We start from the raw sequence: 461,373 nt of genomic DNA, 5'->3' as shown, positions 1-461,373 counted from the left end.
ATCGTCCCCGGAATTCTCCTGGAGGCGCGAGACGAGGAGAGGGTGGAGGGCGGCGTCGAGGAGGGCGGGGTGGATGCCGTAGCCGTCGTGCGTACCGGCGGCCTCCGGAAGGGCGACCTCGGCCAGCAGATCCTGACCGTGCCGCCATACGGCCTGGAGGCCTTGGAACGCCGGGCCGTACCCGTAGCCGTCCGCCGCTGCCGTCGCGTAGAACCCCTCCACGCCCAACGGCTCAGCGTCGACCGGCGGCCAGGCCCCGGCCATCTCGCCTACCGCAAGGGGGCTTTCGGGGGCGAGTAGGCCGGTGGCGTGGCAGACCCACGAGTCGTCACCGTCCAGCACCGTGGAGGCGTCGACGTCCGGGCGGCTGTAGACGTGTATGCCACGCCGCCCATCCTCACCCGCCTCGTCCACAACAACCTGCACACGCAGCCCGGCCGTCTCAGGCACCACCACAGGCGCCTGCAACATCAACTCATCCAGCGTCGCGCAACCGACCTCATCACCGGCCCGCAACGCCCACTCCACCAACGCCGCACCCGGCACCAGCACAGCCCCGCCGACCTCGTGATCAGCAAGCCACGAGACCCCGGAACGCGACAGCCGCCCCGTCAACAGGCAACCACCCCGGTCGGCGAACTCCACCGCCGCACCGAGCAACGGATGCCCCGCCGCCACCAAACCCAGCCCCGCCGCATCCCCACTCCCCGCACGCCCCGCCAACCAGAACCGCTCCCGCTGGAACGCATACGTGGGCAACTCGACCGTGCGAGGCGCCGGACCAGCAGGGAAGAAGACCGACCAGTCCACGTCCACACCGCCGGCGTGGAGACGGGCCATGGCCTGCGCGAAGGCGACGTCATCCGGCAGGCCCGCGTGCAGGGAGGCGGTGACGACGGGCTCGAACCCTCCTCGCGTATCAGCGACGTCATCGAGCGTGCGCTGAGCGGCGGTGGCCAGGACGGGGGCGGGGCCCAGCTCCACGAACACGCCCGCACGGTCCGCGACTTGGGCGATGGCGGGCTGGAAGAGGACGGCTTGCCGCACATGCCTGGCCCAGTACCCCGAAGCCGTGATCTCAGCCCCGGCCTCCTCACCCGTGACGTTGCTGATCAGCGGAATCGTCGGCTCCGCGAACTCCACCCCACGTATCGCCTCGGTGAAGTCCGCGAGCATCGGCTCCATCAACACCGAATGGAAGGCATGACTCACCGACAACGCCTTGGTCTTACGCCCCTTCTCCCGCCACAGCGCGACGACCCTCTCGACCTCAACCACCGGACCCGAAATGACAGTGGAGTCAGGGGTGTTGACCGCCGCGACGCTCACGCCAGAACCGTCAACGTCCGCCGCCAGCTCCTCCCGCGTGGCCTGCACCGCACACATCGCACCGCCCTCGGGCAACGCACCCATCAACCGCGCCCGCGCACCCACCACCCGGCACGCATCCGCCAGACTGAAGACCCCCGCAACATGCGCCGCCGCGATCTCCCCGACCGAGTGCCCGACGACCACATCCGGCCGCACACCCACCGACACCCACAACCTCGCCAAACCCACCTGGAGCGCGAACAACCCCGCCTGCGCCCACACCGTGTGATCCAACCGCTCCCGCGGCCCCTCGAACACCACCTCCCGAACCGAACCACCCAACTCCACATCCAACAGCCCGCACACCTCGTCAAAGGCCTCCGCGAACACAGGGAACCGCTCATACAACCCGGCCCCCATCCCCACCACCTGACTGCCCTGACCACTGAACAGCCAGACCACGTCATCGCCCACCGGCAACTGCGACGAGGACGGCACGATCAGCGCAGGATGCGGCTCTCCCGCCGCCAGCGCATCAAGTCCGGCCACCAGCTCGGCGCGGTCCGCGGCCAGCACCACGGCCCGGCGCTCGTGCAGCGCACGCGTGCCGAGTAGCGACCAGCCCACTTCGGTGAGCGGTGCGCGGGACACATCCTCGGCGAAGGTGCTCAGTCGGCGTGCCTGGCCACGCAGCGCCCGCGGGCTCCGCGCCGACACCACCCACGGCACCAACGCACCGTCGTCGTCTGCCGCAACCACCGGCTCGCCAGCAGGCTCGGGAACGTGCTCCACGATCACATGCGCATTGGTCCCCGACGCACCGAACGACGACACACCCGCACGACGAACCCCACGATCAGCATCCGGCCACGGCACCGCCTCCCCCGCCAACCGCACCGCACCCGAACCCCAATCCACATGCGGCGTCGGCTCATCCACATGCAAACTCGCCGGCACCACACCATGCCGCATCGCCATCACCATCTTGATGACACCCGCAACACCCGCAGCCGCCTGCGTATGACCAATATTCGACTTCACCGACCCCAACCACACCGGCCGACCCACCGAACGCCCCTGCCCATACGTCGCCAGCAACGCCTGCGCCTCGATCGGATCACCCAGCGTCGTCCCCGTCCCGTGCCCCTCCACCACATCCACATCAGCAGCCACCAACCGGCCACTCGCCAACGCCTGCCGAATCACCCGCTCCTGCGACGGACCATTCGGCGCCGTCAGACCATTACTCGCACCGTCCTGATTCACCGCAGAACCCCGCACCACCGACAGAACCCGATGCCCATTGCGGCGCGCGTCCGACAACCGCTCCAGCAGCAGCACGCCGACACCCTCGGAGAATCCGACTCCGTCGGCCGCGGCCGCGTACGGCTTGCAGCGGCCGTCGGGTGACAGGCCCCGTTGACGGGCGAAGCCCGCGAACATGTCCGGGTCGGCCATGACGGTGACGCCACCCGCGAGGGCCAGGTCGCACTCGCCCTGGCGCAGCGCCTGGGCCGCCAGATGGATGGAGACCAGCGACGACGAGCACGCCGTGTCGACCGTCACCGCAGGGCCCTCAAGGCCGAAGGTGTAGGCGACGCGGCCGGACACCATGCTGCCGGTGCTCGCCAGGTAGGCGTAGCCCTCCAGCTGGGCGTCGGCCTCGGGGAAGGACTTTGCGTAATCGTGGTTCATCAGGCCGACGTACGTGCCGGTCAGGCTGCCCTTCAGCGTCGTCGGGTCGATGCCCGCACGCTCGAACACCTCCCACGACGCCTCCAGCAACAGACGCTGCTGCGGATCCATCGCCAACGCCTCCCGCGGATTGATCCCGAAGAACGCCGCATCGAAATCACCCGCGTCGGGCAGGAATCCACCCTGGTCGGCGTAGGTGGTGCCGGTGTGTTCGGGGTCCGGATGGAAGAGGCGGCCGAGGTCCCAGCCGCGATCCGTGGGGAATCCGCCCATCGCGTCCGTACGGGAGTCGAGCAGGTCCCACAGGTCGTCGGCGGAGCTGACACCGCCGGGGAAACGGCAGGTCATGGCGACGATCGCCACCGGGTCGTCGATGTCCGCGGAGTCGGTCGTCGCGGGGCGGCGGCGAGGGGCGGCGGGTGTCGGCGCGGGCACCGAGGTGCCCGCGAGGCGATGGACCAGGTGGGTCGCGAGGGCCTGCGGGGTCGGGTGGTCGAAGATGAGCGTGGCGGGCAACCGTACGTCGCAGGCGGCCGAGAGGCGGTTGCGCAGCTCCACCGCGGTCAGCGAGTCGAAGCCCAGGTCCTTGAAGGCGGTGTCGACGCTCACGCGGGACGCGGAGCCGTGGCCGAGGACGGCGGCGACGTACTCGCGTACGACACCGGTGAGCAGTTCAAGGCGCCCGTCCTCGTCTAGGCCCACGAGGCGTGCGGCCAGCGCTCCGTCGGCGAGGCCCTCGGAGGCCACCCGCCGTCGCGTGGCGGGGGCGGTGAGGGTGCGCAGGAGCGGGGAGAGGCCGTCGGTCACGGCGCGCGGGTCGAGGTCGGCCGCGACCACGTAGGCGTGGTCGTGGGCGCGGGCCGCGTCGAGCAGGGCGAGGCCGCCCTCGTCGGTCAGCGCGGCGAAGCCGGTGCGCTTCATGCGTGCCAGGTCCGTGTCGCTCAGCTGTCCGGTCATGCCGCTCGTCGCCCGCCACAGACCCCAGGCGATCGACAGGCCCGCGAGTTCATGGGCGCGGCGGTGCTGCATCAGGGCGTCGCAATAGGCGTTGGCCGCAGCGTAGTTGGCCTGGCCCGGGCTGCCGAGGGACGCCGCCGCCGAGGAGAAGACCGCGAAGAGGCCGAGCGGGATCTCCCGCGTCGCCTCGTGGAGCAGGCGTGCCGCCGTCGCCTTCGCCGCCCACACCCGCGCGAGACTCTCGTGGGTCTGCGCGGTGACCACGGCATCGTCCAGGACACCGGCGGCATGGATCACACCGGTCAGCGGGCGCGCCGGGTCCACCGACGCGATCAGGGCCGCGACCGCTTCCGCGTCGGCGACGTCTGCCGCCGCGATGTCCACGGTGGTGGCGCCCAACTCCGTGAGGAGCATGCGGAGTTCGTCGCTGTTTGGTGTCCGGTCGCCGCGTCGGCTCGCCAGCAGCAGGTGGCGTACGCCCCACTCCCTGACGAGGTGTTCGGCGACCAGTCGGCCGAGCACGCCGGATCCGCCCGTGATGAGGACCGTGCCGTCGGGGTCGAGCTGCGTCTGCTTTTCACTCACCCCTTCGCCCGCCCGGCCGTCCTGTGCGGCTCGGATCAGCCTTGGGACCCGTATCTCTCCGTGGTGGAACGCGAGTTGGGGCTCATCGAGGCGTACCGCGTCCATGGCGTCGGCGAGCGTGTCGTCGGGGCCGAGGTCGATCAGCGTGAAGCGGTCGGGGTTCTCCGACTGGGCGCTGCGGACCAGCCCCCACACGGCCGCGGCGGCCACGTCCACATCGCCGTCGCCGCACCCGCCCCCATTCCCATTCCCGTTCCCGTCGTATGCCACTGCTCCCCGCGTCACCAGCACCAGACGGCTGTCGTGCAGCGGTACGGCCAGCCAGGCCTGTACGAGGTCGAGTACGTGGGTGGCGAGAGCCAGGCCGTCGTCGGCCGGGGCGGGCGCGACGGAGGCCGCGACGAGCGGCGGCGTCGGAGCGCCGGACTCGATGGACGTCAGGAGAGCGGTGAGGTCGGCGACGTCCTCACCCAGGGTCACCCAGCTGTCGGGCGCGCTGTCGAGGGTGCCGTACACCTCGTGACCGCCCGCGTGGTCCGGCGCGAGCCACTTCAGGTCGAACAGCCCGTGCCGTTCGCGGACGCCCGCCGCGGCGAGGCGTTCGGTATCGGTCGGGCGTGAGCGCAGATCGCGGACGGTGAGCACCGGCGCGCCCACCGCGTCGGCGACATCGATCCGCAGGCCTTGGTCGACGCGCTCGCCGAGCAGCGTGAGGCGTACCCGGACCGCGGTGGCCCGTACGGCGTGCAGGACCACGTCGTTCCATGCGAACGGCAGCCAGACCTGCGCGGATTCGGTGGGCGGCAGCAACAGGGCCGCGGGTTGCAGAACCGCGTCGAGCAGCGCCGGGTGGATGCCGAAGCCGTCCGGGTCGCCGGCCTCCTCCGGCAGTGTCACCTCGGCAAGGACGTCCCTGCCGTGGCGCCACAGGGCGCGTACGCCGCGGAAGGCGGGGCCGTAGCCGTAGCCGGTGCGGTCGGCCTGCGCGTAGAGGTCGTCGGGGGACACGGGCTCGGCGCCGGACGGGGGCCAGGCGCCGTCCAAGGGCTCGGGCTCCGCGTCCCCGAGGACCTCCTCGGAGGGCCTCTCGGAGGGCCTCTCGGGGCCGAGGGCACCCGTGGCGTGGCAGGTCCACGGCCGGTCCGACGCGAAGGCGTCGTCGGAGTCGGTGTCGTCGAGGCGGGAGAACAGCCGTACGTCGCGACGGCCGTCCGTGTCGGCCGCGTCCACGACGACCTGAATCCGCAGGCCTCCGGCGTCGGGCAGGACGAGCGGTGTCTGAAGCGTCAGTTCTTCCAGGGCCGGGCAGCCCGCCTCGTCGGCGGCGCGCAGCACCCACTCCACCTGGGCGGCGCCGGGCACCAGCGCGTGCCCGGCCACCACGTGGTCGTCCAGCCACGCGGCCGACTGCCGCGACACCCGGCCGCTCAGCAGGTGTACGTCGCCGCTCGCGAGGCCCACGGAGGCGCCGAGGAGGGGGTGCCCCGACGCGGCGAGGCCGAGTCCCGCGGGGTCGCCGGAACGTCCGGCGGTGGGGGTGATCCAGAAGTCCTGCCGCTGGAAGGCGTAGGTGGGGAGGTCGACGGTACGGGGGGCGGGGTCGGCCGGGAACCAGCGGCGCCAGTCGACGTCCGCGCCCGCCGTGAACGCCTGGGCGGCGGCGCGGGCGAGTTGAGCGGTGTCGCCGTGGTCGCGGCGGAGGGTGGGGATGACGGAGGCGGACACGTCCGCCCGTTCGACGATGCTTTCCAGGGCGAGGTTGAGGACGGGGTGCGGGCTGGCCTCGATGAACAGGCGGTAGCCGTCGGCGAGCAGCGCGTCGATGGTGTCGGCGAAGCGCACGGTACGGCGGACGTTGCGCACCCAGTACGCGGTGTCCAGGACGGTGGTGTCGGTGAGGTGTGCCGCGGTGACGGTGGAGTAGAACGCCACGTCGGTCGCGGCGGGACGGATACCGGCGAGCTTGTCGGTCAGCTCGTCCAGGATCGCGTCCAGCTGCGGGCCGTGCCCCGCGACGTCGGAGGCGACGGCACGGGCCCGCAGCCCGCGCTCCTGGGCGTCGGCGACGACGGCCTCGATGCCCTCGGGCGGGCCGGAAATGACCGTGGAGGAAGGGCCGTTGACGGCGGCGACGACCACGCCCGGATGCCCATCGATCAGCTCGGCGGCCTGCTCCTGGCTCATGCCCAGGGACGCCATGCCGCCGCGCCCGGACAGCGTCCGCAGCAGGACACTGCGGACGGACACGATGCGCGCCGCCTCGTCCAGGGAGATGGCGCCCACGACGCACGCCGCGGCGATCTCGCCCTGCGAGTGGCCGACGACAGCGGCGGGTTCGATGCCCTGGTCGGCCCAGACGGCGGCGAGGGCCACCATGACGGCCCACAGCACGGGCTGGACGACGTCGATGCGGGACAGTTCGGACCCGTCCCCGCGCAGCATGTCGGTCAGGGACCAGTCGACGTACGCGGACAGGGCCTGCTCGCACTCGGCGATGCGGGCGGCGAACACCGGGGACTCGTCCAGGAGCCGGGCGCCCATGCCCACCCACTGGCCGCCCTGCCCGGGGAACACCATGACCGGGCCGGGCCCCGTGGCGCCGGCCGCTCCCGAGACGACGTCCGGCGACGCCTCGCCGTCGGCCAGCGACCGCAGTCCGTCGAGGAGTGCGGCGTGGTCCGTGCCGACGACGACGGCACGGTTCTCGAACACCGAGCGTGTCGTGGCGAGCGACCATCCGACGTCCGTGGGCGGGGCCTGCCGCCGGTCGTCGTCGACGTGCGCGGCCAGCAGCGCGGCCTGCGCGCGCAGCGCGTCCTCACCGCGCGCGGAGACGACCCATGGGACGACGGCGGCCGCGGACTGTTCCCGCGCCGCGACATCGGCTGCGGGTCGAGGAGCGAGTTCATCGGGCGCCTCCGGTGCCTCCGGTGCCTCCTCCAGGATCACGTGCGCGTTCGTCCCCGACATGCCGAACGCGGACACGCCCGCACGGCGCGGACGTTCGCCGCGCTTCCACTGGACCGGCTCGGTTAGCAGCCTGACCGTGCCGGAGGACCAGTCGACGTGCGGGGTCGGCTCATCGACGTACAGCGTGACGGGCAGCAGTTCGCGCCGCAGCGCCATGACCATCTTGATGACGCCCGCGACACCCGCGGCGCCCTGCGGGTGCCCGATGTTGGACTTGACCGAGCCGAGCCACAGCGGGTGGTCGTCGTCGCGTTCGCGCCCGTAGGTGGCGTGCAGGGCGCCGGCCTCGATGGGGTCGCCGAGCCTCGTACCGGTGCCGTGGGCCTCGACCGCGTCGACTTCCGCGGCGCCCAGGCCCGCGTTGGCGAGGGCGGCACGGATGACGCGCTCCTGGGAGGGGCCGTTGGGCGCGGTCAGACCGTTGCTCGCGCCGTCCTGGTTGACGGCCGAGCCGCGGATGACCGCGAGGACCTCGTGGCCGTTGCGGCGCGCGTCGGAGAGGCGCTCCAGGAGGAGCAGTCCCGCGCCCTCGGAGAAGCCGGTGCCGTCGGCCGATGCCGCGAACGCCTTGGAGCGCCCGTCGGGGGACAGCGCGCCCTGGCGGGAGAACTCCGTGAACGCGCCCGGCGTCGACATGATGGTCACGCCGCCCGCCATGGCCAGGTCGCACTCGCCCTGCCGCAGGGCCTGGGCCGCGAGGTGCATCGACACCAGCGAGGAGGAGCACGCCGTGTCGACGCTGACCGACGGACCCTCCAGGCCGAGCGTGAAGGAGATACGGCCGGACAGGACGCTCAGCGCGTTGCCGGTCAGGAGGTGGCCCTCCACCGCCTTGTCGGGCTGCGCGCCGCCGAATCCGAGGACGCCCGCGCCGATGTAGACGCCGGTGGGCGTCAGCTTCAGGGACGCGGGGTCGATACCGGCCCGCTCGAGGAGCTGCCAGGCCGTCTCCATGAGTACGCGTTGCTGCGGGTCCATCGCCAGGGCCTCGCGCGGGGAGATCCCGAAGAACGAGGCGTCGAAGCCGGGGGCGTCGTGGAGGAAGCCGCCGCGGCGCACGTAGCTGGTCCCGGGGTGTTCGGGGTCCGGGTGGTAGAGGTTCTCCAGGTCCCAGCCCCGGTTGGTGGGGAAGTCGCCGACGGCGTCGCCGCCCGCGGCTACCAGGTCCCACAGGGCTTCGGGCGTACGGGTGTCGCCCGGGAACCGGCACGCCATGGAGACGATGGCGATCGGCTCCTGGGCCCGCTCTTCCACCTCGCGCAGGCGCTGGCGGGCCTGGCCGAGGTCCACTGTGACCCGCTTCAGGTACTGACGGAGCTTGGCTTCCGTACTCGGCGTTCCGGTACTCGGCGCTCCGGTACTCGACACTTCAGCACTCGACATCGAACGTCACTTCTCCATCAGCTCAGCGAAGGCACAGGGGGACGGGGGCGGCGGGTCACAGCTCACGGTCGATGAACTCGAACATCTCGTCGTCGGACACGTCGTCGAGGGCGTCCAGGTCCGCCATGCCGGCCACGGCGCCACCGCCGGGACCGGAGCCGCGGCCCGAGCCTGATCCGGAGCCGTTCAGCTTGGACAGGAGGGTGTTGAGGCGCCGGGTGACGCGACCCCGCGCCTCGTCGTCGAGGGAGAGAGCGTCCAGGGAGGACTCGATCCTGCCCAGTTCGTTGAGCACGGGGTCGGCGGCGTCCTTGAGGGGCGGCGGGGCGCCGTCGGGCGCCAGGCGCTCCAGGAGGTGCTCGACGAGGGCGGCGGACTCCGGATAGTCGAAGACGAGTGCCGCGGGCAGCTTCAGGCCGGTCGCGGCGGCGAGCCTGTTGCGCAGTTCCACGGCGGTCAGAGAGTCGAAGCCGAGCTCCTTGAACGACGTGTCCGGGCGGACGGCGTCGTGATCGGCGTGCCCGAGGACGCCCGCGACGTTGCCGCGGACGAGGTCGAGCAGCAGACGGCGCCGTTCGGCGGCCGGGACCCCGGCGAGCCGCGCGGCGAGCCCGTCCGCCGAGGCGGCGGCGCCCGCGGCGGCGGTGCGGCGCACCCTTCGCGTTCCCGGGCTCTCCGCACCGCCCAGCCCGCGCAGGAGCGGGGGCCGGGACGCGACGGGCCGGCCAGCGACGACGCGCGCGTCGAGGTCCACCGCGACGACGTGCGGTCGGCCGTGGGCATGCGCCGCGTCAAGGAGCGTCAAGCCCTTCTCCGTCGTCAACGGCGTGAATCCACTGCGTTTCATGCGCGCCAGGTCCGCCTCGCCGAGGTGCCCGGTCATGCCGCTCGCCGTCTGCCACAGCCCCCAGCCGACCGAAACGCCGCCGAGACCCTCGACACGGCGACGCTGGACGAGCGCGTCGCAATAGGCGTTGGCTGCCGCGTAGTTGGCCTGCCCCGGGCTCCCGAGTGTCGCCGCTCCCGAGGAGAACACCGCGAACAGGCCGAGCCGCAACTCCCGTGTCGCCTCGTGCAGGTGTCGCGCGGCGGTGGCTTTCGCCGCCCAGACCCGTGCGAGGCTCTCGGTCGTCTGCGCGGTGACCACGGCGTCGTCGAGGACGCCCGCCGCGTGGATGACCCCGGTCAGCGGGTGGGCGGGATCCGTCTTGCCGACGAGTTCCGCCACCGCGTCCGCTTCACTGACGTCGGCCGCGACGACGGTCACCTCGGCGCCCGACTCCGTGAGCCGGTCGACGAGTTCAGCGCACCCGGGCGCTTCCGCTCCACGCCTCCCGGCCAGCAGCAGGTGTCGTACGCCCCACTTCTCGACCGCGTGCTCGGCCACCGCGGCGGCCAGTACCCCGGTACCGCCGGTGATGAGGACCGTGCCTTCCTGGTCGAGGGAGGGCGGGATCTCCAGCACCAGCTTGCCGGTGTGCTTCGCCTGGCTCATGAACCGGAACGCCTGCCGCGCCCGACCCAACGGCCACGTCTTCACGGGCAGCGGCGCCAGCACACCGGAGGCGAACAACTCGCCCATCTCCGCGAGCATTTCCCCGATCCGGTCGGGTCCTGCGTGCGGCACCAGGTCGAAGGCCCGGTACCACGCGCCCGCGTGTTCGGCGGCGACGCGCGCGGGGTCGCGTTTGTCGGTCTTACCCATGTCGACCATGCGCCCGCCCGGTGCGAGCAGCCGCAGCGAGGCGTCGGTGAACTCCCCCGCCAGGCTGTTGAGTACGACGTCCATGCCGCGTCCGCCCGTCGCCCCCCGCAGGGTCCCCTCGAAGTCGAGGTCCCGGGACGAGGCGCGGTGGTTCGCGTCGATGCCCATGCCGTCGAGCACACCGTGCTTGGCGGGGCCGGCGGTGGCGTACACCTCGGCGCCGAGGTGGCGGGCGATCTGCGTTGCGGCCATGCCCACGCCGCCGGTTCCGGCATGGATGAGCAGTGTCTCGCCCGCGCGGAGACGGCCTAGGTCCACGAGCCCGTACCAGGCGGTCAGGAACACGACGGGCACGGCCGCGGCCTCCTGGAGGCTCCACCCTTCCGGCACCGGGACGACCATCCGGGCGTCCGCGACCGCCAGCGGCGCGAAGGCGCCCTCGAACAGCCCCATCACACGGTCGCCGACGGCGAGATGTGTGACGCCGGGCCCGACCTCGGTCACTTGACCGGCCCCTTCGCTCCCCGCGAAGGTCCCCTTGTCGGGATACATGCCCAGCGCGATCAGCACGTCACGGAAGTTCATCCCCGCGGCCCGCACGGAGACCCGCACCTGTCCGGCCTCCAGCGGAGCGAGCGCCTCCGGGGCGTCGATCACCGCCAGGTTCTCCAGGGTGGCGGTACCGGAGGTACCGAGCCGCCAGGCGGACGACCCGACGGGCGGGACGAGTTCTTCGGGGGCGCGTGCGGGGGTCAGGCGCGGTACGTACAAGGCTCCTTCACGGAGCGCTAGTTGAGGCTCGTCGAGGACGGTGACGGCGTGGTGTACGGCGGCTTGAGGCAGTACGTCGCCGTCAGTGCCGGTGCCGGTGCCGGTGCCGCCGTCGGTACCGGTGATGGTGACGATGTCGCTTTCGGTGTCGAGCAGGACGAAGCGGCCGGGGTTCTCCGACATGGCACTGCGCACGAGGCCCCACGCGGTGGCGGCGGAGGGGTCCACGTCGTTGTCGTCGCCGACTCCCTCGATGACCACGGCCCCGCGCGTCACCACGAGCAGACGGGACTCCGCCAGCCCGGGTGCGGCGAGGAAGTCCTGCACCACCGACAGCACGCGCTCGGCGACCCGGAGGCCGTCGCCCGCGGCGCCTTGGACGGGAGCCACCACCGCCCATGGCACCGCGCCCCCGGCACTGGAAACCGCCACCACATCGGCCATCCCGGCACCATCGGTGAGCGTGACCCAGTCCCCGCCCTCCATGTCTTCGGAGGCCGGGGCGGGGAGGGGCGTCCAGTCGACGGTGTAGAGGCCGTCGACGCCACCGGGGGCGGCCGCCGCCACCAGCCGGGCGGGGTCGGCCGCGCGGAGCGTCAACGCGTCGACGCCCATGACGGGCGCGCCCGTCCCATCGGCGATGACCACCTTCAGGTCACGCTCGGCGGACTCCCCCTGCGGGGAGAGCCGGACGCGGAGGCGGGTCGCCCCGTCCGCACGCAGCGACACGCCGTTCCACGCGTACGGCAGCCACATCTGCCCGCCCTCGGGCCGGTCGAGGAGCATCAGCGGATGCAGGACGGCGTCCAGCAGGGCCGGGTGGATACCGAATCCGTCGTGCGAGCCGCCCGCTTCGGGCAGCTCCACCTCGGCGAGCAGCTCCGTCCCGTGCCGCCACAGGGCGCTCAGCCCCTGGAACGCGGGACCGTACTCGTAACCCGCCTCCGCGGCCCGCGAGTAGAAACCCTCCACGTCGACGGCTTCAGCACCGGCCGGCGGCCACGATCCGTCCAACACGGTCGATTCGGCGGCGGGTTCCTGGCTCACCACACCGGCCGCATGACACAGCCAGTCGCTGCCGCCCACCTGATCAGGACGCGAGTACACGCGTACGTCACGTCGGCCGCTCTGCTCGTCGGCCGCCCCCACGGTCACCTGGATCTGCAGGCCACCGTCGTCGGGCAGCACGAGCGGCGCCTGGAGCATGAGCTCGTCGACGGTCGCGCAGCCCGCCTCGTCGGCGGCCCGCAGCACCCACTCCACGATCGCGGCGCCCGGCACGAGGGCCGCTCCGGCCACGTGGTGTTCGGCCAGCCATGTCGGGGCCGTACGGGAGAGCCGTCCGGTGAGCAAGTACGAGTCGGTCTCGGCGAGTTCGACGCAGGCGCCGAGCAGCGGGTGCCCGGCCGAAGCCATGCCGAGATCGGTGGCGTCTCCGGTGAGTCCGGTGGGTTCCTCCAGCCAGTAGTGCTGGTGCTGGAAGGCGTAGCTGGGGAGGTCGACGGTGCGGGGGGTGGGGTCGGCGGGGAACCAGCGCCGCCAGTCGAGGTCGGCGCCCGCGGTGAAGGCCTGGGCCGCGGCGCGGGCGAGCTGGGCGGTGTCGCCGTGGTCGCGGCGCAGGGTGGGAACGACGGTGGCGGTGGCGTCGGCCTGCTCGATGGTCTCTTCCATGCCGAGGTTGAGGACGGGGTGGGGGCTGGCTTCGATGAAGAGGCGGTAGCCGTCGGTGAGGAGGGCGTTGATGGTGTCGGCGAAGCGGACGGGTTGGCGGAGGTTGGTGACCCAGTAGTCGGTGTCCAACGCTTGGGTGTTGTCGAGGCGTTGGGCGGTGACGGTGGAGTAGAACGCCACGTCCGTCGACACGGGCCGGATGTCGGCGAGGCGTTCGGTGAGGAGGTCGTGGAGTGCGTCGATCTGGGGGTTGTGGGAGGCGTAGCCGACGTCGATGACGCGGGCGCGCAGCCCGGCGGCCTCCGCGTCGGCGACAACGGCCGCGACATGCTCGGGCGGCCCCGAGATGACGGTCGAGGAGGGCCCGTTGACGGCGGCGATGCTCACGTCCGACCGGTCGCCGATCAGCTCGGCGGCCTGCTCGGCACTGGTGCCCAGGGAGGCCATGTCGCCGTGCCCCTGAAGCTGCCGCAGCGCGTCACTTCGTACCGCCACGATCCGTGCCGCATCCTTCAGTGACAGCGCGCCCGCGACACACGCGGCGGCCATCTCGCCCTGCGAATGCCCGATCACAGCGGCCGGGACGATCCCCTGATCAGCCCAGACGGCGGCGAGCGAGACCATCACCGCCCACAACACGGGCTGCACGACCTCGACTCGGGAGAGTTCGGACCCGTCCCCGCGCAACACCTCACGCAACGACCAGTCCACATATGCGGACAAGGCCTGCTCGCACTCGGCGATACGTGCCGCGAACACGGGAGACTCATCCAGCAGTTGGGCGCCCATGCCCACCCACTGCGACCCCTGCCCCGGGAAAACGAGCACGGGCCCCGCACCGGCCGAGGCAGCCGCGCCGGACACCACGTCCGCCGACACCTCACCGGCAGCCAGCGCCGCCACCCCGGCCACCAGCTCATCGCGCCCCCGACCGACCACCACGGCCCGGTGCTCGAACACCGACCGCGTCGTGGCCAGCGACCAGCCAACCTCTCCAGGCGCTGCCTCCGTGTCCCCGGCCACGAACTCACCCAACCGCCGCGCCTGCTCCCGCAACGCATCAGGCGTCCGCCCGGAAACCACCCACGGCACCACCGAACCATCCGGCACCGACGCAACACAACCGGCCGAAACCCCGTCCTCCGGCGCCTCCTCCAAGATCAGATGCGCGTTCGTCCCCGAGATGCCGAAGGACGACACCCCGGCGCGCCGTGCGCGTTCGCCGCCGCGGGTCCACGGGACGGGCTCGGTCAGCAGTCGTACGCCGCCGCCGTCCCATTCCACGTGTGGGGTCGGCTCGTCGGCGTGCAGGGTCGCCGGAAGCAGGTCGTTCTGGAGCGCCATCACCATCTTGATGACGCCGGCCGCACCAGCCGCGGCCTGCGTGTGACCGATGTTGGACTTCACCGAGCCGAGCCACAACGGCCGTTCGTCGGTGCGTCCTTTGCCGTACGTGGCCAGCAGGGCCTGCGCCTCGATGGGGTCGCCCAGCGTCGTGCCCGTGCCGTGGGCCTCCACGACGTCCACGTCGTCGGCGCCGCGGCCCGCGCCCGCGAGGGCGGCGCGGATGACGCGTTCCTGTGAGGGGCCGTTCGGGGCGGTCAGACCGTTGCTAGCGCCGTCCTGGTTCACTGCCGAGCCGCGCAGCAGGGCAAGTACCCGGTGGCCGTTGCGGCGGGCGTCGGAGAGGCGTTCCAGGACGACGAGGCCCGCGCCCTCGCCCCAGCCGGTTCCGTCGGCGGTGGCGGCGAACGGTTTGCAGCGGCCGTCGGGGGCCAGGCCGCGCTGGCGGGAGAACTCCACGAACGTGTTCGGGGTGGCCATGACGGTCACGCCGCCCGCGAGGGCGAGCTCGCATTCGCCCTGGCGCAGGGACTGGGCCGCCAGGTGCATGGCGACGAGCGAGGAGGAGCACGCCGTGTCCACCGTGATGGCGGGGCCCTCCAGGCCGAAGGTGTAGGCGACCCGGCCGGAGGCGACGCTCGGGGTGCTGCCGGTCATGATGCGGCCCTCGAAGCCGTCGGGCTTGCGGGCGAGGAAACGGGAGCCGTAGTCGTCGTACATGATCCCGGTGATGACGCCGCACGGGGTGCCGCGGAGCGTTGCCGGGTCGATGCCCGCGTGTTCGAAGGCCTGCCAGGCGGTTTCGAGGAGCAGGCGCTGCTGCGGGTCGGTGGCGGCGGCCTCGCGGGGGCTGATGCCGAAGAACCCGGCGTCGAAGCGGGCGGCGTCGTAGAGGAAGCCGCCTTCTCGGGTGTAGCTGTGGCCGACCTGCTCGGGGTCGGGGTCGAAGAGGTTGGCCGTGTCCCAGCCGCGGTCCTCGGGGAACGGTCCGATCGCGTCGGTGCCGGTGGCGACGAGGCGCCACAGTTGCTCGGGCGAGGTCACGCCGCCCGGATAGTGGCAGGCCATGCCGACGATGGCGATGGGGTCGTCGTCGGTGGCGGTGGTGCGGGCGGCTGGGGCGGGAGCGGCCGGGGAGGTGGGGGTGCCGGTGTCGGTGTCGGGGAGGTGGCTGCGGAGGTGGCGTACGAGGGCGGTGGGGCTGGGGTGGTCGAAGATGAGGGTGGCGGGGAGGCGGATGCCTGTGGCGGTGGAGAGGCGGTTGCGGAGTTCCAGGGCGGTGAGCGAGTCGAAGCCCAACTCCTGGAAGGCGCGGCCGAGTTCGAGGGCCTCGGGTGAGGGGTGGGCGAGGACGGTGGCGATCTGCTCGCGGACGAGGTCGCTGAGGGCGCGGTCACGGTCGGCGGCGGAGAGGCGCGCGAGACGGCCGCTCCAGGAGGTGGGTGCCGCGGTGTTGTTCTGGGCGGCGGCCGCGGTGGGCCGGGGCGTACGCACGAGGCCGCGCAGGGCTGGCTGAAGGGCGTGGGCGACGGCTTGGGCGCGCAGTACGGCGCGGTCGAAGCGGGTGGCGAGGACCGTGGGGTGCGGGGCCGTCAGGGCGGCGTCGAAGAGGGCGAGGGCCTGCGCGTCGGTGAGGGCGGCGACGCCGGTGCGGTGGATGCGGGCGCGGTCGGTGTCTCCGAGCCGGGCCGCCATGCCGCCGGACGCGGACTCCCACAGGCCCCAGGCCAGGGATGTGGCGGCGAGGCCTTGGGCGCGGCGGTGTTCGGCGAGGGCGTTGAGGAAGGTGTTGGCGGCGGCGTAGTTGGACTGACCGCCGTTGCCGAGGACGGACGCGCCGGAGGAGAACAGGACGAACGCGGTCAGGTCCATGTCGCGGGTGAGTTCGTGCAGGTTCCAGGCCGCGTCGGTCTTGGGGGCGAGGACGGCGTCGAGCCGTTCGGGGGTCATCGACGCGATGAGGCTGTCGTCGATGACGCCCGCGGTGTGGACGACGGCGGTGAGGGGGTGGGCGGCGGGGATGTCCGCCAGGAGCCGGGCCAGCGCTTCGGGGTCGGTGATGTCGCAGGCGGCGACGCGTACGTCGACGCCGTCGTCCGCGAGGTCGGCCCGCAACTCGGCGACCCCTTCGGCGGCGTCGCCGCGTCGGCTCACGAGGAGCAGGTGGCGAACGCCGTGCACAGCGGCGAGGTGCCGGGCAACGGCCCGCCCCAGGCCACCTGTGCCGCCGGTGATGAGGGTGGTGCCGGTTGGGGGGAAGGGTGGGGTGGGGGTGGGAGTGGGAGTGGTGGTGGTTCGGGGTGAGGTCGCCGTCGGCGTCGGCGTCGGCGTCGGCGTCGGTGGCAGCGTTTGGGTCACCGTGAGCCGCGGAACCAGTGCCGTGCCTGTGCGCAGGGCGAGTTCCGTCTCGGCGGCGTGCGTGAGTGCCGCGGACACGACGGCGGGGAGGGCACGGTGTGATGCCGGGGTCGCGTCCGTGTCGACGAGCAGGACGCGGTCGGGCTGTTCCGCCTGGGCTGCGCGGACCAGGCCCCAGAGGGGTGCGGTGGCCAGGTCGGCGGGGGTGTCGTCGGTGTGGGCGGTGACGGCGCCGGTGGTGAGGATGACCAGGCGGGCGGAGCTGAGCGTGTCCGCGGCGAACCAGGCGCGCAGCAGGTCGAGGGCGTGCTGCGCGTGTGCCCGTACGCGGGTGGGGAGGTCACCCGATGGCCTGCCCTGGCCCGGGGCCTCGTCCTGCGCGCCTGCCGCCTCCGTGTCATCGGGGGGTATGGGTACGACGACGATGTCCGGTACGGGTTCGCCGTTCGCGATCGCGTCCGTCAGGGCGGCCACGTCCGGGTGACGGTGCGCGGCGGCGCCGAGGCCCGCGTCGTCAGGGCTGCCGAGCACGGCCCAGGTGGTGGGCGTCAACGGCGCGTCCGGCAGCGAGAGTTGCTGCCAGTTCAGGTGGTGGAGCGGCGGTGCCGCCGCGGGATGGGCGGAGCGCCAGCGGTCCGCGGCGACGAGCCGCAGTTGCAGGGTGTCGACCGTGGCGACGGAAGCACCCTCCGCGTCGGTCAGGGTGAGGCGCAGCCGGTCGTCACCCTGGGGGCTGAGCTTGACGCGCAGGCGTGTGGCGCCGGTGGCGTGGTGGCGTATGTCGCTGAAGGAGAACGGCAGCCGCACCGGCGCTTCCGGTGCGTCAGCGAGTTCCGTTCCGCCCCCGGCGTTTCGGTACAGCTCGTCCACCACGTGCAGAGCGGCGTCGAAGAGGGCCGGGTGGAGCGCGAACGCGGCCGCGTCGGCACGCTGTTCGTCGTCGAGGCGGACGTCGGCGTACAGGTCGTCGCCGTGCCGCCAGGCGCCGCGTACGGCGCGGAAGGCGGGTCCGTAGCTGTAGCCCTGCGCGTCGAGACGGGCGTAGAGCGCGTCCACGTCGAGGGCGGTGGCGTCGGCGGGCGGCCACGGAGCGGTGTCGGGGGCGGGCGGCTCGGTGGCCCGGCCCGTGGTGAGGACGCCCGTGGCGTGGCGGCGCCACCCGTACGGGTCGCCGTCCTCGCCGTCACCACCCACCTCGCCGCCTCCACCCACTTCGTCGTCGCCTTCGGCGCCCGCGGGCCGGGAGTGGATGGTGAGGGTGCGGCGGCCGGACTCGTCGGGCGCGCCGAGGGCGACCTGGACCTTCACGGCGTCAGTGCCACCTTCACCATGCGTTCCGGCGCCGGAGTCGTCGAGCAGCAGCGGCGTCTCCAACGTCAGGTCGTCGATGGCGTCGCAGTCCCCGTGCCGCCCCGCGAGCAGCGCGAGTTCGACGTAGGCGGTGGCGGGCAGCGGTACGCCGCCCGCGATGGCGTGGTCGCCGAGCCACGGTTGCGTACGCAGGGAGAGGCGTCCCGCGAGCAGGAGGCCGCCGTCGGCCTGCCGGATGACGGCGGGCAGCAGGGGGTGGCCGGTCTCCTGGAGGCCGGCCTCGCGGGCCGGGGCGGCGGGGTCGGGGGTGACGCGCCAGTAGCGGCGGCGCTGGAACCGGTAGGTGGGCAGGGGCAGTTGCGCAGCGTCGGCGGGGACGAGGGCGGTGAGGTCGGCCGGTTGCCCGTCGACGTGGAGCGCGGCGACGGCGCCGAGCAGCGTGCGGGCCTCGTCGTGCCCGGAGCGCAGCGCGGCGGTGACGACCGGCTCCGCGTCCACCGCGTCCACCGCGTCCACCGCGCCCTTCACGCCCTCCACGCCCCTCGCGTCCCCCGCGTCGCCCGTCCGGACCGGGAGGCAGTCCTGGACCATGGTGGCGAGGACAGGGTCGGGCCCCAGTTCCAGGTAGCGCACGACGCCTTGGTCGCCCAGGGTGCGCAGCCCGTCGTAGAACCGCACGGGCTGCCGCACGTGCCGTACCCAGTACTCGGGGTCGGCGAGCAGCTCCGCGTCGGCGAGGCGACCGGTGAGGTTGGAGACGACGGGGAGGGTCGGCGCGTGGAAGGTGAGGGTGCGGGCCACGGCACGGAAGTCGTCGAGCATGGGCTCGATGAGCGGGGAGTGGAAGGCGTGGCTGACGTTGAGCCGCTTGGTCTTGAGCCCGCGCCCGCGCAGGGTCTCTTCGACGTCCGCGACGGCACCGGCGTCACCGGACACGACGACCGCGGCGGGACCGTTGACCGCGGCGAGGGAGAGGGCTTCCTCGCGCCCCGCCAGCAGCGGCAGTACGTCGTCCTCGGCCGCCTGCACGGCGAGCATCGCGCCGCCCCCGGGAAGTGCCTGCATGAGGCGTCCGCGAGCGGCGACCAGCGTGCAGGCGTCGGGCAGGGTGAGCACCCCGGCGACGTGCGCGGCGGCTATCTCGCCGACGGAGTGACCCGTCAGGTGGCTGGGGGTGATCCCGAAGGAGGTCACCAGGCGGTAGAGGGCGACTTCGAGCGCGAACAGGGCGGCCTGGGTCACACCGGTGCCGTGCAGCGCGGCGGCCTGTGCGGAGTCGGCGGCGGCGAACAAGGTAGCGCGCAGGGGCTGTTCGAGCAGCGGGTCCAGCAGTGCGCACGTCTCGTCCAGTGACTGCGCGAACGTGTCGAAGGCGTCGTACAACTGGGCGCCCATGCCCGGACGTTGACTTCCCTGTCCGGTGAAGAGGAAGGCGGTACCGCCGCTTCGGGCCGGGCCCGCGGCACGGATGAGGGCGGGGTGCGCACGTCCCCCCGCGAGAGCGGCCAGCGCGGCACCCCGCTCACCGAGCTCAGCGAGCTCACCGCGTTCACCACTTTCGCCGCCTTCGCCTCGCTCACCACGAGACCCACCGAGCACGACCGCACGGTGCTCGAAGAGGGTGCGACGAAGCAGGGTCCCGCCCACATCGGCGCAACCGGCCTCGTCGCCCAGCGCCGCAACGTAGCCCCCCACCGCCTCCGCCTGCGCCCGCAACGCCTCAGACGTGCGCGCCGAAAGCAGCCACGGCACCGGTGCCCGCACCCCCGAGGCCCGAGCACCGTCAGCAACCCCCTCTGCCGCCACCTCGGCCGAAGGCGCCTCCTCGACCGAAGGCGCCTCCTCCAGAATGAGGTGGGCGTTCGTGCCGGAGATGCCGAAGGACGAGACACCGGCCCGGCGTACCCGGTCGCCCTGCGGCCAGGCGACCGGCTCCGTGAGGAGCCGTACCGCGCCCGACTCCCAGTCGGCGTGCGGCGTGGGCTCGTCGGCGTACAGCGTGGCGGGCAGCGTCTCGTGCCGCAGCGCCTGCACCATTTTGATGAGGCCCGCGGCCCCTGCCGCGCCCTGTGTGTGCCCGATGTTGGACTTGACCGAGCCGAGCCACAGCGGCCGACCCTCGTGCCGCTCCTGCCCGTACGTGGCGAGGAGCGCGTCGGCTTCGATCGGGTCGCCGAGCCGGGTCCCCGTACCGTGCGCCTCGACCGCGTCGACCTCCGCGGGCGAGAGCCGCGCCCCTGCGAGGGCGGCACGGATCACGCGCTGCTGGGAGGGCCCGTTGGGGGCGGTGAGCCCGTTGCTCGCACCGTCCTGGTTGACGGCCGAGCCGCGGATCACGGCGAGTACCCGGTGCCCGGCGCGGCGGGCGTCGGCGAGACGTTCCAGTACGAGGAGTCCGGCGCCCTCGGAGAAGGCCGTACCGTCGGCGGCGGCCGCGAACGGCTTGCAGCGGCCGTCGGCGGCCAGCCCGCGCTGGCGGGAGAACTCGGTGAAGACGTACGGCGTGGGCATGACGGTGACGCCGCCCGCGAGCGCCAGGTCGCACTCACGCCGCCGCAGCGCGTGCGCGGCGAGGTGCACGGCGACGAGCGACGACGAGCAGGCGGTGTCGATCGTCACCGCGGGCCCTTCCAGGCCGAAGGTGTAGGCGAGGCGGCCCGAGAGGACGCTCGGGGCACTGCCCGTGACCAGGTGGCCTTCCGCGGCCGCGTCGATGTGCGGCGTGCCGAAGCCGGGCAGTGCGGCGCCCGCGTACACGCCGGTGCTGCTCCCCCGCAGCGACTGCGGGTCGATGCCCGCGCGCTCCAGCGCCTCCCAGGCGCACTCCAGGAGCAGCCGCTGCTGCGGGTCGAGGACCGTGGCCTCGCGCGGGCTGATGCCGAAGAACTCGGGATCGAACCGGTCGACGTCGTGGACGAACCCGCCCTCGCGCGCGTAGCTCGTACCGGGGTGGTCGGGGTCGGGGTGGAAGAGCCGCTCCAGGTCCCAGCCGCGGTTGTCGGGGAAGGCGCCCAGTGCGTTGCCGCCCGCGGAGACCAGCTCCCACAGATCTTCGGGGGTGCGGACACCGCCGGGGTAGCGGCAGGCCATCTCGACCACGGCCACCGGTTCCTGGTCGCGTTCCTCCGCCTCGCGCAGCCGCTGCCGAGTGGCGTGCAGGTCCGCGGAGACACGCTTGAGGTAGTCGACCAGTTTCTCTTCGCTCACCATGTGCGCTCTAGCTCCCCGCCCGTGATCGCGACGCGAGGTGTGCGGCCGGCACGCGGCTCACACCCCGAGTTCGTTGTCGATGAAGTCCAGTACCTGCTCGGCGGTGGCCGTCTCCAGCTGGTCCGCCGCGTCGTCGCCGTCCGGCGCGGCGGCCGTGCTCGCCGCGAAGCGGGCGAGCAGCGCCTCCAGGCGGGCCGCGACGGCCGCCTGGTCCAGGCCCTGCGCGACGGCGGCGGACAGGGCGTGCTCGACCCGGGCCACCTCCTGGAGGACTTGGGCGGTCATGTCGCTGTTCGTGGCCCGCGCCGCCGCGCCGGGGGCGAGCCGTTCGGCCAGGTGGGCGGCGAGCACGTGGGCCTGCGGGTAGTCGAAGACGAGCGCCGCGGGCAGCTTCAGGCCGGTCACGGCGGCGAGCCTGTTGCGCAGTTCCACGGCGGTGAGCGAGTCGAACCCGAGCTCCTTGAACGGCGTGTCCACCTGCACGGCGTCCGGGTCGGCGTGGCCGAGGACTCCGGCCGCCTGGGTGCGGACCAGCGTGGTGAGGAGGTCGCGTCGCTCGTCGGCGGTGAGGCCCGCGAGCCTGTCCGACCAGTCCGTCGCCTCGCCCGCCGCGGCCGCGGTGGGACGGGTGGTGGCGGATGTTCCGGTGGCGGCCGCCGCCAGCGTGCGCAGTACGGCGGGGACCGGGGCGTCGGAGGCGGCGGGGACGCGGGGGTCCAGGTCCATCGCGAGCAGGTCGGGGCGCCCGTGGGTGCGCGCGGCGGCCAGCAGGGCGCAGCCGCGGGCCGCGCCGGTCGGCTTGATGCCGTACCGGTCGATGCGGGCCCGGTCGGCCGCGGACAGCGTGCCGGTCAGGCCGCTGGTGGCCTCCCACAGCCCCCATGCCACGGAGAGCCCGGCGAGGCCCTCGGCGCGGCGGCGCGCGGCCAGCGCGTCGCAATAGGCGTTGGCGGAGGCGTAGTTGGCCTGACCCGGGGTGCCCATGGTGGAGGCGAAGGAGGAGAACATCACGAAGAGGCCGAGCCTCATCTCCCGCGTCGCTTCGTGCAGTTCGTGCGCGGCGCCCGCCTTGGCCGCCCACACCCGGGCGAGGCTGTCGGGGTTCTGGCTGCCGATCATGGCGTTGTCGAGCACACCGGCGGCGTGTACGACTCCGGTCAGCGGGTGCGCCGGATCGATCCCGGCGACCAGCGCGGCGACGGCGCCGGGCTCGGTCACGTCGACGGCGGCGAAGGTGACGTCGGACCCCAGCTCGGCGATACGCGAGGCGAGTTCGGACGCACCTACGGCCGCGCCTCCGCTGCGGCTTGCGATGAGCAGATGCCTGCTCTCGCCCGTGCGCGCCAGGTGTTCGGCCACAGCGGCCCCGATGGTGCCGGTGCCTCCGGTGATGAGGACGGTGCCGTCGGGGTCGAGCGGAGCGGGTACGTCGAGCACGAGCTTGCCAGTGTGCTTGGCCTGGCTCATGAAACGGAACACCTCGGGCGCCCGCCCCAGGGGCCGCGCCGCGACCGGCAGCGGTACGAGCGTCCCGTCGGCGAAGAGGCCGCCGAGCAGGTCGAGCATCCGCCCGAGCCGCTCGGGCCCGGCGTCGGCGACCAGGTCGAAGGCTTCGTACCGCACGCCGGGGTGCTTCAGCGCGATCAGTTCGGGGTCGCGCGGATCGCTTTTGCCCATCTCGACGAAACGTCCACCCATACTTGTGCCCGTAGCCCCACCCTCACCCGAACCCTCGCCCTCGCCCTCGCCCTCGCCGAGCAACCGGAGGGAGGCGTCCAGGAGTTCGCCGGTGAGGCTGTTGAGTACGACGTCCACGCCACGCCCACCGGTGGCCCGGCGGACGGCGTCCTCGAACCCCGCGTCACGTGAGGAAGCACGGTGGGCGGCGTCGATCCCCATCTCCTCCAGCACGCCGTGCTTGGCCGGACTCGCGGTGGCGAACACCTCGGCACCGAGATGCCGGGCGATCTGCACCGCCGCCATCCCCACACCACCCGTGGCGGCATGGATCAACACGCGCTCGCCCGCCTTCAACCCGGCCAGCTCGACAAGCCCGTACCAGGCGGTGAGGAACGCGGCCGGGGCCGCGGCCGCCTGCCTCGTGTCCCAGCCTGCCGGGACGGGCGCCAGCATGCGCGCGTCGGCGACGGCCCACGGCCCGAAGGCGCCCTCCAGCATGCCCATCACACGGTCGCCCACCGACAGGCGGGTGACGCCGGGCCCGACCTCCGTCACCACACCGGCCGCCTCGGTGCCGGGCAGCGCGTCGGCGTCCGGATACATGCCGAGTGCGATCAGTACGTCGCGGAAGTTGACGCCGGCGGTGTGCACGGCGATACGGACCTGCCCCGGCTCCAACGGACGCAGCACCTCGTCGCAGGCCACGGCTTCGACGGCATCCAGCGTCCCTGACGTACCACCCACGAGCCGCCAGGCCCGGGCGCCGGACGGCCCGGACAACTCGGCCGGTACGTCGGCGCGCGCCCACCTGGGCACCAGTACGCGATCCCCGCGCAGAGCGACTTGGGGCTCGTCCGCGTCGGTCGCGCAACGGACCGCGCGCAGAATCGCGCGGTCGCCGCGGCCGAACTCCGCGTCATCGACGTAGGTGCCGAGGTCGGTGTCAACGTCGACGTCGGTGTCGACGTCGGCGTCGAGCAGCACGAAGCGGCCCGGGTTCTCCGACTGCGCACTGCGGACCAGGCCCCATACGGCCGCGCCCGCCGGGTCCGGGGCGTACGGCACCCCGCCCGCCTCGTCAGGACCGGCCGCGCCCCGGGTGACGAAGACGAGCTGCGTCTGCTCGAGGCGGGGTTCGGCAAGGAACTCCTGAATGACGCCCAACACGCGCGCCGTCAGGGCGAGTCCGTCCTCGCTCGACGCGGCGTCCGGTGTGTCCACGGGGGCCAGCACCATGGAGGGCGGCGAGGCATCGGCTCCGGCGAGCCCACGCACGCCCTCGACGTCCAGCCCACCGAGCGTCACGCACCCGGCGGCATCGATCGCGCCGAGCCTGTCCACGACCGCCTGGCCGGGAAGCGACGTCCACCGCAGTTCGTACAGTCCATCGGCACCGGACCCGACCGCCCCCACAGCGGCCCGCACCTGTCGGGCACTGGTCGACCGCAGCCGCAGCTCCGCGACGTCGAGCACGGGCCACCCGGTGGGATCGGTGACGATCAGCGAGACCGTCTCCGCACCGCTCCCAAGCAGCGCACTGAGCCCACTGATGCGCACGCGTACGGTCGTGGCGTCGGTCGCCCACAGTGAGACACCGCTCCAGGTGAAGGGCAACAACACCTGCCCATCCGCAGCGCCGTCCAGGCTGCGCTGTGCGAGCAGCGGGTGCAGAGCGGCGTCCAGCAGCGCCGGGTGGATGCCGAACCCGGCGGGCGAACCGGCCTGCTCAGGCAGCTCCACCTCCGCCAGCAGCTCCTCGCCCTGCCGCCACATCGCGCGCAGCCCGCGGAACGCGGGGCCGTACTCGTATCCGGCGGCGGCGACACCTTCGTAGAACTCGCCCACGTCCACCGGCTCCGCCCCCGCCGGGGGCCACGCACCAGCCTGCCGCAGCGGCCTCGCCCCCGACTCCCGCGCGAGCTCGCCGACCGCATGGCACACCCACACCGCCCCGGCGTCCCGCTCAGGACGCGAGTACACGCGTACGTCACTCCCGCCCTGGTCGTCGGCAGCGTCCACGACGACCTGGACCTGGAGGCTCCCGGTCTCGGGGAGCACCAAAGGCGCCTGGAGCGTCAGTTCCCGGAGCGTCGCGCAGCCCGCGTCGTCGGCGGCCCGCAGCACCCACTCGACCAGCGCGGCCCCCGGCACCAGCACGGTCCCGGCGACCACGTGCCCGCCCAGCCAGCTTCCGCGCTCGGCGGAGACCCGGCCATTGAGCACCACTCGCCCGTCGGCGAGCGCGACGACGGTGCCCAACTGCGCGTGCCCCGACCCGGTCGCCCCCTGCGATCCGGCGTCGTCCCGTTTCACCGTGTCGGCGAGCCAGTAGCGTCGGCGTTGGAAGGCGTACGTGGGCAGGTCGACGGTACGAGGCGTCGGCCCGGCCGGGAACCAGCGCCGCCAGTCGACCTCCGCACCCGCCGCGAACGCCTGCGCGGCAGCACGGGTCAACTGAGCGACACCACCGTGATCACGCCGCAAAGTCGGAACCACCGTGGCGGACACATCCGCCCGCTCGATCGTCTCCTCCATACCAAGACCCAGCACCGGATGGGCGCTGACCTCGATGAACAACCGGTAGCCATCGGCAAGCAGCGCCTCCACCGTCTCGGCGAACCGGACCCGCTGACGGAGGTTGGTCACCCAGTAGTCCGTGTCCAACGCCGCGGTGTCCGCGAGACGTTCAGCCGTGACCGTCGAATAGAACGCCACATCCGTCGACACGGGCCGGATGTCGGCGAGGCGTTCGGTGAGGAGGTCGTGGAGTGCGTCGATCTGCGGGTTGTGGGAGGCGTAGCCGACGTCGATGACGCGGGCGCGCAGCCCGGCGGCCTCCGCGTCGGCGACGACGGCCGCGACATGCTCGGGCGGCCCCGAGATGACGGTCGAGGAGGGCCCGTTGACGGCGGCGATACTCACACCAGGACGGTCGCCGATCAGCTCCGCGGCCTGCTCGGCACTGGTCCCCAGGGACGCCATGTCGCCGTGCCCCTGAAGCTGCCGCAGTGCGTCACTTCGTACCGCTACGATCCGTGCCGCATCCTGAAGCGACAGCGCGCCCGCAACACACGCGGCGGCCATCTCGCCCTGCGAATGCCCGATCACGGCAGCCGGGACGATCCCCTGATCCGCCCAGACCGCAGCGAGCGACACCATCACCGCCCACAACACGGGCTGCACGACCTCCACCCGCGCCAGCTCACTCCCATCCCCACGCAACACCTCACACAACGACCAGTCCACATACGCGGACAAAGCCTGCTCACACTCAGCAACCCTCGCCGCGAACACCGGCGACTCATCCAACAGCCGAGCCCCCATCCCCACCCACTGCGACCCCTGCCCCGGAAACACCAACACCGGCCCAGGACCCACATCACCGGACGCCACCCCCGACACCACATCGGCGGACACCACACCGGACGCCAACGCCTCAAGACCAACCGTCAACGCATCCCGATCCCGGCCCACCACCACAGCCCGGTGCTCGAACACCGACCGCGTCGTCGCCAGCGACCAGCCGACCTCGCCCGGCAGCGCCTCCGTGTCCCCGGCCACGAACTCGCCCAGCCGCCGCGCCTGTTCACGCAACGCCTCGGGTGTCCTGCCGGAAACCACCCACGGAACCACGGCACTCCCCGCCACGGACGGGGCGACGCCGGGCACCCTCTCCGGCACCTCCTCCGGCGCCTCCTCCAGGATCAGGTGCGCGTTCGTGCCCGAGATCCCGAACGCGGACACTCCGGCCCGGCGCGGGTGGCCGGTGTCGGGCCAGGGAGTGTGCTCGGTGACGACCTCGACCGCGCCCGTGTCCCAGTCGACGTGCGGGCTGAGTTCCTCGACGTGGAGGGTGGCGGGCACCAGGCCGTTGCGCATCGCCATGACCGTCTTGATGACTCCGGCGACACCGGCGGTGGCGTGCGTGTGGCCGATGTTGGATTTGAGGGAGCCGAGCAGTAGGGGCCGCTCACGGTGCTGGCCGTAGGTGGCGAGCAGGGCGCCCGCCTCGATGGGGTCGCCCAGTTTGGTGCCGGTGCCGTGGGCCTCGACCGCGTCCACGTCGGCCGGGGTGAGCCGGGCGCTCGTGAGGGCGGCGCGGATGACCTGTTCCTGCGCGGCGTCGTTGGGGGCGGTCAGACCGTTGCTCGCGCCGTCCTGGTTCACCGCGGAGCCGCGGACGACGGCCAGGACGTTGTGACCGTTGCGGCGGGCGTCCGAGAGGCGTTCGAGCAGGATCAGGCCGATGCCCTCGGAGAAGCCCGTGCCGTCGGCCGCGGCGGCGAACGGCTTGCAGCGGCCGTCGGGCGCGAGCCCCCGCTGGCGGCAGAACTCGGTGAACATCAGCGGGCTCGACAGCACGAGCACCCCGCCCGCGAGGGCCAGGTCGCACTCGCCCTGGCGCAGTGCCTGGCTCGCCAGGTGGATGGCGACGAGCGACGCGGAGCAGGCCGTGTCGACGGTGACGGCGGGGCCTTCGAGACCGTAGTTGTAGGCCACCCGGCCGGAGATGACGCTGGTGAGGCTGCCCGTGGTGGCGTGTCCCTCGAACCCTTCGGGAATGCGCGGGAGTTGGGACATGTAGTCCTCGCTCGACACACCCGCGTAGACGCCCGTGAGACTACCCTTGAGGGAGACGGGGTCGATGCCGGAACGCTCGAACAGCTCCCAGGAAGTCTCCAGCATCAGGCGCTGCTGCGGGTCCATCGCCAGCGCCTCGCGCGGGCTGATGCCGAAGAAGTCGGCGTCGAAGGAGCCCGCGTCGTCCACGAAACCGCCGTGGCGCACGTAGCTGGTGGCGTAGTTGGCGGGGTCCGGGTGGTAGAGCGACTCCAGGTCCCAGCCACGGTCGGTCGGGAAGTCCTCGATGGCGTCCTTCCCCGCGGCCACGAGGTCCCAGAGGTCCTCGGGCGAGGCGACGCCGCCCGGGAAACGGCAGGCCATCCCGACGACCGCGATCGGCTCGTGCCTGCGGTCCTCCTCCCGCGCCAGGCGCCGACGCGTGTCGTGGAGCTCGGTGGTCACCCTGCGCAGGTACTCGACCAGTTGCTCTTCACTCGCCATGTGGGGTCACCCGGCCTTCGGAGTGGGGGTGGCGCGCGAGGTGTCGGGCCCGACACCCAGCTCGTTGTCGATGAAGTCGAAGATCTGGTCGGCGGACGCGACCTTGAGCCGGTCGGCGGCGCCGCCGTCGTCGTCCGTCGTGACGTCGGCCGTGCCGTTGGCCGCGCCCGTCGCCGTGCCGTTCGCCGTAACGTCGGGCGTGGCATTCGCCGTGGCGTTCGTCGTGGCGTTCGTGGTCTTCCAGCGGGCGAGGAGCGCCTCCAGCCGGGTGGTGATCTCGCCCGTCTCGCCGTGGGTCAGCCGGGTCGCGAGCGCGGCGAGGCTGCCCTCCATGCGGGTCAGGTCGCTCAGCACGGCACCCGGGGCGGACGGTCCGGCAGGGACTCGCGCGGGCCGCTCGCCGCCGCCGGTCAGCCGCTCGCGCAGATGGACGGCGACGGCGGCGGGGGTGGGGTGGCGGAAGACGAGGGCCGTGGGCAGGCGCAGCCCGGTGTCCGCCACGAGCCGGTTGCGCAGCTCGACGGCCGTCAGCGAGTCCAGACCCAGCTGTTTGAACGTGGCGTCGCCGCGCAGCGCCTCCGGGTCGGTGCGGCCGAGGACCGCGGCGGCGTGGGTGCGTACGGCGCCGGTGAGCAGCCGGAGCTGCTCGGCGGCGGACAGGGGGGCCAGCCGGGCCGACCAGTCCGTGGGCGGCGTACGGTCGGCGGCGGTACGCCGTGCGGGGACCCGCGACGCGGCGAGTGCGCGCAGCGGCGCGGGCAGGACGTCGGGGTCTACGGAGGCAAGCGTGCGTGGGGCGAGGCGGACACCGACCAGGGGGGTGCCGCCGTGTGCGCGGGCCGCGTCGAGCAGGGCGGGGAGTTGTCCGGGCTCCATCGCCCTGATGCCGATCCCAGGGGTGCGGGGTGTGTGGGCGCTCGGCTCGGTGGGCGGTGGGGCGTAGGTCAGGACGATGCCCGTCGTGTCGGCGGTGTGCCGGTGGAGGGCGAGTGCTCCACGGAACGCGTCGGCTCCGGCGTCGGCAGCCGACCTCGGGATTCCCAGGTCGGCGCCGGCCGGGGACAGTACGGCGAACAGGGCGAGGGGAAGGTGTGCCGTCGCGGCGTCCAGGGCAGCGGTGACAGCCGCTCGCGCCGCCCACCCGTCGGCGAACGAGCCGCTCGTCGAGGCGCCGGTGACGTGGATGACTCCTGTGAGGGGGTGGTCCGCGCCGACGGCGGCTACGGCCGCTTCTGTCGGCGCGGCAGGGTTGGTGGGGTCGAGGGCGTCCAGCTGCACGGTGGCGCCAAGGTCACGCAACTCGGCTGCGACCGACGGTAGTTGTCCATCGCTCAGGATCCGCAGATGCCTGCACTGATCGGTGCGTACCAAGTGTTCCGCGAGGGCGGCGACCGGTGCCCCGGCCGATCCGACGAGGAGCACCGTGCCGTCCGGGTCGAGCGGCCGCGTCTCGTCGGTGGTCGCGGACGTTGCTGTCGGGGCGGCTGCGAGGAGCCGGGGTGCCAGGATGTGGCCGTGCCGGAGGGCGAGTTGGGGTTCGTTCCCGGCCAGGGCGGCGGCCACGGCATGTTGCAGGGCGGGGTCACCCACCCCAACCCCACCACCCGCACCCACACCCGTGTCGATGAGGAGGAAGCGGCCCGGGTGCTCGACCTGCGCCTGATGCACGAGGCCGCGCACCGCGGCGGCCGACGGGACGGGCAGCGATCCGCCCCCCGCGGCGACCGCGCCGTGCGTGAGCAGCACCAGACGGGCGTCGCCGAATCGCGCGTCGGCGAGCCACTGATCCAGCAGTGTGGCGGTACGTTCCACCGCGGCCGGCGCCTCACTCGCCCCGGTGCTCTCCACATCGGCGAGAACCACGGCCGGAACCGGAGCACCCGCGTCAACGCCCGCACGCAAAGCGTCCAGGTCGCGGACGCCACCTTCACCCAGACGGACCCAGTCCGACGGAGCCTCCCCCGCCGAAACCACCCCCGCTGCCGACTCCGGCTCCGCCACCGGTACCCACCGCACCGCATACAGATCGGACGCCCCACTCCGACCGGTATCCCGCAGCTCCCGCCGCCCCGCCGCGACCACGACCAGGGCCTCGCACGTCAGCACCTTCGCCCCGGTCGGGTCACTCACCGCGACCTGCCAGGTGCGGCCCGAGCGTTCGGAGAGCGGCATGTCGTCGTCCAGCGGTGTGAGGCGGACGCGGACGGATGTCGCGCCGGTGGCCCACAGGGACACCCCGGACAGGCTGAACGGCAGCCACACCTGGTCGGCGCCGGTCGGCGGCTCGCCGAGGAGAGCGGGGTGCAGCGCGGCATCGAGGAGGGCAGGGTGCAGGCCGAACCCGGCCCCGTCCGGCGCCTCTTGAGAAAGTACTGCCTCGGCGTACAGCTCCGTTCCCCGCCGCCACAGGCTGCGCAGACCCGTGAAGACCGGCCCGTAGCCGACGCCGGTCGCGGCGGCCCGCTCGTAGAAGTCGCTCAGGTCGACGGGCTCGGCACCAGCAGGCGGCCACGCCCCCTCCTGATCATCTACGTCACCGTCACCCGCACCCGCAGACTCGGCAACCAGCTGCCCCGCCGCATGACACGTCCACGCCGCACCACCCCCGTCGAGGGCATCCTCGTCGTCAGCTCGTGCGTAGACATGAACATCCCGGCGCCCGCCCTCCCCATCGGCCGCCCCCACCACGATCTGCACCTGCACGCCCCCCGCGTCGGGCAGCACCAGGGGCGCCTGGAGCGTGAGGTCCTCGACGCCCGCGCAACCTGCGTCGTCGGCGGCGCGCAGCGCCCACTCCGCGAGCACGGATGCAGGCACGACAGCGGTACCGAAGAGTGTGTGCTGGGCTAGCCAGGGGTGGCTCTGCCTGCCGATACGGCCGGTGAGCAGCCGTACGTCGCCCTCGGCGAGTTCCGCGGCCGCGCCGAGGAGCGGGTGCCCGGCCTCGGCGAGCCCGAGGCCGACCGCGTCCTGGCCGCCGGCGGCGGCCTCCAACCAGTAGCGACGTCGCTGGAAGGCGTACGTGGGCAACTCCGCGCCGCCCGTCACCCCACCTCCAGGGAACCACTTCTCCCACCTGACCGCGCACCCCGCCGTGAAGGCCTGGGCCAGTGAGAGGGCGAGGCGTGACAGGCCGCCGTCCTCGCGTCGCAGCGTGGGAACGGTGACGGCGTCGGCCCCGGCCTCCTCGAACGTCTCCTGCAAGCCGAGCGTGAGGACCGGATGACTGCTGGACTCGATGAAGACCCGGTGTCCGTCGGCGAGGAGCGCCGTGACGGCGTCGGCGAACCGGACCGGGCGGCGCAGGTTCGTGACCCAGTAGTCCGTGTCGAGCCCGGTGGTGTCGATACGGCTGCCTGTCACCGCCGAGTAGAACGCCACGGGCGCCTGGACGGGACGTATGCCTGCCAGGATGCGGGTCAGCTCGTCGGTGATGGTGTCGACCTGCGGGCTGTGCGAGGCGTAGTCCACGTCGATGACGCGACCCCGCAGCCCGCGCGCCTCGGCGTCCGCGACGACGGCGGCGACCTGCTCCGGCGGGCCGGAAATCACGGTGGACGAAGGCCCGTTGACGGCGGCGATGCCCACCCCGGGCTGCCCGTCGACGAGAACGGCGGCCTGCTCCTGCCCCACGCCGAGGGAGGCCATGGCGCCCGCGCCCGAGAGCTGCCGCAGCGCCCGGCTGCGCAGCGCCACGATCTTGGCCCCGTCCTCCAGCGTGAGCGCCCCGGCCACGACAGCCGCGGCGATCTCGCCCTGAGAGTGTCCGACGACGGCAGCCGGGACGATCCCCTGGTCAGCCCAGACCTCGGCGAGCGACACCATCACAGCCCACAACACGGGCTGCACGACCTCCACCCGCGCCAGCTCACTCCCGCCCCCGCGCAACACCTCACACAACGACCAGTCCACATACGCGGACAAGGCCTGCTCACACTCAGCAACCCTCGCCGCGAACACCGGCGACTCATCCAACAGACGAGCCCCCATCCCCACCCACTGCGACCCCTGCCCCGGAAACACCAACACCGGCCCAGGACCCACATCACCGGACGCCACCCCCGACACCACATCCGGCGACACCACACCGGACGCCAACGCCTCAAGACCAACCGTCAACGCATCCCGATCCCGGCCCACCACCACAGCCCGGTGCTCGAACACCGACCGCGTCATGACCAGCGCCCGGCCCACCTCCGCGGCGGACGCGGTCCCGCCAGGACCGCCCTCCGCGACGAACTCCGCCAATCGGCGCGCCTGTTCACGCAGCGCCTCACCGCTGCGCCCGGAGACCACCCACGGCAGCAGCCCGCCGTCCGACTCGGCAGGAGCGGCCGCGGGCGCCCCGTCATCCGCCTGCGCCTCTTCGAGCACCAGGTGCGCGTTCGTCCCGGAGATGCCGAAGGACGACACCGCCGCCCGGCGCGGACGGTCGCCGCGCGGCCAGCCGACCGGCTCGGTGAGCAGCCGTACCGCACCCGTCGACCAGTCCACGTGCCCGCTCGGCTCATCCACGTGCAGGGTGGCGGGCAGCAGACCGTGCCGCAGCGCGAGCACCATCTTGATCACACCGGCGACTCCGGCGGCAGCCTGCGTATGGCCGATGTTCGACTTCACCGAACCCAGCCACAACGGCCGCTCCGGAGAACGCCCTTGACCGTATGTGGCGAGCAGCGCCTGCGCCTCGATCGGGTCGCCCAGCGTCGTGCCGGTGCCGTGCGCCTCCACGGCGTCGACCTCGTCGGCGGCGAGCCGGGCGTCGGCGAGTGCGGCACGGATCACACGCTGCTGCGAGGGTCCGTTGGGCGCGGTCAGGCCGTTGCTGGCACCGTCCTGGTTCACCGCTGAACCACGTATCACCGCGAGGACCTCATGCCCCTTGCGCCGCGCCTCGGAGAGACGTTCCAGGAGTACGAGGCCGACGCCCTCGGCCCACCCCGTGCCGTCGGCGCTCTCCGCGAACGGCTTGCAGCGCCCGTCGGGGGCGAGCCCGCGCTGGCGCGAGAACTCGGTGAACATGCCCGGCGTGGCGAGGACCGTGGCGCCCCCGGCGAGCGCCAGGTCGCACTCGCCGCGCCGCAGCGCCTGCGCCGCCAGATGGAGGGTGACCAGCGACGACGAACACGCCGTGTCGACCGTCAGCGCGGGCCCTTCCAGGCCGAAGCTGAACGAGAGGCGGCCCGAGGCGACACTGGGGGTGCTGCCGGTCAGCAGGTAGCCGTCGGTGGACTGGGACGGTTCGTGGAGCCGGGGGCCGTAGTCCTGGCCCGTCATGCCGACGAACACGCCGGTGGGGCTGCCCTTGAGCGTCCGGGGGTCCAGTCCTGCCCGCTCGAAGGCCTCCCAGGCGCATTCGAGGAGCAGCCGCTGCTGCGGGTCGACGGCCAGCGCTTCCCGCGGGCTGATGTCGAAGAACTCGGCGTCGAAGTCGGCGGCCTCGTACAGGAACCCGCCCTGCCGCGTGCAGCTGGTGCCCGACCGGTCCGCGTCGGGGTGGAAGAGCCGCTCCAGGTCCCAGCCGCGGTCGGTGGGGAACGCGCCGATCGCGTCGGCGCCGTCCGCGATCAGCCGCCACAGGTCCTCCGGCGTACCGGCACCCCCCGGGTAACGGCAGCTCATGGCGACGATGGCGATGGGGTCGTCATCCGTGCCGGACGGGTCGGCACCGTCGAAACCGGTGCCGTCCGGGCCGGTACCGTCCGGCCCTGCGGACCGTGCGAGGTTCTCGTCCCCCGTCCCCATGAGCCGCGCGCGCAACCGCGCCGCGACGGCCAGCGGCGTCGGATGGTCGAAGGTGAGGGTCGCGGGCAGCGGCAGCCCCGTGACCGTGCCGAGCCGTTCGCTCAGCTCGGCGGCGGCCATCGAGTCGAAGCCCAACTGCTTGAACGTGCGCGCTGTTTCCACCGTCGAAGAGGTGCCGCCGAGCACGAAGGCCACCTGCTTGGCGACCAGACCGAGCAGCGTGCGCTCCTGGTCGGCGACGGAGAGCGCGGCGAGCCGCTCGGCGAGTTCGGTGCGCGCGCTGCCGTCCGGGCGCTGTCCGGCCTCATCCGGCGGGGAGGCTTCCCGGGACGCCTCCCGATACTCCGCGGGTTCCGCGTCGGGCCAGTACCGCTCCCGCTGGAAGGCGTACGTGGGCAGACTCAGGCGCTGCGCGCCGCCGCGCGCACCGTACGCGGCGGTGAAGTCGACATCGACGCCCCGCACGTACGCCTGCGCGAGTGCCGTCATGAACGTGTGCACCTCGTCGCGCCCGCGCCGGCACACGGCCACCGCGGCGGGGCGCGGACGGCCGGGACCGCCACCCGAGGCCGAGTCCACGGAAGCGGTCACGGGAAAGCACTCCCGCGCCATCGCCGACAGGGGCGCGTCCGGGCCGAGTTCGACGAACGTCGTCACGCCGCGCTCGCACAGCCCGCGCACCCCGGCCAGGAACCGCACGGGTTCGCGCGCATGCCGTGCCCAGTACTCGGGGTCGGCCTGCTCGCCACCGTCCGCCGCGACGGGCTCACCCGTGACGTTGGAGACGACAGGGATGACCGGCGCGTGGAAGGTCAGTCCCGCGGCGACGGCGCGCAGCTCGTCGAGGACGGCATCCATGTGCGGGGAGTGGAAGGCGTGGCTGACCTTCAGGCGACGGGCCTTGCGGCCGTACGCCTGCCACGCGGCCGTCAGCTCCTCGACCGTGTCACGGTCGCCGGACACCACGACGGATTCGGGGCCGTTGACGGCGGCCACGGCGACCCGCTCCTCGTGCCCGGAGAGCAGTTCGGCCGCCTCGTCCGCGGTCGCCTGCCACGCGGCCATCGCCCCCGGCGCCCGCACCGCCTGCATCAGCCGTCCGCGGGCCGCGACCAGGGCGCTCGCGTCGGCCAGGGAGAGGACTCCGGCCACGTGCGCGGCGGTGATCTCGCCGACCGAGTGGCCGAGGACGTAGTCGGGGGTCAGGCCGTGGGCGGCCGCGAGCCGGTACAGGCTCGTCTCGATCGCGAAGAGTGCGGGCTGGGTGTACTCGGTCCGGTCGAGCAGCCCCTGCCGCTCGGCGTCGTCGCCGAGGACGATATCCCGCAGCGGACGGTCCAGATGTACGTCCAGCGCCGCGAACGCCTCGTCGAGGGCGTCGGCGAAGACCGGATGGGCCGCGTACAACTCACGTCCCATGCCCGGGCGTTGTGCTCCCTGTCCGCTGAAGAGGAAGGCCGGCTTGCCGTCGGAGTACGCCTCGCCGCACACCACGGCCGCGGTCTCCTCGCCCGCGGCCAGCGCGTCCAGGGAGCCGAGCAGGTCGGTGGTGTCGGCGCCGAGCAGGACCGCGCGGTGGGCGAGGGGGGTGCGGGTGGTGGCGAGGGCGTGGCCGATCCGGGCGGCGTCGGGAGTGGTGGGGTGGGCGGCGAGGTGTGTGCGCAGCCGTGCGGCCTGGGCGGGCAGCGCGGCAGCGCTGTGGGCACTCACGGGCCACGGGACGACAGCCGACGGCTCCACGGAAGCAGCCTTCTCGGCCACGGGCACACGGGCCACAGACGCATCAGCCACCACAAGATGTCCGTTCGTGCCCCCCATGCCGAACGACGACACCCCGGCGATCAGCGGCTGCTCGGGGCGCGGCCAGTCCGCCGGTTCGCGCTGCACGGTCAGGCCGAGGTCGGCCAGTGGGATGGCCGGATTGGGCGTACTGAAGTTGAGGCTCGGTGCCAGCCTGCGGCGGTGGATGCTCAGTGCCGTCTTGAGCAGTCCGACGATCCCGGACGCCGCTTCGAGATGGCCGACGTTCGTCTTCGCGGAGCCGACGGCGAGCGGCGCGGTCCGCGCACCGTCCTGACCGGGCGCGGCGCCGAGCGCCGCCCCGAGCGCCGCCGCCTCGACAGGGTCGCCGACGGGCGTACCCGTGCCGTGCAGTTCGACGTACTGCACCTGATCAGGCCTCACTTGCGCCTGATCGCACGCCGTGCGCACCACGTCGCGCTGCGCCTGCCCGCTGGGCAGCGTGAGTCCGTCCGTCGCTCCGTCGCTGTTGACGGCGCTGCCGCGGACGACGCAGTACACCGTGTCGCCGTCGCGCCGCGCCGCGCCGAGCGGCTTGAGCACCACGAGTCCGCCGCCCTCGCCGCGTACGAACCCGTCGGCGCGTGCGTCGAAGGTGTGGCAGCGGCCCGTGGCCGAGAGGCCGCCGAAGCGGGCCTCGGCCAGTGCGGTGGAGCGGGGCGAGCAGATGAGGTTGACGCCGCCCGCGAACGCGGTCTCGCACTCGCCGCGCCGGATGCTCTCGCAGGCCAGGTGCACGGCGACGAGCGACGAGGACTGTGCGGTGTCGACGGTCAGGCTCGGCCCCGCCAGGTGGTACGCGTACGAGATGCGGTTGGCCAGAATGCTGCGGTGGACGCCGGTCATGGTGTGCCGGGTGACGGCGTTGCGCGTGGCGCGGTTCAGGACGTCGGCGTAGTCGTCCCAGAGGGCGCCGACGAAGACCCCGGTGCGGCTGCGGGCGAGCGTGGGCGGCCGGATACCGGCGTCCTCAAGCGCTTCCCAGCTCAGTTCGAGGAGGAGCCGTTGCTGCGGGTCCATCGCCTCGGCCTCGCGCGGGCCGATGTGGAAGAAGGGGGCGTCGAAGCCGTCGATCCGGTCCAGATAGCCGCCGGGGCCGCGCAGGCCCGAGTCGGTGCGCCGTTGCTCGGGCGGGGTGTCGCGCACGGCGCTGCGGCCCTCGCTCAACAGCCGCCAGAACGCCGCCGGGTCGGACGCTCCGGGCAGCCGGCAGGCCATCCCGACGACCGCGATCGGCTCGGGGCCTGCGATCCGCTCCTGGCTGCCAGAAAACATCAACGGCGCTCCCGGTCCGAAATCGGAGATCGCTTCGAGTACCGGGCTCATCGTGAGCGGGCTCTCTAAAGGCGAACCAAACCCCGGCTAGCCGTCCGCCGCTTTAGACGGGCGCTATGGGCCGCGGCCAGCATCGGGGGCGGAAACAAGAGCGGATCGCGAGCGGGACGACAGCGGAACGACCGCGGGACGAGAGGGAGAGCGATGGACAGGGGCACTGCGCAGGCGCCGCGGAACACGGGGGCCGGGGTGTGGCTGCGGCGGTACCACGACTCCGCTCCGGCACCGGTGAGGCTGGTCTGCTTCCCGTTCGCGGGCGGCTCGGCAAGCTACTGGTTCGGCCTCTCCGAGCTGCTCTCGCCCGGCATCGACGTGCTGGCCGTGCAGTATCCGGGTCGGCAGGACCGGCACAAGGAGCCGTGCCTGGAGTCGGTGGCCGCGCTCGCCGACGGCGTCGTGGACCAACTGCCGTCCGACGGGCGGCCCTTCGCACTGTTCGGACACAGCCTGGGCGCGATCGTGGCGTTCGAGGTGGCGCGGCGCCTGCGGGATTCCGGCCCCGGGGGAACCGGCCCCGTGCATCTGTTCGCCTCCGGCGGGCTCGCCCGGCCCTACCGTCCCGCCGGGCGGTCGGGAACGTTGGACGACGCGGACATCCTGGCGCATTTGCGGGCGATGGGCGGCACCGACGAGCGGTTCTTCAGGAGCCCGGAGCTGCAGGAGCTGATCCTGCCCTCGCTGCGGGCCGACTACCGGGCCGTGGCCACGTACGACGCACCGGGGCCTGAGCGTCTTGACTGCCCGATCACGGCGCTGATCGGTGACGCCGACGAGCGCACCTCGCCCGAGGAGGCCGGCACGTGGCGGGAGCGCACCGGTGCGGCGTTCGACCTCCGGGTGCTGCCCGGCGGTCACTTCTACCTCGACAGCTGTCAGGAGCAGGTGGCGGCGATCGTGACCGCGGCGCTGGCAGTGACGGCCGGAACATCCGGAACGTAACGGCGGGCACGGGTACGGGCATGGCCGGGAAAGACCCCTGGCGTGCTCCGTCGAGGGAAGCCGGAGCACGCCAGGTTGGACCGGACGCGGCAGCCGGGGGGCGGTGGCCGCGCGCGGTCGTCCTACTTCGTACGCGGCCGCCCGCCGAGGGCTGTCGCGTACGACATCAGGGACGCAGGTCTTCCAGGCAGTAGAGCGCCTCGTCCAGAGTGGCCGCGAAGTCCATCTCCGGATCGTTCGCCCAGTCCAGGGAGACCTGCAACATCACTCCGAACAGGGCTCCGGTGTAGGCGCGGACCGCGGGGTCCCCCGGGTCGCGCCCTGCCCGCTTGGCGACTTGTTCGGCGAGGAGCTGCATGGTCTGGCTGATGTTGCCCAGGCTGGCCCCCCAGAGCTCCGGCTCGGAGAGGATGAGCACGAAGCGTTCGCGCTGCAGGGCCAGTTCCTGCTCGGTGATGTCGTTCAGCATCGACCGGATGGCCTGTCGTTCGGCCTGGATCGGCGTCAGGTCGGGTGACTGGGCCTGGAACATCATGGCGAAGGGCAGGTCGTAGTCGTGCGAGAAGACCAGGTCCTGCTTGGTCGCGAAGTAGCGGAAGACGGTGCTCGGGGCGACCTCGGCGGCTTCGGCGATCTGCTCGATGGTCGTGGCGGTGTACCCCTGTGCCCTGAACAAGCGCACCGCCTCCCGCTGAATCGCGGCCTTGGTCCTGGCTTTCTTGCGTTCTCTCAGTCCAGGCACTGTTCCGCCCTGGTCAGACTGCGTCTGCTGCTTCATGCTCAGATTCTGCGGGCTTGGCGGTGCTCTGACCAACATGGCGTGGCAGCCACACCACAGCGATCAGCACGCCGAGCAGTCCCAGGCCGCCGGAGACGACGAGGACGACGTCCAGGGCGTGGACGTAGGCTGAGCGCACCGACTCGGTGAGCCCGTTGCTCTTGAGCGCGCGGGCCACGGCGAGACCGCCGAACACGGAGTCCTTGACGGCGCCCTGTGCCTGCTCGGGCACTCCGTCGAGGTCGAGCTTGCCGCGGTAGCCGGAGTTGAGGACGGACCCCAGGATGGCCGCGCCGAAGCTGCCGCCGAGGGTGCGGATGGACTGGTTGACGCCGGAGCCGACGCCGGCGGCGTCCTCGTTGAGCGCGCCGAGTGCCGCGTCCATGGCGGTGGGCAGGGCGATGCCGAGGCCGAGGCCGTACGCCGCCGTCCATGCGGCCGCCAGGCCGGTGCCGCTGCTGATGTCGGTCGTCGCGCCGTAGAAGAGGGCGGCGGAGAGGAGCGCGAAGCCGATGCCGACGGCGGTCTTCGGGCCGAGTGCCTTGGCGACCTTGTTGGCGACGGTCACACCGACGAGGAGGCCGCCGACCATCGGGAGCAGCCGGAAGCCGCTGCCCATCGCGTCGGTGCCGAGGACCGCCTGGTAGTACTGCGGCATCGTGAACAGCACGCCGAACATCGTGAAGTTGATGACGGTGCCGAGCATGGTGCCCGAGGTGAACCGGGCCGAGCGGAACAGCGAGAGGTCGACCAGCGGGTCGGCCACCCGCTTCTCCCAGATCACGAAGACCACGATGGCGAGCATGCCGCCGAGGGTCGGCACGAGGGTGGTGACGTCGGTCCAGCCCTTCTCGCCGCCCTGGATCACGCCGTACGTCATCGCCGCGAGACCCACGCTGGAGAACACCAGGCCGCCCACGTCGAACGGCTTGGCCTCCTTGGCCTTGGACTCGGGCAGCCAGGCCGACACCGCGAGGAAGGCGAGGATCACCACGGGCACGTTGATCAGGAAGACGGAGCCCCACCAGAAGTGGTTGAGGAGGTAGCCGCCCAGGATCGGGCCGAGCGGATAGGCGAGCATCGCCGCACCCGCCACCGCGCCGATGGCCTTGGGCCGCTCCTCGTCGGAGAACATCACCGGCAGGAGCGACAGTGTCGTCGGCATGATCAGTGCGGCCCCCAGGCCGAGCACCGCACGCGCGCCGATGAACGTGCCGGAGTCCTGGGCGTAGGCACAGCCCAGCGAGCTGATGCCGAAGATCACCAGGGCGACGAGCAGCACCTTCTTGCGCCCGAACCGGTCACCGAGCATGCCCGCGGGGATCATTCCGGCGGCGAACACGAGCGTGTACGAGGTCACGAACCACTGCAGCTCGACGTTGTTCGCACCCAGATCGTCGGCCATGGCCGGCAGCGCCAGGCTCAGGATCGTCACATCGAAGCCCACCACCATTGAGGCGAGCACGAGAGCCCCGACGGCCCACCACCGCCGCGCACCCAGATCTGCTGACACGAGAGTCGACCTCCTAAAGAGAGCTCAATATCTAGTCGGAGCGTACTCTCATTTTTTATCTCCCGGTACCAGGGGTTCCGTATGGAACGCGTCAAGAAGCCGTGAAGGGCCCGGTCCTCCCCGGTCCTTACGAGGGGTGCGCGCCCCTACTAGGGGTGGGCCCAGGGGCGCCCTAGGGGCTGTTGAGGGGCAGGGGTGGGGTTGTGACACCGCGTGCCACGCCGTGACGCTGAGGTGGTGACGGACAACGCGACGACCAAGAAGCCCCCGACGGTGAACAAGACCGTCGCCCCCGAGCCGAGCGACATCGGCCACTACTACGACCACAAGGTCTTCGACCTGATGACTCAGCTCGGAGACGGCAACCTGCACTACGGCTACTGGTTCGACAGCGGCGAGCAGGAGGCCACGTTCGACCAGGCCATGGTCCAGATGACCGACGAGATGATCCGGCGTCTCGACCCCGCACCCGGCGACCGCGTCCTCGACATCGGCTGCGGCAACGGCACCCCCGCCATGCAACTGGCCCGCGCCCGCGACATCGAAGTGGTCGGCATCTCCGTGAGCGCCCGCCAGGTCGAGCGCGGCAACCGCAGGGCGCGTGCGGCGGGGCTCGCCGACCGGGTCAGGTTCGAGCAGGTCGACGCCATGAACCTGCCGTTCGACGACGCGTCGTTCGACCACTGCTGGGCCCTGGAGTCCATGCTCCACATGCCCGACAAGCAGCAGGTCCTCACCGAGGCCCTCCGCGTGGTGAAGCCCGGCGCGCGGATGCCGATCGCCGACATGGTCTACCTCAACCCCGACCCGAGCAAGCCGCGTACCGCCACGGTCAGCGACACCACGATCTACGCCGCGCTCACCGACATCGGCGACTACCCCGGCATCTTCCGCGCCGCCGGCTGGACGGTCCTCGAACTGACCGACATCACCAGCGAGACCGCCAAGACGTACGACGGCTACGTCGAGTGGATCCGCGCCCACCGTGACGAGTACGTCGACATCATCGGCGTAGAGGGCTACGAGCTCTTCCTGCACAACCAGGCCGCCCTCGGCAAGATGCCCGAACTCGGCTACATCTTCGCCACCGCACAGCGCCCCTGACACCACATCCCCCGGCTCCCCTCCTCCACCCCAAGGGCCCGCCTGTGAAGAACCTCCGCGTCCCCGTGTCGCAGACCGTCTCCCTCAACGTCCGGCACCTGCCCGCAGGCGGATCGGGTGCCGCGGAGCGTCCGTTCCTGCTGCTGCACGGCATGCTGTCGAACGCCCGCATGTGGGACGAGGTCTCCGGGCGGCTCGCCGCCGCCGGGCACCCGGTGTACGCCGTCGACCACCGCGGCCACGGCGAGTCGGACGCACCACCGGACGGCTACGAGAACGCGGCCGTCGTCACGGACCTGGTCGAGGCGGTCACCGCCCTCGGCCTGTCCGGCGCGCTGGTGGCCGGGCACTCCTGGGGCGCGCACCTCGCGCTGCGCCTGACGGCCGAACGCCCCGACCTGGTGGCCGGTCTGGCCCTGATCGACGGCGGCTGGTACGAGTTCGACGGACCGGTGATGCGGGCCTTCTGGGAACGCACCGCCGACGTGGTGCGGCGCGCTCAGCAGGGCACCACGAGCGCCGCCGACATGCGCGCCTACCTGAAGGCCACGCACCCGGAGTGGTCGTCCACCTCCGTCGAGGCACGCCTCGCGGACTACCGCGTCGGACCGGACGGCCTGCTCATCCCCCGCATGACCTCGGAACAGGTCATGTCGATCGTCGAGAGCCTGCAACGCGAGGCCCCCGCCGACTGGTACCCGAAGATCACCGTGCCGGTCCGGCTGCTCCCCCTCATCCCCGCCATCCCCCAACTGTCCGAGCAGGTACGCGCATGGGTCGCCGCGGCGGAGGCGGCCCTGGAACAGGTGAGCGTGCGCTGGTATCCGGGCTCCGACCACGATCTGCACGCGGGCGCACCCGACGAGATCGCCGCCGACCTCCTCCTCCTGGCGCGCGAGGTGACGGGGTCCGCGAGGTGACGGCGCCCGCGAGGTGACGGCGCCCGCCAGAGAGCCGCGTCCCGGCGACAAGGCGGGAGTTAGACCCGCTTAAGCAGCCGCGGCAACCCTGACAACGACAGCGTGCGGCTCACGCCTGCCCGCACCGTCCCACCTGAGGCTTCACGCGCGAGAACAGGAAGGCTGACGATTCCCGTGGCGAACGAAGAGAAGCTCGTCGAGTACCTCAAGTGGACGACCGCCGAGCTGCACCAGACCCAGCAGCAGCTGCGCGACCTCAAGGCCGCACAGCACGAGCCGGTCGCCGTCGTCTCGACGGCCTGCCGGCTCCCCGGCAGGACCCGCACCCCGGACGACCTGTGGGACCTGGTGTCGGAGGGGCGCGACGCCGTCACCGGTTTCCCCGACGACCGCACGTGGGAGCTCCCCGAGGACCCCCCGTACGCGCAACTCGGCGGTTTCCTCGACGACGCGGCCGGATTCGACGCGGGCTTCTTCGACATCGGCGCGACCGAGGCCGTCGCCACCGAACCCCTGCAACGGCTCATGCTCCACCTCGCCTGGGAGACCGTCGAACGCGGCCACATCGCCCCGCACACGCTGCGCTCCACCCTGACCGGCGTCTACGTCGGCGCCACCGGGCACGACTACGCGACACGCCTGGAGACCGCACCCGACGAGCTGCTGCCCTATCTCGGCGGCGGCACGTCCGGCAGTCTCGTCTCCGGCCGCATCGCGTACGCCCTCGGCCTCGAAGGCCCCGCCATCAGCGTCGACACGGCCTGCTCGTCCTCGCTGGTCGCCCTCCACCTGGCCTGTCAGGCGCTGCGCCGCGGCGAGTGCCGGCTGGCCCTGGCGGGCGGCGGCACCGTCATGTCGACCCCGCACACCTTCCATGCCTTCGCGCATCAGAAGTCCCTTGCGCAGAACGGCCGTTGCAAGCCGTTCGCGGCCGCGGCGGACGGCATGGGGCTGGGCGAGGGGGTCGGCCTGGTCCTCCTCGAGCGGCTCAGCGACGCCCGGCGCAACGGCCATCCCGTACTCGCCGTCATCCGCGGCTCCGCGGTCAACCAGGACGGCGCGGGCTACGGCCTGGCGGCCCCCAACGGCCCCTCCCAGCAGCACGTGATCCGCGCCGCGCTCGCCGACGCCGGGCTCACCCCCGACCAGGTCGACGCCGTCGAGGCACACGGGACGGGCACGCCCATCGGCGACGCCATCGAGGTGCAGGCCCTCCTCGCGACCTACGGCGCGGGACGCTCCCCCGATCGTCCCCTGTGGCTCGGCTCCGTCAAGTCCAACACCGGGCACACGCAGGGCGCGGCCGGTACCGCGGCGCTCATCAAGATGGTCCAGGCGTTCAAGCACGACACGCTGCCGCCGACCCTCCACGTCGACCGGCCCACCCCGCTCGCCGCCTGGAAGAAGGGCGCGGTCCGGCTGCTCACCGAGGCGGTCGACTGGCCGCGCCGCGACGAGCCCCGCCGGGTCGGCATCTCCGCCTTCGCCACGTCCGGGACCAACGCCCACCTCATCCTCGAAGAGCCTCCGGCGCCGGACGCCCCCGTCGACACCGACACCGCGGTGCCCGGACTCCCGGTGGCCTGGCCCCTGTCCGCACGTACCCCCGAAGCCCTCCAGGAACAGGCGAAGGCACTCGTCACCCACCTGACGTCCGCCGACCCCGCCCCCTCCCCCGCCGAGGTCGCCCACTCACTCGCCGCCACCCGCAGCCCCCTGGAGCACCGAGCCGTCCTCACCGGCACGGACACCACCGGCCTCCTCAGCGTCGCCCGTGCCCTGGCCGCGGGCGACGACCATCCCGACCTGACCCGCACGCCCGCGGACGCCACTCCCAAGAGGGTCGCCTGGCACTTCGACGGCACGCCTGCCGTCGGCATCGGGGCAGCGGCCGCCGACCTCAGCGCGGCCTTCCCCCTCTTCGCGGCAACGCTCGCCGAGATCCGGACCCTCCTGGACACCCACGTCGCCGCGTCCCTCACCGCGTCTCTCCCCGCCACCGCATCCGAGTCCCTGCACTTCGCGCTGCACACGGCGCTCGCCCGCGTGCTGCTGGAGGCCGGAGTGCACGCCCACACGGTCGGCGGGACCGGCACCGGCCACATCACCGCCGCCTACGCGGCGGGCGTCCTGGACCTCGACGACGCGTGCCGCCTGGCCGCGACCCACTTCACGGCCTCCGCGGAGGGCGGGCCGCCCACCCCCGAGACGTACAAACCGGTGCTGAAGGACCTGACGTTCCGGCCCGCGACGCTCGCGCTCACCGGCACCGCCCCGGCCGACACCCCCCTGTCCTCCCCCGACTACTGGCACCACCACCTCACCTCCGCGGCCCCCGGCCCCACCCCCACCCCTGACCCCGAGACCCACACCCTCCTCGACCTGAGCACCTTCCCCGACTCGCTCGCCGTGCACACGGTGCTGACGGCGCTCGCGCGGCTCCACACCTCGGGCGGCACGGTCGACTGGACGCCCCTCACACGGCGTACACCGCGGCCCCGGACCATCGACCTCCCGACGTACCCCTTCCAGGCCACGCGTTACTGGCTGCACGACCACACCACGCACACCGCGGTGTGACACACGGTGTGTCACGTCAACACCCCACTCACACAGGAGCATTCATGACCAGCACCGACAACACTCCCGGCCAGGACGCCACCGAGCTGGAGAAGCAGCTCGCCGCGGCCACCCCCGAGGAGCGCGAGAAGCTCCTCACCGACACCATCCGCACGCAGGCCGGCACCCTCCTCAACACCACGCTGAGCGACGACAGCAACTTCCTGGAGAACGGCCTCAACTCCCTCACCGCCCTCGAACTCACCAAGACCCTGATGACGCTGACCGGCATGGAGATCGCGATGGTCGCCATCGTCGAGAACCCGACCCCGGCCCAGCTCGCCCACCACCTCGGCCAGGAACTCGCCCACACGACCGCATAGCCCCGCGGGCCACCGGCCCTTCGAAGCACCCCCCGCCCCCGGAAGCACGCGGCCGCCCCGGGGGCACAAACATGCCCTCAGCCGCGGGCCAGACCGCTCTCCCAGGCCCACACGGCGATCTCGACGCGGTTGCGCGCGGCGAGTTTCGTCTGCACGTGGGCAAGGTGCGCCTTGACGGTCGACTGGGAGACGAACAGCTCGCCGGCGATCTCCGCGTTGGTCATGCCGTTGGCCAGCAGCCGTACGACGTCACGCTCGCGGCCGGTGAGTTCCTCCGTCGGCTGCCGACTCGCGGTAGGCCCGGCGGACGTCCAGTCCTTCAGCATCCGTACGGTGATGGCCGGCGAGATCAGCGAGTCCCCGGCCGCAGCCGCGCGCACGGCCTCCACGAGCAGTTCGGGGCTGGCGTCCTTGAGCAGGAACCCGCTGGCTCCGTGCTGCAAGGCCTTACGGACGTATTCGTCGTCGTCGAAGGTGGTGACGATCAGCACCCGGGGCCGGCAGTCCTCCAGGGTCGTCGCCTCCGCGCACAGCCGACGCGTGACCTCCAGGCCGTCGATTCCGGGCATCCGGATGTCGGCGAGCAGCACATCCGGCTTCAGGCGCCGTGCCGTCTCCAACGCGGCGTCGCCGTCCGCCACATCGGCGAGGACGTCGATGCCCGGGCTCTTCTCCAGGATCATCCGAAAACCCATGCGGACCATGTCCTGGTCATCGGCGATGACCACGCTGATCGCCATGCGCGCTCACTTGCCCGCTTCGACCGCGCCCCGAGGGGACGAGGATGCGGCAGGGGCGGGGGCGAGGATCGTCACCGTGGCCGTGACCACGTGCGTGGGGTCCGCGGAGCACGCGAAGGAGATCTCGGCGCGGCCCGTACGCGCGCGTGGCGAGATCTCGGCCCGCCCCTGGAGAACGCCGTCGACGCCGGCCCGCAGGTCCGTCACCTCGACGGGCGTACGCGCGGTCGTCCCGTCCCCGACCGGCTCGCCCTCGGCCCGGCCGCCCGCGTCCGGGTCGCCGCACCCGTACAGCGTCAGCGTGACGGAGTCGCCGTGGTGCGCCCGCGCGGGCGCGACCTCGGCGACGGGCGCCGGGGAGGCCAGGGAGGCCGCGGGCGCCGGGGAGGCCGGGGCATCGGAGTCGCCGCGTGCCGGAGCGAGCAGGGCGCCCGACAGGGACACGGCCCCGGCGCAGACAGCCCAGACGGCACCGGCCACAGGAAGTCGCCACATGACGGAACCACCCTTTCGACTCCGGCAACGCTAGGGCGGCCGACGTCACGGTGACGCGCGGTGTCGTCCGTTCGAGTGACGACCGACGACTGCTCCCCCGCGCTTCGGTCCCCCACCGGAGCAGCGCCCCCACCAGAGCAGCGCCCCCACCGGAGCAGCAAAAAGAGCGGGCCCGCGCCACCTTTCCTACGCTCGTCACGTGCTCCTGAAGCGCCTCTCGGACTGGGGGGCGGATCACCCGTCCTGGTCCACGGCGCAGAAGTGCGCGGTGGCGGCCTTCCTGCTGTCCCTGACGGTGCTGGACGACGTCCTGCTGGAACGGCTCCCGCCCCTGCAGAACGCGTTCGCCGTCGGTTCGGCGGTCGTGGCCGGCCTGTGCGCGGTCCCGCTGGAGAGCGTGTCGCGCACCATCAGGGCAGGCATCGCGGTGGTCGCCTCGTGGACCACCACGCTCTTCCTCCTCGCGGGCGACGACGCCGCCGGCGCCTGGGGCGTGGGCGAGCTCGTCGCGCTTCTGTTGTTGCTGGTGGGCACGGTGTGGCGGGGCTCGGACCACGCCGCGGCGATCCTGGGGCCTCCCCTGGCCGTGGCCTGCATCGCGATTCCCGCCCGTGACTCGGACCCGCACGAATGGACGCTGGCGATCACGCTCATCACGGTGATCGTCGCGGCTTTCTCGCTCCTGCTGCGCACGCAGTCGGAGCAGCGCGTACGAGACCTCGACGCACTGCGCGCGGCCGAACGGCGCGAGCTCGCCCGCGAGTTGCACGACGTGGTCGCGCATCACGTCACCGGCATCGTCGTACAGACCAAGGCCGCACGCTTCGCCGCGCAGGACCCGGAAGAGGGTGCGCGTGTCCCTCAGGAGACATCCGCCATGCTGGAACGCATCGAGCGGGAGGCGACGGAGGCCCTGGGCGCCATGCGCCGGCTCGTGGCCGTGATGCGGCGCGCCGACCCGGGCAGGCCCGTGACCACGGCACCCGTGGCGAGCCTGGCGGACACGCGGAAGCTGGTAGCCGACTTCGCCGGGGGCGACTGCCCTGATATCTCCCTGTTCATCGAACCCGGCATCGAGGACCTTCTGCCGCCCGACGTGACGGCCGGTGTGCACCGCATCGTTCGCGAGGCGCTCACCAACGTGCGCAAGCACGCGGCCGACGCACGGCACGTACGCATCACCCTCACGACGGTCGATTCCGACCTGGAGCTGAAGATCGTCGACGACGGGCGCACCGCGGCGGCACTGCCCGAGCGGGCCAGGGGCGGCGGCTTCGGCATCGAGGGGATGCGGGAGCGGGCGGCGGCGATGGGCGGCAGCCTCCGGACGGGTCCGCTGCCGGGCGGCGGCTGGCAGAACGTCGCCGTGCTGCCGCTGCGCCCTGCGACGACGCCGCGTCCCGTGCTCTAGGCAGGTAGGCGGCGACAACGACAGCGGTGCGCCACCCGTGCGGTTCCGCGGGGGTGGCGCACCACTGTCCTCATACAGTCGCTGTCTCAACCGTTCACACTCCGGCCGGGGCGGCGTCCTCCGGCAGCGGCTGGGGCTGCGGCTGCGGGTCGACGTCGTCCTGGCGCTTGTCGTCCTGCTGCTGGTCGTCCGGCGCGGCGGCGCCCGGCTTCGGCTTGGGGCTCGTCAGCCATGAGGTGACCTTGCCGTTCGGGGTCATCTTGGCGTGTACGACGCCGAGACCGCCCGTCTCGCCGTACGTGATCTCACCGCGGCCGTTGATCGTGCCGACTCGGCTGCCCTTCGACGTTATCTCCGCCTTGTAGCCCTTGCCGACCTTGTAGACCTTGGCGACGGACCCGTCCACGAGACCGTTCACGCGGACCAGCTTCTGGCCGCCCTTGCCCTTCTCGAGCCCGGTGACGACGGCCTGCGAGGTGCCGCTCTCGTCGTCCGGCGTGGGGTTGGGGATGGGATCGGTGATGCCCTCGTCATCCTTGCGCTCGTCCGTCTGCGGAGCGGGATTGCCGACCTTGCCCGCCTTCTCGGCGTACAGAGTCCCCTTATAGGGGTGGAAGCTGTAATTGACACCGTGGTGCTTGAGAACGGTCGTGCGGGCGTTGAGCGACCCGATCTTCTTGCCCTTGTAGAAGATGTCGGCTTCGAAGCGGTCGCCGACCTTGTAGATCTTGCCGACCGAGCCGTCGACCAGACGCTGGGTCTTGACGAGCTTCCGCTTCGCGACGACAGACGCGCTGACGCTCTGGTCCGCACCGGTGGGCTGGTCGGCGGCGAAGGCCGCGGCGGGGGCACCCAGGGCGACGACGGCACCCAGGGTGACGGCGGTGGTCCGGATCGTGCGGCGGGACGTGAAGTGACGCATTGAATCGCTCATTTCTCTGCGGTGAGGAAAAGCCTTTTTCCTTTCCTCCGACACCCATAACGCTACGAGTCGGACACCGCCGAGCGCTTCGACTAAAAGGCCAGTCTCCATTGACCAAAAGGCCAATACGGCTTCGGCCGGACGCACGGAGCGCCCGGCCGAAAGAAAGTACGACTGCCTGCCTACTTACAGAGGGGCACCTCGGCGTGGTTCTTCACGAAGCGGGCGGTGACCCAGCCGTTGGGCTTGTTGACCTTGTACCAGACGCGGTTTCCGTTGACCGGCTGCCCGTTCGTCTTCTTGCAGACCAGGTCGATGACCTGACGGTAGCGGTAGGACCCGACGATCTTCGAGTTGCTGGTCGGGTACTGCCGTACGTTGACTCCGATCCGTGAGGTGACCGTGCCCTTGACCGGTGCCGCGGCCGGGGCGGCCACCGGGGCGCCGGCGTCCCGCACGTGCTGGGTGTCCGCCTGCGCGACACCGGTGAAGGCCACGGAAGCGAGCGCAATGGCCATACATCCGCTCACGGCGTTACGAAACATCATGTCGTCATTTCTCCTTGGCGACGGGCGCCGAGTTTCCTCCGAGAAAACCCGGTCTGCACTGCGGAGAAAAACGTAGGTGCTGCGCGGGAAGCGGTAAGCGACCCGGCGCTCGACACGCATCCGGTCACTGGATTGCAGGAGCTTGTCGGCGCGGCGTCACGAGGGCGTGGCACGCACGGTGGCACGAGGGCGTGGCGCCACCGCGAGGGAGAACGGTGACACCATGCCGAGGTGCCGTGAGCCCTGCACTGCTACTGCACCCCTGCTACTCCACCCCCATCAGGAGAGCAGCTGCACCTTCTCGCCCTGCTCCTTCGTGCTGACGCACTCCTGGTAGGGGTTCACCTCGCCCTGCTTCTCGTCGCACTTCCACGCCGAGCCGTTCACGGTCACGGTGACGGGCGGCTTCTTCTTCGCGTCCAAGGCCTTGCCGTACGCGTCGGTAACCTTCTGCGCCGTGGGACACGCGGCCTTGCCGTGCTCGGTGACGGCGCGGATGCTCAGACCGTGCCACCCCTGGCCGCAGTCGACATCCTTCGTGGCGCCACTCTTCCCGCCGCCGTTCTCCCCGGACACCTGAACGTCCGCGCCGACGGGTCCGACCCAGTTGCCCGGGTGGGTCGCAGCCTCCTGCCTGGTCACCGGCCCCCACTTCCAGGGCAGGTCCAGGGAACCCTTGCTGCCCGGAGGGGTCACGACCGCCGTCCCCGGGGTGAAGCCCTGCTTCGGCTCGTCCTTCTCGCTGAGGAAGACGAGACCGAACGTCGTGCTCTTGCCCGGATCGAGGGCCACGAGTTTCTCCTCGACCTTGGCACCGCTCCCCCGCAGCGTCTCGCTGTCCTCCCCCTTCTGCGTCAGGGTCACGTCCGGCTGCCCCTTGAGGGTGCAGGTCTCGGAGCCGGAGTTCTTCAGCTCCACGACGGCTTTCTCCTGCTTGCCCGTAGGGGCACCGGACTTGACGGTGCCCTTGTCGCTCCACGACGCCCGAAGCTGATCCGTCCGACAGGTGGGAGCTGCCGCCGATGCGCTCCCGGCACCTGCCAGAAGCCCCACCGGGGCGGCGATGGCCGCGGCGGCGGCCAGTGCGGTGGTACGGGTGATACGACGCGTGCGTCCGTAACTGCTCATGGGAGTACCTCCGTGCCCGCCCAGGGAGAACCCTGACGAACGGAGAGATGGTTCGTTCCGCTGCGATCGGCCGATCAGAAACAGCGGTTACCTGAACACCACCACTGATTCTCCCAGCACCTCGGCCGCTCGACACGTCGGCGAGCTTCGGTACGGGGTAAGGGTATGGCGGGCACCCGTCATACCTGCCCCTGCTTCCCACCCCCGTTTCCCAGCACGCGGTCCTGGTCCGGAATGGTGCGGCGCATAGCGAACAGCGGTCCGGTCCGGCTCCACGGCCTCGCACACGCCGAGCAGGCTCATCGACCCCACCGCACGCGCCGGCGACCAGCCCGCGCCCACACCCCGCCGGGACTCCACGTCCTACGTCACGAGCGCGGTGCTGGACACCCGCAGGAATTGCGACGCCTGAACCGGGACACGTGCCGCGCGCCCCGAGCACCCCACGCCTTCGGGTCGCGCACCGCCAATGACCGACACCCGCGAGGACACGCCCCAAGACACCCGCTTCGTCAGCGGGCTACGAGCTGGAGCCGCGCAGTCATTCACCCGCCCCTCTGCCTGTGCCCGGCGGTCGGCACGGGCGCACGATGGTGGCCATGGAGACCTGGGGGCGCCGATCAAGTCCCGCACGCATGGGGCGGATCGGACGGATCTATCTGCTGTTCACGTTGACCGGAGCAGTGGGATCGCTCTTGCTGGCGACTCGCTTCAGTCTGGGAACCGCGGCGATCGCCGTCACACTATTGACCTCTTTGGGGCCGACCTACCTGGCCTGGGCGGCATTCCGCCATGCCCGCGGTGAGGAAGCCATGTCATCGGACCTGGACGCGGTCGCCGAAGATCTGTCGCTGGCAGAGCAACGGGTGTGGGAGAGCGAGGCACGGCTGCGCAGGCTGCACGACCCCTACCCGCTGCCGGTCTCCTGGAGGAGCGGCGACCCCGACCTCTTCGAGGAGTGGTCGCTGCTCTGCAGCCTTGCCCGAGCGGGCCCGTGCGGTCTGCCGGTCGATTCGGCCTTATGGCCAGCAGACTCGGAAGGCTTGGCCGGCAGCGGCCCGGACATCGTCGAGGTGTTCTCCCGGCGTCTCCCCACCCGCCGCCTGGTCGTTCTGGGAGAGCCCGGAGCGGGCAAGACGGTGCTGCTGATCCGGCTTCTCCTGGGGCTCTTGCACCAGCGCCCCGCACACGGCCCCGTACCAGTACTTCTATCGCTGGCTTCCTGGGACCCCAGTCGTAAACCCTTGTTCTCGTGGATGGCCCAGCGCCTGCGTCGGGCGCATCCCGCTTTGACCGCGCCGGTGACCAACCCGAGGACCGGCAAAACGTCCGACCTGGCACACGCCCTGTTGGACAGCGGCCGGATCCTGCCCTTCCTGGACGGGTTCGACGAACTACCCGTCGGCCTGCGCGCTCTCGCCCTGGACGCCATCAACCAGGCGCTCCCGCCTGGCCATCCAGCCGTGCTGGCCAGCCGCACCGCGGAATATCGGGCGGCATACCTCCGCCTGGGCACCGTCGCCCGATTCAACGGAGCCGCAGGCATCCGCCTGCTCCCCCTCACGCCCGAGCAGGCAGCCACGTACCTGCGTCGAGACGCCGGAGGGCCACACAGTCCGGCCGCCCATCGTTGGCACACAGTCACTCGGCTGCTGGGCACGGGCACCCCCGTGGGACAGGCACTCAGCACGCCGTTCGGGCTCTTCCTGGCTCGTACGATCTACAACCCCCGTCCCGGCGCCGAACCCGCCCACGCATCACACCCGGACGACCTCTGCGACAGCCGGCGCTTCCCGACCCGGGCGCGTGTGGAGGCCCATCTGCTCAACGCCTTCGTCCCGAGTGCCTATGCCACCCACGCACACTGCTCACCCGAGAAGGCTCGTCGCACCTTCGCCTTCCTGGCCCGTCATTTGGAGGACAACCACCGCGGGAGTCCTGACTTCTTCTGGTGGGACCTCCCTTACGCTCTTTCCCCATGCGCCCGACGTCTTCTGCTCGGTTCGGGCACATGCTGCGCATTCGGCCTCCCCTTCGCACTCATCGCCGGGCTCGGGCGGTCTTGGCTTCGGTGCGGCGGCAGCCCTTGCGTCAGCAGCTCCGCTCACCCTCGGAGTGTCCCGCCCGGACTTGACGAAGACGGTGGATCCGGCCCTGCTGCTCGCTCGGGATCGTCGAACATTCCGCATCCTCCTGCTGCTGGGCGGAGGAGGCGGCGGGCTGGTCGGCGGGATCACAGGTGGGGTGGAGGGCCGCACCAACGCCGGCATCGAGACCGGTCTGGTGTCCGCCGTGCTGGTGGGGTTCGGAGTTGGGTTCTGTGCAGCCATCGGGGGACGAATGAGCTTGCGCATCGCGGTCGGCCTGGCATTCGTGCCCCCTTTCGTGACCGGAACCGTGATCGCCTTCAACATCGGACCGGGAATCAGCGCCGGAGTCGGAGCCGGTTCGGGGGTCTTGAAAGGCCTCATCAGCGGACTCGTCCTCAGCCTCGGCCTCACGGCCTGGGGATCCTACGGGCTTGCCCGGTGTTACCTGGCTCTGTCACGCCGAGTCCCATGGCGCCTGATGACGTTCCTCATGGACGCTCACCGGAGGGGCGTTCTTCGACAGGTAGGAGCCATGTACCAGTTTCGCCACATCGAACTCCAGCGCCACCTGGCCCGCCCATCCCGGCCCGCCGACTGACGGAACGCTCCCACCCGGCGCAGCGAACGTCAACTCCCAGGATCAGACGCCCATTTGCCCTGTGCCGTCCTTTGCCGCTACGAGATAGTGGACCGAGGTGCGGAGCCGCTCCCCAACACCAAAAGGGCTGGTGAGGACCATGTTCAAGCGCGACCCGGAGAAATCTGCGCAGAAGGCTGCTGAGCGCGAAGAGAAGCAGCGCGCCCGAGCGCAAGCAGCGGACAAACGGCATGCGGAGAAAGAGGCATTGAAGGCATGGCGCAACCGGCACCCTGCTGAGAAGACGATGAACACCGCGGCAATGATGCACTTGTGGCCGTCATCAAAATTCGGTCTGACCTCGCAAGGACCGGTGCTCGGCGGGCAAGCAGAGTTCGTGGATGCCGGCGCTCACAAGGCGTGGACGGCCACAAGGCTCGCCGGCGGAGTCGCGACAGGTGGCCTCTCCGCCCTGGCCACCGGACGCAAGAACAAAGGCGCGGCGGTCATCAACGTGACCTTTGGGAACGGGGCTGCGCAGACGTACAGCGTGACACCGGACTCCACCAACCTGCGCGCGGCCAACCAATACGTGAATGCGTTCAACATGCTCGCCGCACTGCTGGCCGCCGAGGAGGGATCCGCCCCGCTGCCTCCAGAAGTTCAGCCTCAGGTTCAGTCGGTGGCCGACGAGCTCAGCAAACTCAAGGCACTTCTCGAACAAGGAGTGCTCACGCAGGACGAGTTCGACAAACAGAAGACGCGGTTGCTCGGAACTTGACCAGATGCGCCCGGAGCTCACGATTCGCCCGTAGGCCTTCCGACCCTGAACCAAGGAAGTCCCAACCAACGTCGGTATCGTCCACGCCATGATCACGCAGATAGTGACACTCGTAGGTGTGCTCATCGGTGCCCTGACGTCGTACTTCTCCGTCACCATGGCCGAACGCGCCAAGCACCGGCGGGCGTTGGCGACGCGGTGGGACGAGCGGAAGCTCAACGCGTACATCGAGTACGCAGCGTGTGTGAAAGAGGTCGCCGACGCCTCGAAGTTCGCGCGGCTGGCCGCCGCGGGGTCGGAGGAGTTCGACCACTTCATCGCGTCGATGGACGAGGGCGAACGCAAGCGGTCGGCACTCTTCGAGGCGCTGGTGCTGCTCGCTGCCGCGCCGGTCGTGGTCGCCGCGCACGAGGTCAACGTCGCGGTCTGGCAGATGGAGAAGCTGGCACGGGAGCACGAGCCGCCGCCCGTAGGCGGCAACCTCCACGAGCGTCTCAACACGTACCACGAGAGCGCACGTCAGGATCTGGGCATCAACGAGGAGGCGTGGCGCATCCCCTGAGGACCTGACTCGGAAGGCCCGTACACGCAGTTATCCAACCATTTTTTGTTCCGCGACACCCAGGAACCTCACCGAGTCGCCGCCCCACCGCAAACCCTGCACAGAGGGGAAGGGCAGGGCAGGAGGGGGTGCGCATGTGCCGGGAGGCTCTGTGCGGCGGGGTGTGCGCTGCGGCTGCTTCCCCGCCACCACATCCAGCGGTCCCTGCACAAGGCACTGGCGCCGGCATTCGCCGGGGCCTGACAGGAGGGATCCGGCGATGGCCGCCAAGCTCGACTACCACTGGCACCTGCGCAAAGTCATGGCCGACCGCGGGATGTTCTCCACCACCGACCTCATCCCTCCGCTCGCCGAACGCGGCATCAGCCTGTCGTCGAGCCAGGTCTACCGGCTCGTCGTCGAGCGACCGGAGCGACTGAGCCTGAAGATCCTCATGGCCCTGCTCGACATCCTCGACTGCACCATGGACGACCTCATCGAGCCCATCGCGGTGGCCGGGGCCGTGAAGAAGCCGAAGAAGGCGGCCGTCGGTGGCGGCCCGTCATCCGGTTCAGAGGGACTTGGCGGGCTGCGGCCAAAGCGGGCCAGGATCAAGGCCGTTGATCAGTCGTGTCCACTGCTGACCAGCTTGACCGCGTCGTCGCGGACCCGATCGGTCTGATCACGGACCTCGTCGCCGACGTCGAGAAGGAACTCGGACCCGAAACGATCCGCGCCGTGGTCACCACCGTCGCAGGCGGACGGGCCAAGTCACGCACGCTCGCCGCCGCCCTGAACCGTCGCCCAACACTGCTGGGCGACGGCCGATCCCCAGCGCCGCGGGCCCTCGGTGACCTGCTCATCGCCTTGCGCCAGGCCGGGGCCCAGGCGATCTCTCCGCCGGTCTGCACCGAGTGCGGCAAACACCTGCGTACGCTCCAACGCCGCGGCCATGACTGGTACTGCGGAGTCTGCGGACCCGTCTATGTCGATTGCTCCGCTTGCGGGAAGAACCGTCGCATCTCCACCCGGGACCGGTCCGGCCAGCCGCGATGCGCGAAGTGCCCGGACACCGACGGTCGCGATCCCCTCGCCGTTGTCCACAGTGTGATCTGCGGCCTGGATCCGCACGTGGACGCCGACCTCATCGCCGACGCGATCCGCCGGACGATGCCCCGAGCCGCCGACCAGCAGAAACTGGCCTGGGCTCTGGAAGCCGACCCCTCCCTGCTGACCGGCAACGGGCACCTTGCCCCCACTCCCGCGATCGTCCGGCTGATCAATGTGCTTCATGACTCCGACGTCACGGGGATCGTCCGGCCTGCCTGCCCCTCTGTCACCGAGTCGTACGCCTCCACAAGCCGCTGGATGGGCAGCGGGTCTGCCGCAACTGCATCGCCAAGTCCCGCGTCGAAGAATGCGTACGCTGCGGCGCTCACCGCGAGCCCGCCACCCGCGATACTCAGGTGACGACCGCTGTGTCCGAATTGCCTGATCACCGATCCTGCGAACGCCGAGGTCTGCATCGGCTGCGGCGAACGACGACGGGTCCAGAACCGCACGACCGACGGCCCCCTTTGCCCCAACTGCAAGCCGCTGCCCATCCTGGTCTGCTCCATCTGCGGTCGCACCGCACCCGGCACTCACTCCCGCCTGACAGGCCAACCCCGGGGCGGGGCCTGTGACCAGCGACAAGCCCACTGCAGCAGCTGCGGGCACATCCGCGGCATCCACTCCGGCACCCTGGAAGAACCCGTCTGCGGCCCCTGCACCGCGCCGGACGCCGAGCTCTGGCGCCCCTGTCCCACCTGCGGGGAAGCAGAACGCCTGCGATCCTCCGGTCCGTGCCCTCGCTGCACGCTCAAGCAGCGGCTCCACGAACTCCTCACCAACGGCTCGGGCTCCTTACCCCCGAAGCTTCAAGCCCTCCACGACGCCCTGGCCAGCACCGAACGAGCCTCCACCGGGCTGCGCTGGCTCTCCGGCGGCATCGTCTCCACCGTTCTGTCCGACCTCGGCTCCGGCAACCGCCCTCTCACCCACGAAGCCCTGGACGAACTCCCCGAAGGCAAGGTCGTCGAGCACATCCGCAGCGTCCTCGTCGCCAGCGGCGCCCTGCCCACGCGGGACGAGCAGATGGTCCGTCTCGAACGGCACGTCAAAGACCTCATCACCTCCCATGCGACGGCCGAGGGACGCAAAATCCTGCACCGGTACGCGGCCTGGCACCTCCTGCGCCGGCTTCGCCGTCGCAGCCGCGGCAAGGAGACCACGTACTACCAGCTCCAGGTCGCGCGGCAACACCTGCGGGCGGGCGTCTACCTCCTGAACTGGCTCGAAGGCCAGAATTTGACCCTTGTCACCTGCCGGCAGGCCGACCTCGAACGTTGGACGACCAGCGACGACGCCCGTCTTCGCCAGGAGGCAGGCCACTTCGTGCGCTGGGCCCTGGCCCAGAAGATCGCCCGCGATCTCACCTTCCCGGCCGAGCGATGGAACGGCCCCTCCCAGCCGATGGACGACGAGGCCCGCTGGGCCACCGCCCGACGTCTGCTGCACGACGGCACTCTCAAGCCCGAAGCCACCTCGCCGGCCTGCTGTTGCTCCTCTATGCCCAGTGGCCCGCAGCGATCTCCCGGCTCACCGTCGACCACATCGAGGAGACGGACGGAGGCGTTCGCATCCGTCTCGGCGCCGTCCCGGTCGAGCTTCCCGCACCCGTCGCTGAACTCGCCCTCCAACAGGTCGCGGTTCGCCGCAGCCATGCCGTCCTCGGCCGGACAGACTCGCCCTGGCTCTTTCCCGGAGGCCAGCCCGGCCGCCCGATCAGTGCCTGGGCCATGGGCGAACGACTCCGCAAACTCGGCATCCGGCTCGCCCAGGCCCGCTCGACCGCGCTGTTCCAGCTCGCTACCCAACTGCCCGCCGCGGTCCTCGCCCGCACCCTCGGCATCGACATCACCGTCGCCGTCAAATGGCAGCGCGCCGCCGCCGGCGACTGGGCCGCCTAGGCAGCCGAGGTCAGCCGACGCACGACTTCACGAGCCGTGCATCCGAGCGGAAATACCGGTCCCGGACACGGGCACCGGCAGGAATAGTCACTGGTCAGACCGCCGATCACCGACGGGGTTGAGTGGCCTCAAGATCTACGATGACCACCATGGAACCACTGCCCGCCCTCGTCCACCTGGACAGCCCTTTCATCAACTTCCGGGACTTCGACTTCGGCGAGGGCTCTCACGGTTACCGCTGGATCGCTGTCAAGCGTTTCCAGCTGTCGTCCGAGACGCTTGACGACCGAGACGTGCTGGCTGCCTTGATCGCGCATCCTCAATTTCGGGACACGTACGACGGAGCCGGCGTTCAAGACTGGCCACGGCATGGCCAGTGGTGGCTCGACCGCATCGCCCCTGACACCTACGAGACCGTCGATGCCGAGATGGCGGTCGCTGTCATCCGCTCCTGGGCCAACCAGCACGGAGACATCCCGGAATCACTCGCATCACGCCTACAGCAGGAGATCTACACCCCGATCCTTAAGGCAACCAGCAGATACCTGCTGGGACGACTCCCCGAGGACGCCTTCCACGACTACGGCCCGATCCACATCGACTACCACGAACTCGTCCTTATCGACCGCCCGACAGCGACACTCACCCTCCTCATCGCAGCTGACGACTGACGCCGCAACGGTCAGCGTCCCCGACGCATCAAGCCGGGGCATTCAGGCAGTTCCAATACCCGACTCCACCGTTAGCCAGTACCAGGCGCTGACGGCTCCGCTCGCGGCCGCCGTGGCACGCCTGATCGCGGACTCCGGGCCCGGGCGGCGGGCACGGACGGATGACAGGGAGGAGTACACGACGACTGGGGCCGGGCTGGTGGTGGAGGTCGCCGCGAGTACGACGCGGCATGCGACGGTGGCGGTCATGCGGGTGCGCTGAAAGCCCTGCTCAGAACTCGTCTCGGAACCTTCGCTGGGGGTTCCGAGACGGGTTCCAAACGGTTGGCGGCGGGGGAAAATCGGCGGGCAGGGCCCGCCAGCGGCAGCCCTCGGAGCACACGTACCGGATCGCGTCGATGATCTCCCGGCGTGGATGGGCTTCTGGCCAGCCGCCGCGTGGGGTCGTCCAGGTCGGCGGCGGCAACAGAGGTGCGATCATCGACCACTCCGCGTCGGAGGTGTCCGAGGGATAGCAGCGCTCACGCATCGCAACCCCGCCTCAGGCGATCAGGATCAAGTCGAGGGTGAACTCCACGGAGTTGAGCTGGATGACGATGTGCCGCACCCTGCGGTCATCCGGCCCAAGGCGGGCGTGCGGGCGCGACCGTTGCGGTCAGCAGCCTGCGCACCTCGGTGAGCTTCTCGCGGACCTCGGCCACCTCGTAGTGCTCCAGCTCATCCGGGTCAGCGGTGAACATGTACCCGGCCAGGCCGCTGAGCACCAGCGGCGGCCAGCCGCGGTCGGTGATGCTGTCCCTCAGCATCGCCAGCCCCGGCCGTGCCTGGGCAGGCGTGAGTTCACAGGCCGCCAGCAGCTGCGGGAAACGCAGACCGGCCCGGCGGGCCTCCAGCAGGATGCGGGAGATGCACTCCGTGTGCCGCCGACGACGAGCCCCGCCCCTGCTCCAGCAGCGTCAGCCCGCCGCCGGATCCGTAGCAACCACTGGCCTTCACTTGCGTGCACAGGGCTTCAGATTCAGGTTCTGAGAGGGCGAGTCCGCGGACACCACGCGGCTACGTCAGGACCGGGAGCGATGCGAGGCCGCGTACGAGGCGGGTGCGGCGCCAGGTCAATTGGTCGGGCGGGACGGCGAGCCGGATCGCGGGGAAGCGGGTGAGCACCGCTCGCAGGGCGATCTCCGCCTCCGCCTTGGCCAGGGGAGCGCCGACGCAGCGGTGGATGCCGTGGCCGAAGCCGAGGTGGGCGGAAGCGTCTCGCTCCAGGTCGAGCGAGTCCGGGGACGGGAAGCGTGCCGGGTCGCGGTTGGCTGCTCCGAGAGCGACCAGGACCGGGGCGCCGGCCGGGATGTCGGTACCGCCGAGCGTGACGGCTTCCTTGGTGAATCTGAAGGTGGCCGTGCTCACGGGCGAGTCGTGGCGGAGCAACTCGTCCAGCACGCCAGGGACGTCGTCCGGGTTCCCGAGGAGGTGGGTCAGCTCGTCCGGGTGCTGGAGCAGCGCCAGGACGGCGTTGCCGAGGAAGTTGGTGGTGGTCTCGTGTCCGGCGACGAGCAGCAGCACCGCCAGGGAGACGAGCTCCTCCTCGCCCAGGCGGTCGTCCCCGTCGCGGGCCGCGATGAGCCGGTCGAGGAGCGAGTCGCCGGGTGCCAGGCGCTTGGCGGCGATGAGACCCGTCATGTAGTCGGCCAGCGCGTGGGAGGCCGCGTCGATGACGTCCGGTTCTCCCGCCGCGAACAGCTCCGCCGACCAGCGCTGGACGTCCGGCCGGTCGGCCTGCGGAACTCCGAGCAGTTCGCAGATGACCATGACTGGCAGCGGCACCGCGAGGCCCGCCACGAAGTCGCATCGCCCGCCCTCCGGCCACTCGTCCAGCAGATCGTCCGTGGTGCGTGCGATGAACGGACGCAGCTTCCTGACGGCCCCTGTCGTGAACGCCTTGGTCACCAGTTTGCGCAGCCTGGTGTGCCGGGGCGGGTCGCTGGCCAGCATGGTGTGCGCGACCGCCGGGTGCAGGCGGCGGCGTGAGCCCTTGTCCGCGAAGAAGACGGCCGTGTCCTTCGACAGCCGCGCGTCGCCCAGAGCCGTCCTGGCCTCCGCGTAGCCGGTGATCAGGTAGCTGGTACGCCCGCCGGACCCGGCGGAGACAGGCTGCACCGGACAGGCGGAGCGCATGGCCGCGTAGGACGGGTACGGGTTCTGAAGGAAGCCCGGGTCCTGAGTCGGGTCTGTCATGTCATGCCACCGTTGCTCTGGAGAAGCTGGCCGTTGATCCATCCGCCCTCTGCGGAGCACAGGAACGTGACTAGATGCGCGCAGTCCCGCGGTACGCCGAGGCGTCCCAACGGCGTGAAGCGGATCATGTCCGCCTTCTGCTCATCGGTCATCCACCCGGTGTCGGTCGGTCCAGGATTGATCGCGTTGCAGGTCACTCCCAGGTGCGCGAGCTCCAGCGCCGCGGCCAGCGTAATCCGGTCCATCGCCCCCTTGCTGGCACCGTACGGCAGGTTCCCCGCGGTGTCGTCGCTGGTCAGGCTGAGGATACGGCCGCTGCCGTGCCGCCCGCGGAACCGCGTCCCGTACTCCCGGATCAGCAGCCAGGTCGCCCGCGCGTTGACCGCGTAGTGCAGGTCGAAGCTCTCCACGGTGGTGTCAAGCAAGCCGGAGTCGACCGACTCGCAATGGCAGAGCACCAGCGCGGTGACGTTTCCCAGCTCACGCTCGACATCGTCGAAGAGCCCTGCCGGTACGGCCGGGTCGCTCAGGTCTGCCTCGACCGCGAACGTTCTCGCCCCGAGGGATGCCGCCTGCTCCCGCAGCTCCTCGGGCGCACCCGGCTCGCTCCCCCACTGCATCCGCGCGTCATACGGCGTCCAGTATGTGAAGGCCACGTCCCACCCGGCCCGCGCCAGCTCCCGTACGACGGACGCCGCGATCCCCGCCGACCGTCCCGCCCCCGTGACCAGGGCAAGCGGCTGCCCCCCGTCTCCCACGTCCTGCCGATTCCCCACGGACGTCTCACCAGTCATGGCCCTCATCCTGGCGGGCACCCCTTCACACGGCACGCGATTTCTCCGCGCGACCGGACACGCCGACCATGCTCCGAACATGATCAAGGGGCCGTTTCAGATTGCTCTGAAACGGCCCCTGATCTGCGACTCTCACGAGTCGGGACGACAGGATTTGAACCTGCGACCCCTTGACCCCCAGTCAAGTGCGCTACCAAGCTGCGCCACGTCCCGTTGCCCGTGTGACCTGGGGTTTCCCCTGGCCGAACGCGCACCGAAACAATACCGCACTCCGACCGGTGATCGCTCACGCCTTTCCCGGGCCGGATGCGGGCACCGGCGTATACGAGCCGCCCCTACCCCGCCCGTATCGGGCTCGCGCGCGAGACCACCGGGGTGCCTCTGTGACCCGGATCACCGGCCACGGCCCTGCCCGGCCCGCGCACGCCGTTGTCGCGAAAGGGACGGGGACGGAGACGGGGACGAGGACGAGGACGAGAGTGCCGGACCCGACAGCGTGGGCCCGTCCGCGCGGACCAGGCCGCTGATCGCCGGGATCACGAGCAGGGCGATACAGACGCCCACCGTCATCGCCCCGCCCGTCAGCAGCACCGCTTCCGCGCCGAAGGCCGCCGCCGCGGGGCCCGCGAGGGCCTGGCCGACCGGCAGCAGGGCGAGGGAGCCCGCGACGTCGTAGGCGTGGATGCGGTTGAGGACGTCCGGCGGGACCTGCGTCTGGACGCTCGTCGCCCACATCACTCCCCAGAAAGAGACGCCCGCGCCCGCCACGGCCGCGCCCGCCGACATCAGCGGCACACTCAGCTGGGCGCCGACGGCCGCGGGGAAGGCGGCGTAGGCGACCAGGGCGATCGCACCGGCGCGGAGCATGCGGCGGGGGCGCAGCCGCAGGGCGAGGAGGCCGCCGAGGACGGTGCCCGCACCGAGGGCCGAGTTCACGAGGCCGTACGCGCCGGAACCGTGCTCCTGGACCACGAGGGTCGCCACCAGCGGCACGGTCGGGCCCGTGGTCGTGATCATCAGCACACCGAAGACGGCTATGACGCCCCACAGCCACGTGCGGGACCTGAACTCCCGCCAGCCCTGCACGAGGTCGGCACGGAAGCCGTCACTGTGGGGCCGCGATCCGGGACGGGCCGGTGGGAGTCGCAGCAGGAGGAGGCAGAGGGCGCTGAGTCCGTACGTCGCCGCGTGCGCGGCGAAGACGGCGCCCGGCGAGGCGAGGCCGACCAGGACACCTGCGGCGGCCGGGCCCGCGAGGGAAGCGGTCGACTCGGCCACGCGTATCGCGCCGTTCGCCTTCTGCACGTCGGCGGCGAGGCGCGGGACCGTGCTGGCGACGCCCGGCTGGAAGAGTGCGGCCGCCGCGCCGTTGACCGCGCCGATCGCGCAGATCTGCCAGAGGACGACGTGACCGGTGAAGAAGAACACCGCCGCGAGCGACTGGGTGCCGAGCCGGACGACATCCGCGCCGATCATCAGCAGCCGCGTGCTGAAGCGGTCCGCGAAGACCCCGCCGAAGATCACCAGGCCCGCGAAGCACACGGTCGTGGCGGCCATCGCGAGGCCGACCGCTCCGGCGCCGTGTCCGTGCCGCAGCAGACCGGCGGCCAGCGCGACCGGCAGCATCGTGTCGCCGAGCTTCGCCACGGCACGGGCCGCGAAGAACAGCCCGAAGTCGCGGGACCAGATGCCGCCGTCCCCCCTACCTCGTGCCCGCGTATGCGCCCCCGAGTCCTTCTGCACGTCCCCCACCCCTCTCCTCCCCTACGGCAACGGTGGGATCATGCCACCACGCCCAACTCGGGGTGCTCCTCCAGAAGTCGGGGCGGCGCGGCCTGGCGCCAGGAGTCGGCCAGGATGTCCGTGAGTTCGTCGGCGTCCAGGGCCGCGAGACGCACCCGCACCCACGCCGAGCCCGCCTCGTGAGCCGCGACCCAGAACTTGTCCGGCTCGGCGAGGACCAGTTCGTCGCGCTCGGCCTTCGGGCAGCGCACGGCGAAGGACGTCTCGTCGTCGGGAACCGTCACGAACATCTTTCCGGCGACCCGGAACGTGGGCATGCTCCACGCGACCTTCTCCACCGTCTCCGGCAGGGCGAGCGCGATGCGGCGCACGTCATCGGAGGTGACGCGGGCGCGGGATCTGGACTTCGACATGCGATGAACCGTAACCAACGCCACTGACAACCACCGGTCGACGACTCCGGCGCCTCAGAGCACCCGCTTGTCCAGCCACGCCGTCAGGTCCTCCTGGACCTCGTCGCGGTTGGTCTCGTTGAGGATCTCGTGGCGGGCGTCCGGATAGCCCTTCCAGGTGAGGTCCTCCGCGCCCGCATAGCGGAAGTCCTCCAGGAGTTCGTGCACGAGGGTCATGCGCTGGTTGCAGGGGTCCTGCTCGCCCACGGCGACGTGGATCGGCAGATCGGCGGGGATGCGCGCGATGTTGCGGGGATCGTTGATCTTCCGTACGGCGCGCACCCAGTCCAGCGAGAGGCCCGCGGAGAAGGCGAATCCGCAGCGTTCGTCGGCGGCATACGCGTCGACCTCGGACTCGTCCCGCGAGAGCCACTCGAAGCCGGTGCGGTGCTCGTACGGGTCGTTGAACGAGGCGAAGAGCTCGGAGACGTACGACGACCGCGCGGCGCGGCCGCCGTCCGCCACCTCGCGTTCCAGGCGGGCGATGGAACCCTCGATCTCGGCGCCGGGCAGCGAGCGGAACGTACCGGAGAGGATCACTCCGGCCAGTCCGTCGGCGTACTCCTGGGCGTAGTCCCGCGCGAGCATCGAGCCGAGGCTGTGCCCCAGGAGGAAGAACGGGGCGCCGGGGTACAGCGTGCGCACCTGGTCGCCGATGGCCTTCAAGTCGTCGACGATCGCCCGCCAGCTGTCGGCGTCGTCGGGGCCCGCCGTCTCGGAGGTCACTCCGTAGCCGCCGGTGGCCTGCGCGGTGGCGCCGTGGCCGCGGTGGTCGGAGGCGACCACTCCGTAGCCGTGCTCGGTCAGGTGGCGGGCGAAGCGGTCGTAGCGGAGGGCGTGTTCGGCGGCTCCGTGCGCGATCTGCACGTACGCACGGGGCCTGCCGTCGGCAGGCAGCCAGGTGTACGTGGCGACGGGCACGCCGTCCGCGGCGTTGAGCAGTCCCGCCGTGTAGGCGGGGGCGGCGGAGGTGGCGGTGACGGTGGCGGTGGCGGTGGTGTCATCGGCTCGGTCGGGCATCGCGCGGGCTCCCTGGTGCGTACGGTCGGTGGTCGGCGGGGTTCTCGCGTATACGGGTCGGCGGTCTTCGTGTATACGGTCGGCGGGCATCCTGCATACGGTCGGCGGTCAGCCTGCATACAGTCGACGGTCTGCACGAGTGCGGTCGACCGTCTCCCGGCCAGCCTCCCCCACACGCGGGACGTCATGCAGGGCCCACCCGGCCGGAACCCACCCGGCTCGTCCGACCCATTGACCCTCCGCGGAACCGGAACCTAACCTGATTCCCGCGCCGCGAAAGCGCTTTCTAAGCGAGCAGCGCCGCCTTCCGCACCGCGCACCGCGCACCGCGCACACGCAACTCACCGACACGCCCGCGACTCACCGCACACCCGGCAACCGGCAGCCGGCCATCAGCCAAGCCAGCCCAGCCCAGGGAGCGCCATGAGTTCCATGAGTCCCATGAGTTCCGTGGCTCCGAGGAGAGCGCCGCGAGGCGCGCCGAGAGCCCTGCTCGTCTTCGTCGCCCTGCTCGCGCTCGTCGTGGGTCTCGACATCGCGGCCCCGCCCCGCGCCGAGGCCGCGCCCGCCTTCCGTGTCCTGGTCTTCTCCAAGGTGACGAACTTCCCCCACGACTCGATCCCTGCGGGTGTGGAGGCGATCAGGAAGCTCGGCGGGGAGCACGGGTTCGAGGTCGAGGCCACCGACGACGCCGGGGCGTTCACCGACGCCAACCTGGCCCGTTTCCAGGCCGTCGTCTTCAACAACACGAACTCCACGCCCGAGAAGGGCGATCTGCTCGACGCGGGACAGCGTGCCGCGTTCCAGAAGTACGTCCGGGCGGGCGGCGGCTGGGTGGGGCTGCACGCGGCGTCGGCGAGCGAGCGCGACTGGAAGTGGTACGAGGGCCTGGTCGGGGCGATCTTCGACAAGCACCCCGCCGTCCAGAAGGGACGCGTCAAGGTGCTCGACCACGCGCACCCGTCCACCAAGGGGCTTCCGGAGCTCTGGGAGCGCGAGGAGGAGTGGTACAACTGGCGCACCAATCCGACCGGGAAGGTGCACACCCTCGCGCAGATCAAGGTGCGCGACGGCGTCTCGGGGCTCGACGAGGGCGCCGACCACCCGTGGTCCTGGTGCCAGAACTACGACGGCGGCCGCTCCTGGTACACGGCGGGCGGGCATGCCGCGTCGGCCTTCCAGGAAGAGGGGTTCCTCCGGCACGTCCTCGGCGGCATCCAGTGGGCCGCCGGTGACAGACCGGGCGACTGCACGGCCACCAAGACGGGTGCCTTCCAGCGCACTCCGCTGGCCACCGCCGACCTCGCCGACCCGTTCGAGCTGGCCGTCGCGCCCGACCGCCGGGTCTTCTTCGTCCAGCGCACCGGGAAGCTGAAGATCATCGATCAGGAGTCGCTCAAGGTCTCCACGGCGCTCGATCTCGCGTACACGCCGGAGATGACGAGCCAGTCGGACGGGCTGCTCGGTCTCGCGCTGGACCCACGGTTCAAGGACAACCACTGGCTGTATCTGCTGCACTCCGACAAGACGGAGAAGCGGATCAATCTCTCCCGTTTCACCGAGGCGGGTGGGAAGGTCGACGCGGCGTCGGAGAAGCGGCTGCTCACGATTCCGACGTGGCGCGGCGAGGGCCGGGCCAACTCGCACATGGCGGGGTCGATCGCCTTCGACAAGAAGGGTGATCTGTACGTCGCGACGGGCGACAACACCGATCCGTTCGCGTCGGACGGTTTCGCGCCGATCGACGAGCGCGAGGGGCGCCGCGCCTGGGACGCGCAGGGCACTTCCGGGAACACGAACGATCTGCGCGGCAAGGTTCTGCGGATCACGCCGAAGGACGACGGGACGTACGCCGTGCCGGAGGGGAACCTCTTCCCGCCCGGGACGGACAGGACGCGTCCCGAGGTGTATGCGATGGGGCTGCGCAACCCGTTCCGCATCACGACGGATCCGGTCAGCGGCGCCCTGCTGATGGCGGACTACGGACCCGACGCGAAGAAGGCGGTGGCGGGCCGCGGTCCCGAGGGGACGGTGGAGTTCGACCGGATCACCAAGGCCGGCAACTACGGATGGCCGTACTGCATCGGCGACAACACGCCGTTCCATGACTACGACTTCGCGACGAAGACGTCGAAGGCCGCGTTCGACTGCGCGAAGATCGTCAACGACTCGCCGAACAACACCGGCCTGCGCGAGCTGCCGCCCGCCCTGCCCGCGGACGTCTGGTACGCCTACTCCGAGTCCAAGGAGTTCCCCGAGCTCGGCACAGGTGGCGGCGGGCCGATGAGCGGTCCCGTGTACGACTACGACGCGGCGAACACGTACAAGACGAAGTTCCCCGAGTACTTCGAGGGGAAGTGGCTCGCGTACGAGCTGACCCGGCAGTGGTTCAAGGCCTTCTCGATCCAGGAGAAGGACCAGTCGTTCTCCGATCCGCGCTTCCCTCCGGCGAAGGCGGGCGATCTGCAGTCGATCAACTCCGTCTTCTCCGACATGAAGTGGAACCAGCCCTTCGATGCCGACTTCGGGCCCGACGGGGCGCTGTACGTGATCGACTTCGGGCTCGGCAGCGGCACGGGCCGCGGCGGCAGCAACGAGGGCTCCGGCATCTACCGCATCGACTACGTGGCGGACGGCCGCCTCCCGGACGCCCGGGTCAGCGCGACGCCCGACAACGGGAGTACGCCCCTCACCGTGAAGTTCTCCAGTGAGGGTTCGGGGCTGCCGGGCGGCACGCCGGTCACGTACGCCTGGGACTTCGACGGCGACGGCAGGACCGACTCGACCGAGGCCAACCCGACGCACAAGTACACCGAGAAGGGGCAGTTCACGGCCCGCCTGAAGGTGACCGGGCCCAAGGAGCTGAGCAATCTCGCGGTACGGGACATCACGGTCGGCAACACGCGGCCGGAGGTGACGATTCAGCAGCCGCCGAACGGCGGGACGTTCAGCTTCGGGGACACCATCCCGTTCAAGGTCGAGGTGACGGACCGCGAGGACGAGCGGATCGACTGCAAGCGGGTCGTCGTGCAGTCCCAGTTGGGCCACGACACGCATCTGCACCCGCTGGACAACTACACCGGCTGTGCGGGCGAGATCGTGACGGACGCGGGCGACAGCCACGGCCCGGGGCAGAACCTGTACTACGGCATCACTGCGCAGTACGAGGACAAGGGCGCGAGCGGTGTGCCCGCCCTGACGGGATCCGCTTCGCTGACGCTGCGGACGTCGTTCCGTGAGGCCGAGCACCGGACCGCCACGGGCGGCGCGCACGGCGGGGCCGACATCGGTGACCGCGCGGACGCGTCCGGCGGCAAGCGGCTCATCGAGATCGAGGACGGGGACTGGGTCTCCTTCGACCCGGTGCACCTCAAGGGCGTCGACTCGGTGACGGTCGGGGCGGCTTCGGGTGGTCTCGGCGGTGACGTCGAGTTCCGTGCCGGGTCCCCCACGGGTGAGCTGCTCGGCAAGGTGAGCGTGCCGAACACGGGAGGGTGGGGCAATTTCGTCTCGCCGACCACCGAACTGGCCCCTCACGACGGAACGACGAAGGTGTACGCCGTATTCACCAACCCGGAGTGGTCGTCCGAGAAGGCCGACCTGCTCACGGTCGACTGGCTGCACTTCAACGGCCCCGGGGTCGAGAAGAGGGCCGGGGCGAAGGTGACGGTCAAGGCCGCCCCGGGCAGCGGTCCCGCGCCGCTCGCCGTCAAGCTCACGAGCACGGTGCGGCTCCCGGCAGGCCGTACCGCGGCCTCGTACCACTGGGACTTCGGCGACAACTCCAAGCCCGGCGGCACGGAGAGCGGCAGCGCGGAGCACACGTACGCGCGCGTGGGGACGTATACGGCGCATCTGACCGTCACCGACGACAAGGGCGACACGACGACCGGCGCCGTCCGCGTCACCGCTGAGCGAGCACGCCCATGAGAGGGGTAGGACGGCCATGACCGGATGTGCGGGCGCGTCTATCGTCGACGGCGTCGCCAGACGTGCCTTTCTCCGTACGTGCGTCGGTACGTCGCTGGGACTCGCGGCAGCCGCTGGCGGGGCGCTGCCCGCGCGGGCGGCGGAGCGGGCGTACAAGCGGCGCCTTCCGCGCGGCGGCATCGGCATGCACCTGTACACGATGCGCGACGCCCTGGCGCGGGACTTCGCGGGCACCCTGGAGCGGCTCTCCGACATCGGCTACGCGACCGTGGGGGTGAGCGGCCGCCACGGGTACGACGCCGTGGCCATCCGGCGGATGCTCGACGCCGTGGGGCTGCGTGCGGTCCTTGAGCACGTCGCCTATCCCACGCTCACCGGCCCCGGGCTCCCCCAGGCTCTCGATGACCTGCACGCCCTGGGCGCGAAGTGGCCCGTCGTGCCGAGCCTGCCGGGTGCGCTGCACACGCCGGACGGGTTCCGGGAGGCGGCGCGGCAGTTCAACTGGATCGGGCGCGCCTCGCGCGAGGCGGGGCTCGGCCCCGTGCTGTTCCACAACCACGGTTCGGACCATGTGGTGGTCGGCGGAACGAACCTGTACGACGTCCTGGTCACCGAGACCGATCCCGAGCTGGTCGGCTTCGAGCTGGACGTGTACTGGGCCGTGAAGGGCGGCGCCGACCCCGCGACGTACTTCCGGCGCCATCCGCGGAGGTTCCCCGCGCTGCACGTGAAGGACATGGCACCGGACGGCGGGTTCGCCGACGTCGGTTCGGGGACGCTCGACTTCGCCGCGATGTTCGCCCACGCGCGCGTGGGGGGTGTTCGGCAGTGGCTGGTCGAGCACGACTCCCCCGCGGACCCGTTCGCGACGGCGCGGAACAGTTACGCGTATCTGGCGGCGCTGCGCTACTGACGCGCCGCCCGCTCCGGCTCGGCGTCGGTCAACCGGCGCCGGGCCGCCGTGCCGAGACGCTTGTAGAAGAGGGTCGTCGCGTGGAGGGCGCCCGAGGGGTCCGCCGCGTAGTCGGGGATGGTTCCGGCCTCGGTCCAGCCGGCCCTGCGGTAGACGGTCTCGGCCGGGCTGCCGGTCTCGGTGTCCAGGACGAGGAGCGTGACGCCCGCTTGCGTCACCGCGTGTTCCGCGGTGGTCAGGAGGGCGCGGGCGAGGCCTTGTCCGCGGGCGTCGGGGTGCACCATCAGCTTGGCGAGCTCAGCGCGGTGACGCCCGTTGGGCTTGTCGGTGAAGGCGACGCTGACGGTGCCCGTGACCCGCGAGTCGCCCCGCTCCCCGTCCCGCGCCACCCAGACGGCGAGCCGCCCCGCCTCGACGTCCGGCCCGAGCCCCCGCCACCAGCCACTCGCCGCGGCCCGGTCCAGACCCGCGAGGAAACCCAGCGAGTTCCCGCCCCGCACCGTGTCGGCCAACAGGTCTCCGAGCTGCCCCGCGACGGCGCGAAGCCCGGCGGCGGTGAGGCGTTCGAGGCGCAGGCCGTGGGTCACGGCTTCACCACCACGAGTGCGTACCGCACCGCCTCCTCGCCCGCGCAGCGGAACCGGGACGCGCCCCACAGTCGGAAGCGCAGGCAGTCGCCGGTGCGCAAGGTGTGCGGCTCGCCCTGGACCGTGACCTCCAGGGCCCCTTCGAGCACCCAGATGTGCTGTTCGAGGCCGGGTACGGGCGGGCGGTCGTAGGCGATGTCGGCGCCCGGCTGCAGCCTGCCCTCGACCAGTTCGCCGCGCATCCCGGTGCGGGGCGGCGAGACGGCCCAGCGCATGAAGCCCGCCTCGTCGTCCGCCCAGACCGCCTGGTCGACGGCGCGCACCAGCTGGGCGGGCTCCGCCTCCACTTCACTGAGGAGCTGCGACATGGTCCGTTCGTAGACCGCGCAGAGACGGTTCAGCAGGGCTGCGGTGGGGCTGATCTCCGCGCGTTCGGCGCGGGACAGGGTGGAGCGGCTGATCCCGCTGAGCTCGGCCAGCTCGCCGAGGGACCAGCCGCGTTCGGCGCGCAACTCGGAGAGACGGGCGGCGAGGCGCGCGTCGACTCCCTCTCCATCGTGTTCCATATCCGGGACGCTATCCCGAATTCGGGACGGCAACAAGGTAAATGAGGTCCCGACACGGCCCGCTGCGAGGTGGCCTCGCTACGCGACTCAGTCGTGCGCCGACACCGCCCCGAGCAGTTCCCTGACCCGCCCGGTCGCCGCGCGGAACTCCGACGAGGCAAGGGTCTCCGCGTACCCCCGCTCCTGCGGCAGGCCGACCTCGATGACCTCCGTCACCGTGCCCGGGCGCGGGCTCATCACCACGACGCGGTCCGCCAGGTACACGGCCTCCGCGATCGAGTGCGTCACCAGGAGCACCGTGGTGCGGGTCTCGCGCCAGATGCGGTTCAGCTCGACGTTCAGCTGCTCCCGCGTCAGCGCGTCGAGTGCGCCGAACGGTTCGTCCATGAGCAGTACGGGCGGCTCGTGCAGCAGCGCACGGCACAGCGCCACCCGCTGCTGCATGCCGCCGGACAGCTCGTGCGGGTACGCGTCCTCGAAGCCGTCGAGCCCGGTCATGCGGATCAGATCGTCGGCACGCGCGCGTGCCCGTTCCGACGGGAGCCTGCGCATCTCCGCCTGAAGGAGGATGTTGCGGCGCGCCGAGCGCCAGTCGAGGAGGGCGGCGCGCTGGAACACGTACCCGATGTCGGGGCGCGGCCCCCGCACCCGTTCACCGCCGAGGAGCACCTCGCCCGACGACGGTGCGAGGAGTCCCGCGACCAGTTTGAGCAGCGTCGACTTGCCGCAGCCCGAGGGGCCGACGATCGCGACGAACTCGCCGGCGCCGATGTCGAGGGAGACGTCGCGCAACGCGGTGACGTCCTTCTTCTTCGTACGGAAGCGCACGGCGACGTCACCGATCCGCACGGCGGGTGCGGCCGCGCCCACGCCGGTGGCAGTGGCTCCTCCCGCGTCCGTCTCCGCACGTCCGCCGGGCTTTCTGAGCGTCGCGTCGTTGGGCATGGTCACCCCTTGATCCCGTTGGCCGAATCCCAGTACTCCGTCACGGACTTGGGGTCCTTGACCAGGCCCGCCTCCGAGAAGACCGCAATGGTCCGCTTCCAGTCCCCCTCGGTGTTGACCCCCGGCGCCTTGCCCTTCGTGGCGTCGGTGTGCAGCAGCGTCAGCGTCGTCTTGAACTGTTCCGACAGGACGTCCTTGGGCGGGAGTTGTTCGGAGGCGCCCTCCATCGCCGCGACCGCGGGGCCCGGCCGCTTCTCGGCCGCCGCCCACGCCTCGCTGACCGCCGCGGTCATCCGCTCGGCGAGATCGCCCCTGCCCTGGAGGGTCTTGCTGCCCGCGATGAGGCCGTTGGAGTAGAAGTTGAGGCCGTGTTCGGAGAAGCGGAGGTACGAGACGTCCTTCTCGGCCTTGTTCCGCATGGTGGGGCCCTGGTCGCTCGCGTAGCCGAGCAGGGCGTCGGTCTTGCCGGAGATCACGGCGGCGATCTTGCCCGCGGGGTCGGTGTTCTGGACCTTGACGTCGGAGACGTCCATGCCGTTCTTCTGGAGGAAGATCGGGAACGTCTTGGTGAGTGCGTCGCCCGCCGTGCCCGCGACCGTCTTGCCCTTGAGATCGGCGGGCGACGCGACGTCCTCGGCCGCGAAGGACTGCACGGACGCGGGCGTGGTCTGCAGGAACACCCCGAGGCTCTTCACGTCGACGCCCCGGTCGACACCGGCGAGAACGGCCGGCGTGTCCGCCCAGCCGAAGTCGGTCTGCCCGGCTCCCGTCGCCTGCACGGTCTTCTGGGAGCCCTGCCCCGCCCTGATCTCCAGGTCGATGCCGTGCTTCTCGAAGATCTTCTGCTTCTTGCCGTAGTAGAACGGCGCGTGCTCGCCGTACGGGTACCAGTTGAGCGTCAGGGTCGCCTTGTCCAGCTTCTTGCCGGAGGCGCTGGTGCTCGTCCGGTCGTCGTCACCGCAGGCCGTCGCGGTCGCCGCGACGAGCGCCAGGGGGACGAGGGCGGTGAGGAGTCTGCGCGCGTGCATGGGACGGCCCTTCTCGCGTACGGAGGACAGGGGAGGGAAAACGTCGGGCGGGGGTCAGTACGTGGTGGTCGCGCCCTGGTCCCTGCGGCTCGCGTGCCACGGGAGCAGCAGCTTCTCCGCGATCTCGACGAGCGCGAACAGGACCACGCCGATGAGCGACATGACCAGCAGGCCCGCGAAGAGCATCGGGGTGTCGAGGTTGCCGTTGGCCTGGAGGATCACATAGCCGAGGCCCTCGTTGGCGCCGACGAACTCGCCGACCACCGCACCCGTGACGGCGAGCGTGACGGCCACCTTCAGGCCGGAGAAGAGGTGCGGGAGCGACGCCGGAAAGCGGATCTTGAGGAAGGTCTGCCAGGGCCGCGCGCCCATCGTGGCGGAGAGCTGCAGCATCTCCGGGTCCACGGCCTTGAGTCCGGTGACCATCGAGATGACGACGGGGAAGAAGGCGATCAGGACCGCGATGAGGATCTTCGGGGCGATGCCGAAGCCGAGCCAGACGACGAACAGCGGGGCGATCGCGATCTTCGGTACGACCTGGGCGAAGAGCAGGATGGGGTAGAGGGTCTTCTCGACGGTGGTCGAGGCGACCATCAGGACGGCGGACAGGACGCCGACGGCCACGGCGATGACGAAGCCGATCAGGGTCTCGTACGTGGTGACCCAGCTGTGCTGCCACAGGTAGTCGGGCTTGTCGAGGATGACGTCGAGGGTGGCGCCGGGCGAGGGCACCAGGTAGGCCTCGACCATCTCGGTGGCGGCGACGACCCACCAGGCGGCGAAGCAGACGACGAGGAGCGCGAGGGGGCGCCAGCTCTTCTCGGCCACTTCGGCGGTACGGCGCCCGAAGCTCGGGCGTTCCCGTTCGGCAACCCCCGCCGCCCGCACGGGAGTTCTGGTCACAGCGCTCTGGCTCACGGTGAACTCCCCTGACATTCGGCGAACTTCGGAGGCAGTTGCGGAGAGCGAATGCGGAAGCAGCATCGATGTCAGAAAACGCTTGCAGAAAGCGCTTTCCGATAGGCCGTCCGCCACGCTAATGAGTGGCCGGCCGCAGGGTCAATAGGTCGGACCTGAGTTTCGCGGCGCGCGCCGTGGCCGTGGGGGTGCGGCGAGGGGCCGAGCGCGGGCTGCTCGTCATGCCGACGAGCACGTTCCGGGAGGAGGGCCGCGAGACCGCCTACCGCACGGCGCCGGCGGAGGCGGGCGGCGCGGTGGTGGTGGTGTTACGGGGGAAGCACCGGAAGGTGCGATGAAAAGCCGAAATCGGCCACGCCCGAAAAGGCGTGGCCGACGTGATTCGTAAATGGCCATGGTGCGGAGATGGCCACCGGTTTACCGAGTTATTGACTCCTATTTACCGGAGCCTTTGACTCGTCACAGGATTTCGATGTCCTTCACCTGCGGCGGACGGTGCGGGAAGGTGATGTCGGTCCACCGGTTGATGCGTACGGAGTCGCCATTGGCGTCGTAGTAGATCAGGTCGTTGTTGCCCGTGGAGATGCGGTCGACCCACCAGTTGCCGAAGCCGGTACGGCCCTTGTTGGCGTAGCAGTCCACGCTCGAGCGGCCGCCGCTGTGCGACCAGATCTTTAAGAAGTTCTCGCCGCCACGGCATTCGACGTGGTCGATGGCGAAGGCGTTGCCGCTGGGCATCACCACGGTGAACGCGGCGGCCGCAGCGATCGCCACGGTCGCGGAGCGGGCGACCCTCTTGGTTTTCGACAGCACAAGTACTCCCTGATTCCGGGCCCGTACATGGCCATTTGACGACCATTTCCGGGAAACGTTTTGCGCTTGCACGATGACGATCCTGTAGGACTCCTGTACATGGCAATCTTTGAAATGGCGCACGGCCGAAACGTGTCGCCCAATGTCCTGATCAATGCTATTCGGGTGATTTGATGCCCCAAAGGGCCAAGATTTCGGGCAGAGCGGACAAGGAAAGAGGGGCTCATATGGATCTGCAACTGACCGGAAAGACCGCGCTGGTGACGGGAGCGAGCCGCGGCATCGGTCTGGCCACCGTGACCGCGCTCCTCGCGGAAGGCGTGCGTGTCGTGGCGGCGGCCCGCACGATCACTCCGGAGCTCCGGGCCACGGGTGCGAGGGGCGTCGCCGTGGACCTGACCACGGCCGACGGGCCCGCCCGCCTCGTGGACCGGGCCCTGGCCGAGCTCGGCGGTCTTGACCTGCTCGTCAACAACGTCGGCGGCGGGGACGCGGACGCCAACTGGACGGGCGGCTTCCTCGACGTCACCGACCAACAGTGGTCGGACGCGTTCGACGTGAACTTCTTCGCCTCGGTCCGCACCGCGCGGGCCGCGCTGCCCCACCTCACCGAGGCCCGTGGCGCCATCGTCAACGTCTCGTCCACCAGCGCCCGTACGCCGCACGCCGGGCCGATCGCGTACAGCACCGCGAAAGCGGCCCTGACCGCGTTCGGCAAGGCTCTGGCCGAGGAGGTGGGGCCGCGGGGCGTGCGCGTCAACACGGTCTCGCCTGGTCCCGTCCGCACGGCCATGTGGGAGAGCCCCGACGGATACGGTGCACAGCTCGCCGCGTCCCTGGGAGTCCCCCACGCGCAGCTCCTGGACGGCCTGCCCGGCACCGCGGGCATGGTCACCGGGAGGCTCGTCGACCCCGGGGAAGTCGCCGCGCTCGTCGTCTACTTGGGTTCACCGCTCGCCGCGAGCATCACTGGAGCGGACCACATCATCGACGGCAACTCCGTCAAGGCGGTGTGACGGGCGGAGGGGACGCCGGGAGGGGGCGGAGGCCGCGCTCAGGCGGCCGCCTCCCCCAGCGCGTCGAGCACCGGACGGATCAGCGGATGGTCCTCCGCGCCGCACCGTACGGCCGCGAACACGCGACGCGTGGGGGCCACGCCTTCGACCGGGCGCACCACCGCCCCCGACACATCCATGCCGCGCAGCGCCGAGCGCGGTACGAGGGCGACTCCCGCGCCTGCCGATGCGAGAGCGACAACTGCCCGGAAGTCGTCCGACCAATGTTCCAACAGAGGCTGGAAACCGGCCTGTTCGCAGGCAAGGACGACCACGTCGTGGCAGGGGTTGCCGGCGAAGGGGCCGATCCACGCGTCCTTGGCGAGCTCGGCGAGAGCCACCCGTTCCGCGTCCGCGAGCCGGTGGCCCAGCGGGAGCACCGCGTCGAAGGGCTCGGCGTAGAGGGGGACGCGGGTGAGCCGCGGGTCGTCCGCGCCCGGCGCGCCCCGGTACTCGACGGCGACGGCCACGTCGACCTGCCGGTCCAGGACCATCGGCAGGCTCGCGTCGCCCTCCGCGTCCTGGACGCGGACCCGGATGCCGGGGGCGGAGTCCGCGAGGCGGGCCAGGGCGGGGGCGACTACCAGGCCGATGCCGGTGGCGAAGGCGGCGACGGTCACGGTCCCCGCCTCACCGGAGCTGTACGCGGCGAGCTCGGCCTCCGCACGCTCCAGCTGGGCCAGCACCGCGTTGGTGTGCGTCAGCAGGATCTCGCCGGCCGCGGTGAGCCGCACGCCCCGCGCCGAGCGCTCGACGAGCCGGTGCCCGGTCTCCTGCTCCAGGGCGGCGAGCTGCTGGGAGACCGCGGACGGGGTGAGGTAGAGCGCGGCGGCAGCGGCCGTGACCGTGCGGTGGTCGGCCACCGCCCGGAGGATGTGCAGCCGCCGCGCTTCGATCATGCGCCGATTCTCCCAAACGGGGGGCTACCGGCGCACGACGGGGCCTGGACGGGGGTGGCCCTGGCGGGAGCGGGTGGCCCTGGCTGGGGCCGGAGCGCGGGCCCTGGCCGGAGCCGGAACACGTCAGGCCTGCCCGGACTCCCGCTCCAGCTCGGCCCGCGCAGCGACGAACGCGTCGACCGCGCGGTTCACGTCCTCCGTGGAGTGTGCGGCGGACAGCTGGACGCGGATGCGGGCCTTGCCCTGCGGTACCACCGGGTAGGAGAAGCCGATCACGTAGACGCCGCGTTCCAGGAGCAGCTCGGCCATGCGGCCGGCCACCGCCGCGTCGCCGATCATGACCGGCGCGATGGCGTGGTCGCCGGGCAGGACGTCGAAGCCCTCGTCGGTCATCCGGGAGCGGAACAGGGCCGTGTTCGCGGCGAGGTGTTCGCGCAGGTCGCCCGCCGACTCCAGGAGGTCGAGGACCTTCAGGGAGGCCGCGGCGATGACCGGGGCGAGGGTGTTGGAGAAGAGGTACGGGCGCGAGCGCTGGCGCAGCAGGGCGACGATCTCGGCGCGGGCGGCCACGTAGCCGCCGGAGGCACCGCCGAGGGCCTTGCCCAGGGTGCCGGTGATGATGTCGACGCGGTCCATGACTCCGTGCAGCTCGGGCGTGCCGCGACCGCCGGGGCCGACGAAGCCGACGGCGTGCGAGTCGTCGACCATGACCATGGCGTCGTAGCGGTCGGCGAGGTCGCAGATCTCCGCCAGCGGGGCGACGTAGCCGTCCATGGAGAAGACGCCGTCGGTGACGACCAGCTTGCGGCGGGCGCCGCCCTCCGTCGCCTCCTTCAGCTGCTGCTCCAGGTCCGCGAGGTCACGGTTGGCGTAGCGGAAGCGGCGGGCCTTGGAGAGGCGGATGCCGTCGATGATCGACGCGTGGTTGAGGGCGTCGGAGATCACCGCGTCCTCGGCGCCGAGCAGCGTCTCGAAGACGCCTCCGTTGGCGTCGAAGCAGGAGGAGTAGAGGATCGTGTCCTCTTGGCCGAGGAACGCGGACAGGCGCGCCTCCAGCTCCTTGTGCACCTCCTGCGTGCCGCAGATGAAGCGGACGGAGGCCATGCCGTAGCCCCAGCGGTCGAGCGCCTCGTGGGCGGCGGCGACGACGTCGGGATGGTCGGCGAGGCCGAGGTAGTTGTTCGCGCAGAAGTTGAGGACCTCACCGGGGCGGCCGCCCGAGGTCACGGCGACCGTCGCGGACTGCGGCGTGCCGATGACGCGCTCGGGCTTGTGCAGACCGGCGGCGCGGATCTCGTCGAGGGTGGCCTGGAGGTCTTCGCGTACGGAGTCGAACATGCGGGATTCCTTCGGGAGTTCGGGGTGGAGAGCGGAGGGCCGGGGCGGGCGACGGCCGTCAGGCCGTCAGGCCGTCAGGCCGTCAGGCCGTCCAGTCGAGGATTACCTTGCCGCCGCGGCCGCTCGCCGCGTCGTCGAACGCGGCCTCGAAGTCGCGGTGGCCGTACCGTCCGGTGATGACCGGGGCCAGGTCGAGGCCGCCTTCGAGCAGCACCGACATCGCGTACCAGGTCTCGAACATCTCCCGGCCGTAGATGCCCTTGATGGTGATCATCGAGGTGACGATCCGCGACCAGTCGACGGCGAACTCCTCGGCGGGCAGGCCGAGCATGGCGATCTTGCCGCCGTGGGTCATGTTGGCGACCATGTCGCGCATGGCGCGCGCATTGCCGGACATCTCCAGGCCGACGTCGAAGCCCTCGCGCAGGCCGAGCTCACGCTGTCCTTCGGCGATCGTCGACTGCGCCACGTTGAGGGCGAGGCTGACGCCGACCTTGCGGGCGAGCTCCAGGCGCTCCTCGCTGACGTCGGTGACCACGACGTTGCGGGCGCCGGCGTGCCGCGCGACGGCCGCCGCCATCAGGCCGATCGGTCCGGCCCCGGTGATCAGCACGTCCTCGCCGACCAGCGGGAAGGACAGGGCCGTGTGCACGGCGTTGCCGAAGGGGTCGAAGATCGCGGCCACGTCGAGGTCCACGGGGACGCGGTGTACCCATACGTTCGACGCGGGCAGCGCCACGTACTCGGCGAAGGCGCCGTCCCTGCCGACCCCGAGGCCGACCGTGGCGCGGCACAGGTGCCGCCGTCCGGCCAGACAGTTGCGGCACTTGCCGCAGACCAGGTGGCCCTCGCCGCTGACCCGGTCGCCGATCTTGATGTCGGCGACGTCGCGGCCGGTCTCCACGACCTCGCCGACGAACTCGTGCCCGACCACCAGCGGTGCGGATATCGCCTGCTGTGCCCAGCCGTCCCACGCCCTGATGTGCAGGTCCGTCCCGCAGATCCCGGTGCGGAGCACCTTGATCAGCACGTCACCGTGGCCGATGACCGGCTCCGGTACGTCCTTGAGGCTGAGACCCGGCTCCGCCTTCTCCTTGACCAGCGCCTTCAACGCCACGGCTCCCGTCGTACGTCGCTTCTTCCCCCGACGACACAGGAATCTTCCCTACGGCGGCGCCCCGGTCCATCGAGGATTTCTTAAGCGCCGCCGCAGCTTTCCTTCAGACCCTGGGGTTCAGCGGGTCCGACCACGCTCGGAACAGGGGGTCAGATTCCGCCCTCCTCCCGCCGATGGATCTGCTCGACCAGCTCCCCGGCCATGCGTTTGATCGTGTCGAGTCCCGCCGTGCCCCAGCGTCGCGGCTCGACGTCGACGACGCAGACCGTGCCGAGGACCGTCGCCGTGCGGTCGATCAGCGGTGCGCCCAGGTAGGAGCGGATGCCCGTCTCGTCGACCACGGGGTTGCCCGCGAAGCGCGGAAAGTCGCGGACGTCCTCCAGGACGAGGGCTCTGCGGCGCACGACCACGTGCGGGCAGTACCCGTGGTCGCGGGTCATGTAGCGGCCGGCCGCACGCTCGGGGTGCCCCGGGGCGTGCAGTCCTGCGAAGAACTGTCCGTTCTCGTCGAGGAAGTTGACCATGGCGTACGGCGCGCCGGTCATGTCGGCGAGGCGGTCCGCGAAGGCGTCGAAGGCCGGTTCGGGGTACTGCCCGATCCCGAGCCCGCGCAGCCTCCGCACCCGTGCGGGCGCCTCGTTGTCCACCGGCGTGAGCAGGAGGCGCCCGGTCGGGTCATGCATCACGTGTGGGCTCCGTAGCTGGCCGCCGGGGCGTGGTTGAGGAGGTGCTTGACGAGGATGAGGAGGGTCTGGATGCCGGAGCTGGAGATCCGTGCGTCGCAGCGCACGACGGGTACCTGCGGGTCGAGGTCGATCGCGGAACGCACCTCGTCGGGTTCGTAGCGGTAGGCGCCGTCGAATTCGTTGATCGCCACGATGAAGCCCATGCCGCGCTGCTCGAAGAAGTCCACGGCGGCGAAGCAGTCCTCCAAGCGCCGTGTGTCGGCGAGCACCACCGCGCCGAGCGCCCCTTCGGAGAGCTCGTCCCACATGAACCAGAAGCGCTCCTGTCCTGGCGTCCCGAAGAGGTACAGCACGTGTTCCGGGTCGAGTGTGATCCTTCCGAAATCCATGGCGACCGTCGTCGTGGTCTTGTTCTCCACGCCCGACAGGTCGTCGGTGCCCTCGCTGACCGTGGTCAGCAGCTCCTCGGTGCTGAGCGGCGCGATCTCGCTGACCGCACCGACGAAGGTCGTCTTGCCGACCCCGAAGCCACCCGCGACGAGGATCTTCAGTGCGGTGGGGAAGGGGTCAGAGCTGTCGTCGTAATCCATCGAGCACTGCCTCCAACAGGGACCGGTCAGTGGGGTTGTGGTAGAAGTCCGGGGCCTTCTGGGTGAGGGCCCCGCAGTCGAGGAGATCCGAGAGGATCACTTTGGCCACGACCGCGGGCAGTTTCAGCTGGGCCGCGATCTCGGCGACGGAGGTGGGCTCCTCGCACAGCCCGAGGACGGTGGAATGTTCGGGCCCGAGGTAGCCGAGCGGTGTGGCGCCTGTCGCCATCACCAGGGACAGCAGGTCGAGTTGGCTGCTCGGTCTCGTCCGTCCGTTGCTGACGGTGTAGGGGCGGACCAGCCGCCCCGCGGCGTCGTCGAGCCAGGGCCCGTCGTGCGGGGCCGCCATCCTCAGCGCCTCATTTGCGCGGGTTCGCCGACGGGTTGCCGGGGGGCGGTGATCAGGTACGGCCGCACGCTCTTGACCAGCATCGCCATCTCGTACCCGAGGACGGCGGCGTCCGCGTCGCGCCCTGCGAGCACCGCCAGACAGGTGCCCGAGCCCGCGGTGGAGACGAACAGCAGGGTCGAGTCCAGTTCCACGACGACCTGGCGGACATCACCGCCGTCGCCGAAACGGATGCCAGCGCTGCGCCCCAGGGAGTAGAGGCCAGAGGCGAGGGCGGCCATGTGGTCGGCGCTGTCCGGGTCGAGGCCGTGCACCGACTTCACGAGTCCGTCGGAGGAGAGCAGGACCGCGCTGTGCGTGTGCGGCACGCGCTGCACGAGGCCGCTCATCAGCCAGTCGAGATCGGATACATGGCCGGTCGGCGCATCGCTCGCCATGGTGGATCGACTCCTTGAGGTACGGACGTACGTAGGTCTGCGCGTGCAGAGGTGGGGGGTTGGGGTCGGGCCCGGGGTACTGGTCAGCCGCCGTGTCCTTGCCCGTCGTGCGGGGCACCGGCCCGGTGCTCCCGCGGGGTGGGTTCGCGCGCGTCCTGCGCCTGGGCGAGGCCGATGCCGCGCTGGAACGCGGCCATCAGGCCCGGGTCGTGGCCGACGATCTGGTCGCTCTCGGGCCGCGGCGACGGGGTGCCGCGCAGCTGCGGTGCGATGTGTTCCTGGGCACGCCGCTTGGGCAGCTGCGGTCTGCCGACCCGGCCGCGGACGGCGCCGTTGCGGGGTGTCGGCGGTGCCGCCGCGTGCTCGGCGGCCGCCTGCCGGTCCTCCGGCCTGATGCCGGGGGTGGCATCGGCGGGCGTCGGCCTGCCCTGGCGGGAACCACGCACGGGGAGGGGCGCGGGCCGCCCGCCGTTCGCGGTGCGCGGCTGGGGTGGGGCGGGGGCGGGGGCCGGGACGGCGGGGTGGGACTCGGGGTGGTCGTCATGAGGCTGGGGGGTGGGCAGCGACGGGGAGTTGGGGTGCGACTGGGGGGCTGGCTGGGACTGAGGGCTCGGCTGCGACAGAAGGGTCGACTGAGACTGGGGGGTGGGCCGAGGCTGAAGGGCGGGCAGCTGGGACTGAGGGTCTAGCTCGGACTGAGGAGTCGGCTGAGACAGAGGGTCCAGTTCGGACAGAAGAGTCGGCTGAGACAGAGAGGTCGGCTGAGACAGAGGGTCCAGCTCGGACTGAGAACTCGGCTGAGACAGAGAGGTCGGCTGCGACAGAGGCTGAGGGTGCGTATGCGCGTGCGTGTGCGGCTGGAGCGGCGTGGCATCCGGCCACACCGGAGCGTCCGCGTGCACGACAGCGCGTGCCGCGTGCCGCGCGCCCTCTCCCCCACGCCCTTCCCCGCCCCCTTCCCCGCCCTCGGCCGCGCCCCGCGACGCCGCCTCGGCCGCCGGGCGGCGGCGGGTGACCTGGTCGGCCTCCTGCTCCTCGCCGAGGAGTTCCTGCGGCAGGATCAGTACGGCCTGGACGCCGCCGTAGATGTTGGACTGCAGCCGCACCGCGACCCCGTGCCTGCGGGCGAGCGCGGAGACCACGAAGAGGCCGATGCGGCCGTCCTGCAGCAGGCTCGCGACGTCGACCTGGTCGGGGTCGGTGAGCAGGCGGTTCATCTTGTTCTGCTCGGTGACGGGCATGCCGAGGCCGCGGTCCTCGACCTCCACGGCGATCCCCGCGGTCACGAAGTTGGCGCGCAGCAGGACCTGGGTGTGCGGCGCGGAGAACACCGTGGCGTTCTCGACGAGTTCCGCGAGCAGGTGGATGACATCGGCGACGGCGTGGCCGCGCAGGGTGCCGTCGATGGGCGGCACCAGTTTGACGCGCGAGTACTGCTCGACCTCCGCGATGGCGGAGCGCATCACCTCGTACATGGAGACCGGGTTGCTCCACTGGCGGCGCGAGACGGCGCCGCCCAGCACGGCGAGGTTCTCGGCGTGCCGTCGGATGCGGGTGGCGAGGTGGTCGACGTGGAAGAGGCCCTTGAGGAGTTCGGGGTCCTCGACCTCGTTCTCCAGGTCGTCGAGCAGGGAGATCTCGCGGTGCACGAGCGACTGGAGCCGTCGGGCGAGGTTGACGAAGACCTCGACCTTCTGTTCGCTGCCCGCGTGGCTGGAGAGCTGCGAGGCCTGTACGACGGCGCCGACGGCGGCTTCCTGGGCGCGGTTGAGTTCGTCGGCGAGCTGGTCGAACTCGTCACCACCGGCCCTGATCCGGGCCGGGGCGGCGGGGGTCGGCGGCTGGTCACCGCGGCGCAACTGCTCGACGACGTCGCGCAGTTCCGTCTGGCCGCGGGCGGTGGCGCGGCGCAGTACGACGATCCGGTCGCGCACGGTCTTGGCGGCGCGCTCGGCGGCGATGGCGGCGGTCACGATACCGGCGAGGCCCACCAGGGCGGCCGCGGTGAGGACGGCGAGCAGGACGGGGTCGGGCCGGGCGCCGGTCGAGCGCAGGGTGAACAGCACGGCCGCGCAGGCGCTCAGGCCCACGGCGACGGCCGGCAGCACGGCGATGCGCAGGAGCTGCGGCCGTATGTGGGTCTCGGGCAGTGCGGCGGCGGTCCGGCTGCCCGGCCTGCCGTGCCGGCCGCCCTCACGGCGGTCTGCGCGGGCGGCCGGTGCGCGTAGGTGAGACATCTGCGTCCTCGGTACGTTGCGACGAGGGTCCGGCGGTCGGCCGGGCTCCTCTTTGCGGCGTGATTGCGGCATCGCCGTGCCGGTCGGCAGGTCGCGACGTCAGCCCTGCGTCGTGATCCCTGCGTCGCCCGACGGCCACTCACGGTAGTCGGCAACGCATCACGTGCGGTGGGCAGTTGACAAAGTCAGCGGGGCAGCGTCCCGCTCTGGTATGACACCTCGTACGCGGGTCCGATTCGTGTGTGCTGCTGTAATGCCCGTATGCACCTCAACCCTTACGGCGAGGACGCCGTGAACCTGGCCGCCGAGCTGGTCAACCGCCGGCCGGTCGACGCGGAGGAGCTCGCGGACCGCTGCCGTGCCGCGGGACTGACACTGGAACGCCCGGTCGCGCACGTCGACCTGGTGCGCGCGCTGGAGGCCCTGGACGCCTGGGAGAAGGTCGTCGACGCGGTCGACGAGGACGAGCGGGCGGCGCTGGTCAACGCCATGCTGGCCGCGGCAGCCGCCCATCCGCGGCTGACCGATCACGCGGGCAGCGGCTGGCACCTGCACTACCGCGAGGAGCACCGGCCCCTCGGCGACCTGCTCTGCTCACTGATCTCGGTGGGTACCGCGCTGCATCTGGCGGGCCGGGGCATGCACCGGCTGCGGCGGTGCGCGGTGACCGGGTGCACGGCGGTCTTCGCCGACACCTCGCGCACGGGGCGGCAGCGCTACTGCTCGCAGCGCTGCGCCAACCGGGACGCGGTACGCAGACACCGCGCACGCGCCGCGTGAGGTGAACCGGGAGGCGCGGGACGCCGCGCCCCCGGTCCCCGCGTCACCCGACGGGCGCCGCCTCCGGCTCCCCGGTGTCCGACGGGCGCGTCCGCTCGGTGGGCCCTGCGGCGTCCGCCACCGCCGGCTCGGGCCAGCCGCCGTTCGGGGTGAGGGCGACGCCCCGCCACCACGGCGCCGCGGGCACGGACCCCGCTCCCGGCTCGAAGGGCTCGCCGGGGCAGGGCAGCGCGATGGGGGCGCCCGCGCGGCGCGCCGCCGCCATGGTCTCCTCGCCCGGCTCCGTCCAGGCGTGCGGGGCGAGGTTGAACGTCCCCCAGTGGATCGGCAGGAGCACGCCGCGCGGCTCGCCGCCCTGGAGGTCCAGGTGGGCCCGCACGCCTTCCTCCGGTGTCATGTGGATGTCCGGCCAGTACTCGGAGTAAGCGCCGATCTGGATCATCGTCACGTCGAACGGCCCGTGCGCGGCGCCGATCTCCTGGAAACCGGCGAAGTAGCCCGTGTCGCCGCTGTGGTAGACGCGGTGCTCGGGGCCCGCCACCACCCACGACGCCCACAGCGTGTGCTGCTGGTTGCGCAGGCCGCGGCCGCAGAAGTGCCGGGCAGGGGTGGCGGTGAGGGTCAGCCCCGACACCTTCGCCGACTCGTGCCAGTCCAGTTCGCGCAGCCGGTCGGCCGGTACGCCCCACCGCTCCAGGTGGGCGCCGACGCCGAGCGGCACCGCGAACACCGTGTCCGTGCCGGTGAGGGCCTTGATGGTGGGCATGTCCAGGTGGTCGTAGTGATCGTGCGAGATCACCACCGCGTCGACGGGACCGAGCGCTTCGAGCGGCACCGGCACCGGGTGCAGCCGCTTGGGCCCCGCGAAGGAGAACGGTGAGCACCGCTCGCCCCACACCGGGTCGAAGAGGACGCGCCGCCCGTCGATCTCGACCAGGACGCTGGAGTGACCCATCCAGGTGACCCGCAAGCCGTCGGCAGGCGGCTTGGCGAGGTCGGCGAGGGTCGTGGCGTGCACGGGGACCGTTCCGGCGGGCCCGCGGCGTACGCGCTCCTCCTTGCGGAAGTAGATCTTGGCGAATTCCAGGGACGACCCGGTCGGCCGGGTCCGCGCCCCCTCGGGGTTCTGGAAGGACCCCTCGGCCACCGAGAAATTCGGCGACCTGCGGATGCGCGCCAGCCGGGCACCCGAGGGATCCGCTCCGAAGGCAGCGGACCGCAGCGAGCGCAGCCCGGGGATCAGGGACCGGGACACGGGACCTCCTGATGGCAATGGATAGGCCTCTCCATTATGTCCACCGGCTCCGGCTGAGTCCTGCGGGGCCACCGGATCCGGTGGCCCGTGCACGTAAGGCCCTCGTCACCGCAGCTCGTACACCGCCGTCACCGAGACCTCGTCCCGGATGCGCCCCGGCGCCACCGGCACCGGCTCCTTCGAGAAGGAGGCCACCGGGACCGGCACGGGGCGCGGGCGCCCGCTGTCGCGCTCCTCCCGCGAGATCAGGCGGCCCAGGCCGCGGCCGTTCAGCCGGGCGTGCTGGGCGGCCTTGTCCCTGGCGTCCTGGTACGCCGACGTGCGGGCCTCGGCGCGCAGCGTCTCCGGGTCCTCGACGTCGAAGGTCACCGAGTGGATGCGGCTGGCGTCGCCGGGGGCGTCGGCGACCGCGCGGACCACGGCGCCGGTCTTCCCGATGTCGCGGATGGTCAGGGAGAACATCTGTGTGGCCCGGTGGCCGACGAAGAGCGCGTCCTTGCCTCTGGGGTCCGTGGCGTCGTGCTGGTCCGGGGCGCCGTCCCGGTTCCGGTACACCGCGGACAGGGCGAGGTTCGCCGTCCTGATGTCGCGCTCGGCGACGCCCGCGGCGCGTGCGGCGGCCAGCAGCGCCTCGGCCGCGGCGCTCCGGTCGGTGAGCGCCTTGCCCATGGTCGGCCGGGTGACCTCGATGCCGGCGGTGAGCACGGCCATGTCGGGTGCGGCCGACGCGCGGCCCGTCCCGGTCGCGCTCACCGTCGCCGGGGCGGGGGCCACGACGGCCCGGTGGGCGGCGGGTGCGGTCCGGGCGGCGACGGCGGGAGCGCCCGGCAGCCCGAGAGCGGCGAGCGCCAGGGCGAGGGCACTGACAGAACGTACGGAAAGTGCGGAACGTACTGAGCGCATGACGTGGGTTCCTTCCGGCTGCCCGCCCCTGCGGGGACGGTTCGCCGTCATCCCAGCACCGGGGTGCCCGCGCGGGTCCGCGCCACTCCAGCCCTGTCACCTCACCGGCCGACTCCCCCTACGATGGCGGGCGTTCGCCCCACGATGCCGTGCAGAGACCTCGGAAGAGCGGAGTGACCGGTTGCCAAGGCCGACGAGTTACGAGAGTGCCCACCGCGAGAGCCTCCTGGACCCGACGGCCTCCTGGGGCCGCGCGGCCGAGGCCGTCGACTGGTACGTGCCGCCCGCTACGGTCCTGGACGCGGACGCGCCGGCCGCGCCCCGGTGGTTCGCGGGCGGGGAGCTGAACACCTGTCACAACGCCCTGGACCGGCACGTGCTGGCCGGGCACGGCGACCGTACGGCGCTGATCCACGACAGCCCCGTCACCGGCACGGTCGGCAGCCTCACCTATCAGGAGCTGCTCGACGAGGTGGCGCGCACCACGACCCGAAGGGCAGACCGAGACGGGCTGGCCCATCGTCGCCAACCCGCTGGGCATCGAGGCGCTGCCCGCCAAGCCCGGCTCGCCCGGCAGGCCGATGCCCGGCTGGGACCTGCGCGTCCTCGACGAGGCGGGCGACGAGCGGTTCGCCTCCACCTACCTGAGCCGCTACCCCGGCCACTACCTGACCGGCGACGGCGGTCATCTCGACGCGGACGGCCACGTCTTCGTGATGGGGGCGCCTGGACGACGTCATCAACGTCGCGGGGCACCGGCTGTCCACCGGCGCCGTGGAGGAGGTCCTCGCCGACCATCCGGACGTGGCGGCGTGCGCGGTGGTGGGCGTCGCGGACGAGTTCAAGGGCGAGCTGCCGCTGGGCCTCGTCGTGCTGCGCCAGGGCGTGGACCGTCCGGCCGCCGACGTCGAGGCGGAGCTGCGCTCCCTGGTGCGGTCCCGGATCGGCGCCGTCGCCACCCCGCGCCGGGTGGTAGCTGTTCCGCGGCTGCCCAAGACCCGCTCCGGGAAGATCCTGCGCGGCACGGTCCGTGCGATCGCCGACGGCCGTGACCACACGGTTCCCGCGACGATCGAGGACACCGGGGTCCTCGCCGAGATCACCGCGTCGCTGCGGGCGAGCGGCACATGACGGCACTGGCGCGGGGAGGCCCTCAGCACGCCAGACGCGGGGCCAGGGCGCCCCTGACCGGGGTGGCGGCGGCGAAGGTGGCGTGCAGGAACTCCAGGAGACGGTCGATGTCCGCGGTGACGTTCGCGATGCCGGGTGAGACGCGCACCGCGCCACCGGAGGGCAGCGCGAGCCGCTGGATGTAGCCGTCGATGGTCTCGGCTCGCCACCGCCCCGTGCCGGTGCGCCGCAGCAGGCGCGGTGTGACGGTGAAGGCCTCCTCGCCCGCGCCCGGGTTGCAGAAGCAGCCGGTGCGGACCGAGATGCCTGCCGCGGCGCACTCGCGGGCCACGATGCGCTCGTCGACGACCTCGCCCCGGGTGTCCAGGAGGTTCACGGCGACCGTGCCGCCGCGCCCGACGGTGCCGCGTGGGCCGTAGAGGCGGACGAGCGGCCTGCCGCCCGGGTGCCGTAACCCGGCGAGTCCCCTCAGCAGGCGCGCGGTCAGGCGGTCCACGTGCGCGCCCACGGCTTCGGCGCCCACCTCGTCGTACCAGTCGAGTCCGGTGGTCACCTGCGGTACGGCGTGGAAGTCGGGGGTGCCGTCCTCGAAGGCGGCGGGGGCCTGCGCCATGCGGTGCCAGCGTGCCTGTGCGCTGACGACCTGGATCGTGCCGCCCGCGAACCAGGGGCGGCGCAGTCCGGCGAGCGCATCGCGCCGGGCGATCAGGCTGCCCACGCCGGACGGATAGCCGAAGACCTTGTACCAGCTGGCGACCACGAAGTCGGCGGGCACGCGGCGTAAGGACAGCCGGCCGGTCGGCAGGTACGCCGCCGCGTCGAGGAGCGTGTGCCACCCGGCCGCCCGGGCCCGCGCCACCCACTCCAGCGGATGCCGTACGCCGGTGAAGTTGCTCTGCGCCGGATAGCAGAACAGCCCCCCACGCCGCCCGCCGAGTGCCCCGCGCACCGCCGCTTCGGAGACCCGCAGCTCATCGCCCGCGAACGGCACGAGGTCGACCTTCGCGCGTGCGGCGCGTGCGAACTCCCGTACTCCGTTGACCGAGTTGTGGTTGTCCTGGGTGAGGAGCAGCGCGCCCGAGCGCCGGTGGAACGGGTAGGACTCGGCGACCAGCTTGACGGCGTGCGAGGCGTTCGCCGTGAACACCACGGTGTACTCGGCGGGATCCGCGTCGAGGAACCGCAGAACCCGCAGCCTGGCCTCCTCGATCAGCTCGGTCGACGCCGTGGACGCGGGGCTCCCGGTGTGCGGATTGCCGTACGCCCGGGCGCTCAGCCGTGCGGCCTGGGCCCGCACGAGGGCGCGGGGCGCGGGTGCGGCGCCCGTGTGGTCCAGGTAGATCTGCCGCGTCTCGTCGAGGTATCCGAAGTCATCGGCGCGCAGTCGCGCGAAGACACCCTCGTCCGTCCCGTTCTCCCCCACGACGCCCCCGTCCCGCCATTCCGTCCCCGCCTGTCCAGACGGCCCCGGGCGGGCGATGGTTGCGGGTACGGCAGGCGCCGCGGGTTCAGGAGCCGGAGTGGATCTGCATCTTGAGGGCGTCGATGTTGCGGAAGCCCTTCGCTTCCACGTGGTCCCCCGAGCTCTCGCCGCGGATGCGCCGTCCGAACCACGGCACCAGGTACTCGCGCGCCCAGTGGATGTCGTCGCGGCGCACCTCCAGCGTGCCGCGCGGCGGCAGCGGCGGCCACGGCTGGTCGGGGTCGGCGGGTACGTCGAGCCCGAGGACCTGGCCGGCGCGGAGCGCCACGCGCGTGTGCCCCTCGGCGGAGAGGTGCAGGCGGTCGCCGTCCCACGCCCTGCGGTCCTGGACGGTCTTGAGGGACCACAGGTCGAGGACGGGGCAGCCGTAGCGGTCCGCGATGGCGCGGACGTGCATGTTGTACGTGGCTATCTTGCCGCGCAGGTGCTTGAGCACCGCGACGCCGCGGGTGTCGAAGCCGGTGGTCACCATGACCGTGCCGACCGCCGACGTGAGGTCGGCGACGGCGCGCTCGAAGCGTTCGGCGACCTCGTCGGGGTCGGTGCCGGGCCGGATGATGTCGTTGCCCCCGGCGCAGAAGCTCACCAGGTCGGGGGCGAGCTCCTTGGCGCGCGGCAGCTGGTCCTCGACGATCTGGTCGAGGAGCTTGCCGCGGACGGCGAGGTTGGCGTACCGGAAGGTGTGCTCGGGCACCCGGTCGTCCAGCAGGACCGCGAGGCGGTCGGCCCAGCCGACGAAGGTGCCGTCGGGGGCCGGGTCGCCCACGCCCTCGGTGAAGCTGTCGCCGACCGCTGCGTAGGAGTTGATTACGCCGTTGTTGATGGGGTGATTGATGAAGGTTGTCGACTCTGCGCTCACGACGTCACATCCTTCACCTCTCTAAGTGACCTACGCCACCGTAGGGAGGGGTTGACGGGGCGTGAGATAAGCCACCGGTCAAGATTCACCCAATTTCGGAATAAGCGTCAGCTCCGTCCGGCGATCTCCCCTCCGGTCACCCCGGCCGCTCCGGTCACTCCGGACGCTTCCGATTCGCTCCGGTTGACATGCAGCCGTTCGGCTGCCAAACATGGAGATGCAGCCATCCGGCTGCATGAATGGGGGTGGCAGAACAGTGGACGCAGCGTTCAAGGCGCTGGCCGATCCGAGCCGGCGGCAGCTGCTCGACCGGTTGCGGGACCGCAACGGACAGACCCTGCGGGAGCTGTGCGCGGGTCTCGACATGGCCCGGCAGTCGGTGAGCAAGCACCTCGCGGTCCTGGAGGCCGCCGAGCTCGTGACCACGGTGCGGCAGGGGCGGGAGAAGCTGCACTACCTGAACGCCGCCCCGATCAACGCCATCACCGAGCGATGGATCAGCCGGTTCGACCGCGAACGGGCCAACGCCCTCGCGGACCTGAAGACAGCATTGGAGCAACCGACCATGGCCAGCGACAGCACGACGTTCGTGTACACCACGTACATCCGCACCACCCCCGAGCGGCTCTGGCAGGCCCTGACCGACCCGGCCTTCACCCGCCGGTACTGGGGCGTGAGCTTCGGCACCGACTGGACCCCGGGGTCCCCGATGACCTGGACCGAGACGGGCGCCACGACCGAGGACCCCGAGCAGGTCGTCCTCGTCCACGAACCGCACCGCAGGCTCGCCTACACCTGGCACACCTTCAGTCCGCAGTGGGCCGAGGCGAACGGCATCGACGAGGAGCTGCGCGCACGGCTCGCCGGCGAACGCCGCTCCCGGGTCACCTTCGACCTGGCGCCCGAGGGCGACCGGGTGAAGCTGACGGTCACGCACGAGTTCGACGAGGCGGCCACGCTGCAGTCCATGTGCAGCCAGGGCTGGCCCGCCATCCTCTCCAGCCTCAAGACCCTTCTGGAGACCGGCGAACCCCTGGCCTGACGCGTCACGAGAAGGCCTCCGCCGAGGCTTGATCACCCCGGGAAGCCATGTCGTATCGTCAAAGACGCATCTACCGGCGAGCCGCGCCGGCGCAGAGTCCGAGGAGAGCCCGTGACGCAGGAGTCCCCGCCGACAGAGCTGGCAGAACTGATGGAGCTGGCGGAGCCCGACCTCGCCGGAGTGCGCAATTTCCGTGACGTGGGCGGACTGCCGACCGTGGACGGCCGGCGCGTCCGCCGGGGCCGGCTCTTCCGCAGCGGTCACCTGGCGCACGCCACCGCCGACGACGCCGCGTTCCTCTCCTCGCTCGGCCTGCACACGATCTTCGACTTCCGCAACGCGGCCGACCAGCGCCTGGAAGGGCCGGACGTCGAGCTGCCGGGCGTGCGCAACGTGAATCTGCCGCTGACCGACCCGGCCGACGGCGCCGAGTTCTGGAAGATGGTGCGCGACGGCGACCTCGACCAGCTGCGCTCGATCCTCTCCGACGGCAGGGGCGCCGACCGGATGGCCGTCGCGTACCGGACGATCATCATGGAGCGCACCGCCGAGCACAGCAAGGTGCTGCACGCCCTCGCCGAGGACAGCGTGCCGGCCCTGATGCACTGCGCGGCGGGCAAGGACCGCGCGGGCCTGTCCATAGCCGTCGCGCTCCTCGCCGTGGGCGTGGAGCGCGACGCGATAGAGGCGGACTACCTCAAGTCGAACGTGAAGCACCGCCGCTACAAGGTGCACCGCTCCGACAGCTCCGCGAACGCGATGTCGCCCGAGGTCATGGAGCTCCTCGACCCCCTCTTCGACGCCCGCGCCGAGTACCTGACGGCGGCGTACGAGACGATCGAGGAGACCTGGGGCGACGTGGACACGTACCTCACCACGGGTCTTGAGCTGAGCGCCGAGACGCGCGAGCGGCTGCGAGAGCGCCTTCTCGACTGAGCGGTCCGAGCGGATCGAGCAGACCGAGCCGACTACTGGTTGTTCGCGCCCAGCTCGAACAGCAGGTACAGAAAGGCCGCGAAGACGTGGCCGACCGCCACGTAGATGATCAGGCGGACCCAGAGCGCTCGGGGAAACTTCTCCTCCATGGTGTTGCGGGCGGGCCGCTCCGGCTGAACAGGGCCCTGCTGTTCCGGTTCCGTCATGTCGGGTCTCCCTGAGTGGGGCCGCCGAGGCACAGCGCGGTGGCGGGGCTCTGCAGCAGCGTGTGGACGAACAGGAGGTCGGCGCCGCCGGGGTCGGCGGCGGCGATGCGGTGCGGGGTCAGCGAGTCGAAGTGCGCGCTGTCCCCCGGCTCGAGAAGGTGCGCGGTGTCCCCCAGGCGCAGCCGCAGCCGCCCCTTCAGGACGTACAGCCACTCCTCGCCGGGGTGGACGCGCACGATGTCGCCCTGCGCCCCGTGCGGCACGTGCACGCGCAGCGCCTGCATACCGCGGCCCGGGGCGCCCGCCTGCCAGTAGGTCCAGCCGCCGGCCGCGGTCGGTTCCATGTCCGCGGCGCGGACGACGGCGTCCCGGTCGCCGACCGTCTCGCCGAGCAGTTCCGAGACCGTCGTACCGTAGACACGTGCGAGAGTGAGCAGCATCGGCAGGGAAGGCTGGCGCTGCCCGGTCTCCAGGCGGGAGAGATGGGCGGGCGAGAGCCCGGCCGTGCGGGCCGCGGCCTCCAGGGTCAGTGAGGCGCGGCGGCGCAGTTCACGCAGCTGGGGCGCCACGGCGGGGAGCGCTTCGGCCGCCTCGGGCGGCTCCGCGGGCTCCTTGGGCTCAGCAGGGCTCATACCTTGATTGAGCCAGAGCCTTGCCTCTCGGGCAACTTTCTTGCCCGAGAGGCAAAAAACACCTTGTTCACGGCGCAGGAGGCTCCGCTACCGGTTCGCGACCGCCTGCTTCACCAGTGTCCTGCCGAAGTCCCACATCAGTCCGCCGCCGCTGTGCGCGTCCTCCATCACGGCGGTGAAGGCCTCCACGAAGCGGTCCACCTCCCGCTCCCCCACGGTCAGCGGCGGGATCAGCTTGATGACCTCCAGGTGGTCCCCGGAGACCTGGGTGAGGATCCGGTGCTTCTGGAGCAGCGGTACGACGACCATCTGCGCGAAAAGCCCCTTGCGGGCCGCCTGGAGCATCGTCCAGCGGCCGCGCAGCTTGAGCGACCTGGGGCGCCCGAACTCGATGCCGATCATCAGTCCGCGGCCGCGGACCTCGCTGAGCAGTTCGTAGCGGTCGACGAGTGCGGCGAGCCGGGACCTGAGCAGCTCGCCCGTGACCCGGGCGTTCTCGACGACCTTCTCGTCCTCCATGACGGAAAGGACGGCGAGCCCGGCCGCCATGGCCTGCGCGTTGGAGCCGAAGCTCGCCGAGTGCACGAGCACCCGGTCCATCGACGAGTAGACCTTCTTGAAGATCCAGTCCTTGCCCAGCGTCGCGCCGACCGGCACATAGCCGCCCGACAGTGCCTTGGCGACGCAGACCAGGTCGGGCTCGACGCCCTCCTCGTGCTGGTAGGCGTAGAAGTCGCCGGTCCTGCCGAGGCCGGTCTGTACCTCGTCGGCGATCAGGAGCGCCTTGTGCCGGTGCAGCAGTTCCTGGGCGGCGCGCAGGTATCCGGGCGGTGTCTCGTGCACGCCCTTGCCCTGGATGGGCTCGACGATCAGCCCGGCGACGTCGCCCTTCCGCAGCTCGGCGCGGAGCGCGTCCAGGTCGCCGAGCGGGACCGCGGTGTCGGGCAGCAGCGGGGCGAAGCCGTCCCGGAAGCCGTCCTCGCCGTTGACGGAGAGGGAGCCCGTGGTGAGCCCGTGGAAGGCGTGCGTGCAGTAGAGCACCCGCGGCTTGCCGGTCGCGTAGCGGGCGAACTTCAGCGCCGTCTCGACCGCTTCTGTGCCGCTGTTGCCGAAGAAGACGCGGTCCAAGTGCGGGCTGTACTTGAGCAGTTGCTCGGCGAGCAGGCCGGGCAGCGGCTGGCAGTCGAAGCGGGTGAGGTCGGCGAGCGAGGCGTCGAGGACGTCGTGCAGCGCCTTGCGTACGACGGGGTGGTGCCGGCCGAGGCCCATGACGCCGAAGCCCGCGAGCATGTCGAGGTAGTCGTTGCCCTCCGCGTCCCAGAAGTACGCGCCCTCGGCCCGTTCGTAGACCTTGTCGAAGCCGATGGTGTGCAGCATGCGCGGCAGTTGGTGGTTGAGGTGCCGGGCGTGCAGTTCGTACCGTTCGGCGCCCCGCTCGGCGAGGAGCCTGCCGAGGTCGAACTCCTTGGTCATACGCTGTACTCCTTGCCTGGACCCGGCTGGTGCGCGCCCCCGTCGGCGGACAGCGTGGCGCTGATGCGGCCGGCGATCTCGACGGGGGTGAGTCCCAGATCGGCGAGGACCTCACCCCGCTTGGCGTGCGCGAGGAACTGCTCGGGGATGCCGAACCGCCGTACGGGTACGTCGACTTCGGCCTCGCCGAGCGCGAGTGCGACCGCCGCGCCGACCCCGGCGGCACGGCTGTTGTCCTCGACGACCGCGACGAGACGGTGGCGCGCGGCGAGGGCGGGCAGCTCCGGGTCGACGGGCTTGACCCAGCGCGGGTCGACGACGGTGCAGCGCAGTCCGCGCTCCCGGAGCAGTTCGGCGGCCTGGAGGCAGACGGGCGCCATCACACCGACGGCGACGAGCAGCACGTCGGCGCCCGCCTCGACCCCCGCGTCCGGCTCCTGGAGCAGCACGTCCATGCCGCCGATCCGGTCCACCGCGGGGATCGCGGGCCCCACCGACTCCTTGGGGAAGCGCAGGAGCGTCGGCGCGTCGTCGACGGCGACCGCTTCCCGCAGCTGCGCCCGGAGCTGGTCGGCGTCGCGCGGCGCGGCGATCCGCAGCCCCGGCACGACCTGGAGGATCGACATGTCCCACATGCCGTTGTGCGAGGCGCCGTCGACGCCCGTGACCCCGGCGCGGTCGAGCACGAAGGTGACGCCGCACCGGTGCAGCGCCACGTCCATCAGGAGCTGGTCGAAGGCGCGGTTGAGGAAGGTCGCGTACACCGCGACGACCGGGTGCAGGCCGCCGGTGGCGAGCCCGGCGGCCGACACGGCGGCGTGCTGCTCGGCGATGCCGACGTCCCAGACCCGGTCGGGGTAGGCCTCGGCGAACTTCGTCAGGCCGACGGGGCCCAGCATGGCGGCGGTGATGGCGACGACGTCGTCGCGTTCGGCGCCGATGCGGACGATCTCGTCCCCGAACACGGACGTCCAGGTAGGTCCGTTGGAGGGTGCGAGCGGTTCGCAGGTGAGCGGGTCCATGACGCCGACGGTGTGGAAGCGGTCCGCCTCGTCGGCGAGGGCGGGTTCGTAGCCGCGGCCCTTCTCGGTGAGGCAGTGGATGAGGACGGGGCCGTGGAAGCGTTTCGCGCGTCGCAGGGCGGACTCGACGGCTCCGATGTCGTGCCCGTCGATCGGTCCGACGTACTTGAGGCCCAGGTCCTCGAACATGCCCTGCGGCGCGAACGCGTCCTTGAACCCCTTCTTGGCGCCGTGCAGCGACTCGTACAGCGTCTGTCCGACGACGGGGGTGCGCTGGAGGATGTCCTTGCCCCAGGCGAGGACGCGCTCGTAGCCGTCGGTCGTGCGGAGGGTCGCGAGGTGGTTGGCGAGACCGCCGATGGTCGGGGCGTACGACCGTTCGTTGTCGTTGACGACGATGATCAGCGGCCGGTTCTTCGCGGCCGCGATGTTGTTCAGCGCCTCCCAGGCCATGCCCCCGGTGAGCGCGCCGTCCCCGATGACGGCGACGACGTGCCCCCGCTCGCCGAGGACCTGCCGCGCCTTGGCGAGGCCGTCCGCCCAGCCCAGCGCGGTCGACGCGTGGCTGTTCTCGACGATGTCGTGCTCGGACTCCTCACGCGAGGGGTAGCCGGAGAGGCCGCCCTTGCCGCGGAGCTTGGAGAAGTCCTGACGCCCGGTCAGCAGCTTGTGTACGTAGCTCTGGTGGCCGGTGTCCCACACGAGCCGGTCGACCGGCGACTCGAAGACGCGGTGCAGGGCGATGGAGAGCTCCACCACCCCCAGATTGGGGCCGAGATGGCCTCCCGTCCTGGCGACCGCGTGCACCAGGAACTCCCTGATCTCCCCTGCCAGTTCGTCGAGCTCGGCCCCGGAAAGTCCCTTCAGGTCCCGCGGCCCCCGGATGGTGTCGAGAATCGTCATGCTCGAGCCCCCTCTCTGGTTGTCCCCCTGGAGGCCCGGTAAACGGGCCTCCAGGGGGCACGACGTCAGCCGCGGTTCCCGGAGACCGTCTCGCGGGCCGCGCGGATGGACTCCTTGAGGGAGCCCATGGTGGCGAGGACGGCGGTCGGTTCGTAGCCGCAGTGCGCCATGCAGTTGGCGCAGCGCGGGTCCTTGCCGCGGCCGTACTTGCTCCAGTCGGTCTCCTCGATGAGCTGGCGGTACGTGGGGACGTACCCGTCGCTCATCAGGTAGCACGGACGCTGCCAGCCGAAGAGCGAGTAGTTCGGGATGGCCCACGCGGTGCACGGGAAGTCCGCCTTGCCCTCCAGGAAGTCCAGGAAGAGCGGCGAGTGGTTGAGGCGCCAGCGCAGCCGGTTGCCGCCCGCGAAGGCCTTCTTGAAGAGTTCGCGGGTCTGCTCGACGCCGAGGAAGTGCTCCTGGTCGGGCGCCTTCTCGTAGGCGTAGGCGGGCGACAGCATCATCTCGTCGACCTTCAGGTCGTCGTTGAGGAAGTTCAGGACCTCGATGATGGTCTGCGGGGTGTCGGTGTTGAAGAACGTCGAATTGGTGGTGACCCGGAAGCCGCGCTTCTTGGCTTCCTTGATGGCGGCGACGGCCTCGTCGAAGACGCCTTCCTTCGCGACGGACTCGTCGTGCCGCTCTCGCATGCCGTCGATGTGCACGGCGAACGCGAAGTACGGCGAAGGCGTGAACTTCTCGATCTTCTTGCGGAGCAGCATGGCATTGGTGCAGAGGAAGACGTACTTCTTCCGCGCCACCAACTGCCGCACGATCTCGTCGATCTGAGGGTGCATCAGCGGTTCGCCACCGGCGATGGACACCATCGGGGCGCCTGATTCGAGGACGGCACCCACGGCTTGAGCCACCGGCATGCGCTGCTTGAGCACTCCGGCCGGATGCTGGATCTTCCCGCAGCCCTCGCACTTGAGGTTGCAGGCGAAGAGCGGTTCCAATTCGACGATCAGCGGGAACTTGTCGCGCTTGCGCAGCTTCTGTTCAAAGAGATACGTAGCGACCTTGATGGACTGGCGAAGCGGCATGGCCATCTGGCTCACCTCCGAGGGAGCAGCGAAGAACGGTGCCATTCAAAGAAAGCGGGGAGCACGGCGCGAAGAACACGGAAGGCTGATATTCCACCGCGCACCGTGCCGATGCGGACGAGTTCGTGCTGTGGGGCGTCCACGACCACCCGGACGGCCGCAACGGGCCGCTGACCGGTGCGTACGGCACCGTGCAGCGTCGCGGCGGACTCCATGTCCACGGCGATGGCGCCCGTGGCGAGAAGGGCGCCGCGTTCGGGTCCGCGGACGACGTGATCGGAGCCGGTGAGCGGTCCGGTGTGCACGGTGCGGCCGGGCAGGGCCCGCACCAGCTCCTCGACCAGCAGCCCGGTTCCCGTGCAGGGGGTGCTGCCGCGCGCGTCCCTGGTCTCCTCGGCGACGACGAGGTCGCCGGGGTGCATGCCAGGGGCGAGTCCGGCGCAGAAGCCGGTGGCCAGTACGGCCGCGTCGCGCAGGGTGTGCTTTCCGAGCGCACCGGTGATGGCGCGCTCGGCGTTCTTGGGGCCCATGCCGGTGCGCAGCACGGTCATGTCTCCCGGTGCGCCCTTGCGGTCGCCGGTGCGCAGGGCGAGGTGCTCGATGCCCAGCGCGCAGGCGATCAGGAGGGGCGCGGGGCCCGGCCGCGGGGCCGGGTTCCGGTCCATCAGCTGCCCTTGGCGGGGCGGGCGCCGGAGCCGCCCGCGAAGGGCTCCCCGTTGATGTACCTGCCGAGGGCGGTGAGCGGGAACACCTGCCGGTACAGGTGGTAGTTGATGGAGAAGTCCCAGGGGAAGCCGGTGCCGGTGAAGTACGGCTCGTCCCACGACCCGTCCGCGCGCTGCGCCTCGACGAGCCAGGCGATGCCGCGCTCCGTCGACTTCGCCTCGCGCTCCCCCGCCGAGAGCAGGGCGAGCAGCGCCCACGCGGTCTGTGAGGCGGACGAGGTGCCGTGGCCGACCCAGCCCCGGTCGCGGTAGGAGCGCAGGTCCTCGCCCCAGCCGCCGTCGTCGTTCTGCACCGACTCGACCCACCGCACCGCGCGCCTGATCGCCGGGTGGGATGCGGGCAGCCCGGCCGTGATCAGGGCGGGCACCACCGACCCCGTGCCGTAGATGTAGTTGACGCCCCAGCGCCCGAACCAGGCGCCGTTCTCCTCCTGTTCGGCGAGGAGCCACTCGATGCCGCGGCGGGTGCGCGGGTCGCGGGACTTCCCCTCGACGGCCAGCATCTCCACGACGTGTCCCGTGACGTCGGCGGACGGCGGGTCGATGACCTCGCCGAAGTCGCAGAACGGCAGCCGGTTGGGGAAGGGGCTGGTGTTGTCGACGTCGAAGGCGCCCCAGGCGCCGTTCTTCGACTGCATGCCGAGGTTCCAGCGGACCCCGCGGTCGATCGCGTTCTCCAGGCGCGCCTTGTCGGGGTGCGCGACCCGGCGCAGCGCGAGGGCGACCTCGGCGGTGTCGTCGATGTCGGGGTAGTTGTCGTTGTGGAACTCGAACGCCCAGCCGCCGGGCGTGAGGCCGGGTCTGCGCACCGACCAGTCGCCGGGCCGCACGATCTGCTCGCCGAGCATCCAGTCGGCGGCCTTGACCAACTGCGGGTGGTCGGCGGGCACTCCGGCGTCCGCGAGCGCGATCGTCGCCAGACAGGTGTCCCACACGGGCGACTGGCAGGCCTCGATCATCCGGGAGCCGTCCTCGCGCCACACGGCGAACCGGTCGAGCGAGGCGAGCCCGGCCTTCAGGACGGGGTGGTCCAGGTCGTAGCCGAGCAGGTGCAGCGCGATGACGGAGTAGACGGCGGGCGGCTGGATCCCGCCCCAGCAGCCGTCGTTCTCCTGCCGTTCGATGATCCAGCGGGCGGCGCTGTTCATCGCGGCTCTGCGCAGCGGGCGCGGCGCGACCTTGTGGTAGACGTGCAGGGCCTTGTCGAGCCGCTGAAAGACACCGTCCCAACTCGCCACGGGGGCGAGGGGTTTGGTGGGGTTCGGCACGCGCGCGTCGGTGTGCAGCTCGTCCAGGGCGAAGGGCGCGGGGCGCACGGGCCGCTTGGCGGACACGACGGTGAGCGGCACTATCGTCTGCCGGGCCCAGCAGCCGAAGTCGTAGATGTTGAGCGGGACCCACTTGGGGAAGTAGATGAGTTCCGGCGGGAGTTCGGGCAGGTCGTCCCACTTCCACCAGCCGAAGAGGGCGAGCCAGATCCGGGTGAAGACGCGGGCTTCGGCGATGCCGCCCCGTTCGCGGATCCACGCGGAGGCCTTCGCCATGTGCGCGTCGTCGGGCCGGTCGCCGGCCAGCCGCAGGGCGACGTACGCCTCGATGGTGGTGGAGAGTTCACCGGGTCCGCCGAAGAACGTGGCCCAGGTGCCGTCGTCGCGCTGCTCGCCGCGGATGAAGAGCGCGGCGGCGCGCGTGGTGTCCTCGTCCCTGATCCCGAGGAACTGCCGCAGGAGGAGGTCCTCGGCGTCCATGGTCACGTTGGTCTCGAGGTCGCCCTTCCACCAGCCTTCGGCGTCCTGCCGGGCGAGCAGGAAGTCCGTGGAGCGCCGCATGGCGCGCGCGGCGGCCTCGCGGGGGGCCGCCCCGGTCGTATCGGTCAGGTCGACGGGTTCGGTGGACTGGCTGGCCGAGGCTGCGCGGGGCGTGGCCGCTCCGGTGCTTCCGTCGGTCGTCGCTGTCATGGCTTCCCCTTCGTGCAGTGCGGTGGCTACGTCTGCTGTGGGTCCGCCGTCGGCCGACGCGTCACGCCGGCCGGCGACTGCCTGTGGGTCCGGGGGTCACCCCCCGGATGTCCCGGATATCCGCGCGATAGTGATCATCTCTCTCGTACGACGACGAAGTCGGCGAGCGCGACGAGCTGCGCCCGGATACGGTCCGGCATCTGGACGTGGTCCAGGGCCTCGATGGCGATGGCGTGCTGGCGCCTGGCCTCCTTGGCGGTCCACTCGCGGCCGCCCGCCTCCTCGATCAGGGCGGCGCGTGCGGCGAACTCGTCCTCGGAGAAGTTCTCGAAGTCGCTGCTCTTAGAGTCGGCGGTGAGCAGCTCGCCGAGCCGCTCGGACGCGGGACCACCCGCGGCCAGGGCGGCCACCACGGGCAGCGACTTCTTGCGCTGGCGCAGATCGCTCCACGTCTGCTTGCCGGTGGCCTCCGGGTCGCCCCAGATGCCGAGCAGATCGTCCACGGCCTGGAAGGCGAGGCCGAGGTGGTACCCGTACTTCTCCAGGGTGTCGGCGGTGTGGTCGTCCGCGCCGCCGAGCACGGCGCCGATGGAGACGGCGCAGGCGAGGAGGGCGCCGGTCTTCTTGCCCTCCATCTCCAGGCACTCCTCGACGGTGACCCGGTCGCGGTGTTCGTAGCTGATGTCCTGGGCCTGGCCGTCGATCAGCGCGCGGGTGGCGGTGATGAGGCGGCGGGTGGCGCGGCCCGCCTCGACGGTGCCGAGTTCGAGGAGGATCTCGTTGCCGAGCGCGAAGAGGGCGTCGCCGACGAGGATGGCCTGCGCGGGGCCGTGCACCTTCCACACGGTGTCGCGGTGGCGGCGCTGCTCGTCGCCGTCCATCAGGTCGTCGTGCAGCAGTGAGAAGTTGTGCACGAGCTCGACGGCGACCGCGCCGGGGACGCCGACCTCGGGGGGCGCGCCCGCGGCCTCGGCTGAGAGCAGGGCGAGCGCGGGGCGCACCGCCTTGCCGCCGTCGCCGTCGGAGGGGTTGCCCTCCGCGTCGATCCATCCGAAGTGGTAGGCGGCCACGGTGTCCATGGGCGGCGCGAGACGGTCCACCGCGGCCCGCAGCACCGGGGTGGCCAGCGTCCTTCCTTGCTCGAGCAGTGAGGTCACGTCCACCGTGTCGGCAGCCGTTTTCTCGGCCGAGGGCACAGTCGGCACAGTTTCTCCTCTTGTTCCGGTGCTGTTTCGCTGGGGACCTGACCCCAGAAGGTCGAGCTTCACGCCGCCGCCTCCTCGAATGCGAAGAGGTGATCACGGGGGCGGTCGAGGGTGGAGAGGGCGGCCTCGGCCGCGCTGATGCCGCTGCGTACGGCGCTCTCCATGGTCGCGGGCCAGCCGGTGGCGGTCCACGCGCCCGCGAGGTACAGGCCGCGGGCCTTGGTGCGGGCACCGGGGCGGAGCCTGCCGACACCCGGGGTGGGCGCGAAGGTCGCCGTGCGCTCGCGGGTGACGAAGAAGTCCTTCACCTCGGCACCGTGCGCGGCGGGCAGCAGCCGTTCCAGCTCGGGCAGATAGCGCTCTCTCAGGGCGGCGACGGGCGCGTCGATCTCGTCGTGTGCGACCGACTGCGAGAGCGCCAGGTACTGCCCTTCGGTGAGCCCGGATGCCTCGGTCCGGTCGAAGACCCACTGCACGGGTGTGCCGATGGCGGCGAAGAACGGCCGCTTCAGCACCTTCCTGTCGTACACGACGTGGATGTTCAGGATCGGCGCGGTGTCGATGTCGAGGAGCCGGTCGGGCTGGTCGAGGGCGCCGTCGGGGAGGAGGTCGTGCGTCTCGTGCTGCGGCACGGCGAGCACGACGGTTTCCGCCTCGATGGTCTCGCCGGGAACTTCCACGCGCCAACCGCCGTTGTCCGTACGGGAGATGGAGGTGACTCGTGCCTTTAGTTCCGTACGGACTCCCGCTGCGTCGAGCGCCTTGCGGGCCAGTGTATCGTGCAGATCACCGAGGGGCACCCGGGCCCAGCCGATGTCGGCGGCGCCCGGTTCGGAGAGCAGCCCGGTCTTGAACACCATCGCGGCGAGCCCGAGTGAGGCGTCTCCCGCGCCGGCGTTGAGCGTCGCGACGCCGACGAGGTCCCAGAGTGCCTCGATGGCGCGCGCCGATTGACCGTTCTTCGCGAGCCAGCTGCCGAAGTTCTGGCCGTCGAGCGCGGGATCGGCCAGGTCGAGCCCCTTGAGGGCGAGCGCCGCGCGGCCCACTGCGGCGCGCTCGGCGACCGACAGATGGGGATAGGTGGCGAGGCTCGCCGCGAGGTGCAGCGGCACGGGGAGTGCGGTGCGCCTGAGGCGTCCGAGCCGGTTGCGGTCGGCGTCGAGGACGGGCACGTCGAGACGTTCCTGCACAGGTGCGAGGTGTGCGCCGTCGATGCGGTCGAGGAACCAGCGGTAGGCGGTGCAGCAGCGCAGATAGACGTGCTGGCCGTTGTCGACGGTCAGTGCGCCGCGCTGGAAGGAGAACGCGAGCCCGCCGAGCCTCGGCCGTCCTTCGAGCAGCGTCACGCGCAGGCCCGCGTCGGCGAGCGCGAGCGCGGTGGTGATGCCGGCGAGGCCGCCGCCGACCACCACGGCGGCCGCCCCTGCGGAGCGGCCTTCGGCGTCCTCGGTCAGCCCTTCGGGCTGCATGTCTTTCCTCGTCATGCACCCACCCCTTCGGCCGTTGCAGTCTGGGACGCGACCGTGGAGCGGAGGGTTGCCCGCCGCTTTGCGAACGTTGCCCCAACTGCCCCACGATCACTCCGGATGCGCATCACACACGCCTCCGGACGGTCTGTCGTGACACGTTCCGCGCGTCGAGGCCGGACAGTCCGCGCACGGCGACGTACGCCTTCTCGCGCCCCGGGAGCGAGACGCGGCCGCGCAGGACCGCTTCCGGCTCCCGCTCGATGCGGTCGAGGAGGCGGCGGTAGATGCCGGCCATGGCGGCCACGCAGGCACCACTGCGCCGGTCCAGCATGGGCAGCAGGCGGTAGCCCTCGGCGAACAGGGCACGCGCGCGGCGCACCTCGAAGTGGACGAGGCCCGCGAAGTCGGCTCCGGCGGGCGGCTCGGAGCTCTCGAACCCGGCGGCGCAGCCGAACTTGGCGAGGTCGTCGGCGGGCAGATAGGTCCGCCCGTCCAGGGCGTCCTCGCGAACGTCCCGGAGAATGTTGGTCAGTTGGAGCGCGAGACCGAGCGTGTCCGCGTACTCGGGCGCACGTTCGGCATGAAGCGCCCCCCGTTCCGTACCGAACACCCCGAGCGAGAGCCGCCCGATGGCACCGGCGACGCAGCGGCAGTAGACCTTGAGGTCCTCCCACGTCTCGTACGTCTCACCGCGTACGTCCTTCAGGACGCCGTCGATCAGTTCGTCGAGGCCTTCCAGCGGGATGGGGAAGTGCGCGGCGGCGTGGGCGAGGGCGACCGCCACGGGGTCGGTGTCGTCCTCCTGCACCCCGCCCGCGCGGATCCGTGCGACCAGCGCACGGGTGTCGCCGAGCCGCTCCGCCTTGACGTCGAGGGCGAGCGCGCCGTCACCGATGTCGTCGACGCGCCGCGAGAGGGCGTAGAGCGCGGACATCGCGCGCCGCTTGGGCGTCGGCAGCAGCCTGATGCCGTACGCGAAGTTGCGCGCCTGGCTGCCGGTCACGGCCTCGCAGTAGCTGTACGCGGCGAGCACCGGCGCGGACACGTGCGGATCCGACTCCACGGCCCGGCTCACCCCTCTCCTCGCAGTACTGCACCCGTCTCGCGCAGCAGGCGCGGCTTGGTCGGCTTCGGCGGCCCGGGCAGGACGTCGTACCCGGCGGCGACGATCGCCCGGGCGGCCGCCCTCCCTCCTGCCACGAAACCGGCCAGCAGCAGCTTCAGCCTGCCGTGGACGCTACCCACCAGGGGGGTGCCTTCATTCAGCAGGCCGCGGGCGCGTTCCACTTCGAATGCGACCAGCGCGCGCGCCGATGCGCCCGCTGTCGGCAGGGCCAGATCTGACTCACTCACGTGGAACCGCTTCATGTCCTCGACAGGCAGATAGATGCGGCCGCGCCGCAGGTCTTCGGCGACGTCCTGGATGTGCTCGACGATCTGCAGGCCGGTGCAGACGGCGTCCGAGCGGCGGACGCGCTCCGGGGTCTCCGTCCCGGTGATGGCCAGGACGAGGCGGCCGATGGGATTGGCGGAGAGCGCGCAGTACGCGACGAGGTCGTCGTACGTCTCGTAGCGCGTGATGACCTGGTCCTGGCGGTTGGCCTCGATCAGGTCCAGGAAGGGTGCGGCCGTCAGGGTCCCGCGCTCGGCGGCGGGACGCAGCGCCCGCACCAGCGGGTGGCCCGGCTCGGTACCGGCGAAGACCTTGTCCAGGTCGGCCGCGACGGCGTCCAGGAGCGGCAGCGGGTCGTCCGTGTCGGCGTCGAGCCCGAGGTGGCGCGCGTGGGCGGCGTCGGGGGCGAGGTCGCCGTCGCCGATGTCGTCGATGAGGCGGACGACGCCGTAGACGGCCATGAGGTCGTCGCGCCAGGCCCGGGGAAGGAAGAAGGGCGCGACCGGAAAGTTCTCGTCCGCGGCCTTGGCGAGGACGGCGGAAGCATCGCGGAGCTGGAGATCATCCGTAGCCATTGCCGTCACATCTCCCGTTCTACACTGCCGACCCAATACATCCTATTTCGGACACGCCGCCCGGCTCTCTCCGAGGTGGGCCGTGCTCCGAAGCGGGACACCGCGCGATATCGCCCCACTTGCCGCGAATCAGCACCTGTACAGCTTACGTTGTACAACCCAACACGCGCCGTCGGGGTGTTCGGCGCATCACAACAACACACCGATCGGCGTCAATCCTCCTTTGGTGAAGGTGAGTTGAGGTGGCCGAGTGACCCCGGGGACACCATGTCACGACAGTGCCCCGCCGGGCTCCTCCCGGCGGGGCACTGCTGCCGAACGGGTGTTCCCCCGTGGCTCGATCGGGCTACTTGCCCGTGAACTTCTCGTACTCCTTTATGACCTCGTCGGTCGGCCCGTCCATGCGCAGCTCGCCGCGTTCCAGCCACAGCACGCGGTCGCAGGTGTCGCGGATCGACTTGTTGTTGTGGCTGACCAGGAAGACCGTGCCGGCCTCCTTGCGCAGCTCGCGGATGCGGGCCTCCGACCGCTTCTGGAACTTGCGGTCGCCGGTGGCCAGGGCCTCGTCGATCATCAGGACGTCGTGGTCCTTGGCCGCCGCGATGGAGAAGCGGAGACGGGCCGCCATGCCGGAGGAGTAGGTGCGCATCGGAAGGGTGATGAAGTCGCCCTTCTCGTTGATTCCCGAGAAGTCGACGATCTCCTGGTAGCGCTCCCGGATCTGCTCGCGGGACATGCCCATCGCGAGTCCGCCGAGTATGACGTTGCGCTCGCCGGTCAGATCGTTCATCAGGGCCGCGTTGACGCCGAGCAGTGAGGGCTGGCCGTCGGTGTAGACCTTGCCCTGCTCGGCGGGGAGCAGGCCCGCGATGGCGCGGAGCAGGGTCGACTTGCCGGAGCCGTTGGAGCCGATGAGGCCGATGGCCTCGCCGCGGTAGGAGGTGAAGCTGACGCCTCGTACGGCGTGCACCTTGCGCACCCCGCGCTCCTCGCCGCGCCTGAGGATGCGGCTCAGGGCGGAGGTGGCGCTGCCCTTGCCCGTCTTCGCGCCGTTGACGCGGTAGACGATGTGCAGCTCGTCGGCGATGACGGTGGGGATGTGCGACGTGTCGGGGTTCTTGTCCTGGTCAGCCACGGCCGTAACGCTCCTCAGCCTTCCAGAAGTACACGAAACCGCCGGCCGCGATGAGCACGGCCCAGCCGCCCGCGATCGCCCACGACCAGTGGCCCAGCGGGAGGTACTCCACGCCGTAGCCGTCGATCAGCGCGTACCGCATCAGGTCCATGTAGATGGCCGCGGGGTTCCACTGCAGGATGTCCGCGATCCACTCGGGCTTGTCCTTGAGCATGACCGGGATGGAGAACATGACGCCGGACGCGTACATCCACGTACGCATCACGAACGGCATCAGCTGCGCGAGGTCGGGGGTCTTGCTGCCCAGCCTCGCCATGATCATCGCGAGCCCGGTGTTGAACAGGAACTGCAGGGCGAGGGCCGGCACGATCAGCAGCCACGACAGCTTGGGGTAGCTGCCGAAGCCGACCGTGATGATGAACAGCACGATCATCGAGAAGAGCAGCTGCTGAAGCTGCTGGAGCGAGAACGAGACCGGCAGCGAGGCCCGCGGGAAGTGCAGCGCGCGCACCAGGCCCAGGTTGCCCGAGATCGACCGGACACCCGCCATCACCGAGGACTGCGTGAAGGTGAAGACGAAGACACCGGTGACCAGGAACGGGATGTAGACCTCACGGGGGAAGCCCCGGTCGGCGTTCAGGATCAGACCGAAGATGAGGAAGTAGACCGCGGCGTTCAGGAGCGGTGTCGCCACCTGCCACAGCTGGCCGAGCTTGGCCTGGCTGTACTGGGCGGTCAGCTTCGCCTGGGAGAAGGCGAGGATGAAGTGGCGCCGTCCCCAGAGCTGGCGGACGTACTCGAAAAGTCCGGGCCGGGCGCCGCTGACGGTCAGACCGTACTTGGCGGCGACTTCGGCCCGGGAGAGCCCGTCATCGGGCGACGGAGTCGACGGTGATGCAGTCACCGCGACCCCGCCGTCATGCGTTGTCTCACTCACGAGTGGAAACTTTCGTCTTCGAAAAGCGCAGCCGGTCGGGCGTAGGCGTGGGCCAGGGACCGGGGTATGGCCCGAATGCTCTCAGACCCGAGCTTGTCAGATGACGGGAGGTCGGCCCAGTCGGGTCAGCCGCCACACCGTACGCCACTTCATGGGCCTGCGAGGCCCGCAGGGCGTGGTCCAGCCCTCCTTGAAGCCGCCGAACCAGGCCTTGAGGGCCGGGCCCGAGGGGCGTCGGGCGAGGGTGAGGAGCATCCAGACACCGAGGTAGACAGGGACCAGCGGCGCGGGGAGGTTGCGACGGGCCAGCCAGACGCGGTTGCGGGCCACCATCCGGTGGTAGACCGCGTGCCGCGAGGGGGCCGTCGTGGGGTGGAAGAGGACCATGTCGGAGCGGTAGTCGATCATCCAGCCCGCGTTGAGCGCGCGCCAGGCGAGGTCGGTCTCCTCATGGGCGTAGAAGAACTCGCCGGGCAGGCCGCCGACCTCGGCGAGGACCTTTGTGCGGACGGCGTTGGCGCCGCCAAGGAAGGTCGTCACGCGCGAGGAGCGCATCGGGTCGGAGGCCCGCAGCCGCGGCACGTGGCGCCGCTGGGTCTCCCCCGTGTCCGGGTCCGCGATGCGGAAGCTGATGATGCCGAGCTCCGGATCGGCGGCGAACGCCTCGCGGCAGAGCCGCGCCGTGTCCAGGGTGGCGAGCAGCCCGTCGTCGTCCAGGAAGAGCAGGATGTCGACGTCGGTGCCGCCGGGTCCGAAGGCCTCGATGCCGACGTTGCGGCCGCCGGGGATGCCGAGGTTCTCCGGCAGCTCGACGGTGCGTACGCCTTCGGGGACCTCGGGCACGGGGGCGCCGTTGCCGACCACGACCACCTCGACCGGGTCGCCCTCCTGCTTGGCGACCGAGTCGAGGAGGGCCCGCAGCTCCTGCGGCCGGTTGCCCATCGTGATGATGACGGCGCCGACCTTCAGCTTCTCCGCCGAAGGGCTCGGGGTGCTCGGGGTGCTCACTTCAACCTGCTCGATACGAGGATGGACACGAGGTGCAGCAGGGTCTGCAGCATCGCGATGCCCGCGAGCACCGCCACACCGAGGCGCGAGAAGAACAGGTCGCCGCGTGCCTGGTCGATGAACGCGATGACCAGGATCAGCAGGGACGCCTCGACCCCGAGGATGAGCCGGTGGAACTTCAGCGCGGCGGCGGCCCTGCGGGCCAGCGCCATGCCGGAGGAGCGCGGCTCGGCCGCGGACTCCTTGACCGGCTCCTTGCCCGTCTGGTGCCGGGCGACGCCGACGAGGTCGGTCTCGGCCTTGATCAGGATCGCGCCGAGTGCGGCCAGGGTGCCGAGGAAGGCCCACAGCCAGTCGATGCGTCCCGAGCCCCATATGTCGGCGGCGCGCAGGCCGAAGCCGACCAGGACCGCGGCGTCGCACAGGTAGGCGGCGACCCGGTCCAGATAGACCCCGGACATCGAGTACTGCTTCTTCCAGCGGGCGATCTCGCCGTCCACGCAGTCGAGCAGCAGGTAGAGCTGGACCGCGACCACGCCGAGCACGGCGCCCGTGATGCCGGGCACCAGCAGGGCCGGGGCGGCGAGGGCGCCGGCGACGGTCATCACGTAGGTCAGCTGGTTGGGCGTGACCCGCGTGTTCACCAGGTGCCGGTCGATGCGCAGGGAGACCTCGCGCATGTAGAGCCGGCCGGCCCAGTGTTCGCCGCTGTGCCGGTCCTTCACCCCCGGGGGGTGAACAACCGGGCGGAGCTCAGCTACCGATGGCTTTTGCATAGTCGGCGTATGCGTCCCTGATCTGGTCGGTGGAGAGGTCGAGGTGTTCGAGGATCGTGTAGCGGCCCGGGCGGGTCTGCGGAGCGAACTCCACGACCTGCACGAACTCGTCCACGGTGAAACCGATCTCCTCCGGCAGCACGGGCAGGCCGTGGCGGCGCAGCACCTGGGCCATGAACGCCGACTCCTCGTGGGCACCGCGCAGGTGCATCGCGAAGGCCGCGCCCAGGCCGCACTGCTCGCCGTGGCTTGCGGCGCGCTTGGGGAAGAGCAGGTCGAAGGCGTGGTTGATCTCGTGGCAGGCGCCGGACGCCGGGCGGGAGTCGCCCGAGATCGACATGGCGATGCCGGTGAGGACCAGACCCTCGGCAAGGACCTGGAGGAAACCGTCGTCGCCGACGCCGCCGGGGTGGCGGAGCACGGCCTCGCCGGCCTGGCGGGCCATGGCGGCCGCGAGGCCGTCGATGTCCTCGCCGCGCTCGCGGGCGGCGAGCTCCCAGTCCCGGATCGCCGAGATGTTGGACAGCGCGTCGCCGATGCCGGAGCGGACGAAACGGACGGGCGCCTCACGGATCACATCGAGGTCGATGACGACCGCGATGGGGTTCGGCACGCCGTACGAGCCGCGGCCCGCGTCGTTGTCGAGCGTCGCGACCGGCGAGCAGAGGCCGTCGTGCGACAGGTTCGTCGCGACGGCGACCAGCGGCAGGCCCACGCGCGCCGCGGCGAACTTGGCACAGTCGATGATCTTGCCGCCGCCGAGGCCGACGATCGCGTCGTACCGCCCCGACTTGCGGATGTCCTCGCCGAGCTTGATGGCGTCGTCGAGCGTGCCGCCGCCGACCTCGAACCACTCGGCGCCGCCCAGCGACGGCATGAGCCGCTCGCGGAGCACCGCGCCGGAGCCGCCGCTGATGGCGATGGCGAGCTTGCCGGTCGACGAGCAGATCCGCTGGTCGGCGAGGACACCGGCCAGGTCGTCGAGCGCCCCCGGCCGGATGTCGACGACGACCGGCGAGGGGATGAGCCTCGTCAGTACTGGCACGCGATCTCCCGGCCCTTGGCGAGGTCTTCGTGGTTGTCGATCTCGACCCACTTGACGTCGCCGATCGGGGCCACGTCGACCTTGAAGCCGCGGTTGACGAGCTCCTGGTAGCCGTCCTCGTAGTAGAGGTCGGGGTCGCGCTCGAAGGTGGTCTTCAGGGCGTCGGCGAGCTCGTCGGCGGCGGAGCCCTCGATGAGGGTGACGCCGATGTACTCACCGGTGGCCGTCGCCGGGTCCATCAGCTTCGTGATCTTCTGGACACCCTTGGCGTCGTCCACGATGACCTTCATCTCCTCGTCGGCGAGCTGCTTCACCGTGTCGAGGGCGAGGATGATCTTCTGGCCGTTGCCGCGGGCGGCGAGCAGCGTCTTCTCCACGGAGACCGGGTGCACGGTGTCGCCGTTGGCGAGGATCACGTCGTGCTTGATGGCGTCACGCCCGCACCACAGGGAGTAGGCGTTGTTCCACTCCTCGGCCTTGTCGTTGTCGATCAGCGTCAGCTTGAGGCCGTACTTCGCCTCCAGGTCCGCCTTGCGGTCGTAGACGGCTTCCTTCTTGTAGCCGACGATGATCGCGACCTCGGTGAGACCGATCTCGGCGAAGTTGCCGAGCGTCAGGTCGAGGATGGTGGTCTCACCATCGACGGGCACCAGGGCCTTGGGCAGGGTGTCCGTGTAGGGACGCAGACGCCGTCCGGCGCCTGCCGCAAGGACGAGGCCGATCATGCGGGTTCTCCTTCATCGTGTACGGCGGGTGCGCCCTGTTTCTCGGCGGCGACCCAGAAGCGGATGCTCTCGACGAGCACCACGAGTGCCACGGCCACGGCGAGTGCCGTGAGCGCGACGGTGAAATCGGTGGTGGACAGCAGGGTGGCGGCCAGCGCGACCACGAGGGTCCTGCCTTCTTGGCCGCCGATCGCCCGCACGAGCCGGCGCGGGGGCGCACCGGCGCCGCCCTTGATGCGGTACACCGTGTCGTAGTGATGGTAGGCGACCGCCGACACCAGCCCGAAAGCCGCGGGCAGCGCCCCGTTCACATCGGCTTTGGCCGCGAGTATCAGGACCGTGCCGTACTCGGCGGCGCGGAAGAACGGCGGGGCCAGCCAGTCCAGCGGGGCTATGAGCGGCCGCGCGAGCGCCAGGCCGGACAGGACCACGTGGACGACTGCGGCGACGACGACCCACGGGCTGCCGTAGGAGGTGAAGGCGGCCACCGCGACGACGGCGGCGCCGCCGAGGAAGGCGAGCACGGGGGCGGGCAGGAAGCGTCCGCGCGGTCCGACGGCGGCGAAGGCGGAGGCGAGCGTGCCGTTGTCGGCGAGGTCGCCGAGGGCCTGGGCGGCGCGGTCGGTGCGGGTCGCCTTGCGGGTCAGCGAGCGCAGGACGCGTCCGGCGGTGGTGTAGCAGGCGGCGAGGGCGCAGCCGATGATCAGGACGACGAGGGTGATGCGCGGGGTGGTGACCGCGGTGAGAACGGCGATCATCGCCCAGCGCTCGCCGATGGGCAGCACTATCATCCGGCGCACCCAGACCGTCCACCCGACGCTGTCGAGCTTGTCCGAGAGGGCGGCGGTGGGGCTGGTGTTGGCCGTGGCGTCGTGATTCGCCTCGTTGAACGAGAAGTCCACGACGTGGCGACAGGTCTGGAGAACCATGGCGCCGAGGGCCAGCGCCCAGACGTCGTCACCGTTCGCGTTGGCCGCGCCGAGCGCCAGTCCCGCGTAGTACGCGTACTCCTTGGCGCGGTCGAACGTCGCGTCCAGCCAGGCGCCGAGCGTCGAGTACTGCAGGGAGTAGCGGGCGAGCTGCCCGTCCGTGCAGTCGAGGACGAAGGAGAGGAGCAGCAGCACACCCGCGGCGACGAAGCCGCCGCGGGTCCCGGTCGCCGCGCAGCCCGCCGCGATCAGGGCGGTGAGCAGCGAGGCGGTGGTGACCTGGTTCGGGGTGAGGCCTCGTCGGGCGCACCAGCGGGCGATGTAGCGGGAGTACGGGGAGATGCAGTACGTCGTGAAGAAGCCGTCCCGCGACTTGACCGCGGTGCGCAGGCGTACGGCCTCGTCGTCGACGGCGGCGACGGCCTGGCGTGCCTCGTTCCGCGTCTGCGGGTCGTCGGGCACGGTGGCGACGAGGGTGCCGAGGTCGGGGCGGTGCACGTCCGTGGCGCCGGACTCCATCGCGGTGGCGATGTCGTCGGGGAGCGCGTCGTGGGTGACGACGCCGCCCGTGGTGGCGGCGGTCGTCCGCAGCGCGCGCGTCAGCTCCTTGCGGGCCTCCGGCTTGGCGGCGACGGCGCCGGGCACCGCGGAGGCGGCGAACCGGGGGTCGGTGAGGCCGAGGCGCAACGCGTGGACGTGTCCGACGAAGCGCGCGTCGACGACCGCGACCCGCTGGTCACCGGGCACGGCCGCGAGCAGCGACTCGGCGTCCGCCGCGTCGGAGGCGACCCGCACGTCGAAGCCGAGGGACCGCAGATCGCCTTCGAGCGGCGACCCGGGGACCGGCTGTCCGGTGAGGATGGCGGTCGACAGACGAACTCACTCCTTGAGTACCGGCGCGGCTCGCGCCGGGCACATGTGTAAGGGGAGCGCCCCCGGGCCCATGGCGGCCGGGCGGCACGTCGGCTGAGGCTATCGGATGATGGGAAGCGGGCGTTCATCACCCGTTCACGCCCTGATAAGAGCCTGTGTCACGGCCCCGGCCTTCGCGATCATCATGGTGGATGGGGGGCCGCGCCCACAAACCGCGCCCCTGCCGGTGCCCGGCTTGCCCGATTGAAGGTCACATGCCCCTGCCGGGCGGCCGGGGTGCGTTCGCTTAGGGTGGGCGCCCATGACATGGCTGATCACAGGCGGAGCGGGTTACATCGGGGCACATGTGGCGCGGGTCATGGCCGGTGCCGGGGAGGACGTCGTCGTCCTGGACGACGTCTCGTCGGGGGTCCCGGCACGGCTGCCCGCGGACATGCCCCTCGTGAGGGGTTCCTCGCTGGACGGGGAGCTGCTGCGCCGGGTCTTCGCCGAGTACGGCGTCACCGGTGTGGTGCATCTCGCGGCCCGCAAGCAGGTCGGGGAGTCGGTGGAGCAGCCGCTGCGCTACTACCGGGAGAACGTGGGCGGCCTCACGACGCTCCTCGAAGCGGTCGCCGAGGCCGGCATCAAGCGGTTCGTGTTCTCCTCGTCGGCCGCGGTGTACGGCAATCCGCCGGACGCGGAGCTGGTGGGCGAGGACACACCGTGCGTGCCGGTCAGCCCCTACGGCGAGACGAAGCTCGCCGGTGAGTGGCTGGTGCGGGCGGCGGGGCGGGCGCACGGCATCGGGACGGTGTGCCTGCGCTACTTCAACGTGGCGGGCGCCGCGACGCCGGAGCTCGCGGACACCGGGGTCTACAACGTGATCCCGATGGTCTTCGACCGGCTGCGGCGCGGCGAGTCGCCGCGGATCTTCGGCGACACGCACCCGACGCCCGACGGCACCTGCGTCCGTGACTACGTCCACGTCTCCGACCTCGCCGAGGCCCACCTGGCGGCGGCCCGCAGGCTCGCGGAGGGCGTCGAGGGCGATCTGACGGTGAACATCGGCCGGGGGCAGGGTGTTTCCGTTCGCGAACTGATCACCGTCATCGGTGAGGTGAGCGGGGACGCCCGTCCCGTGCTCGTCGAGCCGGCCCGTGCGGGCGACTCGCCGCGAGCGGTCGCCGACGCCCGTCTCGCGGCGGCGGAGCTCGGCTGGACGGCCCGGCGCGGGGTGCGCGAGATGGTCGAGTCGGCGTGGGCGGGATGGTGTCTGCACCACCCGGACGCGCACCGCGGATGATCGTTCCGACGCGCTGACCTGCACCCACTCCCCCAGTCGGGAACCGTTGCCATTTTCGCAGGTCAGCGCAGTGATAACGGTGTTCAGTACCGCGTTGCCAGATACCCCCCACCCGTAGTTCACTGTGGTCGCGCCACCAGCGGGCAGCACACCTACGACGGATACGGGAGGGCGGTTTCATGGGGGCTGGGCACGATCACGGACACCTGCACGGGGCCCCGACGACGGGGACCGCGGCCAACGCCCACAAGGGGCGGCTGCGCATTGCTCTCATCATCACGATCACGGTCATGCTGGCCCAGATCGTGGGCGGGCTCATGGCGGACTCGCTCGCGCTCATCGCGGACGCGACGCACATGGCGACGGATTCGCTGGGCCTCGGCATGGCCCTGCTCGCGATCCACTTCGCGAACAGGCCGCCGACCGAGAACCGCACCTTCGGCTACGCCCGCGCCGAGATACTCGCGGCGCTCGCCAACTGTCTGCTGCTGCTCGGCGTCGGCGGGTACGTCCTGTACGAGGCGGTGCAGCGGTTCGTCACCCCCGCGGAGACCGAGGGGGGCCTCGCCCTCTACTTCGGCATCTTCGGGCTCGTCGCGAACATGATCTCGCTCTCGCTGCTCATGCGCGGCCAGAAGGAGAGCCTCAACGTCCGCGGCGCCTTCCTGGAGGTCGTCGCCGACACCCTCGGCTCGCTCACGGTCATCATCGCCTCGGTCCTGATCATGCTCACCGGCTGGCAGGCCGCCGACCCGATCGCCTCGCTCGTCATCGGCGTCATGATCGTCCCGCGTACGGTCAAGCTCCTCAAGGAGACCCTGAACGTGCTCCTGGAGTCGGCGCCCAAGGGTGTCGACATGGCGGAGGTGCGCGCGCACATACTCGAGCTGCCGGGCGTCGAGGAGGTCCACGACCTGCACGCCTGGACGATCACATCGGGCCTGCCGGTCCTCTCCGCGCACGTCGTGGTGAGCTCCTGGGCCCTCGACGCGACCGGCCACGAGAAGATGCTGCACGAGCTCCAGGGCTGCCTGGGCGACCACTTCGACGTCGAGCACTGCACGTTCCAGCTGGAGCCGAGCGGCCACGCGGAGCACGAGGCGAAGCTCTGCCACTGACGCATCAGGCCCCGTGACCCGTCACGCCGGGTGCTATTCTGGCCAGAGTTCTTGAGTCCTAGGAGGTGGGTTGATGACTGTCGTGATGCGCGCTGCTCTGCGCGGCGACACGTGCATCCCCACTCTCCGGGCGCGCGTCTGACCTCTCGTACGGCACTCGTACTCCTGGTACGTCTCCCGTACACGCGGTCCGCGGGTCCTTACCCAAGGATTTCCACGTTGACTGACAACGCTTCCATTTCCCGCGCCTTCTTCGCCCTGCACCACGGGCTTCCGAGGCAGGGTCCCGGCTCCGACGCCACCACCAGGCAGCTGCTCTCCTACGCGGGTGCGCTGCCCGAGCGGCCGCGCGTGCTCGACCTGGGCTGCGGCCCCGGCCGGTCCGCGCTGCTGCTCGCCGCCGAGGCCGGCGCCGAGGTGACCGCCGTCGACCTCCACGAGCCGTTCCTCGACGAGCTCCGGGCCGCGGCCGGGGGCCGCGGCCTCGCCGGGTCGATCACCGCCGTCAACGCCGACATGGGCGAACTCCCCTATCCGGACGGTTCCTTCGACGTCGTCTGGGCGGAGAGCTCGGCCTACAGCATCGGTTTCGACACCGCGCTGCGCTCCTGGCGGCGCCTGCTCGCCCCGAGCGGGGCGCTCGTCCTCACCGAGTGCGAGTGGACGACCGACGAGCCGTCCGCCACCGCCCGCGCCTTCTGGGAGCGGCACTACGCGCTGCGCACCGGCGAGGAGAACCTGCGGGCGGCGACCGGCGCCGGGTACTCCGTGCTCGGCGTGCACCCGCAGCCCGAGTCCGACTGGGACGAGTACTACGGCCCGCTGGCCGCCCGCGCGGACGCGGCGGACCCGGGTGCGCCCGGCATGACGGAGGCGCTCGCCGCCACCCGCGAGGAGCTCGCGACGCGGCGCGAGCACGGCGCCGAGTACGGCTACACCGGCTACGTGCTGCGGCCCGTGAACTCCTGGCCCACCCGCCCGGAGACGGCGGCCGACGTCGCCGCCGTGCACGCCGTGCACGCCGCCGCCTTCGAGACGGAGGCCGAGGCCGACCTGGTCGACGCGCTGCGCACGGACCCGGAGGCGTGGCTTCCCGGCCTGTCGTACGTCGCCGAGGCGCCCGACGGTTCGGTGGCCGCGCACGCTCTGCTCACCCGCTGCCGGGTGGACGGGGCGCCCGCGCTGGCCCTCGCACCCGTCGCCACCCGGCCCGAGCACCAGGGGACGGGTGCCGGTTCGGCGGCCGTGCGCGCCGTGCTCGACGCGGCACGCGCGCGCGGGGAGCGGATCGTCCTCGTCCTGGGGCATCCCTCGTACTACCCGAGGTTCGGATTCAAGCCCGCTTCCGGGTACGGAATCCGGCCGGACTTCGAGGTTCCGGACGAGGCGATGATGGCTCTGGCCCTGTGCGGATCCGACGATTCCGCACAACTGCCGCGGGGCACGATCACCTATCCGGGCGCCTTCGGGGTCTGACCCCCTTCCGCGTGTCCCGCCGCGCCCCGGCGCGGCGGGACATGCGGGTCCTCGAAGTGCCCGAGGTGTCCGGAACGTACGGCAGACTTGGGGTTCGAAGACCGAAGAGAAGGATGCGTATGCCGACCACACCTGCCACCGCGGCGAACAGCCCGTCGAACGGCACCGGAGAAGCGATCTTGCTCGAACTCGTCGACGAAGAGGGCAGGACGATCGGCACAGCGGAGAAACTCGCCGCGCACCAGGCGCCCGGGCAGCTGCACCGGGCGTTCTCCGTCTTCCTCTTCGACGAGCAGGGCCGCCTGCTGCTCCAGCAGCGCGCCCTCGGCAAGTACCACTCCCCCGGGGTCTGGTCGAACACCTGCTGCGGGCACCCCTACCCGGGCGAGGCCCCGTTCGCGGCGGCGGCCCGGCGCACGTACGAGGAGCTCGGGGTCTCGCCGTCGCTGCTCGCCGAGGCGGGCACGGTGCGCTACAACCACCCGGACCCGGAGTCGGGGCTCGTGGAGCAGGAGTTCAACCACTTGTTCGTGGGCATGGTGCAGTCCCCGCTGCGCCCCGACCCGGCCGAGATCGGCGGTACCGCCTTCGTGACGGCGGCGGAGCTGGCCGAGCGGCACGAACGGGACCCGTTCTCCGCCTGGTTCATGACCGTGCTCGACGCGGCGCGGCCCGCGGTCAGGGAGCTGACGGGCCCCTCCGCGGGCTGGTAGGCGGCTGGGTACCGGCCACCCGTCGGGTGGTCAGGCGCCGTTGGGCTTCAGGGGCAGGGCCGCCCAGATGACCTTGCCCCCGCTCGCGGTGTGCTCGACGTCGCAGGCACCGCCCGCCTCCGCGGTGATCTCGCGTACGAGGAGGAGTCCACGCCCGCCCGTCTGTGCGTGGTCCGCCACCAAGGCGGTCGGGCGGTAGGGGTGGTTGTCCTCCACGGAGACCCGTACCCACTCGGCGCCGACCGCGACCTCCACCGCGAGCATCGGCGACAGCAGGGCCGCATGGCGCACCGCGTTGGTCACCAGCTCGGAGACGATGAGCAGCAGCCCCTGGACGAGGTCGTCCGGTGCCGGTACGCCCTGCCGGGCCAGCAGGTCGCGCACCGCGTGCCGGGCCTGGGGCACGGAGGCGTCGACGGCAGGGGCGGTGAAGCGCCACACCCCCTCGTACGGCACCGATCCGCCGCTGCGTGGGAGTGGGCACGGCCCTCTCCCGTCGTTCCCCATCGTCCGGTCGCCGCCCTCGCGCTCGATTGTCGCCACACCACGAGTGTTGGGAACGCTCTGGTCCCGGCCGCTCCACTGACCAGAAGTCAGCGACTATCGACGCGATTTGACCGCCCCGGTCGGACGCCGTCAGTTGTCCGACCGGTCCTGCTCGCCCCGCCTTGAACGCTTCGCCTTCAAATGTTCTTCAGGTTGTACGAGACTGACGATGCGGCGCCCGCCGATACCGGTGGCGATCAGGCCCAGGCCGTCGAAGAGCAGCGCCAGGGAGAAGAAGCAGCCGATCACGTACTGGCTGCTGCTGGGCCAGCCCGCGAGGACCAGGATGCCGATCAGCAGGCCGAAGGCGCCTTGCAGGAGCGTCAGGGCGAACTGCGGGCCCCGTACCACCAGGCTGCCGACCAGCCGGAAGACTCCGCCGGTCAGGAAGAGCAGCGCCGCGAACATGGTCAGCGCCTCCGCCGCAACATCGGGCCTGCGGATGACGACGACACCGGCCGCGAGGTTCAGCGCGGCGACCACGACGCCCAGCCAGAAGAAGCTGGTGCCCCGCGACTGGACGGCGTGCAGCAGGCCGACGACGCCGCCGATGAGCAGGAGCCAGCCGAACAGGAGCATCGAGGTCAGCGTGGCCACACCGGCGTAGACGAGGCCGACGAGCCCGGCCACGGCGAGGATCACGCCCAGCAGGGCGAGCCAGCCGAAGCTGCGGCTGACCGTCCTGGCCTCCGAGGTGGCTGTGTCGTCCCTGGGTCCGGCCATCAGCGTCTCCCTCTCGCTCGGCCCCCTTCTTGATCGTACGTTCGAGGGGTGCGGATAGCATCCGGCGCATGGAGCCGCAGCTGAGCCACACCGTCACGGACGGCGTCGCCACCGTCCTCATCGACCATCCGGCCAAGCGCAACGCCATGACCGCCGACATGTGGCGTCAGGTGCCGCCACTCCTCGCTGCCCTCGGCGCGGACCCGGCCGTGCGCGCCGTGGTCCTCACCGGCGCGGGCGACACGTTCTGCGCGGGGGCCGACATCTCCACGCTGCGGGAGTCGCCCGGCACCGCGCAGGACCTCGCGGTGCGGGCCGAGGAGGCCCTGGCGGCCTTCCCGAAGCCGACGCTCGCCGCGGTGCGGGGCTACTGCGTGGGCGGCGGCGCACAGCTGGCGGGCGCGTGCGACCTGCGGTTCGCGGACGAGGGCGCCTCGTTCGGGGTGACGCCGGCCAAGCTCGGCATCGTCTACCCGGCGTCGTCCACGCGTCGACTCGTGTCGCTGGTGGGGCCCGCCACCGCCAAGTACCTGCTGTTCTCCGGGGAGTTGATCGGCGCCGAGCGGGCGCTGCGGACCGGTCTGGTGGACGAGGTGCTGCCGTCGGGCGGGCTGGACAAGCGGGTCGACGGGTTCACCCGGGTCCTCACGTCGCGCTCCCTGTTGACGCAGGCGGCCGCCAAGGAGTTCGCCACGGGCCGCACGGACCGGGACGCGTACTGGACGGAGCAGGCGCGCGGCAGCGGCGACACCGCGGAGGGTGTCGCCGCCTTCCTGGAGCGCAGGCAGCCCCGCTTCACCTACTGACCGAAGCGGCTCCTACTGACCGAAGCGGCTCCCGGCACGGAACTTCGCGACGAGATGTGCGGGTGCCTTCTCCGGGGACCCGGCGTCGTAGGGCGGCTGCGGGTCGTACTCGGCCAGCAGCTGCACGGTCTGCGCGTGCTCGTCGCCCGCGATCCGGCCGGCCAGGGTGAGGCCCATGTCGATGCCCGCGGAGACACCGGCCGCCGTGACGTACTTGCCGTCGAAGACGACCCGCTCCCCCGTCGACTCGACGCCGAGCCGCTCCAGCTCGGCCAGCGCGAGCCAGTGCGAGGTGGCGCGGCGGCCCTTGAGGAGGCCCGCGGCGGCCAGCGCGAGCGAGCCCGTGCACACGGACGTCGTCCAGGTGGTCGTGGCGTCGACCGTGCGGAGCCAGCCGAGGAGCGCCTCGTTCTCCATCTGGTCGCTCTGGCCGGGACCGCCGGGCACGACCACGATGTCGGGCCGCTGGACCTCCGCGAAGGACTTGTCGGCGATGAGGGCGAGGGAGCCGTTGTCGTCGCGCACCGGGCCCGCCTGCTCGGCCACGAGGACGGTCTCGGCGCCCGGGAGGTTGACCAGTGTCTGGTAGGGGCCGATGGCGTCGAGGACGGTGAAGCGTTCGTACAGGGCGATGGCGATCTGCATGGTGTCCCTATCGGTGTGGGTGGTCGGTGTGACGGGTGGCTCCGGCGGCCGGTACGGGGTGGAAGCGGCGGCGGTACTCGGCCGGGGCCGCGCCGAGCACCTTCACGAAGGCGCGGCGCATGGCTTCCGGGGTGCCGTAGCCGCAGGCGCGTGAGATTTCCTCGACGCCGTCGGAGGTGTCCTCCAGGAGGCGTCGGGCGTGCTCGATGCGGACGCGCTCGACGTACTTGCCCGGCGTCAGGCCGGTGTCCGCCTGGAAGGCGCGGGCGAAGTGCCGTGGCGAGAGGCGGGCGCGCGCGGCGAGCGCCTCGACCGACAGGTCGTCGGCCGGGTGCTCGGTGATCCACTGCTGGACCTCGCGCAGCGGCTCGCGCCGCGCGGTCTGCGCGGCGAGCTGGACGCTGAACTGCGCCTGGTTCCCCGGGCGCCGCAGGAACACCACCAGGTGGCGGGCGACCGTGAGCGCCACCTCGCGGCCCAGGTCGTCCTCCACGAGTGCCAGGGCGAGGTCGATGCCCGCGGTGACCCCGGCGGACGTGGCGACGTGCCCGTCCCGTACGTAGATGGGGTCGGGGTCGACGTCGATGCCCGGGTGGTCCCTGGCGAGCTTCTCGCAGTACGCCCAGTGCGTCGTCGCCCTGCGCCCCTCCAGGAGGCCGGCCTCGGCGAGGCGGATCGCGCCGGTGCAGACCGAGACGAGGCGCTCCGCGCGCGGGCCGTTCTCGCGCAGCCAGGCGGTCAGCTCCGGGTCCTGCCCGCGCGTGCCCTGGCCGCCCGGGATCAGCAGCGTGTGCGGGGCGGGGGCGTCGGCGAGCGCGGTGTCCGGGACGAGCGTGAGGCCGCTGGAGGTGCGCACGGGTTTGCCGTCCAGGGAGGCGGTGCGGACGAGGTAGCCGTCCTGGGAGTCGGCCGTGCAGAGCCCGGCGCCCGTGAAGACCTCCACGGGTCCCGTGACATCAAGGCTCTGGACGCCGTCGAAGAGGACGACCAGGACGGTTCGCTGCGTCATGCCGTCGATTCTTCGCCCGGCCCGCGATGTCCGCAATGACGAGGAGCCCACCTTTCCTGCCATCGTGAGCGACGGACGGGTCATTGATGGGTGTCATTGAAGGGTGACCACCCCACGTACTACATACCGACCAGTAGGTAACGTGCACCCATGACCTCTTCGACGACCTCGTCCTCCTCGTCCGCGGCGCTGGAGTCGCGGGCCGGGCGCCGCTGCCACTCCGTCCTGAACGCCCTGCACTCGACGCACTACTTCTCGCCGGACGTGAACCGGGAGCTGAGCGGCCTCGGCATCACCCACCCCACCGCCGTGAACTTCGCCGTGCGCGCGGCGGCGCTGGGCGCCGTCGGGCCGGGGACCGTGGCGGCCACCTTCTACAACTACAAGTACGACCTGGTGGCCGCCCACGTCCCCCAGGTATGGCGGACCGCCTCTCCGGAGGACGTCCTCGCGGCGCGTCTGCGGGGCGTCGACACGACGCTGCGGCGGCTGCTCGGCGAGGAGCTCGTCGCCTCGCCGGAGATGGCCGAGGCGGCGGACCTCGCCCTGCGCGCCACCGAGGCCTGCACGCGCGGCGCCCGCCCGCTGTACGCCGCCCACGCCGACCTGCCCGTCCCCGAGCAGCCCCACCTCGCCTACTGGCACGCCGCGACGCTGCTGCGCGAGCACCGCGGCGACGGCCACCTGACCGCGCTGGTCGGCGCCGGACTCGACGGCCTCGAAGCGCTGGTGAGCCACACCGCGACCGGCAAGGGCACCCGGCCGAAGTGGGTCTTCTCCACCCGCGGCTGGAACCAGGAGGAGTGGGACGCGGCCGTGGACCGGCTCCGGGGCCGCGGAGTGCTCGACGGCGAGGGCGAGTTGACGGACGCCGGTGTGGCGCTGCGCCGGGACGTCGAGGCGGAGACGGACCGCCTGGACCGGGCTCCGTACGAACACCTGGGCGCGGCGGGCGTCGAACGGCTCACCGAACTCGGCACGCTCATCACAGGGACGGCACTGCAGGCCGGGGCGTTCCCCGCGGATCTGCTCGGCAAGCGCTGAGCGGACGCGCGCCCGGCATCGCCTCCCGGCGCGCATGGCTTCGCGCGTCCGAGGTACCCGTTCGTCCACCGGCTCCGCCGACCTCCGGCGGACCGGGGACGAAAGGGGAGCTCTCATGTTCCGTGCCATAGCGGACGTTCTGCGCCAGATCGGCGCCGCACTCGCCACGGTCGTCACGCTGCCGTTCCGGGCAGTGGCCCGGCTGTTCGGCGGAGCGTCCCGTTCCGCGGGTCGGGGCGGGCGACGGTCGGGACACACGGGCCGGGCCGGCCGGGTCTGATCACCCCCTGTCGGCGCCACCTGCCACAATTGCCCGGCAACCTCAGCGAGAAGGCGGTACCGGAACGTGGCAGCTTTGAAGACGTCCACCCCAGCATCCATCGAAGGCAGGATCGCCGAGGAGCTCGGCGTACGGGAGCGGCAGGTGAAGGCCGCCGTCGACCTGCTCGACGGCGGCTCCACGGTGCCCTTCATCGCGCGCTACCGCAAGGAAGCGACCGAGATGCTCGACGACGCGCAACTGCGCACGCTCGAAGAGCGCCTGCGCTACCTGCGCGAGCTGGAGGACCGGCGGGCCGCGATCCTCGACTCGGTCCGCGAACAGGGCAAGCTCACCGACGAGCTCGAAGCGCGGATCCGCGAGGCGGACACCAAGGCCCGGCTCGAGGACATCTACCTGCCCTTCAAACCGAAGCGGCGCACCAAGGCGCAGATCGCCCGCGAGGCCGGTCTCGAACCCCTCGCGGACGGGCTGCTCGCCGACCCGAGTGTCGAACCGCGGGCCGCGGCCGCCGCGTTCGTGGACGCCGACAAGGGCGTCGCGGACCCGCAGGCCGCCCTGGACGGCGCGCGGGCGATCCTCGCCGAGCGGTTCTCCGAGGACGCCGACCTGATCGGTGAGCTGCGCGAGCGCATGTGGGTGCGCGGCAGGCTCGCCGCGAAGGTCCGGGACGGCAAGGAGGAGGCGGGCGCCAAGTTCGCCGACTACTTCGACTTCGCCGAGCCGTTCACCGACCTGCCCTCGCACCGCATCCTGGCCATGCTGCGCGGCGAGAAGGAAGAGGTCCTCGACCTCGTCCTGGAGCCCGAGGAGCCCGCCGAGACGCCGGGGACCCCGTCCTCGTACGAAGGCATCGTCGCCCAGCGGTTCGGCGTCGCCGACCGCGGCAGGCCCGGCGACAAATGGCTGCAGGACACGGTCCGCTGGTCCTGGCGGACGCGGATCCTCGTGCACCTCGGCATCGACCTGCGGCTGCGGCTGCGGACCGCCGCCGAGGACGAGGCGGTGCGGGTCTTCGCGTCGAACCTGCGCGACCTGCTGCTCGCTGCGCCCGCGGGCACGCGCGCGACGCTCGGCCTGGACCCCGGGTTCCGTACGGGCGTGAAGGTCGCCGTCGTCGACGCGACCGGCAAGGTCGTCGCGACCGACACGATCCACCCGCACGTCCCGGCCAACAAGTGGGACCAGTCCCTGGCGACGCTCGCCCGGCTCGCCAAGGACCACGACGTCGACCTCGTCGCCATCGGCAACGGCACGGCGTCGCGCGAGACCGACAAGCTCGCCGGTGAACTCATCACCAAGCACCCCGAGTTGAACCTGACGAAGGTGATGGTCTCCGAGGCGGGCGCCTCGGTGTACTCGGCGTCGGCGTTCGCCTCGCAGGAGCTGCCCGACCTGGACGTCTCGATCCGCGGCGCGGTGTCCATCGCCCGCCGCCTCCAGGACCCGCTGGCCGAGCTCGTGAAGATCGACCCCAAGTCGATCGGTGTCGGCCAGTACCAGCACGACCTGTCCGAGATGAAGCTGTCGCGCTCCCTCGACGCGGTCGTCGAGGACTGTGTGAACGGCGTCGGGGTGGACGTCAACACCGCCTCCGCGCCGCTCCTCGCCCGGGTCTCCGGCATCGGCGCGGGCCTCGCGGAGAACATCGTGTCGCACCGCGACGCGAACGGCCCGTTCAAGAGCCGCAAGGGCCTCAAGGACGTCGCCAGACTCGGCCCGAAGGCGTACGAGCAGTGCGCGGGCTTCCTCCGCATCCGCGGCGGCGACGACCCGCTGGACGCCTCAAGCGTGCACCCGGAGGCGTACCCCGTGGTGCGCAGGATGGTGAAGTCGACGGGCGGGGAGGTCGGTTCGCTGATCGGCGACACGGCGGCGCTGCGCTCGCTGAAGCCGGACGCGTTCGTGGACGAGGTCTTCGGCCTGCCCACGGTCACGGACATCCTGAAGGAGCTGGAGAAGCCCGGGCGCGACCCGCGGCCCGCCTTCAAGACGGCGACCTTCAAGGACGGCGTCGAGAAGATCTCCGACCTCGCCGCGGGGATGGTCCTCGAAGGGGTCGTGACGAACGTGGCCGCGTTCGGCGCGTTCGTCGACGTGGGCGTCCACCAGGACGGTCTGGTGCACGTGTCCGCCATGTCCAAGACCTTCGTCAAGGACCCGCGCGATGTCGTGAAGCCCGGCGACATCGTCAAGGTGAAGGTCATGGACGTCGACATCCCGCGCAAGCGGATCTCGCTGACGCTGCGTCTCGACGACGAGGCGAACGCCTCCGGCGAGGACGGGGAGCAGCCGAGGCGGGGCGGCGGTCGACCGCCTCAGCAGCGGCAGCGCGGTCAGGGCGGCGGCGGCCAGGGCGGCGGTCAGGGCCGACGCCAGCAGGGCCAGGCTCAGGGCCAGGGCCAGCGCGGTGGCGGTCGCGGGCAGAAGCCGCAGCGGCAGGGCCCGCCGCCCGCCAACGACGCGATGGCCGAGGCGCTGCGGCGGGCCGGTCTCGTCGACCCGAAGCGGCGCTGACCCGAAGCGGCGCTGACGAGTCGTGGGCACGACAGGGGGTGGAGGTCAGAGTGGCAGTTCCGTCACTTTGCCCTCCGCCACCTCCAGGCGGCGGGTCACGCGGACCGCGTCCAGCATCCTGCGGTCGTGCGTGACCAGGAGCAGGGTGCCCTCGTAGGCGTCCAGGGCCGTCTCCAGCTGCTCGATCGCGGGCAGGTCCAGGTGGTTCGTCGGCTCGTCGAGGACGAGCAGGTTGACGCCCCGGCCCTGGAGCAGCGCGAGGCCCGCGCGGGTCCGCTCGCCGGGTGACAGCGTCACCGCCGAGCGCAGCACGTGTTCCGCCTTCAGGCCGAACTTGGCGAGCAGCGTGCGGACTTCGGCGGGTTCGGTGTCCGGGACGGCCGCGCAGAACGCGTCCAGCAGGGACTCCTCGCCGTGGAAGAGGGCGCGTGCCTGGTCGACCTCGCCGACCAGGACCCCCGAGCCGAGCGCGGCGTGGCCCTCGGTCAGCGGGACGCGGCCCAGGAGCGCGGCGAGCAGCGTCGACTTGCCCGAGCCGTTGGCGCCGGTGATCGCCACGCGGTCCGCCCAGTCGATCTGCAGGGTGACCGGGCCGAGCGTGAACGCGCCCCGCTGGACCTCCGCGTCGCGCAGGCTCGCGACGACCGCGCCGGAGCGGGGTGCGGCGGCGATCTCCATCCGCAGCTCCCACTCCTTGCGGGGCTCCTCGACGACGTCCAGGCGCTCGATCATGCGCTGCGTCTGGCGGGCCTTCGCCGCCTGCTTCTCGCTGGCGTCGCTGCGGAAGTTCCGGCCGATCTTGTCGTTGTCGCCGCCGCCCGATTTGGCCTTGCGGCGGGCGTTCTTGACGCCCTTGTCGGCCCAGGAGCGCTGCATCTGGGCGCGGCCCTGGAGTGCGGCCTTCTTGTCGGCGAACTCCTCGTACTCCTCGCGGGCGTGCCGCCGGGAGGTGTCGCGCTCCTCCAGGTATGCGTCGTAGCCGCCGCCGTAGAGGTTGATCTGCTGCTGGGCCAGGTCGAGTTCGAGGACCTTGGTGACGGTGCGGGTCAGGAACTCGCGGTCGTGACTGACGACGACCGTGCCGGCGCGCAGGCCCCGCACGAAGCTCTCCAGGCGTTCCAGGCCCGCGAGGTCGAGGTCGTTGGTCGGCTCGTCCAGGAGGAACACGTCGTAGCGGGAGAGGAGCAGGGAGGCGAGTCCGGCGCGGGCGGCCTGGCCTCCCGAGAGCGAGGTCATCGGCTGGTCCAGGCTCACGGCGAGCCCGAGCGAGTCGGCGGTCTCCTCGGCGCGCTCGTCGAGGTCCGCGCCGCCGAGCGCGAGCCAGCGCTCCAGGCTGCCCGCGTACGCGTCGTCCGCGCCGGGGGCCCCGTCGACCAGGGCCTGGGTGTCCCGCTCCATGACGCGCTGCGCCTCGGCGACGCCGGTGCGGCGGGCCAGGAACGCGCGGATGGTCTCACCGGGGCGGCGGTCCGGCTCCTGTGGAAGGTGCCCCACGGAGGCGGCGGCGGGTGACAGCCTCAGCTCACCCCCTTCGGGGGCGTCAAGACCGGCGAGCAGCCTCAGCAGGGTGGACTTGCCCGCTCCGTTGGCACCGACGAGACCGATGACGTCCCCGGGGGCGACGACGAGGTCGAGCCCGGCGAACAGCGTGCGGTCGCCGTGGCCGGCGGCGAGATCTTTGGCGACGAGGGTTGCGGTCATCAGGGGGCAATTGTAGGTCGGCGGGATCAGGCGGGTCGCCGTGGTCGTGGTCGGTGCCGGTGGCTTCGGCCGTTGCGGGGCGTCGCGCGTGCGAACGGGTGGGTGTGTGGGAAGGCTCCGCCGCGGAGCGGCGGCTTGGGTACTTGTTACCCCGGCAGGGCCGACGTAGGGGTGACCAGGACATGCGTTGAGGTTCGGGCCACCACGTACGACGTGCCCTTTGTGGTTCTGGGGGCCAGGGGGACCTGGTGGTGGCCCGGCTCGAGGACCTCGTCGAAGACTTCGTGGATGTGGGTGCGGGACAGGCGGTCCATCCGGTACGCCGTGAGTTGGACCCGGCACGTCGAGGTGACTTCGAGCTCCGCCGAGCGGGGCCCGGCGGCGAGGCGGGTGAGGCGGCGCTGTTCCTGGGGGCTGCGGTCCAGCGCGTCCTCGATCTGGGCGACCAGGAGCGGGATGATCGGGGCGAGGCCGTCCACGTAGGCGACGGGAACGTCCGCGGTGTCGAAGGCGGACCGGACGGAGCGCCGGGTCGCCTCGGGCACCGTGGGACCGAAGGCCACCGCCCCGTACGTGCGGAGCTCGTCGGCCGGCACCCCCGTCGCGTCCGCCGCGATCTCCGCGCCGACACCGATCGTCCGCAGCGCGGCGGCCAGCTTCGCGAGGGTCGACACGCGGGCGCCGATCAGGAGGACCCTGCGCCGGTTCTGCGCGTCGCCCTCGGCGAGCAACTGCCCGAGTGCCGCCCGGTACTCGTCGCCGCGGAAGCGGAAGGGCCCTATGCCGTGGTAGCCGTTGAGCTCCAGGTCGGCCCGTTCCGACGTCTGCCAGGCGAAGTCGCGCCAGACGAAGTCGTCGCTGCCGTCGGCGCACTTCTCGATCACCGCGGTGACCGCGCCGCAATCCAGGCCCTCGCACTCGGGGCAGCCGTATATGACGTAGCGCCCCTCCTCCAGCGGCGCCTGCGCCTCCAGGAGCAGCCTCCGTACGTGCGTGGTGAAGATGGCCGGCGGAATGTCGGAGGCCAGCGGCGACACCGCGTCGAGGTCGGAGAGCTGGAAGAGGAGGGGGCGGCCGTTGACGATGAAGTCGACGAAATCGCGGTGCACTTGGTAGTCACCGTTGGCGAGAACCCCACCGGCGCGGATGGCCGGTGCCAGACCGAAGGTCGCGTACTCGGCAGACATGCTGTGAGTATCCCCACCTGACGGCTGATGTGAGCACGGCATCGCACATTCCGATACCGGGTGCCCGTGGGGTCGTCGGGCGCAGCACCGCCGTGTACGGGGGTCTTGCGGCGCGGAGCGTGCTCGTCGGCGTACGCATGGTCGAGGGCGTACCTGCCGAGACCGGTCTGGACGGCGTCGTCGCGCGGTGTGGCCCAGGAGGAGGCGCCGCCCGATGGGCGCCGCCTCCTGGGGCCGCCGGTCAGCGGGGAGCGACCGGGTCGTTGTCCTTCTCGGGGCCGTCGCCGTTGTCGTCGCTGGCGGGGCCGATCTGGAGCTCGAAGTCACCGTCGTGGTGCTCGTGGCCGGCGATGACGGCCTTCTCCAGGACCTCCGTGCCGTGCTCGCCGCGCACGATCAGCGGGTCGTGGCGCAGATCCCGCATGAGGGCCACGCACATGCCGATCATCACGATGGTGAAGGGCGCGGCGACCAGGATCGTGAGGTTGCGCAGGCCGGTGAGCGCGTCGTCGTTGCCGTCGCCGATGAGCAGCATGACCGCGCCGACGGCGCCGGTCACGATGCCCCAGAAGATCACGACGAACCGGCCCGGTTCCAGAGCGCCCTTCTGGGAGAGCGTGCCCATGACGATGGACGCGGCGTCGGCTCCTGAGACGAAGAAGATGCCTACGAGGATCATCACCAGCAGGCTGGTCACGGTGGCGATCGGGTACTCGTTCAGGAGGCCGAAGAGCTGGGCCTCCTGGGTCGTGTCGCCCTTGAGCCCGCCGCGGTCGGCGACCGTCATGGCGCTGCCGCCGAAGACCGCGAACCAGATGAGGCTGACGGTGCTGGGCACCAGGATGACGCCGCCGACGAACTGACGGATCGTGCGGCCGCGGCTGATGCGCGCGATGAACATGCCGACGAAGGGCGTCCAGGAGATCCACCAGGCCCAGTAGAAGACCGTCCAGCTGCTCAGCCAGTCCGCGACGCCCTCACCACTGGACGCCTCGGTGCGGCCGATGAGCTGCGGCAGGTCGTTGAGGTAGGCGCCGATGGAGGTGGGCACCATGTCGAGGATGATGACGGTGGGGCCCGCGATGAAGACGAAGAGGACCAGCAGCCCCGCGAGCACCATGTTGATGTTGGAGAGCCACTGCACGCCCTTCTCCACACCGGAGATGGCGGACGCCACGAAGGCCAGGGTCAGTACGGCGATGATCGTGACGAGCAGGCCGGTGCCCGCCTTGTCCATCCAGTCGACCTCTTCCATGCCGCTGCCGATCTGCAGGGCGCCGAGGCCCAGCGAGGCGGCCGAGCCGAAGAGCGTGGCGAAGATGGCCAGGATGTCGATGACCCGGCCCCACGCGCCGCGTGCGTGCTTCTTGCCGATGAGCGGCTCGAAGACGGCGCTGATGGTCTGGCGCCGGTTGCGGCGGAAGGTGCTGTACGCGATGGCGAGGCCCACGACCGCGTAGATCGCCCACGGGTGGAGCGTCCAGTGGAAGAGGGTGGTGGCCATCGCGGTCTCCATGGCCGCGGGCGCGTCCGACGGGTCGGTGCCCGGCGGATGGTCCTTGAAGTGGGCCAAGGGCTCGCTCACGCCGTAGAACATCAGGCCGATGCCCATACCGGCGCTGAACATCATGGCGACCCAGGAGACGGTACGGAACTCCGGGTCCTCGCCCTCCTTTCCGAGGGTGATCTTTCCGTACCGGCTGACGGCCAGCCAGAGCGCGAAGACGACGAACCCCGTGGCGGTCAGCATGAAGAACCAACCGCCGTTGTGCATCAGACCGTTGAGCATGTCCGTGGAGACATTCTCGAGCGAGTCCGTCGACACCGCGCCCCAGACCACGAACGCGAGGGTGAGCACGGCGGTGACGCCGAACACCACCCGGTCCGTCTGCGGGGATCGGCCGCCGTGGGCGGGCGCCATGATCTCCGACGCCCCTCCCCCGTCGTCCGCTTTATGCTGATCCTGCGTCACAAGTGACACCTTTCAGGGGGTCGGTATTGAGTCGAGAGTTTGTTCTCCGTTACCCCCTACCACATGTGACGTACCTCTCACCTTCTCAACAGGCCATGTCGGGCCGAGCTGTGACCATGTGATACGGCGCACGCTCGTCGAGCAGCAGCGGCACGAGGGCCCGCGCGGACTGCCGCAGGGGAACATATGCGCCAGCTTTCGTGCGCTTCACGGTGACGCCGTGCAGGGCCAGTTCGTCCTTGATGTCGCGGTACTGCGCGGTGTCCAGGCGGTATCCGCAGGGCGGGTCCTGGATGATCTCGGCGGGCTCGGCCGGGTCGTTGTCCGCGCCGCCGATGTAGACCGGACCGCGGTCGAGGAAACCCTCCGCGCGGGCCGCGCCGGTGGCCGCCTCCAGCCTTCCGCGGCGTTCGGCCGTGAAGTCGAGCAGGCCGCCGAGCGCGGAGCGTTGGGAGCTGACGCGGCGCCGGTTGTTGAGCGCCTCGTCCTTCTTCTCGGCGTCCGTGAGGGGGTCGACGCGGCTCTCGATCAGCAGCCCGGCGGCGTGCTTGATGCCGGACATGTTGCGCAGGATGCGCTCCTGTCCGTCGCCCGCGGTCTGCTTGACGGGGTCGCCGGTGACGGGGTCGGTCCAGATGCCGTACGTGCCCGTGGTGTACCCGTCGTGCTCGGCGGCCGGCCGCACGTACGCCTTGGACAGCGTCTGCGCCTCCCCGTGCACGGCCTCGTCGGTGTTGAGGTTGCGCGGCCAGAGGTCGAACAGGTCCTTGTCGTAGTACTTGGGTGTGGCGCCGTACTCGTGCAGGTCGTAGATGACGTCGGGGTCGCGGTCCCGGATCACCGCGGCCATGGCGCGCGCCTCGGCGGTCTTGAGGGCGAGGTGGTCGCGGTTGATGTCGACGCCGTCGGAGTTGCCGCGGGTGTCGGCGGCGCGCCCGTCGGGGTTGGCGGTCGGCACGACGAGGAGCGTGGTGCGGCTGAGGAAGCGTTTCGTCTTCTTGTCCTTCGCGTACGCCAGGTCACGGATCGTGGACAGACAGGCCTCGCGGCCCGAGGGTTCGTCGCCGTGCTGGCTGCAGATCAGCAGCACGGTGTTCCTCGTCGGGCGTTCGCCGATGCGGACCAGTTGGACGGGGCGGTCCTTCTTGGTGGTGCCGATGCGGTCGACGGAGACCCGCTCGGTGGCGCGGTCCACGGTGGCGAGCAGGTCCTGTTCCTCGGGCTGCGTGGTCCAGCGCGCTCCGTTCGTCTCCTCGAATCCGGTACGGGGCGGGGTCGGTGTCGCCTGCGCGGGCGCCGTCAGGAGCGGCGCGGCGAGCGCGGCGGTGGCGCAGACGAGCGCGAGGGAGCGGATGCGCGGTGTCATGAAGTGCTGCCTCCCGGGACGGGGTTGATGCGGCGCGGCGGGGCCACGCCGTCGAGTCGGGCTTCTCGGGGAGTGACGGATGCGGAGGTGGTGAACGCTCCGGCGCCGCCCACCAGGGGCAGTTTCGCCGAGGTGCGGGCCAGGTCGAGGGCGAGCGTCGGGGTGTCGGCGGGGGGTTCGATCAGATTGCGGTCGGTGCCCGCCACGATCAGGGCGAGTCGGTGACCCTTGGGCACGATGTGGTCGGTGGCGGCGAGGTCGAGGGTGATGGTGTGCGGCTTGCCCGGGGTGAGGGGGCGGCCGTGGCGGGCGTCGGCCCAGTTGCCGAGGTCGGCCCAGCCCCGGCTGAAGATCGTGTAGTCGACGTCGGCGGTCTTGGCGCGCGTCTCCTTGAAGCAGGAGCTGTCACCCGTGGTGCTCGCTCCCCAGCACGTGCGTTCGGGAAGGGTGGTGATGCCCTCGCCGGCGGCGGCGTAGTCGCGGATGGTGTCGGGGCCGAGGTCGACGAGGACCGCGGAGAGGTGCGCGGTGCGGGTCGTCGGGGTCGCGGTGACGGTGACCCGGGAGGAGCCGGAGAGTCGCAGGTCACGGGCGAGCGGCCGACTGGTGAAGCCCGCCTTGGACGGTGTCGACATGTCGATGTTCTCGGCCCATGCGGTCTCGCTCAGGCGCGGGTCGTCGGTGAACGTCTCGGTGCCCTTGCCGCGCCGGGTGCCGAGGGTGCCGACGCCGGGCTCCGTGCCCTTGGCGGGGCGGAGTTCGACGGCGCGGGTGCCGCGCGGCGGCCAGACGCGGTCGGTGCTCCAGCGGTCCGGGGCGCGCTCGATGTCGGCCATCGGCTCGCGGTCGACTCCGTTGTCGTAGCCGAGGAGTTCGTGGTCGAACCAGCGGTGCAGGGTGCGGACCCAGTCGGCGCGGCGGAAGTCGAACGGGTCGACGTGTCCTGCCTGGCTGAGCCAGATCTTGCGGTCCACGCCGTTCGCGGCGAGCGCGTCCCACCACTGGCCGAAGTGCTTGGTGCGGACGTTGAGGTCCTGCATGCCGTGGACGACGAAGACGCTGGCGCGCACCCGGTCGGCGTCCGGGACGTGGTCGCGCTCGCTCCACAAGGGAGTCCAGTCGCCCGTGCGGGGCGCCCCTTCGATGAGGCGCTGCTTCACGGCGCCGCAGCGTGCGCGGGCCTCGGGGCTCTCGATGCCGCTCGCGAGGCGGTCGGGGCCGCTGCCGTACAGCGGGGCGCCCTTGGCGAAGTAGTAGTCGTACCAGGAGGAGATCGCGCCGATCGGCACGATCGTCTTGAGACCCGGGACTCCGGTGGCGGCGACGCCCTGCGCCACGGTCCCGTCGTAGCTCTTGCCGATCATTCCGGTGGCGCCGTTGGTCCAGGCGGCCTTCGTCCGCTCGGTCCCGGTGCGGCTGGTGTAGCCGCGGGCGCGGCCGTTCAGCCAGTCGACGACGGCTTTCGCGGACTGGACGTCGGAGCGGCCGCCGACGTCGACGCAGCCGTCGGAGCGGTTGGTGCCCGCGAGGTCCACGGCGACGTAGCCGTAGCCGCGGGGCACGAAGTAGTTGTCGTAGTACAGCGGGAGCTGGACGGGGTTGCCGTCCGCGTCGTACGTCTTCTTCTGGCTCTCGTTGCCGCGGCCGCAGCACGAGTAGTAAGGGCTCGCGTCCATGATCACGGGTATGCGGCGGCCCTGGCGGTCGAGTTCACGGGGTCGGACGATGTCGACGGCGACGCGGTCGGTCTTCCCGTCCGCGTCGCCGTCGATCCTGGTGTCGACCCATACGGATTCGCGGATCGCGTCCTCGTACGAGTACACGGGTCTGCTCTCGCGCGGTGTGCGCGAGGCTTCGGCGGCGCCCTGCGCCGCGCCCGGGGACATGAGGCCGGCGATCAGGGCGGCAAGGGCCGCCGTCAGGAGCGTTCTCCACAGGACGCGGGTGCGTCGCGCACGTATCGGCATGGCGCGGAAGGTACACCGGTGAACTCGCGTGCGACAGAGGGCCGCACGCAGCGACGACAGGTGCATGGGACATTGAGGCACATGTCGGCCGAATGGCAATCGTGTGACGGGAGGGGCCATGGACATGACGTATGCGGAAGGGGCTGAATAGGCTCGTCGACCAAGACGAACACATGTTGTGCCCCTACGACTTGGAGCTCTTGTGCACCGCAGACTCATCGCCCCGGGCGCTCTGGCGGCCTCTCTCCTGCTGGCGATCCCGGCATCGGCGGCCGATTTCTCCCCCGGGGCCCCGGGCATCGGCGACCCCTATTACCCGGCGAGCGGCAACGGCGGATACGACGTCTCCCACTACGACCTGCGGCTGAAGTACCAGCCCAAGACCGACCTGCTCGAAGGCACGGCGACGCTCAACGCCCGCACCACGCAGGACCTCTCGCGCTTCAACCTCGACTTCGGCCTGAAGGTCTCCGAGGTGCGGGTCAACGGCAAGAAGGCGAAGTTCAAGAAGACCGGCGACCAGGAGCTGGAGATCACGCCGTCGGCCGGGCTGCCCAAGGGCACGCCGGTCACGGTCGTCGTGCGGTACGCGGGCAAGCCGTCCGAGCTGAAGATCAACGGTTACACGGCGTGGCACCGGACGCCGGACGGCGGTGTCGCGGCGCAGGAGCCGGAGGCCGCCGTGTGGTGGTTCCCGTCCAACGACCACCCGCTCGACAAGGCGACGTACGACGTGTCCGTCTCGGTGCCCGACGGCACCCAGGCGATCTCCAACGGCGTGCTCCAGTCGCAGAGTTCCAAGCTCGGCTGGACCCGCTACAGCTGGCGGTCGAACAAGCCGCAGGCCAGCTACCTCGCGACGCTCGCGGTCGGCAAGTTCGACATCACGACCGACAAGACGGAGGGCGGCCTTCCCGTCCTCAACGCGTACAGCAAGGACCTGGGCGACAACGCGGGCGCGGCGCGGGCCAGCATCGAGCGGACCACCGAGGTCGCCGAATGGCTGGAGACGCTCTACGGCAAGTACCCGTTCAACGCGCTCGGCGGCTACGTCCCGAACGTGAAGAGCAGCTACGCCCTGGAGACCCAGACCCGGCCCTTCTACAGCCCCGCCGCGTTCGCCAACGGCTCCAACGCCTCCATCGTCGTCCACGAGCTGGCCCATCAGTGGTACGGCGACAGCGTCTCCGTGGACGGCTGGAAGGACATCTGGGTCAACGAGGGCTTCGCCCGCTACAGCCAGTGGCTGTGGTCGGAGAAGGAGGGCGAGGGCACGGCTCAGGAGCTCGCGGACTACGTGTACGCCCAGCACCCCGCCGACGACCCGTTCTGGAAGGTCAAGCCGGGCGACCCGGGCCCGGACAACCAGTTCCACGGCGCGGTGTACGACCGGGGCGCGGTCGCCCTCCAGGCCCTGCGCAACGAGGTCGGCGACGACACGTTCTTCGAGATCCTGAAGGGCTGGCCGCAGAAGCACGCGTACGGCAACGCCAAGGTGAGCGACTTCGTGAAGTACGCGGAGAAGGTCTCCGGCAAGCCGCTCGCGGAGCTCTTCGACACGTGGCTCTACCAGCCGTCGCGGCCCGCGGCGCCCGCGGTGCGCGAGGCCGGCATCGCCCGCTCGGGGGCCGCCCCGGCCAAGCCGAACTCGTGGAAGCAGATCGCGGCGACGAACGGCGTGCACGACCACGGACACGATCACGACCACTGACGATGCCCAGCGCCGCGCCGTCGGGGGGCTGACTCCCGGCGGCGCGGTGGCGCGCTTGTTCCTCGGCAGGCCTCAGCGTGCCCTCAGCGCGCCTCGGCGTACGTCTCCAGGATGACGTTGAGGACCGCGTCCGGTTCCCGCACCGTCGGGAAGTGGTCGCTGTGCGCGAGCCGCACCACCCGGCAGCCCGGAATGCGCCGCGCCATGCTCTCGTTCAGTTGGACCACCTCGGGCTGGTCGCGTTCCCCGATGACGAGGGTGCAGGGGACGTCGAGCTCGCCGAGCCGGTCGTACGCGGGCGGGTCGGGCACGTGGTGCGGATGCACGGCGAACCATGCCGGGACCACCGCCTTGAGCAGCGCCGTCACCTCGGGGTCTGCGCCGGTGCCCGCCGCCGCGGAGACGCGCCGCATCATCGTCACGATGCCGTCCACGTCGCCCGCCTGGGCGCGTCGGCCGACCTCGGCCATGAACTCGGGCGGGAGGAGCTCCTCGGCGCCGGTGACGCCCGGGACGATCAGGGCGAGGCTCGCCACCCGGGCGGGGTCGCGGAGCGCCAGGCTGATCGCGGTCGCCCCGCCCATGCTGGACGCCGCGAGGACCGCCCGGCCCACGCCGTAGTGGTCCAGGACGGCGATCAGGTCCTCGACCAGCGAGAACGGGGCGGTGGGGGCGGGCGACCTGCCGTACCCCCGCGCGTCGTAGTGGATCACCCGGTGCCGCTCCGTGAGGCGCGGCAGGATGCCGTCCCAGACGCGGGAGTCGCCCACGCCCGGGTGCAGAAGGATCAGAGGGAGGCTCGCGCCGCCCGTGCCGCTCGGTTCACCCGAGTCGTGCGACCACAGTTCGCCGTCCTTGACCGAGACCATGACGTCCATGCCTGCGAGTCTCGGGGTGCGACGTCAGGGCCGCCAGTGGTGGCGGGGGACGAGGGCGTGAATCCGTACGCCTAGCGGCCAAAACCCGATGGATCGGTGCCGGGATCGGCGGAAGGCTCGGTTCTCGGCGTCGCACCCGGTCCCGCCGCAGGTCCCGTGAGCGGGTCGGCCGCGACGCGTCCCGCCACTTCGGAGGCCCATTCGGAGATCTGGCGGCGCAGCTCGGCCTCGGCCTCGGCGCGCTCCGCCTCTCCCCTGGCCTGCCCGGTGGCCGGCTGCCCCGCGCCGTCCCACGGCCCGTCCGCGTGCGCCTGGGAGAACAGCGTCGTGTCCGTTCGCCGTCGGCTGCCGGGCGGGGCCGGGTCCGTGAAGGCGGGGCCTGGCACGGCGACCGGCACGAAGGCGGGGGCGGGCAGGAGGACGCGCTCCATGCGGAGCAGGAGACGTGCGGCGAGGACACGGATGAACTGCATGACGGGGCTCTACCCGCTCATCCGTGCACAACAACGCACACATGCAGGTCAGTTGTCCGCAGAGCCCTTGCCCCGGCCCTCGCACCCGGGTGAGACGACCTCGGCCGCCCGCGGTCCGCCTCAGTCCCCGAAGTCGTACACCGTCACCGCGACCCCCCGCGCCCCCAGGCGCTCGGCTATCAGCGGCTCGACGCGGGACCACTTGCCGCCCGCGAGTCCGCAGCCGATGCGCGGCATGTGCACGGAGGCGCCGAGCTCCTCGGCCTTGTCGGCGAGGGTGGCCAGGGCGGTGTCAGCCCCCGAGGTCGTTGCAGACATGGGCGATCAGCTTGGGGCCCTTGCCGAACGGCGCGGTGGCGTCACCTCGGACATACGTGATCTCCGACATGACGCCACCGTACGGGCTGCCACTGACAGTGGCGGTGGGGCGGGCAGGGGGGCGGTACCGGCTATCGGTCCTGCGGCACCTTGAGGCTGTCGGGCTGACGCCCGACCCGGCGCCGGACGCCGAACCAGCCCGCGACGAGGGCGAGGCCGACGACCGGGATGAGGAAGAGCGTCTTGCGGCCGACCTCGGCGTCCTTCCACATCAGGCAGAGGACGGCGAGCAGGAACGCGATGGTCACGTACTCGGTGACACCGCTGAACGGGAGCTGGAACTTCGGCCGGGTGACCTCGCCGCGCTTCGCGCTGCGCACGAAGGCCAGGTGGCAGACCATGATCGTGATCCAGGTGCCGATGATGCCGAGCGAGGCCACGTTCAGGACGATCTCGAAGGCCTTGCCCGGGACCACCTTGTTGAGGCCGACGCCGACGACGCCGAGGGACGCGGTGAGCAGGATGCCGCCGTAGGGGACCTGGTTGCGGTTCATCTTGGCGGTGAACTTCGGGGCGGAGCCCGACATCGCCATGGAGCGCAGGATGCGGCCGGTGGAGTACAGGCCGGAGTTGAGCGAGGACATGGCGGCCGTGAGGACCACGAAGTTCATGACGTCGCCCGCGGCCGGCACGCCGATCTTGGAGAGGACCGTCACGAACGGGCTCTGGTCGGCCGTGTACATGACGCCGGGCAGCAGCAGCGCGAGCAGCACCACGGAGCCGACGTAGAAGAGGCCGACGCGCCACATGATCGAGTTCACCGCGCGCGGGACGATCTTGTGCGGCTCCTTGGTCTCGCCCGCCGCGACACCGACGAGCTCCAGCGAGGCGTACGCGAAGACGACGCCCTGCATGACGATCACGACCGGCATCAGGCCGTTCGGCATGAGGCCACCGTGGTCGGTGATCATGTTGAGGCCGGGCGTCTCGCCGCCCACCTTGTGCTGGCTGGCGAGCAGCCAGATACCAATGATCATGAAGGCGCTCAGTGCGGCGACCTTGATGATCGAGAACCAGAACTCCATCTCGCCGAAGTACTTCACCGAGACGAGGTTCACCGCGAGCACGATCGCGAGGGCGATCAGCGCAAGGACCCACTGGGGTATGTCGGTGAAGAAGCTCCAGTAGTGCGTGTAGAGCGCGATCGCCGTGATGTCGGCGATGCAGGTGGTCGACCAGTTGAGGAAGTACATCCAACCGGCGAAGAACGCGCCCTTCTCACCGAGGAACTCACGCGCGTACGAGACGAACGAACCCGACGACGGCCGGTAGAGGACCATCTCGCCGAGCGCCCTGACGACGAAGAACGCGAAGATGCCGCACACGAGGTAGGCAAGGGCGAGCGCGGGGCCCGCCGAATGGAGGCGGCCGCCCGCCCCCAGGAAGAGGCCGGTGCCGATCGCGCCACCGATCGCGATCATGTTGACGTGACGGGCCTTGAGGTCCTTGCTGTATCCGGCGTCGCCCGCGTCCGCGGGGGCCTGGGTCGCATCCGTGCGGGGTGCGTCCACGATGGCCGAATCTACGGCTTCCTTGCTCACGTGGTGGATCTACTCTCTGGTGCCCGGAAGAACTCCGGGGTCCGGATGTGCCCCGGCCCGCGCACCCCTGACGCGCGCGGACCGACGGGACACCTTCCCCCAGAGATCGCCCCCCACGCGGTGGCGCACGTCACATAGCGGGACTTCTCACATGCTGGTCAAGGGGTGTACATACCGTCGATGACCTGCATGTACTTGTCACGGATCACCCGGCGGCGCAGCTTCAGGGAGGGCGTCAGCTCGCCCGTGTCGGGTCCCCATTCCTCGGTGAGAAGCCGGTAGCGCTTGATCTGCTCGGTGCGGTTCAGGTGCGCGTTGGCGGCCTCGACCGCGCGCGCCACCTCCGCCCGCACGTCCTCGTGCATGGCCGGATCGCCCTCTACATCGATCCCGCGCGCGGCGGCCCAGGCGGGCGTCATCTCCCGGTCCAGGACGAGCAGCGCCACGAGGTAGGAGCGGCCGTCCCCGTGGACCAGGGCCTGTCCTATGAGGGGGTGCTCCTTGAGCGTGTTCTCGACGAGGGCGGGCGAGACGTTCTTGCCCGTCGACGTCACGATCATTTCCTTCTTGCGGTCGGTGAGCCAGAGGTAGCCGTCCTCGTCGAGCCGCCCGATGTCGCCGGTGGCGAACCAGCCGTCCGCGTCGCGGGCGTCGTCGAGCCCCCCGTCGGGCCGCAGATAGCCGTCGAAGACCGTGGCACCGCGCACGAGGATCTCGCCGTCCTCCGCGATGCGTACGTCGAGGCCCTCCAGGGGGCGGCCCACCGAGCCGAGCCGGAAGCCGTCGGGGCTGTTCGTGGTGACCACTCCGGAGGTCTCGGTGAGCCCCCACGCGTCCATGATCACGAGGCCGAACCCGGCCCAGAAGCGGGAGACGTCCGGCGGCATCGGCGCGGAGGCGCTCGCCGTCCACACGAGCCGGTCGAAGCCGGCCAGTGCGAGCAGCGGGTCGAGGATGTCCCGCCTGGCCTGCTCGTACGCGGACCGCAGCGCTTCGGAGGGCTCCTCGCCCCGCTCCCGGCAGGCCACGTGCGCGCGTGCCGTCTCGTTGGCGGCCTCGATGGCGCGGCGCCGCTCATCGGGCAGCCCGGCGAGCGCCGCCCGTACGGAGGCGGCGAGCTTCTCCCACACGCGCGGGACGCCGAAGAACTGGAAGGGGTGCAGTTCGCGCGCGGTGGCGGCCACGTGGGCGGGGTCGGCGCACAGGTAGACGTGGGCGGCGCGCAGCACCGGCAGGTAGATGCCGAGCAGGCGCTCCGCGATGTGTGCGAAGGGCAGGTAGCAGATGTGGCCCACGTGGTCGGGGAACTCGACGACGCCGTCCAGGGCGATGCCGCCCACGAGGACGTTGCGGTGGGTGAGGCGGACGCCCTTGGGGTCGCCGGTGGTGCCGGAGGTGTAGACGACGGTGAGGGCGTCGGTGGGGCGGTTCTCGCGCCGCCCCTTCTCGAAGGCGTCGGGGTTGAAGAGGCGGCTGCCGGTCGCGTGCAGGGAGCCGTACGTGCGATGCTCGCCCGCTTCGGCGGCCTCCACGACGACGAGACGCTCCAGGGGCGCGGTGTCGTCCGCCAGGAGGGGCTCCCAGCGAGGGCGTTCGCGGGCGCCCTCGACGATCGCGAAGCGGGCCCCGCTGTGCCGGACGATGTGCGCGACCTGTTCGGGGGCCGAGGTGCCGTACACGGTGACGGGGACGGCGCCGAGGTGCACCAGGGCGAGGTCGCTCAGCCAGTGCTCGGGGCGGTTGCCCATCATCATCAGGACGTGTTCGCCGCGCTCGACGCCGAGCGCGGCGTAACCGGCGGCCAGGACGGCGACCTTGCGCCGCGCCTCGCGCCAGGTGAGCGTCGACCACTCGTCCCCCACGCGCCAGGAGAGCGCGGGAAGGTCTCCGTGGTCCTCGGCATTGCGGAGCAGCAGGGCGGGGAGCGTGATGTCGGCAGGGTCTCCGGGGAGTCGCAGGATCGTGGTCATGACCGCCTCCTGGTGCCATCGATTGGGCCGGAGGGTTTCACAACACTGGTGTGCCAGCAATACTGTTGCACCATGACGACCGATACCGAGAGCGTCGCGACCGAGGCCGATGAGCCGACGCTCACGGTCGACGAACTCGCCGCGCGCGCGGGGGTCACGGTCCGCACGATCCGCTTCTACAGCACCAAGGGCCTGCTGCCGCCGCCGGTGATCGGCCCGCGCCGCGTCGGCCACTACGGCCAGGAGCACCTGTCCCGGCTCGCGCTCATCGAGGAGTTGCAGCACCAGGGCATGACGCTCGCCGCGATCGAGCGGTACCTGGAACAGCTGCCGGCCGACCTGAGCGCGCACGATCTGGCCATCCACCGCGCCCTGGTGGCCTCCTGGGCGCCCGACTCGGCGGAGGACGTCCCGCGCGCCGAGCTGGAGCGCAGGGCGGGCCGCACGCTCGACGACGCGGACCTGGAACGGCTCGCGGCGATGGGCGTGGTCGCCGGGACCCCGGCCCCCGGGACGTACCGCGTGGACCTGGGCCTGTTGCGCCTCGGCGTGCAGCTCCTGGACGTGCCCATCGCCCACGAGACGATCCTCGCGGCGCGCACGGTCCTGCTCGACCACACGCGCTCGGCGGCCGGTGAGCTGTCCCGGCTCTTCCGCGACGAGGTGTGGGGGCCCTACCGCGAGCGGGAGTCGGACACCGAGGACGCCGAGCAGGTGGCGGCGATGCGGTCGCTGTCGGCACACATGCAGCCGATGGTGGTGCAGGCGCTGGTGACGGCGTTCCAGCGCTCCCTGAAGGAGGAGCTGAGGGAGTGGCTCAAGGAGGACTGAGCCACCCTTCAGCTGCCGTGATCATGCCCCTCGGCGGGATACGACGCGGCAGCGGAGGCCCCGGTTCCACCCCTGACCAGGCGTAACCGGAGCCACCAGGGGGCGTCAGCTGTCGCTGAACTTCCCGCCGTTCTCCGCCTTCTCGACGAGCAGCGCGGGCGGCGCGAACCGCTCCCCGTAGGTCTCGGCGAGTTCACGCGCGCGTGCCACGAAGCCGGGCAGTCCGCCTTCGTAGCCGTTGATGTACTGCAGGACGCCGCCCGTCCAGCCCGGGAAGCCGATGCCGAGGATGGAGCCGATGTTGGCGTCGGCGACGGAGGTCAGGACGCCCTCCTCCAACAGGCGTACGGTGTCGAGCGCTTCGGAGAACAGCATCCGCTCCTGCATGTCCTTGAACGGGATCTCGTGCCCCGGCTTGGTGAAGTGCTCGCGCAGGCCCGGCCAGAGGCGGTCGCGCTTGCCGTCCACGTACTCGTAGAAGCCCGCTCCCCCGCTCCTGCCGGGGCGCCCGAACTCGTCCACCATGCGGTCGATGACGCTGTCGGAGGGGTGCCCCGCCCAGGTGCCGCCCGCCTCCTCGACGGCCCGCCTGGTCTCGTTGCGGATCTTGCGGGGCAGCGTGAGGGTCAGCTCGTCCATGAGGGAGAGGACCTTCGCCGGGTAGCCGGCCTGGGCCGCGGCCTGCTCGACGGAGGCGGGCTCGATGCCCTCGCCGACCATCGCGACGCCTTCGTTGATGAAGTGCCCGATGACGCGCGAGGTGAAGAAGCCGCGCGAGTCGTTCACGACGATCGGCGTCTTGTTGATCTGGCGCACCAGGTCGAAGGCGCGGGCCAGCGCCTCGTCACCGGTCCGCTCGCCCTTGATGATCTCGACGAGCGGCATCTTGTCGACGGGCGAGAAGAAGTGCAGGCCGATGAAGTCGACAGGACGCGAGACGCCCTCCGCCAGCGTGGTGATCGGCAGGGTGGAGGTGTTGGAGCAGAGCAGCGCGTCCGGCTCGATGACGTCCTGGATCTCCTGGAACACCTTGTGCTTGAGCGAGGTGTCCTCGAAGACCGCCTCGATCACCGCGTCGCAGCCCGCGAGGGCCTGCGGGTCCGCGGTCGGCGTGATGCGGGCCAGCAGCGCGTCCGCCTTGTCCTGGCTCGTACGCCCCTTGGCCACGGCCTTGGCGCAGAGCTTCTCGGAGTACGCCTTGCCCTTCTGCGCCGCCTCCGCGGAGACGTCCTTGAGGACGACCTCGATGCCCGCGCGGGCGCACGAGTACGCGATGCCCGCGCCCATCATGCCCGCGCCGAGCACGGCGACCTTGCGGACCTGGCGCGGCTCGATGCCTTTGGGGCGGTTGGCGCCGGAGTTGACGGCCTGGAGGTCGAAGAAGAACGCCTGGATCATGTTCTTCGCGACCTGGCCGGTGACCAGCTCGGTGAAGTACCGGGCCTCGATGGTCAGCGCGGTCTCGAAGTCGACCTGCGAGCCCTCGACGGCCGCGGCGAGGATGTTGCGCGGCGCCGGGTAGTTGGCACCCGCCGTCTGCTTCTTCAGGTTGGCGGGGAAGGCGGGCAGGTTCGCCGCGAACTTCGGGTTGGCCGGGGTGCCGCCCGGGATGCGGTAGCCGGGCTTGTCCCAGGGCTGCTGCGACTCCGGGTTGGCGTCGATGAAGGCGCGCGCCTTCTCCAGCATCTCCTCGCGCGTGGCGGCCACTTCGTGGACGAGGCCGTTCTCCAGGGCGCGCTTCGGGTTGTATTGGGTGCCCTGGAGCAGCACCTTCAGGAGGGCGTCGGCGATGCCCATGAGGCGCACGGTACGGGTGACGCCGCCGCCCGCGGGGAGCAGGCCGAGGGTGACTTCGGGCAGGCCGATCTTGGAGCCGGGCGCGTCGAGGGCGACGCGGTGGTGCGAGGCGAGGGCGATCTCGTAACCGCCGCCGAGGGCGGCGCCGTTGATCGCGGCGACGACGGGCTTGCCGAGGGTCTCGATGCGGCGCAGCGAGTTCTTGATGGCGGTGCCCGCGTCGAACGCCTCCTGGGCGTTCTCCGGGCCGACCTTGATCATGTCCTTGAGGTCGCCGCCCGCGAAGAACGTCTTCTTGGCGGAGGTGTAGATGAACCCGCGGATGGCGTCCTGGTCGGCCTGGACGGCGGCCTCGGCGCGGTCGGCGATCGCCGCGATGGACTCCTTGAACGCCTGGTTCATGGTGTTCGCGGACTGGTTGGGGTCGTCGAGGACGAGGGTGACGACACCGGTGTCGTCCTGTTCCCAGCGGATGGTGGTGCTTGCGGTCATGTTCGTTTCTCCGTGAAGTCTGATGACGGGCGGAATCCGGGGAGGGCGGCTGGGGGTCGTGTCCGGCCGGCCGCCGGTGGGGGCTGGTCGCTCCGTTCCCCGCGCCCCTGAAAGGCGCACTGCGTGCGCCGTCCGAGGGGCCGTGTGGGGGAAGGCGCGGCGAAGCCGCGGGCCTTCAGGGGCGCGGGGAACGGCGCGAGCGACCACGAGGGACCCGCAGTGGGCGACGCGGCCCAGCCCCGCCGGCGCGTAGCCCTACAGCCGTTCCACGATCGTGGCGATGCCCATCCCCCCGCCCACGCACAACGTGGCCAGCCCGTACCGGAGGTCCCGCCGCTCCAGCTCGTCCACGAGCGTCCCGAGGATCATCGCCCCGGTCGCCCCGAGCGGGTGCCCGAGCGCGATCGCACCACCGTTGACGTTGACCTTGTCCAGGGAAAGCCCCATGTCCTTGACGAAGCGCAGCACGACCGCCGCGAACGCCTCGTTGATCTCGACGAGGTCGATGTCGTCGATCGTGAGCCCCGCCTTGGCGAGCGCCTTGCGCGTCGCGGGCGCGGGCCCGGTGAGCATGATCAGCGGGTCGGAGCCGGAGACGGCCGCCGAGACGATCCGCGCGCGCGGAGCGAGCCCGTACCGCTCGCCGACCTCCTTCGTGCCGACGGCGACCAGCGACGCCCCGTCGACGATGCCGGAGGAGTTGCCCGCGTGGTGCACGTGGTCGATCTGCTCGATCCAGTGGTACTTCTGCAGCGCGACCGCGTCGAACCCGCCCAGGTCGCCGATGTCCTTGAAGGACGGCTTCAGCTTGGCGAGGGAGTCGGCGGTGGTGCCGGGCCGCAGGTGCTCGTCGTGGTCGAGGACGACGAGGCCGTTGCGGTCCTTGACGGGCACGACGGACCGGGCGAAGCGGCCGTCCTTCCATGCCGCGGCGGCCCGCTCCTGGGAGAGCGCCGCGTACTCGTCGACGTCGCGCCGCGTGAAGCCCTCGACCGTGGCGATGAGGTCCGCGCCGATGCCCTGTGGCGCGAAGTCGGTCTCGAAGTTGGTCATCGGGTCGGCGAACCAGGCGCCGCCGTCCGACGCCATCGGGACGCGCGACATCGACTCGACGCCGCCCGCGAGCACCAGGTCCTCCCAGCCCGAGCGGACCTTCATCGCGGCGAGGTTGACCGCTTCGAGGCCGGAGGCACAGAAGCGGTTCTCCTGGACGCCCGCGACTGTGTCGGGCAGCCCGGCCGCGATGGCCGCGATGCGCGCGATGTCGGAGCCCTGGTCGCCGACGGGGCCCACCACACCGAGGACGATGTCGTCGATGGCGGCCGGGTCGAGGCCGGGGAAGCGGGCCTGGATCTCGTGGATCAGGCCCACGACGAGGTCGATGGGCTTGGTGCCGTGCAGGGCGCCGTTGGCCTTGCCGCGTCCGCGCGGGGTGCGGATCGCGTCGTATACGTACGCTTCGGTGGTCACGCGTGTGCCTTTCGAGGGTGTCCGAGAGGGTGAGGTCCGGGAGGAGCGGGGGCGGTCAGCCGAGGAGGGAGCGGCCGATGATCTCCTTCATGATCTCGGTCGTGCCGCCGTAGATGGTCTGGATGCGTCCGTCGGTGAAGGCCTTGGCGACGCGGTACTCCGTCATGTAGCCATAGCCTCCGTGCAGTTGCAGACAGCGGTCGGCGACGCGCTTCTGCAGTTCGGTGGCCCACCACTTCGCCATCGACGCGTGCACGGCGTCGAGTTCCCCGTTCGAGTGATCGACGATGCACCGGTCGAGGAACGTGCGGGTGACGGCGCACTCGGTGGCCATCTCCGCGATCTCGAAGCGGATGTGCTGCAACTTGGCGAGCGGACGCCCGAAGGCCTCCCGCTCCTTCACGTAGGTCGTGGTGATGTCCAGGAGGTGCTCGGCGGCGGCGATCCCGGCGACGGCGATGCCCATGCGCTCCTGCGCGAGGTTCGTCATCAGGTGGATGAAGGCACCGTTCAGCTCGCCGAGGAGGTTCTCCTTGGGGACGCGTACGTCGTTGAAGAACAGCTCGGCGGTGTCCTGGGACTTCTGGCCGATCTTGTCGAGGTTGCGGCCCCGCTCGAAGCCTTCCGCGCCGCGCTCGACGACCAGGAGGGACAGGCCGTGGGCGCCCCCATCGGGGGACGTCTTGGCGACGACGATGACGAGGTCGGCGAGGATGCCGTTCGAGATGAACGTCTTGGAGCCGTTGAGCACCCAGTGGTCGCCGCGGTCCTCGGCGGTGGTGCGGATGCCCTGGAGGTCGGAGCCCGCGCCTGGCTCGGTCATCGCGATGGCCGTGATGGTCTCGCCGCCGCAGAAGCCGGGCAGCCAGCGCCGCTTCTGCTCGTCGGTGGCGAGGGAGGTCAGGTAGGGACCGATGATGTCGTTGTGCAGGCCGATGGCGAGGCCCGCGGCGCCCGCGCGGGTGAACTCCTCGGCGAGGACCGCGGAGTAGCGGAAGTCGTCGTTGCCGCCGCCTCCGTACTCCTCGGGAACGGCGAGGCCGAGCAGCCCCTGCTTGCCCGCGGCGAGCCAGGCCTCGCGGGAGACGATGCCGTCCTTCTCCCACTGTTCGTAGTGGGGCAGCACCTCCTTGGCGAGGAAGGTGCGGACGGTCTCGCGGAACGCGTCGTGCTCGGCGGAGAAGATCTGCCGCTTCATGTGTACGTGGCCTCCTGGAGCCCTGTGGGAACCGGTGGGCCCGGTCAGAGCCAGCCCTTGACGGTTTCGATCGACTTGGCCGGCTCGGGGCCGACGGGAATGACGTTGAGCATGGTGACGCCGGCCGCGCGGAAGGCCTCGACGCGCTCGCGTACGTAGCCCGCGGGCCCGCAGAGCGACATGAGCTCGCAGAACTCGTCGGGGACGGCGGCTTCGGCTTCCTTCTTCTTGCCTGCCAGGTAGAGCTCCTGGATGCGTGCGGCCTCCTTCAGCGGTCCGAGGGCGGGATCACGCTTCTCCTTGCCCTCGGCGAGCGGGGCGCCCCACACCTGGTGGGCCTTTTCGGGGAGGAAGAGGGTGGGCAGCCAGCCGTCGGCGATCTCGGCGGTCATACGGACGTTGGCGGGGCCCAGGGAGGCGACGTACAGCGGGACTTCGGGCCGTACCGGCTTGGTGAGGATCTTCAGGGGCTTGCCGAGCCTGCCGCCCTTCTCCGGGGGCAGCGGCATGTCCGTGATGCCGTGGTGGTCGATGACCTCGCGGCGCAGGATGCGGCGGGTCAGCTCGATGGTCTCGCGGGTGCGGCCGAGCGGCCTGTCGTACGTCTTGCCGTGCCAGCCCTCGACGACCTGCGGGCCCGAGGCGCCGAGCCCGATGATCGCGCGCCCGCCGGAGACCGCGTCGAGTCCCGCGGCGGTCTGGGCGATGAGGGCGGGGGTGCGGGAGTAGACGTTGAGGATGGCGGCGCCGATCTTCATGCGCTCCGTGCGCGCCGCCAGATAGCCCATGGTCGTGGGCGAGTCGAAGCCGTACGCCTCCGCGACCCACACGGCGTCCAGGCCCGCGGACTCCAGGGCGGCGGCGCTGTCGGCGGCCTCGCGCGGGTCGCCCGCGTAGGCGAGCGGTGCGGAGATCTGCATCAGTGGTCTTCCTCCGCGGTCGCTCGGGTCGATGGGTGCGAGAGAGCCGGTACGTCCCAGTCGCGGGCCACGTCGGCGGTGTCTGCGCCGGGCTGTGCGGGGCCGCTGCGGACCTGGGCCGGGGTCGCGGAGAAGCGGGGCGCGGGAGCGGGCTGGGTGATGCCGCCGTGGTCGGTGAAGGTGCCGCGGGCCGCGAGGTGCGGGTGGGCGGGCGCCTCGCGCAGGGAGAGCACGGGCGCCACGCACGCGTCGGAGTCCTGGAAGACGGCCGTCCACTGGTCGCGCGTACGTTCCTTGAAGCGGGCGGCGACGGCCTCGCGCAGCTCGCCCCAGCGGGCCAGGTCCTTGCGGGCGGGCGCGGAGTCGGCGAGGCCCAGCAGGGCGGTGAACTCGTCGTAGAACTGCTGCTCCAGGGAGCCCACGGCCATGTAGCCGCCGTCCGCGGTCTCGTACGTCCCGTAGAACGGGCAGCCGCCGTCCAGGAGGTTGGCGCCGCGCCGGTCCTGCCAGCCGCCGGCCGCGAGCATGCCGTGGATCATCGTGGAGAGGTGGGCCGCGCCGTCGACGATGGCGGCGTCCACCACCTGTCCGGTGCCGTGCACGCGCGCGTGGTGCAGCGCGGCGAGGATGCCGACGACGAGATAGAGCGAGCCGCCCGCGTAGTCCCCCACGAGGTTCGCGGGGATGGCGGGCGGCTCGTCGGGGTTGCCGATCATGCCGAGGGTGCCGGTGATGGCGATGTACGCGATGTCGTGGCCCGCGCGCTGGGCGAGCGGCCCTTCCTGGCCCCAGCCGGTCATCCGGCCGTAGACCAGCTTCGGATTGCGGGCGTGGCAGGCGTCGGGTCCCACGCCGAGGCGCTCGGCGACGCCGGGCCGGTAGCCCTCGATGAGGACGTCGGCGCGTGCGGCCAGGCCGAGGACGCGCGCAGGGCCGTCATCAGCCTTGAGGTCGACGATGACGGACCGTTTGTTGCGGTTGGTCACGTCATACTCGGGGTTGATCGCGAGGCCGCCGCCGCCCGGCCGGTCGACGCGCACGACGTCGGCGCCCAGGTCGGCAAGGAGCATGGCCGCGAACGGGCCGGGCCCGATGCCCGCCAGCTCCACCACACGCACTCCGGCGAGCGGTCCGTGAACGCCCTTGCCCGGCATCGTCATTGAGCCCCCAGCACTGTGACACAACTGATGTAACACCAGTGATGCTAAGAACGTGTTCCACTACGCACAAGCCCTTGACGAGCAAGCGCTTAGACAATTCTGGCGGCGTCGCCGCGACGCGCGCTAGCCTCGGCCACCGACAACTGCGCGGGGGCCTACGGCGGAGAGGTGCCATGACCAGTCGTAAGAGCGACAAGAGCAGCGACAACAGCGACGTCAGCGAGCGCGCGTACGACATCGTGCTCTTCGGAGCGACGGGTTTCGTGGGGGTGCTCACCGCTGAGCATCTCGCCGCCCACGCCCCCGAAGGAGTGCGGTGGGCGATCGCCGGGCGCGACACCAGCAAGCTCGAGGGGCTGCGGAAGCGGCTTTCCGCGATCAGTCCGGCGTGCGCGGAACTCCCCCTCGTCCGCGCCGACGTGGCGGACCCCGCGTCGCTGCGGGACATGGCCTCCCACGCGCGCGTGGTCGCCTCCACCGTCGGGCCGTACCTGACGTACGGACAGGAGCTAGTCGGGGCGTGCGCCGAAGCGGGCACTGACTACGTGGACCTGACGGGTGAGCCGGAGTTCGTCGACCTCATGTATGTGAAGCACGACGCCCGCGCGCGGGAGACCGGCGCGCGGCTCGTGCACTCCTGCGGCTTCGACTCGGTCCCGCACGACCTGGGGGCCTACTTCACCGTTCAGCAGCTGCCCGAGGACGTGCCGTTGCGCGTGGACGGGTTCGTCAGGGTCGGCGCGCGGTTCTCCGGCGGCACCTTCGCCTCCGCGCTCAACCAGTTCGGGCGGGGACCGCAGATGCTCGCCGCCGCGAAGGACCGCCGCCGGCACGAACCCCGGGCGGTGGGCCGCAAGGCGTACGCCCCGCCCGGCACGCCCCGGTACGCGGGAGAGGTCGGCGCGTGGGCACTTCCGCTGCCGACGATCGACCCTCAGGTGGTGCAGCGCTCGGCGCGCGCCCTGGACCGGTACGGGCCGGACTTCCGCTACCGGCACTACGCGGCCGTGAAGTCGCTGCCGGTCGCACTGGCCGCCCCCGTGGCCCTCGGCGGGCTCCTCGCGGTCGCGCAGCTGCCGCCCGCGCGGCGGTGGCTGTCCGCGCGCCTGAAGCCCGGGGACGGCCCTGACGAGGCACGCCGTGCGTCGTCGTGGTTCTCGGTCCGGTTCGTCGGCGAGGGCGGCGGGAAGCGGGTGTTCACCGAGGTGTCGGGCGGCGACCCCGGTTACGGGGAGACCGCGCGGATGCTGGGCGAGTCGGCGCTCTGCCTCGCCCTGGACTCCCTGCCGCCGACGGCCGGGCAGGTCACGACGGCCGTGGCGATGGGCGACGCGCTGATCGAGCGACTGCGGACGGTGGGGCTCACGTTCCGGGTCGTCGCGGAGCGCGAGGCATCGCACCTCTAGAGGGACGGCACAGGGAAATGCCCCCGCACGCGCGCGTGCGGGGGCATTTCCCTTGGGGTCCGGTGAGCCGGGGGTCAGGCCACCGGCGCCGGGTAGGTCGGGTACTCGACGCCGGAGACGTACTGGACGACCCGGATGACCTGGCACGAGTAGCCGAACTCGTTGTCGTACCAGAGGTAGAGGATCGCGTTGTCGCCGTCGACCTTGGTGGCACCGGCGTCGACGATCGACGCGTGGCGCGAACCGACGAAGTCCATCGAGACCGCGTCGGGTGCCGTCGTGAAGTCGATCTGCCGCTTCAGCGGCGAGTGCAGCGACACGTCGCGCAGGTAGTCCAGGACCTCGTCGCGGGTGGTCTCGCGGCCCAGGCGCAGGCTGAGGATCGCGATCGAGACGTCCGGCACGGGCACGCGGATCGAGCTGCCGGTGATCGGGGCCTTGAGGTCGGGCAGCGCCTTCGCGACGGCGGAGGCGGCGCCGGTCTCGGTGATGACCATGTTGAGCGGCGCGGAGCGGCCCCGGCGGTCGGCCTTGTGGTAGTTGTCCAGCAGGTTCTGGTCGTTGGTGAACGAGTGGACGGTCTCCACGTGGCCGCGCAGCACGCCGTACTCGTCCGCCATCGCCTTCAGCGGCGGGACGATCGCGTTGGTGGTGCAGGAGGCGCAGGACAGGATCTGCTCGTCCGGCTTGATCGTGTCGTGGTTGACGCCGTGCACGATGTTCGGGACGTCGCCCTTGCCGGGGGCGGTCAGGACGACCTTGTCGATGCCCGGGCGCAGGTGCTTGGAGAGGCCCTCGCGGTCGCGCCACTTGCCGGTGTTGTCGACGAGGATGGCGTCCTTGATGCCGTACGCCGTGTAGTCGACCTCGGACGGGTCGTTGGCGTAGATCACCTTGATCTCGTTGCCGTTGGCGACGATCGTGCTGTTCGCCTCGTCGACGGTGATCGTGCCCTGGAACTGGCCGTGGATGGAGTCGCGGCGCAGCAGCGAGGCGCGCTTCACGAGGTCCTGGTCGCCGCCCCCGCGCACGACGATGGCGCGCAGCCGCAGGCCGTTCCCCGAGCCGGACTTCTCGATGAGAAGACGGGCGACGAGGCGGCCGATGCGGCCGAAGCCGTACAGGACGACGTCGCGTCCCTCGCTGCGCTCGGCCTTGTTGGCGCCGATGGCCCCGGCGACCGCCTCGGCGGTGAACTGCTCGACGGTCAGTCCGCGGTCATCGGCCTTGTGAGCCTCCGCGAGCAGGGCCAGGTCGATCTGCGAGGGGCCGAGGTCGAGCGTGGTGAGAGCCTGCAAGAACGGCAGCGTCTCGGTGACCGAGAGCTCCTGACCGGCGATCTGCCGGGCGAATCGGTGGGTCTTCAGGATGCTGACCACCGACTTGTTCACCAAGGAGCGGCTGTGCAGCAGGACCGTCACGTCCCGCTCGCGGTGCAGCTTCCCGATGATCGGGATCATCGACTCCGCGATCTCCTCGCGGTGCTTCCAATTGGTGAACGAGTCGTCATTGACAGTCACAGGAGTATCTTTCGAGCTAGGCGGCGCTCATATGCTAACCCGCTCACTTGTCCGACTCTCAACCGGCCACTTCCCGCAGTGCCGAGCGGCACAGCGCGTCCGCGCGGCGGGTGGATTCCGGCAGCCGGTAGCGGGGGGTGAGGCGCAGGGTGTGGGCGCAGGCCCGGTCCAGGGAGACCCGGTGCCCCGCGGAGACGAAGACCGGCTTCACGCCCTCGCGGGTGCGCAGCGCACGCCCCACCTCTTCCGCGCCGTCCAGCAGCGGCGACGCGCTTCCCCGCGCGGTGGCCGGATCCTCGTACGCGAAGGTGAAGGGGTTCTTGGCGACGCCGATGGTCGGCAGTCCCGTCAGGACGCCCAGGTGGCTCGCCAGGCCGAAGCGGCGCGGGTGGGCCACTCCGTAGCCGTCGCAGACGACCAGGCCGGGGTCGGAGCGCAGCCCGCCGAGCGCGCTCAGGACCGTGGGGATCTCACGGAACGCGAGCAGGCCGGGGACATAGGGGAACGCCACCTTGCCGACGGCCGTCGCCTCCTCGACCACGTCGAGCGTCGCGGCGTCGAGGACCACGACGGCCGCGGCGACGACGCCCCGCTCGTCGTCGTACGCGACGTCCACGCCGGTCACACGGCCCGTGCCGGGCGGCGGGCCCGTCTCGTCGAGGACGACGCGGGCGCGCAGTTCGTCCTGGACGGCGCGTGCCGTCCGCTCGTCGGTGGGCCAGTCGGAGGGCATCGCGTAGCTGCTCATAGTGCGGGGAAGCCTAGTTGGCGCGAAAACGCGCCCCCTTCCGGCCGAAGGCGTTCGGCATTAAAGACGCGTAAAGATTGCCGGGTTCAGGCAATGAACGGCACCGGTCCGCCATGTCACCATTCCCTCGTACCGAGGTGAACGGCGCGACGGGGGAAGTGATCCGATGACGGTGTTTCTTGGTCTCGGCATCGCGGGGATCGTGCTGCTGGTGCTCTCGCTCCTCCTCGACGGGGTCCTGGAAGGACTCTTCGGAGGAGCGGGGGCGCTGGACGGGCTCTTCGACGGGCTCCTGTCCCTGCCGGTCATCGCCGGATTCGTCTCCATGCTCGGCTTCGGCGGAGCGCTCGTGCTCGGCACGACCGGCCTCGGCGCCGGTCCCGCCACCGTCGCGGGAGCCTGCGCCGGGACCGGGGCGGGCTGGGTGACGTGGAAGGTCACCCGCGCCCTGATGCGCGAACAGACCGCTCCCACACCGCGCGGCGACGATCTCGTGGGCACCGCGGGGTCCGTGGTCACGGCGATTCCGGCGGACGGCTACGGCGAGGTGCTGCTGCACCTCGCGGGCCAGCGCGTGAAGTACGCGGCCCGCAGCTCCGCCGCGGTGGCACAGGGCACCGAGATCTGGGTCGACGCGGCACTGTCGCCGACGTCGGTGGCGGTCCGGCCCGTCGAACGCTGAGCGCCACCGTTCCACCGCCTCACCAATCTTCGCAACCGATCTGCCGTCCCCGGGTGGCAAGGGGGGAATGCACCATGAGTCCAGTTCTGTTCTCGTTCGTCGGAGTCGTCGTACTCCTCGTCCTGTTGGCGCTCGTCGTCATCACGCGCTACAAGGTCGCCGGGCCCAGCGAGGCCTTCATCGTGACCGGCCGGCGCGGCAAGAAGTCCACCGATCCGGACACCGGCCGGGTCATGACCGACAACAGCGGCCAGAAGGTCGTGGTCGGCGGTGGCGTCTTCGTCGTGCCGTTCGTGCAGCAGAAGTTCACCCTCGACCTGTCCTCACGGCACATCCCGATCGCCGTGCGTGGCGCGGTCACGCTGCGCGGCGTCAAGGCGAACCTCGAAGGCGTCGCCATCGTGAAGGTCGGCGGCACCGAGGACTCGATACGGGCCGCGGCCCAGCGCTTCCTCGTGCAGCAGGACGGCATCGTCGGCTTCACGCAGGAGGTGCTCTCCGGCGCGCTGCGCTCCATCGTGGGCCGCATGTCGGTCGAGGACATCATCCGGGACCGTGCCGCGTTCGCCGGGCAGGTCGCCGAGGAGGCCGAGGCCAGCCTCTCCGGGCAGGGCCTGGTCCTCGACGCCTTCCAGATCCAGGACATCACCACCGAGGGCTCCTACCTGGAGGACCTCGGCCGTCCGGAGGCCGCCCGCGCCAGGCAGGAGGCGGACATCGCCGAGGCCGTGGCGCGCCGCGCCGCCGAGCAGGCACGCCTGAAGGCGGAGGAGGAGATCGCCGTCGCGCAGCGGACCTTCTACCTCAAGCAGGCCGAGATCAAGGCCGAGACGGACGAGGCGGCGGCGCGTGCGAGCGCCGCGGGGCCGCTCGCCGAGGCCGCGCGGCAGCAGGACGTGCTCACCGAGCAGGAGAAGGTCGCCAAGCGCCAGGCGGCGCTCACCGACAGCGAGTTGGACACCCAGGTCCGCAAGCCCGCCGACGCCGCGCGCTACCAGGCCGAGCAGGAGGCGGAGGCCCGCAGGATCGGCCTGGTCAAGCAGGCGGAGGCCGACGCGCAGCGGGCTCGTCTGACCGGTGAGGGCGAGAAGGCGCACCGTGCCGCACTGGCCGACGCCGTACGCCTGGAGGGTGAGGCCGAGGCCGCCTCGATCGGCGCACGGGGTGCCGCGGAGGCGGAGGCGATGCGCAAGAAGGCCGACGCGTTCGCGCAGTACGGCGACGCGGCCGTCCTGCAGATGCTCGTCGAGGTCCTGCCGAGCGTGGTCGCCAAGGCGTCCGAGCCGCTCAGCGCGGTGGACAAGATGACGGTCATCTCGACGGACGGGGCGGGCCAGCTGTCCCGCACGGTCGCCGACAACGTCGCCCAGGGCGTCGAGCTCCTCAGCTCCACGACGGGGGTCGACCTCGCCGAGCTGCTCAAGAACATCACGGGCGGCAGGTCCGCGAGCCCCGTCGCCCCGGCTGCCTCCGCCCCCTCGGCCCCCTCGGCCAACGGGAAGATCGAAGTCACCGACTGAGCACACGTCGTCCTTGGCCGAGGTCTGCGCAGCCGGGGCCGCCCGGTAGCCTCGCGATCATGTTCATTCTCGAATTGACCTACACCGCGCCGGTCTCCGCCGTCGACGAGCAGCTGGAGGCCCACGTCGCCTGGCTCGACCAGCAGTACGAGGCAGGCGTGTTCATCGCATCGGGCCGCAAGAACCCGCGCGACGGCGGCGTGATCATCGCCGTCGCGCGGGACCGCGCGGAGATCGAGAAGCTCGTCGCCGAGGACCCGTTCACCGTGGCCGAGGTGTGCACGTACCGGATCACCGAGTTCTACGCGACGAAGACGGCCCCGCCCCTCGCCACGTACCGCGAGCAGCTCCCGGCCTGAACCCCGCGTCGGGGCCGGCCTACCGCCGTCCCTCCAGGCGGGCGATCCGTCCCTTCTCCCCCGCGGCCCAGCAGCCCCGGTCAGGGGTGCAGTCCACGGTGTCGTACGACCCGGAATCGACGGTCCGCCAGCTCCGGCCGCCGTCCGTCGTGACGTCGGTGCCCGTCGGGCCGACCGCGAGCGCAACGGAGCGGCTGTGCGGGAACCACGCCACGCCCGAGCGGTAGGCGGGCGGCGGCGCCCCCGCCTGGTCCCAGCGGCCGCCGCCGTCCCGGGTCACCGCGGCCGCCTTCGGGGACGGCTGGTCTGCGCGGTAGTCGCCGCCCACCGCGATGCCGTGCGTACGGTCGCGGAAGGCGAGCCCGAAGACGCCGCGGGCCGGGTCGCCCGCCGGGATCGGCGCATCGATGGCCTTCCAGGTCAGTCCGCGGTCGGCGGAGTGCAGGACACGCGCGCGTGCCGCACCGCCCGTGGCCAGCCACACGTCCCGCGGCCCGTTGCTCACCAGGCACTGGCCGCTCGCCGCGAACCCGGCCTCGCCCTCCTGTGCCGCGGGCATCCCGGCGTTCGGCAGGACCTTCCAGGGCCGGCCACCGTCGGCGGTGGACAGGATGCGGAACTTCCCGTCGACGGGATCGCTCATCGCCAGGCCGTGGCGCCGGTCGAAGAAGGTCATGCAGTCGTAGAACGCCTTGGCGTCGGTGTTGCGGAACGACTCCGTCCAGGTGGCCCCGCCGTCGTCGGTGCGCAGCACCCGCGACGCCTCGCCCTCACCGATGGCGAGGACCACCGCGCGGCGGCCGTCGAATGCCTCGATGTCGCGGAACTCCAGACCGGCGGCGCCGGGCGGGGAGACTTCGCGCCACGTCTTGCCCCCGTCGGCGGTACGCAGCACCGTCCCCTTCGTACCGGCCACCCACGCCGTGTTCCGGCTGACCGCGGCGAGGCCCCGGAAGCGGGCGTCGGTGCCGCTGTCCTTGAGCTGCCAGTGCGGTTTCCGGTCCGGGTGGTGCGCGCCGCCGTCCGCCCGCGCGGCGCCCGGTGCCGCGAGGACGGTTCCGGCGAGCATCGCCCCGCACAGTCCCGTCAATACCATCCGCCTCGTCGACTTCGTCTTCCCCATGCCCCTCATGGCGGGCGAAGCTAGCCGACGCGCGGGCCCTCGTCCAGATGGCCTGAAGGCGTCCCCCATGGGGTGGTCGCTGGGAACCGCGAACCCCGCCAGGGTGTCGCGGTGACAGAGGTCACTCGCTCCGGACCGCCCTCCGTGTGCACGGATCCGGTCTTTCCGTCGTCTATTCAAGTGCCGACCCCAGTCGTCCAGCAGTCAGTGAGGGAGCAGGCGTTGTCCACCGTCATCGAGCAAGCCGTAGAGGCCCGCCTGGTCGCCGCCGAGCCGCGGATGCCGACCATTCCCGCAACGCTCCACTACGACCGGCGGGATCCGTTCGCCGTGCGCATGAGCTTCCCCGCTCCCGCGACCCTGGAGGGCGTCGAGGTCTACTGGACCTTCGCCCGTGAGCTCCTCGTCCACGGCGTGGAGCGGGCGGTGGGCGACGGCGACGTGCGCGTGCGTCCGTACGGGTTCGACCGCACGGTCGTGGAGTTCCACGCCCCCGAGGGCACCGCGATCGTCCACATCCGCACCGGCGACCTCCGCCGTTTCCTGCACCGCACGATGACGCTGGTGCCGGCCGGGCAGGAGAGCCGCCACGTGGATCTGGACCAGGACCTGGCCGAGCTGATGCGGGACGCGTGCTGAGCGACGGGTTCGCCCTTCGGTTCAGTCCCCGCCTCCCCCGTCTCCCCCGCTCGACGAGCGCGCCGTCTCCGCGGCCGTGATCGCCGAGGCCAGCGCCTTGCGGAGGGCGCGCATCTGCTGGGTCACCTCGAGCGACGCGCCCCCGCCGCGGTCGGTGAGCTCCGTGAGCCGGTCCTTGTACCGCCTGCGGTCCTTGCCGGTGACGAACGGACGCACCTTGCCGGTGGCCGCGCACATCACGAGGGCCGCCTCGCTCTCGGACACCTCCGTGATCGACCGGGGCCCGCGCAGCACCATGCCCGCCTCGGCCTGCAGCGCCTCCGCGTATCCGGCGCGCTCCAGCTCCCAGTGCCGTACGGGGAAGATCCCGAGGACGCGCCGGCGCTCCAGGCGCAGATAGCCGTGGGCGGTGAGCTGGTCACGTACCTCGTTCAGGGTGTTGCCTGAACGGTGTGTCATCCACCCGCGCCATTTGCGCGGCCTGGACTCCTCGATGAGCTCGGCGAGTGCGTCGAGCACCGTGTCGCCCGTGCGCGCACCGGTCACCGGGGTGACGATGCCGTCCGTCTCGACGATCACACCGCGCTGGGCGAGCTCGGCCAGCGCGCCCGCGCGGATGACGAGGTGCAGGTCGGGGCCGCCGGTGAACTTCTTTCTCTCCCCGTTCCACGCCAGGAGCAGCAGCCTGGCGGGCAGGGACAGCGTGCCGTAGTGCACGGCGCCTCCTCGGTCGGCGTTCACGGAGCCGGGGCGTGGCCGCACGATAAGACGTTGACACCCCCCGGAACACGTCCTACGGTGTACAACGATTCTGTTGCCGTCGATAGGAGTAGGACGTTGCTCGTCTGAGGTCATGAGACACCGCGTCACACAGCCTTCGCTGCCGTGCGCGTCGTGTGCGACCTCGGCTTCACGAGCCGTCCCGTCCCCCGGCACAGGCCTTTTCTCATTCTCCGGCCTTCCCTCCGCCGCGGTGTCTCGAACGCGTTGCCCCTGACCGCGCTTCACACCACGCAACCGCGAGGCCTGTATGTCTACCCACCCCACCTCCATCAGCTGTACGTCGCTCTCCTTCGCCTGGGCCGACGGCACCGGCGTCTTCGACGGCCTGCAGGTCGCCTTCGGGCCCGGCAGGACCGGACTCATCGGCGTCAACGGGTCAGGAAAGTCAACCCTGTTGAAGCTCGTCGCGGGCGAGCTGACGCCCACCGAGGGCGCGGTGCGTGTCGCCGGTGACGTCGGGTACCTGCCGCAGAACGTCACCCTCGACACCGGCCTGCGCGTCGACGAGGTGCTCGGCATCGCCGTGACCCGCGCCGCGCTGCACGCCATCGAGGCGGGTGACGTGCGCGAGGAGCACTTCACGGCGGTCGGCGACGACTGGGACGTCGAGGAGCGCGCCCTCGCCACCCTCGACCAGCTCGGGCTCGGCCACATCGGCCTCGACCGCACCACGGGTGAGGTGTCGGGCGGCGAGTCGGTGCTGCTGCGCCTGGCCGCGCTGTTGCTGCGCCGTCCCGACGTACTCCTTCTCGACGAACCCACCAATAACCTCGACCTGTACGCCCGTCGGCGGCTGTACGCGGCTGTCGAGGCGTGGTCCGGCGTCCTGGTCGTCGTCAGCCACGACCGTGAACTCCTGGACCTGGTCGACCAGATCGCCGATCTCCGTGACGGGGAGGTGAGTTGGTACGGCGGCAACTTCAGTGCGTACGAGGAGGCCCTCGCCGTGGAGCAGGAGGCGGCCGAGCGCATGGTGCGCGTCGCCGAGACCGACTTGCGCAAGCAGAAGCGCGATCTCGCCGACGCCCAGGTCAAGCTGGCCCGCCGCAAGCGGTACGGCCAGAGGATCCAGGACAGCAGGAGCCAGCCGAAGATCCTGATGGGCGCCCGCAAACGCGCCGCACAGGAGTCGGCGGGCAAGCACCGCATCATGCACGAGGAGAAGCTCGCCGAGGCGAAGGAGCGTCTCGACGACGCCGTCGAGGCAGTGCGGGAGGACGACGAGATCCGCGTCGACCTGCCGCACACCCTGGTCCATCCGGGGCGCACGGTGCTCACCCTGAGCAACCTCGAACTGTGCTACGGCGCGCGCGTGCAGGGCGAGTTCGAGCTGCGCGGGCCCGAGCGGATCGCCTTGACCGGCCGGAACGGCGCGGGCAAGACCACGCTTCTGCGCACGATCGCCAAGGAGCTGGAACCGGTCTCCGGCGAGGCGCTGACCCATGTGCCGATGCGCTTCCTGCCGCAGCGCCTCGACGTGCTCGACGGCGAGCTGACCGTCGCCGAGAACGTGGCGGCGTACGCTCCCGACGCGACCAACAACCGCGTCAGAGCGCGGCTGGCCCGCTTCCTGTTCAAGGGCGCCAAGGCCGATCAGCGGGCGGCGACCCTGTCGGGCGGCGAACGGTTCCGTGCGGCGCTCGCGGCGCTGCTGCTCGCGGAGCCCGCGCCGCAGCTGCTGATGCTCGACGAGCCGACGAACAACCTCGACATGGCGAGCGTGAAGCAGCTGTCGACGGCCCTGGAGTCGTACGAGGGCGCGCTGATCGTGGCCAGCCACGACGTGCCGTTCCTGGAGTCCATCGGCATCACGCGGTGGCTGCTCCTGGACGGAGAACTCAAGGAGATCACTCAGGAAAAGAAGACAGACGCTGTCGGGTATTCGGCCTAGCTTCGGGTGTATGGACCAGAACCACGAGGACACGCCCCCGGACACGCACCGTTACATCGCGATCGACGGAGCCCGCGAGAACAACCTCAAGGAGGTGAGCCTGCGCATCCCCAAGGGCAGGCTCACCGTCTTCACAGGTGTGTCGGGGTCCGGGAAGTCGTCGGTCGTCTTCGACACGATCGCGGTGGAGTCGCAGCGGCAGCTGAACGAGACGTTCACCTGGTTCGTCCGCAACCGGCTGCCGAAGTACGAGCGGCCGCACGCGGACGCCATCGAGGAGCTCTCCCCCGCGATCGTCGTCGACCAGAAGCCGATCGGCGGCCACTCCCGCTCCACCGTGGGCACGATGACGGACATCTACTCCGTGATCCGCGTGCTGTTCTCCCGGCACGGCACGCCGAGCGCGGGCCCGGCGACGGCGTACTCGTTCAACGACCCGTCGGGCATGTGCACGGAGTGCGACGGGCTCGGGCGCACGGTGCGGCCCGACTACGACCGCATCCTCGACCCCGCCAGGTCCCTGGCGGACGGCGCGATCCTCTTCCCGCCGTTCGCCGTGGGCACCTGGCAGGGCCAGACGTACACGAACACGCCCGACCTGGACACGCACAAGCCCGTCGGTGAATTCACCGCCACGGAACGGCAGTTCCTGATGCGCGGCGGGAGCGGCGGCGGGCGCGCGCGGAAGAAGGTGAACGTCGACAACACGGGCGGCGCACGGGACATCGACTACGAAGGACTCGCCGACCGCTTCGAGCGGCTCTACCTCAACCGCGACCTGTCCGCGCTCTCCCAGAAGACCCGCGACCTGGTGCAGGGCTTCCTGCACGAGGGCCCCTGCCCCGCCTGCCACGGGGCCCGCCTCAATCCGGCGGCGCTCTCCTCCCGCATCGACGGCCTCGGCATCGCCGACTGCGCCCGGATGGAAGTCACCGACCTGATCCGCGCGTTGGGGCGCGTCGACGACCCGGTGGCGGGGCCGATCGCGGCGGCCGCCGTGGCGGCACTGGAACGGATCGAGGCGATCGGTCTTGGCTACCTCAGCCTGGACCGCGAGACGTCCACGCTCTCCGGGGGCGAGGGCCAGCGCCTGAAGATGGTGCGCCACCTCGGGTCCAGCCTCACCGGGATGACGTACATCTTCGACGAGCCGAGCGTCGGGCTGCACCCGCGCGACGTGGGACGCCTGGGCGCCCTCCTGCTCCGGCTGCGCGACAAGGGCAACACCGTCCTGGTCGTCGAGCACGACCCCGACGTGATCGCGATCGCCGACCACGTCGTCGACATGGGCCCGGCGGCCGGCACCGACGGCGGCCTGGTCGTCTTCGAGGGCACCCCGCAGGAACTGCGCCGGGCCGACACCCTCACCGGCCGCCACCTTCGGCGCGCCACCGGCATCAAGGAACACCCGCGCGAGGCGAACGGCGGCCACTGGATCAAGGACGCCGATCTGCACAACCTCAAGAACGTGAGCGTGCGGGTACCCACGGGGGTCCTCACGGCGGTCACCGGCGTCGCCGGTTCCGGCAAGAGCACCCTGGTGTCGAAGGCGTACACCGACGCGTACCCGGACGCCGTCGTCGTGGACCAGTCGTCCATCGGCATCTCGGGCCGCTCCACCCCGGCGACGTACCTGGGGATCATGGACACGGTGCGCAAGGTGTTCGCGCGCGAGACCGGCGCGAAGGCGAGCCTGTTCAGCTTCAACTCCCACGGTGCGTGCGAGCGTTGCCAGGGGCGCGGGGTCATCTACAGCGACCTGGCGTTCATGGACCCGGTCACCACGACGTGCGAGGCGTGCGAGGGACGGCGCTTCAAGGAGGAGGTGCTGCGGCTCACCGTCGGCGGGCGGTCCGTCGTGGACGTCCTGGAGATGACGGCCGAGCAGGCCCTGGACTTCTTCGCGCGCCTCGACGACACGTCGGTGCGCCGTCGGCTGCGAGCCCTGCGGGACGTGGGACTCACCTACCTCACACTCGGGCAGCCGCTGAGCACGCTCTCCGGCGGTGAGCGCCAACGCATCAAGCTGGCCACGCGGTTGCACCGCACGGGCACGACGTACGTCCTGGACGAGCCGACCACCGGGCTGCACATGGCGGACATCGACGGACTGCTCGCCCTGCTCGACCGCTTGGTCGACGCCGGCAACACGGTGATCGTCGTCGAGCACAACCTCGACGTCGTCAAGCACGCGGACTGGGTGATCGACCTGGGCCCCGACGGCGGCAAGCACGGCGGGCGGATCGTCTTCGAGGGGACGCCCGCGCAACTCCTGCGGGCCGAGGGCTCGTTCACGGCGGATCACTTGCGAGGCGCTCTGGGCGGGGGCGGGCGCCGCGCTGCATGATGTTGCGGCATCCGCCCCGCCCGCGTGAGGAGAGCCGTCCGTGCCCAGCAAGAAGGCCCTGATCCGCCGCCCGAGCCCGCGCCTCGCGGAAGGCCTGGTCACCCGCACCCCCGTCGACGTGCGCCTCGCGATAAGGCAGTGGGAGGCGTACGTGGCGGCGCTGGACGCCCACGGCTGGGAGACCGTCGAGGTGGAGCCCGCGGACGCGTGCCCCGACTCGGTCTTCGTGGAGGACGCGGTCGTCGCCTTCCGGAACGTGGCCCTCATAGCCCGGTCCGGGGTTCGCTCCCGGCAGGGCGAGACGACCGGCGTCGAGGAGGCGGTGGGCAGGCTCGGGTGCTCGGTCAACTGGGTGTGGGAGCCGGGCACGCTGGAGGGCGGCGACGTGCTCAAGATCGGCGACACCCTCTACGTCGGGCGGGGCGGCAGGACGAACGCCGAGGGGGTGCGGCAACTGCGGGCCGTCTTCGAGCCGCTGGGGGCCCGGGTCGTCTCCGTACCCGTGGCCAAGGTCCTGCATCTGAAGTCCGCCGTGACGGCACTGCCCGACGGGACGGTCATCGGGTACGAGCCGCTCGTCGACAGCCCCTCGCTCTTCCCCCGCTTCCTGCCCGTACCGGAGGAGGCGGGCGCGCACGTGGTGCTGCTCGGCGGCTCGGGACTGCTCATGGCGGCGAGCGCGCCCCGCAGCGCGGAGCTGTTCGCCGATCTCGGCTTCGACCCGGTGCCGGTGGACATCAGTGAGTTCGAGAAGCTCGAAGGGTGTGTGACGTGCCTCTCGGTCCGGCTCCGTGAGCTGTACGCCTGACCAGCAGTGGGGCCTCAGTGATGAGAGGGACGGGTGGGCCCCGGGCTCACAGCCTCTTTACGGAGGGTTTAACCTACGGCAACGTAACCTACGACACCGTAGGTAGTGCACCGCTCGCACCGCCCATGTAACTCTCTGTACTCCCGTCCCCCTGGAGCCCCCGTGACGATCACCTCTCCCCACCTCGGCAGCGCGGACAGCTGGACCGACGCCCGTCTGCTCTACGCGCTGGAGGAAGTGGTCGAGCAGGAACTCAATCGCCACCTCAAGGTGGCCAAGGACTGGATGCCCCACGAGTACGTCCCGTTCTCGGACGCCCGGAACTTCCCCGGCATCTTCGAGGACGGCGAGGCGTGGGAGAAGGGCCAGTCCCCGGTCACCGACATCGGCCGCATCGCCCTGGTGGTCAACCTGCTCACCGAGGACAACCTGCCCAGCTACCACCACGAGATCGCCTCCCTCTTCGGCCGCGACGGCGCCTGGGGCACCTGGGTGCACCGCTGGACCGCCGAGGAGGGCCGGCACGGCATCGTGATGCGCGACTACCTCCTCGCCTCGCGCGCCGTCGACCCGGACCAGCTGGAGCGGTTCCGGATGGCGCACATGAGCGAGGGCTTCGAGTCGGACAACCGGCACTCGATGCTGCACTCGGTCGCGTACGTCGCCTTCCAGGAGCTCGCGACCCGCATCTCGCACCGCAACACCGGCCACCAGTCGGGCGACCCGGTCTGCGACCGCATGCTGGCGCGCATCGCCACCGACGAGAACCTCCACATGGTCTTCTACCGCAACCTCCTGAAGGCCGCCTTCGAGCTCGCCCCCGACCTCACCATGCAGGCCGTGCGCGACGTGGTCGTCGACTTCCGCATGCCGGGCCACGGCATGCCCGGCTTCGAGCGGGCCGCCGCGCAGATGGCCATCGGCGAGGTCTACAACATGCGCATCCACCACGACGACGTGCTGCAGCCCGTGCTGCGCTTCCTGAAGGTCCTGGAGATCGACGGGCTCGGCCCCGACGGCCTGAAGGCGCAGGAGGAGCTGGGCTTCTTCATGAGCGGGCTCGACGCGGAGGCATCGAAGTTCGACGAGCGGCTGGCCGCCCGCAAGGCGCGGATGGCGGCGCGGGGCGCCTGAGAGCCTGTGTCATAACCCCGGCCGGGTGGTCGCCGCCTGGCACGCACGCTCGCGGCGTTGCCGAAACGCCCTAGTAGCTCCTCCCCCAGGCCTGAAGGGCCCGGGGGGACCCCCATCGAGGACGCTCCGGCGCCTTGCGATCGCACGCACCAGACGACGCCCACTGATCCGACCGGGGTTATGACACAGGCTCTGAGGAGGCGATGCGACCGCCTCTGCGCCACGACCCCGCCCTTGGAATGCTCGTACGGCCTGCCTACCCGCCCTCACCAGTGCCTTCGACGAGGTCGCGGAGCTGGGCACGTGCCGTGATCCCCAGCTTGGGAAAGCTGCGGTAGAGGTGTGAGCCGACCGTGCGCGGGGAGAGGAAGAGCCTCTCCCCGATTGCCCTGTTGGTCAGCCCCCGCGCCGCGAGCCCGACGATCTGCCGCTGCTGCGGGGAGAGTTCGGCGAGCGCGTCGGGGGTCGCGTGCGGGACACCGACGCCCGCGGCGCGCGATTCACTGCGGGCGCGCTCGGTCCACGGACGTGCCCCGAGCCGCCGGAACGTCTCCAGGGCCTCGGTGAGCAGCGGTCGCGCCTCGGCGATCCGCCGACGGCGGCGCAGCCACTCGGCGAAGTCCAGCTGGGCCTGGGCGTGTTCGAAGGGCCAGTACGCACGGTCCGGGTCCGCCAGGGCCGCCCGGTAGTGCGGCTCGGCGTCCTCGGCGGCGGCCAGCAGGCCCCGCGCCCGGCTCAGCAGCGCACGCAGGCGGGGTGAGGCGTTCTCACCCAGCGCCCGTGCGGCACGCTCGACGATCGCGCAGGCCTCCGCACTCCGGCCACTGCGCACGGCGACGGCGGCGAGATCCGCGAGAGCCGGATAGGAGGCGTGGTAATGCACAGGCGCGCCGTCCGGGGCGAAGACGGCGCGCAGCTGGTCGTACGCCGCTTCGTACGCGCCGTCCGCGGCAGCGGCGGCACCGAGCGCGCGCCGGGCGTACACGGCGACGGAACGGCTCTCCAGCGGATCTATCAGGTCGAGAGCGTCGCGGGCCCGCCCGCGGGCCGCCGCGGTATCCCCCCGGAGGGCCAGCACGGTGGCGTCCACCGCCGCCGCACAGGCCACGGCGTGGTCGAGTCCCGCCGCCGAGGCGACCGCGGTGCTCCGGGCGCAGGCCTCACGCGCCCGGCCCCATCGGCCGCGCTCCACATACGCCCAGGCGACGGCGCCACCGAGCCCCTCCGGGAGCGTTCCCTGCGCCGCCCAGCGGTCGGCGGCCTCATCGAAGGCGCGGACGGCCCGCGGTGTCTCGTCGAGGAGCCACGACATGATCCCGAGCACGGCGAGCCGTTCCGGGCGCCCTTGCGCCTCCGCCGCCAACCCGGCCAGTGCGTCGACGAGCTCGGCCCGCCCTTCGAAGGGGTCCGTCACCGTCCGCACCCAGACGCGGGACCAGAGGTCGACGTCGCGGGTTGGGATGCGGCGCAGGATCTGCTGGACGCGGATGCGGTGGGCGTCCTCTCCCGAGTAGAAACGGACGACGGCCGCGCTGCCGAGGAGGTCGAGCGCGGCTTCCGGGTGACGGCCAGTCAACTCGTCGGCACGGTCCGCAAGTCGGGGAAGGACCACGGAGTGGCGCGCGGTCAGGACCGCGAGGCGTCCGGCACTCACGGCCGCGGCGGCCAGCAGCGACGCGTCGTCCGTGCGTGCGTGGACCCGGGCCGTCAGCTCCTCGACCCAGGGGAGGTCACCGGTGAGCACGGCCGTGGCGGCGGCCTCGACCAGCAGCCGGGCTTCGTCTTCTCGCTCCGGTGCCAGGTGGGCGGCACGCTCCAGGGCCATGGCGGCCGCGGCATGGCCGCCACGTCGCCGCGCCCGGTCGGCGGTCAGCTCCAGCTCCGCCGACACGGCGGCGTCCGGCCCCGTGCATGCGGCGGCCAGGTGCCAGCTCCTTCGGTCCGGTTCGTGCCGCAGCGCGTCGGCCAGCGTGCGGTGCGCGGCTCGCCGGGCGTCGGGGGGAGCGGCGTGGTACACGGCGGACCGGGCCATCGGGTGACGGAACCGGATCTGCCGCCCCACCCTTCGTATCAGCCCGGCCCGCTCGGCGGACGACCAGACGTCGTCCTCTGCGTCCGGCAGCGCGCCGGGCGCGGTGATCGCGGCGTCGACGCCGTCCATGGCGGCCAGGAGGAGCAGCACCTCTCCGGTGGCCGCGGGAAGTGCGTGCAGCCGAGCCGCGAAGACCTGCTCCAGGCGATCGTCGGGCGGGAGCGGCAGGGGCCCGGCGGGAGGGAGGGAGTCGGGCACGGTGGTGGCTGCCCGTGTCAGTTCGGTCAGCGCGAGCGGGTTGCCGCCTGCCTCGTCGAGGATGCGCGCCCGGGTCCGGCCGGTGGGCGTCATCGGCTGCAGTTCCAGGAGCCGGTCGGCGGCGGTGGCGTCGAGCGGGGCCAGGGTGAGGGTGGCGGTGGGCGTACGGCGGCCGAAGCCCGGGAGGTGGCCGCCGTCGCGCGTGCCGAGCAGCATCGTCACCGGTTCGCCCGCCAGCCGCGCGGCGGCGAAGGCGAGCGCGTCGAGCGACGACCGGTCGAACCAGTGGGCGTCGTCGAGAATCACGACGACCGAGTTCCGTTCGCCGAGCGTCGACAGCAGGGTCAGGACGGCGAGCCCGACCAGCATGAGGTCCGGCGGCCCCGCACCGGCGCCGAACGCCTCCCGCAGCGCCGCACGCTGCCGCTCCGGCAGTGCGTTCACCTCCGCCGACACCGGCCGCAGCAGCCGGTGCAGGGCGGCGAAGGGCAGCCACGCCTCCGAGGCGCTTCCCTCGGCGCGCAGGACCCGGACGCCATCGGCCGTGACCCGGCACGCCAGCCGGTCGAGCAGCGCACTCTTTCCCAGGCCCGCCTCGCCCACCAGCAGCAGAGCGCGGTCGGCCGACTTCGGGTCGACCGCGCGGAGAAGGTGCGCCAGCTCCTCGTCCCGGCCGACGAGGAGGTCGTCTGCGTGCTGGTCCACGGATTCTCCAGGAGTCGTACGGCGTGTGCGCGGGTGCAGTCACATGACGGATACCGGGCCCGGCGCGGCCGACCGTACGGTCTCGGAAAAGCCGCCGCAATCAAGGACAGCCCCGTGGACCAGATACAACTCGGCAGCGTCACCGTCACACGGATCCGGGAATACTACGGCTCCGTCGAGATGACCCCTGAGACCTTCTTTCCGGAAAGCCCCAAGGACGTGTGGGAGGACGCCGCTTCCTGGCTGAGCCCGCATTTCCTCAACTCCGGCACCCATGCGGTGCATTCCGCCATCCAGACCTGGCTGCTGCGGAGCGAGGGCCGGAACATACTGGTCGACACCGGTGTCGGCAATCACAAGGAGCGCCCGTACGCACCGGTCTGGCGGCATCTGGAAACCGATTTCCTCGCCGGTCTCGCCCGGGCCGGTGTCGCGCCGGAGGACGTGGACATCGTCATCAATACGCATCTCCACGTCGATCACGTCGGCTGGAACACGTATTTGGACGGGCGGGACTGGGTGCCCACTTTTCCCAACGCCACGTATCTGATGCCGAAGGACGACTTCGACTTCTGGAACCCCGCCGCCGGTCACGCACCGCGGCTCGGCCGGGGTAACCAGAACGTCTTCGAGGACAGCGTGGCACCGGTGCACGAGGCGGGCCTCACTGAGCTGTGGGAGGCCGGACACCGCATCGACGCCAACCTCCGCCTGGAGGCCGCCCCCGGGCACACGCCCGGTTCCAGCGTGCTGACCCTCGTCTCGGGCACGGACCGCGCCGTCTTCGTCGGCGACATGCTGCACAGCCCCGTGCAGATCCTCGAACCGGACGTCAACAGCTGCTTCTGCGAGGACCCCGCGGGAGCCCGCGCGACCCGCCGCAGGATCCTCGGCCGGGCGGCCGACACCAACGCGCTCGTGATCCCCGCGCACCTGGGCGGCCACGGCGCCGCGGAAGTCGTGCGCGACGGGACCAAGTTCGCCATCAAGGGCTGGGCGCCCTTCGCCCCGTACGAAGAGCAGGACTGAGAACACGGACCCGCGGCACACCGACACACCGGCCGAGAGGCAGAGGCACCACCATGAACCACCACCCCGTCGTGCGCACCGCGCAGGGCGCCGTCCGCGGCCTGCGCCGCCACGGCATCGACGCGTTCCTCGGCATCCCCTACGCCGCCCCTCCACGCGGAGCCGGGCGCTTCGCGCCGCCCGAGCCGCACGCGCCCTGGGACGGCGTACGGGACGCCACCGCCCCCGGGCCCACCGCGCCCCAGTCCGAGCGCGGGCTCGGCGGCATCGACATGTCCCCGTACTTCGGCACCGGCTGGAGCCGCGGCGCGGACTACCTCACCGTCGACGTCCGGGCGCCCGCGGCCGCCGACAGCGGCGGTCTGCCCGTCATGGTCTTCGTCCACGGTGGCGCGTTCGTCGCCGGATCGACGCGGTCCGCGCTGTACGACGGATCCGCCTTCGCCCGCGACGGCGTCGTCCTCGTCTCCCTCAACTACCGGCTCGGCATCGCCGGTTTCCTCGACCTCCCCGGAGCGCCCGCCAACCGCGGTCTGCTCGACGTCGTGGCCGCGCTGCGCTGGGTGCGGGAGAACATCGCGGCTTTCGGCGGTGATCCGCGGAACGTCACGCTCTTCGGCCAGTCCGCCGGGGCGACCGTCGTCGGCGGTGTCCTCGCCGAGCCCGGGGCCGCCGGTCTCGTCCGCAGAGCGATCGTGCAGAGCGGCAGCGGTCTGGGGGCGTTCTCCCCCGAACAGGCCGCTCGGGTCACGGCCGCGGCGGCCGACGCGCTGGGCGTCGAGTCCCGTGCCGATGCCTTCGCTGAGCTCTCCGACGACCGCCTCGTCGAGGCCGCCTCCCGGCTCACGGGCATCGACCTGCGAACAGAGGCACACCACGATCCACTGATCGGGCTCAGCCCTTTCAGCCTGGTCCTCGACACCCAGCCGGCCGCGTCCGTCGCCACCGGGCCGGGCGCGGACGTCGACCTGCTCGTCGGCACCAACGCCGAGGAGGGGAACCTCTATCTGGTCCCCGTGGACCGGTACTCCACCTCGACCCCCGAAGACGTACGGGCCGTCGCGGCGAGCGCACATCCGGATCCGGCGCGGCTGGTCGAGACGTACCGCACGGCGCGGCCCGACGCGTCCTCCGGCGAGTTGCGGTCCGCGGTCATGGGCGACGCGCTGTTCGGCGCGGGCAGCCGGGCCCTCGCGGACGCACACGCCGCGCACTCCGCGTCCACGACCCACCGGTACGAGTTCGCGTGGCGCTCGCACGCGCTGGGCGGCGAGCTCGGCGCCGCCCACGCCGTGGAGCTGCCCTTCGTCTTCGACCTCGCGCATCTCCCCCGGCTGCGCGGGCCGGAGGGTCTCCTCGGCCCCGACGCGCCGCCCGCGGATCTCGCCGGCCGTACGCACGCGGCCTGGGTCCGTTTCGCCAGGACCGGTGATCCCGGCTGGGCCCCCTACGACCTCACGCGGCGGACGACGATGCGTATCGACGCCGAGTGGACGCAGGTGTACGACCCGCGCGGCGAGGAGCTGGCGGCCTGGGCCTGACGACCGGCAAGAGGACTACCGGGATGCGGCAGGACCCTGCCGCATCGATTTACGACCGCCCTCCGCGGTGCAACTGTGGGCGAGGGGGTGAACCCATGGCGCAGATGGCGCAGACCCACGAGTGGATGTTCTACGAGGTCATGTGGCGCAGCTGGGCGGGCCGGGCGCAGGTGCCCTATCCCGTGCCGTGGTGGGCGCAGCAGGCCTTCCGGCGCTGGAGCGACGACTTCGACTCGGGAACGTACGAGACGAAGGAGGCCGCACTGGCCTCCAATGCCCTGTACCGCTACTGGCACATGGTGGGCGTGAAGGACCACCGTCAGGAGTCACTGATCGGCCAGGCCGGTGAGATCGAGCCGGTCTACGACAAGTACTGCCTCTTCTTCTTCCTCTACGATCCGGCGACGGGCGCCCTGCACCTGCCGCAGCTGCCCGGTGGCGGCACGGTGTCGCAGCGCATGGAGGCGCCGCACCTGCCGGTCGTCCTCACGGACTTCCGCGCCCCGGACGGCGTCGAGTTCGTGCAGCGCACCTTCGCCACGACCGTCGGCGTACGGCAGCGCGATCTCGTGGTGACCCGGGTGACGGTGGGCACCGCGACCGGGCAGCCGCGCGAGGGCTGGCTGTGCGCGGCGGTGATGCCGGCGGGCCCGAGCGGCTTCCAGCGGCACGACCGCAACGGACGGCAGATCACCGACCGGCGGCTGACGTTCCTGCGGCACCTGCCCGCGGAGAACCGGGTGGAGACGAACAGCGGCTGGGGTCCGGTGTTCGACACCGTGCCCGAGCAGTACGGCGTGTACGGCAACCCGGACTTCAGTCACGACCCGGCCGCCTACCTGGCGCACAGCCCGTTCCACGACCTGGTCAACGGCGGCAAGCTGAACGGCGCCGGGCAGGCGCAGGACCAGGTCGCGGGGTTGTGCAGTGCGGCGTTCGCGTGGCCGTTCCGGGTCGTCGACGACGAGATGTTTGAGCTGGACGTACGGCTGCCCGTCGATCTGTACAGCGGGGCCGGTGACCTGGCGGAGATCAGGTCCGTGCCGGCCGGTGAGCTGGAGGAGGCCAACCGGGCGTTCTGGACGTCGAAGCTCCTCGGGCAGGGCCTGCAGCCCGACCTGCCGCGCCCCGTCGCGCACTTGACGGACCTGTTCCGCGAGTCGCGGTCGCAGCTGCTCATCCTCTCCGACCACGGGGAGATCCACCCCGGCCCCACGGTGTACGACTCGTTCTGGATCCGCGACTCGTCCGTCGAGGCCACGGCCTGCTCGCTGGTGGGTGACGGCGCGCTCGCCGAGCACCAGCTGGGCACGCACTACCCGTTGAAGTTCAACCGCGGCACGGGCCGGATCGGGCCGTGTGCCGAGTACGGCTTCTACGGCGGCCCGCACGAGCGGGACGACCGCGAGTGGGACAGCAACGGGCAGGCGCTCTGGGCGATCGGCCGCTTCGACCGCACGAAGGGCCGCGCCGCCGCGTTCGGCGCGAAGCTGTACACGCCGTACGTGATCGACGGCGCCCGGTGGCTGCGGGACAACCGCGACCAGTACGGGCTGCTGCACAGCGGCTGGAGCGCCGAGCACTTGGGTGAGCGCGACAAACCGCACTACTGGGACGACCTGTGGGCGCTGGCCGGTCTGTACGAGGCGGCGCGGCTCGCGGAGCGCATCGGTTCGCCGGACGTGCCCGAACTCTGGGCGGCCTTCGACGACGTGAAACGGGCCACGGCGGCCTCGGTGCGCTGGGTCCTGGCGGAGCAGCGCAGGCGCGGCGCCTGGGAGACGTACATCCCGACCGGCCCCGGCGATGTCGGGCGGCTCGACTCGACGATGATCGGCACCGCGGCGTTCTTCCACCCGCTGCGGCTGCACATGGGCAGCAAGCTGGGCACGGACATCGACGCGGCGGCACGCTTCACGCTCGACACCATGTACGCCCACTTCGTGCGGGGCGGCTACCGGCACGAGGCGGCGTGGAACGCCTACGGCCCCTACCTCACCACGCAGTTGGCGCACGCCTACCTGCTCGCGGGCGACCCGGCGCGGGCGGACACGCTGCTCGGCTGGATCGTCGGGGCCGCCTTCCCGCGGACCGAGGAGCGGGCGGTGGCGCTCGGCGCGTGGAACGAGCAGCACGCCTTCACCATCGCTTCGGACTTCGACGAAGTACCGTCCCGGCCCTGGTACATGGGAGACATCCCGCACGGCTGGGCGGCAGCCGAGTATCTGCTCCTGATCCGCGACATCCTGTTGTTCGAGGCGGACGAGGACCGCGATCCGCATGTGTACATCGCGCCGGGCGTACGTCCGCACTGGGTGCCGGACGGCGAGACGGTGGCCGTCGAATCCGCTCCGACGCTGTTCGGCAAGCCCTTCGGCTACCGGCTCACGCACGACGCGGGCCGCCGGACGGTGACGGTGGAGGTGACCGAGGCCCCGGAGCGGGTGCGGTACGTCTATCCGTGCCGGTTCGGGCAGGTGCGGTCGGTGTCGGCGGACGGGCGGCAGCTGCCCGTCTCCGGTGACGACGTGCGGATCCCGGCGGGGACGCGGCGGTTCGTGGTGACGTACGCCTGATGCTGCCGAGAACCCGCGGGTCCCGTGATCGCTCAGGGGCTCGCGGGTTCGGAGTCAGTCGGCGCTGTCGATGCTGTTGGCGGTTCGGCGATGTCTGCGGTGTCGGCGGATCAGGCGCGGGTTTCGCGTCTGAGGGCGTACCGCTCCTTCTCGGAGAGTCCGCCCCAGACGCCGAACCGCTCGTCGTTGTCCAGTGCGTACTCCAGGCAGGCCGTGCGCATCTCACACATCCGGCAGATGTCCTTCGCCTCACGCACCGAGCTACCGGGCTCGGGGAAGAAGAACTCGGCTCCGGTCTGGGCGCACAGAGCCTGCTCCTGCCAGGCGAGTTCGGGCTCGGCTGTCATCTCGATCTGCATGGCACCGATGCTGTCCCACCGCGCGAAACAACCGATCAACGAACGATCAACGAACGTCCGACCCGGCTTCCGGGCGGCTGTGCTCGCCGGTTGTCCCGCTGAGGACTGCCCAGCCGCGCGCGCCTCGAAACCGCCCGCCCCGGCCGACCCTACTGACCCTCCTCCCCGGAAGGCGAAGGCTGCAGCACCGCGAACTTCGCCCCCGCCGGGTCCGCGAGCTTCGCGAAACGGCCCACGCCTTCCATCGACATGGGCTCCATGCGCACCGTGCCGCCGCTCCGCCGGGCCTGGGCGACCGTGGCGTCACAGTCGTCCACCTGGAAGTACGGCAGCCAATACGCCCCGGTCTCGGAGGGGTCGCTCGCCAGCGGCACGATGCCGCCGAACATGTCGTCCTCGGAGCCGTCCGCCGGATGCACCATCGTGTACGTCCCGCCGGGGAAGGTCATCTCGGTGGTCCGCCAGCCGAACACGGAGCCGTAGAACGCGGTGGCCGCGGAGACGTCCGGTGTGTACAGCTCGGTCCAGATGAGACCACCTGGTTCGTTCAGGACATCGAGACCCTTGAGCTCGCCCTGCTGCCACACGGAGAACGCGACACCCCCGGGGTCGACGAGACCGGCCATGCGGCCGAGGCCGAGGATGTCCACGGCCTCGAAGAGCGTGCTGCCACCCGCCTGTTCGACCGCTTTCGCCGTGGCGTCGACCTCCGGCGTACGGAAGTAGAGCGTCCAGGCCGGTGCGGCCTCGTCGCCCGCTATGGCCATCGCTCCCGCGGCGGTGCGGCCCGAGAGCTGGTACTGGCTGTAGCCGCCGACGTCCGCGGCGCCCTGCTGGAGCTCCCAGCCGAACAGCTCGCGGTAGAACCCGCTGACGCTGCCGAGGTCCGGGGCGCACATGTCCACCCAGACGGGTGCACCTGTCACGAAACGGTTATTGAGCATGATCGACTCCTTTGTCGGATCTCTCTTCCGCACAAAGAAGTCTGGCACCTCCCACTGACAATCGGTCCGCACAGCCCTCACCACGTCATTTGATGAAGGGAAAACATTTTTGAGAGCGCTCTCAGTCACAACTCTTGACGCCGCAATCGCCCGCCGAGACAGTGGTGCCCCCCACACGACAACCCCCCACGCAACCGCGCAGGAGACCTTCCGTGATATCGCGTCGAACGTTCCTGACCACCGCAGCCGGCGCCGCGGGCGCCCTCACCTACCCGGTCTGGGGCAGCGCCCTGAGCCCCGGCGCCCAGGCGGGCGGCAAGGCGGCGCCCGCCACCTGCGAGCTGGCCCTCGCGAACAAGTCACTCCCCGGCCAGGTGCGCGCCTACGTCACAGGACACGAGCAGGGCACCGGCCGCTGGGTGCTGCTCAAGCCGGACGGCGGGGTCTACCGCCCCGAGTCGCCCTCGGCCCCGCAGACCCCGCTGCCGGTCGACTGCGCCATCCCGCTCGGCGCCGCGGGCTCCGCACCCAAGGTCCTGACCCTGCCACAGATGTTCGGCGCCCGCGTCTACTTCGTGCGCGACGACAAGCTGGACTTCTTCCTCAACCCGGGCCCCGCCCTGGTCGAGCCCGCCTTCGCTACGCGCGCGGACCCCAACTACGGCCGCACGTGGTCGTTCTGCGAGTTCACCTTCAACCCGCAACAGCTGTACGCCAACATCAGCTACGTGGACCTGGTGACCGCGCTGCCCATCGGCCTGACCCTGAAGGGCGACGGCACGCACACCGTCGCCCCGCTGCCCGACGGCGCCGTCGACAAGATCGCGGCCGATCTGGTGACGCAGGCCAGGAAGGACGGACAGCCGTGGGACAAGCTGGTCATCCGCGGTGACGACGGTGGCGTGCTGCGCGTCATCTCGCCGCAGAACCTCATGGCGCCGTACTTCGACCGGCCGGACCAGATGCCGTTCCGCGACGTCTGGAACAGCTACATCGACAAGGTCTGGGACAAGTACCGCGGCACGGACCTCAAGATCGATCTGCAGGGCGGCCGCGGTGTGTTCACCGGGCGGGTCGACGGCGACGTGCTGACGTTCAACGGCGGCCACTCCTTCCCCAAGCCCACCTCGAAGGACATCTTCACCTGCAACCACGGCCCGTTCGCCAACAACCCGAACGACCCCGACGACAAGAAGGGCCTGCTGGCCCGGCTCGCGGCGGGCTTCAACCGCAGCATCATGCTCACCCACCCGCAGCAGCCGAACGGCACGAGCACCGCGGACTACTACCGGGACCCGGTGACCAACCACTGGTCACGCGTGGTGCACGCCAACTCGCCCATCGGGTACGCGTTCCCGTACGACGACGTACGCCCCGACGGGCAGCCGGACGTGTCGGGTGCGGCGCACGACGGCAATCCGCGGCGGTTCACGGTGAGCGTCGGTTCGTAGCGCCGACTCACCCTTCGGGCCCGGACCCGAGGGCCCGGACCCGAGGGTCCGGGCCCGTTACGCCGAGGCGCGGCGCACGAGGGCTGTCGGCAGCACCACACCGGCGGGCCCGCCGCCGCCCTCCGCCTCCCCGTCAGGACCGGCCGCCCCGCCCCTTCCCCGGAGAAGGATCCCGGCCATCAACCGCCCCATCTCCTCGATGTCCTGACGCACCGTGGTGAGGGGCGGTTCGGTCTGCTCGGCGACCGGGAGCATGTCGTCGAAGCCGACCACCGCCACGTCGTCCGGCACCCTGCGGCCCCGCTCCCGCAGCACCCGGAGGGCACCGGACGCGGTGAGGTCGTTGGCCGCGAAGACGGCGTCCAACTCAGGTGCACGGTCGAGGAGTTCCCGCATCGCGCGCTCCCCGCCCGCGGGGGTGAAGTCCCCCTCGGCGATCAGCCCGGGGTCGACGTCGGCGAGCACGTCGCGGTACCCGTCGAGCCGGTCGACCGCGGAGGTCTGGTCGAGAGCCCCCGTGATGTGGGCGATGCGGCGCCGCCCGAGACCGACGAGATACCGCACCGCCTCCCGCGCGCCGCCCCGGTTGTCGCAGTCGACGTAGGGCACGTCCGGTCCGCCACCCTCCGCCCGGGGCCAGCCGGGGCGCCCGCCGAACACGGTCGGGACACCGGCGCGGCGGATGATGCCGGGCAGCGGGTCGTCCAGGTGCAGCGAGAAGACGAGCGCGCCGTCGACGTGCCCGCCCGCGAGGTACCGTCCGACCCGCTCGTGATCGTCCCGCCCCTCGGTGAGCAGCAGCACGAGCTGAATGTCGTGCGCCGTCAACTCCTTGCTGATGCCGCGCAGTTGCAGCGCGAAGAACGGGTCGGCGAAGACCCGCGTCTCGGGCTCGGCGATCACCACGGCGACCGCGTCGTGGCGCCGCGTGACCAGGCTGCGGGCGGCACGGTTGGGCACGTATCCGAGCTCGTCGACGGCCCGCCGCACCTTCTCGGCGAGCACCTCCCGCACCCCCGGGTCCCCGTTGACGACGCGCGAGACGGTGGCCCTGGAAACCCCGGCACGCGCGGCCACGGCCTCCAGAGTGGGACGCGGTTCCTCGGTCACCTTCGGTCACTCCTCCCTGACGATGTCGGGAGGCATCTTTCCGTATGGCTGGCGGGAGGTGTGCGTGAAGGGTTCGGGGAGGATGCGAGGGCGAGGGACGCGTCGACCGCCGCCCTCAAGGCCCCGCAGCGGACAACCGATCACCAGGGCATGGAAAATTCTTCTGCCGTCCCCATGAACCATGCCGTGTCCCGCCGCATGCTCGGCGTCGCCGCCGGGCTGCTCGCTGTCGGGTGGCCGGCCTCCCGGCGGGCGAGCGCCGCCCCGGCTCACGCCGTCCCGCCGCGCTCGGTGACACCTGTGGACGAGCGGCGGCTGCGGGCCCTGTTCGGATCGGAGAACCGGGTCATCGCCACGCGCGAGCGGGTGGTCGCGGTGACGTTCAACGCCGCCTGGAACGAGGCAGGTCTCGGCCGGATCCTCGCTGAGCTCGGCCGTCGGCGCGCGCCTGCCACGTTCTTCCCGACCGGCGACTTCGCCGACCGGCACCCCAAGGCGGTGAAGCGGATCGCGGCCGCGGGACACGGCCTGGGAAACCACTCCTACAGCCACCCCTACTTCAAGGACCTGACCGCCGCCGGGCAACGGCGCGAAGTGCGGGCCGCGGACCGCGCCCTGCGGAGGGCCGGTGCCGGGACCGCGCTGACCCCGTTCTTCCGCTTCCCCTACAGCGAGACCGCCCCCGCCCTGATCAGGGAGGTCAACAAGCTGGGTTTCGCGGACATCGAGTTCACCGCCGACACCAACGGGTGGCAGGGGACCCACGGCGGCATGACGGTGGACCGCGCGGTGCGCAGAGCCGTGGACGCCCTGCGCCCCGGCGCGATCCTGCAGATGCACGTGGGCGCCTCCGAGGGACGTACCGATGTGCTCGACGCCCGAGCCCTGCCGCGGATCCTCGACGCGATCACCGAGCGCGGCTACCGCGTCATCGACCTCCGCGCCATCGTCACGCCCTCCGCCCCGCGGCGACCGCGGACCGCGCTGTCGGGGGGCGCCTGACCTGCGTACCCTGCCCCCATGTTCAAGAAGCGGAGAGAGCGCAAGCTGGCCGAGTTGCACGAGGAGCTGGGGGCCGCTCTGCGGGATCCGGATGTGGCGGTTCGTGCCAAGGCGGCGGTTGATGCCGCCGAGGCCGCCGATCTGGAGTGGGCGCTTCGGGAACTGGCCGCTGCCGTGGCGCGCGAGCCGTGGACGGACGACTTCCACGAGACCGTGGTCGACGGCTTCTGCGCCGTGCTGCGCCGCGACGCCGGGGTGCGGCAGCGCGTGGAGGGGATCGTCGCCGGGCACGTGGACGACCCCGAGGGCTTCCTGCGGGCGTGGACCCGCTTCGTGGCGGAGCTCGGCGGGCCTCCGGCGCTGCGGGAGGTCGGCGGGGACATCCAGGACGACATGCGGGAACGCCTCACGTATCTGCGCGCGCAGGGCTGGACCCCGCAGGGGCTCGACGGGGTCGGGCGGCCCGGTGACTTCCAGCGTGACCTGGCGTTCGACTTCGCCGTCATCCTGGCGTCGCTCGTCGTGCGCAGGAACGAGCCGCTGAGCGGGGAGGACGCTGAGCGGCTGCGGGGGCGGGCGCGGGAGCTGCTCGCGGAAGCGCTGCCCCTCGCGCCGGGCTCCAAGGAGCGCGCCGACATCGTCGTCGACGTCGCGCAGGCCGCCGACGAGGACTCCTGGACCGAACGTGCCCAGGTCGGCCTGCTGATCGACGAGGCCCTCGACCTCTGCGCCGACCAGGATCCGGACCGATCCGCCCTCGGCGTCGAGCTGCTGTCGGACCTGCTGCTGTTCAACGACACGCTTCGGTACGAACCGGTCCGCCGGACCCTGGACCGGCTGGCCGCCGGGAAGCCCGGCCCGCGCGTCCTGGCCGAGGTACTGCGCTGTTACGACGAGCTCCAGATGCACGAGCCGTTGGCCGAGCCGCCGTACTCGCTCTTCCTCGAAGCCCTGCGGCACGCCGACGCCGACGTGCGCCAGGCCGCCGCCAACGGCCTCGACCCGATGGCCGAGGGTTCCCCCGTGGAGCGGGAGGCCGTGGAGGGGCTCGTCGCGCTCCTTGACGACGACGGGGAGACCGCCGTCCGCGTCGCCGCCGCGCGGGCGCTGGCCGGTCTCGACTGTGCCGAGGAACGGAACGTCGGGGCCGTCACCGACGCGCTGCAGCGGCACGCCGACTCGCCGGTCCCCGCCCTCCGCGCGGTCAGCTTCGGCGACGCACTCGCACGGAACATCCCGGACGCGTACGACCGGCTGCTGCACGAGCTCGAATCCCCCGAAGCCCACTGGGGGTTCGTGTCCGCCTGCCTGTTCGCCGCGCTGGACGACGGGTTCCGGCTGCCCGAAGACATCCGCCCCCGCCTCCTGGAACGCCTGGAGCGGCTGAAGGCCTCCGGCTGGACGGACCGCTGCGCGGAACCGTCCGGCTACCCGGACCCGGACGACCTCGCCGAGATGACCACCCAGCTGATGGAGCGGCTGCGCGCCGACGCCGACGACTAGCCGTGGTGGTGTCCCCCGGAGGCCTCGGCCGGGGCCTCCGCTGAGGGATTCGCCGACGGCTCGGACGACGACTTCGACGAGGACTCGCCGGACGACTTCGGTGACGACTTCGACGCCCCGGCACGATGATGCGGCTCATAGTCCGGAATCGTCCCGTCCGCCTTCTTCACCAGGAACAGCCCCGCCATCCCCATGTCCGAGTGGCTCTGGACATGGCAGTGGTACATCCACGCCCCGGCCCCCACCCCCTCCCCCGCGACGACCTGGAAGCCGAAGGAGTCGCCCGGGCCGGTGATCTTGTCGTCGAGGATCTGGCTCGGGTCGTCGGGGCCGGTCAGCAGGCCCGTGCGGTTGTCCGCCCAGCGATGACCGTGCACGTGGAACGTGTGGTAGTACTCGCCGTGGGTGATCGAGACGAACTCGACGCGGTCGCCCACCGTCGCCTCGAACGCGGGGGCGTCGTGGCCGGTCTTGTTGTTGATCGTCATGTCGTTGAACACGATGGTGAACGTCTTGTCCGGCAGCGGATCGCCCTTGCGCCGCACGATCAGCGCGCCGTAGAGCCCCTTGCGCACGCCCGTGGTGCCGTGATCCGTGCCGACGACGTGGTCGTGGTAGTGCCAGTAGCCCGCCGTGCCGGGGCGCCACGTGCCGTCCTTGCGGCGGCCCGGCGCGTGCGTGCGCCAGGTGTACGTGCGCTTGCCGCCCGGCTCCACATGGCTCTTGGTGTGTCGCGTGCCGTCGCTGGAGATCTCGTAGTCCATGCCGTGCACATGCAGGCTGGCGTCGACGTCCATCGTGTTCTCGAACTCGATGTGCAGCGTGTCGCCCTCGTTCAGCTCGATGAGCGGACCGGGTATGGACGCCTTGCCCTTCTCCAGGCCGTACCCCATCTGCCCGTCGGGGAGCTTCTCCGCGTACATCTTGATGCGCTTGACCTCGCCGCCCGCGGGCGCCGTCCTCGGCGGCGCCTCCGCCGTCCTCGCATCCGGCGCACCCGCCACCGACAACGATGTCACCCCCGCCGCCGCTGCCGCGCCGCCCACGAGCATCCGACGGTTGAAGCTGCGCCGGTCCAGCCCCCGCCTGCCCGGCTCCCGCCCGTTCGGATCCCGTCGGTTCGATCGGTCCATGACGAACTCCCCACTGCGGTACGGAGACTGACGGGGCGCAGGAGGCCCCGGGGACGGCCACACGGTATCGGCCGGATCTTTGTTTATCCACACGCAGGACAAAGTTGGTGCTATCGCGGTGATACCTATTGGCGGGGCGCGAAAAGAGGTCTAGCTTCGTCGGCGCTGTTGCTGTGACCGACGAGGGGTGGGTGTACTCATGCGGCGCACACCGCATCAAGAGCCCTTGACCGTACGAGGGTTGAGCAGAAATCGACGCAGACCGGACCGCGGGCGCCGGGCCTGGGCGGCCGCGCTGCTGTCCGGCGTCATGGTCACCGGGGCGCTCTCCGCGCAGGCCGCGTCCGCGCGGCCGTACCCGGAGCCGTCGTTGACAACGATGTCCCTGCCCTCGCCGCCCGGCGGGGCCAACGTCAAGGTCCTGGTCTTCCACGGTTCGGCGGCGGGCGGCGACGAGTCGCCCGTCGTCAACGCGGGCATCGAGGCCATCGAGAAGATCGGGCAGTCGGGCCCCGCGGCCGAACGGTTCAAGATCGTGGCGACGGACGACGCGTCCGTCTTCACCGACGAGAGGAGGCTCGGCAAGTTCAACGCCGTCGCCTTCCTCACCGGCGGCGGCGATGTCCTCGACGCCGAGCAGGAAGCGGGCCTCGAGGCCTACATGGAGGCCGGCGGCGGCTTCCTCGGCATCCACGACGCGGCCCGCGCCGAGCCGTACTCGAGCTGGTTCACCGGCCTGATCGGCGCCCGCCCCGCCGACGCGAGCCCGGACGGCGTCCAGCGCGCCACCGTCGAGGTCGGCGACCGCGAGCACCCCGCGACCAAGGGCCTGCCGCTCCAGTGGAAGCGCCCCGACCGGTGGCTGAACTGGACGAAGAACCCTTCGGGCGACGTCCACACGGTCGCCCGCGTCCGCGAGTCGACCTACCAGCCGGGCGCGGGCAAGAACGGCTGGGACCACCCGGTGTCCTGGTGCCGTGACTACGACGGCGGACGCTCCTTCTACACGGGCATGGGCGGCACGGCGGCGTCGTACGACGAAGCGGACTTCCGCAGCCATCTGCGCGGCGCCCTGCTGTGGACCACCCGCATCGCGCGTGCCGACTGCCGGGCGACGATCAACGCCAACTACAAGGCGGAGCGGCTCACCCAGGCCAACCAGCCGGGCAGGAACGACCAGATCGGCGAGCCGCACGGCCTGGTCACCGCGCCCGACGGCAAGGTCTTCCACATCGGCCGCGGCGGCGCCGACTCCTCGCAGCCCGTCATCACCGACTGGAACAACCCGGACATCGGCAAGGGCACGGGCGAGATCCACGTCTACGACCCGAAGACCAAGAAGTCGACGCTCGCGGGCGCGCTGACCGTCTTCGGCAACAAGGGCGGTGGCGACGAGCTGATCAAGGTCGAGGAGGGCCTCCTCGGCATCGAGCTCGACCCGAAGTTCGAGCAGAACGGGTGGGTGTACCTGCACTACACGCCCCACTCGAAGATCAACCGCGAGACGCACATGGCGGAGCGGTACGTCTCCCGGTTCACCTACGACCAGGGCACGGGCAAGCTCGACATGGGCAGCGAGAAGGTGCTCCTGAAGTGGCCGGTGCAGATCCACAGCTGCTGCCACGCGGGCGGCGGCATGGCCTGGGACTCCAAGAACAACCTCTACATCGCGACGGGTGACAACAACTCCTCGCAGTTCTCGGACGGTTACTCGGGCAACAACCCGCAGCCGAACTTCAAGGGCGTCTCGTTCGCCGACGCGCGCCGCACGGCCGGCAACACCAACAACCTCAACGGCAAGATCCTGCGCATCCATCCGGAGGCCGACGGGACGTACACGCTCCCCGATGGCAACCTCTTCACCGGCAAGGAGCCGGACGAGGGCGGCGGCAAGACACGCGGTGAGATCTATGTGATGGGCGTCAGGAATCCGGCGCGCATCTCGATCGACAAGAAGACGGACACGCTGTACGCGGGCTGGGTAGGACCGGACGCGGGCGCGCCGTCGACGACGTGGGGCCCCGCGAAGTACGACACGTTCGCGGCGATCACCCATGCCTCCAACCGCGGCTGGCCGTACTGCATGGGCAACAACCAGCCCTACCGCGACCGCAATCTGCCGGACCCGACGAAGCCGCTCGGCTGGTACGACTGCGAGAACCTCAAGAACGAGTCGCCGAACAACGACGGCCTGGTGAACATCCCGCCGGCCGAGCCGAACAACATCTGGTACTCGCCGCAGGGCGGCGGCGTCGACTACCCGCGCGACGCGAAGGGCGTGCCGAGCTACAAGGCGGCGGAGCAGAAGATTCTCCTGCCGTGGCTCAAGGGCGGCGGCCAGGCCACGATGAACGGCCCGGTCTACCGCTTCGACGCGGCGAACGCCGGCGCCGACAAGTGGCCCGCCTACTGGGACGGCAAGTGGTTCGTCGGTGACTTCTACGACTCCGACCAGCCGCGGCACGCGGTGGTGACGGATCCGAAGACGGTCGGCAAGGGCGGTCTGCCCGTCCACGCCGAGTCGCTGAAGAAGATCATTCCGATCGGCAACGACGGCATCAAGAACCTCATGGACTGGAAGTTCGCGCCGGACGGCTCGCTGTACGTCCTCGACTACGGCCGCGGCTTCTTCACCTCGGACTCCAAGTCGGCGCTGTGGCGCGTGACGTACAAGGGCGGGGCGGCGACACCGGCCGCCGACGACCTGGCCAGGAAGGCGGGATGATGCGATCTCCTACGCAGCGGTTCTCACGGTCCGCCCAGAAACGAAGACTGTATACGGCACTGTTCGCCGCGCTCCTGATGGTGCTCGGCCTGACGTCGACGGCGGCGGTGGCCCGCCCCGACGACACCGGAACCGCCGCGCAGGCGCAGACGCTCACCTGGACCGCCGACAACGACATCTCCAAGTACAAGTCGGCGCCGACGACGGCGGTGGCGGGCCCGACGACGATCGTGTTCGAGAACAGCGAGGCGACCGGCAACACGACCGGCATGCCGCACACGCTGACGTTCGACGCCTCCGACCCGGAGTACAACAACGACGTCACGCTCAACATCCTCGCCAACCCCAATGACGACAAGGGCGGCAAGCACACCGCCGAGGTGACGCTCACCCCGGGCCGCTACCGCTACCACTGCACCATCCCTGGCCACGGTTCGATGCAGGGCATCCTGGTCGTTACCGAGGGCGGCGGCGAGGACACCAAGGCGCCGGAGGCCGCGGCGAAGGTGGACGGGACCACCAACGCCGACGGCGCGTACGTCGGTTCGGCGACGGTGGCCGTGACGGCGACGGACGAGGGTTCGGGCGTCGACAAGGTCGAGTACGCGGTGGGGGCGGACGGCGCGTGGCAGCCGTACACCGCGCCCGTGGTCGTCGACAAGGTCGGCACCCACACGATCCGCTACCGGGCCACCGACAAGGCGGGCAACGTGTCCGCGGAGAAGGCGGCCGACTTCAAGGTCGTCGCGCCGCCGACGGACGACAAGACGCCTCCGGAGACATCGGGCACGGTGACCGGCGAGAAGAACGACCAGGGGCAGTACGTCGGGATGGCGACGGTCACGGTGACCGCGTCCGACACCGGCTCCGGCGTCAACAAGATCGAGTACGCGCTCGGTGACGGCGCCTGGACCGCGTACACCGCGCCGGTGATGGTCCACGAGGTGGGCGCCCACAAGGTCCGCTTCCGCGCCTCCGACAAAGCGGGCAACCAGGCCGCCGAGAAGGCCGTCGACTTCACCGTCGTCGCGCCGCCCGTCGAGGACAGGACACCGCCGGAGACGTCGGCGAAGGTCGAGGGCAGCAAGGACTCGGACGGCGCCTACCTCGGCAAGGCGAAGGTGACGGTCACCGCCACGGACACCGGTTCGGGGGTCGACAGGGTCGAGTACTCCCTGGACGGCGGCCCTTACCTCGCGTACGAGGCGCCGGTCGTCGTCGACCGCGTGGGGCGCCACACCGTGGCGTACCGGGCGAACGACAAGGCGGGCAACGCGTCGGAGGCGAGGACCGCCTCCTTCACGGTGGCCGAGGGCGGCGGCGTACCGGCCCCCGACTGCCCCGAGTACGACGAGCGGTTGACGGTGTTCGTGGGCACGGTCGACACGGGCATCCCGAACCGGGTCACGAACAACCGCTGCCGGGTGGGCGAGCTGATCGAGGACGAGAAGGAGTGGACCTCACACGCGCTCTTCCTGAAGCACGTGAAAGCCGTGACGGACAAGCTCCTCAGGGCGGGTGAGATCGACCAGCGCGAGTACAACAAGATCAACCGCGCGGCCAAGCAGTCCGGCATCGGCAAGCCCGGCCGGACGGAGGGCTACCGCAAGCTCTTCGACGGCACGCAGAAGTCCCTCGACCAGTGGGAGCAGGTGGGCGGCGGCAGGTTCGGCCTCAACGTCGACGGCTCGATCACCAGCTCCACGTCGGTCCAGGGCATGGGCATGCTGTGGTTTCCCGAGCGCAAGTACGGCGACTTCTCGCTGAAGCTGCAGTGGCGGGACGACGCGCCGGGAAACGGGAACACCAACGGCGGTGTCTTCACGCGCTTCCCGCAGGTCCACGACCACCCGGAGGAGTCGCGTCCGGAGTGGGTCGCCATCAAGTACGGGCATGAGGTGCAGATCCACGACCGCCCCGACGGCGACATGTACAAGACCGGGTCGATCTACGGCTTCGACCGGGTGGGCCTGGCCGGCGCCGGTGTCACCCCGAAGGGCACGTGGAACGACTACGAGATCAAGGTGGTGGACCAGCACTACTCGATCTACCGCAACGGTGCCCTGATCAACGAGTTCGACAACACCGGCGGCCAGGAGTTCACGCCGCCGCGCGGTGACGACCCGGGCACGGACGGCCGCAGGTACGCGTCCGGCTACGTCGGGCTACAGGTCCACGGTGTGACGGACGTGGTGTCGTACCGCGACATCAGGATCAAGGAGCTGTAGCCCCGGTTCCCGCCCCGTCGTGTCGGCGCCCCCGTCCCGCCCGGGACGGGGGCGCCGCTACTCCTCGTGCTTCGCGCGGCTCGGCTGCACCCGCTTCGGCTCCCCCGGCATCTTCGGGTACTCCGGCGGATACGGCAGGTCTCCGAGGCCGTGGTCCCGCTCGTCCTGGTCGGCGAGGGCGAGGAGCGCCTCCAGCGAGTGCCGGTGCTCGTCCATGCCCGCGTGGACGTCGCCGACCTCGGCGAAGCGCCGCGGCATGGTGGCGAGGTCGAAGTCCTCGGGGCGCGCGTCCTCGACCTCGTCCCAGCGCAGGGGCGCCGACACGGGGGCGTGCGGGCGGGCGCGGAGCGAGTAGGCGGAGGCGATGGTGCGGTCCCTGGCCGTCTGGTTGTAGTCCACGAAGATCCGCTCCCCCCGCTCCTCCTTCCACCACGCCGTCGTGACGGCGTCCGGCATCCGCCGCTCCAGTTCCCGTCCGACGGCGATGGCCGACCTCCGCACCTGCGTGAAGGTCCAGCGCGGCTCGATGGGCACGAAGACGTGCAGCCCGCGCCCGCCGGACGTCTTGGGCCAGCCTTCGAGGCCCCCGAACTCGTCGAGCAACGCCCGCAGTTCATGGGCGGCGCGGACCGCGTCCGCGTAGTCGGTGCCGGGCTGCGGGTCGAGGTCGATGCGGAGTTCGTCGGGGTGGTCGAGGTCGTCGCCGCGCACGGGCCAGGGGTGGAAGGTGAGGGTGTTGTACTGGGCCGCCCAGATGACGGCGGCCACCTCCGTGGGGCACATCTCGTCGGCGGTGCGGCCGCTGGGGAAGGCGATGGTGGCGGTGGGGATCCAGTCGGGGTGGTTCTTCGGGGCACGCTTCTGGTAGAAGAACTCGCCGGCCGCCCCTTCCGGGTAGCGCTGCAGGGTGGTGGGGCGGTCGCGCAGGGCGCGCAGGATGCCGGGGCCGACGGCCACGAAGTACTCGGCGACGTCGAGCTTGGTGAAGCCGCGCTCCGGGAAGACCACCCGGTCCGGGCTGGAGAGACGCACCGTCCGCTCCCCCGTGTCGATGTCCACGGCCGCGCTCTTACCCTTGGCTGCACCCATGCGAGCCACGCTAAGCGGCAGGGACATTCGCCGCACATCGGGCGCCGCGCCCGCCGCGACGCGGGCCCTGGGGCCACCGCCCGGAGGTCTTTCGTCACCACCACTCGGGCCTTCCGGCGGGGAGTCCACGGAGCCGGGTGGCAAAGACTGAACCTCCGACCGAACCTACGGAACCGTAGGTTGTGGAGTTCGAGCAGCGAGGTGGCGCGGTATGCCGAAGGTCATGGTGGGCGGAGAACTGCCGGAGGTCATCCAGGGCGGAATGGGCGTCGGCGTCTCCGGCTGGCGGCTGGCCCGCGCCGTCAGCTCCGTCGGACAGCTCGGCGTCGTGTCGGGCACGGCACTCGACGCACTCCTGACCCGCCGCCTCCAGCTCGGCGACCCGGACGGCGACGTGCGCCGCGCCCTCGCGGCCTTCCCCGTACCGGAGTTGGCGTCCGCCGTCCTGGACCGTTTCTACGTAGAGGGCGGTGTCGCGGCGGGAGAGCGTTTCCGCGCGCAGCCGATGCTCCGGGTCGAGCACGGGGAGCAGGCCGAACTGCTCACGGTGCTCGGAAACTTCGTGGAGGTGTGGCTCGCCAAGGAGGGACACGAGGGCCCGGTCGGGATCAACTACCTGGAGAAGGTCCAACTGGGCCTCGCGCCCGGCATGTTCGGCGCGATGCTCGCAGGCGTGGACTACGTCCTGGTGGGCGCGGGCGTGCCGGGACACGTGCCCGAGCTGGCGCGGCGGCTCGCGCGGAGGGAGCAGGTGACCGTGCGGGTCCGGTTCGACGGCACCGAGGAGGACTACGAGCATCACTTCGACCCGGGGGCTCTGCTGGGGCGGACGGGGTTCGGGGTGGGTGCGGGGGCGAATGTGGGGGCAGGGGCGAATGTGGGTGCGGGTGCGGGTGCGGATGCATACAAGGGTGCGGGGGTGGATGCATACAAGGGGGCGGGGCGCGGCTGTCCTGCCCGGCCCCTGCCCCGCCCGGACGTGCTCGCCATCGTGTCGCTGCCGCTCCTGGCCTCGTACCTGGCCCGCGACGCGGCGACGGCGCCCGACGGATTCGTCATCGAGACGCATGGCGCGGGCGGCCACAGCGCTCCGCCCCGGGGCGCCCTGCGGCTCGACGCGCACGGAGAACCCGTCTACGGCCCGCGCGATCACCCCGACCTCGCGAAGATGGCGGGGATCGGCGTCCCCTTCTGGCTCGCCGGTGGCGCCGCCCACCCCGCACGGCTCGCGGCGGCGCGGGCCATGGGCGCGGCCGGAGTGCAGGTCGGCAGCGCGTTCGCGCTGTGCGAGGAGTCGGGCCTGGAGCCCGGGCTTCGCGAGGCGCTGCGGACGCGGGCACGCGCCGGGACGCTGCGGGTGCGCAACGACCCGATGGCGTCCCCCACGGGTTTCCCCTTCAAGGTCGCCGGGGTGCCGGGCACGCTGTCCGACCCCGCGGTCCGTGCGGCCCGGCGCCGCGTGTGCGACCTCGGCTACCTGCGCGTCCCCCACCGCACCGCCAAGGGCGCCGTCGGCTACCGCTGCCCCGCCGAGCCGGAGGCCGCCTACCGCCGCAAGGGCGGCGTCGACGACGCGGAGGGCCGCCTGTGCCTGTGCAACGGGCTGCTGGCCGCCGTCGGACTCGGCCAGCGCCACCCCGCCGGACGCGACGAGCCACCGGTCGTCACCCTGGGCCAGGACCTGGACTTCGTGGCGGACCTGAGCCCGGAGGGCGGTCCCTACCGGGCGGTCGAGGTGGTGGAGTGGCTGACGGGGAGGCACGCGGACCGGGCGCCGACACCGGCTCCGTGGCGACGCGGCACCCGCCCGCCCGAATGAGGTCCGAATGGGGGCCGATTTCGCAGGTGGTCCCGCCTTCGGCAGGATGGGGGCCATGACCGAGATCCGCACCCCCCGCCTCCTCCTGCGCCGCTGGCACGACGACGACCTCGCACCCATGGCGGACATCAATGCGGACCCGCGGGTCATGCACTGGGTCGAGGGCGGCCCCGTGCACGACCTGGACCGGACCGCCGAGGACATCGAGCGCTGGGAGGAGGAGTGGGACGACGAGGGCTTCGGGCTCTTCGCCGTCGAACTCCTCGCCTCCGGCGAGCTCATCGGCTTCACCGGCCTCTCCGTCCCCGAGTTCCTGCCCGAGGTCCTGCCGGCCGTCGCGATCAGCTGGCGGCTCGGCTCCCAGTTCTGGGGCCAGGGCTACGCGTCCGAGGCCGCGCAGGCCACCCTGGAGTTCGCCCTCCAGGACCGCGGCCTCGACCGCGTCATCAGCATCGACCGGATCGGCAACGAGACCTCCGCCAACGTCATCCGGAAGCTCGGCATGGTCCCGGACCGCGAGACCACCCACCCGGTGTCCGGCCACGCCCTGCACGTCCACTCCATCGACCTCACCGAGTACGAGGCCTGACGGGGAGCACGGTGGGCCCAGGGGTCAGTTCCAGAAGTAGGCCTCCATATTGGCCTGACCCCGGCCCGGCCGGACGGTCCAGTTCTCGTTGTTGCCCCAGCATCCCCCTGAGGAGTTGTAGAACGTCCAGCCCTGGTCGTCGTTGTTCCATACCGAGCGGGTGGCCTTGATGTGGCCCGGCTGGATGGTCTCCACGAGGTGGCAGGTGTGCCACTGCGGGTCGTGGTAGTCGAACCGGCGGCCCCGGTAGTTCGGCTCTGTGTAGAAACAGACGAGGTCGGGCGCGCAGTCCCGCGGGGCCGCGGCCGCCGTCGTCGGGGTGGGGGCGGCAGCCTGGGCGGCCGGTGCGACGGTGCCGAAGCCGGCGAGGAGGACGGTGATCGCCGTCCAGGCGAAGACACGCTTTCGGGTCATGGGTGAGGCCTCCGGTGTGCGGAGCGGCATGGTCGCCCGGCCTATGCCCGCCCGGTGGCCCGCACCCTGCCCGTGACGCTCGCCATCACCTGGACGAATGACTCTTTGGGGCAGGGGTCAACGCGAGTGAGTGAGTCGGGCACCCCTGCCGAACAGGCGGTCCGCCGGGGTGCCGCCTAGATTTGCCTCATGGATCTGCCGGTCATGCCGCCCGTGAAGCCCATGCTCGCCAAGCCCGTGAAGAAGATCCCGCCGGGCATGCAGTACGAGGCCAAGTGGGACGGGTTCCGCGCGATCGTGTTCCGTGACGGGGACGAGCTCGAACTCGGCAGCCGCACCGGCAAGCCCCTGACGCGCTACTTCCCCGAGCTGGTGGCCGCGCTGCGCGAACGGCTGCCGGAGCGGTGCGTCATGGACGGCGAGATCGTGATCGCCAAGGACGGGCGCCTCGACTTCGACGCACTCTCGGAGCGCATCCACCCCGCCGCGTCCCGCGTCGCCACGCTCGCCGAGCGCACCCCCGCCTCCTTCGTGGCGTTCGACCTGCTCGCGCTGGCGGACGAGGCGCTGCTCGACGTACCCCTGTCCGACCGGCGCGCCCTGCTGGCGAAGGCCCTCTCCGGCGTCACGGCGCCGGTACACCTGGCCCCGGCGACCACCGACCCCGATGTGGCACACGTCTGGTTCGAGCAGTTCGAGGGCGCGGGCCTCGACGGCGTCATCGCCAAACCCCTGGACCTGCGCTACCGCCAGAACGAGCGCCTCATGTTCAAGATCAAGCACGAGCGCACGGCGGACTGCGTGGTCGCGGGCTACCGCTTCCACAAGAGCGGGCCCGTCGTCGGCTCGCTGCTGCTCGGGCTGTACGACGACGGGGGCGCCCTGCAGCACGTGGGCGTGTGCGCGGCGTTCTCGATGCAGCGTCGCGCCGAGCTCATCGAGGAACTGGAGCCGCTGCGGATGGAGTCGGCGGCCGGTCACCCGTGGGCGTCCTGGACGGACGAGACGGCCCACGAGACGGCCCGTATGCCTGGCGCCCCGAGCCGCTGGTCGGGCAAGAAGGACCTGTCCTGGGTGCCGTTGCGGCCGGAGCGGGTCTGCGAGGTGGCGTACGACCACATGGAGAACGGGCAGCGCTTCCGCCACACGGCGGCCTTCCGCAGGTGGCGGGCGGACCGCACCCCGGAGAGCTGCACGTACGCCCAGCTGGAGCAGCCGGTGCGGCACGCGCTCGACGACGTGCTGGGCTCGACCGACTGACGGACCGGGCCTCATCGCCACGCCACACACCACTCCGATCACGCCAATGTTCTCTTCGGCTCCCCCGTCTCTTCCGCCCCTTGGGCCGTGACCGTAGGCTCCTGCGCCTGACACGTCAGTTACCGACGGTAATGGGGGCGGGGCATGGGGCACAGTCGTGCCGGAGCAAGCGCGGATGGAAACACGGACGGAAACACGGCGGGAAGTACGCGGCGGGGGTTCGTCGCGGGGGCCGCGGCGGTCGGCGGGGCGGCCGCGCTGGGAGTGGGAGCGGGGGCACCGCCCGCCGCGGCGGCCGCGCCGGGCGCCGCGGACGCACCGCGGGCGAAGCCGACCGTGGCGGTCCTCGGCGGCGGCGTCGCCGGACTCACCGCGGCCCACGAGCTGGCGGAGCGCGGCTTCGCGGTCACCGTCTACGAACGCAGGGCGCTCGGCGGCAAGGCCCGCAGCATGGACGTACCGGACAGCGCGAAGGGCAACCGCAAGCCGCTGCCCGGCGAGCACGGCTTCCGTTTCATCCCGGGCATCTACCACAACCTGCCGGACACGATGCGCCGCATCCCGTTCCCCGGTAACGCGAACGGCGTGTGGGACAACCTGATCGCGCCCCGCGAGATGTCGTTCGCGCGCACCGGCCGCGAGGACATCAGGATGCCGATCCCGTGGCCCGGCCACGAGCCGGAGAAGCTCACCCTGGACGACATCCGGCGGGCGCTCACCGCGCTGCTCGACACCGCGTTCAACCTGCCGGCCCACGAGGCCGCGTACTTCGTGAACCGCGCCCTCGTCTTCTTCACGAGCTGCGACGAACGCCGGGACGACGACTGGGAGTCGACGCCCTGGTGGGAGTTCACCCGCGCCGCGCGGATGTCCAAGGACTACCAGCGCATCCTGGTGATCGGCGTGACCCGCAACATCGTGGCGACCAAGGCCGAGGAGGCCAGCACCCGCACCGTCGGCACGCTCGGCGAGGCCTTCGTCCTCAACGCGCTCGGGCAGGGCGCGGACGGCCCGCCCGACCGCATCCTGAACGCGCCGACCAACGAGGCGTGGATCGACCCCTGGGTCACCCACCTGAAGTCGCTGGGCGTGGCGTTCCGCATCGGCTGGACCGTGCGTGAGCTGGGCTTCGGCGGCGGCCGCATCACGAAGACCGTCGTCGAGGACCCCGACGGCGTACGACGTGACATCACCGCCGACCACTACGTGCAGGCCATGCCGGTGGAGCACGCGCGCCGCACGTGGAGCGCGGCGCTCAAGGCGGCCGACCCGCAGCTGGCTCGCTGCGACAAGCTGGAGACGGACTGGATGACGGGCATCCAGTTCTATCTGACGGAGCGCCCGGCCGTCGTGAAGGGCCACTTCAACCTCATCGACTCGCCGTGGTCCCTGACCGGCATCGCCCAGGCGGGGCACTGGCCCGATCGGGACTTCCCCGCCGACTACGGCGACGGCGTCGCGGTCGAGTGCCTGTCGGTCGACATCTCCGAATGGGACAAGCCGGGGATCCTGTACGGCAAGACCGCCAAGCAGTGCACCCGCGACGAGGTGGCGAAGGAGGTGTGGGCGCAGCTCAAGGCCGCCCTCAACGACACCGGCAAGACGGTCCTCAGCGACAGCAAGCTGCACTCGTGGTTCCTCGACCCGGGCGTCGACGGCCTCGGCACGCCGAACCCCACCAACGAGGACCAGCTCCTCATCCACCCCGTGGGCACCTTCCACAACCGACCGTCGGCCGCGACGAAGATCCCGAACCTCTTCCTCTCCGGCGACTACGTCTCCGTGGACATCGACCTCGCGACGATGGAGGGCGCCAACGCGTCGGCCCGCCAGGCCGTCAACGCCCTGCTCGAACAGGCGGGTTCGGGGCACGAACCGTGCACGGTGACGCCGTTGTACCGCGTCCCGGCGATCGAGGCCCTCAAGCGCGTCGACCGCACCCGTTACCGGCTCGGTCTGCGCAACGCCCTCGATCTGGGCTGAGAGGCTGTCTTCGAGGGGCTGCGGTTATGGCCGCGTTCGGGGTAGGACTTCCCCATGAGACGGCGGACGCGTACAAGGGCCTGGACCGGAACCGGGGCGGTGGCGGTCGTCGTCGCCGCCCTGGTGTCGGGCTGCACGATCGAGCCCGCAGACGGAAAGCATGCGTCGGGGAAGGGCGGCGACGTGCTCGCCGTGAAGATCGACAACGTCGCCCCGGCACGCCCGCAGACCGGCCTGGACGCCGCGGACGTCGTCTACGTGGAGCAGGTGGAGGCGGGCCTCAGCCGCCTCATGGCGGTCTACGCCTCCCATCTGCCGCCCGCCATCGGCCCCGTGCGCAGCGCACGCGAGACGGACCTCGAACTCCTGCGCCAGTTCGACCGCCCCGCCCTCGCGTTCTCCGGGGCACAGTCCAAGCTCCTGCCCCTGATCGCCGCCGCGCCCGTACGAGCCCTGCCGCCGGGCAGGGCTCCCGGCAGCGCGTACTACCGGGGCGGCGGAAAGCCCGCGCCGCACAACCTCTTCGTACGCCCGGACGCCCTCAAGGTGGACCCTCGGGAGGGTGCCCTGGCCGACGCGGGGTTCCGGTTCGGGCCGCGCCCGAACGGCGGCACACCCCAGACGCGGCGGACGGTCCGCTTCCCCGCGGCGCGCTTCACCTTCGACTGGGTGGAGTACGAGGGGCGCTGGCGCGTCGCGATGGACGGCACGCGGGCGCGGACGTCCGGCGGCAAAGAGCTGGGCCCGTCGACGGTCGTCGTGCAGTACGTGAAGGTGCGGCCGTCGCGCTTCCACGACCGCGCGGGCAGCGTCTCGCCGTTCACCGAGACGGTCGGCGAGGGTACGGCGAGCGTGCTGCGGGACGGGCGTGCCTACAAGGCGCGGTGGAAGCGTGCGACGGCCGGGGACGGCACGGAGTTCACGACGGCCGACGGGAAGCGACTGCCGTTCGCGAAGGGGCAGGTGTGGGTCGTGTACGCGAAGGCGTGAGCGCGGCGGCGGGGTCGCGCAGGCTCTCCGCCGCGTCCGCGACCCGCTGGATCAGGTCGAGGAAGACGGACTGCTCCTCGGTGGAGAGCGGGGCGAGCAGGACCTGGTTCATGCGGGCGGTCCGCACGGTCAGCGCGCGGTGTGTGCGCCGCCCTTCGTCGGTGACGCGCGGCAGGCAGCGCCGGCCGTCCCGCGGATCACGCACCTTGGCCAGCAGCTCCCGCCGGATCAGCCGGGCGACGACCTCGGCGATGGTGGACCGGTCGAGGCCCACCCGCTCCCCCACCGTGCGCTGATCGAGGCCGGGTTCGGCGACGAGGGCGTTGAGGACGGCGTACTGCGGCGACGTGATCTCCTCGGACACCATCGCGTTCCACATGAGGTGGTGCGCCTGCTGGAGCCGCCGGGCCAGATGCCCGGGGTGGGTGGCGAGGTCCACGGCCTTCATGGGCAACCCTTCCATCCGTCGGTGCACGGAACGATACCGCCTCGTCCACCTACCTCAACTCAGCCCTCTTGCAGCACAGTTGCACCCGGCCTATCCTCGCCGGAATGGTCAGTGCCCTGAGCATCGTGGGATACGGAGGCCTCGCGGATGGACAAGGTCGTGGCCACGGCTGCCGAGGCGGTGGCCGACGTCCGGGACGGGGTGTCGGTCGCGGTCGGCGGCTTCGGGCTCAGCGGCGTGCCGAACGAGCTGATCCGCGCGCTGCACGCGTCGGGCGTCTCCGACCTGCACATCGTGTCCAACAACTGCGGCGCGCTCGACTCGGGCCTCACGGTGCTCCTCGCGGCGGGCCGCATCGCCCGCGTGACCGGCTCCTACATCGGCGCCAACAAGGAGTTCGCACGGCAGTACCTCGGCGGTGAGCTGGAGGTCGAGATGATTCCGCAGGGCACGCTCGCCGAGCGGCTGCGCGCGGGCGGCGCGGGCATCCCGGCGTTCTACACGCCGGCCGGGGTGGGCACCCAGGTCGCCGACGGCGGGCTACCGCTGCGCCACGACGCGCACGGCGGGGTGGCGCTCGCGTCACCGGCCAAGGAGGTGCGGGAGTTCGACGGCACGCCTTACGTCCTGGAGCACGCGATCCGCACCGACTTCGCGCTGGTCCGCGCGGCGAAGGGCGACCGGCACGGCAACCTCGTCTTCCGCAGGTCCGCCCGCAATTTCAACCCACTGGCGGCGATGGCCGGACGCGTGACGGTCGCGGAGGTCGAGGAGCTGGTGGAGCCGGGCGGCATCGACCCGGACGCCGTGCACCTGCCGGGGATCTTCGTACACCGGGTGGTGCCGCTCACTCCCGAGCAGGCGGCGGAGAAGCGGATCGAGAAGCGGACGGTACGCGGCTGATGGCGTGGACCCGGGAGGAGATGGCCGCCCGCGCCGCGCGCGAACTCCACGACGGGCAGTACGTGAACCTCGGCATCGGCCTGCCCACGCTGATCCCCAACCATCTGCCACCGGGCGTCGAAGTCATCCTGGAGTCGGAGAACGGCATCCTCGGTGTGGGGCCCTACCCCGCCGAGGAAGAGGTCGACGCCGACCTGATCAACGCGGGCAAGGAGACCGTGACGGCGCTGCCCGGCGCCTCCTTCTTCGACTCGGCGCTCTCCTTCGGGATGATCCGCGGCGGGCACATCGACGTCGCCGTCCTGGGCGCGATGCAGGTCTCCGCGCGCGGGGACCTCGCCAACTGGGCGGTACCCGGCAGGATGATCACCGGGATCGGCGGGGCGATGGACCTCGTGCACGGCGCGCGTACGGTCATCGTCGTCATGACGCACACGGCCAAGGACGGCTCCCCGAAGATCCTCGACGCGTGCACGCTGCCGCTCACCGGCAAGGCCTGCGTCGACCGGATCGTCACCGACCTCGGCGTCCTCGAAGTGACGGGGCGTGGCCTGGAGCTGGTGGAGACGGCGCCCGGGGTGACCGTCGGGGAGATCGTGTCGAGGACCGGGGCGGAGGTCCACGCGGCGCCGCGCCGACAGGCCGGAGAACGTCACTTCGTCGTACGGAGCCACAAGAGATGACCACCCTCACCGACACCGGGGCGGAGTTCGGACACCACCCGCCCCGCGACTACCCGCCGTACCGCAGCACCCGACTCCGCCACCCGAAGCAGCCGTTGATCCCGCTGCGCGACCCGGAGGCCGTGGAGCTGAGTGGTCCCGCCTTCGGAGCCACCGACGTCGCCGCCCTGGACAGCGACCTGACGCGGCAGCACGCGGGCGAGCCGCTGGGTGAGCGCGTCACCGTGAGCGGCCGGGTCCTCGACCGCCGGGGGCGGCCCGTACGCGGCCAGCTCGTCGAACTGTGGCAGGCCAACGCCTCGGGCCGGTACGCGCACCAGCTGGACCGGCATCCGGCGCCGCTCGACCCGAACTTCACGGGCTTCGGCCGCTGTCTGACCGATGACGACGGCGCGTACTCCTTCACGACCGTCAAGCCGGGCGCCTACCCCTGGCGCAACCACACCAACGCGTGGCGTCCGGCCCATCTCCACTTCTCGCTCTTCGGCACGGCGTTCGCCCAGCGTCTGGTCACGCAGATGTACTTCCCCGGCGACCCGCTCCTCCCGTACGACCCGATACTGCGCTCGGTGAGCGACGAGTCGGCGCGGCAGCGGCTCGTCTGCGCGTACGACCACGAGCTGTCCGTCCCCGAGTGGTCGCTCGGCCATCGCTGGGACATCGTCCTGGACGGCCCGTCCGCGACGTTCTTCGAGGAGGACGACTAGTGGTGCCCGCTCCCGATCCGTCGTACGCCCCCACGCCCTCCCAGACGGTCGGCCCCTACTACGGCCACGCGCTGCCCTTCCCGCGCGGCGGCGACGTGGCTCCCGCCGGGGACCCGGAGACGATCACGCTGCACGGTTACGTGCTCGACGGCGAGGGGCAGCCCGTGCCCGACGCCCTGATCGAGACCTGGCAGCCCGGACCCGACGGCTCACGCGCCGGTGTTCCCGGCTCGCTGCGGCACGACCCGGTGACGGGACGGGCCGTCGGGCGCGACGGGGTCGCGTTCACCGGGTTCGGGCGGGTCCCGACCGACGCGGACGGGCACTGGGCCGTGCGGACGCTGCCGCCGGGCGGCGTCTCGTACATCTCGCTCGCCGTCTTCGCACGCGGACTACTGCACCACCTGTACACGCGGGCCTACGTGGTGGACGAGCCCGGCGACGCGCTGCTCGGCTCGCTCGACGCGGAGCGGCGCGCCACGTTGGTCGCCCGGAGCGAGGCGCCGCGGACGTACCGGTTCGACATCCGCCTCCAAGGAGACGGCGAAACCGTCTTCCTGGAGTTCCCGACGGTGCCCGCATGAGTGACCTGTTCTCTCCGGGCTCCGTCGGTTCACCGACGGCCGACGCGACGTCCGACCGGGCCTTCCTCGAAGCGCTCCTGGCCGCCGAGTCCGCGTTGGTGCGCGCGCGAGCCGTGGTGGGGCTGACCCCCGCGGACGCGGCGGCGGCCGTGACGGAAGTCGCGGCGGACGTCGGCCGGTTCGACGTGCAGGACATCGCGTCGCGCGCGCGGGAGGGCGGGAATCCGGTGATCCCGCTGGTTTCGGCGCTGAGGTCGGCGGTGCCCGCCGAGGCGGCCGCCCACGTGCACCGGGGGGCGACCAGCCAGGACATCCTGGACTCGGCGTTGATGCTGCTGTCCGCGCGGACGCTGGACCTGATCCTGACGGATCTGGCCCGCACGGAGCGTGCGCTGGCCCGCCTTGCCTCGGCGCACCGGGACACGGTCATGCCGGGCCGCACGCTCACGCAGCACGCGGTCCCGACGACGTTCGGCCTGAAGGCGGCGGGGTGGCGCTCCCTTGTCCTCGACGCGCGGGACCGTCTGATCGACGTGCGCGCGGGTCTGCCGGTCCAGTTGGGCGGTGCGGCAGGCACATTGGCGTCGTTCCGGACGGAGGGCGGGTGCGGACGCGCGGGCGAGGCGCTCACGTCGGCCTTCGCGGGTGAACTGGCGCTGTGCGCGCCCGCACTCCCGTGGCACACCCTCCGCACGCCTGTCGCCGATCTCGCCTCCGCCCTCGCGCTCACCGCGGGTGCGCACGGCAAGATGGCTGCCGACGTGCTCACCCTCTCCCGCACGGAGATCGCCGAACTCTCCGAACGCGAGGGCGGCGGCTCCTCCTCGATGCCGCACAAGGCCAACCCCGTACGCGCCACGCTCATCGCGGCCGCCGCCCGCCGGGCACCCGGCCTCGCGGCCACGCTGCACGCCTCCCTCGTCGCCGAGGACGAGCGCCCCGCGGGCGCCTGGCACGCCGAGTGGGAACCGCTGCGGGACCTGCTGCGGCTGACGGGCGGCGCGGCGAGGGACGGCGCGGAACTGGTCGAAGGCCTGCGCGTGCACACGGAGGCGATGCGCGAGAACCTCGCCCTCACGGGCGGGTTGCCCGCCTCGGAGCGGGCGACGACGGTACTCACGTCCGTACTCGGCAGCGCCGCCGCAGCGAAGGAACTGCTGACCGGCTCCGCGAGACGCGCCCGCGCCGAGGGCCGCCCGTTGGCCGCCGTCCTCGCCGAGGAACCGGCCTTGCGGGACTTCGACGTGACGGCGCTCATGGACCCGGCGCAGTACACGGGCTACGCGGGCGAACTCACGGACCGGGCATTGGAGCGACGTTGACCACCGGACTCAACGGCAAGCTGCCGCATCACACCGTCGAAGGCGGAGAGCGTGGAGAGGGCGGAGAAGGCAGAGGAGACGCAGAAGACGTTGTAGGCGTCGGTGCCGCCGTCCCGGTCCTCCTCGGGCCCGCCCTCGGGACCTCCACCGCCCTGTGGGACGGCGTCGCCCCCGGGCTCTCCGCCCGCCACCGGGTCGTGCGCTGGGACCTGCCGGGGCACGGACGCTCCCCCGCCGATCTGATCGGCCCCGGCGCGACGGTCGGTGACCTCGCGGGGCTCGTGCTCGCGCTCGCCGACTCGCTCGGCGTCGACCGCTTCGCGTACGCCGGTGTCTCGCTCGGCGGCGCCGTGGGGCTGCACCTCGCGGCGCGGCACCCGGAGCGCGTGGTGCGGCTCGCGGTGGTCTGTTCCTCGGCCCACTTCGGCGGGGACACGCCGTGGCGGGAACGGGCCGCGCTGGCGCGCCGCGAAGGGCTTGCCGGGCTCGCGGATTCCGCGCCCCGGCGCTGGTTCACGCCCGGGTTCGCCGTGCCCCGCCTCGTGGCGGACCTCCGGGCGGCCGACCCCGGCGCGTACGCCGCGTGCTGCGACGCCCTGGCCGCGTACGACATGCGCGGGTCGCTGGCGGCCGTCCGCGCGCCCACGCTGGTCGTCGCCGGGTGCGAGGACCCCGCGACGCCTCCTGCCCATGCGCGGGAGATCTCCGAGGGGGTGCCGGGCGCCACCCTGGTGGAGCTCGCGGGCGCGTCACACCTGGCGCCCGCGGAACGCCCCGAGGCGGTCACGGAAGCGCTGCTCGCGCACTTCGCGGGTGGCCCCGGCCCGGGGGCGTCCGGAGCCGCCTAGGGCCTGTGTCGGGAGCCCCGTCGTCCGCCCGGAGGGCGGGCCCCGCGGCGTCATGGGGGCACCTCCCTGCTCGAGCGGAGCCGAGAGCTTGGGGGAGCGTGCGATCGCAAGGCGGAGGGTCGCCCCGATACTGGTTGTATCGGGGTGTCCCGACAACGCCGCGAGGGCGCGTGCCGGGCGTCGCGCGGCAGGCGGGACTGCCGACACAGGCCCTAGAGGCCCGCGCGGGCCAGGAAGAGGCTCCGCAGGTGGGCCAGGCTGCGGTCCGCCAGGGGACGCAGGGCCGGGGCGGCGGCGCGGGCGGCGGAACGCAGGCGGTCGACGGCGTGGGGGCCGAGCGCCTCCGTCGCCTCGGTGGCGAAGGACGGCTCGGCGAGCCAGTCGTCCAGGAGGCCGGGCGTGACCTCCAGGTGGAACTGGAGCCCCCATGCCGCGGGTCCGGCCCGGAACGCCTGGCAGTCGGTGGTGTCGGTGCGGGCGAGCACCTGGCCCCCGGGGCCTGGCACGATACGGTCCCCGTGCCAGTGGAGCACGGCGGGCGCGTCGGCCAGCGGGCCGAGGACGGGGTCGTCGCGGTCGACGTCGCGCAGCGGGGACCAGCCGATCTCACTGTCGTGGCCGAGCTCGGCGCCGGTCCTGACGGACAGGCCGAGGGCGCGGGCGAGGAGCTGGGCCCCGAGGCACACGCCCAGCGTCGGAACCCCGGCGCGTACCGCGTCGACCAGCAGGTCCCGTTCCAGCTTCAGCGCCGGGTGGCCCGACAGATCGTCGGCGTTCATGGGGCCGCCCATGACGACCAGGCCCGCAAGGTCGTCGACGTCCGGCAGATCGTCCGCCGACGCCCCGGGAACGTCGAGGAGCATCCGTACGTCGACGTCGAGACCGCTGCCGTCCAGCGCGTCCAGGATGAGGCCGGGCTTCTCGACCTCGACGTGCTGGAGGATGAGGACGGTGCGGGCGGGCATGGGGCGATCTCCTGAGGCGGGCGCGTAGACGTGGGAGGCGCTGTGCGCGATGGGGGGGGTGGGCCTCGGGATCAGCTCGATCAAGGCCCGTGACAGCTTAACGCGCCTGGTCAGCCAGCCTTCCAGGGGTTGCCTACGGCCCCTTCAGCTCGTTCGTTCCGCGCCTGCGCCGCCGCCCGCGCCGGGGAACGGTCCGACGCCGCGCAGCAGATCGAAGAGCCCGCCGGGCGACGTGGTGACGCCGTTGCCGCCCGCCGCGAGGATCTCGGCCTTGCGCGTCAGCCCCCTGCGGGTGGCGTAGACGAAGAACGGAGTCGTCTCGCCTGCGGTGCGGAGCTCGTGCAGGAGGTCCATGCCCGCGTCCGGGTTGTATCCGGTGGGCTCGTCGCGGCCCATGTCCGAGATGACGGCGTCGAAGGGCTGTGCCGCGCGGAACAGGGTCGCGGCGCCCTCGCGCGTGGAGGCGGCCTGCACGACGTGCACACCCAGGGCGTTCAACTGGGCCACTTCGTAGGCGTTGTTCGCGGGCCTGTCGTCCACCCAGAGAACCCGCCGCAGCACGCGGGACGGAGGTTCGTCCGGCCCGCCCGGCTCGTGGAGAGGCCGTGGGTCCCCGGACGGAGCGTGCACTTCGGCGAGGCGCTCCTGGATGTCGGCGGTGGTCTCGACGAGCTTGTCGGAGACCTCCTGGACCGTCAGCTCGTACTCCCCGTACTTGACCGTGAAGGCCCCTCGCTGCACGATCTTCTCGATCAGCGGGAGCAGCCGCCAGGCGATCACCGCCGCGAAGAACGGCCAGGCGAGCCCGGACAGGGCGTCGATCAGCTTTGCCGCCTCGTTCACTGCCGCTCCCGTCCGCGTTGTCGTCGATCAGCGGGCGAGGCCCGGCTCCCGCACCCTAGGCCGACTCGCTTGAGGCGAGGTCGAGTTGAGCGCCCCTTTCACCGTGCCCCTTTCCCCGCGCCCCTTTCACCGTGCCCCGTACACCGCCCCCGGCACCTCCGCCTCGGCCAGCAGCTCCAGTGCCGCCTCGCCCGCCCGCGCCGGGGTCCAGCGGGCCCCCTTGTCCGCGGTGGGGCCCGGGCGCCAGCCCTCCATGACGGTGATGCGGCCGGCCTCGGCCTCGAAGACGCGGCCGGTGACCCCGGCGGAGGCGGTGGAGCCGAGCCAGACCACGAGGGGGGACACGTTCTCCGGAGCCATCGCGTCGAAGGCGCCGTGCTCCTCCGGGGCGGCCATCGTGTCGGCGAAGGTCTGCTCCGTCATACGGGTGCGGGCGGCGGGCGCGATGGCGTTGACGCGTACTCCGTAGGCACCGAGTTCGGCGGCGGCCACCAGGGTCAGGCCCAGGATTCCGGCCTTCGCCGCGCTGTAGTTGCCCTGCCCCACGCTGCCCAACAGGCCCGCGCCCGAGCTGGTGTTGACCACGCACGCGCGAGGGGTGCGTCCCGCCTTCGCCTCGGCGCGCCAGTGCGCCCCCGCGTACTTGAGGGGGAGGAAGTGTCCCTTGAGGTGGACGCGTATGACGGCGTCCCAGGCGTCCTCGTCGAGGTTGACCAGCATCCGGTCGCGGAGGAACCCCGCGTTGTTGACGAGGGTGTCGAGGCGGCCGTACGTGTCGAGTGCGGTCCGTACCAGTGACGCGGCGCCCTCGGAGGTCGCGATGTCACCGCCGTGCGCGACGGCGTCGCCGCCCGCCGCCCGGATCTCCTCGACGACATCGTGGGCGGGGCTGACGGGGCCGTCCCCGTCCCCGGCGCCCGCCGCCGACCCGTCCGCCGCCACGCCGAGGTCGTTGACGACGACGCGGGCGCCCTCGGCCGCGTACGCGCGCGCGTGCGCCCGCCCCAGCCCGCGACCGGCACCCGTGACGACCACGACGCGGCCTTCGCAAAGGCCGGATTCAGCGGCTGATGCCATGACATGACTCCCTAGGGTGCGTGGTTGCGCGGGACATGTGCGCTCAGTGGTTGACGGACGCCGCCGCCAGGAACGCGGGACGTTCGCCGCCGCCGTGCAGGTGGAGCGCGGCACCGCTGATGTACCGGGCCCGGTCGGAGGCGAGGAAGACGCAGGCGTCGCCGACGTCGGACGGGTCGGCCAGGCGGCCCAGCGGGACGGTCCGGGCGACCTCGGCGACGCCCTCCTCGTCGCCGTAGTGGAGCGCCGCGCTCTCCGTGCGGGCGAGGCCGAGGACCACCGTGTTGACGCGTACGGCGGGCGCCCACTCGACCGCCATGGTCCCCGCGAGGTTCTCCAGGCCCGCCTTGGCCGCGCCGTACGCCGCACTGCCGGGCGAGGGGCGGGTCCCGCTGACGCTGCCGATCATGGTGATGCTGCCGCCGGTCTCCTGATGTCGCATCAGTTCGTAAGCGTTCAGCGAAGCGTGGAGCGGGGCGAGCAGGTTCAGCTCGATGATCTTCGCGTGGCGGGCCGGCGAGGATGCGGCGAGCAGCCCGAACGGCGTGCCGCCCGCGTTGTTCACCAGACAGTCCACCCTCCCGTACTCCGCAGCCACTTCGGCGAAGAAGACACCGGCCGCCGCCGCGTCGCGCAGATCGAGCGGTCTGAACTCGGCGGTCCCGCCCGCCGCTTCGACGGGCGCGTCCGGTGGTCTGCGGGCGCAGATGACGACGCGCGCCCCGGCGACCAGGAAGCTTCGGGCGATTCCGGCACCGACGCCGCGGGTGCCGCCGGTCACGACGACCACCTGTCGTGTGTCAGTCATCGCTGCTACCTTTCCCACAACTAACAAATGTTTGGTTGAAGGCGTGCGATTGAAAGGTAGCGGATCGTCTGATGTCTGTCTCCACCTCCGCCCCGGACAAGGGCATCGCCGTCGTCACCGTCGACTACCCGCCCGTGAACGCCCTGCCGGTGCAGGGGTGGTTCGACCTGGCGGACGCGGTCCGTGCCGCGGGCCGCGACCCCGGGACACGCTGCGTCGTGCTCGCCGCCGAGGGCCGGGGGTTCAACGCGGGCGTGGACATCAAGGAGATGCAGCGCGACACCGGTCACACGGCGCTGATCGGCGCCAACCGGGGGTGCTACGAAGCGTTTTCGGCGGTGTACGAGTGCGAGGTGCCCGTCGTGGCGGCCGTGCACGGCTTCTGCCTGGGCGGCGGGATCGGCCTGGTGGGGAACGCGGACGCGATCGTGGCGAGCGAGGACGCCACGTTCGGCCTGCCCGAGCTGGACCGGGGCGCGCTCGGCGCGGCCACACACCTGTCCCGCCTCGTCCCGCAGCACCTGATGCGCGCCCTGTACTACACCTCGCGGACCGCCACCGCCGCCGACCTGCACGCGCACGGCTCCGTCTGGCAGGTCGTCCCCCGCGCGCAACTGCGCGACGCCGCACTGGAACTGGCGCGCGAGATCGCCCGCAAGGACGGCACGCTGCTGCGCCACGCGAAGGCCGCGATCAACGGCATCGACCCCGTCGACGTGCACCGCAGCTACCGGTTCGAGCAGGGCTTCACCTTCGAGGCCAACCTCAGCGGCCTCGCCGACCGCATCCGCGACGACTTCGGGCAGCAAGGGCAACGGGAGCAGCAAGAGGAGGGCGGGGCGTGACCGACAAGAGGATGACTCCCGACGAAATCGTGGGGCGCCTGCACAGCGGCATGACGCTCGGCATCGGAGGCTGGGGCTCGCGCCGCAAGCCGATGGCGCTGGTGCGCGCGCTGCTGCGGTCCGACGTCACGGACCTGACCGTCGTCTCGTACGGCGGCCCGGACATCGGCCTGCTCGCCGCGGCCGGCCGGATCCGCAAGCTGGTCGCCGCCTTCACGACCCTCGACTCGATCCCTCTGGAGCCCCATTTCAGGGCGGCACGCGAGCGTGGCTCCTTCGAACTCGTCGAACTGGACGAGGCGATGTTCATGCAGGGCCTCACCGCGGGCGCCCAGCGGCTGCCGTTCCTGCCGATCCGCGCGGGGCTCGGCTCCGATGTCCTGCGCGTCAACCCGAACCTGCGCACGGTCACTTCGCCGTACGAGGACGGGGAGGAGCTCGTCGCCGTGCCCGCCCTGCGCATGGACGCGGCTCTGGTCCACCTGAACCGCGCGGACCGCTTCGGCAACGGGCAGTACCTGGGCCCCGACCCGTACTTCGACGACCTGTTCTGCGAGGCCTCCGAGACCGCCTACGTCTCCTGTGAACGCATCGTCGACTCCGCCGAGCTCACCGCCCACGCGGCGCCCCAGACGATGCTGGTGTCCCGGCACACGGTGACGGGCGTGACCGAGACGCCGGGCGGCGCGCACTTCACGTCCTGCGTGCCGGACTACGGCCGCGACGAGCCGTTTCAGAAGGCGTACGCGACGGCGGCGGCCGACCCGGACGCCTGGGACGCCTTCCGGACCCGCTTCCTCACCGAGCCAGGCACCGAGCAGGACTACCGACTGGCCGTCCGGGCCTGGCACAAGGAGCAGCGATGACACGGCCCTCCACCGGCACCGCCACCGCCACCCGCGCCGAGTACTGCGTGATCGCCTGCGCCGAGACCTGGCGGGGCGACGGCGAGATCGTCGCCTCCCCCATGGGCACGGTCCCGTCGATCGCGGCCCGCGTCGCCAAGCTGACCTTCTCCCCCGACCTGCTGCTCACGGACGGCGAGGCCCTGCTCATCGGCGACGTCCCCGCGGTCGGCGCGGCGTCGGCGGTCACCGAGGGATGGCTGCCGTACCGCAAGCACCTGACGATGGTCATGGGCGGCAAGCGGCACGTGATGATGGGCGCCAGCCAGCTCGACCGCTTCGGCAACCAGAACATCTCCTGCATCGGCGACTGGACCCGCCCCACGCGCCAGCTGCTCGGCGTGCGCGGCGCCCCCGTCAACACGCTCAACAACCCGGTGAGTTACTGGATCCCCAGACACTCCACGCGCGTGTTCGTCGAGAAGGTCGACATGATCAGCGGTGTCGGGTACGACAGCGCGGCCGCCGCCGGTCCTTCCGCGACCCGCTTCCACGACCTGCGCCGCGTCGTCTCCGACCTCGGCGTCCTCGACTTCGGGGCGCCCGGCCACGCGATGCGCCTGGTGTCCCTGCACCCGGGCGTGACCCTCGACCAGATTCGTGAGGCCACCGGCTTCGCCCTGTCCGTGCCGGACGTCGGCGTCCCGTACACCCGTGAGCCGACCGCCGAGGAGCTGCGGCTGATCCGTGACGTCGTGGATCCGCGGGGCCTGCGCGACCGCGAGGTGCGCCACCCGTGACACCCACTCTGAAGACGCCACTGACGGAACTGGCCGGCGTACGGCACCCGATCGTCCAGACCGGCATGGGCTGGGTGGCGGGCCCCCGCCTGGTCTCCGCGACGGCGAACGCCGGGGCACTCGGCATCCTGGCCTCCGCGACGATGTCGGTCGACGAGCTGCGGGCGGCCGTCCGCGAGGTCAAGTCCCGTACGACAGCGCCCTTCGGGGTCAATCTGCGGGCCGACGCGGGTGATGCGCGGGACCGTGTCCGGGTCATCGTCGACGAAGGGGTGCGGGTCGCGTCGTTCGCCCTCGCGCCCTCCCAGGAGCTGATCGCCGAGCTCAAGGACGCGGGCGTGGTGGTCGTCCCGTCGATCGGCGCGCGACGGCACGCCGAGAAGGTCGCCGCGTGGGGCGCGGACGCGGTGATCGTGCAGGGCGGCGAGGGCGGCGGCCACACGGGCGAGGTCGCCACGACGGTGCTGCTCCCGCAGGTCGTCGACGCGGTGGACATCCCCGTGATCGCGGCGGGCGGTTTCTACGACGGCCGTGGCCTGGTCGCCGCCCTGGCCTACGGCGCGGCGGGCGTGGCCATGGGCACCCGCTTCCTGCTCACCTCGGACTCGACGGTGCCGGACGCGGTCAAGGCCCGCTACCTCGCGGCCTCCGTCAAGGACGTCACGGTCACCACGCGCGTGGACGGTCTCCCGCACCGGATGCTGCGCACGGAGCTGGTGGCGGGCCTGGAGAAGTCGGGCAGGGTCGCCTCGCTGACGCGCGCGGTACGGCACGCGGCGGCGTTCCGGAAGCTCTCCGGCATGGGCTGGCGCCGGATGGCGCGCGACGGCCTCGCGATGCGGCACGGCAAGGAACTGTCGTGGAGCCAGGTGCTCCTGGCGGCGAACACGCCGATGATGCTCAGGTCGGCGATGGTGGACGGTCGCCCGGAGGCGGGCGTCATGGCCTCCGGCCAGGTGACGGGCCTGATTGACGACCTGCCGTCGTGCGCGGAGCTGGTGGAACGCGTGATGGAGGAGGCGGCGAAAACCTTGGACCGACTGGCCGCAGACAGCGTGACGCCCGGCTTCAGCCCGCCCGACGACTGAGGGCCCGGGGCCAAATTCAGCCCGTCCGGCGATTGAGGACCGGGGTCCGGGGCAGAGCCCCGCGACGGCAACCCCGGCGCCGGGCGCCGAAAAGTCCGCTCAACGGCCGGAGGCCGCCCGCACCAGCCCCAGATGATCCAGCGCCCGCTCCGCGAGGCCATCCGCCCCGCATGTCCGTGCGAGGGTCAGGCCGCGCTCCAGCTCCGGCACGGAATCCGCCGCGATGCCGTACTCGACGCGGGCGACCGCGTGTTCGTACGCACAGTTCGTACGCACAGGGGGACGCTTCCAGGTAGGAGGCGGCCTTGCGGTACAGGGCGATCGCACGCGGCCCGGTCTCCAGGGCCGCCGCGCACCGCAGCGCCTCCCCGATCGCGGTGTCCGTGCCGAACCGTTCGGCCTGCCTGCGGGCGTCCGCGACGAGGTGTGCCGCGCGCTTCGGATCCGCGTGGGCCAGCGCGCGGGCGAGGTCGTACGCCCATGGAGCGAGGACGGTGTTGTACTGGCCGCGTGCGGTCAGCGCCTTTGCCGTGGCCTCGAGTTCGTTGAGGCCGTCCTTCGTACGGCCGAGGGCGAGCAGGAGGCGGCCGCGAACGGACGGCGCGTCGGGTACGTAGATCGTGGAGGCGGAGGGCGGCGCGAACCCGTACTGATCGGCGACGGCGCCCGCCTCCGCGACGTGGCCGCGCGCCAGCAGCGTGTCGATGAGCATGCTGGCCGCCTCCCAGTGCATGGGCAGGCCCTGGCCGACGCGGTCGGCCAGGCGCAGGCTGTCGCGCAGCGACCGTTCGGCGTCGGTGAGGCGGCCGCGCCTGCGGTACACGTAGCCGAGGAAGGCGTGCGAGAGGGCGAGGTGCCCGCCGCTCCACCCGGCGGTCTCGTACGCCCGGACGGCCTCGGTGAACAGGCTCTCGGCGCGGTCGAGGCGGTCCGAGAAGGCGTACGACCCACCGAGCATCAGACGGAGCTCGAAGCTCCACTCCGGGTCGGTCCAGCCGAGCCCGGGCGCGAGGCGGCCGTTGACGAGTGCGCGGTCGCAGAGCTCGACGACCAGTTCCGCGCTCTCGCCGCGGGTCATGGCGTCGAACGCGCGCAGGATCAGCAGGGCGCGCTCGGAGTTGTCGCGGCCCGCGAGAGGCCCCGCGAGCGTGGCGAGCCGCTTCGAGCGCGCGGGTGAGTCCTCCTCGCCCGCGTGGATGCCCTCCCACATGTAGTGCACGGCTTGCAGGCGCAGCCGCGCGGGCCCCTGTTCGAGCCTGCGCGCCTCGTCCGCGATGGCCCGCAGGCCCGCTTCCAGCTGGTCGTTGTGGACGAACGCCTGGGACAGGCGACAGACCGCGTCGACGCGCAGTTCCTGGTCGAGGCCGGGCATGGAGAGGGCCTCGCGCAGGTGTCTGATGGTGGTGGCGGGCGAGGTCAGCATGGTGGCGCAGCCCAGTTCGTAGAGCACGCGCGCGTGAATGGCGGGCAGCGGCGGCTCGCGCAGGGCGCGCTCCAGGCAGCGGCGTGCCGCGTCGGGTGCGCCGACGGCCAGGTGTTCGGCGGCGGCCTCGCGCAGCTGCTCGACGAGGTCGGGGTCGTCGTCCGGGTGGACTTCGAGGAGGTGCGGGGAGGCGGCCGCGGCGCCCCTGCCGTCGTGGGTGATGACGGCGGCGGCCACGCCGTGCATCGCGGTGCGGATGGCCGCCGGGATGGAGCGGTAGACGGTGCCTGCGATCAGCGGGTGGACGAACTCCAGGCCTTCGTCGCCGCTGAGCAGGATGCGCGCCGTGCAGAGGCGCTCCGCGCAACGTGCGGCGCTGTCGTGCGTCATCCCGGCGAGTGAGGCGGCCAGGTCGAGGGAGATGGCGCTGCCGAGGATGGCGGCGGCCCAGGCGAAGCGGGTGGCGTCGGTGCCGAGTCCTTCGAGGCGGGCGACGAGGCCGCGGCCGCGGGCCGTGCGGTTGAGGGCGCGCAGTTCGTCGGCGGAGCCTTCGACGGGTTCGAGTTCGCTGTCCTGCACCTTGGCGAGGAGCTCGACGGATTCGTACGGATTGCCGCCGGTGACGGCCCAGACCTCGCGGCAGAAGGGCGCGTCGGCGTGCTCGCCGAGCGTCGCGCGGGTCAGGCCCGCCGCGGCCTCCGGGGTGAGGGCGCGCAGCGTGGTGAACGAGCGGGCCTCGGCGGCGACCGTCGCGAGGTGGCGTGCGCTGTCGCCGTCGGCCTCGCCGGGCCTGCGGGCGACCACGACGAGCACGGGCAGTTCGTGCAGGCGCTGGGCGAACGCCGCCAGCCAGTGCAGCGTTTCCTGGTCGGCCCAGTGCGCGTCGTCGATGAGCAGGACGAGGGGCCAGTGCAGCCGTGAGAGCCGGGAGACCGCTTCGACGAGGCCGTCGCAGACGCCCTGCGGGTCGGCCTGGCGCCCGCCGGGCTCGGCTATGCCGAGTGCGGGCCCCGCGATGTCGTAGCAGTCGCCGAAGTATTCGCGGGCCTCTTCGGGGCCGAGCTGGACGAGTGCGGGCTGCAGCAGTTGCCGTACGACGTTGAAGGGGACGGAGGTGACGGTCTCGCCGCCGCGTGCCGACCAGACCGTGGCACGGTCCCCGGCCATGCGGCGCACTTCGCCGAGGAGCGCCGTCTTGCCGATGCCGGCTTCGCCGCTGAAGGCGAGCAGGCCGCCCGCGGTCGTGGACTCCGCGCAGAGTTCGTCCACGGCCCGGGCCACCGCGGCGAGTTCGACGTCGCGCTCCCACAGTGGGGCCCAGGCGGCTCCTCCGGGCCGTCCCTGCGTCATCGCGCTACCTCCCGGGGTCGCTCAATCGACGTACAGAAGTCGAGACTAGCCGGGTCCGGGCCGTGATGGAGAGCGGTCCGGGCAGGTACTCCCGCAAGGAGTGAGGAAGAAGCCGCTCCGGGGGCGGTCTGTGGGCGCTTTCCGGGTCTTCACAGGCGTTCGATGATGGTCACGTTGGCCTGGCCGCCGCCTTCGCACATGGTCTGGAGGCCGAACCGGCCGCCGGTGCGCTCCAGTTCGTGCAGGAGGGTCGTCATGAGTTTGACGCCGGTGGCGCCGAGGGGGTGGCCGAGGGCGATCGCGCCGCCGTTGACGTTGACCTTCTCCGGGTCGGCGCCGGTCTCCTGGAGCCAGGCGAGGGCGACGGGTGCGAACGCCTCGTTGATCTCCACGAGGTCGATGTCGGCGATGGTCATGCCGGTCTTCTTCAGGGCGTGCGCGGTGGCGGGGATGGGCGCGGAGAGCATGCGGATGGGGTCCTCGCCGCGCACGGAGAGGTGGTGGACGCGGGCGCGGGGCGTCAATCCGTGTTCCCGCACGGCCCGTTCGCTCGCGATGAGCATCGCAGCGGCGCCGTCGGAGACCTGCGAGGAGCAGGCCGCGGTGATCGTGCCGTCGTCGAGGACGGGCTCGAGGCCCGCCATCTTCTCCAGGGACGTGTCGCGCCGTGGGCCCTCGTCGCAGGTGACGTCTCCGTAGGGAACGGTTTCGCGGTCGAAGCGGCCCTCGTCGATGGCGCGGACGGCACGCCGGTGCGAGCGGAGCGCGAACTCCTCCATGGCGCGGCGGGATATCCCCCACTTCTCGGCGATCAACTGGGCGCCGTGGAACTGGTTCACGGGCCGGTCGCCGTAGCGGGCGCGCCAGCCTTCGCTGCCCGCGTAGGGGCCCTGGGTGAGGCCGAGGGGCTCGGCGGCCCGCCGGGAGGCGAAGGCGATGGGGATCATCGACATGTTCTGGGTGCCGCCCGCGACGACGAGGTCCTGGGTGCCGGACAGGACGCCCTGCACGGCGAAGTGCACGGCCTGCTGGGACGATCCGCACTGCCGGTCGATCGTGACGCCGGGCACTTCTTCGGGGAGTCCGGCCGCCAGCCAGCTGGTGCGGGCGATGTCGCCGGCCTGCGGTCCGACCGTGTCGAGGCAGCCGAAGACGACGTCCTCGACGGCGGCGGGGTCGACGCCGGTGCGCTCGACGAGCGCGCGCAGGACATGGGCTCCCAGGTCGGCGGGGTGGACCTGGGAGAGCCCGCCCTTGCGCCTGCCGACGGGCGTGCGGACCGCTTCGACGATGTAGGCCTCGGCCATGAGTGCGTACTCCTCGGTCGTGGGCGCCGTACGAGCGACGACGCGCCTGCTACGTACGTACGGAGATGCCGTCCAGGACCATCGACAGGTACTGGCGGGCGATCTCCTCGGGGCTGTGGCCGCCGCCGGGGCGGTACCAGGACGCGGCGACCCAGACGGTGTCGCGCACGAAGCGGTAGGCGAGGCGGACGTCCAGGTCGCCGCGGAAGACGCCCTCGGCGACGCCGCGTTCCAGCGTCGTCAGCCAGGCCTTCTCGAAGCGCTGCTGCGAGTCCGACAGGTACTGGAAGCGCTGCTGGGCGACGAGGTGCCTGGACTCCTTCTGGTAGATCGCGACGGCGGCGCGGTGCCGGTCGATCTCCCGGAAGGACTCGGTGACGAGGGCTTCGAGCGTGGCGCGGGGGTCGAGCTGGGCCTGGAGCACGGTGTCGTACCCGTCCCACAGCTCGGCGAGGAAGGTGCGGAGGATCTCTTCGAGCATCGACTCCTTGGAGTCGAAGTGGTAATAGAGGCTGCCGGCGAGCATGCCGGCGGCGTCGGCGATCTTGCGGACCGTGGTCGCGTTGTAGCCCTGCTCGGCGAAGACGTCGGCGGCGATGGCGAGCAGTTCGCGGCGCCGCTCGGGCGAGGGGCTCACCTGGGGCTTCTTCTTGGCGGCGGGTTTTTCACCGGCGCTCTGTTTCGGGTTCGGCACACGGTCATTCTCCGCCTAGGCGTGCTGACTGCTGACCGAGACCGTCTCCCCCGTCATGTACGAGGAGTAGCCGCTGGCCAGGAAGACGATGACGTTGGCTATCTCCCAGGGCTCCGCGTACCGCCCGAACGCCTCCCGCGCGGTGAGCTCTTCGAGGAGTTCGGGCGAGGTGACCTTCGCGAGGTGGGGGTGCATGGCGAGGCTCGGTGCGACGGCGTTGACCCGGATGCCGTGAGGGGCCGCTTCGAGGGCGGCGCACCGGGTGAGGGCCATGACCCCGGCCTTCGCCGCGGCGTAGTGCGCCTGGCCCGCCTGGGCTCGCCAGCCGAGCACGGAGGCGTTGTTCACGATGACACCGCGCCGCTCGCCGCCCTGCTCACCGCTCCGGGCGGCGTCACGCATGCGGCGCAGGGCGTCGCGGGTGGAGCGGAAGGTGCCGTTCAGCGTGACGTCGATGACCTTGTCCCACTGCTCGTCGGTCATCTCGGTGAGCTCGGCGGTTCCTCCGAGGCCCGCGTTGTTCACCACGATGTCCAGGCCTCCGTGGCGCCGCTCGGCGAGGTCGAACAGAGCCATGATCTGTGCCGTGTCGGTGACGTCGCACGGGACGCCGTCGATCCGGTCGGCGCCGAACTCCTCGGCGAGCACGGCCACCGACTGTTTCGTACGGACCGCGTGGGCGTCGCCGATGACGACGCGCGCGCCCTCCTCCAGGAAGCGGCGTGCGGTGGCGCCGCCGATACCCGCTCCGGCGGCCGCGGTGATCACGGCGGTGCGGTCCGCGAGGAGGTCGTGCGCCGGAACGTAGGCGGGTGCGTGGGCGGGCGCGTCCATGGGCTCTCCGATTCCGGCTCTCGACTCCTCGACACCCTTCAAGGTAATCTACCAAACACTTGTTAGGGAAGAGTCGAGGAGTCGAAGGGGTGGGCGCCGATGGACCTGGACTTCACCGCCGGGGAGCAGGAGTTCAGGCAGCGGGCGCGCGCGTGGCTCGCCGCGCATGTGCCGGCCGCGCCGCTGCCCTCGCTGGAGACCGGGGAGGGCTTCGCGGCGCACCGGGAGTGGGAGCGCACGCTCGCGGCCGACCGCTGGTCGGTGGTGTCGTGGCCGGAGGAGTACGGCGGGCAGGGCGTCGACATCGTCAAGTGGCTGGTGTTCGAGGAGGAGTACTACGCGGCGGGTGCACCCGGCAGGGTCTCCCAGAACGGCATCAGCCTCCTCGCGCCCACCCTCTTCGACTTCGGCACCGAGGAGCAGCGTGCGCGGGTGCTGCCCGCGATGGCGACGGGGGAGGTGATCTGGGCGCAGGCCTGGTCGGAGCCCGAGTCTGGCTCCGACCTCGCGTCTCTGCGCTCCACCGCCCGCCGTACGGACGGAGGGTGGCTGATCAGCGGCCAGAAGGCGTGGTCGTCGCGGGCCGCGTTCGCCGACCGCGCGTTCGGCCTGTTCCGCAGCGAGCCGCCCGGAACGCACCCCGGCAAGCCGCACCGTGGCCTGATCTACCTGATGTTCCCGCTCGACGCGGACGGGGTGACGGTCCGTCCCGTCGGCCGCTTGGACGGCAAGCCCGCGTTCGCCGAGCTCTTCCTGGACGACGTCTTCGTGCCGGACGAGGACGTGATCGGCGAGCCGGGGCAGGGCTGGCGGATCGCCATGTCGACCACGGGCAACGAGCGGGGCCTGACGCTGCGCTCCCCCGGCCGCTTCCTCACCGCCGCGGACCGGCTGGCCCGGCAGTGGCACGCGCGGACCGATCCGGCCGACCCGGACGGCACGGCGCTGCGCGACCGGGTCGCCGACGCCGTCATAGGGGCGCGGGCATACGAGCTGTTCACCTGGGCGAACGCCTCGCGGTTCGCGGCGGGCGAGACGATCGGCGCCGAGTCCAGCCTCAACAAGGTCTTCTGGTCGGAGTACGACATCGCGCTGCACGAGACGGCGCTCGATCTGCTCGGCCCCGACGGCGAGTTGCTCGACGGGTCGCCCACGGAGGGCCCCGACTGGGCGGAGGGGTACGTGTTCTCGCTCGCCGGTCCCATCTACGCCGGTACGAACGAGATCCAGCGGGACATCATCGCCGAGCGGCTGCTCGGCCTGCCGAAGGGACGCCGCTGATGAGGTTCCTCCTCGATGCCGAGCAGCGGGAGTTCGCGCGCTCCCTGGACGCGATGCTGACGGCGGCCGACACGGTGGCGGCCACGCGCGCGTGGGGCGTAGGTGAGCACGCGCCGGGGCGGGCCGTGTGGGGGCGGCTCGCGGACGCGGGTGTCTTCGCGCTGCCGGTCCCCGGGGAGTACGAGGGGGTGGGGCCGCTCTCCGTGGAGACGGCCGTCGCCTTCGTGGAGGTGGGGCGGCACGCCGTGCCGGGGCCGGTCGTCGAGACGGTGGCGGCGGCCGCGCTCCTCGCCCGCCTCGCCGAGGAGGGCGAGCGGGAACCGGCCAAGCGCTTCCTGCCCTCGCTCGCCTCGGGCGCGGCGACCGCGACGCTGACGCTGCCGCAGAGCGGGCCGCTCGCCCTGGACGCGGACGCGGCCGACCTGATCCTGACCGTCGCCGACGGCGAGCTGCGGCTCGCACCCGGGCACGCGCGCGTGCGCCGCTCCCTGGACCCCGCGCGGCGCCTCGCCGCGCCGCTGCCGGGCGGCGAACTGCTCGCCTCCGGGCCCGCCGTCACCGCGGCGGCGCGGCACGCGACGGACTGGGCGGCGCTCGCCACGGCCGCCCAGTCGCTGGGCGTCGGCCTCGCCCTGCTCGACAGGACCGTCGCGTACGCGAAGCAGCGGGCCCAGTTCGGCTCGCCGATCGGAGCGTTCCAGGCCGTCAAGCACCGGCTCGCGGACGTGCTGGTGCGCCTGGAGTTCGCGCGGCCACTGGTGTTCGGCGCCGCGACGACGATGGCGCCGGGCGACGTCGCCGCGGCCAAGGTGACGGCGTCCGAGTCGGCGTACGGGGCGGCCCGCGCCGCGCTCCAGCTGCACGGCGCGATCGGCTACACGGCGGAGTTCGACCTGTCCCTGTGGCTCACGAAGGCGAGGGCGCTCCGGGGTGCCTGGGGGGATCCGGGGGTATGGAGGAGACGGGTTCTCGCGGCGCGCGAGTGACGCATACAGGGCACACCCAGGGTGCATCCATGGCATATCCATGACCCACACACAGAGGAGGGGCGCCCAAAGGGGATCCGGAGGTGCGGAAGGGGCGGGTTCTCGGCGCGCGCCGAGAACGTGGTGCCGCGCACCCCCGCACGCCGTGCCCCGTTTCCGGGAACCCGGGCCGTCCGTGGCCCGCGGGATGCGATGATCAAGCGCAATGGTGAGCCGACCGAGAAGGAGGCCCCACGTGCGCGTGATCGGGCTCATGTCAGGGACCTCGTACGACGCGATCGACGCGGCAGCCGCCGATCTGACGCTCGACGGCGACCGTCTGGTGCTTACCCCCCTCGGGCTGATCACCCGGGGCTACGACGAAGGGCTGCGCGCCGCGCTCGGGGCGGCGCTGCCGCCCGCCACGACCACCCTCGCCGAGGTCTGCCGCCTGGACACGGACATCGGGCGCGCGTTCGCCGCCGCCGCGGTCGAGGCTGACCGTGAACTGTGCGACGGGCGGGCCGAGCTCGTCGCCTCGCACGGGCAGACCGTCTACCACTGGGTGGAGGGCGGACAGGTGCACGGCACGCTGCAGATCGGGCAGCCCGCGTGGATCGCCGAGGCGACCGGCCTGCCGGTGGTCTCCGACTTCCGCCCCCGCGACATCGCGGCGGGCGGCCAGGGCGCGCCCCTGGTCAGCCTCGTGGACCGCATGTGGCTGCGCGGCAGGCCCGGCACCCCCGCCGCGCTGAACCTCGGCGGCATCGCCAACATCACCGCCGCGGACGGCACCGCCTTCGACACCGGCCCCGCCAACGCCCTGGTGGACGCGGCCGTGCACGAGGCGACGGCCGGCCGCCTCGCGTACGACCTGGACGGCGAGCTCGCCGCGCAGGGCACGGTCGACGAGGGCCTCCTCGCCCGCCTCCTGAACGAGCCCTACTACGCCCTGCGCGCGCCGAAGACGACGGGCAAGGAACTCTTCCACCTGCCGTATCTGCGTACGGCGTTGAAGGGGTACGAGGCGCTGCCCACCGAGGACGTCGTCGCCACGCTCACCCGCCTCACGGCCCGCACGGTCGCCGACGCCGTCCGCTCGGTGGGGGCATCCGAAGTCATCGCCTCCGGGGGCGGCACCCTGAACCCGGTGCTGATGGGGTTCCTGCGGGCGGAGTTGGGCGAGGGACTGCCGCTGCGCACGTCGGGCGAGCTCGGTCTGCCGTCCGCCGCGAAGGAGGCATACGCCTTCGCGGTGCTCGGTTTCCTGACCCTGCACGGCCTGCCGGGCACCGTCCCGGCGAGCACGGGCGCCCGGCACGCGAGCGTGCTGGGTTCGATCACCCCGGGGCGGCGCGGTACGCAGTGGCCGCGGGTGACGGAGGGGGCCCAGGGGCCCGTGCGGCTCGTCGTCAACGGGCATGAGGACGCGGGCCGGTAGAGAACGCGGCGGAGCGGGCCGAATTGTGGTGGCCCCTCTCATCCGGCTTTCACGCGGGGCTCATACGCTGACCGGCATGACCCAGATGACTCCCCCGGGCTGGTACCCCGACCCCGGCCGGACCGCCGGCGGTCCTCCCACCGAGCGCTGGTGGGACGGGACCGTGTGGACGGACCAGGTGCGCGCCGCCGGCACCGCGCCCGATCCGACGCAGTCGACCTCCGCGGCATATCCCGGCCAGGACCCGGCATACCCCGGCCAGGACCCGACGTATCCCGGCCAGATCCCGGCATACCCCGGCCAGCCCCCGGCCCCCGCACCGCGCCGCAAGCTGCGCGTGGCGATAGCCGCGGGCGTGGTGCTCGTCGTCCTCGGCGGCATAGCCGGGGGCGTGTACGCCCTCACCTCCGACGACGACAGTGACGGCGGTGGCTCCGCGGTGAAGGAGCCGTCGGCCGGCGCTCCGCGAGACCCGCGGAACCCACAGGACCCGGACTCCCCGGAGGCGCCCCGTTCCCCGGGCGCACCCGACCCGCAGGCCCCGGAGCAGGACCCGGGCTTCGCCAGTGACGTGGTGAACGGCATCAAGATCCCCGTGCCGGACGGCTGGAAGGGCGGAAGCACCCCGTACGGCGCCGGGGTGCAGACGGACCCGATCCCCTGCCCCGGCAACACCAGCGAGCGGTGCACCCGCGGCAGCGCCTTCTCACAGTCGGCCGAGCAGCTGAAGATCGACGCCGAGACACCGGAGGCGGCGGCCAAGGCGGACGTCAAGAAGAACGCCACGCAGGGCTACGGCGGCAAGACCTACGGCAAGATCACCTCGCACAAGGTGCTGGCCTCCGAGTCCATCACCGTGGCGGGGCAGAAGGGCTACTACGTCCGCTGGAAGGCCGTCACGGAGAAGAGCGACGACGGCTACGTCGAGTCGCTCGCCTTCCCCTCCCCCGCCGACAAGTCGAAGATCGTCATCGTCCGCATGGGCATCGACGTCAACGACAAGGCCCCGTCGCAGTCCTCGATGGACGAGATCGCGAAGGGCATCAAGGCAGGACCGGTCGGCGAGGGCAGCGGCGGCAACGGTCAGGACGTATAGCGCCCCCCTGAAGAGAACCGCCTCTGAAGAGAACCGTCCCTCAAGAGAACCGTCCCTGAAGAGAACAGCAGGGCCGGGCGGGTTCCTCGCCGCTCAGGAGGAACACCGCCCGGCCCGGGGGTGCGCGCCGCCCCCGTCCCCACGGTGCGGCGCGGGCGGGCCCGGTTCCCGTCATCCAACGGATCCGGGCCCACGATCAGGTGAGGCCGAGTGCGGGCAGCACACACGCCTCCACGAAACGGGTCACGTACTCCTCGTCGGCGTACGCCCCCTCCAGGATGGGACGGGCCCGCAGCACGCCGAACAGCTGCACCGAGAGGAACTCCACCGCCGGGTGTCCCTCGGCGATCTCGCCGCGCTCGACCCCGCGCCGGATGATCGCGGCCATGGCCTGCAGCTCCGGCTCGACCAGCGTCTCGCGCAGCACGCGCTGCAGGTCCTCGTCCTGGAGGACCGCGTGACTGAGCGCCTGGACCAGCATCGTGTCGCGGCCCGACTGCTCGCCCGCCGCGCGTGCCGCCTCCCGCAGGTCCCCGGCGAGGCTGCCGGTGTCGATGCCCGCGAACCGTACACACCGGTTGGCGCGCAGCGCGGCGGCCACGAACTGGGGCTTGGTCTTCCACTGCCGGTAGAGCGTGGATTTGCTGCACCGGGTCCGGGCGGCGACGCCTTCCATGGTCAGCGCCTCGTACCCGCACCGGCGGAGCTGGTCGAGGACGGCGTCGTAGAACTCCTGCTCACGCTCAGGCGTGATCTTCGAGCGGTTCGACGTCGACGTCATGACTCTTCTCCTGGGTACGGCGGCCGACCTGCGCGGTCAGCACCTTTCGATACGCCAGTGTACCGGTACGCCTCCGTATCGGTACACTGGCGTATCGATGAGTGCGGCGATCCCTCACTCAGCACCGCACTACCCAGTCGTCACGTAAAGGGGCCGGGGGATGGAATCCCGAACCGAGCCTGCCGAACGGGAGCCGGACATAAGCGTCCGACCGCCCCTCGTCCGCGAGCTCCTCCTCGTCGTAGGACTTTTCCTCGTCTACAAATTCGGCAGGCAGCTCGCCAACGGGCACACCGGCGAGGCCTTCCACAACGCACACCGCGTGTGGGACGCCGAGCGCACGCTGCGCCTGCCCGGCGAGGGCGCCGTCCAGGACGCGCTGCTCAGCAGCGACACGCTGATCCACGTCGCGAACACGTACTACGCGACCGTGCACTTCCCCGCGACCCTGCTGTTCCTGGTCTGGCTGTACCTGCGTCGGCCGCGGCACTACGTATGGACGCGCCGGGTGCTCGCCGCGCTCACCGCGGCCGCGCTCGTCCTCCACCTCGGCTTCCCGCTCGCTCCTCCGCGCATGCTGGGCGCGGCGCACCTCGTGGACACGGCGCAGGTGTACGGGCCCTCGGTATACGCCGCGAAGCCCGCGACCGACACCATGGCGAACCAGTTCGCCGCGATGCCCTCCCTGCACTTCGGCTGGGCGCTGATGCTCGCCGTCGGCCTGATCGTCGCCACGTCGTCGCGGTGGCGCTGGCTGTGGCTGCTGCACCCCCTGCTCACCCTGCTCGTGGTGGTGGGCACCGCCAACCACTACTGGCTCGACGCGCTCGCGGCGACCGCGCTCCTCGGGATCGCCCTCGCGGTGATCCGGCTGCCGCGCCCCGGCCGCTCGCTGGTCGTGCGCCGGTCGGCGCCCGCGCCGTCGCACACACTGATCTCCTCGGGGGCCGGCCGATGAGCGCCACACTGCTCGCCGTCGCCCTCTCGCTCGTCTCCGCGGCCGCCTACGCCGCCGCGGCGGTCGCCCAGGAGCGGCTGGCCTCGCGCGTCCACGACGGGGAGAGCGGGGCCCTGCGGATGCTCGGCAGCGGCGTCTGGTGGTCCTCCGTGGGACTCAACGCCTCCGCGGCGCTGCTGCACGTGGCGGCGCTCAAGTACGGCCCGCTCACCCTGGTCCAGCCGCTCGGCGCCCTCACCCTGGTCGCCGCGGTGCCGCTCGGCGCGCGGCTCGCGGGCCGCCGGGTCACGCGTCTGGAGTGGCGCGGCACGGGGCTCACTCTCATCGGCCTCGGCGCGCTCCTCCTGACCGCGTCGGGACCGGCGCCCGACGACACGCTGACGGTGCCGGAGGCCCTGGTCGTGGCCGCCGCGACGATGGCGGTCATCGGGGTGCTGTCGCGGCCCGGCACGCGCCCCGGGCTGCGGCACGCGACCGCGTCCGGCTTCGCCTCCGGTGTCGCGTCGGCGCTCACGCAGACCGTGACGGTCGCCGTCACGGACCGGTCGGGACCGCTGTTCAGCCCGCAGGTGGTGATCGTGGCGGTGCTGGTCGCGGCGTTCGCCGCGGGTGGCCTGCTGCTCTCGCAGACCGCCTACCGAGGCGGCCTCGGCGCCCCGCTCGCCGTGGTGACGCTCGCCAACCCCATGGCGGCCTCCGTCATCGGCGTGGCGCTGCTCGGCGAACGGCTCCAGGGCGGCATCGGCGGCATCCTCCTCGCGGTGGCGGGCGCGGCGGTGGCGGCGTACGGAGTCGTGGTGCTGACGCGGTCGCCGCGCGACCTGGCGGTCGATCCGGGCGAGCTGGTCGGACTGGGCGAGCTGGGTCCGGGCCCGAACTTCCCCGGGGCGATCCCCGTCCAGCCCGTGGCAGCCGACGCGGCGCGGGGAACTGCGCGACCCACCGCGTCCGGCCTGCAGAACGCCTGAGACAGCGACCTCAGACAGCAACACGAAGCGGCGCCGGTCGCCCCCTGCGGAAGGGGACGACCGGCGCCGCTGTCACACCTGGCGGGCTTGGTCACCCGAAGCCGCGGGCGTCCTGCTTGAGGGCCGTGTCGACCGTCAGGGCCGTCGCCACGACGAGGCTCAGGAGCGGCTCGGGCAGCTGGTAGTGGATCTGCAGGACGTAGTTGTCCGCGGTGGTGAACATCGTCTTGGCGAGGCCTTCCCAGGTCTTCGTGATCCGGGCGACCTCGTTGTCCGCGTGGTCGACGATCGAGAAGTTCCAGGCGCGCCAGTTCTCCGCCTTGATGGCGCCGACCTGCTGGCCGTTCACCATCATGGCGAAGTTGATCTTGCCGATCATGTTCTGCTGGACGATCTCGCCGACCGGCTGACCGTCCGCGCGCTCGACGATGACCCGCGACTTCATGAACTTTCGGGGGCGGGTCAGCATCATCTGCGGCTGGCCGTACGCGTCGCGGATCTCCAGCTTGTGCGTCATGAACTGGTCGACGCTGGCGACGAAGCGGGCGACCTTCTTCAGCGCGCTCTGGCCGACCTGGACGACCGAGCCGAGCGTGTTGCCCGACTGGTCCATCACGCTGTACTCGTTCGTCAGCTCGATGAGCTTGGCCTTCTGGTTCACGACCAGGACCGGCTCCGTGAACAGCGTGCCGCCGCCCTGCGCGGAGGGCGCGACGCCGGCCTGCTTCTGCACCTGGCGCTGCACCTTGGCCGGGTCGGCCGTGGGCGGAGCCTGGGGGGCCGCCTGCGGCTGCCCGAACTGGCCCTGGAGCGCGGCGGTCTGCGGCTGCCCGAACTGGCCCTGCTGAGCCTGGGCCTGCGCCTGCGCGGGCTGGACCGGCTGGGCCTGCGCGGGCTGCGCCTGCTGCGGGACCTGCTGGGCCGGAGCCTGCTGCTGGCCTCCCTGCGGGGCCGGATTGGTGTGGTCCGTCCACTGGGAGCCGTCCCACCAGCGCAGAAGCTGGGGCGCGCCGTGCGGGTCCGGGTACCAGCCTGCAGGAGTGTTCGAATGCGTTGTCACCCGGGTGACCCTACCCTCCAGGCACGGGCGCCCCGCCAGCCCCTTGCCGAGTTGTTATGTCCGGCTCATCCGGACACGTCACCACGTGACCTCCACCCGCAACGCGCCCTCCCCTTCCCGCAGCTCCACCGCGCCGATCCTCCCCGCCGCCCGCACGTCGTCCTCCGCCGCCGCGAAGTGGTCCAGCTCGGCGCGCGCGGCCGTCACCGTCGCCCCCGCGACCTCCGTGCGCATCGAGAGCCGCGCCTGCGACTTCGCCTTGCGGACCCCGGCGATGGCCTCCGACGCCACCGCGAGGACCGCCGCGTCACCCGCGTACTCCCGCAGCTCCGCACCGTTCGGCCACGGCGCGCGGTGGACCGAACCGGCCCTCCACCACGACCAGACCTCCTCCGTGACGAACGGCAGGACCGGCGCGAAGAGGCGGAGCAGGACGTCGAGGGCCGTACGGAGGGCGGCCCGTGCGGAGTCCGCGGCTGCGGCGTCGCCGTGGTCGCCGTACGCGCGGGCCTTGACCAGTTCGACGTAGTCGTCGCAGAAGTGCCAGAAGAGCTGCTCGGTGCGGTCCAGGGCGCGGGCGTAGTCGAAGGTCTCGAAGGCCTCGGTGGCCTCGTCGACGGTCGACGCGAGCGCGGCGAGGAGCGCCCGGTCGAGCGGCCGCGTGACGGCGGAACCGTCGCCCGCATCGAGGCTCAGGACGAACTTGCCGACGTTCAGGAGCTTCATGGCGAGCCGGCGGCCGATCTTCATCTGGCCCGTGTCGAACGCCGTGTCCGTGCCGGGGCGGCCGCTCGCCGCCCAGTAGCGGACCGCGTCCGAGCCGTACTGCTCCAGGAGGTGGCCCGGAGTGACCACGTTGCCCTTGGTCTTGGACATCTTCTTGCGGTCGGGGTCCAGGATCCAGCCGGAGATCGCCGCGTGCTTCCAGGGCAGCGCGTCGTGCCCGGTGTGGGCCCGTAGGACCGTGGCGAACAGCCAGGTGCGGATGATCTCGTGGGACTGGGGGCGCAGATCCATGGGGAAGACCCGCGCGAACAGGTCGGGGTCCGAGCGCCACTTCCCGGCGATCTGCGGCGTGAGGGACGACGTGGCCCAGGTGTCCATGACGTCCGGGTCGCCGGTGAAGCCGTGCGGAACGCCGCGCTGGGCAGCCTCGTACCCGGGCGGGGTGTCGGTGCTCGGGTCGACGGGCAGGGCGGACCGGTCGGGGGCGAGGGGGCGGGTGTGGTCGGGCTGCCCGGCCGCGTCCAGCGGGTACCAGACGGGGATCGGGACACCGAAGAACCGCTGGCGGCTGATCAGCCAGTCGCCGTTGAGCCCGCCGACCCAGTTCTCGTACCGGACCCGCATGTGCGGCGGGTGCCAGGCGAGTTGGGCGCCGCGGGCGAGGAGCCGGTCGCGCAGGGCGTCGTCCCGGCCGCCGTTGCGGACGTACCACTGGCGGGTCGTGACGATCTCCAGGGGCTTGTCGCCCTTCTCGAAGAACTTGACCGCGTGCGTGACGGGGCGCGGTTCGCCCAGGAGGTCACCGCTCTCGCGCAGCATCGCGACGACGCGCTCCCGGGCGGTGTGCGCGGTGGCGCCCGCGAGCTGCGCGTACGCGGCGACGGCGGCCGGAGACCCGACACCGGCCGGCGGATCGGCGAGGAAGCGGCCGTCCCAGCCGATGACCGGGCGTGTGTCGAGCCGCAGTTCACGCCACCAGGTCACATCGGTCGTGTCGCCGAACGTACAGACCATCGCGAGGCCCGTGCCCTTGCCGGGCATCGCGAGGGGGTGCGGGACGACGGGAACCTCGACGCCGAAGAGCGGCGTGCGGACCGTCCCGCCGAACAGGTCCTGGTAGCGCTCGTCGTCCGGGTGGGCGACCAACGCGACGCAGGCGGGCAGGAGTTCGGGGCGGGTGGTCTCGATGAGGACGGCACGGCCGCTCGCGTCCTCGAAACGGAGCTTGTGGTACGCGGCGGTCCGCTCCCTGTCCTCCAGTTCGGCCTGCGCGACGGCGGTACGGAAGGTGACGTCCCAGAGCGTGGGCGCCTGCGCGATGTAGGCGTCACCGCGCTCCAGGCTCTCCAGGAACGCGTACTGCGAGGCTGTACGGGCGTCCGCGTCGATGGTCCGGTAGCTGTGCGACCAGTCGACGGAGAGGCCGAGGTGCCGCCACAGCTCCTCGAAGACCTTCTCGTCCTCGCCGGTGAGCCGCTCGCACAGATCAATGAAGTTCTTTCGGGAGACCGGCAGTTGGTGCTTACCGGGCTTTTCGGGCGGGGTGAAGTCCGGGTCGTGGGGCAGGGCGGGGTCGCAGCGGACGCCGAAGTGGTTCTGGACGCGGCGCTCCGTCGGCAGCCCGTTGTCGTCCCATCCCATGGGATAGAAGACTTCCCGACCGCGCATGCGCTGGTAGCGGGCGATCGTGTCGGTGTGCGTGTACGAGAAGACGTGGCCGACGTGGAGCGAGCCGCTGACGGTGGGCGGCGGTGTGTCGATGGAGAAGATCTCGTCCCGGGTCTTCGAGCGGTCGAAGGCGAATACGCCCGACTCGTCCCATCGCCGAGACCATTTCTCTTCGAGCCCGTCGAGGACGGGCTTCTCGGGGACGCCTGCACGGCGATGGGTGTCTGCCATGCCTCTGGATGCTATCCGTGCACGCCAGTTGCAGGCGTCCCCTTTATTTTCCGGCTACCGGTTACCGCCGGGCCGTCAGACGGTGCGGATCGCCGGGTCGCTGACGCCCGCCGCACCCGTCTCCACGTGACCGGCGAGACGCCGCAGGAACCCGGCGTCGCCGTCGGACTTCACCGTCAGGTCGTACCAGCGCTTGGTCGCCCGCAGGTCGACGGTGTGCTGCACCGAGGAACCGGCCTTGACCTTGAAGGTCTGGCCCGCGCCACCGTAGGCGTTGGTCACCGTGAGGTTCACATCGGCGCTGCCCGCGTTCTTCAGGGTCAGCCTGATGTTGCCCGTGGTGCCGTCGTGGCGGGCGGTCACCTCGGGGCCCGCCTTCTTGCCGGGGCCCTTGAAGGTGCGCAGGAAACCGTTGGGGCCGAAGACGGAGAGGTCGTAGGTGTCCTTGGAGTACTTCGAGTTCCAGGTGTCGGAGAGCGTCTTGCCCGCCTCCGTGGTGTACGTCCAGGGGCCGTCGGTGCGGTTGGCGGAGCGCACGTGGAAGCAGACGCCCGCCTTGGCGCCGCCGCTGAACGTGAGCGTGAACTTTCCGGCGACGGGGTCCGCGGCACCGTCCACCAGCGGGGCGTACGGCAGCGCGCGGGCGGGCCGGGAGCCGGACTCCTGCTTGGGCAGCGCCGGGTTCGCGGGCGCCTTGGGCACGTAGTCGTCGTGGCGCTCCTTGTCCGGCGGCTCGTAGGCGGCCGTGTCGGGGAGCTCCGCCGGGTCGAGGTCCTTGCCGCTGAAGTCGAAGGCGGACGTGAGGTCGCCGCAGATCGCGCGGCGCCACGGCGAGATGTTGGGCTCCTTGACGCCGAAGCGCGTCTCCATGAACCGGATGATCGACGTGTGGTCGAAGACCTCGGAGTTCACGAAGCCGCCGGTGCTCCACGGCGATACGACGATCATCGGGACGCGCTGCCCGAGGCCGTAGTGCCCGGCCGCGTAACCCGCGCTGCCCTTGTGGTAGTCGAGCGCCGTGTCGACGGTGGACTTGCCCTGGTTGGCGTCCTTGGGCACGTACGGCGGGACGATGTGGTCGAAGTAGCCGTCGTTCTCGTCGTAGGTGATGAACAGGGCCGTCTTCGCCCACACCTCGGGGTTGGAGGTGAGCGCGTCCAGGACCTGCGCGATGTACCAGGCGCCGTAGTTCACCGGCCAGTTGGGGTGCTCGCAGAACGCCTCGGGGGCGGCGATGTAGGAGACCTGCGGGAGCTTGTCGGCCTTCACGTCGGCCTTGAGGAGGTCGAAGTAGCCGTCGCCCGCCTTGGCGTTGGTGCCGGTGCGGGCCTTGTCGTAGAGCGGGTCGCCGGGCTTGGCGTTGCGGTACTTGTTGAAGTAGAGGAGCGAGTTGTCGCCGTAGTTGCCGCGGTAGGCGTCGTTGATCCAGCCCCAGTGTCCGGCCGCGTCCAGGCCGTCACCGATGTCCTGGTAGACCTTCCAGCTCACCCCGGCCTGCTCCAGGCGTTCGGCGTACGTCGTCCAGTCGTATCCCGCCTCCTGGTTGCCGAGGACCGGGCCGCCGCCCTTGCCGTCGTTGCCGACGTGCCCGGTGAGCATGTAGTAGCGGTTGGGGTCGGTCGCGCCCATGAACGAACAGTGGTAGTCGTCGCAGACCGTGAAGGCGTCGGCGAGCGCGTAGTGGAACGGGATGTCGTTCCGCTCCAGGTACGCCATCGTGCGCTCGGACTTGGCAGGGATCCACTGGTCGTACGCACCGCTGTTGAACGCCTTGTGGCCGCCGGCCCAGTCGTGGTCGAGGCCCGCGATGAACTGCATGCCGAGGTTGTCGGCGTCCGGGTGGAACGGCAGCACTTCCTTGCCGCCGTTCGGCTGGTGCCAGACGGGCTTGCCGTTCGGCAGCGTGACGGGGCGCGGGTCGCCGAAGCCGCGGACGCCCTTCAGCCTGCCGAAGTAGTGGTCGAAGGAGCGGTTCTCCTGCATGAGCACGACGACGTGCTCGACGTCCTTGATGGTGCCGGAGGCGCGCCTGGCGGGGAGGGACGCGGCGCGGGCGATGCTCTGGTTGAGCATGGCGAACGTCGCGGTGCCGCCGGCCAGCTGCATGAAGCGGCGCCGATTGAGTTCAGGCATGACTATTCCGACCTCGTGTTTTGTGGGGGACGCGAGCGGGGTGAAGTGTGCCAAGGGGAGCAAGCGATACGGAAGGGGCTGTGACGGGCGTGTGAAGAGAAGTCCAACCTCTGGTGGGCAGGACACAAGTCCCGGGCACACAGGGGCAAAGGTCCCATATTTGACATAGGGGTACGCGCGTGACTCACTGGGCCGTGCACCGTTCGGTGGTGCGTTCCGCTCCGTCCCGCGATCGCAAGGAGGTGTTCGGGATGAGTCCCGAAGGAAGTCCTTGCGTCAGCGGTGATCTTCTCTGAGGCCGCGTTCCGCAGCTGACCGCCGCCCCTCCGTGGCCGCTGGTCGTATTCGGTAGGTTCCGGCCGCTCTGCGCCGCCGCCTCCGAGGCGCTCCCCGCCGCGGTTTCTCCTGCGCTTCTCCCGCGTTTCCCCTGCTCCGCCGTGCCGCAGCCACGACGTCGACGCCCCCGGTCGACGTCGATACGCCCTCGGCACCCCGGAGATTTCTTCACCCCGCATCCACACATCCACGTCCTCGTGCCCGGGTCTGCCTCGTCATGCCCCGCACGGAGGGAGGTCTGCCATGAACAAGCTGATTCCCCAGGTACGCCTGGCCCCGCCAGGCGAGAACCCCCGCCCCGCCCCCCGTACCCGCAAGGCCGCCGAACTCGACGCCCGCACCCGCGAGGTCGGCGCCCGGCTCGCCGAACTCAGCGCGCTCCCCGCCCGCGACGTCCTGCACGAGCTCAACGCCACGACGCGCGGCCTGCGTCAGGACCAGGTCCTGGAACGCATCGAGCGGTACGGCGAGAACACCGTCGCCCACGACCGCGCCCCGCACTGGACCGCGCAGCTCGCCAAGTCCTTCTGGAACCCCTTCATCGGGGTGCTCGTCGTACTGGCCGCCGTCATGTACTGGCAGGACCCCGCCGACCCCGGCGTCTACATCCTCACCTCGATGGTGCTCATCAGCGCCCTGCTCCGGTTCTGGCAGGAGTTCCGGTCCTCCCGGTCCGCCGAGGCGCTCAAGAAGCTGGTCACCACGTCCTGCGCGGTGCGGCGGCGCTGGTGCGAGACCGCGGACACCGAAGAGATCCCGATGGAGCAGGTCGTCCCCGGCGACCTCGTGCGCCTCGCCGCCGGCGACCTGGTCCCCGCCGATCTGCGGCTGCTCACCGCCAAGGACCTGATGGTGAGCCAGGCCGCGCTGTCCGGCGAGTCCCTGCCCGTCGCCAAGGCCGACACGCGCGCCCATGACCTGGGCCAGCAGGCCACCGCGGACCCCGTCGAGGCCGACAACCTCTGCCTGATGGGCACGTCGGTGACGTCAGGCACGGCGACCGGCGTGGTCGTCGCGACCGGCGCGCACACCTACTTCGGCTCCATGGCGAGCGCGCTCACCGGCGACCGCCCGCAGACCGCGTTCGACGTCGGCGTGCGCAGGGTCAGCCTCCTGCTGATCCGGTTCATGCTGGTGATGGTTCCGGTCGTCTTCGCGATCAACGGCTTCACCAAGGGCGACTGGGACCAGGCGCTGCTGTTCTCGATCTCCGTGGCGGTCGGCCTCACCCCCGAGATGCTGCCGATGGTCGTCTCGGCGAACCTGGCGCGCGGCGCCGTCGCCATGTCGAAGCACCAGGTCGTCGTCAAGCAGCTCAACGCGATCCAGAACCTCGGCGCGATGGACGTCCTGTGCACGGACAAGACGGGCACGCTCACCGAGGACCGCATCGTCCTGGACCGCTACCTCGGCACGCGCGGCGAGGAGGACCGCGAGGTGCTGGAGTACGCCTACCTGAACTCCCATTTCCAGACGGGACTCCGCAACCTCATGGACCAGGCGGTCATCGACCGGGTCGACGAGGCCGAGGCGGTTGTCGTCGACCATCTCTTCACGGTGATCGACGAGATCCCCTTCGACTTCGCGCGCCGCCGCATGTCCGTCGTCCTGCGCCGCAACGAACTCTCCGGCCCCGTCTTCGAGCACACGCTCATCACCAAGGGCGCGGTCGAGGAGGTCCTCGACCGGTGCGACCACATGATGGACGGCGGCGAGCGCGTCGGCCTCACCCCGGAGCTGCGCGCCCACGTCACGCACCTCACCGACCGCCACAACCGGGAGGGCCTGCGGGTCCTCGCGGTCGCCACCCGCACCTTCCCCGTCGACCCGGACACCGCCGAGCGCGAGACCTACTCGGTGGCCGACGAGTCGGAGCTGACGCTCCTCGGCTTCCTCGCCTTCCTGGATCCGCCGAAGAAGGACGCGGCGGCCACGCTGCGCGCCCTCGCCGAGAACGGCGTCGCGGTCAAGGTCGTCACCGGCGACAACGAACTGGTCGCCGCGCGCGTCTGCGCCGACGTCGGCCTGGACACCGACGAGCTGATCACCGGCGCGACGGTCGACCTGGTCGACGACGTCGAGCTGATCGAACTGGCCCGTACGACCACGGTGTTCGCGAAGGTCAACCCGGTCCAGAAGGCGCGGATCGTGCGCGCCCTGAAGGCCGACGGGCACACGGTCGGCTTCCTCGGGGACGGCATCAACGACGCGGCGGCGCTGCGCGAGGCGGACGTGGGCGTCTCCGTCGACACGGCCGTGGACATCGCGAAGGAGTCCGCCGACATCATCCTCCTGAAGAAGGACCTGTTGGTCCTGGAGCAGGGCATATTGATGGGCCGTCAGACGTTCGGCAACACCATCAAGTACATCAAGATGACGGCGTCCTCGAACTTCGGGAACGTCTTCTCCGTCCTGGTCGCCTCGGCCTTCATCCCCTTCCAGCCGATGCTCGCCATCCACCTCCTGGTGCAGAACCTCTGCTACGACGTCAGCCAGCTGGCGATCCCGTGAGACCGCATGGACAAGGAGTACCTGAAGAAGCCGCGGGCCTGGGACGCGAAGGGCATCGGCCGGTTCATGGTGCGGATCGGCCCGATCAGCTCGGTCTTCGACATCACGACCTTCCTGGTCCTGTGGTACGTCATCGGGGCCGACTCCCCCGCCCGGCAGACCCTGTTCCAGACGGGCTGGTTCGTCGAGGGACTGCTCTCCCAGACCCTCATCGTGCACATGATCCGCACGCGGAAGATCCCGTTCGTCCAGTCCCGCGCGTCGCTGCCGGTCCTGGTGATGACCGGCGCGGTGATGCTCTTCGGCCTATGGCTGCCGTTCTCCCCGCTGGCCGGGGCGCTGTCGATGCAGCCGCTGCCGATGAGCTACTTCCCGTGGCTGATCGGAACGCTGCTCGCGTACTGCGCGCTCACGCAGGGGGTGAAGGGCTGGTACATACGGCGGCACCACGAATGGCTGTAGCGGGATTCGCGCGGGCACGCCCGCGCGAACCTTGCAAAGTTAGGTGCCGTGGGCAACCATGCACGGCATGACTGTGCGCATCCACGGCACCTGCGCCCCCGGCTTCGACGGCGTGCGAGCGGAGTTCGAGCGGAGCTTCGCCGAGCGCGACGAGCTCGGGGCGGCCGTCGCGGCCACCGTCGACGGTGAGCTCGTCGTCGACCTGTGGGGCGGCGACGCGGACCGGTCCGGCACCCGCCCCTGGGAGCGGGACACCCTGGTCAACGTCTACTCCACGACCAAGGGCATGACGGCGCTCTGCGCCCATCTCCTCGTCGACCGCGGCGAGTTGGACCTGGACGCACCCGTCGCACGCTACTGGCCCGAGTTCGCCGAGGCCGGGAAGGCCGACATCCCGGTGCGCTGGCTGCTCAGCCACCGTGCCGGGCTCATCGCGCCGGGCGAGCCGATGGCGCCGGGCGCGGTGTACGACTGGGAGAAGGTGACCGAGGCGCTGGCGGCGACGCGGCCGTGGTGGCGTCCCGGCACCGCCCAGGGCTACCACGCGGTGACGTTCGGCTTCCTGGTCGGCGAGGTCGTCCGGCGCATCACGGGGGTCTCGCTCGGGACGTTCCTGCGTACGGAGGTCACCGGGCCGCTGGGCGCGGACGTCCACGTCGGCACGCCGGAGAGCGAGCACGGGCGGTGCGCGGACATGGCGCCGCCGGTTTCCCGAGAGACGCCGCCCTCCGCGTCGTCCTCGTCCTCATCCTCGTCCTCGCGCACCATATTCGGCGACGCGCCGAAGCCTCCGGTCGCCGGCCTGTCGGACCACCCCATGGCACCGGCCACCCTCGCACTCCAGTACCTGCCGCTCGGCGACGTGAACGCCGCCCCCTACCGCCGCGCGGAGATCCCCGCCGCCAACGGCCACGCCACCGCACGCGGAATCGCCGCCGTGTACGCGGAGTTGGCGTGCGGACGGCTCCTCTCGCCCGGCGCCCTGGAGCGGCTGCGCACCAGTCAGAGCGACGGCGACGAGCCGGACCTCGTCCTGCGGGTGGGCACCCCGCTCGCCGAGACGTGGCCGTGGGGCCTCGGCTACATGCTCAACCAGTACGGTCAGGCGGGCCCCAGCCCGCGGGCGTTCGGGCACGGCGGCGCGGGCGGGTCGTACGCCTTCGCCGACCCGGAGAACGGCGTCTCGTACGCGTACACGATGAACCGCATGGGCGCGGGCACCTCGGGCGAGGACCTGCGCAGCGTCCACCTGGTCGGTGCGCTGTACGAGGGGCTCCGTGAACGGGGTACCGTGCAGGGCCGATGATGAGTGCATGACTTCAAGCAGAAGAGCCGTCTTCTTCACGGGCGAAGCGAAGGACCCCCGCTTCGGCTCGGTCACCACCGGGGACGAACGGGCCATGCTCATCAGCTTCGTGCGGTCCCAGCGCGAAACCCTGGAGATCAAGTGCCGGGGTCTGGAGGCCGAGTTGGGCGAACGGTCCGTCGAGCCCTCCGCGCTGTCGCTGCTCGGCCTGCTCCGGCACCTCACCGACGTGGAGCGCCGCTGGTTCCGGATGGCCCTCGCCGGTCTCGACGTGTCGCCCCTCTACGCCACGCCGGAGAACGCCGACGAGGACTTCGACGGAGCGGTGGCGGAGCCGGGTGCGGTCGCCGCGGCCTGGGAGGCGTGGCGGGCCGAGGTGGAGTTCGCCGAGAAGTTCGTGGCGGAGGCGCCCGATCTCGACGTCGAGGGGCAGAGCCCGCTGTTCGGCACGGTGTCGCTGCGCTGGGTGCTCCTGCACCTGGTCCAGGAGTACGCCCGCCACAACGGCCACGCCGATCTGCTGCGGGAGCGGATCGACGGGACGGTGGGGCTGTAGTAGGCAAAGGCGCACCGGGGGCCGCGCCCGTGTCACCTGCCAGGGTGCTGGCCGGGCCCCCGGCCCTTGTCCGCGAGCTTGCTCGGCGACAGGTCCGTGGGGTCCTCCCCCGGTTCGAGGAGCGTGTTGGCGGGGCCGATGATCAGGGGGTCGGCCTTGCCGACGGCCTCCGTGTCCTTCGCCTCGTAATCGAGCTGGAGCAGGAGATGGCGCATGGCTTCGAGGCGGCCGCGCCGCTTGTCGTTGGTCTTCACGACGGTCCACGGGGCGTGCGGCGCGTCCGTGGCCCGGAACATCTGGACCTTCGCGTAGGTGTAGGCGTCCCACAGGTCCAGTGAGGCGATGTCGGTGGAGGACAGCTTCCACTGGCGCACGGGGTCGACCTGCCGGATCGCGAACCGCGTCCGCTGCTCGGCCCGGGAGACGGAGAACCAGAACTTGATGAGGACGATGCCGTCCTCGGTGATCATCTTCTCGAACTGCGGCGCCTGCTCCAGGAAGTGCTGGTGCTCCTTGGGGGTGCAGAAGCCCATCACCGGCTCGACACCGGCGCGGTTGTACCAGGACCGGTCGAAGAAGACGATCTCACCGGCCGACGGCAGCTGCGCGACGTACCGCTGGAAGTACCACTGGCCCGCCTCGCGCTCGGTGGGCTTGTCCAGCGCCACCGTCCGGGCACCGCGCGGGTTCAGCCGCTCGGTGAACCGTTTGATCGTGCCGCCCTTGCCCGCCGCGTCACGTCCCTCGCACAGCACCGCGATGCGCAGCCCCTGCTCACGCACGGTCTTCTGCAGCTTGAGCAGCTCGATCTGGAGGATCCGCTTGCGCCGTTCGTACACGCTCCGGGTCAGCTTCGTCGCGTACGGGTAGTTCTCCCGCCACGTCTGAAGGGGCCGCCCCTGCTCGTCGAGGAGCACGGGACGCTCCGGGCGCGCCTCGTCGACGGACAGCCCTTCGAGCAGATCGTCTTCGTTCCCACCGGTCGGCTCCACCGTGCGGCCCTCTCCCTGTCTCTGTCCCTCCACACCCTCACCGGACAGCCTGCCCCCGGGATCGCGTCTCAGCACTCGCAATGGCGCCGTGAACGTCCCCCGGGAATAGCCGACCGATCTTGTTGGTCATTCCTGATGGCCTATCGACGAGCGGGATGTGAGGGAACCAGATGCCCAAGGTGTACGCGTTCACCCGTCACGGGGGACCGGAGGTGGAGGCCTTCCTCGACCTTCCGGTACCGGAGCCGGGACCCGGGCAGCTGCTCGTCGCGGTGCGTGCGGCCGGTGTGAACCCGGTCGACTGGAAGCTGCGCGCGGGCAAGCGGCGGCCGGGGCAGGCGCCGCTTGCCGGTCATGAGGTGCTGGGCAGCGAGGTCGCCGGTGTCGTACGGGCGGTCGGACCCGGTGTCGAGGGCTTCGCGGTCGGCGACCCGGTCTTCGGCAATCCGGTCACCGGCGGGTACGCGGAGTTCACGCTGGTCCCCGCGGACATCGCCGCCCACAAGCCGGACACGCTCCCGTTCGTCGAGGCGGCGGTACTGCCGGTGGCCGCGGCGACGGCGTACGACGGGCTGCGCCAGCTGGACCTGCCCGCGGGCGCGACCCTGCTGATCACGGGCGCCGGGGGCGGCGTCGGGGTGGCGGCGACCCAGATCGCCCGGCACTTCGGACTGCGGGTGGTGGGCACGGCGAGCGCGGCGAAGAAGGAGTTCGTCGAGTCCTTCGGCGCCGTCCACGTGCCGCCGGGCCCCCGGCTGGCGGAGCGCGTACGTGAGGCGGCCCCGGGTGGCCGCGTCGACGCGGTCTTCGACCTGGTGGGCGGCGCGGACCTGGCGGAGGTGGCCCCCTTGCTCTCCGACCGCAGAAAACTGATCACGGCGGCGGCGAAGGAAACGGTGACGGAACTGGGCGGCGCACCGGTGGCCCGGGCCCGCACGTCGGCGGTCCTGGACGAGATCGCACTCCTCGCCGTGGCGGGCGTACTGCGTCCGCAGGTGACGGCGACGTACCCCCTGGACCGCGCGGGCGACGCGCTGCGCGCGGTGGAGGACGGCCACGCACGCGGCAAGATCGTGATCGAGGTGACGGCGTGACGACGCTGGTGGAAGAGGGGGGTACGGCGGACGCCACAGACACAGCCGACGCCACCCCCCACCCCCTCGACAACCCCGCCCTCGCCTCCCTCACAGGACCGCACGCGCACTTCGCCGAGGGGCGAGGGCGCGTGGTGCGGTATCCGGTCGGCGTGTCGCCGTTCCTCGCGCTGCCCGACGACGTGACGGATGCGGACTGGGCCGATCTGGCCGCGTTCGCCGGGCCCGGCGCCGAGGTGCCGCTGCTCGCTTCGACGGTGCGGATACCCGACGGGTGGGAGAAGACCTTCGACGTGCCGGGCGTGCAGCTCGTGGACGACGGGGTCGCCGCCGCGCCGGACCCGGAGGCCGTGCGGCTCGGTCCTGACGACGTGCCCGAGATGCTGGATCTGGTCGGGCGCACGGAGCCGGGCCCCTTCGCGCCCCGCACCGTCGAGCTCGGCACGTATCTCGGGATACGCCGCGGAGGCGCCCTCGTCGCGATGGCCGGGGAGCGGCTGCACCCGCCGGGCTGGACGGAGATCAGCGCGGTCTGCACCGACCCCGCGCACCGCGGCCAGGGCCTCGGGACCCGTCTCGTCCTCGCCGTCGCCCACGGCATCAGGGCGCGCGGCGAGCGGCCGTTCCTGCACACGGCGGCGGGGAACACGAACGCCATCCGGCTCTACGAGTCACTCGGCTTCCGGCTCCGGCGGACGACGGCGTTCCGCGGGGCGCTCGTGCCCGGCCAGGCGGCGGCCGCCGAAAAATGAGAGGCCTGTTCCGCTTGTCGTTGATAGCTTCCGGACCATGCAGCCCGTAGGTGAGAACGAGATCCGCGCGTCCTTTGTGAACTGTTCGAAGGGCGAGGCCCGTCGGCTCACTCTCCCCACGGGCTTCCCCGACACTCCCTGGTCCGACCTGGACTTCCTGGGGTGGCGCGACCCCAAGGCCCCCGACCGCGGCTACGTCGTGACATGGCGGGACGGCAAGCCCGTGGGCTTCGCTCTGCGCGCCTCCACGGGGACGCGCAAGAGCCTGCTGAAGTCGAGCATCTGCTCGGTCTGCGTGACACCGCAGTCCGGCTCCGGCATCGCGCTGCTCGTCGCCCCGAAGGCGGGCGCGGCGGGCCGTCAGGGCAACTCGGTCGGCATGTACATCTGCGCGGACCTGGCCTGCTCCCTCTACGTACGGGGCAAGAAGCACACGGTGCTCACCCGCCGCCTGGAGGAAAGCCTCACGCCGGAGGAGCAGAACGCCCGCACCCTGCGGAACCTCGACGGGTTCCTGGACCAGATCATCGGCGAGTAGCGCGAGGACCTGTACCGGGGGCCCTGTACAGGGGGCCTAGACCGCCCGCGGATCCACCATCTGCAACGCGAGCGTCGCCGACGGCTGCGCCAGGCCCGGGCCGCCCGCCTCCGCCCAGGCGAGTATGCCGTCGAGGGACTCGTCGTCCGTGACAAAGCCGACCCAGGCCGCGCGGCCGCCCCGCCTGCGTCCCTCGTACGACGGCTGGACCACGACCAGGTTGGCCTGGCCGCACGGGCCGAGGCAGTCGCTCGTGCGCACCGTGAACCGGCCCCGCGACGCCGCCGCCGCGGAGCGCAGCCGTTCCAGCTGCCAGTCGTGGTCGATGCCGGGATTCTTGCGCGCGTCGCCGCAGCAGCAGCCCCGGCACACGACGAGCGTGCAGGGGCGGCGGGCTGCGGCACCGATGGAGACGACGGGACTCATACGGTGATCATCTCAGGTACGCCAACCCGGGATGCACCGCCCGGTAGCCGTCCACCAGTCGTCGTGCCACCGCCACCGAGTCGACCAGCGGGTGCAGGGCGAACGCCTTGACGGCGGTGGCCGACGAACCGCTGTCCGCCGCCGCGAGCACCTCGCGCTCGACCGCCTTGACCGCGCACACCAGACCCGTGGCGTGCCCGGGGAGCGGCGAGACCGACATGGGGTGAGCGCCGTTGGCGTCGACGGAGCACGGCACCTCGACGACGGCGTCCGCGTCGAGCGCGGAGAGGGTCGTGCCGTTGCGGACGTTGAGGATCAGGGTCGCCCGTTCGTCGCGCGCGATGGCCCGCATCAGCGCGAGGGCGACCTTCTCGTACCCGCCGGACTCCAGGTCCTCCTCGGCCCGCTCCCCCACGCCCGCCGCTTCCCTGTTCTCCGCCATGTACGCCGCCTCGCGCTCGGCGAGGGTCGTGGTCCAGGTCTTGAGGGCGGGGGTGTCGGCGCTGCGCATCTCGTCGTAGAAGCGGGCCTGTTGGGTGTGGAGAAAGGCACCGCGGGTCCGTGCGGCCTGCTGGTAGGCGCGTACGGTGTCGCGGTTGAAGTAGTAGTAGTGCAGGTATTCGTTGGGGATCATGCCGAGCGTCTGGAGCCAGTCGGCACCGAACAGCCTGCCCTGCTCGAAGGAGCCGAGGAGGCCGGGATCGGCGAGCAGCCGCGGCAGTTCGTCGCGGCCCGCGATGTGCAGCCCGCGCAGCCAGCCGAGGTGGTTGAGGCCCGCGTAGTCGATGAAGGCTTCGTCGGGGTTGCCGCCGAGCACCTGCGCGACCCGGCGGCCGAGGCCCACCGGTGAGTCGCAGATGCCGACGACGCGGTCGCCCAGGTGGCGTGCCATGGCCTCGGTGACCAGTCCCGCGGGGTTGGTGAAGTTGATGACCCAGGCGTCGGGGGCGAGCCGGGCGACGCGGCGGGCGATGTCGACGGCGACGGGCACGGTGCGCAGGCCGTACGCGATGCCGCCCGCGCCGACCGTCTCCTGTCCGAGGACGCCCTCGGCGAGGGCGACGCGCTCGTCGGCGGCGCGCCCCTCCAGGCCGCCGACGCGGATCGCGGAGAACACGAAGTCGGCGCCGCGGAGCGCCTCGTCGAGGTCGGCGGTGGCGGTGACGGTGGGCGCGTCAAGGATGTCGGTGGCCTGGTCGGCGAGTACGCGGGTGACGGCGCCGAGCCGTGCCGCGTCCAGGTCGTGCAGGACGACGTCGGTGACGCGGCCCTCGGCGCGGTCCCCGAGGAGGGCCCTGTACACGAGCGGCACGCGGAACCCGCCACCTCCCAGAATTGTCAGCTGCATCTCCGAACCGCCTTCCGTTGAACCGTTATCACCGGGGCTCACGTTACGTACGATGACGCCGCAGCGACTCGACCCCACGTCCGTCCCTTACGTCCGACCCCCACGGAGGTAGCGCCAGATGACCGTCTGGAAGGCATCAACCGCCCTGTTCGGCGCCGTCGCACTGGCGGTGATGACGGGCGGCGGCGCGTCGGCCGCGCCCGCGGCACCCGGTGGCTGGCAGGAGTCAGGCACCTCGCACGTCAACTCCCTGACCGGCAGTCAGGGGCTGGCCGGCCGCGCCGACGGCAGCCTCCTCTACAGAGGTCTCGGCTCGATACCCCTCGACCTGCGCATGAAGGGCTGGGGGCACATAGGCGACCCCGACATCGCGAAGGGCCACACCTTCGACGCCTACCAGGGCGGCGACTCCGCACAGTCGAAGATGTTCGCCGTCACCACGCCGGACGGCGAACGGCACCTCTACGAGCACAAGCTCGACGCGGGCGAGAAGCTCAACAACTCCTTCGCGGCCGTCTCGCCCGACAACCAGTGGCTGGTGTCCGGCGAGTGGGGCGGCCAGAACCGCCTCCAGGTATTCCCCGCGCCCCTCCTCAACGCCTCGACCCCGCCCACCGGCGGCGCGCTCCCCCAGGCCGGGCAGATCACGCTCGACAAGCCGGTGCGCGACATCCAGGGCTGCGACTTCGTCTCCGAAACGCGTCTGGTGTGCGCCTCGAACGACGCGTCGAAAGAGCTGTTCCCCGTGGACCGCCCGGTCCTCCAGGTCGACCTGGAGCGGCCGCTCGACGGGAAGCCGGTGACGGGCCGCGTCGCGAGTCTCTTCGCCGCGCCGCAGCGCAGCATCTGCTCCGGCTCGTTCGAGACCGAGGGCGTCGACTACGACTCCGCGCGCCGCACCCTGCGCGTCGAGGTCGTGCCGCCCGCGCCGTGTCTGGTGACGACCGCGGTGTACGCGTACAAGCCGACGACCGGCTGACCGCAAGCCCCGTCCGCCTTTCGGACAGTACGTGTGAGGCGCCGCGAGGCAGGGGAAGGTCGTGATCATGACACAGCACGACCAGGTGACCGCGGCCGTCCCCAACCACGAGCGGCGCCCGATACGACAGCTGCTCGCGGCGTCGGTGGGCAACGCCGTCGAGTGGTACGACTGGTACGCGTACACGTTCCTCGCCACGTACATAGCGGACCAGGTCTTCCCGAAGAGCTCCGGCAACTCGCTCGTCCCGCTGCTCTCCACCTTCGCCGTCTTCGCGGTGGGGTTCTTCATGCGGCCCGTCGGCGGGCTGCTCATGGGCGCGGTCGCCGACCGGCGCGGTCGGCGGGCCGCGCTGACCGTCACGATCCTGCTGATGGGCGGCAGCAGTCTGCTGGTCGGCCTGACCCCGACGTACGCGTCCGTGGGCGTGCTCGCGCCCGTCGTCCTCGTACTCGCCCGGCTGCTCCAGGGGCTCTCCGTGGGCGGCGAGTTCGCCGCGTCGACGACGTTCCTCGTCGAGTCGGCGGGCCCCGGGCGGCGAGGCCTCTTCTCCAGTTTCCAGTACGTGTCGACGAGCGCGGGCCAGCTCGCCGCGTCCGGAGTCGCCGCGCTCCTCGTCGCCGTGCTCTCCGAAGGGCAGATGGACGGGTGGGGCTGGCGGCTGCCGTTCATCGTCGGGGCCGCGCTGAGCCTGGTCGGGTTCTGGATCAGGCAGGGGGCGCACGAGACGCACCGGGCGCCCACCGAGGACGGTGACCGGCCCGGGCTCTTCGACGCGCTGCGGCACCATCCGCGCCAGTCCCTGCTGATCTGCGGCATCACGGCGGGCGGCACGCTCGCCTACTACACGTGGACGTCGTACCTGCCGACGTACGCCGAGCTCAACACCGACATCAGCAAGGGCCAGGCGCTCCTCGCGGGCACGGTCGCGCTCGCGTTCTTCGCGGTGCTCCAGCCGGTCGGCGGACTGCTGTCCGACCGGATCGGACGCAGGCCGCCGCTGCTCTTCTTCGGCATCGGCTTCGCGCTCCTGAGCGTGCCCCTGCTCAAGTCCCTCACCGGTTCGTTCATTTCGCTGCTGCTCGTACAGTGCGCGGGCATGGTGCTGCTCACCGGATTCACGTCGATCTCGGCGGCGGTCAACGCGGAGGTGTTCCCGGCGAGGGTGCGGGCGGCCGGGATCGGCTTCCCTTACTCGCTCACCGTGGCCCTGTTCGGCGGCACGGCCCCATACATGGGAACGCTGTTCAAGGAGATCGGGTCTCCCGGGCTCTTTCCCGTGTACGTGGCCGTGCTCTGTGTCGTCTCTTCGGCCGTCTATCTGCGGCTTCCGGAGACCGCGCACGGGCCGCTGGAGCGGTGAGTTCTTCGTCTGCCGGTCCGTCGTGGCCGATCGCGCAGTTCCCCGCGCCCCTAGCCGGCCCGGGGTACCTCGGCGATCGCACGGCCTGCCCAAGCGGGTGCCGGTTCCGCCAGAGACTCGAGGCGGTCGCGGATCTCTCCCGGGAAGGGGGTCGCGCGGCCCGCGTTCCGGTCGACGTGGAGCGCGAGCAGTTCCGTCGTAGCCACGGGCGCCGCGTCCGGGCCCGGTTCGTCGCCCTCGTCCTCGACGACGTACATCTCGTGGGTGAAGCGCGCCTTCTTCGCGTCCGCGCCCAGCAGTCGGGTGCGGACGGCGAGATGGGCGCCTTCGGAGACGTCGTTCAGGTACCGCACGTGCGCCTCGACCGTGTAGAGGGAGCAGCCCGTGGACTCGCGGTAGCCGGCGTGCAGGCCCGTCTCGATCATCATGGCGTCCGTGGCGTAGCCGAAGACGAGGACGTAGAAGGCCTCGCTCATGTGGCCGTTGTAGTCGATCCACTCGGGACGGACGCGGTGCCGGGCCAGCGGCAGCGACTCGCTCACTTCCGGCCTCCGTTCAGACGGCCCGTGGCGCGCAGGACGTCGATGACGCCCTGGTCGCGCTCGGCGACGAGGTCCGCGATGGTGCGGCCGTCCGCCGCGTCATCGCATCCGGCGACCACGGCGTCGTACAGCTTCTTGTCGAGCTCGGGCGCTTCGAGCCGCGTCCAGGGGGACTTCAGGGACGGGCCGAAGTGGTCGAGCATGTGGGCCATGCCGCCTTCGCCGCCCGCGAGCGCGAACGTGAGCATCGGGCCCATGAACGCCCAGCGCAGGCCGGGGCCCTCGGTGATGGAGTCGTCGATCTCCCGCACGGTGGCCTCGCCGTTGGCGACCATGTGCAGGGCCTCGCGCCACAGGGCTTCCTGGAGGCGGTTGGCGATGAACCCGGGGACCTCGCTCTTCATGGTGATCACGGACTTGCCCGCGACCTCGTAGAAGCGGGACGCCCACGCCACGGCTTCGGCGTCGGTCCGCTCGCCGCCGACGACCTCGACGAGGGGTATCAGGTACGGCGGGTTGAAGGGGTGCCCGACGACGAGGCGGCCCGGGGTCGCGGCCCCGGTCTGCATGTCGGTCATCGGGTAGCCGGAGGTGGAGGAGGCGATGACGACACCGGCGGGGGCGGCGGCGTCCAGGCGGGCGAGCAGGTCGCGCTTGAGCTCCAGCTTCTCGGGGGCGCTCTCCTGCACGAACTCGGCGTCGGCGACGGCCGCTTCGAGCGTGGCGGTGACGGTGAGGCGGTCCCGCGAGGCGCCTTCGGCGAGCCCGAGCCGGGTGAGGGCGGGCCAGGCGGCTTCGACGAGGCGGCGCAGCTTCTGCTCGGCGTCGGGGGCGGGGTCCCAGGCGGTGACGTCGTAGCCGCGGGCCAGGAAGTGGGCGACCCAGCCGCCGCCGATGACTCCGGCGCCGACGCAGGCGACGCGGCGGACGTCTTCAGGGGTGGTGGTGCTGCTGCTCATGGTGATGTCCTCAGTGGGGGGCAGGCGTGGGGGCGTCGGTGTGGCGTCAGGAGCGGGGCTTCAGGCCGAGCTTCTGGCGGGCCTCGTCCGGGGTCGCGACGCGCGAGCCGAGGTTCTCCGTGATCTGCACGGCGCGCTCGACGAGCTGCGCGTTGGTCACCTTGTTGCCCTTGCCGAGGTACAGGTTGTCCTCCAGGCCGACGCGGACCTGCCCGCCGAGCAGGATGGACTGGGCGACCCACGGCATCTGCATCCGGCCGAGCGCGAAGCTGGCCCACTGTGCGCCTTCGGGCAGCATGTTGACCATGGACTGGAGGACGCCCGGGTCGGCGGGGGCGCCCCACGGGATGCCCATGCAGAGCTGGAAGACGGTGGGGTTGTCGAGCAGTCCCTCGGCGAGGAGCTGCTTGGCGAACCAGAGCTGGCCGGTGTCGAAGATCTCCAGCTCGGGGCGGACGCCGAGCTCCTGGATGCGCTTGGCGCCCTGGCGGAGCATGTCGGGCGTGGAGACGTAGAGGTTGTCGCCGAAGTTGAGGGAGCCGCAGTCGAGCGTGCAGATGTCCGGCAGCAGGTCCTCGACGTGCGGGAGCCGGTCCAGGCCGCCGACGAGGTCGGTGCCGGGCAGCTCACCGAGGTCCTGCAACGGCACGATGGGGTCGACGACGAGGTCGCCGCCCATCCCGGCGGTGAGGTTGATGACGACGTCGGTGCCGGTCTCCTTGATGCGCTCGACGACCTCGCGGTACAGGCGCGGGTCGCGGGAGGGCTCGCCCGTCTCGGGGTTGCGTACGTGGATGTGGACGACGGCGGCGCCCGCGTCGGCGGCCTCGACCGCCGAGGTGGCTATCTGCTCGGGGGTGACGGGCACGTGCGGGCTCTTGCGGACGGTGTCGCCCGCGCCGGTCAGGGCGGCGGTGATGATGACGTTGTCGTTCACGGGCATGCGGAACTCTCCCTCGGGGGTGGGGTGTTGAGTACGGGGGACGTGTTCGTAAGCTCAGTACGGTCCGTACGGAGGGTGTGTGTACGGGTGTCAGTGCGCGGTCAGCGTGGCGTCGACGTAGGCGATGAGGGACTCGTGCATGTCGTCCGGGCCCGCGCCGGGAGCGTCGGGCGCCGAGGCGAGGACCTGCGTGGCGAGGCCGTCGATCAGCGCGGTCAGGCGCAGCGCCGCCGCCTCGGGGTCGGCGCACCGGAAGACGCCTTCGGCGATGCCGCGGCGGATGACGTCGGCGACGGTCGCACGCCACTGCCGGTAGTAGTCGGCGTGCAGGCGGCCCATGGCGGTGGAGCGGGCGGCCTCCGCCCACAGGTCGAGCCAGACGCTCCACTGCCAGCGCTGCTGCGGGGTGCGGGGGATCTGCAGCTCGATGAGCTGCCGGAGTTCGTCGGCGGTGTCGGCGGCGTCCGCGATCCGGGCCGCGCGGCGCGCCATGTCCTCGTCCATGCACCAGCGCACCGCTGCCTCGAGGAGGTCGTCGCGGCCCGGGAAGTGGTAGTGGATGGCGGCGGTGCTGGTGTCGCAGGCCGCGGCGATGTCCTGGACGCGGACGGCGTGGAAGCCGCGCTCGGCGATGAGCCGGACGGTCTCGCGGACGATCTGCAAGGGGCGGCCGCCCTCGGGCGCCACGGCCCGTTCGCGTCGCGCGGCGGGCTCCGAGGGCCGGGGGGTGCTCCCCGGAGGGCGGGCCGCGCCGAGCAGCCAGCCCGCGTCGACCCCGCCGGTGTCCGCGATGCGGGCGAGCTCCGCCGCGGTGAAGCGCCGGGTGCCGCCGAGGGACCGGGACAGCTTGGAGGGGTCCATGACGATGCGGCGGGCGAATTCGCGCTGGGTCACTCCGGCGTCGGCGATCACCTTGCGGACGCGGTCCGCCACCTCGGGGTCGTACTCCATGGTCGGCGACCCTACCCGCGCGTTGCGGCGAACGCAACGCGCGGGCAGTGATCCATACGCCTTTCTCCGCGCCGTGTCTGCGCAGACGCAGGAATTGCGATGCTGACTGACGGATCAGTCAGAACCGTCGTGCCGCGCGCGGAACCGGGACGGCGGCGGGACCGTCGCGGCAGCGGGACCGTCGCGGCGGCCGAACCGGCGCGGCAGCGGAACCGGTGCGGCACTTGAGGCACTCTTCTGTCTGTGTCGCACGCATCTTCGCTCCCTCCACAGCGCCCTTCGCCGCCCGCCACCGGCCACATGGTCGTGTGCGGCGGTGACAACGTCCTGGCCCACCGGCTGGCCGCCGAGCTCCGCGGTGTCTACGGCGAACAGGTCGTCCTCGTCCTGCCGTCCGGCGGCGCCGAGCCGAGCCGGCTGACGGGACGGGCCCGGACGACCGCACTGATCGGACGTATCACCGCCGCGGTGTCACGAACGACCGGCAACGGCAACGGCTCCGCGCACGTCAACGGGAACGGGAACGGGAACGGGAACGGCACCGGTGAGGGCGGCGGCGCGGCCGACCTGCCGCGGACCCTGGAGGCCCCCGAGCTCACCGACGACGTCCTCGTCGACGCGGGCGTCCCGCGGGCCGCCGCGCTCGCGCTGATGCATGACGACGACGAGACCAACATCCGTACGGCGCTTGCCGCGCGGCGGCTCAACCCCCGCCTCCGTCTGGTGATCCGGCTGTACAACCGCAAGCTCGGCCAGCACGTGGAGGAACTGCTCGACCAGGCGGCGGCCGTTGCGGGCCTGGCGACGACGGACGCCAGCGTCACCGTCCTGTCCGACGCCGACACCGCGGCGCCCGCCCTCGCGGCCACCGCGGTCGCCGGTACCAGCAAGGTCGTACACGCCGACGGGCTGCTGCTGCGCGCCGTGGAACGCACTCCCCCGGCGCCGGGCCAGGTGGCGCCGCGCGGTCTCGCCACCCTCGCGCTGCTCTCGTCCACCGCCAACGACCCGGCGGGCGCCGAGGGTTCGGACGACGCGGGCGCCGGAGCGGGGCCCCGGCTGCTGCCCGACGACGCCGCCGTCGCCGCCGCTCCCGGCCGGGGCGCGCTGGTCCTGGAGACCGTCTCGTACTCGGGGACCGCCCCGCCGCCCGGGTTCCTCGCGGGGCGCGGCGTACCGCTGCGCGAGCTGTTCTCGCGTCGCCTTCGCTGGTCGGTGGCTGGGTTCGCGGCGGCCGTCGTCGGCATGGCCATCGCGTCGATCGTCACCACCGAGGACACCACGCCGCTGCACGCCACGTACCTGACGCTCCTCGACCTCTTCTCGATAAACGATCCGGCGACCGACGGCCCGATGAGCCGCCAGGTCCTCCAACTCCTCGCAGGCCTGGTCGGACTGCTCCTCCTGCCCATCCTCTTCGCCGCCGTCCTGGAGGCCCTCGGCACGTTCCGCACCGCGTCCTCGCTGCGCCGCCCGCCGCGCGGCCTCTCGGGCCACGTCGTCCTGCTCGGCCTCGGCAAGATCGGCACACGGGTCCTCGCGCGACTCCGCGAGCTGGACATCCCGGTGGTGTGCGTGGAGGCCGACCCGGAGGCGCGCGGCATCTCCCTGGCGCGGCGGCTGCGCGTGCCCACGGTGATCGGTGACGTGACGGAGGAGGGTGTCCTGGAGGCGGCGAAGGTGCACCGCGCGCACGCGCTGCTCGCGCTGACCAGCGCGGACACGATAAACCTCGAAGCGGCCCTGTACGCACGGTCGGTCAAGCCCGATCTGCGGGTGGCGCTGCGCCTCTACGACGACGAGTTCGCGACCGCCGTCTACCGCACCCTGCGCGCCGCCCACCCCGGCGCCCTCACCCGCAGCCGCAGCGTGTCGGCCCTGGCCGCGCCCGCCTTCGCCGGAGCGATGATGGGCCGCCAGATCCTGGGGGCCCTGCCCGTCGAACGCTCGGTGCTGCTCTTCGCGGCACTCGACGTCTCACTCCAGCCGCAGCTGACGGGCCGCAGGATCGCCGAGGTGTTCCGGCCGGGGGCATGGCGCGTTGTCGCCCTGGAACGCGCCTCGCACCAGGACCCGAACCTCCCCTCAGGCCTGGAGTGGGAGCTGGACCCGTCCTACGAACTGCGCCCCGAGGACCGCGTGGTCCTGGCGGCCACCCGCCAGGGCCTGGCCGAACTCCTCGCCCGCAGACCCCTGCCGGCGCAGCCCTGACGTGTTCAGCCCTCCGCGGGCGGCACCGGCAACACCTGCCGCAGATGCGGGTCGGGGTGGAAGTCCCTGCGCCACTCGCGCGGGTAGCCGACGGATGCCTCGATGTGCGGTACGCCGTCGTGGACGGTGGTGCGGGGGATGTGCAGGTGGCCGTAGACGACGGCTGCCGCTTCGTACTTCACGTGCCAGTCGGCGGAGCGCTCGGTGCCGCACCACAGGGCGAACTCGGGGTAGCGCAGGATGCGGGTGGGTTCGCGGAGCAGCGGCCAGTGGTTGATGAGGACCGTCGGGAGGCCCGCGGGGCGTTCGGCGAGGCGGTCCTCAGTGTACTTGACGCGGGCGCGGGACCAGTCGTCGCGGGTCGCGTACGGGTCGGGGTGCAGGAAGTACTCGTCCGTGCAGACGACGCCCGCCTCGTGGGCGACCTCCAGTGCCTGCTCCTTCGTGTGCGTGCCCTCGGGGCGGAAGGTGTAGTCGTAGAGGAGGAAGAGCGGGGCGACGACGACCGGGCCGCCCGGCCCGTCCCACACGGGGTAGGGGTCCTCGGGCGTCGCGATGCCCAACTCGCGGCAGAACGCGACGATGTGCTGGTACCGCTCCTCGCCGCGCACCTGGACCGGGTCGTCCTTCGGCGTCCACAGTTCGTGGTTGCCCGGCGACCACACCACCTTCGCGAAGCGCCCGGCGAGCGTGCGCAGCGCCCACTCGATGTCGGCCATGCGCTCGGCGACGTCGCCCGCGACGATCAGCCAGTCCCCGTCCGACCGGGGTCTGATCGTCTCGACGTACGTCCTGTTCTCCGCGTACGCCACATGCAGGTCGCTGATCGCGAGCAGCTTCGGAGTGTTCTCGGATGCCATCACGCTGCGAGGCTAACCGAGGCGGCGCTGCGGTGCCTTCAGTGGTGATCACCCTCCCCTCGCTGGATCGCCAGGTACTCCTCCGGCGTCGCCTTGGGGACCTGGGCCTTGGGGCCGTACATGGCACGGGCCAGGCGGGCTCGGAGGCGTTCGGAGAGGCGGACCTTGCGGGTGACGCCGTTGGCGTCGACGACGGGGCCTATCTCGTAGGGGCGGGGCTGCTCGTGGGCGGTGAGGCGGTACAGCTCGGACTGCGGCAGCCGTTCGTGGATCTCGACGTACTCGCCGTGCGGGAGGCGTCGGATCGTGCCGGTCTCCCTGCCGTGCAGCACCTTCTCGTGGTCCCTGTGCTGGAGACCGAGGCAGATGCGGTGCGTGACGAGGAAGGCGAGGGCGGGCACGACGAAGGCGCCGACGCGCACGAACATCGTGATGTCGTTGATGGAGAGGTGGAAGTGGGTCACCCACAGGTCGTTGCCGCCGCCGACCATCAGCACGCCGAACAGCGCGAGCCAGGCGACGCCGAGGCCGGTGCGGACCGGCGCGTTGCGCGGCCGGTCCGCGATGTGGTGCTCCCGCCGGTCGCCCTTGACCCAGGACTCGATGAACGGGTAGACGCCGATGGCGAGGAGGATGAGAGGGAAGAGCGCGAAGGGGATGAAGACGCCCAGGTTGAGCGTGTGGCCCCAGGCGTTGATCTCCCATCCCGGCATCACCCGGATCAGCCCCTCGGAGAAGCCCAGGTACCAGTCGGGTTGGGCGCCGGTGGATACCAGGTCGGGACGGTAGGGACCCATCAGCCAGACCGGGTTGATCGTGGCCACCGCGCCCATGATCGCGAGGACGCCGAAGACGAGGAAGAAGAAGCCGCCCGCCTTGGCGATGTAGACGGGCAGGAGCGGCGCCCCGACCACGTTCTTCTCGGTCTTGCCGGGACCGGCGAACTGGGTGTGCTTGTGGTAGAAGACCAGGATCAGGTGGACGACCACGAGCCCCAGCATGATGCCCGGCAACAGCAGGATGTGGATGGGGTAGAGCCGCGGAATGATGTCGTTCCCCGGGAACTCCCCGCCGAAGAGGAAGAAGGAGAGGTACGTCCCGATGACGGGGGTGGCGAGGATGGCGCCCTGCGCGAAGCGGATGCCGGTGCCGGAGAGCATGTCGTCGGGGAGCGAGTAGCCGGTCAGGCCGGTGATGATGCCGAGGAACAGCAGGGTCCAGCCGAACACCCAGTTGAGTTCGCGCGGTTTGCGGAAGGCGCCGGTGAAGAACACCCGCATCATGTGCACGAGCATCCCGGCGACGAAGACGAGCGCGGCCCAGTGGTGGATCTGCCGGATGAGGAGGCCGCCGCGCACCTCCATGCTGATGTCCACCGTGGATTCGTACGCCTTGGTCATCAGGATGCCCTTGAGCGGCACGTACGTCCCGTCGTACGCCACTTCGGTCATGCTCGGGTCGAAGAAGAGCGTCAGGTAGGTGCCGGTCAGGATGAGGATGATGAAGCTGTAGAGGCAGATCTCCCCGAACATGAACGACCAGTGGTCGGGGAAGATCTTGCGCATCTGGCTCTTGGCCAGGGAGTTGATGCCGAGCCTTCCGTCCGCCCAGTCGGCGATCCGTTCCCCTTTGCCGAGCCGTACAGGTCGTGCAGTCGTCTCGGTGCGCTCTATGCGTCCGCTCATGCGACTCCCTTTCAGGCGGTTCCAGGGTAGGTCGCATGGGTGCCGGATCCAACAGGCGGGAATGTGTCAACTCACCCCGGTGGCGTCAACCGGTGCAGTCTCAGGGCGAGTTGGATCTCCAGGGTGCGGGCTGGGGTGTTCCAGTCGTCGCCGAGGAGCCGCGCCACGCGTTCCAGCCGCTGCACCACGGTGTTCACGTGGACGTGCAGTGCCGTCTTGGCCCTGGTGAGGCTGCGGTCCTGGCCGAAGTACACCTCCAGGGTGCGCACCAGCTCCGTGCCGCGTTCGGCGTCATAGTCGAGGAGGGGGCCGAGGGTCGCTCTGACGTAGCCGCCGAGGTCGGCCTGTTCGCCGATGAGCAGTCCGACGAAGCCGAGGTCGGCGAGGGCCGCGCCGTGCCCGGTGTGGCCGAGTGCGCGCAGCGCGGAGAGGCAGCGCAGGGCCTCGGCGTGCGCGGCGGGCAGTCCGGCGGGTCCGGTGGCCGGGCCCGCGGCGCCGACGGTGACCGGGGCGCCGACGGTCCGGCCGAGGGCGGTGGCGAGCGTGGCGGCGTCGCGGCCCGGGGTGATGGCGGGGGTCACGATGACCACGTTGTCGTGGTGGAGTCCGGCGAGCCCACTGTGGGTGCGGGCGGTGCGGTGGGCGGCGGCGAGCAGGCGCGGCCGGGGCGCGCTGTCGCTGTGGGCGACGAACACTCCGTGCGGGCGGTCGAGCCGGACGCCGAGGCGGCGGGCGCGGCCGGTCAGGCCCGCGGGGTCGCCGGAGGGGGCGAGCAGGTCGCCGAGGAGTTCGCCGCGTACGCGGTCCTCGGTCTCGGCGACGGACCGGCGAAGGAGCAGGAGCAGCGCGGTGACGATGCTCGCCCGCTCGAAGAGGCGGCGGTCGGCGTCGGCGAGTTCGGGGCGTCCGGTGAGGGCGATGCTGCCGAGGAGTTCGGGCCCGGCGAGGACCGCGCAGACCCAGGTGCCGTTCTGCGGTACGGCGCGGCCGCTGGCGCGGGATGCGGCGACGGCGGGTGCGGGCGGTGGCAGGGGGTCGGTGCCGGTGCGGGCCAGTTCGACGCCGTCCGCGTCGTGGATGAGGGTGCCGCCGTCGAGGAGGGCGGCGATGCCGTCGGCGACCTCGTCGGCGCCGCCGCCCCGCAGCACGAGGTCGGTGAGCTGGTCGTGGGCCTGTTCGGCGCGGCGCATGGCGCTGCTGTGGGCGCGGATGGTCTCGGTGGCGGCGTTGAGGTCGACGAGTGCGGCGCGGGTCTCTTCGAGGAGGCGGGCGCCGTCGATGGCGATGGCGGCGTGGTCGGCGAGGGAGGAGAGCAGCACGATCTCCTCGGTCGCGAACTCGCGGGCGGCGCGGTCGGCGGCGTACAGCACGCCGATGACGCGCGAGCCGAGGCGCAGCGGTACGCCGAGGATGGCCCGGAGCCCTTCCTGGAGGACGGCGCTGTCGATGGCGTCGGTGTGGTGGAAGCGGGGGTCCTGCTGGTAGTCGTGGGTGACGTAGGGGCGGGCGGTCTGCGCGACGAGGCCGCCGAGCCCTTCGCCCATGCCGAGCCGCAGTTGCTGGAAGGCGGCCGCGATGCTGCCGTCGGTCACCCGCATGTAGGTGTCGCCCGCGGCCTCGTCGTTGAGCGAGAGGTACGTGACGTCGGTGCCGAGGAGCAGTTTGGCGCGGCGCACGATGGCGCGGAGCACGGCGTCCGGGTCGCGGAGGGCGGCGAGGTCGCTGGCGGTGTCGAACAGCGCGGTGAGTTCGGCTTCGCGGCGGCGGTGCGCGCCGAGGGTGCGGTGGATGCGCAGCGCGACGTCGGTGGCTTCGTCGAGCGCGGCCAGGTCGTCGGCGGTGGCGCCTGCCTCGCGGGCCCGGGCGGCGGGCCGCGCGAAGTCCTCGGCGGGCGCGCCCCGGTCGAGCAGATCGAGCAGACTGCGCAGCCCCGCCTCCGGTTCGGCGTGGCCCGCGCCCTGGGTGGTGGGGAGCATGGGGCGATGGTCTCCCGGCGGGGTGGGTGCGGTCGATGGCCGGTGTCGGATCGGGTGGGGTCAGCCGTTGAGGGGGACAGTGCCCTCGCGCCGCGGTGCCGGGTGGGGCACGGGTTCCGTGGTTTCGTCCGTTGCCAGGTCGCGTCCCCTCGTCTCCCTCGCGAAGTGCACCGTGACCGCCGTGACCACGGCCGCGGCGCTCATGTAGAGGGCGACGGGGAGCGCGGAGTCGTAGTCCTTGAGGAGTTCCACGGCGATGATCGGGGCGAGCGCGCCGCCGATGATCGAGGCGAGCTGGGAGCCCATCGAGGCGCCCGAGTAGCGGACCTTCGTGTCGAAGAGCTCGGAGATGAACGCGGCCTGCGGCCCGTACATCGCGCCGTGGAAGAGCAGCCCGACGGTGACGGCGAGCGCGATGACGGGGAACGAGCGTGAGTCGATCAGTGTGAAGAAGGCGAAGGCCCAGCCTGCCATGCCGAGGGCGCCGATGAGGGTCACCGGGCGGCGCCCGATCCGGTCGGAGAGCGCGCCCCACAGCGGGATGGTGACGAAGTGGAACGCGGAGCCGATGAGCACCGCGTTGAGCGCGTCGCTCTTCGGCAGGTCGAGGTGGACGGTGACGTAGACGAGGACGAAGGCCGTGAGGATGTAGTACGAGACGTTCTCGCCGAACCGGGTGCCGATCGCGGTGAGCACTTCGCGCCAGCTTTTGCGGAACACCTCGACAACGGGCGGCTTCTCCTCGGCTCCGGCGGCCGCGGCCGCCTCGGCCTTGCGCTGTGCCTCCAGGAAGACCGGCGACTCGGTGACGGAGATCCGTATCCACAGGCCGATCATCACCAGCACCCCGGAGAGCAGGAACGGCACGCGCCACCCCCAGGCGAGGAAGGCTTCCTCGGACTGGACGGCGGCGAGGAGCGCGAGGACACCGGTGGCGAGGAGGTTGCCGCCGGGCGCGCCTGCCTGGGGCCAGGACGCCCAGAAGCCGCGGCTCTTGTCGCCGCCGTGCTCGGAGACGAGGAGGACGGCGCCGCCCCATTCGCCGCCGAGGGCGAAGCCCTGGACGAGGCGGAGCACGGTGAGCAGGACGGGCGCGCCGACGCCGATGGTCGCGTGAGTGGGGAGGAGGCCCATCGCGAAGGTGGCGCCGCCCATCATCAGCAGGCTGATGACGAGGAGCTTCTTGCGGCCCATCCGGTCGCCGTAGTGACCGAAGACGACGCCGCCCAGGGGGCGTGCCGCGAAGCCCACCGCGTAGGTGAGGAAGGAGAGCATCGTGCCGACGAGCGGGTCGCTGGACGGGAAGAAGAGGCTGTTGAAGACCAGCGCGGCCGCCGAGCCGTAGAGGAAGAAGTCGTACCACTCGATGGTGGTGCCGACGAGGCTCGCGGCCACGATGCGGACGATGCCGGTGCGGGCGGGCGGGGCGGTTCCTTGCGAGGCCATGTGCACCACTTCCAGGAGTTCTGCGGGGATGCTTCCGTACCGGCACAAGGTAGGAAACCGCAGATCAGTGGCGTATATGGCGGAGCACCATGGTTGTGCGCCCGGTGGTGTGAACGGCCACCACGAGGGGTGCGGGATCGGACACAAGTTACTTTTTGGTATGGCGTGACTTCCCACGCAGCCCGCAGTAGAACTCGTTTCGATTGAGCCAAGAGTGAGGAAGGTCACATGGGTACTACACCCAAGCGTAGCCCTGCTTCTGACGGTCTGTCACGTCGAAGATTCGTCACAGGAACAAGTTCTATTCTTGGCGCCGCCGCTCTCGCGGGCCACGCCACCGAGGCCCACGCCAGGACGACCGCGGCCACGGCAGCCGACGCCACCGCCCCCATCGCCGACGGCGCCACCGTCCCCGCCCTCGTCATCGGCTCCGGGTACGGCGGTTCCGTCGCCGCCCTGCGGCTCGCCGAGGCGGGCGTCGACGTCCACATGATCGAGATGGGCAAGGCCTGGGACACCCCGGGATCCGACGGCAAGATCTTCGCCAACACCACGAGCCCCGACATCCGGTCCTACTGGCTCCGCACCAGGACCAAGCAGCCCATCAGCAACTTCCTGGGCTTCCCGCTCGACAAGAACGTCCCGCTCCACACCGGCATCCTGGACGCCGAGGAGTTCGGCGGCATCGTCGTCTACCAGGGCCGCGGTGTCGGCGGCGGCTCACTCGTCAACGGCGGCATGGCGGTCACACCGAGGCGCGAGAACTTCGGCGCGGTGCTGCCAACGGTCGACGCGGGCGAGATGTACGGCACCTACTACCCGCGCGCCAACGCGGGCCTCGGTGTGGCCACCATCGACCCCGACTGGTTCGAGACCGCCGAGTGCTACCAGTACGCGCGCGTCGGCCGCAAGCACGCACAGCGCTCGGGCTTCGGGTTCGTCTTCGTGCCCGACGTCTACGACTGGGACTACATGGAGAAGGAGCAGGCCGGCACCGTCCCCAAGTCGGCACTGGCGGGCGAGATCCTCTACGGCAACAACCACGGCAAGAAGTCCCTCCAGCAGACCTACCTCGCACGCGCACGGGCGACCGGGCGGGTCACCATCTCACCGCTGCACAGGGTCACTTCGGTCACCCCCGCGGCAGGCGGCGGCTTCACGGTCACCATCGAACAGATCAACACCGAGGGGACCACCACCGCCACCAAGTCCGTGACCGCGGAAAGGGTCTTCTTCGCCGCGGGCAGCGTCGGCACCAGCAAGCTCCTGGTCAAGCTGAAGGCCACCGGCGCGCTCCCCCGCCTCAACGGCGAGATCGGCAAGGGCTGGGGCGACAACGGCAACGTCATGTGCGGCCGCGCGAACCACATGTGGGACGCGACCGGCAAACTCCAGTCGTCCATCCCCACGGCCGGCATCGACAACTGGGCCGCGGGCGGCGCCTTCGCCGAGGTCGCGCCCCTGCCCACCGGCATCGAGACGTACGCCTCGTTCTACCTGTCGATCACCAAGAACCCGCACCGCGCCGAGTTCACCTGGAACGCGGCGGCGCAGCGGGCCGAACTGAACTGGCAGACCGCCTGGAAGCAGCCGTCGATCACCGCCGCGAAGACGATCTTCGACAAGATCAACTCGAAGGAGGGCACGATCTACCGGACCGACCTCTTCGGCACGTACAAGATCTGGGGCGACCACCTCACGTACCACCCGCTGGGCGGCGCGGTACTCGGCAAGGCGACCGACAACTACGGTCGGCTGCAAGGCTATCCGGGCCTCTACGTCATCGATGGCGCCCTGATCCCCGGCAACACCAGCGTCAACCCGTTCGTCACGATCACGGCGCTCGCCGAACGCAACATAGAGAAGATCATCGACGTCGACCTGTGAGGGTCAGGGTTTCGGCAGCACGCACACCGTGTCGAGGCCGAGCACGTGATTGAGCCGGCCGAAGGCGAGCCACGACCCGATGCTCATGCTCAGTTCGACGATCTCGGCCTGGCTGTAGTGCGCGGTCATCCGCGCCCAGAAGGCGTCGTCCAGGTTGTGATGGTCCAGGGCGTACCGCTCTGCGTACTCCGCGGCCAGCCTCGTGCGGTCGTCGAAGGAGTCGGTGGTGCGCCACTGGGTCACGGCGTCCTCGAACCCCTTCTCGACCTTCTCCCCGTCGCGTTCGGTGCGCCAGTCCAGGCAGAACACACAGCCGTTGATCTGGGCGACGCGCAGCCGCGCGGCCTCGAACTCGCGCAGGCCCAGGGTCGTGTGGGCGTACACCGCGAGGGAGAAGTTGGACGCCGCCGCGCCGATCCCCGGGACCATGTCGCCCCATACGTAGGGGATGGCTTCCTCCCCCTCGGGGATGTCGATGCGCAGGGAACCACTCATGGGTCACTTCCTTCCCAGTCGGCCTGCTGCCGGGCGCAGCGGGACGTCCAGCGCGTCGTAGAGGCCCGGTTCGGCGGCCACGAGCCAGTCGACGGCGTTCACGAGACGGCCCACGGCCGTGGCGTTGCCGCCCGCCGAACGGTTCTCGCCCTCGTCGGTCGCCTCGACCGTGACGACGATGCGCGGCCGGCCCTCGACGATCACGCGGTGCGCGCCGTCGCCGCCGTCGGGCGGGCTCGGCCAGTCGGGCGCGCAGGACGGGTGGATGCGCGTGACGTGCTCGATGACGATGCGCGGCTCGCCCCCGACGATGCCCCGCACCTCGAAGCGCACCGCGCCCTGCGTGCCCGCCGCGAACTCCCCCATCGCCCGCGTCCGCACGGTGGTGTCGAGCGGTCGCCGGTCCAACGTCTCGCTTATCTCGTCGAGTTGTACGTCGAGTGCCCGCGCCATCAGCCGGAGCTGCCCGCCCCACACCATGGTGGGAACGGAGGGCGCGAGCATCAGCGGCTCGTACTCCATGGGGTGCCCCATGCCGATCAACTGGCGGACCGAGTCCTCCTGGTCGTACGTCGAGTAGTCGAAGATCTCCTGGCAGCGGATCGCGTCCACGGTGGAGCCGAGGCCGCTGACCAGCAGCGGCAGCGCGTCGTTGCCCCAGCCGGGGTCCACGCCGGAGACGAACAGCGAGCCCCCGCCGTCCGCGACGGCCGCGAGCACGGGGTCCCTGAACTCCGGGGGCGCGCCGCGCTGGTCGTAGAGCGGGTACAGCGCGGGCGTGACGACGACGGCGCCGGACCGCACCGCCCTGACGACGTCGGCGAGCGCCTCGTCGGGGCGCAGGTCCCCGGAGGCCGCGTACACCACGGCACGCGGCCGCGCGGCGAGCACCGCCTCGACGTCATCGGTCGCTGTGACCCCCAACGCCCGCCCCAGACCGGCCAGTTCACCGGCGTCGCGCCCCACCTTCCGCGGGCTGTGCACCAGTACGGACGCGAGTGAGAGATCCGGATGGGCCTCGACGGCACGCACGGCCGCACGGCCGACGTTGCCGGTACCCCAGACCACCGTGGGAATCATGCGCGGAGGGTAGCGAGGGGCGTCGACGGTTGACAGAGGCGCGGCCCGACAAGAAAAGATACGTTCCCTTCCGCGCCGCTCCGAAGTCGCTTACCGCCGGTACGCTTTACGCATGCTCCTGGGGCGTTCCGCGGAATGCGCTCGTCTTCTCGCTCTCATCGACAAGGCACGCGGGGGCGAGAGCGGCGCCCTGCTCATCCGCGGGGAGGCCGGGATCGGCAAGACCAGCCTCGTCGGGTACGTCGCCGCCCAGGCCGACGGCCTGCTGCGGCTCGGCACGCGCGGCGTCGAGGTCGAGTCCGACCTGCCGTACGTGGGCCTCGCCGATCTGCTCCGCCCTGTCCTGCACTTCCTCGACCGCATACCGGAGCGGCAGGGCGCCGCGCTGACCGGCGCGCTCGCCCTCGGACCCGCCGTCGCCCAGGACCGCTTCGCGGTGGCCGCGGGCACGCTCAGCCTGCTCGGCGCGCTCGCCGAGGAGGGCCCGGTCCTGGTCACCGTCGACGACGCGCAGTGGCTCGACCCGTACTCCCTGGACGCGCTCGCCTTCGCCACCCGCAGGCTGAGCCGCGAGGGCGTCGTCGTCCTGTTCACCGCCCGCGACGAGCAGGAGGAGGCCGTGTCGCGGCTCGCCTCCGTCGAGACGTTCACGCTCACCGGACTCGACGCGGAGTCCGCGCACCGGCTGATCGCCGAGGAGGGCACCGCCGAACTCACCCCGCAGGAGGCCGACCGGCTGCTCGCCGAGGCCCGCGGCAACCCCCTCGCGCTCATCGAACTCCCCGCCCTCCTCGCGGGCAGCGGCGCGGGCGACGACGCGGGTGACGGTTCCGGGGCGCCCCTGCCCATCGGCGAGATGCTGGCCCACACCTTCGGCAGCGCCGTGGCGCGGCTGCCCGCCGAGGCGCAGGACGCGATGCTGCTCCTCGCCGTCCTCGGCACGCGCCCGCTGGCGGGCACCGAGGCGGCTCTGCGCGCGCACGGCCTCAGTTACGAGTCGCTGGAGGCCGCGGAGGACGCGGGCCTGGTCGTCGAGGAGCGCGACGGATACGCCTTCCGGCATCCGCTCGTGCGCTCGGCGGTCTACCACGGCGCGACCCCGGTGCGCAGGCGCCGGGCCCACCACGCCATCGCCCGCTCCCTGCAAGGAGCCACCGCGCCCGCCCTGGAGCAGTACGCCTGGCACCTGGCCGCGTCCGGCGCCGAACCCGACGAGCACGTGGCGTCCCTGCTGGAGAACGCCGCGTCCGGCGCCCCCGAGACCCTCGCCTATCCGCTGGCCTCCCGGCTGTACGAGCGGGCCGCGCGCTTCACCCCGGAGGGGCAGCGCAAGGCGGAGCGGCTGCTGCGCGCGGCCCGCGCCTCGCAGGCCGCGGGCTCGCTGAACGAGGCCGCCGCGATCCTCGACCGCGCCCTGGAGCACGCCGAACAGCTCGGCACCCAGCTCGACATCCGTCAGCTCCGCTGCTACCTCGACGTGCAGCGGGGTCGCCCGACGCGCTCCCGCGAGCTGCTCAAGTCGGCCGTCGACGAGGCGGAGAAGGTCGACCCCGCGCTCGCCGCCGTCATGCTCGGCGGCATCGCCCTCACCGAGCTGGCGGTCGGCGACCTCACCGCGGCCCGGGGCACCTCCGCCGCGGCGATGGAGCTCGCCGACTCCGCGCACGAGACGCTGCTTCCCGTACGTCTGCTGCACACCCTGGTGCTGCTGCTCGGCGGCGACGCCGAAGCGGGCCGCGCACTCCTGCGCGAACTGGCGGAGCCCCTCGCCTCCCCCGACCCCGCCTTCCCCTACCCGCTCGCCGGGGTGGGCGGCCTGTGCCACCTCGCGGCCGAGGAGCTCGACGAGGCGCACAGCATGCTGGACCGGGCCGCGTACACGGCGCGCGGCTCCAGCGCGGTGGGGCTGCTCTCGCACCTGCTGTGCACGCTGTCCGTCGTCGAGTTCTGGCGGGGCCGCTGGACGCTGTCGCTCGCCCACGCCGACGAGGCGGTGCGGCTCGCGGAGGCCAGCGGGCAGCTGATCGAGGTGTCGCGCGGGCTCGCCGCGCTGGTCAAGACGGAGGCGGCGCTCAACCGCGAGGAGGACTGCCGGCGGCACGCCGCGAAGGCGATGGAGTGGGCGGGCTCCACGGAGTTGCCGATGGACGCGGCGCGGGCGCTCGGCGGGCTCGGCCTCCTGGAGCTCGGCCTCGGCCGTTTCGAGGAGGCGGTGCACCACTTGGAGGAGGTACGCGCGTTCTCGCAGCGGTACGGGCGTGGCGACGGCCTGTATCTGACGTGGGCGGCCGACCTCGCGGACGCGTACGTCCATCTGCGCAGGACCGACGACGCGCGTGAGGTCCTCGACGTCCTGGAGTACGAGGCGGGACGCGGCCACCGTCCGGTCACCGCGGGGGCGGCGGCACGCTGCCGGGGCCTCCTGGAACCCGGGGACCCGGAGGCGGCGTCGCGGCACATGCGGCGCTCGCTCGCGCTGCTTTCGGAGCGTCCGGTGCCGTTCGAGCGGGGGCGGACCGAGTTCGCGTGGGGCGAGCAGCTGCGCAGGCAGGGCAGGCGCAGCGAGGCGCGGCGCCTCCTGGAGCGGGCCCTCGCCACGTTCGAGCGGCTCGGGGCGACGGGCTGGGCGGCGCGGGTCGCGGCCGAGCTGCACGCGGCGGGCGGCACCGAGGTGCGCCCCGAGCGTGCGCCCCTGGAACGGCTCACTCCGCAGGAGCTGCAGGTCGCGCTGGTGGTCGGCCGTGGCCTGACCAACCACGAGGTGGCGGAACGCCTCTTCCTGAGCGTCAAGACCGTCGAGTTCCACCTGAGCAACATCTACCGCAAGCTCGACGGGGTGCACCGCAGGGCCCAGCTGGTCCGCCTGCTCGCTCAGGCGTCGGCGTCCGAGACGGCGGCGGTCTCGGGGGCCGCGGGCGTCCCCGGGGCCTGAGGGCCGGTGAACCGTTCGAGGACGGCCATCGCGCCGCTCAGCTTCATGGCGGCCTGCGTCCAAGCCGCCGACCTCGGGCCGTCGAGGACCGCGCCGGAGACCTCCTCGCCGCGGCGCGCGGGCAGGTCGTGCAGGAGCAGGGCGCCGGGGCGGCGCGTCATGAACTCCTCGTCGACGTGGAACGGCCGGAACCGTTCACGCCACGCGCCGTCGGGCTGCCCGGCGCCGGTGGTCCTGCGGCGGGTCGTGCAGACGACGTCGACGCCGACCGGCAGGGACCGGGCCGAGTCACGGCAGGTGAAGGTGGCCCCGGCCCGGCCGGCGCGCTCCCTCGCGGTCGCCAGGAGTCCGTCGGGCAGGCCGTGGCCGGGCGGACAGGCGAACGTGGCCTCGCAGCCGGGGACGCCGGACAGGGCGAGCGCGAGCGCCGTCGCGGTGCCGTTGCCCTCCCCCACGTACAGGAGTCGCAGCCCGTCGAGGCTCCCCAGTGTCAGCCGCAGCGTGGCCAGGTCGCAGAGTCCTTGCGTGGGATGTTCTTCCGGCGTCATAGCGTTGACGACGGGCAGATGTCCGTGGCGGGAGAGCCGGCGCAGGTCGTCGAGTGAACCGGCGGGCCGGGCGACGAGCCCGTCCAGCATGGTCCCGAGCGACCGTCCGGTGTCCTCGACGGCCTCACCGGCCGACAGGTGCAGGTCCCCGGGGCCGTAGGCGACGGTGGCGGCGCCGAGGCGGGCGGCCGCCACGGTGAAGGCGGTACGGGTGCGGGTGGACGGCAGGGCGAACAGGATGCCGAGCGCGGCACCGGTCAGGGGGCGTGTGTGGGCGGTGGGGTCCCGGTGCAACTCGACGGTGCGCTCGGCGAGTCGGGTGACGGTCTCCACGGCCAGGTCGGCGAGGGAGAACAGGCCGGTCTCGGGGGCGGGGGGTGGGGCGCCGCGCGAGGAGGTGGGGGTGGGGGTGGGGTGCGTCATGTCTTGTCCTGCGCGGGTGGCGGGGTGCGGCTCGGCATGTCCGGCACGGGTGATCCGGTGCGTCGCGGCTTGTCCTGCGCGGGTGGTCGGGTACGTCGCGGCATTTCCGGCGCGGGTGGCGGGGTGCGGCTCGGCATGTCCGGCATGGGTGATCCGGTGCGGCGCGGCATTTCCTGCGCGGGTGGCGGAGTGCGGCGCGGCATGTCCGGCACGGGTGATCCGGTGCGGCGCGGCTTGTCCTGCGCGGGTGGTCGGGTACGTCGCGGCATGTCCGGCACGGGTGGCGGGGTGCGGCGCGGCATGTCCGGCACGGGTGATCCGGTGCGTCGCGGCAGGTCCGGCACGGATGATCCGGTGCGGCGCGGCATCCCCTGCCAGGACGCTGGCACGGGTGCGGGGCTCTCGGCGGGCGGGCCCGCGGCGGCGTACCTGACCGCAGGGCCCCGCGGACGCGCGACAAGGGCGTGGGCGGTCCGGTCCTCGACCGAACCGCCGGGGTCGTTCCGCCCGCGTCGCGGGCTCACTTCACGCCGTCGTCCGGCGACCCACAGCCTCGACGGCAGCAGTGGAGCGCGCCCGGTCACGGATACGTTCCGCACCCGAGCGGGGGTGCCGTCGGGCACCCCCGTCCCCCGCCCTCGCGACGGTCGCTCCCCCGATCCTGTACGGACCACCCGTTCGTACACCCCCGTAGTACGTCCGGTCACCGGATCTCTTTCCCCCATCGGTGTTTTCAGGTCCGCCACGGTTCCGCGGCCGTGGGTACACCTTCTCCCCGCGCGCGGGCGAGGGCGACCGTGAAAACCCTGGAGTCCGGTACCGGGGGCCGGGGTGGGCCGCCGGGACCCGCGAGACAGGCGGGACGCACGGGACGTACGCCCGCGCGGGCGACCCCTTCGCGGGAGCCGTGAGCCGGTGGTTCCGCCGTTCAACCACTTGGCCTCACGGGCGAACCCAGGGTTTTCCTCGGGGAGTTCGGCGCGCCCCGGGCCCCGCCTCGTCAGCTCGCCCCCCAGCCGCCGTCCACCGGGAGCGAGGCTCCGGTGACGTACCCCGTATGGGGTCCGCAGAGCCAGAGCGCGACCGCGGCGACCTCCGCCGGTTCGATCAGCCGCTTGATCGCGGACCGGTCGAGCAGGACGTCCGAGACGACGTCCCGGGGCGCGATGCCGTGCACGGCGGCCTGGTCCGCGATCTGTCCTTCGACCAACGGCGTACGGACATAGCCGGGGTTGACGCAGTTGCTGGTCACCCCGTGCGGGGCGCCTTCCAGCGCGGCGACCTTGCTGAGCCCCTCCAGGCCGTGCTTGGCGGCGACGTACGCGGACTTGAAGGGGCTGGCCCGCAGCCCGTGCACGCTGGAGATGTTCACGACGCGGCCCCACCCCTGCCCGTACATGTGCGGCAGACAGTGCTTGAGCAGCAGGAAGGGTGCGGTGACCATGAGCCGTTGGAGCTGCTCGAACCGGTCGGGGTCGAACTCCTCGATGGGGGCGACGTGTTGCGTGCCCGCGCTGTTGACCAGGATGTCGACGGCGGTCGGCAGTCCGGGGACCGCGCCCGCGTCGGTGAGGTCCACGACATGCGGGACCCCGCCGACCGCGTCGGCCACCGCCTTGGCCGAATCCGCGTCCACGTCGACGACATGGACCAGGGCGCCACCGGCGGCGAACGCCTCGGCGCAGGCCCGCCCGATGCCGCTCCCGCCGCCGGTCACCAGGACGGACCGGCCGGTGAAGTGTTCGCTCGTCATGCCAGGAACGCTAAGGAAGCGGGGGCGGCCCCTCCCATGGTCGCGGGCACCACAGTGCGGAGGCGCGGGGTGTGGGCTAGCGCCGTACGGGACGGCTGTTGAGCGGACACGAGGGCGCGGCTTTCCACGTACCGCGCAGGTTTGCCCGTACGCAGTGACTACCGCGGTCGATGGAGCGGGAGGTCAACTCACGGGTTGACGAGGACGGGCCCGCCCGAGAAGTACGTTCTGTCCGAGCGCCCCGACCCGAGGAGGCGCCGAAGACAGGGGGACACCCATGCGACCGCACGAGCGAACTCACCTACGGCGACGCACCGCGACCAGGGCCTTCCTCGGCTTCGCCATCGGCGCCGGTCTCGCCGCCGGGAGCCTCGCGGGCGCGACGACGGGTGCCGCGGCGGACGGCCGGGGCGCGAAGCCCGCCGCGACGACCACCGGCGTCGGCATCCCGGCCTCGCACAACAACCTCGGCCTCACCACCGCGGAGGCCAGGAAGGTGCAGACCTGGCTGGCGGCGCACTGGCAGTACACGGGCTCCATCGACGGAAGGCTCGGCACCAGCAGCTGGGCGGCCATGCAACGCTATCTCAGGGCGGACTGGAACTACACCGGGCCGGTCAACGGGGACCTCGGCACCGCCACGCTGAAGTCGCTGCACAAGATGCTGCAGACGAACTGGGGGCTCACCGACCCGTTCGACGGGGTCGTCGGCCCCAGGTTCCAGGCCGCGTTCAAGCGGTTCGCCAACGGCATCTGAGCCCGACCTCGGCCTCGACAAGACCGCGGCCACCACGTCGATCACCGTGTCGCTCCCGGCGCACTGATCCCGCGCACAGGCGCACGCCTGCGCATACCCGCAGGCCTCACGGGCCCCCGTGCTTCACTCCACGTCGTACTTGACGAATTTCCGCCTCTTGACACCCGCCGGGCGGCGGCGCCGACGGCGTTCGCCGCCCGTCACATGCATGTCGTCCCCGCCCGGCGCACCCCGGACGACGTGCACGGGGTCCCCGAGTACCACGTCGGACGGTTCCTCCAACAGACCGGCGTCCCTGATTCCGCCAACAAGTCCCGGGTTGTCTAGACCCATTGACAGCCTTTGTGGCGCTCCCTAATGTCCCGAGAACCGCCAGAAGAACGACACCGCACATCGATCTTTCGTGGGGGGCTCGTGAACAGCACACCCGGTTCCGGCGACATCAAAATGGCAGCTCCCCAGAATCGTGAAGGTCTGCCCATCGTCAGTCTCGATCAGGCCCACTCGCCACAGAAGGTCCTGGCTCACGGCGAATTGCTGCGGCGTTTCGTGGCGGGTCAGGAGATCAAACCCGTTCACATGCGGATCGGCATCATGGGCGCCTGCAATATGCGGTGCAATTTCTGCAACTTCCACTCGCCCAACGAGGAACAGTTCTACGACCTGTTCTCGTTCAAGGACTCGATCGCCACCGACAAGGCGGTCACGCTGCTCCGCGAATTCGCCGCGAACGACGGCCGGGCCGTGACGTTCTGCGGCAGCGGCGAGTGCACCATCCACCCCGGCTACGCGGACATCTGCCGGGCCGGCCACGCGGCGGGGCTGCGGATCGGGCTCATCACCAATGGCTCGCGCCTCGGCCGCCCCAAGGTCGCCGACTGCGTCGCCGAGACTCACACCTGGGTCCGCATCGGCCTGAACGCCGGTACGGAAGCCACCTTCGACGACATCACGCGGGACCGCGAGCAGACGTTCTCGAAGTTCATCGGATCGGTAGGCAAGCTCCGCGAGAACGCCGTCGACCCGGACTTCCGCATCGGCTTCAACTACGTGATCACCCTCCAGAACTACCGGGAGATCCTGGAGGCGGCCCACATCGCCCACGAGTCCGGCGCCCACTACGTGCGTTTCGAACCCGAGTTCTACAGCGCCCTCGGCCACGAAACCATCGAATCCGTGATGCCGGAGATCTCCGAATCCCTCACCCGCGCCGCCGCCCTCTCCACGCAGGACTTCGAGGTGTCGGTCCCCAAACTGGACCGCGGCCCGATGGACCAGGTGGAGGAGGTCGAGGGCGACTTCGAGCACTGCCACTACAGCCGGTTCGTGACGGCCGTCGGCGCCGACGGAAATCTCTACCCGTGCCCGCAGGTCCACCTCAACAGCCGCTATCTGATCGGCAATGTCCTCGAACAGGGATATGCGGACGTCCTCGAGGGCGGGCCGCGCGCGGAATGGGAGGCGTCCAACCCGCGTCGGACCGACCTCTGCAAGTCGTGCTTCTACCGCCCCCAGAACGAGCTCCTTGAACTCCTCAAACGCGGCCAGATCAAACTCGACGAGGCCCTGGACGCGTACGCGCTGGAAGTACCCAGCACCCTGCACGGCGACTTCGTCTGAGCCGCACATGCAACTACGCCACCTAAGCGGGCTCCTCGCCGCCGAGCCGTCCCTGCGGCAGGCCAAGGGCGCCGTGAACGCCATGAACGGCGTGCGCGCCGTCGTCGAGCGGCTGGCCCGTGTCGATCGGGCCCCGCTCACCACCGCCGACAGCACCGCCTCGGTGCGCGATGGACTGCACCGCGAGCGGCTGGTGTTCCAGTCCCCCGTACGCGGCTCCTTCCACGGCACGCTCCTCGCGCCGTCCGACCCGGCGCCCGGTGCGACGCCCGACCCGGCGCCCGGTCCCGCCGTCCTCGTCCTCGGCGGCAAGAACGCCCGTCTGGACCAGCTCACCGGCGACGTGCCACCGGACCACCCCGACCGCAACGTCGCCGAGCAGCTGGCGCGGGCCGGTTTCGTCACGCTCTCCTTCGACCACGGCATCGGCGGCGGCCTGGACGCCGGACGCCGAGCGGGCCGGGACGAAGGGACGCTGCTGGCCCACGCGTTCGCGCTCACCGGCCACTCCCTGCTCGGCGCCCTCACCGGCGACGCCCTGGGCGCCCTGGACGTCCTCGCCGCCCACCCGCGCGTCGACCCGCGACGCGTCGGGCTCTTCGGCCACAGTCTCGGCGCGGCGGTCGCCCTGCACACGGCGCTGCTCTCCGGACGCCGGGATCTCCCGCTCTGCGCGGCGAGCCACCTCGGCACCTACCAGGCCCTGTTCGAGCGGCTGCTGACCGGGCACGAGGGCGCGGTGCTCCCCGGCATCCTGGAGTACGCCGACCTGCCCGACCTGTACGGCACCCTCGCCCCGGCCCCGCTCCAGCTCCAGTACGGCACGGCCGACTCCTACCTGGACCCCGACGACGCCCGGGCCGCGGCCGACGCGGTCCGGGAGACGTACGCGAGCGCCGGAGCCGAAGCCGAGGTCCACGAACTCGCCATGGGACACGGCACCCACGTCGGCCACGCGGCGGACTTCTTCGCCCGCACGCTCAGCGGGATCCGGCCGCAGCCATGCGAAGCTCCCCAAGTGCCCGCCCAGCGCATCCACTTCGAGGTCGACGAACGGCGCACCGTGCTCGACCGCGTCGACGCCGCACTGGACTCCGGCATCCTCACGCAGGGCCCGCAGGTCGCCCGCTTCGAGGAGCTCGCCCGCCCCTGGACCGGCACGGACACCGCCGCGGTCGCGTCCGGCTCGGCGGCGCTGGAGATCGCCCTGCGCATCATCGGCGTGGCGGGCCGCACGGTGCTCGTACCGGTCAACACGTTCTTCGCGACGGCCGCCGCGGCCGTACGGGCCGGGGCGGCCGTGCGCTTCGTCGACATCGAGCTCGACGGTCTCGGCATGGACCCGGACGCCCTGCACGCCGCCCTCGACCGGCACCCCGACACCGCCGCCGTGCTGCCCGTCCACATCGGCGGCATCGTCTCACCCGCGCTCGACGCGGCGCTCGCCCACTGTCACCTGCGCGGCATCCCCGTCGTGGAGGACGCGGCGCACGCCTTCGGGGCGACGCTCGGCGGGCGTCCGGCGGGGAGCTTCGGACGGTTCGGCGCGTTCTCGTTCTACCCCACGAAGGTGGCGGTGAGCGGCGAGGGCGGCCTGCTGTCGGCCGCGTCGGCGGACGACCTGGAGCAGGTGCGGCGCTGGCGCGACCACGGCAAGAGCGCCCAGGGATCCACGCTGCACGACCGGCCGGGCGGCAACTGGCGCCTGAGCGAACTGCACGCCGCCGTAGGCACGGTGGACCTGGAGCGCTTCTCCGGCACCCTGGCCGCGCGCAGGGCGCTCGCCGCCCGGTACGACGTGCTGCTCGCCGACGTCCCGGGGATCCGCCCGCACGCCGTGCCCGCGGCGGCCGGCAGCAACTACTACAAGTACCTCGCCTATCTGGATCCCGACGGCCCGCTGGATCGCCCGCTCCTGAAGAAGGTCCTGCGGGAACGGCACGGGGTGGCGCTGGCCGGCGAGGTGTACGACCACTTGCTGTGCGACCAACCCCAGTTCGCGCCGCAGCGGCAACTGGACGCGGCAGGTGGCGCGTTCGAGCGGGCCCGCTGGTTCGCGCGGCACCATGTCGCGCTGCCGCTGTACCCGTCCCTCACGGAGGACGAGCAGGTCCGGGTGGTCGCCGCACTCCGCAGCGAGCTGCCGTGACCCCCGAACCCTCCGTCGCAGTGACGATCTCCGCGTTCCGCCGAGGGGAGTGGCGCACCTCCCTCGACCGGGCGCCGCTGCCCGGCCCCGCGGGACGGGAGCTCGCGCTGGTGCCGGAGATAGTCGCCGACGCGGACCGGCGATGGTGGGACGGCGCCCTCCCGGCGCTGCCCCTGTTCACCGGCCGCCGCGAACTCCTGCTCACCGCACTGGAGTTGTTCGACACCGGCACCCTCACCGTCGGAGGCATCGGCGAGCAGAGCGCCGAGGCGTTCCGCGCGGCACTGTGGGAGAGCGCGGGGCTGCCCGGCCCGTTGGTGGACCGGTGGTGCGCGATGCTGCGGGACGGCGTCCTGAAGAAGGATGACGCCCCCGAGCCCGACGGGGCGCTGGCCCTGGTCGCGCTGCCGGGCAACACCTTCACCTGCCTGGACGCGGTCTGCGACCAGGCCGAGCGCTCGGCGGGCGTGTGGCTGCGTCCGAGCCGGCGCGAGCCGGTCTCCGCGGCGCGGCTGGTCGCGGCCCTGCTCGCGGCGGGCTGGCCACGGGCCCGCCTCGGCTTCTACCCCGGCGAACAGCGCTCCCTGCAGGGCCTGTTACGGCTCACCGACCGGCACGTCGTCTACGGCGGCGCCCGCCTCGCCGCCTCCGTCCGCTCCTCCCCCGCGCTCACCCTGCACGGCCCAGGACGCGGCTGCGCACTCGTGCCGCCCGACATGCCGACGGACGACGCCGTGGCCTGGCTGCTGCCGCTGATCGCGGCCGACTCGGGGCGCTTCTGCAGCAACGTACGGACCGTCGTGTGCGAGAAGCCCGACGCCGCCGCGCCCTTGGCGCGGGGCCTCGCCGCCGCCCTCGACGCACTGCCCCCGGACGGGCCGTGGCCGCTGACGGCCTTCCGGGAGCCGGGCGCCGCCGAGAGCACGACGCGCGGCATCCGTGACCGTCTCCGCCCCGGCGACCGCATCCTGACCCGCCGCCCGCCCGTCCTGCACAGCACGGCCGACGACGTGTACGCGCTGCCCCACATCGCCCTCCTTGACGGCCATGTCACGGCGTTCACGCGAGGCACGGACGACGCGGCGGCGTCCCACCCGCTGATCGGCCACGAGGTCCCCTTCCCCTTCGCCGCCGTCCTGAGCGCCTCCCCCCGTGCCGCGGACGCCATCACCGCCGACGCCCTGTTCGTGTACCGCCCAGCGAAGTGAGGCCCGCATGACGACCGCCTTCGGCACGCTGCCCGACAGGCTGCGCGAGCGCGTCCCGGAGCTCGGCGTCGGCCTCGACACGTGGACGCGCCGCATGATGCGCTGGCACTTCGACCCGGAGACCGGCAGCCCCTTCTGGGTCGCCCGGCGCGGGAAGCTCGGCTTCGACCCGGTCGAGGACATCGGCGGCTTCGCCGACCTGGACCGCTTCGGCCTCTTCGACAAGGCCGAGCTGCGCGCCGCGAATGCCCGCGATCTGCTGCCGCGCGGCTACCGCGACCGGCCCTTCCGGGTCTTCGAGACGGGCGGCACCACGGGCCCGCCCTGCCGGATCGTCAACGTCACGCGCCTCGCGTACGACGTGGAGGTCTACCGCACCGTGCTCGAGGCGCGCGGGGTCGCGGGCGGCGACATCCTGGCGATGACGCCGAGCGGGCCGCACGCGTACGGGCACTTCGTGGAGGGCCTCGCGGACAGCTGGCGCGGCGCCGTGCACGCCATCGACTTCGACCCGCGCTGGGTGAAGGCCGCGCTGCGCTCGGGCGGCGAGGCCGACGGCTACACCGCCCACCTGATCGACCAGACCCTCACGCTGCTCGCCGCCGAGCGCCCCGCGCTGCTCTTCACGACCTCCCGGCTGCTCGTCGAGCTCGCGATGCGGCTGCCCGGGCCCCTGCACACGTACGGCATCCGCGCGGTCTGCACCGGCGGCACCTCGTGCAGCGCCGCGGAGGCCGAGTTCCTGCGCGAGGAGCACCTGGCGGACGTGCAGTGGATCGACACGTACGGCAACACGCTGGTCGGCCACGCTCTCCAGGCCGACCCCCTGGCGGACGCGGCCACCGTCGAGGGCGGCACCGGGCACTCCTACCACCTGCCGCCGCCCTTCGCGGTCCTGAAGGTCGTCGACGACTCCGACCCGTGGCGCGAGGTCGAGGTCGGACAGCGGGGCCGGGTGCGCGCCACGACGCTCCTGGAGGACCTCTTCCTGCCGAACCTCCTGGAGCGGGACAGCGCGGTCAGGACCGGGCCGCATCCGTGGTTCCCCTGGGACGGGGTCGCCGCCGTGCGGCCCTTCGTGGAGTCCGGGGCCGCCGAAGAGGCGGTGGAAGGCGTCTACTGACCGGTCCGCAGGCCGGTCCACCCGACCCGAAGGATCGAGGGACACGCATCGTGAACCTGTCGTCGAACGGCGTACCGATACCCTTCACGCCGGAACTCTTCGGCCCGCTGCGCCCCAGCGCGGACCTGTTGGAGACGAGGGACGCCGGCGCGCTGCGGGAGCGGCTGCACGCGGACGGCTGCCTGTACCTGCCGGGTCTGCTCGACCGCGCGGAGGTGCTGCGGCTGCGCGGCCGGTACTTTTCCCTCTTCCCGCCGGGCCTGCTCGCACCGGGCAGTACGCCCGAGGACGGCGTGTTCTCCGGCCGCGTACCCGAAGACGTCCCGGAGTACGGAGTGGCGGGGCACCCGGCCCACGCGTTCGTACGCTCGGAGCCCTTCGACCAGTTCGTGGCGAACCCCGCCCTGTCCGAGCTCGCCGGTCAGCTCCTCGACGCCAAGGCGGAGATGCTGCCGCGCCGCATCCTGCGCCACTTCCACCGCGGCACCCGGCGCGCCTCCCGCGCCCACGTCGACTTCGACTACATGGACGAGGGATCGCCGCGCGTCGTCACCTTCTGGATCCCGGTCGGCGACTGCCCGCCGCCCACCGGCGCCCTGGTCTACCTGGAGGGCTCCCACCGACTGCCGCCCGAGGAGTACGCCCCGCTGCGCGACACCACCGACCGGCCCGGCGACCGGCGGCAGATCTGCCACGACCTGGAGCTGACCGCCCGCACCCTCGGCCGCCGCTGGCTGTACGCGGACTTCGCGGCGGGCGACGTGATGGTGCACCTGCCCCGCATCATCCACGCCTCCCTGGACACGACGACGGACACGATGCGCCTCTCCGTGGACACCCGCTTCGTACGCTCCGACGACAGACCTGACCCGCGCTGGCTCCGCCCCTGGTCGGCGGACGACGGGGCGTGACCCACCGCGCCCCGTATGCCTTCACCCCCACATCCGCACCGGGCGCCCTCCCGCCGCGTCCGACCGCTCCGCCGCCACGATCACCTCGTCGACGAGGCGGGCCTCCGCCACCGGGCACACCGGCTCCTTCCCCGTCGCCGCGGCGGCCGCGAAGTCGGCGAGCAGGGACTGGTGGGGGTTGGCGGGCGGGGGAAGCAGGAGCGACGGGCCCGGGGGTGCGTCGATACGGCCCGCGTCCAGTGGCGCGAGCGTCAGTGTGCGGCCGCCGCCCGTCAGCCGGAAGCGGTCCACGGGCGGCCCTTCGCGCCACTCCACGAGGCAGTGCGCCCGGAGGCCGGAGGGCCAGCGCAGGGTGAGTTCGGCGCGTCGTTCCGCGCCGCGCGGGAAGCGGTCGCCGAGCCGGGCCGTCAGCTCACAGGGGCGCCCGAACAGATGGAGCAGCAGGTCGATCCGGTGGCTTCCCGCGTCCGCAAGGACCCCGCCGCCGGACAGGCCGGGGTCGGTGCGCCAGCGCATCGGGTCGTCGGGGCCGGGTGCGAAGGCACACCGGAAGTGCACCTCGACCCGGTCGGGCGTCCAGGCGTCGAGTTCCTCGCGCAGCCGTCGTACGGCGGGCGCGAGCCTGCGGTAGTAGGCGACCCCCGCGCGCCGCCCCGCCGTGTCGAGCGTGCCCCCGGTGCCGAGGCCGCCGGCGAGAGGCTTCTCGATCAGGACGGGCAGGCCCGCTGCCAGGACGGCGCGGGCGAGCGGCACGTGGTGTACGACGGGTGTGGCGATGTACACGGCGTCGACGCCGGACAGCAGGACGTCGAAGGCGGCACCGGATCTGGCGACGGCATGGCGTTCCGCGGTACGTGCGGCGCGGTGCGGGTCGCGGCCCCAGAGGGCCACGGGTTCCTCGCCGAGGGCGTGCAGGGCGGGCAGGACGCGGCGGGTCACGATGTCGCCGTACCCGGCGATGCCCCACTTCACGACGGCTTCCCCCGCTCAGGGCACGATCGCCACCTTCAGGGTCTCGGGGGGCGGGCCGTCGTAGGGGGCGTGTTCGGCATCGGGGTAGAGGGCGCGGCTCGCGGAGAGCTGCTCCATGGCCTTGGGGAGTTCGTCGAGGGGGTACGTGTGCGTGTGGAGGTCGGGCAGGCGCAGGGCTTCGGTGCGGCGGTGGGCGAGGCGTTCGGCGACGGCGAGGGCTTCGGCGCGCGCGGTGTCGAGGGGTTCCGCGGAGCTGTGCACCCGCAGGCCCTTACGTTCCCAGGTGACCAGGTCGACGGTGACGTGCGTGTCGACGTGGTGCGTGCCGAGGAGGACGACGAGGCCGTTCTGCCGTACGAGTCCCACGCAGGCGTTGAGCGTCGTGGGGGTGCCGACGGCGTCGACGGCGACGTCGAAGTCCGCGCCTACGGCCGCGAGTTGCCCGGCGCTCCCGTCCACCCTTCGTACCGCGTCCGCGCCCGCCGCCGAGGAGCGTTCGAGCCGCCAGTCGTCGAGGTCGACGGCGACGACCTCGGCCGCGCCGCGCGCCACGGCGACCCGCAGCGCCATCTGCCCGACGGGCCCCTGCCCGACGATGGCGACGCGGTCGCCGAGCCGGACGCCGCGGGTGGCGTGCACGGCGAGCGGGAGGAGTTGCAGGAGCGCGCCCTGCTCGAAGGGCACGGCGTCGGGCAGGGCGCCCACGGAGATCTCGCGGGCCAGGGCGAACTCGGCGTACCCGGTGGTGAGCGGCGTGCGGACGAACACGCGCTGCCCGGGCACCACACGCTGCACTCCCGCCCCTGTCGCCTCGACCACTCCGGCGATCTCATGGCCGAAACACCCCTGGGAGCAGTGGTCGCGCAGTCCGTAGTAGTGGAAGTAGGCGAGGTCGCTGCGGTTGCAGACCGTGCAGGCCCGTACGCGGACCAGCACCTCCAAAGGCCCCGGCTCCGGCACCGCCACGTCGGTGACCAGCCGGATGTCGCGCCTGCCGACGAGTTCGTACCTGCGCATGACTCTCTCCCCTCAGCGGATGCGACCTGCGGAAGCCTCAAGGATTCCCCAACTCACGCACCGTCATGGTGGATTCGCCCGGCTCGACCGGTTCCGACTCCTTGACAGCCCGGTTTGGTACGAGCCAATATCCACTATCCGATTGGCCTGGACCAATTGGCAGGAGCCCCGCCGCACATTCCGTGCACCATCCGTCCCACGTACCCGCAACTTCGGAGGTCGCGCCATGGCACCGAGCAGTGACCCGTCTCTGGAGCACCTCGCCCACTCCGTGCTGCAGCCCGGCTTCGAGGGCACCACGGCCCCCGCCTGGCTGCGCCGCAGGATCGCCGAGGGTCTGGGCTCCGTCGTCCTGTTCGCACGGAACATCGAGACACCGGAGCAGGTCGCCCGGCTCACCACGGACCTGCGCGCGGAGAACCCGGACCTGATCGTCGCCATCGACGAGGAGGCGGGCGACGTGACCCGTCTGGAGGCGTGGACCGGCTCGTCCCGGCCCGGCAACCTCGCCCTCGGCGCCGTCGACGACATCGACCTGACCGAGCGGGTGGCCCACGACATCGGCCGCGATCTGCACGCCGCGGGTGTCTCCCTCAACTTCGCGCCGAGCGCCGACGTGAACTCCAACCCGCTCAACCCGGTGATCGGCGTACGCTCCTTCGGCTCCCGTACCGACGTCGTCTCCCGCCACACGGCCGCCTGGGTCCGCGGCCTTCAGGACGCCGGCGTCGCCGCCTGCGCCAAGCACTTCCCCGGCCACGGCGACACGGTCGTCGACTCGCACTACGGCCTGCCCCAGGTGAAGGGCTCCGCCGAGGAGATCGCGCTCACCGCGCTGCCGCCGTTCATCGCGGCGATGGAGGCGGGCGTACGCGCCGTGATGACCGCGCACCTCCTCGCCCCCGCCTACGATCCGGACCTGCCCGCGACCCTCAGCCACCGCATCCTGGTGGAACTGCTGCGCGGGGAGCTGAACTTCGACGGCCTCGTCGTCACCGACGGCATCGAGATGGGTGCGGTCACCGACCGTTACGGCATCGACGGCGCGACGGTCAAGGCCTTGGCGGGCGGTGTGGACGCGGTGTGCGTGGGCGGCGAGAGTGCCGACGAGGCCACGTTCGACCTGCTCTCCACAGCCCTGGTGAAGGCGGTCATCGACGGCACGCTGCCCGAGGCGCGGCTCGTCGAAGCGAGCACGCGCGTACGGGAGTTCGCTGCCTGGTCCGGCGAGCGATCGCGAGCCGTCGCCCGCGCGGCGGGCCCCACCGACATCGGCCTGGTCGCCGCCCGCCGAGCCGTGCGGGTGCACCACCGCACCGGCACGGCGAACGCGTCGCTCCCCGTCGTGGGCGTCCCGCACGTCGTGGAGCTGTCCCCCACGATGAACCTGGCCATCGACGGCCACACCCCGTGGGGCGTCGCCGAGCCGCTGCGGGACCTGCGCCCCGGCACCACGTCCGTACGGCTCACGGAGCCCGACCTCGCCCACGCAGCCGACATCCTGGACGGCGAGGTGCTGACCCCGGCGACGGGCCGCGCTCTGGTGGTCGTCGTGCGGGACGCGGCCCGGCACCGCTGGATGACCGACACCCTCAACCGCATCCTGCGGTGCCGCCCCGATGCCCTGGTCGTGGAGATGGGCGTCCCGGCGGGCGACGCGCTCGGCGCCACCCGCCTGATCACCCACGGCGCGACCCGTGTCTCGGGCATCGCGGCGGCGGAACTGCTCGCGGGCGGGGGTCTCACCCCTTCAGCGGCCCCTCGCAGCTGAAGTCCGCGCTGCCCGCGCGGCCGTCGGTCCAGATGTCGACCTCGCCGAAGGAGCAGTTCATGTCGGCGAGGTTGTTGTCGCCCGCCGTGGACCGTTCGAGGAGGAAGTAGTCGACGGTCTCCGACATGTCCTTGAACACGGCGTCGGGGTCGCCGGACGCACCGAGGTTCGCGGTGATGCGGCCCGTGCAGGTGTACCGCGGCCGCTCCGGCGCACCGTTCGACCGGCAGGCGGGCGTGATGCCCGTCGTCGCCGCGATGGAGGCACGTACCTGGTCGGCGGTGGTGTCGCGGAGCTCGGCGACCGGCACGTACGTGGTGTCGGGCACGAAGAGGTCGTCGACGTGCGCGATCTGCTTGTCGAGGAACGCGTCGTACTGGCTCTGCAGTCCGCGGTCCTTGCCGAGCCGGTCGCGCCAGGCGTCGAAGCGCGCCGGGTCGTCGGCCCGCAGGTACCCGTACATCTCCTTGAGCAGGGCGGGGCGTTCGGCCCACAGGAACTCGAAGAACGTTCCGGCGTAGTCGTAGAAGCGGAAACCGTCGCCGTCATAGGTGGCGTGCAGGAGCTGGTCGACGGTCATCCGCGGGCCGCCGTCGGCCGTGTCGTCGATGATGCCCTGGACCAGTGACTTGCGGACCTCGATGCCGTCGTCGCGGGTGGCGCCGTCGAAGAACTCTGCGGTGCCCTCGTCCATCGCGGTGGTCCGGTCGCCCTGGTACCAGGGGCCCTCGCCGAAGAACCCGGGCACGGCCCAGCGGCCGTTCAGGTAGTGCGTGTACTCGTGGCGGAAGAGCTCCTCCAGCGTCAGCGTGGAGTCCTGCGGGACCCGCCGCTGATAGGTGTAGAAGGTCGCGCCGCGCTCGATGTAGACGCCGCCGTTGTTCGTGTCCATGCCGGTGAGCAGCGGGTGGTAGTTCTCGTAGTCGGCGCGCGAGGCGTAAAGGACCGTCGTCAGCGTGGTGTTGGGGTCGCCCGCGAGCGGCTCCTCGGTGCCGACGACCCGGTGGAACTGCGCCTTGACCTGCTTGCTCGCGTAGTAGAGCTGGTCGACGGTGCCCCGGTCGAGCGCCGTGCGGACCTTCATGCCGCCTTTGTCGTACGCATAGGTCTGCGGGAAGAGGCGGCGCTCGATGTCGGCCTTGCACACCTTGTAGGGCGCGCAGGCGCCGAACTCGTTCAGCCAGGTGGCGACCTTTGCCCAAGGGGCGCTGCCCTCACCGAAGTTGCGGACGACGACGTCCACGAGCCCGCCGAGCCCGGAGACGATCTCCGCGGTGATCCCGTCGACCTGCCCGAACCTTCCGTACTCGCTCAGCGCGTCGCGCACGACCCAGGCGTTGGCGGTGCCCTTGAGGTGGGTGTATCCGCCGAAGGCCTTGAAGGCGGCACGGTAGGAGGGGTCGGCCTTCACCGCGGCGTGGAAGGCGGCGTCCCGGTTGCCGGGGTACACGCCGAGATAGCTCACGGACAGCGCGGCGAGCGCGGAACCGGCCCAGGCGGCGTCCTTCGCGGTGCCGGGGTGCTTGGCGTCCATGGTGGTAAGAACCCGCTTGATCAACGGTAGTTGATGCTGACGGAGCCCCGGCGCGCTCGCCGCGTAGAGCGCCTCGCGGAGCGAATCGGCGTTGCTCCGCGTCACGTCGAAGGTGCGGGGCGCGGAGCCGAAGGCGTCGACGGCGCGCCGCATCGCGTCCACGGTCGGCCCGTCGGTGACATCGATCTCATCGTGCGAGAAGTCCTGGTAGGCGACGGCATGGAGATACGTGAGCAGCTCCAGGAGGTTGCTGCCGTTCTTGCCGTCGTGGGCGGCCGCGAGCCCGGCGACGCGGCGGGAGACGGCCTGGACGTGCGCGTCCGACATGACGGGGGCGAGCCGCGCGTCCCAGGTCCAGATCAGGGTGCGGAGACAGCCGTCGGCGGTGACGGCGGGGTCGGCGAGGAAGTCGGCGAACCGGTCGGGCGAGAGTCCGGTGACACCGTCGAGGGTGCAGGGCGCGGCCTTCGCGGAGCTCGCTTTCGGCTTCGCTGTCGGCTTCGCTTTCGGCTTGGGCGTGCGGGGGCCGGGAGTGCGGCCGTCCTTGAGCCCGCCGGGTGCCGGGATCTCGTAGGCGCCGGGCTTCGGGGCCTTCGCCCGGCGGTCGACGACGTCCAGGGGGGTCCGGGCGGGGGGTGCGGATGTGGCGGTGCGGGGTTGCGCCGCCGCGGGGGCGGGCTCGGCAGCGTGTCCGAGCTGGACGGCCGAGGCGCAGAGGGTCGCCGCTATCGCGCCGGCGAGCACGGATCTGCGCAGGGTGCGTAGACGTGTCTGGGACATGTGGGACACCGATGGCTCCTGTGTGGGAGGTGGGGGCTGAGGTGCGGTGTACGTGACGCATGACGGCAACTGGCTTACATGCGACGGCCTTTGAGGCGTTGCCTCATGGCCGCCACTGCGTCATGTGATGCGTAACGTAGTAATGTGATATTGCACTGACAACCCCTCAGGAGCCGTTGGTCGCCGCCAATTTGGCCGTCAAGGGCTGACGACACCCTCCGTGCCCGGCTCGCGCAGCGTGCGCAGGAGGAGCCAGCCGAGCGCGGGCAGCACGGTCAGCGGAGCGAGCGCCGTCCGCAGGGAGGCGGCGTCCGCGACCGCCCCGATCAGCGGACTCGCGAGGCCTCCGATGCTCACCGTCAGCCCCAGAGTGACGCCGCTCGCGGTGCCCATGCGGCGCGGCAGGTAGTCCTGCCCGAGGGTGATGTGCAGGGAGAACGGCACGTACAGGCCTGCCGAGGTGAGTGCGACGAAGACGTAGAGAAGGGGCCCGGGGACGAGGACGACTCCGGCCACCGCGAGGACGGTCAGGGCGTACGACCACCTGACGACGGGGAGGCGGCCGTGCCGGGCGGCGAGCCGGCCGCCCGCGACGGTCCCGACCGCGCCGCCGAGGTAGAGCACGAACAGGGCGACCGTGCCCGCGACTTCACCCGCTCCGGTGCGCTCGGGGACGTACAGCGCGATGAACGTACTCAGTCCGGTGAAGACGACCGAGCGGCAGACGACGGCGCCGGACAGCTTGAGGAACGACGGCCAGTCGTCCTCGGCGGCGACCTGGCCTCCCCCCTGGGCGGCCTCCTCCCGCGGGCCCGCCGCGTCCCGTGCCGCCCGGAGGCCCCGCGCCGCCGCCACGCACAGCACCGCTCCCGCGAGGGCGGGCACGACCAGGAGCGGGGAGGCGCGCAGGCCGCCCGTGGCGACGACGGCGGAGACCAGCAGGGGCGCGGTCGCGAAGCCGACGTTGCCGCCGAGCGAGAACCAGCTCATCGCGGTGTGACTCCCCCGGCTCGCCTGCCGGGCCACGCGTGCGGCCTCCGGGTGGTACGCGGCGACGCCGACGCCCGACACGGCGACGACCAGCAACGTCACCGGGTAGCTCCCGCCGACGCCCGCGAGCGCGACTCCCGCACCGCCCACCAGGGTGCTCACCGGCAGCAGCCACGGCATGGCCCACTTGTCGGTGAGCGCCCCGAACAGGGGCTGGACGACGGAGGACAGCAGCGAGGCGGCGAGCACGATGCCGGACGCGGCGGCGTAGGCGTAGGCGCGCTCGGCGACGAAGAACGGCACGAGGGCGGCGACGGCACCCTGATAGACGTCGACGCAGGCGTGGCTGAGGGCCAGGAGGGTGATGGGGCGGCGGGGGGTCGGGGGCGAAGGCGTAGGGGTGGACGGCGTACGACTGGACGACGTAGGAGTGGCGGGCTGAGGAGTGGAGGGCGGAGGAGTGGAGGGCGTAGGGGCGACTGACGCGGCTTTCGTTCGGGAGAACACCGGCTCATCGTCGCCACCCGCCACCCTGGCCCGCTTCCGATAAAGTGCCAACCTGTGCCGAAAATCCGCCACACCCCCGAGGCGCCGACCGCTCTCCGGGAACTGTCTCCCGGCGAACGCATCGACGCGCACCGCCACGACGACCACCAGATCGTCTACGCGGGCTCCGGCGTCGTGGCCGTCACCACCGACGCGGGCACCTGGTTCGCGCCCGGCACCCGGGCCATCTGGGTCCCCGCGGGCTGCGTCCACGCCCACCGCGCCCACGGCCACCTGGCCCTGCACCTGGTCGGCCTGCCGGCGGGCACGAACCCGCTCGGCCTCGACGCCCCGACCGTGCTCTCCATCGGCCCGCTCCTGCGCGAACTGATCCTCGCCTGCACCCGGGACCCGGAGGACGAGTCCCCGGAACGCCGACGCCTGCGGGCCGTACTCCTCGACCAGTTGCGCACGTCGCCGCAGCAGCCCGTACAGCTGCCCACGCCTTCGGACTCCCGCCTCGCCGCCGTCTGCGACCGGCTGCACGACAGCCCGGCGGATCCGCGAGGCCTGGCCGAACTGGCCGCCGGAGCGGGCGCGGGCGAACGCACCCTGAGTCGGCTCTTCCGCCGCGAGCTGGGCATGACGTTCCCGCAGTGGCGCACCCAGCTGCGCCTCTACCACGCGCTGCGCATGCTGGCCGACGGCATGCCGGTCACGGCGGTCGCGCACCGCTGCGGATGGTCGTCGACCAGCGCGTTCATCGACGTGTTCCGCAGGGCGTACGGGTACACGCCCGGGACGCACCACCGCCGCGACTAGCACTTCTCCGCGCCCGGCAACTCCCTTACGCGTGCGACCTCTTGGCACCGACAGTGCCATGTGAAATATTACTGCCGTGCTCACGAGACACGCGTCCGAACGGTCACAGCTCCCCAACCGCGCCCATACCTCGGCCCCCGCTCGCACCTCGCCCCCCGCCCGCACCGCAGACCTCATAGTCGTCGGCGCCGGAGTGGTCGGCGCCGCCTGCGCCTACTACGCCGCCCGCGCCGGCCTCCACGTCACCGTCATCGACCGCGGCCCCGTCGCGGGCGGCACGACCGGCGCGGGCGAGGGCAACCTGCTCGTCTCCGACAAGGCTCCGGGGCCAGAACTCGAACTCGCGCTCCACTCGGCTCACTTGTGGCGCGAGCTCGCCGCCGAGCTGCCCTCCCGCATCGAGTACGAGACGAAGGGCGGCGTGGTCGTCGCCTCGACCGAACCCGAGCTCGCGGCCCTGCGCCGGTTCGCCGCGGCGCAGCGGCAGGCGGGCGTCGAGGCCACGGAGGTCCCGGCCGACCGCCTCGCCGACCTCGAACCCCATCTCGCACCGGGCAGGGCGGGCGGCGTCCACTATCCGCAGGACGCCCAGGTCCAGCCCGCCCTCGCCGCCGCACACCTGCTCCGGGCGGCCGCCGACACCGGGCACCTCACGCTCAGGCTCGGCGAGGAAGTCACCGCGATCCTCACCGGCGGACAGGGCGACGTACGGGGCGTCCGGACGACGCGGCTCGGCGAGATGCACGCACCGCACGTACTCAACGCCGCCGGTACGTGGGGAGGTCAAGTCGCCCGCCTTGCGGGCCTGGAGCTCCCGGTGCTGCCCCGCCGCGGATTCGTCCTCGTCACCGAACCGCTGCCACGCGTGGTGCGGCACAAGGTGTACTCCGCGGAGTACGTCGCCGACGTCGCGAGCGGCTCGGCGGCGCTCCAGACCTCCGCCGTGGTCGAGGGCACACCGGCGGGCCCGGTGCTGATCGGGGCGAGCCGGGAACGGGTGGGCTTCGACCGTACGCTGTCGGTGGAGGCCCTGCGCCGCCTCGCGGCCCAGGCGGTACGCCTGTTCCCCGCCCTGGCACAGGTGCGGGCGATCCGCACCTACGCCGGGTTCCGCCCGTACCTGCCGGACCACTTCCCGGCGATCGGCCCCGACCCGCGCCTCCCCGGCCTGCTGCACGCCTGCGGCCACGAGGGCGCGGGCATCGGCCTCGCCCCGGCGACCGGCGCGCTGATCTCCGCGATGCTGACGGGCACCGAACTCCCGCTCGATCCCGCCCCGTTCGCACCGGAGCGCTTCGCACGAGAGGAGGCAGTCCGGTGAAACCGACCGAGCTCGTGGGGGCCTCCCCCGGGCCCACCTTCACGATCACCTTCGACGGACGCCAACTGGACGCGCTGCCGGGCCAGTCCATCGCGGCCGTGCTCTGGTCGGCGGGCGTTCTCACCTGGCGGACCACGAGGGGTGGCAGGCAGCCGCGGGGGGCGTTCTGCGGCATCGGCCAGTGCTACGACTGCCTCGCCACCGTCAACGGCCGCCCCAACAGGCGCGCCTGCCTGGTCACCGCCCGCCCCGGCGACACGGTCACGACGCAGGAGGGGAGCGGTCATGCCGGGTTCGAGAAGTGATGCCCGCCGTCTTGGAGACCGCGCGGCCGAGGGGTACGAGACACCACCGTCCGAGCACGACCCGTATGCGCACGACCCGTATGCCCACGACCCTCATGCGCACGACCCGTACGAGCACGACCCATGCGAGCACACCCCATACGAGCACGACCCGTACGATCTCGCGGTGATCGGCGCCGGACCCGCAGGCCTCGCAGGCGCCGTGACGGCCGCTGAACTAGGCCTGTCCGTGGCGCTGTTGGACTCAGCCCCACAACCGGGCGGCCAGTTCTACCGGCACCCCGCACCGGCCACGCACGCCACCCGCCCCGAAGCCCTGCACCACGACTGGCCCGTCTTCACCGACCTGCGTGACCGACTGCGAACCGGCGACGTCACCTGCCTCTTCGACCACCACGTCTGGACGGTGACGCGCGAGGCCGAGAACGACTGGACCATCCACGCCCTTACGGCCGACCCCGGCCCCGGCCCCGGCGAGGAGCAGCGCTCGACACGGGTGCGAGCGCGCGCGGTCCTCCTGGCGACGGGCTCGTACGAACGACAACTCCCCTTCCCCGGCTGGACCCTGCCCGGTGTCGTCGGCGCGGGCGGCGCCCAGGCCATGCTGAAGTCCGGTCTCGTCCTGCCCGGCAGACGCGTGATCGTCGCAGGCAGTGGCCCGCTCCTGCTGGCCGTGGCCGGGTCACTCGTCACGGCAGGTGCCGAAGTACCCGAACTGCTGGAGGCATCCTCGTACTTCGGGTACGCACGCCACCCGCGCGCCCTCGCCACCCAGCCCCACAAGCTCACGGAGGGCGCACACCACGCCAAGGCCCTGCTCCGCCACCGGGTTCGCCCGCGCACGCGGCACGCCGTCACCGAGGCGCACGGCAAGGACCGGGTGGAAGCGGTGACGGTGTCGCGACTCGACCACGAGTGGCGTCCGATACCGGGCACGGAACGGCGTATCGACTGCGACGCCCTCGCCGTGGGCCACGGGCTGATCCCGCAGATCGACCTGGCGACCGGCCTGGGCTGCGCCACACGCCGCACTCCGGACGGTACGCACGCCCTGGCCCTGAGCCCACTGCAGGAGACCTCGCTGCGCGGCCTGTGGTCGGCGGGCGAGACGTCGGGCGTGGGCGGCGCACAACATGCCCTCGGCGAGGGCGAGTTGGCGGCCCTGGCCGTGGCGTCCCGGCTGACCGGCCGACGTCCCGCCCCGCGCTCGCGCCTACGTTCCCTGCGTCGCCGCCGCGACCGCATGAACGCCTTCGCCGACGCGATGGCCGTCACGCACGCGCCGGGTGAGGGCTGGACGCGGTGGCTCTCCGACGACACCGACGTCTGCCGCTGCGAGGAGGTCCCGGCGGACCGGATCCGCGAGGCCATCACGGAGTACGGCGCCCGGGACGCACGCTCCGTGAAGCTGCTGACCCGGGCGGGCATGGGCTGGTGCCAGGGCCGGGTGTGCGGGTGGGCCGTGTCGTGCCTGTCGTCGCCCCCATGTGCCACCGCCCCACCCGAGGCACCGCCCAGCACCGCCCCCGACCGACGCCCGCTGGCGACGCCGGTCCCCCTGGGCGTCCTGGCCAACCTGACCACCCCGGAACGACAACCTCCCACCACCCCTCACCCTCCTGATCTCCCGCCCCACCACCCGACCGAAGGGCAGCCCTCATGACCGCAGGAAACTGGACCGCAGACCGCCCCTGGCGCGGCATCATGGTCGCCACCGCGCTCCCCCTGCGCGAGGACCTCTCCATCGACTACGACGCCTACGCCGAGCACGTCGGCCACCTCATGGGCAACGGCTGCGACGGCGTCGTCCCGAACGGCTCCCTGGGCGAGTACCAGACCCTGACCGACGACGAACGCGCCCGCGTCGTCCGTACCGCCGTAGAGGCCGCGGGCGACGGAGCCCGCGTGATGCCCGGCGTCGCCGCGTACGGCAGCGCGGAGTCCCGCCGCTGGGCCGAGCACGCGGCGGAGGCGGGCTGCGGCTCCGTGCTCCTCCTGCCGCCGAACACCTACCGCGCCGACGAAGACGCCGTACGGTCCCACTACGCCGAGGTCGCCGGGGCCGGCCTGCCCGTGGTCGCGTACAACAACCCCCTCGACACCCGCGTCGACCTGACCCCGGACGTGCTGGCCCGGCTGCACGGCGACGGCACGGTCGTAGCCGTGAAGGAGTTCTCCGGCGACGTCCGCAGGGCGTACGAGATCGCCGAACTCGCGCCGGACCTGGACCTGTTGATCGGCGCGGACGACGTTCTGCTCGAACTCGCCCTCGCGGGCGCGGTCGGCTGGATCGCCGGATACCCGAACGCCTTCCCCGCCACCTGCGCGGAGCTCTACGGCGCCGCCCGCGCCCACGACCTGGCGACGGCGCTCCCCCTCTACCGTTCGCTGCATCCGCTTCTGCGCCAGGACTCCAAGACGGAGTTCGTGCAGTCCATCAAGCTGTCGATGGACATCGTGGGCCGACGCGGCGGCCCGACCCGCCCGCCGCGCTCCCCGCTGTCCGGCGCCACGGAGGCGTTGGTGCGGTCGGCCACGGAGAAGGCGACGGCGGCGGGCCACCGCTGACCCGACGCTCAACGGACCACGTATGACCGCCGAAGGTCCACGTGACCGCCGAGCAACGTGACCGCCAATCCACGTGACCGCCAATCCACGTGACCGCCGAAGGTTCACGTACGACAACCGGAGGGAGAGACGCCCATGCGCACCCGTCACGTGTTCCACGCCGTCGACTCGCACACCGAGGGCATGCCCACCCGCGTGATCACCGGCGGCGTCGGGGTGATCCCGGGCGCCACCATGGCCGACCGCAGGCTGCACTTCATCGAGCACATGGACCACCTGCGCACGCTCCTGATGTACGAGCCGCGCGGCCACTCCGCGATGAGCGGTGCCATCCTCCAGCCCCCGACCCGTCCCGACGCCGACTACGGAGTCCTCTACATCGAGGTGTCCGGGCTCCTCCCGATGTGTGGCCACGGCACGATCGGCGTGGCGACCGTCCTGGTGGAGACCGGGATGGTGCAGGTCACCGAGCCGGTCACGACGGTCCGCCTGGACACTCCGGCGGGCCTGGTCGCCGTCGACGTACGGGTGACCGACGGCGCGGCCACCTCGGCCACGCTCACCAACGTTCCCGCGTTCTGTGTCGCCCTGGACCGCAAGGTCGAGGTGCCGGGGTACGGCACGGTGACGTACGACATGGCCTACGGCGGAAACTTCTACGCCTTCGTCCAGCTCGACGCGCTGGGGCTGCCGTTCGACCGTGCGCGCAAGGACGACCTGCTCGCGGCGGGGCTCGCCGTGATGGACGCGATCAACGCGTCGCCGGACCGCCCGACGCACCCCGAACAGCCGGACATCAGCGGAGTCAAACACGTCTACCTGGCCGCGCCCGGCTCGGACGCCCGCCGCTCCCGGCACGCCATGGCGATCCACCCGGGCTGGTTCGACCGCTCGCCGTGCGGCACGGGCACGTCGGCGCGCATGGCACAGCTGCACGCCCGCGGCGAACTCCCGCTGGACCGCGACTTCGTCAACGAGTCGTTCATCGGTACGGAGTTCACGGGCCGACTCGTGGCGGAGACGGAGGTGGCGGGCCTGCCCGCGGTCGTGCCCAGGATCACCGGCCGGGCCTGGATCACGGGCACGGCCCAGTACTTCCTGGACCCCGACGACCCGTTCCCGGCGGGCTTCACACTCTGACCCCCGTATCCCCCGGAGCCCCGAACTGGCAACGTGACATTGTACTTTGGTGATCCGCGCGGGCGCGGGTACCACCGGAGGGGACACCATGGGGCACCTGAAGCAGAAGAACCTCATCACCACCAGGGAGCGGCTGCGCGACCAGGTCGGCCACGCACTGCGGGCCGCCCTGATCTCGGGCGAGCTGCGCCCCGGCGAGATCTACTCCGCGCCCGGCTTGGCCGAGGACTTCGGCATCTCGGCGACGCCGGTGCGCGAGGCGATGCTCGACCTGGCCCGTGAAGGGCTCGTCGAGCCGGTCCGCAACAAGGGCTTCCGGGTCACCGAGGTGAACGAGCGCGACCTCGACCAGTACACGGAGATCCGCGCCCTGATCGAGATCCCCATGATCGGACGGATCACGCGCACGGCCGCCAAGGAGGACCTGGAGGTACTGCGTCCGATCGCCGAGGAGATCGTGCGTGCCGCCCGCGACCACGACCTCATCGGCTATCTGGAGGCCGACCGCCGCTTCCACCTCTCACTCCTCGCCCTCTCGGGCAACGACCGCCTGGTCGAAACGGTCGGCGACCTCCGCAAGCGCTCCCGCCTCTACGGCCTGACGGCCCTGGACGAGCGCGACCAGCTGACCCCGTCCGCCGAGGAGCACATCGAACTCCTCGACCTGATGCTGGCGGGCGATGCCAAGGGAGCGGAGAAGTGCATGGCGCGACACCTGGGTCACGTACGGTCACTGTGGGCCACGACCTGAGCGCCGCCACAAGAAGAATGGTGCCGACCGGACTCCGGTCGGCACCATTCGATGCACTGCTCTTTTACTGCTCTGTGTCCGAGGGGGGACTTGAACCCCCACGCCCGATAAAGGGCACTAGCACCTCAAGCTAGCGCGTCTGCCATTCCGCCACCCGGACTAGGTGTCTGCCGCCGTGCGGGGTGTTCCCCGCGGCGACATGGACAACAATACCAAGGTTTCGGAGTGCCTTTCACCTGCGTATCCACCTGCCGATGACGGGATGCGATCTCACCGAGGGTGACGAGGCGATTACCGGTACGCGGGGTTCTTGTGCGGTCAGTCGCCGCAGCGGCCGCGCAGCGAGTGCAGGTGTTCGCTGGACTTGCGGGCGAAGGCGTAGGACTCGACCGGCTTGTCGTGCTCGGTCTGCCAGTGGTGATAGCGCTTTCCATGGTGGGTGCGCGCCGTCACCTTCGACAGGAACTTCTTGTAGTCGATGTCGCCGTCGCCGACGTCCGTCATGCGATAGCCGTCACGCGTGGTCTCGTCACGGATGCCGTCCTTGACGTGGAACAGGGGGTAACGGTGGGGCTGCTTCAGTACGTAGTCGAGCGGGTGGAAGGGGGCGGCCGTGCCGTCGACGCGCTTGCCGAAGCGGAACTGCGCGCTGAACGCCCAGTAGATGTCCATCTCCAGGTACACGAAGTCGGGGTCGGTCTCCGCGAGGAGCACGTCGTAGAGCCGGACCTTCGGTTTGTCGGTGGCGAAGGAGAACTCCTCGGCGTGATTGTGCTGGTAGAACTTCATGCCGCGCTTGCGGGCCGCTTCGCCGTACGTGTTGAAGTCCTCCGCCGCCCGCTTCCAGGCGTCGACGGTGGTGCCGTAGCGGAAGGGCCCCGCGGCGGTGCCGATGTGCTTGAGGCCGAGAGCCTCGGCGTCATCGAGGACCTTGGTGAGGTTCTGCGCAAACGTGTACGCGTTGGGGTTGTTGTCGTCGTAATAGCCCACGTGGGAGCCGATGGGGTTCAAGCCGTGGTCGCGGGCCAGCCTCTTGAGCTGGGCCAGGGTGATGGCGCCCGCGGAGCCCTGGGTGTATCCGGCGAATTCGATCTCGTCGTATCCGTACTTCTCCAGCTCGGCGAAGACGGGCGCGAATCCGACGGAGGAGACCTTGTCGCGGAGGCTGTAGAGCTGGATGCCGAGCCGGCCGGGCGGCAGGACGGGACGCCCGCGCCCCTTGCCCGCGGCGGCAGGGCCGGTGGGGGTCGCCGGGGCGGTCGGAGTTGCCGAGGCGGTCGGTGCGGCCGCCCCGACGAGCGCCGCGGCGGTGGCGCCCGCGGCCACGCCGAGCATGCCGCGTCGGCTGAGTCTCTGCGCGAGTTCGGGGTCGGTGGAGGTCGGCTTACGGCTCATGCGGTTCTCCTCGGTGGCGTCGGGGCGCGTCAGGGATGGGTTCGAAGGACGGATCAGGGATCACTGAGGGTCGGGCCCTGATGGCAGGGTCCGAGCTGTCTGGTTCAGTGGAGATCAGGCAGATTCAGCGACGCGGGCCGGTGGTCATGGTCATCACCGCAGACCTGCGAGATCGAGCAGGAGCGATTTCACATCGGTGGCCGCGACACGGCCGCTGACGGCGCGGGGGGTGGAGCACAGAATGAGCGGACTTTCGTCCTCGCTCGTGGGAAGGCGGCCATGGCTGCCGCGGATAGGTGACGGATCCAGGGGCACGACCGCCATGCGGTAGCGCATGCCGAGCTTCTTGCGGGCCAGCGCGCCCGCGGCCTTGACGCGGACGTACGGGTCCTCGGGGTCCATGAAGAGCTCGACGGGGTCGTAACCGGGTTTGCGGTGGATCTCGACGAGCTGCGCGAAGTCGGGCGCGCGGGCATCGTCGAGCCAGTAGTAGTACGTGAACCAGGCGTCCGGCTCCGCGACGGCGACGAGTTCGCCGGAGCGCGGATGATCCAGCTGGTGGTCCTTCTTGCCCTCGTCGTCGAGGAGTTGCTCGATGCCGGGGACGCCCTCCAGGGCGGCGCGGGTGGCGTCGAGGTCTTCCGGGCGGCGGACGTAGATGTGGGCGATCTGGTGGTCGGCGACGGCGAAGGCACGGGAGGCCATCGGGTCGAGGTACTCCATGCCGTCCTGGGTGTGCACCTCGAGCAGACCCGCGCGGCGCAGTACCCGGTTGAGGTCGACGGGCCTGTTCACCCGTGTGATGCCGTACTCGGACAGCGCGACGACGGTCCTGCCCTCCGCCTTCGCGTCGTCCAGGAGCGGCGCCATGGTCGCGTCGAGCTCGGCGGCGGCGCGGAAGGAGCGCGGGTCGTCGGGGCCGAAGCGTTGCAGGTCGTAGTCGAGGTGAGGGAGGTAGCACAGGGCGAGGTCGGGGTGGCGGGTCTCGATGATGTGCCGGGTGGCGTCCACGATCCAGCGGCTGGACACGATGTCGGCGCCGGGTCCCCAGAAGTGGAAGAGGGGGAACGTGCCGAGCTTGTCGGTGAGTTCGTCGTGGAGGGCCGGGGGCCGGGTGTAGCAGTCGGGTTCTTTGCGACCGTCTGCGTAGTAGACGGGGCGGGGGGTGATGGTGAAGTCGGTGTCGGCGCCCATGGCGTACCACCAGCAGATGTTGGCGACGGTGTAGCCGGGGTGCGCGCGGCGGGCGGCTTCCCACAGCTTGTCGCCGGCCACGAGGCCGTTGTGCTGACGCCACAGGAGTACGTCACCGAGCTCGCGGAAGTACCAGCCGTTGCCGACGATGCCGTGCTCGGCGGGGGTGGTGCCGGTGAGGAAGGTGGACTGGGCGGCGCAGGTGACGGCGGGCAGGACGGTGCCGAGGGCGGCTCTGGACCCGGACTGCCCGAGCGATTTGAGGCGCGGCATGTGGTCCAGGAGGCGCGGGGTGAGGCCGACGACGTCAAGAACCAGCAAGGGGGCCGGGGTCATGGGAGTTCCTTGAGGCCGAGGTCGGTCAGGAGGTCGCGGGCGAGGGAGAGCTCTGCGGCGATGCCCTCGGCGAGCTGGGGTCGGCCGCGGGGGCGGAGCGCGGGCGGGAGGGCCTGCCAGGTGTAGGTCTCGACCTCCAGGTGGCGGGTGAGGGGGGCGGGCCCGCCGACGAGCCGGGTCAGGACGTCCTGGAGGACGGGGAGCGTGGACGTGAGGGGCGCGGCGGGGGCCGCGTGGAGGGGGACGTGGAAGTGGGCGCGCCAGGGTGCCGTGTCGGGCAGCACGTCGGTGGTGAGTGCTTCGCCGAGGTCGTCGGTGCCGCGCAGGCCGGCGCCGGTCAGGGTCCGGGTCTGGTGGAGGAAGCGGGGTTCGTCGAAGGCCGCGAGGGCTTCGCGTACGGCGGGGAGGTGAGGGTGTTCGGCGTGCAGTGCGGCGGACAGCTGCGATTTGACGACGGGGACGCCCGCGGCGGCGAGGGCGTCGAGGGCGGTCTCCGGATCTTCGAAGGAGGTGGCGAGGTGACAGGTGTCGACACAGACCCCGATGCGGTCGTGGCCGACCGCGGTGAGTGGGGCGATGGCGTCGGCGGTCGTCTCGACGGTGCAGCCGGGCTCCGGTTCGAGGCCGATGCGGATGGAGCGGCCGGTCAGCTCGGTGAGGGCGTCGAGGCGCTGGGCCAGCACGGTGAGGGCCGTGCGGGCAGCCTCGGCGCGCTGGGGGTCGAAGGGGGTGCGCCAGGCGAGCGGCAGGGTGGAGATGGTGCCTTCGGTGACGTCGTCGGGGAGGAGGGCGGCGAGCAGCCGGGCCAGTTCGGTGGTGTGGCCGAGGCGCTCCGGGTCGGTCCAGTCGGGCTTGTACACACGGTATTTGACCTGTTCCGCACCGAAGCCTTCGTAGGGGAAGCCGTTGAGGGTGACGACTTCGAGTCCGCGCCGGTCGAGTTCGGTGCGCAGGCCGCGCAGTGCCGCGGGGTCGGTGACGAGGGCGTGGGCGGCGTCCTTGGCGAGCCACAGGCCGATGCCGATGCGGTCCCTGCCGAGCTTCTTCCGCACGGGCTCGCAGTGGTCGCGGAGCTGGGCGAGCACACCGTCCAGGGTTTCGGCCGGGTGGACGTTGGTGCAGTAGGCGAGGTGGACGGTGGAGCCGTCGGGGTGCCGGAAGCGCATGGGTCACGCCCCGCCGCGCAGGATGGAGTTGCCTTCGTGGGTGGCGGCGTCCGGTTCGCGCACATCGAGCTGGAGGCGGCCGCTGAGTCCGTAGAACGCCACGGGGTTGCGCCACAGGACGAGGTCGACGTCGTCCTCGTCATACCCGTGAGACAGCATGGCATCGGCGACCTTGCGGGTCTTGAGGGGATCGCTCTTTCCCCAGTCGGCGGCGGAGTTGATGAGCACCCGGTCGGGCCCGAAGTCCCGGAGGATGGCGACCATCCGTCCCTCGTCCATCTTGGTGTCGGGGTAGACGGAGAAGCCCAGCCAGCAGCCGCTGTCCTTGGCCTCCTTGACCGTGGTCTCGTTGAGGTGGTCGATGAGGACACGCTCGAGGGGCAGGGCGGACTCGCTGATCACGTCGATGGTGCGGCGCAGGCCCGCGAGCTTGTCGCGGTGCGGGGTGTGCACGAGAGCGGGCAGTTCGTGGTCGGCGGCGAGCTGCAGCTGGGTGGCGAGCGCGGTGTCCTCGGCCGGCGTCATGGAGTCGTAGCCGATCTCTCCGACGGCGACGACGTTGTCCTTGACGAGATAGCGGGGCAGTTCGTCGAGGACGGGGGTGCAGCGGGGGTCGTTCGCCTCCTTCGGGTTGAGGGCGATCGTGCAGTGGTGGGCGATGCCGTACTGGGCCGCGCGGAAGGGTTCCCAGCCGAGGAGGGAGTCGAAGTAGTCGAAGAAGGAGGCGGGCGACGTCCGTGGCTGGCCGAGCCAGAACGCGGGCTCGACGACGGCACGGACGCCGGCGGCATACATCGCCTGGTAGTCGTCGGTGGTGCGGGACGTCATGTGGATGTGGGGGTCGAAGATGCGCATCAGGACTCCTGCTCCTCGCCGGTGAGGGGGCCCACGGGGGCCGTGGGGGACGCGGGGGCGGTCAGCTCCATGGCTCGGTGCAGGTCGCCGGGGACGGGTCGGCCGGCCGCGGACCGCTCCGTCGCGTAGTCGCCGAGCATCCGGGCGAGTTCCGTGTCTCCGCGGGCACGCTGCGGCAGGTCGGCGACGGCGTCCAGCGGGACACCGGTGAACAGGCACTTGAGGACGGCGTGCCGCCAGTCGTGCGGGGGAAGGTGCGCTGCGGCGTAGGGGCCGACGGCCACGGCGACGAGGCTTGTGTCGTTGGTGCGCAGAGCGTCCTCGACCAGGGGCAGCGCGTCGGGTCCCGGCACCAGGTGGGGCAGTGCCCGCAGAACGGCCCGGCGTTCGGCCGCGGTGCCCTGGGCGTAGATGCGGGCGAGAGTGACGGGGGTGGCGTTCGCGGCGTGCAGGAGCAGGATACGGGCGGCGTCGGCATGGCGTGGGCCGCAGCGGCGTCCGGCCTCGGCGAACCGCAGCTCCCACGTGGGGGTGGGCTCCGGCCCCTCCCGGTGGGGTCGCTCTCCGTGGGCGGCGGCCTCGGCGGTGGCCTGGTCGAGCCAGGCGCGGGCGGCTCCACCGAGGTCGTTCTCGAGGTGGGTGCGGAGGGCGGCGATCTCGGAGGTGTTGGTCACGGGGTACCTCCTTCGGCGGGAACGGGACCGGCGGTTGCGGGGGCCGGGACTGCGGCTTCCGCTCGGCGCAGGAAGTCGATGGAGCGGGCGGCGAGATCGGGGCCCGCGTGGGAGTGACGGGGCAGTTCGACGACGGTCAGTCCCTGGTAGCCGACGGTGGCAAGCGCTTCGAGGACGGGCGGGAAGTCGATCTCTCCGTCGCCGAAGGGCAGGTGCTCGTGGACTCCGCGGCGCATGTCCTCGATCTGGACGTGCCGAAGCCAGGGGGCGGCGGCGCGTACGCAGTCTGCGGGAGGAAGGGGTTCGAGGCACTGGCAGTGACCGATGTCGAGGGTGAGGCCGAGGAGTTCGGGGTCTGGGTCACCGAGTTTCCGGCGCAGGTGATGGAAGTCGGCGAGGGACGAGAGGAGGTGGCCGGGTTCCGGCTCGATGGCCAGTGGGACACGGGCGTCCGAGGCGGCGTCGAGTACGGGGCCGAGCGCGTCGGTGAAGCGGCGCCACGCGATGCCGTCCGAGGTGCCCGCCGGGGTGACGCCACTGAAGCAGTGCACGGCGTGCGCACCGAGGTCGGCGGCGACCTGAACGGCACTGATCAGCAGACGACCGCGTTCGGCGCGCCGTTCCGGGTCGGGATCGAGGAGGGAGGGACCGTGCTTACGGCGCGGATCGAGGACATAACGGGCCCCCGTCTCGACGGTGACGCCCAGACCGAGGCGGTCGAGCCGACGGGCCACATGGCGGGTGCGGGCGGCGAGATCGGGGGCGAGGGGGTCCAGGTGCATGTGGTCGAGCGTCAGGCCAACACCTGCGTAGCCGAGGTCGGCGAGGAGACCGAGGGCGTCGTCGAGACGGAGATCGGTGAGCCCGTTGGTGCCGTAGCCGTAGCGAAGCCCGGTGCGGTGGCTTCGCGGGAACGGTCCGCCCGTGCGGCGCGCACCTTCCGTACCGCTCATGTGACGCTCACCTTTCGTGCGAACCGTCGGGCGGCCGGGGCGAGGGCGGCCGTCAGGAGGGCCGTGGCGGGGGCGCCGGTGCGGGCGGCGAGGGCGGCCTGCAGCGGGATCATGGCGCGGATTCCGCCGCCGACGGCGCGCTGGGTGAGGGGAGGTGACGGATTGAGGACTGCGTGGAAGAGAGGCCTGGCGGCGGTTGCGGCGTAGGCCAGCGCGAGGGCACCACTGAGGGCTCGGTGGCAGGTATCGGCGGCGGTTCGGAGGTCGCGGGCGTCCCGATCGCCGCCCCCGTCGGCAGCCCCTCTCAGGGCACCCTGGGCTCGCTGCGAACCGTTCCCGCTGACCTCCCCTCGCAGGGCACCCCAGCCCCGCTGCAATCCGCCCCCGCCAGCTCCACCTCCACCTCCACCTCCCGGACCACCCCGCCTCCTCTGGGCCCCACGCCCGCCAACAGAGCGGCGGCGTGTGGTGGCGACCAGGCGGGCCAGGGTCGCTGTCGTCGCCAGTGCGGCCAAGGGAGCGGTCGAGGAGCCGCCCTGCGCTTCGTGGCGGGAGACGACGGTGACGGCCAGGGTGTGGGCGGCCAGGGTCGCCGCCGAGGGGGCGGCAGCGGTGGCCTGGGCGCGCGGGTCGTGGCCGGGGCCCGCCGTGGCGGTCGCGCCCAGGAGCAGGTCGAGGCCGCGCGCGGTGGCCATGGCTGCCGGACCGGCGGGGGTGTGCTTCAGGGTGAGGTCGTACGCCCAGACCGTCCCGGCCAGCGCGCCCGCCACCGCGAGGGACGGGCGGCCCGCGCGGGAGGCGAGGGCGAGGCCCGCGACGGTGAGGGCGGTGGCCGCGGTGAGGGCCGCGGGTGGGGCGACGCGGCCGGAGGGCAGGGGGCGCTCGGGGCGTTCGACGGCGTCTTCGGCGCGGTCTGCCCAGTCGTTGAGGGCCATGCCGGCCTCGTACAGGCAGAGGGAGGAACCGATGGCGAGGAGGGTGCGATGGTTGGGACGCAGGTTGGTCGCCGCCGCGCCGGCGAAGGCGTCGCCGGGGACGGTGAACAGGGCGGGGAGGCGGAGGAGTTCGGCCCAGGCGCGCCGGGTGCCTGCGGCGTTCACGAGGACGCGCCGGAGGGCGTGCCGTCGGCGGGGCCACGGTCGGCCCGCCCTGGAGCACGACCGCCTCCCTGTCCGGGAGCATGACCACCTCCCCCGGCGAGGTCTCCCCCTCCGGGTCCGCGACCACCTCCCCCGGCGAGGTCTCCCTCTCCGAGACCACGGCCGCCTCCCCCGGCGACGTCTCCTCCCAGCTGTTTCGCGAAGTCGATCAGTGTGGCGTACTGCTCTCCCAGCGCCGCGGGGGCGTCGGCGTCGGGGTCCTTGAAGTAGAAGGCGAGGGCGGGCAGGGGGCCGGAGAGGCCGCGTTCGTGGGCGCGGGTCGTCAGGCGGGCGAGGTCCAGGACCAGGGGGGCGGCGAGCGCCGAGTCGCAGCCCTGCCAGGTGGTCTGCAGGACCATGCGCGTGCCGAGGAAGCCGTCGAAGGCGATGTGGTCCCAGGCCGTCTTCCAGTCGCCGAGGGAGGGGACGTCGTCGATGTGGACCTCGCCCTCGGGGGCGGAGCCGAGCGTGTCGGCGAGGACGCGTTCCTTGCCCGCGTTCTTCGCCGCGGCGGCCGCGGGGTCGGCCAGGGCGGCGCCGTCACCGCCGCCGAGGAGATTCGTGCCGGACCAGGCGCGGACGGCGAGGGCGCGTTGGGCGAACATCGGGCCGAGTACGGAGCGCAGCAGGGTCTGGCCGGTCTTGCCGTCACGGCCCGCGAAGGGGAGGCCGGAGGTGCGTGCCGCGTCGGTGAGGCGCGGGTGGTGGAGGCCCGTGGAGGGGGTGAAGTTCACGTAGGGGCAGTCGGCGCGCAGGGCGGCGGCCGCGTAGAGGGAGCTGGCGGGGAGCCGTTCGGCGTCGGCGGAGGGGAGGGGTTCGGTCGAGGCGACGTTCACCACTACCGCGCGGGCCAGTCCCCGGCGACGTACGAAATCGCGGATGTCGGCGGTGAAGGCGTCGATCAGTTCCTCGTCGGTGCGGGTGTCGCCCGGTTGTGGGCCGCCGGGGCGTATCTCGGCGTCGGCGGCGGCGAGTTCGGCGCGCACCGCCGAGGGGAGGCCGTGGGGCAGGACACCGCCCGCGGCGAGTTCCTCGGCGCGTTTGGGCAGGGGGCAGCTGGTGGTGTCGTGGCCGCCGAAGACGAGTGACGACAACGTTGGCAGGCCACAGTCCAGGAAGGGTGCGGTCTCGGTCACCATGCCGGTGGGGGCGTGGAGTCCTGCGGTCATCGCCGCGCAGCCCGCGACGGCCGTGGTCGCGACCGAGCCGCGTGCCCCGATCAGCCATACGCCGACGGGACCGACGGGCGGCGTCCCGTGGGGAGGAGTGGAGGGCGTAGAGGGTGAGGTCGCGGATGTGGGCACGGCTGCCTCCTGCATGACTCAAGAGCTCGGGACCGACTCGGGAGCTCGCGGAACGTGAGTGCGGTGCAAGACGGCGGGCGGAGGTCCGGCGTCCTCCGCCCGCCGCCGTCTATTGACCCGCGCCCGAACCGGTTGCCGGGGCGGGTGGGTCGGAGTGGTGTGTCGTCACGTGTGGCGTCACGCGTCGCACCACGTGTCGCGTCACGTGTGCCGTCACATCACTCATCGGCACAGCCTTCCCCGGACGGACCTTCCCCAGGCCGTCCTTGCCCGGGTGGCCCTTCGTGGGCAGGTTCTTCAGGCGGATGTCGCGGAAGGTGACCTCGTCGGCGTCGCCGTGGTTCTGGATGCCGATGTGGCCTTGGCGCAGGCTGCGGGCCGGGTCGGTGTTGGTGAAGTCGTTGATCTTGACTCCGTTGAGATAGACGCGAAGGCGTTCGCCCTCGACGCGGATCTCGTAGGTGTTCCACTCCCCCGGCGGGTTGAGCGCGCGGTCACGCTTCTTCAGGTCGGCGGAGTGGAAGCCGTAGACGGAGCCCGTGGTCTTCTCGGGGACGTCCGTGGCGTCGATCTGTATCTCGTAGCCGTTGTTCACGGCCGACCAGGGGTCGTCGGAGGCCGGGAAACCCACGAAGATCCCCGAGTTGTCGTCGCCCCGCATCCGCCAGTCGAGCTTGAGGGAGTAGGAGCCGAGCTCGCGCCGGTCGTACCAGAGCATGCCCATGCCGCCGACGGTCTTGAGCGTGCCGTCGCCCTCGTTGAGCTGGAGGGAGCCCGGGCCCGCCTGCTTCCAGTCCTCCAGGGAGGAGGCCGTGCCGTCGAAGATCGGGGTGTAGCCCTTCTCAGGACGGCAGTCGGCCTGGGCCGCGCCGACGGCCCAGCGGATGCCGCCAAGGAGGTGCTGGCGGAAGGCGGGTTCGGCGTAGGACTCCTTGGTGTGGCCGCCGCCGGTGTAGAAGGAGCGGCCGCCCTCGTAGCTCTGGCACCAGGCGATGGGGTGGTCGCCGGACATCGTGCCGCCGGTGTACGACGACTCGTCGAGGGTGGCGAGCACGCGGGCCCGGTCGCGGGGGTTGGCGCGGTAGTTGTACCACTCGTCGGTGCGGTCCCAGGTGCCCGTGCCGAGGTGGGCGGTGGCCGGGTGCGCGTGGTCCTCGACGTGGACCTTCGCGGGCTGGATCGCGGGGTGCGACTGGAAGTAGGCGCCCGCGAGCCCGCCGTAGAAGGGCCAGTCGTACTCGGTGTCGGCCGCGGCGTGCACGCCGACGTAGGCGCCGCCGCCGCGGATGTACTGCTCGAACGCCGTCTGCTGGGCGGCGTTCAGGACGTCGCCGGTCGTCGAGAGCCAGACCACGGCGTCGTACCGGGCGAGGTTGGCGGCCGTGAAGGCCCCCGCGTCCTCGGTGGCGTCGACGGTGAAGCCGTTCGCGGCGCCGAGTTCTTTGACGGCGGTGATGCCGGTGGGGATTGAGTCGTGGCGGAACCCGGCGGTCTTGGAAAAGACGAGCACCTTGTCACCCGCCTTCTTCGGCTGCTCGGGCTTCGAGGCCGCCGGCCCCGACACACAGCCGATGAGCAGGGCGGCTGCGGCGGTCGCGGTGGCCAGCCGTACGGATGCGCGCATGTGCTGACCCCTCTCAGCTCGTCTTGGAGCTGGTCGTGGAGCTCGTCGTGAAGGTGAAGTCGTCCACGTCGTAGAGCGCCCCCGAGCCCGTGCCCTTGAAGACCAGGTAGAGCGTCGTGGTCGTCGTCGGCGGCTTGCTGATCGCCGTGCTGACGTCGACGTACTTCTCCCAGCCGCCGGTCGGCGCCACCTTCGCGGTGCCCAGGAGCCTGCCGCCGACGGAGCCGCTGCGAACCTCCAGCGTGCCTCCGGTTCCGGCCGACGCGACGCGTGCGGTCAGCTTGGTGGCGTTGCCGAGGATGTACGGCTCGAAGGAGACCCAGTCGCCGTTGTGGACGTCGCCGACGGTCTTGCCGCCGTGCGCCGGGGTGTGGTTGACGACGGAGACGCCCTTGGAGTCGTTGAAGTGCTCGCCCTGGCGGTGCTTGGGCTGGACGACGTTCTGGTCGTGGGTGGTCAGCGCGGGCTGGCCGTTCGCGCCCTTGTCCGTGTACTCGGCGTCGAAGACCCCGAAGATGTTGGCGTTCGGGTCGTGCTCACCGTCGGCGGAGGTCTGGATGGTGCCCTCGCAGCCGTTGGCCGAGGTGACGGGGTGGCCGTGGCTGTCGTGGCCGAGAATGTGGGTGACCTTGACCTTGGTGCAGTCGATCGGGCCGTCCTCCGGGTCGGTCACCTTCACCTTGAAGGGCACCTTGTCGCCGAAGGTGAACAGCTGGCCGTCACCGGGGAGCTGCAGGGTCACCTTGGGCGCGGTGTTGCCGACGGTGACGTGCGCGCTGGCCGAGCCGGTGCGTCCGGTGGAGTCCTTCACCGTCACGGTGGCGGTGTAGACGCCGTTCTTCTTGTACGTGTACGTGGGGTTCTGCTGCGTCGACTTGCCGCCGTCGCCGAAGTCCCAGGCGTAGGTGAGCGTCCCGCCGTCGGCGTCCGTGGCCTTGGCGGTGAACCTGGTGCGCAGCGGCGCCTGACCGCTCGTCTTGGAGGCGGTGGCCTCGACGACCGGGGAGTGGCCTTCGGTGGCGTTCTCGATGCGGTAGAGGCCCGAGTTCTCGTCGCCGCCGAACCAGGCGGTGCCGTAGTCGAGGACGTAGAGGGCGCCGTCGGGGCCGAACTCCATGTCCATGACCTGGGTGCCGGTCCACGGGAACGGGTTGATCTTCGAGACCGTGCCGTCCGTGCCCTGCTCGATGCGCTTGATCCAGCGGCGGCCGAACTCGCCGGCGAAGAAGTCGCCGTCGTACGCCTCGGGGAACTTGACCGGGGAGGTGTTCGCCGCGTCGTAGCGGTAGACGGGGCCGCCCATCGGGGACTCGGAGCCGCTGCCGAACTCGGGCACGGAGCCGCCGTCGTACGGAATCCACGCCTCCTGGGCGGGCGGCAGGTCGGTCAGGCCGGTGTTGTGCGGCGAGTCGTTCTTCGGGGCCTTGCAGTCGAAGGCGGAGCCGGAGGTGCCGGTCGCGAAGTCGTAGTCGACGTAGGCGTCGTTCTTGCCGGTGCAGAAGGGCCAGCCGAAGTTGCCCGCCTTGGTGACCCGGGCGAACTCGACCTGACCCGCGGGGCCGCGCTTGGGATCGGCCGCGCCGGCGTCGGGCCCGTAGTCACCGACGTAGACGATGCCCGTCGGCTTGTCGACGCTCATGCGGAAGGGGTTGCGGAAGCCCATCGCGTAGATCTCGGGGCGGGTCTTCTCGGTGCCCTTGGCGAAGAGGTTCCCGTCGGGGACGGTGTACGAGCCGTCGTCGGCGACCTTGACGCGCAGGATCTTGCCGCGCAGGTCGTTGGTGTTGCCCGCACTGCGCCGCGCGTCGAAGGCGGGGTTGCGGTTCGCGCGCTCGTCGATGGGCGTGAAGCCGTCCGAGGCGAAGGGGTTGGAGTCGTCACCGGTCGACAGGTAGAGGTTGCCGTCCTTGTCGAAGTCGATGTCACCGCCGACGTGGCAGCAGGTGCCGCGGCTCGCGGGGACGTCGAGGACCTTCTTCTCGCTGGCGTTGTCGAGGGTGCCGTCGGCCTTGAGGACGAAGCGGGAGAGGCGGTTCACGCCGTCGAACTTCTTGAAGTCCTCGGCGGTGCCGTTCTCCGGGGCGTCGCCCGCGGGGGTGTCGAGGGGCGGCGCGTAGTAGAGGTAGATCGCCCGGTTGTCCTTGAACTTCGGGTCGATGCCGACGCCTTGGAGGCCCTCTTCGTCGTGCGTGTAGACCGGTATTTTCCCGGCGATCTTCGTATTGCCCGCCGCGTCCGTGAGGCGGAGCGTGCCGTCGCGGGAGGTGTGCAGGACCGAGCGGTCGGGGAGCACGGACAGCGTCATCGGCTCGCCCGTCTCCGGCGCGCCCTTGGCGAGGGTGACCTGCTGGAAGTCCTCGGCGACCGGGGCGGCGGCCTGCGCGGGCGGGTCGGCGGGGGCGGCACCGGCGTGCGGCACGGCGAGGGTCAGGGAGGCGCCGGTGAGTACGGTGCCGGTGAGCAGGGCGAGCGTGGTGCGGAGTCTCGGGCGTTTCCTGTGCACGGGGTTCCTCCGGATGGGGGGACGGTCGTACGGGGTGTGTGCGCCGTGCGCCGGGGTGCGCCGTCACCCCGGACCATTCATGTCCTGTACACCTCAAGGACGGTAGCCACGATTGTCCCGGGCGGAAAGCCCTTGTGCACGACAGAAGTTGAACTTTTTCCTGTCAATGGACAAACGTGGCGTGGTACGGACTGGTCAGTCGGTCCGGTCGGAGCCGCCGAACGCCGCGTCGAAGGACGCGCTCGGGGCCTCGAAATCGAACGCCTTCAGGCGCGTCAGCGCCTCCGGCGCGCCTTGCAGGCGGTCCATGCCCGCATCCTCCCACTCGACGGAGATGGGCCCGTCGTACGCGATGGAGCGCAGCATCCGGAAGACGTCCTCCCACGGGACGTCCCCGTGGCCCGCCGACACGAAGTCCCAGCCGCGCCGCGGGTCACCCCACGGGAGGTGCGAGCCGAGGCGGCCGTTGCGGCCGTCGAGGCGGCGCCGGGCCTCCTTGCAGTCGACGTGGTAGATCCGGTCGCGGAAGTCGTAGAGGAACCCGACCGGGTCCAGGTCCTGCCACACGAAATGCGACGGGTCGAAGTTCAGCCCGAAGGTGGCGCGGTGACCGACGGCCTCCAGGGCCTTGTGCGTGGTCCAGTAGTCGTACGCGATCTCCGAGGGGTGCACCTCGTGGGCGAACCGGACGCCCTCCGCGTCGAAGACGTCCAGGATCGGGTTCCAGCGCTCGGCGAAGTCCTCGTACCCGCGCTCGATCATCGACTCGGGAGCAGGCGGGAACATCGCGACCAGGTGCCAGATCGAGGAGCCCGTGAACCCGACGACGGTGTCGACGCCGAACGCCGCGGCCGCCCGCGCGGTGTCCTTGATCTCGGCGGCGGCGCGCTGCCGCACCCCTTCCCCCTCGCCGTCGCCCCAGATGCGGGCGGGCAGGATCGCCTGGTGCCGCTCGTCGATGATCGCGTCGCAGACGGCCTGACCGACGAGGTGGTTGGAGATCGCCCAGCTTTTGAGCCCGTACTTGTCGAGCAGCGCGTGCCGCCCGTCCAGGTACGTCGGATCGGCGAGCGCCTTGTCGACCTCGAAGTGATCGCCCCAGCAGGCGAGTTCAAGGCCGTCGTAGCCGAAGTCGCGGGCGAGGGAGCAGACCTCTTCGAGCGGAAGGTCGGCCCACTGACCGGTGAAGAGCGTGAACTGCCGTGGCATGACCAGGCCTCCTCGGAGCGGGAATCGGACGAATGACGAATGCGGGCGCAGAAGCGCGGCCGTCAGGCAGGAACAGGCGTGTACACGGAGTTCTTCGCCGCGCTCTCCTCCACCGCGGCGAGCACCCGCTGCACGGAAAGACCGTCGGCGAAGGACGGTTCGGGCCGCGCGCCGGTGGCGATGGCGTGCAGCAGGTCGCGGGCCTGGTGCACGAAGGTGTGCTCGTAGCCGAGGCCGTGGCCCGGCGGCCACCATGCGTCGACGTACGGGTGGTCGGGCTCGGTCACCAGGATGCGGCGGAACCCGGACGACGCGGCGGGCTCGGTGTGGTCGTGGAAGGAGAGCTCGTTCAGGCGCTCCAGATCGAAGGCCAACGATCCTTCGGAGCCGTTGAGTTCGAGTCGCAGCGCGTTCTTGCGGCCCGCGGCGAAGCGGGTCGCCTCGAAGGAGGCGAGGGCGCCGGACGGGAACCGTGCCGTGAAGACGGCGGCGTCATCGACGGTGACCGCCCCCAGCCGACTGCCGCCCTCCGCGGTGAGACCGCTCGAAGCGCCCTCCAGCAGCGGCCTTTCACGTACGAAGGTCTCGGTCAGCGCCGACACTCCGGCCACCGGCTCCCCCACCAGATACTGCGCGAGGTCCACGATGTGCGCGCCCAGGTCGCCGAGTGCGCCGGAGCCCGCCCGGTCCTTGCGCAGCCGCCACGTGAGCGGGAACGACGCGTCGACCAGCCAGTCCTGAAGGTACGTCAGGCGTACGTGGCGCAGCGCGCCGAGGCGCCCCTCGGCGACCATCCGCCGGGCGAGCGCGAGGGCGGGCACCCGGCGGTAGTTGAAGCCGACCATGGCCACCTGGCCGCGTGCGCGAGCCCGTTCGGCGGCCTCGGCCATCGCCTCGGCCTCCTCGACGGTGTTGGCGAGCGGCTTCTCGCACAGCACGTGCTTGCCCGCCTCCAGGGCGGCGAGCGCGATCTCCGCATGGCTGTCGCCGGGGGTGCAGATGTCGACGAGGTCGACGTCGTCCCGGGCGATCAGGGCGCGCCAGTCCGTCTCGGCGGCGGCCCAGCCGAGCCGGTCGGCGGCGGCGCGCACGGCGCCGCCGTCGCGGCCGCAGACGGCCGAGAGCACCGGCCGTACCGGCAGGTCGAAGACGCGGCCCACGGTGCGCCAGCCCTGTGAGTGGGCGGCGCCCATGAAGGCGTAGCCGACCATGCCCACGCCCAGGGGGCGCTTCCCGGTGGACCCGGTGGACCCGGTGGGCCCGGAATCGGCACCGGCCTCGGTTTCCGTCTCACGCATGCGGTAATCCTCCTCGTCGACGCTCGGTGGGGGGTGCGGGCGTGCGCATCACTTGAAACCGGTGGACATGTACTGGCCGACGTTCTCCTTGTCGACCACGGCCGAGTAGCAGGTGACGAAGGAGGGGATCTCGAACTCCGCCATGCCGTTGATGCCCTTGCCCTGGCCGAGGGCGCGCGCGAGGTCGATCGCGGAGGCGGCCATGGTCGGCGGGTAGAGGACGGTGGCCTTCAGGACGCTGTCGTCCGCCTCGATCGCCTGCATCGCGGAGAGCGCGCCCGCGCCGCCGACCATCAGGAAGTCGTCGCGGCCCGCCTGCTTGATGGCGCGCAGGGCCCCCACGCCCTGGTCGTCGTCGTGGTTCCACAGGGCGTCGAAGTTCTTCTGCGCCTGCAGGAGCTGGGACATCTTCGACTGTCCGGACTCGACGGTGAAGTCGGCTGCCTGACGGGCGACCTTCTTGATGTTCGGGTAGTTCTTCAGGGCGTCGTCGAAGCCCTTGGAGCGCTGCTTGGTGAGTTCCAGGTTGTCGAGTCCCGCCAGCTCCACGACGCGGGCGTTCTTCGTGTCCTTGAGCTTCTCGCCGATGTAGTGCCCGGCGCTCAGGCCCATGCCGTAGTTGTCTCCGCCGATCCAGCAGCGGTAGGCCTGCGGGGACGCGAAGACGCGGTCGAGGTTGACGACGGGAATGCCCGCTTTCATGGCCTTCAGACCGACCTGGGTGAGCGCCTTGCCGTCGGCGGGCAGGACGACGAGGACGTCGACCTTCTTGTTGATCAGCGTCTCGACCTGGCCGATCTGCGCGGCGGTGTCGTTGGAGCCCTCGGTGGCCTCCAGGGTGACGTCCGAGTACTTCTCGGCGCGCTTCTTGGCGTTGTCGTTGATGGCGTTGAGCCAGCCGTGGTCGGCCTGGGGGCCCGCGAAGCCGATGGTGACCTTCTTGCCCGGCTTGTCGTCGGCGACCTGCTGCGACTTGTCGTCGGAGTCGTCGTCCTTGGACTCGTTGCTGGTGCAGCCCGTGATGAGGGCGCCGGTGGACAGCGCGGCGGCTCCGAAGAGGAGTCCTCTGCGGCTCGTGTGGGATGGCATGGGTGAACCCCTCGGGTCAGGAAGTGGTGGCCGAGCGTTTCAGGATGTGGTGACCGGACGTCTCAAGTGGTGGTGGCCGAGCGCCGTTGGACGAGCACCGCGGCGACGATGATCGCGCCCTTGGCGATCTGCTGGGTCGCGGTCTCCAGGTTGTTGAGCGCGAAGATGTTCTGGATCGTGGTGAAGATCAGTACGCCGAGTACGGAGCCCGTGATGGTGCCGCGGCCGCCGCTGAGCAGGGTGCCGCCGATGATCACCGCGGCGATCGCGTCGAGTTCGTACAGGTTGCCGTTGGTGTTCTGGCCGGAGCCGGAGAGGATGATCAGCAGGAAGGCCGCGATGCCGCAGCACAGGCCGGAGAGCAGGTACAGGTAGAGCCGCTGCCTGCGGACGTCGATGCCGGCCAGGCGGGCGGCTTCCGCGTTGCCGCCGACGGCGACGGAGCGGCGGCCGAAGGTGGTGCGGTTCAGGAGCAGCCAGCCGACGACGGTGACGGCGGCGAAGACCAGGACCAGGGGCGGGATGCCGAGGATGTACGAGTCGCGCTCGCCGAGCTTCAACACCGAGTCGACGGTGACCATCTGCGTCTTGCCGTCGGTGATCTGCAGAGCGAGGCCGCGGCCCGCCGCCAGCATGGCGAGGGTGGCGATGAACGGCACGATCGCGCCGTACGCGATGAGCAGGCCGTTCACCAGGCCGCACCCCATGCCGACGATGACGGCGGTGAAGAGGATGCCCGCGAAGCCGTACTCCTGGGTGGCCACCGTCGTCGCCCACACCGAGGCGAGCGCGACGATCGCGCCGACCGACAGGTCGATGCCGCCGGAGATGATCACGAAGGTCATGCCGACGGTGACCACGCCGATGACGGAGGCCTGGGTGAGGATCAGCTGGACGTTGTCGGTGTCGAGGAACGAGTCGGGCTGGGTGATGCCGCCGATCACGATCAGCACGGCGAGCACGCCGAGCAGGGAGAGCGTCCGCACGTCGGCGCGGGCCACGGCGGTGCGCCACGGGCTGCCGCCGTCTGCGGGGGTGCTCTTGTGGGTGGCGGCCTCGGCCGCCGGGGCTGGCTGGGTCATGCCGCCGGGCTCCCTTCAAGGACGAGGTCGAGTACGCGGTGTTCGTCGAGTTCACGGGCGGGCGCGGCGTGGACGACGCGGCCTTCGCGGAGTACGAGGACACGGTCGGCGAGGCCCAGCACTTCGGGTACTTCGCTGGAGACGAGGAGTACGGCGAGGCCTTCGTCGGCGAGGCGGCGGATCACCGCGTACAGCTCGGCGCGGGCGCCGACGTCGACGCCGCGGGTCGGCTCGTCGAGCAGCAGGACACGGCAGCCGCGCAGCAGCCAGCGGGCCAGGACGGCCTTCTGCTGGTTGCCGCCGGAGAGGGTGCGCACGGGGGCCGAGGGCTCGTCGGGCCGCAACGAGAGTTCGCGGGTCGCCGCGCGGGCGGCCTCGCGTTCCGCGCCCCGGTCGAGCCAGCCAGCGCGCGAGAAACGGGACATGGAGGAGACGGATACGTTGCGGGTGACGGACTCCAGCATGAGGAGGGCCTGCGCCTTGCGTTCCTCGGGGGCGAGCCCGAGCCCCGCGCGGACGGCGGCGCGGACGCTGCCGGGGCGCAACGGCTGACCGCTCACGACCACTTGGCCGGAGCTCGGCCTGCGGGCGCCGTAGATCGTCTCCAGGATCTCGGAGCGTCCCGACCCGACGAGTCCGGCGAGGCCCACGATCTCGCCGGGCCGCAGGTCGAGGTCGAAGGGTTCGAACTCGCCGTGCCGGGAGAGGCCGCGGACCCGCAACACCGGTTCCGCGGTGGGGGGTTCGGCGGGCCGGTCCGGGAAGACGTACTCGACGTTGCGGCCGGTCATCAGCGCCACGACGTCCCTGGTGGGCGTGGATTCCGCGGGGAGTCCACCCGCGACGGCCCGGCCGTCCTTGAGGACGGTGACGCGGTCGCCGATGCGGCGGATCTCCTCCAGGCGGTGGGAGATGTAGACGACGGCGACGCCGTCCGCCGTGAGGTCGCCGACGATGCGGAAGAGGTTGTCGACCTCGTCGGGGTCGAGGGCGGCGGACGGCTCGTCCATGACGATGAGGCGCACCTCGTGCGAGAGCGCGCGAGCCATCGACACGATCTGCTGCTGGGCGGCGGAGAGGTCACCGACGAGCCGCCCCGGATCGATCTCCGCGTGCCCAAGTCGCTTGAGCAGGGCGGCGGTTGACGCCTTCGCCGCCCGGCCGCGTACGACGAATCCTGCGGCGGTCGGCTCATGCCCGAGGTGGACGTTCTCGGCCACGGACAGCCCTTCGACCAGGTCGAGTTCCTGGTAGATGGTGGCGATGCCGAGGCGCATGGCGGCGATCGGGGAGCGGAGCGTGGTGCGCTCGCCGCGCCAGGTGATCTCGCCGCCGTCGGGCTGGTGGGCGCCGGCGAGGACCTTGATGAGGGTGGACTTCCCGGCGCCGTTCTGGCCGAGGAGGCAGTGCACTTCCCCGGCCTGCACCTGGAGGTCGACGCCGTCGAGGGCACGGACTCCGGGGAACGACTTGGTGATGCCGGACATGGTGAGCAGCGGTGGTTCTTGTGCCATGACGGTTCCCCTCGGCGGCGATCGCAGCAGGGCAGGGCGGATTCGGGGCAGGGCGGAGTAGCCCGGGTGGTGGCACCGGCGCACGGCGGAGCAGGGTGCGGCGCCGGGTAGGAGGTGACGCGGTGGCGTTGCTCGGGGTGGTGCCGGTTGTCAGGCCGGGGAGAACAGGTGGTCGCTGATGAGGCGGGCGCCGCCGATGACTCCGGCGGTGGGGCCCAACTCACCGAGCACGATGGGGAGGTTGCCGGTCGCCAGGGGCAGCGACTGGCGGTAGACCTGGGTACGGATCGCGGCGAGCAGCGTGTGGCCGAGGCCGGTCACGCCGCCGCCGATCACCACGAGTCCGGGGTTGAAGAAGCTGACGAGGCCCGCGATGACCTGGCCGGTGCGGTTGCCGCCCTCGCGGATGAGGTCGAGCGCGGTGGCGTCACCCGCGGCGGCGGCCGCCGCGACGTCGACGGCGCTGAGCCGTCCCGCCTCGTCGAGCCGCGTGGCGAGCTCCGCCGAACGCCCCTCCCTGGCCGCCTCCTCGGCGTCGCGGGCGAGCGCCGCGCCGCTGAAATAGGCTTCCAGGCAGCCCTTGTTGCCGCAGGCGCAGGGGCGTCCGTCGGGTTCGGACTGGATGTGGCCGATGTCGCCGGCGCTGCCCGTCGTACCGCGGTAGACCTCACCGCCGACGACGATGCCGCAGCCGATGCCGGTGCCGATCTTGACGCAGAGGAAGTCGGCCACGGAGCGTGCGACGCCCGCGTGCTGCTCCCCCATCGCCATGAGGTTCACGTCGTTGTCGACCATGACGGGGCAGCCCAGATCCTGACTGAGGGCCTCCCTTACGGGGAAGCCGTCCCACCCCGGCATGATCGGCGGGGCGACCGGCACGCCCTCGGGGAAGCGGACGGGACCCGGGACGCCGATGCCGGCGCCGTCGAACCCTTCCGCGAGCCCGGAGGCCTTGAGCTTGGCGGCCATGGCGAGGACCTGCTCGAAGACCGCGACCGGGCCTTCGCGCACGTCCATGGGCTGGTTGATGTGGCCGAGGACCTCCAGCTCGGCGTTGGTCACCGCGACGTCGACCGAGGTCGCGCCGATGTCCACGCCGAGGAAGCGGAGGGCGGGGGCCAGGCGGATGTTGTGGGAGCGGCGGCCGCCGCGCGAGGCGGCGAGTCCGTCGGCGACCACGAGTCCGGTCTCCAGGAGCCGGTCGACCTCGACGGCCAGTTTGGACCGCGACAGGTCGACCTGATCGCCCAGCTGGGCGCGGGAGTTGGGTCCTCCGTCACGCAACAGGCGCAGCAGCCGTGCCTGGTGCGTGTTGGCGGGTCGAGCCGTCATACGTCTCACGCGCCCCTCCCCGCCTCATCGGGCTTCCCGGTTCGAGCTTTCGAGGGGAACGTAGCAGTGCCTGCCGGGGCTGGGAAGAAGTTGAGCGCGATTTACCCATGACTTTCTCCAGTCACAGGACAAAGGGGGGTGAGGGGGTGGGGTGAAGCACGGTGCGGGGTGTGTCTACGCGGGCTTCCTGAGCATGCACCACGTGTGCGGGCCGTTGTCCGGCAGCGGTACGTCCGCCGTGACGGTGAAGCCGAGCCGTTCGTAGAACGTCACGTTCTGCTCGGTCGAGGTCTCCAGGAAGCAGGGGAAGCCCGCGCGGTCGGCGGCTTCGAGGCCGGGTTCGATCACCGCGCCGCCGAGGCCCTTGCCCTGCTCGTCCGGGTCGACCCCGACCGTGGCGAGGAACCAGGCGGGGAACTGCGGCCGGTACGGTCGCAGCGCGCGGTCCGCCGCCGCGAACCAGGGTGCGCGGTCGCCCGCGAGCTCTTCGATGAGCGGGCCGATCGCGGCGAAGCCGGGTCCCGGGTCGCGGTCCGGCGTGGTCCACACGGCGACGGCGCGCCCGGCGCCCGCGACCCAGACCCGTCCGTAGACCATCCCGATGCGCGTCAGGAACAGCTCCTGGAATCGGCGTACCCGCTGGTGGTGGTCGTCGGCCGCGACGACGTGCCGGGTGAAGGGATAGTCGGCGAAGGCTCTGGCGAGGGTGTTCACCGCCGTTGGAACGTCTTCGTCGATGACGGGGCGTATGCGGTGGGGCGTGCGGCGGGGCGTGCGGCGGGGCGTACTCAATTCGCTTCTCCCGGTCTTCGCGTCTCGCGGTTGGCGGTTGGCGGTTGGCGGCCTCACACGGTTGCCGGTCGGGGCGGTGCTCAGTCCCGGTCGCGCTGGTGGTACGTCCGCCTGGTGTGTTCCGTGTGGGCGCGCATGATGTCCGTCGCGCGCCGCTCGTCGCGCTCGGCGATCGCCGCGATCAGTTCGCGGTGCTCCGTCCACGACTGCTTGCCGCGCTGCCTGGCCACCGGTGTGCAGTACGAGCGGACCCTGCGGTCGACCTGCCCGGCGAGCTCGGCGAGGACCGCGTTGCCCGCGAGTTCCATCACCTTGGCGTGGAAGGCGGCGTTGAGGGCGACCACCTGGTCGACATCGCCGCCGGACACGGCCTGTTCGCCGCGGGTGCAGAGGTCGTCGAGCTCGGTGATGCCCGCGAGGCCGGTGTTCGCGGCGGCGAGGCGGGCGGCCTCGGACTCCAGGAGGGTGCGCACGGTGAGGAGTTGGTCCGCCTCCTCCGCGGTCGGCTCGTGCACGAACGCACCCTGGGCGGGCCGCAGGTCCACCCACCCCTCGGTGTCGAGCCGTTGCAGCGCTTCGCGCACCGGCTGCCGCGAGACGCCCAGGTGCCCGGCCAGCTCGCTCTCGACGAGGTGCTGGCCGGGCCGCAGCGAGCGGGTCGTGATCAGTTCGAGCAACGCTTCGTAGACCCGCTCCCTGAGCGGTCCGGGCCGTTCGAGTCTGGGCACCGCCCCCGGCGGCAGCCCTGTGGACGGCATCGCGGCCCCCTCGTCGGAGATCCGGTTCACGGGCAGCGCACGACCTGCCCCGCGTACGACAGGTTGCCGCCGAAGCCGAACAGCAGCACCGGGTCGCCGGAGCGGAGTTCGCCGCGCTCGACCAGCTTGGACAGCGCCATCGGGATGCTGCCCGCCGACGTGTTGCCGGAGTCGACGACATCGCGCGCGACGACGGCGTTGACCGCGCCGATGCGCTCGGCGAGCGGCTCGATGATGCGGAGGTTGGCCTGGTGCAGGACGACCCCGGCGAGGTCGGCGGGGGTGAGCCCGGCGCGCTCGCAGGCCGCGCGGGCGAGCGGGGGCAGCTGGGTCGTCGCCCAGCGGTAGACGCTCTGGCCCTCCTGCGCGAAGCGGGGCGGCGTGCCCTCGATGCGTACGGCGTTGCCCATCTCCGGCACCGAGCCCCAGAGCACGGGGCCGACACCGGGCTCCTCGCCGGGGCCGCACGCCTCCAGGACGACCGCGCCAGCACCGTCGCCGGTCAGGACGCAGGTGGTGCGGTCCGTCCAGTCGGTGACCTCGGACATCTTGTCGGCGCCGATGACCAGGGCGCGGGTCGCGGCGCCGGCCCGCAGGGTGTGGTCGGCGGTGGCGAGGGCGTGGGTGAAGCCCGCGCACACGACGTTGAGGTCCAGGGCGGCGGGGCCGGGGACACCGAGGCGCGCGGCGACCCGCGCCGCCATGTTCGGGGAGCGGTCGATGGCGGTGGAGGTGGCGACCAGGACGAGGTCGATCGCGTCGGGAGTGAGGCCCGCGGCGGCGAGTGCCTTGCCGCCGGCGTGCGCGGCCAGCTCGTCGACCGGCTCCTCCGGGCCCGCGATGTGCCGGGTGCGGATGCCGACCCGGGACCGGATCCACTCGTCGCTCGTGTCGACCTTGGCCGCCAGGTCCTCATTGGTGAGGATTCTGGCGGGCTGGTAGTGGCCGACGGCGGCGATGCGCGAGCCGTGCATGTACGGGTCCCCCTTGGGCCGAAGATACGGGACCCTCCAGTCTGGTCAGCGACTGATGAGTAACGATGCACGTAATGCGACAGGAAAGGAGCGCAGGGTTTGGATGCTTCTCATGATGTGGTCACCCTCTGAAGAACTGTGTGACCTTGTGTGCGAGTTCGACGCTCTGCCGACGGACTCGGCGCACGGGCGTACAACGGAGTCGGCTGCGATCCGCCACCGCACGTGCAGGACAATGAGACCGTGAAGGCCGCTTCGGCCACCAGCACGTACAGAACCGGGACTGATCAAGACAATGGGACGAGTCACGGAGCGACGCAAGGTGATCCGGGTCAGGGACGGGCACGTCTCGGAGCGGCCGGACACCCTCGTCGCCGAGGAACCCCTGGAGATCCGGCTGAACGGCAAGCCGCTCGCCATCACCATGCGCACGCCCGGGGACGACTTCGCGCTGGCGGCCGGTTTCCTGGTGAGTGAGGGCGTGCTCGGCGCGGTGGACGAGCTGCGGTCGATCGTGTATTGCGCGGGTGCGACGGCCGACGGCTCGAACACGTACAACGTCGTCGACGTGCAGACCGCCCCCGGCGTCGTGCTCCCGGACATCACCCTCGAACGCAACGTCTACACCACGTCGTCCTGCGGCCTGTGCGGCAAGGCGAGCCTGGACGCCGTCCGCACGACCGCCCGCTTCCCGATCGCCGACACTCCGCCGCTCCGCATCGGGACCGAACTCCTCGCCGGCCTCCCCGACCGGCTCCGCACCGAGCAGCGGGTCTTCGACAGGACCGGCGGCCTGCACGGGGCGGCGCTCTTCTCCGAAGAGGGCGAGCTGCTCGACATACGGGAGGACGTGGGGCGGCACAACGCCGTCGACAAACTGATCGGACGCGCCCTGCGGAACGGGGAACTCCCGCTGTCGCGCGCGATCCTGCTCGTCTCGGGCCGCGCCTCCTTCGAGCTCGCCCAGAAGGCGGTGATGGCGGGCATTCCGGTGCTCGCGGCGGTCTCCGCGCCGTCCTCGCTCGCCGTCGACCTGGCCGCGGAGACGGGTCTCACGCTGATCGGTTTCCTGCGGGGCTCCTCCATGAACGTGTACGCGGGCGAGCACCGCGTCACCCTGCGCGCCGAGGCCACCCGGGGCTGATCCGGGCCGCCCGCCCGGTGCGGGACCCGCGAGCGGATTCCCCGGCACCCGGGTCCAGGTCGTCCTGATCCCGCGCGGCGTACTTCTTGTGGGGTGCGGGTGACCCCCAGTAGCGTCTGCGACGAAACGTGGACATGGGATGTCAGGATGTCAGGACGCCCACAACGCCATGAGTCGCCGTCGCCACGAAAGGCGGACCGCACCATGCCATCGAGTTTCCGCGTACGTCTCAGATCACTCCGCACCGCCACCGCCGCCCTGACCGTCGCCACCCTCGGCGCCCTGCTGCCCGCGCCCGCGGCGCAGGCCGTGCGGGCTGCCCCGGAACCGGCCGCGCCGTTCGAGCAGCAGGTGCTGTTCAAGGCCGACCGGGACCCCGGCTACGCCTGCTACCGCATCCCCGCCGTCGTACGGACCACGAAGGGCACGCTGCTCGCCTTCGCGGAGGGCAGGGTCAACGACTGCGGCGACGCGGGCGACATAGACCTGGTGCTCAAGCGGTCGCACGACGGCGGCCGCACCTGGGGTCCGCTTCAGGTGATCAACGAGGGCGACGGCGACACCCACGGCAATCCGGCGCCCGTCGTCGACCGCGAGAGCGGCCGCATCCTCCTCGCGGAGACGTACAACACGGGACGCACGGACAACAAGAACTGCGACATACCGTGCGACCGGACCCCCCACTTGCAGTACAGCGACGACGACGGCGCCAGCTGGTCCGCGCCGCGCGACCTGAGCAAGGAGATCCTGCCGCCGCAGTGGAACTCCTGGTACGCGACCGGCCCCGTGCACGGCATCCAGCTGACCCGCGGCCGGCACAAGGGACGCCTCGTCCTCACGGCCAACACCGAGACGTGGAACGGCAGCCGGGTCACCGCCAACCACGCCGCGCTGATCGTCAGCGACGACGGCGGCGACCACTGGAAGATCGGCGCGACGGACTCGTACCCGATACCGGCTGACGGTACGTTCCGTCAGAAGCCGTCCGAGATGACCATCACCGAGCGGCCCGACGGCGCGGTCTACGTCAGCGGCCGCGAACAGGACGGCACGGATCTCGGCCACCGCACACACACGGTCAGCCGGGACGGCGGCAGCACGTACACCGCTCCCTTCCGCGCGATCCCCGACCTCTACACACCTCAAGTGCAGGGCTCCACCCTCCAGTTCGGCAAGCGGATGCTGCTCGCCTGCCCGGCCGACCCGGACCGCCGCCGCACGATGCAGATCCGCTCGTCCTACGACGGCGGGCGCACCTGGGACAGCGTCGACCGCGGCACCACGGTGACCACGGACTGGTCCGGCTACTCGGACCTGGTGCGGGCCGACCGCACGCACGTGGGGCTGCTGTACGAGGGCGGCGCCGTCGACGCGCGCGACGAGATCCGCTTCGCCCGCTTCACCGAGGACTGGCTGACGCCACGCCGAGGCCCCGACCCCACCACGAGCGACCTCGCGCCGGGCGCTCGCCCCGCCGCGGTGCTCGGCGGGGCACGCGTGACCCCGGGCCGCTTCGGCGGCGCGCTCGCCTTCGACGGTACGGACGACGCGGTGCGGCTCCCGTTCAGCCGCCGACTCCCGCTGGGCGCACGGGACTTCACTGCCTCCCTCTGGTTCCGCTACGACGGGACGACCGGTGAGCAGCCGCTGCTGTGGATGGGCGGCATCGGCACCAACCAGCCGCAGGTGTGGCTGCGCGGCGAGCCCGCGAACAACCGCGTCACCGGCCTCATCACCACACGGGACGGCGCGTCGCCGCCGAGATCCGCTTCGGTGCGCACGACGAGCGCGTACAACGACGGCGCATGGCACCACCTGGCGCTGCGCCGCGGCGACGGCCGCCTGACGCTGTTCCTCGACGGTACGCAGGTCTCCGCCGCCGACGTGCCGGGCACCGTCAGCCGCAACTCGCCGTTCGGCGTCCACGTGGGGCAACGGCTCGACAGCCGCGCCCACTTCACCGGGGCGATCGACGAAGTGCGCGTGTACGACCGGGCATTGGACGACGCCGAGGTGGGAAGCCTGCGTACGGGTGATGTTCCTGTGACACGGGACACCGTCGTCCGACTCCCCATGGACCGCGTGCGCGGCAGCAACTAACGTCCCCGGCGTGTCCGCCCGCGAACGTGCCGCGTCGGGGCCGGGCAGGATCTGGCTGGTCCTGCTGCTGGCCCTGGCCTGCGCGGCCGTCCTGCTCATCGCCCTCCCGGAAGACGGCCGGGAGGGCGATGCGGCATGCCGGCCCCGCACCGTCGCCTCCTCGGCCGCCGAGGACGCCCCCACCGACGAGTTCGCGCGCTACGGCGACGACGTGACGCGCACGGACGACTGGACCGGCGGCGACGGCACCCACTCCGTGCGCCTGCCCGACGGCCGCGTGCTGTGGCTGTTCTCCGACACCTTCCTCGGCCAGGTCCACGCGCCCCCGAACCCGGTGGGCCAGCCGCACACCTGGCGCGACGCGAACACGCCCATGGTCCGCAACTCGGCCGTGGTGATGACCCGTTCGGGCACCTTGCGGCGCACCCTCGCCGCGCCGCTCTTCCCCGACCCGGCGCCCCAGCAGTGGCGCTGGCCGGTCGCGGCGCGCGTGGAGCCACGCACTCCCGGTGGGGACGAGAAGGTCGTGCGCGTCCTGCTGTGGAACCGCATGGCGAGCCAGGGCCCGTGGATCTACGGCGTCCCCGTCGCCACCGAGGTCGCCACGCTCTCGCTGCCCGACCTGCGGGTCGAGGGCATCACGACGGTCTCCGACCAGCAGTCGGTCGGCGACCCGGAGAAGCGCGTCCTGTACGGCACGACGACGGTCGACGACGAGGACTGGACGTACGTCTTCGGCGGCACGGACGCCCAGGCGACCTCGCGCCCCTCCTCCGACGCGTACGTCGCGCGGGTGCCGCACGGCAGTCTCGGTGACGGCTCGGCGTGGGAGTACTGGGACGGCGAGGAGTGGGGACACGACGCCACGCCCCGGGCCGTGCTCGGGGACGGCAGGCGCAAGGGGGTGGGCAGCGCGTTCACCGTGGTGCGGGACGACGGGACGTACGTGCTGTTCACGATGGCGGCGGGCACCGAGGGCCTGACCACCGTCACCTCGTACTGGTCCTGCTCCCCCACCGGCCCCTGGCACGGCCCCGCCAAGGCCTTCGAGGCCGCCCTGCCCAAGGACAGCGCGCCCCGCCAGGACACCGCCGCCTACAACCCGCAGGCCCACCCCGCGCTCGTCGGGGACGGGGCCGGAAACGGCCGAGTCGTGCTGAGCTACGACGTCAACTGGCTCGACGCGACGCCCGCCACCGCGCAGGCGAACGTCACCCGGAACGTGTCCCTGTACCGACCGCGGTTCGTGTCGCTGCGGTTCGCGGCGGCTCGCTGACGAACTCCTCCGGGTCCCGCGAGCGGCGCTTGGCGATCACCGCGCAGACCATCAGCTGCATCTGGTGGAAGAGCATCAGCGGCAGCACCGCCAGCGAGGCGTCCGCGCCGAACAGGACGCTCGCCATGGGCAGCCCGGCGGCCAGGGACTTCTTCGACCCGGCGAACTGGATCGCGATCCTGTCGGCGCGGCCGAAGCCGATCCTCTTCGCTCCGTACCAGGTCAGCGCCAGCATGACCGCGAGCAGCACCGCCTCGACGCCGAGCAGCGCGAGCAGCCGCAGCGGGTGCACCTGACCCCAGATGCCCTGCACCATGCCCTCGCTGAACGCGGTGTAGACGACGAGCAGGATCGACCCGCGGTCGACGTAGCCGAGGACCTTCTTGTGGCGGGCGATGAAGCCGCCCACCCACCGGCGCAGGAGCTGTCCGGCGAGGAACGGCACGAGCAGCTGCAGCACGATCTTGAGGAGCGAGTCCGCGGAGAACCCGCCTCCGCTGTCGCCGAGCAGCGCGGCCGCGAGCAGCGGCGTCAGCACGATGCCCGCCAGCGAGGAGAAGGAGCCCGCGCAGATCGCGGCGGGCACGTTGCCGCGGGCCATCGACGTGAAGGCGATGGACGACTGGATCGTCGAGGGCACCAGGGTGAGGAAGAGGAAACCGCTGAACAGCGCGGGCGTGAGGACGTACGGGACGAGCCCCTTCGCGGCCAGCCCGAGCAGCGGGAACACGACGAACGTGCAGGCCAGGACCGTGAGGTGGAGCCGCCAGTGCTTGAGCCCGTCGAGTGCCTCGCGGGTGGAGAGCCGGGAGCCGTAGAGGAAGAAGAGCAGCGAGACGGCGGCGGTGGAGGCACCGGAGGCGACATCGGCGGACGTGCCGCGGGCGGGCAGGAGGGCGGCGAGGCCCACGGTCGCGAGCAGCGCCATGATGTACGGGTCGACCGGCATCCAGGCCGGCCACTTCAGGCGTTTCACGGTGCTGGGGCTCCATGCTCTCGGTGCGGGGCCCCCCGCGCTGCGGGGGGGGGGGGGGGCCGCTGTCGTGCGGGCGTGCTCTCTCCATGATCCTCCTGGTGGGGGTGATCGGGAATCCCGTACACCGTTCTGACTGTCATCACGTTCTGCGATGAGCGCGGTTAGGCTGAGGCGCGTGTACGACCCTTCGCAGCTCCGTACGTTCCTCGCGGTCGCCCAGACGCTGAGTTTCACCCGGGCCGCCCGCAGGCTCGGCCTGCGCCAGTCGACCGTCAGCCAGCACGTGCGGCGCCTGGAGGACGCGACCGGGCGGCAGCTGTTCACGCGCGACACGCACAGCGTGGAGCTGACCGAGGACGGCGAGGCCATGCTCGGCTTCGCCCGCAGGATCCTGGCGGCGCACGAGCAGGCCGCCGCGTTCTTCGCCGGGAAGCGGCTGGGCGGGCGGCTGCGGTTCGGGGCGTCGGAGGACTTCGTCCTGACCCGGCTCACCGACATCCTGGAGTCGTTCCGGCACGACCACCCCGATGTCGACCTGGAGCTGACGGTCGAGCTGTCCGGCACCCTGCACAAGCAGCTGACCGCGGGCAAGCTCGACCTCGTACTGGCCAAGCGCCGTCCGGAGGATCCGCGCGGCGAGCTGGTGTGGCAGGACGACCTGGTCTGGATCGGCGCCGAACGGCTCCGCCTCGACCCCGAGCGGCCGGTGCCGCTGATCGTCTACCCCCCGCCGGGCATCACCCGCGCCCTCGCCTTCGAGGCCCTGGAGCGCCGGGGCCGCGCCTGGCGCGTGGCCTGCACGAGCGGCAGCCTCAACGGCCTGGTGGCGGCGGCCCGCGCGGGGCTCGGCGTGATGGCGCACTCACGGGGCCTGATCCCGCCCGGCCTGGTCCGCGTCCCGGACCGGGCAGGACTGCCCGAGCTGGGGCCGGTCGACTTCGTCCTGCTCCAGGGCGAGCGGCGCGCGTCGGCCCAGGACGCGGCGGACGCGCTGGCGGCGGCGATCCTGGCGGGCGGGGACCGACTGCACCGGGGCGGTCGCTGACCGTGGCACGGGGGCAGGATGAGATCGATGTCGGCGGGTGTGACGATCGTGCCCGGCGTGCACTTGGGGACGCGCTGCCCCGCGCGGTAGGGGCCGTTCCGCCGCGGTGAGCCCACCCCCGAGGGCGACAGAGCCGCTGTGCTCCGATCATTCGCGCATCGGCACCGGCCGCACCAGTCGCGGAGGTCTATCGCAGCGGCCGCGGGTAGGTGAGCTCCTTGAATCGGCGCACGTAGGGCGCCGATTCGACGTGCCGCACGCCGTCCAGGGCGCCGAGTCCGCCGCTCAGATACGCGTAGAGCTCCGCGGTGTCGCGGGTCAGGACGCTCGCCATCAGGTTGGCGGAGCCGGTGATCGCTGAGACGTGGGCGATCTCCGGATGCCCGGCCATCGCCCGGCCCACCGCGTCCAGCTCACCCGGCGCGACGGTGACCCAGAGCATCGCGGCGGTGGTGAAACCGAAGCGGGCGGTGTCGTACTCGGTGTCGATGTAGAGCGCGCCGGAGCCCAGCAGCGCGGCGACGCGTCGCTTGACCGAGGACTCGGAGCGGCCCGTCAGCCGCTGCAGTTCGGGGTACGTGACGCGGCCGTCGGCCTTGAGTGCGGCCATGATGGGCTCGTCGTCGGGGGTGATGCGGGCGGGGGCGGCGGCCTGCGGCTGTGCGGGGGTCAGCGCGGCGGCCTGCGCGTCGGTGAGCGGGCGGTGCTTGCCGATCCATCCGGTGCGGCCGCCGTAGAAGCGATGCATCAGCTGGTGGGCGGTGATGTCGACGAGCTTGCGGGTGCGCAGGAGCTTGCCGAAGAGCAGGTCGTCGTAGTCGTCCTGCGTCCGGGGCACCGTCATGCAGACCACCTCCGTGCCCGCCGATGTGAGGTGGACCCATGCCGTGTCGGGGCGGCGGGCCAGAGCGGTCGCGATGGCCTCGGCGCCGTCGGGCGCGCAGCGCAGCCTCAGCATCCACTCGTCCTGCCCGAGCCTGCGGGTGTCGCGCACGCCGACGATGCGCAGGCCCGCCTCGGCGCGCAGGCGTCGGAAGCGGCGGGCGACGGTCTGGTCGGAGACGCCGAGGACACCCGCGATGCGGCTGAAGGACGCCCTGCCGTCGACCTCCAGGGCGTGCAACAGCTTCAGGTCCAGCTCGTCGAAGGTGTCGGCTTCCATCACTGGCAGGACCTCTCGTGTCGGATCAGTGCGCCTGAAGGCGATCTGGCACCGGCTTCGTCCACCGGCGGCCCATCGTACGAGGACCACGCGGACCGGGGCCGCCCACAGGCGTCGGACGAGGAGTCGGAGGGAAGAGGAAATGCGTACATGGGGGCCGCTCACCGCGGTGTCTCTGGGGACGTTCATGCTGCTGCTGGACGTGACGATCGTGATCGTGGCGCTGCCCGACATGGCGGTGGCGCTGCACGCCTCGCTGAGCGACTTGCAGTGGGTCATCGACGGCTACGCGCTCGCGCTGGCCGCGCTGCTGCTCGGCATCGGCGCCGCGGCCGACGTGTTCGGCAGGCGGCGGCTCAACGTCATCGGCACCGCGCTGTTCGCGGTCGCCTCGCTGGGCTGCGGACTCGCGTCGGACGCGAACCTGCTGGTGGCGGCGCGCGCCGTGCAGGGACTCGGCGCGGCCGCGATGCTCGCGACGACGCTGCCGCTGCTCGGCGCCGCCTATCAGGGGCGCGACCGGTCGACGGCGCTCGGGGTGTGGGGCGCGGTGAGCGGGGCGTCGGCGGCGCTCGGACCGATCGTGGGCGGGCTGCTCGCGGAAGGGCCCGGATGGCGCTGGATCTTCTTCGTGAACCTGCCGGTGAGCGTCGCGTCGATCTGGCTGACGCTGCGCCTGGTGCCGGAGTCGCGCGGGCCTGCCGGGCGCCGGGTCGACTGGGCGGGCACGGCGGCGTTCGCGTGCTTCGCGGGCGCGGGGACATACGGGGTGCTGCGGGGCGGGGCGGACGGCTGGGCGTCGGCGGGCGCCGCGACGTCGTTCGCGGTGTCGGCGCTCGCGCTGCTCTGCTTCGTCCTGGTCGAGCGGCGCGTCGCGCAGCCGCTCCTCGACCTGCGGCTGCTGCGCAAGCCCGCCTTCACCGGGGTGCTGATCGGCGCGGTCGGCTACAACGGAGCGGCGTTCGGTGTCGTCCCGTACCTCTCCATCTGGCTGCAGACCGTGCTGGGCATGAGTCCGGTGCACGGCAGCCTGGTGCTGCTGCCGCTCGCCGCGACGTCGTTCGTGGTGGCGCTGCTCGCCGGGCGGCTGCTGCACGGGGTGGCGCCGCGGCTGGTCATCGGGGTCGGGCTGCTCCTGATCGGGGCGGGCGGGCTGTGCATGGCGGTGCTCGACGCCGGGTCGTCCTGGGGGACGCTCGCGCCGGGGCTCACGCTCACGGGTGTCGGCGCCGGTCTGGTCGCGCCGGGTCTCGCGGGGGCGGCGCTCGCCTCGGTGCCGGCCGCGAACGCGGGGATGGCGGGCGGTGCGGTCAACACGTTCCGCCAGCTCGGGTACGCGATCGGGGTCGCCCTGTTCGGGACGGTGCTGACCGCGCGCATGCAGGACTCCCTCGGCCACGACGCGGCGCACACCGCCGCGGGCGGCGGTGCCGCGGCCCTGCACGGCACGGTGCCGGAACACGCGGTGCGCGCGGCCTTCGCGTCGGGGCTCAACGGGGCGTCGCTGGCGGCGGGCGTGGCGGGTCTGGTCGCGGGTGTCCTGGTGCTGGTGATGGTGCGGGCGCCGGGGAAGCGGGGGCCGGGGGGACCGGCGGACGGCGTGAGCGCGGGCGGTTCCGGTGCGTCGCCGGTGGACGGGTCCGCGGGAACTCCGCGCCGCCGTCCGCACGTTGAGGAAGCGAGGCGGTGAAGGCGCCGTACTGACGGTACGCGGCCGCTAGTTGTACGTCGCCGCTGACGGTACGCCGTCTCGGTTCCGCCGCCGGGGCTGTCCACCTAGTGGGCACCCGGGTGGCGGATCTCCTCACCCGGCAGAGCACCGAGCCCCAGCAACCCGCCCACCGTCGCCGCCGTGAGGGCGTGCCAGGACGCGGCGTGGCGCAGCATCGTGTGGCCGCTGCCGGCCATCGTGACCAGGCTCGCGTCCGCGCCCGCGGCCGCCGCCCGTGCCACGTACCGCCCGGACTCCGCCGGGTCGGTCGTCCCGTCGCGGTCGCCGTGCAGGAGCACCACCCCGCGGCCCCGCAAGTGGGAGACCGGGTCCCCCGGCGGGCACCACGGGGCCAGGCCCACCACGGCCCGGACCGATGGGTGGCCCGCGGCGTGCAGGGCGGCGCGGGCGCCCATGGAGTGGCCGACCAGGACGACGGGCGCGTCCCCGATGCGCGGCGCCAGGTCGGCGAGCGCGCGGCTCGCGTCACGGGCGGCGTCCCGCCGCTCGCCGTTCCAGCCCCGGCAGCGGTAGCGGACCTGTCCGACCGCGACGCCGCGCGCCCCGAAGGCCTTCCTGATGGCGCGGGCGAGGGGCCACATGCGCAGGCCCGGCAGGTTCAGGGCGGGGGGCGTCGACGTGCCGTGTTCCCGGCCTCCGTGGAGGAGGAGGACGGCCGCCCGCACGGGCGTGGAGGTGGTGGGGAAGATCAGCGGCGAGTGGGGCGGGTCGGCGGATACGGACACGGAGAGGCTCCTTCGGCGTCACGGCGGCTCGTTCAGCGTCATGGCGGCGAAACCCCCGCAAACACCCCGGACCGGCCCACATACGGGAATGCGAAGTACAACGTCGAGAGACCTATACAAGTTCCCCACCGGCTCCACGCAAGGGGCACCCGTAAGCACCCGTATGGGGTGCGCGGCGCCGACACCCCGCATGCCGCGTACAGATTCCGTGGAGATTACGCCACCGAAACTTACTCCAGCGTAAGTAAGTTGTCCGGCCCTTCCCCTTGTGGCCGTATTTTGACCGGCTGACCAGTGCCGATGTTCCATGCCCACCGCCCCTGGACCCCCTCCCGCACGCGCGCGCCGTGGGGTACGGTCACGGCGCTGTGCGGAGCGCCACAAGGAGCATCATTGCGCGAGTTCACGAATCCTCCGATGGCGTCGGTGCCGCTGGTGGGCGGCCTTGCCGACGCCGTGTTCGACCATGCCCTCGAGGACCCGCTGCGCATCGCGTTCGGCCGCAAGACCGACGGACGGTGGCACGACGTCACGTCGGGCGAGTTCCGTGACGAGGTGCTGGCCCTCGCCAAGGGCCTGATCGCCCAGGGCATCCGGTTCGGCGACCGCGTCGCCATCATGTCCCGCACCCGCTACGAGTGGACGCTCTTCGACTTCGCCCTGTGGGCCATCGGCGCCCAGGTCGTACCGATCTATCCGACCTCCTCCGCCGAGCAGGTCCTGTGGATGCTCCACGACGCGCAGGTGTCGGCCGCGATGGTCGAGCACGAGGACCACGCGATGACGATCGGCTCCGTCGTCGACCGGCTGCCGCAGCTGCGCAGGCTCTGGCAGCTGGACGCCGACGCCGTGGGCGAGCTGACCGAGGCGGGGCGCGACATCGACGACGACGTGGTGCACCGCCACCGCCGTGCCGTCACCCCCGACTCCATCGCCACGATCATCTACACGTCGGGCACCACCGGCCGCCCCAAGGGCTGTCTGATCTCCCACGCGAACTTTATGTTCGAGTCGGACGTCATGGTCGGGCGCTGGGAGCCGGTGTTCCACTCCAAGCGGGGCGACGAGGCGACCACCCTGCTCTTCCTGCCGCTCGCGCACGTCTTCGGCCGCATGGTGCAGATCGCCGCCGTGCGCGGCCGGGTCAAGATGGGCCACCAGCCGAACCTGAACGCGGCGGCGCTCCTGCCCGACCTGGCGGCGTTCCGGCCCACGTTCATCCTGGCCGTGCCGTACATCTTCGAGAAGGTCTTCAACGCGGCGCGCCGCAAGGCGGAGCGGGACGGCAAGGCGGGCGCGTTCGACAAGGCCGTGGAGTGCGCGGTGCGGTACGCCGACGCGATGGAGGCCAAGGCCTTCGGCACGGGCCCCGGGCCCTCGGCCGGGCTGCGCATGCAGCACCAGCTCTTCGACAAGCTCGTCTTCTCGAAGGTGCGGGAGGCGATGGGCGGCCGGGTGCGGCACGCGATGTCGGGCGGCTCGGGCATGGACCGGCGGCTCGGCCTGTTCTTCGCGGGCGCGGGTGTGACGATCTACGAGGGGTACGGCCTCACGGAGTCGACGGCGGCCGCGACCGCCAACCCGCCCGAGCGCACCCGCTACGGCACGGTCGGCCTGGCCATCCCCGGCACCACCGTGCACATCGCGGAGGACGGCGAGATCTGGCTGAACGGCGGCAACGTCTTCCAGGGCTATCTGAACAACCCGAAGGCCACCGACGCGACCCTGCACGACGGCTGGCTCGCCACCGGCGACATCGGCGCGCTCGACGAGGACGGCTATCTGACGATCACCGGGCGCAAGAAGGAAATCCTGGTGACGTCGGGCGGCAAGAGCGTGTCGCCGGCGCAGCTGGAGGAGCGGGTCCGCGATCATCCGCTGGTCGCCCAGTGCATCCTCGTCGGCAACGACCGCCCGTACATCGCTGCGCTCGTCACCCTGGACGCGGAGTCCGTGGAGCACTGGCTGACCATGCGCCGCAAGCCCATGCTGCCGCCGGGCGAGCTGGTGCGCGACCCGGATCTGGAGACCGAGGTGCGGCGGGCCGTCGTCGCCGCCAACACGCTCGTCTCCCAGGCCGAGTCGATCCGTACGTTCCGCATACTGGCGCACCAGTTCACCGAGGAGCACGGCCTCCTGACGCCGTCTCTGAAGCTGAAGCGGAAGGCGATCGAGACGGTGTACTCGGCGGAGGTCGAGGCGCTGTACAGCAGCTAGCCGGAGCACATGGCACTTTCTGACGGCCCATCAAATAGAGCCGCGCCGCTTATTGACGGTTCATCAGGTCCGCCACAGAATCAGCCCCACTTCGACTTCAGGGGGGCTCGACCGTGTCCCGATCGATCCGCACCATCACCGCCGCCGCCGCGGCCCTTCTGCTCGCCACCGCCTGCAACTCCGCCTCCACCGGCGGCGAACCGGACGGTGGCGACAAGGGCGGCGGCTCCGTGCGCGGAGTGACCGACGACTCCGTCAAGGTCGGCGGCATCGTCTCCATGACGACCGCGAGCGGATACAGCAAGAAGGACACCGACCTGGGCGCGCAGGCCCGCTTCGACCGCGTGAACGCCGAAGGCGGTGTGCACGGCCGGAAGATCGACTACCTGGGTGCGGAGGACGACGGGCAGGACCCGGGGAAGAACCTCGCGGCGGCACGCAAGCTTGTCCAGCGGGAGAAGGTCTTCGCGATCTCCCCGATGAGCTCGGTCACCTTCTCCGGCGCGGACTTCCTCCAGAAGCAGAAGGTGCCCACGTTCGGCTGGGGCACCATCCCGCCCTTCTGCGGCCCGGCCTACATGTACGGCTTCGGCGGCTGCATGGTGCCGATGCCCGGCGGCACCATCACGCAGAGCTGGCCGGAGGGGCTCAAGAGGGTGATGGGCGGCGCGAAGGGCAGGTCGGTCGCGATCCTCGCCAACGACAACGACGCGGGCACGTTCGCCATCCGCACCTACAAGCAGTCCTTCGCGGCCGCCGGTTTCGAGGTGACGCACGCCAAGTCGACCGTCCCCGCCACCTCCGTGCCGAGCGACTGGTCGGCGTACACGAAGGAGATCCTGCGCTCCGACGGCGGCAGGGCGCCGGACGCCGTCGTCTCCGTCATGCAGACCCCGTACAACATCGGCCTTTTCACGGCCCTCAAGCGCGCGGGCTTCAAGGGCGTCATCACCGACCCCACCGACTACGACCCCGGGCTGCTCGCCAAGAGCGCCACGAGGAAGGCGCTGGACGGCGTGCACGTACTGCTCTCCTTCCAGCCGTTCGAGCAGGACACCGCGGACATGCGGCAGTTCAAGAAGGACATCAGGAGGGCGGCGGGCAAAGAGGCCCCCCTCAATATGCACATGATGACCGGCTACATGTCGGCCGACCTCTTCCTCGCCATCGCCGAGAAGGCGGGCAAGGACCTCACCGTCGACTCCTTCCAGAAGGCGGCGGACGACTACTCCGACACCGGCACCATGGTCGGCGACCGCAAGCTGCGCGAGGGGCAGAAGGAGTCGTTCGGCTGCGGCGCGCTCGTCCAGCTGGAGAACGGGAAGTACACGGTGTCGTCGCCCTTCGAGTGCTACGAACCGATCCCCTTCAAGTAGGGGCGGGCCGCCATGTCGGACCTCCTCGGATTCGTGCTCAGCGGCCTCGTCTCGGGCGCCCTGTACGCGCTGCTCGCCACGGGCCTCGTCCTGTCGTACTCCGCCTCGGGCCTCTTCAACTTCGCCCACGGCGCGACCGCCTACCTCTGCGCCCTCGCCTTCCACGAACTGCACTCCGGCTTCGGCTGGCCCGCCGTGCCGACGGCGCTGCTCCTCGTCCTGGTGGCGGCACCGGCCCTCGGCTGGGGCCTCGACCGGCTGATGTTCCGCAAGCTGGCGCGGGTCGGTGAGACCGCGCAGATCGTCGCGACGATCGGTCTGCTCGTCGCGCTGCCCGCGCTCGGCCTGTGGATCGTGGAGCTCCTGGCGGACGCGGGGGCGCCGGTGAAACCCGCGGAGAACCAGTTCGGGCTGCCGGGCGTCGGGCCGAGCCCGGCCCGCGGCTGGCAGCTGACGGACGGCGTCGGCATCGACTCCGACCAGCTCATCACCTGGGTGACGACCGCGGTGGTGGCGGTCGGCCTGTGGATCCTGATGCGCCACACGCCGCTCGGTCTGAGGCTGCGCGCCGCGGTCGACAACCGGTCACTCGTGGAGCTGCGCGGAATGAGCGCGGACCGGCTCTCGTCGGTGGCCTGGATGCTGTCGTCCGGCCTGGCGGGCCTCGCGGGCGTCCTCGCGACGCCCCTCCTCGGGCTCTCCTCCCACGACTTCACCCTGTTCCTCTTCGTCTCCGCGACGGCCGCCGTGCTCGGCCGCTTCCTGTCGATCCCCCTGGCGTTCGTGGGCGGACTCGGACTCGGCGTGCTCCAGAACCTCGTCGCGGGCTACGCCGACTTCGCCGAGGAGATCACCGGCTTCCGTACGGCCGTGCCCTTCCTGATCCTGTTCGCCGGGCTGCTGCTGCTCACACGGCGGCAGCGGACGGCGGGCACGGCGGTAGTGGACGCGCCGCCCGTCGACTACCTCGCGGGACGTTCGTGGCTACGCCGCTGGGGCCCCTGGGCAGCAGCCGCACTCGCCCTCGCCCTCTCCTTCTACACGGTCACCACACCGTTCTGGAGCGGCCTCCTCGCGCAGGGGCTCGCGATCTCGCTGGTCTTCATCTCCTTCACCGTGGTGACGGGGCTCGGCGCGATGGTGTCCCTCGCGCAGGCCACGTTCGTGACGGGCGCGGCGCTGGTGGCCGGGCTCCTGATGAGCCACGGGTGGCCGTTCGCGGGGGCGGCGCTGGTGGGCACGTGCGCGGCGGCGGCACTCGGCGCGCTCGTGGCGCTGCCCGCGCTGCGGCTCGGCGGCCGCTCCCTGGCCCTCGCCACGCTGGCACTCGCCTTCCTGGCCGACCAAGTCCTCTTCCAGCTGGGGTGGTTGCGCAACGGCGACACCGGCTGGGAAATCCCCCGCCCGGTCCTCGGCCCCGTCGACCTCTCGGACGACCGGGCGATGGGCGTCGCGATGGTCGTCCTCGTCACGGCGGCCGTGGCCTCACTCGGCGCGTTGCGCAACTCCGCTTCGGGACGGGCCATGCTGGCGGTACGGTCCGCTCCCGCGGCGGCCATGGCGTCCGGCGTCTCGGTGGTCCGCACGAAGCTCCTGCTGTTCACGCTCTCGGCGGGGCTCGCGGGGTTCGGCGGCGTGATGTACGCGTCCTTCAACACCCGTATCACCGCGACGGACTTCACCGCGATGACGGGGTTGATCTGGCTGGCGGTGGCGGTCGCGGCGGGCGTACGGAGGCCGCAGTTCGCGGTGGTGGCGGGCCTGGTCTTCGCGATCGTGCCGCACCTGGTCGCGGACCACGTCACCGACTCCGTACACCTCCCGGTGATCCTCTTCGGCCTCGCGGGGCTGGCGCTGGCGAACGATCCGGACGGGTACTGCGCGGCGGTGTCGGTGCGGATGCATCGGAGGCGAGGGAGGAAGCGAAGGGCGCGGGCGGCGGCGGGGCCGGTACCTTCGACGGCCGGAAACGTCCCGGTGCAGTCGCCGCAGTCGCCGCAGTCTGCCGTACCGCACAGCCACTCCTCTGCCGCCCCTGCCGTCCCGCCCGCCCTCGCCCTCCACCACCTCCACGCCGGCTACGACGGCGCCCCCGTGCTGCACGGTGTGGACCTCGCCGTACACGCCGGGGAGATCGTCGCCCTGCTCGGACCCAACGGTGCCGGGAAGTCGACCGTCTGTCTCACCGCGGCGGGGCTCCTGTCACCCACGCAGGGGCAGGTGCACGTCGCCGGGCGCGACGCCACCCGCGAAGGTGCCGCCCGCCGCTCACGTGGCGGTGTCGTCCTCGCTCCCGAGGGGCGCGGGATCTTCCCCTCGCTCACGATCGACGAGAACCTCGCCCTGTACCTGCGGGGGCGGGACGAGCGCGACGCCGTGTACGAGCGGTTCGCGGGACTCGCGGCACGGCGCAGGGTTCCCGCGGGCTCCCTCTCCGGTGGTGAGCAGCAACTGCTCGCGCTCGCACCTCTGTTGCAGCGCCCACCGAAGGTCCTGATCGCGGACGAGCCGTCCCTCGGCCTCGCGCCGCGCATCGTCGACGACGTGTTCCGGCTCCTGGTCGAACTCCGCGACGCGGGCGCCGGGCTGCTGCTCGTCGAGGAGAAGGCCGCCGAGATCCTCGGGGTCGCGGACACGGTCGCGTACCTCGCCCAGGGCCGCGTCTCCTGGTGCGGGCCGCGCTCCGAGGTACGGGCGGACCGGCTCGCGGAGGCGTACCTGGGCACGGCGGCGAACGGCGGACGACAGACGTCGAGGAGCGTGACGCGGCCATGAGGGAGCGGGAACACGTCCTGGAGGCCGAGGGCATCGGCGTACGCTTCGGCGGCGTCCGGGCCCTCGACGGGGTGGGGCTCGGCGTCCGGCGGGGCGAGGTCTGCGGACTCATCGGCCCCAACGGTGCGGGCAAGACCACACTGTTCGACGTACTGTCCGGCATCCGCGGCCCCGACCGGGGCCGGGTACTGCTCGACGGGCGGGACGTCACGCGCCGCTCCCCCGTGTGGCGCGCCCGGCACGGGATGCGGCGCACGTTCCAGCGGCAGCAGCTCTTCGGTCAGCTCACCGTCGCCGACAACCTCGTCGTCGCCCAGGAGTGGCGGGGCGGTGGCGGCGGTTTCGCCGCGGACCTGCTGGCCGCACCGACCCGGCGCGCGCACGAGGCGGGACGGCGCGCACGGGCCGCGGCGGTGCTGCGTTCGTGCGGCCTCGACGCGCTCGCCGGGCAGTACGCGGGCGCGCTGCCGGTCGGGCAGGCCCGCATGGTGGAGCTGGCACGCGCCGTCGCGGACCCGCCCGCGGTCCTGCTCCTGGACGAGCCCGCCTCCGGGATGACGGCCGACGAACGCCGGCAGCTGTCGGCCGTCGTCCGGCACCTCGCGGACGACGAGGGCTGCGCGGTGCTCCTCGTCGAGCACGACGTCGCCTTCGTGATGGAGCTCTGCGCCCGTGTCGTCGTCCTCGACCTCGGCCGGGTCCTGGCCCACGGGACACCGGCGGAGGTACGCGCGGACCCGAAGGTGCGGGACGCCTACCTCGGCGCCCCTCGCTCGTAGCGATCATGATCTCCGGCCATTCAGGAATGCGGCACGGCCGCTGATCGTTGACCATGGGCACAGACACCCGACGACTTAAGGATCGAGAGCTCGTGAGCAAGGTTCCCCCGATCACCCTCAACAACGGCGTCGAGATGCCCCAGCTGGGCTTCGGCGTCTGGCAGGTTCCGGACGACGAGGCCGCGAAGGCCGTCGCCACGGCGCTGGAGGCCGGGTACCGCAGCATCGACACCGCAGCCATCTACGGCAACGAGGAAGGCACGGGCAAGGCGATCGCCGCTTCCGGCGTCGCCCGTGAGGACCTCTTCGTCACGACGAAGCTCTGGAACAGCGACCAGGGCTACGACGCAACCCTGCGCGCCTTCGACACCTCGCTGGAGAAGCTCGGCCTCGACTACGTGGACCTGTACCTGATCCACTGGCCCCTGCCTTCCAAGGATGCGTACGTCGACACGTACAAGGCCTTCGAGAAGATCCACGCCGACGGCCGCGCCAAGTCCATCGGCGTCTCGAACTTCCTCCCCGACCACCTGGAGCGGCTGCTCGGCGAGACGTCGATCATCCCGGCCGTCAACCAGATCGAGCTGCACCCCCATCTGCAGCAGCACGCCTTGCGCGAGTTCCACGCGGAGCAGGGCATCGCCACGGAGGCGTGGTCGCCGCTCGGCTCCGGCAAGGGCCTCCTCGATGTCCCCGCGATCATCGCCATCGCCCAGAAGCACGGGCGCACCCCCGCGCAGGTCGTGCTGCGCTGGCACATCCAGCTGGGCAACGTCGTGATCCCGAAGTCCGTGACGCCGTCGCGGATCGCGGAGAACATCGACGTCTTCGGCTTTGAACTCGACCCCGAGGACATGGCGGCGATCTCGGCGCTGAACGAGGACCGCCGCCTCGGCCCGGACCCGGCGACGTTCGACGTCGCCTGAGCACCGCTTCGCGGAGCAGCCTACGGACCGTCTCCGCCACCCGTTCCGGGGTGGCGGAGACGGTCCAACTGGTTTCTGAGCGGGTGGAGTTCGCGGCTGTGCATGCCCGGCGTCGGCGAGAGGGTGTTCAGAGCGTCCTGGAGGAGGGTCACCGCCTCCGTGACGTGCCCTTGCTCCTCCAGCGCACGGGCGGCCTCGCCGAATGCCTCCACGGCTCGCTCGTACCGGCGGGCCGCGACGTACGTCCGGGCGAGCCGCTCGTGGAGCGGGCCCGCCTTGTCCGGCGCCCGTTGCAGGTCGTAGGCCGCCACCAGGGTCTCGGCGACCGCGAGAGTGTCGGGGTGGTCGTGTCCGCTCACCGCGTCCCGGTCGCTCAGGCACCGCTCCAGAATCGGTACGGCCGCTGCTGTGCTGCCGTCCGCGAGCCACACCCGGCCGAGCCGCCCCCGCACCGCCATGATCTCGGGGTGGGTGTTTCCCAGTTTTTCGCTGCCGCTGCTCAGCGCGGTCCCGTACTGCTCGATCGCCTGTTCCGTCATACCCGTGCTCCAGTAGCGCGTGGCGAGGTCGGACCGGGCGCGGACCGTGGCGGGGTGCGCAGCGCCGAGAACCGTGTCGAAGCCGTCCACCGCCTGCTCCAGTTCGGCGACGGCCTCCTCCTGCCGACCCACGGCCTCGTACGCGAGCGCCAGCCCGCTCCGCACGGCGAGGGTGTCCGGGGACGCGTCTCCCCAGACCGCCCGGCAGGCCGTCAGTGTGTCCACATAGGTCTCGACAGCGAGGTCCCAGCGCTCCGCCGCCAGATAGGCGCCCGCCAGCCTGGCGCGCAGGGGCAGGGTCCTCGGATGCTGCTCACCCAGGCTGCGCGCCGCGCGGGAGCAGACCGCCTCCAGCTCGCGGTACGCGCGTGAGGTGACGCCCGCGGACTGGTACGCACCGGCCAGCTCGGCGCGCAGTTCCAGTACGTCCGGGTCGTCCGCGCCGAGCGCCCGGCTCAGCCGGGCGAGGGTCTCCTTGTACAGCGCGATCGACTGGTTCAGGTCACCCGCCGCGAGGAGCGCGGCCGCGAGCAGTCTCGCCGTAGCCAGCGTCTGGAACGCGTCCGCGCCGGACATGCGGGTACGGGCGGTCAGCGCGCGCTCCAGGGCGACGGCTCCCCGGCTCGACTGCCCCTGGCCGACGACGAAACGCGCGTACGCGGTGAGCATGTGGGCGAACGCGTCGGTGTCGTCGCGTGCCGGGAGGCGCTCGGCCAGCGCCTCCACGTGCGGGACGAGCTGCCACCAGGAAGGCCAGGTCTCGGGGTCGTCCGGGTCATCGGGCAGCGCGCCCGCGAGACAGGTGAGGGCCCGCCGCCGGGCCGTGTCGATGACCTCACGGCCCCGGTGAGGGTCGTTCGGATCGGCGACCCGGGCGAGTGCGGCGAGTACGGGGTGCAGGAGCACCGTGTCGTCGTGCGTCCGTACGAGCCCGTGCTCAGTCAGGAACTCCAGGGCGCGTGCCACCGCGGAGGGCGTATCGATCCCCGACACCACGGCACGGGGCACAGGGGGCGCACCGAACCAGGCCAGCGTCAGCAGGAGCTCTTCCGGAACGGCGTCATCGGCGGCGCGCAGCACCTGCCACAACGTGCCGCGCAGGGGCGACACCCCACGTACGGGGGACGCCTCGCTCTCCGACGCGTGGGGCGCCTCGCCCATCACGTACTCCGCCGCGGCGGTCCGGTACTCGTGGACCGGCCACCACGACTCACCGACAAGCTCGCCCGCCCGCGTCACGGCCACCGGCAGTCTGCGCAGGTCGACGCAGAGCGCCTCCGCGCCTTCCACCTCCCGGCCCGCGTACCGCGTGAACATGTCGACGACCTCGTCCAGTTCCGGCACGTCGAGCTCGGTCGGCACCGCGATGCCGTCCCAGCCGAGCGCCAGCCGACTGGTCAGCAGGACCTGGCCGCCCGTACCGATCCGGGACAGGAGAACGCGGACATTGCCAGGGTTGCGCACGTCGTCGAGGACAAGCACCCAGCCGTCGTGCGAGCTCAGCCACTGAAGGACCCACTCCCAGCGCCCCTCCCCCTCGAAGAACTCCGGCACCACGGGTCGCAGGACACGGGTGAGCTCCGAGAGCCCACTGACGATCGAGGCGGGCGAGTCCGCCTTCACCCACCACACCGGCGCGTGGTCCCGTGCCTTCCGCGTCGCCCACTCCGCCGCGAGGGCGGTCTTCCCGACCCCCGCGATGCCGTGCACGACGACCGCCTGCGGCACGGGGCCCAGCCGCACGAGCTCGAACACCCGGTCCAGACGGCCGAGTTCGCGTTCACGGCCGACGAACGTCTCCTGCGCCGGTACGAACACGGGGAGGCCGGGCCCGTCGAGCGCCGACGCGGTGGGCGTGCAGGACGCGGGTGGCATGGAGGACACCGGGAAAACTGGGGACGCTGGGGACGCCGAGGAATCCGGCTCCCCCTCGTCCGCCCCCTGCACCTGTCCCTGTCCCTGCCCTTGCCCCTGCTCCCGCCCCCGCAACACCCCCAGCGCCTCTTCGCTGACCAGCGCGAATGGCTGCCCCGGCGTGCCCAGACCGCGGCTCCCCGCCCCCTCCGTCACCCGCGCGACCGCACGGAACGCCCGGCTCGCCGAGCCCGCCCTGGCCTCGATCTCCGCGCCGAGCCCGGTCAGCAGCTCGGCGACCTCCAGCGACTCGGTGCGGGGCAGCGTCTGGAGGAGGGCACGACGTGCGCCGGGCACGAAGTCGTACAGGCCGCCCTGCCCGTCGACCGGCTCCAGAAGTCCGCTGAGCAGCACCTCCGCCAGGTCGCTGGGGCGCGAGCCGGGGGTGACGCGCTGTTGGATCAGTCGCATCACCGGCAGTGCGGGCACCGCCAGCGCGACATGGGCCGCGAGGTCCACCGCCGTGGGGGACGCCACCGACTGGAAGCGGAGGATCCGGTCGGTGATCGGCAGGTCGACTTCCGCGGTGAGGGGCCGGAGGTTCGCTGCCGGGGCGGCGCCCACGTACGTGACGGCCGTGTCCCTGCGCCGGTCGCCCGACGCGGTGACCAGGCCCGCCCAGTCCGCCAGCCACTCGGGGGCCAGTTCGAGGACCGGCACGGGCAGCGCGTCGGTCGAGGGGACTTCGGCGCGGCCGTCGTGCGGGGTGAAGCGCAGTGCGGTGTTGGGGGCGCTCGCGCGGGAGGCGATCGCCCTGCCGGGGGTGACGGGTGCGGCGGTGCGGCGCCAGAGACGTTCGGGGAGCGGCTGGAGGATCGCGGTGGGGCCTCGTCTCGCCCATGCGTGCAGGGCAGGGGCGGCGTGACCACGCCACCAGTGCGGGCCCGAGCAGTCGCTGAGGAGGAGGGTGATCTGGCGGCCCGTGGGGTCGACCAGCGCCGTGGGGTCCATCGCGGGGCCGGTCGGTGACGAGCGGACGCCGACGCGCGAGCCCAGGTCCGCCAGGTACCAGAGCCGCACGTCGCGGAACGCCCCGGTGCGCTGCAGGGCCTCGCCCAGTTCACGGACGAGGGGCCGCCACACTGCCATCGCCGGTCCCGTGTCGGCGACCAGGACGAGACTCAGGAGGCGGTCGGTGACGGGGACCATGACGGGGGCCCAGAGGCGCAGGCCGGGGCGGCGGGCGGCGCGGGCGGCCGTCGCCTCTTCGTCGAGGACGCGGCGGCGCCGGTCGGGGACGCGCTGTTTCAGCGGGCGCAGGGCGCGCTGGATCGCCAGTTCGTGGTGCAGGGCCTGCGGGGCGGGGACGAGGACTTCGTCGGCGTCGGTGCCGGACTGCGGGGAGCCGCGCGGGACGTGCAGGGTGGACCGATGCGGGTCGTCGGTCAGGTCCGGGCCGCCCTCCGCACCGCCGGGAGCGACATCACCGGAAGCCGTATCCCCGGTAGCTCTACCGTCGGACGCCGAAGCGTCGGACGCCGTTCCGTCCGAGGCCGGAGCCCCATCCTCCGCGCCGCCCCGTTCCCCCGGCACCCGCGTCGACGGTGGGAGCCCGGCCCTTTCGAGCACGCCCTCCACGTTCCTGGCGTTCCGGCCCCCGGAGACACCTGGTACGCCCTCCCCCGCCGGGCCCTCGAAGGGCAGCCGCTCCGCCAGCCACAGCATCTCCGCGAGCTCCAGCGGAGTGACCGGTGGCCCCAGCGCGTCGAGCGTGTCCCGGAGGCGGTCAATCGTCATCGGATCCGGTCGCCTCGCCGCTCAGGAAAGGCATCACCTGGTCCGCCAACTCCCGGACGGTCTCGGGACGTTCGCTGAGCGCCGCGTGGTGGCACATGTAGATGGCGTTCAGCAGCTGGTCGTTGGCGAGCAGTCCGCCGCCGCGTCGCTCGAAGAAGCGGTCGATGATCTCGCGTGTGGCGGCGGGGAGTTCCCCGTCCTCGTCGCCGACGACCGGGCCGAGGTGTTCCTTGACGATCGCGGCCAGCTCCGCGACGCTCGCGGGCTGCTTCAGGTTGACCGTGACGCAGCGCCGCAGGAAGGCGGGCGGGAACTCGCGCTCGCCGTTGCTCGTCATGACGACGAGCGGGAAGGCGCGGCAGGTGACGGTGCCGTCGCGGATCTCCACGCGGTCGGTGGTGCTGTCGCGCGTCATCACCTTCGCGGTGGGGTCCGCACGCCGGGTCAGTTCGACGACGTCGTACGAGCCCTTCTCGAAGACCGTCAGGAGATCGTTGGGCAGGTCGATGTCGCTCTTGTCGATCTCGTCGACGAGGAGGACGCGGGGGCGCGCGAACGGCAGCAGGGCCGTTCCGAGGGGGCCGAGGCGCAGATAGTCGCCGATGTCGTCGACGACGGCTCCCTCGTCGGCCGCTCCATGCCGGCGCGGGCGTCCGGCGCCGTACAGACGGGTCAGCGGGTCGTACTCGTACAGGCCGTCGCGGAGCGTGACGCGGCTGGTGATCGGCCAGTGCAGGACCTTGCCAAGTCCCAGCTCGTGCGCCACGGCATACGCGAGGGAGGACTTGCCGGTGCCGGGGGCGCCGGTGACCAGGAGCGGCCTGCGCAGGTACAGCGCGGCGTTGACCTGACGGACGGCGTCCTCACTCGGGCGGTAGCAGACGGCCGCGTGCGGGTTGCCGGAGTCCGAGGGCGGGGTCGGCAGCGGTGGGCCGCCGGTGAAGGTGCGCCACGGCGGCGGTGCGGGGAGCCGGTCGATGCCGTCGTGCGGGACGCGGTTGCCCCGGAAGATCTGCCAGGTGCCGGTTGCCGCCATCTCAGCCCCTCCCCGTGCCCCGTACACCCACCGCAGGACCCGCGGCACCCTCGGCACCCGCAGCCCCTGCACCGGTGGTCCCCGAAACACCCGCACCCGGCGCCGACAGCGGCGGGTCCGCCGCGCCCTGCCCGCTGTCCCAGAACAGGGTCAGCCGGTGCCCGCAGTGCTCGGCGTCCCTCCTGACCGGGGAGCGGGCCTCCCTGCGCAGCCGCATGACCTCGGACGGCAGCCGGGCGGGGTCGAGCGTGTCCACCGCGTCCGTGATCCGGTCGAGGAACTTCTCGGGCGAGCAGTGGGCGTGCCCAGCGGTTCCACAGTCGTGCCGTCGCCACAGCATGATCGGCACGCCGGTGTCGAGGGCCGCCTCCAGCCAGTCCCGGGCCGGGGTCGCGGCGTACGCGAGCGCGCACAGCTGGTCGTCGGCGTCCAGCCAGTCGCGGAACTCGTAGAAGTCGTAGGGAAGTCCGCACTCCACCCGCTGGGGGCGGGTCTCGCCGCGGCCCCGCACCGTCTCCCAGCGGCGCCCGGCCCGGTCCGAGGCGCGCACCGGCTTCAGGCGGTTCAGGTCGCGGACGACGACGGGCACCGTACGCATGGGCCAGGGCCGCTCCGCGCCCGGTTCGTCGATCTCCCACTCGTCGAAGGGTTCGTTCATCAGCCGCTGCGGCACCACGAACTCCAGCATCCAGTCACACCCGTGCACCTTGCCGACCTGCCCGGCGAGCAGCGCCTCGGCCTTGGCCCGCAGCTGCTGGCGGCGGACCCTGACCGGCCCGGCACGGCCGACCTCGACGCCTCCGATCACCGTCCGCACGTACAGGTCGAAGCCCGCACCCCGGGTCATCGGCTCCGCCCGGACCACGATCGACCCGGTGGGCGCGGCGAGCGGCCCCACGACCGCGCGAGCGGCCGCCGCGTCGTCGTACTTCTGCAGCCCGCACCGCATCATCAGGGCGCCGGTGTCCGCGCTCACCGTGCTGGACCCGATCAGCATGCGCAGCAGCCGCGCCACCGCCCTTTCGCGCTCTTCCTTGCCGCCCACGACGACTTCGGCGGTGTACCGCACGGCGTGCCATACGGAACGGAAGAGCGGCGGGTCCCTGCGCAGGGTGGGGCAGACCTGCCGGACCATCAGCTGCAGCCCGGACTGGTCGAGGGGCGCCCCCACGACCAGCGTGCGCAGTTCGCGGCGCGCGGCGGGCTCGAGCCAGTCCAGGGGCAGGAGGTCGTCGATCTCCTCCCAGTGGCCGCGGATGGTGTCGAGCGGCAGCATCTTTCCGATGACGCCCTCCTCCTCGCCGCCCAGATCCGCGTCGGTGATGATGCCGACGACGAGGCCGCTCGCCGGGTCGTAGACCGCCGCGCCGCTGAATCCTTCGTCGAGCCGCCGCAGATGGGCGTGCCGGACGTCGACCTCCAGCCATTCCTGGCCGAGCATCCGGTCCGCGCTGGTGTGCAGCGTGACGTGCGTGCCCTCCTTGTCGTAATGGGCGGGGAAGCCCTGGGCACGCAGTTCGTGGGCGATACGTCCCTTGCGTGACCGCAGCGCGTCGAGCGGGGCGAACACGCACGGCGGCACGCGCAGCGGTTCGGCGAGCTCGACGACGGCCAGATCGCCGCGGTCGCCGGGGCGCTGCCACCCGGTGATACGCCGCACGGTGGCGGGCAGGTCGTACGCGACGCCCGGCAGCGTCACGGTGACCTCGGCCAGGTCCTCGACGACATGCGCGCAGGTGATCAGGCGTGCGCGATCGATCAGGACACCCGCTCCCCGAACGGCGCCGTCGCTCGTGTCGATACGCGCACGCCAGTGCATGTCCGCCATTATTCGCTCGGTGCGTCCCGCTGGGCACCCACCTGACGGGCTCCCTCTGCGTCCCCGCGCTCCGCCCGACCGTCCGGGACCCGCCGCGACCACGTCAGCTTGACGGTCAGATGTCCCTCCGTCGCCGTCTTGGCGATCACCGCCCCCGCCTCCGCGCTGAGCTTGACGCCGAACTCCAGCTCGATCGCGTCGGGGTCGAGTGCCCGGTCACGGAAGGTCCGCAGCGCGGACATCGCGGCGCCGCGCACGTTGGTGAGGGCCGACTCGAAGCGGCCCTCGACCTCGTGGATCCCGCCGGACTCACCGCGACGCGACACCGACCGGAACCCGGGGTCCCGGGAGTCCACCTCCACCACGACGGGCCCCTCGTCGGACTCCCACCGCACCAGTTCGTTCACAGACGTCCCCTCGCTCGGCCGACAGGCCGGACCCGGCGGCCCGGCGCTCCTCCGAACGTACGGCAACCCGCCGCAGCATCAGGCGTTTTGACGGAACGTCACCCGTACCCCGTACCCCGTACCCCGTACCCCGTACCGCGCCGTACCGCTTACGCGTCGTCCTTCACCGCCACGTACACCGTCTGCGCCGTCAGTACGAACACGTCAGGGCGCTGGTGCAGACTCTGCGGGTCGGACGGGTCCAGGAGCCGGTCGAAGGTGGCGGCGTCGTCCGGGGCGAGGCGCTCGGCCTGCATGTCGCGGCGGCGGGAGAACTCCGTGACCACGTGGGCGCGGGCGTCGTCCGACAGGGGCGCCGGCAGGTCGAGGAGGAAGCTGCGGGTGGCCACGTGACGCAGGCCCGCGGCGGTGAGGAGGGCAGGCCAGTCCTCCGTCGTGCCCTTCGAGCCGTCGAGCCCCTCGCGCATCCCCGCGAACCACTCCTCGTCGGCCGCTTCCAGGCGGGACAGCAGGGCGGGGCGGCCGAAGCCGATGTCGCGGGGCAGGTAGCGGGCGGTCAGGCCGCCTTCCAGGAGGGCGATGGCGCCGCCGGGGGCCAGCCGGCCGGCGAGGGCGGAGAGCGCGGCACCCTGGTCACCGACGTGGTGCAGGGACCTGCACAGCCACAGCAGGTCCGCCTCTGGCACGTCGTCGATGTCGTCGGGCAGCGCGGCGCGCACGGTACCGAAGCGGTCGGTCAGGCCTTCGTGCGCGGCCCGCTCGCGGGCGCGCTCCAGGAGCGCCTGCTCGGGGTCCGCCGCGACGATCCGCGCCTCGGGGAACGATCCGGCCAGCGAGAACGAGACGGCTCCGGGGCCGCTGCCGACGTCGACGACGACGCCGGGTTCCGGGACCCAGTGGCGGAGCCAGTCGGCCACCTCGCCGTACATCGGCGCGGCGACGCGGGCGTAGCGCTCCAGCATCTCGCCCATGGCGGACCAGTCCATGTCACCGTCGTGGCTGTGACCGTGCCCGTGACCATGACCGTGGCCCTGCCCCTGCCCCTGCCCCTGCTGCCCCATAACCCTGTGCCGCCTTCCGGTCCGCCATCGTGTGTGAACAGGACCAGACTGCTCCCGTTTCCCCGGTTCCGGCGAATGGAGTTGCCGCTACCGCAAAAACCGTCCCCGCTTGCGGTACGCGCGCAGGTTGAACTGCGGATCGGGGCGCGCCACGTCCTGGCCGGGGAGGGCGGCGAGCCGCTCGGCGAACCGGGCGGCGAGCGGCCCGTCGGGCGGGATCCGGGTGAACCAGCCGCGCCGCAGGTCGTCGACCGTGGAGCGGGGCGAGCGGCCCTGGCCGTGGCCGCGGAACCGGGCCCGGCCCGTCGGCGTGAGCCCGTGCTCGGCGGCGTACGCGTCGACGGCCTCGACCCGGTCGACGGCGGGCCGCACCGGACGCGGCGCGAGCACGGCGTCGATGTCGCTGCGCACGTCGTGCGAGGCGGCCTTGTCGACGGTGGTGACATAGACCCCGCCGGGCCTGAGCACCCGCGCGCACTCGGCGACGACCGACGAGGTCTCCTCGGGACCGGACAGCAGATGCAGCAGCCATACGGTGGTCACCGCGTCGAACGAGGCGTCGGGGAACGGGAGTCGGCGGCTGTCACCCAGCACCACGGCGCCCGGCACCCGCTCCGAGGCGAGCCGCGCCATGCGGTACGCGGCGTCGACGCCGGTCACCCGCAGCCCTTCGCGCGCGGCGAGACACCGGGTGACAAGGCCGGTGCCGCAGGCGACGTCGAGGAGCGTGGCCGCATCGGCGGGCAGCAGGCCGAGGACCGCGTCGGCGGCGGCCGCGGCGCGGGGCTCACCGCCGCGCGAGGCGTCGTACCGGTCGGCTTCCAGGCTGTAGTCGAGCATCGACGGTCATTCCACCCTGTGTGCCGGGGCCAACTTCTCGACCCTGTGTGCGAGTTCGAAGTCGAGGGCGGTGAGGGCGCCGCCCGCGCTGTGCGTGTTCACGGCGAGGGACACGGTGTTGTAGCCGAGGGTCAGCTCGCTGTGGTGGCCGAGTTCCTCCTGCGCCTGTGCGATGTGGACGACCAGGCCGGTCGCGGCGAAGTGCGAGCCGAGCCGGTAGGAGCGGGTGATCCGTTCACCGTCCGGGGAGAGGGACCAGCCGGGCAGCTCGGCGAGCCGGTCCTCGATCTCTTTCAGCGAGAGCGGTTGAGGAGTCACGGGGCCACGCTCCTTATGAAGAGTCGGTCTTCGGCTCACCCTGCCATAAATTGTTTCGATTACCGTCTACGTATGACAACCGCCGCGCCCGACAAGGGGAGCACCAGAGGCAGCACGACCGGCAAGGCCAGGGCGAGGGCCAACGAGAACGCCACCGGAGTGGGGCCGCTGCTCCGGGGCTGGCGCGAGCGGCGCCGGGTGAGCCAGCTGGAGCTGGCCCTGCGCGCCGATTCCTCCGCGCGGCACATCAGCTTCGTGGAGACGGGCAGGTCGCGGCCGAGCGAGGAGTTCCTGCTGCGGCTCGCCGACCACCTCGACGTACCGGTTCGGGACCGCAACTCCCTGCTCCTGGCGGCGGGTTACGCACCGCGCTTCCGCGAGACGCCGCTGGACGACCCCGCGATGGGCACGCTCCGCGAGGGCCTCGAACAGCTCCTCGCGGGGTACGAGCCGTACCCGGCGCTGGTCGTCGACGCGAAGTACGACGTGATCGCGGCGAACCGCGGCATCACGATGATCCTCGACGGTCTCCCCGAGCACCTCTTCGAGGGGCCCCTGAACGCGATGCGTCTCACCCTCCACCCGGAGGGCCTGGCCTCCCGCATCCTCAACCTCCGGGAGTGGCGGGGACACCTGCTGCACCAGATGGAACGGCAGATCGCGCTGCAACGTTCGGACGCGCTGCGGGAGGTGTACGAGGAGGTGGCGGCGTACCCGGTGACGAACCCCGGCGCGGACGCCTTCGAACCGGACACGGAGGTCCCCTACTTCGCCCTCCCCCTGCGGATCGAACACGACGGTCACGTGCTGTCCTTCATCTCGTCGATCTCGACGTTCAACACCCCGATGGACGTGACGGTCGCCGAGCTGGCCATCGAGACCCTGCTCCCGGCCGACCCGGCGACGTCCAAGTACCTGCGGCGGCAACTGCCCTAAGGCCTGTGCCGGAAGCATCCGGTCGTACGGGTCCGGATCCGGTCCGGAGTGCGCCGGACCGGATCCGTTGACATCACTCTGCCTGGGCCTCGGCACAGGGTCGATTACGTGCGGGGTAATGGCCGCTCTCCGCACGAGGCGTCCGCCCGGGCCCGGCGCGGCACCCGTACGGCCGACGCCCGCAGGTGCCCCGCCGCTCCCGCGCCTAGGTTCGACAGGAGGCAGACCTAGGGAGCTTCAGGGTGACAGAGACGACCGAGCCCGCCGCGGCCCTGCTGCGGGCGGGGAAGTTCTTCCGGCGTGGCGCCGCCGCGCCCGACCTGCACAGCGTCCGGCTGACCGGGGGGCGGGACGCCGACGCTTTCTACCGTGACCGCTGGAGCCACGACAAGGTCGTGCACTCCACGCACGGCGTGAACTGCACGGGCTCGTGCCGCTGGAAGGTGTACGTCAAGGACGGCATCATCACGTGGGAGACGCAGGCCACGGACTATCCGAGTGTCGGCCCCGACCGTCCCGAGTACGAGCCGCGCGGCTGCCCCCGGGGCGCCGCCTTCTCCTGGTACACGTACTCCCCTACGCGCGTCCGCTATCCGTATCTGCGCGGTGTGCTCCTTGACATGTACCGGGAGGCGAAGGCGCGGCTCAGGGACCCGGTGCTTGCCTGGGCCGATGTCCAAGGGGATCCGGAGCGGCGGCGGACGTATCAGCAGGCGCGCGGCAAGGGCGGGCTCGTGCGGGCCACCTGGGACGAGGCCGTGGAGATCATCGCGGCCGCGCATGTTCATACGATCAAGACCGTCGGGCCCGACCGCGTCGCGGGGTTCTCCCCCATTCCCGCCATGTCCATGGTGTCGCATGCCGCGGGCGCCCGCTTCATGAGCCTCATCGGCGCGCCGATGCTCTCCTTCTACGACTGGTACGCGGACCTGCCCGTCGCGTCGCCGCAGGTGTTCGGCGACCAGACCGACGTACCGGAGTCGGGTGACTGGTGGGACGCCGCGTATCTGATGATGTGGGGCTCCAACGTGCCGGTGACCAGGACGCCCGACGCGCACTGGATGGCCGAGGCCCGCTACCGCGGTCAGAAGGTCGTGGTCGTGGCGCCCGACTACGCCGACAACGCCAAGTTCGCCGACGAGTGGCTGCACCCGCACCCGGGCACGGACGGGGCGCTGGCTCTCGCGATGGGGCAGGTGATTCTGAAGGAGTTCTTCGTCGACCGGCAGACGGAGTTCTTCGACGACTACGTACGCAAGTTCACCGATCTGCCCTTCCTCGTGACGCTCACCGAGCGCGACGGCGCGTACGTCCCCGCCAAGTTCCTGCGCGCCTCCGACCTCGGCGAGGACGGTGAGGGCGGCGACTGGAAGACGGCGGTGCTGGACGAGAACACCGGTCGCCCCGCCGTCCCGAACGGCTCCCTCGGGTTCCGGTGGACCGAGTCCGGCAAGGGCAGGTGGAATCTCGAACTGGGTGACATCAAGCCGACGCTGACGTTGCAGGGCTCGGGTGTCGCGGCGGGCGTCGAGGTGCTGCTCCCGCGGTTCGACACCGAGGGCGGCACGCACGGGCAGGGCCGCGGTGAGGTCGTGCGGCGCGGGGTGCCCGCGACCCGGCTCGGTGGGCAGGACGGACCGCTGGTGACGACCGTCTTCGACCTGTTGCTCGCGCAGTACGGCGTGGGGCGCGAGGGGCTGCCGGGCGTGTGGCCTTCGTCGTACGACGACGCGGAGGCGCCCGGCACGCCCGCCTGGCAGGAGGTCCACACCTCCGTGCCCGCCGCCAAGTGCGTGAAGATCGCCCGGGAGTTCGCCGCGACGGCCGAGAAGTCGCAGGGCCGCTGCATGATCCTCATGGGCGCGGGGACCAATCACTGGTTCCACTCGGAGACGATCTACCGGTCCTTCCTCGCCCTGCTCCAGCTCACCGGCTGCCAGGGTCGCAACGGCGGCGGCTGGGCGCACTACGTGGGCCAGGAGAAGTGCCGTCCGGTCACGGGCTGGGCGACGCTCGCGAGCGCCAACGACTGGAGCAGGCCGCCGCGGCAGATGATCGGGGCCGCGTACTGGTTCCTCAACACCGACCAGTGGCGTTACGACAAGTTCGCGGCGGACGTGCTCGCGTCGCCGTTGGGGGAAGGGCGTTTCGCCGGGATGACCGGCGCCGACTGTCTCGCTCTGTCCGCCCGTACGGGGTGGATGCCCTCGTATCCGACCTTCGACCGCAGCTCCCTCGATCTGGGGGCGGTTCCGGGCGACCCCGTCGCCAACGCCGTCGACGAACTCAAGGCAGGCACCCTCAAGTTCGCCTGCGAGGACCCCGACGCGCCGGAGAACTGGCCGCGCGTCCTCACCCTGTGGCGGGCCAACCTGCTCGGCTCGTCCGCGAAGGGCGCCGAGTACTTCACGAAGCACCTGCTCGGCACGCACTCGTCACTGCGGGCGGAGGAGGCGGAACCGGAGGAACGGCCGAGCACGGTCACCTGGCGTGACGAGGCGCCCGAGGGCAAGCTCGACCTGCTCGTCTCCCTCGATTTCCGGCAGACGTCGTCGACGCTCCTGTCCGACGTGGTGCTGCCCGCCGCCACCTGGTACGAGAAGCACGACCTGTCGACCACGGACATGCACCCCTACGTGCACTCCTTCACCCCGGCCGTCGACCCGCCCTGGCAGGCCCGCACCGACTTCGACACCTTCCGCGTCATCGCCGACCGGCTCAGCGAGCTGGCCGTGGACCACCTGGGCGTACGCAAGGACGTCGTCGCCACCGCCCTCCAGCACGACACGCCCGGCGAGACCGCGCAGCCCGGCGGCGTCGTCCTGGACTGGCGCAAGGGCGAGTGCGAGCCGGTGCCGGGCAGGACGATGCCGAACCTGACGGTCGTGGAGCGCGACTACACCGCGATCGGCGCGAAGTTCGCCGCGCTCGGCCCACTGGTGGAACAGCTCGGCCTGCCCGCGAAGGGCATCGCCCTCCACCCCGACCAGGAGGTCGACGAGCTGCGAGAGCGCAACGGCGTGGTGCGCGGCGGCCCCGCGGACGGGCGGCCCGCCCTGGACACGGCGGTGAAGGCGGCCAACACCATCCTCGCGCTGTCCGGCACGACCAACGGCCGCCTCGCCACCCAGGGCTTCCACACCCTGGAGGAGCGCACCGGGCAGGAGATGGCGCACCTGGCCGCCGAGCACGAGGGCAAGCGCATCACGTACGCCGACACGCAGGCCGCACCCGTCCCGGTGATCACCTCGCCGGAGTGGAGCGGCAGCGAGTCCGGCGGGCGCAGGTACACGGCGTTCACGCTCAACACCGAGCACCTCAAGCCGTGGCACACCCTGACCGGGCGCCAGCACTTCTTCATCGATCACGACTGGATGCACGAGCTGGGCGAGGCGATGCCCGTATACCGGCCGCCGCTGGACATGAACCGGCTGTTCGGGGAGCCGCGGCTCGGCCCGGACGGCGAGCGCGAGGTGACGGTCCGCTACCTCACGCCGCACAACAAGTGGTCGATCCACTCCGAGTACCAGGACAACCTGTTCATGCTGTCGCTGTCGCGCGGCGGCCAGTGCATCTGGATGGCGCCGCAGGACGCGGACGCGATCGGCGTGCGGGACAACGACTGGATCGAGGCGGTCAACCGGAACGGCGTGGTGGTGGCGCGGGCCATCGTCTCGCACCGCATGCCGGCCGGGACGGTCTTCATGCACCACGCGCAGGAACGCACCGTGAACGTGCCGAAGACGGAGACGACCGGCAGGCGCGGCGGCATCCACAACTCGCTGACCCGCCTCATCCTCAAGCCGTCCCATCTCATCGGCGGCTACGCCCAGTTGTCGTGGGCCTTCAACTATCTGGGCCCGACGGGCAACCAGCGCGACGAGGTGACGGTCATCCGTCGCCGCTCGCAGAAGGTGGAGTACTAGATGCGCGTCATGGCTCAGATCGCGATGGTGATGAACCTCGACAAGTGCATCGGCTGTCACACCTGTTCGGTCACGTGCAAGCAGGCGTGGACCAACCGCGACGGCATGGAGTACGTCTGGTTCAACAATGTCGAGACCCGCCCCGGCCAGGGCTATCCGCGCCGCTACGAGGACCAGGAGAAGTGGCGCGGCGGCTGGGAGCTGAACAAGCGGGGCGCCCTGAAGCTCAAGAACGGCGGCCGCATCAAGTCGCTCCTGGAGATCTTCTCCAACCCCAAGCTGCCCGAGATCAAGGACTACTACGAGCCCTGGACGTACGAGTACCGCAACCTCACCGACGCCCCGCTCGGCGACGACTACCCGGTGGCCGAGCCGCGCTCCCTGATCAGCGGCAAGCCCATGAAGATCGAGTGGTCGTCGAACTGGGACGACAACCTCGGCGGCGCCACCGAGCACGGCGACCTCGACCCGATGGTGGAGAAGACGCGCCAACAGGTCACGGACAAGATCAAGTTCGCGTTCGAGCAGACGTTCATGTTCTATCTGCCGCGGATCTGCGAACACTGCCTCAACCCGTCGTGCGTGGCGTCCTGCCCGTCCGGCGCCATGTACAAGCGGTCGGAGGACGGCATCGTCCTCGTCGACCAGGACCACTGCCGGGGCTGGCGCAAGTGCGTGACGGGCTGCCCGTACAAGAAGGTGTACTTCAACCACCGCACCGGCAAGGCCGAGAAGTGCACGATGTGCTACCCGCGCATCGAGGTGGGCCTGCCGACCGTCTGCTCGGAGACGTGCGTGGGGCGCCTTCGCTACCTCGGCGTGATCCTGTACGACGCCGACAAGGTGACGGCCGCCGCGTCCGAACCCGACGAACACAAGTTGTACGACGCCCAGTTGGGAGTCTTCCTCGATCCCGAGGACCCCGAGGTGCGCCGCGCGGCCGAGCGGGACGGAATCTCGTACGACTGGATCGAGGCGGCACGCCGCTCCCCCGTGCACGCGCTGATCAGCAAGTACAAGGTGGCGCTTCCGCTGCACCCGGAGTACCGCACCATGCCGATGGTCTGGTACATCCCGCCGCTCTCCCCGGTCGTGGACGCGCTGACGGAGACCGGCCACGACGGCGAGGACCTCGGCAACCTGTTCGGCGCCATCGACACCCTGCGCATCCCGCTCGAATACCTCGCGGAGATCTTCACCGCCGGGGACGTCGGACCCGTACGCGCCTCGCTGGAGAGGCTCGCCGCGATGCGGGCGCACATGCGGGCCATCAACCTCGGTGACACGCCGGACGGTTCGACCGCCGACGCGGTCGGCATGACGGGCCGGGAGATCGAGGAGATGTACCGGCTGCTCGCCATCGCGAAGTACGAGGACCGGTACGTCATCCCGACCGCCGCCGTCGCCGACGCGCAGCGCCTGGAGGAGTCGGCGCTCCCCGACTCGTGCAGCCTCGACTACGAGGGCGGCCCCGGCATGGGCGACGACGGGCCCTTCGGGCAGGACTCCGGCCGTCGGCAGCTGCCGCTGGTCACCATCGAGAACTTCCACACGCTGCGCGCCCGGCAGACCGCCGACGAACAGCCCAGCGCGGTCGACAAGGCCCACGCGGCCAAGGAGGACGACAAGTGACGCGGCACGCGGTGCTGTACCAGGCGGCGGCGCTCTGCCTGGCCTACCCGGACGACGAGTTCCACGAGCGGCTCCCCCTGCTGCGGGCGGCCGCCCCCGCCGGCCTCGACGGCTTCCTCACCCACGCCGAGACGGCCGACCCGCGCGAACTCGCCGCGCACTACGTCCGCGTCTTCGACTTCAAGAACCGCCACAGCCTGTACCTGAGCTGGTGGCGCGACGGCGACACGCGACGGCGCGGCATGGCCCTGGTCCGGTTCAAGGAGGTCTACCGGGAGCACGGCATGGAGTTCACCGGCGAGGAACTGCCTGACTTCCTGCCCGCGGTCCTCGAGTTCTCCGCGCACGCGGGCCCCGTCCTCCTCCAGGAACACCGCAGCGGCCTCGAACTGCTGCGGATCGCGCTCACCGACTTCGGCACGCCCTACGCGGCGGTCCTCGACGCGGTGTGCGCGACACTGCCCGGCCCCTCGCCCAAGGACCGCGCGGAGGCGCAGGCCCTGGCCCGCTCCGGGCCGCCGCGCGAGGACGTCGGACTCCAGCCCTTCGCACTCGTCGGGGAGCGCCCCTGATGAAGACCCTCCTGTGGGGCGTGCTCCCCTACGTCGCGTTCGTCCTGCTCGTCGCGGGCATCGTCTGGCGCTACCGCTACGACAAGTTCGGCTGGACGACCCGCTCCTCGCAGGTCTACGAGTCCAAGCTCCTCAACATCGCGTCGCCGATGTTCCACTACGGCATCCTCTTCGTGCTCGTCGGGCACCTGGTGGGGCTGTTCCTGCCGGAGTCGTGGACGGACAAGGTGGGCCTCACGGAGCACACGTACCACCTGTTCTCGCTGTACGGGGGCACGGCGGCCGGCGTCCTCCTGGTCCTCGGCATCCTGCTGCTGCTCTACCGGCGGCGCACCAACACGCCCGTGTTCCGCGCGACGACCGCCAACGACAAGCTGATGTACCTGGTGCTGTTCGGGGCGATCGTGCTCGGCATGGTGGCCAAGCTGACGCACGCGTCCGGCGACGGCTACAACTACCGCACGTCCATCGCCCCGTGGGCGCGCAGCCTGTTCACGCTCCAGCCGGACATCGACAGGATGACGGGGGTACCGGTGCTGTACGAGATCCACGCGGTGGTCGGGATGGCCCTCATCGCCCTGGTGCCCTTCACCCGGCTGATCCACATGTTCAGCGCGCCGGTGCAGTACCTGTTCCGGCCGTACGTGGTGTACCGCAGCCGGGACCCGAAGCGGGTCGGGGCGCGGCCGGACCGGCGGGGCTGGGAGCGGACGGGTTCGTGACCCCCGCCCGCCCCCACAGCACCTACCGGTCGCCGCCCTTGTCCCCGTCGCCCTTCTTCTGGTCGTCCTCGTCCACGATCTCGGCGTCCACCACGCTCTCCTCGGCGGCGGCCTCCGTGGCCGTCTCCTGCTGGGCGCCCCCGCCGGTGTCCGCGTACATCGCCTGGCCCATCTTCTGGCTCACCGTCGCGAGCTTCTCGGCGCCGGTACGCAGGGCCGTCGTGTCGTCGGGCCGGTTCTTGAGGGTGTCCTTCAACTCGGCCGACGCGGCTTCCACTTCGTTCTTCGTGTCCACGGGCACCCGCTCCCCGTTCTCCCGCAGGAAGCGCTCCGTCTGGTAGACGAGCTGCTCGGCCTGGTTGCGGGTCTCCGCGGCCTCGCGGCGCCTGCGGTCCTCCTCCGCGTGCTCCTCGGCCTCCCGCACCATCCGGTTGATGTCGTCCTTGGGCAGTGCGGAACCGCCGGTCACCGTCATGCGCTGTTCGCGGCCGGTGGCCTCGTCCTTCGCGGAGACGTGCATGATCCCGTTGGCGTCGATGTCGAAGGTGACCTCGATCTTGGGGACGCCGCGCGGTGCGGGCGGCAGGCCCGTCAGGTCGAAGACGCCGAGCTTCTTGTTGTACGCGGCGATCTCCCGCTCGCCCTGGAAGACCTGGATGCCGACCGAGGGCTGGTTGTCCTCGGCGGTGGAGAACGTCTCCGAACGCCGGGTGGGAATGGTGGTGTTGCGCTCGATGAGCTTGGTCATGATGCCGCCCTTGGTCTCGATGCCGAGGGACAGCGGGGTCACGTCGAGCAGCAGCACGTCCTTCACATCGCCGCGGATGACCCCGGCCTGGAGCGCCGCGCCGAGCGCGACGACCTCGTCGGGGTTGACGCCCTTGTGCGGGTCCTTGCCGGTGAGCTCCCTGACCAGCTCCGTCACGGCGGGCATGCGGGTGGAGCCGCCGACGAGGATGACGTGGTCGACGGCGGCGAGTTTGATGCCCGCGTCCTTGACCGCCTGGTGGAAGGGGGTCTTGCAGCGGTCGAGCAGGTCCGCGGTGAGTTCCTGGAACTGGGCGCGCGTCAGCTTCTCCGCGAGGTGCAGCGGGCCTTCCGCGGACGCCGTGATGTAGGGCAGGTTGATGTCCGTCTCGCTCGACGAGGACAGCTCGATCTTCGCCTTCTCGGCGCCCTCGCGCAGGCGTTGCAGCGCCATCTTGTCCTTGCCGAGGTCCACGCCGTGCCCGTTCTTGAACTGCCGCACCAGGTGCTCGACGATGCGCTGGTCCCAGTCGTCGCCGCCCAGCTGTGTGTCGCCGTTGGTGGCCTTGACCTCGATGACGCCCTCGCCCATCTCCAGGAGCGAGACGTCGAAGGTGCCGCCGCCGAGATCGAAGACGAGGACGGTCTGGTCGTCGCCCTTGTCAAGCCCGTACGCGAGGGCGGCCGCCGTCGGCTCGTTGACGATGCGCAGGACGTTGAGGCCCGCGATCTCGCCGGCCTCCTTGGTGGCCTGGCGCTGGGTGTCGTCGAAGTACGCGGGGACGGTGACCACCGCGTCGGTGACGTCCTCGCCCAGATAGGACTCGGCGTCGCGCTTGAGCTTCTGCAGGACGCGCGCGGAGAGCTCCTGCGCGGTGTAGCGGGTGCCGTCCACGTCGCCGCTCTCCGGGAAGCGCCAACTCCCGTCACCCATATGCCGTTTGACGGAGCGCGCGGTGCGCTCCACGTTGGTGACCGCCTGCCGCTTGGCGACCTCGCCCACCAGGACGTCGCCGCTCTTCGCGAAGGCGACGACGGAGGGAGTGGTGCGCGCGCCCTCCGCGTTGGCGACGACGGTGGGTTCACCCCCCTCCAGTACGGCCACCACTGAGTTCGTCGTCCCGAGATCGATCCCGACCGCACGTGCCATGGTCCAGTCCCTTCCGCCGCGAGCTCACGTCCCCCGTTTCCGGTCTACTCCGTTCTCCATCACAAAACTTGAGCGCGCTGATGTCAATGCCGCACGTGACAATGCCGCCACCCCGACAGGGGTGACGGCACTGTCAACAGGCGGTGTTTCAGGCCAGCTTGGCCGAGAGGGTGATGTCCGTACCCGACAGGGCCTGGCTCACCGGGCAGCCCGCCTTGGCGGCCTCGGCCGCCTCGACGAAGGCGGCCTCGTCGATACCGGGCACGACGCCCTCGACGGTGAGGTGGATGCCCGTGATGCCGGTACCGGGCGTCAGGGTCACGTCGGCGGAGGCGGTGAGCCGGGTGGGCGGGTTGCCCTTGCCGGTGAGGGTGTGCGACAGCGCCATGGAGAAGCAGCTGGAGTGCGCGGCGGCGATCAGCTCCTCCGGGCTGGTCTTGCCGTTCGCCTCCTCTGCGCGCGACGGCCAGGACACCGACTGCTCCCCGATGCCGGAGGAGTCGAAGGTGACGGTGCCCGAACCCTCTGCCAGAGAGCCTTCCCAGACCGTGTGCGCGGAGCGCGTGGTAGCCACGATGCGTTTCCCTTCAATGCGGATCCGTGAACGGAGGTTCCGTTGGCCTCCATCCGATCACACTCCGGATGAAAACGGGCCGCGCGGGGCACAGCGGGCCGACGGAGGTGTTCGAGCGGGGTGCGCAGGTACGCGTCGCCCGATACGAACACGTTGTGTGGGCCGACGCGCCACAGGGGCCTCTGAGGTGCGGGAACAGGTCCGTGGCAGGGGGCCAATGGCCGGAATGCCAACTGGGCAAGGCGCGCCCGCGGTGACACTTTGAGGCCCCCTCGCGCACGGAACGAGGAGATCCTCTCAGGGGGTATGGCCATGCGCATCAACTATTCGGACCACGGTCCGTCTCCGCTCGAACCCGAGAAGCCGGGCGCGGCCGGTGACCGGGACTCGACCTTCGGCTGGTGGGGTGCTTTCAGCATCCAGAAGTTCGTCAACCAGTCGTCGCTCTCCCACACTCACGGCGACGCCACCGGCTGGCTGGCGTACCTCCAGCAGTTCTACGACCGGAACTTCTGGTTCGCCGACGGCGGCGCGCAGGTGTGGGCGTACGAGGAGACGTACGACAACTGGCAGGACCGCTACGGCATGGACGCGGTCGTCGCCGTCTACCACTCGGGCCACGGCGGCATGGACAACAACGGCGTCTTCTTCGCGCCGCTCGGCGCCGTCTGGGACGGCCGCAGCGACGCCATCTCCAACCGGATGGCGCTCGGCAACGAGAAGGCGAACTATGTCTTCTGGTCGACGTGCACCTCGCTGCGCGTCCTCGGCGGTCACTCCCCGATCCGCACCTGGGCCGGGCCCAACATCGGCTTCCGGATGATCTTCGGGTTCGAGACGGTCAGCATCGACAGTCCGGACTACGGCAAGAAGTTCTGGGAGAAGTGGCGGTCGGGCCAGACGTACTGCGACGCCTGGCTCAACGCCAGCTGGGACATCTACCACGGCCAGGCGCCGTCCGTCTGCGCCGTCGGCGCCACCCAGGCCGAGGCCACCAACCGCCTCAACACCGAGCGGAACTTCTACCGCGAGCACGTGCCGGACAACTGGTACGCGTGGCGCTGGTACTACGCCCGCGAAGGCATCAGGGAACCGCTCGCCCAGCTCCCCGGGCAGCAGCAGATCATCCAGCTGGCACCCCGCGAGCCCAGCGCCGAACTCGGCGAACTCGGACAGCTCACCGGCTTCCCGTCGGCGGCGCTCCAAGAGGTCCAGGTCGACCGGCTCGGCGTGCTCAACGCGTCCTCCGGCGACCGCGTGATCTCCACGGGGCCCGAGGGCATCCGCTGGGTGCGGCTCGCCGAGCCCAACCACCGCAACACCCAGCAACTGCCCACCGAGCGGGCGATCGAGGCGGCGCGCGCGTTCGCCGAGCAGTACGCCGAAGGCGCCGACCTCGTCGTCGACAGCGTGCACGACCTGATGCAGAACTCCGGCACGAAGGACGGCTCCGAGGTCGGGCGCCCCGTGTCGCTGCAGACGCACGTGACGTTCCGGCAGGTCTTCGACGGCGTGCCCGTCATCACGCCGGGCCGCGGTCTGATCCGTGTCGGTCTCGACAACGACGGCACGGCGGTCCAGGCGCAGATCGCGACGCGCCGGGCCACCGGCGTCACCCGCGAGCCGAGCACCGAGGTCTCGCCCCCGCCGCCCAAGGGCGGCAAGGCGACGGCGGCGCCGCTGGAGCGGGACCCGCGCAAGGCGCTCGACGCGGCGCAGCGCAAGCTGCTCGCCGAGATCGCCGCGGTCACCGCCGACGAGCCCGGACAGCGGGCCACGGCGCAGCGGCAGCCCGAGGTCAGGGACGTGCCCGGCACGTTCGAGGTCGGCTATGAGCTGGAGGGCAACGAGGCCTATCCGGCGGCCCGCAAGCTGATCGAGATCGGCTCGCAGGACGGCATGTTCAAGACACGCCGCTGGGTCGTCGCGCCGCTGGCGAGGTAGGCGCGATCGGTTTCAGTGGCTTCCGGTGGCGGCCCGCTGCTTGCGGGCCGCCATCCACGCGTAGACGAGCACACCCACGAAGAGGAACAGCACGCCCTGGTAGACGGCCGCGTACCCGGACCCGGCGACCAGCCACATGGAGAACGCGAACGCGGCGCCCGCGAGGACCGCGTCCCGCACCAGACGCCCGCGGTGCACGCGGTCGCCCTGCCCGGACACCAGGAAGTAGATCTGCGCGGCGGTGGCGAGGAGGTAGGGCACCGTCGCCGTGAACGTGGTGATCAGGACGAGGGACTCGAAGACGCCGCTCGAACCCGCCGTGTAGTTGTAGACGGTGAGCAGCGAGGCGAGGACGACGGTGACCAGGACGCCGACGGTCGGCACGCCCCGCTTCTTCTTGCCGAACGCGCTCGGGAACAGTCCGTCCTGGGCGGCCGCGTACGGCGTCTGCGCGCTCAGGAGCGTCCACCCGTTGAGGGCGCCGACCATCGACACGAGCGCGGCGCAGGCCACCGCGGTACCGCCCCAGGACCCGCCGAACATCACGTCGACGGCGTCGGAGAAGGGCGCGGTGGACGACACCAGCTTGTCGTGCGCGACCGTCCCGAAGACGGCGAGCGTGCCGAGCAGATAGACGGCGGCGGCGCCGAGGGTGCCGAGGATGGTCGCGCGCCCTACGTTGCGGCGCGGGTCGCGCACCTCGCCCGCGCTGACGGCGGCGGACTCCACGCCCAGGTAGGAGAAGAGCAGGATCGCGGCGGCGGCCGAGACGGCGCCCGCCGGGCTGTCGTCGCTCGCCTGGAAGGGCCCGAGGTTGGCGCTGTCGAAGAAGAAGAGCCCGCCGACCGCGACGAGCAGCAGCGGCACGAACTTCAGGACGGTGGCGACCAGCTGGACGGCGCCCACGTACCGCGTACCCGCGAAGTTCGCGAGCGCGGGCAGGAGTTGCAGGACCAGGGCGGCCACACAGGCCGACCACTTGTGGTCGTTGACCGGGATCAGGACGTCGAGGTAGCCGACGGCGGCGACGGCCAGCGCGGCGTTGGACACCCAGGTGGTGATCCAGTACGACCAGGCGGCCAGGAACCCGGCGAAGTCGCCGAAGGCGGCGCGGGCGTAGACGTACGGTCCGCCCGTACGCGGGTCGCGCCGAGCGAGCCGCCCGAAGACGAGCGCGAGGGCGATGGCGCCCGCGGTCAGGACGGCGAACGCGACGAGGCTGATGGTGCCGAAGGGGGCGACGGAGGCCGGGAGCAGGAAGATGCCGCCGCCGATGATATTCCCCATGACGAGGCAGGTGGCGATCGGCAGGCCGAAGCGCCGGGCGTGCCTGCTCTGCGAATCCACCTGGTCGGGGGCCGGATCCGACGGTGCCACGGTTCCGGTGTCGTGCATGGGGTGGTGCGCCTCTCGTCGTGCCCGGCGCCCGGGATCGCCGGGCGGAAGACATGGTCGGGCACGGCGGACGCTGCCACAAATCAGAGTGTTTTGTCCTGCACGGCGCCGCCAGGAACAGTAAAAGCTGTGCTGTCGGGCGCACCGGACAGGGAATCGTTCACGGTGACGGAGTCGACGGGCAGAGGCACCTCCGGCCCCAAGTCCTCTTCAAGCCAGCCCCGCAGGACGTGGTGGACCCGCTCGGCCCCGACCAGTTCCCCGCCGTCGCCGTCCGCCACCGGGTCACCGAGCACGACCGGCGACAACAGGAACGGCCGGGACTGCGCGCCGCCGAGGCCGCCGTGCGAACCGATCTGCTCCTCGAACGCGAGCACCTCGCCGTCGTCCGGGTCGTACCAGGAGTTGACCATGATGTCCGCGGTGTGCGGGAAGCCGTCGGTGCGCCGCACGGTCTCCGCGGCGCCGGGCCCGAAGTCGGCGAGCGGCCCCAGATCGGCCGGCTCCTCGTCCAGATACACCTCGGCACCGCGCGCCCCGAGCACCAGCGCACCCCGCTCCGCACTGCGTACGAGAAGAAAACCGACGCCCGGATGGTTGGCGAGCGTCGGAAGCAGCGCCGGATGCCGGAGGTCGATCTCCTCACGCGTCATGCGGTGCCGTACGTCCGGGAACGACACGAGCCCGAGATTGCCGGACGCCAGCACGATGGGCTCGGCGCGGCGCACCGGCCTGCGCTGCTCGGCGCCCTCCTCCACGGGCCTGCGCAGCGCGGCCCGCACGGCCGCCCTGGCCTCCGCACCGCTGTGCGTGCGCCGCGCCTTGCGCGGCACGGGCAGCCCGCAGCCGGCCCGGACGAGATCGCCGAGCGTCAGCCCGTAGCGGGTACGGAACGTCTCGCCGGGGCTCTGCCCGTGGTCGGAGAGGACCACGATCCGGTAGGCGCGGGGGGCGTGCTCGGCGACCTGGTCGAGCAGTGCGAGCGACCGGTCGAGTCGCCGCAGCACCTTGTCGACGTCCTTCCCGGCAGGACCGGAGTGGTGCGCCACCTCGTCGTACGCGACGAGGTCGGCGTAGACCGCGCTGCGCCCGGCGAGCATGTCCCCGATCACGGCGGCGACGACGACGTCACGCTCGACGACGGTCGCGAAGGCGCGGATGAACGGGTACAGGCCACCGCGGCCCACGCGCGGGCGGCGGCGCTTGACGCGGGCGGCCGTGGACTCACCGATTTCCCGGAAGACCTCGGCGACGAAGGAGAGCGCGGTACGGACGGCGTTGGCGGGATCGGAGAAGTAGGCGAAGTACCCGGCCCGCGACCGGTTCTCCTTCCCCCGCCTCGCCGCCACCGACAGCACGAGGGCGAGCTGCTCCGCTCCCCCGCTGAACAGGTTGCCGCGGCTCGCGCCGTCCACGGTGAGGAGCCCGCCGTCGCCGGTCCGCTCGACGGCCCGCCGCTGCAGCTCCACGGCGGAGGCGGGCCGGTTGCTGACCATGACCTCGCCGGTGTCCTTCTCGTACCACCGGAACGCGGGCACGTCGTGGTTGGAGCCGTGCAGGATGCCGAGCTGGCTGGCACCGGTCTGACTGGACCAGTCGGTGCGCCAGGGGGTGAGGCGGTGGGTGGCGGTCCCGGCACCGCCCAGCCAGCGCCCCACGGTCGGCATGAGGCCCTTCCCCACAGCACTGGTCAGGACATCGTGCCCGACGCCGTCGAGCTGGATGAAGACAGTGCCCGGGCTGGTGGGCCCGGGAGTCCCGTCGGGACGGCGACGGCGACGCCGGTCGGCGAGCCGGTACAGCCTGCGCCGGTACGCGTCGTCGTCCCGCACGGCCAGCGCGCCACCGGTGGCCGAGGCGACGGCGGACATCACGGCGGCGACCACGACGGCGGTCTCGGCCCCGGCCTCGCCACGCCCCTCGGGGATCAGGCTCAGCGCGAGCAACAGCAAGGACCCGTTGAGGAAGAACGCGAGCACGCCGAGCACGAGCGCGGGCACGAGCAGCAGGGCCCGCACCAGCAGCGGCCACACCAGCACCGAGAGCAGACCGAAGGCGCCCGCGCCGAGGGCGGCGGTGATCGCGATACGGGTGGAGCTGTCGCCGTCGTCCGACTGGAGCTTGAAGTCCGGGAGGATCCCGGCGAGCACGAGCATCGTCAGCGTGCTGACGGCCCATACCGCCGCGCTGCGCCACAGGGCGCTTCCGACTTTCCGCCATCGCCCCACGTCAAGCCCTTTCACGACCCCCGATTCGCCCCCAGCGTGTCACACCGGCGCGGAGCGGCGGAGATCTACCGGGTGCTGAGGTGCGGAGTACGGGCGGGCGGGTGGGGAGACCGCCGCGGAGCGGCGGAGTTCACGGCGCGGAGCGCCGGGGTGATCACGCCGCGGAGCGGCGCAACGCCACGCCGCGGAGCGGCGCAGCAGAAGGCACCCCGGTCAACAGCCGTCGTACCCCGCCGTCGGCATGGACAGCCGCCGATGAACACTCGCCTTCATGCGAGAGTCGTACGCCGGCTCCGCAAGCCCCGCCGTCTCGACCCGCACCCCCCGCCGCGCACACTCCGCCGTGAACTCGTCCGCGGACCGCAGCGCGCGCTCCAGGACCCTGCGGCTCGGCACGACGAAGAGGTCGACGAGGCCGGCCTCGACGTCGGACCACAGCACGGCGTGATCGGCGCGCACGCCTCGTACGACGAGTTCCCGGGTGATCACGTACCCCTGCGCGGCGGCCCACCGCGCGCACATCGCGTGCTGGCTGCGCGAGTCGACCAGAAAGGGGTCGGCCTCCAGCTCCTCCAGGGGGGTCAGACTGGCGATCGACGCGACGCGTACGGCGCCCACGACGGCGGTGCCCACGGCATCCTCCACGGCGTCCCCCTGACCTTCGGTCTCAGCCGCCGACCCTACTCCTGGCCGTAGGCTCGGAGACAGTCGCACGAAGGAGGAACCGGGTGCCCGTCGAGGTCACATGGTGGGGTCACGCCACATGCACGGTCGAGGACTCGGGCGTCCGCGTATTGACCGACCCGCTGTTCGCCCGCCGCCTCGCGCATCTGCGGCGCCGCAGGGGTGCCCTGCCGCCGCCGGACGCGGCGGTCGCCGACGTCGTGCTTCTCTCCCATCTGCACGCCGACCACCTGCACGTGCCTTCGCTGGCCAGGCTCGCGCCGGGCACCCTGGCCCTGGTCCCGCGCGGCACGGCCCGGTCGCTGCCGGGGCTGCGGCGCCGGCTCCCGCACCTGCGCTTCACCGAGGTGGCGCCCGGCGACGAGGTTCCGGTCGGTGACGTCGTCGTACGCGTGGTGTCCGCGCTGCACGACGGGCGGCGGCTGCCCGTGGGACCGCACCGTTCGCCCGCGCTCGGCTATGTCGTGGAGGGCGAGGCGCGCACGTACTTCGCCGGGGACACCGGACTGTTCGACGGGATGGCCGACGAGGTCGGTGCCGTCGACGTGGCGCTGCTGCCGGTGGGCGGCTGGGGCCCGTATCTGGGCCACGGCCACCTGGACGCGGGACGAGCGGCGCAAGCGTTGGCACGGATCGGGCCGCGGAGCGCGGTTCCGGTGCACTACGGAACGTACTGGCCTATTGGCATGGATGCTGTGCGCCCGCATGAGTTCCACGCGCCGGGGCACGAGTTCGTGCGTCATGCGGCCCGACTCGTCCCCGAGGTGTCGGTGCACCGGCTCGCGCACGGGGAGAGCGTGCTGCCGGAGGTGTCCAAGTAATGCTTGCCTCAGTGGCCCAGGTGACGCCGGAGAGCACGCAGCAGGCCGTCGGCTATCCGACGCTGTTCCTGCTCGTGGCGGTCGGCGCGCTGGTGCCCGTGGTGCCGACGGGCGCGCTGGTGAGTTCGGCGGCGGTGGTGGCCTTCCACCAGACGGCGCCGTTCTCGCTGCTCATCGTCTTCGGTGTGGCGGCGTTCGCCGCGTTCCTCGGGGACGTCTCCCTGTACTGGCTGGGGCGGCGCGGCATGAAGTCGAAGAACGGGTCGCGCTGGCTGGCGGCGATCCGTGACCGGGCGCCGGAGGAGCGTCTCGCGCAGGCGCAGGCGAAGCTGGCGGACCACGGGGTGATGGTCCTGGTCCTTTCGCGGCTGGTGCCCGCGGGCCGGATCCCGGTGATGCTGGCGTGCCTGATGGCGAAGATGCCGTTGCGCCGGTTCGCCCGTGGGGACGTGCCCGCGTGTCTCGCGTGGGCGGTGACGTATCAGCTGATCGGTATCCTCGGCGGGTCGCTCTTCAAGGAGCCGTGGGAGGGCGTGGCGGTGGCGGTCGCGCTGACCGTGGTGATCAGTGTGGCGCCCGCGCTGTGGCGCAAGGTCAGGCACGCCCTGGCCTAGAAGCAGGACGGCCGGACCGGACACAGGGGCGGGGCGCGGGGATGGGTTCGTGGGATGCCGCGCTGGACGCGGCGGGCATACGGGGCGAGCGGCTGCGCGCCGACTTCACGCGGCAGCGCCGCGTGGTGGCGCGGTACCGGTTCCCGCAGTACGCGGCCGTCCGGCTGCTCCTGCCCCGGCCCGCCGTCCCGCACCTGCTGGCCGCGACGGCGTTCATGCACCACACGGACAACCTTCTCGACGGCGACGGGTCGCTGCGGGAACGCTCGGCCGCGTACGAGCGGTGGGCCGGACAGACCCGCGAGGCGCTGGCCACGAGCCACAGCGACCACGACGTGCTGCGTCCACTGCTGCACGCCTGCGCGGCCCGTCCGCGTCTGGCCCGGCACGTCGAGGCGTTCCTCCACGGCGCTGCCGTCGAGCTGGACTTCGCCGGGTTCGGCACGGAGGCGGACTACCAGCGCTACGTCGACGTCTACTCCCTGCCCGCGTTCATGCTCCTGGCCTGCGTCCTCGCGCCGGAGTCCGAGCCGGCCGGTTACCGCGACGCCTGCCGTGCGTTCATCGACGGCAGCCAGCGTCTGGACTTCGTCAACGACCTGGCCGACGATCTGCGGGCCGGCCGCCTCACGATCCCCCGGGACGTGCTGGACCGTCACGGCGTGACGCGTGAGGACCTGACGGCGAGGCGCGAGACCCCCGGTGTCCGCGAGCTGATCGCGCGGCAGCTCGACGCCGCCCGTACGTCCCTGGGCGCCGCCCACGCGTTGGCCGGGCACCTTCCCGCCGGTCACCGTGCCTTCGGCCGGGCACTGATCGGCATGGAGGAGGCGACGGCGGACACCGCCCGGGCCAAGGGGGCCGGGCTCCTCACCTCCTCGGCGCGGCCCACCATCCCCACGGCCGTGCGCCTGTTGGTACGGGAGTACCGCAAGCGGGGTCAGTGAGGCGGTTCCGTCCGCTGCGCGGCGGCCGTGCGCAGGTCGTCGAAGGCCGCGCCGAACGCCGTCAACGCCCGCTTCACGTGCGGCAGTTCCAGCGGGTCCGGCGCGGTGAGCGACATCTGACGTTCCGCGTGGGTCGAGCCGAGGAGGGGGCCCGTGGACAGTCGTACGCGCAGGGCGTCGAAGTCGTCGCCGAAGCGGTGTCCGCCCGGTGCGGGCATTCCCAGGCGGGTGCCGAGGTAGTCCTCCAGGTCCTGCGCGTCGCCGACGTCCCGTGCGGCGAGTGCGGAGCGCAGGGGGCCCAGGTCGGCGTAGAGGTGGCGGCCCGCCTGCGGGGGCCTGACGAGGGCGCCCGCGGCGAGCAGGGCGTGCTGCGCGGCGTCGGCCACGCGCGCGTGCAGCCGGACGGCGACGGCGAGCCGTTCGACGACGGCGTCCGGTTCGCCGAGTGCGTACGACGCCGCCGCGGCGGCGGGTGCGGCGAGGGTCGCGCCGAGCGCGGTGAGGACGTCGAGGGTGCGGGCGCGCAGGGCGGCGCCCGCCGCGGTGGCGGGGAAGCGGGCGACGGCGGCGGGCAGCGCCGGGGGCAGGAAGGGCCCTGCGAGGTCGCAGAGGACGGTCACCCGCTCGTGGTCCATCTCGGCGGGCCCGATCAGGACGGTGTCGCGGGGGTGGTGCAGGGTGTCACGCCACGTCTCGTCGCTGACGACGTGCAGGCCTTCGTCGGCGGCGGCCTCCACCGCCTCGTGGAGCACTTCGGGCGGCGGCACGGTGGCGGTCGGGTCGTCGGCCACGGAGAGCACGAGGAGGCGGGGTCTGCCGCCCTCGGCGCGGATCCGGCGGACGGTCTCCAGGAGGGCGTACGGGTCGGGGACGCCGCCGCACTCGGCGGGTGTCGGCACGTGGTAGACGCCGCGCCCCAGCAGCCGCGCCTGGGGCGCCCACCAGGCCGCGCAGGGGCGGGGCAGCAGGACGTCACCGCCGAGGGCCGCGGTGAGGGCGAGCAGGAGGGGCGGGGCGCCGGGGGCGGCGACGACCTGGTCACGCTCCACGGGCAGGCCGCGCCGGGCCCAGTAGCCGCTCGCGGCATCGAGGAGCGCGGGGCCGCCACCGGCGGCTTCGGCCGGACAGCGGCCCGCGGCCGCCGCGGCGGCCGCCGCCAGCTCGGGCAGGACCGGAAGCCCAGACTCCGGCTGAGGCGGCCCGTACCGCACGGGCCCACGGCCCTCCGCCTCGGTACGCCGCATCCCTGCCTCCGTGCCGTACTGATCCACCGCGCCGGTCCGCGGGACGTATGCCTACATATCCATACGTATCCCCGACAGCCCGGCGCCGCCACTTCCACCCTCAGCGGGCCAGCGACACCAGTTCGCGTTCCAGGCCGCGGCCCTTCGTCTCGACCAGGGCGGCCGCGACGTCCGCCAGCTTGCGGTTGGTGGTCTGGGAGATCCGTCGCAGCACTCCGAAGGCGGTGTCCGCGTCGCAGCCCAGGACGTGCATGACGATCCCGGACGCCTGGTCCACGACGGGGCGGGTCCGCAGGGCCGTGCCGAGCTGGTCCAGCTCGGTCAGCGCGGCCCGGTAGTGCCGGTCGCGCACGAAGCTCGTCGTGGCGAGGTCACCGAGCGCCTGGGCGGGTCCGCGTCCGGGGGCGTCGAGCGCGCCGGGGCGGAAGCTGAACAGGGTCAGGGTGACGGTGAGCCCGCCGCGCTGGAAGGGCAGCGTGACGCAGGACCGTACGCCCGCGTCCAGGGCCATCGCCCGGTACGCGGGCCACCGCTCGTCCCGCAGCAGGTCCTCCGCGTCGACGGGCGTGCCCCACTCCTCGGCGGCGGGGATGGGGCCGTCGCCGGAGCGCAGCTGTACCGAGACGAGCCCGGCGAGGTCGGGGTGGGTGACGGCTATGGGCTGTTCGTCGCCGCCGTCGGATACCGTCGTGCTCGCGCCGCAGCAGGCGGGCGTGCAGCGCACGGCCTGCTCGGCGAGTTCGGACAGCCTGCGGCCGGGCAGGGATGAGGTCGGCCGGAGCAGGTCCGGGTCGGGCATGGGCGCCATGACTGTTCCTCCTCTCTCCCTCGGCTTCCCTGCAAGGCCCACGGAAAACAGCCGCAGGGGATAGGTTCGACGCATGTCCCAGATGGAGGAGTTCGGTGAAGAGCTCGCGGACTTTCTGCGCCGCGTCGCCGAGTTGAAGTCGGCTCGCTCCGTACCGGCCGGTGACCTCAGCACCGTCCTGGACGCGGCGCTCTTCGAACTGGACCATGTGGCGGCCCAGTTGTGGCCCACGTACGAGCGGCTCGCCGTCAACGGCCAGTGGGACGACGCCACGTCCGACCGTGACGAGCAGCGGCTGCTGCGGTCCCTGTTCCAGCGGATGCCGCTGCCGGTCGCGCTGGTCGACAGGGAGACCGTCGTGCGGCGCATGAACTTCGCCGCGACGGGTCTGACCGGTGTCCGCGCGGGCTATGCGACGGGCCGGCCGCTGACCGGGTTCCTGATGCACGCGGACCGGGTCGCGTTCCGTACGCAGACCGCGGCGGTCGCCCGCGGCGAGGGCGACCGGAGCCTGAACGTGCACCTCCAGCAGAGTCCCGGCACCCCGGTCCGCGCGACCCTCACCGCGCTGCGCCCCGGCGCCGAGCCGCGCACCGCCGTCCTCGTCGTGCTGCAGCCCACGAACGACCACGCACAGCAGCGGCCGAGCGTCCAGGGCCCCGCCCCCGACCTCGGCGAGGCGACCCGGCACGCGGCGCAGCTCGACCTGATGGACGCCATGACGTCGGCGCTGCTCGCCGCGCCCGCTGGGGACGGCGCGGCCGTCCTGGAGGCGGCCGCAGGGGTGCTGCACGGGCGGTTCGCGGACTGGGTGATCGCCGACGACGGCGCCGCCAGGATGCGGCGCACGACGGTCCTCGGGCCGCCGGGCGCCCCGGCCGCCGACGTCCTCGCGCAGGACCCCGCCGCGTGCCCCCTCGTCGTGGAGGCGGCACGCGGCGGGGCGGCCTCGCTTCAGGTGCGCCCGGAGGATCCGGACGCGTTCGGCAGGGACGCCTCCGGCGCGCACGTGCTCGTCCGCGCCGAGGTGACGTCCCTGCTGTGCGTGCCGCTGACCGCCCGTACGCACGGCCCGGTGGAGGGCGTCCTCACGCTCTTCCGGAGCGGCGCGCGGCTCGCGTTCTCGCTGGCCGAGGCACGGGCGGTCGACGTGATGTCGCGGCACATGGCGCTCGCCATGCGGCGGGGGGTCAGGCCGCGTCCTTCATGACCTGGTCGCGCAGCCGGTCGCAGCAGCGGCTGATGAGGCGTGAGACGTGCATCTGGGAGATGCCCATCTCGTCGGCGATGCTGCTCTGCGTCATGTCGCCGAAGAACCGCATGTAGAGGATGGTCCGTTCGCGCTCGGGCAGCTGCGCGATGCGCGGCTTGACGGCCTCGCGGTCGACGACGACGTCGAGCGCCGGGTCGGGGCCGCCCAGGGCGTCGCTCAGCGAGTAGCCGTCCTCGCTGCCGGGGAGTTCGGCGTCGAGGGAGAGCGCGGTGAAGCTGTCGAGCGCCTCCAGGCCGGCCTTCGCGTCCTCCTCGCTCATCTGCGCGTGAGTGGCGATCTCGGCGGTGGTGGGGGCGCGCCCGGAGACCGTCTGCGAGAGGTCCTGGCGGGCGAACCGTACGCGGTTGCGCAGGTCCTGGACGCGTCGCGGCACGTGCAGGGTCCACATGTGGTCGCGGAAGTGCCGCTTGATCTCACCGGTGACGGTGGGGACCGCGTAGCTCTCGAACGCGGTGCCGCGCCGCGGGTCGTAGCGGTCGACGGCCTTGACCAGGCCGAGGGCCGCGACCTGCCGCAGGTCGTCGAGGGACTCGCCGCGGTTCCGGAACCGGCCGGCGAGCCGTTCCGCCATGGGGAGCCAGGCCTGGACGATCTCCTGGCGGAGGGTGTCCCTCTCGGGTCCCGGTGCCAGTTCGACGAGGCGGGCGAAGGCTTCCGCGGTGTCGGGGGCGTCGTCGTGCGGATGCCGCCTGGGCCTCGCGGCTACTGCAGTGGTGGTGTGGGATCGCATGGTGCGTCGCAACTCCCTCGTGGGTGCCTTGGGATGGACGGTCACCGTGGGAGTGTGTGCACGTCGGACCGCCACGGGGCACACCCGGGGGGCGAGCGTCAGGGACGCTCCCACGGACGTGCCTCCGGTCCGAAGCACTCTCTTCCGCCTGCCCCGCGCTTCCGGCAGCAAACACCCGTCAGGTTTCCCGCCGATAGGGCAGGACACCCGGACGGCACTGCCGTTTTCCGTTCCGACCGGAGGGTTCCGCATGAGCGTCAAGGTCGCCGACCACATTCTGGAGAGGCTGCGCGCCTGGGGCGTCGAGCAGGTCTTCGGCTATCCGGGTGACGGCATCAACGGCCTGCTCGCCGCGTGGGGCAGGGCCGAGGACCGGCCGCGTTTCGTGCAGTCGCGGCACGAGGAGATGTCGGCGTTCGAGGCCGTCGGGTACGCCAAGTTCGGCAGGCGGCTCGGGGTGTGCGTGGCGACGTCGGGCCCGGGTGCGGTACATCTGCTGAACGGGTTGTACGACGCGAAGCTCGACCACGTGCCGGTCCTCGCCATCGTCGGGCAGACCCACCGCAGCGCGATGGGCGGCTCGTACCAGCAGGAGGTCGACCTGCACACGCTCTTCAAGGACGTGGCGGGCGACTTCGTGGAGACGGTGACGGTCCCCGAGCAGCTGCCCAACGTCCTGGACCGGGCGATCCGCACCGCGTACGCGCGCCGCTGCCCGACCGCCGTGATCGTCCCCGGCGACGTGCAGGAGCTGGAGTACTCCCCGCCCCCGCACGCCTTCAAGATGGTCCCCTCCAGCCTCGACCGCAGCAGCTGGACCGCGATGCCCTCGCCGACCGCTCTGGAGCGCGCCGCCGAGGTCCTGAACTCCGGCGAGAAGGCGGCGATCCTGGTCGGCCAGGGCGCGGCGGGAGCACGTGCGGAGGTCGAGGAGATCGCGGAGCTGCTCGGCGCGGGCGTGGCGAAGGCACTGCTCGGCAAGGACGCTCTGAGCGACGAACTCCCGTACGTCACCGGCTCGATCGGTCTGCTCGGCACCCGCCCCAGCTACGAGCTGATGCGCGACTGCGACACGCTCCTGACGATCGGGTCCAGCTTCCCGTACTCGCAGTTCCTGCCGGAGTTCGGCTCGGCTCGTGGCGTGCAGATCGACATCGACCCGCACATGATCGGGATGCGCTATCCGTACGAGGTGAACCTCATCGGCGACGCGCGGGCGACGCTGCGCGAGCTGATCCCGCTCATCGACAAGGACCGCCGCGAGGTGTGCCGCGAGTGGTACGACGAGGTCTGTGCGAACGTCACGCGCTGGCACGGGGTGATGGAGCGCAGGGCCGCGGTCTCCGCCGACCCGATCAATCCGGAGTACGTGGCGCGCGCCCTGGATCCGCTGCTCCCCGACAACGCGATCGTCACCTCCGACTCGGGCTCGGTGGCGAACTGGTTCGCCCGCCATCTCACCTTCCGCGGCGACATGCGCGCCTCCCTGTCGGGCACCCTGGCGACGATGGGGTGCGGTGTGCCCTACGCGATCGGCGCGAAGTTCGCGCACCCGGACCGTCCCGCCATCGCTCTGGTGGGTGACGGCGCGATGCAGATGAACGGCATGGCGGAGCTGATCACCGCCGCCAAGTACCGGCACCGCTGGGACGACCCGCGGCTGATCGTCGCCGTGTGGAACAACCAGGACCTGAACCAGGTGACGTGGGAGATGCGGGCGATGGAGGGCGCCCCGTCCTTCCTGCCGTCCCAGTCGTTGCCGGATGTGCGGTACGCGGAGTTCGCCCGCTCGATCGGTCTGACCGGAATCCGCGTGGAGCGCCCCGAGGAGGTGGAACCGGCATGGCGCGCCGCGCTCGACGCGAGCGGCCCCGTGGTGATCGACTTCCGCACCGACCCGGCGGTCCCGCCGATTCCGCCGCACGCGACGTGGGACCAGATGGAGGCCACCGCGTCATCGATCCTCAAGGGTGACGCGGACCGGGCGTCCGTGATCAAGCAGGGCCTCAAGGCGAAGGTGCAGGAGTTCCTGCCGGGGGCGGGACGCAAGGACCGCGGGGAGCGGTCCTAGAAGGTCCCGGGGCGTCCTCGGGAGGCATGGCTCCGGGGCTCAGGGGTACTGCGGCGGAGTCAGCACGCGGAACGTACGACGGACGCATGCAGGAAGGGCTCAGCCATGGCTGATTACGTAAGGGACGTCATGACGCCGGGTGTCGTGGCCGTACGCCCCGACGCCTCTCTCGTCGAAGCGGCACAGTTGATGCGGGCCCAGGACATCGGGGACGTCCTGGTCGCGGCGGACGGGCGGGTGCTGGGCGTGCTCACGGACCGGGACATCGCGTTGCGCGCCGTGGCGGACGGCGCGGATCCGCTGACGGTCAGCGCCCAGGCCGTCTGCACGCCCAACCCCGTGGTGGTGGCCCCTGGCGACGCGGTCTCGGAGGCCATCGGGCTGATGCGCGACCACGCGGTGCGGCGGCTGCCCGTCGTCGAGGACGGCCACCCGGTGGGGATGGTGAGCCTCGGTGACCTCGCGCTGTCGGAGGACCCGACGTCGGCGCTCGCGGACATCAGCCGCGCGGCACCTGACGGGGGTCCGGACGAATGGGTTTAAACAATCCCCATACGGACAATCAGATCTTGTACGGAGCGTCGCCTGCGGGCACCTCCGCATGAATCAGCAGGATCAGCAGGACCAGCACGAATAAGCCAGAAGAAAGGACGACTCCGCCATGCCGCAGCGCATCGCGTTCCTCGTAGCGCCCGAGGGCGTCGAGCAGATCGAACTCACGGACCCCATGCAGGCCGTCCGGGACGCGGGCGGCGAGGCCGTCCTGGTGTCCACGGACCCCGGCGAGATCCAGGGGTTCAACCACCTCGACAAGGCGGACACCTTCCCCGTCCAGGAGGTCGTGGCCGACGTCCGGGCCGACACGTTCGACGGACTCGTGCTGCCCGGCGGCGTCGCCAACCCGGACTACCTGCGCACGGACGCCAAGGCCGTGGCCTTCGTGAAGGACTTCTTCGACCACGGCCTCCCGGTCGCGGCCATCTGCCACGCCCCCTGGACGCTCGTCGAGGCGGACGTGCTGGGCGGCCGCACCCTGACCTCCTGGCCGAGCCTCAAGACCGACATCCGCAACGCGGGCGGCACCTGGGTCGACGAGCAGGTCAAGGTCTGCACGGGCGGCCCCAACACGCTCATCACCAGCCGCAAGCCGGACGACCTCAAGGCGTTCTGCGAGGCGTTCCTCGCGGAGTTCGCCAAGGGAGCGAAGCCGCAGTCGGGCTGACGTCCTTCAGGTCGCGGCGGGCAGCGGCATCAGCATCTGGGCGGTGCGGCTCGTGTCACCCATGTGCACGTGCTCACCGGCCCACCAGTCCGCGTCACCGTCCTCGATGTAGCGGAGCAGGATGCCCTCGCGCAGCGCCCAGGGGCAGACGGTGACCTCCTCGATGCCGGTCAGCTTCATCGCCGTGTGGGCGACCACCGCGCCGGCCACGCACTGACCGGCGCGCGCCGCCGAGATGCCGGGCAGCTGGGCGCGTCGCTCGGCGGGCAGCGACGCCAGCTCCTTGAGCGCCCTGCCGAGCTCGACGCGACCCAACTGCCGCTCCACGAACGGGCCGTAGCGGCCGGGCGCCGCACCGCACAATCTGGCCAGCTGCTGGAACGTGCGCGACGTGGCGACGGCCGTGTGCGGCATCTCCCAGCGGATCCGGGCGGCCACGTCCCGCAGCTGGTGACGCACCTGGCGGCGCACCGCCTTGAGGTCCTCGGCGCGGGGCGGGTCCTGGCCGTCGAAGAGCTCCCGCGTCAGCCGCCTCGCCCCGAGCGGCAGCGACGCCGCGTAGTCGGGCAGGCGGCTGCGGCCGAAGGCCACTTCGAGGGAGCCGCCGCCGATGTCGAAGAGCACCAGCGGCCCCGCGCGCCACCCCATCCACCTGCGGGCGGCGAGGAACGTCAGCTCGGCCTCCGCCTCGCCGGACAGGGTGCGCAGCCGGATCCCGGTGCCGGCCTCCACCGCTTCGAGCACCTCCGCCCGGTTCGGGGCGTCCCGCACGATCGAGGTGACGAAGGCGAAGGGTTCGTACACCCCCCACCGCTGTGCCTCTTCCTGTACGTCACGCACCGCCGTGACCAGTTCGCGGACCGGCTCCTCGCCGAGGCGGCCCTCGTCGTCCAGGTGCTCGCCCAGCCGCAGGCGTCTCTTCACCGTGTGGACCGGCAACGGCACCTGTCCGTCGGCGTCCGCGACGACGAGCCGCACCGTGTTCGAACCCACATCCACCACTCCGACTCTCATGAACATCAGGTTCCCTCTGTTCGCGAGCCGAAAGACGATGGTTGAGCGATCTCAGACCTCGCGGCCCAGGAGATTCAGGAGTTTCGTCTGCTCGTCGGCGTCGGCCGACGGCTCCACGGCCGGGGCGAAGAGGCCGCTCTTCTCCAACTCGGCCGCGTGGGGCTCCACTTCGCCCAGCGCGAAGGCGACGAGGGCCTCGGGCAGTGTCTCGTCGGCGCCGATCGCGCGGGACAGGTCCCAGGCGTGCACGACGAGGTCGGTGATCATCTGCCCGGCGTAGAACGGTGCCGAGGCCTCTCCGAACGACAGGTGGACGGTGCGGTCAAGGGCGCCCCGCTCGCGGAACGCGGCGCGTGAGGCGGCGGACGCGGTGTCCCAGGAGGCGACCGGGTCGGGGCCGAGCATGTCGCCGTCGAAGGCGTCGCCGACAGACTCGGGGGTGGCGCCGTCGCGGAGCAGCGGCGGCACCCACAGCTGCTCGGACGCGAGGTGGTTGACCAGGTCGTGCACCGTCCAGTCCGTGCAGGGCGTCGGGGCGTCCCACTGGTCGGCGCGGACGGCGTGCACGCGGTCGGTGAACAGGTCGAGTGCCTCGCCGTGCCGCTCAAGGAGGGTCGGGTTGTCCGTCATGTGCTTGTGGTTCCCCTCTCCCGCGCGCCCGCGCGGGTCCGTCCCCCGGCCACCGACCTGCGCGGATGGCGGCGCAAGTATTCACCTTCGAGTTGCGCCATGCGGTCGTTGTGGGCCCGCAGGGCGTCGTTCGAGCCGTGCAGCAGGGTGCTGTGGCGGGTGCGGTGGATCGTCTCCAGCTCCTTGATGAGCTGCTGGTCGTCCAGCCTGCCCGGATCGACTCCGTTCATGGATCGCTCCGATCGCTCTGCGTGCGACCGCTGTCCGATCGCTGTCCGATCGCTCTGTCGCGGCGCTCCCTGCTTTCCGGGTACCCGCTGGGCCCGTCCTACCCAGGATGCACCGCGCACGGGCCGCGCGCGCACCGCACGGGCGAACCGGCGCGTACAGGAACCCCGTGAATGTCCTGAAACGGCGGCGCCTGCCGGGGAGGCAGAAGGCTCTGTTTCCGCGTCCACCCGAGCGGCAGAACCATTCACCACGGGAAGGACCGCCCACGTGCCCCACTCCGTACCGAGACGCCGCCGCTTACCTCTCGTCGCCCTCGGCCTCACCGCCGTACTGGCCCCCGGCCTCGCCGCCCTCCCGGCCTCGGCCGCACCCCGGCAGGACACCGAGAGCCGCTCGCTGAGCCGGTTCACCGATCAGAAGCCGGACTGGAAGCGGTGCGGCGCCGACACGCCCGCCGCCTACCAGTGCGCCACCCTGAAGGTGCCGCTCGACTACCGCGACCCCGGCGGCACCGCCATCGACGTCGCGATATCCCGGATCGAGGCGGGCGACCCCGGCAAGCGCCGCGGCGTCCTGCTCTCCAACCCGGGCGGACCGGGCGGCCCCGGCCTCGATCTGCCGCTGTACTTCACGAAGACCATGCCCAAGTCCGTCACCGACCGCTACGACCTCATCGGGTTCGACCCCCGCGGCATCGGCGCGAGCACACCCGTCGAGTGCGGTCTCACCGACGACGAGAAGCGGTTCCCGCGCTCCTACCGTCCGTTCGACGAGAACGTCGCCTGGGCGAAAACCGTGGCGGACAAGTGCCGCGAGGAGACGGGCGCGGCGCTGTCGCACATGACGACGCGCAACACCGCGCGCGACATGGACGTCCTGCGGGCCGTCCTCGGCGAGAAGAAGATCTCGTACTACGGCGTCTCGTACGGGACGGCCCTCGGGTCCGTGTACACGCAGCTGTTCCCCCGGCGCGCCGACCGGTTCGTCCTGGACAGCGCCGTCGACCCGAAGAAGATGTGGCGGGAGATGTTCCAGGTGTGGGCGCCGGAGGTCGAGCCCGCGTTCGCGCGCTGGACGCGGTGGACCGCCGAGCACTCGGCGACGTACGACCTGGGGAAGACGCCCGCCGAAGTCTCCCGCACCTTCTGGGACTTGGTGGAGCGGGCCGACCGCGACCCGATCGACGTGGGCACGGCCAAGCTCACCGGCACCGACATCCGCGGCCTCCTGCGCCGCGAGTTCTTCACCGTGCGCAACGCCGCGGAGCTCGTCGGCATGCTGAAGGACGCCGCCGCGGGCAAGCCGGTCCCCGACTTCCCGACCGAGCCGGAGAGCACGGACAACCTGGTGTCGGCGCTCTGGACCGTGGTGTGCGGTGACGCGCCCATGCCGCGCGACCCGAAGACGTACCACCGCGACTCGGTCCGCGACGCCGCCCGCTACCCGCTGTTCGGCGACTTCGCCTCCACCATCAACCCGTGCGCCTTCTGGGACCGGCCGGTGGAGCCCCGCACCGAGGTCGACAACCACGTCCGCTCGCTGATCGTGCAGAACGAGTGGGACTCGCAGACCCCGCTGTCGACCGCGCGCGGCATGCACCGCGCCCTCAAGGGCTCCCGGCTGCTGACCGTCGACGAGGGCGAGGGGCACGGCGTCGTGTACGGCATGTCCGCGGGCCCGGCCAACCGGTGCGCCGAGGACACCGCCACGTCCTATCTGGTCACCGGCAGGCTGCCGTCGAAGGACGTGACGTGCCGGGCGACGCCGGGCGTCAGGCCCGCGCAGCCGGTCGTCCCGGCCTCCCCGGCCTTCGACTGACGCCGGGCGGCGGGTCTACCGCACGCGGTCGACCCGCCGCTCGTCCCACACCGGCTCCGGCGTCTCGCGGACCCGGCCGTCGCTGCCGAAGACCAGATAGCGGTCGAAGGAGCGGGCGAACCAGCGGTCGTGGGTCACGGCGAGGACCGTGCCCTCGAAGGCCTCGAGGCCTTCCTGCAGCGCCTCGGCGGACTCCAGGTCCAGGTTGTCCGTGGGCTCGTCGAGGAGCAGCGCCGTGCAGCCCTGCAGTTCGAGCAGCAGGATCTGGAAGCGGGCCTGCTGGCCGCCGGAGAGCCGCTCGAAGTTCTGCTCGGCCTGCTGCGTCAGCTCGTACCGCCGCAGCCGGGACATCGCGGCGCCGCGGTCCTGCGCGTGCTCGCGCCACAGGATGTCAAGGAGCGGGCGGCCCATCAGCTCGGGGTGGGAGTGGGTCTGCGCGAAGTGTCCCGGCACGACGCGCGCGCCGAGCTTCCACAGACCGGTGTGGGCGACGGGATTCTCGGAGTCGCCCGCGAGCAGCCGCAGGAAGTGCGACTTGCCCGAGCCGTTCGAGCCGAGGACGGCGACCCGCTCGCCGAAGAAGACCTCCAGGTCGAAGGGTTTCATCAGGCCGGTCAGTTCGAGGTTCTCGCAGGTCACGGCCCGTACACCGGTGCGTCCGCCGTGCAGCCGCATGGTGATGTCCTGCTCGCGCGGCGGCTCGGGCGGCGGTCCCGCCTCCTCGAACTTGCGGAGCCTGGTCTGGGCGGCGTGGTAGCGCGACGCCATTTCGTGGCTGACGTCGGCGGCCTGACGCAGGGTGCGGACCAGTTTCTTCAGCTGTTCGTGCTTCTCGTCCCAGCGGCGGCGCAGCTCCTCGAAGCGCGCGAACCGTTCCTTGCGGGCCTCGTGGAACGTCCCGAAGCCGCCGCCGTGCACCCATGCGTCGGCTCCCCCGGGACTCTGCTCGACGCTGACGATCTTCTCGGCGGCGCGGGCGAGCAGCTCCCGGTCGTGGGAGACGAACAGGACGGTCTTGCGGGTCTCCTTCAGCTGCCCTTCGAGCCAGCGCTTGCCGGGGACGTCGAGGTAGTTGTCCGGCTCGTCGAGGAGCAGCACCTCGTCGGTGCCGCGCAGCAGGGACTCGAGGACGAGGCGCTTCTGCTCGCCGCCGGAGAGGGTGCGGACCTCGCGGAACTGGGCCTTGTCGTACGGGACGCCGAGCGCGGCCATGGTGCAGATGTCCCACAGCGTCTCGGCCTCGTACCCCTGGACCTCCGCCCAGTCCGAGAGCGCCTGGGCGTACTTCATCTGGGCGGCCTCGTCGTCGACCGTCATGATGGCGTGCTCGGCGGCGTCGACGGCCTTCGCGGCCGCCCGGATCCGCGGCTGGGCGACGGAGACGAGCAGGTCGCGCACGGTGCTCTCGTCGCGCACCGAGCCGACGAACTGCGGCATCACGCCGAGGCCGCCGCTCACGGTGACGCTGCCGCCATGCGGCTGGAGCTCGCCGGAGATCAGCCGGAGCAGGGTGGTCTTGCCCGCGCCGTTCGCCCCGACCAGGGCGACGACCGCGCCCTCGCCGACCCGGAAGGAGACATCACCGAGCAGCGCCCGCCCGTCCGGCAAGTAGTACTCGAGGTGTGCGGCTTCCAGATGTCCCATGAGCGGGATTCTCCGTGGCCGACGGGTGCCCGGGCAAACCGTTTCCCCGCCGGGGCGGCCTGAACGGCACACGCGGGGGTACGTGAGCGCCATGTGCGCTGACTCCCCGGACGTCTCCGGTCTCGACCTGTCCCGTCCCGCCGCCGGGCACCGCCCGGTCAAGGCCCGCCTGGTCTCCTTCGACAGCAGGCTCTTCGAAGCGGTCGCCACGCGGCACTGGCCGGGCGCCGACCGGGTCCTTCCCGGGCTCAGCCAGAGCGCCAATCACGGCGTGCTGTGGTTCGCGACGGCCGCGGCGATCACCGCGACCCGGACCCCGCGGGCCCGGCGCGCCGCCGTGCGCGGCGTGGCCTCCCTGGCGCTGGCCTCCGCGACGATCAACACGCTGGGCAAGCGCTCGGTGCGCCGCGCCCGGCCGCTGCTCGACTCGGTACCGCTGATACGCCAGCTGAAAAGACAGCCCATCACCACGTCCTTCCCCTCGGGGCACGCAGCGTCGGCCGCCGCGTTCGCCACGGGCGTCGCGCTGGAGTCGCGGGCCTGGGGCGCGGCCGTCGCGCCGCTCGCGGCCGCCGTCGCGGTCTCCCGCGTCTACACCGGGGCGCACTTCCCGAGCGACGTCCTGGTGGGCGGCGCGCTCGGTGCGGGCGCGGCGTTCGCGGTGCGCGGTCTGGTGCCGACGCGGTCGCAGCTGGCCCCGCCGGGACGGCCCCGGGTGACGGCGCCCGCGCTGCCGGACGGTGCCGGTCTGGTCCTGGTGACCAACACGGGGGCGGGTACCCCGCAGCGCGTGAAGGCGCTGCGGGACGCGCTGCCCGAGGCGGAGGTCGTGGTGGCCGAGCCCGCTGACGTGGGCGCCGAGCTGGAGAAGGCGGCGGCCCGGGCGCAGGTCCTCGGGGTGTGCGGTGGCGACGGCACGGTCAACGCCGCGGCCCGCGTCGCGCTCCACCACGGTCTGCCGCTCGCGGTGCTGCCCGGCGGCACCCTGAACCACTTCGCGTACGACCTCGGGGTCGAGGACGCCCGGGACCTCGCGGGTGCGGTGGAGGCGGGTGACGCGGTCGCCGTCGACGTCGGCCGTTTCACCGCGGAGGAGTCGGAATCCGGAGAGCCCAAGTCGGGGTACTTCCTGAACACGTTCAGCCTGGGCGTGTATCCGGAGCTGGTGCGGCAGCGCGAGCACTGGTCGCCCCGGATCGGCGGCAAGCCGGCGTCGGTGCTCGCGGCGCTCAAGATCCTGCGCTCCGACGAACATCCGCTGACCGCTCAGTTCCGCGGCAAGGACCGGGCGCTGTGGATGCTGTTCGCCGGCAACTGCACGTACCACCGTCCTGGCTTCACCCCGGGCCGCAGGCTCGATCTGGCGGACGGTCTGCTCGACGTGCGCATCGTGCACGGCGGTCGCAGGCCGGGCGCCCGGCTCCTGGCGGCGGCGCTGACCGGGCCCGAGGTGCGCTCCCCCGCACAGGCGGCGGCGCGGCTGCCCAGGCTGCGGGTGGACGGGCTCGGCGCGGGCACCGCCGTCGCGTTCGACGGTGAAGTGACGCACGTGCAGGGCTCGTTGCTGATCGACAAGCTGCCGGAGGCGCTGACGGTCTACCGTCCGCTGAGCGGCGTCCGCTGACGTTCCCGGCACCCCCGGCTGACCACATACTGATACGCAGGTCTCACTATTCGGCATGGCGGCGTACGGTCTCCGTACTCGCACACGAAGGAGCTCCGCCATGCCGAAGGAGACCGCCGTCTACACGCACGGACACCACGAGTCCGTGCTGCGTTCCCACACCTGGCGCACCGTCGCCAACTCGGCCGCCTATCTGGCCGGTTCACTCAAACCGCACATGACGGTCCTCGACATCGGCTGCGGGCCCGGCACCATCACCGCCGATCTGGCCGCGCTGGTCCCCGACGGCCGCGTCACCGGCGTGGACCGCGCCCCCGCCATCCTGGACCGGGCGCGCGCCACCGCGGCCGAACGCGGCGTGGACAACGTCGAGTTCGCGGTCGCCGACGTGCACGACCTCGACTACCCCGACGACTCCTTCTGCGTCGTCCACGCCCATCAGGTGCTCCAGCACGTCGGCGATCCGGTGCGGGCGCTGCGCGAGATGCGGCGGGTCTGCAAGCCCGGCGGCATCGTCGCGGTGCGCGACGCGGATTACGAGGCGATGACCTGGCACCCGCGGACGCCCGTCATGGACGAGTGGCTGGACCTCTACCGTCAGGTGGCCCGCGCCAACGGCGGCGAGCCCGACGCGGGACGCCGTCTCAAGTCCTGGGCCCTGGAGGCCGGCTTCACGGACGTCACCGCGACGGCGGACACGTGGTGCTACAGCTCCGAGGACGAGCGCGCCTGGTGGAGCGGGCTGTGGGCGGACCGTACGGTCGAGTCCGCCTATGCCGAGCGCGCGGTGGCGGGCGGCCACACGGACGCGGAGCGGCTGCGGGCGATCGCCGGGGCGTGGCGGGAGTGGGGCGCGCGGGAGGACGCGTGGTTCGCGGTGCTGCACGGGGAGGTGCTCTGCCGGAAGTGACGCGTCCGTCCCCCGGCCTCGTTGCGCGTCACACCCCCTCGGCCTTCGCTCCCTCGGTCTTCACTCCCTGGGGAGCAGCGGGCCCAGCGGTCCGAGGTCCAGGTTCAGGTCCTCGGGCCGCAGCCCGTACCGGCCGCGGAGCTCGGCCATCCGGTCCTCCAGGAGCATCAGCGTGAGACCGATCCGCTCCTCCTGGTCCTCGGTCAGCTCGCCGGTGTCGAAGCGGCGCACGGCCTGCCGCTCCATCAGCTGACGGAGCAGTTCGACGATGGTCAGGACCAGTTTCACCAGGTCCCGCTCGACGGTGTCGGGGTCGAGGTCCATGCGCTTGCGGCGGTCGGTGCTCGCTTCGGTGTTCGTGTTCGTGCTCGTGTTCGTCTCTGCTTCTGCGCTCATGCGGTCACTCCAACTCCGGCCACGGCGAGGGCACCTGCTCGTTGACCGAGCTGATCAGGGCGTTCAGGTCGATGCGCACGAGGTCGACGTCCGCGATCCGCAGGGTGATGTCACCCGCGATGACCACGCCGCCCGCGAGGAGCCGGTCGAGCAGATCGACCAGGGCGACTTCCCTGCGTTCGACGACGGTCATGCGGTCGTGCCCTCCTCGTCGTCCGCGTCCCCCGTGAAGGAGTACGCCGCCCACGGCCCCGTCAGCTCCACCCGGAGCCCGCTCGTCCCGGACCCGTCACCCTTGGTGCGGTCCACGAGCTCGACGAACTCCTCGGAGTGCGTGCGGGACACCAGATAGGCCGCGTTGAGCACGTTGCGCCCCGGCGTGCGGGACAGCTCCGAGTTCTGCGGGGCGTGCAGCCGGGAATCGTCGGCCCACTCCGAGAGCCGCTCGTGCAGCTCCCGCGCGAAGCCCTCGGCCCGCTGCCAGTTCTCCTCCTGCGCCGTGCGCTGACTGCGCCGGCGGCGCAGGTAGTCGCGCCCGGAGCGGGGCGCCTCGGGCGCGGTGTCCTTGGCGTCCTCGGCGTTCTCGGCGTTCTCGGCGTTCTCCATGTATACCTTCACGCCCCACTCCACGCGCCCGTCGATGCGTTCGAGGACGCGGTGGAAGCGCTCCGCCCCGTCCTCCAGCATCGCGCGTACGCCGCTGTCGTCCCGGAAGACGGTCGCCAGGCGCAGCGGCAGCGGGCAGGTCACGGTGGTGAGCGCGTCGATCACGCGCTGGTGCGCGCGGGCCGTCCCGGAGAGCCAGTCCAGGTCTTCGAGGTGCGCGCGCAGGGGCTTCTCCGCGAAGTCGCGCTCCGGTACCGGACCGACCAGGGCCACCAGGTCTCCGTGGACGAGCTGCCGGGGCGGCACGCCGCCGACCCCGGTGAGGTCGGCGGCGAGCGGCGCGGCAAGGGGGCGGCAGACCGCGTAGACGTACCGCAGGTCGTCGTGGTGCGGTCCGCCGCCGTGCGGGTCATCGTTCGCGGCGTTCACGTGTCTCCTCCTTGGCCCTGGTCCCGGCCTTGACCTTGGTTTCGGCCTCGGCCTCGGCCGGTTCAAGGGCTTCCCGCTCCTCGATGTCCGCCAACCGCTGCCGCAACTCGGCGTTCTCCCGCGCGAGTTCGGCGCGACGCGCCCCGGTGGAGAGCGCCGGGTCGTCCTCCCACCAGTCGATGCCCATCTCCTTGGCCTTGTCGATCGAGGCCACGATCAGACGGAGCTTGATGGTGAGCAGTTCGATGTCGAGCAGGTTGATCTTGATGTCACCGGCGATGACGATGCCCTTGTCCAGGACGCGTTCGAGGATGTCGGCGAGGTTGGCCCCGCCACCGCCGCTGCCGTACGGGCCGGGGAGCCCGCCGCCGCCGGGGGACGCCGTCATCGACGGTCCCGCCCGCCGCCGGCCGACCCGGCGTACTCACGCTGCTTCTCGTCGTCGGCCTCGGGCTCGTCCTCTTCGTACTCGGCCTCGGGCTCGTCCTCGGCCTCCGGCTCTTCCTCGTCCTCGTACTCGGCCTCGGGCTCGTCCTCGAGCTCCTCCTCGGGGACGTCCTCCTCGTCCTCGTACTCCTCGGCGGGCTCGCCCTCTTCTTCCTCGCCCTCTTCTTCCTCACCCTCGTCGTACTCGGACTCGGGCTCGTCGTCGGACTCGGTCTCCTGCTCGTCCCGGTCGTCCTCGTACGCGTCCTCGTGCTCGTTCTGCGCGCTCTCGTCCTGCTCCTGCTCCTCCTCGGCCACCGCGTCCTCGTGGCTGCGGACGACCTCGCCGTCGCGGATCTCGCCGCGCCAGCCGTCGCTCGCCTCGCCGCGCATCGTGATGTGCCGGGCGAAGTGCTTGAGGTCGAGGCGGGCCCGGCGGCCCTGGGCGCGCCAGATGTTGCCGGTCTTCTCGAAGAGGCCCTTGGGGTAGTACTCGATGATCAGCAGCACCCGGGTGAGGTTCTCGGCGAGCGAGTGGAAGGTGACGACACCCTTCGTCGTCCCCTTGCCGCCCTCGGAGGTCCAGGTGATGCGCTGGTCGGGCACCTGCTCGGTGGTGTGCGCCTTCCAGCTGCGGCTGGACCAGAAGACCTTGAGCTGCCAGTCGGAGTCCGTGTCGCTCGCCACCGTGGCGCCCTTGACGCCCTTGGCGAAGGTGGAGAACTCCTGGTACTGGGTCCACTGGTCGTACGCCTCGCGCAGCGGCACGCCGACGTCGATGTACTCCAGGATGACCGTCGGCTTCTGGCCCGCGCCGCCCTTCTTGCGCTTGCCGCCGCCGATGCCCTTGAAGGCGTCGGTGACCTTGTCCTTCAGGTGGCTGCCGCCGAGTTCCAGCGCGCTGCGCACCGGGCCCTTGCCGTCGGCGACCTTCTTGCCCGCCTTCGCGGCGAGCTTGCCGAAGCCGGGGCTCTTGCCATCCGCGATGTCGTTCAGCTTGACGGTGGCGTCACCGAGCCGGTGTCCGACGCCGACGAGCATGCGCTCGGCCTGCGCCATGAGGTAGGCCTGCGCCTCCTCCTTCAGACGGTCGGCAGCGGGGCTGCGCGTGATGTTGCTCAGGGGTGATTCAGCCATGGTCACTGCCTCCCTTCGTCCTGCCGCCGCCCGAGCGGGCCGACGAGGTGGCCCTGCGGGCGGTCCCGCGGGACGCGGCGGCCGTCTTCTTCTGCGTGGTCTTGCGGGCGGCCGTCTTCTGCGCGGTCTTCTTGGCCGGGGCCTTCTTCGCGGCCGTCTTCGACGCGGTCTTCGCGCCCGCCTTCGGCGCGCTCCTCTTGGCCGGTGCCTTCTTGCGCTGTCCGGACGGGGCCTCGTCATCGGATTCCGCGTCGGCGTCCGAGTCGGCGTCCGAGTCCCGTTCCTTCTCGGGCTCTTCGTCGTCGTAGGCGTCGTCGTCCGCCTCGCGGTCGTCCTTGCCTTCGCCGCCCTTGACCTCGTCCGGCACGACACCGGATATGCGGTCCTGGACGCCGAGGGTGCGGTCGTGCAGACGGTCGGCGATGCCTTCGAGCTGCCGGTTGAGGAGGGATCCGGTGGCGGCCTTGCCCACGCCCCGCAGGTCCTGGCGCAGCTGGTCGCCGATCTCCTTGAACTGCGGATTGTTCTCCAGCTGCTGGGTCACCATCTGACCCAGCGCCTTGGGGCTCAGATTGAGCCGCTTGCCCGCCACCATGCTGCCGACGGCGAACGCGAACTTCGCCTTCTTCGTGCGCCCGAGAACGTATCCCGCGCCCACGGCCAGGCCTACTGCAAGTCGGTTCATTATCAGAAGTCCTGTCCTGTGCTCTGCTGCAGTCGGTCGAGGAGCTGGTCCTCGCACCGCTCGAACTCGGCTTCGTCGATCTCCCCCGCCTCCAGGAGTTCCTCGAGGCGGGAGAGTTCACGACGGATCGCCGAGGGGTCGTAGTACTGCCGCTCCGCCTCGTCGACCACCTGCCTGAGCACCCAGAGGGAGCCGCGGGCAGGGGCCAGAGGCAGCATGAGCAGTTCCCCTATGAGCCCCATGGCGTCATCACTCCGCGGGCTCGGAAGGCCCCGGGTCGACGAAGCTGTAGGGGGGCAGCGGACCGTGCACCCGCAGGTCCAAGTGCGGCTGCGTGGCCCGGAGTTCCTCGACGGCCGAGAGGAAGCCCTCGGACGTCTTGCGGTCCACGAGGAACGAGATGTTCGCCAGCCAGCCGGTGCCCTCGGGACCGTCACCGACCGCCTCGGCCGTCGGCTCGAGCGCGCGCCGCACCTCGACGGCGTCACTCGCCTCGCGGGCCCGCACACCGTTGGTGATCGCCTCGCCGAGCTGGAGCTTCTGCTCGTGGGAGCCGCCGCCCGCGCGCTGGTTGGCCTCGACCATGGCGCGCAGCTCCGGGTTCTCGGCGAGCACCTGGTGCAGCACGGCCTCCTCGTGATGGGTGGCCTTCACGTTGTACTCGACCTTGCCGTCGAGGGTGCGCAGCCGCTCCTCGTAGTGACCGGCCCGCTCCCCCAGTACGGAGACGACCGTCTCATCGTCCGGGGCGAGGCTGCCGAAGCGCATCGGGAGCACGGAACCTGCCGCACCGGCCTCCGACAGGACGTTCTGGTGCGCGAGCAGGTCGCGCCGCTTGGGCTTGAGGTCCTCCGGGGCGTCGCTCACGATGGCCGCGAGGTCGCCGTTCTTCAGGACGCGCACGGGGCAGGCCGGCCGGCCGATGCCCTCCATGCCGTCGGGCAGCGCCGGGTGGGAGCTGCTCGCGATGCCGTAGACGTACGTGGTCACTCCTGCTCCTCCTTCCGGCGGGACGTCGAGCGCCGGGCCCGCGGGCGCTCCTCGCTCTGCCGCTCGCCTTCATCGCGGGACTGCTTGAAAGCGTCCGATATGGTCTCGGCGGCTCCGGAGAGCGCGCCCTTCGACTTGCCCTTGGCGCCGGACTCCGTGATCTCGCCCACGAGTCCGGGCAGGCCCGGGTCCTTCTTCTGGCCGGTCTCCAGGTCGAGGCGGTTGCACGCCTCGGCGAACCGGAGATAGGTGTCGACGCTCGCGACGACGACACGGACATCGATCTTGAGGATCTCGATGCCGACGAGCGAAACGCGTACGAAGGCGTCGATGACGAGTCCTCGGTCGAGGATGAGCTCCACGACGTCGTACAGGCCACTCGTGCCGCCTCCGCCGCCGGACTGTTGTGCCGGGACTACGGTCATGCCGACGGTGCCTCCTTGAGTCTTGTCCTGCTCTTTCGGGTCGTGTCTTGTCCGGTCGTGCTTTCGGTTCCGGTCGTGCTTCTGGTTCCGGTCGTGCTTCTGGTTCCGGTCGTGCTTCTGGTTTCTAGCCGCCCGCTCCGCGGGGCTCCGAGCGTCCGCGCTCGTATCGGCGCAGCCGCTTGTAGCCGGTGAGCTCGCCCTGCGGGTCGAGCTGCACCTCGTAGCTCGCGAGGAGGCTCATCGTGTCGGGCACACGGGAGAGTTCCAGAACCTCGATCTCCAACAGCCAGCCGTCATCGGTGCGTTCGAAGGACGACACCGATTCGGGCGTCATACCGGTCAGCTCGGCGAGCTGCTCGCGGGCGTTGCGGAGGACTGCCATGGGGCCCGGCAGCGATTCCTTCTCGCTGCTGGCGGCCTTTTCATCCGTTGTCTTGCTGTCTGTGGTCTTACGGGGTGTATTGGCCATGTTCACCTCCTCCACCGGGTTACCCGTTGAGCCTTGGCCAAACGTCCTCAGCCGCGTAGCGCCCGCAGCTTCCGGCGGGCGGGCCCCAGAGCGCGTCCCGAGCGCGGGACACCGGCCCACGGCTCGGTGCGGGCCTGCTCCACGGCGGTGTCGATCGTCCAGCTGCGGGCGTGCACCGCGGGGTCGTCGAGCTGCTCCCAGGCGATGGGGACGGCGACCGGCGCCCCGGGCGTGGCCCGCACGGAGAACGGGGCGACGGCGGTCTGCGCGTACCCGTTGCGCTGCACGTCGAGGTAGAGCCGTCCGCCGCGGTCCTTCTTGCGCGCGGCCGTGGTGAGCCGGTCGGGGTGGGCCTCGGCGAGGGTGTCGGCGACGTCCTTGGCGAAGGCGCGGGCGTCGTCGAAGTCGTGGTTCCCGTTGAGGGGCACGATGACGTGCAGCCCGCGGGAGCCCGTCGTCATGAGGGCGGACGGCAGGTTCATCTGGTCGAGGAGTTCGCCGAGCAGGCGGGCCGCGTCGCGCACCGCGTCGAAGTCGTCCTCGGCCGGGTCCAGGTCGAAGACGAGCCGGTCCGGGCGGTCGATCCGGCCGGTGCGGGAGAGCCAGCGGTGCAGGGTGACGCAGGCCTGGTCGGCCAGGAAGAGGAGCGTCGCCGTGTCGTCGCACACGGTGTGGGTGACGGTGCCGTCCTGCTTGGCCACCTCGGCGCGGGTGATCCAGTCCGGGTAGTGGTCCGGGGTGTCCTTCTGCATGAAGCGGGGGCCCTCGACGCCGTCCGGGTGCCGCTCCAGCATGAGGGGGCGGTCGCGGAGGTGGGGCAGCATGAACGGCGCGACGGACCGGTAGTAGTCGAAGAGGTCCGCTTTGGTGAGGCCCGAGCCGCTGCCCTTGCTCTTACTCCTCCCCTTGGCACCGGCGACCGGGAAGAGGACCTTCTGCGGCCGGTGCAGCTCTACGGTGCGGCGGCCGGCCCGTACCGTCCGTACGTCGTTCATGGGGGTTCCCTTCGGCTCGGTGTGCCGGATGCGACGTGCCTCGGCGGGTACCCAGCGTCAGGTCCCGCAGTCGTGCGGGGCGGTTCCGACACGGTGGCGTTCACCCTGGCCGGGAGGGTGGCTGGCACCACCGGGAAGTCGGGGGCGGACGGGCGTGCCCCGGTGCCGCGGGGCCGGAAGGATCGGAGGACCGGATCCGGCCCCACCTGAGAGGCGCCCCATGCCGCACCACCCCGACGTGTCGAACCCCTCGCCGACGGCGCCCGGCCCCGAGCCACTGCCGCCCGGCACCGAGCTGCCACGCTCCCCTCGCCCTCGCCCACGCCCACGCCCCCGCTCGCACGAGCAGCGGCTCTTGGCCCCGGCGCTGGCCCGCATGCTGCCGGGCGGCGCCGACGAGCCACCGGCTCCCGGCGCGGTCAGGGCGGCCTTCGCGCTCTGGCTCACCGCGGCCGCCGCGGGCGTCTTCATGACGGCCGCCGACGGCCTGCCCCTGCTGCCGTTCCTGCCGCTGCACCTGGCGGTGTTCGCGGCCGCCGTCCTGGTGGCGGTGCGGATGCGCGGGGGCGCCCGGTGGGCCCGCTGGGTGCTGGCCTGCGGGCTCGGGGCGACCGGCACGCTGTCGCTCACCGCGTGGGCGGGAGGCCGCGGCGCGGGGTGGCCACCGGACTTCGCCGACGTCCTGGCGGGCGGCGGCTGTGTGCTGCATCTCGCCGCGGCGCTCACGGCGACGGTCCTGATGTTCCGCCCGGCGGCCAACGCCTGGTTCAGGGCGGTGCACCACCGCTGACGGCCGCCCCCGGGGTCAGCGGACGACTCCCTCCTCCACCAGGAGGCGGGCCGCGGCCGCGATGGACTCCGCGTCGATGCCCGCGGCGCGCAGCTGTTCCCCGGGCGACGCCGAGCCCGGCATCGTCCGCACGGCGAGGCGCACCAGGCGCGGTACCGGCCTGCCGTCGGTGAACGCGTCGAGGACCGCGTCGCCGAGGCCGCCCTGCTCCCTGTGGTCCTCGACGGTCATGAGGCAGCCGGTGCGTTCGGCGGCCTCGCGCAGAGTGCGGTGGTCGACGGGCTTGACGGAGTACAGGTCGACGACGCGTACCGCGATGCCCTCGCGGTCCAGCGCCTCCGCGGCGGCCAGCGCCTCGTGGACGGTGACGCCCGCGGCGACGACGGTGAGCCGGTCGGCGTCACTGGAACGCAGTACCTTGGAGCCGCCGACGGGGAACTCCTCGTCGGGTCCGTAGATGACGGGCGAATCGCCGCGTGACGTACGCAGGTAGCTGATTCCGTCGAGTCCGGCCATGGACGCGACGAGCTGACCCGTCTGGTGGGCGTCGCACGGGTACAGGACCGTGGAGCCGTGGATCGCGCGGAACAGCGCCAGGTCCTCCAGGCCCATCTGCGACGGGCCGTCCTCGCCGATCGCGACGCCCGCGTGCGATCCGACGAGGTTGATGTCGGCGCCGCTCACCGCCGCCATCCGGACGAAATCGTGGGCGCGGGTGAGGAACGCGGCGAACGTCGAGGCGTACGGCACCCAGCCGCGCGCCGCCAACCCGACGGCCGCGGCGACGAGTTGCTGTTCGGCGATGTAGCACTCGAAGAACCGGTCGGGGTGCTCCTTGGCGAAGTACTCCGTCCTGGTCGAGTCGCCGACCTCGCCGTCCAGGGCGACCACGTCGCCGCGTGCGGTGCCGAGCGCGGCGAGCGCCTGGCCGTACGCGGTGCGGGTGGCGACGGCGTCGCCCAGGGCGTGGCGCGGCAGTTCGAGGTGTCCGCTGCGCACGGCGTGCATGGCGCGGGCGGCGGCGGGCCTGCGCACCTCCACGCGTACGTCGTGTACGCCGCCCAGTTCCTCGACGGCCGCGTCGGCGTCCGGCAGCGGCTTGCCGTGCAGGCCCTCGCGGTTCTCCACGGAGGCGACGCCCTTGCCCTTGACGGTGCGGGCGAGGATGACGGTGGGCTGTCCGACGGTGGAGGCCGCTTCGTCGCAGGCGCGGTCGACGGCGTCGACGTCGTGTCCGTCGACCTCGACGACGTGCCAGCCGAAGGCCCTGAACCGGTCGGCGTAGGCGCTGAGTTGCCATTCGTGGCGGGTGGGGCCGCGCTGGCCGAGGCGGTTGACGTCGACGACGGCGGTGAGGTTGTCGAGGTGCTCGTACCCGGCGTGCTCGGCGGCCTCCCACACGGAGCCCTCCGCGAGTTCGCTGTCGCCGCAGAGCACCCAGACGCGGAACGGGATCCGGTCGAGCCGCTTGCCGGACAGGGCCATGCCGACGCCGACGGGCAGCCCCTGCCCGAGCGAGCCGGTGGCGACCTCGACCCACGGCAGGGCGCGGGGCGTGGGGTGACCCTGGAGGCGGCTGCCCTGCTCGCGGAAGGTGAGCAGCTCGTCGTCGGTGAGCGCGCCCGCCGCCTTGTACGCGGCGTAGAGGAGCGGCGAGGCGTGGCCCTTGGAGAGGATGAACCGGTCGTTGCCGGGATGGTCGGGCCGGTCGAAGTCGTAGTGCAGATGGCGTCCGATGAGGACCGCCATCAGGTCGGCGGCGGACATCGAGGAGGTGGGGTGGCCGGATCCGGCGGCGGCCGCGGCGCGGACGGAGTCGACGCGCAACTGCCGTGAGAGGGCGACGAGTTGTTCACTGCTGCTGGGCATCAGGTTCCTCCTTGGGTGGCGGGTGCTCCCTGCGGCGGGTCGAAAGGGGTCGAATCCGGCGGGGTCGGGAGCCCCCACGCGTGCCCCTGCGCGGCGACCGCCAAACACGGCGACGCACGGGGCGACGCGGAGAGCGCCGCACCGGGCGACACCCCTGAGGGACGCCGCGCGAGCGCCGTTTGCGCCCGCGCCGCGGGGTTACTCGCAGCCGTATCCGTCCACCCCGCTCCGCCCGCCGCACCGGAGGTGCACCCTCATGCCCGAGTACGGATACTTCCTGGCGACCGAGGAGTTCGGCCCCGCAGAGCTGGTCGAGCAGGCGCGCATGGCCGAGCAGGCCGGGTTCGAGTCGCTGTGGATCTCCGACCACTTCCACCCGTGGAACGCGTCGCAGGGTCAGAGCCCGTTCGTCTGGTCGGTGATCGGCGCGCTCGCGGAGGCGGTGTCGCTGCCCGTGCAGACCGCGGTGACCTGTCCGACCGTCCGTCTGCACCCGGCGGTCGTGGCGCAGGCGGCGGCGACGAGCGCCGTCATGACGGGCGGCCGGTTCCGGCTCGGCGTCGGCACGGGCGAGGCGCTCAACGAGCACATCACGGGTGGCCCCTGGCCGCCGGTCCACGTCCGCCTCGAGATGCTGGAGGAGGCGGTCCAGGTGATGCGGAACCTCTTCACCGGCGAGGAGGTCAACCACCGGGGCACGCACTACACCGTCGAGAACGCCCGCCTGTACACCGTGCCGGACGAGCCCGTGCCCATCGACATCTCGGGCTTCGGCCCCAAGGCGACGGCGCTCGCTGCCCGCGTCGGCGACGGCTTCGTCACGATGACCCCCGACGAGACGCTGGTCTCGCACTACCGCAAGGGCGGGGGCGGCGGAAAACCGGTCAGCGGCGGCCTCAAGGTCTGTTACGGCCCGGACCGCGAGGAAGCGGTGCGCCGGGCACGCGACCTGTGGGCCAGTCAGCTCCTGCCCGGCGAGATGGGTCAGATCCTGCCGTCCCCCCGCCACTTCGAGCAGCTGGAGCCGTTGGTCACCGAGGAGACGGCCGCCGCCTCCTTCACCTGCGGCGACGACGTCGACGAGCACGTCGGGGCGCTCACCGCGTACGCCGACGCCGGCTTCGACCGGGTGTACGTGGGCCAGATCGGCCCGGACCAGCGGGGCTTCTTCGACTTCTACCGCACGAAGGTGCTGCCGCAGGTCCAGGGCGCACCGCCTGCCACACCGGGTGACGGCGCACGCCGATGACGCCCTACGGGTACGACTTAGGAACGGTCAGATGAAGCACGAAGTCCCCATCGAACGACCCGCCGTCTCCGCGTACACGGTGCCCGCGGACGCGCCCGAAGCCGACGGCACCCTCGCCTGGGAGACCACGACCATCGTCGTCGCCGAGGTCACGGCCGGCGACGCGACGGGGACCGGGTGGACCTACGCCCCCGCGTCCGTGGCCGCCCTGATGGACGAGGTACTCGTCCCCGTCGTCCAGGGCCTCGACGCCCTCGACATCCCCGCCGCGCACGACGCGATGACGAAGGCCGTCCGCAACACGGGCCGCGCGGGCGCCGCCGGATGCGCGATCTCGGCCCTCGACATCGCCCTGTGGGACCTGAAGGCACGCCTTCTGGAGCTGCCTCTCGTACGCCTCTTCGGGGCGGCCCGCGACGAGGTGCCCGTGTACGGGAGCGGCGGCTTCACGACGTACCACGACACGCATCTGGCGGCGCAGCTGAACGGCTGGGTGCACGGCCAGCGCATTCCGCGCGTCAAGATCAAGATCGGTGAGGGCTGGGGCAGGGCGGCCGCCCGCGACGTGTCCCGGGTCCGCACCGCGCGAGACGTCATCGGCCCGCAGGCCGAGCTGTACGTCGACGCGAACGGCGGCTACACGCGAAAGCAGGCGGTCCGGGTGGGCCGGGTGCTCGCCGAGCACGGCGTCGGCTGGTTCGAGGAGCCGGTGTCGTCGGACGACCTGCGGGGGCTCGCACTGGTCAGGGACGCCCTGGTGTGCGACGTGACGGCGGGCGAGTACGGCTACGACCTTCCGTACTTCGCCCGCTTGATCCCCTCCGTGGACTGCGTCCAGGTGGATGCGACGCGCTGCGGCGGCCTCACGGAGTGGCTGCGCGCGGCGGCCCTCGCGCAGGCGCACGGCCTGGAGGTCTCCGCGCACGGCGCGCCGCACGCGCACGCCGCGGCCGCCGCGTGCGTGGCGAACCTGCGGCACATCGAGTGGTTCCACGACCACGTACGGATCGAGTCGATGTTCTTCGACGGCGCGCTCGACCCGACCGGCGGCGTCGTCCGCCCGGACGGCGGCGTCGGACACGGTCTCGAGCTGCGCACGGGGGACGTCGAGAGGTTCCGGGTGGCGTGACGGGGCGGGTCGGGGCGCTGCACCGCGGTCGGGGGCGCTGCACCGCACCGCGGCAGTGCTGCTCGGCCGCGGATGCTCTACGACACGCTCACTGCTCCTCGAGGCGGCGCAGGCTGTCGTCCGCTCGGTCGTTCCGTTCGGCCGACGTCAGTTCCCACCAGGCCGTGCCGCGTTCCCCGAGCCCCGTCTTCGCCAGCTGCACGCGGGCCCGGGCCGCCTTGCGCGCCGCCTCGTCGTCACGGGCGGCCGCGACCGCCCGGCGGGCCGCCATCAGGTGGTGGACCAGCCGCTTGCGTACGTCCTCGGCCAGGTCCGGGTCGGTGGCCCGCCACCGTCGCCCTTCGACGACGATGAAGTGGCCGTCCTCCGTGTGTTCGACCTCGTCTGCCGCCATACGGCCATCATGACCCGGACCCGTCGGCGGCGCGGCCCCACGGCCGGACGCCCGCACGGCCCGTCGGGGGCGCGGTGGGCGGCATCGGCGGCACCTCGGGGGCGTCGGGTCCGCCCGGCGGGACGGTCGGGGGCGCGGGGGCGGCCTCGGGGGTGGCAGGGGTGGCCGAGGCAGCAGGGGCGGACGGCATGGCGGGGGCCGTCAGGCCGGTGCCGCCCGGCTCGGGAAGTGCCTCGGCCGCGCGGGTGCCCGCGGCGGACGTCCTGGCGTCGTGGCCGGGACCCGACCGTGCCGCGTTGCGCAGCAGGAACGCCGCCGCGCCGAGCACCGCGGCCACGATGAGCGCGGCGGCCCAGCCGGGCAGGCCGAGCTCGATGACGAGGCCGAGGGCCAGGGCGGCCGCGGCTCCCGCGTAGAGGGCGGCGGCGCCGGACGCCGCGTACAGCGTCGCCTTGCGGCGCTGCTTCCTGGTCTGCTCACGGAACTCTTCGCGCAGTTCGGTGCGGATCGTCCGCACCAGTTCGTCGGTCAGGCCCTTGTCGAGGCCGGACAGGGGATTCTCTGGACCAGTCATGGCGCCCGGGTACCCGCCCGACCGGCGGCTTAACGGGAACGCCCCGCGTGCGACCCTGACCCCACAGGGTGACGCAGGCCACACCATGCCCGGTTGTCCCCTAGGGTAGGCGACGCGTGATCGTCCGGATTCGCACCCGGGAAGCACCATCGGAACCACGGAGGTATCCATGTCCTCGAAGCGACGTCGCAAGAAGAAGGCCCGCCGCAAGAACGGCGCGAACCACGGCAGCCGTCCCCAGTCCTGAACCCGGGACGGCACGGCGAACGGAGGGCGGCACCGAACGGTGCCGCCCTCCGACGTTCTCGCCGGAGACGGTGGCGAGCGGGCGGTCAATCATGAAATCGTTCCGACCATGGAGATCCTGGGAACCACGCTGCGGATCTGCGTCGAGGACCTGGAGTCCTCGGTCGCGTTCTACGAACGGCTCGCGGGCGGCAAGGCGATGCGCTTCGAGCGCGGCGGCGTCTCCGTCGCGGCGATCGGGTGCTTCTTGCTGATGAGCGGTCCGGAGCACGAGCTGGAAGTGCTCCGCAAGGTCTCCGCGACCATCGCGGTCAAGGACGTCGACGAGGCGTGCACGGTCCTGAACGCGTCCGGCGCGCGCGTCATCGCGGGCCCCGTCCCGACCCCCGCGGGCCGCAACCTCATCGCGATGCACCCGGACGGCTCCGTCTTCGAGTACGTGGACCGCCGCGTCACCGAGACCTGAGCGGCTGCCCTGCCCTGCCTTCGAACGCGTCCCCGTCACACCGCGGTGGCGACCTTCCACAGATGGCCGTCCGGGTCGCTGAAGTAGCCGAAGTAACCGCCCCACTCCGTGGCGGCCGGTTCCTTCACCACGGTGCCGCCCGCGGACTCCGCCGCCTGCATCGTCTCGTCCACGTCGTTCCGCGAGTCGGTGAGGTGGTGGAGCGAGACTCCGCGGAACCCGGCCCCCTCCGGGGGAACCCCCGCGTCCTGCGCGGCCGCCTCCCACTCGTACAGCGCCAGCATCGTCGACCCGGACCCCATGCGGCACCGGACGAAGCCCGGATAGTCCTGGTCGACCTCGCAGCCAAGCCCGTTGACGTAGAACCGCTTGGCGCGGTCCAGGTCCTCGACGCCGAGCATGACGGCGCTCATCTGCAATGACATGGCGATCTCCTGACTGTCAGTCCGCTGTGGCGGGTTCGCCGGTTTCCTCACGGTCGCCGGGTGAGACCGTGCACACCATCCGGCCGTCCCGCACGTCGCAGATGACGGTGTCACCGGGGCCCAGCTGGCCGTCGAGGAGCATGGTGGACAGCCGGTTGTCGAGCTCGGTCTGGATGGTGCGGCGCAACGGCCTGGCCCCGAACTCCGGCTGGTACCCCTGCTGTGCGAGCCACTCCTTGGCCGCGTCGGTCACCTGGAGAGTGACCTGCTGGGCGTGCAGCCTGCGGCGACTGCGCTCGAGCAGCAGGTCGACGATCCGTACGAGGTTCTCCCGGGTGAGCGCGTGGAAGACGACCACCTCATCGATGCGGTTGAGGAACTCGGGACGGAAGTGGCTGCGCAGCTCGGCCATCAGGTCGTCGCGGATCTCGTCCACGTCGCCGTGGTGGCTCAGGATGAGCTGCGAGGCGAGGTTGCTGGTCATGATGACGACCGTCTGACGGAAATCGACCGTGCGGCCCTGCGCGTCGGTCAGCCGCCCGTCGTCGAGGACTTGGAGCAGCAGGTTGAAGACGTCCGGGTGCGCCTTCTCCACCTCGTCGAACAGCACCACGCTGTACGGCTTGCGGCGGACGGCCTCGGTGAGCTGGCCTGCTTCGTCGTAGCCCACGTACCCGGGGGGCGAACCGACGAGACGTGAGACGGTGTGGCGTTCCTGGAACTCGCTCATGTCGAAGCGGATCAGCCGGTCTTCCTGGCCGAAGAGGATCTCGGCGATGGCTTTGGCGAGTTCGGTCTTGCCGACGCCGGTGGGGCCGAGGAAGAGGAAGCTGCCGGTGGGCCGGTCGGGGTCGCCCATCCCCGCCCGGCCGCGCCGCACGGCCTGCGCCACCGCGGTGACTGCCTCGTCCTGGCCGACCACCCGCTCGTGCAAGGTCCCCTCAAGGCGGATCAGGCGTTCGCGCTCGGTCGCGGTCAGCTGGGCGACGGGGATGCCGGTGCGCCGGGAGACGACATCGGCGATGTCTTCCTCGGTGACCTCGGCGGCGGGTTCCCGTTCGCCGTCCAGGCCCGAGAGCCTGCTCTCCTGCTCGCCGATCCGGCTCTTGAGCCCGGCGGCTCGTTCGTAGTCCTCGTTGTGGACGGCCTCGTCCTTCTCCCGGTTCAGCCGGGTCAGCTCCTGGTGGATCTCATCCGCCTCGGGACTGTCGGCGCCGCCGCGCAGCGCTACCCGGGCCCCGGCCTGGTCCACCAGGTCGATGGCCTTGTCGGGCAGGAAGCGGTCGGTGATGTAACGGTCGGAGAGGGTCGCCGCACTCTCCAGCGCCGCGTCGGTGAAGCGGACGCCGTGGTGGGCCTCGTAGGAGTCGCGCAGACCCCGGAGGATCTCCACGGTCTCCTCGACCGTGGGTTCCGGCACGATCACCGGCTGGAAACGGCGTGCGAGTGCGGCGTCCTTCTCGATGTTCTTGCGGTATTCGTCCAGGGTCGTGGCGCCGACCAGGCTGAGATCGCCGCGCGCCAGAGCGGGCTTGAGGATGTTGCCCGCGTCCATGGCGCCTTCACCGCCGCCACCGGCGCCGACGACCGTGTGGAGTTCGTCGATGAACAGGATGATGCTCTCCTGCGCGTCGGTGACCTCGTCGATGACCTTCTTCAGACGCTCCTCGAACTCTCCGCGGTACTTCGAACCGGCCACCAGACCCGACAGGTCAAGGGCGACTACCCGCCGGTCCCGCAGGGTCCTCGGCACGTCGCCGGAGACGACACGCTGCGCGAGGCCCTCCACGATGGCGGTCTTGCCGACTCCCGGATCGCCCAGCAGCACCGGGTTGTTCTTCGAACGCCGGGAAAGGATCTCCACCGTCTGCTCGATCTCCTGCGCCCGGCCCACCACCGGGTCCAACCGCCCCGCACGTGCCTCGTCCGTGAGATCGCGGCCGTACTCGTCCAGCGTGGGCGTGGCAGCGGACCCGCCCGCCGCTGAACCGCCGGTCGCGCCGGACGAGGGGTCCTCCATGACCGCGGCAAGAATGTGCTCGGGCCCGATGTACGACGCACCCGCCTCCTGGGACGTGGCGTGGGCCCTGAGCAGGGCCCGTTTCGCCGCCGGGGTGAGCCGCGGTTCCTCCACCGTGCCGCCGATGGGCAGCGACTGCTCCGTCCGGTCCGCCAGTGCGTCGGGGTCGGCGCCTGCTTGCGCAAGGAGTTGGCGGCCGGGTTCGACCTGGGTGGCGGCCCACAGCAGGTGCACGGTGTCGAGGTCGGCACCGTCCTCCGCGGCACGTCCGCCGGCCGCCGCCAACAGCTCCTGCGAGGCGTCGCTGAGCAGGCGCCCGATGGGCACTCGCTGGACCGCCGGCGGGGAGGCCGCCGGGCTCGTGCCGAAGAAGCGGTTGAACAGGTCCGAGAAGGGGTCACCGGACCCGAAGGGCGAAGTCGTCACGGCGGTCGTCCGATCCTGGCGGCATCCGACGCGCCTGACGTGCCGGATACCGCGGTCGTTGTCGAGAAGGCGGCGGCCCGCGGACAAGGACTCTGCCGTTCGGCGGCGTCAGGCATTGCCGGTGTGCGGGCCTTTCCCCACCTTGGAAGCCGATCCGTGCCTCCGCATGTCAGCCGCCGTGCCCTTCGGCCACGCGGGTGACGCTGCCTCGGCATGGGCGCTGTCGGCCGGTGACGCCGACACGGATAGGTGGGGAAGCGTGGCACCGCGGAGCGCGGTCACCGGTGGGGCATCCTGGCGGCACATGTGCTCCAGCAGCAGCCATCAGGGGTCGGTTCATGCGGGTGTCGTCTTCAAGGGTTACCGTCGTCGCTCTGCTGGCGGATCCGGACGCGCCGACGGACGTCGCGCGGCGCATGGCCCGCGATTTGCCGGCTCGGCTCGCCGACAGATCCGGCCCGGGGCGACGGTTCGAGATCGAGGTGGTGAGTGAGCCGTTCACCTCGGGCAGCGAGGACCCGCCGACGTTGATGCGCCGAATCAGGGACCGCGCAGGTCCGGAGAGCTGGGACGTCGTCGTGGCTCTCACCGACCTTCCCCTGCGCGCCGACGGGCACACGCTGGTGGTGGATGTGCAGTACGGGCACGGGCTGGCGCTGTTGTCCCTGCCCTCGCTGGGCGGCTTGCGGCTGCAGAGGAGAGCCCGGCAGGCCGTGGAAGAAGCCGTGCTCGGCCTCGTCAACCCGCGGGTCGACAAAGGTGAGGGGAGCCCAGCACGTCAACCGCTGACGGCACCGTTCGCCGGACACGTCACGCCTGTCGCCCCGGACCCGGTCAGCGGCGAGGACGCGGCTGATCTGCGCTACGTCGTCAGCGGCAGACGGGGCCGCCTACGGCTGCTTGCGGGGATGGTCCGCGCCAACCGGCCCTGGCGCCTGGTGCCCGGCCTGTCGAAAGCGCTGGCGGCCGCGCTGGCGACCGGGGCCATCGCCACCGTGAACTCGACCGTCTGGAGTCTGGCCGAAGCCCTGAGCACGCCCCGTCTTGTGATCGCCACGATCGGATCTCTCACGACCATGATCGGGTGGCTGATCGTGGACGCCCAGCTGTGGCATCGCCCGTCGAAGAGCACACCGGAGGCGAGACAGCGGGCGAGGCTCTACAACACCTCGACGATCGTGACCGTCGGAATCGGAGTACTCGCCTGCTACGTCGGCTTGATGGTCGTCAACTTCGTGTGGGCGCTGTTCGTCCTCAACGACCGCGTGTTCGCGTCTCTCACCCGATCCCCGTTGGACGCGGCGGATTACGTGACGCTGGCCTGGTTCGTCGCTTCGGTCGCCACTGTGGGCGGTGCGTTGGGGTCGGGCCTGGAGAGTGATGAGGCGATCCGTGCGGCCGCCTATTCCAAGCGCGAACAGGAACGCCGTCGTGCGCTGGAGAACGACCACGGCGACTAGTCCTCCTCCCTAGTCCGCCGCCGGGCGCATCCGGAAGTCGTACCGCTCCGGTACCGCCTCCCCCGTCGCCGCCGTCCACAGCTCGCCCAGCGTCTCCGCGCCCTCGCGGAGGTCCGACGGCTCGAAGCCGGAGTCGAAGACGGCGCGGACGCCGTCCATGTCTCCCTCGGCGTGGAGGAGTTGGGCCTCCAGGAGGCGGAAGCGGCCCTCGGCGCGGGTCGCTTCGTGCAGGCGGTCCCAGACCGCGCGGGCCGCTTCCGTGCGGTGCGCGGCGAGCAGTCCGGTGATGGCTTCGCGGCCGAGCGCGGCGGTGGTGACGGTCCACACGGGGCCGTCGTCGCGGCGTTCCTGGCAGAGGTCGTCGAAGGCTTCCGCGTACCGGTCGGCGGCCCGCTCGGTGTTGCCCTCGGCGTGGTCGGCGACGGCGAGGCAGCGCAGCAACGGCCAGCGGGACGGCGCCAGTTCGAGGCCGCGCTCCCAGCTGCGGACGGCCTGTGCCCGGTCGCCCGCGTGCCACTGGGCGACCCCCAGGTGGTACTCGGCGAGCGGGCGTGCGGGCGCCGTCTCCAGCATGTCCCGCCAGTGCGGCGCGACGAGCGTCGGTCCGGGCGGCGCCACCTTGCGCGGCTCGGGCACGGCGCCCGAGTGCAGCAGTTCCAGCCACGGCGCCTGGTCGGGGCCGAGCGTCGACTCGGCGAAGGGCGTACCCGGCAACTTGTATCCGGTGCGCAGCACTTCGAGGGCGCCCCAGCCCGACCCGGTGGCGAGCACCTCGCCGGGTTCGGCGTCGGCCGAGGTCAGCCAGGACTCGTAGGCCGCGTCGACCGTCTCGCGGGGCAGCGCGTCGGCGAGGCGCGCCGCGACCTCGTCCCGCGCGCCCGCCCACGCGCCGTGCACGCGGTCGGCGGACGCGGAGAGCGGCCCGTACGACTCCAGCCAGCTGAAATCGGTCTCGGGGTCCAGGCGTACGTGCTCCAACTGGGTGCGTGCGAGACCCGACTGGATCTCCGCGTAGCCGCCCGTGCCGGGTGCGGTGAGCCACTCCTGCCAGCGCCGCCCGCCTGTGCCGGTCCCCCAGACGAAGAGCTTGCGGCCGCGCGGCAGGTCGGTGGAGGTCTGGACGACGCCGTGCCCGGCGTCGTCGAGTGCGGCCATCCAGCGGCGTGTGCCGTCCGGCACGTCGTAGAAGTAGTCGGCGGGGTACTCGCTGTTGCGCGGGTACGTACGGTCGGCGCCCTCGAACTCCGGGACCGGCACCTTGCGCAGCGTGCCCGTGTACGCGAAGTGCCAGGCCTCGTCGGCGGGGGCGAGCACCCTGCGCTCGTCGGGCACTGCGATGTTCGACCACCAGTAGACGGGGGCGGGCTTCTCGTGCGGGTTGCGGATCCGGACGCCGACGTGCAGGAAGTCGGAGTCCTCGGGCAGCCACAGGTCGACCTGGAAGGGCAGGTCGCGCAGCCGCTCCCACTCCCACAGGCGGAGCATCTCGCCGCCGTCGGGTGCCCGCACTCGGGCCGCGTGCACGGGGGCGCAGGACAGGGTGGTGTGGCCGGTGGCGCCGATGTTCCACTCGATGCCGCCGGAGGTCCAGGCGCCGTTGAGGGCGAAGGCGGCGGGCTGCGACACGGGGTTGCGGTACAGCAGTTCGCGCCCCGTCGGCTTGTGCAGGAGGGAGTGGACGCGGCCGCCGTAGCCGGGCAGGACGGTGGCGCGCAACCGGGCGTTCTCGACGACGATCACGTCGAGCTCCGTGTCGGTGCGTTCGCGGCCGTACGCGTCGCGGACCCGGGCGGGCAGCGGGGAGCTGAGCGGTGCGTACCCGAGCTGCCGCGCCATGTCGCGCGGCAGCCCTTCCTTGGCGCGCTCGTCGAGGGTGTGCACGTTCCGCAGGGGCAGCAGCGGCGGCAGCGGGTTCTCGGGTCCCGGCGCGGCTGCGGGCAGGGTCAGTACGTCGCGTCGCACGGTCGTCTTCACGATCACCATGGAACACGGTCGGCGAGGTGTCGGCCAGGGGCCGCCCAGGTCAGGATTGGGCAAAGGCCTCCACGATCACGTCGGTGAGCAGATCGCCCGCCTTGCCGTCCGGGTCGAGGTCGGGGTCGTAGATGGTGACGTTGAGGCCGACGCAGCGCGGGGAGCGGACGAACGGCCGCAGCAGCGCCAGGAGTTCCTCGGCGAAGAGGCCGCCGGGGTCGGGGCTGTCGACGGCGGGCATCACGGAAGGGTCGAGGACGTCGGCATCCAAGTGCACCCAGAAACCGTCGAGTTCGGGCTCCTCCAGTGTCTGGGCGACGGCTCGGGCGATGTTCTCCTCGCCCCACTTGCGCAGCTCGCCGACGGTGACGTTGGTGATCTTCAGGTCCGTGAACTCCGCGCGGTCCTCGTCCCCGTCCCTGAGGCCGAAGATGCAGACGTCGTCGTCGCGGACGTAGGGCCGCAGCCCTTCGAGGTCGGTGAGGTCCTGCTGGCCGCGGCCCGTGGCGAGGGCGAGCTCCTCGCCGCCCGCGGCGCCGACGCGGTCGGAGTTGCCCGGGTGCCGGAAGTCGGCGGAGCCGTCGATGGACGCGATTCCGTAGCGCCCGATGCGGCGCAGGGCGAGCGCGGCACCCAGCTGGATGGAGCAGTCGCCGCCGAGGACGACGACGAAGTCCTCGCCGCGCACGTAATGTTCGATGCGGTCGGCGAGCTTACGGGTGTAGGAGGCGATGGCGGCCGCGTTGAAGACGCCGTCGCCTTCCCGCCAGTCGCCGCGGTCGTAGCGCGGCGGCACGACCACGCCGCCCTCGAAGGCGCCGAGGCGCCGCAGGATGCCCCGCTCCCGCAGGGCTCCCGCCAGCTTGTAGCAGCCGGGCACGGTGCCGGGGGCGGGCGGGCGCAGGCCCAGGTTGGAGGGCGCGTCGACGAGTACGATATTCCGCATGCCGCCCATCCTGGGCGACGCACGTCGGCCCTTTCAACACTCCCGGTGTCGTCGAACGGGAGAGCGGTGCGCGGATGGCTGCATGTCGGCGGTGATGGCCCAGCGTTCGTGGTCTCGCCAGGCCCCGTCGATGAAGAGGAAGTCCGGCGAGAAACCCTCCAGACGGAAGCCGGCGCGGCGGACCAGCGCGATCGAAGCCGCGTTGCCCGGCTGGATGTTGGCCTCGAGTCGGTGCAGGCCGAGTGCCTCGAAGGCGTACGTGAGGACGAGCCCGAGCCCCTCGCTCATGAGGCCGCGCCCCGCGGCGTGCGCGAAGGCGCCGTAGCCGAGGGCCCCGCAGTGGAAGCCGCCGCGGACGATGTTGTTGATGTTGATGAAACCGGCGACGCCGCCACCGTCCCGTTCACAGACGACGAGCCCCGCTTTGGCGGGATCCTCGATCACCGACTCGGCGTAGGCGCGGAAGGTGTCGTCGGTGCGCGGCGGGAAGAGCCAGGGCCGGTGCAGCTCCCGGCTCTGGTTGGCGCGGGCGGTGAACTCGGCACCGTCCGCGAGGGTGAGGGGACGTATGCCCACGCTGGGGCCTTCGGCGAGAAAGGGTCGAGGTTCGGACATCCGGCCACGCTATCCGCAGGGGCGGGGCACGCCGGCCTTCAGGCGCTCACCGTCGCCTCCGCATGAAGTAGGCCCCGCACAGGGCACCGATCAGACCCGTCCCGAGCAGGGCCATCCACAGCGGGACGGTCACTTCTGGAATGAGCAGGCGGATCTTGGTGCTGCGGGTGTTCTCGAAGATGAAGACGAGGGTGAGGACGACGACCGCGGCGACGGCCACCCTGCCGGGCGTCATCAGCCCGCCGGAGCCGCCGCCCTGGGAGCCGCCCGTGGAGGTGTTGGGGCTCATGCTGTGGACCCTTCCGTCGGAGGTACGCCGGCCTCCCCCGCTCCCCAGCATGGGCAGCCGGGGAGCGGAGCGCGCGGTGGAGGTGCCTCCGGGGTGGGTCGGTGGGCCGTACGGGTGACGCCCGCGGCGGATCAGTGGCGCACCACCGGCAGCTTCAGGACCCCGGTGTCCTCGGGCGCGCTGGTCACGGTGACGGGCTTGACGCCCCGGTTGCCGCCGTACGCCCCGTCGCTCGCCGCCACGACGAACTGCAACCGGTGGCCCTTCTCGTAGCGGTGCACGATGCCGGGCAGCGTCACCTTGAACGGCTCGGTGACGTCCGGCACCCGCACCGGCGATACGAGGCGGTGGACGAGGGTCTTCTTGCCGTCGGGCGCGACGTCGTACAGCTTCGCGAAGAGGACGAGTTTGTCGGCGGCGTCTCCGGAGTGCTGCACGCGCTCCGTCCTCGGCGAGATCACCTTGAGGGTCGCCTCGGGCGCGCCCACGACGTCCACGGCGTCGGTGAGGGGTTCGGTCGTCCAGTCGAGGTAGGTGCCCCTGGTGTCGTGCGGTGCCGGGTCGGGCAGGCCGATCATCCCGGCGAGCGAGGACTCGGAGTGGCTGGTGGGGATGAGCCAGTTCCGGTACTCGCGGCTGCCGCGGGTCACCTTCTCGCGGTGGTCGACGAGCTTGCCGTCGCCGGACAGGTAGAGCGTGCGGTTGCGCGCGGGGACGTCGGACGCGGTGGCGTAGGTTTCGTTCGGGTCGCCGATCCAGTCGCGGTAGTAGGAGAAGGCGGGGCCGGTGTCGACGCCCTTCTTCTGGTGGAGGTAGCGGTCGAACCAGGCGAGGACGCGCTTGCCGACGTAGGAGGTCTCCAGGTTGCCCGCGCCGAGGTTGAGCTCGCCGGACGCCGGGTCGGTCCTGCCGCCGCTGTGCCCCCAGGACTGCCAGATCATCTTGGCGGTGGTGCCCTGCTTCTTCAGCGTCTTGTACGTCGCCTCGGCCTCGTTGAGGTTGAAGAGGCTGTCGGCCTGCCCCTGGACGAGCAGCGTCGGCGTCTTCACCTTGCCGAGGTAGGAGACCGGGGAGACGCCGCGCGCGAACTTCTGGAGCGCCTCGGTCTTGTCGGCCGGGTAGCGCCCGGAGTTGAGCGTGCGGATCGTGTCGCAGGCCTTGGTGACGAAGTGCAGGCAGCCCAGGCGGTTGATGCGGGACGGGTCCAGGCTGGGGACGAGCAGGGGCTGGCCCTCGCCGATGAGGTAGAACCCGTTCATCCACTGCCACTTGGCGGCGCCCGGGACGCCGCGGTCCGCCGCGTTGTTCGGGTCGAGGGAGTACGCCAGGTCGTTCCAGGTGATCATCGGGACGAGGGCGTCGACGCGGTGGTCCACGGCGGCCGTCGCCAGCTGTACGGCGCCGCCGTACGATCCGCCGATCATGCCGACGCGCGGGTCTCCTTCGGCGTCGGCGGTGACGTAGTCGGCCTTGGTCCCGTCGTCGGCGGCCCGCTTGCCGCCGAGGAAGTCGATGAGCCCGGAGGCCGCCCTGCCGTCGGTCTCCGGGTCGTCGAGGGAGATCAGACAGCCCGACTTGCCGAAGCCGAGGCCGGAGTAGACGAGCGAGACGTAGCCGCGCTCGGCGAACGCCTTGCCGGTCGCCGCGGTCCCGTCGGACTTGCTGCCGCCGAACCCGTTCGTGGTGACGACGGCCGGCGCGGGGTGCGCGGCGTCCACTCCGGCGGGCCGGTACAGGTCCGCGTCGATGGTGCAGCTGCGACCGCCCGCCTGGACGGTGAACTTCAGGGCGGTGACGGTGTACTGGCCCGTCGCGCTCGCTGGGGCGGGTGCGGCGAGGGCGAGCGGCGCGGCGAGTGCCGCCGCGGTGGCGAGGGTCAGGGCACGGCGACGGGACAAGGGGACCTCCACGCTGAGGACGGCCGACGACCGGCGACTACTGGCCGGTAAGTACCGGCGGAGACATGGTGTGACACGTGTCATGTCGAGGTCAACGGCTGTGACAGCGGTTTCTGCGGGGAGAACCACGGAGATTCCGTGAAGGGGCGGAGAGCCCTTGGAAGAGTGGGGCGGTCAGACGAGCGCGGGCTCGTCCAGTGTCAACGTCCCGGCGTCCGCGTCGAGTTCGGCCGCCACCCCGAACGGCACGGTCAGCGCCCCGTCGCAGTGCCCGAACCCGAGCTCCTCCGCCACCGGCACGCCGAGCCCGCCGAGCCGGTCCGCGAAGAGCGCCCGCAGCTCGTCGCGGTCCCCGCACTCCTCCCACGACCCGAGCGCGACCCCGGCCACCCCGTCGAGCAAGCGGGCGCGCAGGAGTTGGGTGAGGATCCGGTCCATGCGGTACGCCTCCTCGCCGATGTCCTCGATACAGAGCAGGCCCCCGCGGGCGGATGTCCTGGCCGTGGGCGTGCCGAGGTCGGCGGCGAGCAGCGACACACAGCCGCCGAACGTGACACCCCTGGCCCGGCCGCCGACGAGGGCCCTCGCGTGCGGGGAGTCGGCCCGGATGACGCGGGCCTCCTCGGGCGCGAAGAGCGTGGTGCGCAGGTGGTCCTGGGCGCGGGCGTTCTTGAGGAAGCCGACCGTGGCGGTCATCGGGCCCTGCAGGGTGGCGACGCCGAGGCGGGTGGCGAAGGCCTCGTGCAGGGCGGTGATGTCGCTGTAGCCGAGGAACACCTTGGGCCCGGCGACGCCGGTCGCGCGCCGCATCGCCTGCCAGTCGACGAGGTCCACCATGCGCTGGGCGCCGTATCCGCCGCGGGCGCAGAACACGGCGGCCACGGACGGGTCGCACCACGCCTGTTCCAGGTCGCGGGCGCGGTCGGCGTCCGTCCCCGCGAGATAGCCGAACTCGGGGTGGCGGTCGCGGACATGGGGTGCGACGACGGGTTCCAGGTCCCAGCCGCGCAGGATGTCCAGGCCCGCGTCGAGGCGGTCGTCGGGGACAGGTCCGCTCGGTGCGACGACGGCCACCCGCGCGCCGGGCGTGAGGCGCGGAGGCCGTACGAGGGGTATCACTTGGCGAGCTCCAGGGTGGGGACGCGTCCCGCGACGTCGATCCTGAACACCTGCGCGTACAGGGAGAGTTCGGCCTCCAGCGCGCGGACCATGGTGTCGGCGCGGCGGAATCCGTGCCCCTCGCCCTCGAAGGCGATGTAGGCGTGCGGGACGCCGCGCCCCTCCATCCTGGCGAGGAACCGCTCGGACTGGGCGGGCGGGCAGATGACGTCGTCGAGGCCCTGGAGGAGCAGGAACGGCGCGGTGATGAGTTCGGCGTGGCGGGCCGGTGAGCGTTCCTCGTACCGCCCCGGCTCGGTGTCGAGCGGGCCCACGAGGGACTCCAGGTACTTTGATTCCAGGTCGTGGGTCTCCCCCGACGCGAACGCGGTGAGGTCGAGGACGGGGTAGCTGATCGTGCCGCAGGCGTAGACGTCCGTGCAGGTCAGGGAGGCGGCGGCGGTCCAGCCGCCCGCGCTGCCGCCGCGGACTGCGAGGCGGGCGCGGTCGGCGGTCCCCTCGTCGGCGAGGGCGAGGGCGACGGCGGCGCAGTCGTCGACGTCGGCGATGCCCCACTGTTCGCGCAGCCGGTTGCGGTAGGCGCGGCCGTACCCGGTGGAGCCGCTGTAGTTGACCTCGGCGACGCCGATGCCGCGCGAGGTGAAGTAGGCGATGGCCAGGTCGAGCACGAGGGGCGCGCGGCCGGTGGGGCCGCCGTGCGCCCACACCACGTAGGGCGGCAGTTCGTCGTCGGGCGCGACGTGGCCGGGGTGGTGGGGCGGGTAGAGGTGCGCGTGGATCTCGCGTCCGGCGGGGCCGTAGAAGGTGCGGATGTGTGGTTCCGGGTAGTACGCGGGGTCCACCGGGTCGTCGTGGGCGGCGCCGACGACGCGGGCGCGGCCGGTGCAGGTGTCCAGCTCCACGACTTCGTACGCGCTGCGGGGGCTCGCGGCGACGCCGGTGACGCGCGAGCCGTGCGCGGCGACCGTCGAGGCCCACTCCGTCCAGGGTCCCGCGGCGTCGACGACCTCGCCCGTCTCGGGGTCGAGTATGCCGAGGGCGGTGGCGCCCGTGCCGTGCACGACGGCGATCAGTCCGCTCTCCAGCGGGGCGAACCAGTTCCAGCCGACCTGCCACAGCGGTCCCGCGAACTCCTCCTCGCGCGGACAGAGCGGCTGTACGTAGACGGAGTCGCCGCCGGTGTCGCCGGTGTCACGCGGGTCCGCCCGGTACAGGTTCCACCAGCCCGTGCGGTCGCTGGAGAACAGCAGCCGCCCGTCGTGGGCCCATTCGACCTGCGCGACCGACTCCTCGGGGCCGCCCGCGAACGTACGGGCCGGACCGAACGTGCCGTCCTCGCGCACCGCGGCGAGCGTCAGCTCTGTGCCGTCCCACGGCATGCGCGGGTGGTCCCAGCCGAGCCAGGCGGCGTGGGCGCCGTCGGGCGACAGGCGTGGCCCGGTGACGAACCGGTGCCTGCCGTCGGACAGTTCGCGCACGGCGTCGCGGTCCGCTGCCGCCGTTCCGTCGAGCGGCACCGCGGCGATGACGCGGCGTACGTCGGTCGGTGCCTCGCCGGTGAACTCCTCCAGGACGCACCAGACTTCGCCCCGGTCAAGGCGCAGCACGGGGTCGACCCAGCGCAGCCCGCCGCCGATGCCGGAGACCGGGGTCAGGGGTCTCGGTTCGGCGCCGGGGGCGTCCGGCTCGTACGCGTACAGGCGCTGGTCGGCGAAGTCGACGAAGACCACGAGCGGGCCCTCGGGGCGCTCGGCCCCGGCCCAGGGACGGCCGCCGTACTCGACGACGCGGCTGCGTACGTTCCACGGCGCGGGCAGCACCGTCCGCTCCTCGCCGTCGGGCAGCCGCCGCACCAGCGCGCGCCGGCCCCCCTCGGTGGGGCGCGGCGCCGTCCACCAGGTCTCGGCGCCGACGAAGCCCACGAACCCCGGAGCGCCGTCGTGGGTCGCGGCGAGCTCGGCATCGATCGGCGACGGCCATGATCCGTACGCCAGGGTCTGCATCATGTCCTTCTCTTCCCCCATTTTCACTAGGCCGTACGCAGAAAGCGGTCGAGGACTCGGACGCCGAAGTGCAGCGCGTCGACCGGGACGCACTCGTCGACTCCGTGGAAGAGCGCCTGGTAGTCGAAGCCCTCCGGTGTCCTCAGCGGCGAGAAGCCGTAGCCGGTGATGCCGAGCCGCGAGAACTGCTTGGCGTCCGTGCCGCCCGACATGCAGTACGGCACGACGTGGCCCTCCGGCGCGAACTCCCCGACGGCCGCCCTCATGCGCGCGTACGTCGGCGAGTCGACCGGCGCCTGCAGCGCCACCTCGCGGTGGTGGAACTCCCAGTCGACGTCAGGCCCCGTGAGTCGGTCAAGCGTTCGTTGGAACTCTTCCTCGCCGCCGGGCAGAAAGCGGCCGTCCACGTACGCCACTGCCTCCCCAGGGATCACATTGACCTTGTAACCCGACTGCAGCATCGTCGGATTGGCGCTGTTGCGGACGGTCGGCGCGACGAGGTCGGCGGTCGGACCGAGCTTCTCCAGGAAGGCGTCCACGTCGTAGCCCGGCGCGTCGGGGTCGGTCTCCAGGCCGTACAGCGCGGCCAGTTCGACGAGCGAGGCGTGCACGGTCGGGGTGAGCCGGACCGGCCAGCGGTGCTCGCCGATGCGGGCGATGGCGCCGGCCAGCCTGCTGACCGCGTTGGCGTGATTGACCTTCGAGCCGTGGCCCGCCTTGCCGCGCGCGGTGAGCTTGAGCCAGCCGGTACCACGCTCTCCCGCCGCGATGGGGTAGATCTGGTTGCCGCGGCCGTCGTGGAAGGTGAAGGCCCCCGACTCGCTGATGCCTTCCGTGCAGCCCTCGAAGAGCGCGGCGTGACGGTCGGTGAGGAAGCCCGAACCGTCGGCGGCGCTGGCCTCCTCGTCGGCGGTGAACGCGATCACGAGGTCGCGCCGGGGCCGCACCCCCGCGCGGGCCCACTGCCGGACGACGGACAGGATCATCGCGTCCATGTTCTTCATGTCGATGGCGCCGCGCCCCCAGACGACGTCGTCGCGGATCTCGCCGGAGAACGGGTCGACGCTCCAGTCGGCGGCCTCCGCGGGCACGACGTCGAGGTGCCCGTGGACGAGCAAGGCGTCGGCGCCCGGGTCCGTGCCCTCGATACGGGCGACGACGTTGGTGCGGCCCGGGGTGCGCTCCAGGAGCAGGGGTTCGAGGCCCGCTTCGGCGAGGCGCTCGGCCGCGTACTCGGCGGCGGGCCGCTCGCGGCAGTCGCCGCCGCCTCGGTTGGTGGTGTCGATGCGGATGAGCTCGGAGGTGAACGTCACGACCTCGTCGAGCGCCCGCGCGTCCACGTGTTCGCCGGGCTTCTGCTCCACGTCCTGCACTTGCTGGTCAGCCATACTGCTCCTCCACGGCGGCAGAGGCGATCGTCGTAACCGCCTTGAAGGTACGGATCCCCTCGTACATCGTCTCGCTGTCGTAAGCGACCTTGCGCTCCCCCGTACGGCGCACACCCGGCACGACGGTCGACGCCATGGAGAGGTGCTCGGCGTCGAACTCGACCTCGATGGTGAACGGCCCGTCGTGCACCGGTTCGTGGCGCACGGCCAGCGCGGCGGCTTCCTTGGCCGCGGCGCGGATGTCCGCGGCGGTGCGGGCCGGGGTGCGGCAGACCGCGGCGTACCGCGAGACGTGGTCCTTGACGGCGACCTTGAGCGCGCCGGGCGCGTAGCCGAGGGCGTCCTCGCAGGCCAGGTCGTCGCCGGTGACGAGCACGACGGGGACGCCGTACTCGGCGACGACGTGGGAGTTGAGCAGCCCCTCGCTGGCCCGGACGCCGTTGACCCACACGCCGGTGATCTGGTTGGCGAGGTAGGTGTGCGCGAGGACGCCCTCCATGCCGGCGCCCGCGTGGTAGCCGATGAACGCGATGCCGTCGACGTCGTCGTGCTGCACGCCCTCCACCATGGAGAGCGACTTGTGGCGTCCGGTGAGCATTTCCACCCGGTCGTCCAGGTTCTCCAGTAGCAGGTTGCGCATGGTCCAGTGCGCCTCGTTGATGAGCACGTCGTCGGCGCCGCCGTCGAAGAACCCGAGCACGGCGGCGTTGACGTCCGAGGTGAACATCGCCCGGCACCGCTCCCACTGCGGGGTGCCGGGCAGCACGTCGGCCGGCCAGGTCACGCCGGTGGCGCCCTCCATGTCGGCGCTGATCAGGATCTTCACAAGCTTCTCCCACTCCCCCGGGGTCGGATGACCGGACAGCTCACACTCACATCAGTTGCCGCCACCAGTTTCGCAACCACGCCGGGCATCGCCGTGAAGGGGTGTCCAGTGCGGCAGGGCGTCGTCCAGGCGCGGGTCCCGTGGGTCGTCCCACACGAGGCAGCCCCACACGATGCCGGGGACATCCACGCCGAGCCGGTCGCCGGGTCCCTCGACCAGCGTGCGGTGGACGGCTTCGAGGTAGGCGGCCGCGGACGGATGGTCCGGCGCGGACACGTCGGGCCCCGACATCGTCGACCACCGGCCGACGCCGTCCTCGGACACGTACTGGCCGTACTCGGGCCCGGCCTCGTCGCCCGTGAGCCACGGGACGACCCGCGCCCCGTCCCAGTAGTCCCGTCGGCCGGTGCCCGGCAGGCGCGGGCGCAGCGCGTCCGCGGGCCCGAGCAGCACGCCGTCCGGCAGGAACGCCCCGGAGCCGACCTCGCCCTCGTCCTCGTTCGCCTCGATGTACTGGTGCTCCACGCCGCCGCACAGCCGCCACACGGCGACGAGTTCCGCGGGCAGCCCGTACCCGAGGGCGTCCGTCAACCGGGCATCGGCCGCGCGGATCTCGTCCTCGGCGGCGGGCGGGAGCAGGGAGGCGTACGACGTGGGGGCGTGTGCCTTCAGCCAGTCGGTCAGCCGCTGCCATGCGGCGGTGACCCGGACGACTTGATCGTTTCGCTCGGACATCCGCACAGAGTAGACAGTGTGATGGTCGGGAGGAGTGACCATCCCGCCCTTAGTGGGGCCGTTCCTCGCTCCCGTAGGACGGGCGGATCACGACCGCTTCCGTCCTGACGGTCCTGCCCTCACGGAAGGTGAGGACGAAGGGGATGCGTTCGCCGAGGCGCAGCGGCTCGCGCAGACGCACCATGACGTCCAGGCCGTACGGCGACATGGTGAGGCCCTCGCCTGCCGGGACGGCGGCGGAGTCCACCATGCGCATACCGGCGGCGCCGCTGCCCGTGGGCGCGTACCGGGCGAGCATCACGTCGTCGAGCACGGGTGACGCCACGGAGGTCAACCGGTCGCCGGAGCCGCCGGAGTTGGTTATCCGGAAGAACGCCGCGCTCTCGCGCGTGTTGCCGTACGGCAGGAAGACCGTCCCGTCGGCGACCTCGACCCGGGCGGGACTGCCCGCGCCACCGGAGCCGGTCCACACGGTGAGCAGCCCCAGGGCGACGGCGCAGGCGGCGACGGGTTCGAGCGCGCCGCCGAGTCCTTCGCGGATCCTGCGGCGGGAGGGCCGCCAGGAGTACGTGTCGCTCATCGGTGGCCTCCACGGTTCTGGCGACGGTCGCGGTGCGGGCGCGGCGCCGGGCCGCGGGCCGGGCGCCAGGTGCGCAGGCGCAGGCTGTTGCCGACCACCAGCAGGGAACTCGCCGACATCGCCGCGGCGGCGACCATGGGGTTCAGCAGGCCCACCGCGGCGAGCGGCACCGTGACGGCGTTGTAGCCGAAGGCCCACAGGAGGTTGACGCGGATGGTGCGCAGGGTGCGGCGGGCGAGGCGGACCGCGTCCGCGACGGCCTCGATGTCGCCGCGGACGAGCGTCACGTCGGCGGCGCCGATCGCCACGTCGGTGCCGCCGCCCATGGCGATGCCGAGGTCGGCGCCCGCGAGCGCCGCGGCGTCGTTCACGCCGTCACCGATGACCGCGACGCGGCGGCCGCCTTCCCTCAACTCCCGCACGAGGGCCGCCTTTCCCGCGGGTGTGCAGCGGGCGTGCACTTCGTCGATGCCGAGGTCTTCGGCGACGGCGCGGGCGGTGGCCTCGCGGTCGCCGGTGGCCAGGACGGGGCGTACTCCGAGGCGCCGCAGTTGGTCCACGGCACGGTAGCTGCCGGGCCGCACCAGGTCTCCGACGGCGACGAGCGCCTCGGGCCCGCCGTCCACCAGGATCAGGACGGGGGTGTGCGCGGCGCCCTCGGCCTCCGCCAGTGCGCGGGCGAGCGGCCCCTCCAACTCGTCGCCGGGGGCCCGGACTTCGACGACGTGGCCGTCGACCACGCCCCGGACGCCCCGTCCCGCCTGGGCGGCGAACTCTCGGACCGGCGGCAGCTGTTCCTGTGGGGCGGCCTTCCTCGCGTACGCGGTGATCGCGCGGCCCAGCGGGTGTTCCGAGCCCTGCTCCACGGCTCCGGCGAGCCGCAGCGCGGCCTCCTTGCCGATGCCGTCGGGCGCCGCCGTGCACGCGGTGACGCTCATGTGCCCGGAGGTCAGGGTGCCGGTCTTGTCGAGGACGACGGTGTCGACGTGCTTCAGCGCTTCGAGGGCCTGCGGCCCGGTGACCAGGACACCGAGCTGGGCGCCCCGGCCGGTCGCGGCCATCAGGGCGGTGGGCGTGGCCAGGCCCAGAGCGCACGGGCAGGCGACGACGAGCACGGCCACGCACGCGGTGACGGCGGCCTGCGGGTCGGCTCCGGCGCCGAGCCAGAAGCCGAGCACCGTGGCGGCGAGCGAGAGCACGACCGGCACGAACACGCCCGCGACCTCGTCCGCGAGCCGCTGCGCGTTCGCCTTGCCCGCCTGGGCGTCGGTCACCATGCGGGTGATCCTGGCCAGTTGGGTGTCGGCGCCGACAGCCGTGGCACGGACGAGGAGCAGCCCGCCCGCGTTGACCGCGCCGCCGGTCACTGCGGACCCGGGCCCGACCTCGACGGGTTCGCTCTCCCCGGTGACCAGCGACAGGTCCACGGCGGAGCTGCCCTCGACCACGTCTCCGTCGGTCGCGACCCGCTCACCGGGCCGTACGACGAAGATCTGGCCCACGTCCAACTGCCCGATGGGTACGACGCGTTCGGCGCCGGACTCCTCCCGTACGGCGACGTCCTTGGCCGCGAGCCCCGCGAGGGACCGCAGCGCCCGCCCGGTGCCGTGCCGGGCCCGCGCCTCCAGGAACCGCCCGGCGAGGACGAACAGCGGGACACCGACGGCCGCCTCCAGATAGACGTGCGCGACGCCGTCGTCGGCGGAGGGCAGCAGGGTGAACGGCATCGTCATGCCGGGGTCGCCCGCACCGCCGAGGAAGAGCGCGTACGCCGACCAGCCGAAGGACGCGGCGACACCCAGCGAGACCAGCGTGTCCATGGTCGCCGCCGCGTGCCGCAGCCCGCGCAGCGCGCGCAGGTGGAACGGCCACGCGCCCCAGGTGGCGACGGGCGCGGCGAGCGCGAAGCACAGCCACTGCCAGTTGCGGAACTGGAGGGCGGGGGCCATGGAGAGGACGAGCACGGGGAGGGAGAGCAGGGCGGTGATCAGGAGCTGCTGCCGCTGCTGGTGCTGCTGTTGCTGTTCTCGCTGTGCTCGTTGGTCCCGCGGGTGCGGTTGTGGATCACGTTCCTGCGGCCGTGGGGGTTCCGGCAGTTCCGCCGTGTATCCGGCCTGCTCGACGGTGGTGACGAGGTCGGCGGGGGTGACGGTCGGCGGGTGGCTCACGCGGGCGCGGCCGGTCGCGAGGTTGACCGTCGCGGTGACCCCGTCGAGTCCGGCGAGGCGCTTCTCGACCCGTTTCACGCAGGCCGCGCAGGTCATGCCGCCGACGGCCAGATCGGTGGTGACGACGGCGTCCGCCGCTTCGACGCCCATCAGTGGCCTCCGCCGTGCATGCCGCCCATGTCGCCGGTGCCGTCGCCACTGCTGCCGTCACCACTGCTGCCGTCGCCGCCGGGCCGCGTGTCGGACCCCGATCCCGTCTTCGAGTCGTGCATGCCCGGCGCGACCGGCCCCGCCGCCCTGCCCACGGCGTACGACGCGGCGAAGACCAGCACCAACAGCAACAGAAAGCCGCAGAGTGCGGGCGGCGGCACGAATCTCCGCCGTCTGTCCTCAGCCATCACCGCTCCCGGGTCGTGCGAGGTCGCGGACCGGCCGGTCCGCACCGCTCCAGGAGTCGGATGCGATGCCGGGCGAGTTCCCGCGTGGCCGCCATTCGGTCAGATCTTGGCCAGATCCTTGCGAGCCGTGACCATCTGGCCACTCGATGCGGCCGGGAACCGCGGCACAGGATCGACGCATGAAGATTCTCTGGGTATTCGCACACCCCGACCGGCGCTCGCTGGGCGGCTCCCTCATGACGGAGGGACTGCGCACGCTGGAGTCGCTCGGGCACGAGCACCGCACGTCCGATCTGTACGGCATGGGGTGGAAGGCCGTGGTGGACGCCGACGACTTCACCGACGACTTCGGGGGGCCGCCGCGCGACCGGCGGCTCTTCGTGGGTTCCGAGCAGGAACGCGCGTACAGGGAGCGGAAGTTGAGCGAGGACGTGCGCCGCGAGCAGGAGAAGATCGACTGGGCGGACACGCTCGTCTTCCAGTTCCCGCTCTGGTGGTTCGGGCCGCCCGCGATCCTCAAGGGCTGGTTCGACCGCGTGCTCGTCCAGGGCTTCGGCTTCGGCGTCAAGGGGCCCGAAGGCCGGACCCTGCGGTACGGCGACGGGGGCCTCGCGGGCAAGCGCGCCCTCGTCGTCACGTCGGTCGGCGCCCGCGAGTCCGGCTTCGGGCCGCGCGGGATCCACGGCCAGCTGGACCAGGTGCTGTTCCCGCTGCTGCACGGCACGTTCTGGTACACGGGGATGGCCGCGCTCCCACCCTTCGTCGTGTACGGCGCCGACCGGCTCACGGACGCCGGGTACGCGCACAGCGCCGGACGGCTGCGCCAGCGCCTGCGCGCCCTCCCCGGCACCGACCCGCTGCCCTTCCACGAGGAGAACGGCGGCGCCTACGACGAGGACCTCGTACTGCGCCCCGAGCTCGCGCCGGGCCTGTCCGGCCTCGGCGTGCACAGTTGAGCGGAGCGGCACGAGCCGCAGACCCCGCTGACCATAAAGAACAAGCTGAGTTCGAGCGTGTGCTCGAGTTCGGCGAAGCCCGTCGCCTCCGCCAGGCCGTCCGCCCACACCTCGACGGCGCCCGCGTCCACCGGACGGCTGCGGCCGCAGTCGCGGCAGATGAGGTAGTGACGATGTTCGTCGGTGGGGCGCCGCAGGTAGAGCCGTTCGCCGGTCTCGTCGCGTACGACGTCGACGAGACCGGCACGGTCCAGTTCGCGCAGCGCGCGGTAGACGGTGGTGAGGCCGACCGCCCGGCCGGAGACCGCGAGCAGGGCGTGCAGCTCCTGCGCGGAGACGAACTCGGCGCGGCTGCCGAGGGTTTCGAGGACGGCGGCACGCCGGCGGGTCCTGCGCATCCCCTCCGCCACGCCGGTCACGGGACCTCCCCGAGGGCGGACAGCGCGGGGAGAGAAGGCCGCGTGGGTACGGAGCCGAAGCTCAGCGTCCGGTAGACCGACACGCCGCCCGATCCCCCGCCCGCCCCCCTGCTCGTCAGCTCCTCGCACGCCTGCGCCGCCGCCGTCACGCGGCGCGTGTACGCGGGGTCCGTGGCGTCGAGCAGGATCCCCGACGTCGTACCGCTGTGCCCGACCGCGACGCCGAGGCCGCCGACCTCTCGGCAGATCTCGCGCATGGGCTCCAACGACGCCTTGTGGCGCAGGGTCTGGTTCATCAGGGCGCTGCGTGTGGCGATCCGCCCCACCTCCGCCAGGTCGTGGCCGCGCACCGCGACGGTGAGCCGTTCGAGCAGATCGGCGTAGGCGTGCCGGTCGGCGGTCGTGAACGGTTTGGGGATGCGGTTGAAGTCCACCGTGTCCACCGAGCCGCCCTCATCGATGCCGACGACCGCCATGGCGGGCAGTGAGCCGAGGACGGCGCGGAGCCGGACGCTGCGGTGGTGGTAGGCGACGATCGCGGGGTAGAGCACGCCGTCGGTGGGTTCGATGCGGGCCAGCAGCCGTTCGATCCTGGCGGGCGGCATCGGGACGCCGAGGGCCCGGCCGACCGCCCGCGCGGTGGCGACGAGGTCGGCGGAGGAGCTGGCGAGGCCCTTGCCCTCCGGGATGACGCTGCTGACGGTGAGCACGCCGCCGGGCGGGCGCCCGGGCCGCCTCGCGTGCGCCGGTTCGGCGATCATGCGCGCGAGTCGCAGCGCCTTCGTCTTGTGCGCGGGCCGGACTTCGAGCTCGCCCGACGCGGACCCCTGCCGGAACGTGGCCATCGTCCAGCGGGCGACGGGGAGCGTCACGAGGAAGTCGCCGCCCTCTTCCGGCAGCACCCCCTGGAGCAGCTCGCCGAAGGTACCGAAGGCGGTGCCGACCCCGGTCGCGGGCGTACCTCGGTGCGGCGGGCGAGGCCGGGTTCCGGCCTCCTGGATCAGCTTCACGCAACTCCTCTCGACATCGCGGCGCACACGGCACGGCGCTCCGCGCGGACCAGTGTGCCGACCTTACCCGGTCTTGACAATCATTTTCATCTAGTGTGATGCTCTCGGCGTTCCGGAGTCCGCTCCGTCACCCCTCCCGGCCTTCTCGCCCTACGTCCCTACGTCCCTACGGGGGGATTTCTGTCATGCACGCACACATCGCCGAAGCGGTGAAGAAACCCGATCTCATATCCCTCGCACCGGATCTGGCCTGTCTCCGCTTCGAGACCATGAAGATCTACTCGGCCCTCGGCGCCGTCCGGCACCTGCTCGACTCCGGCGCCGTCCGCCCCGGCGACACCCTCATCGACAGCTCCAGCGGCATCTACGCCCAGGCCCTCGCGCTCGCCTGCCACCGGTACGGCATGAAGTGCCACATCGTCGGCTCCACCACCGTCGACCGCTCGACCCGCGTGCAGCTGGAGATACTCGGCGCCACGCTGGAGCAGGTCGCGCCCTCCCAGAACCTGCGCCTGGACCAGGAGTTGAGGGTGCGGCGCATCGCCGAGATCCTGGCGGAGAACCCCTCGTACCACTGGATGCGGCAGTACCACGACGACATCCACTACCTCGGCTACCAGGACGTCGCCGCGGAGCTGGACAAGGACCTGCCGACCGGGCCGCTCGCGCTGGTCGGCGGCGTGGGCTCGGGCGCCTCCACCGGCGCCCTCGCCACCTATCTGCGCGAGGCCGGGCGCGACGTGTCACTCGTCGGCGTGCAGCCCTTCGGCAGCGTCACCTTCGGCTCGGAGCACGTCGCGGACCCCGACATGATCATCGCGGGGATCGGCAGCGCCATCGAGTTCCGCAACGTACGGCACGAGCTGTACGACCGCGTGCACTGGGTGAACTTCGAGAGCGCCGTGTCGGGCGCCGTCTCCCTGCTGCGCACCAGCGGCATCTTCGCCGGGCTCTCGGCGGGCGCCGCCTACCTCACCGCCCTGTGGGAGCGGCGCAGGGACGACACGCGCACGTACGTCTTCATCGCCGCCGACACCGGCCACCGCTACGTCGAGAGCGCCTACGCACAGCACGAACAGGCCCTGGACATCGACACGTTGAAGCCGCACGAGATCACCTCCCTGGACCAGCTCAAACACCCCTGGTCCACGACGGCCTGGCCCGCCGCCACCCCCTCCTGAACCCCCACTGAAGCCCCCTAGGGAACACACATGCCGCACACCCCACCCCAGACCGTCGCCGAGCTCACCGACGCCGTCCTCGCGGGCGCCCACGGCCCCGACCCGGCCGACCTCACCGTCACCAGCGCGTTCTGGCTCTACAACACCACGCGGCTCGCCGGCGGCGACGTCACGTACCACAACCACTACCTGCTGCTCCGCGTCGGCGACTCCTTCGGCGCCTGCTCCTTCGAGGCGGGCGAACTCGCCCCGGGCTTCTGCGAGAACGCCTCGGGCCACTCCCTGGACAAGCTGCTGCGCGACGAAGCGGCGCCCGTGCGGACCGCCGCGCTCGACGCCTACTTCGCGCGGGTACGCCCGCACCGCGACGCCGACGACGCCGAGCGCGTCATGCTCCCGACCGGCACGCCCGAGGAGCGCGCCGAGGCCCGCGACGCCGCCGTCGCCGGGCTCCTCGACATCGAACCCGGCGCGCGCGTCGCCCTGATCGGCGTGGTCAACCCGCTCGTCGCGGCGATACGCGAGCGGGGCGGCATCTGCCTGCCCTGCGACCTGAACCTGCGCACCACGGCGTGGGGCGAGCCCGTCTCCGACGACATGACCGAGGTGCTCGCGCAGGCCGACACCGTGGTCGCCACCGGCATGACGCTCAGCAACGGCACGTTCGACCTGATCCTGCGGCACTGCGTCGAACACGGCGTGCCGCTCGTCGTCTACGCGCAGAGCGGCAGCGCCGTCGCCCGCGCCTTCCTCGGCGCGGGCGTCACCGCCCTGAACGCGGAGCCGTTCACGTTCTCCCAGTTCAGCGCGGACGCCACGCCCATGTACCGCTACCGCGCCGCCCTCGCGTCGGACGGAGCGGCAGCGTGAGCGTCGACGCCACCAAGGACGGTACGAAGGGCAGCGCCGACCCGAGCGAGGAGGACGCGCTGCCGGGCGATCTGCGCATGGCGCGCACGCTCTGGCCCGTCCTGCTCGCCTCGGCGGTCGGCCTCCTGCCGTTCACCGTCTTCAGCACGTACCTCGTGCCCATCGCCGACGAGGCGGGCAGCAGCGTCGCGGCGATGGGCGGCCTGCGCGGGCTCGGCGGGCTCGCCGCCCTGCTGGTCGGCACCGCGCTCGCCCCGGTCATCGACCGGGTGCCCAGGGAGTGGGCGGCCGCGGGAGCGCTCGTCGCACTCGGTGCCTCCGCCGCGCTCGGCGCCAGTGGGGACTTCCTCCTGCTCGCCGTGTTCTGCCTGCTCGTCGGCGCCAGTACGGCCGTACTGAACCCGGCGCTCACCGCCGCGGCCGCCGACCGCTTCGGCACCGGCAAGGCCGCCGGGCGCGCCGCGACCCTCGTCACGGCCACCACCTCCATGACCGCCATGCTCGCCGCCCCGGTCATCGCGCTGCCCGCGCTGTTCTGGGGCTGGCAGGGCGACCTGCTCGGGGTGACCGTGGTGGCGCTGCTGCTCGCCGCTGTCTTCGTGGCACGGCGCGGGCGGCACGCGGACCAGGGCGACGGAGCCGTCCCGGACGGGCCGCGCCTCGGCTACCTCGCCTCGTTCAGGGCGCTGGCCGCCGTGCGCGGTGTGGTGCCGCTGCTGCTGATCGGCTTCCTGCGCACCGCGGTGTTCATGGGCTACCTGTCGTACCTCGCGGCCTTCTACGAGGAGCGGTTCGACCTCGACGCCGGGCTCTTCGCGTTCGTGTGGACGCTGAGCGGCGCGGCGTTCTTCGTCAGCAACCTCCTCACCGGGCGGCTCACCAACTCCGCCGCACCGCGCGTCGGCACGGCACGCGTGCTCGCCGCCGGGCTGGTCGCCGCGCTCGTCTCGGTCGTGGGCTTCTACTTCACGCACTGGCTGCCGCTCGCCCTCGCCATGACCGCGCTGCACGCGGCGAGCCACGCCGTCGTCGCGGCGTGCGTCGTCAGCCTCATCGTGCGGCGGTGCGGCACGACGCTGCGCGGCTCGGCGCTGAGCCTCAACGCGGCGGGCCAGAGCCTCGGCGTGTTCGCCGGCGCGGCGCTCGGCGGCGCGGGCCTCGGCCTCGCGGGCTACCCCGGCACGGCCGCGGTCTTCGGCGCGCTGGTCGTGGCGGCGCTGGGGGCGGCGGTGCTCGTCGTGCGGGCCAACCGGGCGGACGAGGGCCAGGGCCCGGTGGACGAGGGCAAGAACCGGGCGGCCGAGGACAAGGAGAGCACCCCGTGAGCACCCGCACTGCCGACCTCGGCAGCCCCACCGAGGGCCGCACCGACACGCCCTCCCCCACCGGCCTGCGAGAGCGACTCGCCTCCCCCAAGGTCCTCGTCCTCACCTGCCTCGTCCTGTTCGTCCTCCTGCTGGCCTCCGTCGTCGTGGCCATCGGCCTGGGCGCCGCCGTCGTCACGCCCGCCGACACCGCCCGCCTCATCTGGGCCGCCCTCACCGGCGGCCGCGTCGACGCCGACGAGACGACGACGTACCAGATCATCTGGCAGATCCGCACCCCCCGCGTGCTCCTCGCCGCCCTGGTCGGCGCCGGTCTGAGCGCCGTCGGCGTGGCCATCCAGGCCATGGTGCGCAACGCGCTCGCCGACCCCTTCGTGCTCGGGGTCTCCTCGGGCGCGTCGGTCGGCGCGGTCGGCGTCACGGTCACCGGGGGACTCGCCGCGCTCGGCGTGTACGCCGTGTCCGCGGGGGCGTTCGTCGGCGCGCTCGTGGCCTCGTTCCTCGTGTACGTCGCCTCCTCCAGCGGCGGCGCGCTCTCGCCGCTGCGACTCGTCCTGACGGGTGTGGCGATGTCCCTCGGGTTCCAGGCCGTGATGAGCGTGATCATCTACTTCGCGCCGGACAGCGAGGCGACGTCGATGGTCCTGTACTGGACGATGGGCAGCTTCGGCGCCGCGAGCTGGGGCGCGCTGCCCGTCGTCGCGGCGGCCGTCCTTCTCGGCCTCGCCGTGCTGTACCGCTGCAGCAGGGCCCTCGACGTCCTCGCGCTGGGCGACGAGACGGCGTCCAGCCTGGGCGTCAGCCCCGACCGGCACCGCAAGTCGCTGCTCGTCGTCGTCTCCCTGATCACCGGCGTGATGGTGGCCGTCAGCGGCGCCATCAGCTTCGTGGGACTCGTCATGCCGCACCTGGTGCGGATGGTGGTCGGTGCCACCCACGCCCGCGTGCTCGCCGTCGCCCCGCTGGCCGGGGCGGTCTTCATGGTCTGGGTGGATCTGCTGTCGCGCACCGTGGTCGCTCCGCGCGAGCTGCCGCTCGGTGTCATCACGGCGCTCGTCGGGGTGCCGGTGTTCATCGGCCTGATGCGCCGCAAGGGCTATACGTTCGGGGGTCGTTGAGATGGACCTGCGGATCGACGGGCTCTCCGTGGCCATCGACGGCAAGCGCCTCGTCCACGACCTCTCCCTCGACGTGGGGGACGGCGAGGTCGTCGGCCTGGTCGGCCCCAACGGCAGCGGCAAGTCGACGGCGCTGCGCTGCGTGTACCGGGCGCTGCGCCCGTCCTCCGGCGCCGTCCTCGTGGGCGGCGACGACATGTCCCGGCTCACGATGCGGCGCGGCGCGCAGCTCGTCGCCGCCATGACGCAGGACGGCGCCGTCGACCTGGACTTCACGGTCGAGGAGGTCGTCGCCCTCGGTCGCGCCCCGCACCAGCGCGGCAACCAGGCGCTCACCGCCCGCGAACGGGAGCTGTGCGCCCGGGCGATGGACCGGCTCGACGTCGCCCACCTCGCCAAGCGCGGCGTCCTCACCCTGTCGGGCGGTGAGCGCCAGCGCGTACTGCTCGCCCGCGCCCTCGTCCAGGAACCGCACGTCCTGGTCCTCGACGAGCCGACCAACCACCTCGACGTACGCCATCAGATCGAGGTCCTCTCGCACCTGCGCTGCGCCGGGCCCACCGTCCTCGTCGTGCTGCACGACCTCAACCTCGCGGCGGCCGCCTGCGACCGGATCGGGGTGCTCTCCCAGGGACGTCTCGTGACGTCGGGGAGTCCCACGGAGGTGCTCACCGAGTCCCTGATGGCCGATGTGTTCGGGGTGAAGGCCACGGTCGTCCCGCATCCGCTGACGGGCGACCCCCAGCTCCTGTACGCGCTCCACCCCTCCCTTTGAACCTTTGCAACGCATCACTTGGCAACGCATCACTTGGCAACGCATCACCTTGAAAGGCATCCCCACCTCATGCGTCACACCAGATCCCTCGCCCTGGCCTCCGCGCTCACGGCCGCACTGGCCCTGAGCGGCTGCGGCGCCGACCTCGACTCGTCCGACGACGCCGAGGGAGCCGAGAAGAAGACGGTCGTCAAGCGCTGCGGCGAACCCGTCCCCTACAAGGTCCCCCAGCGTGCGGTCGCGTACGAGGGCGGCAGCGCCGACAAACTGTTCAGCCTCGGCCTGACCGAGCACGTCCACGGCTATGTGATGCCGCCCGCCAACCCGCCGGTCAGCGAGTCTCCCTGGGCGTCGGAGTACGCCAAGGTCAAGATGCTCAGCGACGATCTGCTCAACAAGGAGCTGGTCGTGGAGGCGAAGTCGGACTTCGTCGTCGCGGGCTGGAACTCCGGCTTCAGCGACCAGCGCGGCATCACCCCGAAGATCCTGGACAAGCTCGGCATTCAGAGCTTCATGCACACGGAGAGCTGTTTCAACTACCCCGGCCACCCGCAGAAGGTCACCCCGTTCAAGGCGCTCTACAGCGACCTGGAGCGACTCGGGAAGATCTTCCGGGTCGAGCAGAAGGCGGACCAGGTCGTCGGCGACCTGAAGAAGCGCGTCGCCGCCGTGGAGGCGAAGGCCCCCAAGGCCGAGGACGGCAAGCGCGTCCCCGTCTTCCTCTACGACTCCGGCACCGACCAGCCCTTCACGGCCGGCAGTCAGGTGCCGCCGAACGACATCATCAAGAGCGCGGGCGGCAGGAACGTCTTCGACGGCCTCGACGAGCGCTGGACGCAGGTCAACTGGGAGGCCGTGGCCAAGGCCGAGCCCGAGGTCGTCATCATCTTCGACTACGGCGACCAGCCAGCGAAGAAGAAGATCGAGTTTCTGAAGAAGTCCCCGCACACGAAGGAGCTGCCCGCCGTCAAGAAGAACAACTTCTTCGTCCTCGACTACAACGAAGGCATCAGCGGGCCGCGCAACGTCGACGGTCTGGAGAAGTTCGGCAAGTACCTCAGGGAACTCAGGGGCTGAACTCAGCCCGCGAAGGGGGTCCCCGGCAGGCCACGGCCCGCGTCCGGCACGACGAGCACCGAACCCGAGAGCGGGTGCGGGCGGTCGAGGCCGGTGCGGGCCGTCGTGACGTACAGGTCGCGCAGGCCGGGGCCGCCGAAGGCGCAGGCCGTGGGGCGGCGCACCGGGAGCTCCACGGTGAGGTCGAGCCGCCCGTCCGGGGTGTAGCGGCGGACTGCCGCGCCGTCCCAGAGCGCGACCCACACGCACCCTTCGGCGTCGACGGTGAGCCCGTCGGGGAAGCCCGCCCGCTCCTCGATGTGCGCGAACGGCCTGCGGTTGCCGACGTGTCGGCCGTCGCAGTCCAATACGTCGATACGGCGCGTCGGGCTGTCCACGTAGTACATGAGCCGCCCGTCGGGGCTCCAGCCCGTGCCGTTGCTGACGGCCACGTCGTCCACCGCTCCGGTGACGGTGCCGTCGGGGGCGATGCGGGCGAGTCCGCCACCGCCGGGCGCCTCGTCGTAGCGCATCGTGCCCGCCCAGAGCGCGCCGTCGGGCGCGACGGCGGCGTCGTTCCCGCGGCGGCCCGGCACGGGGTCGCGCACCAGCCAGGTGAAGGGTGCGCCGCCCGGCCCGTAGAGGCCGATGCCGTCGCGGAGGTTGACGACCAGGCCGCCGCCCGCGCGGGGTTTGGCGGCGCCGACGTGCTGTTCGGTGGCCATGACCGTGCGACGGCCGTCCCCGGGGGCGTACGTGTGGACGCGGGAGCCGAGGATGTCGACCCAGATGAGGCGGCCGGTCGCCGCGTCCCAGGTGGGGCCCTCGCCGAGCGACGCCTCCGCGCGCACCGCGACGTCGAACACGCGGCTCACCGTGTGCCCCGGTGGCCGAGCCGGGCCGACAGGTCGATCGCGCCCTTGGCGGCCAGGTCGGCCAGCTCGCGCTCGCGCTCCTCGGACCAGCGGATCATCGGCACGGAGATGGAGAGGGCCGCGACGACCTGCCCCGCGCTGTCGCGCACCGGCGCGGCCACGCAGCTGACGTCCGGGTTGGACTCGCGGTGCTCGACCGCGACGCCCTGCTCGCGGACGTCGGCGAGGGCGGCGAGGAGCGCGTCCGGGTCGGTGATGCTGTCGGGCGTCATCGCGGTGAACTCCCGCCCGCGGAGGCGGGTTTCGAGCTCGTCCTGCGGCAGCGACGCGAGCAGCATCTTGCCGACCGAGGTGCAGTGCGCGGGCAGGCGGCGGCCCGTCGCGGAGACCATGCGCACGGCGTGCGTGGAGTCGACCTTGGCGATGTAGATGACGTCGGTGTCCTCCAGGATGGCGACGTGGACGGTCTCGTCGCAGGTCTCGGCGACCTCCCGGGCCACCTGCCTGCCCTCGGCGGCGAGGTCGAGCTGTTCGGCGTACCGGCTACCGAGCTGGTAGGTGCGCACACCGAGCCGGTAGCGTCCGGGCTGGTCCGGGATCTGGACGAGGTACGAGCGGGCCGCCAGGGTGGTCAGGAGCTCGTGCACGGTGGTGCGCGGCAGCTGAAGCCTGCGGGTGACCTCGGGCGCCGAGAACGTGCCGTCGCCCTCCAGGAACAGTTCGAGTATGTCCAGCGACCTGGTCACCGCGGGCACCAGTCGTCCCATGAGTTCGGCCTCCCACCCTGCGCGTCCGAAACTTCGGTCGCTGATCGATATGACGAACACAGGGTAGGCACGGCGCTGTTCGCGGCGCAATGGCCGCCCGCGGACCGGCCCGGCGGTTGTGCGCGACCCATTGACACCTTCAGGCCACCGTGAATACCGTCACGCCAACATTTCGAACGTGTGACGAAATATCGAACAGTCAAGGGGCAACTGCCGTGCGCATTACGGGAATCAGCACGCATGTGGTCGGAACACCCTGGCGGAACCTCACCTACGTCCAGGTCCACACCGACGAGGGCCTGACCGGTGTCGGCGAGACCCGCATGCTCGGGCACACCGACGCGCTCGTCGGCTACCTCCGCGAGGCGGCCGCCAACCACATCGAGGGGTCCGACCCGTTCGCGGTCGAGGACCTCGTGCGCCGGATGAAGTACGGCGACTACGGCCGGGCGGGCGAGATCGTGATGTCGGGCATCGCCGTGATCGAGATGGCCTGCTGGGACATCAAGGGCAAGGCCCTCGGGGTCCCGGTGTGGCAGTTGCTCGGCGGGAAGGTCACCGACCGCGTCAAGGCGTACGCGAACGGCTGGTACACCACGGAGCGCACCCCGGAGGCGTACCACAAGGCCGCCCAGGGCGTGATGGAGCGCGGCTACCGTGCCCTGAAGATCGACCCGTTCGGGACCGGGCACTACGAACTGGACCACGAGCAGAGCCTGTACGCCGTGTCGTTGATCGAGGCCGTGCGCGACGCGATCGGCCCCGAGGCCGAACTGATGCTGGAGATGCACGGCCGGTTCTCGCCCGCCACGGCCATCCGGCTCGCCCGCGACCTCGCACCGTTCCGGCCCGCGTGGCTGGAGGAGCCGGTACCGCCGGAGAACCTGAAGGCCCTGGAGAAGGTCGCCGCGAAGGTCGACATGCCGGTCGCGACCGGTGAGCGCATCCACGACCGGATCGAGTTCCGGGAGCTGTTCGAGAGCCAGGCCGCGGACATCCTCCAGCCCGACGTCGGCCACATCGGCGGCATCTGGGAGACCCGCAAGCTCGCCGCCACGGCCGAGACGCACTACATGCTGGTCGCCCCGCACAACGTCGGCGGCCCGGTGCTGACCGCCGCCTCCCTCCAAGTCGGCTTCACCGCACCGAACTTCAAGGTCCTGGAACACTTCAACGACTTCGCCGACGCCGACATCAAGAAGGTCGCCAAGGGCGCCCCGCAGGTCGACCCGGAGACGGGCTGCTTCGAGCTGTCGCACGAGCCGGGCCTCGGCGTCGAACTCGACGTCGACGCGGCGGCCGAGTTCCCGCAGCAGCAGGCACGGTTCGACCTGTGGGCCGAGGGCTGGGAGAAGCGGGCGCCCGGCGGGGCCGAGGCATGACGTCACGCGCGATCGTCGTCGACCGCCCCGGCACCCACCGCCTCACCACGGGCCCGCGCCCCGAGCCGGGTCCCGGCGAGGTCCTCGTCGAGGTGGCCGCCGCCGGGATCTGCATGAGCGACCGCGAGGTGTACGACGGACACCGCGACGCCGCGTTCGTCCGCTACCCGGTGATCCCCGGCCACGAGTGGTCCGGCACCGTGGTGGCCGTCGGTGCCGGGGCCGACCCCGCTCTTGTCGGCCGCAAGACCGTCGCCGAGGGGTTCCGGGCGTGCGGCGTCTGCACGCGCTGCCGGTACGGCGAGACGAGCCTGTGCGTGGGCGGCTACGCGGAGACCGGGTTCACCGAACCCGGCGCCTTCGCCGACCACGTCGTGGTGCCCGCGCGGCTGCTGCATCCGCTGCGCGACGACGCGGATCTGCGGGCCGCGGCCCTGCTCGAACCCTCCGCCGTGATCGCGGCGGCCGTGCGGGTGGGGCGGGCGCGGGCCGGGGAGCGCGTCGCCGTGGTCGGCGCGGGCACGCTCGGGCTCCTCGCCGTGCAGTGGCTCGCGGCGGGCGGCCCCGCGGAGCTGGCCGTCGTCGATCCGCGCGAGGCCCGTGGTGAGCTCGCGCTGGGGTTCGGGGCGACCCGTGCGCTGTCGCCGGCCGAGGCGGCGGCCGTGAACGAGTCCTTCGATCTCGTGGTCGAGACGGCGGGTGCGCCGACCACCGCCGCCTCTTCCTGTCTGCTCGCCCGCAGGGGCGGGCGGGTCGTGCTCACGGGGATGTTCACGGAGGACGCCGTGGGGATCGATCCGGTGCACCTGTCCCTGAGCCAGTTGGAGGTGCGGTCTGTCTTCGGGGCGTCGTCCTCGGCGTGGGTCGATGCGGTGCGGGCGTTTGATCTCGGGCTGCTGGATCCGGGGCCTCTCATTACGCACGAGTTTCCGCTCGAGCGGTTCGGGGAGGCGGTCGCCCTTGTCGGGGGCGGTGACCCCAAGACCGGGAAGGTGCTGCTACGGCCCTGAGTACACCACCGCGGCGCCCCACGTCATGCGTGGCCATACCGACGCGTGCCCATCCACGCGAACACCGTTCGACATCTCGAACGCAATGATCAAAGAAGGACAACCGTGACCGACACCTCCCCGTCCCGTCCCCGACAACCCGGCGAACCCGCCCTCACCGCACTCGGGCTCGCCGCCCCCTCCCCCGATCCCGCCGACGCCTCCCCGCACGCCTTTCCGGACGGGGGCACCTGGCGGGTCGAGATTCCCTCCGTCGAAGGGCCCGAGGCGCTCGGCGTCGTGCTCAAGGAGTCCGCGCGGCTCGACGTGCCGATCCACCGCGTCAGTCAGGGCAGCGGCGTCTGGATGCTGTCCGACGCCGAGATCACCGAGATGGTGGAGACGGCCGCCGAACGCGACATCGAGCTCTGCCTCTTCACCGGGCCGCGCGGCACCTGGGACACCGGCGCCTCCGTGCGCACCGACTCGCACGGTGCCGGACTGCGCGCCCGGGGCCATGATGCCGTCGCCGGATGCGTCGAAGACGCCGTGCGCGCCACCGAGTTGGGTGTGACGTGTCTGCTCGTCGCGGACGAAGGCGTGCTGTGGACGCTGCACCGGGCCAGGGCCGCGGGGATCATCCCGGCCGACACGACACTGAAGGTGTCGGCGCTGATCGGGCCCGTCAACCCCGCGGCGTACGCGGTGTACGAGCGGCTCGGCGCGGACTCGCTGAACGTGCCCAGTGACCTGACGCTTGCTCACCTCACCGAGATACGGCGGGTGTCGGCGGCTCCCATGGACATGTACGTCGAGGCGCCGGACGACCTCGGCGGCTACATCCGCATGTACGAGATCGCCGAGCTGATCCGGCGCGGCGCGCCCCTGTACCTGAAGTTCGGGCTCGCGAAGGCGCCCGGCATCTATCCCTACGGCGCCCATCTGCGCGACCTCACCCTCGACACCGCCCGTGAGCGCGTGCGCCGCGGGCGGCTCGCCCTGGACCTGCTCGCCCGGCACGGCGCCGGTGCCGGCATGTCGCCGCTCGGCTCCCGGCTGCCCGGCGACCTGAACCGCTTCCCCGAAGGGAGCTGACCCGTGACCAACCGCAGAGGTACCCGCCTCGCCGCCGCGGTGACCGCCGCCGCTCTGCTCGGCACGCTGACCGCCGCGTGCGGTCAGGAGGCGAAGGGCGGCAGCCGCTACAAGCCGGACGCCGGAGAGGGCGCCACCATCGGTCTCGCGATGCCCACCAAGTCCTCCGAGCGGTGGATAGCCGACGGCGAGAACATGGCGAAGCAGTTCCAGAAGGCCGGTTACGAGACCGATCTGCAGTACGGCGACGACAAGGTCGAGAACCAGGTCGCCCAGTTGGAGAACATGATCACCAAGGGGCGCAGTCTCCTGGTGGTCGCCGCGATCGACGGTTCCGCGCTGACCGACGTCCTGGGGCGGGCGCACGACGCGGGCATCCCGGTGATCTCGTACGACCGGCTGATCCTCGGCACCGAGAACGTCGACTATTACGCGTCGTTCGACAACGAGCGCGTCGGCCGCCTGGAGGCGCAGTACATCGTCGACAAGCTGAAGCTGGGGAAGCCGGGGGACAAGTCCGGTGACTCGTACAACATCGAGCTGTTCGCGGGGTCGCCGGACGACAACAACACCAAGTACTTCTGGGGCGGCGCCATGAAGGTGCTGCGGCCGTACTTCGAGAGCGGCAGGCTCACCGTCCGCAGCAAGCAGACGAAGATGAACCAGGCGACCACTCTGCGCTGGGACGGCGGTACCGCGCAGAAGCGCATGGACGACCTGATCAGCAAGAACTACGGCACGGAGAAGGTCGACGCGGTCCTCTCGCCGTACGACGGGATCTCGCTCGGCATCATCTCGGCGCTGAAGAGCGCGGGGTACGGCTCGAAGAGCAGGCCGCTGCCGGTGATCACCGGTCAGGACGCGGAGCTCGCGTCGGTGAAGTCCATCATCCGGGGCGAGCAGACGCAGACGGTGTTCAAGGACACCCGCAAGCTGGCCGCGCAGACGGTGGCGATGGGTGACGCCGTCCTGAACGACAGGAAGCCCAAGGTCAACGACACGACGGGTTACCACAACGGCAAGAAGACCGTGCCGTCGTATCTGCTAGACCCGGTCAGCGTCGACAAGAGCAACACGCAACTCCTTGTCGATGAGGGATACTTCACGGCCGGGCAGCTCAAGTGAGCCGCCCGGTATTGGAGATGCGCGGGATCACCAAGGCGTTTCCCGGCGTCAAGGCGCTCTCCGACGTGAACCTGACCGTGCGTCCCGGGGAGATCCACGCGATCTGCGGCGAGAACGGCGCGGGCAAGTCGACGCTGATGAAGGTCCTGAGCGGCGTCCACGCGCACGGCAGTTACGACGGCGAGATCCATTTCGAGGGCGAGCGGATGGCCTTCAAGGACATCCGGGCCAGCGAGCGGCGCGGCATCGTCAACATCCACCAGGAGCTCGCCCTCGTCCCCCATCTGTCCATCGCCGAGAACATCTTCCTCGGCAACGAGCAGGGCAGCCGTGGCTTCATCGACTGGCACGGCACGCTGCGCAGGGCGAGCGCGCTGCTCAAGCGGGTGGGCCTGAACGAGAAGCCGCAGACGCCGGTCGCCGACATCGGGGTGGGCAAGCAGCAGCTGGTGGAGATCGCGAAGGCACTGTCCAAGGAGGTGAAGCTGCTGATCCTGGACGAGCCGACCGCCGCGCTCAACGACGAGGACAGCGCGAAGCTCCTTGACCTCATCGTGGAGCTGCGCGAGCAGGGCATCTCCAGCATCATCATCTCGCACAAGCTCAACGAGATCCGGGCCATCACGGACTCGGTGACGATCCTGCGCGACGGGCGGACCATCGAGACCCTCACGGTCCGCGAACGACCGGACAGCGAACCGCGGTTGTCCGAGGAGCGCATCATCCGCGGCATGGTCGGCCGCGACCTCGACCACCGCTTCCCCGACCGCACGCCCTACAAGGGCGAGGACGCGGGCTCGCTCGCGCTCTCCGTCGAGAACTGGACGGTGCGGCACCCGGTCGACCACCAGCGCAAGGTCGTCGACGACGTGTCGCTGACCGTGCGGCGCGGCGAGATCGTCGGCGTCGCGGGGCTGATGGGCGCGGGCCGCACGGAGCTCGCGATGTCGGTCTTCGGGCGCTCCTACGGCCAGTACGTCACCGGCACGGTGTCGGTCGGGGGCCGCAGGGTCGTGACGAAGACGGTGCCCGCCGCGGTCGAGGCCGGGATCGCGTACGTCACCGAGGACCGCAAGCAGTACGGCCTGAACCTCATCGACGACATCAACCGCAACATCTCTCTGGCCTCGCTGCCCGGCATGCGGCGCAAGGACGGCTTCGTGGACGGGCACCACGAACGCTCCGTCGCCGAGCGCTACCGGAAGTCGATGAACATCAAGGCACCCACCGTGTTCGAGCAGGTGGGGCGGCTCTCCGGCGGCAACCAGCAGAAGGTCGTGCTCAGCAAGTGGATCCACGCCGACCCGGAGGTGCTGATCCTCGACGAGCCGACGCGCGGTATCGACGTCGGCGCGAAGTACGAGATCTACACCGTCATCGACCGGCTCGCCGCGGCCGGCAAGGCGGTGCTGTTCATCTCCTCCGAGCTGCCCGAGCTGCTCGGGATGTGCGACCGGATCTACACGATGGCCGAGGGCCGGCTGACCGGTGAGGTCGACCGCGCGGACGCCACCCAGGAACTCCTGATGCGCCACATGACCAAGAACAGAAGCTGAGGCCTCCGCCATGACCACCACGACCGAGCCCGCGCGCGACACGACGTCCGCGCCACCCGCCCGGCAGTCCGTCGGCGAGCTGCTGCTGCGCAGCGTGCGCTCCAACATGCGCCAGTACGGCATGCTCATCGCCCTGGCGTTCATCGTCATCCTCTTCCAGATCTGGTCGGACGGCGTCCTGCTCCTCCCGAGCAACGTCTCCAACCTGATCCAGCAGAACGGCTACATCCTGATCCTGGCCATCGGCATGATGATCGTCATCATCGCGGGCCACATCGACCTGTCCGTCGGCTCGCTGGTCGCCTTCGTCGGCGCCATGTCGGCGGTGATGATGGTCAAGCACGACATGCCGTGGGTGCTCGCGCTCGTCCTTTCGCTGCTGATCGGCGCGGTCGCGGGCGCGTGGCAGGGCTTCTTCATCGCGTACGTCGGCATCCCGTCGTTCATCGTGACGCTCGCCGGGATGCTGCTGTTCCGCGGTCTGACCCAGATCGTCCTGGAGGGCCAGTCGCTGTCGCCGTTCCCCGACGGCTTCCAGAACATCGCCAAGGGTTTCATCCCGGAGATGGGCCCGTACACGCAGTACCACAATCCGACGCTGGTCATCGGCTTCGTGACGATCGTGTTCCTGGTCTTCCGCGAGTGGCGCAGCCGCAAGCAGCAGCTGGCGTACGACCTGGACGTCACGCCGACGAGCCTGTGGGTGGCCAAGCTGGTGGCGGTCACCGCGGCCGTCGTCGCCTTCACCCTGACCCTGGCGAGCTTCCGCGGTGTGCCCGTGGTGCTGCTCATCATGTGCGGTCTGCTGATCGGTCTCGGTTACGTGATGCGCAACGCGGTCATCGGCCGCCACGTGTACGCGCTCGGCGGCAACAGGGCTGCGGCGAAGCTGTCCGGCGTCAAGGACAAGCGCGTCACCTTCCTGATCTTCGTCAACATGGGCGTGCTCGCGGCCCTCGCGGGCTGCGTCTACGCGGCACGCCTGAACGCGGGCACCCCGCAGGCGGGCCTCAACTTCGAACTGGAGGCGATCGCGGCCTCGTTCATCGGCGGCGCGTCGATGAGCGGCGGCGTGGGCACGGTCATGGGCGCCGTGATCGGCGGCCTGGTCCTCGGCGTGCTCAACCAGGGCATGTCCCTGGTCAACATCGGCACGGACTATCAGCAGGTCATCAAGGGCCTGGTGCTGTTGGCGGCGGTCGGTTTCGACGTCTGGAACAAGCGCAAGGCCGGCCGCTAGTCCTTCCCCGACTCCCCTCTTTGGAGACCACATGGAAACGAGCAGACGCACCGTGCTGACCGCCGCGGCCGCGGCCGGTTTCACCGCGACCGTCGCGGGCGGCACGGCGTACGCGACGGACGGCGCGCGGCCCACGAAGGAGCTCTTCGGCAGGCTCGCCGACGGCACCAAGGTGTACCGCTGGTCGCTGGCGAACGGCGGTACGCGGCTGAAGGTCCTGTCGTACGGCGGCATCGTGCAGTCCCTCGAACTGCCGGACCGGCGCGGCCGGTACACGAACGTCTCCCTCGGCCACGACACCGTCGAGGCGTATGTCGCCGGGGACACGTTCTTCGGCGCGCTCATCGGCCGCTACGGCAATCGCGTCGCGCGCGGCCGCTTCACCCTGGACGGCACGACGCACCAGCTCTCCGTCAACGACGGCGAGAACAGCCTGCACGGCGGCTCGAAGGGCTTCAACACGCGGGTGTGGGACGTGGAGCCGTTCACCGGCCCGTCGGGGGTCGGCCTCGTCCTGCGGTACGTGAGCGTCGACGGCGAGATGGGATACCCCGGCACGCTCCGCGTGAAGGTGACGTACACCCTCACGCCGCGCGGCCACTGGCGCATCGATTACGCGGCGACGACCGACCGGGCGACCGTCGTGAACCTGACCAACCACACGTACTACAACCTGGCGGGCGAGGGCGGCGGCGGCATCTACGACCACGAACTGAGCCTTGCCGCCCGTCGGTTCACTCCGACGGACGCGGGTCTGATCCCGACGGGTGAGTTGGCGCCGGTGGCGGGCACGCCCTTCGACTTCCGGCACGCGAAGACCGTCGGCGAGGACATCCGCGTCGCGCATCCGCAGCTGGTGGGGGCGAAGGGGTACGACCACAACTGGGTCCTGGACAAGGGCCTCACCCGGCGCCCCGAACACTTCGCGACCCTGCGCGACCCGGACTCCGGCCGCACGATGAGGATCGCCACGACCGAGCCAGGCGTCCAGTTCTACTCCGGCAACTTCCTCGACGGCACCCTGACCGGGCCCTCGGGCCGCACCTACCGCCAGGGCGACGGCCTCTGCCTGGAGACCCAGCACTTCCCGGACTCCCCGAACCACCCGTCGTTCCCTTCGACGGTGCTGCGGCCCGGGGAGACCTACCGTACGAGCACGGTGCACGCCTTCTCGGCGCGCTGAGCGGTTCAGCCCCCGACAGCCCTTCCGTCCGTGATCGGGACGCCGAACTCCGGCGTCCCGTCCGGCTTCCAGCCCAGGCGCTGGACGCGGGTGTGCCGGTTGGGGTCGTTCAGGGGATCGCCGGTGATGTCCTTGTACTGGCGGGCGTGGTAGACGAGGACGTCGGTGCGGCCGTCCTCGGCGACGGTGAACGAGTTGTGCCCGGGGCCGTACTGCCCGGTCCTCTCGTTGCTCGTGAAGACCGGCCTCGGGGACTTCGTCCACGACGCGGCGTCGAGGAGGTCGCTGCCCGCGTCGGCGGTGAGCAGACCCAGGCAGTAGTTGGCGTCGGTGGCGCTCGCCGAGTACGTCATGAAGACGCGTCCGTTGCGCTGGATGACCGACGCACCCTCGTTCACCTTGAACCCGACGCACTCCCAGTCGTACTCGGGTGTGGTGAGGCGGGTTTGAGGGCCCGTCACCGTCCACGGGTCGGCCATGCGCGACAGGAAGACGGCCGTGTTGTTGTCCGTGCCGGGCTCGTACTGCGCCCAGGCGAGATAGCGGGAACCGCGGTGGGTGAACGTGGTCGCGTCCAGGGAGAACGTGTCCCAGGCGGTGACGATGCGCCCCTTCTCCGTCCAGGTCCCCTTGAACGGGTCGCGGTGCGAGTTCTCGAGGACCCACATGCGGATCTTCCACACGTCGTCGGCGGGCGCGGCCGCGAAGTAGAGGTACCACTTGCCGTCGATGTGGTGGATCTCCGGCGCCCAGATGTGCGCTCCCATGTCGCCGTTCGCGTGCTTGCGCCAGACGACGGCCTCCTCGGCGGTGGCGAGGCCGCGCAGGGTGCGGGAGCGGCGCAGGATGATGCGGTCGTACTCGGGGGCGGTGGCGGTGAAGTAGTAGCGGCCGTCGGTGTGGCGGTGGATGTGCGGGTCGGCGCGCTGCCGGACGAGGGGGTTGGCGTAGGGGGCCGCTTGGGCGGCGCCGGGTGTCGTGGCGCGGGCGACGGCGGGGGCGGCGGCGAGGGTGCCGGCGGCGAGTGCCGTGCTCTTCAGGAGGAGTCTGCGGTTGGGGTTCACGGGGTCGGGCGCCTTTCGAGGAGGGAGGGGGCGAGGTGCGCTACTTCGTCTTGATGCGCAGGAACGTCACCGAGTGCGCGGGGAAGGTGTACGAGAAGGTGTCGGCCACTCCCCTGAAGGCGGACGTCTTCGGCGCGACGGGCCGGGCGTCCTTCGTGTTCTCGGCGGCCGGGTCGGCGGTCAGCGTGGTCACCCGCGCCTCCGGCGCGACCCGTGCGCCCGCGCCGAGGCCGATCTCCGTGCGGGCCTGTGCCGCCTGGTCGTTGACGACCTTGACGATCAGTTCGCCGGTGGCCTTGTCGCGGGTGACGACCTGGCGGAAGGGTTCGGCGGGCTTGTCGTCGGTGAAGGAGCCCCACTTCTTGCCGTCGAGGTAGAGCGTCACCTGACGGCCGCGCACCCCGACGCGCAGGTCGTAGCTGCGGCCCGTTTCGACGGTCGTGCCGTCCTCGACCATCGTCTGCTTGGCGCCGTCGGTGCTCTTCTCCACGGCCGAGCGGGTGTTGTTCCAGCCGCCGACGTTCCACCAGTAGTGGTTGCCGGTGTCCTTGACGCCGAAGGCGACCATGAAGCCTTCCTTGCCCGCCTTCTTGGTGGCCTTCACTTCGAGGTCGTAGTTCCGCCAGTTCTTGTCGCCCGCGGTGACGAGGGTGTCCTCGGCGGCCTCGTCGGACTGGACGTAGGCGCCGTCCCGTGCGGTCCAGCTGCCGCGCCCGGACGCCTTCTGCCACTGCCCGTCGCCGGCCGAGAAGTCGTCGGCGAGGAGCGTCCCGCCGTCCTCCCCCGTCACCTTCACGTCGTCGTAGGCGGCGCTGGTCCCCCAGGTGGAGAGGCCGACGGCGCCGGTGATCGGGCCGGAGGTCGCGGGGGTGCCGGAGGCGGTGGAGGGCACCACCTCGTCGCCGACGTTGCGCATGAAGAGCTTCTGCGTCTCGTAGTTGGCCGAGCCCCACGACTGGTCGTTGTCGAACCAGATCATGTTCGGCTTCCACTGCACGTAGTCCTCGTTGGCGAGCAGCGGCGCGTACGAGGCGAGCTTCACGACGTCGGCGTTGCGCTCAAGTCCGGTCATGAACGCGGCTTCGGAGAGGGCGTTGGAGAAGCGGTTGCCCTGGGAGGCGTACTCGCCGAGGAAGACCTCCGGGCCCTGTCGGTCGTAGGAGTCGTAGCGGTCGTTGTTCTCCAGGAACCACTGCGGGCTGTTGTAGTAGTGCTCGTCGACCATGTCGACGTCCGCTTCCCGGTTGAGCTTCCAGGCGGTGTCGAATATCGCGCCGCTGTCGTCGGGGCCGGAGTTGGAGATGACGCTGACGTCCGGGTGTGCGGCCTCGATGGCCGCGCGGAACTTCTGGAAGCGGGCGAAGAACGCCTCGGGCAGGTTCTCCTCGTTGCCGACTTCCAGGTGCGTGAGGCGGAAGGGCTCGGGGTGGCCCATCTCGGCGCGCTTCCTGCCCCATTGGCTCGTCACGGGACCGTTGGCGAACTCGATGAGGTCCAGGGTGTCCTGGATGTGCCGCTTCAGGAGCGCGTCGTCGTCGGTGGCCTTGTTCTGGCCGCAGCCGGTGACCAGGGCGGGCACGACGGGCAACGGCATGGCGCCGGTGTCCTCGGCGAACTGGAAGTACTCGTAGTAGCCGAGGCCGTAACTCTGGTTGTAGCCCCAGAAGTTGCTGTTCGTGGCGCGTTCCTCGACCGGACCTATGGTGTCCTTCCACTGGTAGGAGCGCTTGCGCTGCCAGCCCGACGACTCGTCGTACGCCTCGTGGCCCCCGGTGTTGACCAGACAGCCGCCGGGGAAGCGCAGGAAGCCGGGGTGCAGGTCGGCGATCTTCTGCGCGAGGTCCTTGCGCAGGCCGTTCTCGCGGCCCTTGTACGTGTCGCGCGGGAAGAGGGAGATCATGTCGAGCGCGACGGGGGCACCGGCCCGCACGGCGAGGCGGCCGTTCGCGGAGGTGCGGGTGGCGGTGAAGGAGGCCTCGTACTTCGCCCAGCCACCGCGGGCGGTGACGCGGCGGGCCGTGGCCAGGTCGCCGGTGGAGTCCCGGAGGCCGATGGTCAGCGGCGCGCGCGTCGACGCTTCGGTGCGGGCCCAGACCGAGAAGTCGTACCGCTTGCCCCGGGTGACGGCGATGCCGGTGTTGTAGCCGGAGTTGGTGACGGCCGAACCGGCGCTCAGGGACAGGTAGTTGCGGTTGCGGGTGTTGAGGCGTCCACCGTCGTTCAGGACCCGTGCGGTGCCCGTCGCGTCCCAGGAGGTGAGCGGCGTGTAGGACGTGTTGTCGTCGGTGCCGTACTCGAAGGACCTGTTCTGCACGAGCTCCGCGTAGAGCCCGCCGTCGGCCGCACGGTTGATGTCCTCGTAGAAGACGCCGTACATCGAGTCGTCGATCTTCGCGCCGGTACGGGCCGTCTCGACGTCGATCGTGTAGTCCGTGGACCCACCGGGGCCGGCCCCCGCCGCGCCGGGGCTCGCGGCGAGCGCCCCCGCGAGCAGGGAGCCCAGCACCCCCGCGGTGAGTCCGATTCTCCAACGTCCGCGTGCCAAGCCCATCTCTGCCACCTCTACCGTGTTCGATATTTCAGACATCGGTCAGGATTACGAACGGCAACTTAAGCAGTGGATTTGTGCACGTCAACGCCTCGCACAAAAACGGGCGTTGGGTTCGTGATGCCGAACAGAAACCGCCCTAAAGCGGGCATGACGACAGTGCCCCCGCCGGTCATCCCAGGCGGGGGCACTCCGTGGAATTACTGGTAACTGATGTCCGACGCCTTGAACTTGCAGTACGTGCCGTCGGGGCCCGAGCCCGTCTTCTTCGGCTCGGCACCGGTGTTGTTGCCGGTGAAGCGGTCACACGTGGCGATCTTCTTGTTGCTGTCGCCGTGGATGCGGATGTTGCGCAGCGCGGCCGTGTCGCCGTAGTTCGTGTTGATGCCGACGATCGACTTGCCCGGCGCGGTGACGTCCACGTCGTTCACGGTGATCGTCCGCTTGTACTGCTTGGAGCAGTTGCCGCAGGAGCGCACCAGCTTGCCGAAGTCGGAGACCTGGAACTTGGACACGACCAGTTTGCCCGCGCCGTTGAACTGGAAGACCTTGTCGTCGGCCTTCCGCGCGCCCCCGCCGTACACGGAGTACGTCGAGTTCGCCGACGTCCCCTTGAACGTGGCCGCGTCCTCGCCGACGTCCTCCCACCACACGTTCTGCAGCGTGCAGCTGCCCTGGCAGTGGATGCCGTCGGCGGCCGGGGCGCCGATGATGACGTTCTTGAGGACCGCGCCGTCCTTCAGCTTGAAGATCGGGTCCTGGCCCTCGTCCTGGCCGTCGCCGCCCAGGTCTCCGGTGCCGTAGTAACGCTTGAGGCCCCCGTCGTGGGTGCCGGAGACCTCGATGGTCTTCGCCGTGGGCGCCTCGCCCCTGGCCTCGGGCCATGCGGTGGCCGCGCCCGCGGGCGACAGCATGCTGTTCGTCGCGATCCCCGCGCCGGTCAGTGCGAGCGCGGCGGTCGCCGCGCCGATGGCCCGGCGCGTGGTCAGGCGCCGCTTGCGGCCCTTGCGCAGGTCAGCTCGTGATGTCATGAGTCCCATTCCTCGTGCTTGGGGAAGGTTCTTGGGGGGGAGTGGTGCTTGGGACGGGAGTGCGTCTCCGCTGTGTGGTCTCCGCCGACGGGGAATGGGTTGCCGCCGGGCGGGCACTTTTTTCGGCCTGTCCTCATGACCTCACGCGAAGTCCCCCCGCCAGACCGTCCGCTCGTCCGCGGTGCCCGCACGGACCTCGTACGAGTCGTCGCCCGCGTCCCGCTTCCCCGCCGGGTGATTGAACTGCCCCGCGAAGACGTGCTCCCCCACCGGCACCGTCCGGCCCCGCTTGAGCGTCCACCGGTAGACGAGGCCGCCGTCCCGCTCCGTCACCGACGCGTCGAAGTCCCCTTCGGGCAGCGACCGCCAGTTTCCCGTGTCGTCGACCTTGCCGCTCCCGGCGACGCGCACCTCCACGGTGAGCGCGGTCAGCGGCTTCTTCGCCTTGACGGTGATGTCGCTCTGCGACCAGTACGCACTGGAGCCGGGGTCGATCGAGCCGTCCGCCCACAGGAGGCGGTCGGGCGGCACGCTCTTCACGGACGCGGCGGGGTCGGAGGAGCCGTCGGTGTCCGCGGGCCTGCCGCTGCTCTTCGGGGACGACCCCGTACCCCCCGAAGGCTCCCGGGACGAGGATCCCGACGGCTCCCCGTCCTCGTCCGCGCCCGGGGACCGCACGGGCGGCCCGCTCGGGCGTCGCGTCGGCGGAGCGAGCGTGCCGGTCGGCTCCGGCGACACGGTGGGCGGCCCGGACGACGTGCTCGTCGCCACGGACTGCGGTGACTCGCCGTCGCGCAGCACCACCGCCAGCCCGTACCCGACGACCGCGAAGACCCCGGCCACGGCCGCCGTCGTGCTCAGCACCCGAAGCCAGGACGCGCCGCCCGCCCGGCGGGTGGCCTTCGAACGGCCCTCGGACCGCTCGCCCTCCGCCATGCCGCGCTCGATGCGCGCCAGCATCCGCTCCCGGTCCGGCCGGTGGGCACGGGCCGCGCCGCGCAGCTTCTCCCGCACGCCGTCGTCGCGTCCTTCGCCGCGTCCTTCGTGGTGTCCGCCGTCCCTCATGTGCTTCTCCCCGTGTCCGCCACGACCGCGCGCACCCGGGCGAGCGCGGGGTGCGGGCCGAGGCGTCGTTGCAGCTCAGCCATGCCCTTCGACGTCTGGCTCTTCACCGTACCCACCGAGACCCCGAGGGCCTGTGCGGTGTCCTTCTCCGACAGGTCGAAGGCGTGCCGCAGGACCACGCAGGCCCGCTTGCGGAAGGGCAGCGCGCGCAGCGCTTCCCGCACGTCGACGACCGCCGGTACGTCGGGGTCCGCGACGCCCTCGTCGCGGCCCGACCAGAACAGTGTGATGCGGCGCCGCTCGCGCACGGCGCTGCGGATGCGGCTGCGCGCCATGTTCGCGACGACGCCCCTGGCGTACGCGGCCGGATGGTCGGCGGCCCGCACCCGGTCCCAGCGGTGCCAGAGCGCGAGGAGCGCGTCGGCCGCCAGGTCGTCCGCGCCGTCGGCCTCGCCGGTCAGCAGATGGGCGAAGCGGGCGAGCTCGGCGTAGTGTCGCTCGAAGAACGCGTGGAACTCGGCCTCCGCGTCCGCGTCCGCCCCCGTCGCTCTAACGGGTCTCGGTCTCTCCGTTCGTGCGGACATCGCTCAACGTCACCTCCCCCACGCCGTGGGCCGTGGCGCGACCGTCCACCGACCGCACCCCGAAGGGCCGCCGGGTCCCGGACGCGAGGACGCGCACACCGGTGCCGTGCCGTGTCGCGCGGAAGACGGCCGCGGGCCGCCCTTCGCGGTCGGGGACGGTGACGGTGACGGCGGCCTCCGTGCGGGCCGGTGCCTCCGGTGCCACCAGCAGGGTCAGGTCCTCCAGCCAGTCGCCGTCCGGACGGCGGTCGTCGGCGCCGAGCGGCAGCAGGGCGCCGGGCCGTACGTACAGCGGCAGGCTGTCGAAGCCGTGGATCTCGCGCCGCCAGCCGGGGCCCCGCACGGTCTCGCCGGTGAGGAGGTGTGTCCAGGTGCCTTCGGGGACGTAGAACTCGACGTCGCCCTCGACGCTGAAGACGGGGGCGACCAGCAGGTCCGGGCCGAGCATGTACTGCCGGTCGAGGGTGCGGCACGCCGGGTCGTCGGGGAACTCCAGGAGCATGGGCCGCATGACGGGCACGCCGTCGAGGTGGGCCTCGGCGGCCGCCCCGTACAGGTACGGCATCAGGCGGTGCTTCAGGCGCGTGAACCTCCGTGCCACGTCGACCGCCTCCTCGCCGAAGGCCCACGGCACCCGGTAGGAGACGTTGCCGTGCAGGCGGCTGTGCGAGGAGAGCAGGCCGAAGGCGAGCCAGCGCTTGAAGACCGCCGGGTCCGGGGTTCCCTCGAAGCCGCCGATGTCGTGGCTCCAGAACCCGAAGCCGCTCAGGGAGAGGGACAGGCCGCCGCGCAGCGACTCGGCCATGGCACCGAGCGACGCGAAGCAGTCGCCGCCCCAGTGCACCGGGAACTGCTGGCCGCCGACGGTCGCGGAGCGGGCGAAGAGGACCGCGTCACCCGTGCCGCGCTCCTTCTCCAGGAGCTCGAAGACGGTGCTGTTGTAGAGCTGCGTGTAGTAGTTGTGCATGCGGTGCGGGTCGGAGCCGTCGTGCCAGACGACGTCCGTCGGCACGCGCTCGCCGAAGTCGGTCTTGAAGCAGTCGACGCCCTGGTCGAGCAGGGCGCGCAGCTTCGCCGCGTACCAGGCGCGGGCGCCGGGGTGGGTGAAGTCGATGAGCGCCATGCCGGGCTGCCACAGGTCCCACTGCCAGATGTCGCCGCTCGGGCGCCGGACGAGGAAACCCTCGGCGGCGGCCTCCGCGAACAGCGGGGACTTCTGCGCGATGTACGGGTTGATCCAGACGCTGACCTTGAGTCCGCGCTCGCGCAACCGGCGGAGCATGCCCTCCGGGTCGGGGAAGACGTCCGGGTCCCACCGGAAGTCGGTCCACTGGTGCTCGCGCATCCAGAAGCAGTCGAAGTGGAAGACGCTGAGCGGGATGTCGCGCTCCGCCATGCCGTCGACGAAACCGGTGACGGTGGCCTCGTCGTACGGGGTGCAGAAGGAGGTGGTGAGCCAGAGCCCGAACGACCAGGCGGGGGGCAGGGCGGGGCGGCCGGTGAGCGCGGTGTAGCGGCGCAGGACGTCCTTGGGGGTGGGGCCCGCGATGACGTAGAACTCCAGCGACTGGTCCTCGACGCTGAACTGGAGCTGCCCGACGGACTCGGAGCCGATCTCGTAGGAGACCTTGCCGGGGTGGTTGACGAAGACGCCGTAGCCGCGCGAGGAGAGGTGGAAGGGAATGTTCTTGTACGCCTGCTCGCTGCTGGTGCCGCCGTCGGCCTGCCAGATGTCGACGCTCTGGCCGTTCTTGACGTACGGGGTGAAGCGCTCCCCGAGCCCATAGATCAACTCGCCGACTCCGAGGTCGAGTTGCCCGACCATGTGATGGACGCCGTCGGGGGTGGTGGCGAACCCGGTGCCGCGCCGTCCGACCCCGGTCAGTGCGTGCCCGTCACCGTCGAGGAACTCCAGGCCCCAAGGGCCCGCGCTGTCCAGGCGGACGGTGAGCGGACCGCTGGTCAGCTCGGTGACGGTGCCGCCGCGACGGATGCGGGGCACCTCGGCGGTGGCGGCCGCCCCCTCGCTCGCGAGGAGGGTGAAGTCCGGCCCGTGATGGGCCTTCCCCGCGTGATGTGTCGCACGGACGCCGATCACGCCTTCGGCGGGCGAGAAACACTCGACCGTGATGAGCGGCGAGTTGAGCGTGTCGCCGCGCCCACGCACCTGCTTGACGGCGGCGTACGCGGTGAACCCCGCCTCGGCCTCCCGCACTTCGCGCACGTCGGTCGCGTACGAGGCCTGCACCCCGTCGCGCATCAGCCAGAACCCGTCGGTGAATTTCATGCCGCGCCACCCCCGCTCCGCCCGTCGTCGCCCTGCCCCTCGTCGCCCTGTCCCTCGTCGTCCGCCATGAAGGTGATGCGGGCCAGCCGGACGGCCCCGCGCAGGAGGACGCGCAGGTCACGCACGCCGGACACGGCGAAGACGGCACCGTGGTGCGCGTACTCGTACACGCCGCCGGTCGCCGGGACCGTGACGGTCGTGGCGGTGCTGCCCGCGATGAGGTCGACGGCGCCTTCGCCCGCGACCTCGACGGACACGACGCCCACGCCCGACCCGAAATCGCAGGAGCGGAACCGCAGTTCACCCACGCCTCCGTCCAGGGACCGCACCGCGTCGCCCGCCACCTTCGTGCGGTCGACGATCTCGGTGCCCTGCTGCGCGTCGTAGCCGTTCGCCGCCAGGCCCTCCCTCCGCACCGGCCTGGCGGCGATCGGCTGCCCGTCGACCTCCACGGACGCGGTCAGCCGCACGTCCTCGCTGGAGGCCCCGACCAGCAGCTCGTACGCGCCGGGCGCCACGGCCCAGCGGTCGTGCCGTACGTCCCAGAACGCCAGCTCGGACACGGGCAGCTCGAAGGTCGTACGGTGCGCCGCCCCCGCCGCGAGGTGCGTGCGGCGGTGCGCGACGAGGCGCCGGTGCGGCAGGACGAGACCGGCCGCGGCGTCCTGGGGTGCCCGTACGTAGAGCTGGGCCACCTCGTCCGCGGCGACGGCCCCCGTGTTGGTGACAGTGAAGGCGACGCGGATCAACTCGCCGTCGCGCGTGGCCTCCAGACCTCCGTACGCGAAGGTGGAGTAACTCAGGCCGTGCCCGAACGGGTACAGCGGGCGGTCCTCGCCGTACAGGTAGGTCTGGCGTGAGCCGATGATGTCGTAGTCCAGGAGGTCGGGAAGGTCGGTGTCGGCGGCGTACCAGGTCTGCGGGAGGCGGCCGCCCGGTGAGACGTCACCGGCGAGGATCCGGGCGAGTGCGGTGCCCGCGGCCTGTCCGCCGTGCGCGGTCCACAGCAGGGCGGGCAGTTCCGCGTCGGCCTCGGCGACCGCGTAAGGGTAGGAGGAGGTCAGGGCGAGGACGGTGCGCGGGTTGGCCAGGTGGGCCGCCCGCCGGAGCCGCTCCTGGTGCGGCGGCAGGGCGAGGGTCGTCCGGTCCTGGGTCTCGCGCCCGTTGATGTGCGGGTCGTTCCCCGCGACGACGACCACGACGTCCGCGTCCGCGGCGGCCCGGGCCACGGCGTCCTCACCGCGCTCCAGGACCTCGACGGTGAAGACGCTCCCACGGCCCTCCGGAAGGGAATCCCCTCCCAGAAGAATTTCCTCCCTCGCGGCAACCTTCACCGCACCGGCGGCGACAGAGACGTACCCACCCGTTCCCGCGTGCTCGATGAGGTACCCGTCCCCGTGCTCCACAAGCCCGAACGTCTCCTGCACGACCCAGCCGCCCGGCCGGTCGGCCGACGCGCGCACGTAGCCGTCCTCGGCGACCGAGAGGTAGCGGCCGTCGGCGGCCCGCAGCGTCAGCACCCCGCCGCCCCAGTCGGCGAGCGCGAACTCCGTGGCGTCCGACGGGTCCTCGCAGACCATCAGCGGCGGCAGGTCGGTGCGGCCCGCGAGCAGCGCGGGATCGAGGGCACCGACCGCGCCCCCGGCCCGCTCCCCGGCGTCCGCCCGCTCCCCCGCGTCGGCCCGCTCCCCCGCGTCCGTCCCCGGCACGACGCGCACCCACCCCGCCGCCCCGCACCGCAGCCGCACCCGGTCCACGCCCTCCGCGAAGGTCACGCGGTCGGCGCCGAAGCGCTCGCGGAGCCCGTCGAGGACGCTGCTGCGGCGGATCGGGGTCCCGCTGTACCAGTCGGTCTTGCACTCGTCGGCGAGCAGTCCGACGACCGCGACGCGGGCGCCCTCGGCGAGCGGGAGCAGACCGCCGTCGTTCTTGAGCAGCACGACGGCCTGCTCGGCGGCCTCGCGGGCGAGTCCCTGGTGTGCGGGGGTGTCGATGTCGTCCGGGGACGCGTCCGCGTACGGGCCGCCGTCCGGGTCGAACTCGCCGAGCCGCAGCCGCACGGACAGCTGCCGGCGCACCGCCGCGTCGACGTCCGGCATCGACAACAGGCCGCTTGCCAGAGCCCGTTGGAGGCGGCCGACCACCACCTTCGTGTCCGTGCCGTGGTCCGTGAAGCTGTCGACGCCCGCGACGAGGGCGGCCGCCACGGCTTCCTCGTGGGTGTCGAAGTACTCCTCGGAGTCCACGAGGTTGCTGGGCGCGCCCGCGTCGGAGCAGACGAGCAGCTCCTCGTCCGTCCAGCGGCGCAACTGCTCGCGCAGGTACGGCGATACGTGGTTGGGGCGGCCGTTGACCAGGTTGTAGGCGGGCATCACGCCCGCGACCGAGCCCGCCTCGACCGCGGCGCGGAAGGCGCGGAGGTCGTACTCGTGCAGGACGCGTGGCCGCACGGACGAGTTCGACGTGTCCCTGTGCGTCTCGTTGTTGTGGGCCAGCCAGTGCTTGAGCACTGGGGCGGTGCGCCACCGTCTGGGGTGGTCGCCGCGCAGGCCGCGCGTGTAGGCGACGGCGAGGGCCGAGGTGAGGTGCGGGTCCTCGGCGTACCCCTCCTCGTTCCTGCCCCAGAGCGGGTGGCGCAGGAGGTTCACGGTGGGGGCCCAGAGGTTGAGGCCGACGCGGTCGTCGCGTGTGCGCATCGCCCGCGCCTCGGTGCCGACGGCTTCTCCTATGCGCCGGACGAGTTCGTCGTTCCAGGTCGCGCCGAGGCCGACGGCCTGCGGGAAGACGGTCGCGGGCCCCATCCAGGCGACGCCGTGCAGGGCTTCCTGGCCGGTGCGGAACGCGGCGACGCCGAGGCGCTCGACGGCGGGCGTGAACTGGTGCAGGAGCGCGACGCGTTCGTCGGCCGTGAGCCGTGCGAGGAGGTCGTCCACGCGCTCGTCCGGCGGCAGTCCGGGGTCGCGGAACGGTGGCGGGTTGTCGGTCACGTGGGGGTCCCCTCGGCGGGCGGCAGGCACATCGGAAGGTGCGGGAGCGACCTTCGAAGCGCTTCGATGCTGGGGCTTCGATGGCGTCCATGTCAAGGTGAGGGGCGCCACGCAGCAGCGGCCACCAGTCGGCCGACGGGGGCCGCAACACCCGCACTCTGCACAGCGATTCGCGTCCGCAGCCTTGTCCCCCGACCGTGCCTTCATTTACTCTCGCTCGGCATCGAAGCGCTTCGAATTGCTTCGACCATCCGCGTCCCACGAAGGGTTGACGCAATGACGCCGAACTCCCTCTCCCCCAGGCCCGGTCCGAGCCGCAGAGGTTTCCTCGCCTCGTCGGGTCTCGCCGCGCTGGCCATGGCGGGCGGCGCCCCGCTGCTGACGGCGTGCGGAGGCAGCGGTTCGCACAACGAGGGCACCACGACCGGGAAGAAGCTCAAGGACCTGCTGCCCGCGTACGTCGCGTCGGACGTCGGCACGCCGGACATCCCGGCCGGGAACGGTTCGGCGGCGGGTTACACCAAGGCGCTGCCCGCGGACCGGCTGAAGGTGTCGGTGCCGGAGCGGCTCGGCAAGGGCGGCCGGTTCACCGTCATGGCCCCCATCTGGGGCAACGTCCCCAAGCGGGGCAACCCGTACTGGACGGCCATGGACAAGGCCGCCGGTGTGCACGTCACGTGGCAGAACCAGCAGGGCGACACGTACGGCCAGAAGCTGGGCGCCGTCCTCGCGTCGAGCCGCGTACCGGACGCCGTCGTCGTGCCCGGCTGGGAGCTGACCGGCAAGATTCCGAGCGCCGTCGCCCACAAGTTCGCCGACCTCGGGCCCTACCTGAGCGGCGACAAGGTCAAGGAGTACCCGAACCTCGCGGCGATCCCGACCGGCGCCTGGCAGCGTTCCGTCTTCGGCGGCAAGCTCCGCGGCCTGCCGATGCCCTCCGCCACCACCGTCAACATCGCCCCCTTCTACCGCACCGACCTCTTCGAGAAGGAGGGACTCGAAGCGCCTGCGAGCGCCCAGGAGTTCTACGACCTGTGCAAGGAACTCAACGCCCCGCGGAGCAGGGTGTGGGCGTGCGGCGACATGACGTGGGCGGCCTGGAACATCTTCGGGGTGCTGCCCGAGAAGCCGTACTACTGGAAGCTCGTCGGCGGCAAGCTCGTCAACCGCTACGAGACCGACGAGTACCTCGAAGCCCTTGAGTGGTCGCGCAAGCTCTACGCGGCGGGCTTCGTGCACCCCGACGCGAAGGCCGAGACCGGCAGCATCGGCGACCTGTGCGCGGCCGGCAAGGTGTGGATGTACTGCCAGGACCTGTCCGACTGGTACGGCAAGGCGGCCGTGCAGCGCGTCGACGACAAGAAGTTCCGCATGGAGGCGTTCGACTACTTCGCCCCCGGCGGCGGAGCTCCCTCCCTGTTCGCGCGCCCGCCCGCCGACATCTGGACGTTCATCAGCGAGAAGGCCGAGGAGAAGACGGTCCGCGACATCCTCGCCCTCGCCAACTTCACGGCCGCGCCCTACGGTTCGAAGGAACAGCGCCTCCGCATGTACGGCGTCGAAGGCGTCCACCACACCATCGAGGACGGTGTCCTCACCAAGAACGGCAAGGGCAACAACGAGGTCTTCTCGACGTACGAGTACCTCGCGTCGCCCGCGCCCTTCGTGGCCTACGCCGATCTGCCCGACGTCACGAAGGGCATGGTCGGGTGGCAGCAGCGCCAGGGCGCGCATACGAAGAAGCCGCTGTTCCACGGCATGATGATCATCGAGCCGAACCGGTACACCGAGCTGAACGCCGAATTCGAGGACCTGGAGAAGGACGTCGTACGGGGCCGCAAGAAGGTCTCCGACGTGCGGCGCGCGGTGGCGGACTGGCGGTCGGGCGGCGGCGACAAGCTGCGCGACTGGTACAAGAAGCTGCTCGACACGTCCGGCGATGCGGCGTCCTGACATGGCGGCGCACGGCACGACGGACACGCACCCCGCCCGCCCGGACGTCACGGCGGCCCCGGCACCACCCCCGCCGCGCACGCCGGCGCCGCGCAAGGCCGACGCGGCACGCGTCCCGCTCCGTCACCGGCTGCGCCGCGACCGCGTGCTCCTCCTCATGGTGCTGCCCGCGCTGCTCCTGCTCCTCGTCTTCAACTACGTTCCCCTGTTCGGCAACATCGTCGCCTTCCAGGACTACGACCCGTACATCGCGGACAACGCGTTCCGGGCGATGTCGCAGAGCCCGTGGATCGGCTTCGAGCACTTCCGGCACATGCTGGACGACCGGCTGTTCTGGCAGGCGGTCAGGAACACCCTGGCGATCTTCGCGATCCAGCTGGCCCTGTTCTTCCCGGTGCCGATCGCGCTCGCGCTGTTCGTGAACAGCTTCGTGCGGCCGCGCGTGCGGGCCGTGGCGCAGGCGATCCTGTACCTGCCGCACTTCTTCTCCTGGGTGCTCGTCATCACCGTCTTTCAGCAGATGTTCGGCGGGGCGGGCCTGGTCGCGCAGGTGCTGCGGGAGCGCGGGCACGAGGGCTTCGATCTGATGACCGACCCGGGCCTGTTCAAGTTCCTGCTCACCTTCGAGATGATCTGGAAGGACGCGGGCTGGGGCGTCATCGTCTTCCTCGCCGCGCTCGCCGCCGTCAGCCCCGACCTGTACGAGGCCGCTGCGATGGACGGCGCGAACCGCCGGCGCCGCATGTGGCACATCCAACTTCCCGCGCTGCGACCGGTCGTGGCCCTGCTCCTCGTCCTCCAGGTGGGCAACGCGCTCACGGTCGGCTTCGAGCAGATCCTCCTCCAGCGGGCAGCGGTGGGGGCGGCCGCCTCCGAGGTGCTCGACACGTACGTGTGGAACACCGGCCTGGACAACGGCAACTTCGGCTACGGCGCGGCGATCGGCATCGTGAAGGGTGTCTTCGGCCTCCTGCTCGTGCTCGGCGCCAACAAGGCCGCCCACCTGATGGGCGAGCAGGGGGTGTACAAGCGGTGAGTGCCCTGAACGTGCTGAACTTCGGCATCAAGCCAGGCAGCCGGTCCGGTCTGCGCCCGGTGTGGGAGGAGCCGCCGACCAGGGCGGGGCTCGCCGCCAAGGGCGTGACGCTGACGCTGGTCTGTCTGGCCGTGCTCTTCCCGGTATGGGTGGTCGTCGTCACCAGCCTCTCCTCGGTGCGGACGATCACCGATGCGGGCGGTCTCGTGGTGGTCCCCCGCGGTGTCACGTTCCTCCACTACCAGGAGCTGCTCAGCGGCGGTCAGGTGTCACGGGCCGCGCTGGTCAGCGTGGGCGTCACGGTCTTCGGGACGCTGTTCAGCATGGTCGTGTCGGTGCTGTGCGCGTACGGCCTGTCGCGGCCCGGGTCCGTGCTGCACCGCCCGATCCTGCTGGTCATCGTCGCCACGATGTTCTTCGGCGCCGGACTGATCCCCACGTACCTGGTGGTGCAGGGCATCGGCCTGACCGACACGTATCTCGCCCTGATCCTGCCGAGCGCCGTGAACGTCTTCAACATCCTCGTCCTGCGGGCGTTCTTCATGGGGACGGCGCAGGAGCTGGTCGAGAGTGCCCGCATCGACGGGGCCGGGGACCTGCGCATCCTGTGGCGGATCGTGATGCCGCTCTCGCGCGCGGTGCTCGCCGTGATCACCCTCTTCTACGCGGTGGGCTACTGGAGCGCCTGGTTCAACGCCTCGATCTACCTCAGCGACCCGGAGATGCTGCCGCTGCAGAACGTCATGCAGCAGCTGGTCCTGAAGCAGCAGAAGCCGACCGGCCTCAGCCAGGCGATCACCACGGGCCACCTGTCGCCGCTCGCCGTCCAGATGGCCGTGATGGTCCTCGCGCTCATCCCGGTGGCCGTCCTCGCGCCTTTCGTGCAGCGGCACTTCAAGCAGGGCATGCTCACCGGCGCGGTGAAGGGATGACGAACCCGCCGATGCCTTCCCTCCAGGACGTCACCCGCGGCCGCGTGCTCTTCGGCGGCGACTACAACCCCGAGCAGTGGCCCGAGGAGGTCTGGCACGACGACGTGCGCCTCATGAAGCAGGCCCGCGTCACCACCGTCACACTCGGCGTGTTCTCGTGGGCCAAGCTCGAACCACGGCGCGGAGCGCGTGAGTTCGGCTGGCTCGACCGCGTGATGGACCTGATGCACGAGCACGGCATCGGCGTCGTCCTCGCCACTCCGACCTCCTCACCCCCGCCCTGGCTGGGCAGGCTGCACCCCGAGACGCTGCCGCGGGACGAGGACGGACACGTCGAGCACTGGGGGTCGCGCCAGCACTTCGCGCACTCGAGCGCCGTCTACCGCCGCTGTGCGGCCGCCATCACCGAGGACCTGGCGGCCCGGTACGCGCACCACCCCGCACTCACCATGTGGCACATCAACAACGAGTACTGCACCTACGACTACGGCGACGAGGCGACGAACGCGTTCCGCCGCTGGCTGCGGGAGCGGTACGGAGACCTGAGCACCCTCAACTCGGCCTGGGGGGCGGACTTCTGGGGCCAGGTGTACGACACCTGGGAAGGAGTCCTGCCGCCCCGCCGCACGCACTACACGAAGAACCCCGCCCAGGTACTCGACTTCAAGCGCTTCACGTCCGACGCGCTCATGGAGTGCTACCTCGCCGAGCACGACATCGTCCGCGCCCACACCCCGCACCTCCCGGTGACCACCAACTTCATGCCGCTGTGGCAGGGGCAGGACGGGTGGAAGTGGGCGGCGCAGGAGGACGTGGTCTCGGTCGACCTGTATCCCGACCCGAAGGACGCGGGGGCGGGCCAGTACGCGGCGCTGGTCCAGGACCTGACGCGCTCCCAGGCGGGCGGTGACCCGTGGATGCTGATGGAACAGGCGGCGGAGCCGGTCAACTGGCGGGGCGTGAACCACCCCAAGCCCGCCGGGCTGAACCGCCTCTGGACCTGGCAGGCCGTGGCCCGCGGCGCCGACGCCGTCTGCTACTTCCAGTGGCGGCAGTCACGGCAGGGCGCGGAGAAGTTCCACTCGGGAATGCTGAGCCACGCGGGCGAGGACGGCCGCACCTTCCGGGAGGTCCGGCAGCTCGGCGCGGAGCTCGCCGCGGTCGGCCCCGAGGTCGCGGGCGCCCCGGTGCCCGCCGAGATAGCGGTCCTGCACGACTGGGAGTCGTGGTGGGCGGGGCAGCAGGAAGGGCGCCCCTCCTCCCTGCTCGACCACGCGGAGCTCCTGCGCGCCTGGCACCGCGCCCTGTGGGAGGCGAACCTCCCGGCCGACTTCGCCCACCCGGCGCACGACCTGTCGGCGTACCGCATGGTCGTCGTACCGCACCTCTACGCCCTCACCGACACCGCGATCGAGAACCTGACCGCCTGCGTACGGGCAGGAGGCACCGTCGTGTGCGGCTTCTTCACCGGCGTGGCCGACGGCGACGACCGGGTGCGGCCAGGCGGTATCGACGCACGGCTGCGCGCCCTGTTCGGCATCCGCACCCTGCACGAGTGGTGGCCGCTGGACGCCGACGAGCGCGTGGACTGCGACGGGTTCACCGGCACGCTCTGGTCGGAGGAGCTGGCGGCCGACGACGAGGCGGTGACGGTCGCGGCCTACCGGGGCGGCGAGCTCGACGGGCTTCCGGCCGTACTGCGCCGCGGCCGCGCCTGGTACGTGTCCACGCTCCCCGAACCCGACGCCCTGCGCGACCTGCTCCGACGTGCCGCCACCGAAGCGGGCGTACGGCCTCCGCCCGCTGACCTCCCCCGCGGGGTCGAGGCCGTACGCCGCGGCGGTCTGCTCTTCCTCCTGCACCACGGCCGCGACGAGGTGACCGTCCCGCTCCCGGGCCGGCACCACGACCTGCTCACCGGCGAGACAGTCGACGGCGCGATCGCCCTCGGCCGGTACGCGGTGGCCGTACTCCGCGAGGACGCACACCCCGCGGGCTCCCTCCGAGTCCGCGGTCACCAACCCCCACCCCTGGAGTGAGAACCATGGGACGACGACACCCCCACCGCACCACCCTGACCCGCCTGCTGTTGACCCCCACCGTGGCCGCGGGCGTGGCCCTCGGACTGACGTCCGCCCCCGCCCAGGCCGCCGTCTGGTCGACCTGCGACCAATGGGGCAACACCAGCCTGGACGGCTACACCCTCTACAACAACATCTGGGGCTCCGGCGCAGGCCGCCAGTGCCTCACCGCCGACTCGGGCACCAAGTGGAGCGTGCGCGCGGACCACCCGAACACCAGCGGCATCAAGTCCTACCCCAACGCCAAGAAGGTGGTCGGGAAGCCGGTCGACTCGCTGGCTTCGCTGAAGAGTTCGTACAAGGTCACTGTGCCTTCGGCGGGCGACTACAACACCTCGTACGACATCTGGGACACCGATTACGACTACGAGATCATGCTGTGGGTCAACCGGCACGGCAACGTCGGCCCGCTCGGCACCCCGCAAGGGACCGCCAGGCTCGGCGGCCACACCTGGGACGTCTACAAGGGCAGCAACGGCAACAACGAGGTCTTCTCGTTCCTGCGCACGTCCGACTCGTCCACCGGGACGGTCGACATCCTGCCCATCCTCAAGTGGATCAAGAACACCAAGGGCTGGATGGGCAACGAGACCATCGGTGACGTGCAGTTCGGCTACGAGATCAGCGGCGCGGCGGGCGGCCTCGACTTCAGGACGAACGCGCTGAGCACGGCCTTCGGAGCGCGCTGAGCACCGCCTTCCGAGCGCGCTCCATGGGGTGATCGGCGGCAGGTTCACCGCTCCGGACGTCTTGACAACCTGATTGGTCTGGACCAACGATGCGCACAGCAGCGGTGGCCACCGTCGTTCACATCCGCTCCTCACTCCTTCCTGGAGGCACTCCGTGGACCGTGTACGTCAGGGCAGACCCGGCTTTCGCCGGAGACTCGGCGCGGTGATCGCCGTCGGTGCGGCGAGCGCACTCGCCGTCACCGCGCTCGCCGCGCCCGCGCAGTCGGCGGACGCCACACGGGCCGGCGCCGCGGCGGCCGATGTCCAGGCGGACGTCAACGTCGCCAAGAACGCCGGGTTCGAGTCGGACCTGAGCAACTGGACCTGCGCCGCGAACAGCGGTGCCGCCGTCACGTCCCCCGTGCGCGGCGGCACCAAGGCGCTGAAGGCCACCCCGTCGGGCCAGAACCACGCCGAGTGTTCCCAGCTCGTCAAGGTGAAGCCCAACTCGACGTACAAGCTCAGCAGTTGGGTGCAGGGCGGCTACGCCTACCTGGGTGCCCGCGGCACGGGCACCACCGACGTGTCGACGTGGACGCCGGGCACCTCGTCCTGGCAGCAGCTCTCCACCAGCTTCACCACCGGCGCCAACACCACGTCGGTCACGGTGTACACGCACGGCTGGTACGGGCAGAGCGCGTACCACGTCGACGACGTGAACGTGTTCGGCCCCGACGGGGGCGGCGGCACCGACCCGGTCGAGATACCCGCCGTACCGTCCGGCCTCGCGGCGGGCACGACGACATCCACGTCGGTCGACCTGTCCTGGTCCCCCGCCTCCACGGCCACCGGCTACACCGTCTACCGCGACGGCACGAAGGTCGCCTCGGTCAGCGGCGCCTCGACGACCGTCACCGGCCTCACCCCGGAGACCACGTACAGCTTCCAGGTCAGCGCGTCGAACGCGGCCGGTGAGTCCGCGAAGTCGACGGCGATCACCGCACGGACCGGCAAGGGCGGCGGCGGGGACGGCGGCACGGTCCCCAAGCACGCGGTGACCGGCTACTGGCAGAACTTCAACAACGGCGCGACCGTGCAGAAGCTGCGCGACGTGTCGTCGGAGTACGACATCATCGCCGTCTCCTTCGCCGACGCCACCACCACACCGGGCCAGATCACCTTCAACCTGGACCCGGCCGTCGGCTACTCCTCCACCGCCGACTTCAAGGCGGACATCGCCGCGAAGAAGGCCGCGGGCAAGTCCGTGATCCTCTCGGTCGGCGGCGAGAAGGGCACCATCTCCGTCAACAGCGACGCCTCCGCCACGGCCTTTGCCAACAGCGCGTACGCGCTGATGCAGGAGTACGGCTTCAGCGGCGTCGACATCGACCTGGAGAACGGCCTCAACCCGACCTACATGACGAAGGCGCTGCGCCAGCTCGCGGCGAAGGCGGGCCCGAAGATGGTCCTGACGATGGCGCCGCAGACCATCGACATGCAGTCCACGTCCGGCGGCTACTTCCAGACGGCGCTGAACGTGAAGGACATCCTCACCGTCGTCAACATGCAGTACTACAACAGCGGTTCGATGCTCGGCTGCGACGGCAAGGTCTACAGCCAGGGCAGCGTGGACTTCCTGACCGCGCTCGCCTGCATCCAGCTGGAGGGCGGCCTCGACGCCTCGCAGGTCGGGATCGGCGTCCCGGCGTCCCCGCGCGGCGCGGGCAGCGGCTACGTCTCCCCGGCCATCGTGAACAACGCCCTGGACTGCCTCACCCGCGGCACCGGCTGCGGCTCGTTCAAGCCGTCGAAGACGTACCCGGGGCTGCGCGGCGCCATGACGTGGTCGACGAACTGGGACGCGACGGCGGGCAACGCGTGGTCGAACGCGGTCGGCCCGAAGGTGCACAGCCTGCCTTAGGGCCTGTGCCGGAAGCGACCGGTGGTCCGGCGGTCACCGGTTCGGGGGCGAGTGCGGGGCAGGCCCCGTGCTCGCCCTCACCGTCAGTGCGGGGGCGAGGAGTTCGACGCCGTCCGTGCCGCGCGCCGCCAGCTTCGCGACGATCCGCTCCACCGCGCGGCGCCCCATCTCCTGCGCCGGGATGGAGACCGAGGTGAGCCGCACGGACGCGCCGACGGCGACCTGGTCCGGGCAGATCGCCACCACCGAGACGTCCTCGGGAACCGCACGGCCCTGCTGGCGCAACAGCGCGAGCAGCGGCTCGACGGCCGACTCGTTCTGCACGACGAAGCCGGTCGTGCCCGGCCGTTCGTCGAAGACGCGGGCCAGGGTCATGGCCATCGCGTCGTAGCCACCGTCGCTGGGGCGGTGCAGCAGGCGCAGCCCCAACTCGCCCGCACGCGAACGGAGTCCGTCCAGCGTACGTTCGGCGAAGCCGGTGTGCCGCTCGTACACGGCGGGCGCCTCGCCGATGACGGCGACGTCCCGGTGCCCGATCCCTGCCAGATGCTCCGCGCACAGGGCGCCCGTCGCCGCGAAGTCGAGGTCCACGCACGCCAGCCCCTCGGTGTCGGCGGGCAGGCCGATCAGGACGGCCGGCCGGTCCCCCGCACGCAGCAACGGCAGTCGCTCGTCGTCGAGTTCGACGTCCATGAGGATCATCGCGTCGGCGATGCCGCTGCCGTTGACGCGGCGGACAGCGGCAGGCCCCTCCGCGCCGGTCAGGAGCAGCACGTCGTACCCGTACGTCCGGGCCGTGGTCGTGACCGCGAGGGCGATCTCCATCATCACCGGCACGTACATGTCGGTGCGGAGCGGCATCATCAGCGCGATGACGTTGGACTTGGCGCTGGCGAGCGCGCGGGCGCCCGCGTTCGGGTGGTAACCGAGCTCCTCGATGGAGCGCTCCACGCGTTCGCGGGTGCCCAGGGAGATCGAGCGTTTGCCGCTGAGCACATAGCTGACCGTACTGGCCGAGACCCCGGCGTGCCTGGCTACCTCGGCTAGGGTGACCATGCGGTGCTCCTCCGACTCCTCCGGCGCGCGGCTCGGGCGGTGAACCGCTTCGATGCGGACCACCCACCGACCCTAAGGGGGCGGGCATGGCCTGTCCAGAGACCTGTCGAAGCGCTTCGACCGCCCGCCCCGGGGGTGGTTCACCCGTGCACGGCGCGCCCTACAGCTTCGGGTGCGCGTTCTTCATGAGCTCCTGGAACTGCGCCGAGAACCAGTGCCCGGAGAGCGGCGCGTCGGCCAGCGCGCCGGACTTGCTGTAGTTGTTGCGTGCGTTCCCGTCGTACGTCGGGTCGCACATGCGGTCGAAGCCCTTGCCCTCGTCGTTCGGGATCTCGCGGCCGGCACCGTCAGACTCCCCCGGCGGCTTGATCCAGACGTAGGCGTCGATGCCGGCCGCGGGTGCGGCCTTCGGGCGTTCGCCGAGGCCCGCGCCCGCCTGGTTGCACCAGTTGCCGACGTGGATGCGGCGGTCGTAGCGGCCGCCGTTGACGTAGGAGTCCACGTCGCTCGTCGGTCCCGGCCCAGCGGGGCGTGCACTGCCGCCCCAGCCGTTGCGGGAGGTGTCGATGAGCATGCCGATGTCGGAGCGGAAGCCGGTGGACACCAGCTGGTCGCGGAAGGCCTGGGCGAAGGAGAGCTCGTCGGTGTAGCGGTTCCAGTCGACCCACTTGGACTCGCGGACCGACCTGCCGTTGACCGAGTCGCCGATCCTGAAATTCTCCTCCTTGAGGGCGCTGTAGTTGGCGGTGTTGGTGATGAAGCCGTGCACCTTGTCGACCGTGCTGCCCTCGGCGGTCGCCGCCTGGCGGAAGACCTGCGCGGAGGCGGCGAAGTTGTCGTCCCAGCCGATCCAGCCGTGGTGGGCCGCGTCCACGTAGTTGTAGACGTTGGGGACGGCGCCGAGCTTGTTGAGGGCGTAGCCGACGCCCTTCACGTAGTTGCCGTTGGCCTTCATCACGTCGCACTCGGGGGTCGCGGTGGGGCGTCCCGAGGTGTTGGTGACGAGGTTGGGCAGCGAGTCGATCTCGACGGTGGTGACGACGCGGAGGTTGGCGTACTTGCTGTCGGCGAGGATCCGCGCGATGGGGTCGATGTAGTCCCTCTTGTACCGGTCGATCTCGGTGGGGCCGAGCTCGCCGTTGGACGCGAGGGCCGCGCAGTCCCGGCCGGGCAGGTTGTAGATCACTAACTGGATGACGCCCGCGCCCTGGCGCAGTGCCGCGTCCAGGTGGGCGCGCAGGCCCATCTTGCCGCCCGTGCCCTGGATCGCGGCGATCCGGTCGAGCCAGACGCCTGTCGGCTGGCCGGATATGCGGCTGCCGCCCGGTTCGGCGTCGGCCTTGGCCTTCCACTCGGGGTTCACGTAGACCTTGGCGCCCGCGTAGGGGTTGTCGACGCGGGCTGCGGCGGCGGCTTTCCTGGTGGTTTCCGTGCTGTCGTCGCCGGTGAGCGCGACGGCGGTGCCGCCGCTCACGGCGAGGGTGGTGGCGAGGGCGAGCAGGAGAGTGCGTGATCGGTGGTGGCTGCGGCTCATGACGGGGTGGTTTCCTCTCGGGTGCCGAGGGCGCGCAGATGGTCGCGCAGCCCGCTGCCGAACGGGGTGGGGGTGCCGTCGTAGGAGCTGATGAGGGCCGGACCCGACGAGCAGTCCCAGGCGTTCCAGGTCCAGCCGAGGTACGAGAGCCCGCGGTCGTCGAACCACTTCATGACGCGGTCGATGAACCCGTGGGCGCAGGTGTTCTCGCCGATCTCGCCCGCGACGAGCGGGACGGCGGCGGCGACGGAGGCGAGGGTGCGGTTCCAGCAGTCCTCGTTGGAGCACGTGTTGAAGTTGTAGACGTGCCAGGCCGCGGCGAGATTGGCCGCAGGGTCGCGGGGTGCGTGCCGCAGCCAGCCGCTGAGGTCGTTCGAGTACGCGATGCCGGCCGCGAGGACGAGGTTCTTCGCGCCGGTCGCGCGCACCGCGTCCAGGAGGTCCTGCATGCCGGCGACCTCGTAGCCGATGCCGGGGCAGGTGCCGCCGTCCCGCCAGCAGGTCCAGGCCTGGTCGGTGGTGGGCGTCGCCCGGTCCGGGTAGGGCTCGTTGAAGAGGTCGAAGGCGACCTCGGGGTTGCTCCTGTACGCGGTGGCCACCGAGGTCCAGAACGCCGGTGAGTACCGGGCGTTCGGCATCGGCTTCTGACAGCTGGCGTGGACGTCGGCGCAGCCCGCGGAGTTGCCGGTGTACTGGCCGTGGGACCAGTGCAGTTCGAGGACCGGCGTCATGCCGTGGTTCTGGACGCGCTGTACCAACTGGTCGATGGCGGTGCGGTAGTTGGCTCCGGCGTACTTCGGGTCGATGTTGGCGGTGCCGAGCCAGCACTCCTCGTTGAGGGGGATGCGTACGGTGTTGGCCTTCCAGTCCGCGATGGCGCGGACGGCGGCGTCGTCGACGGGGCCGTCGAAGATGCCCCAGCCCTGGACGCAGGCGAACTCGCCGCCGGAGCGGTTGACGCCGAGGAGGCGCCGGGTGGCACCCCGCGCGTCGACGAGCTTGTTGCCCTTGGCGCGCAGGACCGGTGGGGCGGCGGCCGCGGCGGACTCGGCCGCGGACGGAGCGGACAGGACGGACGGGGCAGACGGATCGGATGGGGCGGACAGGGCGGGCGACGCGGTGAGACCGCCCGCCGCCAGCAGGACGCCGGTCAGCACGGCGAGCATGCGTGACAGACGTGGGGGGTGCCGCATGAGCGACTCCTTCGAGATCAGCGCGAGACCGGCACACGGCCGATCCCGAGATCAACTGACGGAATCGCTCCCACTGTTGAAGGCGAAAGCTATCAAGGAGTTGCCGCTGGGACCAGATGGGTTCGCGCCTTCTCCGGAGATTCACCCGTCGAATTCATTCGACGGATCCCGCGTCGAATGAATTCGACACTCCGATACGCGCCGACCCTATTGACATGTTCTCGCAATGCCTTGACCTTGGGAGCGCTCCCACTGTTTTTCCCCACCGGATAGTTTCGGGAATTCACTCCCCGAGAAGGGCCACGCTCGACAAGACGGTGTCGCCTACCAGGCGTCAGCGGTTCTGCTTCTGCCACTCGGCCTGCGCCTCGTTGAGCTGCTCGGCGAGATTGTCGAGGAAGTCCTCCGCCGACGCCTTGCCGAGCAGCACTTTCTGGAAATCCGGCTCATTCTCCGCCTTGCTGATGGTGTTCCAGTCGGGCAGATAGTAGGGCAGCTGTACGATCTTCGTGGAGCCGCTGTTCAATGCCGCGGCCGCCAGCTCGGTCGGCTCGGCCTTCTTCACCCACGGGTCCTTCGCGGCACGCGTGTTGGCGGGTATGGCACCCGCCGACTCGTTCCATTTGCTGTTGGAGGCGTGCGAGGCCGCGAACTCGATGAACTTCCAAGCGGCCTTCTTGTTCTTGCTCGACCTGAACAGGCCGAGCCCGTCGACCGGGTTGGACACCTGGACGCGGACACCCGCGTCGGTCGTCGGGTTCGGCAGGCCGCGGAACTTGTCCTCGCCGAGAGCCTTCACGTGGTCGGCGTAGGACCCGAGGTTGTGGCTGAGCATGCCGATCCGCCCGTTGTCCCATTGGGCGTTCATCTTCGTGAAGTCGTTGTTGAGGTCGGCGGAGGGCGTCGCCTTCTTGTAGAGGGCGGCGTACTTCTTCAACGCGGCGACGTTCTTCGGGTGGTTGACGGTGGTCCGGTCGCCGTCCCAGAACGAGCCGATGCCCGACTGGCCGTACATCGCGTCGAGTGCCTGCGCGATGGAGCCCTCGCCGCCGCGGATGGTGTAGCCGAAGCGGTTGGCCTTCTGGTCGGTGAGCCGGTCCGCCGCCTCGTAGAACTTGGACCAGGTGGTGGGCGCGTCGAGGCCGGCCGCCTCGAAGAGGTCGGTGCGGTAGTAGAGGACGCCGTTGCTGGCGGAGGTCGGCACCGTGTACAGGCGGCTGCCGCCACCGGCCGCCCGCACGCTGTCGACCATCCCCGTGTTCAGCTCGTCGTCCAGCGCACTGCCGTCGAGGCGTTCGTCCAGCGGCTCCAGGGCGCCCTGCGCGGCGATCCCGGCGAGCATGGCCGCGCCGACACCCCCGACGTCGGGCAGCCCGCCGCCCTGGATGGCGGTGTCGTACTTGGACTGCACACTCTCCGCGGGCACGCCGACGTACTTGACCTTGATGTCGGGGTTGGCCTTCTCGAAGTCCCCGATGATCTTCTTCCAGATGTCGTGCCGGACGGCGGTGTTGTTGTCCCAGAAGGTGATCTCGCCCTTGCCCGAACCCTCGCCGCCCTTGTCCCCGGCCGCGCCTTGGCCGTCGTCGCCGCAGGCGGTGGCGGTCAGCGTGAGGACCGCGGCCAGCGCGAGGGCGGACGTGCTCGTTCCCGTTCCCGTCCTCGTTCCCGTTCTCTTGTTCATCGTCAGCTCTCTCCTTGTGTAGTGATCCGGAAGTGCGTGAACAGGGCGGCACCGGCAGGACCCGTGCCGGTCGGCGCCGCCGCGAAGAGCCCGAACAGCGCGCCGACCCAGTTCCACGGAGTCGCGGCGAAGACGGGCCCCGAGCCCCGGAAGCCGCGTCCGTCGCCCGCATCGGCATCGGCAGCGGCATCGGCATCGGCGGAGAAGCGGCAACGCGCGCCGTCGCCGACCTCGATGCGGAGCCGGGCCGTGCCGTCCGGTGCCGGACGCGGGTGTTCGGCGTCGCGTTCCCGGCCGCCCCGCTCGGCGAACCGGTGCACGAGCCGGGCCGTACCGTCGGCGTCCCGCTCCAGGCCGATCCAGGAGTACGCGTCGCCGAGCACCGCGAACCCGGCCCGCGCGCCCGGCGCGTCCGCGGCGAGGCTCAGGTCGACCTCCGCGACGCACGGGCGGAGCGGCAGGCGCTGAGTGAGGACGTGCGGCAGCGTGCGCAGGTCGGGGGCCTGCACGCTGCGGACGCACGCCAGGTGCAGGCCATCTCCGGAGTGCGTCGTGGCCCAGCCGGGCTGCGGGTTGGCGGTCCACTGCCACTGACGCCCGTACCGCCCGCCGGGGAAGGCGTCTTCGGTGACGGGTACGGCGGCAGACTGCTCCGGCAGGTCCGGCTTGCGGTGTACGAGGACGGGGGCGCCGTCGTCGCCGAGCACCGGCCATCCTTCGGTGTCCCAGCGCATCGGCTGGAGGTGGACGACGCGCCCGTAGGGGCCGCGCTGCTGGAAGTGCAGGAACCAGTCCTCGCCACGCGCGGTGCGCACCCATCCGCCCTGGTGGGGACCGTTGACGTCGGTGCCGCCCTGCTGGAGCACGACGCGTTCCTCGTACGGCCCGTGGAACGTACGGGAACGGAAGGCCCCCTGCCACCCGGTCTCCACTCCCCCCGCGGGCGCCAGGATCCAGAACCACCCGTCGTGCCGGTAGATCTTGGGGCCTTCGACGGTGAACCAGCCGGGGATCAGATCGCCGTCGATCAACACGGCGCCCTCGTCGAGGAGTTCACGTCCGTCGGTGCTCATCCGATGGCCCGTGATGCGGTTCTTCACGCCGGACCGCGACTTGGCCCAGGCGTGCACGAGGTAGGCGTGGCCGGACTCCTCGTCCCACAGGGGGCACGCGTCGATGTAGCCCTTGCCGGGCTTGACGAGGTGCGGCCGCGTCCAGGGCCCTCGGATCTCCGCCGCGTTGACCTGGAAGATCCCGTGGTCGGGGTCGCCCCAGAAGATCCAGAACCGTCCGCCGTGGCGGCGCAGCGACGGCGCCCAGACGCCGCAGTCGTGCCGGGGCACGGCGAAGGCGTCCGCGGGTTCGAGGCGTTCGACGGCATGCCCGATCAGCGTCCAGTCGACCAGGTCGCGGGAGTGCAGCAGGGGCAGCCCCGGGACGCGGCCGAAGCTGGAGGCCGTGAGATAGAAGTCGTCCCCGTCCCGCAGCACGTCGGGGTCGGACCAGTCGGCCCCGAGAACGGGATTGCGGTACGTGCCGCCACCACCCGCCCCGCCGGACGCGCTCACACCGTCACCGTCACCCGCACTGCCGAACGCGCTCACACCGTCCCCGTCACCCGCCCTCCCGGACGCCGTCACACCCCCACCACCACCCGCCCCGCCGAACGCGCTCACACCGTCACCGTCACCCGCACTGCCGAACGCGCTCACACCGTCACCGCCCTGCGCACCAGCGCCGTCGCCTCGTCGCGTTTCAGGGCGCCGTCCGCGACGACCGTCACCACGCGGCGTACGACGGTGTCTCCCGGCGCGATCGCCAGCCGGTCCTCCGACGCGAGGGAGGAGCCGACGCCGGGGTACTCCGCGGCGCGCACGAACCACGGGTCGTGCCGGGTCCGCGCCGTCGCACCGGCGAAGACCAGGGTCCAGCCGTCGCCCGCGAGCGCCAGCCAGTCCGCGCGGGCCCCGTGCACGGCCGCCTCGCCCTCCGCCGCCGCGGTGAACACGTGCGGCGGCGCGAACTCCTTCGGGGCGCGCCAGAAGAAGCCGCCGTACCCGGCGCCGGGCCGGCCGTTGGTGGCGGGGCTGCCGAAGGACACCTCGCCGCCGGTGACGTTGGTGAGGGAGAACGTGAAGTCCAGCGCCCAGGCCGTGGCGTCGAGCTCCGTGGCCGCCACGGTGCGGCGTTCCCTGAGCAGCACCTCCCCGGCGGCGTCCTCGGCCACCGTCCAGGTCAGCTCTTCCACGAAGCCGTCGGGGTCGTGCAGCTTGAAGTCCCGGTGGCGCTGCACGCCGTGGTTGCCGAGGTCGACGGGCCCCCGGCCCCGTACGAACGTACGGCCGCCCCAGAAGTTGTACCCCGCCACGTCCGGCACGGCCACCCCGGCCCCGAGGTGGTGCGGGTGGTCCGCCGGGGCCAGCTCGGTGACGGGCGTGCCCGCGAGGGTCGTCACCGGGTGCAGGTAGGGGCGCGGGGACAGGCGCCGGTCCAGGACGTTCCGGTAGGCGTAGCGGCCGACGGGCCGTCCCGCGCAGCGCAGGACGAGGGAATGCTTCATGACGTACTCACCTCGTTGTGAAGGTCGTCGGGGCGGGCCGGGCCCAGTCGGCGCCCAGCTCGGAGTAGAGGCGGAGAGTGTCGGCGGCGAGCACCACCAGGCCGTCGACGCCGTGCACGACGCGTCGTCCCGCCCGGTCGTCCGGGGCGGCGGCCCAGGCCCGTTCGGGCAGCTCCACGGGGTCCGGGGCGGTCCGTACGGCCTCGACGACCCGCATGAAGGCGCCGGTCGCGGCGGGCGGTACGAGGAGCGGGGCGCGCCCTGCGAGGTGCGCGACGAGGTTCTCCAGGAGGTCGGTCCTGCCGTGGAGGGTGGTCCCGCCAGAAGCGGCGTCGGAGTCGGAGTCGGCGTCGGAGTCGCGCCGCTGTCGGCCGGGCACCGCACCCGCACCCCGCACCTCCACCCGGTCCTGCCGGTACCAGAACGTGATGCGCCCCCGCGTGCCGTGCACCACGACGTACGGCTCCCCGGCCGTGTGCGCGCACAGCGTCGCCGCCACCGTGACCCGGCGGCCGGACGCCGTACTGACGCGGACGCAGGACGTGTCGTCGGACTCGATGGCGTGGGCCCGGAACAGTTCGGTCTCCACCGCCGTGACGTCCTCGGCCTCCGTGGCGTCGGCCAGCGCGAGGGCGGTGGAGACGGCGTGCGCGAGGGGGTTCGTGAGGACGCCGTCGACAACGTCGGTCCCGGCGAGGCGGCGGCGCCCCGCCCACGGCGCGCGCCGGAAGTACGCCGCGTCGCGCACCCACGCCCCCGCCCCGCCGACCCCGGTCACGTCGCCGACCGCCCCCTCGGCGATCAGCCGCCGGATCGCGGGGAGCGCGTGCGAGCCGAGCGACTGGAAGCCGATCTGGACGACGGTGCCCGCGGCGGCCGCCCCGTCCGCCATCCGCCGGAACTCCGCGTACGACGGGGCGGGCGGCTTCTCCAGGAGCACGTGGACGCCGCGCGCGGCAGCCGTGAGGGCGAGCCCGGTGTGGGTCGGGATGGGCGTGCAGATCACGGCGACGGCCGCGCCGGTCGAATCGAGCAGCCCGGCGAAGTCCGCGGACTGCTCCACCGCGCCGAACCCGGTCAGCTCCTCCCCCGTGAGCGGCCGCAGCTCGCAGACCCCCACGAGACGTACGAGCCCGGCGTGCTGGAGGCGGCGGATGTTCTCCAGGTGCCGGGCGCCGTGCCCGCGCGCCCCCGCCAGCACGACGGGCAGCGGCCGCCGCGGCCCTAGGCCCCCCGCGCCCACCGCGGCCCTCACCCCTTCACCGCCCCGGCGCTGAACCCGGTGACCAGCCACTTCTGGATGAAGGCGAAGACGATCACGACGGGCACCGCGGCGACGACACCGCCCGCGGCGAGCGCGCCGAGGTCGACGCTGTCGGCGCCCATGAGCGTGGCGAGGCCCACCGGGATCGTCTGCTTGCCCTGGTCGCTGAGGAACATGAGGGCGAAGAGGAAGTGGTTCCAGCTGTGCACGAACGCGAAGGACCCCACGGCGATGAGGCCGGGCCGCAGCATCGGCAGCACGATCGCGAGGAACGCCCGGAAGCGCCCGCAGCCGTCGACCCAGGCGGCCTCCTCCAGGGCGTACGGGACGTTCTTGATGAAGCCGCTGAGCAGAATCATGGAGAGCGGAAGCTGGAAGACGGTCTCGGCGACGATCACGCTGCCCAGCGAGTTGATCATCTGGAGCTCGGCGAAGATCTGGAAGAGCGGCACGAGCATCAGGGCGCCGGGGATGAACTGCGAGCACAGCAGCGCCAGCATGAAGCCGCGTTTGATCCGGAAGTCGAAGCGGGCCAGGGCGTAACCGCCCGCGAGGGCGACGAGCGTGGTCATCACCATGGAGGCGACGCCGACGAGCACGCTGTTCTGGAAGAACGTCGCGAAGCTGCGCTCGGTCCACACCTTGTCGAAGTGCTCGAAGGTGAGGGGCCACGGCACGAGCGAGGTGGAGCCGGTGGGGCGCAGGGCGAAGAGCAGGATCCAGTAGAAGGGGATGAGGGTGAAGAGGAGATAGAGGCCGAGGGGCAGGTGGATCTGCCAGCGGGGCGGCTTCCTCGTACTGCTCATACTGCTTGTACTGCTTGTACTGCTTGTACTGCTCACTTGTCCTGTCCCCCGAACTTGCTGAGCCGCAGATAGAGCAGCGAGCAGAAGAGAAGAATCACGAAGGCGACGGCGGTCAGCGCGGAGGCGTAGCCGAAGTCGTGGGAGTCGACGGCGATGGACGCGATGCGCAGCGGCAGCGTCGTGGTCTCGCCCGCGGGGCCGCCGCCGGTGAGGGTGTAGAGCAGGTCGACGTTGTTGAACTCCCAGACGGCGCGGAGCAGCGTGGAGAGGATGATCGCGTCCTTGAGGTGCGGCAGCGTGATGTGGAGGAACTGCCGGACGCGGCTCGCGCCGTCCACCTCGGCCGCCTCGTACAGGTCCTTCGACACGGACTGGAGGTCGGCGAGGATGAGGATCGCGAAGAAGGGGACGCCGCGCCAGAGTTCGGCGACGACGACGGCGGGAAAGACGGTGCCGGTGTCGGAGAGCCAGGACGTGCCGTAGGAGCCGATGCCCGCGTCGGCGAGGTAACGGGTGATGCCGGTCTGGGAGTTGAAGATCAGCAGCCAGATGGTGGAGGTCAGTACGCCGGAGACGGCCCATGGCGAGAAGACGAGGGCGCGGGCCATCGCGCGGCCGACGAAGGTCTGGTTGACGAGCAGGGCGAGGGCGAGTCCGAGCAGCAGCTGCAGGACGACCTCGACGGCCACCCACTGGAAGCTGAAGCCGAGGGTGCGCCAGAAGTCCGGGTCGTCGGTGAACGCCGTGACGAAGTTGTCCAGGCCCGCGAAGCCGTTGCGCCACGGCTTGGTGGGGTTGTAGTGACGCAGGCTGTAGTAGAAGACGCTGACCACCGGGTAGGCGATGAAGCCGAGCATCAGCAGGGCGGCCGGGGCGATCAGCAGATACGGCAGCCGGCGCGGACTCGCCCCGTTCCCGCGCCGCTTCCGCGGCGGGGGTGGTGGCGCCTTCGCGGTGCCGTGCGGCGGCGGCTTCGCCACGGCTGCGGCGTGTGCCATGACACTTCTCCGATCGTGGGTGTACAAGGCCTTGGACGTGCAGAGGTGAAGCGCTTCGCGTACGTCGTTCGAGATATCGATCAAAGAAAGGCGTCAGCCGGCGTACGGGTCCGGCACCGCGCCGGGCCTGGCCAGGAACGCGAAGTCGCACCCCGTGTCGGCCTGGGTGATCTGCTCGCTGTAGAGCGCGCCGTAGCCCCGCTCGTAACGGGCGGGCGGCGCGACCCACTCCTTCCGACGCCGCGTCAACTCGTCTGCCGACACGTCAAGTTGGAGCTTCCGCGCCGATACGTCGAGCGTCACGAGGTCGCCCGTGCGGACGAGGGCGAGCGGCCCGCCCACGTACGACTCGGGCGCGACATGCAGCACGCACGTCCCGTACGACGTACCGCTCATCCGCGCGTCGGAGATCCGCACCATGTCCCGCACCCCCTGCTTGAGCAGGTAGTCGGGGATCGGCAGCATCCCGTACTCCGGCATGCCGGGGCCGCCCTTGGGGCCCGCGCCCCGCAGCACGAGGACGTGGTCGGGGGTGATGCCGAGCGCCGGGTCGTCGATGGTGCGCTGCATCGTGCGGTAGTCGTCGAACACGACGGCGGGGCCGGTGTGCCGCAGCAGCCGCGGGTCTGCGGTGATGTGCTTGATGACGGCGCCGTCCGGGCAGAGGTTGCCGCGCAGGACGGCGACGCCGCCCTCTTCGGCGACCGGGTTGTCGCGGGGACGGATCACGTCGTCGTGGTGGACGCGGGCGCCTGCGAGCTGTTCGCGCAAGGTGTCGTGGGCGACGGTGGGGCGGTCGAGATGGAGCAGGTCCGTGATGCGGGAGAGGAAGCCGGGCAGTCCGCCCGCGAAGTGGAAGTCCTCCATCAGGTACCGCGCGCCGCCGGGGCGGACGTTGGCGAGGACGGGCACGGTGCGGGCGATCCGGTCGAAGTCGTCGAGAGTGAGCTTCACTCCGGCGCGCCCGGCCAGCGCGATGAGGTGGATGACGGCGTTGGTGGAGCCGCCGAGTCCGAGGACGGTGGTGACCGCGTCCTCGAAGGCGTCCGGGGTGAGGATCCGCGACAACGTCAGCCGCTGACGCACGAGTTCGACGACGCGGAGGCCGGAGGCCGCGGCCATCCGCTCGTGCCCGGAGTCGACGGCGGGGATCGACGAGGCACCCGGCACCGTCACGCCCAGCACCTCCGCGGCGGCGGTCAGCGTCGACGCGGTGCCCATGGTCATGCAGTGGCCCGGGGAGCGTGCGAGACCGCTCTCCAGCTCGGTGAGCTCGCAGTCGCCGATGAGCCCGGCGCGCCGGTCGTCCCAGTACTTCCACATGTCCGTGCCCGATCCCAGGACCTCGCCCCGCCAGTGCCCCGGCAGCATGGGCCCCGCGGGCACGAACACGGTGGGCAGGTCGACGCTCGCGGCGCCCATGAGCAGCGCGGGCGTCGACTTGTCGCAGCCGCCGAGCAGCACGGCGCCGTCCACGGGGTACGAGCGGAGCAGCTCCTCGGTCTCCATGGCGAGGAGGTTCCGGTAGAGCATGGGCGTCGGCTTCTGGAAGGTCTCGCTCAGCGTCGACACCGGGAACTCCAGCGGGAACCCGCCCGCCTGCCACACGCCCCGCTTGACGGCCTGCGCGCGCTCGCGCAGGTGGGAGTGGCAGGGGTTGATGTCGGACCAGGTGTTGAGCACCGCGACGACGGGCTTGCCCAGGTGTTCCTCGGGGAGGTAGCCGAGCTGCCGGGTGCGGGCGCGGTGGCTGAAGGAGCGCAGGCCGGACGAGATGGTCTCGCCGTACCACCGCTGGCTGCGCAACTCACCTGCGGGGAGCGTCATATGGACCACCCGGCGACGATGTCCGCGACCTCCGCGCGTTCCGCTTCCGGCAGCAGGCTGCTGGGGGCGCGCACGTCGCGGCGGCACAGGCCGAGTGCGGCGAGGGCCTCCTTGACGACGGTGACGTTGTGGGCGGATCCGTCGGCGGCGCGCAGCTCCTCGAAGCGGCGGATCATCGCCCAGACATCCATGGCGGCCGGATGGTCGCCGCGTCGAAGCGCTTCGATCATGCGCAGCGAAAGGCCGGGGGCGACGTTGACGAGTCCGGAGGTGAAGCCGGTGGCTCCCGCGGAGAAGTACGAGGGAGCGTAGGGCTCGGCCAGTCCGGCGACCCACACGAACCGTTCGAGCCCCGCGTCCCGGGCGAACCCGGCGAAGCGCGCCGCGTCCGGCACCGCGTACTTGACGCCGATGACGTTGGGGCAGGCGTCGGCGAGTGCGGCGAGGCGGGCACCGGGCAGTGCGGCGTCGCGCAGATAGGGGACGACGCCGAGCCGGGGCACGGCCTCGGCGATGGCCCGGTGGTAGTCGACCCAGCCACTGTCGGAGACGTAGGGATGGACCGGCTGATGGACCATCACCATGTGGGCGCCGACCGCGTCCGCGTGCCGGGCGGCGGCCACCGCGGTCGGCACGTCGTGGCCGACGCCGACGAGGATCGCCGCCCGCCCGGCCGCCTCCTCGACGGTCGACTCGACGACGGCACGGCGCTCCTGCGGCGCGAGCGCGTAGAACTCCCCCGTGTTGCCGTTGGGCGTGAGGGTGCGCACCCCCGCGTCGAGCTGGCGGCGCAGGATCTTGCGGTGGGCATCGTGGTCGATCGTGCCGTCCTCGGCGAACGGGGTCACGGGAATCGCCACCACGTCGGCCAACGCATCACGCTGCGCCTCGTACTTCTCCCCTACTGCTCCGCTCACTTGAGGTCCCCCTCCGAGGGAAAGGCACGCTGTACGAACGACGCGATGTGCCGGTGCAGTGCTTCGGCGGCGCCGTCCGCGTCCCCGACGAGCGCGAGCCGCAGGATCTCCTGGTGCTCGGTCGCCTCGCGTGCCCACGACGGGTCGGCCGCCCAGGCGACGGCGGAGACGAGAGCGGCCTGGTCCCGCACCTCGTCGAGGAGGCGCCCGAGGAGCGGGTTGCCGCAGGCGGCGTACAGCGTGCGGTGGAACTCCCGGTTGGCCAGGGAGCGTTCGGCCGCGTCCTCGGCGACGGCGGCTCGCTCCAGGGCGTCGCGCGCGGCGTCGAGCGCCGTTCCGCGCCGGACGGTGCGGCGCAGCGCCTCGGGTTCGAGGAGCAGCCGTACGTCGTAGACCTCGCGCGCCATGGCCGCGTCCACGGTGCGTACCGCGGCGCCCTTGTACTGGCTCATCGCGACGAGGCCGGTGCCCGCGAGGGTCTTGAGGGCTTCGCGCACGGGCGTCTTGGAGACCCCGAACTCACCGGCGAGCTCCGTCTCGACCAGGGGCTGCCCCGGCCTCAACTCGCCGCTGAGGATGCGGTGTTTGATCGCTTCGAGCACGAACTGCGTGCGCGAGGGGATCGGGGTCGGCACGGACGGCATGGGCACCCTCGGATCTCACGTATCGCGTATCACGTCTCATATATGACGTACGAAGTACGACGCGTAGAAGCTAAGAGAGCACCGCGGAGTTCGTCAACGCTTCTGACAAAGAAGGGTGGTTGGTTGCAGCCCTCGGCCGGGTGGCGGCTCTGCGCCGTGGCGTGCGGCGGCCGGGCTCATGCCTCGGCGGCGGCCCTCGCGGCCTCTGCCGAGCTGTGGTCTTTCAGGTGGTACACGCTGAACGCCTTGCGGATGACAGGCTGGGCGACGTTGCGCACCGGGACGCCGCCCGTGGTCATGCCGTGTTCGGTGCCCGCGTGCGCGTGGCCGTGCACGGCAAGGTCCGCGCCCGCCGCGTCGACCGCCTCCGCGAGCAGGTAGCTGCCGAGGAACGGGTAGATCTCCAGGGGCTCCCCCGCGAGGGTGTCGGGGACGGGTGCGAAGTGCGTCAGCGCCACTCGCGTACCGCAGCCCTGCTCGGCCAGGTCGTCGAGGGAGGCGCGCAGGCTGTCGGCACAGCGGCGGGTGTAGCGGATGAACTCCTTCATCAGGGGTTCCCCGAACTCGCTGCCGCTGCGTCCGACGAAGCCGCCGCCGAACCCCTTGGTGCCCGCGATGCCCACACGTGCCCCGTCGACCTCGACGACCGTGCCCTCTCCTTCGAGGACCCTGACGCCCGCCTCGCGCAGGACGTCGGTGACCGCTTCGGGCTGTTCGTCGTGGTGGTCGTGGTTGCCGAGCACGGCGACGACGGGCACGGGCAGCCCGGTGACCTCCCGCGCGACCACTTCCGCCTCCTCCGGCGTGCCGTGGCGGGTGAGGTCCCCGGCCAGCAGCAGCAGGTCGGCGCAGTCGGGCAGCGTTTCGAACGCGGGCCGGAGCACGCCCTGGCTGTCGAGGCCCATGTGGATGTCCCCCACGGCTGCGATGCGGATCATGCGAGTTCCTCCGGGTGGTCCGGGGCCGCCGATTCGGCCACCACGACGTCGAAGTGGACCGTCTCGCCGTCCAGTTCCTCGTTCACGGTGCGCAGCAGCTCGTCGCGGCAGTGGGTGGTGGGCACGGTTCCGACGACCGCCACGGACGATCCGCGGGGCTCGACGCGGATGCCCAGCTCGCCCAGTTCCTCCGCGGCGAGCCGCTCCTTCAGATGGGCGATGCGGTACTCGACATGGGCCGGGTCGTTCATGCGTCTCCTCCTCGCGGTGCGATGACTTCCAGACGTTCGAGCAGGTAGAGGAAGGCCGCCGGCATCGGCGCGTCCCCGAACGCGTCGCGGACCGCCTCCCAGTCGACCCTCTCCCGCAGCTGTCGCGCGATCGGCAGCACCGCGCCGAAGTCGCAGTGGTGCTCCGAGAAGGCGGCGAGCAGCGCCCGTACGAGGTCGGTCGGCGCCAGGACCGGCATCTGTACGGAGTCCACCGGTAGCGGCGTGGCGCGGCCGAGCAGCTCCGTGGTGACCGGCTCGCCGCCCAGCTCGAAGATGAGGTCGATGTCCTGGCCGAGGCACTTGGCCTTGAGTAGCCAGTCCTCGGGCGGCGCGTAGACCGTCAGGCCCGCCTCCTCCAGTGTGGCCGCGACCGCTTCGGCGTCCTCGGGCCTGATGGCGAAGTCGGCGTCGTGCTGGAGGTTACCGGTCCCGCCGTGCGCGTACACGGCGACGCTGCCGGCGAGCGCGAAGTCGTGCTCGGCCCTCTTGAGGAGGGCGCCGACCTGTTTGGCGGCTTCCAGGATGGCCTGGTTGAGGTCGGGCGGGAGGTCGTCCGCGGGCATGTCGTGGTGGGCCGCGGGCGTGTCGTGGCGCGCGTCGTGGTGCGGGGAGCCACCGGCGTACGGGGCCTGCGCGCCCTGCGCGTCGGGGGCGGTGTCCTGTCGGGTGAGGTCTTCTGCGTTCGGCGTCACCTGCTGCTCCGTTTCCGGACACCGGCGTCCGCACCCGCACGGAACGTACGGAACGTACGGGCAGGCGATGTCCGACGATCCCTGCTCCAGGCAGCTCCGGTACCCGGGCCGCCGGGTTCGACACGGGCCGGTTGCGGCACGGGCCCACGGATCCGGTTCAGGGACGGCGCCACTCGTCGCTCCGCAGATGCGAGCCGGCCTGGGGTCCCATGCGCACCATGCCGCCGTCGGCGACGTAGGACGCGCCGGTCACGTACGACGCGTCGGGACTCGCGAGGAAGGCGATGACGGCGGCGATCTCCCTGGCGTCGCCCGGTCGGCCGAGCGGGATGCCGGGACGGCTCACCTCGTGCACGTCCGTGTCCTCCTGCCCGGTCATGGGCGTGGCGATCTCGCCGGGCGCGACGGCGTTGACGGTGATGCCGTGCTCCGCGAGCTCCAGGGCCATCACCTGGGTCAGCAGTCCGAGTCCCCCCTTGGCCGCGCAGTAGGGGGCCGCGCCCACGCGGGGCTGGTGCTCGTGCACCGACGTCACGTTGACGATGCGGCCGCCCCCGCCCTGCCGGATCATGCGCCGCGCGGCGCGCTGACCGCACAGGAACGGGCCGATGAGGTCGACGTCGACGACGCGCTGGACGTCGGCGTGCTCCAGGTCGAGATAGGGGGTCGCCGTGCCCGTGCCCGCGTTGTTGACCAGGACGTCGATGCGACCGAGGCGCTCGGCGAGGTCGTCCACGACGTCCGCGGCATCGGGCAGCCTGGTCAGGTCCATTCGGGCGACGGCGGCACGCCGGCCGTGCCGGCGCACCTCCTCGGCGGTCCGCTCCGCCCCGTCCTCGTCGCTGTGCCAGGTGATCCCTACGTCCAGCCCCGCGGCCGCGAGCCGGACGGCCGTGGCCCGGCCGATGCCGGAGTCCGCGCCCGTCACGACGGCCACGCCGGGACCGGAAGAGGTGGGGACGGTCATGGAGGTCCTCCTGCTCGTGGAACGGAACACTCGTCGCCCTCCGTCCAGCTTCGGGCAGAGCGCCGTGTCCCGCCCGCCCACGGGTCCTGGACCTCGCGGCCGTACGTCAGTCCCGGCCGTCCTGCGCCGACGGCAGGTCCTCGTCGGAGACGATGTGGACGGCCGCTTCCTCGGCGCCCGCCGCGCCGCCGTCGATGCCCTCGTCGCGGGCGACGACCTGCTTGTCCGTGTCGGGGTGGGCGCCCTCGTCGGGGGCGACCAGACGGCCCGCGCGGTCCCGTCCGGCCTCCGGGTCCATGGGCTCGCCCTCGCCGTCCGGCAGGTCCCCGATGCCGTCACGGCCGGGGCGCTCCGCGTCGGGCACCTCCTCGTCGGGGACTTCCTGGCGCAGCCGCTCGTCGAGCGTCTCGCCCTCGTGCTGCTCCGCGGCCGTCGTGCCGGTCCTGGTCACGCCGAGGGGCTTCTCCGGCGGCGAGTAGCCCTCGTCGAGCATGTCGTCGTACGTGCGCTCGTCCAGCGCGTCCTGGAGGTCGAGCGGCGCCGCGTCCTCCTGCTCCTCGTTGCTGCCGGTGGGCTGGTAGGCGTCGTCCGCCATGTTCTGGTCGCTCATGACTACCTCGCGCTCGGGGGTCCGGTTTGTCGCGCTCGCCCTCTGATGGTCGCGCACAGCCCTTCGTAGTGCCCGCGACGCACTCCCCCAAACGATCAGCCGAGCCGTCAAGCCGTGTGCATGATCTGGATCAGGTTGCCGCAGGTGTCGTCGAGGACCGCGACGGTGACGTCGTCCATCCGCAACGGCTCCTGCGTGAAGTACACGCCGAGCCCGCGCAGCCGCTCGAACTCCGCGGCGACGTCGTCCACGGCGAAGGCGGCTGCCGGGATGCCGTCCTCTACCAGCGCCGCCTTGTACGGCTTCACCGCAGGGTGCCCGTCGGGCTCCAGGAGCAGCTCGGTGCCCTCGGGGTCCTCGGGCGAGACCACGGTCAGCCACCAGTCCTCGCCGACCGCGACCTTGTTCTTCTGCTGAAAGCCGAGTACGTCGGTGTAGAAGGCCAGGGCCTTGAGCTGGTCGTCGACGAACACGCTGGTCAGGTTGATCCTCATGAGGTGCTCTCCGTCGCTTGGGGGGTGTCGGCCTCGCCGGGCCCGATCCATCTGGTCATGATGCGCTCCAGGGGTGCGGTGTCGAGGTCGTGGTACTTGTAGCGGCCCTGGCGCCGCGTGTGGACCAGCCCCGCCGCTTCGAGCACGGCCAGGTGCTGGCTGATCGCCTGCCGGGAAAGACCCACTCCATGGCTGGTCAGCAGCCGTGAGCAGATCTCGAACAGGGTCTGGCCGTCCCTCTCCACGAGCCCGTCAAGGATGCGCCTGCGGGTGGGGTCGGCCAGCGCCTTGAAGACATCCTCTTCCATCACCGGAGCATATGCAAGCAGCGACTTGCCTATCAAGGCGGAAGCCGCCCGCACTCCGGCCCCCGGCCGGACCCCGACCGTCCCCCGCCCCCCCCTCAGCCCCTGCGCCCGACCACCAGCCACCTCGACGGCAGCTCGATACGCGTACCGTCGGACGTGAACTCCGTTGTCGTGAGCGGGAGTTCACCGGACGCCACCACCACGAGCCCGGCCGCTTCGACGTACGAGCCCACCGACGCGTCGGCGACCTCGGCGGGCGCGAGGCCGTGCGCGAAGATCGGCGCCAGCTTGGGCGGGGGCCCCGCGGGGCCCTGCGCCAGGCCCATCAGGACGGGCCGCGCCGCCTCCGAGGGTTCCACGACGAAGGCGCGGCCCCGCTCGCCGAGCAGCGTGGCGATGCTGTCGAGCAGCGGCTGCCGGTCGGCGGGATCGCACTGGTGGAGTACGCCCCGCATATAGATGTTCGCGTCGCCGATCTCCGCGTGCAGCTGCTCCGCCTCGCTCTTCTCGACGGCGTCGAGTTCCCGGAAGTCGACCTGGTCCGCGGGGTCCGCGCGCCGGGCGTGGTCGAGGGCGGCCGCCGACAGGTCGACGCCGAGGACGCGCGGGAAGCGGTCGGCGAGGAACCGTGTCTGCGTGCCGTTGCCACAGCCGAGGTCGACGACGGGCAGGCCGACGGCGGTCATGTGCGGTTCGAAGAGCGCGAGATGGAGGCCGGCGGTGAGGACGGGCTCGGCGTCCCAGAAGACCGCCCCCTCCTCATCGGGGGCCTCCCGCCAGAACCCGTCCCAGGCCTCCCTGTACCGACTCGTGACGCTCATGTCCGTGCTCCCCGGGGTGCGACGAGGCCGCCGAAGCCGACGACAAGATCGGTCTACCGCGCCCCGGTCGCACTCACAAGCGCCCGCGCATTCCTTCCCCGTGCATTCGACAGGTCGGGGCAGGCGGGACTTCGGACACAGGCCCTAGCGCCGCGGCAGCGCCAGTTCGCACCAGACCGTCTTGCCCGCGCGTGTCCGGCTGGTCCCCCACTCCTTCGCGAGCCCGCTGACGACGCGCAGACCGCGCCCGAACTCGTCCCCCGGGCCCGCACTGAGCAGCGTCGGCAGGGTCTGGTCGTCGTCCTCGACCTCGCACACCAGGACCCCGGAGCGGACCATGCGCAGGTCGATCCTGCTGCTGCGGGAGTGGCGCACGACGTTGGTGACGAGCTCGCTGACGACCAGCTCGGCGGTGTCGCTCACCCCCTCCAGGGACCAGCCCCGCAGCTGGGCGCGGACCATGTCGCGGGCCCTGCCCACCTCCGCGGGGTCGACGGCCAGCCGCCAGTGCGCGACGTTCTCGGCCGGGATTCCGTTGAGCCTGGCCATCAGGAGCGCCACGTCGTCCTTGCGGCCGCCGCGCGTGTTGAGGGCGCGGATGATCGTGTCGCAGGCGTCGTCCATGGAGGCGGCGGGGTGCGCGGCGGACTCGGTGAGCGTGGCGAGGCCGACGCCGATGTCCTCGCCGCGGACCTCGACGAGGCCGTCCGTGCACATCAGGAGCCGGTCGCCGGGCGCCACCCGCATCGTGACCGACTCGAAGGGCACACCGCCGACGCCGATGGGCGCGCCGGTGGGCAGGTCGAGGAGTTCGCTGCGGCCGTCCGCCGCGCGCACCAGGACGGGCGGGATGTGCCCCGCGTTGACGAGGTGCAGCTCACCGGCGATCGGGTCGTAGACCGCGTACAGGCAGGTCGCCAGGTAGTGCTCGCCAAGACGCTGGGCGAGGTCGTCGAGGTTGCGCAGGAGCTGCTCGGGCGGCAGGTCGAGGGCGGCCATGGTCTGCACGGCCGTGCGCAACTGGCCCATCATCGCAGCGGAGTTGAGGCCGTGGCCCATGACGTCGCCGACGACGAGCGCGGTCCTTGAGCCGGGCAGTTTCACGGAGTCGAACCAGTCGCCGCCCACCCGGCCGAGGAGTGTGCCGGGGAGGTAACGGGTGGCGATGTCGCAGCCGGCCATCCGGGGCTGGATGTGCGGCAGCATGCTGTCCTGGAGGGTGTCGGCGACGCTCTCCTGGTACGTGTACATGCGGGCGTTGTCGAGCACGAGACCCGCGCGGGCGGCCAGTTCGGCGCCGGTGACGCGGTCCATGTCGTTGAAGACGGGCCGCTCACGGTGGCGGAGCAGGATCATGAAGCCGAGCACCACGTTGCGCGCCTTGAGCGGGACGACGAGCATCGAGCGGTGGTTGATCAGCGGACGGATGTCGCGCTTCTCGAACTGGGAGGCGATGGCGTTGCCCATCTCCTCGGTGATGCGGGGCACGAGCACCGGGTCACCGGAGGTCATGCACTGGAAGAACGGCGTGTGGGCGGGGAACGGCATGGACTCGCCGACCGGCACCACGTCGTCCCAGCGGCCCGGTTCGTCGGTGTGCTCCACCGCGACCCGGTGCCACATCGTGGTCTCGTCCGGCGGGCCCTCGGGAAAGCCCTCACCGGCGACGACCTGCTCGCGCAGATAAGTGCCCGCGACGTCCGTGAAGCGCGGCACGACCGCCCTGCTGACCTCCAGGATGGTCCGCGACAGGTCGAGCGAGGAGCCGATCCGCCCGCTGACCTCGTTGAGGAATTCGAGGTGCTCGCGCACGGCCGCGTACTCGAGGTCCTCGACCTCGTCGTCCACGGTGTCGGGGGCCACCGGCACGCCGCGGGCGGCCGCCTGTGCGGCGCGCTGCCTGCGCTCCTTGCGTTCGGCGCGGCGGGCGACGCCCCAGTCCGGGGTGACGGGCACCCGGTCGTGGTGACTGAACTCCAGGACGGGATAGCCGAGTTCCAGCACCTGGGCGACGATGCGGGCACTTTCGCCCACGCTCATGCTCGGCAGGATCTCGGGGAGCCGGGCGGCGAGTTCGTCCGCGCCGGGGAAGTCCGTGTGCAGGGCGAAGCCGGGCGCGATGCGCTCGACCTGCACGTCCCGTTCGCTCCGTTCACTCCGTTCGTCCCGCCCGTTTCGCTCGTCCCGCCCGTTCCGTTCGGAGCGACCGTCCGGGCCGCTTCCGGGCTCGTCGGCCGCTGCGAGGCGCGCGGCGTCCGCCGCGAGCACGAGGAGCCGCTCGGATCCCGGCCCGACCAGGGGGTACGCCCACCAGAGCACGTCGACGCGGCAGTCGCCGCCGCTCCTCGATCCGGTGAGCCGCGCACGCCCGGCGGCGGGGTAGGAGATGCGCCGGTCGAGGGAGGTCTCCAGGTCGGGACCCAGCCCGTCGAACGCCCCGTAGGGCTCGCGGTCCTCGGGGATCGCGCCGTGCACCGGAAGCAGGTCGCCCACCGGACGGCCGACGGCCTCCTCTTTCTCGTACCCGAAGAGGCGGCGGGCACCGATGCTCCAGTGCGAGACGAGTCCGGTGCCGTCGACGACGACCACGGCGAGTGGGATGCGGCCGGACGCGGCACTCTGCGTCAGCGGCTCGTCCGGAGTGCCCTGTTCCATGGCCCATGCTCCTTCCCGCGGCAGCGCAAGATCTGAGCCGCCACCAACCACCGTACGGCGGGCGCAGGTTGCCGTGCCGGGCAATACGGGAATTGGCCCGGACCGTCCGGGGCACCGGCGCACGCCCCCACGGCGCGCCCCGCCGGTGCCCGCCCCCGAGCCCCGCCGCCGGAACCCCTCAGTCCTCGTGACCGAGCTGCAGGTCCCGCTCCGTGCGGCCGCCGCCCGCGACCTGCAGGACGGTGGCGACCGGCGGGTAACCCGCCGCGATCACGGTGTACTCGCCGGAGGACAGGTCGACGAAACGGAAGGTGCCGTCCACCTGAGTGGTCAGGGTGTCGACGACGTTGCCCGCCGCGTCGAGCAGGGTGACGCGCGCGTCCTCGACGGGCCGTCCGCCGCCCGCCCGCACGGTGCCGCGCAGCACCGCGCCGCCCGCGAGCTCGACGTCCTGCCGCGTCTCGCGCGAGGCCTGCACGGTGACGGGGAGCGCGGCGGGGCGGAACGCGGGGGCGCTCGCGGCCAGGGTGTACTCGCCCGCCACCAGCTCCGTGATGACGTAGCCGCCCTCGCGTCCGCTGCGGGTCGTGGCGACGACCTCGCCGCGGACGTCGGTGAGGGTGACGGCGGCGTCCCTGACCGGCGTGCCGTCGGCGGTCACCACGGTCCCCGCGAGGCGCCCCGCCCCGCCGAGGACCACGTCGAGCTCGACGGGCCGCTCCCCGACGGTGACAGTGACGGCCTGCGGCTGGTGCCCGCCTGCGGCCGCGATCAGGACGAACGACCCGGTGCCGGGCGTCGCGAGGGCGTACCGCCCGTCGTCGCCGCTCGCGCCGCGCCCGATCTGCCGTCCCGCCACGTCGATGAGGGTGAGGGCCGCGCGCGGCACCACGGTGCCGTCGGGGTGCTGCACGGTGCCGCAGACCGGGACCCCGGCGGTGTACGTCGTCGTGCGGGCGTGCGGGACGGCGCCGACGGCCCCGGCTTCGGCGGCGGGTGCGTGGGTGGAGGGTGCGCTGGACAACAGGGGGGTCTCCTTGAGGAAGAAGGCGAGCAGCATGCCGAGGACGAGCACCGGCACCAAGTAGAGGAAGATCCGCGGCATGGCGTCCGCGTAGGCCTGGATGTAGCCGTCGCGCAGCGGCGCGGGCAGCGCGTGGACGAGCTGCGGGGTGATGGACTCGGCGTCGGGCACCGCCTGGCCGGAGCCGGCGGGGAGCCGGTCCGCGAGCGCGTCGGCGAGCCGGTTCGCGAAGAGGGTGCCGAAGATCGCGGCGCCCACGCTGCCACCGATCTGCCGGAAGTAGTTGTTGGCGCTGGTGGCGGTGCCGAGGTCGGCGGGGCGTACCGCGTTCTGCACGGCGAGCACCAGGACCGGCATGACCAGGCCGATGCCCGCGCCGAGCACCGCCATCCAGATGCTGTACTCGAGCCGGGATGTGTCGACTTCGAGGCGCGAGAGGAGCCACATGCCGATGACGGAGAGGACCCCGCCGACGATCGGGTAGATCTTGTAGCGGCCCGTGTGGCTGATGAGCTGCCCGGAGACGATCGACGCGCCGACGATGCCGCCCATCATCGGCAGCATGAGGAGGCCGGACTCGGTGGCGCTCGCGCCGTCGACCATCTGGAGGAAGGTCGGCAGGTAACTGGCCGCTCCGAAGAGGGCGATTCCGACGACCATGCCTACAAGACCGGTGATGTTGAAGACCGGATCACGGAACAGGCGCAGCGGAATGATCGGTTCTGCCGCGAACTTCTCGGCGACGAGGAAGAGCGCGCTCGCCACGACCGCTCCGGCACCGAGCCCCAGGATCACGCGGTCACCCCACGCGTACTCGGTCCCGCCCCAACTGGTCAGCAGGACCAGGCAGGTGGAGGCGGCGGCGAGCAACAGCGCGCCGAGGACGTCGATCCGCGCCCGCGCGGTGGGCTTGGGCAGCTTCAGGACGAGCGAGACGACGAGGAGGGTGACGAGCCCGAAGGGCACGTTGAAGTAGAAGCACCAGCGCCAGGAGGCGTGGTCGGTGAAGAAGCCGCCGAGCAGGGGGCCCGCGACCGAGGCGAGGCCGAACGCGGCGCCGATCAGGCCCATGTAGCGGCCGCGCTGCCGGGGCGGCACGATGTCCGCGATGATCGCCTGCACGCCGATCATGAGGCCGCCCGCGCCGACGCCCTGAAGGGCGCGGAAGGCGATCAGCTGCTCCATCGACCGTGACCAGCCGGCGAGCGCCGAGCCGATGACGAAGACGACGATCGCGAACTGGAAGACGCCCTTGCGTCCGAAGAGGTCGCCGAGCTTGCCGTAGATGGGCAGGCCGATGGTGGAGGTGAGCAGGTAGGCGGTGATCGCCCAGGACATCTTGTCGAGGCCGTGCAGCTCACCGACGATCTTCGGGAGCGCGGTGGCGACGATCATCTGCTCCAGCGCGGCGAGGAGCAGCGCGAGCATCAGCCCGACGAACACCATCCGGACGCGGCCGGGACTGAGGTGTTCGGCGGCCGGTTCGTGCGGCGCGGGTGGTGGCCCGGGCGGATCCTCTCCCGCTGCCGGGCCGTCCGCCCGGCCGTCCGGCCCAGGCACTGGGTCCTGCTCGACCGCCTCATACTGCCGTTCGTCCTGCTCGGCGACCTGCACCAGCGTCGTCCCGCCCACGTACTGCTCCCCTCGTCGCGCTTGCGCCGCCCATTTCTCGCATTACGCGACAACTGGGAGCAAGCGCGACGAGTCGGCGTCACGTGGGGCCCCGCGGGCGTATGCGCCGGTCGGAGCCCTACGGCGTACAACGGAGCCGAACAGAAAACCACTCGAAACGGTGAGCGTGGCAACAACCCTTATGGCGTAGGCGGGAGTTGGCCGCCCGGCCTTCGGTCGCCCGCTCCGCCGCGGGAGCTACTTCTCGACCTCGGCGGCGAGGTTGGCGAGCACGGTGTCGTAGATCCGCCCGAGGCCCTTGGGCGCGAAGGTCTTCTCGAAGAAACCGCCGATGCCGCCCGCGCCGTTCCACACGGTGGTGACGACCACGCGGGACTTGCCCTCGCCCGCCGGGGTCACCGTCCAGGTCGTGACCATGGAGGAGTTGCGGTCCTTCTCGACGAGTTCGCCGTCGGTGGGCTCGCTGACCTCGAGGAGGCAGTCACGGATGCGCTTGCTGGTGGCCTGCAGCTTCCAGTGGACGAGGGTGCCCTCCCCGTCGCCGCCCTCGCGCACCTCGTACTCGCTGAAGTGCTCCGAAAGGAGCTTCTCCCGCGTGCCGTTGTAGTCGGCCAGCGCGTCGAAGACATCGTCCGGCTGTGCCGTGATGATCCGCTCGGTGACCGCCTCGACCTGCGCCATTGCACTTCCTCCAGCAGTTGTGACTCGGGTGCTTCGCGGAAAGCCAACCACCCGCCGCACCGGCCTCCCAAATCGGGTCCCCTGCAACGGGCGTGATCAGCCCGGCAGGAGCCGCAGGGAGACCCACAGTGCGAGGGTGGACAGGACCAGGGCGGCGGGGGTGGTGAGGAGTCCGAGGCGGGTGAACCGCGCGAGGCTGACGTCGTGTTCGTGCTGGTGGGCGATGCGGCGCCACAGCAGCGTGGCGAGCGATCCGGCGTAGGTGAGGTTGGGTCCGATGTTCACGCCGATGAGCACGGCGAGCACGGCTCCGGGGCCGGCCGGGGCGGCCAGCGGGACCAGGGCGAGGACGGCGGGCAGGTTGTTGATCAGGTTGGCGAGCAGCGCGGCGACGGCGGCGGTGCCGAGCAGCGCGGGCAGCGCGGTGCCGTCCGGCAGGACCCGACCGAGGGCGTCGCCGAGACCGTTGTCCACGACGGCCCTGACGACGATGCCGAGGGCGAGGACGAAGGCCAGGAACGGCAGCGAGGCCGCGCGCAGGATCGCCACGGGTGTCGTACGACGGCGCAGCAGGGCCCGTACCGCGAGGACGGCCGCACCGGCCGCGGCCGACCAGGCGGGTTCGACGCCGAGGGCGGAGGCGGCGGCGAATCCGGCGAGGGTGGCCGCGACGGTCGCCAGCGCGAACCGTGGCATCCGCGGTGGTTCCGCGGGCTCGGTGCCTTCGGCGGGCGCGTCGAGGTCGGCGGCGAAGAACCGTCGGAAGACGGCGTACTCGACCGCGATGGCGACCAGCCAGGGCAGCGTCATGAGCAGCGCGAAGCGCGTGAAGCTCAGGCCGGTCGCGGTGAAGGCGAGGAGGTTCGTCAGGTTCGAGACGGGCAGCAGGAGCGACGCGGTGTTGGACAGGTGGGCGCTCGCGTAGACGTGCGGCGCGGGGCGGGCGCCCATGCGGGCGGCGGTGGCGAAGACGACCGGCGTCAGGAGGACCACGGTGGCGTCCAGGCTGAGGGTCGCGGTGATCAGCGAGGCGAGGGCGAAGACGGCGCCGAGCAGCTTGCGGGGCCGCCCCGCGGCCCGGCGCGCCATCCAGCTGCCGCAGGCGCGGAAGAGCCCTTCGTCGGCGCAGAGCTTGGCGAGGACGAGGACGCCCGCGAGGAATCCGATGACGGGTCCGAGCCGGGCGGCCTCCTCCCGTACGTCGTCGAGCGGGATCGCCCCGGCCAGGATCACGACACCGGCGGCGGGCACGGCGAAGGCGGCCTCGGGCCAGCGGAAGGGGCGGACGACGGCGCAGACGAGGACGACGGCCAGGGCTGCGACGGACAGGGACTCGACGAGCATGCGTCCGATCATCCATCGCGCGGTCGGCAGATCCGACGGCGGACCTGCCGGAAGGGCCCGGCGGCGGACCGCGGGAAGGGCCCGACGGCGGCGGTCCGCGCGGCCGCCGGGCCCGGGATCCGCTACTTCCGGGACGGTGCGGGCTCCGGCGCGTCCGTGCGGTAGAGGGCCGTCGCCCCGTCACTGCTCCAGCGGTGCAGGCCCGCCTTCTCCAGGACGCGGACGGAGGCCTCGTTGCCGAGTTCCACCTCGGCGTACGCCACGGTGACCTCCGGCGAGGTCAGGGCGTGTGCGGTGAGGGCCCGTACTGCCTCGGGGGCGTAGCCGCGGCCGCGGCGCGAGGGCACGACTCCGTAGCCGAACTCGACC

366 protein-coding genes, 2 tRNA genes and 8 pseudogenes (2 of these 376 running past the window's edge) are annotated in these 461,373 nt (G+C 71.6%); 149 read left to right on the top strand and 227 right to left on the bottom strand.

Annotated features, from left to right (window positions below; all coding sequences use genetic code 11):
* From NOO62_RS34880 to NOO62_RS34865, 4 genes are all read right to left on the bottom strand, one after another.
* A protein-coding gene (locus NOO62_RS34880; protein WP_268774782.1) for a type I polyketide synthase crosses the window boundary here: on the bottom strand, nt 1-8,886 show its 5' portion. 3,180 nt of this gene lie to the left of the window's left edge; the window shows 8,886 of its 12,066 coding nt (coding positions 1-8,886); it begins with the start codon at nt 8,884-8,886; its stop codon lies beyond the left edge, outside the window.
* A gap of 70 nt (nt 8,887-8,956) precedes the next feature.
* Entirely contained in the window at nt 8,957-21,271 is a 12,315-nt protein-coding gene (locus tag NOO62_RS34875; RefSeq protein ID WP_268774781.1) for a type I polyketide synthase, read from the bottom strand.
* Between the two features lie 57 nt (nt 21,272-21,328).
* The gene (locus NOO62_RS34870; protein WP_268774780.1) at nt 21,329-28,015 is read right to left on the bottom strand and encodes a type I polyketide synthase; all 6,687 of its coding nucleotides are present in this window, start codon (nt 28,013-28,015) and stop codon (nt 21,329-21,331) included.
* 6 nt (nt 28,016-28,021) lie between these two features.
* The gene (locus tag NOO62_RS34865; protein WP_268774779.1) at nt 28,022-36,832 is read right to left on the bottom strand and encodes a type I polyketide synthase; all 8,811 of its coding nucleotides are present in this window, start codon (nt 36,830-36,832) and stop codon (nt 28,022-28,024) included.
* Between the two features lie 204 nt (nt 36,833-37,036).
* Here NOO62_RS34865 and NOO62_RS34860 point away from each other — a divergent pair, with 204 nt between their 5' ends.
* Nucleotides 37,037-37,831, top strand: a complete 795-nt coding sequence (locus tag NOO62_RS34860; RefSeq protein WP_268774778.1) for a thioesterase II family protein — start codon at nt 37,037-37,039, stop codon at nt 37,829-37,831.
* Between the two features lie 166 nt (nt 37,832-37,997).
* Here the strand turns inward: NOO62_RS34860 and NOO62_RS34855 are convergent, their stop codons facing one another.
* Both NOO62_RS34855 and NOO62_RS34850 read right to left on the bottom strand, forming a co-directional pair.
* A complete protein-coding gene (locus NOO62_RS34855) occupies nt 37,998-38,513 on the bottom strand; it encodes a TetR family transcriptional regulator (RefSeq protein ID WP_268774777.1) in 516 nt (171 codons plus the stop codon).
* 73 nt (nt 38,514-38,586) lie between these two features.
* The gene (locus NOO62_RS34850; protein WP_268774776.1) at nt 38,587-40,122 is read right to left on the bottom strand and encodes a DHA2 family efflux MFS transporter permease subunit; all 1,536 of its coding nucleotides are present in this window, start codon (nt 40,120-40,122) and stop codon (nt 38,587-38,589) included.
* A gap of 237 nt (nt 40,123-40,359) precedes the next feature.
* Between NOO62_RS34850 and NOO62_RS34845 the strand changes: the two genes are divergently transcribed.
* The 4 genes from NOO62_RS34845 to NOO62_RS34830 all read left to right on the top strand — a co-directional run bounded on the left by NOO62_RS34845 (nt 40,360) and on the right by NOO62_RS34830 (nt 45,088).
* The gene (locus NOO62_RS34845) at nt 40,360-41,226 is read left to right on the top strand and encodes an SAM-dependent methyltransferase (protein ID WP_268774775.1); all 867 of its coding nucleotides are present in this window, start codon (nt 40,360-40,362) and stop codon (nt 41,224-41,226) included.
* Between the two features lie 44 nt (nt 41,227-41,270).
* Nucleotides 41,271-42,146: an alpha/beta fold hydrolase gene (locus NOO62_RS34840; RefSeq protein ID WP_268774774.1), complete on the top strand. Its 876-nt coding sequence runs from the start codon at nt 41,271-41,273 to the stop codon at nt 42,144-42,146.
* 174 nt (nt 42,147-42,320) lie between these two features.
* The gene (locus tag NOO62_RS34835; protein ID WP_268774773.1) at nt 42,321-44,726 is read left to right on the top strand and encodes a type I polyketide synthase; all 2,406 of its coding nucleotides are present in this window, start codon (nt 42,321-42,323) and stop codon (nt 44,724-44,726) included.
* Between the two features lie 44 nt (nt 44,727-44,770).
* The gene (locus tag NOO62_RS34830; protein WP_150174708.1) at nt 44,771-45,088 is read left to right on the top strand and encodes an acyl carrier protein; all 318 of its coding nucleotides are present in this window, start codon (nt 44,771-44,773) and stop codon (nt 45,086-45,088) included.
* A 77-nt stretch (nt 45,089-45,165) separates the two neighbouring features.
* On the opposite strand, the gene NOO62_RS34825 is transcribed toward NOO62_RS34830, so the two are convergent.
* Both NOO62_RS34825 and NOO62_RS34820 read right to left on the bottom strand, forming a co-directional pair.
* A complete protein-coding gene (locus NOO62_RS34825) occupies nt 45,166-45,828 on the bottom strand; it encodes a response regulator (protein ID WP_268774772.1) in 663 nt (220 codons plus the stop codon).
* A 6-nt stretch (nt 45,829-45,834) separates the two neighbouring features.
* On the bottom strand, nt 45,835-46,323 hold the full coding sequence (locus NOO62_RS34820) for a hypothetical protein (RefSeq protein ID WP_268774771.1): 489 nt from the start codon (nt 46,321-46,323) through the stop codon (nt 45,835-45,837).
* Nucleotides 46,324-46,522: 199 nt separating this feature from the next.
* Here NOO62_RS34820 and NOO62_RS34815 point away from each other — a divergent pair, with 199 nt between their 5' ends.
* A complete protein-coding gene (locus NOO62_RS34815; RefSeq protein WP_268774770.1) occupies nt 46,523-47,734 on the top strand; it encodes a sensor histidine kinase in 1,212 nt (403 codons plus the stop codon).
* Nucleotides 47,735-47,828: 94 nt separating this feature from the next.
* Here the strand turns inward: NOO62_RS34815 and NOO62_RS34810 are convergent, their stop codons facing one another.
* The 4 genes and pseudogenes from NOO62_RS34810 to NOO62_RS39165 form a co-directional block, all read right to left on the bottom strand.
* Nucleotides 47,829-48,656, bottom strand: coding sequence for a hypothetical protein (locus NOO62_RS34810; RefSeq protein WP_268774769.1), 828 nt, complete (start codon nt 48,654-48,656; stop codon nt 47,829-47,831).
* Nucleotides 48,657-48,838: 182 nt separating this feature from the next.
* Complete coding sequence (locus tag NOO62_RS34805; protein ID WP_268774768.1) at nt 48,839-49,174, bottom strand: SH3 domain-containing protein; 336 nt, start codon at nt 49,172-49,174, stop codon at nt 48,839-48,841.
* Nucleotides 49,175-49,483: 309 nt separating this feature from the next.
* Complete coding sequence (locus tag NOO62_RS34800; protein ID WP_268774767.1) at nt 49,484-50,332, bottom strand: DUF4232 domain-containing protein; 849 nt, start codon at nt 50,330-50,332, stop codon at nt 49,484-49,486.
* A 203-nt stretch (nt 50,333-50,535) separates the two neighbouring features.
* A pseudogene (locus tag NOO62_RS39165) lies at nt 50,536-50,692 on the bottom strand (transcriptional regulator); the annotation flags it as partial.
* Nucleotides 50,693-50,922: 230 nt separating this feature from the next.
* Here NOO62_RS39165 and NOO62_RS39345 point away from each other — a divergent pair.
* The 6 genes and pseudogenes from NOO62_RS39345 to NOO62_RS34775 all read left to right on the top strand — a co-directional run.
* Nucleotides 50,923-51,915 (top strand): annotated as a pseudogene (locus NOO62_RS39345) (NACHT domain-containing protein); the annotation flags it as partial.
* 547 nt (nt 51,916-52,462) lie between these two features.
* Nucleotides 52,463-53,020, top strand: coding sequence for a hypothetical protein (locus NOO62_RS34795; protein WP_268774766.1), 558 nt, complete (start codon nt 52,463-52,465; stop codon nt 53,018-53,020).
* A 139-nt stretch (nt 53,021-53,159) separates the two neighbouring features.
* The gene (locus tag NOO62_RS34790) at nt 53,160-53,780 is read left to right on the top strand and encodes an SHOCT domain-containing protein (RefSeq protein WP_268774765.1); all 621 of its coding nucleotides are present in this window, start codon (nt 53,160-53,162) and stop codon (nt 53,778-53,780) included.
* 88 nt (nt 53,781-53,868) lie between these two features.
* Nucleotides 53,869-54,342, top strand: coding sequence for a hypothetical protein (locus tag NOO62_RS34785; RefSeq protein ID WP_268774763.1), 474 nt, complete (start codon nt 53,869-53,871; stop codon nt 54,340-54,342).
* A gap of 259 nt (nt 54,343-54,601) precedes the next feature.
* A complete protein-coding gene (locus NOO62_RS34780) occupies nt 54,602-55,003 on the top strand; it encodes a helix-turn-helix domain-containing protein (protein WP_268774762.1) in 402 nt (133 codons plus the stop codon).
* The gene (locus tag NOO62_RS34775; RefSeq protein ID WP_268774761.1) at nt 54,952-55,791 is read left to right on the top strand and encodes a hypothetical protein; all 840 of its coding nucleotides are present in this window, start codon (nt 54,952-54,954) and stop codon (nt 55,789-55,791) included. Before NOO62_RS34780 ends, NOO62_RS34775 begins: the two co-directional genes overlap by 52 nt.
* Before the next feature lie 435 nt (nt 55,792-56,226).
* Here the strand turns inward: NOO62_RS34775 and NOO62_RS34770 are convergent, their stop codons facing one another.
* Entirely contained in the window at nt 56,227-56,880 is a 654-nt protein-coding gene (locus NOO62_RS34770) for a hypothetical protein (RefSeq protein ID WP_268774760.1), read from the bottom strand.
* 41 nt (nt 56,881-56,921) lie between these two features.
* On the opposite strand from NOO62_RS34770, the gene NOO62_RS34765 reads away from it, so the two are divergent.
* A complete protein-coding gene (locus NOO62_RS34765; RefSeq protein ID WP_268774758.1) occupies nt 56,922-57,332 on the top strand; it encodes a hypothetical protein in 411 nt (136 codons plus the stop codon).
* Nucleotides 57,333-57,481: 149 nt separating this feature from the next.
* Nucleotides 57,482-58,003, top strand: a complete 522-nt coding sequence (locus NOO62_RS34760) for a hypothetical protein (protein ID WP_268774757.1) — start codon at nt 57,482-57,484, stop codon at nt 58,001-58,003.
* 316 nt (nt 58,004-58,319) lie between these two features.
* On the opposite strand, the pseudogene NOO62_RS34755 reads toward NOO62_RS34760, so the two are convergent.
* The 8 genes and pseudogenes from NOO62_RS34755 to NOO62_RS34720 form a co-directional block, all read right to left on the bottom strand.
* Nucleotides 58,320-58,532: pseudogene (locus tag NOO62_RS34755) on the bottom strand (transposase); the annotation flags it as partial.
* A gap of 85 nt (nt 58,533-58,617) precedes the next feature.
* Nucleotides 58,618-58,809, bottom strand: coding sequence for a hypothetical protein (locus tag NOO62_RS39160; RefSeq protein ID WP_321170638.1), 192 nt, complete (start codon nt 58,807-58,809; stop codon nt 58,618-58,620).
* Between the two features lie 250 nt (nt 58,810-59,059).
* Nucleotides 59,060-60,238 (bottom strand): cytochrome P450 family protein, encoded by a 1,179-nt coding sequence (locus tag NOO62_RS34745; protein ID WP_268774756.1) that lies wholly within the window; start codon nt 60,236-60,238, stop codon nt 59,060-59,062.
* Complete coding sequence (locus NOO62_RS34740; protein WP_268774755.1) at nt 60,235-61,032, bottom strand: SDR family oxidoreductase; 798 nt, start codon at nt 61,030-61,032, stop codon at nt 60,235-60,237. The genes NOO62_RS34745 and NOO62_RS34740 overlap by 4 nt, the downstream gene beginning before the upstream one ends.
* A gap of 139 nt (nt 61,033-61,171) precedes the next feature.
* Nucleotides 61,172-61,245 (bottom strand) — tRNA-Pro (locus NOO62_RS34735).
* A 180-nt stretch (nt 61,246-61,425) separates the two neighbouring features.
* Nucleotides 61,426-62,775 (bottom strand): MFS transporter, encoded by a 1,350-nt coding sequence (locus NOO62_RS34730; RefSeq protein WP_268774754.1) that lies wholly within the window; start codon nt 62,773-62,775, stop codon nt 61,426-61,428.
* 38 nt (nt 62,776-62,813) lie between these two features.
* Entirely contained in the window at nt 62,814-63,188 is a 375-nt protein-coding gene (locus NOO62_RS34725; protein ID WP_268774753.1) for an MmcQ/YjbR family DNA-binding protein, read from the bottom strand.
* Nucleotides 63,189-63,242: 54 nt separating this feature from the next.
* The gene (locus NOO62_RS34720; RefSeq protein WP_268774752.1) at nt 63,243-64,247 is read right to left on the bottom strand and encodes an alpha/beta fold hydrolase; all 1,005 of its coding nucleotides are present in this window, start codon (nt 64,245-64,247) and stop codon (nt 63,243-63,245) included.
* Nucleotides 64,248-64,688: 441 nt separating this feature from the next.
* Between NOO62_RS34720 and NOO62_RS34715 the strand changes: the two genes are divergently transcribed.
* Nucleotides 64,689-68,177: a ThuA domain-containing protein gene (locus tag NOO62_RS34715; RefSeq protein ID WP_268774751.1), complete on the top strand. Its 3,489-nt coding sequence runs from the start codon at nt 64,689-64,691 to the stop codon at nt 68,175-68,177.
* A 16-nt stretch (nt 68,178-68,193) separates the two neighbouring features.
* The gene (locus NOO62_RS34710; protein ID WP_268774750.1) at nt 68,194-69,090 is read left to right on the top strand and encodes a sugar phosphate isomerase/epimerase family protein; all 897 of its coding nucleotides are present in this window, start codon (nt 68,194-68,196) and stop codon (nt 69,088-69,090) included.
* Here NOO62_RS34710 and NOO62_RS34705 read toward each other — a convergent pair.
* The 5 genes from NOO62_RS34705 to NOO62_RS34685 all read right to left on the bottom strand — a co-directional run bounded on the left by NOO62_RS34705 (nt 69,084) and on the right by NOO62_RS34685 (nt 73,134).
* Nucleotides 69,084-69,665 (bottom strand): GNAT family N-acetyltransferase, encoded by a 582-nt coding sequence (locus tag NOO62_RS34705; RefSeq protein ID WP_268775927.1) that lies wholly within the window; start codon nt 69,663-69,665, stop codon nt 69,084-69,086. The genes NOO62_RS34710 and NOO62_RS34705 overlap by 7 nt on opposite strands.
* Before the next feature lie 8 nt (nt 69,666-69,673).
* Entirely contained in the window at nt 69,674-70,243 is a 570-nt protein-coding gene (locus tag NOO62_RS34700; protein ID WP_268774749.1) for a helix-turn-helix domain-containing protein, read from the bottom strand.
* A gap of 87 nt (nt 70,244-70,330) precedes the next feature.
* Nucleotides 70,331-71,188, bottom strand: coding sequence for an ABC transporter ATP-binding protein (locus NOO62_RS34695; protein WP_268774748.1), 858 nt, complete (start codon nt 71,186-71,188; stop codon nt 70,331-70,333).
* Between the two features lie 2 nt (nt 71,189-71,190).
* A complete protein-coding gene (locus NOO62_RS34690) occupies nt 71,191-72,216 on the bottom strand; it encodes an ABC transporter substrate-binding protein (RefSeq protein ID WP_268774747.1) in 1,026 nt (341 codons plus the stop codon).
* Nucleotides 72,217-72,270: 54 nt separating this feature from the next.
* Nucleotides 72,271-73,134 (bottom strand): ABC transporter permease, encoded by an 864-nt coding sequence (locus NOO62_RS34685; RefSeq protein ID WP_268774745.1) that lies wholly within the window; start codon nt 73,132-73,134, stop codon nt 72,271-72,273.
* A 125-nt stretch (nt 73,135-73,259) separates the two neighbouring features.
* Here NOO62_RS34685 and NOO62_RS34680 point away from each other — a divergent pair, with 125 nt between their 5' ends.
* On the top strand, nt 73,260-73,472 hold the full coding sequence (locus NOO62_RS34680) for a hypothetical protein (RefSeq protein ID WP_268774743.1): 213 nt from the start codon (nt 73,260-73,262) through the stop codon (nt 73,470-73,472).
* 121 nt (nt 73,473-73,593) lie between these two features.
* Here the strand turns inward: NOO62_RS34680 and NOO62_RS34675 are convergent, their stop codons facing one another.
* Nucleotides 73,594-73,947 (bottom strand): beta/gamma crystallin domain-containing protein, encoded by a 354-nt coding sequence (locus NOO62_RS34675; RefSeq protein ID WP_268774742.1) that lies wholly within the window; start codon nt 73,945-73,947, stop codon nt 73,594-73,596.
* Nucleotides 73,948-74,174: 227 nt separating this feature from the next.
* Here NOO62_RS34675 and NOO62_RS34670 point away from each other — a divergent pair, with 227 nt between their 5' ends.
* Complete coding sequence (locus tag NOO62_RS34670; protein ID WP_268774741.1) at nt 74,175-74,963, top strand: SDR family NAD(P)-dependent oxidoreductase; 789 nt, start codon at nt 74,175-74,177, stop codon at nt 74,961-74,963.
* Between the two features lie 38 nt (nt 74,964-75,001).
* Here the strand turns inward: NOO62_RS34670 and NOO62_RS34665 are convergent, their stop codons facing one another.
* The 8 genes from NOO62_RS34665 to NOO62_RS34630 form a co-directional block, all read right to left on the bottom strand.
* Nucleotides 75,002-75,901: a LysR family transcriptional regulator gene (locus NOO62_RS34665; RefSeq protein ID WP_268774740.1), complete on the bottom strand. Its 900-nt coding sequence runs from the start codon at nt 75,899-75,901 to the stop codon at nt 75,002-75,004.
* A 123-nt stretch (nt 75,902-76,024) separates the two neighbouring features.
* A complete protein-coding gene (locus tag NOO62_RS34660) occupies nt 76,025-77,239 on the bottom strand; it encodes a glycine C-acetyltransferase (RefSeq protein ID WP_268774739.1) in 1,215 nt (404 codons plus the stop codon).
* 82 nt (nt 77,240-77,321) lie between these two features.
* Complete coding sequence (gene tdh / locus NOO62_RS34655) at nt 77,322-78,350, bottom strand: L-threonine 3-dehydrogenase (protein ID WP_268775926.1); 1,029 nt, start codon at nt 78,348-78,350, stop codon at nt 77,322-77,324.
* 155 nt (nt 78,351-78,505) lie between these two features.
* Entirely contained in the window at nt 78,506-79,042 is a 537-nt protein-coding gene (locus tag NOO62_RS34650; protein WP_268774738.1) for a GAF domain-containing protein, read from the bottom strand.
* On the bottom strand, nt 79,039-79,632 hold the full coding sequence (locus tag NOO62_RS34645; protein WP_150174653.1) for a GTP-binding protein: 594 nt from the start codon (nt 79,630-79,632) through the stop codon (nt 79,039-79,041). The genes NOO62_RS34650 and NOO62_RS34645 overlap by 4 nt, the downstream gene beginning before the upstream one ends.
* A complete protein-coding gene (locus tag NOO62_RS34640) occupies nt 79,610-79,981 on the bottom strand; it encodes a DUF742 domain-containing protein (RefSeq protein WP_268774737.1) in 372 nt (123 codons plus the stop codon). The genes NOO62_RS34645 and NOO62_RS34640 overlap by 23 nt, the downstream gene beginning before the upstream one ends.
* A gap of 2 nt (nt 79,982-79,983) precedes the next feature.
* Nucleotides 79,984-80,418: a roadblock/LC7 domain-containing protein gene (locus tag NOO62_RS34635; RefSeq protein ID WP_268774736.1), complete on the bottom strand. Its 435-nt coding sequence runs from the start codon at nt 80,416-80,418 to the stop codon at nt 79,984-79,986.
* An 83-nt stretch (nt 80,419-80,501) separates the two neighbouring features.
* Entirely contained in the window at nt 80,502-82,655 is a 2,154-nt protein-coding gene (locus NOO62_RS34630; protein ID WP_268774735.1) for an ATP-binding protein, read from the bottom strand.
* A 261-nt stretch (nt 82,656-82,916) separates the two neighbouring features.
* Here NOO62_RS34630 and NOO62_RS34625 point away from each other — a divergent pair, with 261 nt between their 5' ends.
* Nucleotides 82,917-83,435 carry a CGNR zinc finger domain-containing protein gene (locus tag NOO62_RS34625; protein ID WP_268774734.1) on the top strand — a complete coding sequence of 173 codons (519 nt, stop codon included), beginning with the start codon at nt 82,917-82,919 and terminating at the stop codon, nt 83,433-83,435.
* Nucleotides 83,436-83,478: 43 nt separating this feature from the next.
* On the opposite strand, the gene NOO62_RS34620 is transcribed toward NOO62_RS34625, so the two are convergent.
* Together NOO62_RS34620 and NOO62_RS34615 are read right to left on the bottom strand one after the other, a co-directional pair.
* Nucleotides 83,479-84,690, bottom strand: coding sequence for an MBL fold metallo-hydrolase (locus NOO62_RS34620; RefSeq protein WP_268774733.1), 1,212 nt, complete (start codon nt 84,688-84,690; stop codon nt 83,479-83,481).
* A gap of 105 nt (nt 84,691-84,795) precedes the next feature.
* Nucleotides 84,796-85,593, bottom strand: a complete 798-nt coding sequence (locus NOO62_RS34615; RefSeq protein WP_268774732.1) for an SIMPL domain-containing protein — start codon at nt 85,591-85,593, stop codon at nt 84,796-84,798.
* On the opposite strand from NOO62_RS34615, the pseudogene NOO62_RS34610 reads away from it, so the two are divergent.
* Both NOO62_RS34610 and NOO62_RS39340 read left to right on the top strand, forming a co-directional pair.
* Nucleotides 85,592-85,945, top strand: a pseudogene (locus tag NOO62_RS34610) (acetyl-coenzyme A synthetase N-terminal domain-containing protein); the annotation flags it as partial. The gene NOO62_RS34615 and the pseudogene NOO62_RS34610 sit on opposite strands and share 2 nt — an antisense overlap.
* A gap of 145 nt (nt 85,946-86,090) precedes the next feature.
* A pseudogene (locus NOO62_RS39340) lies at nt 86,091-86,724 on the top strand (AMP-binding enzyme); the annotation flags it as partial.
* Between the two features lie 22 nt (nt 86,725-86,746).
* Here the strand turns inward: NOO62_RS39340 and NOO62_RS34600 are convergent.
* Both NOO62_RS34600 and NOO62_RS34595 read right to left on the bottom strand, forming a co-directional pair.
* A complete protein-coding gene (locus NOO62_RS34600) occupies nt 86,747-88,147 on the bottom strand; it encodes an aminotransferase class V-fold PLP-dependent enzyme (RefSeq protein WP_268774730.1) in 1,401 nt (466 codons plus the stop codon).
* 85 nt (nt 88,148-88,232) lie between these two features.
* Nucleotides 88,233-89,066 carry an SGNH/GDSL hydrolase family protein gene (locus NOO62_RS34595; protein ID WP_268774729.1) on the bottom strand — a complete coding sequence of 278 codons (834 nt, stop codon included), beginning with the start codon at nt 89,064-89,066 and terminating at the stop codon, nt 88,233-88,235.
* Nucleotides 89,067-89,322: 256 nt separating this feature from the next.
* On the opposite strand from NOO62_RS34595, the gene NOO62_RS34590 reads away from it, so the two are divergent.
* The gene (locus NOO62_RS34590) at nt 89,323-90,108 is read left to right on the top strand and encodes an ArsR/SmtB family transcription factor (RefSeq protein WP_268774728.1); all 786 of its coding nucleotides are present in this window, start codon (nt 89,323-89,325) and stop codon (nt 90,106-90,108) included.
* 150 nt (nt 90,109-90,258) lie between these two features.
* Nucleotides 90,259-91,044, top strand: coding sequence for a tyrosine-protein phosphatase (locus NOO62_RS34585; protein ID WP_268775925.1), 786 nt, complete (start codon nt 90,259-90,261; stop codon nt 91,042-91,044).
* Nucleotides 91,045-91,076: 32 nt separating this feature from the next.
* On the opposite strand, the gene NOO62_RS34580 is transcribed toward NOO62_RS34585, so the two are convergent.
* The 18 genes from NOO62_RS34580 to NOO62_RS34495 all read right to left on the bottom strand — a co-directional run bounded on the left by NOO62_RS34580 (nt 91,077) and on the right by NOO62_RS34495 (nt 111,115).
* Nucleotides 91,077-91,193 carry a DUF6126 family protein gene (locus NOO62_RS34580; RefSeq protein ID WP_268775924.1) on the bottom strand — a complete coding sequence of 39 codons (117 nt, stop codon included), beginning with the start codon at nt 91,191-91,193 and terminating at the stop codon, nt 91,077-91,079.
* A 53-nt stretch (nt 91,194-91,246) separates the two neighbouring features.
* Nucleotides 91,247-91,882: a helix-turn-helix domain-containing protein gene (locus NOO62_RS34575; RefSeq protein WP_268774727.1), complete on the bottom strand. Its 636-nt coding sequence runs from the start codon at nt 91,880-91,882 to the stop codon at nt 91,247-91,249.
* Nucleotides 91,883-91,969: 87 nt separating this feature from the next.
* Entirely contained in the window at nt 91,970-93,355 is a 1,386-nt protein-coding gene (locus NOO62_RS34570; protein WP_268774726.1) for an aspartate aminotransferase family protein, read from the bottom strand.
* Nucleotides 93,352-95,280, bottom strand: coding sequence for a 1-deoxy-D-xylulose-5-phosphate synthase (dxs, locus tag NOO62_RS34565; RefSeq protein ID WP_268774725.1), 1,929 nt, complete (start codon nt 95,278-95,280; stop codon nt 93,352-93,354). The genes NOO62_RS34570 and dxs overlap by 4 nt, the downstream gene beginning before the upstream one ends.
* Nucleotides 95,281-95,345: 65 nt before the next feature.
* Nucleotides 95,346-96,368 (bottom strand): adenosyl-hopene transferase HpnH, encoded by a 1,023-nt coding sequence (gene hpnH, locus NOO62_RS34560; protein WP_268774724.1) that lies wholly within the window; start codon nt 96,366-96,368, stop codon nt 95,346-95,348.
* Nucleotides 96,369-96,373: 5 nt separating this feature from the next.
* Nucleotides 96,374-97,027: a 1-hydroxy-2-methyl-2-butenyl 4-diphosphate reductase gene (locus NOO62_RS34555; protein ID WP_268774723.1), complete on the bottom strand. Its 654-nt coding sequence runs from the start codon at nt 97,025-97,027 to the stop codon at nt 96,374-96,376.
* Nucleotides 97,027-99,045, bottom strand: coding sequence for a squalene--hopene cyclase (gene shc / locus NOO62_RS34550; protein ID WP_268774722.1), 2,019 nt, complete (start codon nt 99,043-99,045; stop codon nt 97,027-97,029). Before shc ends, NOO62_RS34555 begins: the two co-directional genes overlap by 1 nt.
* Nucleotides 99,046-99,179: 134 nt before the next feature.
* On the bottom strand, nt 99,180-100,313 hold the full coding sequence (locus tag NOO62_RS34545) for a polyprenyl synthetase family protein (RefSeq protein ID WP_150174609.1): 1,134 nt from the start codon (nt 100,311-100,313) through the stop codon (nt 99,180-99,182).
* Entirely contained in the window at nt 100,310-101,719 is a 1,410-nt protein-coding gene (hpnE, locus tag NOO62_RS34540) for a hydroxysqualene dehydroxylase HpnE (RefSeq protein WP_268775923.1), read from the bottom strand. The genes NOO62_RS34545 and hpnE overlap by 4 nt, the downstream gene beginning before the upstream one ends.
* Nucleotides 101,720-101,843: 124 nt before the next feature.
* Nucleotides 101,844-102,794 (bottom strand): presqualene diphosphate synthase HpnD, encoded by a 951-nt coding sequence (hpnD, locus tag NOO62_RS34535; RefSeq protein WP_268774721.1) that lies wholly within the window; start codon nt 102,792-102,794, stop codon nt 101,844-101,846.
* The gene (gene hpnC / locus NOO62_RS34530; protein WP_268774720.1) at nt 102,791-103,687 is read right to left on the bottom strand and encodes a squalene synthase HpnC; all 897 of its coding nucleotides are present in this window, start codon (nt 103,685-103,687) and stop codon (nt 102,791-102,793) included. The genes hpnD and hpnC overlap by 4 nt, the downstream gene beginning before the upstream one ends.
* A 346-nt stretch (nt 103,688-104,033) precedes the next feature.
* Complete coding sequence (locus tag NOO62_RS34525; RefSeq protein ID WP_268774719.1) at nt 104,034-104,822, bottom strand: ABC transporter ATP-binding protein; 789 nt, start codon at nt 104,820-104,822, stop codon at nt 104,034-104,036.
* Nucleotides 104,815-105,759, bottom strand: a complete 945-nt coding sequence (locus NOO62_RS34520; RefSeq protein ID WP_268774718.1) for an ABC transporter permease — start codon at nt 105,757-105,759, stop codon at nt 104,815-104,817. Before NOO62_RS34520 ends, NOO62_RS34525 begins: the two co-directional genes overlap by 8 nt.
* Nucleotides 105,760-105,855: 96 nt before the next feature.
* The gene (locus tag NOO62_RS34515; protein ID WP_268775922.1) at nt 105,856-106,728 is read right to left on the bottom strand and encodes a glycosyltransferase family 2 protein; all 873 of its coding nucleotides are present in this window, start codon (nt 106,726-106,728) and stop codon (nt 105,856-105,858) included.
* A 35-nt stretch (nt 106,729-106,763) separates the two neighbouring features.
* Complete coding sequence (locus NOO62_RS34510; protein ID WP_268774717.1) at nt 106,764-107,543, bottom strand: CDP-alcohol phosphatidyltransferase family protein; 780 nt, start codon at nt 107,541-107,543, stop codon at nt 106,764-106,766.
* Nucleotides 107,521-108,588 carry an iron-containing alcohol dehydrogenase family protein gene (locus tag NOO62_RS34505; RefSeq protein ID WP_268774716.1) on the bottom strand — a complete coding sequence of 356 codons (1,068 nt, stop codon included), beginning with the start codon at nt 108,586-108,588 and terminating at the stop codon, nt 107,521-107,523. The genes NOO62_RS34510 and NOO62_RS34505 overlap by 23 nt, the downstream gene beginning before the upstream one ends.
* On the bottom strand, nt 108,576-109,313 hold the full coding sequence (locus tag NOO62_RS34500) for a phosphocholine cytidylyltransferase family protein (protein WP_268774715.1): 738 nt from the start codon (nt 109,311-109,313) through the stop codon (nt 108,576-108,578). The genes NOO62_RS34505 and NOO62_RS34500 overlap by 13 nt, the downstream gene beginning before the upstream one ends.
* On the bottom strand, nt 109,310-111,115 hold the full coding sequence (locus NOO62_RS34495; protein WP_268775921.1) for a DUF5941 domain-containing protein: 1,806 nt from the start codon (nt 111,113-111,115) through the stop codon (nt 109,310-109,312). Before NOO62_RS34495 ends, NOO62_RS34500 begins: the two co-directional genes overlap by 4 nt.
* A gap of 301 nt (nt 111,116-111,416) precedes the next feature.
* On the opposite strand from NOO62_RS34495, the gene galE reads away from it, so the two are divergent.
* The 4 genes from galE to idi all read left to right on the top strand — a co-directional run bounded on the left by galE (nt 111,417) and on the right by idi (nt 115,707).
* Complete coding sequence (gene galE, locus NOO62_RS34490) at nt 111,417-112,400, top strand: UDP-glucose 4-epimerase GalE (protein ID WP_268774714.1); 984 nt, start codon at nt 111,417-111,419, stop codon at nt 112,398-112,400.
* A gap of 179 nt (nt 112,401-112,579) precedes the next feature.
* The gene (locus NOO62_RS34485; protein ID WP_268774713.1) at nt 112,580-113,518 is read left to right on the top strand and encodes a cation diffusion facilitator family transporter; all 939 of its coding nucleotides are present in this window, start codon (nt 112,580-112,582) and stop codon (nt 113,516-113,518) included.
* Between the two features lie 219 nt (nt 113,519-113,737).
* Nucleotides 113,738-114,994 (top strand): GNAT family N-acetyltransferase, encoded by a 1,257-nt coding sequence (locus NOO62_RS34480; protein ID WP_268774712.1) that lies wholly within the window; start codon nt 113,738-113,740, stop codon nt 114,992-114,994.
* Between the two features lie 119 nt (nt 114,995-115,113).
* Entirely contained in the window at nt 115,114-115,707 is a 594-nt protein-coding gene (gene idi / locus NOO62_RS34475; protein WP_268774711.1) for an isopentenyl-diphosphate Delta-isomerase, read from the top strand.
* A gap of 30 nt (nt 115,708-115,737) precedes the next feature.
* Here idi and NOO62_RS34470 read toward each other — a convergent pair whose 3' ends face one another.
* Both NOO62_RS34470 and NOO62_RS34465 read right to left on the bottom strand, forming a co-directional pair.
* On the bottom strand, nt 115,738-116,250 hold the full coding sequence (locus tag NOO62_RS34470) for an ATP-binding protein (protein WP_398971005.1): 513 nt from the start codon (nt 116,248-116,250) through the stop codon (nt 115,738-115,740).
* Between the two features lie 93 nt (nt 116,251-116,343).
* Nucleotides 116,344-116,976, bottom strand: coding sequence for an HdeD family acid-resistance protein (locus NOO62_RS34465; RefSeq protein WP_268774710.1), 633 nt, complete (start codon nt 116,974-116,976; stop codon nt 116,344-116,346).
* Nucleotides 116,977-117,044: 68 nt separating this feature from the next.
* On the opposite strand from NOO62_RS34465, the gene NOO62_RS34460 reads away from it, so the two are divergent.
* Complete coding sequence (locus NOO62_RS34460) at nt 117,045-117,782, top strand: enoyl-CoA hydratase/isomerase family protein (protein ID WP_268774709.1); 738 nt, start codon at nt 117,045-117,047, stop codon at nt 117,780-117,782.
* A 12-nt stretch (nt 117,783-117,794) separates the two neighbouring features.
* Here the strand turns inward: NOO62_RS34460 and NOO62_RS34455 are convergent, their stop codons facing one another.
* Complete coding sequence (locus NOO62_RS34455; RefSeq protein WP_268774708.1) at nt 117,795-118,427, bottom strand: DJ-1/PfpI family protein; 633 nt, start codon at nt 118,425-118,427, stop codon at nt 117,795-117,797.
* 7 nt (nt 118,428-118,434) lie between these two features.
* Complete coding sequence (locus NOO62_RS34450; RefSeq protein WP_268774707.1) at nt 118,435-119,436, bottom strand: GlxA family transcriptional regulator; 1,002 nt, start codon at nt 119,434-119,436, stop codon at nt 118,435-118,437.
* A 150-nt stretch (nt 119,437-119,586) separates the two neighbouring features.
* Between NOO62_RS34450 and NOO62_RS34445 the strand changes: the two genes are divergently transcribed.
* From NOO62_RS34445 to NOO62_RS34435, 3 genes are all read left to right on the top strand, one after another.
* Nucleotides 119,587-120,480, top strand: coding sequence for an SCO6745 family protein (locus NOO62_RS34445; RefSeq protein WP_268774706.1), 894 nt, complete (start codon nt 119,587-119,589; stop codon nt 120,478-120,480).
* 115 nt (nt 120,481-120,595) lie between these two features.
* The gene (locus NOO62_RS34440) at nt 120,596-120,760 is read left to right on the top strand and encodes an LPFR motif small protein (RefSeq protein WP_268774705.1); all 165 of its coding nucleotides are present in this window, start codon (nt 120,596-120,598) and stop codon (nt 120,758-120,760) included.
* 66 nt (nt 120,761-120,826) lie between these two features.
* The gene (locus NOO62_RS34435) at nt 120,827-123,277 is read left to right on the top strand and encodes a Tex family protein (RefSeq protein ID WP_268774704.1); all 2,451 of its coding nucleotides are present in this window, start codon (nt 120,827-120,829) and stop codon (nt 123,275-123,277) included.
* Between the two features lie 45 nt (nt 123,278-123,322).
* Here NOO62_RS34435 and NOO62_RS34430 read toward each other — a convergent pair whose 3' ends face one another.
* The 5 genes from NOO62_RS34430 to NOO62_RS34410 form a co-directional block, all read right to left on the bottom strand.
* A complete protein-coding gene (locus NOO62_RS34430; RefSeq protein WP_268774703.1) occupies nt 123,323-124,978 on the bottom strand; it encodes an ABC-F family ATP-binding cassette domain-containing protein in 1,656 nt (551 codons plus the stop codon).
* A 146-nt stretch (nt 124,979-125,124) separates the two neighbouring features.
* On the bottom strand, nt 125,125-126,165 hold the full coding sequence (locus NOO62_RS34425; protein WP_268774702.1) for an oxidoreductase: 1,041 nt from the start codon (nt 126,163-126,165) through the stop codon (nt 125,125-125,127).
* A 241-nt stretch (nt 126,166-126,406) separates the two neighbouring features.
* The gene (locus NOO62_RS34420) at nt 126,407-128,086 is read right to left on the bottom strand and encodes a BCCT family transporter (protein ID WP_268774701.1); all 1,680 of its coding nucleotides are present in this window, start codon (nt 128,084-128,086) and stop codon (nt 126,407-126,409) included.
* A gap of 136 nt (nt 128,087-128,222) precedes the next feature.
* Complete coding sequence (locus NOO62_RS34415; protein ID WP_268774700.1) at nt 128,223-129,503, bottom strand: M14 family metallocarboxypeptidase; 1,281 nt, start codon at nt 129,501-129,503, stop codon at nt 128,223-128,225.
* The gene (locus NOO62_RS34410; RefSeq protein WP_268774699.1) at nt 129,500-131,470 is read right to left on the bottom strand and encodes a Xaa-Pro dipeptidyl-peptidase; all 1,971 of its coding nucleotides are present in this window, start codon (nt 131,468-131,470) and stop codon (nt 129,500-129,502) included. Before NOO62_RS34410 ends, NOO62_RS34415 begins: the two co-directional genes overlap by 4 nt.
* 202 nt (nt 131,471-131,672) lie before the next feature.
* Between NOO62_RS34410 and NOO62_RS34405 the strand changes: the two genes are divergently transcribed.
* Nucleotides 131,673-133,181 (top strand): M1 family metallopeptidase, encoded by a 1,509-nt coding sequence (locus NOO62_RS34405; protein ID WP_268774698.1) that lies wholly within the window; start codon nt 131,673-131,675, stop codon nt 133,179-133,181.
* A gap of 83 nt (nt 133,182-133,264) precedes the next feature.
* Here NOO62_RS34405 and NOO62_RS34400 read toward each other — a convergent pair whose 3' ends face one another.
* The 5 genes and pseudogenes from NOO62_RS34400 to NOO62_RS34380 all read right to left on the bottom strand — a co-directional run bounded on the left by NOO62_RS34400 (nt 133,265) and on the right by NOO62_RS34380 (nt 138,421).
* A complete protein-coding gene (locus tag NOO62_RS34400; RefSeq protein ID WP_268774697.1) occupies nt 133,265-134,059 on the bottom strand; it encodes an alpha/beta fold hydrolase in 795 nt (264 codons plus the stop codon).
* Nucleotides 134,060-134,130: 71 nt separating this feature from the next.
* Complete coding sequence (locus NOO62_RS34395) at nt 134,131-134,532, bottom strand: hypothetical protein (RefSeq protein ID WP_268774696.1); 402 nt, start codon at nt 134,530-134,532, stop codon at nt 134,131-134,133.
* Between the two features lie 120 nt (nt 134,533-134,652).
* A pseudogene (locus NOO62_RS34390) lies at nt 134,653-134,920 on the bottom strand (hypothetical protein).
* Between the two features lie 61 nt (nt 134,921-134,981).
* Nucleotides 134,982-136,451: an amino acid permease gene (locus tag NOO62_RS34385; protein WP_268774695.1), complete on the bottom strand. Its 1,470-nt coding sequence runs from the start codon at nt 136,449-136,451 to the stop codon at nt 134,982-134,984.
* 158 nt (nt 136,452-136,609) lie between these two features.
* Nucleotides 136,610-138,421: an AMP-dependent synthetase/ligase gene (locus NOO62_RS34380; RefSeq protein WP_268774694.1), complete on the bottom strand. Its 1,812-nt coding sequence runs from the start codon at nt 138,419-138,421 to the stop codon at nt 136,610-136,612.
* A 72-nt stretch (nt 138,422-138,493) separates the two neighbouring features.
* Here NOO62_RS34380 and NOO62_RS34375 point away from each other — a divergent pair, with 72 nt between their 5' ends.
* The gene (locus tag NOO62_RS34375) at nt 138,494-139,252 is read left to right on the top strand and encodes a MerR family transcriptional regulator (protein ID WP_268774693.1); all 759 of its coding nucleotides are present in this window, start codon (nt 138,494-138,496) and stop codon (nt 139,250-139,252) included.
* 105 nt (nt 139,253-139,357) lie between these two features.
* Here the strand turns inward: NOO62_RS34375 and NOO62_RS34370 are convergent, their stop codons facing one another.
* The 5 genes from NOO62_RS34370 to NOO62_RS34350 all read right to left on the bottom strand — a co-directional run bounded on the left by NOO62_RS34370 (nt 139,358) and on the right by NOO62_RS34350 (nt 146,283).
* Nucleotides 139,358-141,541: a 3-hydroxyacyl-CoA dehydrogenase NAD-binding domain-containing protein gene (locus NOO62_RS34370; protein ID WP_268774692.1), complete on the bottom strand. Its 2,184-nt coding sequence runs from the start codon at nt 141,539-141,541 to the stop codon at nt 139,358-139,360.
* Nucleotides 141,542-141,796: 255 nt separating this feature from the next.
* Complete coding sequence (locus tag NOO62_RS34365; protein WP_268774691.1) at nt 141,797-143,011, bottom strand: acetyl-CoA C-acetyltransferase; 1,215 nt, start codon at nt 143,009-143,011, stop codon at nt 141,797-141,799.
* Between the two features lie 55 nt (nt 143,012-143,066).
* Nucleotides 143,067-144,209, bottom strand: coding sequence for an acyl-CoA dehydrogenase family protein (locus NOO62_RS34360; protein WP_268774690.1), 1,143 nt, complete (start codon nt 144,207-144,209; stop codon nt 143,067-143,069).
* 44 nt (nt 144,210-144,253) lie between these two features.
* Entirely contained in the window at nt 144,254-145,129 is an 876-nt protein-coding gene (locus tag NOO62_RS34355) for an LLM class flavin-dependent oxidoreductase (RefSeq protein WP_268774689.1), read from the bottom strand.
* Nucleotides 145,129-146,283 (bottom strand): CaiB/BaiF CoA transferase family protein, encoded by a 1,155-nt coding sequence (locus NOO62_RS34350; protein ID WP_268775919.1) that lies wholly within the window; start codon nt 146,281-146,283, stop codon nt 145,129-145,131. The genes NOO62_RS34355 and NOO62_RS34350 overlap by 1 nt, the downstream gene beginning before the upstream one ends.
* 179 nt (nt 146,284-146,462) lie before the next feature.
* Here NOO62_RS34350 and NOO62_RS34345 point away from each other — a divergent pair, with 179 nt between their 5' ends.
* Nucleotides 146,463-147,695, top strand: coding sequence for a saccharopine dehydrogenase family protein (locus NOO62_RS34345; RefSeq protein ID WP_268774688.1), 1,233 nt, complete (start codon nt 146,463-146,465; stop codon nt 147,693-147,695).
* Between the two features lie 74 nt (nt 147,696-147,769).
* On the opposite strand, the gene NOO62_RS34340 is transcribed toward NOO62_RS34345, so the two are convergent.
* Together NOO62_RS34340 and NOO62_RS34335 are read right to left on the bottom strand one after the other, a co-directional pair.
* Nucleotides 147,770-149,215, bottom strand: a complete 1,446-nt coding sequence (locus tag NOO62_RS34340) for a glyceraldehyde-3-phosphate dehydrogenase (protein ID WP_268774687.1) — start codon at nt 149,213-149,215, stop codon at nt 147,770-147,772.
* Between the two features lie 58 nt (nt 149,216-149,273).
* Entirely contained in the window at nt 149,274-149,963 is a 690-nt protein-coding gene (locus NOO62_RS34335; RefSeq protein ID WP_268774686.1) for an endonuclease V, read from the bottom strand.
* A 166-nt stretch (nt 149,964-150,129) separates the two neighbouring features.
* Here NOO62_RS34335 and NOO62_RS34330 point away from each other — a divergent pair, with 166 nt between their 5' ends.
* The 3 genes from NOO62_RS34330 (at nt 150,130) to NOO62_RS34320 (ending at nt 152,524) form a co-directional block, all read left to right on the top strand.
* Complete coding sequence (locus tag NOO62_RS34330) at nt 150,130-150,645, top strand: hypothetical protein (protein ID WP_268774685.1); 516 nt, start codon at nt 150,130-150,132, stop codon at nt 150,643-150,645.
* A gap of 74 nt (nt 150,646-150,719) precedes the next feature.
* Nucleotides 150,720-152,165 (top strand): flotillin family protein, encoded by a 1,446-nt coding sequence (locus NOO62_RS34325; protein WP_268774684.1) that lies wholly within the window; start codon nt 150,720-150,722, stop codon nt 152,163-152,165.
* 59 nt (nt 152,166-152,224) lie between these two features.
* Nucleotides 152,225-152,524 carry a YciI family protein gene (locus NOO62_RS34320; protein ID WP_268774683.1) on the top strand — a complete coding sequence of 100 codons (300 nt, stop codon included), beginning with the start codon at nt 152,225-152,227 and terminating at the stop codon, nt 152,522-152,524.
* Between the two features lie 19 nt (nt 152,525-152,543).
* On the opposite strand, the gene NOO62_RS34315 is transcribed toward NOO62_RS34320, so the two are convergent.
* Complete coding sequence (locus tag NOO62_RS34315; protein WP_414930936.1) at nt 152,544-153,647, bottom strand: WD40/YVTN/BNR-like repeat-containing protein; 1,104 nt, start codon at nt 153,645-153,647, stop codon at nt 152,544-152,546.
* 222 nt (nt 153,648-153,869) lie between these two features.
* Here NOO62_RS34315 and NOO62_RS34310 point away from each other — a divergent pair, with 222 nt between their 5' ends.
* Nucleotides 153,870-154,286 carry an SsgA family sporulation/cell division regulator gene (locus NOO62_RS34310; RefSeq protein WP_268774681.1) on the top strand — a complete coding sequence of 139 codons (417 nt, stop codon included), beginning with the start codon at nt 153,870-153,872 and terminating at the stop codon, nt 154,284-154,286.
* Between the two features lie 21 nt (nt 154,287-154,307).
* Here NOO62_RS34310 and NOO62_RS34305 read toward each other — a convergent pair whose 3' ends face one another.
* Nucleotides 154,308-155,048 carry a GOLPH3/VPS74 family protein gene (locus NOO62_RS34305; RefSeq protein WP_268774680.1) on the bottom strand — a complete coding sequence of 247 codons (741 nt, stop codon included), beginning with the start codon at nt 155,046-155,048 and terminating at the stop codon, nt 154,308-154,310.
* Nucleotides 155,049-155,316: 268 nt separating this feature from the next.
* On the opposite strand from NOO62_RS34305, the gene NOO62_RS34300 reads away from it, so the two are divergent.
* The 4 genes from NOO62_RS34300 to NOO62_RS34285 all read left to right on the top strand — a co-directional run bounded on the left by NOO62_RS34300 (nt 155,317) and on the right by NOO62_RS34285 (nt 161,249).
* Nucleotides 155,317-156,960, top strand: coding sequence for an ABC-F family ATP-binding cassette domain-containing protein (locus NOO62_RS34300; RefSeq protein WP_268774679.1), 1,644 nt, complete (start codon nt 155,317-155,319; stop codon nt 156,958-156,960).
* Between the two features lie 10 nt (nt 156,961-156,970).
* Nucleotides 156,971-159,307, top strand: a complete 2,337-nt coding sequence (locus NOO62_RS34295; RefSeq protein ID WP_268774678.1) for an excinuclease ABC subunit UvrA — start codon at nt 156,971-156,973, stop codon at nt 159,305-159,307.
* A gap of 40 nt (nt 159,308-159,347) precedes the next feature.
* Nucleotides 159,348-160,115, top strand: coding sequence for a dimethylargininase (gene ddaH / locus NOO62_RS34290; RefSeq protein WP_268774677.1), 768 nt, complete (start codon nt 159,348-159,350; stop codon nt 160,113-160,115).
* Between the two features lie 162 nt (nt 160,116-160,277).
* On the top strand, nt 160,278-161,249 hold the full coding sequence (locus NOO62_RS34285) for an acyl-ACP desaturase (protein ID WP_268774676.1): 972 nt from the start codon (nt 160,278-160,280) through the stop codon (nt 161,247-161,249).
* A 256-nt stretch (nt 161,250-161,505) separates the two neighbouring features.
* Here the strand turns inward: NOO62_RS34285 and NOO62_RS34280 are convergent, their stop codons facing one another.
* Nucleotides 161,506-164,244 carry a helix-turn-helix transcriptional regulator gene (locus NOO62_RS34280; protein WP_268774675.1) on the bottom strand — a complete coding sequence of 913 codons (2,739 nt, stop codon included), beginning with the start codon at nt 164,242-164,244 and terminating at the stop codon, nt 161,506-161,508.
* A gap of 114 nt (nt 164,245-164,358) precedes the next feature.
* Here NOO62_RS34280 and NOO62_RS34275 point away from each other — a divergent pair, with 114 nt between their 5' ends.
* From NOO62_RS34275 to NOO62_RS34265, 3 genes are all read left to right on the top strand, one after another.
* Entirely contained in the window at nt 164,359-165,273 is a 915-nt protein-coding gene (locus NOO62_RS34275; protein ID WP_268774674.1) for an MBL fold metallo-hydrolase, read from the top strand.
* A gap of 53 nt (nt 165,274-165,326) precedes the next feature.
* Nucleotides 165,327-166,814 carry a carboxylesterase/lipase family protein gene (locus tag NOO62_RS34270; protein WP_268774673.1) on the top strand — a complete coding sequence of 496 codons (1,488 nt, stop codon included), beginning with the start codon at nt 165,327-165,329 and terminating at the stop codon, nt 166,812-166,814.
* 95 nt (nt 166,815-166,909) lie between these two features.
* Complete coding sequence (locus NOO62_RS34265) at nt 166,910-169,390, top strand: hypothetical protein (protein ID WP_268774672.1); 2,481 nt, start codon at nt 166,910-166,912, stop codon at nt 169,388-169,390.
* A gap of 110 nt (nt 169,391-169,500) precedes the next feature.
* Here the strand turns inward: NOO62_RS34265 and NOO62_RS34260 are convergent, their stop codons facing one another.
* Nucleotides 169,501-169,749, bottom strand: coding sequence for a WhiB family transcriptional regulator (locus NOO62_RS34260; RefSeq protein WP_268774671.1), 249 nt, complete (start codon nt 169,747-169,749; stop codon nt 169,501-169,503).
* A 149-nt stretch (nt 169,750-169,898) separates the two neighbouring features.
* Nucleotides 169,899-170,693, bottom strand: a complete 795-nt coding sequence (locus NOO62_RS34255) for a VOC family protein (RefSeq protein ID WP_268774670.1) — start codon at nt 170,691-170,693, stop codon at nt 169,899-169,901.
* Nucleotides 170,694-170,905: 212 nt separating this feature from the next.
* Between NOO62_RS34255 and NOO62_RS34250 the strand changes: the two genes are divergently transcribed.
* Nucleotides 170,906-172,144, top strand: a complete 1,239-nt coding sequence (locus NOO62_RS34250) for a glycoside hydrolase family 64 protein (protein ID WP_268774669.1) — start codon at nt 170,906-170,908, stop codon at nt 172,142-172,144.
* Between the two features lie 57 nt (nt 172,145-172,201).
* On the opposite strand, the gene NOO62_RS34245 is transcribed toward NOO62_RS34250, so the two are convergent.
* Nucleotides 172,202-173,254, bottom strand: a complete 1,053-nt coding sequence (locus tag NOO62_RS34245) for a LacI family DNA-binding transcriptional regulator (protein WP_268774668.1) — start codon at nt 173,252-173,254, stop codon at nt 172,202-172,204.
* Nucleotides 173,255-173,428: 174 nt separating this feature from the next.
* Here NOO62_RS34245 and NOO62_RS34240 point away from each other — a divergent pair, with 174 nt between their 5' ends.
* Both NOO62_RS34240 and NOO62_RS34235 read left to right on the top strand, forming a co-directional pair.
* A complete protein-coding gene (locus tag NOO62_RS34240) occupies nt 173,429-174,256 on the top strand; it encodes a polysaccharide deacetylase family protein (RefSeq protein ID WP_268774667.1) in 828 nt (275 codons plus the stop codon).
* Between the two features lie 18 nt (nt 174,257-174,274).
* A complete protein-coding gene (locus tag NOO62_RS34235; RefSeq protein WP_268774666.1) occupies nt 174,275-175,759 on the top strand; it encodes a HEAT repeat domain-containing protein in 1,485 nt (494 codons plus the stop codon).
* Here the strand turns inward: NOO62_RS34235 and NOO62_RS34230 are convergent.
* The gene (locus tag NOO62_RS34230) at nt 175,756-176,838 is read right to left on the bottom strand and encodes a multicopper oxidase domain-containing protein (RefSeq protein ID WP_268775918.1); all 1,083 of its coding nucleotides are present in this window, start codon (nt 176,836-176,838) and stop codon (nt 175,756-175,758) included. The genes NOO62_RS34235 and NOO62_RS34230 overlap by 4 nt on opposite strands.
* Nucleotides 176,839-177,091: 253 nt before the next feature.
* Here NOO62_RS34230 and NOO62_RS34225 point away from each other — a divergent pair, with 253 nt between their 5' ends.
* Both NOO62_RS34225 and NOO62_RS34220 read left to right on the top strand, forming a co-directional pair.
* Nucleotides 177,092-179,617, top strand: coding sequence for a ThuA domain-containing protein (locus NOO62_RS34225; RefSeq protein ID WP_414930935.1), 2,526 nt, complete (start codon nt 177,092-177,094; stop codon nt 179,615-179,617).
* Nucleotides 179,617-181,845: an OmpL47-type beta-barrel domain-containing protein gene (locus NOO62_RS34220; RefSeq protein WP_268775916.1), complete on the top strand. Its 2,229-nt coding sequence runs from the start codon at nt 179,617-179,619 to the stop codon at nt 181,843-181,845. The genes NOO62_RS34225 and NOO62_RS34220 overlap by 1 nt, the downstream gene beginning before the upstream one ends.
* A 57-nt stretch (nt 181,846-181,902) precedes the next feature.
* Here the strand turns inward: NOO62_RS34220 and ligD (NOO62_RS34215) are convergent, their stop codons facing one another.
* Complete coding sequence (gene ligD, locus NOO62_RS34215; protein ID WP_268774665.1) at nt 181,903-182,934, bottom strand: non-homologous end-joining DNA ligase; 1,032 nt, start codon at nt 182,932-182,934, stop codon at nt 181,903-181,905.
* Between the two features lie 211 nt (nt 182,935-183,145).
* Between ligD (NOO62_RS34215) and NOO62_RS34210 the strand changes: the two genes are divergently transcribed.
* Both NOO62_RS34210 and NOO62_RS34205 read left to right on the top strand, forming a co-directional pair.
* Nucleotides 183,146-184,753: a nitronate monooxygenase gene (locus NOO62_RS34210; RefSeq protein WP_268774664.1), complete on the top strand. Its 1,608-nt coding sequence runs from the start codon at nt 183,146-183,148 to the stop codon at nt 184,751-184,753.
* A 55-nt stretch (nt 184,754-184,808) separates the two neighbouring features.
* Nucleotides 184,809-185,342 (top strand): GNAT family N-acetyltransferase, encoded by a 534-nt coding sequence (locus NOO62_RS34205; protein ID WP_268774663.1) that lies wholly within the window; start codon nt 184,809-184,811, stop codon nt 185,340-185,342.
* Between the two features lie 24 nt (nt 185,343-185,366).
* Here the strand turns inward: NOO62_RS34205 and NOO62_RS34200 are convergent, their stop codons facing one another.
* Entirely contained in the window at nt 185,367-185,756 is a 390-nt protein-coding gene (locus NOO62_RS34200) for a peptidase inhibitor family I36 protein (protein ID WP_268774662.1), read from the bottom strand.
* 189 nt (nt 185,757-185,945) lie between these two features.
* On the opposite strand from NOO62_RS34200, the gene NOO62_RS34195 reads away from it, so the two are divergent.
* From NOO62_RS34195 to NOO62_RS34185, 3 genes are all read left to right on the top strand, one after another.
* Nucleotides 185,946-187,016 (top strand): ATP-dependent DNA ligase, encoded by a 1,071-nt coding sequence (locus NOO62_RS34195; RefSeq protein ID WP_268774661.1) that lies wholly within the window; start codon nt 185,946-185,948, stop codon nt 187,014-187,016.
* Between the two features lie 144 nt (nt 187,017-187,160).
* Nucleotides 187,161-188,999 carry an FAD-dependent oxidoreductase gene (locus tag NOO62_RS34190; RefSeq protein WP_268774660.1) on the top strand — a complete coding sequence of 613 codons (1,839 nt, stop codon included), beginning with the start codon at nt 187,161-187,163 and terminating at the stop codon, nt 188,997-188,999.
* A gap of 54 nt (nt 189,000-189,053) precedes the next feature.
* Complete coding sequence (locus tag NOO62_RS34185) at nt 189,054-189,989, top strand: DUF3048 domain-containing protein (protein ID WP_268774659.1); 936 nt, start codon at nt 189,054-189,056, stop codon at nt 189,987-189,989.
* On the opposite strand, the gene NOO62_RS34180 is transcribed toward NOO62_RS34185, so the two are convergent.
* Entirely contained in the window at nt 189,919-190,437 is a 519-nt protein-coding gene (locus NOO62_RS34180; RefSeq protein ID WP_268774658.1) for a MarR family winged helix-turn-helix transcriptional regulator, read from the bottom strand. The genes NOO62_RS34185 and NOO62_RS34180 overlap by 71 nt on opposite strands.
* Nucleotides 190,438-190,584: 147 nt before the next feature.
* Between NOO62_RS34180 and NOO62_RS34175 the strand changes: the two genes are divergently transcribed.
* The 6 genes and pseudogenes from NOO62_RS34175 to NOO62_RS34150 form a co-directional block, all read left to right on the top strand.
* On the top strand, nt 190,585-191,340 hold the full coding sequence (locus NOO62_RS34175; protein WP_268774657.1) for a CoA transferase subunit A: 756 nt from the start codon (nt 190,585-190,587) through the stop codon (nt 191,338-191,340).
* Entirely contained in the window at nt 191,340-192,023 is a 684-nt protein-coding gene (locus NOO62_RS34170; protein WP_268774656.1) for a CoA transferase subunit B, read from the top strand. Before NOO62_RS34175 ends, NOO62_RS34170 begins: the two co-directional genes overlap by 1 nt.
* Nucleotides 192,020-192,730 carry a protocatechuate 3,4-dioxygenase subunit beta gene (pcaH, locus tag NOO62_RS34165; RefSeq protein ID WP_268774655.1) on the top strand — a complete coding sequence of 237 codons (711 nt, stop codon included), beginning with the start codon at nt 192,020-192,022 and terminating at the stop codon, nt 192,728-192,730. Before NOO62_RS34170 ends, pcaH begins: the two co-directional genes overlap by 4 nt.
* Nucleotides 192,731-192,732: 2 nt before the next feature.
* On the top strand, nt 192,733-193,314 hold the full coding sequence (pcaG, locus tag NOO62_RS34160) for a protocatechuate 3,4-dioxygenase subunit alpha (RefSeq protein ID WP_268774654.1): 582 nt from the start codon (nt 192,733-192,735) through the stop codon (nt 193,312-193,314).
* On the top strand, nt 193,311-194,636 hold the full coding sequence (gene pcaB, locus NOO62_RS34155) for a 3-carboxy-cis,cis-muconate cycloisomerase (RefSeq protein WP_268774653.1): 1,326 nt from the start codon (nt 193,311-193,313) through the stop codon (nt 194,634-194,636). Before pcaG ends, pcaB begins: the two co-directional genes overlap by 4 nt.
* A pseudogene (locus NOO62_RS34150) lies at nt 194,633-195,466 on the top strand (alpha/beta fold hydrolase); the annotation flags it as partial. The gene pcaB and the pseudogene NOO62_RS34150, both read left to right, overlap by 4 nt.
* A 230-nt stretch (nt 195,467-195,696) precedes the next feature.
* On the opposite strand, the gene NOO62_RS34145 reads toward NOO62_RS34150, so the two are convergent.
* The 4 genes from NOO62_RS34145 to NOO62_RS34130 form a co-directional block, all read right to left on the bottom strand.
* Nucleotides 195,697-196,449, bottom strand: coding sequence for a type 1 glutamine amidotransferase (locus NOO62_RS34145; protein ID WP_268774652.1), 753 nt, complete (start codon nt 196,447-196,449; stop codon nt 195,697-195,699).
* Nucleotides 196,450-196,593: 144 nt separating this feature from the next.
* The gene (locus NOO62_RS34140) at nt 196,594-197,292 is read right to left on the bottom strand and encodes a response regulator (protein ID WP_268774651.1); all 699 of its coding nucleotides are present in this window, start codon (nt 197,290-197,292) and stop codon (nt 196,594-196,596) included.
* 126 nt (nt 197,293-197,418) lie between these two features.
* The gene (locus NOO62_RS34135) at nt 197,419-198,369 is read right to left on the bottom strand and encodes an SDR family oxidoreductase (RefSeq protein ID WP_268774650.1); all 951 of its coding nucleotides are present in this window, start codon (nt 198,367-198,369) and stop codon (nt 197,419-197,421) included.
* 43 nt (nt 198,370-198,412) lie between these two features.
* Nucleotides 198,413-199,177, bottom strand: coding sequence for an SDR family oxidoreductase (locus tag NOO62_RS34130; protein ID WP_268774649.1), 765 nt, complete (start codon nt 199,175-199,177; stop codon nt 198,413-198,415).
* Nucleotides 199,178-199,248: 71 nt separating this feature from the next.
* Between NOO62_RS34130 and NOO62_RS34125 the strand changes: the two genes are divergently transcribed.
* Genes NOO62_RS34125 through NOO62_RS34110 form a run of 4 tightly spaced genes read left to right on the top strand, consistent with a single transcriptional unit; the run spans nt 199,249 to nt 202,755 of the window.
* Nucleotides 199,249-200,022 carry an enoyl-CoA hydratase family protein gene (locus tag NOO62_RS34125; RefSeq protein ID WP_268774648.1) on the top strand — a complete coding sequence of 258 codons (774 nt, stop codon included), beginning with the start codon at nt 199,249-199,251 and terminating at the stop codon, nt 200,020-200,022.
* Between the two features lie 11 nt (nt 200,023-200,033).
* Complete coding sequence (locus NOO62_RS34120; protein WP_268775915.1) at nt 200,034-200,888, top strand: CoA transferase subunit A; 855 nt, start codon at nt 200,034-200,036, stop codon at nt 200,886-200,888.
* On the top strand, nt 200,885-201,667 hold the full coding sequence (locus NOO62_RS34115) for a CoA-transferase subunit beta (protein ID WP_268774647.1): 783 nt from the start codon (nt 200,885-200,887) through the stop codon (nt 201,665-201,667). The genes NOO62_RS34120 and NOO62_RS34115 overlap by 4 nt, the downstream gene beginning before the upstream one ends.
* A gap of 8 nt (nt 201,668-201,675) precedes the next feature.
* A complete protein-coding gene (locus NOO62_RS34110) occupies nt 201,676-202,755 on the top strand; it encodes an NAD(P)H-dependent flavin oxidoreductase (RefSeq protein WP_268775914.1) in 1,080 nt (359 codons plus the stop codon).
* A gap of 99 nt (nt 202,756-202,854) precedes the next feature.
* Here NOO62_RS34110 and NOO62_RS34105 read toward each other — a convergent pair.
* From NOO62_RS34105 to NOO62_RS34090, 4 genes and pseudogenes are all read right to left on the bottom strand, one after another.
* Nucleotides 202,855-205,528 (bottom strand): annotated as a pseudogene (locus NOO62_RS34105) (ATP-binding protein).
* A 149-nt stretch (nt 205,529-205,677) separates the two neighbouring features.
* The gene (locus NOO62_RS34100) at nt 205,678-206,835 is read right to left on the bottom strand and encodes an acetyl-CoA C-acetyltransferase (protein ID WP_268774646.1); all 1,158 of its coding nucleotides are present in this window, start codon (nt 206,833-206,835) and stop codon (nt 205,678-205,680) included.
* 49 nt (nt 206,836-206,884) lie between these two features.
* Nucleotides 206,885-207,529 (bottom strand): TetR/AcrR family transcriptional regulator, encoded by a 645-nt coding sequence (locus NOO62_RS34095; protein WP_268774645.1) that lies wholly within the window; start codon nt 207,527-207,529, stop codon nt 206,885-206,887.
* 15 nt (nt 207,530-207,544) lie between these two features.
* The gene (locus NOO62_RS34090; protein ID WP_268774644.1) at nt 207,545-208,363 is read right to left on the bottom strand and encodes an SDR family oxidoreductase; all 819 of its coding nucleotides are present in this window, start codon (nt 208,361-208,363) and stop codon (nt 207,545-207,547) included.
* A 99-nt stretch (nt 208,364-208,462) separates the two neighbouring features.
* On the opposite strand from NOO62_RS34090, the gene NOO62_RS34085 reads away from it, so the two are divergent.
* The 4 genes from NOO62_RS34085 to NOO62_RS34070 all read left to right on the top strand — a co-directional run bounded on the left by NOO62_RS34085 (nt 208,463) and on the right by NOO62_RS34070 (nt 213,146).
* Complete coding sequence (locus NOO62_RS34085; RefSeq protein ID WP_268774643.1) at nt 208,463-209,644, top strand: acyl-CoA dehydrogenase family protein; 1,182 nt, start codon at nt 208,463-208,465, stop codon at nt 209,642-209,644.
* Nucleotides 209,644-210,630: an acyl-CoA dehydrogenase family protein gene (locus NOO62_RS34080; RefSeq protein ID WP_268774642.1), complete on the top strand. Its 987-nt coding sequence runs from the start codon at nt 209,644-209,646 to the stop codon at nt 210,628-210,630. The genes NOO62_RS34085 and NOO62_RS34080 overlap by 1 nt, the downstream gene beginning before the upstream one ends.
* 235 nt (nt 210,631-210,865) lie before the next feature.
* Nucleotides 210,866-212,050 (top strand): anhydro-N-acetylmuramic acid kinase, encoded by a 1,185-nt coding sequence (locus NOO62_RS34075; RefSeq protein WP_268774641.1) that lies wholly within the window; start codon nt 210,866-210,868, stop codon nt 212,048-212,050.
* 76 nt (nt 212,051-212,126) lie between these two features.
* Nucleotides 212,127-213,146, top strand: a complete 1,020-nt coding sequence (locus NOO62_RS34070) for a DUF2510 domain-containing protein (protein WP_268774640.1) — start codon at nt 212,127-212,129, stop codon at nt 213,144-213,146.
* A gap of 196 nt (nt 213,147-213,342) precedes the next feature.
* On the opposite strand, the gene NOO62_RS34065 is transcribed toward NOO62_RS34070, so the two are convergent.
* Nucleotides 213,343-213,927, bottom strand: coding sequence for a TetR/AcrR family transcriptional regulator (locus NOO62_RS34065; protein ID WP_268774639.1), 585 nt, complete (start codon nt 213,925-213,927; stop codon nt 213,343-213,345).
* Nucleotides 213,928-214,087: 160 nt separating this feature from the next.
* Here NOO62_RS34065 and NOO62_RS34060 point away from each other — a divergent pair, with 160 nt between their 5' ends.
* Nucleotides 214,088-214,885 carry a phosphatase PAP2 family protein gene (locus NOO62_RS34060; RefSeq protein WP_268774638.1) on the top strand — a complete coding sequence of 266 codons (798 nt, stop codon included), beginning with the start codon at nt 214,088-214,090 and terminating at the stop codon, nt 214,883-214,885.
* A complete protein-coding gene (locus NOO62_RS34055) occupies nt 214,882-215,853 on the top strand; it encodes a DMT family transporter (protein WP_268774637.1) in 972 nt (323 codons plus the stop codon). The genes NOO62_RS34060 and NOO62_RS34055 overlap by 4 nt, the downstream gene beginning before the upstream one ends.
* A 91-nt stretch (nt 215,854-215,944) precedes the next feature.
* On the opposite strand, the gene NOO62_RS34050 is transcribed toward NOO62_RS34055, so the two are convergent.
* From NOO62_RS34050 to NOO62_RS34040, 3 genes are all read right to left on the bottom strand, one after another.
* On the bottom strand, nt 215,945-216,913 hold the full coding sequence (locus NOO62_RS34050; RefSeq protein WP_268774636.1) for a phospholipid scramblase-related protein: 969 nt from the start codon (nt 216,911-216,913) through the stop codon (nt 215,945-215,947).
* A gap of 78 nt (nt 216,914-216,991) precedes the next feature.
* Nucleotides 216,992-219,538, bottom strand: a complete 2,547-nt coding sequence (valS, locus tag NOO62_RS34045) for a valine--tRNA ligase (protein WP_268774635.1) — start codon at nt 219,536-219,538, stop codon at nt 216,992-216,994.
* A 75-nt stretch (nt 219,539-219,613) separates the two neighbouring features.
* Nucleotides 219,614-221,671 carry a phosphocholine-specific phospholipase C gene (locus NOO62_RS34040; protein WP_268774634.1) on the bottom strand — a complete coding sequence of 686 codons (2,058 nt, stop codon included), beginning with the start codon at nt 221,669-221,671 and terminating at the stop codon, nt 219,614-219,616.
* A gap of 579 nt (nt 221,672-222,250) precedes the next feature.
* On the opposite strand from NOO62_RS34040, the gene mgtA reads away from it, so the two are divergent.
* The 4 genes from mgtA (at nt 222,251) to NOO62_RS34020 (ending at nt 226,842) form a co-directional block, all read left to right on the top strand.
* Nucleotides 222,251-224,518, top strand: coding sequence for a magnesium-translocating P-type ATPase (mgtA, locus tag NOO62_RS34035; RefSeq protein ID WP_268774633.1), 2,268 nt, complete (start codon nt 222,251-222,253; stop codon nt 224,516-224,518).
* Between the two features lie 6 nt (nt 224,519-224,524).
* On the top strand, nt 224,525-224,980 hold the full coding sequence (locus NOO62_RS34030) for a cation transporting ATPase C-terminal domain-containing protein (RefSeq protein ID WP_268774632.1): 456 nt from the start codon (nt 224,525-224,527) through the stop codon (nt 224,978-224,980).
* A 67-nt stretch (nt 224,981-225,047) separates the two neighbouring features.
* Entirely contained in the window at nt 225,048-226,286 is a 1,239-nt protein-coding gene (locus tag NOO62_RS34025) for a serine hydrolase domain-containing protein (RefSeq protein ID WP_414930934.1), read from the top strand.
* Between the two features lie 7 nt (nt 226,287-226,293).
* Complete coding sequence (locus NOO62_RS34020; protein ID WP_268774630.1) at nt 226,294-226,842, top strand: DUF664 domain-containing protein; 549 nt, start codon at nt 226,294-226,296, stop codon at nt 226,840-226,842.
* A 32-nt stretch (nt 226,843-226,874) separates the two neighbouring features.
* On the opposite strand, the gene ppk2 is transcribed toward NOO62_RS34020, so the two are convergent.
* Nucleotides 226,875-227,867, bottom strand: coding sequence for a polyphosphate kinase 2 (ppk2, locus tag NOO62_RS34015; protein WP_414930933.1), 993 nt, complete (start codon nt 227,865-227,867; stop codon nt 226,875-226,877).
* Between the two features lie 137 nt (nt 227,868-228,004).
* On the opposite strand from ppk2, the gene NOO62_RS34010 reads away from it, so the two are divergent.
* From NOO62_RS34010 to NOO62_RS34000, 3 genes are read left to right on the top strand one after another with little or no spacing between them, the layout of a single operon-like run.
* Nucleotides 228,005-228,928 carry an NADP-dependent oxidoreductase gene (locus NOO62_RS34010; RefSeq protein WP_268774629.1) on the top strand — a complete coding sequence of 308 codons (924 nt, stop codon included), beginning with the start codon at nt 228,005-228,007 and terminating at the stop codon, nt 228,926-228,928.
* Nucleotides 228,929-228,933: 5 nt separating this feature from the next.
* A complete protein-coding gene (locus NOO62_RS34005; protein ID WP_268775912.1) occupies nt 228,934-229,680 on the top strand; it encodes a GNAT family N-acetyltransferase in 747 nt (248 codons plus the stop codon).
* Nucleotides 229,681-229,717: 37 nt separating this feature from the next.
* Nucleotides 229,718-230,218, top strand: a complete 501-nt coding sequence (locus NOO62_RS34000) for an FBP domain-containing protein (protein ID WP_268774628.1) — start codon at nt 229,718-229,720, stop codon at nt 230,216-230,218.
* Between the two features lie 36 nt (nt 230,219-230,254).
* On the opposite strand, the gene NOO62_RS33995 is transcribed toward NOO62_RS34000, so the two are convergent.
* Together NOO62_RS33995 and NOO62_RS33990 are read right to left on the bottom strand one after the other, a co-directional pair.
* Complete coding sequence (locus NOO62_RS33995) at nt 230,255-230,644, bottom strand: (2Fe-2S) ferredoxin domain-containing protein (RefSeq protein ID WP_268774627.1); 390 nt, start codon at nt 230,642-230,644, stop codon at nt 230,255-230,257.
* Between the two features lie 7 nt (nt 230,645-230,651).
* Nucleotides 230,652-231,992: a 6-phospho-beta-glucosidase gene (locus NOO62_RS33990; RefSeq protein ID WP_268774626.1), complete on the bottom strand. Its 1,341-nt coding sequence runs from the start codon at nt 231,990-231,992 to the stop codon at nt 230,652-230,654.
* A 118-nt stretch (nt 231,993-232,110) separates the two neighbouring features.
* Here NOO62_RS33990 and NOO62_RS33985 point away from each other — a divergent pair, with 118 nt between their 5' ends.
* Nucleotides 232,111-232,971, top strand: coding sequence for a hypothetical protein (locus NOO62_RS33985; protein WP_414930932.1), 861 nt, complete (start codon nt 232,111-232,113; stop codon nt 232,969-232,971).
* A 67-nt stretch (nt 232,972-233,038) separates the two neighbouring features.
* On the top strand, nt 233,039-234,334 hold the full coding sequence (locus NOO62_RS33980; protein WP_268774625.1) for an MFS transporter: 1,296 nt from the start codon (nt 233,039-233,041) through the stop codon (nt 234,332-234,334).
* Between the two features lie 50 nt (nt 234,335-234,384).
* Here NOO62_RS33980 and NOO62_RS33975 read toward each other — a convergent pair whose 3' ends face one another.
* The 4 genes from NOO62_RS33975 to NOO62_RS33960 all read right to left on the bottom strand — a co-directional run bounded on the left by NOO62_RS33975 (nt 234,385) and on the right by NOO62_RS33960 (nt 237,729).
* Nucleotides 234,385-234,876: a thioesterase family protein gene (locus NOO62_RS33975; protein WP_268774624.1), complete on the bottom strand. Its 492-nt coding sequence runs from the start codon at nt 234,874-234,876 to the stop codon at nt 234,385-234,387.
* Nucleotides 234,873-235,835: a 3-hydroxyacyl-CoA dehydrogenase NAD-binding domain-containing protein gene (locus NOO62_RS33970; RefSeq protein WP_268774623.1), complete on the bottom strand. Its 963-nt coding sequence runs from the start codon at nt 235,833-235,835 to the stop codon at nt 234,873-234,875. Before NOO62_RS33970 ends, NOO62_RS33975 begins: the two co-directional genes overlap by 4 nt.
* 46 nt (nt 235,836-235,881) lie before the next feature.
* Nucleotides 235,882-236,778 carry a 3-keto-5-aminohexanoate cleavage protein gene (locus NOO62_RS33965; RefSeq protein ID WP_268774622.1) on the bottom strand — a complete coding sequence of 299 codons (897 nt, stop codon included), beginning with the start codon at nt 236,776-236,778 and terminating at the stop codon, nt 235,882-235,884.
* Nucleotides 236,779-236,868: 90 nt separating this feature from the next.
* Nucleotides 236,869-237,729 (bottom strand): TetR/AcrR family transcriptional regulator, encoded by an 861-nt coding sequence (locus NOO62_RS33960; protein WP_268774621.1) that lies wholly within the window; start codon nt 237,727-237,729, stop codon nt 236,869-236,871.
* A gap of 300 nt (nt 237,730-238,029) precedes the next feature.
* Between NOO62_RS33960 and NOO62_RS33955 the strand changes: the two genes are divergently transcribed.
* Entirely contained in the window at nt 238,030-239,940 is a 1,911-nt protein-coding gene (locus NOO62_RS33955) for a potassium channel family protein (protein ID WP_268775910.1), read from the top strand.
* Between the two features lie 5 nt (nt 239,941-239,945).
* Here the strand turns inward: NOO62_RS33955 and NOO62_RS33950 are convergent, their stop codons facing one another.
* From NOO62_RS33950 to NOO62_RS33935, 4 genes are all read right to left on the bottom strand, one after another.
* On the bottom strand, nt 239,946-240,800 hold the full coding sequence (locus tag NOO62_RS33950; protein ID WP_268775909.1) for a metallophosphoesterase family protein: 855 nt from the start codon (nt 240,798-240,800) through the stop codon (nt 239,946-239,948).
* 38 nt (nt 240,801-240,838) lie between these two features.
* Nucleotides 240,839-242,485 (bottom strand): cytochrome b, encoded by a 1,647-nt coding sequence (locus NOO62_RS33945; protein ID WP_268774620.1) that lies wholly within the window; start codon nt 242,483-242,485, stop codon nt 240,839-240,841.
* Nucleotides 242,486-242,556: 71 nt separating this feature from the next.
* Nucleotides 242,557-244,461, bottom strand: a complete 1,905-nt coding sequence (locus tag NOO62_RS33940; RefSeq protein ID WP_268774619.1) for a helix-turn-helix domain-containing protein — start codon at nt 244,459-244,461, stop codon at nt 242,557-242,559.
* 60 nt (nt 244,462-244,521) lie between these two features.
* Complete coding sequence (locus tag NOO62_RS33935; RefSeq protein ID WP_268774618.1) at nt 244,522-245,907, bottom strand: MFS transporter; 1,386 nt, start codon at nt 245,905-245,907, stop codon at nt 244,522-244,524.
* A 228-nt stretch (nt 245,908-246,135) separates the two neighbouring features.
* Between NOO62_RS33935 and NOO62_RS33930 the strand changes: the two genes are divergently transcribed.
* Nucleotides 246,136-247,794 carry a GMC oxidoreductase gene (locus NOO62_RS33930; protein WP_268774617.1) on the top strand — a complete coding sequence of 553 codons (1,659 nt, stop codon included), beginning with the start codon at nt 246,136-246,138 and terminating at the stop codon, nt 247,792-247,794.
* 3 nt (nt 247,795-247,797) lie between these two features.
* Here the strand turns inward: NOO62_RS33930 and NOO62_RS33925 are convergent, their stop codons facing one another.
* On the bottom strand, nt 247,798-248,289 hold the full coding sequence (locus NOO62_RS33925; RefSeq protein WP_414930930.1) for a carboxymuconolactone decarboxylase family protein: 492 nt from the start codon (nt 248,287-248,289) through the stop codon (nt 247,798-247,800).
* Nucleotides 248,290-248,292: 3 nt separating this feature from the next.
* Nucleotides 248,293-249,369, bottom strand: coding sequence for a dihydrodipicolinate reductase (locus tag NOO62_RS33920; protein ID WP_268774616.1), 1,077 nt, complete (start codon nt 249,367-249,369; stop codon nt 248,293-248,295).
* A 112-nt stretch (nt 249,370-249,481) separates the two neighbouring features.
* Between NOO62_RS33920 and NOO62_RS33915 the strand changes: the two genes are divergently transcribed.
* Nucleotides 249,482-252,301, top strand: a complete 2,820-nt coding sequence (locus NOO62_RS33915; protein ID WP_268774615.1) for a helix-turn-helix transcriptional regulator — start codon at nt 249,482-249,484, stop codon at nt 252,299-252,301.
* On the opposite strand, the gene NOO62_RS33910 is transcribed toward NOO62_RS33915, so the two are convergent.
* The 3 genes from NOO62_RS33910 to NOO62_RS33900 all read right to left on the bottom strand — a co-directional run bounded on the left by NOO62_RS33910 (nt 252,241) and on the right by NOO62_RS33900 (nt 255,025).
* On the bottom strand, nt 252,241-253,272 hold the full coding sequence (locus NOO62_RS33910; protein WP_268774614.1) for an ornithine carbamoyltransferase: 1,032 nt from the start codon (nt 253,270-253,272) through the stop codon (nt 252,241-252,243). The two genes, NOO62_RS33915 and NOO62_RS33910, sit on opposite strands and share 61 nt — an antisense overlap.
* A complete protein-coding gene (locus NOO62_RS33905) occupies nt 253,269-253,541 on the bottom strand; it encodes a hypothetical protein (RefSeq protein ID WP_268774613.1) in 273 nt (90 codons plus the stop codon). Before NOO62_RS33905 ends, NOO62_RS33910 begins: the two co-directional genes overlap by 4 nt.
* A 731-nt stretch (nt 253,542-254,272) precedes the next feature.
* Nucleotides 254,273-255,025, bottom strand: a complete 753-nt coding sequence (locus NOO62_RS33900) for a 3-hydroxybutyrate dehydrogenase (protein ID WP_268774612.1) — start codon at nt 255,023-255,025, stop codon at nt 254,273-254,275.
* A gap of 277 nt (nt 255,026-255,302) precedes the next feature.
* Between NOO62_RS33900 and NOO62_RS33895 the strand changes: the two genes are divergently transcribed.
* The 6 genes from NOO62_RS33895 (at nt 255,303) to NOO62_RS33870 (ending at nt 262,793) form a co-directional block, all read left to right on the top strand.
* Nucleotides 255,303-255,782 carry a peptidoglycan-binding domain-containing protein gene (locus tag NOO62_RS33895; protein ID WP_268774611.1) on the top strand — a complete coding sequence of 160 codons (480 nt, stop codon included), beginning with the start codon at nt 255,303-255,305 and terminating at the stop codon, nt 255,780-255,782.
* A gap of 579 nt (nt 255,783-256,361) precedes the next feature.
* Complete coding sequence (locus tag NOO62_RS33890; protein ID WP_268774610.1) at nt 256,362-257,402, top strand: radical SAM protein; 1,041 nt, start codon at nt 256,362-256,364, stop codon at nt 257,400-257,402.
* Between the two features lie 7 nt (nt 257,403-257,409).
* Nucleotides 257,410-259,551, top strand: a complete 2,142-nt coding sequence (locus NOO62_RS33885; protein WP_268774609.1) for a DegT/DnrJ/EryC1/StrS family aminotransferase — start codon at nt 257,410-257,412, stop codon at nt 259,549-259,551.
* Entirely contained in the window at nt 259,548-260,759 is a 1,212-nt protein-coding gene (locus NOO62_RS33880) for a hypothetical protein (protein ID WP_268774608.1), read from the top strand. The genes NOO62_RS33885 and NOO62_RS33880 overlap by 4 nt, the downstream gene beginning before the upstream one ends.
* A 7-nt stretch (nt 260,760-260,766) precedes the next feature.
* Nucleotides 260,767-261,882: a hypothetical protein gene (locus NOO62_RS33875; protein WP_268774607.1), complete on the top strand. Its 1,116-nt coding sequence runs from the start codon at nt 260,767-260,769 to the stop codon at nt 261,880-261,882.
* A gap of 50 nt (nt 261,883-261,932) precedes the next feature.
* The gene (locus NOO62_RS33870) at nt 261,933-262,793 is read left to right on the top strand and encodes a phytanoyl-CoA dioxygenase family protein (RefSeq protein ID WP_268774606.1); all 861 of its coding nucleotides are present in this window, start codon (nt 261,933-261,935) and stop codon (nt 262,791-262,793) included.
* A gap of 21 nt (nt 262,794-262,814) precedes the next feature.
* Here NOO62_RS33870 and NOO62_RS33865 read toward each other — a convergent pair whose 3' ends face one another.
* Nucleotides 262,815-263,765: a Gfo/Idh/MocA family protein gene (locus tag NOO62_RS33865; RefSeq protein ID WP_268774605.1), complete on the bottom strand. Its 951-nt coding sequence runs from the start codon at nt 263,763-263,765 to the stop codon at nt 262,815-262,817.
* A gap of 15 nt (nt 263,766-263,780) precedes the next feature.
* Entirely contained in the window at nt 263,781-264,782 is a 1,002-nt protein-coding gene (locus tag NOO62_RS33860; RefSeq protein WP_268774604.1) for a zinc-dependent alcohol dehydrogenase, read from the bottom strand.
* A 226-nt stretch (nt 264,783-265,008) separates the two neighbouring features.
* Between NOO62_RS33860 and NOO62_RS33855 the strand changes: the two genes are divergently transcribed.
* Entirely contained in the window at nt 265,009-266,553 is a 1,545-nt protein-coding gene (locus tag NOO62_RS33855; protein WP_268774603.1) for a glycoside hydrolase family 3 protein, read from the top strand.
* Here the strand turns inward: NOO62_RS33855 and NOO62_RS33850 are convergent.
* Nucleotides 266,525-268,867: a collagenase gene (locus NOO62_RS33850; protein WP_268774602.1), complete on the bottom strand. Its 2,343-nt coding sequence runs from the start codon at nt 268,865-268,867 to the stop codon at nt 266,525-266,527. The two genes, NOO62_RS33855 and NOO62_RS33850, sit on opposite strands and share 29 nt — an antisense overlap.
* Nucleotides 268,868-269,065: 198 nt before the next feature.
* Nucleotides 269,066-270,223 carry an MFS transporter gene (locus NOO62_RS33845; protein ID WP_268775907.1) on the bottom strand — a complete coding sequence of 386 codons (1,158 nt, stop codon included), beginning with the start codon at nt 270,221-270,223 and terminating at the stop codon, nt 269,066-269,068.
* A 195-nt stretch (nt 270,224-270,418) separates the two neighbouring features.
* Between NOO62_RS33845 and NOO62_RS33840 the strand changes: the two genes are divergently transcribed.
* The 7 genes from NOO62_RS33840 (at nt 270,419) to NOO62_RS33810 (ending at nt 277,250) form a co-directional block, all read left to right on the top strand.
* Complete coding sequence (locus NOO62_RS33840) at nt 270,419-271,165, top strand: AraC family transcriptional regulator (RefSeq protein ID WP_268774601.1); 747 nt, start codon at nt 270,419-270,421, stop codon at nt 271,163-271,165.
* Nucleotides 271,166-271,340: 175 nt separating this feature from the next.
* Complete coding sequence (locus NOO62_RS33835) at nt 271,341-272,486, top strand: NAD(P)/FAD-dependent oxidoreductase (protein WP_268775906.1); 1,146 nt, start codon at nt 271,341-271,343, stop codon at nt 272,484-272,486.
* A complete protein-coding gene (locus NOO62_RS33830) occupies nt 272,483-272,791 on the top strand; it encodes a (2Fe-2S)-binding protein (RefSeq protein ID WP_268774600.1) in 309 nt (102 codons plus the stop codon). Before NOO62_RS33835 ends, NOO62_RS33830 begins: the two co-directional genes overlap by 4 nt.
* Entirely contained in the window at nt 272,772-274,454 is a 1,683-nt protein-coding gene (locus NOO62_RS33825) for an FAD-dependent oxidoreductase (RefSeq protein WP_268774599.1), read from the top strand. Before NOO62_RS33830 ends, NOO62_RS33825 begins: the two co-directional genes overlap by 20 nt.
* Entirely contained in the window at nt 274,451-275,359 is a 909-nt protein-coding gene (locus tag NOO62_RS33820) for a dihydrodipicolinate synthase family protein (protein WP_268774598.1), read from the top strand. The genes NOO62_RS33825 and NOO62_RS33820 overlap by 4 nt, the downstream gene beginning before the upstream one ends.
* A 135-nt stretch (nt 275,360-275,494) precedes the next feature.
* On the top strand, nt 275,495-276,499 hold the full coding sequence (locus tag NOO62_RS33815) for a proline racemase family protein (protein WP_268774597.1): 1,005 nt from the start codon (nt 275,495-275,497) through the stop codon (nt 276,497-276,499).
* A gap of 88 nt (nt 276,500-276,587) precedes the next feature.
* Nucleotides 276,588-277,250 (top strand): GntR family transcriptional regulator, encoded by a 663-nt coding sequence (locus tag NOO62_RS33810; RefSeq protein WP_150187196.1) that lies wholly within the window; start codon nt 276,588-276,590, stop codon nt 277,248-277,250.
* Between the two features lie 75 nt (nt 277,251-277,325).
* On the opposite strand, the gene NOO62_RS33805 is transcribed toward NOO62_RS33810, so the two are convergent.
* From NOO62_RS33805 to NOO62_RS33710, 20 genes are all read right to left on the bottom strand, one after another.
* Nucleotides 277,326-277,410, bottom strand: a tRNA-Leu gene (locus tag NOO62_RS33805).
* 158 nt (nt 277,411-277,568) lie between these two features.
* Nucleotides 277,569-278,645: a sugar phosphate isomerase/epimerase family protein gene (locus tag NOO62_RS33800; RefSeq protein WP_268774596.1), complete on the bottom strand. Its 1,077-nt coding sequence runs from the start codon at nt 278,643-278,645 to the stop codon at nt 277,569-277,571.
* A gap of 153 nt (nt 278,646-278,798) precedes the next feature.
* Nucleotides 278,799-280,175, bottom strand: coding sequence for a nucleotide pyrophosphatase/phosphodiesterase family protein (locus NOO62_RS33795; RefSeq protein ID WP_268774595.1), 1,377 nt, complete (start codon nt 280,173-280,175; stop codon nt 278,799-278,801).
* Nucleotides 280,172-281,341 (bottom strand): metabolite traffic protein EboE, encoded by a 1,170-nt coding sequence (gene eboE, locus NOO62_RS33790; protein WP_268774594.1) that lies wholly within the window; start codon nt 281,339-281,341, stop codon nt 280,172-280,174. The genes NOO62_RS33795 and eboE overlap by 4 nt, the downstream gene beginning before the upstream one ends.
* A 3-nt stretch (nt 281,342-281,344) precedes the next feature.
* Nucleotides 281,345-282,196, bottom strand: coding sequence for a TatD family hydrolase (locus tag NOO62_RS33785; RefSeq protein WP_268774593.1), 852 nt, complete (start codon nt 282,194-282,196; stop codon nt 281,345-281,347).
* A complete protein-coding gene (locus tag NOO62_RS33780; RefSeq protein WP_268774592.1) occupies nt 282,196-282,870 on the bottom strand; it encodes an EboA domain-containing protein in 675 nt (224 codons plus the stop codon). Before NOO62_RS33780 ends, NOO62_RS33785 begins: the two co-directional genes overlap by 1 nt.
* A complete protein-coding gene (locus NOO62_RS33775) occupies nt 282,867-283,823 on the bottom strand; it encodes a sugar phosphate isomerase/epimerase family protein (RefSeq protein WP_268774591.1) in 957 nt (318 codons plus the stop codon). The genes NOO62_RS33780 and NOO62_RS33775 overlap by 4 nt, the downstream gene beginning before the upstream one ends.
* Entirely contained in the window at nt 283,820-284,923 is a 1,104-nt protein-coding gene (locus tag NOO62_RS33770; RefSeq protein ID WP_268774590.1) for an SCO3242 family prenyltransferase, read from the bottom strand. The genes NOO62_RS33775 and NOO62_RS33770 overlap by 4 nt, the downstream gene beginning before the upstream one ends.
* Entirely contained in the window at nt 284,920-286,281 is a 1,362-nt protein-coding gene (locus tag NOO62_RS33765; protein WP_268774589.1) for an inositol-3-phosphate synthase, read from the bottom strand. Before NOO62_RS33765 ends, NOO62_RS33770 begins: the two co-directional genes overlap by 4 nt.
* Before the next feature lie 94 nt (nt 286,282-286,375).
* Complete coding sequence (locus NOO62_RS33760; protein ID WP_268774588.1) at nt 286,376-287,890, bottom strand: ThuA domain-containing protein; 1,515 nt, start codon at nt 287,888-287,890, stop codon at nt 286,376-286,378.
* Nucleotides 287,891-287,903: 13 nt separating this feature from the next.
* On the bottom strand, nt 287,904-290,393 hold the full coding sequence (locus tag NOO62_RS33755; protein WP_268774587.1) for a PQQ-dependent sugar dehydrogenase: 2,490 nt from the start codon (nt 290,391-290,393) through the stop codon (nt 287,904-287,906).
* A gap of 195 nt (nt 290,394-290,588) precedes the next feature.
* On the bottom strand, nt 290,589-291,602 hold the full coding sequence (locus tag NOO62_RS33750) for a sugar phosphate isomerase/epimerase family protein (RefSeq protein ID WP_268774586.1): 1,014 nt from the start codon (nt 291,600-291,602) through the stop codon (nt 290,589-290,591).
* A gap of 62 nt (nt 291,603-291,664) precedes the next feature.
* Entirely contained in the window at nt 291,665-292,900 is a 1,236-nt protein-coding gene (locus NOO62_RS33745; RefSeq protein WP_268774585.1) for a Gfo/Idh/MocA family protein, read from the bottom strand.
* 48 nt (nt 292,901-292,948) lie between these two features.
* Complete coding sequence (locus tag NOO62_RS33740; RefSeq protein WP_268774584.1) at nt 292,949-293,989, bottom strand: substrate-binding domain-containing protein; 1,041 nt, start codon at nt 293,987-293,989, stop codon at nt 292,949-292,951.
* 62 nt (nt 293,990-294,051) lie between these two features.
* A complete protein-coding gene (locus NOO62_RS33735; protein WP_321170637.1) occupies nt 294,052-295,071 on the bottom strand; it encodes an ABC transporter permease in 1,020 nt (339 codons plus the stop codon).
* Nucleotides 295,068-296,585 (bottom strand): sugar ABC transporter ATP-binding protein, encoded by a 1,518-nt coding sequence (locus tag NOO62_RS33730; RefSeq protein ID WP_268774583.1) that lies wholly within the window; start codon nt 296,583-296,585, stop codon nt 295,068-295,070. The genes NOO62_RS33735 and NOO62_RS33730 overlap by 4 nt, the downstream gene beginning before the upstream one ends.
* Nucleotides 296,586-296,735: 150 nt before the next feature.
* A complete protein-coding gene (locus NOO62_RS33725; RefSeq protein WP_150187180.1) occupies nt 296,736-297,917 on the bottom strand; it encodes an ROK family transcriptional regulator in 1,182 nt (393 codons plus the stop codon).
* 174 nt (nt 297,918-298,091) lie between these two features.
* A complete protein-coding gene (locus NOO62_RS33720; protein ID WP_268774582.1) occupies nt 298,092-298,709 on the bottom strand; it encodes a GNAT family N-acetyltransferase in 618 nt (205 codons plus the stop codon).
* An 80-nt stretch (nt 298,710-298,789) separates the two neighbouring features.
* Nucleotides 298,790-299,467 (bottom strand): GntR family transcriptional regulator, encoded by a 678-nt coding sequence (locus tag NOO62_RS33715; RefSeq protein ID WP_268774581.1) that lies wholly within the window; start codon nt 299,465-299,467, stop codon nt 298,790-298,792.
* 26 nt (nt 299,468-299,493) lie between these two features.
* Nucleotides 299,494-300,441 carry a beta-ketoacyl-ACP synthase III gene (locus tag NOO62_RS33710; protein WP_268774580.1) on the bottom strand — a complete coding sequence of 316 codons (948 nt, stop codon included), beginning with the start codon at nt 300,439-300,441 and terminating at the stop codon, nt 299,494-299,496.
* A gap of 295 nt (nt 300,442-300,736) precedes the next feature.
* Between NOO62_RS33710 and fdhD the strand changes: the two genes are divergently transcribed.
* The 3 genes from fdhD to NOO62_RS33695 all read left to right on the top strand — a co-directional run bounded on the left by fdhD (nt 300,737) and on the right by NOO62_RS33695 (nt 304,961).
* On the top strand, nt 300,737-301,585 hold the full coding sequence (fdhD, locus tag NOO62_RS33705) for a formate dehydrogenase accessory sulfurtransferase FdhD (protein WP_268774579.1): 849 nt from the start codon (nt 300,737-300,739) through the stop codon (nt 301,583-301,585).
* A gap of 204 nt (nt 301,586-301,789) precedes the next feature.
* Complete coding sequence (locus NOO62_RS33700; protein ID WP_268774578.1) at nt 301,790-303,685, top strand: sialidase family protein; 1,896 nt, start codon at nt 301,790-301,792, stop codon at nt 303,683-303,685.
* A 10-nt stretch (nt 303,686-303,695) separates the two neighbouring features.
* Nucleotides 303,696-304,961: a DUF4185 domain-containing protein gene (locus tag NOO62_RS33695; protein ID WP_268774577.1), complete on the top strand. Its 1,266-nt coding sequence runs from the start codon at nt 303,696-303,698 to the stop codon at nt 304,959-304,961.
* Here the strand turns inward: NOO62_RS33695 and NOO62_RS33690 are convergent.
* Nucleotides 304,897-305,910: a bile acid:sodium symporter family protein gene (locus NOO62_RS33690; RefSeq protein WP_268775905.1), complete on the bottom strand. Its 1,014-nt coding sequence runs from the start codon at nt 305,908-305,910 to the stop codon at nt 304,897-304,899. The genes NOO62_RS33695 and NOO62_RS33690 overlap by 65 nt on opposite strands.
* 202 nt (nt 305,911-306,112) lie before the next feature.
* Between NOO62_RS33690 and NOO62_RS33685 the strand changes: the two genes are divergently transcribed.
* The gene (locus NOO62_RS33685) at nt 306,113-306,982 is read left to right on the top strand and encodes a LysR family transcriptional regulator (RefSeq protein WP_268774576.1); all 870 of its coding nucleotides are present in this window, start codon (nt 306,113-306,115) and stop codon (nt 306,980-306,982) included.
* Nucleotides 306,983-307,169: 187 nt separating this feature from the next.
* On the opposite strand, the gene NOO62_RS33680 is transcribed toward NOO62_RS33685, so the two are convergent.
* Nucleotides 307,170-308,144 (bottom strand): Lrp/AsnC family transcriptional regulator, encoded by a 975-nt coding sequence (locus NOO62_RS33680; RefSeq protein ID WP_268774575.1) that lies wholly within the window; start codon nt 308,142-308,144, stop codon nt 307,170-307,172.
* Between the two features lie 142 nt (nt 308,145-308,286).
* Here NOO62_RS33680 and NOO62_RS33675 point away from each other — a divergent pair, with 142 nt between their 5' ends.
* Complete coding sequence (locus tag NOO62_RS33675; RefSeq protein WP_268774574.1) at nt 308,287-309,834, top strand: MFS transporter; 1,548 nt, start codon at nt 308,287-308,289, stop codon at nt 309,832-309,834.
* Nucleotides 309,835-309,920: 86 nt separating this feature from the next.
* Here NOO62_RS33675 and NOO62_RS33670 read toward each other — a convergent pair whose 3' ends face one another.
* The gene (locus NOO62_RS33670; RefSeq protein WP_268774573.1) at nt 309,921-310,601 is read right to left on the bottom strand and encodes an alpha/beta hydrolase; all 681 of its coding nucleotides are present in this window, start codon (nt 310,599-310,601) and stop codon (nt 309,921-309,923) included.
* Nucleotides 310,602-310,994: 393 nt separating this feature from the next.
* Between NOO62_RS33670 and NOO62_RS33665 the strand changes: the two genes are divergently transcribed.
* The 5 genes from NOO62_RS33665 (at nt 310,995) to NOO62_RS33645 (ending at nt 318,674) form a co-directional block, all read left to right on the top strand.
* Nucleotides 310,995-312,818: an AMP-dependent synthetase/ligase gene (locus NOO62_RS33665; RefSeq protein ID WP_268774572.1), complete on the top strand. Its 1,824-nt coding sequence runs from the start codon at nt 310,995-310,997 to the stop codon at nt 312,816-312,818.
* 113 nt (nt 312,819-312,931) lie between these two features.
* Nucleotides 312,932-314,194: an ABC transporter substrate-binding protein gene (locus NOO62_RS33660; RefSeq protein WP_268774571.1), complete on the top strand. Its 1,263-nt coding sequence runs from the start codon at nt 312,932-312,934 to the stop codon at nt 314,192-314,194.
* A gap of 12 nt (nt 314,195-314,206) precedes the next feature.
* Entirely contained in the window at nt 314,207-316,969 is a 2,763-nt protein-coding gene (locus NOO62_RS33655) for an ABC transporter permease subunit (protein WP_268774570.1), read from the top strand.
* Nucleotides 316,966-317,748: an ABC transporter ATP-binding protein gene (locus tag NOO62_RS33650; RefSeq protein WP_268774569.1), complete on the top strand. Its 783-nt coding sequence runs from the start codon at nt 316,966-316,968 to the stop codon at nt 317,746-317,748. Before NOO62_RS33655 ends, NOO62_RS33650 begins: the two co-directional genes overlap by 4 nt.
* A 134-nt stretch (nt 317,749-317,882) precedes the next feature.
* On the top strand, nt 317,883-318,674 hold the full coding sequence (locus NOO62_RS33645; RefSeq protein ID WP_398971601.1) for an aldo/keto reductase: 792 nt from the start codon (nt 317,883-317,885) through the stop codon (nt 318,672-318,674).
* A gap of 20 nt (nt 318,675-318,694) precedes the next feature.
* Here the strand turns inward: NOO62_RS33645 and NOO62_RS33640 are convergent, their stop codons facing one another.
* From NOO62_RS33640 to NOO62_RS33610, 7 genes are all read right to left on the bottom strand, one after another.
* Complete coding sequence (locus NOO62_RS33640) at nt 318,695-322,864, bottom strand: SAV_2336 N-terminal domain-related protein (RefSeq protein ID WP_268774566.1); 4,170 nt, start codon at nt 322,862-322,864, stop codon at nt 318,695-318,697.
* Nucleotides 322,854-323,900, bottom strand: a complete 1,047-nt coding sequence (locus NOO62_RS33635; protein WP_268774565.1) for an AAA family ATPase — start codon at nt 323,898-323,900, stop codon at nt 322,854-322,856. The genes NOO62_RS33640 and NOO62_RS33635 overlap by 11 nt, the downstream gene beginning before the upstream one ends.
* Before the next feature lies 1 nt (nt 323,901).
* On the bottom strand, nt 323,902-325,719 hold the full coding sequence (locus NOO62_RS33630) for a trypsin-like peptidase domain-containing protein (protein ID WP_268774564.1): 1,818 nt from the start codon (nt 325,717-325,719) through the stop codon (nt 323,902-323,904).
* An 8-nt stretch (nt 325,720-325,727) separates the two neighbouring features.
* Complete coding sequence (locus NOO62_RS33625) at nt 325,728-326,126, bottom strand: CU044_2847 family protein (protein WP_268774563.1); 399 nt, start codon at nt 326,124-326,126, stop codon at nt 325,728-325,730.
* A gap of 149 nt (nt 326,127-326,275) precedes the next feature.
* Nucleotides 326,276-327,112, bottom strand: coding sequence for a class I SAM-dependent methyltransferase (locus NOO62_RS33620; RefSeq protein WP_268774562.1), 837 nt, complete (start codon nt 327,110-327,112; stop codon nt 326,276-326,278).
* A 162-nt stretch (nt 327,113-327,274) separates the two neighbouring features.
* Nucleotides 327,275-328,027 carry a class I SAM-dependent methyltransferase gene (locus NOO62_RS33615; RefSeq protein ID WP_268774561.1) on the bottom strand — a complete coding sequence of 251 codons (753 nt, stop codon included), beginning with the start codon at nt 328,025-328,027 and terminating at the stop codon, nt 327,275-327,277.
* Nucleotides 328,028-328,033: 6 nt separating this feature from the next.
* Complete coding sequence (locus NOO62_RS33610; RefSeq protein ID WP_268774560.1) at nt 328,034-328,345, bottom strand: 4a-hydroxytetrahydrobiopterin dehydratase; 312 nt, start codon at nt 328,343-328,345, stop codon at nt 328,034-328,036.
* A 72-nt stretch (nt 328,346-328,417) separates the two neighbouring features.
* Between NOO62_RS33610 and NOO62_RS33605 the strand changes: the two genes are divergently transcribed.
* From NOO62_RS33605 to narI, 5 genes are all read left to right on the top strand, one after another.
* Entirely contained in the window at nt 328,418-329,281 is an 864-nt protein-coding gene (locus NOO62_RS33605; RefSeq protein ID WP_268774559.1) for a helix-turn-helix domain-containing protein, read from the top strand.
* Nucleotides 329,282-329,523: 242 nt separating this feature from the next.
* A complete protein-coding gene (locus NOO62_RS33600; RefSeq protein WP_268774558.1) occupies nt 329,524-333,207 on the top strand; it encodes a nitrate reductase subunit alpha in 3,684 nt (1,227 codons plus the stop codon).
* Nucleotides 333,208-334,839, top strand: coding sequence for a nitrate reductase subunit beta (gene narH / locus NOO62_RS33595; RefSeq protein WP_268774557.1), 1,632 nt, complete (start codon nt 333,208-333,210; stop codon nt 334,837-334,839). It begins immediately after the preceding gene.
* The gene (gene narJ / locus NOO62_RS33590; protein WP_268774556.1) at nt 334,836-335,411 is read left to right on the top strand and encodes a nitrate reductase molybdenum cofactor assembly chaperone; all 576 of its coding nucleotides are present in this window, start codon (nt 334,836-334,838) and stop codon (nt 335,409-335,411) included. Before narH ends, narJ begins: the two co-directional genes overlap by 4 nt.
* On the top strand, nt 335,411-336,133 hold the full coding sequence (narI, locus tag NOO62_RS33585) for a respiratory nitrate reductase subunit gamma (protein ID WP_268774555.1): 723 nt from the start codon (nt 335,411-335,413) through the stop codon (nt 336,131-336,133). Before narJ ends, narI begins: the two co-directional genes overlap by 1 nt.
* Nucleotides 336,134-336,155: 22 nt before the next feature.
* Here the strand turns inward: narI and dnaK are convergent, their stop codons facing one another.
* Together dnaK and NOO62_RS33575 are read right to left on the bottom strand one after the other, a co-directional pair.
* Nucleotides 336,156-338,030 carry a molecular chaperone DnaK gene (dnaK, locus tag NOO62_RS33580; protein WP_268774554.1) on the bottom strand — a complete coding sequence of 625 codons (1,875 nt, stop codon included), beginning with the start codon at nt 338,028-338,030 and terminating at the stop codon, nt 336,156-336,158.
* Between the two features lie 148 nt (nt 338,031-338,178).
* Nucleotides 338,179-338,604, bottom strand: a complete 426-nt coding sequence (locus NOO62_RS33575) for an OsmC family peroxiredoxin (protein ID WP_268774553.1) — start codon at nt 338,602-338,604, stop codon at nt 338,179-338,181.
* A 306-nt stretch (nt 338,605-338,910) separates the two neighbouring features.
* Here NOO62_RS33575 and NOO62_RS33570 point away from each other — a divergent pair, with 306 nt between their 5' ends.
* Nucleotides 338,911-340,548 (top strand): DUF6345 domain-containing protein, encoded by a 1,638-nt coding sequence (locus NOO62_RS33570; protein ID WP_268774552.1) that lies wholly within the window; start codon nt 338,911-338,913, stop codon nt 340,546-340,548.
* A gap of 12 nt (nt 340,549-340,560) precedes the next feature.
* Here NOO62_RS33570 and NOO62_RS33565 read toward each other — a convergent pair whose 3' ends face one another.
* The 3 genes from NOO62_RS33565 to NOO62_RS33555 all read right to left on the bottom strand — a co-directional run bounded on the left by NOO62_RS33565 (nt 340,561) and on the right by NOO62_RS33555 (nt 344,789).
* A complete protein-coding gene (locus NOO62_RS33565; RefSeq protein WP_268774551.1) occupies nt 340,561-341,943 on the bottom strand; it encodes an amino acid permease in 1,383 nt (460 codons plus the stop codon).
* Nucleotides 341,944-342,026: 83 nt separating this feature from the next.
* A complete protein-coding gene (locus NOO62_RS33560; RefSeq protein WP_414931030.1) occupies nt 342,027-344,099 on the bottom strand; it encodes an alkaline phosphatase family protein in 2,073 nt (690 codons plus the stop codon).
* 285 nt (nt 344,100-344,384) lie between these two features.
* Complete coding sequence (locus NOO62_RS33555) at nt 344,385-344,789, bottom strand: hypothetical protein (protein WP_268775904.1); 405 nt, start codon at nt 344,787-344,789, stop codon at nt 344,385-344,387.
* Nucleotides 344,790-344,899: 110 nt separating this feature from the next.
* On the opposite strand from NOO62_RS33555, the gene NOO62_RS33550 reads away from it, so the two are divergent.
* Genes NOO62_RS33550 through NOO62_RS33540 form a run of 3 tightly spaced genes read left to right on the top strand, consistent with a single transcriptional unit; the run spans nt 344,900 to nt 347,237 of the window.
* Complete coding sequence (locus NOO62_RS33550; RefSeq protein WP_268774549.1) at nt 344,900-345,676, top strand: MBL fold metallo-hydrolase; 777 nt, start codon at nt 344,900-344,902, stop codon at nt 345,674-345,676.
* Complete coding sequence (locus NOO62_RS33545; RefSeq protein WP_268774548.1) at nt 345,676-346,290, top strand: DedA family protein; 615 nt, start codon at nt 345,676-345,678, stop codon at nt 346,288-346,290. The genes NOO62_RS33550 and NOO62_RS33545 overlap by 1 nt, the downstream gene beginning before the upstream one ends.
* A 41-nt stretch (nt 346,291-346,331) precedes the next feature.
* On the top strand, nt 346,332-347,237 hold the full coding sequence (locus NOO62_RS33540; RefSeq protein WP_268774547.1) for a phytoene/squalene synthase family protein: 906 nt from the start codon (nt 346,332-346,334) through the stop codon (nt 347,235-347,237).
* Here the strand turns inward: NOO62_RS33540 and NOO62_RS33535 are convergent.
* Together NOO62_RS33535 and NOO62_RS33530 are read right to left on the bottom strand one after the other, a co-directional pair.
* Nucleotides 347,231-348,481, bottom strand: coding sequence for an aminotransferase class I/II-fold pyridoxal phosphate-dependent enzyme (locus NOO62_RS33535; RefSeq protein WP_268774546.1), 1,251 nt, complete (start codon nt 348,479-348,481; stop codon nt 347,231-347,233). The two genes, NOO62_RS33540 and NOO62_RS33535, sit on opposite strands and share 7 nt — an antisense overlap.
* A 100-nt stretch (nt 348,482-348,581) precedes the next feature.
* The gene (locus NOO62_RS33530; protein ID WP_268775903.1) at nt 348,582-349,280 is read right to left on the bottom strand and encodes an ANTAR domain-containing response regulator; all 699 of its coding nucleotides are present in this window, start codon (nt 349,278-349,280) and stop codon (nt 348,582-348,584) included.
* An 82-nt stretch (nt 349,281-349,362) separates the two neighbouring features.
* Between NOO62_RS33530 and NOO62_RS33525 the strand changes: the two genes are divergently transcribed.
* Nucleotides 349,363-350,499 (top strand): PAS domain-containing protein, encoded by a 1,137-nt coding sequence (locus tag NOO62_RS33525; RefSeq protein WP_268774545.1) that lies wholly within the window; start codon nt 349,363-349,365, stop codon nt 350,497-350,499.
* Here NOO62_RS33525 and NOO62_RS33520 read toward each other — a convergent pair.
* Nucleotides 350,480-351,292, bottom strand: coding sequence for an RNA polymerase sigma factor SigF (locus NOO62_RS33520; protein WP_150174189.1), 813 nt, complete (start codon nt 351,290-351,292; stop codon nt 350,480-350,482). The genes NOO62_RS33525 and NOO62_RS33520 overlap by 20 nt on opposite strands.
* Nucleotides 351,293-351,542: 250 nt before the next feature.
* Between NOO62_RS33520 and NOO62_RS33515 the strand changes: the two genes are divergently transcribed.
* From NOO62_RS33515 to NOO62_RS33505, 3 genes are all read left to right on the top strand, one after another.
* A complete protein-coding gene (locus NOO62_RS33515; RefSeq protein WP_268774543.1) occupies nt 351,543-353,363 on the top strand; it encodes a thiamine pyrophosphate-requiring protein in 1,821 nt (606 codons plus the stop codon).
* Between the two features lie 105 nt (nt 353,364-353,468).
* Nucleotides 353,469-353,906 carry a CBS domain-containing protein gene (locus tag NOO62_RS33510; protein WP_268774542.1) on the top strand — a complete coding sequence of 146 codons (438 nt, stop codon included), beginning with the start codon at nt 353,469-353,471 and terminating at the stop codon, nt 353,904-353,906.
* Between the two features lie 118 nt (nt 353,907-354,024).
* Entirely contained in the window at nt 354,025-354,585 is a 561-nt protein-coding gene (locus NOO62_RS33505) for a type 1 glutamine amidotransferase domain-containing protein (RefSeq protein WP_268774541.1), read from the top strand.
* Between the two features lie 6 nt (nt 354,586-354,591).
* Here NOO62_RS33505 and NOO62_RS33500 read toward each other — a convergent pair whose 3' ends face one another.
* From NOO62_RS33500 to NOO62_RS33490, 3 genes are read right to left on the bottom strand one after another with little or no spacing between them, the layout of a single operon-like run.
* Nucleotides 354,592-355,599, bottom strand: coding sequence for a Ppx/GppA phosphatase family protein (locus NOO62_RS33500; protein WP_268774540.1), 1,008 nt, complete (start codon nt 355,597-355,599; stop codon nt 354,592-354,594).
* Between the two features lie 51 nt (nt 355,600-355,650).
* On the bottom strand, nt 355,651-356,229 hold the full coding sequence (locus NOO62_RS33495) for a TIGR03086 family metal-binding protein (RefSeq protein ID WP_268774539.1): 579 nt from the start codon (nt 356,227-356,229) through the stop codon (nt 355,651-355,653).
* A complete protein-coding gene (locus NOO62_RS33490; protein WP_268774538.1) occupies nt 356,226-356,459 on the bottom strand; it encodes a DUF6158 family protein in 234 nt (77 codons plus the stop codon). Before NOO62_RS33490 ends, NOO62_RS33495 begins: the two co-directional genes overlap by 4 nt.
* Nucleotides 356,460-356,727: 268 nt before the next feature.
* Here NOO62_RS33490 and NOO62_RS33485 point away from each other — a divergent pair, with 268 nt between their 5' ends.
* Nucleotides 356,728-358,278, top strand: coding sequence for an alpha/beta hydrolase (locus NOO62_RS33485; protein WP_268774537.1), 1,551 nt, complete (start codon nt 356,728-356,730; stop codon nt 358,276-358,278).
* Between the two features lie 15 nt (nt 358,279-358,293).
* Here NOO62_RS33485 and NOO62_RS33480 read toward each other — a convergent pair whose 3' ends face one another.
* Complete coding sequence (locus NOO62_RS33480; RefSeq protein ID WP_268774536.1) at nt 358,294-359,922, bottom strand: ABC-F family ATP-binding cassette domain-containing protein; 1,629 nt, start codon at nt 359,920-359,922, stop codon at nt 358,294-358,296.
* Between the two features lie 91 nt (nt 359,923-360,013).
* On the opposite strand from NOO62_RS33480, the gene NOO62_RS33475 reads away from it, so the two are divergent.
* Nucleotides 360,014-361,546, top strand: a complete 1,533-nt coding sequence (locus tag NOO62_RS33475; protein WP_268774535.1) for a bifunctional phosphatase PAP2/diacylglycerol kinase family protein — start codon at nt 360,014-360,016, stop codon at nt 361,544-361,546.
* Between the two features lie 100 nt (nt 361,547-361,646).
* Nucleotides 361,647-362,456, top strand: a complete 810-nt coding sequence (locus tag NOO62_RS33470; protein WP_268774534.1) for a class I SAM-dependent methyltransferase — start codon at nt 361,647-361,649, stop codon at nt 362,454-362,456.
* Nucleotides 362,457-362,516: 60 nt separating this feature from the next.
* Here the strand turns inward: NOO62_RS33470 and NOO62_RS33465 are convergent, their stop codons facing one another.
* From NOO62_RS33465 to ligD (NOO62_RS33415), 11 genes are all read right to left on the bottom strand, one after another.
* Nucleotides 362,517-362,780, bottom strand: a complete 264-nt coding sequence (locus tag NOO62_RS33465) for a gas vesicle protein K (protein WP_268775902.1) — start codon at nt 362,778-362,780, stop codon at nt 362,517-362,519.
* Between the two features lie 76 nt (nt 362,781-362,856).
* Entirely contained in the window at nt 362,857-363,045 is a 189-nt protein-coding gene (locus tag NOO62_RS33460; protein WP_098245919.1) for a gas vesicle protein, read from the bottom strand.
* Nucleotides 363,042-363,887: a GvpL/GvpF family gas vesicle protein gene (locus tag NOO62_RS33455; RefSeq protein WP_268774533.1), complete on the bottom strand. Its 846-nt coding sequence runs from the start codon at nt 363,885-363,887 to the stop codon at nt 363,042-363,044. Before NOO62_RS33455 ends, NOO62_RS33460 begins: the two co-directional genes overlap by 4 nt.
* Nucleotides 363,868-364,275: a gas vesicle protein gene (locus NOO62_RS33450; RefSeq protein ID WP_268774532.1), complete on the bottom strand. Its 408-nt coding sequence runs from the start codon at nt 364,273-364,275 to the stop codon at nt 363,868-363,870. The genes NOO62_RS33455 and NOO62_RS33450 overlap by 20 nt, the downstream gene beginning before the upstream one ends.
* Nucleotides 364,272-365,450: an SRPBCC family protein gene (locus NOO62_RS33445; RefSeq protein ID WP_268774531.1), complete on the bottom strand. Its 1,179-nt coding sequence runs from the start codon at nt 365,448-365,450 to the stop codon at nt 364,272-364,274. The genes NOO62_RS33450 and NOO62_RS33445 overlap by 4 nt, the downstream gene beginning before the upstream one ends.
* Nucleotides 365,443-366,135: a DNA primase gene (locus tag NOO62_RS33440; protein ID WP_268774530.1), complete on the bottom strand. Its 693-nt coding sequence runs from the start codon at nt 366,133-366,135 to the stop codon at nt 365,443-365,445. Before NOO62_RS33440 ends, NOO62_RS33445 begins: the two co-directional genes overlap by 8 nt.
* Nucleotides 366,136-366,137: 2 nt before the next feature.
* Entirely contained in the window at nt 366,138-366,377 is a 240-nt protein-coding gene (locus NOO62_RS33435; protein WP_150174161.1) for a gas vesicle protein GvpG, read from the bottom strand.
* A 7-nt stretch (nt 366,378-366,384) separates the two neighbouring features.
* Nucleotides 366,385-367,125, bottom strand: coding sequence for a GvpL/GvpF family gas vesicle protein (locus tag NOO62_RS33430; RefSeq protein WP_268774529.1), 741 nt, complete (start codon nt 367,123-367,125; stop codon nt 366,385-366,387).
* The gene (locus NOO62_RS33425; protein ID WP_268774528.1) at nt 367,122-367,550 is read right to left on the bottom strand and encodes a gas vesicle structural protein GvpA; all 429 of its coding nucleotides are present in this window, start codon (nt 367,548-367,550) and stop codon (nt 367,122-367,124) included. The genes NOO62_RS33430 and NOO62_RS33425 overlap by 4 nt, the downstream gene beginning before the upstream one ends.
* A 124-nt stretch (nt 367,551-367,674) precedes the next feature.
* Nucleotides 367,675-368,019 (bottom strand): gas vesicle protein, encoded by a 345-nt coding sequence (locus tag NOO62_RS33420; RefSeq protein WP_268774527.1) that lies wholly within the window; start codon nt 368,017-368,019, stop codon nt 367,675-367,677.
* 47 nt (nt 368,020-368,066) lie between these two features.
* Nucleotides 368,067-369,014: a non-homologous end-joining DNA ligase gene (ligD, locus tag NOO62_RS33415; protein ID WP_268774526.1), complete on the bottom strand. Its 948-nt coding sequence runs from the start codon at nt 369,012-369,014 to the stop codon at nt 368,067-368,069.
* A 220-nt stretch (nt 369,015-369,234) separates the two neighbouring features.
* On the opposite strand from ligD (NOO62_RS33415), the gene NOO62_RS33410 reads away from it, so the two are divergent.
* Nucleotides 369,235-369,804, top strand: coding sequence for a hypothetical protein (locus NOO62_RS33410; RefSeq protein WP_268774525.1), 570 nt, complete (start codon nt 369,235-369,237; stop codon nt 369,802-369,804).
* A 15-nt stretch (nt 369,805-369,819) separates the two neighbouring features.
* Here NOO62_RS33410 and NOO62_RS33405 read toward each other — a convergent pair whose 3' ends face one another.
* Nucleotides 369,820-371,673, bottom strand: coding sequence for a transketolase (locus NOO62_RS33405; RefSeq protein ID WP_268774524.1), 1,854 nt, complete (start codon nt 371,671-371,673; stop codon nt 369,820-369,822).
* A gap of 256 nt (nt 371,674-371,929) precedes the next feature.
* On the opposite strand from NOO62_RS33405, the gene NOO62_RS33400 reads away from it, so the two are divergent.
* Nucleotides 371,930-372,922, top strand: a complete 993-nt coding sequence (locus NOO62_RS33400; RefSeq protein WP_268774523.1) for a TIGR03557 family F420-dependent LLM class oxidoreductase — start codon at nt 371,930-371,932, stop codon at nt 372,920-372,922.
* A gap of 31 nt (nt 372,923-372,953) precedes the next feature.
* On the top strand, nt 372,954-374,051 hold the full coding sequence (locus NOO62_RS33395; protein ID WP_268774522.1) for an enolase C-terminal domain-like protein: 1,098 nt from the start codon (nt 372,954-372,956) through the stop codon (nt 374,049-374,051).
* 88 nt (nt 374,052-374,139) lie between these two features.
* Here NOO62_RS33395 and NOO62_RS33390 read toward each other — a convergent pair whose 3' ends face one another.
* On the bottom strand, nt 374,140-374,445 hold the full coding sequence (locus NOO62_RS33390; protein WP_268774521.1) for a hypothetical protein: 306 nt from the start codon (nt 374,443-374,445) through the stop codon (nt 374,140-374,142).
* A gap of 7 nt (nt 374,446-374,452) precedes the next feature.
* A complete protein-coding gene (locus NOO62_RS33385) occupies nt 374,453-375,019 on the bottom strand; it encodes a phage holin family protein (protein ID WP_268774520.1) in 567 nt (188 codons plus the stop codon).
* 169 nt (nt 375,020-375,188) lie between these two features.
* On the opposite strand from NOO62_RS33385, the gene NOO62_RS39335 reads away from it, so the two are divergent.
* Nucleotides 375,189-375,266 (top strand): 50S ribosomal protein bL37, encoded by a 78-nt coding sequence (locus NOO62_RS39335; protein ID WP_370443954.1) that lies wholly within the window; start codon nt 375,189-375,191, stop codon nt 375,264-375,266.
* Nucleotides 375,267-375,374: 108 nt separating this feature from the next.
* Nucleotides 375,375-375,731, top strand: a complete 357-nt coding sequence (locus NOO62_RS33380; protein WP_268774519.1) for a VOC family protein — start codon at nt 375,375-375,377, stop codon at nt 375,729-375,731.
* 35 nt (nt 375,732-375,766) lie between these two features.
* Here the strand turns inward: NOO62_RS33380 and NOO62_RS33375 are convergent, their stop codons facing one another.
* Together NOO62_RS33375 and NOO62_RS33370 are read right to left on the bottom strand one after the other, a co-directional pair.
* Nucleotides 375,767-376,156: a VOC family protein gene (locus NOO62_RS33375; RefSeq protein ID WP_268774518.1), complete on the bottom strand. Its 390-nt coding sequence runs from the start codon at nt 376,154-376,156 to the stop codon at nt 375,767-375,769.
* Nucleotides 376,157-376,172: 16 nt separating this feature from the next.
* Nucleotides 376,173-378,602, bottom strand: a complete 2,430-nt coding sequence (locus NOO62_RS33370; protein ID WP_321170636.1) for an ATP-dependent Clp protease ATP-binding subunit — start codon at nt 378,600-378,602, stop codon at nt 376,173-376,175.
* A gap of 338 nt (nt 378,603-378,940) precedes the next feature.
* On the opposite strand from NOO62_RS33370, the gene NOO62_RS33365 reads away from it, so the two are divergent.
* Nucleotides 378,941-380,062, top strand: a complete 1,122-nt coding sequence (locus NOO62_RS33365) for a hypothetical protein (protein ID WP_268774517.1) — start codon at nt 378,941-378,943, stop codon at nt 380,060-380,062.
* Nucleotides 380,063-380,071: 9 nt separating this feature from the next.
* On the opposite strand, the gene NOO62_RS33360 is transcribed toward NOO62_RS33365, so the two are convergent.
* The 13 genes from NOO62_RS33360 to NOO62_RS33300 form a co-directional block, all read right to left on the bottom strand.
* Nucleotides 380,072-382,045 (bottom strand): DUF5107 domain-containing protein, encoded by a 1,974-nt coding sequence (locus NOO62_RS33360; protein ID WP_268774516.1) that lies wholly within the window; start codon nt 382,043-382,045, stop codon nt 380,072-380,074.
* A gap of 40 nt (nt 382,046-382,085) precedes the next feature.
* The gene (locus tag NOO62_RS33355; protein ID WP_268774515.1) at nt 382,086-382,982 is read right to left on the bottom strand and encodes an arginase family protein; all 897 of its coding nucleotides are present in this window, start codon (nt 382,980-382,982) and stop codon (nt 382,086-382,088) included.
* 33 nt (nt 382,983-383,015) lie between these two features.
* Entirely contained in the window at nt 383,016-383,597 is a 582-nt protein-coding gene (locus NOO62_RS33350) for a GNAT family N-acetyltransferase (protein WP_268774514.1), read from the bottom strand.
* 46 nt (nt 383,598-383,643) lie between these two features.
* Nucleotides 383,644-383,886: a hypothetical protein gene (locus NOO62_RS33345; RefSeq protein ID WP_268774513.1), complete on the bottom strand. Its 243-nt coding sequence runs from the start codon at nt 383,884-383,886 to the stop codon at nt 383,644-383,646.
* Between the two features lie 131 nt (nt 383,887-384,017).
* Complete coding sequence (locus tag NOO62_RS33340; protein WP_414930929.1) at nt 384,018-385,784, bottom strand: CocE/NonD family hydrolase; 1,767 nt, start codon at nt 385,782-385,784, stop codon at nt 384,018-384,020.
* Between the two features lie 174 nt (nt 385,785-385,958).
* On the bottom strand, nt 385,959-386,903 hold the full coding sequence (locus NOO62_RS33335; RefSeq protein ID WP_268774511.1) for a S66 peptidase family protein: 945 nt from the start codon (nt 386,901-386,903) through the stop codon (nt 385,959-385,961).
* Entirely contained in the window at nt 386,900-388,906 is a 2,007-nt protein-coding gene (locus NOO62_RS33330) for a prolyl oligopeptidase family serine peptidase (RefSeq protein WP_268775900.1), read from the bottom strand. The genes NOO62_RS33335 and NOO62_RS33330 overlap by 4 nt, the downstream gene beginning before the upstream one ends.
* 26 nt (nt 388,907-388,932) lie before the next feature.
* The gene (locus tag NOO62_RS33325) at nt 388,933-390,294 is read right to left on the bottom strand and encodes a M20/M25/M40 family metallo-hydrolase (protein ID WP_268774510.1); all 1,362 of its coding nucleotides are present in this window, start codon (nt 390,292-390,294) and stop codon (nt 388,933-388,935) included.
* Nucleotides 390,287-391,120, bottom strand: a complete 834-nt coding sequence (locus NOO62_RS33320) for a M55 family metallopeptidase (protein ID WP_268774509.1) — start codon at nt 391,118-391,120, stop codon at nt 390,287-390,289. Before NOO62_RS33320 ends, NOO62_RS33325 begins: the two co-directional genes overlap by 8 nt.
* Before the next feature lie 51 nt (nt 391,121-391,171).
* Nucleotides 391,172-391,855, bottom strand: coding sequence for a hypothetical protein (locus NOO62_RS33315; RefSeq protein WP_268774508.1), 684 nt, complete (start codon nt 391,853-391,855; stop codon nt 391,172-391,174).
* 49 nt (nt 391,856-391,904) lie between these two features.
* Nucleotides 391,905-392,435 carry a copper chaperone PCu(A)C gene (locus NOO62_RS33310; RefSeq protein ID WP_268774507.1) on the bottom strand — a complete coding sequence of 177 codons (531 nt, stop codon included), beginning with the start codon at nt 392,433-392,435 and terminating at the stop codon, nt 391,905-391,907.
* Nucleotides 392,432-394,753 (bottom strand): heavy metal translocating P-type ATPase, encoded by a 2,322-nt coding sequence (locus NOO62_RS33305; RefSeq protein ID WP_268774506.1) that lies wholly within the window; start codon nt 394,751-394,753, stop codon nt 392,432-392,434. The genes NOO62_RS33310 and NOO62_RS33305 overlap by 4 nt, the downstream gene beginning before the upstream one ends.
* Nucleotides 394,753-395,001, bottom strand: coding sequence for a hypothetical protein (locus tag NOO62_RS33300; RefSeq protein ID WP_268774505.1), 249 nt, complete (start codon nt 394,999-395,001; stop codon nt 394,753-394,755). The genes NOO62_RS33305 and NOO62_RS33300 overlap by 1 nt, the downstream gene beginning before the upstream one ends.
* A 179-nt stretch (nt 395,002-395,180) precedes the next feature.
* On the opposite strand from NOO62_RS33300, the gene NOO62_RS33295 reads away from it, so the two are divergent.
* Complete coding sequence (locus NOO62_RS33295; protein WP_268774504.1) at nt 395,181-395,957, top strand: NAD(P)H-dependent oxidoreductase; 777 nt, start codon at nt 395,181-395,183, stop codon at nt 395,955-395,957.
* Here the strand turns inward: NOO62_RS33295 and NOO62_RS33290 are convergent.
* Both NOO62_RS33290 and NOO62_RS33285 read right to left on the bottom strand, forming a co-directional pair.
* Nucleotides 395,888-396,376 carry a Fur family transcriptional regulator gene (locus NOO62_RS33290; RefSeq protein ID WP_321170635.1) on the bottom strand — a complete coding sequence of 163 codons (489 nt, stop codon included), beginning with the start codon at nt 396,374-396,376 and terminating at the stop codon, nt 395,888-395,890. The genes NOO62_RS33295 and NOO62_RS33290 overlap by 70 nt on opposite strands.
* Complete coding sequence (locus NOO62_RS33285) at nt 396,373-397,377, bottom strand: kinase (protein WP_268775898.1); 1,005 nt, start codon at nt 397,375-397,377, stop codon at nt 396,373-396,375. Before NOO62_RS33285 ends, NOO62_RS33290 begins: the two co-directional genes overlap by 4 nt.
* Nucleotides 397,378-397,571: 194 nt before the next feature.
* Between NOO62_RS33285 and NOO62_RS33280 the strand changes: the two genes are divergently transcribed.
* From NOO62_RS33280 to NOO62_RS33255, 6 genes are all read left to right on the top strand, one after another.
* On the top strand, nt 397,572-398,567 hold the full coding sequence (locus NOO62_RS33280) for a pyridoxal-phosphate dependent enzyme (protein ID WP_268774503.1): 996 nt from the start codon (nt 397,572-397,574) through the stop codon (nt 398,565-398,567).
* 30 nt (nt 398,568-398,597) lie between these two features.
* The gene (locus NOO62_RS33275) at nt 398,598-399,437 is read left to right on the top strand and encodes a Rossmann-like domain-containing protein (protein ID WP_268774502.1); all 840 of its coding nucleotides are present in this window, start codon (nt 398,598-398,600) and stop codon (nt 399,435-399,437) included.
* A complete protein-coding gene (locus NOO62_RS33270) occupies nt 399,434-400,762 on the top strand; it encodes an MFS transporter (RefSeq protein ID WP_268774501.1) in 1,329 nt (442 codons plus the stop codon). The genes NOO62_RS33275 and NOO62_RS33270 overlap by 4 nt, the downstream gene beginning before the upstream one ends.
* Nucleotides 400,763-400,827: 65 nt before the next feature.
* Entirely contained in the window at nt 400,828-401,880 is a 1,053-nt protein-coding gene (locus NOO62_RS33265) for a FecCD family ABC transporter permease (protein WP_268775897.1), read from the top strand.
* A 1-nt stretch (nt 401,881) separates the two neighbouring features.
* On the top strand, nt 401,882-402,655 hold the full coding sequence (locus NOO62_RS33260; protein WP_268774500.1) for an ABC transporter ATP-binding protein: 774 nt from the start codon (nt 401,882-401,884) through the stop codon (nt 402,653-402,655).
* Nucleotides 402,656-402,724: 69 nt separating this feature from the next.
* Entirely contained in the window at nt 402,725-403,732 is a 1,008-nt protein-coding gene (locus tag NOO62_RS33255; protein ID WP_268774499.1) for an ABC transporter substrate-binding protein, read from the top strand.
* 2 nt (nt 403,733-403,734) lie between these two features.
* Here the strand turns inward: NOO62_RS33255 and NOO62_RS33250 are convergent, their stop codons facing one another.
* Together NOO62_RS33250 and NOO62_RS33245 are read right to left on the bottom strand one after the other, a co-directional pair.
* Nucleotides 403,735-404,586: an SMP-30/gluconolactonase/LRE family protein gene (locus tag NOO62_RS33250; protein WP_268774498.1), complete on the bottom strand. Its 852-nt coding sequence runs from the start codon at nt 404,584-404,586 to the stop codon at nt 403,735-403,737.
* Nucleotides 404,583-405,353 (bottom strand): IclR family transcriptional regulator, encoded by a 771-nt coding sequence (locus tag NOO62_RS33245; RefSeq protein WP_268774497.1) that lies wholly within the window; start codon nt 405,351-405,353, stop codon nt 404,583-404,585. Before NOO62_RS33245 ends, NOO62_RS33250 begins: the two co-directional genes overlap by 4 nt.
* 215 nt (nt 405,354-405,568) lie before the next feature.
* Between NOO62_RS33245 and NOO62_RS33240 the strand changes: the two genes are divergently transcribed.
* From NOO62_RS33240 to NOO62_RS33210, 7 genes are all read left to right on the top strand, one after another.
* Nucleotides 405,569-406,735 (top strand): mandelate racemase/muconate lactonizing enzyme family protein, encoded by a 1,167-nt coding sequence (locus NOO62_RS33240; RefSeq protein ID WP_268774496.1) that lies wholly within the window; start codon nt 405,569-405,571, stop codon nt 406,733-406,735.
* Nucleotides 406,732-407,745: a zinc-dependent alcohol dehydrogenase gene (locus NOO62_RS33235; protein ID WP_268774495.1), complete on the top strand. Its 1,014-nt coding sequence runs from the start codon at nt 406,732-406,734 to the stop codon at nt 407,743-407,745. Before NOO62_RS33240 ends, NOO62_RS33235 begins: the two co-directional genes overlap by 4 nt.
* 105 nt (nt 407,746-407,850) lie before the next feature.
* Nucleotides 407,851-408,819, top strand: coding sequence for a hypothetical protein (locus tag NOO62_RS33230; RefSeq protein ID WP_268774494.1), 969 nt, complete (start codon nt 407,851-407,853; stop codon nt 408,817-408,819).
* Nucleotides 408,820-408,822: 3 nt separating this feature from the next.
* Nucleotides 408,823-409,944 carry a multiple monosaccharide ABC transporter substrate-binding protein gene (chvE, locus tag NOO62_RS33225; RefSeq protein WP_268774493.1) on the top strand — a complete coding sequence of 374 codons (1,122 nt, stop codon included), beginning with the start codon at nt 408,823-408,825 and terminating at the stop codon, nt 409,942-409,944.
* A gap of 17 nt (nt 409,945-409,961) precedes the next feature.
* Nucleotides 409,962-411,500 carry a multiple monosaccharide ABC transporter ATP-binding protein gene (gene mmsA / locus NOO62_RS33220; protein WP_321170633.1) on the top strand — a complete coding sequence of 513 codons (1,539 nt, stop codon included), beginning with the start codon at nt 409,962-409,964 and terminating at the stop codon, nt 411,498-411,500.
* Nucleotides 411,501-411,510: 10 nt separating this feature from the next.
* On the top strand, nt 411,511-412,740 hold the full coding sequence (gene mmsB, locus NOO62_RS33215; RefSeq protein WP_268774491.1) for a multiple monosaccharide ABC transporter permease: 1,230 nt from the start codon (nt 411,511-411,513) through the stop codon (nt 412,738-412,740).
* 31 nt (nt 412,741-412,771) lie between these two features.
* Nucleotides 412,772-413,923: an aldose epimerase family protein gene (locus NOO62_RS33210; protein ID WP_268774490.1), complete on the top strand. Its 1,152-nt coding sequence runs from the start codon at nt 412,772-412,774 to the stop codon at nt 413,921-413,923.
* 5 nt (nt 413,924-413,928) lie between these two features.
* Here NOO62_RS33210 and NOO62_RS33205 read toward each other — a convergent pair whose 3' ends face one another.
* The 7 genes from NOO62_RS33205 to NOO62_RS33175 form a co-directional block, all read right to left on the bottom strand.
* Nucleotides 413,929-414,987: a glycoside hydrolase family 43 protein gene (locus tag NOO62_RS33205; protein WP_268774489.1), complete on the bottom strand. Its 1,059-nt coding sequence runs from the start codon at nt 414,985-414,987 to the stop codon at nt 413,929-413,931.
* 40 nt (nt 414,988-415,027) lie between these two features.
* A complete protein-coding gene (locus tag NOO62_RS33200; RefSeq protein ID WP_268774488.1) occupies nt 415,028-417,538 on the bottom strand; it encodes an alpha-L-arabinofuranosidase C-terminal domain-containing protein in 2,511 nt (836 codons plus the stop codon).
* 197 nt (nt 417,539-417,735) lie between these two features.
* Entirely contained in the window at nt 417,736-418,566 is an 831-nt protein-coding gene (locus NOO62_RS33195) for a pectate lyase (protein WP_268774487.1), read from the bottom strand.
* A 141-nt stretch (nt 418,567-418,707) separates the two neighbouring features.
* The gene (locus NOO62_RS33190) at nt 418,708-419,631 is read right to left on the bottom strand and encodes a hypothetical protein (protein ID WP_268774486.1); all 924 of its coding nucleotides are present in this window, start codon (nt 419,629-419,631) and stop codon (nt 418,708-418,710) included.
* A complete protein-coding gene (locus tag NOO62_RS33185; RefSeq protein ID WP_268774485.1) occupies nt 419,628-420,215 on the bottom strand; it encodes a SigE family RNA polymerase sigma factor in 588 nt (195 codons plus the stop codon). The genes NOO62_RS33190 and NOO62_RS33185 overlap by 4 nt, the downstream gene beginning before the upstream one ends.
* The gene (gene yicI / locus NOO62_RS33180; RefSeq protein WP_268774484.1) at nt 420,181-422,502 is read right to left on the bottom strand and encodes an alpha-xylosidase; all 2,322 of its coding nucleotides are present in this window, start codon (nt 422,500-422,502) and stop codon (nt 420,181-420,183) included. Before yicI ends, NOO62_RS33185 begins: the two co-directional genes overlap by 35 nt.
* Nucleotides 422,499-425,489, bottom strand: coding sequence for a glycoside hydrolase family 3 C-terminal domain-containing protein (locus NOO62_RS33175; protein WP_268774483.1), 2,991 nt, complete (start codon nt 425,487-425,489; stop codon nt 422,499-422,501). Before NOO62_RS33175 ends, yicI begins: the two co-directional genes overlap by 4 nt.
* A gap of 276 nt (nt 425,490-425,765) precedes the next feature.
* Here NOO62_RS33175 and NOO62_RS33170 point away from each other — a divergent pair, with 276 nt between their 5' ends.
* The 6 genes from NOO62_RS33170 (at nt 425,766) to NOO62_RS33145 (ending at nt 434,083) form a co-directional block, all read left to right on the top strand.
* On the top strand, nt 425,766-427,442 hold the full coding sequence (locus NOO62_RS33170; protein WP_268774482.1) for an extracellular solute-binding protein: 1,677 nt from the start codon (nt 425,766-425,768) through the stop codon (nt 427,440-427,442).
* Between the two features lies 1 nt (nt 427,443).
* A complete protein-coding gene (locus NOO62_RS33165) occupies nt 427,444-428,478 on the top strand; it encodes an ABC transporter permease (protein WP_414931029.1) in 1,035 nt (344 codons plus the stop codon).
* Complete coding sequence (locus tag NOO62_RS33160) at nt 428,475-429,410, top strand: carbohydrate ABC transporter permease (RefSeq protein ID WP_268774480.1); 936 nt, start codon at nt 428,475-428,477, stop codon at nt 429,408-429,410. Before NOO62_RS33165 ends, NOO62_RS33160 begins: the two co-directional genes overlap by 4 nt.
* Nucleotides 429,411-429,421: 11 nt before the next feature.
* Complete coding sequence (locus NOO62_RS33155) at nt 429,422-431,449, top strand: beta-galactosidase (protein ID WP_268775896.1); 2,028 nt, start codon at nt 429,422-429,424, stop codon at nt 431,447-431,449.
* 5 nt (nt 431,450-431,454) lie between these two features.
* A complete protein-coding gene (locus NOO62_RS33150; protein WP_268774479.1) occupies nt 431,455-432,180 on the top strand; it encodes a glycoside hydrolase family 12 protein in 726 nt (241 codons plus the stop codon).
* Nucleotides 432,181-432,334: 154 nt separating this feature from the next.
* The gene (locus NOO62_RS33145) at nt 432,335-434,083 is read left to right on the top strand and encodes a chitinase (protein ID WP_268774478.1); all 1,749 of its coding nucleotides are present in this window, start codon (nt 432,335-432,337) and stop codon (nt 434,081-434,083) included.
* A 33-nt stretch (nt 434,084-434,116) separates the two neighbouring features.
* Here NOO62_RS33145 and NOO62_RS33140 read toward each other — a convergent pair whose 3' ends face one another.
* From NOO62_RS33140 to NOO62_RS33020, 25 genes are all read right to left on the bottom strand, one after another.
* Complete coding sequence (locus NOO62_RS33140; RefSeq protein ID WP_268774477.1) at nt 434,117-435,139, bottom strand: LacI family DNA-binding transcriptional regulator; 1,023 nt, start codon at nt 435,137-435,139, stop codon at nt 434,117-434,119.
* A gap of 160 nt (nt 435,140-435,299) precedes the next feature.
* Nucleotides 435,300-436,673 (bottom strand): glycoside hydrolase family 6 protein, encoded by a 1,374-nt coding sequence (locus NOO62_RS33135; RefSeq protein WP_268774476.1) that lies wholly within the window; start codon nt 436,671-436,673, stop codon nt 435,300-435,302.
* Nucleotides 436,670-437,866, bottom strand: a complete 1,197-nt coding sequence (locus tag NOO62_RS33130; RefSeq protein ID WP_268774475.1) for a glycoside hydrolase family 5 protein — start codon at nt 437,864-437,866, stop codon at nt 436,670-436,672. The genes NOO62_RS33135 and NOO62_RS33130 overlap by 4 nt, the downstream gene beginning before the upstream one ends.
* A 334-nt stretch (nt 437,867-438,200) precedes the next feature.
* Nucleotides 438,201-439,550 (bottom strand): ABC transporter substrate-binding protein, encoded by a 1,350-nt coding sequence (locus tag NOO62_RS33125; RefSeq protein WP_268774474.1) that lies wholly within the window; start codon nt 439,548-439,550, stop codon nt 438,201-438,203.
* A gap of 2 nt (nt 439,551-439,552) precedes the next feature.
* Nucleotides 439,553-441,118 (bottom strand): glycoside hydrolase 43 family protein, encoded by a 1,566-nt coding sequence (locus NOO62_RS33120; RefSeq protein WP_268775895.1) that lies wholly within the window; start codon nt 441,116-441,118, stop codon nt 439,553-439,555.
* A gap of 140 nt (nt 441,119-441,258) precedes the next feature.
* Nucleotides 441,259-442,110, bottom strand: a complete 852-nt coding sequence (locus NOO62_RS33115) for a PmoA family protein (protein WP_268774473.1) — start codon at nt 442,108-442,110, stop codon at nt 441,259-441,261.
* Nucleotides 442,111-442,117: 7 nt separating this feature from the next.
* The gene (locus NOO62_RS33110; protein ID WP_268774472.1) at nt 442,118-443,365 is read right to left on the bottom strand and encodes a Gfo/Idh/MocA family protein; all 1,248 of its coding nucleotides are present in this window, start codon (nt 443,363-443,365) and stop codon (nt 442,118-442,120) included.
* On the bottom strand, nt 443,362-444,180 hold the full coding sequence (locus NOO62_RS33105) for a carbohydrate ABC transporter permease (RefSeq protein WP_321170632.1): 819 nt from the start codon (nt 444,178-444,180) through the stop codon (nt 443,362-443,364). Before NOO62_RS33105 ends, NOO62_RS33110 begins: the two co-directional genes overlap by 4 nt.
* A gap of 32 nt (nt 444,181-444,212) precedes the next feature.
* Nucleotides 444,213-445,178, bottom strand: coding sequence for a carbohydrate ABC transporter permease (locus NOO62_RS33100; protein ID WP_268774471.1), 966 nt, complete (start codon nt 445,176-445,178; stop codon nt 444,213-444,215).
* A 93-nt stretch (nt 445,179-445,271) separates the two neighbouring features.
* Nucleotides 445,272-447,005 (bottom strand): L-arabinonate dehydratase, encoded by a 1,734-nt coding sequence (araD, locus tag NOO62_RS33095; RefSeq protein WP_268774470.1) that lies wholly within the window; start codon nt 447,003-447,005, stop codon nt 445,272-445,274.
* Nucleotides 447,002-447,922 (bottom strand): dihydrodipicolinate synthase family protein, encoded by a 921-nt coding sequence (locus NOO62_RS33090; RefSeq protein WP_268774469.1) that lies wholly within the window; start codon nt 447,920-447,922, stop codon nt 447,002-447,004. The genes araD and NOO62_RS33090 overlap by 4 nt, the downstream gene beginning before the upstream one ends.
* The gene (locus tag NOO62_RS33085; RefSeq protein ID WP_268774468.1) at nt 447,919-448,566 is read right to left on the bottom strand and encodes a GntR family transcriptional regulator; all 648 of its coding nucleotides are present in this window, start codon (nt 448,564-448,566) and stop codon (nt 447,919-447,921) included. The genes NOO62_RS33090 and NOO62_RS33085 overlap by 4 nt, the downstream gene beginning before the upstream one ends.
* Before the next feature lie 176 nt (nt 448,567-448,742).
* A complete protein-coding gene (locus tag NOO62_RS33080) occupies nt 448,743-449,504 on the bottom strand; it encodes a metallophosphoesterase family protein (protein WP_268774467.1) in 762 nt (253 codons plus the stop codon).
* Nucleotides 449,501-449,755: a hypothetical protein gene (locus tag NOO62_RS33075; RefSeq protein ID WP_150174055.1), complete on the bottom strand. Its 255-nt coding sequence runs from the start codon at nt 449,753-449,755 to the stop codon at nt 449,501-449,503. The genes NOO62_RS33080 and NOO62_RS33075 overlap by 4 nt, the downstream gene beginning before the upstream one ends.
* The gene (locus tag NOO62_RS33070; protein ID WP_268774466.1) at nt 449,752-450,468 is read right to left on the bottom strand and encodes a nucleotidyltransferase domain-containing protein; all 717 of its coding nucleotides are present in this window, start codon (nt 450,466-450,468) and stop codon (nt 449,752-449,754) included. The genes NOO62_RS33075 and NOO62_RS33070 overlap by 4 nt, the downstream gene beginning before the upstream one ends.
* 157 nt (nt 450,469-450,625) lie before the next feature.
* Nucleotides 450,626-451,435 (bottom strand): SDR family oxidoreductase, encoded by an 810-nt coding sequence (locus NOO62_RS33065; RefSeq protein ID WP_268774465.1) that lies wholly within the window; start codon nt 451,433-451,435, stop codon nt 450,626-450,628.
* A 106-nt stretch (nt 451,436-451,541) separates the two neighbouring features.
* Nucleotides 451,542-452,045: a DUF5709 domain-containing protein gene (locus NOO62_RS33060; protein ID WP_268774464.1), complete on the bottom strand. Its 504-nt coding sequence runs from the start codon at nt 452,043-452,045 to the stop codon at nt 451,542-451,544.
* Between the two features lie 107 nt (nt 452,046-452,152).
* Nucleotides 452,153-452,539: a VOC family protein gene (locus NOO62_RS33055; RefSeq protein ID WP_268774463.1), complete on the bottom strand. Its 387-nt coding sequence runs from the start codon at nt 452,537-452,539 to the stop codon at nt 452,153-452,155.
* The gene (locus NOO62_RS33050; protein ID WP_268774462.1) at nt 452,536-452,847 is read right to left on the bottom strand and encodes an ArsR/SmtB family transcription factor; all 312 of its coding nucleotides are present in this window, start codon (nt 452,845-452,847) and stop codon (nt 452,536-452,538) included. The genes NOO62_RS33055 and NOO62_RS33050 overlap by 4 nt, the downstream gene beginning before the upstream one ends.
* Nucleotides 452,848-452,942: 95 nt before the next feature.
* Nucleotides 452,943-453,668, bottom strand: coding sequence for a class I SAM-dependent methyltransferase (locus tag NOO62_RS33045; RefSeq protein ID WP_268774461.1), 726 nt, complete (start codon nt 453,666-453,668; stop codon nt 452,943-452,945).
* 144 nt (nt 453,669-453,812) lie between these two features.
* Complete coding sequence (locus tag NOO62_RS33040; protein ID WP_268774460.1) at nt 453,813-456,323, bottom strand: SpoIIE family protein phosphatase; 2,511 nt, start codon at nt 456,321-456,323, stop codon at nt 453,813-453,815.
* 178 nt (nt 456,324-456,501) lie between these two features.
* On the bottom strand, nt 456,502-458,979 hold the full coding sequence (locus tag NOO62_RS33035; protein WP_414930927.1) for an MFS transporter: 2,478 nt from the start codon (nt 458,977-458,979) through the stop codon (nt 456,502-456,504).
* Nucleotides 458,980-459,216: 237 nt separating this feature from the next.
* Complete coding sequence (locus NOO62_RS33030; RefSeq protein ID WP_268774459.1) at nt 459,217-459,660, bottom strand: SRPBCC family protein; 444 nt, start codon at nt 459,658-459,660, stop codon at nt 459,217-459,219.
* A 96-nt stretch (nt 459,661-459,756) separates the two neighbouring features.
* Nucleotides 459,757-461,004: an arsenic transporter gene (locus NOO62_RS33025; RefSeq protein ID WP_268774458.1), complete on the bottom strand. Its 1,248-nt coding sequence runs from the start codon at nt 461,002-461,004 to the stop codon at nt 459,757-459,759.
* 122 nt (nt 461,005-461,126) lie between these two features.
* Nucleotides 461,127-461,373: the end of a GNAT family N-acetyltransferase gene (locus NOO62_RS33020; protein ID WP_268774457.1), read on the bottom strand. The gene runs 293 nt beyond the window's last position; only the last 247 of its 540 coding nucleotides appear in the window; its start codon lies off the right edge, out of view; its stop codon occupies nt 461,127-461,129.

Source organism: Streptomyces sp. Je 1-369 (genome assembly GCF_026810505.1).
In the GTDB taxonomy this organism is placed as follows: domain Bacteria; phylum Actinomycetota; class Actinomycetes; order Streptomycetales; family Streptomycetaceae; genus Streptomyces.
Note: the sequence above shows the minus strand (reverse complement) of the source record. Positions and strands in the feature narration are given on the sequence as shown.

Coding starts and splice junctions, on each gene's coding strand:
- NOO62_RS33475 (WP_268774535.1), top strand. CDS start 360,014: ATGTGCGCTGACTCCCCGGACGTCTCCGGTCTCGACCTGTCCCGTCCC.
- NOO62_RS34710 (WP_268774750.1), top strand. CDS start 68,194: ATGACCGGATGTGCGGGCGCGTCTATCGTCGACGGCGTCGCCAGACGT.
- NOO62_RS33895 (WP_268774611.1), top strand. CDS start 255,303: ATGCGACCGCACGAGCGAACTCACCTACGGCGACGCACCGCGACCAGG.
- NOO62_RS33345 (WP_268774513.1), bottom strand. CDS start 383,886: ATGAGCCCCAACACCTCCACGGGCGGCTCCCAGGGCGGCGGCTCCGGC.
- NOO62_RS34640 (WP_268774737.1), bottom strand. CDS start 79,981: ATGGCGGCCCCGCACGACGGGCCCTGGCTCGACGACGCCGCGGGGCGG.
- NOO62_RS33355 (WP_268774515.1), bottom strand. CDS start 382,982: ATGCGGAATATCGTACTCGTCGACGCGCCCTCCAACCTGGGCCTGCGC.
- NOO62_RS33825 (WP_268774599.1), top strand. CDS start 272,772: ATGCCGGGTTCGAGAAGTGATGCCCGCCGTCTTGGAGACCGCGCGGCC.
- NOO62_RS33635 (WP_268774565.1), bottom strand. CDS start 323,900: ATGGCGGCAACCGGCACCTGGCAGATCTTCCGGGGCAACCGCGTCCCG.
- NOO62_RS34780 (WP_268774762.1), top strand. CDS start 54,602: ATGGCCGCCAAGCTCGACTACCACTGGCACCTGCGCAAAGTCATGGCC.
- NOO62_RS33750 (WP_268774586.1), bottom strand. CDS start 291,602: ATGCCACGGCAGTTCACGCTCTTCACCGGTCAGTGGGCCGACCTTCCG.
- NOO62_RS33730 (WP_268774583.1), bottom strand. CDS start 296,585: ATGGCACAAGAACCACCGCTGCTCACCATGTCCGGCATCACCAAGTCG.
- NOO62_RS34260 (WP_268774671.1), bottom strand. CDS start 169,749: ATGCAGATCGAGATGACAGCCGAGCCCGAACTCGCCTGGCAGGAGCAG.
- NOO62_RS34100 (WP_268774646.1), bottom strand. CDS start 206,835: ATGGCCGAGGCCTACATCGTCGAAGCGGTCCGCACGCCCGTCGGCAGG.
- NOO62_RS33185 (WP_268774485.1), bottom strand. CDS start 420,215: ATGTCCGCACGAACGGAGAGACCGAGACCCGTTAGAGCGACGGGGGCG.
- NOO62_RS34720 (WP_268774752.1), bottom strand. CDS start 64,247: ATGCCCGACCGAGCCGATGACACCACCGCCACCGCCACCGTCACCGCC.
- NOO62_RS34380 (WP_268774694.1), bottom strand. CDS start 138,421: ATGACCACGATCCTGCGACTCCCCGGAGACCCTGCCGACATCACGCTC.
- NOO62_RS33965 (WP_268774622.1), bottom strand. CDS start 236,778: ATGCCCGTGAACGACAACGTCATCATCACCGCCGCCCTGACCGGCGCG.
- idi (WP_268774711.1), top strand. CDS start 115,114: ATGCCGACCACACCTGCCACCGCGGCGAACAGCCCGTCGAACGGCACC.
- NOO62_RS33515 (WP_268774543.1), top strand. CDS start 351,543: ATGAGCGTCAAGGTCGCCGACCACATTCTGGAGAGGCTGCGCGCCTGG.
- NOO62_RS33675 (WP_268774574.1), top strand. CDS start 308,287: ATGCGTACATGGGGGCCGCTCACCGCGGTGTCTCTGGGGACGTTCATG.
- NOO62_RS33960 (WP_268774621.1), bottom strand. CDS start 237,729: ATGGAGTACGACCCCGAGGTGGCGGACCGCGTCCGCAAGGTGATCGCC.
- NOO62_RS33640 (WP_268774566.1), bottom strand. CDS start 322,864: ATGACGATTGACCGCCTCCGGGACACGCTCGACGCGCTGGGGCCACCG.
- NOO62_RS33570 (WP_268774552.1), top strand. CDS start 338,911: ATGGCCATGCGCATCAACTATTCGGACCACGGTCCGTCTCCGCTCGAA.
- NOO62_RS33650 (WP_268774569.1), top strand. CDS start 316,966: ATGAGGGAGCGGGAACACGTCCTGGAGGCCGAGGGCATCGGCGTACGC.
- NOO62_RS34315 (WP_414930936.1), bottom strand. CDS start 153,647: ATGGGGAAGACGAAGTCGACGAGGCGGATGGTATTGACGGGACTGTGC.
- NOO62_RS34460 (WP_268774709.1), top strand. CDS start 117,045: ATGGAGCCGCAGCTGAGCCACACCGTCACGGACGGCGTCGCCACCGTC.
- NOO62_RS34225 (WP_414930935.1), top strand. CDS start 177,092: ATGCGGCGCACACCGCATCAAGAGCCCTTGACCGTACGAGGGTTGAGC.
- NOO62_RS33995 (WP_268774627.1), bottom strand. CDS start 230,644: ATGAGTCCCGTCGTCTCCATCGGTGCCGCAGCCCGCCGCCCCTGCACG.
- NOO62_RS33200 (WP_268774488.1), bottom strand. CDS start 417,538: ATGGGCTTGGCACGCGGACGTTGGAGAATCGGACTCACCGCGGGGGTG.
- NOO62_RS34870 (WP_268774780.1), bottom strand. CDS start 28,015: ATGGCGAGTGAAGAGCAACTGGTCGAGTACCTGCGCAGGGTGACCACC.
- NOO62_RS34395 (WP_268774696.1), bottom strand. CDS start 134,532: ATGCAGTTCATCCGTGTCCTCGCCGCACGTCTCCTGCTCCGCATGGAG.
- NOO62_RS34635 (WP_268774736.1), bottom strand. CDS start 80,418: ATGGCGAGCGATGCGCCGACCGGCCATGTATCCGATCTCGACTGGCTG.
- NOO62_RS33055 (WP_268774463.1), bottom strand. CDS start 452,539: ATGAGGATCAACCTGACCAGCGTGTTCGTCGACGACCAGCTCAAGGCC.
- NOO62_RS34020 (WP_268774630.1), top strand. CDS start 226,294: ATGACTTCAAGCAGAAGAGCCGTCTTCTTCACGGGCGAAGCGAAGGAC.
- NOO62_RS34235 (WP_268774666.1), top strand. CDS start 174,275: ATGTTCAAGAAGCGGAGAGAGCGCAAGCTGGCCGAGTTGCACGAGGAG.
- NOO62_RS33715 (WP_268774581.1), bottom strand. CDS start 299,467: ATGCCGTCCACAGGGCTGCCGCCGGGGGCGGTGCCCAGACTCGAACGG.
- galE (WP_268774714.1), top strand. CDS start 111,417: ATGACATGGCTGATCACAGGCGGAGCGGGTTACATCGGGGCACATGTG.
- NOO62_RS34555 (WP_268774723.1), bottom strand. CDS start 97,027: ATGGACCGGAACCCGGCCCCGCGGCCGGGCCCCGCGCCCCTCCTGATC.
- NOO62_RS34330 (WP_268774685.1), top strand. CDS start 150,130: ATGACGGTGTTTCTTGGTCTCGGCATCGCGGGGATCGTGCTGCTGGTG.
- NOO62_RS33390 (WP_268774521.1), bottom strand. CDS start 374,445: ATGGCGGCAGACGAGGTCGAACACACGGAGGACGGCCACTTCATCGTC.
- NOO62_RS34355 (WP_268774689.1), bottom strand. CDS start 145,129: ATGCAGATCTCCGCACCGCTCGCCTACGCGGGCGACCCGCGCGAGGCC.
- NOO62_RS33360 (WP_268774516.1), bottom strand. CDS start 382,045: ATGGTGATCGTGAAGACGACCGTGCGACGCGACGTACTGACCCTGCCC.
- NOO62_RS33135 (WP_268774476.1), bottom strand. CDS start 436,673: ATGAGCCGCAGCCACCACCGATCACGCACTCTCCTGCTCGCCCTCGCC.
- NOO62_RS33875 (WP_268774607.1), top strand. CDS start 260,767: ATGACGACCGCCTTCGGCACGCTGCCCGACAGGCTGCGCGAGCGCGTC.
- dxs (WP_268774725.1), bottom strand. CDS start 95,280: ATGACGATTCTCGACACCATCCGGGGGCCGCGGGACCTGAAGGGACTT.
- dnaK (WP_268774554.1), bottom strand. CDS start 338,030: ATGGCACGTGCGGTCGGGATCGATCTCGGGACGACGAACTCAGTGGTG.
- mmsA (WP_321170633.1), top strand. CDS start 409,962: ATGCGCGGGATCACCAAGGCGTTTCCCGGCGTCAAGGCGCTCTCCGAC.
- NOO62_RS33375 (WP_268774518.1), bottom strand. CDS start 376,156: ATGTCATTGCAGATGAGCGCCGTCATGCTCGGCGTCGAGGACCTGGAC.
- NOO62_RS34145 (WP_268774652.1), bottom strand. CDS start 196,449: ATGCCCGCCCGCACCGTCCTCATCCTCCAGCACGTCGAGGTCGAGAAG.
- NOO62_RS33530 (WP_268775903.1), bottom strand. CDS start 349,280: ATGCCCGACCCGGACCTGCTCCGGCCGACCTCATCCCTGCCCGGCCGC.
- NOO62_RS34625 (WP_268774734.1), top strand. CDS start 82,917: ATGCACCTCAACCCTTACGGCGAGGACGCCGTGAACCTGGCCGCCGAG.
- NOO62_RS33910 (WP_268774614.1), bottom strand. CDS start 253,272: ATGACGCACCCCACCCCCACCCCCACCTCCTCGCGCGGCGCCCCACCC.
- hpnE (WP_268775923.1), bottom strand. CDS start 101,719: ATGCAGCCCGAAGGGCTGACCGAGGACGCCGAAGGCCGCTCCGCAGGG.
- NOO62_RS34725 (WP_268774753.1), bottom strand. CDS start 63,188: ATGTCGAAGTCCAGATCCCGCGCCCGCGTCACCTCCGATGACGTGCGC.
- NOO62_RS33190 (WP_268774486.1), bottom strand. CDS start 419,631: ATGAGGGACGGCGGACACCACGAAGGACGCGGCGAAGGACGCGACGAC.
- NOO62_RS34180 (WP_268774658.1), bottom strand. CDS start 190,437: ATGAAGGCCGTGGACCTCGCCACCCACCCCGGGCATCTGGCCCGGCGG.
- NOO62_RS33280 (WP_268774503.1), top strand. CDS start 397,572: ATGCACGCACACATCGCCGAAGCGGTGAAGAAACCCGATCTCATATCC.
- NOO62_RS34825 (WP_268774772.1), bottom strand. CDS start 45,828: ATGGCGATCAGCGTGGTCATCGCCGATGACCAGGACATGGTCCGCATG.
- fdhD (WP_268774579.1), top strand. CDS start 300,737: ATGGGACGAGTCACGGAGCGACGCAAGGTGATCCGGGTCAGGGACGGG.
- NOO62_RS33905 (WP_268774613.1), bottom strand. CDS start 253,541: ATGCCGCGACGTACCCGACCACCCGCGCAGGACAAGCCGCGCCGCACC.
- NOO62_RS33235 (WP_268774495.1), top strand. CDS start 406,732: ATGACGTCACGCGCGATCGTCGTCGACCGCCCCGGCACCCACCGCCTC.
- NOO62_RS34585 (WP_268775925.1), top strand. CDS start 90,259: ATGGAGCTGGCGGAGCCCGACCTCGCCGGAGTGCGCAATTTCCGTGAC.
- NOO62_RS34700 (WP_268774749.1), bottom strand. CDS start 70,243: ATGGAACACGATGGAGAGGGAGTCGACGCGCGCCTCGCCGCCCGTCTC.
- NOO62_RS34485 (WP_268774713.1), top strand. CDS start 112,580: ATGGGGGCTGGGCACGATCACGGACACCTGCACGGGGCCCCGACGACG.
- NOO62_RS34195 (WP_268774661.1), top strand. CDS start 185,946: ATGGATCTGCCGGTCATGCCGCCCGTGAAGCCCATGCTCGCCAAGCCC.
- NOO62_RS33725 (WP_150187180.1), bottom strand. CDS start 297,917: ATGACGGCTCGACCCGCCAACACGCACCAGGCACGGCTGCTGCGCCTG.
- NOO62_RS33130 (WP_268774475.1), bottom strand. CDS start 437,866: ATGCGGCACCCCCCACGTCTGTCACGCATGCTCGCCGTGCTGACCGGC.
- NOO62_RS33645 (WP_398971601.1), top strand. CDS start 317,883: ATGCCCCAGCTGGGCTTCGGCGTCTGGCAGGTTCCGGACGACGAGGCC.
- NOO62_RS34350 (WP_268775919.1), bottom strand. CDS start 146,283: ATGCCGGGCAAGGGCGTTCACGGACCGCTCGCCGGAGTGCGTGTGGTG.
- NOO62_RS34090 (WP_268774644.1), bottom strand. CDS start 208,363: ATGGACGCGCCCGCCCACGCACCCGCCTACGTTCCGGCGCACGACCTC.
- yicI (WP_268774484.1), bottom strand. CDS start 422,502: ATGAAATTCACCGACGGGTTCTGGCTGATGCGCGACGGGGTGCAGGCC.
- NOO62_RS33980 (WP_268774625.1), top strand. CDS start 233,039: ATGACACAGCACGACCAGGTGACCGCGGCCGTCCCCAACCACGAGCGG.
- NOO62_RS33820 (WP_268774598.1), top strand. CDS start 274,451: ATGACCGCAGGAAACTGGACCGCAGACCGCCCCTGGCGCGGCATCATG.
- NOO62_RS33930 (WP_268774617.1), top strand. CDS start 246,136: ATGGGTACTACACCCAAGCGTAGCCCTGCTTCTGACGGTCTGTCACGT.
- NOO62_RS33885 (WP_268774609.1), top strand. CDS start 257,410: ATGCAACTACGCCACCTAAGCGGGCTCCTCGCCGCCGAGCCGTCCCTG.
- NOO62_RS34120 (WP_268775915.1), top strand. CDS start 200,034: ATGACTCCCGACGAAATCGTGGGGCGCCTGCACAGCGGCATGACGCTC.
- NOO62_RS33105 (WP_321170632.1), bottom strand. CDS start 444,180: ATGAGCAGTACGAGGAAGCCGCCCCGCTGGCAGATCCACCTGCCCCTC.
- NOO62_RS34510 (WP_268774717.1), bottom strand. CDS start 107,543: ATGCAAAAGCCATCGGTAGCTGAGCTCCGCCCGGTTGTTCACCCCCCG.
- NOO62_RS33815 (WP_268774597.1), top strand. CDS start 275,495: ATGCGCACCCGTCACGTGTTCCACGCCGTCGACTCGCACACCGAGGGC.
- NOO62_RS34375 (WP_268774693.1), top strand. CDS start 138,494: ATGACGACCGATACCGAGAGCGTCGCGACCGAGGCCGATGAGCCGACG.
- NOO62_RS34240 (WP_268774667.1), top strand. CDS start 173,429: ATGAACCATGCCGTGTCCCGCCGCATGCTCGGCGTCGCCGCCGGGCTG.
- NOO62_RS33900 (WP_268774612.1), bottom strand. CDS start 255,025: ATGACGAGCGAACACTTCACCGGCCGGTCCGTCCTGGTGACCGGCGGC.
- NOO62_RS34320 (WP_268774683.1), top strand. CDS start 152,225: ATGTTCATTCTCGAATTGACCTACACCGCGCCGGTCTCCGCCGTCGAC.
- NOO62_RS34270 (WP_268774673.1), top strand. CDS start 165,327: ATGAACCACCACCCCGTCGTGCGCACCGCGCAGGGCGCCGTCCGCGGC.
- NOO62_RS33955 (WP_268775910.1), top strand. CDS start 238,030: ATGGTCGTGTGCGGCGGTGACAACGTCCTGGCCCACCGGCTGGCCGCC.
- NOO62_RS34360 (WP_268774690.1), bottom strand. CDS start 144,209: ATGAAGCGGCAGATCTTCTCCGCCGAGCACGACGCGTTCCGCGAGACC.
- NOO62_RS33630 (WP_268774564.1), bottom strand. CDS start 325,719: ATGCACTGGCGTGCGCGTATCGACACGAGCGACGGCGCCGTTCGGGGA.
- NOO62_RS34430 (WP_268774703.1), bottom strand. CDS start 124,978: ATGACCGCAACCCTCGTCGCCAAAGATCTCGCCGCCGGCCACGGCGAC.
- NOO62_RS33480 (WP_268774536.1), bottom strand. CDS start 359,922: ATGGGACATCTGGAAGCCGCACACCTCGAGTACTACTTGCCGGACGGG.
- NOO62_RS33155 (WP_268775896.1), top strand. CDS start 429,422: ATGCCTTCCCTCCAGGACGTCACCCGCGGCCGCGTGCTCTTCGGCGGC.
- NOO62_RS34335 (WP_268774686.1), bottom strand. CDS start 149,963: ATGAGCAGCTACGCGATGCCCTCCGACTGGCCCACCGACGAGCGGACG.
- NOO62_RS33260 (WP_268774500.1), top strand. CDS start 401,882: ATGGACCTGCGGATCGACGGGCTCTCCGTGGCCATCGACGGCAAGCGC.
- NOO62_RS34440 (WP_268774705.1), top strand. CDS start 120,596: ATGTTCCGTGCCATAGCGGACGTTCTGCGCCAGATCGGCGCCGCACTC.
- NOO62_RS33115 (WP_268774473.1), bottom strand. CDS start 442,110: ATGAAGCATTCCCTCGTCCTGCGCTGCGCGGGACGGCCCGTCGGCCGC.
- NOO62_RS33040 (WP_268774460.1), bottom strand. CDS start 456,323: ATGGAACAGGGCACTCCGGACGAGCCGCTGACGCAGAGTGCCGCGTCC.
- NOO62_RS33945 (WP_268774620.1), bottom strand. CDS start 242,485: ATGAGCGGACGCATAGAGCGCACCGAGACGACTGCACGACCTGTACGG.
- NOO62_RS34010 (WP_268774629.1), top strand. CDS start 228,005: ATGCCCAAGGTGTACGCGTTCACCCGTCACGGGGGACCGGAGGTGGAG.
- NOO62_RS34630 (WP_268774735.1), bottom strand. CDS start 82,655: ATGTCTCACCTACGCGCACCGGCCGCCCGCGCAGACCGCCGTGAGGGC.
- NOO62_RS33940 (WP_268774619.1), bottom strand. CDS start 244,461: ATGCTCCCCACCACCCAGGGCGCGGGCCACGCCGAACCGGAGGCGGGG.
- NOO62_RS33400 (WP_268774523.1), top strand. CDS start 371,930: ATGCCCGAGTACGGATACTTCCTGGCGACCGAGGAGTTCGGCCCCGCA.
- NOO62_RS34445 (WP_268774706.1), top strand. CDS start 119,587: ATGACCTCTTCGACGACCTCGTCCTCCTCGTCCGCGGCGCTGGAGTCG.
- pcaB (WP_268774653.1), top strand. CDS start 193,311: ATGAGTGACCTGTTCTCTCCGGGCTCCGTCGGTTCACCGACGGCCGAC.
- NOO62_RS34580 (WP_268775924.1), bottom strand. CDS start 91,193: ATGGAGGAGAAGTTTCCCCGAGCGCTCTGGGTCCGCCTGATCATCTAC.
- NOO62_RS33065 (WP_268774465.1), bottom strand. CDS start 451,435: ATGACCGTCCCCACCTCTTCCGGTCCCGGCGTGGCCGTCGTGACGGGC.
- NOO62_RS33465 (WP_268775902.1), bottom strand. CDS start 362,780: ATGGACCTCGACCCCGACACCGTCGAGCGGGACCTGGTGAAACTGGTC.
- NOO62_RS34745 (WP_268774756.1), bottom strand. CDS start 60,238: ATGACAGACCCGACTCAGGACCCGGGCTTCCTTCAGAACCCGTACCCG.
- hpnH (WP_268774724.1), bottom strand. CDS start 96,368: ATGGCCATGCCGCTTCGCCAGTCCATCAAGGTCGCTACGTATCTCTTT.
- narI (WP_268774555.1), top strand. CDS start 335,411: ATGAAGACCCTCCTGTGGGGCGTGCTCCCCTACGTCGCGTTCGTCCTG.
- narH (WP_268774557.1), top strand. CDS start 333,208: ATGCGCGTCATGGCTCAGATCGCGATGGTGATGAACCTCGACAAGTGC.
- mgtA (WP_268774633.1), top strand. CDS start 222,251: ATGAACAAGCTGATTCCCCAGGTACGCCTGGCCCCGCCAGGCGAGAAC.
- NOO62_RS33765 (WP_268774589.1), bottom strand. CDS start 286,281: ATGCAGGAGGCAGCCGTGCCCACATCCGCGACCTCACCCTCTACGCCC.
- NOO62_RS33985 (WP_414930932.1), top strand. CDS start 232,111: ATGACCGTCTGGAAGGCATCAACCGCCCTGTTCGGCGCCGTCGCACTG.
- NOO62_RS34400 (WP_268774697.1), bottom strand. CDS start 134,059: ATGGACGTCATGGTCTCGGTCAAGGACGGCGAACTGTGGTCGCACGAC.
- NOO62_RS33560 (WP_414931030.1), bottom strand. CDS start 344,099: ATGCTCGTGCTCGCCGGGATCCTCCCGGACTTCAAGCTCCAGTCGGAC.
- NOO62_RS33615 (WP_268774561.1), bottom strand. CDS start 328,027: ATGCTCGACTACAGCCTGGAAGCCGACCGGTACGACGCCTCGCGCGGC.
- mmsB (WP_268774491.1), top strand. CDS start 411,511: ATGACCACCACGACCGAGCCCGCGCGCGACACGACGTCCGCGCCACCC.
- NOO62_RS34070 (WP_268774640.1), top strand. CDS start 212,127: ATGACCCAGATGACTCCCCCGGGCTGGTACCCCGACCCCGGCCGGACC.
- NOO62_RS33525 (WP_268774545.1), top strand. CDS start 349,363: ATGTCCCAGATGGAGGAGTTCGGTGAAGAGCTCGCGGACTTTCTGCGC.
- NOO62_RS34055 (WP_268774637.1), top strand. CDS start 214,882: ATGAGCGCCACACTGCTCGCCGTCGCCCTCTCGCTCGTCTCCGCGGCC.
- NOO62_RS34300 (WP_268774679.1), top strand. CDS start 155,317: ATGTCTACCCACCCCACCTCCATCAGCTGTACGTCGCTCTCCTTCGCC.
- NOO62_RS34065 (WP_268774639.1), bottom strand. CDS start 213,927: ATGACGTCGACGTCGAACCGCTCGAAGATCACGCCTGAGCGTGAGCAG.
- NOO62_RS34500 (WP_268774715.1), bottom strand. CDS start 109,313: ATGATCGGCCTCGTCCTTGCGGCAGGCGCCGGACGGCGTCTGCGTCCC.
- NOO62_RS33125 (WP_268774474.1), bottom strand. CDS start 439,550: ATGAACAAGAGAACGGGAACGAGGACGGGAACGGGAACGAGCACGTCC.
- NOO62_RS33305 (WP_268774506.1), bottom strand. CDS start 394,753: ATGGGCGTCGAAGCGGCGGACGCCGTCGTCACCACCGATCTGGCCGTC.
- NOO62_RS34760 (WP_268774757.1), top strand. CDS start 57,482: ATGGAACCACTGCCCGCCCTCGTCCACCTGGACAGCCCTTTCATCAAC.
- NOO62_RS33740 (WP_268774584.1), bottom strand. CDS start 293,989: ATGCCATCCCACACGAGCCGCAGAGGACTCCTCTTCGGAGCCGCCGCG.
- NOO62_RS34135 (WP_268774650.1), bottom strand. CDS start 198,369: ATGGCATCAGCCGCTGAATCCGGCCTTTGCGAAGGCCGCGTCGTGGTC.
- NOO62_RS33810 (WP_150187196.1), top strand. CDS start 276,588: ATGGGGCACCTGAAGCAGAAGAACCTCATCACCACCAGGGAGCGGCTG.
- NOO62_RS34060 (WP_268774638.1), top strand. CDS start 214,088: ATGGAATCCCGAACCGAGCCTGCCGAACGGGAGCCGGACATAAGCGTC.
- NOO62_RS33795 (WP_268774595.1), bottom strand. CDS start 280,175: ATGACCCCGGCCCCCTTGCTGGTTCTTGACGTCGTCGGCCTCACCCCG.
- NOO62_RS34875 (WP_268774781.1), bottom strand. CDS start 21,271: ATGGTGAGCGAAGAGAAACTGGTCGACTACCTCAAGCGTGTCTCCGCG.
- NOO62_RS33420 (WP_268774527.1), bottom strand. CDS start 368,019: ATGGCCAATACACCCCGTAAGACCACAGACAGCAAGACAACGGATGAA.
- NOO62_RS33315 (WP_268774508.1), bottom strand. CDS start 391,855: ATGTCCGAGCGAAACGATCAAGTCGTCCGGGTCACCGCCGCATGGCAG.
- NOO62_RS34085 (WP_268774643.1), top strand. CDS start 208,463: ATGGACCTGGACTTCACCGCCGGGGAGCAGGAGTTCAGGCAGCGGGCG.
- NOO62_RS33410 (WP_268774525.1), top strand. CDS start 369,235: ATGCCGCACCACCCCGACGTGTCGAACCCCTCGCCGACGGCGCCCGGC.
- NOO62_RS33450 (WP_268774532.1), bottom strand. CDS start 364,275: ATGACGGCGTCCCCCGGCGGCGGCGGGCTCCCCGGCCCGTACGGCAGC.
- NOO62_RS33080 (WP_268774467.1), bottom strand. CDS start 449,504: ATGATCCGCATCGCAGCCGTGGGGGACATCCACATGGGCCTCGACAGC.
- NOO62_RS33775 (WP_268774591.1), bottom strand. CDS start 283,823: ATGAGCGGTACGGAAGGTGCGCGCCGCACGGGCGGACCGTTCCCGCGA.
- NOO62_RS33210 (WP_268774490.1), top strand. CDS start 412,772: ATGGAAACGAGCAGACGCACCGTGCTGACCGCCGCGGCCGCGGCCGGT.
- NOO62_RS33700 (WP_268774578.1), top strand. CDS start 301,790: ATGCCATCGAGTTTCCGCGTACGTCTCAGATCACTCCGCACCGCCACC.
- NOO62_RS33295 (WP_268774504.1), top strand. CDS start 395,181: ATGAAGATTCTCTGGGTATTCGCACACCCCGACCGGCGCTCGCTGGGC.
- NOO62_RS33935 (WP_268774618.1), bottom strand. CDS start 245,907: ATGGCCTCGCAAGGAACCGCCCCGCCCGCCCGCACCGGCATCGTCCGC.
- NOO62_RS33245 (WP_268774497.1), bottom strand. CDS start 405,353: ATGGGACGACTGGTGCCCGCGGTGACCAGGTCGCTGGACATACTCGAA.
- NOO62_RS34190 (WP_268774660.1), top strand. CDS start 187,161: ATGGGGCACAGTCGTGCCGGAGCAAGCGCGGATGGAAACACGGACGGA.
- NOO62_RS34295 (WP_268774678.1), top strand. CDS start 156,971: ATGGACCAGAACCACGAGGACACGCCCCCGGACACGCACCGTTACATC.
- NOO62_RS34220 (WP_268775916.1), top strand. CDS start 179,617: ATGCGATCTCCTACGCAGCGGTTCTCACGGTCCGCCCAGAAACGAAGA.
- NOO62_RS33045 (WP_268774461.1), bottom strand. CDS start 453,668: ATGAGCGTCACGAGTCGGTACAGGGAGGCCTGGGACGGGTTCTGGCGG.
- NOO62_RS34420 (WP_268774701.1), bottom strand. CDS start 128,086: ATGGCGCCCGCCCACGGCGGCCGATCCCCGCAGACGGACCGGGTGGTG.
- araD (WP_268774470.1), bottom strand. CDS start 447,005: ATGACGCTCCCCGCAGGTGAGTTGCGCAGCCAGCGGTGGTACGGCGAG.
- NOO62_RS33140 (WP_268774477.1), bottom strand. CDS start 435,139: ATGGTCACCCTAGCCGAGGTAGCCAGGCACGCCGGGGTCTCGGCCAGT.
- NOO62_RS34805 (WP_268774768.1), bottom strand. CDS start 49,174: ATGGCCATTGCGCTCGCTTCCGTGGCCTTCACCGGTGTCGCGCAGGCG.
- NOO62_RS33030 (WP_268774459.1), bottom strand. CDS start 459,660: ATGGCGCAGGTCGAGGCGGTCACCGAGCGGATCATCACGGCACAGCCG.
- NOO62_RS34255 (WP_268774670.1), bottom strand. CDS start 170,693: ATGCTCAATAACCGTTTCGTGACAGGTGCACCCGTCTGGGTGGACATG.
- NOO62_RS34690 (WP_268774747.1), bottom strand. CDS start 72,216: ATGCACGCGCGCAGACTCCTCACCGCCCTCGTCCCCCTGGCGCTCGTC.
- NOO62_RS33470 (WP_268774534.1), top strand. CDS start 361,647: ATGCCGAAGGAGACCGCCGTCTACACGCACGGACACCACGAGTCCGTG.
- NOO62_RS33890 (WP_268774610.1), top strand. CDS start 256,362: ATGCGGATCGGCATCATGGGCGCCTGCAATATGCGGTGCAATTTCTGC.
- shc (WP_268774722.1), bottom strand. CDS start 99,045: ATGACAGCGACGACCGACGGAAGCACCGGAGCGGCCACGCCCCGCGCA.
- NOO62_RS33330 (WP_268775900.1), bottom strand. CDS start 388,906: ATGCAGACCCTGGCGTACGGATCATGGCCGTCGCCGATCGATGCCGAG.
- NOO62_RS33915 (WP_268774615.1), top strand. CDS start 249,482: ATGCTCCTGGGGCGTTCCGCGGAATGCGCTCGTCTTCTCGCTCTCATC.
- NOO62_RS33275 (WP_268774502.1), top strand. CDS start 398,598: ATGCCGCACACCCCACCCCAGACCGTCGCCGAGCTCACCGACGCCGTC.
- NOO62_RS33970 (WP_268774623.1), bottom strand. CDS start 235,835: ATGAGCAGCAGCACCACCACCCCTGAAGACGTCCGCCGCGTCGCCTGC.
- NOO62_RS34040 (WP_268774634.1), bottom strand. CDS start 221,671: ATGCCTGAACTCAATCGGCGCCGCTTCATGCAGCTGGCCGGCGGCACC.
- NOO62_RS33545 (WP_268774548.1), top strand. CDS start 345,676: ATGCTTGCCTCAGTGGCCCAGGTGACGCCGGAGAGCACGCAGCAGGCC.
- NOO62_RS33170 (WP_268774482.1), top strand. CDS start 425,766: ATGACGCCGAACTCCCTCTCCCCCAGGCCCGGTCCGAGCCGCAGAGGT.
- NOO62_RS33365 (WP_268774517.1), top strand. CDS start 378,941: ATGCGGGTGTCGTCTTCAAGGGTTACCGTCGTCGCTCTGCTGGCGGAT.
- NOO62_RS33605 (WP_268774559.1), top strand. CDS start 328,418: ATGACAACCGCCGCGCCCGACAAGGGGAGCACCAGAGGCAGCACGACC.
- NOO62_RS33025 (WP_268774458.1), bottom strand. CDS start 461,004: ATGCTCGTCGAGTCCCTGTCCGTCGCAGCCCTGGCCGTCGTCCTCGTC.
- NOO62_RS34175 (WP_268774657.1), top strand. CDS start 190,585: ATGGACAAGGTCGTGGCCACGGCTGCCGAGGCGGTGGCCGACGTCCGG.
- NOO62_RS33540 (WP_268774547.1), top strand. CDS start 346,332: ATGGGTTCGTGGGATGCCGCGCTGGACGCGGCGGGCATACGGGGCGAG.
- NOO62_RS34080 (WP_268774642.1), top strand. CDS start 209,644: ATGAGGTTCCTCCTCGATGCCGAGCAGCGGGAGTTCGCGCGCTCCCTG.
- NOO62_RS33785 (WP_268774593.1), bottom strand. CDS start 282,196: ATGCGCATCTTCGACCCCCACATCCACATGACGTCCCGCACCACCGAC.
- NOO62_RS34820 (WP_268774771.1), bottom strand. CDS start 46,323: ATGTGGCGACTTCCTGTGGCCGGTGCCGTCTGGGCTGTCTGCGCCGGG.
- NOO62_RS34030 (WP_268774632.1), top strand. CDS start 224,525: ATGGACAAGGAGTACCTGAAGAAGCCGCGGGCCTGGGACGCGAAGGGC.
- NOO62_RS34115 (WP_268774647.1), top strand. CDS start 200,885: ATGACACGGCCCTCCACCGGCACCGCCACCGCCACCCGCGCCGAGTAC.
- NOO62_RS34210 (WP_268774664.1), top strand. CDS start 183,146: ATGCCGAAGGTCATGGTGGGCGGAGAACTGCCGGAGGTCATCCAGGGC.
- NOO62_RS34740 (WP_268774755.1), bottom strand. CDS start 61,032: ATGACTGGTGAGACGTCCGTGGGGAATCGGCAGGACGTGGGAGACGGG.
- NOO62_RS33510 (WP_268774542.1), top strand. CDS start 353,469: ATGGCTGATTACGTAAGGGACGTCATGACGCCGGGTGTCGTGGCCGTA.
- NOO62_RS33920 (WP_268774616.1), bottom strand. CDS start 249,369: ATGATTCCCACGGTGGTCTGGGGTACCGGCAACGTCGGCCGTGCGGCC.
- ligD (WP_268774665.1), bottom strand. CDS start 182,934: ATGGGTGCAGCCAAGGGTAAGAGCGCGGCCGTGGACATCGACACGGGG.
- NOO62_RS34695 (WP_268774748.1), bottom strand. CDS start 71,188: ATGCCCAACGACGCGACGCTCAGAAAGCCCGGCGGACGTGCGGAGACG.
- NOO62_RS33710 (WP_268774580.1), bottom strand. CDS start 300,441: ATGCACGGCTCGCGCATCGCCGCCGTCGGCCACTACCAGCCCGCCAGA.
- NOO62_RS33535 (WP_268774546.1), bottom strand. CDS start 348,481: ATGCGGCGTACCGAGGCGGAGGGCCGTGGGCCCGTGCGGTACGGGCCG.
- NOO62_RS33565 (WP_268774551.1), bottom strand. CDS start 341,943: ATGCACGACACCGGAACCGTGGCACCGTCGGATCCGGCCCCCGACCAG.
- NOO62_RS33440 (WP_268774530.1), bottom strand. CDS start 366,135: ATGAACCGACTTGCAGTAGGCCTGGCCGTGGGCGCGGGATACGTTCTC.
- NOO62_RS34410 (WP_268774699.1), bottom strand. CDS start 131,470: ATGCCGATACGTGCGCGACGCACCCGCGTCCTGTGGAGAACGCTCCTG.
- NOO62_RS33085 (WP_268774468.1), bottom strand. CDS start 448,566: ATGCCGTCCGTGCCGACCCCGATCCCCTCGCGCACGCAGTTCGTGCTC.
- NOO62_RS33165 (WP_414931029.1), top strand. CDS start 427,444: ATGGCGGCGCACGGCACGACGGACACGCACCCCGCCCGCCCGGACGTC.
- NOO62_RS34450 (WP_268774707.1), bottom strand. CDS start 119,436: ATGACGCAGCGAACCGTCCTGGTCGTCCTCTTCGACGGCGTCCAGAGC.
- NOO62_RS34455 (WP_268774708.1), bottom strand. CDS start 118,427: ATGCAGATCGCCATCGCCCTGTACGAACGCTTCACCGTCCTCGACGCC.
- NOO62_RS33350 (WP_268774514.1), bottom strand. CDS start 383,597: ATGTCCGAACCTCGACCCTTTCTCGCCGAAGGCCCCAGCGTGGGCATA.
- NOO62_RS33075 (WP_150174055.1), bottom strand. CDS start 449,755: ATGAACGACCCGGCCCATGTCGAGTACCGCATCGCCCATCTGAAGGAG.
- NOO62_RS33150 (WP_268774479.1), top strand. CDS start 431,455: ATGGGACGACGACACCCCCACCGCACCACCCTGACCCGCCTGCTGTTG.
- NOO62_RS33325 (WP_268774510.1), bottom strand. CDS start 390,294: ATGGCTGACCAGCAAGTGCAGGACGTGGAGCAGAAGCCCGGCGAACAC.
- NOO62_RS33500 (WP_268774540.1), bottom strand. CDS start 355,599: ATGAGAGTCGGAGTGGTGGATGTGGGTTCGAACACGGTGCGGCTCGTC.
- NOO62_RS34465 (WP_268774710.1), bottom strand. CDS start 116,976: ATGGCCGGACCCAGGGACGACACAGCCACCTCGGAGGCCAGGACGGTC.
- NOO62_RS34715 (WP_268774751.1), top strand. CDS start 64,689: ATGAGTTCCGTGGCTCCGAGGAGAGCGCCGCGAGGCGCGCCGAGAGCC.
- NOO62_RS33655 (WP_268774570.1), top strand. CDS start 314,207: ATGTCGGACCTCCTCGGATTCGTGCTCAGCGGCCTCGTCTCGGGCGCC.
- NOO62_RS39335 (WP_370443954.1), top strand. CDS start 375,189: ATGTCCTCGAAGCGACGTCGCAAGAAGAAGGCCCGCCGCAAGAACGGC.
- NOO62_RS33690 (WP_268775905.1), bottom strand. CDS start 305,910: ATGCCGGTCGACCCGTACATCATGGCGCTGCTCGCGACCGTGGGCCTC.
- NOO62_RS34800 (WP_268774767.1), bottom strand. CDS start 50,332: ATGAGCAGTTACGGACGCACGCGTCGTATCACCCGTACCACCGCACTG.
- NOO62_RS34790 (WP_268774765.1), top strand. CDS start 53,160: ATGTTCAAGCGCGACCCGGAGAAATCTGCGCAGAAGGCTGCTGAGCGC.
- NOO62_RS34345 (WP_268774688.1), top strand. CDS start 146,463: ATGACCAGTCGTAAGAGCGACAAGAGCAGCGACAACAGCGACGTCAGC.
- NOO62_RS34370 (WP_268774692.1), bottom strand. CDS start 141,541: ATGACCGCAAGCACCACCATCCGCTGGGAACAGGACGACACCGGTGTC.
- NOO62_RS33495 (WP_268774539.1), bottom strand. CDS start 356,229: ATGACGGACAACCCGACCCTCCTTGAGCGGCACGGCGAGGCACTCGAC.
- valS (WP_268774635.1), bottom strand. CDS start 219,538: ATGGCAGACACCCATCGCCGTGCAGGCGTCCCCGAGAAGCCCGTCCTC.
- NOO62_RS33860 (WP_268774604.1), bottom strand. CDS start 264,782: ATGCGCAGGTACGAACTCGTCGGCAGGCGCGACATCCGGCTGGTCACC.
- NOO62_RS34265 (WP_268774672.1), top strand. CDS start 166,910: ATGGCGCAGATGGCGCAGACCCACGAGTGGATGTTCTACGAGGTCATG.
- NOO62_RS33620 (WP_268774562.1), bottom strand. CDS start 327,112: ATGGACTGGTCCGCCATGGGCGAGATGCTGGAGCGCTACGCCCGCGTC.
- NOO62_RS34810 (WP_268774769.1), bottom strand. CDS start 48,656: ATGCGTCACTTCACGTCCCGCCGCACGATCCGGACCACCGCCGTCACC.
- NOO62_RS34200 (WP_268774662.1), bottom strand. CDS start 185,756: ATGACCCGAAAGCGTGTCTTCGCCTGGACGGCGATCACCGTCCTCCTC.
- NOO62_RS34425 (WP_268774702.1), bottom strand. CDS start 126,165: ATGTCTGCCGAGTACGCGACCTTCGGTCTGGCACCGGCCATCCGCGCC.
- NOO62_RS34130 (WP_268774649.1), bottom strand. CDS start 199,177: ATGACTGACACACGACAGGTGGTCGTCGTGACCGGCGGCACCCGCGGC.
- NOO62_RS33060 (WP_268774464.1), bottom strand. CDS start 452,045: ATGAGCGACCAGAACATGGCGGACGACGCCTACCAGCCCACCGGCAGC.
- NOO62_RS34000 (WP_268774628.1), top strand. CDS start 229,718: ATGCAGCCCGTAGGTGAGAACGAGATCCGCGCGTCCTTTGTGAACTGT.
- NOO62_RS33460 (WP_098245919.1), bottom strand. CDS start 363,045: ATGACCGTCGTCGAACGCAGGGAAGTCGCCCTGGTCGATCTGCTCGAC.
- NOO62_RS34415 (WP_268774700.1), bottom strand. CDS start 129,503: ATGACACCGCGCATCCGCTCCCTCGCGCTCGTCTGCGCCACCGCCGCG.
- NOO62_RS34325 (WP_268774684.1), top strand. CDS start 150,720: ATGAGTCCAGTTCTGTTCTCGTTCGTCGGAGTCGTCGTACTCCTCGTC.
- NOO62_RS33380 (WP_268774519.1), top strand. CDS start 375,375: ATGGAGATCCTGGGAACCACGCTGCGGATCTGCGTCGAGGACCTGGAG.
- NOO62_RS34865 (WP_268774779.1), bottom strand. CDS start 36,832: ATGTTTTCTGGCAGCCAGGAGCGGATCGCAGGCCCCGAGCCGATCGCG.
- NOO62_RS33520 (WP_150174189.1), bottom strand. CDS start 351,292: ATGCGATCCCACACCACCACTGCAGTAGCCGCGAGGCCCAGGCGGCAT.
- NOO62_RS34860 (WP_268774778.1), top strand. CDS start 37,037: ATGGACAGGGGCACTGCGCAGGCGCCGCGGAACACGGGGGCCGGGGTG.
- NOO62_RS34665 (WP_268774740.1), bottom strand. CDS start 75,901: ATGATCGAAGCGCGGCGGCTGCACATCCTCCGGGCGGTGGCCGACCAC.
- NOO62_RS33050 (WP_268774462.1), bottom strand. CDS start 452,847: ATGGAAGAGGATGTCTTCAAGGCGCTGGCCGACCCCACCCGCAGGCGC.
- NOO62_RS39160 (WP_321170638.1), bottom strand. CDS start 58,809: ATGCTGAGGGACAGCATCACCGACCGCGGCTGGCCGCCGCTGGTGCTC.
- NOO62_RS33745 (WP_268774585.1), bottom strand. CDS start 292,900: ATGCGTGAGACGGAAACCGAGGCCGGTGCCGATTCCGGGCCCACCGGG.
- NOO62_RS33950 (WP_268775909.1), bottom strand. CDS start 240,800: ATGGCATCCGAGAACACTCCGAAGCTGCTCGCGATCAGCGACCTGCAT.
- NOO62_RS34125 (WP_268774648.1), top strand. CDS start 199,249: ATGTCTGTCTCCACCTCCGCCCCGGACAAGGGCATCGCCGTCGTCACC.
- NOO62_RS33435 (WP_150174161.1), bottom strand. CDS start 366,377: ATGGGGCTCATAGGGGAACTGCTCATGCTGCCTCTGGCCCCTGCCCGC.
- NOO62_RS33255 (WP_268774499.1), top strand. CDS start 402,725: ATGCGTCACACCAGATCCCTCGCCCTGGCCTCCGCGCTCACGGCCGCA.
- NOO62_RS33925 (WP_414930930.1), bottom strand. CDS start 248,289: ATGAGTGGTTCCCTGCGCATCGACATCCCCGAGGGGGAGGAAGCCATC.
- NOO62_RS33680 (WP_268774575.1), bottom strand. CDS start 308,144: ATGGAAGCCGACACCTTCGACGAGCTGGACCTGAAGCTGTTGCACGCC.
- NOO62_RS34670 (WP_268774741.1), top strand. CDS start 74,175: ATGGATCTGCAACTGACCGGAAAGACCGCGCTGGTGACGGGAGCGAGC.
- NOO62_RS34570 (WP_268774726.1), bottom strand. CDS start 93,355: ATGACCAAGGAGTTCGACCTCGGCAGGCTCCTCGCCGAGCGGGGCGCC.
- pcaH (WP_268774655.1), top strand. CDS start 192,020: ATGACCACCCTCACCGACACCGGGGCGGAGTTCGGACACCACCCGCCC.
- NOO62_RS33490 (WP_268774538.1), bottom strand. CDS start 356,459: ATGAACGGAGTCGATCCGGGCAGGCTGGACGACCAGCAGCTCATCAAG.
- NOO62_RS33385 (WP_268774520.1), bottom strand. CDS start 375,019: ATGACTGGTCCAGAGAATCCCCTGTCCGGCCTCGACAAGGGCCTGACC.
- NOO62_RS34785 (WP_268774763.1), top strand. CDS start 53,869: ATGATCACGCAGATAGTGACACTCGTAGGTGTGCTCATCGGTGCCCTG.
- hpnC (WP_268774720.1), bottom strand. CDS start 103,687: ATGGCTACGGATGATCTCCAGCTCCGCGATGCTTCCGCCGTCCTCGCC.
- NOO62_RS34205 (WP_268774663.1), top strand. CDS start 184,809: ATGACCGAGATCCGCACCCCCCGCCTCCTCCTGCGCCGCTGGCACGAC.
- NOO62_RS33395 (WP_268774522.1), top strand. CDS start 372,954: ATGAAGCACGAAGTCCCCATCGAACGACCCGCCGTCTCCGCGTACACG.
- NOO62_RS34575 (WP_268774727.1), bottom strand. CDS start 91,882: ATGAGCCCTGCTGAGCCCAAGGAGCCCGCGGAGCCGCCCGAGGCGGCC.
- NOO62_RS34025 (WP_414930934.1), top strand. CDS start 225,048: ATGACTGTGCGCATCCACGGCACCTGCGCCCCCGGCTTCGACGGCGTG.
- NOO62_RS33195 (WP_268774487.1), bottom strand. CDS start 418,566: ATGACATCACGAGCTGACCTGCGCAAGGGCCGCAAGCGGCGCCTGACC.
- NOO62_RS34170 (WP_268774656.1), top strand. CDS start 191,340: ATGGCGTGGACCCGGGAGGAGATGGCCGCCCGCGCCGCGCGCGAACTC.
- NOO62_RS33990 (WP_268774626.1), bottom strand. CDS start 231,992: ATGCAGCTGACAATTCTGGGAGGTGGCGGGTTCCGCGTGCCGCTCGTG.
- NOO62_RS33505 (WP_268774541.1), top strand. CDS start 354,025: ATGCCGCAGCGCATCGCGTTCCTCGTAGCGCCCGAGGGCGTCGAGCAG.
- NOO62_RS34615 (WP_268774732.1), bottom strand. CDS start 85,593: ATGCGCTCAGTACGTTCCGCACTTTCCGTACGTTCTGTCAGTGCCCTC.
- NOO62_RS33850 (WP_268774602.1), bottom strand. CDS start 268,867: ATGTCCCAGACACGTCTACGCACCCTGCGCAGATCCGTGCTCGCCGGC.
- NOO62_RS33760 (WP_268774588.1), bottom strand. CDS start 287,890: ATGCGCGCATCCGTACGGCTGGCCACCGCGACCGCCGCAGCCGCCCTG.
- NOO62_RS33425 (WP_268774528.1), bottom strand. CDS start 367,550: ATGACCGTAGTCCCGGCACAACAGTCCGGCGGCGGAGGCGGCACGAGT.
- NOO62_RS34660 (WP_268774739.1), bottom strand. CDS start 77,239: ATGTTCGACTCCGTACGCGAAGACCTCCAGGCCACCCTCGACGAGATC.
- NOO62_RS33300 (WP_268774505.1), bottom strand. CDS start 395,001: ATGGCTGAGGACAGACGGCGGAGATTCGTGCCGCCGCCCGCACTCTGC.
- NOO62_RS33800 (WP_268774596.1), bottom strand. CDS start 278,645: ATGAGCCGTAAGCCGACCTCCACCGACCCCGAACTCGCGCAGAGACTC.
- NOO62_RS34185 (WP_268774659.1), top strand. CDS start 189,054: ATGAGACGGCGGACGCGTACAAGGGCCTGGACCGGAACCGGGGCGGTG.
- eboE (WP_268774594.1), bottom strand. CDS start 281,341: ATGCGCTTCCGGCACCCCGACGGCTCCACCGTCCACCTCGCCTACTGC.
- ligD (WP_268774526.1), bottom strand. CDS start 369,014: ATGAACGACGTACGGACGGTACGGGCCGGCCGCCGCACCGTAGAGCTG.
- NOO62_RS33445 (WP_268774531.1), bottom strand. CDS start 365,450: ATGGCTGAATCACCCCTGAGCAACATCACGCGCAGCCCCGCTGCCGAC.
- NOO62_RS34830 (WP_150174708.1), top strand. CDS start 44,771: ATGACCAGCACCGACAACACTCCCGGCCAGGACGCCACCGAGCTGGAG.
- NOO62_RS33855 (WP_268774603.1), top strand. CDS start 265,009: ATGGCACCGAGCAGTGACCCGTCTCTGGAGCACCTCGCCCACTCCGTG.
- NOO62_RS33310 (WP_268774507.1), bottom strand. CDS start 392,435: ATGAGCGACACGTACTCCTGGCGGCCCTCCCGCCGCAGGATCCGCGAA.
- NOO62_RS33100 (WP_268774471.1), bottom strand. CDS start 445,178: ATGGCACACGCCGCAGCCGTGGCGAAGCCGCCGCCGCACGGCACCGCG.
- NOO62_RS33405 (WP_268774524.1), bottom strand. CDS start 371,673: ATGCCCAGCAGCAGTGAACAACTCGTCGCCCTCTCACGGCAGTTGCGC.
- NOO62_RS34645 (WP_150174653.1), bottom strand. CDS start 79,632: ATGGATTACGACGACAGCTCTGACCCCTTCCCCACCGCACTGAAGATC.
- NOO62_RS33735 (WP_321170637.1), bottom strand. CDS start 295,071: ATGACCCAGCCAGCCCCGGCGGCCGAGGCCGCCACCCACAAGAGCACC.